The organism is Paenibacillus sp. WLX2291 (assembly GCF_046603665.1).
In the GTDB taxonomy this organism is placed as follows: Bacteria; Bacillota; Bacilli; order Paenibacillales; family Paenibacillaceae; genus Saccharibacillus.
On record NZ_CP176755.1, the window covers coordinates 3,505,042 to 3,966,414 of the forward strand.

The window sequence follows — 461,373 nt, forward strand, 5'->3', positions numbered from 1 at the left end:
CTTTGTCGTCATTGATGCTGACAACCTTGCACTCTACTTCTTGACCGACTTCTACTGCTTCCGCAGCGCTGTCTACGTGTACCGAAGAAAGTTCACGAACCGGAATGATACCGTCATATTTATATCCAATACTTACGTAAGCTTGATTGTCTTCGATTTTGACGATTGTTCCGGTAACCGTGTCACCTTTGTTTACAGACACCACTTGCTCCAGTGCCTCCTGGTTAGTAACTTCGGTAGTTTCCTGGTTATTATTTTCTTCCGACATGTCAATACCCTCCTCAATTCAAATCCCATTTATTTAAACTCGCACGTTGGCGTAGTTCAAAACACATTATTATGATTGATGTTGCTGTTTTAGCTGATTGATGGCAGCCATAATCTTGTCTGTTGCTTCCTCGGCTGTGCCTGTTGCGTCTTTACCTTTGTAAGCAGTCAGATCGACCGGCGTACCGTAGACAACTTTCATTTTGCCAAATAATTTGTACTGACCGATAATGGCAACCGGAATAACGACTGCATCACTTCGCAAAGCAAAAACCGCGGCACCTTTTTTGGCAACCTGTGCTTGCGAATTACGTGTGCCTTCCGGAAAAATACCAAGTATCCCGCCATCGCGTAACACATTAAGCGCTGTGCGAATCGAATCTTTGCTGATGCCTCCACGTTTGACTGGAAAAGCACCAAGCTTGGGAAGAATCGGTCCAAGCACTGGCAAAGCAAACAGCTCTTCTTTTGCCATAAAACGGATATGGCGTTTGATTAGAATCCCCACGAGCGGTGGATCCAGATTACTAATATGGTTGGAGCATAACAACACACCGCCTTCAGCGGGAATGTTCTCGGTTCCGACCTTCTGGATACGGAACAATAACCTGTAAACAAAACGAATCACAGCACGAGCAAATGAATAGAACATCGTCTAATGTCTCCCTGCCAGCGTAGTATGAGCAAGCTCTAGTATGCGGTTGGATACTTCATCAATCGACATTGATGTGGTATCAAGTACAATCGCATCTTCGGCACATACCAGCGGCGAGAATTCGCGTTGTTCATCCAACCGGTCCCGTTCCGCGATTTCGCGTTCAAGCTGTTCCAGCGTAATGCTCTCGGAAGCGTCCATCTCCGCAAAGCGGCGTCTTGCACGCTCCTGTACCGTTGCTGTCATGAAAATCTTCAATTCAGCATCCGGCAACACATGCGATCCAATGTCGCGTCCATCCATAACTACGCCTTTACGCAAAGCAAGCTTGCGCTGTACGGCAGCCTGCAAAATGCGTACGCCTTCAATCTGCGCATAACGCGAGACGATGCGATTTACAGCTAGTGTACGAATTTCAGTCGTTACATCGGTCTGGTTAACCAGCACGCGCTGTCCCTGCTCATCAGGTATTAATTCAATCACCAGATTTTGTGCTTCTTGAAGCACCTTTTCGGCATTTTCAGGTTCAATATTTAATTGAAGCATATGCCATGTAACGGCACGGTACATCGCTCCGGTATCTACGTATACATAACCAAGATGCCGGGCAACCATACGGGCAATTGTGCTCTTCCCCGCGCCGGCAGGTCCATCAATCGCAATGTTGATGTTCCCACTGTTGTGCAAATCCTGGCGTTCCAATCGGAACTCCCCCTCGACCTTCATACTCCAACTCAATAAAAAAACAGGCATGGCCTGCGTCAAGCAAATTATAACACAGTCCATACCAACATGCAAAAGCGTCCAGCGGCTCGTTACGTGCGGAAGTCGAACTGTCGTTCAAAGCAGTAACGGATCAACTTTTGCTGATCAGCCGAAGCAATTGCTGTATATTCAATTTTACAACGTCTCCCGTCACCGCTCGCTCCATTCGTAGACAATACGATTGCTTCCAGCGGCACATGCTCGATAGCGCTATTTTTCATCTGGATTAATAGCCAGCATTCCAGTGCATCGCCACGCTGAATTTGCAATCCCGCTTCCGGTACGAATACGAGTCCCCCTGCACTGATTTCCATTGTCAAAGCAGTGAAGCGCTCATTGTTCCATTTTACTGCCAGTTCTAGCTGTGCCCGCACGCGTAAATATTTACGGCTACGCGTCTCGGTTAGTTCCTGCTCGTCTGGACGTCGCAATACCGTTTGCTGTTGCGCGACATCATGCGAGACGATTTCGCTGTCAAAATAGTACCGGGTATCATCTTTCAATATAATGTAACCGCTAATCAACTGACCGGCTTCCAGCACTTTCCCATGACCATCTGCGCCCAGCAGTGGTCCTGTATGTATGTATTCATCGTCTACCAGCGTCATATCGGCTGTATAAATATCACTTGCATCTCCTGCTTCACCTGTGCCAAATTCCAAACACAGATGCTCTGACTGTTTCCAATCCATCCTCTGCACCTCCTATAATCAATAACGATATAAAAAACGGACTTCGCCAACATCGGCCGCATAGCCGACTGCGAAATCCGTCTTACCTGTATTTACGTATTTATTTCTTCCTCACGTTTGACAAAGCGCAGCGGCGAACGGCTGTTAGCGCGAGCAATCTTGAGCATGCCGCCGTACCATAGGAATAGCATCAACGGTACGATATACCATAACCAGCCTTGAGTCACCGTGTTTAAAATGAAATCGTACACACCATGCCAGAATACCGGCAGCAACACCGAACAAATGACAAACCAGCGACGCTTGCGCGCATTGATACTGAATTTGGCTTTGCCCATATAGTATCCCATAATAACACCGAACAGCGCATGACCGGAAACCGGCAGCAATCCGCGTCCAAGCAGCGATACAATCGACATGGAATTGTACAATGCGTACAGTACATTTTCCAGCGTTGCAAAACCAAGTCCAATCGCCACAGCATATACGATACTATCATACGGTTCATCAAACTCAGTATGATTGTACAGAATGTGATACAAAATAAACCATTTTACCGTTTCCTCCACGCCAGAGGAGATGACAAACGAATATACATACGGATTATCACCAAGGCCAAACATCAGCCCCCGTTGAATAATCATAATCGGAAACACAATCGCAATCCCGAATACAAAAAAGCGGGCAACTAGATGGAGCGGCTCGGTGTCGTATTTGTCCTTCAGGTAAAAATAAGTCAACAGCGCAATTCCTGGAGCAATTGCCGCCATCAAGAGTGAAAATAAAGACACCCGTATACCCCCTCATTAAAATAGCCCGACGACCGGCAGACAAATCATGATCTGCAATGGATCAACAGGAACTCCTTCCGGCCGGTTCTGACTATTTAGAATGAAGGACTACCCGGATGCCTCATCTTAATCAATCATTGCGCTGGAAATGCTCGCAGATCGTCTGGATGGCATGTTCCGGCATAACAACCTTGCCGTATTCATCCAGCACAGCTTCCGTCAATGATGTTGCATCTCCGAATTCGGCCAGTACCGCGATCAGAGCGGCATGTTTGGACATGTCCACCTCTGCCGGATCCAATGTGAATACCCATTGATCCTTATAGTGGTACAATCGACCGGCTTCGGTCACATTTTGCGATAATGTATGTGCCGCTTCGATCAACGTTTCAAAATCCTTAAAGGAATACGCGATAAAATCGGTTTCCTCCAATGTGACTTCCATTTCGTATATCTCATCCGCCAGATCATCTTCGCTCATCGTGCCCAGATGCTGATCGTATTTACCGCGAGTAACGATAACTACCATACCCTGTGCAGGAAGTGCAAATACTTCCACTGCCAGCGGACCGGTAGCGTCAAATCCAAGCTCCGTATAAGCCTGGTCCATCATCTCTGTGAACAGATCATGTACTTTTGGAATCTCCTGCCACATATCTTCCTTTTGAATCCCGCGCTCAGTTAGATCGTCAAACGTAAGGAAAATCCGTATTTTGTCTGAGCTCAATCTTTCTATTTTCATGATAGGATCCCCCTTAAAAACATAGGTTATGATCCAGTCAGCTGACCGGTCATCTATTCCCTATTCATTTGATGATAAATATAGCAATGCTATATTCACTATGTTACCATTTATTATCCGTAAATGCACGCAATAAAACGTACTATTACGAATTGCTGCATCACAGCGCAAATTCAGCAAAAAATGATTCAGCCGCGCCGCAGCAAGGTTAATAAAATGCGGTGTATGCCCGGATATGCAAAAGTTACGAAATGTGATTGATTTTTGCTGTATGTTATGGGTTTAATTTACATATGCGTTTTGCTATACAATACATAGGGAAAAGAGTGTGACATTCATGAAAAACAAAACAGCAGCCTGCCTGCTACTATCCGTGCTTCTGCTGTCTGCATGCAGCAGTCAGGGAGCAAACAATACGGCAGCTAACACATCATCGGGCAGCAATCCTTCTGCTACCACCAACACAGAGAACAGCTCAGGCAGCGGCGAGACAACCACACCGACAACTGGCGAGACTGCCCCATCCAATGAGGAGAGCACCACTCCAGCAACGGGAACGGCAGCAACCGGTGAAACATCTGGAAGTGAATCCACAACCGATGATCAAGCAGAAGCACCTGCTACGTACACCTATCATATGGACAAAAACTACAATATCATTCCGAATGAAGAATCCAAGGAAACACCGAAAAAAGTCGTTTTGCTAACATTTGACGATGGTCCGAAGGAAAAGGAAATGATCAACAGCATGATGGATACGCTGGACAAGCATAACGCCAAAGCGATCTTTTTCGTCAATGGCTATCGGATCAAAACTCATCCTGAATTGCTGAAACTGATTCATGACCGCGGCGGTATTATCGGTAACCATACGCAGGATCATATCGTACTCAAAAATGAATCCAAAGCGAAGGTTACGCAACAAATCGAGGACACGCAGAAGCTGATCGAAGATACGATTAATGAATCACCGCGCTTCCTGCGCGCGCCAAACGGCGCTACTAACGATACAGTGCATGCACTCGCAGATAAGCATCATATGCTGTATATGAACTGGTCGGTCGGATCACTGGATTGGGTGAACCTAAAAGACCCGGATGCGGTCATTACTAACGTCATGGATCAGCTGCATTCCGGCAGCATCATTCTGATGCACGAGTTACCGTGGACCGTGGAAGCACTGGATCGCCTGCTTACCAAATTGGAGCAAAAAGGCTACACCTTCGTCGATCCCAACAGCATCGAGCCTGAAATGCGCTAATGCGCTTATCATATAACTACGTACAAAAAGCAGCTTCGGATGAGTAAACCGAGGCTGCTTTTTGGTGATCCATTTACGTAATCAATTGCTTGAACCAGCTCCATGTCAGCGTAAAGCCGGACAATTGGAAGCCCCACCAGAGCAGCATGCTGGTCAATACGACAAACATAAAAATCAAATAACCATAGAAAAACTTGGCAAGCTTGATTTTGCGTGATGGATAGATCGTGCTGCGAGGCGCATATTCCTTGTCCTCATCTTCTTCCTCTTCTCCATCAACATCCTGTTCCAGCACTTGCCCATCAGCCAGTGCAGGCTGGTAAACTGCCTGTCTCACTGTGCGCGATGATCGCTTGCTGCGACCTCCAGGCATTTTAATGCGTCCACTTGTGAGTAACCCTTCATCCCGATTACTACCATAACGTTTCAACCGGCTTAGACGTTCGCTCATTTTTCCCTCCGCAACGAAATAATCAGACCGGATATCAGGTCAATCATAAAATGACATAAAATTGGTGCCCATAATGTACCGGATTCAATATAAATATACCCAAGAGCGTAGCTACTGACAAACACCCAGCCGGTCGGAATCCAATGTTTTAAATAACGAAAATGAATCGCCGCAAAAATAATGCTCGTCCAGTACGGTCCGAACGCATATTGTAGCGCACCACGAAACAATAATTCCTCACAAACGCCGACGATCAGCGTGATGATCACAATATGCCAGATCGGTCGATGTTTGAAAATCATCTCGTTGATTCCACCATCGTCCATGCTGTTGTCCGGCACTACTCTGGAGAGAAACAGATCAACTACCAGCATCGCTGCCGCCAGTCCTAATCCCCACCATACAAAATTCAAATCCGTCGGTAACTTCGATAACGTCAATGGATTGCGTCCTTGCGCCCAGATCCAGATCAATCCAACAAGCAACGTCAATCCTTGTGTCAAATATAAGTTGGCAAGCAACAACCGGTCTGTTAATTGCTCCGGCTTGACGCGTTGCAGCTTGAACGAGCGAATTTTCTTCTTTTTCATAGTCACGATCCTTTGATAGTTACAGTCATCAGGTAGATAACAAGCATTTGGAATACGTATTATAACATGGCCGACAACGATGCCATAGCAAGCAATACCAATTCATCCCTAATGCCCATTTTGCTTGTCATTTCACAACACCGATGTACCTATTTTTTGTATACGATTTAAAATCGTCTTTGTTTTCATTGTATTATCGCATAGTTGTGCGCTACAATAAAAGCCAAGTGGATAGAACACGTATATTTCAGACCTATCGATCTTGAATATTCGTGTTTTGATTTAAAAATGGTTATTGACATGGCATGTAACCCATGTTACATTATGAAACAATTAAATCATTGAGAACGCCAATGAAGGAGAAAAGCTTCGAATCAGGTTTTCAGAGAGCCGGTGGTTGGTGCAAACCGGTAAACCGATTGATGCTTTGAGCGCTCCCGAGTCACTGTATTGAAATGTTAGTAGGTACAGTCGGATGATCCCGTTAGCGATCCGGTCAAGTTCAATTTGACCATAAGGCTGACCCTCGTGAGAGGACAGCGAATTAGGGTGGTACCACGACAGCTCTCGTCCCTTTGCTACAGTTTGCAATTGTAGTGCGGAGATGAGCGCTTTTTTTGTATGATTTTCGCTTTTATGCGTTACTGCGTTTATTCGGTAACCAGTTATAGTTAACTAAATCTGTGAACAGAATAGACGCTGCACAAACAATGATCTTGCATGCTTTGAACAGAGCGATTTTGAACAGACCTTATACGGAATATTGACATTTCGCCGCTGCGTGTCAGCGCTGGCGACAGAGGCAAATGTTTATATAAATTATGCTGTACATTTACAAGTTCACTCACGATTATTGCGAATGTTGAAAACGAATGACCATTCTGGAGGAGGAACAACACAATGTTTAAGGTACTGGTATCCGATCCGATCAGCGATCTGGGAATTCAACAGCTGGTGGATGCAAACGACATTACGGTGGAAAAGAAAACAGGTTTGAGCGAAGATGAACTGATTGCCATTATCGGCGAATACGATGCACTGCTGGTGCGTAGCCAGACGACTGTAACGGCTCGCATTATGGAAGCTGCAACCAACTTAAAAGTCGTTGGACGTGCCGGTGTCGGCGTTGACAATATCGATCTGGAAGCAGCAACCCAGCGCGGGATTATCGTAATCAACGCCCCGGACGGCAATACGATCACAACGTGTGAGCACACCTTTGCAATGATGATGGCGCTTGCCCGTCACATTCCACAGGCGTATGCCAAGACGATCAACGGTACTTGGGATCGCAAATCGTTCCTCGGCGTCGAGCTGCGCAACAAAACACTGGGCGTACTCGGCATGGGTCGGATCGGTAGTGAAGTCGCCAAGCGCGCCAAAGCATTCGGCATGGACATTCTCGGCTACGATCCATTCCTGACCCAAGAGCGCGCTGACAAAATGGGAATCAAGCTGGCAAGTGTAGATGACATTCTGCAACACGCCGACTTTATGACTGTGCATACGCCGCTCACTCCAGAAACGAAGCATATGATATCCACTGCACAATTTGCGATTATGAAAAAAGGGATGCGTATCGTCAACTGTGCACGCGGTGGTGTCGTGGATGAGTTGGCGCTTGTACAAGCGATTGAAGACGGTATCGTTGCTGGTGCAGCGTTTGACGTATTCGAAAGCGAGCCTCCGCAAGCAGATCACCCATTCCTGAACAACCCGCATATTATCGTGACGCCTCACTTAGGCGCTTCGACCGTCGAAGCACAGGAGAACGTAGCGATTGACGTGTCCGAGCAAGTACTGCATATTTTGCGTGATGAGCCGTTCAAAAATGCAGTCAATATGCCTCCTGTTGCTGCCAGCGTTATGAGTAAACTACAACCATACTTTAGCCTTGGTGAGAAACTGGGCAGCTTTGCCGCTCAAATCTCGGTTCAGGCAATTCAAGAGATTCGTATTGAATATGCAGGCGAATTGTCCGAAGTGGATACACAACAGCTGACACGTTATATTTTGAAAGGCATTCTTGCCCGTCATCTCGGTTCGGAAGCGAATATCGTTAACTCGCTGCATCTCGCGAAAATTCGTGATCTGAATGTCGTAGTAACCAGCTCGCCATCGACACGCGGCTTTACTAACCTGATTACAGTAAGTCTGCAAGGTCAGGATGGAACAAGCCAGCAGGTTGCCGGTACGCTGCTGAGCGGCTACGGTGAGCGTATCGTACGTATTAACGGTTATTCGGTTGACGTTCTGCCAGCAGGTCACCAGATTCTCGTTTCCCATACCGATAAACCGGGCATCATCGGTAATGTCGGTTCCCTGCTCGGTCAGAAGGACGTCAATATCGCCTCCATGCAAGTAGGACGGAAAAATGAAGGCGGCGAAGCGATCATGATCCTGACTGTGGACAAAGATGTACCGAAGGAAGTTCTGCTTGGACTGGTAGAACTGCCAAATCTGAATACGGCGCAGGAAGTTGTGCTTGTATAATAGATGACACTATGCCAAAACCAAAGCAGCAACGCCTACCTATAAACGGTGGACGTTGCTGCTTTTTTGTCTTTTGACATTGCTGCTTTTTGTTATTTTTTATTATCATTTATTGATCATTTCTGAAAAAGTCGTATTTTACAAAACGATCAAACACAGTCGTAATGATGAAGGCTCCAAGCAGAATCAGCGAGAATAAACCAAATGGATATCCCGATATTGGATTACCGAATATATCATTTGCGAACTGATAGGCGAATATAAGATAGATTGCGGCGATAATTCTTCCTGTTATGTTGGTCTTGTACTTACGTTTTGCCATCGTTATGCTCCCCTTTTCATTACGGTATAGCTATACATAGCTCTGCCGATTCATCGTTGCGCATGACGTTGTGTCTCTTCACTTTGTAGCTACTGCTACTGCTACTGCTACTGCTACTGCTACTGCTACTGCTACTGCTTTTAGTATGACTCATCCCAAACTGAAAAACCAATAATATCCTTTATATCCTTTTATTACGTAATAGATGAAGAAATTATTCAACTTTTCTACATATATATGCACAACACTAGATGTTTCTGCTGTATTGGTAGAAACAATCGTCCCACGGATTGAGGACATCAAACAGATTTATGTACAAAAAGCACCGCTAATCATACAAATCGCTGACCGACAAGGTTGTGCGATACGTATGTTTAGCGGTGCTTCTCGATTTCTACATTCCAGTGCTTACGATGGCATCATACACGCTCGGTATGACGCAGCGGCAGCAGCAAGGTAAAGGTTGTGCCTTTGCCCACTTCACTATCCGCGCTAATGACACCATGATGCGCTTCAATAATGTTACGTACAATTGCCAATCCAAGTCCAGTACCACCGGATTCGCCGCGCACGCGTGCTTTGTCGGCTTTGTAAAAGCGTTCAAAGATGTGCGGTAGATCCTCCTGTGGAATACCAGCGCCAGTATCGGTAAAGGTAACCTCCACCTGCTCGCCTTGCAGCATTGCCTTCACTTGAATATGCCCGCCTGTCGGTGTATGACGGAAGGCGTTATCAAGCAAATTGGTAAATACCTGCTCCAACCGATCAGTATCTGCTTCAATAAGCAACAAGGAAGGCTGACAGATCACATCCAGCTTTAACTCACGCTCTTTGGCACGGACGGAGAATTTGCGATCCATACGCTCCATCAGCTCATTCAGCTTCATTTCGTCAAAGCCCATATCCATATGTCCCGCTTCCATACGCGACAGATCAAGCAAATCTTGTACAAGTCGGCTCATACGTAGCGACTCCTCATAAATGACCTGCACCAGCTCGTCGCTCTCTTCCTTCGACGAAGCCATGCCGTCAAGCAGCGCCTCACTGTAGCCCTGAATCATTTGCAGCGGCGTACGAATCTCGTGGGACGCATTCGCAACAAAGTCGCGTAGCATCTTCTCTGCCCGCACATCCTCTGTTACATTACGTAGCACCGATACGGTTCCATGCACATCCTCGCCAGAATAGAGCGGCGTCATATTGACCGCCCACACCTGTTGCTTCACATGGATATTGGAGCTTTCCTCCTGCCGTTCGCGAATAACGCGTTCAAACATCGGGTATAGCGGTTGCGGCACACGCGATGCGGCTGTGCCTTCGCTGTTGCCGCTCTGCTCCCAACCGGTTTTGTGCCAACTGTCCATGATCATCTCGCCTAGCGGATTATGCAGTATCATATTGCCCTGCTTGTCAAAGGTGATAACTGCGTCGCCCATACTGCGCAGCACGCTCGCCATCTGTTCTTTTTCCAATTGCAGGCTCTGGATATTTTTCTCCAATTCTTCTGCCATATGGTTGAAGGCACTTGCCAGTTGACCGATCTCATCGCTAGTATGCAGATCCAGACGGGTATTGTACTTTCCTTTCCGAATACCATCGGTCGCCTGAATCAACTGCTGCATCGGCTGTGTAATCTTGGTCAGCAAGAACAAGGCAAAAAACGTCGTCATCGTAAATCCGATAATCGACACATACGTAAACAGACGCTTGATCGCATCCGAATTGGTAAAGTTCGTATCAATGTACGGCAATAGAAACAATCCGAGCGTCAGCAGTACGCACGCCACCAGACCGCTGATCGTCAGCCACAGTTTCCCGACAAGCGTTCTCCAGAAATCCACTTACTTCGGCACCTCAAGCTTGTAGCCTACACCCCAGACCGTAGTAATCATGGCGGCGGAGTCGGGAGATACTTTATTCAATTTTTCACGCAAACGCTTCACATGGGTATCCACGGTACGCAGATCGCCGAAAAATTCATAGTTCCATACATCTTTGAGCAATTCCTCACGGGAAAATACTTTGTCCGGCGACGTTGCCAAAAAATGCAGCAGCTCATATTCCTTTGGCGTCAGGCTAATCTCGTAACCACTTGCCGTTACCCGGTGTGCATCATGCTCGATGATCAGATTCGGGAATACGATATTGTTGCTGGAATTCGTCTCCTGTGACAGATACGCGGTTGCCGACGAGCGGCGCATAATCGCTTTCACCCGGTAAATGACTTCGCGCGGACTGAACGGTTTGACCACATAGTCATCCGCACCCACTTCAAAGCCCTGTACACGGTTAACCTCTTCGCCCTTAGCAGTAAGCATCAGCACCGGTGTCGACTTGGACTGACGCAGACGATTACACACTTCGATCCCGTCAATGCCCGGCAGCATCAAATCCAGCATAATCAGACCATAGTCGTCGGCAAGCGCTTTGCGCAGCGCTGTTTCGCCGTCTTCAGCCTCTTCGATTTCATATCCTTCTTTTTCCAAATACATGCGCAGCAGACGGCGAATACGCTCTTCGTCATCCACTACCAGAATACGATTCATTGGTTCACTCATTCCCTAATGCCTCCTAGCTGTGCGACGGAATATTCAATAGTTATGGTAAAACAGAGATCGTTCGGTAGAACTGGATTACTTGCTTCCTTTTTGCAATTGATCGATTTCTTGTTTGGTCAGCGGACGATAGATACCGCGTTTCAGGTTACCGATCAGCAATTCGCCAAAGGAAATACGTTTCAGACGGATTACTTTATGCGAGAGCGCTTCAAACATGCGACGGATCTGGCGGTTTCTGCCTTCATAGATCGTTACACGAATCGTTGCCTGCTTTTTGTCGGTATCTACATCATAATATTCAGCTTCGGCAGGCTGGGTCATACCATCTTCCAGCTTGATGCCTTGACGGAATTTCTCCAGTGCTTCGCCGTGTGGTACGCCTTCGACGGTAACCAAGTACGTTTTTGGTACATGGTGCTTCGGATGAGTGAGGAAGTTTGCGAGTTCGCCGTCATTGGTCATGATCAGCAAGCCTTCCGAATCGTAGTCAAGACGACCGACCGGATAGACGCGTTCTTTGACACCGTCCATGTAGTTTTGTACCGTTTTGCGACCTTCCGGATCGGAAGCACTTGTAATAACCCCTTTAGGTTTGTTCAGCATATAGTATACTTTTTTCTCGGCCGCGATCGAGCGTCCGTTCACCGTAATCTCATCGACAGTCGGGTCGGCTTTCGTTCCAAGCTCCGTGACCACTTCACCGTTGACGGTTACTTTTCCCGCCAGAATCAATTCTTCACTTTTACGACGCGAAGCGATCCCTGCCTGAGCCAGTATTTTTTGCAATCGTTCCATAATAGTCAATTCACCTCACACTAATGATACTCATACGCGAACAAAATCACAAGACAGTATGCAAATTAGCACATTTTAGTTTGCATATTAAAAAGCGCCAGATGATCTAGGATCACCTGGCACTTCGTTGATTGCATTCCACATCTCTTTATATAGATAGGAAATGATAAGCACTTCTCACCTAAGATTAAACGTTGATATAATCCGCCATCGACGTTACTTTCAATCCTTCTGCAGCTATCGGCATAAAGTAAGCAGCACGTGCACCGTATTCCGGTTGCTGTGCATTGCGGCGCGGTACAGCAGCCATATGGCGGAAGTAGACAGTATACGTTTGTCCCGGCAGCAGGTCAAAATAGTTATCACTAAATTCACCTGTGTTATCTGCGGATAGCCATACTTGACGCGCTAGCTTGTCAGTAGTCAACTGGATAACGCTCACGCCATTCTCAGTTGTCTCGGTCAGGGTAATGTTCGGTTGCTCCAACACAACGTCCTTGGCTGGGACAAAATAGTTCAGCTTGCTATCTACGATCTCGCCTTCATGTTCCAATTCTACTAGCAATACCGCTTGCTCCGGAGCAACACCATCCAGCAGATGATCGCGGGACAGTGACACTTGCTTCACACAATCGCCGCCTGCTAGATGGAACGATTGTGGAATTTCTTTGTACAGACCGCCATCCAATCCGAGTACTTTTACCCGCAGCGTCAATGCAGCCGGAGATAGAATATCCGAAATAGCATATATGTCAAACTGTTCGCCACTTGTACCATCAACTGATACTGCCAGATCACGGAAGCTACGTTTGGCATAATAATGTAGGGCTTTCCAGCGACCAAAATAGTCCATCCCTGCCCAAGAAGCAACCGGCCAGCAGTCGTTCATTTGCCAATACAGCGTACCCATGCAATACGGCTTATTACGGCGATGTGCCTCAATTGCCATCTGCATCGCTTCCGCTTGCAAAATCTGACTCATATAGAGGAAGGAAGGGAAATCTTTTGGCTCTGGCAAGTACTTGTCCATGTATTCTTTGATCAGACGATTACCAGCACCATTCTTCTGGTGACGCAGCATCACTTCCGATTCTAGCTCCAGATCAGATTCCTCGGCATACGTACGCACGGAACGATATTCCGGGAACGATTGGAACCCATATTCACTCATAAAGCGACCGACATGCACATTGTAATTCTCAAATGGCTCACTACCGTGCCACACACCCCAATAATGAATATCGCCGCTATCGGTCAAGGAACGGGCATGCTGATTCTCGTCACCAGTCAGATCAACCAATGGTGAGGAAGGCCAATATTCGGCACCCGGTGCTTCCGTTTGCACGACATCTGGCAGTAACTCATGGAAAACAGCTTCGTAATCTGCCCAGATTTGCTCGCGCTGCTCGGCTGTATAATCCTTTTTCCAGCCCCAACCGCCGTCTTCCACATAATGCGACCATGCCGAATCGATCTCGTTATTGCCACACCAGAGCGCGATGGACGGATGATTGCGCAGACGGCGTACGTTATCCTCTGCTTCCGCCTGCACACTATCCAGAAACTCCTCGTCACCCGGATACATACTGCAAGCAAACATAAAGTCCTGCCAGACGAGAATCCCGTACTCGTCACACAGATTATAAAATTCGTCATTTTCATAAATACCGCCGCCCCATACACGCAGCATATTCATATTGGCGTCCGCCGCTGACACAATCTCATGCAAATACCGCCCATAATCGACACGCGGACTGAAGCTATCATTCGGGATATGATTCGCCCCCCTGTCGAATACCGGTACACCGTTCACTTCAAAATAGAACGAAGTGCCCGGCAAATCCTCATGCTGCTCACGCACGAGACGAATAGATCGAATACCCGTACGTACTTGCTGCGAAGCCAGCGTCTCTTGACTGGCAGGATCTGCTACTGTTGTTGTAAACGTATACAGATTCGCTTCGCCCAGACCACGCGACCACCACAGATGCGGGTTATCCAGCGTAATCGGCAATTCAATAATATCCGTTCCTTCCTGCAACGTTACTTGCTGCTCCCAGTTTTCGTTTTCGGTAGCGATATGCAGATTTGCTTTACGCTCGCTTTCCGAATAGATCTGTACAATGGCAGTCAATTCAGCACTCTCCGCAGTGACCTGATCCTGACGAATATGAATGCTCTCAATCCGAACATCCGACCATGCTACCAGCTCTGCCTTGCGCCAGATACCGCTCGTTACAAATCGTGGCCCCCAGTCCCAACCGTAATGATACGGCGCTTTGCGTGCAAAGATGCTGACTCGTTTATCGCCTAGCTCTCCAACGTCGGATTGGTCATTGCTGGCTGGCAATGGATAACCGAGCGCTTCCAACTTGGGCAGGTCTTCGTTGATCGGCGAACGGAATACGATGCGTAGCGTATTGTCACCTGCTTGAGCGTAGCCTTTGACCTCGGCGCGCCATGTACGAAACATATTGTCAGCTGACAACACATGCTGATCGTTCAGATACACATCTGCATACGTATCCAATCCGTGAAATACTAGCTCCACATGCGACTGCTGCAATACCGCTTCTTCAATGGAAACCGTAGATATGTACTCCCAATCCTTCTTGTCGATCCACTGTACATCCTTCTCATTCGTACCGTAAAAGGGATCGGGAATTTTGCCGTGTGCCAGCAGATCGGTATGTACAGTTCCGGGCACCTGAGCATCTAGCCATTCCTGCTCATCTATTGCTTTGAATTTCCAGTTGGATAAGGTCTGACTGTAAGGCGTTGATTGCACATTGCTCATCAGTGTATCATCCTTTCAACATAAGGTTATGCCTTCACCTTACTACGTACCTACATAAGAAGCAAATCCATTTCAAGCTTATTGTAAGCGTTATCTACTTCTCCAAATTGAGCCAGCGCCTGTAACAACGGAATCAGCAAACATTGACCATGATCGTGCATCTTTGTATACATGCAATATTGTACGATTTGTATTGAATTGTTAAAAGAAATTTGGTTGAATGTTGCGGTATTTCACCTCTATAACGAGCACACTGGTATGCAGATGTATACAAAATTAGATATTGACAAATATCCTTTATCCACTTAAAGTTTTATTGTTATACATGATAATGATTATCAATTTCATTTTAAGAAAAAGGGGATTTTCAGCATGAGAAAAACGTTAATACCTTTGATGATGGCACTGGTTCTGGTACTGGGCGCATGCGGCAATCAGCAGAGCAGCAGTACAGCAACGAATAGCGCCGCTTCTAATGAAGAAAGCAGCAGTGCGGGCAGTGATGCCGCAACGACGATTACATATCAGTCCGAAACCGGACCGGTTGAAGTACCTGCTCATCCACAACGCGTCATTGCTTTAGATAGCTTTGCAGGTGATGTTATGCAATTCGATGTACCATTGGTCGGCGTAGATTCGTGGACGATGGATAGCCCGGTATTCAAACCTTATCTGGATGGCGTAAAACAAGTATCCGCGGACAATCTGGAACAAATCATTGAACTGAAACCGGATCTGATCATTGCAAGCAACACTGTAAAAAATGCGGACAAGCTGAAGCAGATCGCTCCACTCGTTACGTATACTTACAATAAAGTTGATTACTTGACTCAAATCGAAGAAGTTGCCAAAGCGCTGAACAAAGCAGACGAAGGCAAAGCATGGATAGATGATTTCAAAACTCGTGCTTCCAAAGCAGGCGATGAAATCAAAGCCAAAATCGGTGCCGATGCTACTGTAACCGTTATGGAAGGCGATACCAAATCGCTGTACGTATTCGGCGATGCATGGGGTCGTGGTACTGAGATCATTTATCAAGCAATGGGTCTGAAAATGCCAGAAAAAGTAAAAGAAATGACTGCGAAAGACGGATATTACACATTGTCGCTAGAAGTGTTGCCGCAATACTTGGGTGACTACGTATTCTACAGCAAGGCACAGGATGTTGATCTGTCCTTCCAAAATACCGATACGTACAAAAATATTCCGGCTGTCAAAAACAAACACGTGTATGAAGCCGACGCTCGCGGATTCTACTTCAATGATGCTGTCACGCTGGATTATCAGCTGGACTTCATCACCAAAGCACTGCTCGGTCAATCCTAATTACACATATGTAGCAGAGAGAAGGAACGCCTTGCGTTCCTTTTTTTCTAAATAAAAACGTAAGGAATGGATAGGGTAATGAAAACTTCAACTTCCAAAAAGCGTCTGCGCTATTTTCCGCTTCAATTGGTGCTTAGCTTGATCGCGTTTGCGATTATTTTCATCGCTGCCATTATGATCGGTGCCAAAAGTATCTCGCTGATCGATGTGCGCAATGCCATTTTCAATCCTGGCGTCAACAATGACGATATTTCCATCATTCGTGAATTGCGGTTGCCCCGTGAAGTTGGCGGTGTATTGGTCGGTGCAGCACTTGGTGTAGCTGGTGCGATTATGCAGGGACTCACTCGCAATCCGCTTGCTGATCCGGGTCTGCTCGGCTTGAGCGCTGGTGCAAGTATGGCGCTGGCAGCGGTACTGGCATTTGCACCGGGTATTGGCTATTTCGGTATTATGGTGACGTGTTTTGTTGGTGCAGCGATCGGTGTACTGCTCGTATTCGGTGTATCAGCTATTCGTAAACGCAATATGTCACCGATGCGCATGGTGCTGGCAGGTGCGGCGGTATCCGCACTATTGACAGCAATTGCAGATGGAATCAGTTTGCAGTTCAAAATTGCTAAAAGTGTATCTATGTGGACATCCGGTGGTCTGATCGGTACAACATGGGGACAGATTCAAGCTATGACGCCTGTAATCGTCATCTGCCTGATTGTAGCGATCATGCTGTCCCGTCAATTAACGATTCTCAGCCTCAGTGAAAGCACCGCAGTCGGTCTCGGTCTGAAAACGACGCAGATCAAAATCATCATGTTCATCCTGATCATTCTGCTGGCAGGTACAGCGGTCGCACTGGTTGGTAATCTGGCGTTTGTCGGCTTGATGATTCCCCATTTTGTACGTATGTTCTCAGGTACGGATTATCGGACGATTTTGCCATTGTCTGCTATTCTCGGTGCTGCCTTTATGGTGTTTGCTGATACGATGGCGCGTATGATCAATGCGCCGTACGAAACGCCGCTGGCTGCTATTATCGCTATTATTGGTCTCCCCTTCTTCCTGATCGTTGTACGTAAAGGGGTGCGTTCGCTATGATCAAACAAATGCAGACGGCACGGCATCAGCGGCTGATTATGCTACTGCTGACCGTACTCGTACTGGGAACTCTGGCGATTGCACTTGGCATTGGCGCTTCTGCGGTATCATATGATCGGATTATTCCGACATTGCTCGGTCAGGGTAGCTTTGTGGAGAATTTCGTTATCTTTTCCGTTCGCTTGCCGCGTATGGTGATTACGTTACTCGCTGGCATGGCATTGGCGCTTGCAGGTGCAGTATTGCAGGGCATTACTCGCAATGAACTAGCTGATCCGGGTATCGTTGGGATTAACGCCGGAGCAGGCGTCGGGGTAAGTGTATTTTTCCTGTTTGCTCCGCTGGATGTAGGCAGTTTTGTGTATATGCTACCGCTTGTTGCCTTTGTATCGGCGCTGTTGATCTCCATTCTGATCTATGTCTTTTCATACAGTCGTCGAGACGGAATGCAGCCGATCAAGCTGATCATTACCGGTGTCGGATTCTCGCTAGCAATGTCTGGTATTATGATCGTGCTGATCTCGTCGGTAAGCCGGGAAAAGGTAGACTTTATCTCTCGCTGGCTGGCAGGGAATGTGTGGGGTACCGATTGGCCGTTTGTGTTGGCGCTGCTGCCGTGGCTGATTGTGCTGATTCCGTATATTTTATACAAATGCCGGACGCTCAATCTGCTGGCATTGAATGAAGAAACGGCGGTCGGTGCAGGGGTGCACATTCAGCGTGATCGCATTCTGCTTATGCTGGCTGCTGTAGCACTGGCAGCGGCTGCGGTTTCGGTTACCGGCGGTATCTCTTTTATCGGGCTGATGGCTCCGCATATCGCCCGTGCGCTCGTCGGCCCGCGTCACCAGCTGTTCGTTCCAGTCAGCGTGCTGATCGGCGGCTGGCTGCTGTTACTCGCCGATACGATCGGTCACAATCTGTCCGACCCGGATGGTATTCCGGCAGGGATTGTGGTTGCTTTTATCGGGGCGCCGTATTTCCTGTATTTGCTGCTGAAAAAGTAACTCTGGGTTTCACTAACGTGTTTAAAATGTTACGCTGCGTAGTGAGTAAGGTCCATAATCGTTCGTTTATATTTGCATAAACCCAATAAGAAATTAAAAACAGATATGCTTCCTACCAAAAGAACCGTTTCGATCTCGTATCATCGTGTCGAATCGGTTCTTTTTGCTGTGATGTGATCTTCTCGTTTCTATCAGTCTCAACTTACATAAGGATCATGACAAAAATGGACAAACGACCTGACTGCACCTTTGTTACAATACAGATACCGATCGGGAGGGGCATGACGTATGGATCATATTGTCTGTATACAGCAAAGTATCGATTATATTGAAGATCATCTCAAAGAACCGCTATCTGCGGAACAACTGGCAAGTCTGGCAGGCTTCTCGCTGTATCATTTCTACAAAATCTTTCAAGCGCACACCGGGTTGTCGGTAATGGATTACATTCGGCGGCGGCGACTTGCTCATGCTGCGGCAGATATGGCATATCCCAAAACATTGCTGGAGATTGCATTGGACTATGGTTTTGAGACCCATGCCGGGTTCACCAAAGCCTTTGGCAAAGTGTATGGCATGTCGCCAGAGCGGTATCGCATGCATGCGACCGGTTATGTGCCTGAACGAGTAGATCTGCACAAGCTTGCCAATTATCAACTGAACGGAGGCATGATGATGAGACCTACCTTTATTACCAAACCAGCAATTCAACTGGCAGGCTATGCACTGGAAACGTCAGCCAATGGACAAAATCTATCGGATATTCCTGCTTTTTGGGATCGGTATAATAAGGAACATTGGGGACATATGCTGCACGATGTAGTACAGCCTGTGCATCATGGCGAATATGGCGCCTGTATTATGAATTCGCCGCAGTCTGAGCAATTTACGTATGTGATCGGTGTAGAGGTTGCGCAGTTTGACGATGTACCGAAGGAATTGTATACGACAACGTTACCATCAGCAACGTATGCTGTGTTTACTACCCCACCTGCGCAGCGTCAGGATGGCGGATTCATCCAAGCGATTCAAGGTACAACCAAGTATATTTTCAACGAATGGTTTCCAGCTTCAGGGTATGTATATGATGCCAACGCGGCTGATTTTGAATTGTATGATGAGCGTTGCTATGGGGATGAGAATCTGGTGATGGATATTTATATTCCTGTGCAGAAGAAGTTGTAATATAGTCAATCATTAGCAATTATACAATCAGTAGAATATAGAAAAAGCAGGTGACCGTAGCTTATCCGGTTCACCTGCTTTTTTGTAATAACATCATAATCATCGGATTGCTCGGTGATCATGTATCTATGATCCTACGTTATTCTTTAGAATGATCTTGATCCGATGCGGAAGGATATTTCTCTTCTTCTGGCGCTTCCACGTCAGGGCGCTCCAGCACTTCCTCCGCGACTTCGATCAATTCCTCACCGATCTCTTCCAGCGCTGCAATCTCTTCACCATACGTCTGTTCTTCCAGACGATGGAACAGCAGCTGCGTTTCCTCTTCCAGATTGTCGTTATCTTCAAACTGCGACGCATCCGGCAATTCGCGCAGACCACTCAGTCCAAAATAATTCAAAAACGACTTGGTTGTACCGTACAGGATCGGGCGTCCAATCGCTTCGGCGCGACCGACTTCTTGAATCAAATCCTTGTTCACGAGCGTATAGATCGCACGGTCGGTTTTGACACCACGGATCTCCTCAATCTCAACTCGGGTAATTGGCTGTCGGTACGCCACGATAGACAGCGTCTCTAGCGCCGCCTGCGACAGTGAAGAACGGTTAGGTGAGTCTGCCAGCCGTTTGTAATAAGCGGCGTGTGCGGGCAAGGTAGACAGCTGATAACTGCCTGCGATATTCACAATCTGAATACCACGACGTGTCTTTTTCAGATCTGCTTGCAGTTCGTCGATAGCGATCTGCACGGTTTCCGTTTGTTGCTCGGTCACCTCGGCAATCTGACGTACATTTAGCCCTTCCTCTCCCGACAGGAAGAGCATACCTTCAATAACTGCTTTCAACTTCTGGGACTTCATTAATGCTGACTTCTCCTCTCCACTCCATCACAATATCGTCAAATAGCTGACTCTGATAACACGAAATCTGCCGCATTTTCATCATTTCCAATATCGCTAGAAACGTCACAACGACTTCATGACGAATCATCTCTTCATGCAGCAATGTGGAAAAAAGCATATTTTCCCCTTTGGTCAGACCGCGGAACCGATCTGCCACTTCGCGTATCCGATCCTTGACGGAAATCTCGTCACGCTGAATGGTCGTAATGCGCTCGCGGCGTGTCGCCCGGCGCAATGCCTTTTGAAAAGCTTCCACCAGATCCAGCGTATGTAACCCTTCGACCGGATTGTAGTTCACTCTCGCTACAAATGGAGTCATATCTTCCGGCTCCTTGGTGAAAATCAAGCCCCGCTCTTCCTCGCGCTCCCGCAGATGACCGGCAATTCCTTTGTACTTGCGGTATTCCACCAGCTTACGTACCAGCTCTGCGCGCGGATCGAGATCATCTTCCTCATAATAATCAAAATCGTCGATCTCCATAACTGGAGGCTTCGGCAGCAGCAATCTGCTCTTGATCGATAGCAGCGTGGCTGCCATAACCAGAAATTCGCTGGTCACTTCAAGTTCAAGCTCTTTCATACTATGAAGATAATCCAGATATTGATCGGTAATCTCACTGATCGGGATATTCTGGATATCAATTTCCGATTCATCAATTAAGTGAAGCAGCAAATCGAGCGGCCCTTCAAACGTGGCGAGTTTGTATAGTACAGTCACAGGCACACTCCTTTAATTCAATGTTGGACTTCCGTAGGGCATAACCAGATCATAACGCCCACAGGTCAGCTTATCACATAACCCTTATTTTATCCTGAATGTGAAGGCATGACTATACATATTCAGCAAAAAGAGGCTCAATCCTTTTCGGACAGCCTCTTTTTGTGAAAAATTGCATATAGATGAAGTTAAAATGAGAACTAGATTAGTCTGCAAACTGGCGGGACAGATTCGCCATCTCGATTGCAGCATTGGCAGAATCCCAGCCTTTGTTGCCAGCTTTGGTGCCTGCACGCTCAATCGCCTGTTCAATATTTTCTGTTGTGACGATACCGAAGATGACTGGTACGCCAGTTTTCAGGTTAATCGCGGAGACGCCTTTGGCAACTTCGTTGCACACATAGTCGTAATGCGTCGTCGATCCACGAATGACTGTGCCAAGTGTAATGACAGCGTCGTATTTGCCGGATTGTGCCATCTTCTGAGCGATTAACGGAATCTCGAATGCACCGGGTACCCAAGCAACATCAATGTCTTCCTGCGCTGTTCCGTGGCGTTGCAGAGCATCCAGTGCGCCGCTCAGCAGCTTGTTTGTAATGAATTCGTTAAAACGTCCAACTACAATACCAAATTTCAATCCTTGGGAAACTAAGTGTCCTTCAAAAATGTTCGCCATGAATAGGTTCCTCGCTTTGTATTAGAATGTGGGATGCTACAGCCTCAGGCTTTGCCATGCAATGCTTCTTGATGATCCTGTACGTAAGCTATCAGCTCCTGAATGCTGATCAGCTTCAGATCGTGCTTGTGGGCAATCTGCTTCAGCTGATCCAGTCGTGCCATTGTGCCATCTTCGTTCATGATTTCACAGATGACACCAGCCGGATATGCACCGCTAAGACGCGCTAGATCAACCGCCGCCTCGGTGTGACCGGGACGGGATAACACGCCGCCGGAATTGGCGATCAGTGGAAACATATGCCCTGGACGACGAAACTGCTCTGGCCCAGCCTCTGGATCGGTCATGCCAATCGCAGTAATAGAGCGCTCATGTGCGGAAATCCCAGTCGTCGTACCGACATGATCGACGGACACAGTAAACGCTGTACCATGGTAATCAGTATTGTGCGCAACCATCGGCTGCAATTGCAATTGTTCCGCGCGTTCCGCTGTAATCGGCATGCACACCAACCCGCGCCCTTCCGTAACCATAAAGTTAATGACTGCCGGAGTTGCCTGTTCTGCCAGTGCAATAAAATCGCCTTCATTCTCGCGATCTTCATCGTCAACAACGATAACGACTTTGCCCTGCTGCAAATCGTGTATTGCTTCCTCAATCCGGTGAAGGCCGGAAAGCTCCTCGGACATCTTCTCCGCCTCCTCTACCTGTGTGTTCATTTACAAATATCCGTTTTGCTGTAAAAAGTCAGCGGTCAACTTAGAACCGCCACCTGTACCACCTGCCGCATCATTCGGTGTAGCTTCACGGTAACGCAGCATATGCTCCACATACTTGCCCAGCACATCGCATTCAATATTGACGGTATCGCCCGGCTTTCGATGACCGAGCACGGTTTCCTTGAGCGTGTGCGGAATGATCGAAATCGTAAAGCTGCCGCTCTCTACGCTCACCACCGTCAAGCTAATTCCATCTACTGTAATTGAGCCTTTCGGAATAATATAGCGAAACAGATCAGCATGCTGCGGCTTAATACGGAATATGACTGCATTCTGGTTATGCTCAATCTGTTCAATACTCGCCGTACCATCCACATGTCCCTGCACAATATGACCGCCAAAGCGACCATTCGCAGCCATCGCTCGTTCCAGGTTAATGGGACTGCCAGTACGTGCATCCTTCAAGCTAGACAATCGGTACGTCTCCGGCATAACATCTACCGTAAACAGAGAGCCAGCAATCGTCGTTACCGTCAGGCAGACGCCATTGCAGGCAACACTATCGCCGATCAGCAGACCGGGCATAATATGCGATGCCTGAATACCAAGCACCATCGCTTCGCCGCGTCGGTCTATTTTTTTCAGTGTACCGATTTCTTCGATCAACCCGGTGAACATGTATCATCACCTTCCTTCAATTGGAATCCATTTATCGTTGGAGCTACTATGCTGCATGATGGATAAGCCAAACGTTACGATGAACATGTATAACAAGAGCTTTACTGGTGATGGTAGCGTGCTAGACCACTGATACACACATTATCGTCCAGCGTCTCTACTTCCAATTCATCCAGTGTGACTGCCTGATTCATCTTGTCAAAACCGTCGAAGGTAAAGGTTGAAATATGACCGCCAATCAGCTTCGGTGCGAAGAACAGCGTAATTCGGTCAACCAATCCGGCTTCCAGCATCGCGCCGTTCAGCTGACCACCGCCTTCCAGCAAAATCGACGAAATTTCCAGTTTGCCTAGCAGCGTCATCGCCTGCTTCAGATCGACATGTTGCCCTTCGCCGCTGACGATGACGCGTACTCCGCGTGCTTCCAGTTGGGAGATGCGCTCCTTGCTAGCACTTACGGTAGTCACGATTATCGTCGGTGCCACACTGATATCCAGCAAACGTGCTGCATCTGGAATACGCAGTGTCGAGTCGATAACGATGCGTACCGGATGCAAGCCGGGGACTTCAGTGCGAGTCGTCAGTTCTGGATCATCTGCCAGTACTGTGCCGATCCCGACCATAATGCCCTGATGACGATGACGCATACCGTGTACACGTTCACGCGCAGCGGCATTGGAGATCCATTTGCTATCGCCAGTATGGGACGCGAGTCGACCGTCAAGCGTACTTGCTGTCTTCAGAGTAACGAACGGCAATTGGGTAGTGATGTACTTGTTAAATGTTTCGTTGAGACGCTCGGAACGTTTGGCAAGCACACCGGTCACTACCTCGATGCCATGACTGCGCAGACGCTCAATACCAGAACCGGCTACCTGCGGATTCGGATCAACGGCTGCGACGACGACACGTTTTACCTTTTCCTTGATCAGTCGATCACTACAAGGCGGCGTTTTGCCATAATGACTGCACGGTTCGAGCGTGACATAGGCAGTCGCACCTTCCGCTTCATCGCCTGCCATATTAAGCGCATGTACTTCCGCATGTCCGGTGCCACGCTTCAAATGCGCACCCATGCCGACGACACGACCGTCCTTTACAACGACACAGCCGACAACCGGATTAATCTCCGTTTGCCCCTGCGCACGCTCCGCCATATCCAGTGCAAGTGACATATAAAATTCATCGTTTAACAAATTCATCCTCAGGGCTCCTTCGTCTTGTGCAAAATATAATGGAATCTATTGCTTCGTCATAAATGAGAAATAGAACAATAGATCACAACATTCATTTAGTTACCATTTATAACATAGTAACAAAATTATATTGTGTGAACAATCCGAAAACGCGAAAAGCCCCGCAGACCGGCATCATTCCGGTACTACGGGGCATCATAAATAGACAGAAAATAGAGATAGATCATGCGCAAACGAACTGCATACGAATGTGATCGACCCATTCCTTTTGCAGATACTGCCGTGCAGTTTGGTTTGGCATAAGCTTGCATTTTGGGAGAAAGCAATATGATATACAGGCATAGCCTCAAACAAGGATGCAGCCAAATAAGCCACTTCCAGTCGGCACTCCTGTATTCCTATCTGTCCCAAAACGCATACATCTCCATACGGACAGCGCCTGCACCTAGGTCAGACCTGTCCTGTTCCTCTCCCATCCAGACTATACTGTCGGCTCCGGATTCTCACCAGATCCACCGCCAGACATCATCAGATATCTGCCGGGTCACGGACTTAGAGCTTACAGATTGCACATCGCAATCCCATATCTCAACACCGCCGGTGGGGAATTTCGCCCCGCCCCGAGGATAAACGTTATTCAATTGTATACTCCACTTGCCAACCACGAGCTGCCTTCTTTCATGCAGCGTGATGGTGAAATCATATCACCGTCATCGGTAAAAATCAAGAAACTGCCTTTTCACTATATCCTTAGCTATACGATTGTTATATCTAATAATAAGTTATAGACGAATACAACCAAATAGCGGTTTTCAGTCATCCAAGTCAAAATAGCGCAATTGCGAACAACACGTGAATGCGTATTTCATATATTGAATCGTTCGGATACATCCTTGATACGACAGGATTCCGTTGCTTTACTATGGACAAATTTAGGGTGCAAACCGTGACATCTCGTTCTATTCTATCATCGTTTCATACGATACACGCAAGTACATCTTGCAACTATGACAAAAATAGGGTCAATTCTCTCTGTCATGCTGCTGCACCCTATTTTCGACCATACTCACCCTCAAACTGTCCTCTTTCGCCCTAAAAGTGTCCTTTCACATCCTATTTCTGTCCATCGTTACAACCTAATTCCGTCCACACTATATCCTAAAAACGACCATCGCTCACCCTAAAAAAGTCATACTTTACCCTAAACTCGTCCATCTAAAAGACGAAAAACTCCTGATATTCTTGACTTGCTGGCGAGCTAAAACAAGTAAATATTTTAAAACAGTGAAAACAAGAAATGTAAAACAAGAGGAAAACATCACAAGGCGATTGTTGTTGTCTTCACTCTATGTTTCTACTCATTTATACTATATAATGGGCTGTATTATCTGTTGTGGAGGAATTGACATGCGTGGCAACAACCTCGTTACAAAAGCAAACAACTTGATCGAGACACCATTGAAATTAGGGGTCGTTGAAATGCGGATTGTCATTGTGCTAATCAGTACCATTTCCCCGCATGATGATGAATTCAAGCCATATCGTTTTAAAATTTCTGAATTTGCGAAGATGATCGGTGTAAAGAATAAAAATATTCATCAGCAAATTAAAGATTATACATATAGCCTGATGTCGCAGCCGTTTTATCTGCATGATAATTTGCAGGTCACTTGGCTCGCGTCTGCGGAATATTTTCCCGGTGAAGGCGTCGTTGAAGTAGAATTCTCGCCCAAGCTACGACCGTATCTACTGCAACTGAAGGAAAAGTTCACCACCTATCGGCTGATCGATATTATTAAGCTGAAAAGCGCCTATGCAATGCGAATCTACGAATTGCTCAAGCAATATGAGCGAATCGGTAGTCGGACATTTACGGTACAGCGGCTCAAGGAATTGCTCGGCATTGAGGATCAGTATCCGGTGTATGCCGATTTCAAAAAACGTGTACTCGTTAAGGCACAGCAGGAGATTAACAAGCATACCGATATTTCGTTTTCATTTGAGGAAATGAAGACGGGGCGCAAAATTACGGAGATCAAGTTTCTGCTCAGTAGCAAGTCTGCCGATGCCAAAGCCAGTGTACTCTCCGATCCCGACAAGCCTGCGAGCGCGCGTCATCATACGTCCTCTCGGTTGCGGCAGCAGCTCAAAGAGGAATTCGGTCTGCAAGCGAAAGCGATTGATCAGGTGTTGTCGCAGTATGACAAGCATTATATCGCTGAAAATCTGGACGTGGTGCGCGCCGATGCCAAGCGCGGCAGAATCAAGGATATTCCCGCATATACAATGTCTGCGCTCAAAACCGATTACCGCAAAAAACGCTCCGGTCTGGAAGAGGAACATATCGCTTCTCAGCAAGCCAAACAAGTCGAAAGTGATCTGCTGGAATCATATATTCACGAGCTGTCTCAGCAGGTTCGCGATTATATTACGAATCTATCGGCTGAACACATTCAGCAAGAGCTAGACGGGCTAAAATATAGTGTACGGACGCTGGGCATTGCAATTGTGGATGACGAGGTAACTGATCCATTTAGCGAAAGCGGCAGTTATTTTATCCAGTATATTCAGAAAAAGTACTTTAAGGATTATACGTTTGAGCGGTATTGTGAACAGAAGGCGGATACAGACGCAAGACGGATTGATGAGGAATAGATGAGTCGTAATGAATAGATGATCAAGAGCCAGCAACCGTTACAGGTGCTGGCTTTTTTTATATATTTCACTTTGTTTTCGTTTTAATTTTTCACTTTGTCGTTTTACTTTGTTTTCGTGTTATTTTGGTGTGTTTGATGATCAGTTTTATTTTCATCTGCGATTGTTGCTTTTGTTTATATTGGTCACTGTGTTGGCTATGAATGGGATGCTGTGGTATGGAAGCTGTTCTTTTTTAAAGATGGACAAAAATAGGGCGCTTTGTTGTACAGGGTGATTTGATCATTATGTAAGCTGATCTTTACGATGATATACACCTCATTTCTCCTTATTGATAGCAAAACGGAGTGTAAAGAAAGCTATTTCTGATCGAAATTTGCTCAACTATGACAAAAATAGGGCGTACAGCATAAAGGGAACTCAATCATTACCCTATTTTTGTCCATACTAACCCTATATTCGTCTTACAAGAGATATTTTCTTACGGAAGCCTAATATTTTATTCGCGTATCTATGCTTGCTATGTTTCAGATATAATCTGTTGTTCTATTACTATCCATCCTCCGGTTGTTATTTGTTGAAAAGAAAGATTGCGTTAGCTCGTTCGTATGCAAATCTTGCAAAATCTGCCGTAACTGTGTCTGCACTTCTCGGCTAACAGGTAATAGCGGCAATGGAAGTCCCGGCTCTGAGATCCATCCCTGTATGACCGCGAGCGCGGTAACGATACGCAAACTGCCGAATTGCTGGAACAATGTCCAGAGTGGTTGCAGTGTATTCGACAGCTCGTGAGCCGCAGCCACATTGCCCTGCTGCGCCAAAGAGGTGATTTCCAAACTAATCTCCGGGAACAATCCACCTAATACCGAATACCAGACGTCACAGCCAGCAACTAGACCTGTCACAGCGGCAGGATCACCGCTAATGCCCAGAGCGATCTTCGGATGAAGAGAACTTTGAAGCTGTTGTACACGTTCGCGCGCGGCTTGCTGTTCTTCTGAAACAGCCGGGATTTTGATAGAACCGACATGCGGCAGTTCCGCAATGCGGGCATATAAGTCGTCGTTAAATGTAAAATGCGATGTACGCGGATTGTCGTATACGCAGAGTGGTACAGATAGCGAATGAGATACCTGTTCATATAGTCCGAATACTTCATCCTCTGTCAGCGGCTGATATGAGATCGGCGCCAATAACACGGCACTTGCTCCAGATTGCTGCGCATCCTCTGCCAGACGCAACACTTCTGCGGTGCGCAAGGCACTAATACTGGTCATAATCGGAACATGATTGGCTTCCTGCACTGCTAGCTGTAAAATATGCCGCCGCTGCTGACGATCCAGATACGCATAGTTGCCAGTCGAACCGAGCACACCGATCTGCTCCACGCCCGCCTGAACAAGACGATGAATGAATGGAACAAATGATTGATCATGAATCGTTGATTCGTTCATTGGTGTTAATGGAAATGCACATAAGCCTTTGAACATATAGTATACGCCCTCTCTTCGATGAACTTGAAGCTGAGGGTTATTATAGGGGGAATAGAGAAGTGTTTTAAGTGCCAATTTTGCAGAAATGGACTATGCCAATTGGGATGAACATTTGGGAATCAGGATCGTTTTACAATCAGTATTATAAAGATGGACAAAAATAGGGTGTGCTATGTGAGAGCTATAATTGGTGGGGAACTGTCCATGTTATTTTGTTATTTTATGTGTGGAAGTAAGGTGCAATATGATGATCTTGGAGCAGATCGATATGGAACTATGACAAAAATAGGGCGCAAATCGTTGAAATGATCAAATCTCCACCCTATTTCTGTCCACTTTAGCCCTAGAAGTGTCCAGCTACTTACTATACATCACATATATTGAAGGCTGAACACAATTATGGTGGATTATAAACGATATGCCACAACCGCCAGAACAAATTGCAGAGCAGTTATGGCATATATTGCATCGCAATCAGATGATTCAGTAAACAAAATCTGCGCAATCTGTATGCGATGATATCTACGTATGCGAAGAATGACAACGACGTTGCCAGAAATCCACAATGAGATTGCCAATGGTCTTCGCATGAGTTTCCAATGCAAAATGCCCGGTATCCAGCAAATGAATCTCTGCGTTTGGCACATCTTGAGCAAATGCGTGTGCACCTGCCGGAATAAAGGAAGCGTCGTTTTGCCCCCATACTGCTAGCAATGGCGGCTGATGCTCACGCAAATAATGCTGAAATAACGGATACAAATCTACATTGGTTCGATAATCATAAATCAAATCCAGCTGCTTCTCATCATTGCCCGGTCGCGACATATACAGACTGTCCAGCGTATAACCGTCTGGTGATACGGTATGTGCTGGTGTTCCATCTGTATATTGATGCCGGATCATATTAGGATCAAAGGTACTTCGGTAACGCTGGCGCTGCTCCTCGGTAGGGTGCTGCCAGAATTGCTTCCGTGCCGCCCATTTTTCACCCAGACCTTCCTGATACACATTGCCATTTTGTGAAATAATGGCGGTGATCTGCTGCGGATGACGTGCTGCCAATCGAAAGCCGATTGGAGCGCCATAGTCGAATACATACATCGCGTAACTCGTAATCTCCAGCTTGGATAGAAGCTTTTCCATTATTACCGTCAAATTATCAAACGTGTAGGCAAACTCACTTCGGTCAGGCGCATCCGAATTGCCAAAGCCCGGGTAATCAGGCGCGATGATGTAAAAGTCATGCTCCAATACCGGAATCAGATCACGGAACATATGCCCTGCGCTCGGAAAGCCATGCAGCAATAGAAACACTGGTCGATCCAGCAATCCTGCCTGACGATAAAAAATGGTAACGCCTTCAATGTCGATATGATGATACGTGATCATGTATGCTCTCCTTTGTTTTCCTAGTATGGATAAGTAAAGTGGTGGCGTTCAGTCGTGGAATACGTTACAGTCGTTCTTTGACCTGATTCGCTTCATGAATGATCTGCTGTATGATGTCTGAAGCAGACTGATTGGACGATAGCATTCTTGTCCCCTGACCTGCCCAGAGTGCCATATACTCAGAGCGATTCTGCTGAGCAGCAGCATTTCGGATATCTCTTGTCAGTGAATTTTGAGTAGGAAAGGATAGAGGTGGCAATCCGCCTGCATTCCATTGCTCTATAAACGTATTGGATACGCCTCTAGCAGGGCGACCTGAAAAAGAATGCGTCAGCTCGGTGCTCTCCTCCGTACTGTTCAGCAAAGCTTGCTGATAGGCTGGATGTGCGCCGGATTCGCTAGCTGTTAGAAAGCGCGTGCCTAACTGTACACCTTGTGCACCAAGCGCCAGCGCCGCAACCAGCCCTCTGCCGTCCATGATGCCACCAGCAGCAATAACCGGAATGTGCACATGATCAACGATTTGCGGAATGAGTGCGATACTGCCGATATTAGCGCCAAGATCTGTTGATGATAGGTCAAATGTTCCACGGTGCCCACCAGCTTCACTGCCCTGAGCGACAACGTAATGACACCCGCTCTGCTCCGCTTGAATCGCTTCGTTGACGGTAGTCGCAGTTGCCATCACCTGAATGCCCGCCGAGTGGATTATTTCCATTTGAGACTCAGACAATAAGCCGAATGTCGTGCTGATCACTGGAACCTTTTGCTGGATCAGAATGTCTAATTGTTCTTCCAGAATCTGGCGTTTATGAATCTGCTTCTGTGTCGGACGTGGAATCCCTAGCTCGTCCCGCGTCGCCTGCAATTGATCGTTGACGGTTTCAAAGTTGGTATAATCGTCCTCGCCAATATGGGCAAACACATTGACTGCAAAGGGCAGCGACGTGAATGTTCTAATTTCCTGAATCGCAGTATGCAGCTGCTCTGGCTCCATATAAGCGGCACCGAGCGTCCCCAATCCACCTGCATTGGATACGGCAGCTACGAGTGGAGCCATATTGGGAATGCCCGCCATACCCGCGAGTATGATAGGATAACGGATACCAAGTCGTTGACACAGAGAATTACTTGCGGATGTATGCATAATGAGAAGCCTCCCTATCTAGGTCTAGTGGGAATACCTAAATATTATTGTTAGTAAGTTGTATGACGTACACAAATCCACTGCTTCAATGAACATGAACAGAAATAGGAACAAGAACAGGAATAGATTCAGTTTACATGGGGCACAGCGATCCTGTATAATCCGAAAATCAGATCACAGGCATCTCCATTTCAGATGGATGATGCGGCTGGAGGACATCATGGATCTTCATTTACTGGAAATTTTCAGACAGGCAGCGCGTGAAGGCAGCATTACACAGACGGCGAAAACGTTAAATTACGCACAATCCAATGTGACTAGCAAAATTCAACAGCTGGAAGCAGATATGCAGACGTCGTTATTTTACCGTCATAAACATGGCATTACGTTAACACCTGCTGGGCATGTACTGTTATCGTATACCGAAAAGATCCTGCATACCGTTGCCGAAGCCAGAACAGCAGTCAACGATACGTCTTCTCCTCGCGGTCCATTGACGATTGGCTCGATGGAAACAACTGCTGCTGTACGATTACCGGATGCGCTGGCACATTATCATCGTCAGTATCCGCATGTCGACTTCTCGCTCATTACAGGCGCCACCGATCAATTGTTACAGAAGGTGCTTCATTACGAGCTGGACGGCGCCTTTGTGGCAGGTCCGGTGGATCATCCAGAGTTGATGCAGCACAAGGTGATGGACGAACAACTTGTGCTGATCACTTCGCCAGATCAGCCTGCTCTGCCTTCAGTTCATGAGCTGCATAACCGCACCATGCTCGTTTTTCGCAAAGGCTGTTCCTACCGTGCTCGCCTGCATATGCTGTTACAAGATGAAGGGGTATTGCCAGTCAAAATGATGGAGTTTGGCACATTAGAAACGATCATTGCCTGCGTAGGTGCTGGGATGGGCATCAGCCTATTGCCGTTGTCGATCGTTGCGGCATATGAAGCACAGGGCAAGGTGATCAGCCACGCTCTACCTGTTCCATATTCCGCTGTGGATACACTGTTTGTGAAACGCAAAGATACGCTGACGACTCCGGCACTCTCTGCTTTCCTGAATGAAGTTGCGCAGCATACAACGCCAACGGCGAATAACCCTGATGCTTGATGTCATCAGGGTTATAGTTTGTTTTATGTTCAAGCACCCGTATACGCAGTCTCGCCGTTCACAATCGTCATGCGAACTTGAGCATTCAATAATTGCTCTGCTCCGGTATACAGATCGCGATCCAATACGGTAAAGTCGGCGGCTTTGCCTACTTCGATACTACCGCGAGTCTGTTGTTCACTCACTGCCGCAGCGCTACCAGACGTGAACAAATTTACTGCTTCGGCGATGCTCAGACGCTCATCTGGCAAATAACCAGATGCTGGTTCACTTTGATCCGGACGACGACGAGTAACCGCAGCGTGCATGCCCAGCAGCGGATCAAGCGGTTCGATAGGAGCATCGCTACCACCTGCACAGACAATACCTGCTTGCAGCAGCTTTTTCCAAGCATATAGATAAGCTGTTCGTTCCGCACCTACCCGATCCAATACCCATGGAAAATCACTGGCAACAAAGCGTGGCTGAATGTCGGCAATTAGCGGCAATGCTGTCATTCGTTGCAGCAATGCTGCATCCAACACCTGCGCATGAATAAACCGATCTGGCAAATGGCTAATGCCTTGCAGCGGATTCCGTTCCATCGCCGTCAATGTCATATGAGCAGCGCCATCGCCAATCGCATGTACAGCAATCGGGAAGCCAAGACGGCGAGCGCGGGCGGTCAATTCATCCAGCAGCTGCTGATCGTGAATCGCCATGCCAGCGGTGGATGGATCATCGCTATACGGCTGTTGCAGCAGCGCCGTTCGTCCGCCAATTGCACCATCGGAGAATATTTTGGCGGCACCGATGCGCAGCCATTCATCTCCATCGCCTGCACGTACATTCCGCGCTTCCGCTTCATCCAGATGCGTATAATAGAGCAGCTGATGACTGCGAAAACGAAGCCCTTCTTCCCGTAGCTCACGGTGAATGCGCAGCATCGTCTCGATACTGCCAAGAAAGCGCAAATCCTCCGTATGCGCACCAGTCAGACCAAGTCGCAGTCCGTCTTCACAGGCACGCCGAATGGCTGACTTTTTCGTTTCATAATCTGGCTCTGGCTGGATACGTGTAAAATATTGATTTGCTTCTTCATAGACCCAGCCGTTCAGCTCACCCTGTTCATTACGTCCAAACGAGCCAGATGGTGGATTGGGCGTATCGTTGTGTACACCCGCCAACTGAAATGCTGTGCTGTTAGCAAGAAAAGCATGAAAGCATGTTCGAGTGAGATAGATCGGATGATCAGTCGTGATCTCATCCAATTCCTCACGCAGCGGCGGCACTGCGGGTTGAAAGGCATTTTCATTCCAGTTCAGACCAACAATCCATTCTCCTGCCGGTGTCACCTGTACACGCTCACGGATTAAATGTACCATCTGCTCTTTGGACGTAACGTTCGAAAAGTCCAGCATCGATAGCTTCATGCCGTGCATAGACAGATGCATATGCGAATCGACCAATCCGGGCAGTACGTGACCCCCATCCCAGTCTACGATCTGGTAATCGGAGCCGGATAATTGAAGCTTCAATTCGTCGCGGCTGCCAATCGCGCGGATGATGCCCTGCTCGACATACACCGCATTATGACCTGCTGTTATGCCAGTGGGCGCGGCAAATACGCCATGTATGTATAAGGTTCCACTCATATTCTTTCTCCCCTGTCCGCTGATGTGTAGGCATTCCTTGTGTATCTATTTCATTATGCCATATCTGCTCCCTACTTGCCCGATAGGGATCATATCTGCTGGAAAATGGAATCAAGCGAAGCGCTTCGCCGGTCTATCGGATGCAGATATTCGTACGGGCATTCACTTGCTGGGGCAGGCATGGAATCTGTAAGTCTGTATAACAAAGACGACTATCCGAATTAAAGTTCGTCCAGTCGTCGTAGTCATTGGATAAGAGTTATCTGATCGTTGGGATATCATGTCTTGCTACACGTCGTAATTTACTAGATAATGCTGCAAGCCCGTATTGTAAAAGCCCTGGCTGTACTCCACCAGATTGCCATCAATATCGTACGAATAACGCAGCCGTTCCAGAATAACGCTCTGCGGCTTCACTTGCAGCAGCTTCGCTGTATCCTCATTCGCCGATGATACGGTAAAGCTGTCGCGAAAATTGTGTAGCTCAATGCCGTATTCCTCAATCAGATCGTACAGCGATTGCAGCGATAGTCCTTCCAGCGATAACGTCTGTGGGAATACCGATGCCAGATAGTGCACGTAATGAATATACGGTTGCTCGTCCAGCCAGTACAGCCGTTCGACCTTCAGGCAACGTGAACCAAAGTGCTGGTATAGCAGGCTATCTGGTTCATTGTTCATCCACGAGGTGTGCAGCAACTGCTTGCGAATCTGGTGTCCGTTTTCGACCAGAAGCTCGGTAAACCGTTTGCCTTTGGACAATTTGGATAATGATGTATTGCGGATGACGGTAGTGCCAACGCCGCTGCGCTTTTCCACATAGCCTTCCTGCGCCAGCTCCTGCACGGCGTTGCGGACGGTCATTTTGCTGACACTGAATTCTTTTTCTAGCTGCGGCTCCGATGGAATGGTCGTGCCGAGTGGGTACACGCCGTGCATGATGCGGTCTTTGATAATTTTTTTGATTTGTAAATAAAGAGGTCCTTTTTTACGCGTAATGGACATGGATGTCCTGCCTTTCCGCCCGTTACCTGTCCACATCCCTGTACATATCCGCCATCGCCTGCATAATCTCCGTTTCGGTAGACAGCGGGGTATCGCCAGTGATGGTATGCGCCAGCATCGCTGCCGCTGCGGCAAAATCCACCGTCTGCTGCGGTATCCAGTCACTCAGCTCACCGTGAATAATGCCTGATGTGTACGCATCGCCTGCGCCAATCCGGTCATGAACGGGGAATGTCAGACTTTTGGAAAAAGTAAACGAGCCATTCTTATACATGTAGCCCTGTAACGAGTGCATATGGTTGCTCAGAATCGCACGATGCGTTCCAGCAATTACAGGAATATCATACTGTGCAGCGACGTCTGGAATCAATTGTTTTAATTGCAGCTGCCGTTCCTCACTCTCACAGGGCATACCGAGAATGCCCATTGCATCCCGTTCATTCATCATAACAATATCTGCCATATAAAGCATCTTCTGATAATGAGGACGCGCAAATTCATAACTGTCTGGTCCCCATAGAGACGGACGGAAGTTACAGTCAAACACCACCTGTTTCCCTTGTGCCTGCATCGCTTGCGCCAGCTGCAGCATCTGTTGCCGAACGGTATCGTTCATCGCCAGTGTAATCCCGCAGAAGTGCATCAGCTCGACGGTTGCAGCGATCCGTTGTTCATCGTACATATGGATTGGCGATGTGTTGAAGCTACTACCGAGTCGATCATTATACGTTACTCGGCTCTGACGCGGTCCAAATCCATTTTCCAAAAAGTACATGCCCAGATGCTGACCATCGCGTTGGATCAGCGAAGTGGAGATACCAAGCCGCCGCAGATGTGAGATTGCCGCCTCGCCGAGTGGCGTCGCTGGTAGCGTTGATACGAGATAGCCGTCATGACGTAATCGTGTCAAGGCAGACGTAATATTCACACCAGTACCGGAAAAGGAATACCGCAGCTCGTTCCCCTGCGCCAGTGTCTCCACACCAGGCACCTGCAAGCGCATCATCACTTCGCCAAACGCTCCGACCTTACAACTCTGTGTTGCCGAAATGTCATTCGGCTGTTCAGGCATACGCATCCACCAGCTTTTTCAGTTTACTCAGCAGGGTCTGTACATCCTGCACATTGGTATTGCCCTCGCTGTCGATAATGGATGAGTACACATGCGGAATCACCTGTGGCACGCCAGCTTCCAGCGCGATTTGTACTATTGGTTCAAAGTTATCCAGATCGATGCCACCAGTCGGCTCCAGTGCAAAGTTTGCCGCCGCACATGCCTTCACTACCGCACGATATTCATCTTCCAGCTGCAATCCTTTCATTGGAAAATACTTGATCGCATTGCCGCCCATATCGCGAATGAGTGCAATTGCCGCCTCAATCGGTACAATGGCAGGCTGCGTTGCAGCGCTGAATGGACCAGTTGAGATGTTGACATAACCGGGCTTGCCACTTGGCGACACGAGACTGTTAATCCAGCTATCTCGCTTGCCAAGCTGGGCGCGAGTTCGTCCAACTGCCGGAAAGACCTGATTGATATGGGTACCGCCATATTGCGCTGCAATGTCGGCTACGACCGCTGCCTGCCGATGATCACCTGCGCCCAGACCGATGGATACCGCGTCCTCGATCTCACTCCCGTATTCACGCATCGCTGTTATTGCTGTCGCTGCATCTGGATAGCTTTTGGATAATACACCGACCAGTACATGCCCTTCGGCGGCTGCAAAGATATCCTTTGCATTCTCCATACTACCCGCCAGGACATTAAGCGCTGCGCATCCGCGATACAGACGCTTCGCCATCGCCGGGAATAGGTTCTGGTTCTGCTCAGATGCTGTTGAAGATGTGGATTGGTTCATGGATTAACCTCCTATTATTTCGCGTAACCGACTGGCAATTACTTGAAGATCGTCGCCTAGCAGCGGACGCGGATCAATATCAAAAAATCCCTGACGTATTCCATAATCCCGTGTATAAATGGCAATCTCGCCTTCACGCAGTTGATCGTTCACCTGACTCGCATCGTAGCGTGTGATAGACTCATCGATATGCACTCTGCCTCGGAAAATAGCACGTCCCGCTTCATCCTGCACAATGACTACGTTTACCCCCGGCAACGTATCCGACAACGGCACCAGTACGTCTTGCAACGCCTCCTTTTCGACTTCGCTATTGTCCGGCTTGTGACTGTATTCGTCTAACGCCTGTAGAAGACCGAAGGTTGTTTCCTTGCCCACCTTCATACTACGACCGATGCCATGCAGCTGTACCTTTAACCATTCGATATATTGACGCTTACCTGCTACAATTCCCGACGAAGGACCTTCAATCGCTTTGGAACCGCTGAAAATGACAAGGTCAGAGTATGGAATGAATGCCTGCAACTCCTCCTCTGCGGCGGCGTCGATAATGAGCGGAATCTGATTGCGCTGTGCCACTTCCCATGCTTCCTTGTAAGAGATCATATTTTTCTGCACACTATGATGCGATTTTACATACAGAATGGCTGCTGTCTGCTCAGAGATTGCTTCTTCCAGATGCAGCGCCTTGCCTTCGTTCGCATAACCAACCTCAGTGATGCGCCCACCGCCCAGATAGACCATCGTCTCGATCGGTGCGCCATACTGTACATTATGCCCTTTGAATAGCAAAATCTCATTGCGTAGTAGCGGCTCCTGATGCAATCTCATACTGCGCCGATGATCACCTTGCGTCACGACTGCTGCTACCGACAATGCGATGCCGCTGGATGCCGAATTGACGACGACTGCGGCTTCCGAACCGATTGTACTGGCAACACGATCACCTGCCTTATTGACCAGATCGGCAATCTCCACATAACTCTGCCCACCAATCTTCATCGCTTCCATAATCGTATCGGTCGGTGCCGAGACGCCGAGTATACTCATGCGTCCACTGGCATTGATCACACGCTTCAAGCCGTATTTAGCATGCAAAGAATGTTCCATCTTTTACCACTCCTCTGGCTGTAATCAATTGATTGCTCTCGCGTTGCTGTCCATTCGAATCAGTTAAGATCGTCGTCGCTTGCTCAATGGAAAATAGAGTCAGATCAGCTGGATGCCCCACTTCCAGCACTGCCAGCTCCGGTCGGCGCAGCCATTGTGCCGCTGTCTTCGTAACCGCGTCGATGATCTGCTCCAGTTCATAACCTAGCAGCCAAAATTTGCTGAGTACGTTGGACATATTATACACCGGACCGTCCAGTCGGTTGCCGCGATAAATATCAGTGCTAATCGTTTGTAGTGCAATGCCCGCAGCACGTGCCTGCTCCGCCACTTCAAATGAAAAGCTGGCTGAGCCGTGTCCCACATCCAGATGCACGCCGCGTGCCAGCGCCGCCAGCAATTCTGGTAAAGGCTGTCCCGCATTATCAAACAGATTGTTATCCTTACCGTTCAAATAATGCGTAATCACATCGCCATCTGCTAATAGATTCAGCACATCGCGAATATCCGGCGGACCAGAGCCAATATGTACCATGAGCGGCAACTGCAATCGCTCGGACAGTTGACGTGCCCGGCGCAGCGGCTCTAATCCGCTTGCCTTAACTACACTGGAGCTAATTCGTGCCTTCAATCCGATAATCTGCTCACTGTATCGTTGTGCCGCCTGCACTGCCAGCTCTTCGTCAATCCATTCCAGTTGCGATAATTCATCTGTACGCCGTAGTCCGATTTTGGAAATGTTCAGAAATGCGAGTAATGACGTTTGCGCTGACTGTCCCTTTTCCAGCAAAATCCCAATCTCGTCCGCACCACAGCTACCTGCATCTACAATCGTTGTTACCCCATGCTGGATACCGATCTCATCCATATCGTCACCATAGGGCGACAATTCAGCATACGCGTGCACATGTAGATCAATCCATCCAGTCGATACGTACCAGCCATGGCAATCCACAATATGTACGTTGTTGCCGTCTGCTGTATGCTGCTCTAATGCAGCAGATGAATGGGACGGTAGTTCTGATGATGGCTGGTAAGGCGTAATCGTTGTAACGATTCCATCGTCCAACCGGATATTTACTAGACGTTGATCCAGCAATCGCACATGCTGCAACAACAGTGATTCGGTAGAAGAAAGTGAGGATATAGATGGCATAGTAGTTTGTTTGCTAGCATCTACGGTGGCTTGGATATTGTCTTCTGTAGCCGTCTCTGTCTCTGATATGAATGTAGACGATGCAGAGGGCAGAGGTTCTTGTTTCTGCTGTTTGTTGGAATGATTGCGCAAGATGTCCACCTCCTGTTCGCTATGGTGAATGACGCAGGCTTTTGTTTCTTTGTATTACCATATCACATTCTAGATCATATTAAAATATAACGTTATGATGTTTAAATATGTATGGGTTATCATGCTACATCTAACAACCAACATGATAATTTCAAAAAATATCTATAACAAAGATTCATAACAAAGATACCGGACATATATATGCCCGGCATCTTTATTTCCTCATGACCGCACAGTTCTTTTACAAAGTGTGCAGCCTTCTGATGGATATTGAATTACGCTTCAACGATCTCAACGGATTCCATTTTGTCGCGACCTTGGAATGCGTCTACATATTCCATACCTTTAACCACTTTACCGAAAACGGTATGTTGACCGTCCAGATGTGGTTGTGGTTGGTAGCAGATGTAGAATTGGCTTCCGCCTGTGTTGCGACCAGCGTGCGCCATAGCCAGTGTACCGCGCTCGTGTTTGTTCGGGTTGATCTCACAGTTGATTGTGTAGCCAGGACCGCCTGTGCCTGTACCAGTTGGACAACCACCTTGTGCTACGAAGCCTGGGATCACACGGTGGAAAACAAGACCATTGTAGAAGCCATCGTTTGCCAGTTTTTCAAAGTTTGCTACTGTGTTAGGCGCGTCTTGTTCAAACAGATCGATAACAACCTCGCCGCCATTTTCCAATTTTACTTTTGCTTGTTTCGTCATGAATAATCTATCTCCTCTCAGCATTAAGCATGATGATCATGCCGTATCATGTAAACCCATATCCCGCGTTCCTTGGTTCGCCTACTCGCAGCATTGATTCATGCGACGAATACTGCCTGTTCATTGCAATGACAACGACAGGTTGACGGATAAACACAGGATGCCGTACCCGCAGACATCATCGTCCTCGGCACAGCACCCTATCAGTGTACTATGAAATTGCTCTTTACGCAAAGGATATGCAAATGCTGCCATCTAGCTGCGCGACGTTACCGATGCACGCAGACGTGCAGGCACGACATCTTTGCGCGTAATATCTTCAAAACTCTCGCGCTCTACGATCAGATCACTCTGCCCATCATTAACCAGCACCACTGCCGGACGACGGATACGATTGTAATTGCTTGCCATCGAATAGTTGTACGCACCTGTACATGGAACTGCCAGCAGATCACCAGCAACTGGCTCTGCCAGCTCAATATCCCAGATCAGCATATCGCCGCTCTCGCAACATTTACCAGCGATGGATACAAGTTCGGATGGCTCATCGTTGACCCGATTGGCAAGCAATGCTTCGTATTTGGCATCATATAGCGCTGGACGTGGATTGTCGGTCATGCCGCCATCGACAGACACATACTTGCGCACACCCGGAATGTCTTTGCTTGTACCGATTGTGTACAACGTTGTCCCTGCATCACCGACAATGCTGCGACCCGGTTCGATCCAGATTTGTGGCAATTCGCCTTCCAACCCAGCAAACTGCTGCTTGACTGCATTGGCGATTGCTTCCACATACGTATGCGCCGCCAGTGGAGTGTCTTCTTCGATATAACGAATACCGAATCCGCCACCCAAGTTAATCACTTTAAAGCTTACGCCTGCTTCCTGCTGCAATTGACGGGCAAAATCCGCTACCCGCTGTGCCGCCACTTCAAAACCGTCCACTTCAAAAATCTGCGATCCGATATGCGAATGCAGTCCCAGCAGCTCGACGTGCGGCAATTGATGCGCCTGCTTCACTGCTTCCTCCGCTGATCCGTTACCGATATCAAAGCCGAATTTGGAATCTTCCTGTCCAGTAGAAATAAACTCATGCGTATGAGCTTCCACGCCCGGCGTCACGCGCAGTAAAATAGCAGGTTTCAGCCCTTTTTCAGCAGCGATGGCATTCAGCATTTGCAGCTCAATAAAATTATCGACGACAAAGCAACCAATTTGCGCATCCAGTGCCATTTCCAGCTCATCCGGTGTTTTGTTATTGCCGTGAAAATGGATGCGTGCTGCTGGGAAGCCTGCTTCCAGCGCTGTATACAATTCGCCTTCGGATACGACATCCAGCGATAACCCTTCCTCTTCGACAATGCGACAGATTGCCATTGTGCAAAATGCTTTGCTAGCATACGCAACCTGAAACTGCATGCCAGTTGCGCGAAACGCATCCATGTATTCGCGACAGCGCTGACGAATCAGCTGCTCGTCCATAATATATAAAGGCGTGCCATACTGCTCTTTCAGTTCGAGCGTATCACAGCCGCCAATTTGCAGATGTCCTTGTTCGTTGATGGTACTGCTTCCGTGTAAATACATCGTTGTCCTCCGTTCATTTCCTGTCGACTGATGTGATGGCTGGCGCAATGTGGCGCGTGGTGCTGTATCACAATGTAAGGTCAGTATAGATTTGTTATGCGGTGTTCAGAATGGATTAATGTGCTGAACATTTGTATTTTGTGAGTTGCCTTGGTTTGATCGTATATGTTGCTGTGGTGTTAGCTGGTGTTATTGTACCATGGAATGGGTTTGGGTGGTTAAATATGCTGGTGGTTGTATTTTTATGCTTTTGGAGTGAAATGGGTGGTGATTGCATCAAACGCTACGGGAAGGGATTTAGACACGGACTCAGGTGGAGCCGCGGGAATCTACTGGATTAGGAGTACATGTAGATTCCCGCCCCTCCAAAGTCGTCCTTTGTCTAAATTCCCTCCGCTATGTGCATCTATTATCATTTTTAAATCCTGTTAAATTCTAAGGCTATACTATGTTTGATATGGAGAGAAGAATTTGAAATTCAGGGAAGGAATTGTTGCAGAGCAATGGATTAAGAAGAATGTTAGGGGGATATTGTAGAGGTTGATTGGGGGAACGAAGGGTTTACCGATGTACACTTGGTTCGCCATGAGCGGTTGATCTTTACTCATTTTGGGGTAGTGTACATCGGCTGTTGTATGATGTGATATTACCTTGTAATCAGCGTACTGTGTTGTATCGTCAGTTTCCTGATTTTATTATTAACTTCCTGAGATCGACAGGGAGCCGATTTTCAGTGATGGTGAGGTGCAGCTTCCGGTAAAGCGCAGATCGCTGCCTAGTTCTTCTACATTGTTTAACAACTCATAAAAGTTGCCAGAGACGGTGATCTGATTGACGGGGCGGTCGATTACGCCATTTTCGATCCAATAGCCAAGGCACGCGAGTGAGAAGTTGCCACTGGTTGGGTCGGTGCCGGCGTGCATGCCTTGCAGCTCGGTAATCAGCACACCTTTTTCAATGGATCTGATCAGCTCGTCCAGATTGCGAGTGCCGGGCTGGAGATACAGATTATGGTACGAGATGCCCAGTTTACCTTTGTATCCGCCTTTGGAAGCGTTGGCTGTCGTGGATAACCCGGCTTTGGCGGCGGTTTTGCGGTTATGCAGGAATGTTTTGAGCACGCCATTTTGGATCAATGTATGCGGGCTGGCAGCTACGCCTTCGGCGTCAAACATCGTCGTCCCCGGCACATACTCCATCAGCGGATCGTCAATCAGGGTAATATTGCTGCCGGCGATCGATTGCTCTAATTTGCCAACCAGACTGGAAAAGCCTTTTTCGACCTGTTCGGCGGAGAATACGCTCGTATGTGCAGACAACAGCGATGAAGCAGCGTCCTCGCGCAGAATAACTGGATAGTTATCCGATGGTACAGGTGCGGCACCGAGTTTGGATACGACTTCGTGTACTGCTTTGGCGGCAACGTCTTCGATGGAGATATCGTCAAAGTCGCGCAGATCATAGTCGAACCAGCCACCGCTGACCGTTTCGCTGTCAGCTCCGGCGAGTACATATACACTTACACTACCAATGCTGTCACGCTGATGGCAATGCAGTCCTTTGCTATTGGCAATCAGCAACTCATGCTCGCGCACGCTGGCAGAGCTTTGACGCACCATCGTAATGCGCTCGTCGCTGTCTAGTACAAGTTGTTCCAGACGAGTAGCGGCAGCGATTAGCGTTTCGGGAGATGTCTGAATGATCTGCTCCGAGTACGTGTTCAGCTGCGGATAGGAGACGGAACCGCCGAACAGATCGCTATCATCGGCAATCTCCAATATACCGGCATTGCCAGCGGCTTCGTCCAGTAGAAAAGGAATGCTGTCGGCAGCGATCTTTTCGGTGGAGGCGTAGCCCATCTGACCGTTAATCAATCCACGAAACGACAGCCCTTGCGTCTCAGCGACACGATAGCTGTCCACCTCGCCACTGCGTACAACGGCTGCGGTGGAGCGACTTGCCGAGTAATACACTTCCATTTCGGTATAACCGTACACCTTGCCCTGATCAAACAAATGCTGCTGGAACTCTGTAATATTCATCCCTTACTCCCCCTTTCTGCCGCCGATGGTCATCTCGGATACACGTAGTGTCGGCTGTCCGCAATTGACTGGCAGACTTCCGCTGACAGAACCACACATGCCTGGACCGTGATCCAGATTGCCACCAACCATATCGATTTTTTGCAGGATGTCCATGCCTTTACCGATCAAGGTTGCGCCTTTGACTGGTTCAGCGATCTTGCCGTTACGGATCATATAAGCTTCGTTGATCGCAAAGTTAAAATCACTTGTTGCCGTATTGACCGAACCCCCGCCAAGCGAACGGGCGTAAATGCCATATTCGGTATTGGCTATCATGTCTTCGCGGCTCGAATTCCCTTCCGCAATAAATGTATTGTTCATCCGCGATGTTGGTGCAAAACGGTACGATTGCCGTCTACCGGAGCCAGTCGGTGCCATATTCATACGGCGCGAACCGACACGGTCGATCAGATAGCCTTTGAGAATACCGTTCTCGATCAGCACGTTGCGCTGCGTCTTCATGCCTTCGTCATCAATATTAAGAGATCCCCATGCGTTCGGAATCGTACCATCGTCAATAGCAGTCACGAGTGGGGAAGCGATCTGCTGACCAAGCTTCCCTGCAAACACGGACGCGTTCACGCCTACTGCCGTCGATTCCAGTCCATGCCCACACGCTTCATGGAACAGCACACCACCAAAGCCATTTTCGATCACAACCGGCACTTTGCCGCTTGGGGCATAATCGGCTTTGACCATAGTGGCAGCGATACGGCTCGCTTCACGCGCCTCCGCTTCAATATCCAGCCCTTCGATATATTCCAGTCCGGCATGTGCACCAGGTCCGCGGAATCCAGTCTGACGCTGATTGCCATCTACAGCAACCGCGCTCAGACGCAGTCGCGAGTACGTGCGGGTATCTTCTGCCCATAGCCCTTCCGAGTTGGCGATCAACACCTGCTGTTGCCAATTTAGAATACCGACCGACGTTTGTTCAATCAACGGATCAGCAGCTTTGAGCGCTTCATGTGCACGCCGCAAAATATCCACCTTACGTGCATTTTGCGCAGCCGATGGCGGTTGCAGGATCGGATGGCGATTTTCTACTTGCAAACGGTCAAAATTCAGTACAATATCGCCTTTGGCACCTTTCAATGCGCCAGCCGCCTTGCGCGCGGTCTGGATCAAATTGTGCTCGCTCAGATCGCTTGTATAGGCATAAACGGAAAATACGCCCTGTAAAATTCGGATTCCGATGCCATAGTCCCGCCCGGACAGCGCACGTTCCACGACGCCGCCGATCATTCCCAGATCGCGGTCAATTCGGTCCTCAACAAATACTTCTGCAAAATCGCCGCCCGTTTCCAGCGCAACTTGCAGTATGTTTTCCACCAGTGCAGGTTGAAGCATCAGATTCCCTCCAGTCGTTGATGTTGCTACATTTTATGAATACAATAATCGCTGCAAACGTTATCGCATTGCATGTTTGGCAGCGTATAAGCTTCTGTATATTGTAGCATTTTCCAGCGTCCCATCCTAATCGCATAAGCAATTCACGTTACAGCATGTTCAAGCAGTCGTTGTTGAATCAGCCTTTTTCTCGCGGAATACGAAGTACAGCGCAATCAGCATCAGCACAACACCGATCAATCGTTTCCAGCCAAACGGTACAACGGCACTTTCAAACCAGCCAAATTGATCAATCGCCATGCTTGCTACCAGTTGTCCGACAATAACGGAAATAACCGCAGCTGTCACACCAATCTTCGGAACCGCCAATACCATCAGCGACAAATAAATGACGCCGAAGATTGCACATAGCAATTGCCAGCGCGGCACTTCATGCAGATTCAGCATATTGCCCTGACCAAAAAAGTTAACCACAATCGTCAATACAATCGCTCCGGTGAAAAAGGTGAAAAAGGCACTCTCAATCGTGCCAATCTGCCGACCAAGTGTACCGTTAACCGCAGACTGAATACTCAGTCCAATTCCCGCTAACAAAGGTAATATCATCAATACTAAACTCATGCTTCAACCTCCTATAAAATCAATATGAATGATACCGCCAGCAGCACAACTGCCGCTAATCGATTTTTGTTCAATGGAATTCTCTCTGCACCTAGCAGTCCAAAATGCTCAATAATAATACTCATCACAATCTGTCCGACGATAACCGCTGTAACCGATACGCCTACACCGATCAGCGTAACGCTAATTACGAGCAGTCCCAGATACACGACGCCCAGCAGCCCGCCCGTCAGATTCCAGCGTGGTACAGTAAAAATCTGCTTCAAATTCCCTTTACCAAAGAAGAGCGTTACCAGAAAGGTAGCCATTGCCCCGATAATAAAAATGTAATACGTGCTCTCCAGCTCGCCGATATGTTCACCGAGCGCACCGCCGATGGCGGCTTCAATACTCAGCGACATACCTGCAATGACAGCTGCGGCATAGATCAACAGTTTGGTCATGATGTCCACTCCTTTATATTTATATATCGAGAATATTCGATATAAGAACACGAAAAAGAACCTGACCCGGTCAGATTTCCTGATCGAGAAACCGGGCCAATTGCTTAATGTTATCCTCATTGCGCCGATAATACGTCCATTGCCCGTAACGAACCGCTTCCAGCAGTCCCGCCTTCTGCATCATGGACAGATAATGCGACACGGTTGACTGAGACAGATTCACCTTGTCCTGAATATCGCCGACACACACACCGCCCTTGATGCTAACCTCCTTCGGCAGATGCGCTTGCTGTTTGGGAAAATGCTGCTCAGGTTCTTTCAACCATTGCAAAATCTGTAGACGCGTCCGATTGGACAGCGCTTTAAACATATCGATTTCCGTCATGAGACACAGTGTATATCGAATAAGTTCGATATGTCAAATCCCTCATGCAAAATTCATACTTTCCCTGAATCATTTGCTTGATAAGTGGCTAAATACATACAGACGACAAATTCTCATATCTCAATGCAATCAGACTTGGTATACTGAGACAAAGCATTGAGCTTGGTGGCGTTTACAACTATATACCGACAGGGGGATTCTTTTGAAAAAGATTGTGTTTGCTTTATTAGGTCTGCTCGTATTGCTGACCTCTATCCCGATGCCTGCCGCTCAAGCCGCGAGCAGCTCCATTGTGGACTCTACCGCCACCTATACATATGCGCGAATGACTCGGGACATCCAGACACTCGCCAAAACGTACCCGGATGTGATTGAATACAAATCCATCGGCAAAACAAAATACGGACGTGATATTTGGGCAGTCGGTCTGGGACATGGACAGGCGACCGTATTTATTAACGGCTCGCATCATGCGCGTGAATGGCTGACCACTACGCTCAATATGACGATGATCGAGCAATACGCCGCTGCCTATACCACCAATCGTACCTTTGAAGGTTACAATGTACGCGGTATTCTGGACAAAACGAAAATCTGGTTTGTGCCGATGGTCAACCCAGATGGCGTAACACTGCAACAGCTTGGCTTGAGCCAGTTTCCCGCTTCCATTCATCAGGCACTTATTCGTATGAATGGCGGCAGCACCAATTTCAAACGTTGGAAAGCCAATCTGCAAGGCATTGATCCGAACCGTCAGTATGATTCTTACTGGGCGACACTGGAAGCGAATGTAGCGTATCCGTTCTGGCGCAACCACAAGGGCACCGCTCCAGTGCAGACGCTAGAAAATAAGGCGATTGTGAACTTTACATATGAGATCGATCCGGAAATCGCCGTTTCCTATCATTCTGCCGGACGTATTCTCTATTGGAGCTTCCATACGCTGGCGGCGAATCTGCCGCGTGATAAACGATTGGCGAATATCTTCCGCCAGTTTACCGGCTATCAGCTGATGCCGCAGCGTAGCGATTCCTCTGGTGGTGGCTATACAGACTGGTTTATTACGACCTTTAAGCGTCCTGCCTTCACACCGGAGATCGGGATCAAGAATGGCGAGACTAACCTGTCCGTATCTGTCTTCCCTGAAGAATGGCGTCGTAACAAGAAAATTGGTCTTTGGATCGCTCAAGAAGGATATGCCCTGTGGGCGAAGAAAAATCCCAATCCGGTTATTCCGCTGAAAGTACTGATCGACGGTCAGGCACCGGCAAGTGAAACGCAAGCATTCCTGCGTAACGGTATCAACTATGTTGCATACAAACCGCTGCTGAAACAATACGGCTTCAATGCGTTCTGGGATCAAACGACCAAGACGGTCACTGCAACATCCAGCGCATCCGGTACAATCAGCTTCACGATGGGTAGTAAATATGCACGCGTGAACGGCAAAGTGGTTACGATGGGCGGAGCGCCGATTATGACGGATAACGTCATTTACGTACCAGCACGTCTGATCAGTCAGGCAACTGGCGCAGCACTGGAAGTGGACAGCAAATCTGGCGAAATTCGCTTTACGAGTCCAGCACCTGCGGAACCGGTCATCCCACCAACCGAATCGGAGCAACCACCGGAAGCAGAATCCAATCCAGTCGATGTCCCAGCAGCACCAACCAGCGTGGAAGATTCCACGTATGGTGAATCCTAATCGTATCCATCAAATACCGCTTCTTCACAAACAGACTCTATCTGATCATGGATAGAGTCTGTTTTCTGTTTGTTGTATCCACCACTACATACACCAAACCACCATTACATATACCAAACATTATGAGAAATCATTGCAAATAAACCACCGAAGCGAATGTCGGTGGTTTTGCTGCTTCTGAGGTTTATGATCCTGTCTACGTCCATATGTAGAGCGAGAACGCTTAGGCACTCCCTTCAACATTGTCTTGTTCCTCTTCTTGCCAGCCCTTACACACATCCAGCCATCCTTTGGAACCAGCAAAACGTTCCAACTCTGGCAATGTTAATTCAATCGCTGAATTGCTGCTACCACATGCAGGAAAGACAGTATCAAACCTTTTCAGCGATTCATCCATATATACGTCCAATGGATGAGCCAGTCCAAAAGGGCACACTCCGCCTACTGCATGCCCCGTTTGCTCCAACACTTCCTCCGCAGTCAGCATACGCGGTTTGAAATGAAATGCCGCGCGGAACTTTTTGTTGTCGATCTTGGCATCGCCTGCTGCAACGATCAGTACCGCCAGCTCCCCTTCACCACGAAACGAGATCGTTTTGGCAATACGTGCCGGGATAACACCAATTGTATCCGCAGCTTCCTGTACCGTCGCGCTGGACGCTTCAAACTCCTGGATATCCTGCTCGCGTCCAAATTGCCGGAAATGCTCTTTTACACTTTCAATCGCCATATTTCGTTCTGCCTCCGATCTTGTCTGTCTCAACCTAGTCATTCCATCATCGTTCCACTGCAAATGCTGTTAGCAACAGACGGACTCTGTACTTTATGTCAATCTTAGGAACATATACTAAAACAATCTCTCATGTCCGTCAAATCAGGTTGAACGATCTGCAAACGTCTGACATAATAACGATAGCTCGCCGAACGGATACAGTAACGCGGTGTCGGGTAACAGAAAATAGAGATGCCGATATCCCCCGTTTGTGCCGCCTATTATGTTATGAGGAGAGGTTGTTGGTTATGAAAGGAATCATTACTGTACTCGGAAAAGATAAGGTTGGCATCATCGCTGGCGTATGTACATACCTGGCTGGACAGAACGTGAATATTCTCGATATTTCGCAAACGATTGTTCAGGATTACTTCAATATGATGATGATCGTCGACGCATCGGGTGCAAGCAAAGCATTTGAAGAATTGGTTGAGGATTTGCAGCAGCTTGGCGTCGAGATCGGTGTTGAGATCAAGCTGCAACATGAGGATATTTTCAGTACGATGCATCGTATTTGATTGTACTCACATCTATTCAGTAACCGTATCATTCGCATCCTTTTTTAGAATGACTATGGGTACTCGGTGAAATGAATAGATGGATGACTATAGGAGCAACGAACGCAACATTATGCGTTAAGAGACTACTACGCTGCTAGTCTGTGCGGCGTTTTTATACAGGAGGAATACTATGATTTCAATCGTTGAAGTACAGGAAACGAATAAAATGATCCGCGAAATGAATCTGGATGTGCGAACGATCACGATGGGCATTAGCCTGCTCGACTGTGGTCATAGCGAGCTGGATGTATTCAACCGCAATATTTACGATAAAATTACCAAACTCGCTGAGAAACTGGTCAAAACTGGCGAAGATCTGGAACGTCAATTTGGTATTCCTATTATCAATAAACGTATCTCCGTCACCCCGATTGCCATCGCTGCGGGCGGCGTCAATGCTGAATCGTACGTGCCAATTGCCGAAACGCTGGACCGGGCGGCACGCGAGGTCGGTGTGAACTTTATCGGCGGCTTCTCTGCTCTCGTACACAAAGGCTTCACGACCAGCGACCGCAAGCTGATTACTAGCATTCCAGAAGCGCTAGCGACGACCGAACGTGTCTGCTCGTCCGTCAATATCGGCTCCTCCCGCAGCGGCATCAATATGGATGCCGTCAAATGGATGGGCAGTATCGTAAAACAAACGGCACAATTAACCGCCGACCGCGATTCTGCTGGCTGCTCCAAGCTGGTCATCTTCTGTAATTCGGTCGAAGATAATCCATTTATGGCAGGTGCGTTCCATGGTGTCGGTGAAGCCGAATGTGTGATCAATGTCGGTGTCAGCGGTCCTGGTGTGGTGAAGCGTGCGCTGGAAGATGCAAAAGACAGCGATTTTGAAACGCTATGCGAGACGATTAAACGTACAGCCTTCAAAGTCACCCGTGTCGGTCAATTGGTCGCACAAGAAACCTCCAAACGTCTCGGTGTTCCTTTTGGCATCGTCGATCTGTCTCTCGCGCCAACACCGGAAATTGGCGATTCCATCGCTGAGATTTTCCAAGTGATGGGTCTGGAAGAAGCAGGTGCGCCCGGCACAACAGCGGCACTTGCGATTCTGAACGATAACGTCAAAAAAGGCGGCGTAATGGCATCCTCCTATGTCGGTGGTTTGAGCGGTGCATTTATCCCTGTTAGCGAAGACCACGGTATGATCGAAGCGGTTCAGCGTGGCGCACTCACACTGGAAAAACTGGAAGCGATGACGTGTGTCTGCTCGGTCGGTCTGGATATGGTTGCAATTCCGGGCGATACAAAGGACTCCACCATTTCTGGTATTATCGCTGACGAAGCGGCAATTGGTATGGTGAACAATAAAACGACCGCTGTCCGCATCATTCCCGTGATCGGCAAGCAAGTCGGCGAAATTGCTGAATTCGGCGGGCTGCTGGGGTACGCTCCGGTGATGCCAGTCAACGGCTTCAGCTGCGAGAGCTTTATCAACCGCGGCGGACGCATTCCAGCGCCGATTCATAGTTTTAAAAACTGATATTTTCCCGATTGGATATATCGCAGCACATGGTACACACAGAATCAGCAAAAAGGCTACCTCGTAACAAGGTAGCCTTTTTGCTTGATCAATAAGTGAAATCCACGACTTCAAAGATAGTATTCTTACTTTCTTTTGAAGTTTACTCAAACAAAAGGCTACACTTCATCTCTAAAAATCAGATGAAGCGCAGCCTTATTTTTGTAATACTTCCTTAAAATAAATTACATCTGTGGAATGATCGCCAGTACGAGCTTCAGGAACTGATCACGTACACGATCTGCGGTTTCCATCACTTCGTCATGCGACAACGGTTGATCCAGAATACCTGCTGCCATGTTCGTAATACAGGAAATACCGAGTACTTCCAGACCTGCATGACGCGCCACAATCGTTTCCGATACGGTAGACATACCTACAGCATCCGCACCGAGTGTGCGCAGCATACGGATTTCGGATGGAGTCTCATACGTTGGACCGAGCAGACCAGCGTAGACGCCTTCTTGTACTTTCAGACCTTGCGAAGCAGCGGTTTCTTTGAATACGCTGCGCAGACGACGGCTATATGCTTCAGACAGATCAGGGAAACGTACGCCCAGCGCTGGATCGTTAGGTCCAATCAGCGGGTTGCGTCCGGTCATGTTCAGATGATCGCTCAGTACCATCAGATCGCCCGGCTCATACGATGTGTTGACACCACCAGCGGCATTTGTGACGAGCAGACTGGATACGCCCAGCTCCTTCATCACACGTACTGGGAAAGCAGTCACTTCTGGACCGTATCCTTCGTACATATGGAAACGACCTTTCATCATTACAACCGGACGTCCTTGTACATTGCCGAGCAGCAGTTCGCCGTCGTGACCTTCTACTGTCGATACTGGGAAATGTGGAATATCCCCGTATGGAATGGATACGCCGTCTTCAATCAGGTTGGCAAGAATGCCCAGACCGGAACCGAGAATGAGACCGATCTCGGGGTTGATACTGCTTTTGCTGCGGATATAGGATGCAGCTTCTTGAATCGTTGCTTGTGTAATCACTGTCATGATATGTCCTCCTTGATGGATAGGGATAAAATAAGCTGTTCCACATGTATTGCGATTGTGCTATTACCCGTTACGGATCAGGTCGCGTTCGCGCGCGGATGATTTGCCTCGTAGACGTCCTTCATATTCTTCTTGGATACGCGCGTGTAGATCTGAGTTGTCGAAATGTCGGCATGACCAAGCATCTCCTGTACCGAACGCAGATCGGCACCATTTTCCAATAGATGCGCGGCAAAAGAATGACGTAGCGTATGCGGCGTAATATCCATCTCGATCCCAGCTTCACGGGCATGCTTTTTGATGATTTTCCAGAAGCCCTGCCGAGTCAATCGTGTACCGAGCTGATTGACGAACAGCGCCAGTTCTTCTTCACGATTGCGCACCAATTGCTGGCGACCATCCTGTACATATTCACCGATTCGTTTAACAGTCACGCCAGTAATGGGAATGATCCGCTCTTTACCTGAGCTGCTAGAACATCGCAGAAATTTCAGATCTAGGCGCACATCTTCCACATTGACCGAGATTAGTTCGGATACGCGAATCCCTGTCGCATACAGCAGTTCTAGCATCGCGCGATCACGCCGTCCCTGCGGAGTGCGGTTATCCGGCGCTTCCAGCAATCGTTCCACTTCTTCCACGCTCATGACATGTGGCAGACGCTTCTCCGGTTTGGGTGCTTCCATATGTATCGACGGGTCTTGTTGAATGACATTTTCACGTACCAAATACTGACAAAAGGAGCGCAACGAAACCGTCATCCGTGTAATGGTGGATGACGCTCTACCGATCTGGCGCATTTCACCGAGAAACAGGGCGATATGTGTCTTGCGAATCTGATCCGGCATCATAATATAACGCTGATGAGCAAAATCAATAAACTGACTCAAATCGCGCTGATACGATTCCAGCGTATTGCGGGATAGACCTTTTTCCTCCGTCAGATAACGGATAAACTTCTCTAAATATTCGTTCATCTCAAGTCAGCCTCCTCTATATGTCTGTGAAATGGATGGTGTTATGTACGTACGATCATACTGTTGATGCAAAGGTGGCTTCGATACCATTATATGCTCTATATGCATCGTCCTTTTGCAAGCGCTCTAGCAAATGAACAGCATGAAGGATATAACGGTATCCATTACGGCAAAAAGACTCTCTCCCGAACAGCCAAAATTATCGGGCGAGAGTCTCTGGTATCCATTTCATCTATTCAGTTACGTCATCAGCCTGTTATGCAGGTAGTCTGAATCTTAATGGCACGGCGGTACGAATTACTGCCCGTTGCCGGATTGATCTTCCCCAGTCTCCTTATCCTTGCATCGGTAACAGATCCCGTAAAAGTCCAGTCGGTGATCCAGAACCGCGAAGTCGAATTCCTTATCCAGCCGTTCTTCCAATGGTCCCAGCCAATCCTCACGAATCTCGTCCATGCTTCCGCATTGTACGCAGATCAAGTGATGATGGTGATGCTTGCTCGTGTCGGTACGCAGATCGTAACGCGCCACGCCGTCGCCAAAGTTGATTTTCTCCACGACATGCAGTTCACTTAGTAGCTCAAGGGTACGGTAAACAGTTGCCAGACCGATTTCGGGAGCTTTTTGCTTGACGAGCATGAATACGTCCTCGGCACTCAGATGATCTTCTTCGTTCTCAAGGAGCACTCGCACGGTAGCTTCCCGCTGGGGTGTTAGTTTGTAACCTTTGGATTGTAGTTGATGTTTGATTTTATCGATCCGTGCTTCCATTTTTGCCCTCCCCCTGTGGAAATCACTGCATCGCTGAAATGCTCACTTCAATTATTATAGGGGGATTAGGAAGTTAAAGTCAAACGTTTTAGCATCTTGAGGTGGGTGGTGTTGGAGTGGGGCAACTTTGCTGGAGGTGCACTAATGATGGTAGTGTAACAGCGCTGCGGCAAGGGATAAGGGAACGGACTCCAGTGGAGCCGCAGGAATCTTTTGGAATGGGAAGTGCTTGAAGATTCCCGCCCCTCCAAAGTCGTCCTTTTCCTTTATTCCCTTGCCTCCGCTCTGTGCTTGTCTGGGGGTGGAGAGGTAAATTTAATATTAGCATTAGCATTAGCATTAGCATTAGCATTAGCATTAGCATTAGCATTAGCATTAGCATTAGCATGTGAAAGTGTAATGGAATAGGTATAGGATTGGCTATGTAAAATAAAAAACCGCAACTTTTGAGCTGAGTGGCTCAATGGATGCGGCTTTATGCTTGTTTCTTTTGCGATGTAGGCGAAGGTATAGCTCTACCCTTTGACAACTTTACCGTAGGTTCCGCCGCCTCCGGCACTTAGGGTGAGTGTGCCGGTTCTTGCTTGGTGGATGTAGTCTGCGATTTCGGTGCCGACGATGGTAGCGAGGTCGGTCGTTGATGTATTGTGCAGGATGTCCATTTCGGTACCGAAGGCATCCAGCAGGCGGTTCATTTTGGCGGGACCTAGACCCGGGATGAAGGCTAGTGGTACTTGATAACGGTATGGCGGTCGGCTGGACGGTGGCTGTGGGTTGGGACGATCAGCGATGTTCAAGACGCGGTCGAGAACGCCGACAGTCAACTTGGTGCTACCACAATACGGGCAGCGTTCCAGCGCCGCTTCTGGCTCGTGAATGATATGCTCGCAGTTCATGCAGTAGGTGCGGTGGTATTTGCCAAGACGCGGGTCAAGTCCATAATTGGCCTCGATATGGCGTCCGTTTGTACCGCGTAGCACCTGCACCAGCTCGTCGAAGCTGGCTTCTTGCATCTGCATGACATTATACTCGCGACCGATTTTGCTGAGGGAATGGGCATCGGAATTCGTTAGCAGTGAGTACATATCCAGCTCGCTGATATAGCCTGCCATTTCGGTATCGGCGCTTAATCCCAGCTCGCCGCCATCGATCTGCTCCAAATTAAGTACATGCTCCATTCGATCGGTGACGCTGCCGTAAATGCCTTTGTGCGGGGTAAACATATGCGCAGGCATGAACAGACCACCACGCTGCTTCACCTGCTGCTGCAATTCGCGATAACTGGTATACAGACGCTGCGAGCTAAGCTGAAGATTCTTCATATGCTTGCCCATCCATTGCGCGAAGTCGTCCATCAGCTCCAGATCGCGAAAATAAACTAGCACATGTGCTTCATGATGGCCCGGCTCACGAATTTCGATCTCGGAGCCGAGCAGAATGGTCGTATCGCGATACCGAATACCGCCGCCCGGAATTTCGCTCATCTCACCACTGGAGATCAGATTACGAATATCCTGACGAACACCGGGCGAGTGGCAGTCGATAATACCGATCAGGTTAATGCCCTTGCGCAAGGACGCTTCGCGGGCGATATTCGCAAAGGTCAGATTGCGACTGCCGCTGATCTTAACCGGCTGCCCATCTTCGCTGCGACCGATATGAATATGCAGATCTGTGTAAATGCGCTGCAAACCTGTGGAAACATCCCCAGTGGAGTCTAGTTGTCTGGTTTGCTTGTTCATCATATTATCCTTCACTGTCCAAGCTTGCCGCCAAGTTTGATCAGCTGCCATGCTTGTACTGCCATAATCGTTTTTGCATCGCTGATTTGTTGATTGGCAATTTGCTCGTATGCCTGTTCCAGCGTGATTGTGCTCATTTCCAGAAATTCGTCCTCATCCAGCTTCGCTTCGCCTTCGATCAGCTCGTCCGCCAGATACAGATGAATCAGTTCATCCGCAAAGCCCGGCGATGTATAGAAGGAAAATAACAGCTTCAGCTCTTTGGCTTCATATCCGGTTTCTTCCTTCAATTCACGCGCGATGGCATCCTTTGGATCTTCGCCGATTTCTAGTTTGCCTGCTGGAATCTCCACCTGCGTGCGTCCAAGCGGCTGACGGAACTGCTCAACGACGATCATTTTATCGTCATGAATTGCTAGTACAGCGACCGCGCCGTTATGACGAATGATCTCGCGTTTGCTTGTTTCGCCGTTAGGCAGTTGTACGGTATCGACTTGCAGCTTGATCACTTTGCCATCAAAAATCTTTTCGGTGGACAGGGTAATTTCGTCCAATGCGGGGTTCGGTGTATGGTTGGAATTTGTCATAATGAGCCTCCTGAACAAGTGTAGTGTATGCCTTATCGTGAATGGCGATGCGCATAACGTTTATGCTTTGACTTTGGCTGTTTCCTGTACAATCTCGATGACAAGACGTGCAGCGTTCACTAGATCGTCACGGTGAATGCGCTCGCTTGTTGTATGAATATGTTCGTAGCCTACTGCCAGATTCGCGGTCGGCACACCCATCCCATTGAAAATGTTGGCGTCACTGCCACCGCCGGTATGAAAAATATCATTCGGCAGACCGAGGTTGGCGGATGCGCGCTGAGCGAGTGCCACCACTTCATCATCAGCTGTAAATTTGTAGCCCGGATAGACGATCACACTTTGGAAATGTGCCTTGGCGCCAAAATCAGCACATGTACTTTCTAACGATGCTTGCATTGCTTCCAGTTGGGTCACGACTTTCTCATGTACCAGACTGCGCGCTTCCGCTTCCAGACGAGCATAATCGCATACGACATTGGTTGCGCCGCCGCCTTCGAATTTACCGATATTGGCGGTTGTTTCGTGGTCGATGCGTCCTAGCTTCATACGGGAGATTGCTTTGCCTGCTACTTGAATGGCACTGATGCCGTCTTCTGGATTCACACCAGCATGTGCAGATTTGCCGTAGATTTCCATCACGACACGCGCTTGTGTCGGTGCCGCTACAGCAATCGTACCAACTGCACCGTTACAGTCCAGTGCATAGCCAAATTCGGCATCCAGCAGCGACGAATCCATCGCGCGTGCACCCATCAGCCCGGATTCTTCACCAGCAGTGATGACAAATTGAATCTGACCATGCGGGATGTTTTGCTCGCTCAATACACGCGCCATTTCGAATAATGCAGCTACACCAGCTTTGTCATCTGCGCCGAGAATCGTCTCACCAGCACTGCTGATCCAGCCCTGTTCATCCATAACTGGCTGAATACCGATGCCCGGTTTCACTGTATCCATATGCGTTGTGAAGAAGATTTTCGGGAAAGGCTGCTCTGTATTGGGTGCCAGCGTTGCAATCAGATTGCCTGCACCGTGACCTGTTTTCGCCGCGGATTCGTCTTCCACGACGGTAAAGCCGAGCGCAATCAGCTTCTCGGTCAGCACATCGGCGATCACACGCTCCTGCTTCGTTTCGCTGTCAATCTGTACAAGCTCCATAAATTCTTCGATCAGTCTGTTTTGTGATACCACAACAATTCGCCCCTTTAATCTATATACAATTTCGATAGTGAATCCGACCGGATGTAGGATGAAAGATACATCTACACGCCGTTATCGTGTTATATCAGAGCTGACATAAGGATGATAAACCTCTTTGCAAATGGGCATGGGAATAGGTATGATAACAGAGATACGCCTTTACGCGGAGAACAAGTATGTTCTATTAGCGAACAGATATGTTCTCTTGCGAACAAACAAGTATGTTCTCTTAGCGAACAGGTATGCAGCTGTATATTATTTACCAATTGGCAAAGGAGTCCCGTTATGCAACAGAAAAAATGGTTTAAAGTGTTCGTTTATGTCATGCTGATCGCGCTGGTCGGATCGGTTATTTTCTCCCTCGTTCAGCCGTTTCTATAGAAGGCTGTCCCATACCGGCTGCTCATAGCCAAAATGACGCACAAAATGCGGTACTATATCCTCAGCAACCTGACGGATATCATATGCGCGGCCGGTCATATCTTCTAACGATGTTACCCCGTATTGCTCAATACCACACGGAATAATGCCGCTGAACCCTTCATGTTGAATCCCTGAAGTTACATTAAAAGCAAAACCGTGACTCGTAATAAAGCCTTTGCGATTGCGGCATTTGTTGAACTTAATGCCGATCGCGGCAATTTTCAGATCACCGATCCAGACACCGGTGTACTCTTCTTTGCGTCCCGCTTGAATGCCCTGCTCGGCGAGATAGTCAATGATAACCTGCTCCAGTGTGCGCAAGTACGTGTGTGGGTCCATGCCTTTGGCAATATCAAGCAGCAAAATCGGATAACCGACCAATTGCCCCGGACCGTGATATGTAATGTCCCCGCCACGGTCAATTTGAAAAACGGCGATGCCGCGTTCCTTCAACTCTTCCTCGCTCCATAACAAATGCTCTGGATGGCGCTGTGAGCCAATCGTGTACGTCGGCGGATGCTGAAGCAGCAATAGCTGTTCGTCTAGCTCTCCCTGATCAATGTGCTGCACCAGTTCCTTTTGTCTGTCCCATGCTGACGCATATTCCATCAAAGGAGTATAAGAAACGTGAATGGACCTGCTCATGCTGAAACACTCCCTCCCCATCGTTAACCTCAATTGCGGAATTTGAAGAAAACATAAGCAAAAGGTCGACAAAACCGTATGGCTGTCAACCTTCTGCATATGCGTATTCCGCTGCGTATTCACTTTATTTAATGTACCGCATTCCCTCATGCAATACAACTTTGAACGTGGATCAGTACAGCTTCGTATCCATGCTGTAGCCTTCGAGATTATCTTTTACCCGTTGTAGGAAACGACCGCTGATGACGCCGTCCAGAATCCGGTGATCCAGCGACATACATAGATTCACCATCGAACGGACACCGATCATATCGTTGATTACAACTGGACGCTTCACAATCGATTCAAACGTCAGAATCGCTGCCTGTGGATAGTTGATAATCGGATACGACAGTACCGAACCGAAGGAACCTGTATTGTTCACAGTAAATGTACCACCTTGCATATCGTCCAGCTTCAGCTTACCGTCACGAGTGCGACGTGCCAGATCGTCAATCTCATGTGCAAGCCCGGCGATATTTTTCTGATCAGCGCGCTGGATGACTGGCGTCATAACGGAATCCTCGGTGCCGACAGCGAGTGAGACGTTGATATCGCGTTTTACGATAATTTTATCGACTGCCCAGACGGAATTGACGATGGGATAGTCTTTGATCGCGTTCACGACTGCCTTGATCAGGAATGGCAGGTAGGTTAAAGTAATGCCTTCGCTACGTTTAAATTCATCTTTGAGCTTGTTGCGCAGCATAACGAGATTGGTTACATCCACTTCGATCATCGTCCACGCATGTGGAATTTCCGATACGCTCTGACGCATATTGCGAGCAATCGCATTACGCAGCGGGGTTACGTCGATCATATGCTCGCCGCGTCCCGGTGCAGATTCGCTCTGTTCCAGTTCGATCTTCGGAATGGCCGGCGTTTCGCTCAAATGGATACCCGAATTACGAACCGCATAATCAGTTGCAGACGGTGTCTGAGCAGCAAACGATGGAGCTGGTTGTGTAGAAGTTGCTGCTTGTTGCTGATTGGCGGCAGGTGCAGAACCTGCTACGGCGCTACCATTTTCCACGGCTTTGAGCACATCGCGACGAGTTACACGTCCGCCAGCGCCAGTGCCTTGAATCAGCGATAAATCCAGTCCGTGCTGACCAGCCAGCGTTTGTACAGCAGGAGAATAACGTCCAGCCATAGCGCCAGATGCAGATGGAGTAGCAGTGCGCTGTGGTGCTGGTGCAGACGATGCAGCCGCTGTCGGTTCCACTGCTTGCGGTGTAGATGGGGAAGCTGGTACCGTCGGTTGCGTTGCCTGTGGCGGATTCGCTGGTGCTTCACCTTCCACGTGAATACGGCAAATGATCTCGCCAACAGCGACTTCCTGACCTTCTGCCGCCAGCAATTCACCCATGATGCCCTCCATTACGGATGGAATCTCAGCGTTTACTTTATCGGTAATCACTTCACAGATCGGTTCATACTGGTCGACCGGATCGCCGGGCTGCTTGAGCCATTTGGCGATGGTTGCGGATACGAGCGATTCCGCCAGTTGCGGCATCGCGATATCAGTCGGTTTTCCTTGTTGAGACATTATTTTCACTCCTGAAAATTGCCGGTCACCCTGTAGATGAACCGGCAATTTATTTTGGTTGTTGTTGCGTACTACATGTTGCATATTACATAAGATGGCACGGACAGGCGGTTCAACCTTCCGCTGCCATTGAATGATGCAGATATGATCTATTTTTAGAAAAGAGCAAGATCGCGCATGGCGGCTTTCACTTTGTCTTTGTTCAGCATATACGCTTTTTCCTGCGGCGGGTTGATCGGCATTGCCGGTGCATCTGGTCCTGCCAGACGGCGAATCGGTGCATCCAGATCGAACAAGCATTCCTCGGCGATAATGGCAGCCACTTCGCCGCCAACACCGCCAGTCAGATTGTCCTCATGCACGATCAGCACTTTACCCGTACGACGAGCCGCATCGATAATGCCCTGACGGTCAATCGGCTGAATGGTACGCAGATCCAGTACATGACTAGTAATGCCTTCCTGCTCCAGTTCCTCAGCAGCTTGCATGATGAAATGCAGGGGCAGACTGTAGCTGATTACGGTAATATCGTCGCCTTCGCGCAACACATTGGCTTTGCCGATTGGCACGACATAATCATCCTCCGGCACATCACCTTTGATCAGCTTATAGCATTTTTTATTTTCAAAAAAGAGTACCGGGTCTGGATCGCGAACGGCTGCTTTGAGCAATCCTTTCGCATCGTAGGCGGAGAATGGAGCAACGATCTTCAATCCAGCAGTTCCGAAGAACACCGACTCCATACATTGTGAGTGGTACAGACCGCCGAAAATACCGCCACCGATCGGTGCGCGTACGACCAGCGGACAGCTCCAATCGTTGTTAGAGCGATAGCGAATTTTCGCCGCTTCGCTGATAATCTGGTTCGTTGCTGGCAGCATAAAGTCGGAGTATTGCATCTCAGCAATCGGCTTCATGCCGTACATTGCCGCACCGATGGCTACACCGGCAATCGCGGATTCCGACAACGGCGTATCCATCACACGATCTTCGCCGTACAGCTCTTGCAATCCTTTGGTCGTCGTGAATACGCCGCCTTTGACACCGACATCTTCACCGAGTACGAATACATTCTCGTCCAGCGCCATCTCTTCTTTCATCGCCAGACGAATCGCATCAATATATTCCATCATTGCCATTACTGTGCATCCTCCCCGTCACCTGCAAATACATGCAGCAGTGTGTCTTCCGCGCGCGGATAAGGGGCGTTGTCCGCGTATTCGGTCGCTTCCTTCATGATCTGCGTGCATTCCTTTTGCAGCTCCTGATCTTGCTCTTCGGTCCAAATGCCGCAATCTAGCAAATATTGCTTGTAGCGCGGTACGCCGTCTTTTTTCCAGTTTGCGTCTACTTCTTCCTTCGTCCGGTAGGCCAGATCGTTATCAGAAGTGGAATGTGGAGCCAAGCGGTAAACCATCGATTCGATCAGTGTTGGACCTTCGCCGTTCATCGCACGCTCACGGGCTTCTTTAACCGCCGCATACACTTCCAGCACATCGTTGCCGTCTACGCGTAGACCGGGGAAGCCGTAACCAAGTGCACGGTCGCTAACTTTACCGCTCAATTGCTTGTGCAGCGGTACCGAGATTGCGTACTGGTTATTTTCACACATAATGATTACCGGCAGTTTATGTACACCGGCAAAGTTACAGCCTTCGTGGAAGTCGCCCTGATTGCTGGAACCTTCACCAAACGTGACGAAGGATACCAATTTCTGCTTCTTCATCTTGGCGGCAAGTGCGACGCCAACAGCGTGCGGTACTTGCGTCGTTACCGGACTAGAGCCAGTTACAATGCGCAGACGCTTGCTGCCAAAGTGACCTGGCATCTGACGTCCACCGCTGTTCGGGTCTTCCGCTTTGGCGAATGCCGATAACATCAGTTCGCGAGCAGTCATACCAACAGACAGTACAAATCCGTAATCGCGATAGTATGGCAGGAAATAGTCTTGATCCCGATCCAGTGCAAATGCTGCACCGACCTGAGTCGCTTCCTGTCCAACACCGGATACGTGGAAATTAATTTTACCAGCGCGTTGCAGCAGCAGACAACGTTCGTCAAACTTACGCGCCATCATCATATATCGATACAGTTCAATCGCCTGTTCGTTGCTCAGCCCGAGCTGTTCATGCCGGGTTTGCTGGTCAATAGTACCTTTTGCTTTCATCACAGGTACCTCCTTCATCAATAGCGAAGCCGTTATGCGGCTTCCTGGCTGTGTGGATTATGCTTCATCCGATTAGGATGCACGTTGCCTTTTGCCTGTATAGGTTAAGGGTACACTTCTGTCTCTCCATTCGCAAATGGTGCTACTCTATCTGCATGTGTGACGCAGTATATAACCGGATACCATGCAGTGTATACGTCATCATTGGCGCTTGTCTTAAAACCTGGTACTAAGACTTAGGTACAACCCTATTATAAGCATACTTTCTGACAAAAGAAAAGATGGATTTGTCCATTCTGCAGAATGGGCAGTCCATCTTTTACAATTTGTTGAATTTACATGCCAGTCGCTTTGCCATCGACTGCTAGCATCGCTTCACCCATAATCTCAGCAAGCGTCGGATGCGCATGCACCGTTTGTCCAACTTCCCATGGCGTAGCATCAAGGAATTGCGCCAGTGCCGCTTCGCTGATCAGATCTGTTGCTTGTGGACCGATAATCTGCACACCAAGCAGATCGTCGGTTTGTGCATCGGCAATCACTTTGACGAAGCCATCGCTCTCGCCGTGAACAAGTGCCTTGCCGATTGCTTTGAATGGGAATTTGCCGATTTTGACGGTTTTGCCTTGCGCTTCTGCTTGTGCTGCGGTAATGCCAACACTGGCTACTTCGGGGCGAGTATATACACAGCGCGATACTTGATCGGCGTCATAATGCACAGGTTCGCCAGACAGATGATGCACAGCGGCGATCCCTTCATGACTAGCAGCATGGGCGAGCTGCAATCCGCCGATAACATCGCCAATTGCATAAATATGCGCTTCGCTCGTCTGCATATTGGCATTGACTTTGATAAACCCGTTTTCCACCTGAATATCCGTATTAGCAAGACCGATCGTCTCCACGTTCGCACGACGTCCTACCGATACTAGCATCTGCGATGACGTCAGAGTGATAGTCTCTTCCTTATGCAGCATATCGATGGACAATTCGCCATCACCGGGACGATATGTATCCAGTTGCAGCGCCGCTCCCGTGTAAATGGTTACGCCACGCTTCTCCAGCAAACGACGCAGCTCGCGTGCCACTTCTTCATCCTCCAATGGCAAAATCTGCGGTGCCGCTTCAACAACCGTCACCTGCACGCCAAAGTCATTCAGCATCGATGCCCACTCCATACCAATTACGCCGCCACCTACGATCAGAATCGATGCCGGCAATTGCTCCAATTGCAGCGCATGATCGCTGTTCAGAATCAACTGTCCGTCCGCTTCCAGACCGGGCAGATCGCGTGGACGCGAACCGGTAGCGATGATTAGATTTTTGGATACAACTGTCTCCATCTCACCATCTTCGAATTCAACGGCTACGGCACCGCTTTGCGGGGAAAAGATGGACGGACCAATCACGCGTCCTTGCCCCTGCACAACACGGATTTTATTTTTGCTCATCAAATATTGCACGCCCTTGTGCAGTTGATCAACAATCCCTTGCTTGCGCGCCTGTACGCTGGCGAACTTCAGCGTTACATTATCGGCGGCAACGCCGTAATGCTCACTGTCCTGCATGAGCGCGAACACTTCGGCACTACGCAGTAGACTTTTGCTCGGAATACAGCCACGGTGCAGACATGTACCACCCAATTTGTCTTGCTCGATAATCACGACATCCTTGCCGAGTTGGGCTGCGCGAATCGCCGCCACATATCCTCCGGTGCCGCCTCCTAGAATAGCTACATCACAATTTATCGTCATCGTTGAGTCACTCTCTTTTCAAAATTTAAAATAAAGTACTTGTTAACATGCTGTATCTCTAATGCTTGTATAGAAACACTTGTTTATCGTAAATCCAGACACCGGCAATATTCAAGTCCTAACATTTCATCGACTTGCAGACTTGTAGTATAGTCACCGTAGCTTTTGTCTAGATATCGCTAGTCTACTCGTATAACGCATCCTTCAAACGAGTGGACATTTTCGGCTTTTTGCTGTTATTTGCCTTCACAAGTGCACTGCGCAGTCGCTGATTCTCGGCGCGTAGTGTCTGCACCGTTTCCAGCAGATGACGCACTGCCTGCTCATCATCCGGGCTAAGCCGTTCTTGACGCAGCAATGCCTCCACGTCTTCGATCCATTGCTGGTGCTGTTCATTCATAACTGGTTCCTCCCTGGTGAATGTGGACATAGACGGCAAAACAGAGATAAACCAGGCGCAGTAGGCCCGGTTTATCATTCGCGTCCGTATGTTCAGATGATCCCACACCTCTGTTTCTATAGTTCCACAATGCCCAGTAAGCGTCAAGCGACAGTTATGTGTGCAGCTGCAAGCCCGGTGTTAACAATCCCTGTCCACCATGCAGCTTCACCAGTGCCTCGGTAAAAAAGTAATCTCCATAAATGATCGGCATCTGCGTATGCCGCTGCTCCATATCCGGTACATATCCGCCTGTAATCAGCCCTTCTTCTCCGGCATGCCGCGTCGAATACTGCTCATACAGCCCATCTATCCAGATCGATGCGATTCGCTGCAATCGGCGTCGCTCCGATTTGATTACATAATTCGATAGCTCAAGTAGACCGCTAGCAGCGATTGCCGTTGCTGAGGAATCGATGAGATATTGCTGCTCCGCTGGCGCACGAAAGTCCCAGCAGGGCACAATCCGTTCCTCCATTTGTTCCAAGAAAAAGTCAGCAATCCGCCGTGCCAGCTCCAAATATCGAGTCTTGGCAGTATACGCATACGACAACGTAAACCCGTATAATGCCCACGCCGTTCCTCGCGCCCATGCCGAACCGACATGATGAGCGTGACCCGCATGCTCGCGCTGTCGTTGCCCGGTATTATGATCGAACTCTACCACATGACAGACCGATCCATCCTGCCGCACCAGCTCACGCGCCACCGTATCCGCATGCGCCATTGCCAGCGCGCGATAACGCGGATCACCGGTTTGCAGCGATGCCCAGTATAACAGCGGCAGATTCATCAGACTGTCAATTACCGTAACCCCGCGCGTATCCATCAGCGCCGATTCAAAATTCCACGCCCGCAAATATCCACCCCGCACATTAAATCGCCCTGCCAACAAATTAGCAGCAAGCAAGCTACGACGACGCGCTTCCAGATCACCGGTCTGCTCATAATTTGCCACTCCGCTCAGTAACCAGCTCAAGCCGAGATTGTGATCTACTTGTTCAGGATGGTGCAGGCAGCGCTCCAACTGCTGCTCACAGCTTCGTGCCCAGCGCAATAATGATTGATCCTGTTCCATCTGCTGCTGATCCAATGTTCGCATCAATTCCCTGATATCATATCGCTGAACTAACCATAACAAGCCCGGCCAGAAGCCTGCTGTCCACCATTCCGGTGTACAACGATCATACCGACCATGCTGGGCAATATGTGGAAAATGATCGCGAATGATTGGTGACTGTGCTCGGATTGTATCCATTGTCCATGTCCATATTTCGCCGGAGCTTTGCATGCCAGCCGCGGCATTCATCCCTGTTCCCCTTTGCTTTTGACAGGAGATTGACCGGTGTACAGCTTGTATAATTTCAGAAAATAGCTTTTATACTGATATCCTAGCATCCGTGCCACTTCCTCCACCGTGCCTTCGCCCGACGAGATCCATTCCTGCGCACGCTCCATTTTGACACGAGTGACGTATTCGATAAATGTCTCACCCGTCTCGCGCTTGAACAGCCGGCTAAAATAACTGTGATTCAGATGCAGCTCATCGGCAACCTCCTCCAGCTTGACCAGCCGATGCATATGTTGCTCCACATAGCTGCGCGCCCGGAAAATCTCCGGTCGGCAATCCGGCTGCCCTGCCCAGCTACGTGCCCGTTCTGCCAGCGCAACGAATGTACTATCCAGCCATTCCTCCAATTCACCCAGATGCCCCACCTCCGACATCTGCCGATGCAGTTGCTCAACTGGAATGGCAAAAGGCTGCCCATACCGTTGCTGCCGCTTGAGCTGCCAGTCAATCGCCAGCTTGAGCATGAAGGACTTGACCACCTCCGGGTGATAACATTGCTCGGTCATTTGGCGTAACCAATCCGCGATCCAGCCGTGAATATCGCCTTCTGGCTGCAATACAGTGGCAAGCGTCTCCGTCACTGCCGGATAATCGGCGAACAACTGACTTTCCTGTCCAAACGCTACCGGAATCGGTGCCCGATACAGCTGTGACGGTTGCAGGTAGAAATAACAATCGCTCTGCTCCTTGAGCAGTATCGACTGGCGGATCAATGGCAACAATCCCGATTGTACCGCTCCAGCGACAGCGATCATTTCCGCTTTGGCGAACTTTTTGACACTGTGCATCATCCGGTAGATCACATCATGCAAAATATGTTCCTGCTCATGATGCGACCGTACAGGTAACGAGATCCAGATATATCCCTCCCCGCCCTGCTGACTCAAATGAATCGCTCGCCCAGAACCTTCGGCAATCTCCTCCACAATATTCTCCACTGCAAACGACAGCAGTTCCAGATCATGAAAACGACGCTTGCGCTCCGCACTGGCAGTGATCCGATAATACACTGGAACCAGTCCGCTTCCATTCCATTCAAATCCAAAGTGCGCCAGTCGCCGAACACCATATGATTCGTCCACTTCACTGCCGGATAACAATTCATCAGTCAGCTTGCGCTTGAGCAGCAGCCGATGACGACGATGCTCCTCCTGCAAACGGCGACGTTCGCGCGAATCGGATTGCTCACGCTCCAATCGTTCGCAGATTTCTTTGAGCACATGCTCCAATTGCCCCGCGGTCAGATTCTCCTTTAGCAAATAATCTTTGACACCTAGCTTCACCGCTTGCTGTGCATATGCAAATTCGCCATGACACGAAATGATGACCGACTGCAAAGATGGCTGCTGCTGCTTGATCTGTGTAATCAGCTCAATCCCGTTCATCTCCGGCATGCCAATATCAGTTACGACGATATCGACTCCGTGCTGCTGCGCGTACAGAAGCGCTTCCCGCGATCCACTGAAGCAGCCCTTCAATTCCAGACCTAACGACTCCCATTGCACCGACTTGGACAAATAATTCAAGACCGGTCGATTATCATCAACGATCATTACGCTGTACATCCTGCTTCTCCTCCTTGTCATTCGATAATGCTGTCCCTGCATCCGTATCGGGAGCTATAGACGATTCGGAATCCATATCAGCCTGAGTCGTGGTATGAATTCCGTTTCCAGACGAATGCAACGGAATTCCCAGCACAATGCCCGTGCCTTCGCCTGGATGACTATCCACCTGAATCTGCACCTGATTACCATAGATCATATACAGACGACGCACCACATTGGTCAAACCGATACCGGAAATGCCTGTACGATTGTGCGGCGATGTCTGGTTCAGATGTTGCTCGAACGCTGTCCCTTCCTCTTCCGATGTCATAGCTTCTACTTCCGATTGCAATGTATAATCTGTCGGTGCAAACAAATCAGAATCGTCAAAAACATCAGTATCCACAGGCTCCCCTAACAAAGCGAGCTTTGCCCGAACTGCTTGTAACCGCTTCTCATCCATGCCTTCGCCACTGTCACGCACTTCGATATGCAGAAACTGCCCTTCCACCCACGATTGAATCCACAAAATGCCGCCATACCGAGATAGCCCGTGCTGATACGCATTCTCCACGAGCGGCTGGATAATGAAGCGCGGCAGCATCACTTCCAGCGATTCTGGCTGCACATCCATCTCCAATCGTACGCGTGTATCGCGCTGAAAATCGATCAACCGCACATAATGACGCACCGTCTCCATCTCCTCGCGTACCGGGATCATCTCGTTACCACGATTGATCGTCATACGTAGCAGCGAAGAGAGCGACCCAAGCAACTCGGCAGCTTCTTCTGAGCCTTTGAGCAGCAGATCCATACGAATCGCACCCAGAATATTGAACAGAAAATGCGGGTTGATCTGCGCTTGCAGCATATCCAGTTCCGCACGCCTGCGTTCGCTCTGCTCGCGTTCCACCTGTGTAATCATATTTTCCACCCGATCCAGCATATCGTCGAGCGATTGACCGAGTAGTCCCGCTTCATCCTCGCCGCGAATGCCAGAACGTAGATGCAAATGCTCATTGTCGATCTTGCGTACTACCTTCACGAGTCGGGCAATTGGCTGTGTCAATCGAGCGATGCCCAGCATGAGAAGTAGCAGAAATAACAGCACGACAACCGCCTGCACCAGATTCGTCACCTGATAGATTCGGTTAATCTTCTGCGCCGCCGCACCATACGGCACTAACCCCTCTAACCGCCAACCGGAGACGGACATATCGCGCTCGACCTCTACGAGATCGCTGCGCCCATTTTTTACCGTTTCAAAATCTTTGCCGATCATGCCGTCATCATTATGCGAAATGATCCGGTTGTCTGATCCGACCACCATCATCTGAATGGTGGAGCTGTATTTGCTCAGCACTTCCTTGAGCCGCTGCTCATCCATACTAATCACCACATAGCCATACGGCTTCCCTGACAAAATACGCAAACTTCGCGCCACAGACAACATATACGGATGCTGTCTCGCATCGGCTCCCTGCTGGCTAATATACGCTGGATGCAGCCAGAAATTCAGCCGCCCTCCAGCTGCAAACTGCTCGCTATGAACAATACTACTCATATTCAGCCCGTCAATCCGGTACTGATCTGATTGAAAATTGCTATAGATCATCTTGCCATCGCCCGTCCACACAGAAATGTACACCGGCTCACCCGCATACGATAGATTGTCCAGCTTACGCATCACATCAGACACTTCCGTCTGTCCGACATAGACGCCGCTTTGCCGATATTTAAGCGACAGATTCAATTCATTGTCTAGATATAGATAATTGGAAATGTAGATCAGACGGTTGATCTGATCGGTCAAATAGAGATTCGCTGCATCGAGCGAGTTGCCCGCATTCTGGATAACCGTTTCTTTCATCATATCTTTGGTCAGCCAGCTTGATAGCAGCGAACCTGCCCCGATCGTCAGCAACAGACAGCAGGCAACTGCCACAATCAGCTTGCTGCGCAGTGATACCGGTCGCCATCCGTGCCACTTGTTCATCCCGTCCGCCTCATTTCCATAGTGATTCGTAGTTTCAATGATTCGATGGTTCGGTAATACTTCGTTTTGAATATGCTCTCATGTTTGCTCTGGGTCATACTTTGATTTTTGTGAACAATACTGAGATGCACTCTATGAACATATATCTCTATTATATTGTTTCCGCTTACATTATAAATGGCATATATCGTAAAACGGAACAACGGCGCGTCAATATGATGAACGCGCCGCAGCCGAATAGTCTGTTACCGTATTGCCTATACGAATGATGAGTGTATCTGGTATTCGTCAATTGCGGTTGGCGTCAATAATCTGCTGCACAATCGCTTTGCTGTTAGTAATCGTTGTATTCAAGTCCTGCTTCTGCAAAATATACTTTTCAAACTCTGCATTCACTTCGGATTCGATCTCCGACAGATACGGAACCGCAGGCGGTTTGTTGATGCCCTGACTCACTTTGAAAGTCGCAGTCAGTGAATCGAGATCGACCTGTTCTGGATGCGTACCGTTGTTAACGATCGTTTCCAGCTCCTTGCTGACATCTGCCTTTTTCCAAGATGAGATGTCTGTGCCTTGCGCTTGCAAGCCTTCGGTAGTCATCCAGCGAATAAACTGGAAGGCAGTATCTTGTTGCTGGGAACCGGCACCGATGCCGTAATAATCGTAGTCATTGCTTGTGTAAATGGTTTTGTCGGCAGCATTATTTTTCGGATACGGAGCTACCGCCACCTTAAAGTCCGGTGCGGATTCGGCAGTACCGGAGATCGTCGAGTTCATCCAGCTCCCCATCACCAGCATGCTCGCTGCACCGCTCAGGAATTGGTCGCGGTAATTCAGCTTCTGGGAAATCGCATCGCTGTATGGCACTGCCGAATGATCGGTATGCTCAGCATCATAACGCAGCTGGAACGAATTACGCAGGTTCGGATCATCCATATTCGATGTGCCATCGGCTTTGAGATAGCTGTTGTTTTCTGGCTGGTTCAGCAGTTCCAGCAACGTCTGCGATGCCCATGTATGGAAATATACGCCATAGTAGCTATGGTCAGGAGCAGTCAGCTTTTTCGCATATTCGCGGAATTCATCCCACGTCCAATCGGTCGGTACTTTCAGCCCTGCTTTGTCCAGACGGTCTTTGTTCAGCAATACATACGTAATGGAACGTTTACCCGGAATGGCATAGCGTACATTGTCGACCGGGAAATCTGCCAAATATTCATCTCCGTAATTAAAATCGATCAGATCATCCAGTGGTGCAAACATGCCCATATCGACTCGCTGTGCGTAGGTCATCGCATTGTTGACCATCACCACGTCGATATTGTCACCGGAACCGGCAGCCAGATCGAGCTTTTTGATATATTCGTCGGTATCACCTTTGGTAGATAGACCGACGTACTGGATATCAATATCAGGATGTGCCTTTTGCCAAGCAGCGTAGACTTTATCCCAGTTGAATTGCTCTTTGGTATACCAGGTGTAAAAGGTAATCGTCTTCTTCCCGTCTGCTCCGGTGGTGGCGCTTTGTGACTTTCCGCAGCCTGCTAGCACCAGCATGATACAGAGAAAGATCAGCAGGGCCGAACGGCGCGATAAACGTTGCAAAGAAGTTGTAACAGTAGATGTCTGTCCTGCTGGATTGTCAGGATGTGCAGATGTATGTGATTTGGATGTCATAATGTTCCCCTTTCGATTGGCAGTGTAGGTTATGTGATCAAATGCTTTTATTTAAACGATGATTAGCGATGATACACGGGTATGAACTGTCGGTATGCCATTTTATCTAATACAAGATGTATACCGATAACGAATGCACACCAGATACAGTTAACCCTTGACTCCGCCCAATGCAATACCGCCAATAACATGCTTCTGTGCCAGCAAGAACACAATCAACAGCGGCAAAATCGCCGAACATGTTCCAGCCATAATCAGCGAGTAAAATTCCCCGGTTGCATCAGCGAATCGATTAATACCTAGTTGCACCGTAAATAGCTCTGGCGAACGTAAAAAGATCAGCGGTGCCTGATAATCATTCCATGTCCAGATAAACCGTAAAATCGCATACGTCGCAATAAACGGCTGCACGAGCGGCAACGCAATCTGGGCAAAAATACGCGCATGTCCAGCTCCGTCGATTTTGGCAGATTCGATAAACTCCGTATGAATCGACATAAACGCCTGCCGCAGCATAAACGTACCTAGTGCACTAAACGATTCCAGTAACACCAGTCCGATATGCGTATCAAACAATCCGAGACTGCGATACATAATAAACTGCGGTACGAGCAGCGCCTGCCCTGGAATCATAAAGGTCAGCAGCACTACGATAAACAACGTATCCCGACCGCGAAATTGAATTTTGGAAAAGGCATATGCTGCCATTGCGGAGGTGATGACGGAGATCAGAATAGTCAGCACAGATACCTTGATAGAGTTCCAGTAATACAGCACAAATGGTGGATCACCGAACCAGACGGTACGATAGTTCTCAATGGCGTTCCACGTCTGTGGAATCCACTGCACCGGATACTTGAACACATCCGCTTCCGGCTTGAATGAAGCGGACAGCATCCAGATGAATGGCAGTAGAAAAATGACGCCTATGATCAGCATGATAACGGTTACAATTATTTTCGTCAAAGACCATTTGATAGCAGGTCGGCTCTTGCTTTTGGGCGGTATGGCGCGTGCAGGAGCCGGAATTGGATTGAGCGGGTTGTCCAAGAGTAGCACCTTCCTTTCAGATGGATTGTGGGTGGGTGGATGTGCTTGTTGCAGGGTGCGCTGCGGGAAGGGATTAGGGAACGGGACTCCGGTGGAACATGAGGAATCTATGAATTGGAAGTAAAGGTTGATTCCTCACGTTCCAAAGTCGCCCTTTTCCCTAATTCCCTTCCCTCCGCTCCGTGCAAATGCATCATGCCACTCTCACACGGTGAGGAGCAGTTTTTTTGTGATTGGAGCAAGGTTGAAAGAATGCGGTTAGTATTGTGTATTGATGTGATTTGAGATTATTTTGGGTTTGGTGTTGTTTACTTTTTTTTGAACTCATTTAGCTTGAGTGTGTGATGTGAATGCTTTGTAGTTCATTTCTTTTATGGATGAACTTGTTAGTAGTTGACCCATTTTTTTTGACCCCAGAATTGCAGGATGGTGATGAGTAGAATGACGGCGAATAGGAAGACGGATTCGGCGGCGGCGTAGCCCATTTTTAGGTTGATGAATGCTTGGTCGTAGATTTCGTAGACCATGACGTTAGTGGACTTGGCGGGACCGCCTTGGGTGAGTACGGCGATCAGGTCGAATGTTTTGAATGAATAGATGACGCCGGTGATCAGTAGGAAAAAGGTTGTTGGCGACAGCATTGGAACGGTGATCGAGCGAAATTGACGCAATTTGGATGCACCGTCGATTTCGGCGGCTTCGTACAGGTCTTTTGGAATGGATTGTAGACCTGCTAAGTATACGATCATGTTGAAGCCGATGGATGTCCAGACGCTGATCAGCATGATCGATGGCAATGCGTATGATGTATCGGCGAGCCATTTGGGTGGATTCTCAATGCCGAGTGACATCAGGAAATGATTGACTGGTCCTTGCGATGGGTGGAACAGGATCTGGAATACGATCGCTACTGCCACTACGCTGGATATGTAGGGCATGAAGTAGATGACTTTGAAAAAGCTTTTGAAATAAACCAGTTCATCTACCACAATCGCCACAATTAGCGATACGAACAGCGTGACCGGAACGGCAATGAGCAGCTTCAGATTGTTCAGCAGCGATACGAAGAACGTCGTATCTTGAAACAGATGGCGGAAGTTGTCCAGTCCGACCATCTCCACCCCACTCAATCCTTGAATAAAATTCCATTTGGTTAAACTAACGAAAAAGAGCGAGATCATCGGAATCAAAATAAATACAGTCAAACCGAGCAGCATCGGCGCGGCGAACAAATAACCAGCCAGCGTTTCTTTCGTCCTGACTGACAGCCACGAACGCGAACCGGCTGTTTTGGATGAAGCTGTGGATGCGGAACGCTCCATCACGGGCACCTCCCTGATTCCTGTCTGCCAGCCGCGGACTGGTACAGGAATATGATATGTGACTTCTGCTGTTATTGTATCGTTTGGCAGAAATGGGGATAAGCAACAGATATGACTGGTTTGGAGACAAATCTTACTTGTTGGGGAAATGGGATGGAGATGGGGGACCGCTACGGGAAGGGATTAGGGGGCGGGACTCGGGTGGAGGCACGAGAATCTACGGATTAGGAGAACTGGTAGATTCTCGCACCTCCAAAGTCGTCCCTTCCCCCTAATTCCCTTCCCTCCGCTCCGAGCATCTCGCATCTTTTCCGGTGGTGGCGGGGGTAGAAAAACAGAAAAAGGTGTGGTTTGAATTGAGGTTCAATGTGCACTTGAATGGGTGTAGATTGGTTATTATGATGGATATGAGTGTTACATCGTTTTAGATCATATTGGATCGGTTTAGATGGTTTTGGAGTGTATGTAATGGAAAAAAGCCGCGTCCATGATAACGTTGGGTTACTTATCATGGACGCGGCTTCTGATTGTAGATGGACATTCATTGTATTTACTTACTGTGCAAGGTCTTTTACGTACCATGCGTCGCAGGCGCCGTGTTCGGTGTCTGGGAAGGGGGTTTCTAGTTGGCGGAAGCCGAATTTGAGATAAAGGGTGTTGGCGGCTTCCAGCGATTGGAATGTTTCGAGATAGCAGAGTTTGTAGTGTTCTGCGGCGAATGATAGAGCAGTTTGCATCAGTTGTTTGGCGATCCCTTGACCTTGAGCTGCGGGTGTAAGGTATAATTTTTGCAATTCGCAGACGTCAGCATTGGCACCAAATGGACCGATACCTGCACCGCCGAGTACTTCATCGTTATCATTGACAGCTACCCAGTATTTGGCGTTGGGGTACTGTTGATAGTATTCGGCAAGGCTACCCAATTGCGGATCAAAGTAGGCGGTGCCGGGCAGATTGAGGTTGAAGGATTCCAGTGAGCGTTTGATGATGCTCTCAATGGCGTTGTTATCTTTCGGTTGGATTTCACGTATATTCATGCGCACAGCCCTCCTCTTTTGCATAATCATTGTATAGCGAATGGGACATGTATGATTTGAGACGGTATCCCATTGCAAATGGTGTGACGTACTGTTGCAGGCTATCTTTCAGGATGTTATTTTCCTTGCTGTTCCAGCGCTTCAATATCCCGCACCAGCTCATCGACCTGTGCTGGATTCGTTGCCCAGCTCGTACAGAAGCGAATAACGCTATGCGTCTCATCGACCTTTTCCCAGAATGAAAAGGAGTATTTCGCACGCAATTGTTCCAATAGACGATCAGGTACAATCGGGAACTGCTGGTTGGTGCTGGAATCGTAACGGAACGTAAAGCCGCGACTAGCGAAGGCTTCACGGATGCGCAGCGCTTGCTGTACGGCGTGCTGCGACACCTCCAGATACAATCCGTCTTCAAACAGCGTTTCGAACTGAATGCCAAGAATACGCCCTTTGGCAAGCATGCCACCACGTTGCTTGATAAAATAACGAAAATCCTTTTTCAGCGCATCCTTCACGATCACAACCGCTTCACCCATAAATGCACCAACTTTGGTACCACCGATATAAAAGACATCGCACAGTTTCGCCAGCTGCGGCAAAGACACGTCATTGTCCGGCGAAGCGAGCGCATACCCAAGACGTGCACCGTCAATAAATAGTGGCAGCCCACTGTCGCGACATACCTCATACAGCGCCTCCAGCTCAGCGCGACTATAGATCGTTCCATTCTCCGTCGGCTGGGAAATGTACACCATACCCGGCTGCACAATATGCTCGTGAGTCACATCGTTCCAATGATCGTCATACGTTTGTTGCACCTGAGCAGCAGTGATTTTGCCATCGTCGCTAGGCAAAGTGATCACCTTATGCCCAGTTGCTTCAATCGCGCCCGTTTCATGCACAGCAATATGCCCGGATACCGCAGCGACTACGCCTTGATGCGGTCTAAGAATAGCAGAAATGACCGTCGTATTCGTCTGTGTACCTCCAACGAGGAATTGTACCTCTGTATGTTCATTCTCGCAGGCACGTCGAATATGCTGTCTGGCAAGTTCGCAATATTCATCCATGCCATAACCGCTCGTCTGCTCCATATTCGTTTGTACCATCTTCTGTATAATGCGCTCATGTGCGCCTTCGGTATAGTCACTCTCAAATCGTATCATGTTCCATCCGCTCCAATTGGTCTAATTTATGTTCAATCTCTCGCATTGATGCATGCAGCTGTATTAGCTCCTGCTCCGGCAAAGCCTGAAACAAACGAATAATCTGCTCATCGGATTTGTCATTTAACTCGTTGTACAATTGCTGCCCCTTCGCTGTCAAACGAAGCAGGCTGACGCGCTGATCGTCCTTGGACGGCTGACGCGACAGAATCTGCAATTTGACCAATCGATTAATGATACGGCTCATATAACTGCGGTCAATATTGAGACTACTTACTAATGTATTGGCGATACATGGCTCCATCATCCCAATCTCAACCACGACACGCGCCTCAGCAAATGAATATCCGCTATCCAATACATGGCTGTTCAGCACGCCCAGTGTATTCGTATACCGGCGGTTGAAACGGCGTATATCCGCAATCATATTGTCGTCCACATGAATCACTCCCTTATAGCTGCCATTCCATTAGTGGACTTCGTCCACAATCAAGCTGTATGTATCATAAAATTATTTGTGGACATTGTCAACAAAGTTAAATCATTATTATACATAGCCTGTACGAAACAGTACCGATCCATCTCGCTGTATATATTTCTTATCTACTATTGTTGTTGATCTCGCTGTCCATCATCCTGTGTACGTTTATCATTATTGCGATTATGCTCGCCTCATTCATCACATATTGCATATCCAATGATCAAACCCACATTCAAATACAAAAAAGACAGGCTTTATCTGCCTGTCTTCCACACGATCTACTATATGATTTATTATCTGTATTCTATGATCTATTATCTCTATTCTGGAACTCTCATGCCATGATTATGCAAATCGCAACCCCTGCTTTTGGCTGCTTCGCTTCCGGATCAGAGCATAGATCAAAACGACCAACACAATACCTATCGCATCAATCAACGTATCTGCAAAATGCCCGGTACGTCCTGTAATAAACGTCTGATGCCACTCATCACTACAAGCATAGATGTAAGCGATGATTCCACCCCACACTAGAGGCTGGTACGTAGAACGCATCCATTGACTTAATAAGCGAATCAGCAAAAACGTCAATACAGCAAACTCACTCACATGCCCGCCTTTGCGTATAAAAAATTCCCAAAAATCGTACGGCTGCTGTCCGCTCACAGTGTACCCGTCATACGTAAACTCTAGCGATGGTGTCAATGCCGCTAATGATGGCTCCGCAATCCACGATGCCAGCAGTGGCTTCATATCCTGCTCCTGATACGGCTGATTCGACATTGCAAAAATAAATGCCATCCATCCTAGTGTCAGCAATAACCAGATGATCAACGGCACGATACGCGGACGTCGATCATGATAAGACGAATGCGTCGATAACATATCGCATCCTCCTTCCAACTGTTCATCATGCACATGAATTGTCCATCCCCAAAGGACATCGTAGCCTGCACATTTCGCTTGCAATATCACGTAATTGCGAAATGTATTCAGCTATCCATTCCTGTGCATGTATACAACTCTATACGGTAGATGACCGCTGCATATGTACGCAAATCACATACACTACCCCTAGTTTCTGTTGACTCCTTCTTCCGTGGACTGTCCGTATCCGCTGACCTCATAATAACCTAACTTATTAAGTCAAAAATTGCTACCAGAATGAAAACAGTCTGTCTACATCATGCCGAATACATGCGCAGTTTTATCCAATAAACCGGCAGTAAGATAGCAGTCATAGTACAGACTGTCGCTATATTATTCAATCGGAGCGCGTTCCACAAAATATTTGTTGGTCATATAAAACGCTTCACCGCGAGAAGTTTCTACTTTGCCTTTTTTCGGGTCCAAAAAGACGATTTCTTTACATTTGGTACAATACCATTTGGTCCGCATAAACGGCGAATCCGTTGTATAAGCGGTGCCACATTTGCAATCCACTTTGATCAGAATCTCGTTTTGCTTGTACGCACTGCTCAGATGTTCCTCTTCTTCTGGTTGCTGATTAGGTACGATTACACGCTGGTAATCAGAGAATTGATTCTGTACTTTGAAATCGGCAACCAGCTCTGGATTCAAACCAAAAAATTCTTTGCCTATACTGGTTACATAACGAGTATTCGTTCTGTAGCTTTCCAGCCATTCTTCAATCTGCTGGTTGGATAAAGGCACAGTGCCTTTGATTCCGCTGTTCAAGGTGTAAGTCATGATGTGCAACGCGTCACTCTGTTTGCTTGAGTACATTAGAAACCTCCTCTTTCTTCAAAAGCTAATGTACTACAAAATATCATTTTAATCAAAGCGTGAATTTAACTAAAATTCCATGTTATTCAATTCGCAATCAGCTTTGATTGTATTCAGGATATTTGGCAGTCTGGCATAGAAGGTCAATGGGAACGTATATTCATCAAGTGCGTAATCCCATCTCCAACGTCTCATCAGCTTCGTTCATTTTTATAAAAATCAATCATGATTCACATGCTGTTTATTTACGGTTAGGTTATGATGCTTAATTATATAAGGTCGCCTGTATCCACTGTCCAGTTTATCTCATTGCGGCGAAGCCAGAGCTGTACAGCATCGTGCAAATGGAGCGCAAATTGTTTCTTCTCTACCTCATTCACCCTGCAAAAATGATCCACCAGATGATACTTTTCAATCCAGCCATTCAGATCTGCAAAACCGATATGCTTGATCATATGACACTGGAAGCACAGGGATTGAAAGCCGGTCAGATGCTGAATCTCGTGTTGCTCATCAAATGCCCACATTTCATGACAGTGCAGTTTATGTATGTCATGTCCTTTCTTGCGTCCGCAGATGACACAGGCATATCCGTCACGTCGCTGAATTGCCTGACTGAGCTTCTTCCATCGGTAAGGAGTAAGACGGCTACGCACATTCACATTCATCGTAGGTAAGGGAATCAATTCAATTTGTAGTTTCATGGCTATATCCTCAAAATTAATGCGGTTAAACTTTTACGTACAGACATGCTATTGTACACTGAATATGCAAGGTCGTCCAATCCGTAAATGTGCAGACCTCACAATCACCCTATTATCTTCATTTTTACCAGATAATATATGTTATTATTGTACTGTATGTAATAGGGATTATACATGAAATCGATAAAATTTCACCTGTTATTTGTGCGTTTATGCAAATTTCCCGAAAGTTCAGGTCTCATTTCCTACAGATGTTCATGTTTCAACGGAGTACTAACATCGAGATCGATTTTTTTCTTTTTTTTGTAAATAGCACTAGATGTTTATGTAAACCTATGCTAAACTATCCCCATACAGAAAGGAGGTGCGTCAACATCAATAATCACATGTTGAACGCGTCCTTTACCCAAACCGAGGTTCTGGTGTAAGAACCAGAATTTCCGGTCGGCGCGGGATGCGGTCAGTTTCAAAATAGCGCCATCTGGGTTAGAAAGGTCACCTGCGGGTGGCCTTTTTATTTTGTCTTTTTACGGCTCATATGGATGGAATAGATAGGGACCGGTTCCATTTTCCAAATCTAAATCCATTTCCATATGATTACATCCCCTGAATACATTTCAAAAAGCGATCCCACTTTGCCGAAACGATACACCACCTGTACTGTCTATGCTATACCGCGAAGTGACTTGGCATTCTATTTATTTGTTTCGGCATTAAAACTGCAATTACATCATCCTGTTATTCATATTGCATATCTGGTAAAACAGTTGTTTAATCCTGTTTCTTCCTATTAATATGGATTTCATAATTGTCCCTTCACACCTCTCATTTCATTATCGTTTTCCTCTTTTCGTCCTTCTTGCTTACTTCCTTTTTCAAATACATTTACAAAAAAAATAAAAAACAACAGATGAAGTGTACATGAATGAATTGATAAATTCAAAGATAACGCTTACAATTTAGTTATGCTTTTAACGGGTAACTGATTCAATTACTGTTGTATTGGAATAAGGAGTCCAGCTGACTTCGTTATTCCGCATGCTACCTATGCAGGAGGAAGATCATTATGATGAGTTACTGGGAAAAAGCATCACATGCATGGACAGAAGATTCAACTCGCCTTATACTCACGCCGTCTTCTACTGCACAGGCCTACTACTTTTACGTTCAGGAAATCGGGCATTTGAAGACGTCCGCGCCGTTTGCTACTGATCGCGAGCATCTCCATTCCTATCTCATTTTGTATACATTATCTGGACGTGGCAAATTACGTTATCATGGTCAGCAGTACACGCTGACGACAGGCGACCTGTTCTTTATTCAATGTAGCGAGCCGCATCGTTATGAGACACTGCCCAATGAAGAATGGGAGTTTCTGTGGCTGCATGTGCGTGGTGTAGCGATGGATGGTTATTATGGGCCATTTAGCCAGCGTCAATTGCCAGTATGTCATCCCGCTGAGCATTCAGCTATACCAGAGCTCATGAATCGATTGTTGAATGTACAGACACCCCGTAATAACAAAACCGAGCTGATTAGCTCACAGCTGATTGTGCAGTTGTTGACTGAGATTTTGCTTACTTCTATTTATGCAGGCGAAAAGCATAATGGCATCCCTGCACCGATTCTTGATTTGCAATCTTATCTGGAAAAGCATTATACCGAACCGATCACATTGGACGATCTAGCAAAAAAATACGCTACCAATAAGTTTCAACTAAGTCGCGATTTCAAGCAGCATATTGGATTGCCCCCTATTGAGTACCTGATCAATATTCGCATCAATGCTGCCAAAAACATGCTTCGGTATTCCGACAAAAGCATTCAGCAGATCGCAAGCGAAGTCGGCATTTATAATGTGTCGCATTTTATCAATCTGTTCAAAGCACGAGTCGATTGTACGCCATTAGCGTATCGAAAAGAATGGACACATTGATGCAAGCACATAATATTGGGCATCAAGCAAATAAATGAATGAATGGACGAATGGACGATTATAAACGAATAAAAGATCATGAACGAACAGAAGATATGGGTAGAGATGTAGGAAATCATATAATTCTGCGGATGTGTAGAGAATAGTATAATTTCACTTTTTGCTTTTTGTCTTCTACTTTTCTACTTTTTATCTTCCACTTTCTACTTTCTATCTTCTACTTTCTATCGTATAGTAATTGACTGCTACAAGATATATACAAAAAGTCGTTTCCCAACTTGCTCTGCTGATTAGCTTCAGATCAGGCAAGGAGAAGAAACGACTTTTTGTATGCGGCGGCGGCTGCTGATAGATAGAATTATACATCACGTATGCGAAAGTCTATCATGCAAAAACACTATGTTATATCACAACTCCTATCGTGCACCACAGCTTCTATTATGCATTTGAACACCTATCATATATTCCAATATGCGCGCTGTATAGAATCGTCTACTAGACTCGCTGCAATATATGAGAGATTTAGTCATTACATAGATAGACCCGCTTCATTGCATCCAATTGCTCATTGGAAGAATAAAATATCACTCAGTTTCCAAGTACCGAAAAACAGCAGTACGCCCACTGCATATGTACCTAGCACGAGCACCCACGCATTTGTCTTTTCCATATCTATCCCTCCGTCCCTGTCCAGTCTGTGTACAGATATATTTATTATATACGTTTAGTGAAGCACAAGCGAATCAGCTATATACAAAATTGGGCTTGTATAGATTATATATGGATAGTAATCGTTCATATGAATGATTACTATCCATCATTCGTTCTATTCTCCCGACCGTTAACAGAAATATTCCTCCTATTGTTCGGACGTCTATTGCGAATCAAATCATTCAATACATAGTTAAATGCTGTATGAAATGAACCATTGAACGAATCGTTTCGGCATATAGAGAAAAGATAAGCTTATACTACTAATCTTTCATTTTCATTCTGTTTAGGATCTGATTACTTTTCGTCTGATGATGCCGACGGTTTTTCTTGTACTAGCGGTGCCATAGGCTGAGCGGGTTTTGGACGCCGAATGGGAAGCTCATTTTGCTGATAATCCCGAGATTGGATCTCTTCAATCATCAATTCATGTTCAAGATCACGTTTAGCGCCGTTACGCTTATATAGATAGATGCCTACGGCGATGAGTGCGACGATGTACCATAACTTTTTGACAAAGAAATAAAAGCTGTATTTATGTGCAGCTCCAATTCCTGCTCCACTCGCAATCAAGCCTTGCAATGTCATTTTGGATACATGATCTTGATTAGCGATGTAGCTGTCATAGGTTGAGCCGGACTGAATGCGTATATGAGGTAAAATAGATTGGTTTAATATGCCCGTATCGTAGGCATAATGATCGCGAGTCGTAATCATTAAAACACTGATATAACCAGTACGTGTAAGTATGCGTGCATTGTAATTAAATACTTCATCCGATGGATCACTGACCATCATGAGGTCCCAGGACAATGTACGGGTTGGACGATCATATTTGGGCACTTGCCCCCAACCAACAACTTGTAGCTGTTTGTCCGCAGCCGCTTTTTTATTTTGTTCTTCTATATCACGACGATACGTAGATAGCAGCTCTTGAGAATCAATCTGCTTATAATCCGTATCTAGAATATGCCCGGATTCGACATACTGCAAAATAATCCAAGCATCGGTTTTAGGAATATTGATCACTCCTAGCATAGAACCATTGAGCAGATCATCAGTATCCAGAAACTTCGTAAAAGCAGCCGCATCTTGACCATTCATATATTCCAGATCTTGAGTCAGTTGGAATGAAGCGATAGTATCGAGCTGCACAGTCGCTGGCGCTACTTGCACATGATATGTAAAAGAATTATTCTCTGTATTGCTTTTGGAATCACCTTCGTAGATAAGTGTACGTTCTTCTTGCTGCTGCGTGTTTTGCTGAGTATTACTTGATGATGGAGAAGATTGATCTTGCGATGCTCGGTCAGTTGAAGCATATGTAGTCGCTGTAAAAGGCATCATTGATACAGTCAATGATAATAACAGCAATAGCTTCCATATCATACTTCGATTCAAAGGCTAGCCTCCTGTATGTTGTAGTCTACATTTTAGATACATTCTATACACGAATGTCCAGTGTTTGTGATCCATTGTTATTCAAGCATCGGACAATTGATTTTACCTCATTATACTGATTTTTGAAATAACAAAAACCGTCAGTAGCTATAACTGACGGTTTCAGTCGATTGATCTATACAGTATGAGTTTTGCAGTTTGCAGTTTGCAGTTTGCAGTTTGCAGTTTGCAGTTTGCAGTTCAATTGTACTCAGCTGGACCTTTGTTGTCTCGTATTATTTTCTACATCCATCTTATTGAAGTAGACATCGCAAACATCCGAATCAGTTCGGAACTTTGTGCTCAATGCGCAATTTGTCTGCCACCATGGCAATGAATTCGCTATTAGTTGGTTTGGATTTGCTGATATTGATCGTATAGCCGAATAGATGGCTGATGCTGTCAATATTGCCGCGTGTCCAAGCAACTTCGATGGCATGACGAATCGCACGTTCTACACGGGATGGTGTTGTTTTGAATTTCTCAGCAATAGCGGGATACAGTGTTTTCGTAATAGAGCCAAGGATCTCAATGTTGTTATACACCATGGTGATCGCTTCGCGCAGATATTGGTAGCCTTTAATATGAGCGGGTACGCCAATCTCATGGATGATTGCTGTAATGCTAGCATCCAGATTGCGTCCTTTGGACTGAATAGCAGCAGACTTATTGGAATTCAGGCTCATATTGCTTGATCCAACATTATTGCTCACGGTTACAGGTTGACCCACCAGCTGGCGCACACGACTTACGAGTACTTCCATATCAAATGGCTTCAAAATATAATACGAAGCGCCAAGCTGTACTGCACGCTGTGTAATGTTTTCCTGACCAAAAGCTGTTAGCATAATAATCTTCGGTGAAGGATTCAGATTCAGATCACGTAAGCGTTCTAGTACACCTAGACCATCGAGATGCGGCATAATAATATCGAGAATCAGTACGTCTGGTAGTACGGGTAGATTCTCAATCGTCTTCAGCACTTCTTCGCCGTTAAATGCAATACCGGCTACTTCCATATCTTCTTGACTAGAAATATAATCAGCCAACATATTCGTAAATTCGCGGTTATCATCAGCTAGTAAAACTTGAATATTGGACAAGGTATTTCCTCCTCTGCGATCGGTATATGCTTCGCTACTGTATGAATAATTCTCATACCTATCATTCGCCAAAATCGAACGAAAAGGAACGAAAAATTTGAAATAAAGCGCTCATATCCTCATATTATATGTAATTCGACATTTCTGATGTAATACCTTCTGTCGAAAATAGAAAACGCATAAATTTCCCAATTCTTCTATACAATGTATCGTTTAAGATACAATACGATATATACTTCACATCACCGTTTCGAATGTTCAGAACAAGGCATGATTCCGAATCATTCTACCATGATCAAAAAGAATAATGAAAAAGGAAGCCTACCTTGAAAGGCAGGCTTCCCGCACCGCTTGATCTGTACTTCATTATAAAATTGTTCAATACAGCGGTAGATATTCAGTGAACCGCATAGATAGCGCCATCTTTGCGTGCTTCAGCCAGCTTGAGCATCTCAAGCGCATGGTGATTCGTTTTCTCTGTAATCTCAACTCCGCCTAGCATACGAGCCAACTCATCCACACGTCCATCTTCATGCAGCGATACGACACGTGTTGCTGTACGATCGGCAATGATCTGTTTTTCGATCAAATACTGATGATCTGCCATACAAGCAACTTGCGGCAAGTGAGTAATGGAGAATACTTGGCATTCGGACGATAATTTGAACAACTTCTCGGCAATCGACTGCGCCGCACGACCGCTTACACCAGTATCCACCTCGTCAAATACGAGTACAGGAACCTGTTCATGGCGGGCAAAGATGCTTTTCAGTGCTAGCATAATACGAGACAGCTCACCACCGGAAGCGATTTTGCCCATAGGACGAAGCGGCTCACCCGGATTGGCAGAGATTAGGAATTCGACGTTGTCCAGACCTTGACGTGTAATGCGAATATGGCGACCGTTGCATTCTACACCGTTAGGATCATCCATATAATCCATCTTCACACCCAGTGACGTACGCTGCATTTGCAGATCTTTCAATTCGGCTTCTACTTGTTTTGCCAATTCATCTGCTGCTTCACGGCGCAGCTTACTCAGCTTGCTACCGGTTTCGAGCAGTTGAATACGCAATTTATCACGTTTGGCACCCAGTTTGAGTAGGTGCTCATCTTTGTTTTCAAGCAGATCGGTTTCACGTTTGATCTTTTCGTAGTACTCCAGAATTTGTTCAACGTTTTCGCCATATTTACGACGTAAGCCTATCAACAGATTCAGACGGGATTCTACTTCTTGCAGTCGTGAAGGATTGAACTCGATATTTTCCTGATATCCACGCAGCTGGTATACGACATCTTCCAGCTGATAATAAGCAGACTGTAACTGCTCAACTACTGGATCCAGATTTTTGGAATCATAACGTGCCACATCGCTTAGGCGTGAGAGCGCCACACTGATTGCACCCATTGTGCTGTCACCATTGAGAGTATGATATCCGCCAGCTACCGCTTCCATCATTTTCTCGCTATGTGCCAGACGCAAGCGTTCTTCTTCCAATAACTCGTCTTCACCTGGTTTGAGGTCAGCTGCTGCGATTTCTTCCAGCTGAAAACGATACAAATCCATCATTTGATATGCTTTCTGGCTATTTTCTTGCAATTCGCGCAGTTCACGTCCGACCTTAATATAGGCGCTATATTGCTCATTATATTTGAGTTTGACCGGAGCGATCTTCACATCGCCAAATGTATCCAGCAGACCAAGATGGCGTTCCGGTTTCATAAGCGATTGGTGCTCATGCTGTCCGTGAATGTTGACGAGCTGCTCGCCTACTTCACGTAGCATGGATAGATTAACGAGCTGCCCATTGATACGAGCTGTACTTTTGCCGCTGCTGGTCACTTCACGACGAATAACCAGATGTTCTTCCGCCGTGCCTTGAATACCGAGGCGCGATAACGTGGACCAAACAGGATGAGAAGAGCGCAGTTCAAACAGCGCTTCCATCTCTGATTTGTCGCAGCCATAGCGAACGATCTCCGCTGAGCTTCTGCCACCTGCAATAAGACCGAGCGCATCAATGATGATCGATTTCCCGGCTCCGGTTTCACCGCTTAGCACATGGAATCCTTTATGAAAGTAAACGTCGATTTCTTCAATAACAGCCAGGTTTTTAATGCTCAGCATGACCAGCATGCAGATCACTCCTTCTCGTCATAGGAACTGACGATCAATCGCTATGCCCCGTGGAGTCGGATATCTGCAAGCCAGCATACGTATACAGGCAATAATTGAAAACATCGACATCTTACGGTCTTATCTTCTGTTAAGAGATAAAGCCCATAATCTGTTCGATTACTTTCTGGCTGTCTTCAGGTGTACGACAGATAATTAGCATCGTGTCATCCCCAGAAATGGTTCCCATGATCTGCGACCATTCCATGCTGTCCACTAGCGAGGCAATCGAGTTTGCCGTACCGGGAAGGCATTTCATTACAACCAGATTGTTTGTGTAATCAATTTGCAGAAAATTATCCACCAGCGCACGTTTTAGCTTTTGCACCGGGTTATAGCGTTGATCGGTTGGTAAAGAATATTTATATCGTCCATCGTCTGTCGGAATCTTGATCAATAACAATTCTTTGATGTCACGGGATACGGTTGCTTGAGTTACCTGAAAGCCTGCCTGACGCAATGCTTCAACCAGATCATCCTGAGTTTCAATATCCTGATGTGTAATAATTTCTCGAATCTTAATATGTCGCTGTCCCTTCATAAAGACCTCCGTTGGTAGTATGCTCTATAGTTATTATGCAAATGACCGTTATGATGAATGAGTGAGAATACCGGTTTGAATCAATACCGGATTCTATATTTATTCGTCCTGATGCAGGTATATTCCTTTTTGATCTATCAAATTGGAAAATCCTGTTCATCATAACTTGATCGCAAATTTAGCTCGCACATTACCCTATTGTAACATTCAGAACGGAAAGGTCCAAACCCCTCATGTGATAACTTCAGGGCGGAACGTTCGTTCTCATTATATAGGAATATCTGTTCGTAAATCAATAGCCAAATTTGAATTTGGATCATTAAATTTGTCAACTTTTGTATATATTGCGTAGTGGCGCGGGCTGAGTGCACATGTGAACGCAAAAAGACCCGTACCGGCATGGGTGCCCTTGTACGGGTCTTGGTGAATGATTCTATTTTACTCTTTCGCTTGCTCCCCCACGAAAACGATGGGATGCTTCTGCGGCGGTTTGTACAGCTAATGTCTTGATATCGGTCAATATTGGTTGTGATTGCCGCTGTTCATCCTCTGCATACTCGTCTGTCGATGGCAGATGCCAGTGCGCCAGAAACTCAATATTCCCTTCACCACCGGTGATCGGTGAGAAGGTTAATCCATGCAATTCATAACCAAGTTCCTGCGCGAAGCCCAGAACAGTTTCCAGTACTTCCTGATGCACTTTGGGATCTCGTACAACGCCAGTTTTACCGACTTTCTCACGTCCAGCTTCAAACTGCGGCTTGATCAGCGCTGCCACATCAGCAGGGCGTGCCAGTAATTCCTTGAGTGGTGGTAGCATCAAACGCAACGAAATAAACGAAACATCAATACTGGCAAAATTAGGCACAGGTCCTTCCAATTGTTCCGGCGTCATATAACGGAAATTGGTCCGCTCCATCACATGTACCTGCGGATGATTACGTAGCGACCAATCCAGCTGATTGTACCCTACATCAATGGCATATACATATTCCGCACCATGCTGTAGTGCACAATCGGTAAAACCTCCGGTAGACGAACCGATGTCTAACATTGTACGTCCCTGCATATCAATACCAAAATGACTAATCGCCTTTTCCAGCTTTAATCCGCCACGGCTTACATACGGATGTACAGCTCCTTTGACATTGAGCGCAGTATCACGAGGAATTTTCATGCCCGGCTTTTCCAGACGCTCTGTTCCACCATATACAAGCCCTGCCATAACGGCTGCTTTTGCTTTTTCCCTACTTTCGTAATATCCCTGTTCGACGAGCAGGACGTCGAGACGTTCTTTGTCACTTGCCATGCGTTTTAGCTCCTGTACGGCTTACCGTATTTTTATTCATATTCAAAGTATACATGAAACAGCAAACGAAGCGGAAAGGAAATCCTTCCGCTTCGATCTACCGCTATATAACGACTTTGTTTGTCGTAATCAGTATCTTACTAATGACCGCCATTCATTATGCGTATTTATAGCGCGCTAATGTATGATTGGTGGTGCTTGCACATCTGCTCAGACCGAGTTTTTCTGGAAAGTCCAAGTTTTGCCCGGTGCAAGTGCTTTTAACGAAGCAGCGATATGCTCTGGAGTCAGCCCAGCTTCGCGCTGTTGATCCTTGATGCTGCCATGCTCGATAAACTCGTCTGGAATGCCCATCAGACCGACCGTTGCATCATGCAAACCGCGTGCTGCATAGAATTCCAGCACCGCACTACCCATGCTACCTGCCTGCGATACTTCCTCAACGACCAACATGCGTGTGCCGCTATTAGCAAGTTCCAGTAGCATCTCTTCATCGAGCGGCTTCATGAAACGTGCATTAACAACCGCTACATTCATACCGTCGCGTTTGAGTTCTTCAGCTACTTCAAGACCCATTTGTACCATCGGACCGGATGCGATAATGGCATAATTCTCGCCTTCGCGCACTTTTTCCCATTGACCGATTGGAATCGGCATCAGCTGTTGATCCAGCGGTACGCCAAGACCGTTAATTCGTGGATAACGATAAGCGATTGGACCATCATTGTATTCCAGCGCCGTCTTCATCATATGGCGCAGTTCATTTTCATCCTTCGGCATCATAATAACCATATTCGGAATATGGCGCATAAAGGCAATATCGTACACACCCTGATGCGTCTCACCATCCGCACCGACAAACCCAGCGCGGTCAATCGCAAACATTACATTGGCATTATGACGACAAATATCATGCACAATCTGATCATACGCACGCTGCATAAAGGTCGAATATACCGCATAGACCGGCTTCATACCTTCCATTGCAAGCGCTGCGCACATTGTTGCCGCATGCTGTTCAGCAATACCGACATCAATCATACGATCCGGGAAACGAGCCGCAAATGGGAACAAGCCCGAGCCGCCCGGCATTGCCGGAGTAACTGCGACGATACGCTCGTCCTGCTCTGCCAGCTCGATCAGCGTCTGACCAAATACTTCGGTATACATCGGATGACCAGCAGCTTTGACGACCTGACCGGATTCGATTTTGTATGGCGTAATGCCATGCCATTTGTACGAATCGGCTTCAGCTGGCAAATAGCCTTTACCTTTGATCGTTACGATGTGAATGAGTACCGGGCCATCTACGTTGTCCGCTTGACGGAACGTTTCCAGCAGTTTCGGCAGATCATGCCCATCTACTGGGCCAAAATACGTAAAACCCAGTTCTTCGAACAAAACGCCGGATACCATCGCGTATTTGAGTGAATCTTTTAGCTTTTCTGCTGTTTTGGCAATTTTGCCGCCAATCGCTGGAATTTTCTTGATCAATTGTTCCACTTCGTCTTTGGCACGGAGATAGCCTTTGTCGGAACGGATTTTGCCGAGATATTTGTGCATTGCGCCCACGTTTGGAGCAATCGACATCTCGTTATCGTTGAGCACGACAGTCAGTTTGCGCTGCTCATGACCGATATGGTTCAGCGCTTCAAACGCCATTCCGCCAGTCAGAGCGCCATCGCCAATTACAGCTACGACTTTGTTATCTTCCTTTTTAAAATCGCGTGCGAGCGCCATGCCCATCGCCGCCGACAGCGATGTACTGCTATGTCCGGCTTCCCAAACGTCATGTTCGCTCTCGTTGCGTTTAACAAAGCCACACAATCCTTTGTACTTGCGCAGCGTATCAAAACGATCCATACGTCCGGTCAGTACTTTGTGCACATACGCCTGATGTCCAACGTCAAAAATGAATTTGTCTTTCGGGCTATCATATAGATAGTGCAGCGCCAGTGTTAGTTCCACGACGCCTAGATTGGAAGCTAGATGCCCTCCGGTTACCGACAATTTTTCAACCAGAAACTGACGGATTTCTACCGCCAGCTCGGTCAACTGTTCTGTTGTTAAATGTTTTAGGTCATTTGGTTGATGAATCTGTGGAAGCAGCACACCATTTCCCCGCTTTCCTGTGAGTATCGTAACGGCACTCCAATGTTGTTTGCATGCAGGTTCCATGCCATTGATCTGTTTTATACGTTTTATAATTACTTTCCACTATACCACAAGCGCAACATTTTACGAAATCTGACACTGTTCTTGATCATCGTTTAACAGAGCAGCATCATGTATATGCAGTGTGCTGATATAGTCTGTACATAACGGGGTTCCATATGCAGATCAGGGAAAGCATGATGTATAGCATCAAACACGGTCTAGTACCGGTTATCGGGTGCCTTGCCTGTTGTATATTGGAGAAACCTTATTGGCTATACGTAACCATTAATGATCGCGTTGCACCAGATAATCGGCGATTTCCTCCAGACGGCTGGAGTCTGTAAGATTGGCTTGTTGTAACGCATCTTTGGCACTTGCAGTCAGTCTGGCGACTTCTTGTTGCGAAGCTTCCAAACCGATGAAATACGGATACGTTACCTTTTGCAGCTTGCTATCGCTCTGCGTTTTTTTACCAAGCTTGGCTTCGTCGCCAATCACATCGAGAATATCATCCTGAATCTGGAAAGCAAGACCAATATCGGAGCCAAAGCGGCGCAGCGCTTCCAGTTGTTCGTCGGTTGCACCAGCAGTTCGCGCGCCAGCAGTCAGGGAAAACATGAATAGGTCAGCTGTTTTGTGCAAATGAATATATTGCAGCTGTGCGAGTTCTGTCATGCCTTGCTCGCCTTCCATATCGGCAACCTGTCCACCGACCATACCGCGCGGACCTGCGTATTCTGCCAGATCGCGCACAATATGCAGTGCAGCTTCAGCACTTACACCGTGTTGTACGGAACAAGTAGCAGCATGAAACGCGTGAGTCAGCAGGGCATCACCTGCGAGAATCGCCATCGCTTCGCCGTATACTTTATGGTTGGTCAATTTGCCGCGGCGATAATCGTCATCGTCCATCGCTGGCAAATCATCATGAATGAGCGAGTACGTATGTACCATCTCCACTGCACTCGCTACCGGAGCAGCCGCTTTCCGGCTTCCGCCGAGCGCTTCTGCTGCGGCAATGACGAATACGGGACGCAGACGCTTGCCGCCCGCCATGAGCGAATACAACATCGATTCTTTGAGCGTACCCGGTACTTGCCAATCTTCCGGCAGAAACTGCTTCAACTGCTGCTCCATAAATACGGAAATATCGTTGATATATGATGTCAGCTCCGGACGACTACTCAATGATTTCACCGCTTTCCGCAGCATCAAAAGGCTTCTTGCGCAGTTCGCCATCTTCCTCGACGATCATTTCAATTTTGCGTTCGACTTCTTCCAATTTGGAGCCGCAAACCTGCGACAGCTTCATCCCTTGCTGAAACAGATCAATCGCCTTTTCCAGTGGGACATCGCCATGTTCCAACTCGGATACGATTTCTTCCAGTCGATCCATCGCCTGTTCAAAGTTAAGCTCCTGTTCCTTTGCCGCCTTCGCCATCGTTGTGCGCCTCCTCTATCGTGAATACATTACAATGCAATTGTCCATCTTCCAGATTCACCTTGATCATATCGCCCGGTGCTACCTGATTGACCGATTTGATCAGCTGCTGTTCCGGCTCGTCGTAAACGAGACTATATCCGCGCGCCATAACTTTGAGCGGACTAAGCGCATCCAGCTGCTTGAGACCAAAGCCCAGCTTCTGTTGCTTTTGCCGCAGAATTTGCTGCATACGTAGCTCTAGCTGACGACGAGCAGAATCAGTACGCCGCTTCGCATATACTAACTGATCCTGTGGATTATGACGTGCCAGACGTTGATTGAGTCGACCGAGACGTTCGCGCTGAATATGTCCACGCCGCTGTAAACTGGACGTCAGACGACGCTCCATCAGATCAAGCCGAGTCATATGCTGTACCAGTTGTCGCTGCGGATGAAGCAGTGCCGGTGAGCGCTTGAGTCGATTCAAACGATCACGCTGACGCTGGGACAAACGCAGCAATCCCTGACGCAGCTGGCGACGCAGTTGTCCGATCTGGGCTTTTAATTCATTCATACTTGGTACTGCCAACTCGGCAGCCGCCGTCGGTGTTGCCGCCCGCAGATCAGCTGCAAAATCGGCAATCGTAAAATCCGTCTCGTGACCGACAGCAGAGATAACCGGGATCTTCGAGCCGACGATCGCGCGTGCGACGATTTCCTCGTTAAACGCCCAGAGTTCTTCTAGCGAGCCACCACCGCGACCGACGATCAGCACATCAGCTTCGCCGAGTGAATTAAGATCGCGAATCGCTTTGACGATAGATGGCGCTGCGCCTTTGCCTTGTACCAACACTGGATACACTACGATCTTCACGACCGGATACCGCCGACGCAGAGTAATGACGATATCACGTACCGCTGCACCAGTCGGTGATGTAACGACGCCGATCGTACGCGGATACTGCGGTAAATCCCGTTTGCGCGAAGAATCGAATAGTCCTTCATGCTCTAGCTTCTGCTTGAGCTGTTCATACGCCAGATATAGACTGCCAATACCATCCGGCTGCATCTGAGTCGCATAAAACTGATACTGCCCATCTCGTTCATACACCGAAATATAACCACGTGCAATGACACGTGCGCCTTCTTTTGGAATAAATGGCAATCGCTGATTGTACGATGCAAACATAATACTTTTGATCCGACTGCCTTCATCCTTTAGCGTAAAATACATATGCCCGCTCGAATGGTGCGTGAAATTGGAAATCTCACCCCTCAGCCAGACTTCGGAGAGCAGCGAGTCAGACTCCATTTTCATACGGATATATTTATTGATCTCCTTGATGGAGTATATGCGCTGCTGTTGCTGCATGTAAGCCGCCTTTCTCAGTTCAGGCCATACGCGCGTCTTGCAGCCACCAGCGTATTTTGCATCAGCATGGTGATTGTCATTGGACCAACGCCGCCCGGAACCGGAGTGATTGGACCGGATACTTCCTTCGCACTTTCAAAATCAACATCGCCCGCCAGTTTGCCGTTTTCCAGGCGATTCATACCTACATCGATGACAACTGCACCCGGTTTGATAAAGCTGGCATCGACAAAGTTAGCACGACCGATTGCCACAACAAGCACGTCCGCTTGCTGCGTCAGCTCCTTCATATTAGCTGTGCGGGAATGACACATCGTAACGGTAGCATTCTCGCGTTGCAATAGCAGAGATACCGGTTTACCGACAATATTGCTGCGTCCAATTACAACCGCATGCTTGCCAGACAGATCAATACCAGTACGTTTGATCATCTCAATCACGCCTGCCGGTGTACATGGCAGCAAACTATCGTCGCCGATCACGAGATTACCGACGTTGATTGGGTGGAATCCGTCTACGTCCTTGATTGGAGAAATCGCGTCGATGACTGCTTTTTCCTCAATATGCTTTGGCAATGGAAGCTGGACGAGAATGCCGTGAATATTGTCCTGATTGTTCAGCGTATCGACCAATGCAAGAAGTTCCTCCTGCGATGTTTCTGCCGACAGACGGTGTACTTCGGAATAGTAGCCTAGATCATGGCAGGTCTTTTCTTTATTGCGTACATAAACCTGTGAAGCTGGGTCCTCGCCAACCAGCACGACTGCCAGTCCGGGTTGAGCACCCTGTGCTTTCATTTTCTCCACTTCCTGCTGGATATCCTGACGGATGTCCTTCGAAATCTGTGTACCGCTAATGATTGTTGCTGCCATGATAAATCGCTCCTTTAACATTGAAAAATGGTATGATGCACGGTAATCCTGTGTATACACGTAACTTTTGCAATGACCTGATGCGGAATAACACTCATGCTGTGGACAATCGTAGAGCAAGCTTGCTCTATCAGCTATAAACAATAACTCACGTCTGGTTACAACCGAATATGACGTGTGAAACCAAGAATATAAGATAAAATACTGTGCGTACTTTCGCTTACTGCTGTTTGCCTTTGAGCTTATCGAGATCTTGAATCATTTTACCAAGTACGCCATTCACGAATTTGCCCGATTCCTCTGTACCAAAGTGCTTGGACAATTCAATCGCTTCATTGACTGCAACCTTCGCCGGTACATCTTCGGTAAAGACCATCTCATACACTGCCAGACGCAAAATCTGACGATCGACACGAGACAGACGGCTAACTTGCCAATTCTTCAAATAATCGACCAGCAGCCCGTCAATTGCTTCACGCTGACTCCATGCGCCGTTCACAACGCCCAGCACATACGCACTCAGCTCCGCTTCATCCCGTACTTGAACGTCCGATTCATTATCCGCAGCCGCTTCCTCTAGCAGCATCTCTACCGCTTCCTCTGCCTGCACCTCATTCATTTCCATCTGATACAAACTTTGCACCGTAATCTCCCGCGCCAATCTTCTTTTAATCGCCATCTACTTCATATCCTCCCGCAACCACCCGCAGTCCAAGACCTCCAACAATACCCGGTCGCCATAACCTCACGCCCTACTGCCTTCAATCCCATCCCACGACCATTGCCTCTTTAATTGTGTGTAATCAACTCAAACCATCCATATCCCAAAACCTCAAACCAAATTCCAACTCATACAACTATAAAATGAAGTGCAGACAAACTCAAAGTTCAAGCCCACCACACTTCAACCTAATCAACTTCAACTACGTATCCACAAAGAACGATAGAAATTCAGGAAGTTCAAAACGTACCAAAGCGCTAAAGCACGAGAATCACACTTACACTCATACAAAAAGAACTGCTCCCTCAATACCTTCCAAGTTCTACATTCCCTTCTACCTTCTAACACCCACCCAAAGCTTTCATTTGCAACTTCTCCCAAGCGCCAAAACCATTCCTACACGCTCTTACGCTCTTACGCTCTTACGCTCTTACGCTCTTACGCTCTTACGCTCTTACGCTCTTACGCTCTTACGCTCTTACGCTCTTACGCTCTTACGCTCTTACGCTCTTACGCTCTTACAAAAAAGTCCCTACCAGCAACCAATTGAATCACATTTCACCAATCCATAACCAGCAGTCCACAAGCAGCACGGAACGGAGGGAAAGGCGAAATGCCATAAGAGCCGACTTTGGAGTGCGGGAATCTACAAGTTACTCCTATTCCGTAGATTCCTGCGCTTCACCGGAGGTCGTTGGCATTCGCCTTTCCCGCAGTGCATGACCTCCACCTCACAGCGTATGCGTAAAACTCCATTTTACAAAAAAGAACACTCAGCACCAAAGAAAAGTTGCAAATGAAAAACCCCACCATACATGATTTGCCGGTTTACGCTTCAACAATAACAGTGCAATCCGGGAAATGATGTATGACAGGGTTCATCGAAATGGACGCCAGCGGTCGCCCAGCCATTCGCTGAGGCGCTGCCACGGAATGAACGGGCCAAGCCGGAGATCCCGGTTGCGACCGACGGTGTAACCTATGAACACTAACAATGCAAAGAACAACATATCCCAAAAACCAACCGTTACATACAAAACTCCGCAGCCAATGCCTGCCAGCACGCCAACAATACGTCCGCCGTGCGTCTCCCAGATCTGTTTCCATATCATGAGGATAGCCTCCCTCTACTGCACTCTGCTCTTGAATGCAGGCGAATGAACGATATTGGCGATATACACCGAAACATTGGAGACAGGAATACCTGTAATCTGCTCAATTTCAGTATGAATCGTTTTTTGCATAGTTTCCGTCAAACTAGGAATCGGCGTTTCTCCGTCTACGACTGCACGAATCGTAATATCCAGACCGGATTCGATTACACGGACGCGGGTTTTGAGATCGCGCACACCGCGCGTACGCCCGGCTACTTTCAACGTCATATTCTCAATCGTTTCTAGTGAAATCTGAATATCGCCAAACTCAGTATGCTGATGCACAGCATTCAGATTGCCGCGCTCCGTCCGAATCGACACATAGAAAAAGCGAATGCTCAGTAGAAATAGAACGACAGCAATCACAACGATCGTAATATACACATTTTGCTCATTCCGGTAATCCAGTTCCATCGGCACCTGACCACTAAGCAGCAGAATAACGAGTACGGACAGGATACCAATGCTGAGGCTATACATAAATAAGAGCAGTCGATCGATAATTTTAGCCAACAGTGTGCAGCCCCCTTACAATATACTAAACCCCAGACTGCCTCGTCAGGGGTTTATGATTGAGCGGCTTTGTCAAGCAAAGCCGACTCGCTTCTGGCATATACAATGTGCATATACGGGGTTGAAGAGAAGGCGGCAGGTGATATCCATAATGGACGCTGCCGCTTTCTTTTATTTTACACGGTGGGTGAATTCGCTCTCTTCCGTCTTCTCCACGGTTTCCAGATGGACATCGTGAATCTGCACGTTGACTTCAACAACGGTCAGCCCCGTCATCGTTTCAATGGAGCGTTTGACATTGCGCTGAATCTCGGCAGCCACTTCTGGCAAACGATGTCCGTACTGGACGATGACCGATACGTCAACCGCTGCTTCGCGCTGACCAACTTCGACTTTGACACCACGGGACAGATTTTTGCGTCCCAATAGCTCGGCGATTCCGCCAGCAAAGCCGCCGCTCATGCCTGCCACTCCGTTTACTTCAATCGTCGCCAGACCGGCGATGACCTCAATCACTTCCGGCGCAATCTGAATCTCGCCGATATCCGTCCGTTCAAATTCAGTCGGGAATGTACTCATGATTTATACACCTCCTGCCAAGTAAACTAAATATAACATGTACCCGGTTGCTTGACAAACGCAAGCCAGCGGGGATTACACTTCGTTTTCTTCGAGGAATTTGATGTCAAAATCGCCACGTACAAACGTCTCATGATTGAGCAGACGCAGGTGAAACGGAATAGTAGTATAGATACCTTCAATCGCGAATTCATCCAGTGCGCGTTTCATTTTGGCAATTGCTTCAGCACGCGTTGGCGCCCATACGATCAGCTTGGCAATCATTGAATCGTAATATGGCGAAATCGTATAGCCGGGATATGCACCGCTGTCGACACGTACGCCCGGACCACCCGGCGGCAGGTAAAAGTCAATTTTACCAGGGCTTGGCATAAAGTTACGATCTGGATCTTCCGCGTTAACACGGCACTCGATCGACCAGCCGTTGATGACCACTTCTTCTTGTGTAAAGGACAATGGATGCCCTTCTGCCACATGAATCATTTCCTGAATCAGATCGACGCCTGTTACCATCTCGGTCACTGGATGCTCTACCTGAATCCGGGTGTTCATTTCCATAAAGTAAAACTGTTCGTCTGGACCGAGTAGAAACTCCAATGTACCTGCACCAGAGTAATTCACCGCTTTGGCTGCACGGACAGCCGCAGCACCCATTCGCTCACGCAGTTCTGGAGACAATACCGGACAAGGAGCTTCCTCTACCAGTTTCTGACGACGACGCTGTACGGAACAATCGCGCTCTCCCAGATGCACGGCATTGCCATGACGGTCAGCAATAATCTGTACTTCGACATGCTTCATACCAGTCAGGAATTTCTCCAGATACACACCGCCGTTACCGAACGCTTTCTCGGCTTCTTGCTGTGCGTTTGTAATCTGCTTCACGAGTGATTCTTCATCCTCAGCAAGACGAATCCCTTTCCCGCCACCACCAGCAGTTGCCTTGATGATAACTGGATAGCCGATCTCGCGAGCGATTTTCACCGCTTCATTCAGATCTTCTACGATCCCTTCAGAACCCGGAATAACGGGTACGCCCGCTTCTTGCATCGTACGCTTCGCTTCGGATTTGTCACCCATGCGATTGATCGCATCTGGAGATGGGCCGATAAACGTAATGTTGCAAGATTCACAGATTTCAGCGAAATCAGCGTTTTCCGCCAAAAAGCCGTAACCCGGATGCACTGCGTCACATTCTGTCAGCGTTGCGATGCTCATCAGATTGGTCAAATTCAGGTAGCTGTCTTTGGACAGTGTTGGACCGACACAGTATGCTTCGTCTGCAAGACGAACATGCAGCGAATCACGATCTGCTTCGGAATATATGGCTACCGTGGAGATACCTAGCTCACGGCAGGCGCGAATAATACGAACCGCAATCTCGCCGCGGTTCGCGATCAGAATTTTTTGAAATTTCATTTGCCTTTCCTCCTTCAGCCTTATACGCGGATGCGTGGTCTTATTCCGGCTTCACCAGGAACAAAGGTTGGCCGTATTCAACCAGCTGTCCGTTTTCGGCAAGCACTTCGACGATCGTTCCGTTCACTTCCGCTTCCAGTTCGTTCATCAGCTTCATCGCTTCGATGATGCAGACTGGGGATTTGGTGTTGACTTTATCGCCTACACTTGCGAATGGTCCCGATTCCGGAGATGGAGAACGGTAAAAGGTTCCGACCATAGGGGACACAATTTTATGTAGTGTCGGATCGGCTTCAGGTGCTGCTGGCGTTGCAGCAGGTGTCGCTGCGGAAGTTGCTGCTGGTTGTGCTGCAACAGGTTGAATCGCTGGTGCTGCCGCTTGTACAGCCGGAGCCTGTACGAATACCGTTTCGGCTTTACCCGGTTTACGGATGACCAGGCGGGAGCCTTCATTTTCGATTTCAACTTCCTGTACGGACGTCTCGTCCACCAGTTGAATGAGTTCTTTGATCTCGTTTAATTTGAACATCTATACATTCACTCCTTTGGCTTTATCGCCTGTCAGATGAGCGCAATCTGGCGCCCATTTCGGGAAAATTACACATAACGCTATGTATTATAGCACATTCATCAAAAAGGCGTGAACATCTTTGTTCACGCCTTTTGCTGGAGAGCCATTTACCTATGATTTGGTGAACAACTCTTTATTCATTTTCAATTGTATATCGGAATAGGAACGAGTGTGTCACGATTCATCCTGCGAAACGATCCGACCAATACGTACAAGTAAACCGCTAGGGTCGCTAAATGCAAACTCGTACACTCCCCAAGGTTTTACACATGGGGTTCCTTGTTCGATAATCAAATCACTGACTTTTGCTGCTATCTCATCTACGTCATCTACATACAGATATATCCCAAACGGATTATCTTCCACATTGGGCGGCCAATTGGGAACATGATTCAAATGTAAATGCCAGCCGCGTCCGTCAGCGAGAATACGATAATGACCATAATCACTAAGTACATGAAAACCCAATCGTTTGTAGAACGCTTCACTCTCATCAAGATTGGCGCTTGCTATAATCGGAACGGAATAATGATTCATCATAATCTCCTCCCTACATATGCAATACGATTGATAAGGTTAGCCTGACTTTGCGCATGTTCTCTGAGCCTGAGCAAATATATCATCTCATTGTCTGCTAACGTATTGCAAAGGTATTAGAAGATACTGCAATCAACTTAACGACGATCTTGCGGGCCGCCGACAAAAGCTTGTTCTTCCGTGTCGAGACCGTAAGCGGTATGCAGTGCTGCTACAACATCGCCCAGCTTGCCTGCTTCGATGACACAAGAGACTTTGATTTCGGACGTACTTACCATTTTGATGCTAACGCCCTGAGCCGAGATCGCTTCAAACATCTGTGCAGCTACGCCTGGATGGCTGACCATACCAGCGCCAACGATAGACACTTTCACCAGATCGACTTCGGATGTCACTTCATCGTACGGCAGTTCGCCGCGGATCGCTTGAATCACTTGAAGAGCACGTTCACGTTCTTCGAGGTTAACAGTAAAAGAGAAATCAGCTTTGCCATTCATGACGCCGCTCTGTACGATAATATCCACGTCGATCTTGGCAGTTGCCAATTCGCTGAACATTTTGGCGAGTACGCCAGGTACGTCGTTGACTCCTCTGATCGTAATGCGTGCCACGTTTTTGTCATAAGCGATGCCACTAACTACCGCTCCCTGTTCCATAACCGCTTCCTCCTTCACTACCGTTCCTTCATTATAGTTAAAGCTGGATCGTACGACGAGGCGCACGTTGTTATGCTTGGCGTATTCTACTGCACGCGGATGCAATACCGCTGCGCCAAGATTGGCAAGCTCCAGCATTTCGTCATAAGAGATTTCTTTCAGTTTGCGTGCGCATTTGACAATACGTGGATCAGTGGAATAGATACCATCCACATCTGTATAAATTTCGCATACATCGGCATTGATGGCTGCTGCCAATGCTACAGCTGTCGTATCGGAGCCGCCACGACCAAATGTCGTAATGTCACCATCTTCGGTAACTCCTTGGAAACCAGCTACCACGACGATCTGACCAGCACCAAGTGCCTTCAGTACACGTTCCGGACGAATGTCGCGAATACGAGCACGGCTATGCTCTGCTTCTGTTTCAAAGCCTGCCTGCCAGCCGGTAAAGGATACCGCTTCACGTCCCTGATGTGCAATCGCCATCGATAACATCGCAATCGAAATCTGTTCGCCTGTCGTCATCAGCATATCCATTTCGCGCGCAGGCGGATTTGGATTCAGCATCAGCGCCTGATCAATCAGATCGTCTGTCGTATCTCCCATAGCGGATACTACGACTACACATTGATGTCCTTCATCTTGCTTTTCAATAATGCGTTTTGCTACGCGCTGCATGCGCTCTACATCGCCGACGGAGCTACCGCCGAATTTCATCACGTACAAAGCCAAGACATCTTCACTCCCTACTTGATACTGGCTTGGCAAGCGCCACAGCCATCATTAACAACATATCCATCATACCGAATATGACATGATATGAAATGCTCATTCTTTAACAGTATAATACGACAACGCGTTAAGTACTACCGCAAATTTTTCGTTTTCCGGCTGAAAGGAAACATACGTGTTCCCTATGTACATTGTACTGCACCTAATCATTCACGATCATTCACGGAATCCAAATGATCCTTGCAATGATGCAAATTTATAATGTTAACAGTATAATTATACATTAATCTTTATAAAAAAGCAGGCTGTTCTCATCGGATGATGAAGAGCAGCCTGCCTGGCAAAGCACAGATGGATCATCAATTACGCGCGGGATACGTATTTGCCTTCGCGAGTATCGATGATCAGTACATCGCCTTGGTTGATAAACAAAGGCACTTGAACACTGTGACCTGTTTCCAGTTTTGCACTTTTGGTTGCACCAGTAGCGGTGTTACCTTTGATACCTGGCTCAGTTTCAACAACTTCCAGCTCAACAGATGTTGGCAGGTTGATGCCGATAATTTCGCCATGATAGCTAACGATGTTAACAGTCATGTTTTCTTTCAGGAATTTCAGTTCCCATTCCAGTTGGCTTTCGTTCAGCTCAAACTGGTCATAAGTTTCGTTGTCCATGAATGTATGCTCTTCGCCGCTTGCATACAGGTATTGTACGCCACGGTTCTCGATTTGGGCACGGGCAATGGTTTCGCCAGCACGGAATGTGCGCTCAACCACGTTACCGTTACGCAGGTTTTTCAGCTTGGAGCGCACGAATGCAGCACCTTTACCTGGTTTTACGTGTTGGAATTCAAGAACGGAGAAAATGTTGCCGTCTACTTCCACGGTCAAGCCTGTTTTAAAATCGTTAACTGAAATCAAAATAACGCCTCCTCATGTATGGGTAAAGCCAGTGGTCATACAATATATGTTCATTTTTACTGCCGCTGAAACATTCGTAATGAATGTCATCAGCCTCACTTCTATATATTGTACCATTCTGCCAGCGTATATTGACGGCTGTATGCAGAATGTTGCGGAATGTGCGCTCGCGCATGCTCCATTTATTTTATTCGGCATCATCGTCTCCGCAACCTGCTGGAAGCGGAAAATGTTATGCCGGTAAAATCGTGAATTCTTTGCTGGAATGAGTCAGTACAGTAATCCCAGTTTCGGTAATCAACACATCATCTTCAATGCGTACACCACCAAAGCCCGGAATATAAATGCCTGGCTCGACCGTAACGACCATGCCCGGCTTGAGCACCATATCGCTCATTTTGGACAGGCGGATATCCTCATGTACTTCCAGACCGATTCCGTGTCCGGCACTGTGTCCGTACGCATCGCCATAACCGTGCGAAGAGATAATGTCGCGGGAGAGTGCATCCGCTTGCTTACCAGTCAGACCTGGTTTCAGGTTTTCCAGTGTATGCAGCTGCGATTCCAGTACGATATTGTAGATCTCACGATGTTTATGCGAAGGTGTACCTACGAATACGGTACGCGTCAGATCAGATACATATCCGTTGTACAATGCGCCAAAGTCGAACGTAATGAACTCATCGCGTCCTACTGGCTTCTCGCTCGCTGTACCGTGTGGCAGCGCGGAACGTACACCAGAAGCGACAATCGTCTCAAATGATGGACCGGAAGCACCCAGACGGCGCATGAAAAATTCCATTTCCATTTCCAGTTCTTTTTCGGTGACACCTGGCTTGATGTAGCCGAGGATATGCTCATACGTTTTGTCAGCGATTTCAGTCGCTTTTTGGATCAAGGCAATCTCGTCTGCATCCTTGAAGTTACGAATGCCTTCGACCAGTCCAGATACCGGCACCAGTTCGATTGGAGTCAATTGTTCCTTGTAAGTCGCATACCGGCTGAACGATACATGCTCCTGTTCAAATCCAAGCTTACCTACACCCCAACTAGATAGCAATTCCTTCACAGTCTCTGCTACATTCGGCTTGTGCTCCACGACGGTAAACGCAGTCGCCTGTTCCGGCGCCTGAGTCATATAACGGAAATCGGTCAGCAAATATGCCTGCTCTGCGGTTACCAGTACATAGCCAGCAGAACCTGTAAAACCAGTCACATACCGGCGGTTAATACCGCTTGTAATCAGGATTGCTTCCAGCTCGCGCTCCTGCATAGCCTGGCGCAATTGGTTTAAACGTGCTGTAGTCATAAACACTCTCCCCTTCGCTCCGTTCTGTCTTCAAATAGCCAGAGATTATTTTACCATACCAGCGGCATTTTTGAGAATAGTCAGTTGTAACATTCCGCATAGCGCAGCGGTTTGGAACATGTGGTAATGATACGGGAAATCCGCTACAATATAGTGTATCAACACTTTGCGCCATCATTCGCCATTTATTTTTACAGAAAAAGGCGTAAATGCTACTTTAACCATCATCCATCCGGATGATCAATTATGGAAGGGTGACTGTACTTGCCAAAACAATCTTCTCCAGTCAGCTATGGCGGCCAGGCCGTAATCGAAGGCGTGATGTTCGGCGGCAAACACGTCAATGTGACCGCAGTCAGACGCAAGGACGGTGAGATCACCTATCTGGAAGTTCCACGCAGTGACAAAGCATGGGTACGCTCTCTGCGACGTGTTCCATTGCTGCGCGGTATCGTCAGTCTGATCGATTCTAGCGCCAAAGGCTCGCGCCATCTCAACTATGCGGCAGACGCTTATTCTGAAGACCAGATGGACCCGGAAGAATACGCCCGCGAAAAGGAAAAAGAACAATCCAAAACAAGCCTCAATACGATTCTCGGTGTTGCCGTTGTCGGTATTCTGTCTCTAATCGTCGGCAAGCTAATCTTCACCGTCGTACCGGCAGCCATTGAAGGCTTCTTATTCTCGCATTTATTCCAGAGCCAGTTTTTGCATACATTGCTGGAAGGGGCGATCAAGATTATCCTGCTGCTCGCGTATCTGTGGGGCATCTCCCAGACACCGATCATCAAGCGCCTGTTCCAATATCACGGTGCCGAGCACAAAGTTATTACCGCGTATGAGAACGGCTCCGAGCTAACACCTGAGAAGGTACAGCAATTTAGCCGTCTTCACTATCGTTGCGGTAGCAGCTTTATTATTCTGACTGTCATTATTGGTGTATTGATCTACTCTCTCTTTCACTGGGATGGCATGACCGAGCGCATTATTCAACGAATTGTGCTGCTACCGGTCGTGATCGGCGTTTCATTTGAGTTTCTGAAGTTTACGAATAGTTTGCGGGATATTCCGGTGCTGCGTTATCTGGGCTACCCGGGATTGTGGCTGCAACTGCTCACGACAAAAGAACCTACGCTAGATCAGCTGGAAGTATCCATCGCCTCCTTCAACCGGATGCGCGAACTTGATACGCAGCTGGAACGACAATCTGTAGCCACAATTGTACCGGATGCTTCTCCTGACCCTGTGAAAGGATGATGTAATGATGAGAAAGTCACCTGCTCAAACGGTGTTTATTGGTGTTATGGCTGTACTGGCGTTGGTCGGACTGGTCTGGGGAATCTACCGCATGATCTTTATGCCTTCGACGATTGATTGGAGCGGTATTATCGTTACACTAGTGCTCATCGGCATTCTGATATTTGCTTTTCGTTCTTCGGCATTTCAAGGAGGCGCACGCAATCAACCGAAGGTGAAGCCGTCTGCGCGGACGATGGCCAAAATCAAAGCACAACAGAGCAATTACAAAAACGTGTCCAAGTCATCTCCTTTTGCCAAATCCGGTACACCAGGTAAAAATGTATCCGGTTCGGGCGGCAATAAGCCGAAAAAGAATTATCCGTTTCAGGTCATTCAGGGCAACAAAGGCAAAGATGACGAGGAAATTCCAAAGTTCCATTGACTATATGCGTAGAACCTTATCTTCTGTCCTAATCTACACGCTGTACCGATCTGGTACAACCTATAATAAAAGAGCTGCTTCCCTCGTAGGGAGCAGCTCTTTTTGTGTTGATTTCCGTTTACTTTCTATATCTCCTGCGCAATAGAATAGGCAGTGTAAGCAATCTCTGTCACTTGGATCATCCCAATGACAGGTTGCCTTTATAGTGACTTATAGTCCCCAGTACGAGCGCAGCTTGCTGAGCACATCCAGCGGGTTCTTTTTCAGGTCTTTGGCGCTGAAGAAGATGCTGCCTTTGATTGTGCTGTATTTGGCATTGTATTTGAGCTGGTTAATGATCTCATTCGAGGTATTCCAGCCGACTTCCGGGGTGTTGATTTTGTAAATGGCATGACCGATGTACAGATCGACGCCAGTGTTCTTCGTTTCATTTACCCACCAATCGACTACTTTGTCGTAACGGGCAACTGGCAGTGTCATGCTCCAGTATACCTGTGGTGCGATGTAATCGATCCATTTGTTTTTGATCCAAGTGCGTGTATCGGCAGACATGCTGTCATAAGCGGTCACACCAGCTTTGGTATCGGAACCAGTAATGTCAGTGGATTTGTTACGCCATACGCCAAACGGACTGACACCGAAACGAACAGATGGTTTAGCCGCATGGATGTCTGCGCCCAGATCTTGAATAAAGCTGTTGATGTTGGCGCGTCTCCACTCTGCTTTGCTGGAGGTTTTGCCTTTGTACGTTGTATACGTGCTATCGTCAGCAAATTTGTTGGATGTCGTTTCTGAGGATGGGTAGAAATAATCGTCCAAATGTACCCCATCCACATCGTAATTGTTCACGACCTCCATCACTGTATCAATGATCGATTGACGAGCCGCCGGAATGCCCGGATTGATGTAGTATTTGTTATCGAACTTGATCACCCAGTCCGGATGTTGAAGCACTACATGATTGGATGCTAGTGAACTTGTATTGGCATCGGTTGTCGCTCGGAATGGGTTAAACCATGCGTGGATCTCCATGCCGCGCTTGTGCGCTTCGGTTACCATATAAGCGAGTGGATCATAGCCCGGATTTTTGCCCTGTGTGCCGGTCAGATATTTCGACCATGGCATCGTGGACGATTTGTACAATGCATCACCAGAAGGGCGAACCTGTACGAACACCGCGTTCATTCCCATGCCCTGCAATTGATCCAGCAGACTGGAAAACTCCTGCTTTTGCTTGGTAGCACCGGATGTACTGCTGCTTGGCCAATCCAGATTGAATACGGTAGAAATCCATGCACCACGCATTTCCTTTTTGGCACTGGTGGTCGGTTTGCTTGTTGTACTGGTCGAGGTTGATGTACCTGTCGTCGTACTACCCGAGCTGTTCGACGTTCCCAGCACGCTACCATTGCCAGTTGTGCTGCCAGTCGTTGTATCGTCGCTAGCTGTACCGCCTGTTTGCAAGGTTACGGTCTGCGTCCCTTGGTTCCAGCCAACAGTCAAGCCAAGACCTTCACCGATAAAACGCAGTGGCACCATCACGCGTCCGCCTTTCATTTGAACCGATGTATCCAGCGATACCGACGTACCGTTGACAGTAGCGGTAGGTTGCCCTGACGTCAGTACCAGCTTGTTCTTACCGCTATTAATCGTTACAGTACTGGTCTGTTGATTCCAGCCGATCGTGGCACCTAGATTTTCACTGATCAGTCGCAGCGGCACCATCGTGACATTGCTGTCGCTCGTTATGTACGGAGCTGCGTCTCCTTGAATCGTCTTGCCATCCAGTACAATCTGAATGTTCGATGCTGCTGAAGTCATCGTACTGCTGATGATCGGGAAAATTACGACGAGTGCCAGAAATAAAGATGTGAAGCGAATCCATTTCATATGTTGTTGTACCTCCAGTACATCATTTGCCCCTCTGCCCAACGTCTCTCTATACGGCATACTGCTCTTAGTTAGTTAAACCTGATTCACGGTCAAAAGTTGCGCACAAAATAAAAGACATCTGTCAGATGAACGACAGATGTCTGCCTTATGAATCGCTAACTAGCTCATTTTGCAGCTGTTTCAGTGCTTCCACACGTTCCGGGTCGCGTCGGAAATATTCAACCAGCGTCTCGATTTGCGTAATCGAATCCCAGCTCAGATGATGCTCAATGCCTTCTACGTCCTTGTATATATAATCGGGATTGACTCCGATAATATCCAGAAAATCTTCCAGCAGTTGGTGACGCTCTACGAGTCGTTTCCCCATTTTCTTCCCTTTGCTTGTCAGCACGAGGCCACGATATTTCTCATAAATCAGGTACTCATCTTTATCCAGCTTCTGGATCATTTTTGTAACGGATGAAGGATGAACTTCCAGCCCTTCGGCAATATCCGATACACGCGCATAGCCCTTTTGATCAATCAGCTTGTAGATGCGCTCCAAATAGTCTTCCATACTGGGCGTTGGCATCTTGCTCCCCCTTTAATTACACTCTCTAATACGTGATCATGTCGCGTGTTCCACACATCGCTGCTTGCGACCAGAATCACATGGTTCATTCAATAATCATACATGGAATAACGAGCGGTTGGCAAGTTTTCACCTGTTTTTTTACCGGATAAAGAACCTTTCACACACGCTGCACATCCAAATCGCAGCGGTATGAAAGGTTCGTTCCAACTTGTATATCCGTTCTCGTTTTCGTATGAAAATAACGGTTGTTTGCTTATTTTACAATTAGGATAGTTGTGTATGATTACTTGACGATAGCGCCGTTTGGCATGTTATCCGGTACGGTTGCCAGCGTCAGTTGATCGCCTTGCGATGCCGCCAGAATCATACCGCGGGATTCTTCGCCGCGCAGCTTAACTGGCTTCAGGTTGGTCACGCAGATCACTTTGCGTCCGACCAGTTCTTCCGGTGTGTAGAATTTGGCGATGCCGGATACGACCTGACGTTGCTCAAAGCCCAGATCCAGTTGCAGCTTCAGCAGCTTGTCGGCTTTTTTCACTGGCTCAGCAGCGATGACCTGCGCAACACGCAGCTCAACTTTGGCAAAATCGTCGATGCTGATTTCTGGTGTAGATTCCTCTTCTTCTACAGCTGGTGCAGTGACCGTTTGCTGTTCGGTTGTCGCCGTTTGCTCAGCTTCCGTTTTCAGTACGCCGCCCATCGCTTCCACGATGTATGCCACTTCTTCTTTGGAATCCAGACGCGGGAAGATTGGATCACCTTTGGCTACAGACGTTCCTGCTGGAATCAGACCGAAACGACCAGTACTCTCCCATGTTGTCAGCTCGCCATCGGTAATACCGATTTGCTGACGAATCTGCTTCGGTGCGCGTGTCAGGAACGGCTCCAGCAAGATGGAAATGATGCGCAGCGCTTCTGCCAGATGGAACATAACCGAATCCAATTGTGGACGATTGTCTTCATCCTTCGCCAGCACCCATGGCTGCGTTTCATCGATATATTTGTTCGTACGGCTAATTAGCTGGCTGATCGCAGTCAGTGCAACCGAGAACTCCAGTTTTTCCATCGCCGTTTCAATCTTGCCGATTGTATCGCCGATGAACTCTTGCAATTTACCATCCACTTCGTTGACAACACCATTGTAGGCAGGCACGGAGCCACTACAATATTTGTCGATCATCGCCACAGAACGGTTGAGCAGATTACCAAGATCATTCGCCAGATCGGAGTTTACACGATCTACAAAGCTTTCCGGTGTAAATGTACCGTCAGAGCCAAATGGCACTTCACGCAGCAGATAGTAACGCAGTGCATCCAGACCATAACGATCGATCAGCGTAACCGGGTCAACGACATTCCCTTTGGACTTGGACATTTTGCCGTCTTTCATCAGCAGCCAGCCGTGACCGAATACTTTTTTCGGCAGTGGGATATCCAGTGCCATCAGCATGATTGGCCAGTAGATTGTATGGAAACGCACAATTTCTTTCCCAACCAGATGGATGTCTGCCGGCCAGAACTTGTTGAACAGCTCCTCATTGTCGCTGCCATAACCGAGCGCTGTAATATAGTTAGACAGTGCATCGATCCAGACGTATACGACGTGCTTCGGATCGTTTTTAACTTTAACGCCCCAATCAAATGTCGTCCGCGATACAGCCAGATCTTCCAGACCCGGTTTGATAAAGTTATTGATCATTTCATTTTTACGCGATTCCGGTTGAATAAAGTCCGGGTGATCCTGATAATATTTCAGCAGACGATCGGCATATTTGCTCATGCGGAAAAAGTACGATGCTTCTTTGACCAGTTCGACCGGGTGACCGCTATCTGGGCTTTTCCCACCGATCACTTCGCCTTTATCGTTGCGCTCTACATCAACCAGCTGAGTCTCGGTGTAGAACGTTTCATCTGGAATACTGTACCAGCCTTCGTATTCGCCTTTGTAAATGTCGCCCTGCTCTAGCAGACGATCAAAGATGTCCTGTACGACCTTTTTGTGGCGTTCTTCGGTTGTACGGATAAAGTCATCATAAGAGATATCCAGCTTGTCCCACAGGCTCTTAATACCCTCAACGATTCCATCGACGAATTGCTGCGGCGTTTGACCTTTCTCAGCGGCCTTGCGCTCGATCTTCTGACCATGCTCGTCCGTACCGGTCAGATAACGCACCTCATATCCGCGCAGACGTTTGTAGCGCGCCATCGCATCGCCTGCCACCGTTGTGTAGGCGTGACCGATATGCAGCTTGTCACTTGGATAATAAATCGGGGTCGTAATGTAAAATGTGTTTTTCTCTTCTGGCATGGTTGTTCCTCCTTGTGTAAAATACATCCGCATTCTGATCAGCATATATACCGTACCGCGCAGCATATGGACGCAAAAAAGCCCCCATCCCTAATGGGACGAGAGCTTGTACTCACGCGTTACCACCCAACTTCCCCACTTTTTTGCAAAAGCAGGCTCAGCAGCCTATACAGGCTGACCCTTAACGCGGGCTTACGCTGGAGCCTTACGTACCGTTATGCGGTAGCTCGACTTCAGTTCCTCCCGGACCATGTTCTACAGTGGCTTCCAGACCGGTTCGCAGCTATTCCGGCTCTCTGTGCTGTGCCTATTCCGTATACTTATCCGTTCACTGGATTGCATATATGACTATGTTTCTCAATATACCGAATACCCGCCGAAGCTGTCAAGCGTTCCGCGGGTCCTGTTTGTATTCATGGTTGCCGCGCTGCTCCTGTTCATCGCCGCTGTCTGTATGGACAGGGTTGATGTGGGAACGGCGCGGTGGCGGAACGAGATCGATGCCGCCGGGATGAAAGGGATGACATTTGCTAATCCGGCGTGCTGCCAGCCAGCTCCCCTTGAGCACACCATGCACTTCAATCGCTTCCAGTGCATATTGTGAGCAGGTTGGATAGAAGCGACAACTGGGCGGCTTCAAGGGAGAAATACATTTACGGTAAAAGTGAATCGGCACCTGCACAGCGCGACGGCTCAACTTTTGCAATGTATTCACTGATGTTTCCCTACCGCTGTGGATACGGCTTTCTTTTTCAAATGAAGCGCAGGCCCTTCCTTGCCATCACCACCGACGGGTACACCCTCTTCACTATTATATCCAGCTTGTTGTGCCAGACATTCCTTGCAGTAGCCGAACACTTCAAACTTATGACGAATCACCTGAAACTCCTCCGGCATATCCGTCATATCCATCGGGCAAAAAGCAATCGGGTACGTTTTCTCGCATTGCAAACAGATCATATGATGGTGATGATGATCCTGACTGCAATGACTTTTGAATTTCACTCCATCTTCAAACACGATCTGCTCCAACACGCCCAGCTCCTGCATAACACGAAGATTGCGATACACCGTATCAAAGCTAAGACCACTATATTTACGTTCCATATATTCGTATACATCCTTGGCAGTTAGATAGCCCGGTGCTTCGGCAAACAGCTTCGCCAGCGTTCGGCGCTGATCGGTAATACGCAGACCCTGCTTGGACATAATATCAATAATTTGCTCTGTGGACAGCATGAATCTTCCTCCTGTCATCGTTCTGAACCAATTACGTACACAATCAACACTATTCGTAATCATAACTATTATACACGAAAACGAACGCGCTGCCGAATATTTCTTCATAAAATACCAGAATTATTATATCCATCCCAAACGGTAGATCATGCAATACATAGAAAAAACCGGAACCGCAATGGCGGCTCCGGCTATCTGTAACTGGATAACCTGTACACGATAGTTAGGGATTCCCATATCGATAACAGGTGTAGGTTCCAGTTGTTCAGATCTGGCAAAGTTTGTGAGCAGACATCCTTTGTATCAGATCTTAATTATTGTTTTTTGCTTGGCATCTGGTTGAACAGCAGGTTGACTGGCAAGTTACTGCCTGGTGCAGCTGTAAACCAGATTTCGACCGATTCTGTATCCAATGTACCGGTACGGTAAATAACGACGTTATCGTTGGCGCTAGTTGTACCACCGTTATTTTTGATCGGAGTACTTACGCCATTGACATAAATATAACCGGAGTAACGTCCACCACGCGCATTAAAGGAAATAAGCGTGTTTGGTGCTACCATATCCAGTTTGATTTTGTACAGTACGCCAAAGTTACCAGCGTTGGATGCTTCCGTTTGAGCCAGCGGGTCTGTACCTGTCAGGTTCGGATCGCTGTTGTTGTCGCCGATTGGCAGACGTACGCTCGTATTACCGATCAGATCGCCAACGTGGATAATGCGAGTCGCATTGTCGTACGTACCACGGTTGTGGATACCGTCACGATCCAATTTTGGCAAAGTATTCATCGCTTGCAGCGGATCAGCATTTTCATCCACCATCAGTACAGTGTACTGCACATTCGCGTCGCTGACCAGATCACCGAACAAAGAAATGACTGTATCGTTCTTCATTGTCGATGCACTGAGCTGATTGAAGATCACTTGACTTTGTCCTGGTTGCAGAGTCAACGTTTGTGCATCTGCGCCGGATTGGATCGATTTGTAGTAGCGGTCAATCGATACTTTCCCTGCTGCTGTTGCATACGGGTTTGGTCCGCCAAAGCCAACATCCAGAATGTTCAAGTTAGCTGGTGTTGCATTGGTATTCGTAGCAACGATGTACATTTTCACATTTTTGCCTGTTTCATTCAGATGGTGAACCATAAAGCGAGTTGCACCGTTAGCTGTTTCTTGATAAACGATACCTTCCGACAATACGCGTTCCGGGCTATTGCTGCGGATCAAGCGTACAGGCTCGGAGCTGGATTCGAACGGTGTGATTGCGCGTCCTGGTACTTCTGCACCGTTAAAGTCGAACGAATCGCCAATTGGCGTAAACAGCGGATAGAATTCGTCAGCTGTATACAGACTGCTGTCTGTAATGTTGATCGTTTTGCTATACGTGTTGGTTTCGCCATGCTTGTCCGTTACAGTCAATGTGACCGTTTGTGGACCAGCGGTGAAGAAGGCAAGTTGCTTGTTGCCCCATTCGGTTTTGGTAATCGCATTCTCATCATCTGTACTCATATCGGTGTAGGTGATCAGTTCACCCATGCGATAGGAGTCGCTGTTCGTGCTGAACATCGCTACCGGCGGTTGGTTTGGAGCTAGTACATTAATCGTTACGCTGTACGGATCGCTCCATTGTCCATTGGAGTCCAATACTTGGTAAGTTACAACGTGAGCACCAGCAGTCGTGAAGATGTCCTCACGTCCGGTCCAACGTTCATCAACAATGGTAGCTCCGTTGGATGAACTGGATTGCGTTTTGTATTGTACGGTTGTTTGTGTAGCATAGATGTCTTTTGGCGATACCGTAAAGGATGCGGTTGGTTTCACCTGAAGGTCCATGATGACCATTTTGCCTTGTACTGTATACGGAATACCCAGTGCGGCAGTGATGGAAGTGAGCGGCACCATAAAGGTTCCTTTTTGCTGGAACGATGCACCTTTCATCAGCGATTGAACGCCGTTTACTGTGTAGTACTTGCTGTCTGTTTTGAAACGCAGTTCTTTGCCGTCTTTAGTCATGACGGTTTCTTTGGTTACGGAATCGTATGTAAGCGTAAGGCCAACACGTTCCACCAGTGCGCGTACAGATACATAGGATACACCGTTTTTGACAGTCATCGGCTGATTGGAGAAATACAGCTTGCCGTCACGGTAAATCTGATTGGAGTTCATAAGGAAGATCAATTTGTTGGGACCACCCGAATACACGTCTGTGATCACAGTTGGTGTAGTCTTTACCGGTGTAGTTGGTGTAGTCGTTGGAGTTGTCGGCGTTACCGGTGTGGTAGGCGTCGTTGTTCCATCTGTTCCTGTCGTACCATCTACGCCTGTTCCGTCGCCCGTTGTTGTCGGATCAGTCTGAGGTACAGTAGTCGTAGCAGAATTGTCGCTATATACATCCTGCTGAACAACTCCATTTGCCGTATCGCCTTCTGCTGCGAAAGCCTGCGCTGCTGGGAACGCTGCCACAACCTGTGTGAAGGCAAGTACAGCTACTAGTATGCTTTTCTTGAATTTCATCGTTCGACTCCTTCTTTTATCTGTTTTCTATAACCGAGATGTCAAAGAAAAACTCCCCCTGAAAGGCACAATTCCCTTCACCATCGCAGGTCGAAAGTCGGTTGCTGCAAAGGCAAAATTCCATTGTTCCCCCGCGTCCACTTACTCGACGCTTACATGACACATTAATAAGACGCGACTTTTTTTGAAAAGTTTCTCCTGAATATCGCAAACACTCATTAAAAGTGATCTATTCACAATTCGTTCACATTTGTATACAGAGGGGGGTATGCTTATTGTTCTGGGATATGTACATTACCATATGCTGTTGCAGCAGTGCGTCATTCCTTGCTCCATACAGAAAAAGCCTGTCCATCCGCAGATCGACAGGCTTCATTGCACGCACTGGCGCTTGTATGCTATTCGTCACATGACCGGAATAGAAAAGCATTGCCCGGTGTAACGATATAGCTTCTTTGAACATCCCGTAAAAGGTTATGCTTCAAATGATATGCGCTCCTCACAGGCAAAGTCAAATTTGCACTGTATAGTCTGCATTCAGACTAACAGGCAGCTTGCCAGTCGCTGTCTCCGTACCTGCTAGCACCGCTGCCAATGCTTCCACCGCATACTTGCGATTCTCATAAGTACAAATATAAGTACGCAGCTCTGGCAGTTCGTTCAGATCGTATGGATTGCGCATCGATACAACGATTAGCGGTACGCGCAATTGTTCATGCAGACATTGAGTCAGTTGCGCCTGTTCTGCTGGCAATTGTCCGGTAGACGTATATGTCACCTGTACGACAAATCCTGACTGCTGCGCCTTCTGTAGCGTTACTAGGCGCTCCTCTGCATCCGGCTCTGTACCGATGATCAGTCGCTCTGCCGGTAAGCCGAGCGAGGTTAACACTTCCGCCAGATTACGATCATGTCCGACCGCTTCTGCTACTTCGGTACGCCGCGATAGCTGTGGCCAGATGACCAGTCCTTGTTTGCCATCAGCAGCGGGTTGCAGTGGTAGCTGGTGATCATCCTTAACTACGGTGATACTGCGCGCAGCGATGGCTCGCAGTACATCTGCACTTTGTTCATTACCGAGCAATGGCAACCATTCCTGCTCACTCATCGGTTGACGATCCATCTGCCGTCTTGCTTTTAACTGCAATATACGTGTAACGGATTCATCAATCCGCTGCTCTGATATTCTACCTTGCTCTACCGCGTGCCGCACGGCTTCGATCGCAGCAATCTGTTCCTGCAACGTATGGCTAACGAGTAGCAGATCCGCTCCCGCCTCCAATGCCATAACGGTCGCTTCAGGAATCGGAAAATGCTTCGCAATCGCGTGCATCTCCAAACAATCCGTTACGATAACACCATCGAATCCCAACTGCTGACGCAACAGCCCGGTTAGCACGCGATGTGACAATGTCGCTGGGATGGAATCAGGCTCAAATGCCGGGAATATCACATGCGCCGACATGATCAGATCGGTGTCGGCAGTAATTGCTGCTCGAAACGGCAACAATTCGATCTGCTCCAGACGCTGCACATCGTGGAGAACCGAAGCCAGCCCGTAATGCGAATCGACCTCGGTATCGCCATGTCCCGGAAAATGCTTGGCGGTCGCAGCCACTCCCTGCTCCTGCATAGCAGTAATCGCCGCCACACCATGAGCAGCAACAATGTCTGGCTTTTCCGAATAGGAACGTACGCCAATCACCGGATTACGCGGATTGTTGTTCACATCCACACACGGCGCAAAATTCACATTGATCCCCAGCGCTCGCAGCTCACGCGCACTAATCGATGATGCCGCCGCAGTCCATGCCGGATCACCGGTTGCACCAAGCGACATATTGCCCGGAATCAGACTGAGTTCTTCCTGATCAATTCGACTGACCATTCCACCTTCCTGATCAATCGCTATCAGTAACGGTGGCAAGCCCTGATGATGAGCTTGCTGTTGTAGCTCTATCGATAACTGATGAATCTGCTGCGGTGTACCAATGTTGCGGCGAAAATAAATCACACCACCAATCTGATAATCCGCGATCAACGTCTCCACCTGTGCATCCGGTACAATATCATGAAATCCGCATACAAATAACTGTCCAATTTTCTGTTCCAGCGTCCACTGATCTGTATTCATAGATGACATCTGTATCCCTCCTGCGGATCTGTTGTACGTTCGATCCGGTATGGTATGTATTGTTATTCAGTATAAAGTGCCATTCGCTATGCAACAATTGGACAAATTGTACAAAAAAACACCCTGTCCGAAGACAGGGTGCATAGAAGATAAAACGATAAACCTGTGTGTAAACACACATTCATAAGTGAGGATAATGATAAGAGAAGTCTGTATACCTGAGGCAAGTTCTTTATACGCAGGTTCCTTGACGACGTCCCTGTTCGATCAGGCGATATGCCCGTTCCACTTCAGCATCGGTCGGTGAAGGCACGCCATCCAGCGGATAGAGGCGGCCCAGCGACTCCCATTTATAGATGCCCATCTGGTGGTATGGCAGAATCTCGAATTTCTCCACACCATGCAATGTAGCGATAAATTCGCCGAGTGCGATCAGGTCTTCTTCCGCATCGTGAATACCTGGTACAAAGACATGCCGTATCCACATTTTGCGTCCATGATCCGATAACCACCGAGCCAGTTTCAGTGTGCGCTCATTGGATACGCCGGTCAGTTTTTTGTGCTTTTCATTATTAATATGCTTGAGGTCGAGCATGACCAGATCGGTCACATCCAACAGATCATGGATCTTCTCCCCATCGTTGTAGCCGTTACTATCAAGGGTTGTATGAAGATTCCAGCGTTCTTTGACCTCTTTAAACAAAGCTTTTACGAAAGGGGCTTGCAATGTCGGTTCGCCGCCCGAGACGGTGAGTCCGCCGCCAGAACTGCGATAGTAGCTCAGGTAAGGTTGGATTTCGGCGAGAACCTCCTCCAATTCCATCACCTTGCCTCCGTCCAGATTCCAGGTATCGGGATTGTGACAATACTGGCATTTCATCAGGCACCCCTGCATAAATAGTACGAATCGAATACCTGGACCATCGACGGTACCGAAGGTCTCCAGCGAGTGAACACGGCCTGTTACCATGATCATTCAGCCCCTTTCATTAGTATTGCAATATTACATTGCGTTGTGGAACGTACGGTTGATTACATCAAGCTGTTGCTCTCTGCTCAGTTTGATAAAGTTGACGGCATAACCGGAAACACGGATCGTCAGCTGTGGATAGTTCTCTGGATGATCCATTGCATCCATCAGTTGTTCACGGTCAAATACGTTGACATTCAGATGGTGAGCGTCGCTACCGAAGTAACCGTCCAGCATCGCTACCAAATTGGCTTTGCGTGTTTCTTCTTCTTTACCCAGTGCTTTTGGCACGATGGAGAAGGTGTTGGAGATACCATCCAGGCTATCTTCATATGGCAGTTTGGCAACGGAACTCAGAGATGCCAGTGCGCCTTTTTTGTCGCGTCCGTGCATTGGGTTAGCACCTGGTGCGAACGGCTCGCCTGCTTTACGTCCATCAGGGGTAGTCCCTGTTTTCTTACCGTATACGACGTTCGATGTGATTGTCAGTACGGATTGCGTTGGCATTGCGTTACGGTACGTTTTGTGCTGACGAATCATGCTCATGAACGTTTCAACGAGTTCAACAGCGATCTGATCGACACGATCATCGTTGTTACCGTAGCAAGGGTAGTCGCCCTCAATTTCAAAATCAACGGCGATGCCTTGTTCGTTGCGAATCGGTTTTACTTTGGCATATTTGATAGCGCTCAGGGAGTCAGCTGCAACCGACAGACCAGCGATACCGCAAGCCATCGTACGCAGAATGTCACGGTCGTGCAATGCCATTTCGATACGTTCGTAGCTGTATTTGTCGTGCATGTAGTGGATGATGTTCAGTGCATCCATGTACACTTTGGACAGCCATTGCATCATTGGTTTGTAACGATTCAGCACTTCATCGTAGTCAAGATACTCGGAAGTGATTGCCGGGAATTCAGGACCAACTTGTGCACCCGATTTCTCGTCTTTACCACCGTTGATAGCATACAGCAATGTTTTGGCAAGGTTGGCACGTGCGCCGAAGAATTGCATTTGTTTACCGATGCGCATTGCAGATACGCAGCAAGCGATACCGTAGTCATCGCCGTAGATTGGACGCATCAGATCATCATTTTCATACTGGATGGAGCTTGTTTCGATAGAAACTTTAGCACAGTATTTTTTGAAGCCTTCTGGCAGTTGATCGGACCACAGTACGGTCAGGTTCGGTTCCGGTGCAGGACCCAGATTGTAGAGGGTGTGCAGGAAGCGGAAGCTGTTTTTGGTTACGCGTGTTTTGCCGTCCATTGCCATACCGCCGATGGATTCCGTTACCCAAGTAGGGTCACCACTGAACAGTTCATTGTAATCTGGTGTACGCAGGAATTTGACGATCCGCAGTTTCATAACGAAATGGTCAACCAGTTCCTGTGCTTGTTCTTCCGTCAGTGTGCCTTCTTTTACATCGCGTTCGATGTAAATATCCAGGAAGGAAGATACACGTCCGAGCGACATTGCCGCACCGTTTTGTTCTTTGACAGCTGCCAGGTAACCGAAGTACAACCATTGGAAGGCTTCTTTGGCATTTTGTGCTGGTTTGGAAATATCGAAACCGTGTTCAGCTGCCATTTGTTTCAGTTCGTTCAATGCTCTGTACTGTTCGCTGATTTCTTCACGTTGGCGAATGGTTGTTTCATCCATGTATTCGCCCAGTGTTTCATCATGCTCACGTTGTTTTTGCTGCATCAGGAAGTTTACACCGTACAGTGCAACCCGGCGATAGTCACCGATGATGCGACCGCGACCGTAAGCATCTGGCAGACCAGTAACGATACCGGATTTACGTGCTGCGCGAATCTCAGCAGTGTAAGCATCGAATACGCCTTGGTTGTGCGTTTTGCGGATATCAGTGAAGATGTCGATGACGGATTGTGGAACTTCGAATCCGTATGCTTTACAAGCATCGATTACCATCCGAATACCACCGTAAGGTTGAATCGAACGTTTGAAAGGCGCATCCGTTTGAACACCGACGATTTGTTCTTTGTCTTTGTCCAGATAACCCGGACGGTGCGATACGATCGATCCTGGTGTGTTTACGTCTACATCCCATACACCGCCACGCTCGCGCTCTTCTCTGGACAGCTGGGAAACGATTTTCCACAGGTCGTTTGTATTCTGAGTTGGACCTGCGAGGAAGTTTTCGTTGCCAACATAAGGTTTGATATTTTCGTCAATAAAGTTTTTGGTGTCTACATGAGTTGTCCATTTGCCTGTGTTAAAACCTCTCCAGGCTTGTTGCGATTGATCTTGTACGTTTCTTTCGATTACCGACATTGATAATCCCTCCATTATTTGTGAATTAAATCACAAATTTTGTTATGAGTTTGATTTGGTTGTCTCGCCGCCGGTAACTTGTGTTCCGGCTATGTCCTTATTATGCAGGATGATGGATGGTATTAATGTGATTTTTATCACAATCAGACAGTTTCATTATGATTTTTATCACTTTCTGTCATTGATACAGTAAAATTTTAAATATGATACAGATAATTCTCCTCATCCTCGGACATATGGTAAAAATGTAACGTTGGGAATCCCATATTCCGCTTCAGGTTTGATACAGACAGGCAGCAAATCTAGATACAGTTGAAGCGATTTTGAATAGTGCAAAATGGAACTGCCGCAATTTGAAATGCCTTCCGCTTCCTTCAAGTTATATCCACATACGATATGGGATTGTCGTTGATCCCTCCTTGTTCGTCCTGATGCAGGAATATCCGCTGATTGCAATCAGGTACGCCGTAGTTGTCACTTCAATATACGGACACGTTTTGAAAGTAAGTGTCCACCTCATCACCTCCTTTCCGGAATGAGAAAAAAGGCTGCTGTCAATCCGTACTCACAGCGGATGACAGCAGCCCATATTATTAGGGAGGAGAAACTACATATGACACATAGGGTGATACATGGGAAGCATGCAACTGTTCATTCGCCACTTCGGCTTATACAGCCGTTAGATCATTTATTCAAATTTGCCATAGAACGCGTTGCGGTATACATCAGCCAGTTCCGTAACGAGTGGCATTTTTGGATTGGCTGTGGTGCATTGGTCTTCAAATGCGCGGTCTGCCAAATAGTCGACATGTGCTTCAAAATCTTTAGCGTCAAAGCCCAATTCTTGGAATGTCTCAGGGATACCCAGTTTGCGGTTCAGATCGCGAACAGCGTTCACGAGGCTGTTCACACCTTCCTCAGTTGTACGTGCAGGCAGCCCCAGAATACGGGCGATTTCAGCATAACGCTCGTCAGCGATAAAGTGCGAATATTTAGGGAACGATGCGAATTTGGTCGGTTTTTTCGCATTGTAACGGATCACGTGTGGCATCAGAATCGCATTGGTGCGTCCGTGTGCAGTGTGATATTGTCCGCCCCATTTGTGTGCGAGACTGTGGTTGATACCTAAGAAGGCGTTGGCAAATGCCATACCAGCAATTGTGGAAGCATTGTGCATTTTCTCACGAGCCAGTTTGTCGCCAACCAGTGCCGACTGCTCCAAGTATTGGAAGACCAGTTGGATCGCTTTGATCGCCAGACCATCCGTGAAGTCATTCGCCATATTCGATACATACGCTTCGATCGCGTGAGTCAGCACGTCCATACCGGTATCTGCTACCGCTACGCGTGGCAGGGTGTAGACGAATTCTGGATCGACAATCGCTACGTCTGGAGTCAGCTCATAGTCAGCCAGTGGATATTTGGTATTGCCTTTTTCTTTGTCAGTGATAACAGCGAACGAAGTAACTTCTGAACCTGTACCCGATGTCGTTGGAATCGCTACGAATTGCGCTTTTTGACCTAGGTTTGGATATTTGTAGATCCGTTTGCGGATATCCATAAATTTCTGTTTCAGGTTGTCAAAGCTTACATCTGGGTATTCGTAGAACAACCACATGCCTTTGGCAGCATCCATTGGCGAACCGCCGCCCAGTGCGATAATGCAGTCTGGCTGGAAGCGTTCCATCATTTGACGTCCACGTTCTACCGTCAATGTCGATGGATCTGGTTCCACTTCGGAGAACACTTCGATTGCTACTGGTGTTTTACGTTGACGCAGATAGTGTTCGACTTTTTCCACATAGCCCAGTTGTACCATCATCGGGTCCGTTACGATTGCAACACGATTAATGTTCGGCATTTTGGCAAGGTATTGCGTCGATCCTTTTTCAAAGTATACTTTCGATGGAATTTTGAACCATTGCATATTCACGGTACGGCGAGCCACCCTTTTAATGTTAATCAGATTGACAGCAGTGACGTTCGACGATGTCGAGTTGCGTCCATACGATCCGCAGCCCAGTGTGAGCGAAGGCAGATTCGTATTATAAATGTCACCGATTGCGCCGTGTGTCGAAGGCGAGTTCACGATAATCCGTCCGGTTTGCAGACGATCCGCAAATTTCTGGATCACTTCTTCGTTGTTCGAATGGATCGCCGAGGAGTGACCCATACCGCCGAATTCAACAATCTGAGCGGCACGTTCAATTCCTTGCTCGGCATTTTTCACTTTATAACAAGCCAGTACAGGGCTTAATTTCTCAGCAGACAGCGGATACTTAGTACCTACACCTTCCAGCTCGGCAATCAGAATTTTGGTATCGGCTGGCACGGTGATTCCGCTCATTTCAGCAATTTTAGCAGCAGGTTGTCCCACAATTACCGGATTCACTGCGCATTTGTCTACGTTCATTGCACCGGCAGTCAGTTTGCCGACTTCTTCTTTGGTGAGGAAATAGCAGCCATTGTCGATCATCAATTTTTTCACTTGATCGAATACTGGTTCTTCAATAATAACCGCCTGTTCGGAAGCACAGATCATACCATTATCAAACGATTTCGACAGGATCAGATCATTAACCGCCTGCTTCAGATCAGCACTTTTCTCAATAAAGGCAGGAACGTTACCAGGACCTACGCCGAGTGCCGGTTTACCGCAGCTATATGCCGCTTTTACCATTGCGCCACCACCAGTAGCGAGAATGAGCGCTACATCAGGATGATTCATCAGTGCATTCGTTTTATCCATCGACGGATTGTCGATCCATTGAATACAGTCAGCAGGTGCACCTTGTTTGACAGCTGCTTCCAGCAGTGTTTTGGCAGCTTCGCGGCTACATTGCTGTGCAGATGGGTGGAAACCGAAGATGATCGGGTTACGCGTTTTGATCGCAATCAATGCTTTGAACATTGTTGTGGATGTCGGGTTGGTTACCGGCGTAATCCCCATGATAATGCCAACTGGTTCAGCGATCTTTTGGAAACTGTCATACGCGTTATCCTCGATTACACCGACGGTTTTCTCATTTTTGATGCTGTGGTAAATGTATTCGGTAGCAAACAGGTTCTTGGTAATTTTATCTTCATATACCCCCCGACCTGTTTCTTCTACTGCCATTTTGGCAAGTTGCATATGTTTGTCCAGTCCAGCAAGCGCCATCGCCTGTACAATGTTATCAATTTGTTCCTGATCCATTTTCATAAAAGCGGCAGTGGCTTTTTTACCTTTGTCGATTAACTTTTGAACTTCTTCCTGTGCAGTCAATTCAACGGTACGAGCGGCATCATTTTTTACAGCCATTTCTCTCATCCTCCTCAGAATGTGTGTTGCTTTTGTCTACGCACTGATCATAGCATAGAGACATACATCATAATGTGATTTTTTTCACAATCAATTTTAATTTTTAAAAATTTTGTTTTCGCGTTTTTTCTTTTTGCATTTTGAATTAACTAGAGTTATACTATAAGTGAAAATAATCACAAACTTTTAAAATTTAATGTTTCATTGTTTGTAACCGATATGGATAAGAGTCATATGAAGAGAGTACACATCAAAAGTGGAAGAACTCAAATAATCTTACTAATTTTTCCTATAATTTAATGCAATCTGGTTATTTTCTACGTATAATGGGGACAAAAGGAGAGGACGAATCATGAATAATCAAATGGAACGCATCACTCAGAACGAAAACAGCAATACGCACAGTTTCTCGCCCGTTAATATGGAACGCTTACTGTCGTACGCAACGGAGCGCAATGTGCCTGCCGGTTCGCATCTGTTCTGGGAAGGCGATTTGTCGGACAAATTATACTACATTAAAAGTGGACGTGTAAAATTGACCAAATCGACCGATGAAGGGAAAGAGCTGATCCTGTACATGTACCAGAGTGGTGACATGATTGGACAAGCAGACCTGTTCTCGGGTAACCGTCTCGGCTTTACCGCCGAAGCGTTGGAAGATACGGAAGTAGCGGTTGTCGATCACAAAGACCTAGAGCTAATCATCTGCCAGCATTGTGATTTTGCGATTGATTTTATGAAATGGATGGGTACGCATCATCGGTTAACTCAGACCAAAGTACGCGATCTGATGCTGTACGGCAAACCAGGTGCCCTCTGCTCGACACTGATTCGTCTGAGCAACACGTACGGCGAAGACTACAATGAAGATGGCTCGATTCTAATCAACAAGAAAATTACACATACCGATCTGTCGAATATGATTGGTGCTACGCGTGAGAGCGTCAACCGGATGCTGAGCGATCTGCGCAAAAAAGATACAATCGAATATGAGCATGGCATGATCATTATTCATGATCTGGAAGCTTTGCAAGAAGTATGTCACTGCGAACTGTGCCCAAAAGAAATCTGCCGGATCTGATTCCCCCTCCCCCACCACGTATAACCAGATTGCCAGATACAGCAAAAAAGCTTTCCACCGGAATATACCGGGGAAAGCTTTTTCTCTATGGCCGAAACTCCAACAGATCAGCCTGATTGACGTGTTAGTCCACCCACTGCTCCGCCCAGTTCTGGATTTGATCCATCACAGGCTGCAAAGCGCGTCCTTTTTCCGTCAGTTCATACTCAATCCGTACCGGAGTCTCCGGGTATACCTGGCGTACCAGAATACCGCTTGCTTCCAGATCCTTCATACGTTCCGAGAGCATCTTGTCGCTCATCATCGGGATGAGATTGGATATGTCTTTGAACCGTTTAGGTCCGCTCATCAGGGACTGAATAATCAGACCGTTCCATCGTTTCCCGAGAAAAGAGAACGCTGTCTCAAACCGCGGACATAAACCCAGCTGATGCTGTTCCATCGTTTCACCTCTTTACTGGTCCGTAGCCCGATATCATCATGCCTATCGTACCGGAACTCTCAATGTAAACTTACAATAAGTTAGCACATATAGTTTAACACATTTCCAGCTATAAGAAAACGAAAACCTGCCGATTTCAGCGCTTTCTGTCGTATTTTTACAACAACTCCTATTGGAAATAACTACTTATAATAAATCATTGTTCTAGCTTATACTTTATGACTTCTTTGACAAAATCACGTAGCCGATGTAGATCATCCTGAATCGTCTGTTCTAGCGAACGATTGTATAAAATCGCTGCTGGATGATACAACGGAAAAATCCAGTATTGACGTTCCGACCATGTATACCCTTGTTCCGGATGATACGGATCAACTTGGCGAATAGCAGTTTGCCGCGGTTGTCCATGAATTTGCGATACGCTGGAACTGTTACCAATCAGTCGATGCAGTCCGATATTGCCCAGTGTAATTAGCACTTGCGGTTGAACAGTAGCGATCTCATAATCCAGAATGGGTGCATACGCCAGTATTTCCTTCGTTGTTGGCGTACGATTGGATCGACTTAATCGCTCCGGATGATTCTTAACTGGCTTATCACGATACGGACGACTACGCACGGCACTCGTAATATACAGATCATCGCGAGTCCATTGTAAAATATCCAGATACCCGTCCAGCACCTTGCCTGCCTGTCCACAAAAAGGACGCCCCTGCTCAATCTCATTCGCTCCTGGCGCTTCGCCAACCAGCATGAGAGAACCTGGCCATTTGCCAAAGCCGGTCAAAAAGCCTTCCATTCGTAATCCTTCGACTCGTTTAAGACAGGATTGGATCAGCTCCGGTGGCAACGGAACATGACCGATTCGAAAAGTAGATTCATGGCTGTTCCTATATTCGGTCAATTCCAACGCCTCCTCTAACATAACGACATGACCTTGACCTGCGATTGTGAGGTTCAAGAGTATGAAGCAGCTACAACAACCCTATCCTTTATTACCCTCATTACAATGATAACGAAAAAGGTGCGCCTGCCGGTTGAGATCAACCATGCAGACGCACCCTAGAAATCATGCTCTATGCTGTCTTGAATCATTGTGGCATTATACAGAACTTGTATTACATAAAAGTCAGGCGTCCCGTCCGTCCATCTGCTCAATCACAACAGGTTGCTTACAGTATGATTAAAGTGGGCTTGTCGATATACCATCAACAGGCGTACTAACCTTTCTCTTATGCAGGCAAAGCTGCCGTTATCATACGGTCAGTTTGCTGCCGATTGCACGTTGCGGTTCGGTACGTCCAAATGCTGGACGTGCGTTGCTGGCAGGATATGCCCAGCGTACCGCATTGGCAATAATATGCATAATGTCTTGATTGTAATACGTAGGGTACGTTTCATGACCTGGACGGAAGTAAAAGATCTTCCCGTGACCACGGCGATACGTACAGCCGCTGCGGAATACTTCCCCACCTTCAAAGTTGCTCAGGTACACCAGTTCATCCGGCGCTGGTACATCGAAGAATTCACCATACATTTCTTCTTTGTCCAGTGTGATCGAAGGGTTAACGCCCTGTGCGATCGGATGTGTCGGATTGACACACCACAGGATTTCCTGCTCGTCGGCTACGCGCCATTTCAGGTCGCAGCTAGTGCCCATCAGTTGTTTGAATGGTTTAGAAAAGTGTCCAGAATGAAGCACGATAAGACCCATGCCTTCATTTACGCGTCGTACGACTGCTTCGGCGATATCATCGTCGACCAGATCGTGGGCAGTATGGCCCCACCAGAGCATAACATCCGTAGAGTTCAGAACGGATTCCGTCAGACCGTGCTCATCCTGATCCAGCGTTGCTGTGCGGCAGGCGAAGCCTTCTTTGGTCAATCCGTCTGCAAGTACTTTGTGAATTCCATCCGGGTATACGGCTTTTACATCATCGCGGATTTGCTCATGTACAAACTCATTCCAGACTGTTACGTTAATCATACTGTTAGTGCCTCCCTGTTGTTTAGACCCACCACATCTCGCCAAGCTCTTCTTCGATCATAACCTGCTGCAAGTTGTGGACGGCTTTAGTAAATCCTTCGTTTACGGACATCAATCCGTCTTCGTGCTCTATACTAACTACATAATCGTAACCTACAAGACGTAGCGTGCTAATAATGTCAGCCCATGTTTTCAAGTCGTGTCCATAACCGACGGTGCGGAATTGCCATGCCCGATCATTCATCTCCTCGTAGGAGTGCATGTCCGTTACGCCGTTCATATTCATATTATCGGTATCCGTGATCGTATCTTTAGCATGAAAGTGATGAATTGCGCCATTTTTCCCCAAAATTTTTATTGCTGCGACAGGATCAATTCCTTGCCACCACATATGACTTGGATCAAGGTTGGCTCCAATTGCTTCACCGGCTGCTTCGCGCAGCTTCAGCATCGTACCCGGTGTGTGAACGGAGAAGCCGCCATGCAGCTCAATACCGACTTTCACATTGTGATCCGAAGCAAGTTTACCGTTCTCGGTCCAGTATGGAATGACTTTTGTATTCCACTGCCAGTCCAGCAATTCGCTGTAATCTGTTGGCCATGGTGCGACTGGCCAGTTTGGATATTTGGCATTGTCACTATCGCCCGGACAACCGGAAAAAGTGTTAACGACCGGTACATCCAATTTTTGCGCCAGTTTGACCGATTTTACAAAGTCGTCATGCGCTTCTTGAGCAATCGCCTTTTGTGGATGCAGCGGATTGCCATGACAGCTTAATGCGCTGATGATCAAACCACGGGATTCTACTGCTTTTTTGAATTCGCGCAATTTGCCTGCGTCTGCCAGCAGTTCGTCTGGCTTGCAGTGTACCGCACCCGGATTACCACCCGAACCGATCTCTACCGCCTTAACGCCTTTTTCGGCAACATAGTCAAGCGCCTCCTCAAAGCTTTTATTGTTCAGCAATACCATAAATACGCCCAATTTCATTCGTGTTTCCTCCTGGTTCAACTGTTTTGTGTAGATAAAGGGGAATGGATGTTGTGTTTGATTGGTTCGAATGAGCTTCTACTTATTAATACGAACTCCATACCAATAAAGTTTAAAATTTCAAGAAATTCATTAATAAAATTTTACTTATTTGTCATATAAAAATTATTGTTTAGGACACCTATGTTTCGTGACGAGGATTGCAATACGCTACCTGGTCACGAAACACGAGGTTCTTTTATACAGATGCCGGTTGTTGTTGAAGTTCAATCGCTCTGCCGGTACGTGCAGATTCATAGATCGCTTCAAGAATCTGTGTAACGATCAGCGCTTGTTCTGGCTTCACCAGAGGCTCTGTATCATTCACGATTGCTTCCAACCACATACGAGCTTCTCGTGCACCTGCATCTTCCGTTTCTCCGGAGTAAAAGGCAACACCGCCGGAATCCAGATCAATCTTGCTGTCGATCAGGCGACCGTTCTTCTCCCCATTGATATGCAGTCCATCGCTCATATCAGCGCCACCCTCGGTTCCGCACAGTAAAGTCTGCGCTTCACCAAACTGGCGAATATTCAGCGCCCAACTGGATTCCAGTGCAATCACTGCTCCATTTTCCATTGTAATAAAGCCGAATGCTGAATCTTCTACCTTGAATTGCTCTGGGTCCCATGGACCGAACGCATTGGCAGAGTTAGGACGTGGACCGAGCTTGTGGAAGGTGGAGCCAAGTACACTTTTTGGCTTGTAGTTATCCATCAGCCACAGTGTCAGATCCAGTGCATGGGTACCGATATCGATCAACGGTCCGCCACCTTGCTTGTCCTCATCCAAGAATACGCCCCACGTTGGTACGGCACGGCGACGCAGTGCAATCGCCTTACCATAATATACATCGCCTAGATCCCCGTCTGTCACCATCTGTTTCAGATACAGACTATCGTCGCGGAAACGATTTTGGTAAGCGATAGATAACTTCTTACCCGTACGTTTGGCTGCATCAACCATTTGCTGCGCTTCAGCCGTTGTTTTTGCCATCGGCTTTTCACATAGTACATGCTTGCCAGATTCCAATGCTGCGATACTGATGACAGCATGCGAATCATTCGGTGTACAGACATGAATGACGTCAATGCTGCGATCGGCAAGCAGTTCCTTGTAATCGGTATAGACCTTGGCGTCCGTCACTCCATATTGTTCCGCTGCTTCCGTCGCGCGCTCCTGCACGATATCGCAGAAGGCAACAAGCTTGGCAAGTGGCTGCTTGGCGAGACTTGGTAAATGCTTGCCGCTCGCAATACCGCCGCATCCGATAATACCGATATTAAGGATTTGCTCAGACATTCACGACGCCTCCTTTGGCGCCATAACTTTTCACCCAATTGATGCTCTGCTCGATACTTGTCATTGGAGCTTGCAGGCTATTATCCTGCTCGACAATAATCCATTCTGCTCCTGCTTTGTCCGCCGCATCGCCAACGCGTGCAACTGGCACTTCGCCTTCGCCCAATTCTAGCATTTGAATGCCGTCATCGGTACGTTTGAAGTCTTTCCAGTGGACAAGCGGCAGGCGACCAGCATATTTCTCAATATATTCAATCGGATCGTAACCGCTATATTGTACCCATGCCGTATCCAGCTCGACCTGAATCAGATCTGCGGACAATTCAGAATACAGGGCATCGAATACGGTGCTGTCACCAATCTTCTCTGTAAATTCAAAGTCATGGTTATGATATAGCAGAACCACATCGTTCTGATTGCAAATGTCAGCGAATGTACGCAGGTTGGCAAAGATTTCTGGCCAGTTGCTGCGCTGCTCCTCGGACAGGAACGGTACAATAATATATTTGTTGCCAATCGCTTTGTTATAATCGATCAGCGATTGAGCATCATTCAACAGATCATTATATTGCGTATGGGAGCCGACGACTTCCAGATTGTTCTTTTTCAACAGCTCGTTAATCTGGTCAGCACTGCGTCCGTAAAATCCAGCAAATTCTACACCTTGATAACCAAGCTGAGCAATCTTCTCAATCGTACCTTCAAAATCGCGTTCCAGATCTTCACGTACGGTAAACAGCTGCAATCCAACTTTTAACATAATAGTATTCACTCCTGTAAGTGGTTTCGTTTTATGCTGCGATGATGTCAATTCTGGATGTGATTATTATTGATATACATTACCTTGACGATAACCCGCACGACTCTCGATGATCACATGCTTGCCTTCTAATGAAGAACGTTGAAACGCATGCATTACTTCTAGTACGTGAAATGCCAGTTCTCCGCTTGCACGGTGTGGACGATTGTCATGGATAGCAGATACCATCTCATTCAATCCTTTCCCCCGCTCATTGCTGATCGGTTCGAATACGGGCGTTACAATCTCGTAGCTCTCCGCACCCGGACGTTTCAAACGTACATCCCCGTCGAAGAAATTGGGATCAGGAATATCGAGCGTACCTTCGGTGCCATAAATCTCGATGCGCGGCAGCTGTGAACCGCCCGGGATATCGAAGCTGGTAACAAGTGTAGCAATGGCACCATTTTCAAAATCAATCGTTCCAGCCAGATGCGTCGGCGTTTGTACGCGAATGGATGAATTCGCTTTTGGTCCGGTATGCACTTTGCGATCTGGAATCTGAATGCCCGTTGACGAGCTGACCCGTGTCATCGAGCCAAGCAAGCTTGTAAGCGCGGTCAAATAATACGGTCCCATATCGAACATTGGACCACCGCCCGGCGCGTAGAAGAATTCAGGATCAGGATGCCATGACTCCGGTCCAGCGCCCATCATAAAGGCAGATGCCGCAATCGGACGTCCAATCAATCCTTCATCAATCGCTTTCCGTGCCGTTTCCAATCCTGCTCCAAGAAAGGTATCTGGCGCACTGCCGACACGTTTGCCGACTTCTTTGGCTTTTTCCAGAGTGCGGCGTCCATCATCCAGCGAAACGGCGAATGGCTTCTCCGCATAAACGTGCTTGCCTGCTGCAAGCGCTGATAAGTTGACGCTGGCGTGTGCTGCTGGAATCGTTAAATTGATAATCAATTCGATATCATCCTGCTTCAGGATTTCTTCCGGAGTGAAGGCGTTTTCAATACCAAACTCTTTTGCCCGTTCTTCGGCTCGTTCCTTCACCATGTCGGCACAGGCTACAATTTCGACAACCGGACTTGATTTCAAGTTGGTAAAGTAAATGGAACTAATATTGCCGCATCCGATTAATCCGGCTCTCATTCGTTGCACAGGTAATCCTCCTTTGGCGTTTGCCAATGTATGATAAACCCGGTATGTACGATGGACTTATCCATACGATTGCTTGCCATTTATTGGTATAAATCGTTATACAGCATATTATGCAAAAAATAGTACGTTGTATGGCATGCAAAATATGTTGTTTTATGTTCGTTACCATAGTATTACGAAACCGTATCAATTAAAATGAATAATATGATTAAAACATGAACTATTTGGTCATAATTTAAATTTGTTGCTGAAATGAGGATTACATAATGGATGGACACGGAGAAGATTGCAAAGTATATACAGCCGGGTACTCCTTTCACCGGAAACCCTTTTATATGAATGAACCGGATGGGATTCACAATTATCTGTTTCGTCTACAAACGGAAGGCAGCTGCCAATTACGCTGTGACGGAGAACTCGTTCAGGTAGAAACTGGCGAATTGCATATGTATGATCCTGATGAGCCGTATGAGCTGCGAATCGGCGATACGGTTGATGTAACGGGGAAACGTGTGATTGAGAGCGGAGATTATCATATCTTTTTCGGGGGAGTCTGGGCGGATGAATGGTGGCGCAAAATAAAACGTCCCTGCAAAATAAAAATTCCCCTCACCGATAATATTATGGATCTGATGCGCCAGATTGCTATGGAGAAACGAAGGATTGATAATCCTCATCCTGAAATTTCCAGTCATTACATGAAGATCCTTTGCCTGTCGATTGACCGCTACTTATCAGAACAGCCAGTTGGCGCGCCGCGTACTTATCTGGCTTATCAGATCAAGAGTTATATTGAGGAAAACGCATCTTCGGCGTTCAAATTAGAGGATATTGCGCTTCATATCGGCATTAGCGTATCACGCGCGGTTCATCTGTTCAAAGAGGCATTTGATACAACGATTATGCAATATGCGCTCGATGTTCGTTTAAATATGGCGCAGGAGCGAATCATGTTCAGTCCTATGCCGCTAGAGGAAGTAGCAGAGTCGTCTGGATTTGCGAATTATACGTATTTTCACCGGGTGTTCCGCTCCCGTTTCGGCATGTCACCGAAAGAGTTTCGATTATCCAAACGCGAGCATATTACGTAAGCTTTTCAATTTTGGCGCATAGGCTGCATGAAAGTATGTGCTAACACATGAAGGTATACGCTACGAATAGATAAAAACGAGTAAAAGCGATATGAAAAAGGCATTCCGGCAGATGATCGCTGGAATGCCTTTCGTATTTATAATAACTGGTATCGATTTCAGTGCTTTTGAGAATTATGGATTTGCGTCAGTTCATTGATGACACTACGGCTGATCAACTTGCCTTTGAAATATACGAGGTCTTCGGTATCACCTGTAAAGATGCAGGAAGGCTCGTATTTTTTCAAGATAATGCGGTCGCTATCTACGAAAATTTCCAATCCGTCTTTTACATCAATATTCATGATGCGGCGAAGTTCGATCGGAATGACCACTCTGCCCAACTCATCGACTTTTCTCACAATGCCTGTTGCTTTCATCATTCTGGTTCTCCTCCAATATCATCATTCTACATTTATCTACAAAATTTTTAATCGTAATAGTTATTATTAAACCATATCAATACTACAATGCCAAGTTAATATTTTACTTTATATGAATCATTTTAAATATTTTACTGTCATCAATCCAATGATTAAGGAACCTTCCTAGTTTGCTTGTATGACCGCTGCCCTCGGTTTTACGAGGATATAGAGTTATAAACAGAATTTCGACTTTTTAATCGCTTACTGGCTGAAAACGTCGAAAGTTGGTAACAATTCGCAGTTTGGCGAATCTTTGACGCTTCATTTTCATCTACAATTACCGACACAAACTGTCATAATAAAGGTTAAACATATTTTATCGAAAGCATCTTCTGTATCCAAGCTCGCCGTGCTTGTAGATGGTCTTTCATTTTCACATCTATGTATACATAATAAAAAACCGCAATATTTCCGCTAATCGCATCGGAAATATTGCGGTTTTCCATGATTGACGATATGACACTTATCTGTCTTACAGAAACTTAATCGACCTGTTCATCGTTCTCAGTCTGTCTGCGTTTCATTGCACGTCGTTCGTCCAGCGCTTCACTAACTGCAAACGCAAGATCGTCATTTCCATACATCGCTAGTACACCCAGTAATGTATCGTTCTCGATCTCACCTGCTTCTTCTTTGGATACGGTAAGACGAATCCCCTGTTCCAGACGAGGATTGTCGATCTGATCAGGATAAGCGCTACCATATAACTCACGCGCATCAAAATCATTATTGACACACCACTGCGTGAATACGAGAATCATCATGTCCTCATCCCGGCGATAGCTCTCTACAATCTGCTCTTCACGTCGCTTGAGCTGCTCCTCGCGGGTAATATCATCAAATTCATCCATGAATGCAAGCCTCCCTCTGTTCCTCGTTGCTGTTCGCGATCTATACTTGCTACTCTCAGATATGCATTATAAACCAGCCGTCAACTGCTCTGCCAGCTCATGCGTATCCAACACCAGATCAGCACGAATGCTACATTGCTCTGGCGCATGCAGTCGATCTAGAAAATGATCCACGACTCCGGCAAATCCGCGTCGCTCCAAAATCGTCTCCCAGCTGCCAAACACCTGCTGCTGTGGCAACTCTCCTTTTTCATACAAATGCAGCTGCTCCATATTGATCACTTCTGCTGAACGACCGCCACCATGCAGGGATAGCTTCTCGCTATCCAGCCCAGCGCTGCGCACCATACTGTATTGACCATAACGCTCACCGCCCAGCGACAACATACCGGAAGTATGCAGCAGCGGTCCATTCCCTTGACGACGCAGCTGGCGTGCGAGCACGCTGTAGCTATCATTGCCTAGCCAGAGCAGGAGATCGAGAATATGAATCAGATCATCATACACTGTTTCTTTGGCAGGAATGCTCTGTATTCGTGTCCGATGCTTGCTAATCTCGCACAATTCAAACCCACCTGCTTCTGCCAGAAAAGCATACGCATTCATATACAAAGGAGCAAACCGGCGATTAAAGCCTACCGCCAGCAACAAGCCTTTGGCTTCTGCTAGTGCAGTCATCGCACGCGCTTCTTCCATATTGTACGATAGCGGCTTGTCCACATAGACAGGCAATCCATATTCCAGACAGGTAGTAACCGTATCATAATGCGTATCTGTCGGGCTATGTACGAATACAGCATCTACATCCCATGCCGCAATATCACTGATCTGTGTACTTCCATGCGCCAGACGATAATCTTCCATTGTCTGCCGTACTGTTGCTTCTGACCGACTCACGACCCCTACCAGTTCAACATCCGAACGCCCGGATAACAAAGGCAAATACACCTTGCGTGCGATGCCGCCAATCCCGATTAATGCTACTCGTTTGCGTTTACGTGTGAATTGCGCTTCTCCCATGATTCTGCTCTCCTTTACCGCTGCATATGGCTTCATTATAACAGTGATGTGTGCATGTTCCTATACGAAAACACCCCTGCGTCGCAAACTTGCGAATACAGGGGCATTGCGTATCAACATAAGAATTTGTATTATAGTGCTGGCTCACTGATAGTACGAGCGGCTTCTTTTTTCTTCTTCGTGCGCAGACCGAGCAGAACCACTGCCAGCACAACGAAAATCTCAAAGCCATATTTCACAAAACCATTAGCAAAATAACTAGTAATAAACGATTCTTCCATGACCATCTTGGCGGCCGTCCAAGCGAGAATGGCAGAGCCAAGCACGATAATCCACGGGAAGCGTTCCATCAGCTTCATAATCAGCGTACTGCACCAGACCATAACCGGAATCGAAATCGCCAGACCAACGATAACGAGCAGCGTATCACCGTGCGCCGCTCCAGCCACTCCCAGTACATTGTCCAGCCCCATCATCGCATCCGCAATAATAATCGTACGAATCGCCGCCCACATGCGTGTACTGCCGGACACCTCATTATCTTCCTGCTCCTCGATAAGCAGCTTGTAAGCGATATAGATCAGCGCTAATCCGCCGATGAGATGCAAGCCGGGCACCAGCAGCAGATATACGACCAGCAATGTTGCAATCATCCGAATAATGACTGCACCAGCGGTTCCCCAGATGATGACTTTTTTCTGATTTTCTTTCGGGATGTTACGGGCTGCCATACCAATAACGATGGCATTGTCGCCAGCAAGCACCAGATCGATCATAATAATCGATGCCAAAGCAAGCCAAAATTCAACTGTAAATAACTCCATGTGACCACTCCTCTTATCATTTCACTTCAGTTCAACCCTTACACTACAGCTTCCAGACACCAATGTCATAGCTTCCGAACACAAAAAATCACCATCAACCGAAATGGGGTCAATGGTGATTTTTGAAATCAAAAAAGACCTCACCCAATTCAGTAATTAGGCAAAGGTCTCGCTAACAACGTTAGTATGCGTTGCCGGTAAAGCCGGGGACTTGATCCCGTATTGACGACTTTACTGTAGGAAGCTACTCCCCTTTGGAAACTATGTTTAAGCAATACTTGCAGTATACACTATTTTTTCCATACAGGATACTACTATATTTTCTAAGTTAAAACAAATATATGCAAATGTACATAGCCTACTAGTAACATGCGATTGATAGATGCATATAGATGATACAACATTTTACTACAACTCATAGAAACATCTCTTTGCACAATGTATGCGTATAAAAGAACAGTGCATATATGGCTTGCACTCATTTCCATAGGTACTGGATTTTTTATATTGCATGTAATATAATAGTATTCTATCATCTTGTATAAAATAATATTTACGAGATGATAATGACGTTTGCTTGAATATGGAGCGTCAGCTATGGGTATAATTAAAATGACTGGTCTGATACCAGCATGATTTCTTTTCATAACTCTCATGAAATGGAGTGACTTATACATGACTGAAGCTCATCATGAAAAAGCAACATTTGCCGGTGGATGTTTCTGGTGCATGGTAACACCATTCGAGGAATTACCGGGCATCGTTAGTATCCGTTCCGGTTATACAGGTGGTCACACCGAAAATCCAACGTATGAAGAAGTATGTACCGAAACAACAGGTCATGCGGAAGCGGTACAGATCGTATTTGATCCAGCCATCTTCCCTTATACAAAATTGCTGGAACTGTTCTGGCAGCAAATTGATCCGACCGATGCTGGCGGACAATTTTATGACCGTGGTTCTTCGTATCGTACCGGAATCTTCTATCATACTGAACAACAACGTGAACTGGCAGAACAATCCAAACAAGATTTGCAAGCCAGCGGACGTTTTGACAAACCGATTGCAACGACGATCGAACCTGCTCAAACGTTCTACGAAGCGGAAACGTATCATCAAGATTATCACAAAAAGAATCCGGGTCATTACAAACGCTATCGCAAAGGCTCCGGTCGAGATGCTTTTATCGAAAAACACTGGTCCAAATCAGTGGATAAACAGGAACTGAAACAGCGCCTGAGCGACATTCAGTACAAAGTCACTCAGCAAAATGGCACTGAGCCAGCATTCCAAAATGAATTCTGGGATCATCATGGTGATGGAATCTACGTCGATATCGTATCCGGCGAGCCGCTGTTCAGCTCAACGGATAAATACGATTCCGGCTGCGGCTGGCCTAGCTTCACACGCCCACTGCGTGACTATCATGTCAAAGAAAATATGGACTTGAGTCACTTTATGGTGCGTACGGAAGTGCGTAGCCGTGAAGCCGATTCTCATCTTGGTCACGTCTTCGACGACGGTCCAGGTCCAAATGGACTGCGCTATTGCATCAACTCAGCTGCACTGCGTTTTGTTCCAAAAGAAGAATTGGATGCAAAAGGATACAGCGAGTACAAAGCATTGTTTCAGTAAGTTGACATGAATGGAAGCCGAATCAGGAGTTTCGTTTATCATGTATAGTTTCGTTATAAATGAATGCTGCTGAGCTGGATAAGGTTGTATTACATGCTATAGGAATAAAGCAGCGACAGAATGTACTCTGTCGCTGCTTTTCTATTTGCTTTTCTGTTGGAGACGACAATTTAACCCTCCCAATTGGAGATCATATCTAAAGATAGCAATTGCGGATTATGGCTGGCGGCATATAGTGTCATACACGTTTCTTGCTATCCATTTCGGGTAAAGCATATGTATAGAAGACATAGTATAGACGCATAACAGACGTATCGAACGAATACTGTAAATGTAGATCGGGATGAGGATATTCACCTCTCCCTTCCATCTCTGCCATTCTAAATTAAAGGAGCGATACCGATGCCTTGGACAAAAAGTGATTACCCCACTTCCATGAAAAACTTGGATAAACGTGTACGCGACAAAGCAGTAGAAATTGCCAATGCGCTACTGGATGAAGGCTACGAGGAAGGTCGTGCCATTGCGATTGCCACATCACAGGCGGAAGAGTGGAACGAGAATCATCCAGAGCATAAGAAGAAATGATACATCCATAGATCGGACGATCTACAATTGTATCAATAAAACATAAAGTCTATTCACAACATACAAAAGCCTGCCTGTCCTCAACTACTACGCATAGTTGACAACAGGCAGGCTCATTTGTTTACAGAGATTTCAGCGCATCCGCAATCGGCGTAGAGCCGGAAATGACATCATAGCCTTTGCGATACGTTTGTTTATTATCGATCAGATGTGCAATCAGCTCTGCTACATCGGCGCGTGGAATGCTGCCGCCTTCGCTCAATTGCTCACCGATTTCGATATTGCCTGCACCTTCGTCATTCAGCAAGCCACCTGGACGCACAATGGTATAATCCAGCGAGCTGGCTTCCAGTATACGATCAGCATAATGCTTGGCAACATAATACGGCTTGATAGAATCCGACCACTTGCTGCGATCATACGAGAACATCGCACTAACAAGTACAAAGCGCGAAATGCCTTCCTGTTCGGCTGCTTCCATACTTTTCACTGCACCATCCAGATCGATCAATAGCGTCTTGTCTTCGCCTGTACTGCCACCAGAGCCCGCTGCGAATATAACAGCATCAGCGCCACGAACCACTTCTGCCAGATGATCGACTGTACCTTCCAGATCTGCCAATGCAGTCTTCGCACCATATTGTTCCAATGCTTCGGCTTGCTCCGGTTTGCGGATAACCGCTGTCACCTGATGTTCAGTATGAGAAGCAAGTCGCTCGGTCAGCAATTTGCCAATTTGTCCATTCGCTCCAATGATCGTAATGTTCATGATTGATCTCCTCCTGTGTACGAATATACTGTAAAGACCTGCCAATGAGTACATCATTCAGGCTCTCTTACATGTATACCCGCAAATGGGGTGTGATCTATCATGTACTAATAATCTGGCTCAATAACGGATTAATTCCACATCGCCGGCTTGATCTCTACCGGCTCAATTTCGGCTACTTTCATATAATTCTGCCCCCAGCTATACATCGCGTCCAGAATAGGCATCAGACTCTCGCCGATCTCGGTTAATGAATATTCCACTTTGGGCGGCACAACCGGGTACACTTCACGATGAATAATCAAATCCTCTTCCAGCTCGCGCAATTGACTGACCAGCATACGCTGCGTAATGCCCGGAATGAGTGATTTCAGTTCGCCAAAGCGCTTGGTGCCTGTTTTCCCTAGATGCCACAAAATCAGCATCTTCCATTTGCCGCCAATAACCGAAAGTGTCAATTCTTTCTCGCAATTGAATATCCGTTCACGCATCTATTCATTCCTCCATGTATGTTTATAAAATGAGCAACTCTATCGTTCTATGTTGTGCAATTTCATATCATCATCATTTGAATATTCGCCATACGCCGTGTCATTCCTCATAGTATACTTTTAGGCACTATGTAAAAAAAAAGTGCGTACTTACGAAAGTCACAATGTTTACTTTATACTAGCACTACAGCGAACGCAACCGTTCATCGACAACTGCGATGAATATTGTACAGTCATTAAAATCGACTGCATGTTCATTATTTGCTTAATCCCTATTGTTCGCATCGTATTCATCAATATTATCTATCATCCGCAACTGCGGATCATTACAGGAGGAATTACACTATGAAACTGCAACTCGCATTGGATCTGGTCAACATCCCTGAAGGCATCGCACTGGTAAAAGAAGTGGAGCCTTTTATCGATATCGTAGAAATCGGTACACCTATCGTTATTAACGAAGGACTGCATGCAGTCAAAGCGATGAAAGAAGCATTTCCTAACCTGAAAGTACTGGCTGACCTGAAAATTATGGATGCTGGTGGTTATGAAATCATGAAGGCTTCCGAAGCGGGCGCAGACATCATCACCGTGCTGGGCGCAAGTAATGACCTGACCATCAAAGGCTGTGTAGACGAAGCCAAAAAACAAGGTCGCAAAGTACTTGTTGATATGATCAACGTAAAAGATATCGCTTCCCGTGCCAAAGAATTGGACGATCTGGGCGTAGACTACATCTGCGTACACACTGGTTATGACGGTCAAGCCGCTGGTCAAAGCCCATTCGCTGATCTCGCCACAATCAAAAGCGTTGTAAAACATGCGAAAACAGCTGTAGCAGGCGGTATCAAACTTGCTACTTTGCCAGAAGTAATCAAAGCGAATCCAGATCTGGTTATCGTAGGCGGCGGTATTACTAGCCAAGATGACAAAGCAGCAACTGCTTCCCAATTCCGCGATCTGATCGCACAAGCATAATATGAGTACAACTCCTGACATTTCGCTGCATTTCCGTACGGTTCTCCGCGAATTGGAAGGCACTCTGGCAGCCATTCCTGCGGAACAAGTGGAGCAACTGGCACAACGCATTCTGCATGCGCGCAAAATCTTCACTGCGGGCGCCGGACGTTCCGGTCTGATGGCAAAAGCACTGGCGATGCGTCTGATGCAGCTTGGTCTGGACGCTTATGTCGTTGGTGAAACGGTAACTCCGCGTGCTAGTGAAGGCGATCTGCTCATTATTTCCTCTGGCTCCGGGGAGACGCAAGGTCTGAAAATCATGGCAGACAAAGCGATTCAAGCAGGAGTCGAGCTGGCAGCAGTCACCATTTTCCCGGATTCATCTATCGGGCAAAAAGCATCCATCATCGTACAAGTACCCGGGTCTCCCAAAGATCCAGCAGACAAAGGTAGCTTTGAGACGGTGCAGCCGATGGGATCGCTGTTTGAGCAAACGATCCTGCTGCTGTTCGACAGTCTGATGCTGCATCTGATGAGTCAAAAAGGCGGCGATACCGCAGCCATGTTCAGCAACCACGCAAATCTGGAGTAGTCGGTTTGGAATAACTGATATGCTTGATACAACGTTCAAAGCATGTTTCTCATATGCAGTGTTCCATTGAACATGACAGATTCACACATGGTTGTGATACAGATTCACGCAACTTCAAATGATACAATCCCCGAGCAGTCGTGGCAAAGTGGCTGAATCGGGGATTTTGTATTTCTTTTTTTTGTTGTTGTTGATATTAGGGAAGCGCTGGGATTCGATTCTATGTATAGACGTCCCAAAGAACAAGTCGTGATCGATACAGCAAGTAATTGAGTTACAGCAGGTGATTAAAATACGTATATGCTTTGAGTTTTGAGCCAAGTTGTACTATACTATTAGTTACGACATCAAAGTAACATAGTATTCAAAAGTAACAACTATAATATGTAAATGTAGCTACTTTCCTGTTGTGCAAACATGCTTTCCATGTCATCGCATACCGTAGGATGTGAATTTTCAATATGGTATGCAGACCTTGCTATACTGCCTTGGTGGATTGGTAATATGATATCCACCATCTTGCTGTACTACCTTGGTGGATTGGCGAAATGGTATATACCATCTTGATATACCACGTTAGATGTACTCTATCTACTCTTGCTTGATCTACTTTTTGCTTGCTTGAACATCTATGCTGAATGAATGAGGTGATCCATATGTTAAAACTAGGGATTCTCGACCAGAGTCATATTAATGAAGGTCAAAATGCGTCTGATGCGCTGAACAATACACTTCAATTGGCACAGGCAGCAGATAAACTGGGCTATTCGCGATATTGGATGTCTGAGCATCACGCTTTTCCAAGTCTGGCGCATTCCAGCCCGGAGATTATGATTGCGCATATCGCTTCGCATACGTCGCGCATTCGGGTCGGTTCTGGTGGTATTATGCTACCTCATTACAGCGCTTATAAAGTAGCAGAGAATTTCCGTTTGCTAGAGGCACTGTATCCGAATCGGATCGATCTCGGTGTCGGTCGCGCTCCGGGTGGTACGCCACTCGTCAACCGTGCCTTGCAAGAAGGCAAATTTCCTTCTATGCACGCCGCTGATCGTTATCCGCAGCAGATCGTCGATCTGATCAGCTATCTGAATGATGCGACACCATCCGATCACCGATTTGCCGGATTGACTGCACAACCAAGTATCGACCGGATGCCGGAATTATGGCTGCTCGGCTCTAGTGGCGGTACGGCTGATCTGGCAGCAATGACGGGTGCTTCGTACGCATTTGCTCAATTTTTCGGAATGACTGGCGGTGAAGATGCGGTAGCGCATTACAAGGAACATTTCCAACCGTCTGTCATGTCACCAACGCCCAAATCACTCGTGGCGATTACTGTTGCCTGTGCCGATACTGAGGAAGAAGCGGAACATCTGATGCGCAGTAATGATCTGTATTTTATCGCATTGCGTGAGAATCGTCCGCTACCTTATCTGCCTTCGGCAAAAACGGCAGCAGATTACCATTACAATAGCACCGAGCTTGCTCATATTCAGGATACTCGCCGCTTCCGTGTAGTCGGTACGCCCGATCAGGTGAAAGAAAAGCTGCTTCAATTTGCCGCTGATTACCAGACCGATGAATTGTTAATCGTCTCTGCCATTCATGACAATCAGGCACGTATTCGTTCGTACGAGCTGCTGGCGGAAGCTTTTGAATTGAGTACGCCTCAAACGCAAACACTAAGCTAAAACCCATCATAAAAAGCAGCGAATCCTGCGATCTCGCTGCTTTTTGCTGGTCTAATAGTTTTGCTAATCTGGTATACATGTTGAGCTAAGATGATATAGAGATTATGAACGAAACGGCAACCCACAGCTACAGCGTAACTTATAGCCTGTTATATAAAGGAAGCTTATCTCGTTGCATTGCTACTGATTCTTACTTGGCAATGGAGATGCAGTCCGCTGGGATATGATCTGTCAGCCATACCTGATGCCCTGCATCGTAAAAGATAACACCTTGCTGTGCAGCACGTTCCGTGTCAATATGCAGCAATACCAGCTTGCCTTTGCGGCGTCCAGCCAATTCGGCAAAATGCGTATCCGCAGATAAATGTACATACTGCCGTCCCATCGGCTTCAAGCCGTCTTTTTCAATGAGCGGATAGATCGATTCCGCTGTACCATGGTACAATCTCGCGGGCGGTTGTGCTGCCGGATACCGAACTTCTGGCTTACTGTGTCCGTAGCGAGCGCGAATACGATCACCAACAATTTCAAATCGTTGCTTGTCCGAATTTGTTACGACCTGTCGTACGTCCTGTTCGCTTAGGAATGCCCAACCTCTCTGCTCTGATAAAATATGGCTCAGCTCGGCGAGCGGGCAGGACGCATCTTCAGGATCAAGCACAAGACCGTATTGTCCGGGGTTATGGCGCAACATATACGTCATTTGTTTACTGAGCTGCTTTTCTTGCGATGGATTTAACATAAATAATTCCTTCTTTCATTCGTATATGAATTTGCAATTTGAAATGTTACGATGAATATATCATAGATAGAGAAAATTTCAGAAACAGGAGAGAAACCATGCAAAAAATGGAAACTACGCAACAAACCGTGAATCCGAGCGGTCGGTTCCCAATCGCTCTATTCTGTCTGACCGCAGGCGCTTTTGCAATCGGGATGACTGAATTTGTCATTATGGGACTATTACCCAATGTGGCGGAAGATCTGCAAGTTACGATTCCGCAAGCAGGGCAACTGATTACCGGGTATGCGCTTGGCGTTGCCGTTGGTGCGCCGATTCTGACGATTGCTACCAACAAGATTGCGCAGAAGCAACTGCTCTGTCTGCTTATGTTAATCTTCATTGTTGGCAATCTGGTCGCTGCACTCGCTCCCAGCTATGGGCTACTGATGGGATCAAGATTAGTAACAGCGCTTGCGCACGGCACGTTTCTTGGCACCGGCTCCCTGATTGCTGCAAGACTCGTACGACCAGATAAAAGAGCTGGTGCAGTCTCGATGGTACTAGCAGGATTAACGATTGCCAATATTATTGGTGTGCCGTTTGGCACGCTGATTGGTCAACATCTCGGCTGGCGTGCATCCTTTGGCGCGATTACGATTATGGGTATCCTTTCGCTAATCGGTATCATTCTGTTGATTCCCAAAATCCAGCAAACCGAGCAGCCTAGTCTGGGCAAAGAAGTTAGCAGTCTGTTCCAACCGCAAGTACTGCTTATTCTCGCAACCGGCGCATTTGGTTGTTGCAGCATGTTTACCGTTTTCACCTATATTACGCCACTTCTCACTGATGTTACTGGATTTCAGGAAAGTAATGTAACCTGGATTCTGGTTATGTACGGTGTTGGCGTTACACTGGGTAATATTCTGGGTGGTCGTCTGGCAGACTGGAAACTGATGCCTTCGGTCATTACTATCTTCGCGATTCTATCGGCACTGCTCATGATTCTGTCCGGTGTGCTGCACATTCCGGCGCTAGCACTGATCTTTATTTTCCTATGGGGTATGGCTGCGTTTGGTATTATGCCGGGTATTCAGTTGCGCATTATGAATCTAGCGCATGAAGCACCGCGTCTGGCGGCAACGTCCAGTCACTCTGCGCTTAACCTTGGTAATGCGGCAGGTGCCTTTCTCGGTGGTGTTGTTATTACTAATCTCGGTCTGGTGTATGTACCTCTAATCGGTGGGCTGATCGCTGCTGTTGGTGTTGCTGGCGCTGTCCTAAGTTATTATATGGTCGAGAAAAAACAACAACGTAGCGCTTAATCATATACGCTACCTGACTGTACAACAACAAACAAGCAGCACAGAGACAGAGAATGTGGAAGCAAGATGTTAGTCTGCTATTCTATACTTTCGCTTTTGTAACAACTGTTATGTAGGGCTTGTGTTGTTTATACATTCTCTTGTTCGTTACCTGACGCAATCTGTCATAGAAGTATTATTCATTGGTTATTAATAAAAGGCGCGCTGTGCGGATAATTGTCCGTACAGCGCGCCCTTTCGTGTTGCTGTATTGCTTGCTCCATCGCCTGTGTATAATGATCTCTGCTATTGCCAGTGACCATCTGATATACGACATGCGTATCTGCATTTTGTACTGGATGGCGATTCACCATCATCATATCGTACATGAATCAAGATGAGCGCGGCAGTGTCGATGCGGCTGGAACCGGCACCTGCACAGAAGACGCGGCATCCTTCACTTTACGTACTGTAAATGGCAGTTTGAATTCCACTGTTACCGTCCATGTGATCATTTTCCCAGCCAGCCATACTGCCAGCATCGTAAACATCGTTTCCTTGAACGGCATAAACAGCAAACATAATCCAAGTACTACCACATCACCGGCAAAAAAGACGTTGCCGATCTTCCAGCCTTTCCAATCACTGATCAAACGGGACAATACATCGTCGCCTCCCGTGGCCCCTCCATAGCGGAGAACAATACCTGCGCCCAGTCCGGTTAGAACACCAGATAATACAGCAGCGGCCAACAAGCTTCCGTGTAAGTCCACGACAAACGGCGATAATTGCTCAAATCCCGCATAGAATAACGAGAACGCTCCCGCTCCGATTAGTGTCATTAGCATAAAGCGATGACCTTTGAGCCACCATGCTAGTGCAATGACAGGAATGTCCAGCAATAACGTACTCCATGCCGGCGACCAGCCGAACAGGTACTTGCCAAGCAATGCCAGACCTACAAATCCGCCTTCCGACAGATTGTTGTGAAAATTAATATGATAATAAGCAAACGCAAGAATAAATGTACCGATCAAAATAGCAGCAATCTGTCCAGCCGCCGTCTTCCAATTGTTATTTGTTCTTCTCCTCATACAGGTTCCCTCTTTTTCTCGTAAGTGTGGTCGTAATGGACCTGTTCTTACGGGAGGTGCACCTGGAGGATTTCATCCTTCGCATACATGCTGCTCCTTTTCCGTAAGTTAGGCCAAGAATGGGGCACTACTTTACGGAAAAGCTACGTATAGGAGAGATCATAACGTTTCCAAATCGTCCTTTGGGAAATCATCCTTCGGGGACACATGGTATCCTGATCCTTTCTGGTGTTAGAGTTAAAATCTATCTCTATTATACCACGGCAGCGTCATTGCTAAACAACTTGCCTGCAAGCCATATTCCGCAATAAGCCGGAATGGTTCGGAATAATCCGTCATTATCCTGCAATATTACGTGGTAGGTTCACTATCCTGCATCGTTTGCTTCATTATGCGACGTTTCTCGCCAAACATGCGAATATGCTGATTTGAGGGTCTTTGAAGCGGGTACAACGTTTTGATTTTGCTCTAATCCGGCGCTTACATTGCTTTTACAGTTCATTCGATGTATTGATATTATCGGCATATTGACGAAATGCACGACGATTGAACAGTCCGTAACCGAATGCGCATACGGATAACAGTCCTGCGAGTACGTACAGATTGACAATACCGAATTGCTCAGCGACCCAGCCCATCCCAAGCAGAGATACACAGAAGGTGAAATTAAGAATAGCGTCCTGTGCCGAGAATACTTTGGGCAATTGCTCGCGTCCGACGCTCTGCTGTAACAGCGTACGCCGACTGACTGCCGCAAGTTCCGTAGCAGGTCCCATCGCGATTACGATGAATAACGCGAGCAGTGGGATCGTATTCAGCGCGAATACAATCGTCAGGATCGAATAGATTGCAACGCCACTGAGCATGGCGATGAATTCTCTGCCTTTTAACCGATCTACCAGTCCAACGACGAGCAGTCCGCCACCGATAGCCCCACCAAAATAAGCCGTATTCAAAAATCCCCACCATTCTTCTCCTTGACCAAGTGCCTGCTGTACAAACGCAAGCATAAAGACGCCAACCCAGACCGAGCCACCCAGCATATCGACCATATCCATAAAGATCATTGTACGAATGCTACGTGTGCGCCAGATTATTTTCCAGCCTTCGGTTAATGTACGTAAATGGCGCTTCTCTACATATTTGGCATGCATGTGCTCATCTTCGGAAGCAGGCGCAGCTGAAGATACATGGACAGCCGTATGCTGATGAGGCTCCCGAATGAAAATAGTAAAGATCATCGCAAACGCGTAAAACACAGCTGCCAGCATTAACGTTGGCAATGCGCCGATCCAAGCAACCAGAATGCCGCCCATTGCCCAGCCTGCACAGCGAATCATCTGGTCACTAACCGAAACGATGCCATTGGCGCGCAGCAAGCCATCCTTTTCCACCAGCCGGGGCACCAGACTATTACGTGCAGGTGTCGTCCACCCGTCCAGAAAAGACATAGCAAAAATCAGCGTAAATACTATCGTCAACGAAGCCTGTATACCTGCTGTCCACAAATAAGCTGCCAGTACAGAAAAGATTAAAAACTGTCCCAACTGGCAAAACAGTAGCAGTCTTGGCAAATAAAAACGTGCCAGCACGAGCGGCGCAATCAGCCCGCTGAGTAGCTGTGAAGCGATACGGAAAAACGGGACAAACACACCCGCCATAATTGAGTCCGTTCCTGCCAGTACGAAGGAAACGAGTCCCATAATATAGATAATATCCGCGGCATTGGATACCGTTTGTGTGCCGATTAAATAGTAAAACGAGCGATGTTGCGCAAATGGAAGCCGCGAACGCGATGTGGCTGCTGAAGAAGCCGAAGAGGTTGTCATAGTTAGTCTACTCCTAAGATGAGGTGAATGAGATGTTCATCAATCGACACAAAAATGTAAACACAAGCAGATAAAAAGTTAATTTCATCTGCTTGTGTTTACATATACGAATATAAAATTAAGAAACTCAATTTATACATCGATTCATATTGAAATCATTCGAAAATGTACGATGCGATCTTCAACATACATGCTTATTTGCGAAGAAAGACGATATCGTGCTTCCAAAAGCGTTCCGCCTGCATTGCAATCTTGAACCATTTGAGGGAAGCACAGCGCTTGTCTGCGGATACAGCAAGCCCCCAGTGAATGACTTTTGCCAGAATAGGCGAAGCGACCTGATTGCCGTCTAGCTTTTCCAGTGTATCATCAAATAACCGTTTCGGCACATCAACAGGCGCTTGACCACGACAGCAGAAATAAAAAGTCGCTGCCAGACTATAAATATCCGATACAGGTCCCTGTACCGAACGCCCCGAATAAAATTCAATCGGTGAATATCCAGCAGTCGTAAGAATCTGGTGCGTTCGCTGCTCATAACGAACAGCAGAACCAAAGTCCAGCAGTAATGTCCGTCCATCTTCCGTCAGCATAATATTGCTGGGCTTCACATCCCGATGAATATAGCCAAGCCCATGTATGTATTCCAGTGCATCAATTACAGGAAACAACCGCCGCTGTAAAAATCTCGCATCCAGCTCCTCTGGATGCTCGCGGATATGCCGATCCAGCGTCATGCCCCGGTAATATTGCAGCACCAGATATACCGTACCATGCTGCTCAAATTCCGATTCATAATGCACAATTCCCGGATGATTCACTTCACTCAATATTTGCCCTTCCTGTCGGAACGTTTGCATCATCTCAGCAAATTTGGATTGCAGATTCGCAGCATTGCATTTCACAGTGCGACGATCCTGACTACGACTTACGAGTGCAGCCGGGAAAAATTCCTTGATGACATGCAAAGTTCCGTGCTCCATATGTCTTGCCACATAGATGATCGACAGCTCGCTGACCGATAACGTCCGGCGGATCTGATATGTACTGGCAAGTTTATGGTTGCGTGGGAGAGTTTGCCTGTTCACCGATTTGCTCATCATTTCCACCTCACTTATCGCGGTTTCCAGCATTGAGAACTGTTGACCGGCAAAAATATAGGGCCGTACATGCAGGAAGCAGCCAGCAGAGTTACCGGAGCTTACACGAAAATGTACGGCCGTTGTTACAGACAGTGTAGCACAAAATGTGCTACTTGTAATTGCTTTTACCACAAAATGCAGTTATTTATGAAAATAATTCTCTATTTATTCGTTACGTTGCATCAGTTCCATCCTTTTTAGGAAAAAAACGTTAACAGTTAGCGGGTTGATGAGTCCGGTGTGGACGTCCAGTCACTTTCGCGCATAATGCGAATGGCACTTTCTGCAATAGCAGATACGCGTGTATCGGGGTCACGCTCCATCGCATCTGCCAGCATCGGTTCAAATTCGATCCAACCGATAAAACTAGTAGCAAACACAGCTGATTGTCGTACCCGTACATCGCCATCCAACATATATTGGTGGAATACATCCAATATATCCGGCTGTACTTCAAAATACGATGCAATTCCAAGCCGACAAATGACATCGATTTTGTCATCCGTGTGACGTGCTTCACGGCAGCGTTGCATTAATTCGTCCGCGGTTTCGACTATGTTTGCCTGCTGCAACATACGCGATGCGGCTTCAGCCTTCGGTCCTTCCAGCAACAGATAAGGAATACTGGTTGATTGATCGATAATAACGTAGATCATTGTCGATTGATCGTCGAGTACAAAGGCATAGTAGCTTTCTTCACTAGTGTGATTCTTTTCATGGGATTGCTGCGGAAGCCTGAGCGGCGACAATCTCGGTTCTCTTGATAACGCTTCCAGTAAATCCATTACAATCACCTGTCGGCGCGTACACAATCGAATCTGTGTCATCCTGATCATTCCTTCCTGCGAGATGTAATACATGTTTGAGAGGTGGTGCATGTCGTTTTTTACTAATATTTGTAATTTACAGTTAGTTTGAGTATACCCTAATAACCACCTGAAATACTAGCTTTATGGGAATATATTACATTTAAAGACATACATCTATTCTCCATTCTCCCACGTGCTCTATGACATACTCGTACATATATATTCAATAAATACGTTCTATAAAACAGAAACAACCTCCTATGAACAGGAGGTTGTTGAAATGGAAGGATTAGCGAACTGTATGTGGTTCCGGTTTCCATTTTGATGTAGCATTGTCGGTTTGTTCTTCTGTACTTTCATTATATACCGGCGGTTTGATCATTGCGGCAATCAGGAACGAGATCACACACAAGATACCGATTACGATAAAGGTAGGTTTGAAGCCGCCCATCCATGCTGCGATAAACGAACCGGCAAGTGCACCGATCCCAAAACCTTGATAGATAATGCCATAGTTTTTGCCATGATTTTTCAGACCGAAGAAATCACTGACGATTGCTGGGAATACGGTAATGTTACCACCGAAGCAAAAGGCGATCGCGGCTACTGCTGCAAAGAAGATACCGAAGTTCAGCGGCACAAAGCTTAGTACAGCAACTGCGGCGGCGGTGACGATGAACGTACCACATACGACTTTGAGACGACCGACTTTATCGGACAATGCACCGAGGATAATCCGACCAACGGTGTTGAAGATAGCGATCATAGCGACGGCATTAGCAGCTGTTGCCAGATCTAGACCTGCCAGCTGTACACCGATATCTTTGACAATACCGATCAGATACAGACCGCTCATACAAGCACTAAAGAACATAATGAACAGCAGGTATGCTTGTTTTGTTTTCAGCATTTCTTTGACGGTATAGTTATGCGTAAGCACGGGAGCTGCTACTTGCGCAGCTGGGATTGTACCATTTTTCACTTTCGACACCTTGGCAACTGCTGGTGTCTCGCTGACGACCGCTTCGCGAATCAGACGAGAACCGATCACGATCATAGCCAATACAATCATGCCCCAGTACAGAAATGCCATCGATACACCAACCGAACCGATCAGAGCGCCGTTGATATATTTGAAGATCAGACTGCCTGTACCATAAGCACCGACTGAGATACCGGAGATCAGACCTTTACGTTCCGGGAACCATTTGATCAGGTTGGACAGTGAAGTCATGTAGGCGGTACCATCTGCAAAACCGACCACGACACCAGCCAGAATGTACAGCAGCGACAGCGACGATACTTGCGAGCTGAGCATAAGACCGACGCCGAGTACGATACCGGCCGTTCCGATCAGGCGACGAATGCCCCATTTTTCCTGTAATTTACCGGAGAATAAAGTGGCAAATGCAAGCGCAAAACTGGTAATGGAGAACGTAATCGCTACGGAGCTGAGTTGCCAGCCAAACTTATCGACCAACGGCTGGTTGAATAAGCTCCATGTATAAATCGTTCCCAGACCCATCTGTACGATAATGGTGCCCAATACGATCATCCAGCGATTGACCGGTTTGCTGGTACTTTCGCCAGTTTGTGGAATTGGTGTGTTGTACGCGGGTTGTGTTTTCATAATGAGTATTCCTTTCCGTCATGAACCGCAATTTGTAGTGTGAACACTTGAGAATTCTCTATGGGACAAGTATACCCCTACATAGCGTGTCAGAAGACGGATTCGGAATGAAATGCACAGAATGCGGAATGAAATGCATTTATATATTCATGATCTGCCGGAACTCTTTCACCTTGCTGCGGCTGACGGGCACTTCGTCATTCAGATCATGTAGACGAAGCAGATACGTATTGTTAAACCACGGAACAATTTCGCGGATTTTGCTAATATTGACGATGTAGGAACGATGACAACGGAAAAAATACTCTTCCGGTAGCGTTGCCTGAAACTCCGTAATGCTCGTATTTACTGTATACTGATCGCGCCGGGTGAATACATTGGTCACCTTTTCGCTGGCAGAGGCATAGTATACATCATCGACGGGAATGACCTGAATGTTATCGTTTTTCCATAGGCTGATCTTGCCTTGTAACGCATGTGTATTATGACCGGACGGCGATTGTTTGCCAGCCGGATGTACAAAAGCTTGGCTGCTACCGACAGAATGGTGATTCGCATCCGACGCAGAACCAGGCTGTGCAGTGTTGTGCTGCCATCGATCAGGCTGCCATACAGCTGGCGGCGTGCCATGATCCTGCGCTCGTTCTCCGCGCTCGCGTTCATATGTCGCTTCCAGCTTGGTCAGCATCGACGTAATCCGCGATTCGCTATACGGCTTCAATATATAATCAAATGCTTCAATCTCGAATGCTTCTGCTGCATGTTCCTTGTATGCTGTAATGAACACAATATAAGGCTTGCGTGAGAATTTGCTAATATTGTGCGCCAATAATACGCCATCCAGCGAAGGAATATTGATGTCGAGAAAAATAGCATCGATCTCGTGATTTTGTACATATTTCAGCACATCTAGACCGTCGTCAAAGCTGCCGGTAATCTCGATGTTGCTGTACGTTTGAATATAGTATTCCAGCTCCTGCCGTGCCAGAAATTCATCTTCCACTACAATCGCTCTCATGATGCCCTCCGCTCTTTGTTGATTTTGAATCGGATACTTGTGCCTTTGTCCAGTCGCTCAATATGCAATCCTTCGCCGTAAATAAGCTTAACCCGCTGATGCACATTGGATAGACCGATCCGATTTTCCGGCATTTTGCCGCGATATACTTTGTCGATCACATCAGGATCAATGCCCGTACCTGTATCTTCAACGATAATTTCTACATATTCACCAGCATCTTTGACAGATAGCGTGACTGTACCTGAACCGCGTCCTTTTAAAATACCATGTACAATCGCATTCTCTACCAACGGCTGAATAATCAGACTCGGCATCTTCACTTCCACTTCATCGATATTGTAAACGACATTCAGCTTACTACCAAAACGCGCCTTCTCAATTTCCACATAATTGACGACTTGCCCCAGTTCTTTGTTAATATCAATTAGCTCATCGCTCCATTCCAGACTGTGACGCAAATATCCAGACAGATTGATAATCATCTCACGGGCATTGTCCGGGTTAATACGGATCGACGAAGCAATCGCATTTAGCGCATTAAACAGAAAATGCGGATTGATGCTCGTTTGCAGCGCCTTGATCTCCGCACGATTCGCCATCTCCTTCATCTGCTCAATCCGCGACACTTCCATGAGCGTGGAGATGATCTGGGATAGACCAACAGCGAGCGTTTGCAGCGAGTAGGTGATTTTGTGAGCGTTACGATAGTAAATTTTCAGCGTACCCGTCACATCACCTTTTTCTTTGAGCGGAATAATAATGAGTGACTGGATATTCGGTACTTTGCCTTCGGCGTCGTCATTGATCAATACAATCTCGCCGCTAGAGATCGCTTGTTTGGTCGCGTCCGTAATGATCTCGTGACCGATATTGTAGCGCTCCTCCCCTAATCCGACATAAGCCAAAATATAGCGCTTATCGGTAATCGCTACCGCATCAGCATGAATATCCTGCCGAATGATGGTACAGATTTTCCTCAGTGAATCGCTGTTGATTGAACGAAAATACGGCAACGTTTTGTTCGCGATATCAAGCGCCAGCTTTGCCTGTCGGGCGGCAATATTTTCCCGTTCTCCTTCTACTCCCTGAACAAACAGCACGATCAGCCCGACGCTGATCTGACCGAGAATCATTGGCAGTCCAATGATCGATACAATCTCTCGTCCAAGTGCATACGGATGCGACATAACTAGAATGAGAATCATCGTTAGTGCTTCGCATGCCATCCCGGCGATAATACCGATCAGCCAGCGCTTATTGCTGCTGACCTTGTTATGAATATAGCCGGACACAATCCCGGCAGTGATGCTCGTAATCAGACAGGGGATCGAGGTGACTCCATCGATATCGATCAGATAACGGTGCACGCCAGATACAATGCCCGTAATCAGTCCAACTGGCCACCCGAACAGAATACCGCCGGATACAATCGCAATAATCCGTACATTCACCAGCGAGCCTTCTACGTTGATGCCTGTATACGTACCTAGAATAGCGAAGCCGCTAAAAATAACCGACAGGATAATACGATCCTTCGTATCTAATACTTCCTTCTGAAAAATCTGGCGAAAATGCGGTAGCTTACTTAGTAAAAATAAGCAAATAAGCAATAACGCTGCACGTTCAAACAGCTGTAATAAAATAATCGGTGTAGCAATACTATTCAAAATGTCCGTCCTCCAAACGCAGGATGCTTTGTTTTGACCATCTGTTTATCATAAATGTGCTAGAAAAGGAATTCAATACGAATTCTTGCTGAAACAACAATTGCAACTATGTCAGCTTTGTGTCGTCTTGTTCGTTTCAGCATTTTTTAAGATTAGATTAACGAATCGTTCATATGAATGGTTTACAATGGCATCAGCAACTTATCCACAACAGGAGAGGCAGGGGCACGTATGAACATGATGTATAGACTAACGACAGGCTCTCCGGCACTCGCTGGTGTTGACGCAGGAGCCGCAGATTACACGGCAACCGGAGCAAACAACAGCTATATGATGATACAACCCAAACGACAATCTTCCGTATCCTACTCTCATTCTTACCATCGTCCAGCATCACTGCGTACGAACGACAAGGATGAGACACAGGATGATTCCTATATGATCGATCACAATGAGTCCAAAGAATGGATGCTATCCCGACTGCTGGAACATGCGGCAAGTCTGCTCGGATTGCGCGTAACCGAATTGAAGCAATATTTGCAGGATGGCGATCATGTGATTCATATTGCCGAACATCAGGGCATCGCAGCTACAAAATTCCGCAAGCTGCTCAGTCATAACATAAGTCTGACCTTGAAGAAGAAGCATACTTCAGGCAAAATTACACATCTGCAATATGAACAATACATGGATATTCTGGATGAACAGCTAGCGGTAATTATTGCTTTATAAAGCAGCATAGCAGTAATGGTATATCGGTACGAAGGGATATATCTTTCTGTAGTATACTTTTGGGAAGTAGAGTGATTTGGAATAGAGTCATTGGGATTCTGCTTCATAGGGTTGTGATAGCTGTCTTATGTAAGATTATTACGACGCTCATGAATATTGCTAAGTAGAGAGTACTAGTTGTTATGACTGTACTCTCTTTTTGTTGTCATTGTACTCTCTAGTTATTTTGGCTTGACTCTCTATCAGTAACTTGGAAGTAACAGTGTAACCTGAAAGTGCGTACTATTGTTCACGATCAATCTCGGGCACAATAAACAGGCAATCCAAACTTCATGTTTAAAGGAGCCTGTACCTATGACAAATCTATCTTCCTCTTCCCCATCGGTGCCTCATTTGCCCAAGGTGGCACTGGTAATTGGTGCAAACGGTGTGATTGGCAGCAATCTGATTCAGCATTTGCTGACTTTACCGGATTGGGATATTATAGGCGTATCCCGGCGTGGCGGGATGGATCGTGAGCGACTGCGTTATTTATCTGTGGATGTACTGGACGAGAACGATACTATAGACAAGCTGGGCAGCTTGCAGGAAGTCACCCATCTCTTTTACGCTGCTTATCAGGATCGCCCGAGCTGGGCAGAACTGGTGGAGCCGAATCTGACTATGCTGATAAATGTGCTGAATGCGGTAGAACCAGCCGCTCCCCATTTGCAACATGTGAGTCTGATGCAAGGTTACAAAGTATATGGCGCTCACCTCGGCCCATTCAAAACACCAGCGCTAGAGCAGGATGCTACTCCTATGCCACCAGAATTCAATATGGCACAGCAGCAGTTTGTCGAGCAGCGTCAACAAGGTAAATCTTGGACATGGTCGGCGATGCGTCCATCTGTTGTATGTGGCGTCGCACTTGGCAATCCGATGAATCTGGCGCTTGTGATTGCGGTATATGCTTCATTGTCACGCGAGATTGGCATTCCGCTGCGCTTTCCCGGCAAGCCCGGTGCGTATCATTCGCTACTGGAAATGACCGACGCTACGCTATTAGCCAAAGCGACAGTATGGGCAGCAACCGAGCCGCAATGTGGAAATCAGGCGTTTAATATTAACAACGGTGATTTGTTCCGCTGGAATGAGCTATGGCCGAAGATTGCAAGTTATTTTGAGATGGAGACTGCACCACCGTTGCCAATGCCACTGGACGTGATGATGCAGGACAAGGAAGCGCTATGGCAACGTATGGTTGAACAATACGATCTTGAGCCACATCCCTATAGTGACGTATCATCATGGGCATTTGGCGATTTTGTATTTGGTTGGGATTATGACTTTTTTGCTGATGGTAGCAAGGCACGCCGATTCGGATTTTATGAGTTTGTGCATACAGAGCAGATGTTTTGGGATATTTTCGACGATCTGCGTGTGCAACGGATTATTCCCGGTTAAGCGTATGGCCCATATAGAGAGTGGATGGGCAGCGTTTGAATGTTAGATCTGCGCTAATCCCCTTCGTGGAGTTATATGTTTTTTTCATGTTGGGATAGGCGATCATGAGCAACAATCTGCGCTTGTTCGCCGTACGTACGCTGTACATGTACATCTCCCCAGCGGCACATCGCATGTAAAATCTCTTTTAGACTGTCACCATACGGGGTTAGCTCGTATTCTACGCGTGGTGGCATTTCATTGTAAACGATGCGCTGAATGATGCCATCTCGTTCCAGCTCTTTTAACTGCTGGGTTAGTACCTTTTGTGTAATAGATGGTAGCAGACGCACCAGCTCGCCATTACGCTTTTTGCCAAATGTCAGGAAAAAGAGAATGACTGGCTTCCATTTGCCACCGATGACTTCCAGCGTCGCTTCAACAGCAGTATTGTATTGTTTGACTGGTTCCGGCATACGGCATTCCTCCTGTTGATATTGAGCTGCGTGATATCATTCTATCATGTTCAGGCAGATTCGTCAGACCGTTGCATGATTGATGCAATCGATCCAATCGCAATATACAAAAGAGACGCAGACCATGAATACGAACCCGTTATGCTCAACGGTGTTCCTTTCAAGTCGCGTCTCTTTTGTATGTGCACTTATCGCAGTTGTCACAATTAGTCGATCAACTCGCCCTGAAATACCTGCTGGCGCTGTAAAAACTCGCGTAGCGGCTCGTACTCCGGCGATGTCCAGAAGAAGTCACTTGCTACCATTCGTGCCGCATCATTGCGCGCAACTTCCAGCACCTCAAAATCGCTGACCATATCTGCGATCTTGAACTCTGGCAAGCCGCTCTGACGTGTACCGAAGAATTCACCCGGTCCACGCAGCTCTAAGTCGCGACGCGACACCTCGAATCCGTCGTCCGTCTCTGTCATTGCTCGCATTCGCTCTTGTCCAATCTCCGACTTCGGATCGGCGACCAGAATACAGAACGACTCATGCTCCCCCCGACCAACACGTCCCCGTAGCTGATGCAGCTGGGATAATCCGAATCGGTCGGCATCCATGACGATCATCAGCGTCGCGTTTGGCACATCGACACCGACCTCGACAACGGTAGTAGAAACGAGCAATTGCGTTTCATTGCTGTAAAAGGCGCGCATCGTCTCTTCCTTCTCCGCCGCATTCATCCGACCGTGCAGCAGTCCAACGGTAGTGTCCGATAATGCTTGATCCAGCTCAACGTAGAGATCAATCGCATTTTGTACATCAAGCTTGTCAGACTCCTCGATCAGCGGACAAATGACATACGCTTGCCGTCCCTGACCAATTTCGCGTGAAATAAAGCCCAGTACTCGATCCATCATATTGTGCTTCACCCAGTACGTGGTGATCGGCTTGCGCCCTTTCGGTCGTTCGGAGATCGTGGATACATCCATATCACCAAATGCCGTAATCGCCAGCGTACGTGGAATCGGCGTTGCTGTCATCGTCAGCACATCCGGGTCAAAGCCCTTGCGCCGCAACACGCTACGCTGATTGACACCAAAGCGATGCTGCTCATCTGTAACGACGAGACCAAGACTGCGGAAAAAGACATCTTCCTGAATAAGCGCGTGGGTACCAACGATAATATTCGTCATACCCATTTGCAGCGATGCCAGCAAGTCCTTGCGCCGACGTCCAGTCACACTGCTGGTTAACATTTCTACGGTAATATCGAACGGTTCAAATAGCTTTTTGAGTGAGCGTACATGCTGCTCTGCCAAAATCTCAGTCGGCACCATCAAGGCGCCCTGATGACCAGAACGTACCGTCGCGAACAAGCCGATTGCCGCTACGACCGTTTTACCGGAACCGACATCCCCTTGCAGCAAACGGTTCATACTATATGGCGAGCGCATATCTTTTAGAATTTCGAGTTCCACTTGCTTTTGTGCATCTGTCAGTTCAAATGGCAAACTGCGCACAAATTCACGAATCGTCGCATTGTCAGTCGTATGCACAATACCGGTACTGCGCTTGCGGTTCATACTGCGATACGCCTGCAATTTGAGCTGGAACATAAACAGTTCCTCATACACCATGCGCCGACGCGCTTGCTTGCCTTCGCCTACATCCTGCGGCTGATGCAGCTGACGAATCGCCTGTTTACGCGACATCAGCTTGTAGCGCTGCATTAACTCCTGCGGCAAAACCTCGGGAATCATCTCTCCATACTGATCCAGCGCTTGATTGATCATTTTGCGAATCCATGTTTGTGTAATCTTGCCACCGACAGAATAGACTGGTTGCAGACTGCCACTACGCTGTGTGCCTTTATCTGGAAATTCCGAATCGGTAATCGTCATTTGTGCACGGCGCTGATCCCATTTACCCGTTAAAATAATATCGCGCCCGGTCGTCAATTGATCTTTTAGAAAATGGCGGTTAAACCAAGTCGCCTTGACCATCCAGTTATCCACCATCACATTGCAAGTTAAACGTGATTTTTTGCCATAGCGCTGTAATACTGGCAGGCCGACAATTTTGCCTTCTACCGTAATTTTGTCGCCATCTTTGACTTCCTGAAGTGCCTTCAGCCGGTAATCTTCATACCGAAAGGGAAAGTACTCTAGCAAATCCAGCACGGTAGAGATGCCAAAGGCGTGAAGCTCCCCCTCTTTGGAAGCACTCACGCCGCTGACCTGCCGAACGCCAATCTGATCCAGATTGATATTCATCATTCATCCCTCATTCATTGTTCATCCGGCCAAGCGAAGACGGCAATCGTACCTGCGCCTGTATGCGTACCGATAACCGGACCGATCTCTGAATAGACCAGTTCACCGATCTCATAATGTTGCTTTAACAGCTGTAACAGTGGCTCACAGGATTCGCGATTCGCCGTATGCCCCAGTGCCAGATGGATTTTGCGTGCAGTCAGCTTTTGCTTCATCATCTCAACGATTCGCAGCATTGCCTTTTTCTGCCCGCGTACTTTTTCAACCGGGTAAATCACTCCATTTTCATCAATCGACAAAATGGGTTTAACATTCAGCAGCGTACCGATCATCGCCGAAGCACGACCGATTCGCCCACCTTTGCGCAAATATTCCAGATCGTCCACGAGAAAATACAGTTCCCGTTCCGCCAGCAAACGATGAACATCTGCCTCAATCGCACGCGGCGACAACCCTTCCTGTGCAAGACGAGCTGCATGAACAACTGCCAGACCATACCCATACGAAGCGGATTTGGAGTCGATCACCGTAATGCGTTCTGGCTGTTCTGTCATGGAGCGTCCAATCGTTGCTGACTGATATGTGCCGCTCAGACCGGAAGATAGATGGATCGAGACAATTTCCCGCTCCGGGTCTTCGGTCAATAGGCGTTCGTATGCAGCCGCATAATCTGCCGGAGACGGCTGAGACGTCGTTGGTAATTGAGAAGCTGCCGCCAATTTGTCGTAAAACTCTGATGACGTAATATCAACACCATCCGCATAATTGTCCTGTCCAAAAAATAAGCGCAGCGGAATAATTTGAATGTTATATTGCTTGATCAGCTCTGCCGGAATATCGGCGGTACTTTCGGTAACGATCATAGGATGTGCCATTCAGTATCCTCCTCGTGAGGCTGTACGGTGCCGTAATAACGGATGATTAAGATTCTACGGAGAACAGGTAGTGATACACCGGTTGTCCGCCGTCATGAATCTCCACTTCCGCATCCGGGTAGGTGGATTCAATCCACTCTGCCAATGCTGCCGTTTGCTGCTGATCTGCTTCACTGCCGGTCAGAACAGTAATGACTTCCTGTCCGTCTTCGACCATTGCTGTCAGCAGTTGTTGACAGGTGTGCAGCAGCTCCGCATCGGTAGCGACAATTTTGGAATTATGAATACCGATATAATTCCCTTGTTTGATGATCATATCATCCATATTCGTATCTCGCACAGCGAGCGTTACCTGACCGGATTTTACATGAGTCAGTGCTTCGTTCAGGTTGGCGGTATTCACATCTACCTCTTCGTCTTCTTGGAACGCAAACGCCGCGGCAATGCCCTGCGGAATACTTTTACTCGGAATAACGGTAATCTGCTTGCTTTCTTCCAGCAGATCACGCGCCTGCTGTGCTGCAAGTACGATATTCGAGTTATTCGGCAATATATAAATGTGACGCGCCGCCAGACTTTCTGCAGCTTTGACAAAGTCTTCTGTACTTGGATTCATCGTCTGACCGCCTGCCAGAATAATGTCTACACCAAGACTGCGGAAAATCTCGGATATGCCATCGCCCGACGAAACAGCAATGATACCGTAAGGCGCAACTTCCTCTGCCGGTGGTACTGCTTCGGCTTGTGTCTGGATCGGTTGCTGCGGAATATCCGCGAACAGCTCCGGTGGCGGTGCAATATCCAGACCTGCCGATAGCAGATCGCGATGCTGCTCTCGCATATTCAAAATATGAATTTGTGTAATCTCGCCATATTGCAGCGCCAGATTCAGCACTTCGCCCGGTGCACGCGAATGCACATGCACTTTGATCACTTCGTCGTCTGCAATGACGATAATGGAATCGCCATTCACGCCCAGCGCTTGACGGAACTGCTCTTCGTCAAAACGCGCCTGTGCTGCCTGACCAAGGGTACGATTGATAAAGAACTCCATATCATACAAAAATTCAATATCTTCCGTCTCCAGCTTGGCTTGCGCCGATACAGGTACATCAATTGCAGGCGCTGTCTTCACAGCTACCGCAGACGGCGCGCTGCTGACAGAGGTATGAGCAGTCGTATTCCCTGCTGTACTCGTTGTTGCTTGTCCATGCTGTAAATATTCGTAAAATCCTTCATAAATATATACTAAGCCCTGACCGCCGGAATCGACGACGCCGACTTGCTTGAGCACCGGCAGCATTTCCTGTGTCTGTGCCAGCGCTTCATGAGCACGCTTTAATACTTCGCCCATCAGATCTGTCAGATCCGTGGTGCGGCGGGAATAGTATACCGCGTGCTTGGCAGCTTCTTTGGCTACTGTAAGAATCGTGCCTTCCACTGGTTTCACGACCGCTTTGTAGGCAGCTTCTACGCCCTGTTGCAGTGCAGCCGCAAATTGAGCAGCATTTAATTCATCGCGGGATGATGCCGAGCGGCTGAAGCCACGGAACAGCTGAGACAGAATAACGCCAGAATTACCACGCGCGCCCATTAGCAGTCCTTTGGACAATATAGTTGCCGCCTGACCGATGGATGGCGTTTCATGCAATTTCAGTTCTGTTACTCCTGCGGTCATCGTCAAATTCATATTGGTGCCTGTATCGCCATCCGGCACAGGAAACACATTCAAAGAATTGACATGTTCTGCATGCTGGTGCAATTGTGCTGCACCCGCCAGTACCATTGCGGTAAAATCAACCCCGTTTAAAGAACGCTTACTCAATGAAAAATCCCCTTCCTCATCTATCCGCTTCGCCAATAACTAATGGGAAGCAGAACTTTACGCTAGTCATAGTTAATTGTTTAGTTGTTATTTCTTGTTCTGCCTGCCCTCATATCAATGCTAAATGATAGCCAGACACTGTTCATCAGGTGATACAAAGCATCATTTATCGTTATTATGCCATGCCACCATTATTGATCCTGTACCTATACAGGATGTGCTGTATTATACGCCAGTAGTATGACTGACGTTTCATATGTTTAGCACCTTATCCAAGTACCAAGTACCAAACCTGGGCAAAAGCGCGCCATTACAGCTGTTTTTGGTAATACGAGCTACAATGAACGGCTACTCCGGTGAGTATAAAAGCAGCCGATAAAACGCTTTTACAAATAGGCGCAAACCTGCCACAGCTTCCGTCCAAAGGTCATACGGAACTATGTTACATTGTACTATAACCCTGTACAGAAATAAATAAAGTATTTAGAAGTGTTGACGTTGCTTTCTTGATTATGATAATATGTTATGAGTGTTGTTTTCATGCACTTTTTCGGAAATAGGAGGTGTAACTATGGCCCGTAAATGTTATGTAACAGGTAAAACTGCTGGTAGCGGCAACCACGTATCTCACGCTAACAACCGTAACCGTCGTACTTGGGGCGTGAACGTTCAAAAAGTTCGCATCCTCGTAAACGGTAAACCAAAACGCGTATATGTAAGTACTCGCGCTTTGAAATCCGGTAAAGTTACCCGCGTATAATGATATGATGATGAGAAAGCACTCTCCAATATGAGGGTGCTTTTTTGCTGCTTACATTTTTTGAGGTAGGGTGCTTGGTGCTGGAACTAGGTACACCGCTTCGGTAAAGGATAAGGGAACGTCCTCGGGTGGAGCCGCGGGAATCTACGAATAAGGTTGATACTTGTAGATTCCCGCCCCTCCAAAGTCGTCCTTTTCCCTTATTCCTTTACCTCCGCTATGTGCTAATTCGGGCATGCTGTGCTCGCGAGGAAAAATGTATAGCACCTTATGGTGGGAGTGGAGCAGTTGGGGAGTAATAAGATTTGTGAAATGGTTGGGTTATAGGTGGATACATAAGTATATTTGGAGTTTTTGAAAGAATATACGGAAAAGGCAACTGATCTTGTGGAAGATCGGTTGCCTTTTTTTGTATATGATTAGGTTAAGCTATTGCGGATGCTTTGGATGGCTGCGGCGCGGTTGGGGGCGCCGAAGACGGCGCTGCCGGCTACGAGGACATCGGCACCTGCTTCTACGACTTGTTTAGCTGTAGAAGCGGCGATGCCGCCGTCTACTTCGATGTGTAGGGCGGTATGACCAATAGCGTTTGCCCAGTCGCGGATTTCGCGGATTTTGTGTACGGTGCGTGGGATGAACGATTGCCCACCAAAACCGGGGTTAACGGTCATGACAAGTACCATATCCACATCTTCCAGTACTTCGCGGATGGCGCTGGCTGGGGTTGCCGGATTCAGGGCTACGCCTGCTTTGGCGCCGTGTTCTTTGATCAGATGAATGACGCGATGCAGATGCGTACAAGCTTCGGCATGGACGGTAATCATCTGGGCACCAGCTTTCACGAAATCAGCGATATAACGATCCGGGTTCTCAATCATCAGATGCACATCGATGAACAGTCCGGTATGTGGAGCGATGGATTGCAGTACGGGTGCACCAAATGTAATATTTGGAACAAAATGTCCGTCCATTACGTCAACGTGTAACCAATCTGCGCCGCTACGTTCCACTTCTTTCACTTCATCCAACAATTTGCCAAAATCGGCGGACAGGATGGATGGTGCGATTTTGATATCATGCATAGTTCAGTACCTCCGTTTCTCGTCTTTCATCTCCTGGTAAAACTGCTGATAATGTTTGTACCGGCTCTGCGCGACTTCGCCATCATTGAGCGCTTCTATCACTTTGCAGCCCGGTTCATGCAGATGGGTACAGCCACGGAATTTGCAGCTATCGGCATATCGATTGAATTCGCGGAAGCAGGAACCAAGATCATCGACGCCAAGCTGGGTAAAGTTCAATTGACTGAATCCCGGGGTATCGGCGACATAGCCGCCACCCTCCAACTCGATCAGCTCCACATGGCGTGTCGTATGACGACCACGACCAAGCCGCATGCTGATCTCGCTCGTATTCAGGTCACTCCCCGGAATGACAGCATTTAGCAGCGATGATTTGCCCACACCAGATTGACCAGCGAACATGCTCAGACGTCCGTTCAGCTCTGATGATATCTGCTGTGCTCCAAGCTGGCTTTCCGCACTGGTCAAAATAACATGGTAACCGATCTGTTCATATAATAGACGCGCTTGCTCCACTTCATCTCGTGTCTGCTGATCTTGCTCATCCAGCAAATCCATTTTACTAAAACAAATGAGCGGCTCCAGCCCCGCGTGCTCGATATGTACCAGAAATTTATCCAGCAAAATCAGGCTCAAATCCGGTTCTTTAACAGAAAAGAGCAGCACCGCCTGATCAATATTCGCCACAGGCGGACGAATCAATTCCGTCCGCCGTGGCAATATCTCATCCACGGTGCCTTCTCCATTTTCAGTCAATGAATAGATTACCTGATCGCCAACAAGCGGCGAGATGCCTTTTTTCTTAAAAATCCCGCGTGCTCGGCACTGAATCGTACCGGACGAAGTACCGGCATCGCCGGCTTCCTCACCCGGTTTGACATAATAATATCCGCTTAGCGCTTTGACGATTAAGCCTTCAGGCATGTAATCCGTCCTCTCGTCGACTCTCATTGACTTGTATTGAACTTGCAAAGTACAGGATGACTTGCCTTTCTACGTATACTTAATCTGTATCCGTATCGGTACTTGGGTCAGGTGGCGTTGTACTATCGGTCGTTCCATCTTGACCTGTACTTGTACCATCTGTCGTTCCCGTGCCGGTGCCATTCGCTGGATCAGTTCCATCTGTACTGCCCGGCGGCGTTGTCGCTGGTGGTGTCGTCGTAGCCGGTGGTGTGACTTCACCGGAATTGCTAGGCTCTACAACACCCTCCTGTACCGTATTCTGTTTGGCATCATTATAGCTAATCGCAAATGTATCAAGGAATTGACCATCCCGATATACTTTGACCACACCATTCTGACTTGGGTCCAAAATCATATTAACCTGTAAGGACTGTCTTGAATTAATCGTTTTTGTACCCCAATTGCGATCAGCTCCACGAGCATCGGTGAAAATAATATTAATTTTGCTCGCCTGACCTGCTGTTTTCGGTGGAACGGATACACTGTACGTATAATCCAGAGCTTCCGGTGGATAACCGGTACTAATCCAGAAATCAACCTTGCTACCCTTCGTTTCTGAACTACCAGCTTGTGGGTTTTGACGAGTGACTTTGCCAGATTCCACACTGTAGCTGGATTCCTGTTGTACATTCCCTACACCAAACCCAGTGTCAGACAGCTTCGATTGTGCGCTGGACTGACTGGAATTGGTCAGATCGGGTACGGTTGCTGTCGAAGCGCCTTTGCTGACGATCAACGTAACCGCCTGCATCTCTGGCTGAACTTCCTCGTTGGCACCTGGATTCTGATTCAATACAATACCGCTATCTACACTATCACTAGTCTGATCTTCGCGAGTGATTTGATCGTCTTTGAAGCCCAATGCCAGCAATTGCTTGCGTGCATCCTCAAATGTAATGCCGCTCTTCAGATCCGGCATTTTGATCGGGTCTTTGTCGACTGTCACACTGAGCTGCACACTGGCTCCTTTTTTGACTACACTGTTCGGCTCTGGATTCTGGGCAAATACAATACCAGGTTCTTTGCCCTCCTGATACTCGTACACAATGTCATCGGAAACCGTCAGCCCTTGATCGCTTAGAATCTGGATTGCATTTTGCTGCGTTTCATTAACTACACTCTTCACGGTAACTTCCGGCACTTCAAATGTAGTACGCACATAAAAAGCTGCTGCTGTCATGATCAGAAGAATGAGTACGACAATCGATACCCACACAGCTGGTTTTTTCCAGAAGCTTTGCTTGGTAGCGGCACTGCTTTTTCGACCGCGGTCGCGTTCCATATTGCGAACCTCCTCCTTTTCCAGTGGCGGAATGGGGATAGAGTTCGGCCGAATTGCCGATACCACCTTGGTTTGTTCATCATCATCATTGCTTGCAAAATAGACTCGCGATTCCTTGCTACGCTCGGGCAGCAGGCATGTATCGAGATCTGTTAACATATCGTGAGCAGAATGGTACCGCTCTGCCGGATTTTTGCGCATTGCCTTCAAAATAATATTTTCCACACTCTGCGGAATGAGCGGATTGATCAAACGCGGATCTTCAAACTCATCCTGCAAATGCTTGAGCGCCACACTGATCGGGCTTTCCCCTTGAAATGGCAATCGTCCGGTCAACATCTGGTACATTACGATACCAAGTGAATACAGATCGGATTTCTCGCCTGTTGTAACACCTTTGGCATGCTCTGGTGAAAAATAGTGTACGGAGCCGACAACGGAACCGGTCTGCGTAATCGTAGTCGAGGTGACGGCGCGTGCAATCCCAAAGTCCGTTACTTTGACCCGTCCATTACGACCAATCAAAATATTGTGTGGCTTAATATCACGGTGAATAATCTGATTATGATGGGCGTGATCCAATGCATCACAGATCTGAGTGGCAAAACGTACCGCTTCCTCTACTGGCAGCGGTGCTCGTTCTTTGATAATCTCATTCAGATTCTGCCCATTGATATATTCCATAACGATATAATGCACATCGTCTTCCTGACCAACATCATAAATGCTGACTACATTCGGATGAGACAGCGAAGCAGCCGATTGCGCTTCACGGCGAAAACGGCGGATAAATTCTTCATCGTATACAAACTGCTGACGCAGCACCTTGATCGCTACATGACGATTAAGCAGCACATCCAGCGCTTTGTAAACGAGCGCCATACCGCCGCCGCCGATCTCTTCCATAATCTCATAGCGGCCGCCGAGAACACGTCCGATCATGGCGTCCACCCCTTATCATCAGACTCTGATACAGAGTCGGTAAATTCAAACAGGGCAACTGTAATATTGTCCTCACCGCCAGCTTCCAGCGCGAGTGCAACGAGATGACGGGCACGTTCTTCCAGTGGAATTCCTGCCAGTGCTACCGTCTCAATCTGTGCTCCGGCGACCATATTGGTCAATCCATCGCTACATAACAGCAGCACTTCGCCCGTAGACAGGGCAATATCATCCAATTCCACATTCACTTCGGCATCGGTGCCAAGTGCGCGTGTTAATACATTGCGGCGTGGATGCGAAGCTGCCTCTTCTTGGCTAATTTGCCCGGTTCTGAGCAACTCATTGACCAGACTATGATCCTGCGTAATCAGACGAAGAGCATCCTCGCCTACCAGATACGCACGGCTATCGCCAATATGACCGATAATGCCCTGATTGCCACGCAGCAGAACGGCAACAACGGTCGTTCCCATATTATGATAATCACTGCTTGTTTGTGCGGTATGAAAAACAACATCATTCGCATGTAAAATCGCATCATGCAGCGCGGCGCGGCATGCTTCTGCCGACATCCCCACTTCCAGGCCTTGAAGATCGGATACTACGGTTTGGACAGCTAACTGACTGGCGGTATCACCTGCACGGTGACCTCCCATTCCATCAGCTACAATGCCCAGTACATATTCTTCCTGTATACTACCAATCCATACGGAATCCTCGTTAACCTGTCTGACGCGCCCCTTATCACTCAACTGTGCTGCTTTAATCAACACCCATCACCTCGCAGTCGACTCCATATGCTTCGCACGTAATTGTCCACATGCTGCTGCAATATCATGACCTTGCTCACGGCGGATCGTAACGTTCACGCCTTTGTCCGCCAGAATGCGCTGGAACTCAAAAATATCTTTACGCGGGGTGCGTACGTAATTACGTTCTGGCACATAGTTAACCGGGATCAGGTTGACGTGGCACATCATGTCTTTGAGAATATTGCCCAGTTCTTCTGCATGCTCGGCACGGTCATTCACGCCACCGATCAAGGCGTATTCAAATGTAATCCGGCGACCGGTTTTTTCCATATAGTAGCGCAGAGATTCCATTACATCGTCAAACGGGAAACGACGGTTAACCGGCATCAGCTTGGAGCGCAGTTTGTCGTTAGGTGCGTGAATGGAAATCGCCAGATTGATCTGGGTATTTTCATCCGCAAATTGGTAAATGTTCGGTACGATCCCACTCGTGGATACGGTGATATGACGTTGACCGATATTCAAACCTTTTTCATGAATCATGATGCGTAGGAATTTCATTGTTGCTTCATAGTTCTCAAACGGTTCGCCAGAGCCCATAATAACGATGCTGCTGACACGTTCGTTCGTTTCGTCCAGAATCTTCTGTGCCTGCACAACCTGAGCAACGATCTCACCAGCAGTCAGGTTACGCTTCAGACCACCCAGTGTAGACGCGCAAAATGTACAGCCGATCCGGCAGCCGACCTGAGTCGTTACGCAGATGCTGTTACCGTAATTGTGACGCATAATAACGGTCTCGATTGCATGGTTATCATGCAGACCGAACAGGAATTTTACCGTACCGTCTTTGGATTGCAGCTTTGTAATTTCATCCAGCATGACAAAAGAAAACTGGTCGTTCAGCTTGGCGCGCAGGCCTTTGGAAAGATTGGTCATTTCCTCAAACGAAGATACGCGCTTCACATACAGCCAGTCAAAAATTTGCGATGCCCGGAATGCAGGCTCATTATTCTCTTTCACCCATTCCTGGAGATCATCCAGGGAAAAGTCATATATAAAGGGTTTCATTGCAGTTATCACACCTATTCTTAATATCATTAAATTTGTTGAACACTATGCACGGCTTGTATATCTGTCATTTACTATCGGGTTCACATCTTTACTAGTTTAGCACAAAACAAAGAAAGCCTAAAGAGGCACTCCGCCAACATCTGCCCTTTATTGTGCAAATATTCATGCGAGTGGTGTGCCTGCTATTAGGCTATACCAAAAAAATCAGCCAATTCTATCGTACACGGCGTAATGCCGCGATGTAAAATCCATCGGAATGATAATCCTGTGGCAAAATCTGTACGCCAATCGTAGTCGGTGCAGCATGGTGCTCGGTTGCAGACTGTGTATCTGACGATGTTACTGCATCTGTATTGTGTAACAGAGCACGAAGCGGATTGAGAGCGACTTCGAAATCCTCATGTGCTTCCAGAAAACGACGCATCATATCTTCATTCTCACTACGCTCAATGGTACAGGTGCTGTATACCAGAATGCCGTCCGGCTTGAGCAGAGGCGCTACCTTTTCCAGCAGTTGCTGCTGCAATTCGGTAATGGCGCCGATATCAGCTGCTGTCTTGTTCCATTTCAAATCCGGCTTGCGGCGAATAACGCCCAGACCAGAGCAAGGCGCATCCAGCAGAATACGGTCAAAAGAAGCCGCCGGATACCGATCCGACAATGTCATCGCATCGCCAACCGTTGTCTCAATCACAGAAATATGCAGGCGCTCTGCCTGATCATCGATCAGCTTGCGCTTATGCTCATGAATATCGTTGGCGATAATCCGACCGCTATTTTGCATTTTTTCCGCCAGATGCGCGGTTTTGCCTCCGGGTGCAGCACAGCAGTCCAGTACATCCATACCGGGCTGCGGCTGTACGGCTTCGGCAACTAGCATCGAACTTTCGTCCTGAATGGAAATTTGTCCACTGCGATACCAATCGGTTAGCGCCATATTTCCACTGCCACCGAGCACAATACCATCCGGCGCAATCGCCGATGGCTGAGCATAATAGCCCTGCTCATTTAAGATATCCAGCATCTTCTGCCGGGATACGAGATTCGTATTCACCCGTACACTGACCGTAGGCGGCTCATTGTTAGACATACAGATTTGTTCGGTCGTTTCCTCACCGTACTGCTTGATCCAACGCTTCACTAGCCATTCTGGATGCGAATATTGAAGCGATATCCGCTTGACCGCAGACAGCCCATCTGGAATTTGCAATTCATCCAGCTGACGTAGTACATTGCGCAGTACGCCATTGACCATGCCAGACACGCCTTGATGACCACGACGATTGGCGATATTCACCGCCTCATTGACAGCCGCATGTGCCGGAATGCGATCCAAATAATACAACTGGTAAAAGCTAAGCCGCAACAAACTGCGCACCCACGGTTGCAGCTTGTTCAGCCCTTTGGATACAAATGGGTTCAGAAAATAATCAATCGTATTAAAATGAGCAATCGTGCCATAGACAATCTCTGTTGCCAGTCCTGCATCTGCACGCTCCAGCTTCGCTTGTACCAGCTCCTGATTCAGCTGCAAATTGCTGTATGAGCCGCTTGCATCGACATCCGTCAATACGTTCAACGCTACTTCGCGAGCAGACAGCTGACGTGCTTGCGATGATTTGCCACGCGACGAAGCATGAGTGCGTGATGAGCCTGATGAAGCTTGGGCAGATGACTTGGTATGAAACGAATTGGAATGGGAATGAATATTGTTAGAAGCTGGCTTGGGATTCGGATTGCGCTTGTTAGAATCGCTCACTGGAACACCGTTCCTACCGCAAGCGCATTACCGCGCGCAAAGTCGGCAGCGTTCAGTGCCTTTTTGCCTGCTGGTTGTACTTCGGTTAGCATCAATACGCCATCACCGGTACGCACGACGATACCGTTCTTGCCCAGTTCTACTACAGTTCCCGGTGCTGCATCTGCCGCTCCCGCAGGCAAGGAAGCATCCGGCTGTGGCTGTACCGTTTTCCATACTTTGAATACATCGCCATTCCAGAGTGTAAAGCCACCTGCGAACGGCACCAATCCGCGAATCTGATTGTAAATGTCACGGCTATTGCGCGACCAGTCGATCTTCTCATCGTCGCGAGATAGATTCGGCGCATACGTCGCTTCGTCGTCATTTTGCGGTTCTGCATCTATTTTGCCTGCCACCAAGCGTGGCAGCTCGGTTGTGAGAATGTGTGCGCCAGCTTCACTCATTTTGGCAAACAACGTACCGGATGTATCGTCATCCGTAATCGGTACTTCCAAACGTGAGATCATATCGCCAGTATCCAAGCCTTCTGCCATATACATCAGCGTAATACCAGTTACTGTTTCCCCATTTATAATACAGCGCTGAATCGGAGCACCACCGCGATACTTGGGCAGCAGGGAGCCGTGGATATTGACGCAGCCAAGGCGTGGCAGATCCAGTACAGCTTTTGGCAAAATCTGTCCGTATGCCGCCGTAATAATCAGATCCGGTTCATACGAAGCCAGCTCAGCTACAGCCTCGGGGCTGCGCATGCGCTGCGGTTGCAGTACAGGCAAGTTATGCTCAAGAGCGGCAGTTTTTACCGGAGATGGAGTAAGCACCTTTTTCCGACCTTGCGGTTTATCCGGCTGTGTGACAACACAAACTACATTCATACCCTGCTCCAACAGTACCTTGAGACTGGCTACTGCGAAGTCGGGCGTTCCCATAAAAGCGATTCTGGTCAATGCTTATTCCCCTCCCTCATCCAGTCTACGGTCATAGACACGCTCTGCAATATCGGTAAATAATACGCCGTTCAGATGATCAATCTCATGTTGAAGTGCACGCGCGAGTAGCTCCGTACCAGTAATGGTTATTTCATTGCCGTCGCGATCCAGTCCTTTGACTGTCACTTCCATCGCACGGCGTACTTCACCATTGAGCGCCGGAATGCTCAGGCAGCCCTCAGAACCCAATTGCTCACCGCTGCTGGATACGATCTCCGGGTTGATTAGCTCGATCAGTCCATTGTCGTCACCAACATCTACCACGATCACTCGTTTCAAAATACCGACCTGTGGTGCAGCCAGTCCAACGCCGTCTGCGTCGTACATCGTTTCTGCCATATCGGTCAGCAGTTTTTGTACATTGGGTGTGATTTTGGTTACTTGTTTTGCTTTTTTGTGTAGTACTTCATCTGGTTCTTTTACAATAATACGAATTGCCATCCTGTCATCCCATCCCTTATCTATTGTTATATTCATTGTCGCGCCTGAGTATATCTGCAACTCTATTCAAGCAGAATACAGGGCAGCAAAATGCTGCTGCCCTGTTATGTGTTCCGGTGAGTCCCAGCGACTGATGTTCTCACATCACATCATCACTTGAGGGTCAACATCGATGCTGATCAGCAAATCCTTGTCGCGCACGCTGTCCTGTAGCTGTTCCGATACATACTCAGCCAAGCGAGCAACGTCCATATCTCCACGCCATTTTATCATACATTGGAATCGGTATCTATTTTTTAGCCTAGGAATAGGCGAAGCGACTGGACCTAGCACATCCAGCGCTTCGGTGGAGAAGCGTTCCAGACTGCCAAGCCAACCGACTCGCTGCGCATGATCTTTGACCATCTGCACATAATTTTCGGCAATGCGTACTAGTAACGGCAGCTTCTCATGGGAAAAGGTAACCAGTGCCAAACGGCAGTATGGCGGATAACTAAGCACCTGACGATGCTTAAGCTCCTCTCGTACAAAGGACGAATAATCGTGACGACTCGCATGAATGACCGAGTAATGATCCGGGTTATACGTCTGCACGATAACTTCTCCCGGCAAATGATGTCGTCCGGCACGTCCCGCAACCTGTGTCAACAGTTGAAACGTCTTCTCACCAGCGCGGAAATCCGGCAAATGCAGCGCCGAATCGGCAGCGATTACACCAACCAGTGTCACATCTGGAAAGTCCAGTCCTTTCGCGACCATTTGCGTGCCGAGCAGCAAATCCGCCTGCTTGTCGCGGAATTGATTCAGTAGCTTTTCATGCGAACCTTTTTGCGTAGTTGTATCTACATCCATCCGCACAACACGGATACCGGGAAACAGCTTCGCCAGTTCCTCCTCGACCCGCTGCGTACCTGTACCAAAATAGCGAATATGCTCACTGCCACATTCCGGGCACACTTCTGGCGCCGGTTCGGCATGTCCACAATAATGGCAACGCAAATTGTTAGAGCGCTGGTGGAAGGTCAGCGAAATATCGCAATTCGGACATTCCGCCACATACCCGCACGTCCGGCACATGACAAAGGTAGAATGCCCGCGTCGGTTGAGCAGCAGGACGATCTGCTGCTTTTTCTCCAAGCGATCTTCAATCGCTTCATGCAGCGGACGGCTGAACATAGAACGATTGCCTTCCTTCAGTTCCTCGCGCATGTCGATGATATGCACCTGCGGCAATTCGCTCCCAAGTGCACGACCGTGAATCTCCAGCAGTGTGGGGTTGAAATCGTCCTTACTCTGCGAACGCGCCGCATGGTAACTTTCCAGTGACGGCGTTGCCGAGCCAAGCAGCACAACTGCCTGATGCTGATGTGCACGATGAACGGCGACATCGCGAGCATGATACTTCGGACTCTCTTCCTGCTTATACGATGTCTCGTGCTCTTCGTCCATAATAATTAGCCCCAGATTCGTAAAAGGAGCAAAGATCGCTGAACGCGCACCGATGGCGACCAGCGCCTGACCTTCACGAATTTTGCGCCATTCATCATATCGCTCACCGCTCGACAAGCGGCTGTGCAGCACAGCGACATGATCGCCGAACCGGCTTTTGAAGCGTTCGACCATTTGTGGTGTGAGCGAGATTTCCGGTACAAGCATAATCGCCTGCCGATCCTGCTCAATTACGCGCTGTATCGACTGTAAATATACTTCCGTCTTCCCGCTACCAGTAATCCCGTGTATTAGAAATTCGCCTTCGACCCGTTGATCAATCTGCTGAATAATGGCGTCGTATACCATCTGCTGCTCATCTGTCAGCACAAACGGTACACTCGGTTTGAAATTGCGGTCTTTGTATGGATCACGGAACACTTCGGTATCTCGAATGACGATATAGCCTTTGTCTGCGAGCGATTTCACGGTGCTTGCTGTTACACCAAGTACAGTCAAAATCTCTTTCATCTGCACCTCACCGCCGGTATCGGCAATAAAGGTCAGTACTTCCTGTTGCCGCCTCGCCCGCGCTGGAAACTCGTCGATAATACGGCGAATCTCATCCTCTGGCAAATGCAGCGAGACGGTACGAACGGTTTTCTTTTGTACTTTGTCGCGAATGCTGCGCGTCTCGGATAATACACCGCGCTGTAGCAACCGTTTGATCACATCCGCATGATTCGCAAATTTACGGCTCAGATGCTCCATACGCACTTCCTGCTGTTTGCGAATATGCGTGACGATAGCAGATTCCATGTCATCCAATTCATCTACCGTTTCGAACAATACCGGCTCATCGGCAGCAGCAGATGCCCCGCTTGACTCGCGCTCGCCCCACTCTGATGGATCAGCGACGGAAATGTATCGTTCTGCTTTCCCTTTCAATGCAGCCGGAAGCATCGCCTGCAATGCTGTAATCCGGTGACAGGCATAACGCGCACTCATCCACGCAGACAATTGTACGAGATCCTCCGATAACGGCGGCACCAGATCGAGCAGTTCTTTGACAGCCTTCAACTTGATGTCCGGCGTTTCCGATTCATCCGCCAGTTCTACGACGAATCCTTGCAGCGTGCGTGAACCAAATGGCACACCGACCCGACTGCCAATTTCCAGCCAGCCCTGCATCGATTGCGGGATCAAATAATCAAACGGTCGGTCGGTGCCACGGCTCGGTACATCGACGATCACCCTGGCAATCCGGCTCATGAGGCAGACACCCCACTTAGACGGCGCGCAGCCAGTTCCAGCAAACGCACAGCTACTTCTTCTTTGCTCATTAACGGCACATCGTCCGCCAGTCCATTGACATCATAGATTTGAACTTTATTCGTATCTGTGCCAAAGCCTGCGCCAGTCGCTGTCACATCATTCGCAACGATCAGATCACAACGTTTGCGCTGTAATTTGTCCATAGCGTACTGGGCGACATGTTCCGTTTCAGCGGCAAAGCCAATCAGAAACTGATGCTGCTTACGTTCGCCAAGACTTTGCAGTATATCGACTGTTTTTTCCAGTTCTAGTGTCAGATCGTTGTCTTTTTTCTTCATTTTGGTTGTGTGTACTGTTTTGGGACGGTAATCAGCAACAGCAGCAGTTTGCACCATGATGTCGGTATGATTCCATTCGCCAAGCACTGCTTCATACATCTCCTGTGCAGACTGTACGCGCACAACTTCCATATCCTGTGGTAGCGGGACCTGTACGGAAGCAGCGATCAAACGCACATCCGCACCCATCTGTTTAGCCATACGTGCAACAGCGATGCCCATTTTGCCAGACGAATCGTTCGTAATATACCGTACGGGATCGATGCGCTCAATCGTTCCGCCCGCTGTCACCGTGACTTTGCGACCGGATAGCAGATGGCTAAGCTGTCTCTTATGCTCCTGAGCGGCGAAAAAATCGTTAACGACCGAGATGATCGTTTCCGGTTCTTCCAGTCGTCCTTTGCCTACATACCCGCAGGCAAGCATACCTTCGCCCGGTTCTATCATCAGCACACCACGCTCGACGAGTGTGTTCATATTTTGCATAATCGCCGGGTGCTGGTACATATGCACATTCATCGCCGGTGCGACCATAATCGGTGCCGTTGTGGCAAGCAGCATAGAAGACAGCATATCGTCTGCCAGACCAAGTGTCATTTTGGAAATCGTATTCGCGGTTGCCGGTGCAATCAGCACCAGATCAGCGAGATCGGCAAGGTGAATATGGGTCACCACTTCGGGATTACGCTCATCAAAAGTATCGATATGCACCGGATTACGTGATAATGTCTGAAGCGTCAGTTCGGTAATAAATTGAGACGCCGATTGGGTCATGATCACATGCACATCCGCTCCCTGTTTAACTAGCCCGCTACATAGCGATGCTGCCTTGTATGCAGCAATGCCACCGGTGATACCGAGCACGATCTTTTTGCCTTTCAGCATGATGTTCCCTACTTTCGTATTGGAATGACCGCCCATGGGCAGTATGACGTTTGCATTGTTGTTGCTTCAGATGAAGCGTAGTGGAAGGCATTGTATGATCAGATGCCTCTATATATTCTCATCAAGTCGTCGCTTGGGATGAATAGGTTAGTGTTGCTATAGAACAAAGTTTATCTGCACAAACGATATGCACAAAAGGAGTGGAAATCAAGCTTCTCCATCCCTTTATTATACCTTTTATTATGCAAAAAGGGTACATGTATTCGTACTTCCATGCAGCGTCTTATATCCATACATATCTCATACATGCTCAGAGTCCTTGCTCATGTTTCCTCTATATTATGACACAGATATTGTAAGGATACAGGCATCCAATATGATGTTGGATAAAGTATTTACGCTGCAATCACAATACAAAGTGCTATCATGCACAGAGCTACACATGCACCTTCACAGAGCTGTACATATACGTTAAGTATTGTAATACTAACTATAGAATGATCGTATATAATATAAGCCCGTTTCTGTATACTCCGATCCACGTTCACGGAATGTACTAGAAAACGGGCTGTTTCTGCCTACTGTATAACTTTATCTGCAATTTCTCCTATCGCGGACACAAATGCGGACACAAAAAATAACAACCTTGCGGTTGTTATCATTGCCCGGCGCCATCCCATTCAGGATAGCTGGAAACTATTAATGGTTTTCGCGATCGCTTTGTTCCAGTTCCTCTTCGGTTCTGCGCTCGATCTTGATGTTGTCGTTGTAGATTTCTTCCAATGCTACACCAACGAATTTGTGAGCTTTCGGATGATGCAGTTCGCTTTTGCTACCATCACGCAGTTGTCTTGCACGACGGGATGCTGCAACAACGAGCGAATACTTACTGTCTACTTTGTTCATCATTTCATCAATGGATGGATATAACATGGCTTTCGCACCTCATATTCTTCCGGAGCTTGATGCTTCCGGGGTTTATTTGCGGATCTTGCAGTGTTCGGCGATAATAATGCTCTCAATGCGCTGGCAAGCCAGATGAATCTCATCATTGACGACGGAATAATCATAATGCTTCATCATTTCCAATTCGTCCGCAGCTGCGGTCAAGCGACTGTTGATCGTATCTACTGTTTCCGTACCGCGTCCCTGTAGACGACTTTGCAGTTCCTCAAACGAAGGCGGCGTTAGGAAAATAAACACTCCCTCCGGGAACTTTTCCATCACTTTCAGTGCGCCCTGCACTTCAATTTCCAGAAAAATGTCGTTGCCGGCTTCCAGCGTACGCTCTACAAAATCGCGCGGTGTTCCATAATGATTACCAACATACTGCGCATGTTCCAGCAGCATGTCGTTTTCGATCATCGTTTGAAACTCTGCATGCGTTTTGAAAAAGTAATTTACGCCATCCACTTCGCCCGTACGCGGCTGACGCGTGGTCGCCGATACCGAGTAAATCAGCTCCGGTTGGCGTGTGCGCAGTTCCGCACTAACTGTTCCTTTGCCGACACCGGATGGTCCGGACAATACAAATAATAATCCTTTAGACATGATACACTCCAATGTAGACTACCGACTCTATCCCCTGGGAAGCGCCGGCAGTCTGTATTTGTTTATTCGTCGTTATCGTCATCCTTGAGGGACAAACGATGTGCTACAGTTTCCGGCTGTACAGCCGACAAAATCACATGATCGCTGTCCGTAATGATCACGGCGCGTGTACGTCTACCGTACGTCGCGTCGATCAACATATGGCGATCGCGTGCTTCCTGAATGATCCGTTTAATTGGTGCGGATTCGGGGCTTACAATAGAAATGATCCGGTTGGCGGATACAATATTCCCAAAGCCAATGTTGATAAGTTTGATTGCCATTTTCAGGTTTTTCCCCCTATACATGTGACTCAATCGCGCCGAAATTGACGTCGCTTATTGGTCTTATTCCAAATTGGCGGCTTGTTCACGGATTTTTTCCAGCTCCGCTTTCATCTCGACGACATGGTTAACTAGAGCCAGATGATTGGCTTTGGAACCAATCGTATTGACTTCCCGGTTCATCTCCTGAAGTAGGAAATCGAGCTTGCGTCCGATCGAATCATTCTGCTCCATCAATTGCCGGAACTGTTCAAAATGACTCATCAGACGCGTCAATTCCTCGTCAATATTGGAACGATCGGCGAATACCGCCACTTCCATTCCAACTCTGGATTCGTCCCAGTGGAAACTGCCGTCCTGCAATTCGGTTAGCCGCTGTCGCAACCGGGTGCGGTGTTCCTCCACCACGGTTGGTGCCAGACGGCGCATCTCCGCATACAGCTGTTCCAGATGCCGGAGACGATTTTGCAGGTCAAGGACCAGGTGCCGACCTTCACTTGCCCGCATATGCAGCAGACCGTTCAGCGCCTCGTCCAATCCCTGCTGCAACAAAGCTTGCAGCTGCTCCGGATCTTCTTCATTGCTATGCTCGCTTTCCATTGCCTTCATGACACCTAGCAGCGATAGCAATTGACTGACTTCCAGCGTTCCTTCGACGCCATAATGCTGCTTCAACTCGGTGGCCGCCGCCAAATAAGCGCGTGCCGCCGAGTGATCCAGCTGAAGCGTCGACTTCTGTCCATCCGCCTGTTCTCTGTTTACAAACACGTCAATCCGCCCGCGCTTGACACGACTCTGTACAAGCTTGCGCAGTCCATCCTCCGTTGCCGCCCACTCGCGTGGCAAACGTAGCATCACTTCGCAATAGCGGTGATTGACGGATTTTACTTCAATTTGGATTTTGTAGCCGCCATATTGCACGGCGGACTGACCGTATCCGGTCATACTGAATGACATCGGCATCACATCCGTTATCCTATTGTAATTGATTATTTGCCTTGAAACAAGGGGTTCGGACGCTGCTTTGCTTTTGCCCATACATATTCCGTCAGCGCGGCACTCATGCCGTACAGCATGAATGGAGTCATAATATAGATTCCGTTAAAATGCTCCAGTGCGACGTCAATCAGCTCCTGTGCAATCAACACACCAGTTTGCCGTCCTTCTTCACCTTCCAGCCCGGACATGCGTCCACGAATATGATCTGGTAACTGAATCCCCGGCACCTCATTGTGCAAATATTCTGCATTGCGCCCACTCGCCAGCGGCATAATACCGATGAATACCGGCACATCCAGATGACGAGTCGCCGCACGAATATCGGCGATAAGCTGCGGATCATAAACGGGCTGCGTCATCACATAATCAGCTCCGGCAGCGATTTTCTTTTCCAGCCGATGGACGGCTTTGTCCAGATGCTTCACATTCGGATTGAACGCTGCACCGACGACGAAGCGTGCGCGATGCTTGAGCGTTTTACCCGAAAAAGCAACTCCCTCGTTCAATTGCTTAATCATTTTTATCATATCAAAAGAAGTCATATCGTACACGGAACTAGCTCCCGGCAGATCGCCAAATTTGGACGGGTCGCCGGTTACGGCAAGCACATGGTCGATTCCTAGTGCGTTTAAGCCCATCATATGCGACTGACTGCCGATCATATTACGGTCGCGGCACGTAATATGCACGAGCGCACGTAGTCCAACTTCGCGCTGCACGAGATGTGCCAGCGCCATATTGCTCATACGCGTCACTGCCAGCGAATTATCCGCCATGGTGACGGCATCGGCACCCGCTTTTTTCAATAGTTCGGCACCTACCATAAAGTTAGCAATATCCAGATCGCGCGGCGGATCCAGCTCAACGATAACGGTCGGACGCTCCTGCACGAGATCGACCAGTGTCGGCGGCGTATCTTCTCCATTGGAATCCCAGCCGTGTAAAATATCTTTTTCCATCGTAATGCTTACTTGTGGGGAAGGCACCTTGACCGATGAGAAATCAAGCGCTGGCGAACTATAATCTTCCAATGCGCGCGCCATTGCCGCAATATGCTTCGGCGTCGTACCACAGCATCCACCCACGACTCGTGCTCCAAGCTCTGCAAGCCGCACTGCACTCTGACCAAAATACGACGGCTTCGCCTTGTACCGATATTCACCATCAATATAACTCGCTACCCCTGCATCAGGATACACAGATAATGGCAATGCTACCTTGCCACGCACGTATTCTAGCGCCTTCATGACGCCGTTCGGTCCGATGCGGCAATTCAGTCCCACCATATCTGCGCCCGCCTCCGCCAGAATCGCAAACGCATCCGGTAGAGGATATCCATCCTGCGTACGTACAGAATCTTCTACGGTCAGCTGGCAAATGACTGGAATATCGGTCAATTTCCGCACCTGACGAAGTGCCAATGCCAGTTCTTCCAGCTCGAAAAACGTTTCCAGCAAAATACCATCCACGCCTTCTGCCAGAATCGCATTCAATTGCTGGCGAAAATATTTGCGCAGCTCTGGCAGCGGCGTATTGGAGCGCTTGCCTTCACGAATCGCCCCCACCGAACCGACCACATACGCTTGTTCACCAGCAGCCTGACGCGCAATGCGCACGCCTGCACGATTAATCTCCTCCACCTTATGCTCTAGCCCAAACTTCGCCAGACGCTCATAATTGGCGGAAAATGTATTCGTTTCGATCATCTGCGCACCGGCGTTCACATACTGCCGATGAATATCTTCAATCATCTGCGGATTCAGCAGATTCAGTTCCTCATATGAAATACCGACCGGAAAGCCCAGCTGGTATAAATACGTTCCCATCGCGCCATCGCCTACGATAACACCTTCTGTCCATCTTGTCCGTAAATCCGGCTTCATGTGCTACACCTCGCTGTCATCATTTACGCTTAATGTAACATACAAATTAGCAGATTCTGGCTGATATAGCTAAAAGGTATAGCGAGGCACAGGGGTGTATGGTAAGGTGGCAGTCCATTATTATACATAGGCAACCTTGCATGTTTGGCATATGCCGACTCGCAGTATATCAACGAGTCCGTGGCATCGACTGGCATACAATCATTCCATTCACATTCTATTCAATCCAGCGTCTGTCCGCTGTATACTGCTTCTGCCGGTCCCGTCATATAGACCCGATTGGATGCTTCATCCCATTCGATATACAGATCGCCGCCTTTGAGCGATACCGTTGCATTGCGATCTGCATGTCCGTTTAATACGGAAGCAACCAGAGTTGCACAAGCACCAGTACCACAGGCGAGCGTAGGTCCGGCTCCGCGCTCCCATACACGCATATCCAGATGGGTGCGATTTTGCACCGTTGTAAATTCCACATTTACTTTGCGTGGAAATAACGGATGCGTCTCCAGCAAAGGTCCCCATGTATGCAGATCAAAGCTCGCCGCATCCTCTACGTAAATTACACAGTGCGGATTGCCCATCGACACCGCAGTGAAGCGAAATTGCTGCCCGTTCACCTCAATCGGCTCGTCCAGCACAGGATTCCCTGCGACTGCTACTGGAATCCGCTCCCCTTCCAAAATCGGCTCTCCCATATCAACACGTACCGTACGAGCTGTGCCATTTTCCGCCTGTACGCTCACTGTCTGCACACCTGCACCAATCGTTTCGATCTGAATGTCCGTGCTACCAACAATCTGGCGATCATACACATATTTGGCAACACAGCGCACCGCATTACCACACTGCTCCGCTTCCGATCCATCCGAATTGATAATGCGCATCATCACATCCGCACGCGCCGATGGCAAAATAAACACCAATCCATCCGCACCGATGCCAAAATACCGATTACAATGCCGAATCGCCAGCTCCGCTGCATTTGCAGGCAGGGAAGGTTCACCGTGTACGACGATAAAATCGTTTCCCAACCCATTCATTTTCGTAAATTCCATTTCGGCTCTCTCCCTTGCTCTGTTGTCTGCTGTTCCTTTGTTATCTACTGGGTAAGCATAGCATGATCTTCATTGTAGGTTAAGGGGGATTCTGCTGCGCTGATGAAGGGACAACGCTGCGGTAAAGGATTTGGGCACGGACTCCGGTGGAGGCACGAGAATCTACGATGAGGGATAACTTGTAGATTCTCGCACCTCCAAGGTCGTCCTTTGCCCAAATTCCTTTCCCTCCGCTCCGTGCTTATGCAAAAATGTAGAAATCCCTCTTGATGGAGGGAGTAGCAGTAAAGTACAGAAAGAATTTCCAAGGAATTTCAAATGTATCAGAAATCAGATATGATATAAGGATAGTTTTAGGTGATATAATAGATAAGTTGGACAATGAAAATAACAGAGTTGCTATCAGCTCTCATTTACATCTCTTCACCCTACTTCATACACTACTAAAACGAAATGCTTCGCACAGATTGAGATGTTTGCAAGCATCGCGGAACGGAGGACGTTCCCTTATTCCTTTCCGAAGTGCATGATGCTAAAGCACAACATCCTATCACTGTGGAACATTTCAGACATTTCAAGGAGACTATAGATTATGGCATTGGATGGTATTGTAACCCGTGCGATCGTACAGGAGCTGCAAGTGCTCGTAGGATCGCGTATTAATAAAATTCATCAACCGACTGAGAACGACATCGTATTTCAAATTCGTGCACAACGGGATAATCGCAAATTGGTGCTAAGCGCGAATCCGACGTATCCGCGTGTGCAATTTACCGAGCAATCGTTTATGAATCCGCAGGAAGCACCGATGTTTTGTATGCTGCTACGCAAGCATTGCGAGAGCGGCATTATCGAAGGTATTGAGCAGGTGGGCATGGAGCGGATCATTCATTTCCATATTCGGCAACGTGATGAACTCGGCGATGTATCGCTCAAAAAGATCGTCATTGAACTGATGGGACGCCACAGTAATCTCATTCTGGTCGATCCGGCTACCGGTAATATTCTCGACGGTATTCACCATGTGACACCAGCAATTAGTAGTTACCGGATCGTTATGCCGGGCTTCAGCTATCAGGAGCCGCCGCAACAGCACAAGCTGAATCCGCTGGATGTAGAGCAGCCGCAATTCGCTCAAGCTTATCGCGAAAGCCCTGATCCGTCGTCTCGTTTTATCGTCAATGCGTTTACCGGCATGAGTCCGCTTATTGCGGATGAGATCGTTCAACGCGCACTGAACAATGGTGCTCAACTGGAAACACCTCAAATTACGTACACTGAACCAGCCAATAGCGCAACAGATACAGACAACACAGTCAATGCTCATACAAGCGATAGTCATGATTCAACACCACCAGCAGAACCTTCCACAACGGTCGTGTTGAATGCTGTGCGTTTGGAACAAGAAGCTCTGTGGTCTGCTTTTGCAGCATTGATGGATACGGTGCGAACAGGAGAGTTTGCTCCGTCCAGCGGGCTGAATTCGCGCGGGAAAATTATTTTCTCAGCGGTTCCGTTGACACAGGTAGTGGACGAAGCCAAGTCGTACGATTCTATCAGCGCTTGCATGGAAGCTTATTACGGCGACAAAGCCGAGCGCGATACAGTCAAACAGAAGACGAGCGATCTACTGCGCTTTTTACAAAATGAACGCAGCAAAAACATCAAAAAGCTCGACAATCTGCATAAGGATCAACTGGAAGCAGGCGATGCAGAGAAATATCGCATTCAGGGCGAATTGCTATTCGCTTCGCTGCATCAGATCAGTAGAGGCGACAAGCAGATTGAGCTGGTCAACTTTTACGACGAAGAACAGCGTCCTATTACGATTGCACTTGATCCGCAGCTGAATCCTTCGGACAATGCGCAGCGCTATTTCAAACGGTATAACAAATACAAAAACAGCCTTGCCGTGATCGAGGAACAGCTGATCAAAACACATGCGGAAATCGCTTATCTCGACTCCCTGCTACAACAACTGCAAAGTGCCGCTTTGCAAGATATCGACGAGATTCGCGAAGAACTGGCGGAACAGGGCTACGTTCGCAATCGCAACAAAAAGGCGAAAAAGAAGAAAAAAGACAATCGCCCAACGCTGCATATTTACACATCCAGTGAAGGCATCGAAATGTATGTCGGCAAAAACAATCTGCAAAACGAATACATCACCAACAAAATGGCGAGCAACAACGATACATGGCTGCATACGAAAGATATTCCGGGTTCGCACGTCGTCATTCGCAGCAGTGAATACGGCGATGCTACACTAGCGGAAGCGGCACAGCTGGCTGCTTATTTTAGCCAAGCCAAAGAATCCAGCAGCGTACCGGTCGATTACACTCAGATTCGCCATGTGCATAAGCCAAATGGTGCCAAACCGGGCTTTGTGATTTACGATCATCAAACGACACTGTTTATTACTCCAGAAGCTGATGTGATCAAGAAACTTACGAGTACAATCAAAGCCTGATCGTTCTAAATTCAACTCTATACCATCGCAGCCAATTCAACCTTTTCACATTACAAAAAAGCGTTCTTGATCGTCTATTGCAGACTTCAAGAACGCTTTTTCATATACTTCATTAGAAAAGAAACAAACTCCCGTTATGAATCCTCTTTAAAAATATGCTGCAAAGCAAACGCATCGTCCTGTGGTCGATAATCCAACGCTTGAATAGCATCTTCGATACTCAATCGTTTGAACCGATTGTTCGAGATCGCATTCACGAGTAGAAATGGTTCTTTTAACGGAGTGATCAATGCTTTTTCGACCAGCTGGCATATATCTGCCGGACTAATATAAGCACTCATATCGCGCGCTGTCATAGGCTTGCCGTGTTGAAATTCATCAAACGCGCCAATTCGCAGCCCTACACTTTCCATCCCACATTCATATGCATAATAGCTGGCAAGCGATTCAACAAAAGCTTTGCTCACTCCGTACATATTTTTGGGACGAATCTGCATAGTTGTCGTTGTCTGCACATCCACAGGGTACGCTTCCATCACCTGAGCACTGCTGGCAAACACAATCCGAGATACTCCATTTTGCTGACAAGCAGCAAACAGATTATAGCTACTTTTCATATTGTCGTTGAGCAAAGAATCATAAAATTCCGCATCTGGTGACGGATTGCCTGCAAGATGAACGACCAAGTCCACACCCGCAGTCAGTTCCAGACAAGCATCGGGATCAGCCAGATTGACAACATGCTGCGTAGTTCGCTGCTTGATGTCATCCGCCAAATGATCAAAATGCAAATCAGCGAGAATCAGCTCATGCTTATCTATAAGATGCTGTGTCACAATCGTACCGATTTTGCCAGAAGAACCTGTAATCAGAACACGCATGCAAGATCGCTCCTTTTACCATCAGCTGGTATTGTACAGACTACGCAGTTCCAAATCCAAATCCAAATCCAAATCCAAATCCAAATCCAAATCCAGTTTAATTATATCCGGTATGCTACTACAGTAGTTCATTATAATCGGGAACGTACGTATTACGTAATTCAAGCAGGAGCAAGCTGCTTCAGCACTGCAACTGGAACTTTGCGTCCACCAAGTGGACCATGAAATACTTTGCCCTGCCGTTCACCGTGGTAATCCGAACCGCCCGTAACAATCAGCCCACGCTGTTCAGCAAGCTTCAGATAGCGCTGCTCATCGTCCGGTGAATGATCGGAATGATACACTTCAATACCTGCCAGATCGCTCTGATCGAAAATACGCGATACGAGATCATCATCTCCATAAATGCCCGGATGTGCCATCACGGGTGTACCGCCCGCTTCGATAATCCATTGTGTTGCTTCGGCTGGTGTAATCCGTGGCGGCGATACGTACGCAGCGGCTCCTTGCGCCAGATATTGATCAAAGGCTTCACGCATATCTTGCACATACCCTTTGGCTACTAGTACATCTGCCATATGCGGTCGTCCAATACTCTCATCTGGCAACAATTCACGACCAAGCTGGGTCAATACATCGTCCATCGTAATCTGGATACCGAGTTCACGCAGCTTTGCTAATATCAGCTCATTGCGGTCGTCACGAATGCGGCGCAAATCAGCCAATCGTTCCAAGAAAATCACATCGGTTGTATCGATATAATAGCCGAGAATATGAATATCTTTGCCATCTTGCATTGTACTGATTTCCACGCCGGGTACGACGGTTACCCCATGCTGCTCACCGGCAGCCATCGCTTCTGCCACTCCGGCAACAGTATCGTGATCGGTAATAGCAAGTGCACTCAGTCCCGCTTCCGCTGCAAGGCGTACGTTATCCGATGGTGTATTCATACCGTCAGATGCCTGCGTATGGGTATGCAAATCGGCAAATGCTAGCTGTACATGTTGCTGCTCGTTCATTATGCTCACTCCTGTTCATTGCGGATTCATATACATTCAGGTAGGAAACTTGTTTGTATCGTTTGAGCATCATCCAACTAATCCAACTAATCTAACGAATACTCCTGCAAAAATTGCAAAAATGCCGTCGCGGGCATGCTTAATAGTGTTGATTTAAGATGAATCGAATAAAACTGGCGTGGAAACGATAGCCCTTCAATGGTGAGTATTTTGAGTAAACCTAACGCTACCTCATGCTTCACCGAGGAAGGCGATAAGATCGTAATTCCAAGCCCGGCTTCGACGGCTGATTTTACAGCTCCAGTGCTGCCTAATTCCATCACCGTACGAATCTGTGCCAGATCGACATGATGACGAATAAACTCCTCTTCCATTACCTGACGCGTACCTGAACCTTTTTCTCGCAATACAAACGGGTATTGCAGTACATCATCTAGCGTAACACTATGCTGAGCAACCAATGGATGATCGCCGGGTACGATCAGTTTTAACTCATCCTGCATGACCGGATTGATCGTCATATCTGGATGCTCCACCGGCGCTTCAATCAATCCAAAATCGAGCCGATTGCGGCTAATCTCATCTAGAATCTGCGTCGTATTCATAATTTTGAGCATCACTTTCATCTCGGGATAACGCTGACCAAGCGGTACAAGTAAGCGAGGTAACACATATTCACCGATCGTATTACTTGCTCCGAGCAACAATCTCCCTGCCAGATCGTCGGTAAACCGTGACATCGCCGCATCCGTTTCCCGCATCAATTCAATACCACGCCGAGCGAACGGCATCAGCACATGACCTGCTTCCGACAGTTCGATCTTTTTGGTCGTACGGATAAACAACTTGGTACTAAAATGATCTTCCAATGACTGTACTTGCATCGTCACTGCTGGTTGAGTCATATGCAGCGCTTGCGCCGCCGCCGAAAAGCTGCCACGTTCAGCAACCGTATAAAAAATATGCAATTGATGAAAATTAAATGCCAATGCCGTTTCCCTCCCTGCTTTCCACTTTATTGTACCCTATCCCTACTGTGTGTGTCTTCCAGATGGCACTGCGATCAGCAGACATTGGTAATCGTTACTCGCACGACGGTATGAAAAGTAGTAAAAGAAATATACAACCATACGCATAACGCAAAAAAGAGCCCGCAATAGCAGACTCTGGTTTTACTTGATTAAACAATTATCGATATTGATACTAACCTGTAAAGATTATTATTTACGCTTACGGCTGTTTTTGATCAGCGTCATGCGACGGGAGTGTCTCAGCCAGGAGTAATACGATTTCAGATCGCGGAGTTCAATCGTTTCGGACATTTTGCCAAGGAACGTAACCACAATCATTTTGTGCAGCGGGTTGCCAGTCAGATCAAATTCGCCCGGCAGTTCAGCGAATTCTGCCACCACTACGATATCTTCATCAATCAGGTACACATCTTCTTCCTTACGGTAGTACGATACGATGCGATTTTGCTTCAGGCTATCCCACATGAAACCGGCAATATCTTCAATCGGCGTTTGGCCTTTGGCAATCCGGTCGTTGTAACGGCTGATGGCATGATTGGTGATAACGATATCGGCTACTTTCTTTTCCCCGAGCACAACATGAAAAGGTTCATAGGTGCTCCAGCGCTCCATAACTTTGTCTCTCATTCATTACTCACTCCCCATCTTTACAGGTCTTATTACCTAAGTATTTTCCCCTTTATTATCAGTTGTAAATCTTTAGACCTACATTCAGGGGCTTCATTATCATTGTCATTTCCCGACTTGGCGTATATTCTTTAAAATTTTCAGTATGGACCCATTTGGCTAACTTAATGCACTTCTTAATCAGTGCTTGAGTCCCATTAAGCATTATATCGACACTTCCCTACTATCTTTTAACCCATATTTTTAACTTTTTAAAATAATTGCTTATATATTTTTGAATTTTATTACATTTACTTCCTTTTTATTGTAACCGTTTGCCATATCTCCATAAAAAAAAGCGGCCCTGCGGCCGCTAGTATGCTCGTTAATTGCAACGGCACGGCAACATAGAATCATTCCATGCTGCCTGCACCGTGAATACTATAATAAAACCCGCAGATCACAGCCGGATGTTGACGGCCGCTACTCTGCGGTCGTTGCTTAAATGCCGAAAAACTGGGTCGGGTCGGGTACCTTTTTGCTGTACTCGGTCTTGATCTCATTCCGATACGAGCGCTCTACTTTGCGCACATAGGACAATTTGTTTACATTTTTCAAGGTATTCTCTGCCTTGTCAGCATTTACGTACATAACGACATAATGCATACGGCGTGAAATGTAATGCACACAGCCGTACTTTTCCAGATTACGTGCAGACTTGATATCACTCACCCAAATGATATAGCCGATGCGCTCTGGAAATGTCAGTTCTTCTTTTGGCGGAATGTTATCCTCCGCATCCACATGAGCCTCCACTACCGCATCCGCCTCCTTTTGGTAAAGGATCATTACTTGGAACCTTGATCGTCTGGGAAACGGAATGTGCAATCTTCTCCGACATCTCATACAGCATCCGGTCTAGGTTACTCTCGGCTTCGCTAAACCGACGTACCGCCTCAATCCGCTGCATTTCCTCCTGCACTGCCTCCACTTCTTCTCTAGCAGCATGGTAGTTCGGATGGAAATGCCCAAAACGCTGGGTTTCCTCGAAAAGTTCCTTCTTACTATTAAGCTTTATGATCAAACGCTGGACGTCAGGATGCTGCTGCATCCGTTCTTTCCAATATAGATAATTAGCGACTTCGATAGAATTGTTGATCATATCGCCCAGATCATAGGCGCAAAGCAGTACTTCGGCCATGTCAACCGTTCTTGTCTCGGTAACGCTCATGAAGTTCATCCCATTCCTCTATATAATGGACAACGCCTCTCCACGCTGTCTATCCCATCATAGCATAAGCCAAGAACAGATTAGAAGCCCTTTTGTCAAAAACAGGCTATCCATGTGAATCATCCTGCCATCAGCAGGTTAGCTGGCTCCGTTGCTATTCGAGAGCACATCCTCAGTCAAAGAGATCAGAATCTGCGCTGCATTCACCATGGCACGCTCGTCGATATCAAAGCGTGCATGATGATGCGGATACACTGCTCCAGTCTCCGGGTTGCCTGCACCGACGAATATAAAGCAGCCTGGCACCTGCTGTACATAATAAGCAAAGTCCTCAGCAGGCATCATCGGTGGCGTCTGCACCACCTGCTCCTCCGCGAATATCGAGCGTGCCACTCGGAAAAACCGTTCTGTCTCGCCTTCGTGATTAACCAGTGTCGGATATCCCATTAGATATTCGACTTTGGATTCAGCACCGTTCAGCGCACACAGCTGCTCTGCCACTTCGTGAATACGGCGCTTGATCAGCATACGCGTCTGTTCGTCAAAAGCACGTACCGTACCAGTAATTCGGCTCTGTTCCGCAATAACATTCTGTGCTGTACCGCTATTAAATGTACCAACTGTCAGCACAGCGGGATGCAGCGGATTCACATTACGGCTGACGATGGATTGCAGTTGTACGACAAGCTGCGCACCGACTAGAAGGCTGTCCACCGTATCATGCGGCATTCCGCCATGACCGCCTTTTCCAATAACGTCAATAAAGAACTCATCTGTCGATGCCATCACAGGTCCCGGCGCACTGGCAAGTTGACCATATGGAATGGGCGTCCACAGATGCACGCCGTAGATCACATCCACGCCATCCAGCACACCAGCTTCTATCATTTTCAGTGCTCCGCCCGGGCACACTTCCTCACCGGGTTGAAAAATAAAGCGAATCTCACCCTTCAACTGCTCACGGCGCTGGCTAAAATACCGTGCTACTTCCAGTAAGCCTGACGTGTGACCGTCATGACCGCATGCATGCATCACTCCCTGGACCGTGGAAGCATACTCGCAATCCTTCTCATCTTGAATCGGCAGAGCATCCATATCTGCGCGCAGCGCGACTACTTTGCCCGGTTGTGTACCACGAATGACGCCAAGCACGCCGGTATCGCCAACCTGTTCCTTCGTCTCTACACCGAACGAGCGTAGCTTGTCCGCAATAAATGCCATCGTCTCATATTCTTGAAAAGACAGCTCTGGATGACGATGCAAATGCCGCCGCCATTCCACCATTTCCGTTAATCGTTCCTCCCAGTGGTAGTCCCCCATCTGAACTCCATCCTCCTATCCATTGACCGACTCTATTTCTATTCCAATATTTTTGTTTCAATATTGTTCATCAGGTTAAATAAATCTTTAGGCATTATTCTGACTGAAAACGTACCGTTTGTAAAATGCTCTTTTCACAGTAATGATTGACAACGCCAAATATACGTCATTTCCCTCCTGCGAAAGCTTGCACCCTTACGTAAAACGTACTATCATGAGAACATAAACTTAACATAATTTTGCAAACGGTTATCAAGGCTTTATGACTATGTTCCAACGTTTGCAATGCTGACTGGTATCATTGGTTTTTCAATTTACAGAGGGGGGATTTGTACATGAAGAGCAACCATTTACATACTGCTCGACATTCATTGCATGTGTACATATCCGTTCCGTTATCGGGGATACATCATGAATAAGATGAGACAAAACGTTTCACGCTCTAATCAGCCGCAAAGTCTGGCAGACCGTTACCGCAATGGTGGAAACAGTCGCAGCAATGTGCGCAACATTCCAAACCCCGCCCAGCCAGAACGCAAAGTGCTGAAGCAGGGCGCACCGGATTTTCAATTATTGGTGCTTACACTCGTATTAGTAGGCTTTGGTATTCTAATGGTATTCAGTGCGAGTTCGAGTCTAACTTTTACAAGTAAATCATTCAATTACGATTCAATGTACTTCACCAAAAAACACCTCATGTTCGCTGTCATTGGACTGATCGGTATGTTTTTTGCGATGAAGGCACATTACAGCAAATATAAAAAGTGGTTTGCACCGTTCTTCTTGTTTACGATTTTCCTGTTGGTCGTTGTACTGATTGCAGGTTCGCACATCAACGGTGCGCGCAGTTGGATCAAAATCGGCGGGCTCTCGTTACAACCCGGCGAATTTGCCAAGCTGGCGGTCATTCTCTATCTGTCCGCATTGATTGCCAAAAAGGGCGAGAAATTCCGTGATCTGCGCTCCGGTTATATTCCGGTTATGTTCATTGTCGGTCTGGTTGCTGGTCTGATCATGTTACAGCCCGATCTAGGTACGTGTATGATTCTGGTAGCAACTGCCGGTCTGATCATCTATGTCGGTGGCGCGAGCATGAAGCATATTCTAGGCTCACTGCTGCTGCTAGTATTAGCAATGGCGCTAGTGCTTGGTGGTAAGGCACTACTCAGTCATGATAGCGATCAAGCTTCTTCTTCCAATTATCGAGCAGATCGGATTCAGACATTCCTTGATCCATTTACCGATCCACAGGGAGCAGGGTATAACCTGATCCAATCCTTGACCGCCATCGGTCAGGGTGGATTTACCGGTTCTGGATTTGGTCAAAGTATTCAAAAGCTGCATTATCTACCGAACCCGTATAATGACTTTATTTTCTCCGTTATCGGTGAGGAATTTGGCTTTGTCGGTACAACATTGTTCCTTTTGATCTATGCTTACTTTATTATCAGAGGTGTATGGATTGCACTCCGTTGCCCGGATATATTCGGAACGCTCGTTGGTGTCGGTATTATGGGACTGTTTGCGATTCAGGCATTTATTAATATCGGCGGTGTTACCAATACGATTCCATTAACAGGTGTTCCGCTGCCATTCATCAGTTACGGTGGTACCTCGTTGATGGTTATGATGGTTAGCATGGGGATTATGCTCAGTATCTCGCGCGAAACGAATCGGGCGTTGGCAGAACAGAAATCGTCCGGCAACGAACGTACCACTCGCCGACAATCGATCTCCATGCGGATGAAATAAGGACAGCATGATTGATCTTGAGATTACAACAAAAAAGGAACAGCAGGATTCTTCTGCTGTTCCTTTTTTATTCTTACTTTACTTTTTTGTTCACACTTTGCCCTTTTCATAGACTTTACCTTGTTTTATAGCACTTTGAAATGATTACCTGTGCCTTTTAGCTTGTCGATCTCAACCAGTTCATCCTTGAAGGCGACACCTTCCACCTTTACATTGACTTCAACGACCTTGAGTCCGGTCAGATTCTCTACCGCTTCGCGAACATTCTGCTGAAGCATCCGGCAGACTTCATGAATCGGCGTTTCATACAGGACGATAATACGTAGATCAATCGCAGCTTCTAGCTGTCCAACCTCTACGGTTACGCCTTTCTGCACGTTTTTGCCACTCAGACGTTTAGCAAAGCCTTCCGACAAACCGCCAGACATAGCAGCGATTCCCGGAGTTTCCAGTGCGGCCATGCCTGCTACTTTGGCTACGACATCATCAGCTATTTTTATAGTGCCCATCTCTAATTGTAATGATTCGGTCATGCCCATCCTCCTCTGGATTTGAACAACTACATTGCATATACTATAAGCTCAAATCGCATAATGACTACACCTCTATTTTATTGCATCCAGCGCGTATATTCAAAATTAAAATTTCATCATCATATTCTACTATCCTCAAAACGTTTACTTTGCCATGTATATTGGGTATATTGTTTAAGAATTTACATAGTGAGGTGGCAATATGAAAAAGCATTTATCTACCATTCTGCTTGCAATTTTCTTCGTACTCAGCGCCATCGCCCATTATGCCGGCTTCAATCCAGTCATCCAGTTCGTGTTCTCGGCGATTGCCGTCGTGCTGGTTGCCGGATTCCTTGGACGCGCCACTGAAAGTGTTGCCCATTATGCCGGTCAGCGGCTGGGCGGATTTCTGAATGCGACGTTTGGCAATGCGGCGGAATTGATCATCGCGATCATGCTGTTGCGTGAAGGATTGTACGATATGGTCAAAGCGAGTCTGACTGGTTCAATTATCGGGAACCTGTTGCTCGTGCTCGGACTGAGTATTTTTGCAGGCGGCTTGAAGCACAAAGTGCAGAACTTCAATGTGGCACTGGCGAATATGAACGGTTCCTTAATGATCGTGGCGGTCATTGCCCTGTTCGTTCCCGCTCTGTTCCTGAACACGCATTCGATCACGCATACCCAAGTGAATATGCTGAGTCTGATCGTAGCGGGATTGCTCATCCTCGCGTATATCGCTTGGCTAATTTTCTCCATGGTAACGCACAAAAATTATCTAGCTGATGTGAAGACGCCGAAGGGTGACGGCACAGAGGAACACGAAGAAGAACCGGCGTGGAGCAAAGGTCGCTCCATTCTGTATCTGTTGATTGCTACTGTAATGACTGCATTTGTCAGCGAGTGGCTCGTCGGCACGCTGGAGACATTTACAGAAAGCTTTGGCTTCAGTGAGCTGTTTGTCGGAGCATTTGTCGTAGCGATCATTGGTAATGCCGCCGAGCATAGCGCTGCAATCTTGCTAGCGATGAAAAACAAAATCGGCGCCTCTGTCGAAATTGCTGTCGGCAGTAGCTTGCAAATTGCCTTGTTCGTTGCACCCGTACTGATCTTCGTTAGCTTCTTCCTTGGCAATACGATGGATATCGTATTTACTACACTGGAGCTAGTGGCGATTCTGGTCTCGGTTTTTATCGCCAAATCGATCATTCAGGACGGTTCTACCAATTGGTATGAAGGTACATTGCTTATGGTCGTGTATATCATTCTCGGCGTATCGTTCTATATGGTCTGAATACTCCAATGTCGCGTTACCAATAAAACCACATGTGTAACAACCGAATACGCAACAAAAAATGCCTGTACTCCAACACTGGGGTACAGGCATCTCTATGTGATTCACAGTTCCTACTCAGCAGACTGTGTCTTATTATTCATCGCTTCATACAGGACTGACAAATTGCGTTCCAGGCTACTAATCAACTGTTTTCCTACAGGTTCGGACACTAGACCTGCACGAATCGCAAAATCGACTTCCTTGGAAAAACCGTACACCTGTGTATCCAGCACTTCCTCATAGAGAGGACAATACCGGGTGTCCAGATTCTCCATCTGGATTTCAATCAACTTTTCAATTTTATATGCATCTTCTTGCAGAAGATTTAATGCTTTTATATTCAACTGCTCTTGCAGATCAGATGAAGTCATGTTCTTCCCCCCTATGTTCAAGAACTCTCGGCCATTACTACTCCTAATATTAGACGAAATCCGAGGGCAATACAAGAACCTCACGCGAAATCGAAAGATAATATCTTATATTTGAAATAATAGCTTACCGCCCATTCTGCCCCTACACAGAAAAATGCTGCCTTTCCATCGAAAGGCAGCATCTTAGCAATTCTTAATTGTCGGCAAGCTTAACGCTCAGACCATGTTTTTCAAAAGCGGCAGTCACTGCTGCTTTGGCAGCCTCTTCGTCTGGACCATGAACATGCAGTTCATAATCATGATTCGCTACCAGTGTAGTGAACAGTCCAAGGATACTTTTCACATCGATAAATTTCGTTTCATATTGCAGAACGATCGATGATGTAAACTGGCCCGCAGTCTGGGCAATCTCTACCACTGCCGCATTGTTTGTATTGCTTGTTGCCATAATAATCCCTCCTACCGTCTGGTTATGCTGTAAACAAGTTTTCCATACCATCATAAATGAATACGCTTTCTTATGCAACTGCTTTCTTGCGCCTGTCATATGAAAAAGAGGATATATGTGCAGGCACCTGAAAATCGCGTCCCTGCTACATATATACCCCTTTTTGTTGTAAACTTGACCGCCGGAATCGCATTATATTGCGGCGATGATTATCTACGTAAACGCATCTTTATTTCAGGTTATCCGGGTTAAGTGCTTCCAGTTCTGGGATCACGAAGATACCATCCTTACGAATCAGCACATCATCAAAGTAAATCTCGCCGCCACCATACTCTGGACGCTGGATCAATACCAGATCCCAGTGAATGGAGGAACGGTTGCCATTGTCAGTCTCTTCATACGCCTGACCCGGCGTGAAGTGGAAGCTGCCTGCGATCTTCTCGTCAAACAGAATATCATTCATCGGATGCAGAATATGCGGGTTGAAGCCGATTGCGAATTCGCCGATATAACGCGCGCCTTCATCGGAATCCAGAATATTGTTCAGCTTGTCTGTATCATTGCTGGTCGCTTCGACAATTTGACCTTTTTCAAAGCGGAAGCTGACATTTTCAAAGCTGGTGCCGTTGTACACTGTCGGTGTGTTGTACGTGATGATACCGTTGATCGAATCGCGTACCGGTGCGCTGAATACTTCGCCATCTGGAATATTACGATGACCGGAGCATTTTTTGGCGCCGATGTCTTTGATCGAAAATGTCAGATCGGTATTCGGTGCAACGAGACGCACTTTGTCTGTACGCTCCATCAGTTGTTGGAGTGCATCTTGGGCTTTGTCCATTTTGGCATAGTCCAGATTACATACATCAAAGTAGAAGTCTTCAAATGCTTCGGTGCTCATGCCTGCCAATTGTGCCATGCTCGCGTTTGGATAGCGCAGCACAACCCATTTCGTATGCTTAACACGCTGCTCGCTATGTACCACATGCTGATACAGGCGATTGTACAGCTTTTGTTTGTCATCGGGAACGTCAGACAGGTCGTTGATGTTCTCACCTGCGCGGATGCCGATATAGCCCTGCATTTGCTTCATACGCTCGAGATCCAGCGCTGCCCATGTGCGCAGACTGTCTTCGGTAGCATTGATCAGCATAGCGCGTTGCACTTTGCGGTCAGTCAGCTGTACAAATACATTGCCTCCGCGTGCTCCAACTTCATGAATGACAGCATTCAGCAGATCGCGCTCGGTGCCGATCATCTCTACCAGCACGTTTTCGCCGGGTTGTACATCAATGGAATACTGAACCAGATTTCTGGCAAGTACTTTTACTCTAGGGTCCTGCATGCTATATCTTCCTCTCCTTGTTTTTGAACAACGGTTAATTATTCACCGATAAGTGTACCACGATGTTCCGCGAATTGTCTTGAATGTGAGGAATATTTATGTAGAAATCATTTTGATGATTATATCATCGGAAGTTTATGAAGATACAGGCATACATGTTTTGAACAACAAACCGTTTGTACTGGAATGATCGTTTACATACAAATAAAACCGTCACTCATGCTCTCAAGAGCATAAATGACGGCTTATTGTATTGCAGTTGTACATATCCATTTCAGAACATATTCAGCACTCAGTCCAGATGCATGGGAGCGCCACGTATTCACCGGTGCTATGACTCCATCCGCTGTACCGAATCTGCTAATTCATGCACAGATCAGTGTGGGATTGTGCTTTTCAGTGTACTTGGAAGTTATTCATTATGCTCGCAAGCTGGAATCCACACATACCTGATCACGTCCACTGTTCTTCGCCTGATACAAGGCGCGGTCGGCGCGGTAGAACAGCGATTCAACGCTGACCTCTTTATCCTTCCAGTTCCAGTCGGCGATGCCACATGATACGGTAACATGTGGATCGGTTTCCTCCGAAACTGCAATGCGAATCCGTTCAGCGATGAACTGGGCACGTCCTTTATCCACCTGTGGGAAATACACTGCCAGTTCTTCGCCACCCCAGCGGGCTGCAATATCACCATCACGAATCTGCTGCTGCACAACCCGGCTCACTTGCTTGAGCACCTCATCACCAGTCTGGTGACCAAACGTATCGTTGACCGCTTTGAATTTGTCGATATCGACCATCAGCAGCGAGCCGCTATAGGTCGCATTTTGATAGTTTTTGATCGACTCGTCCAGATAACGGCGCTGATACAATCCAGTCAGCGCATCTTTGCTCGCCATTCGGCTTAACTCCGCATGCAGCGCAGCATTGGATACTGCCAGACCGATATGCGTCGTAATGACCTGCAATAGCTTGAAGTTATCATACGAGAAATAATGTCTGTCTTTGTGACCGAGATAGATCGCTCCATTCACTTCACCGCCGCCCATCATTGGCGAAGCGATTAAGGAACAGGCACCCGATTCACGCATGAAGATGGATTCTGTATTATGCTCATTGCAATAATCGGACAAAATGATCGGTTCGCGATTACGGTAAATGACACCGCTCAAGCCTTCATTTTTGTCGACCACTCCGCCTTCGAGTGATTGCACATTACCATCCATCACTTCAAAGCAATCTGTGTCCGGATTCAAATACAATACCAATACATAATCCGCTTTGAAAATACGCAATAACTCTTCTGCGGCAAATTTAAAAATCTGCTTGAGCTGCAAATTCTGATTGAGTCTGCGCGAGATGTCATTGATCAGACGCAAATCCTCATTCATCATTTTGGACTGCTCGTACAACTTGGCATTCTCAAACGTACGTCCGGCAGCTTCCGCAATCACGACCATCAGTTCCAAATCTTCCTCTTCGAGTGGCACTTCGGATAGCAAATGGAATACGCCATATACGCCCTGTTTGCCCATCAGCGGGATCGCCGTTTCCATCTGGTCAGACGTACCTTCCGCTTGTGCATGTACCTCAATCGCCACTTCGCCGGTCGTAAATGCGCGTACGCACATATCTTCCTGTGGATTTTGCAATTGTAGCAATCGCACACGCGGATTACTGTTCTCGCTATCCTGAGCAACCAGCAGTTCAAAGCGCACTTGTGGATACATATGATCCACAATATCGAATAGCTCACTAATCAGCTCTTGAATGTCGAACTTGTCATACATACGCTGAATCACTTGAAATAACACGGAACGACGCTGAGCTTCACGCTCCACCACAGTTGCGGAATACAACATATCCGCTACATACGTATATTCAAATCGTTTATAAAATAACGATGTATAAAACATACTCAGCATTTGCATCTCGCCAGTCGTCAATGGATGCGACGGCGGACTGATACAACCAAGCAGTGCAAAACATTCCTGATGATTGCGCGTGTATAGCGGTGCTACGGTTACAACCGAATCAGCAAGTGTATGCTTGCTTTCGTACTTGATCCGTTCACTAAATGGCGCATGATTGAGCAGCGCCTGAGCTGCCGTATGCTGCACAACCGCACGCAAAGGCTCTTCCAGATCGGCGGCTGCGACGATCATTCTGCGCTCATGATTTAGCAAGAACCAGCGTGCTTTACCGACTTGCGGCAGTACACGATTTTGCTGGAGCCAGTCTGTTAGCCCTTCCTCCAGCAGCGGTTCAATATGCGGGAAATCGGAGGCTGTAATATCGACTTTTTGCAGCCAGAACGACTCGTCCGCGATTGGCACTACCGGATAAGAGGTTAATTTATCTTCAGTACGCCAGTTTTGCGCAGGCGAGTTCCACGAATTGTTTGACATAAAAGCCTCCCCAATTTCTACCCTTGATGGCAGCACGGTGCTGCTCCATTGCCTATTCTCTCCTATTATGCAGACCGTTCGGATCGGCACAGTATTCGCTCGTTTTACAATCATAACAGGGTTTTGTTATATACATAAGCAACTTTATCATTTATATCGGCAGCAACGCGCAAAATATCAATAAATAATTAACCAAAATCATTGACTTTGCTGTTTTGGATACGATATAATTTATCCTTGATGAAGAATGGATAGATTCTGATTTGGGCGTAACGTTGTTTCACCCTCACGCGTTTTGTTGCTGATTGGACAGCGGCTGAACTCTTCGATCAGTAGTGAGGCATTTCTATCCGGCCCCACGACAAACAAAACGCGGCAACATGAATCAAAGACCCAAAGCCCCGATATTAACCAAAACTATATTGAATTCAAAGGAGCTTGCTATAAATGGCACGTTACACTGGTCCTAAATTTAAATTAAGCCGTCGCGTAGGTATTTCCCTGAGCGGCACTGGTAAAGAATTGAAACGCCCTTTCCCACCGGGACAACACGGTCCTAACCAACGCAGAAAAATGAGCAACTACGGTATGCAGTTGCAAGAAAAACAAAAACTGCGTTTCATGTACGGTCTGGGTGAAAAACAATTCGCAACCCTGTTCAACAAAGCACAAAAACTGCCGGGTATCGCTGGTGAGAACTTCCTGTTCCTGCTGGAAAGCCGTCTGGACAACCTCGTTTACCGCATCGGTTTTGCTAACAGCCGTCCAGGTGCACGTCAACTGGTTTCCCACGGTCACGTTACAGTAAACGGTAAAAAAGTCGACATCGCTTCTTACGCTGTAAAACCAGGCGATGTTATCGGTCTTCGTGAAAGAAGCCGTGGCCTGAGCTCTGTTAAAGAAGCTCTGGAAAACCGTAATCATCTGGTAGCTTACGTTGAATACAACGAAGCAGCAGTTGAAGGTAAATATGTTCGTCTGCCTGAGCGCGCTGAGCTGACTCAAGACATCGACGAAAGACAAATCGTTGAGTGGTACAACCGTTAATCTTAACGAATATCAAACCGCTGGATTCCTTCCAGCGGTTTTTTTATATATTTTTTACACATATGGCGTTACACATGTATGTGCACGTACACGTACAAATAATACAAAAACACTGCTATACATAGTTAGATGTATAGCAGTGTTTTGTTTGTTGTTCATTTTTTTTTTACTTTTCACTTTTTACGTATAGTTATATTGTTTATGAAATAAGCTTTGTTGAATCAGTTGAATCCGAGGTTAATGAATCGTTGGGTTTGGTAGTCGTTCCATCAGTATCTTCAGTATCCAGATGCTCGTGATGTCCATCAGGATTCATTTCTGTTGATTGTTCAACTGCGACTACTTCCGGTGTAACTTCAGTTTGGAAACGGGCAATCAGTTCATTCAGTGAATCGGCTACCGTATGCAGTGATTGCGCAGACGATTCCAGACGATCCAAGGATTCCAATTGTTCGCTTGAACGTGTTGTAGCTGTACCTGCTTTTTGCGCAGTACTGCGGGCGATGTCCGCCAGATTCTCCAGCGAAGCTGTAACTTCCTCTGCTCCGGCAGACATTTGCTCCGAAGCGGACGATACTTCTTGAATTTCGGTCGACATCTGCTCTACATCGCTCTTAATATCGTTAAACAGAAGGCTCGTTTCTTCCAATGAAGCCATCCCTTTCGTTACGCGACTGGCTCCATTCTCCATGCCTGCGAGTACGATTGCTGTTTCTTCCTGCATAGCGGTAATTTGTGTTGTGATCATACGCGTTGATTCTGCCACGCTAGTCGACAAGTTACTAATCTCAGCAGCAACAACGCCAAAGCCACGTCCCGCTTCTCCTGCTCGTGCTGCTTCAATCGAAGCATTCAGTGCCAATAACGTAGTCTGCTTGTTAATGCCTTGAATAACATCGATAATACCGTTGATCTGTTGCGCACGTTCATGCAGGGAACGCGCCATTTTGCCACCTTCGTCCATTACGAGCTTGGCGGAATCAATCTGACGGACAGCCTTATGCAGCTGCTCATTACCAGTCTGTGTTTTCTGTTCCATTTGCTGAGCAGCATCGGCTACTTCCTGAATGGATTCGGCGATTCGTTGAACGCCAACCGCCATTTCTTCCATCGCTGTTGTACTTTCGTCAGTCGCTTGCAACTGGGTAGCGGAGCCATGTTCCATTTGCTCCAGTTCTTCTACATTGTTACGTGCTACGATCGCATTACGTCTGGATTCTTCCGCTACACCTGCTGCGGTTGCCTGAATCGCTACCGATTGATCATTCAGATGACGCAAGATGGATGATGTGGAATCCAGAATACGATTAAACTCAGTTGCCATCTGACCAAATTCATCACGTCGCTGTACTTGCAAACGATCAGAGTAATCTCCTGCTGCCATACGGCGGCTCATATGAACAACCTTTTTGATCTCGCGCGTCATACCGAGATTGTTCCACAAAATAGCAGCTGCTAGTACGATCAAGCTAATACCACCAATAATCAGCAACGTATTCAGCATTTCTTTTGCCGGTTCCTGAATTTCCGATTCCGACAAAATAATTCCTGTTTTCCAGCCTGTATCGCTCAATGTCTGGAAGTATAACGTATAATGTCCTCCACCGAGCACCAGCGGTACATGACCATTCTGCTGCTGCATGACCGTAGATAGTGAACCTTTGTTATCATTGTCGACACCTTCAATCGCTTGATCCGCAGTGATACCCTGCTGACTGCTAGCGAGTACATGACCTGTACGATCCAGCAGTAACGTATGTCCCACTTCGCCGATATCCATGTTGTTCACGTAATCCTGAATACTGCTAATGCTAAAATCAGCAGTCGCTACACCGATCGCCTGACCGTCACTATTGCGAATCGTTTTGCCAGCGGTGATCATCTTGATCTTGCTCTCTTGATCCAGCTCAGGCTCAGTATAGTAAATTTTGTCCCAGTTATTCAGTGTGCCAGTATACCATGGTTTATTCAAATAATCATAAGAAGCATCATCATAATCAAAACTCGCTGTAATATTGTCACCATTACGCGATGCATATACAGAATGATACGTCTTACCATCGTCAAACGCATCAGATGCGAAAAATAGCCCCGTGCCATGAGTAAGCTTGTTTAGCATCGTCCACCGCTCAGTCAAAGCAGCATATTCATCCATCGTCATGCCTTTGGCAATCTGACCAGCTGCATCCGCCAGCGAGGAAGCAACGAGTGAGTTACGCGAAACCTGCTCGGTAATGTTCGAGCTAACTCCATTCAATGTACTATTGGCAGTATGTCCCATCTCTTCGTTCAATTTCTGTTTGGCGAACTGATATGCCAGCAGGCTAATCAGCACAACAACAATCAACACAATAGGCAACAATGTGCTTAATGTGCGGGCTTGAATACTTCTAAACTGTAATCGTCGCAAAATAATCGGGTCTCCTCTATACCATATGTAGTGAGTCAAATGCACATCACAATCTATATATATCGGTCGGAACTCCTAATTTGTGTAGGTTTTCACGGAACTTTCTGTCATTTCATGTCTAATAAAGTAGGACTTTGGATGGAAAAGATGATCAATTCGTATATAGCGGCATTCGTAATACATTCGGTATAACCAAAAGCAGGCAGACTCTTTCTTCTATTAGGAGAGAAAAAGTCTGCCTGCTTGTGTATACGATATGATTGTTTGTCGATACATCATTGCGTATAGCGACCCAGTAATATACTCGCCGCTACCATCTACTCATCTGCCTACAGTTGCGTATGCTGTCATACCTGAACATATTTCTGCTTCTGTATTTAGACTTATTTCTACTGCTATAGTTGAACTGGTTTATACTCCTGTACCTAGCTTGTTTACATTGTACGGAATTGGCTAATGATGCCGTTCAGCTTCACACTAACGTCTGCAAGATCATCGGTATTAGCATTCAGGCTATCCAGCGATTGTAGTTGATTTTGCGAATTGGTTAACGCTGTGTCCGCATAGGTAGTAGTGGAACGAGCAATATCGGCAAGTTGTCCGAGCGATGCACTGATCTGCTCTGAACCAGCAGACATTTGCTGTGAAGCCGAAGATACCTCCTGCACCTCATCCGCAACCCGGCTAATATCAGCGCGAATCGTAGCAAAACGCTGCTTGATCTCATCTAAAATAACCAGTCCAGCATCCACCTCTCGGTTGCCTTCTTCGACACCATGCAATGCTGATTGCGTGTCTGTCTGCATTTCGCCAATCTGAGCAGTAATGAATATTTTATTATTTCTTTTTATTTCATTCTTACAGGAAGCAATACACAGTAAAAAGCGCCTCCTGAATTAGGAGACGCTTCGTTCAAAGGTAGCTGTTAGGACAATGTCAGTTTGGCAAATTTGCGTTTGCCGACTTGTACGATATCCCCTTCAGCCGGTGTAATCTGCGCATTCACATCGTCCACTTTTTCTTCATTGATCTTCACAGCACCTTGCTGAATGCTGCGACGTGCATCGCTTTTGGAAGCAGCAAAGCCGAGGTGACTGATCAGATCGATCAAGCCAATGGTACCATCTGTCAGTTGAGCGGCTTCAATCGTCGCTTCCTGAATATCATCCGGCAAAGCACGCTGTTGGAAAACGGTAATAAAATGATTTTTTGCCGCTTCTGCTGCTGCTTCATCATGATACATACGTACAAACGTGTACGCCAAATTCATTTTGGCATCGCGCGGATGCACGCTACCGTCCACAAGACCTTTTTTCAGTGTGTCGAGTTGTTCATTGCTAATGTCGGTTGCCAGCTCGTAGTACTTCGCCATCAGCTCATCTGGAATGCTCATCGCTTTGCCGTAGATTTCGTTGGCAGCTTCGTCGATTCCGATGTAGTTGCCCAGACTTTTACTCATTTTCTGAACGCCATCCAGACCTTCCAGCAGTGGCAGAGTGATAACGATCTGCTGCTCTTTGCCGTATTCCTTTTGCAGCGTACGACCCATCAGTACGTTAAACGTCTGATCCGTACCCCCCAGCTCAATATCACTTTCCAGCGCAACCGAATCCATACCTTGCATTAATGGGTAGAAAAATTCATGAATGCTAATAGGCAATCCATTCTGGAAACGCTTGGTAAAGTCATCACGCTCCATAATGCGCGCTACCGTTACTTTGGCAGCCAGATTAACCACTTCGGCAAAGTTCATCGGGCTGAGCCATTCGGAGTTGAAGTATACGGTCGTTTTGTCAGGGTCTAGAATTTTGCTAATTTGTTTCTGGTACGTCTCAGCATTGGCTTTGACCTGCTCTTCGGTCAGCTGCTTACGAGTTTCCGATTTACCGGTTGGATCACCGATACGTCCGGTAAAGTCACCGATCAGCAATTGCACCACATGACCAAGCTCTTGAAACTGGCGCAGCTTTTGCAGAACAACGGTATGACCGACATGGATGTCTGGCGCGGACGGGTCAAGACCGAGTTTAATTTTGAGCGGTGTATTGGTCAGTAATGATTTGATAATTTTGTTGCGCAGTCCGTCTTCCGGTATGATCTCTACGGTACCGCGTTTGATAACTTCTAGCTGGCGATTGACTTCCGCCTGTTGTTCCGGAGTTAATTCTTCCCATTTTGCCATTATAAAAATCCTCTCTGTGCTATAAATTGAACCTGTCTGCCGGCGGTTCGCCTCTCCCTTTGTGGATCACGACATACAAAAAAGACCTGTCGCCCCAACAAAGGGACGAGCCAGGTCTCGCGTTACCACCCTAATTAGAATCGTCATCATATTCTGCATAGCAGTATATGTCACCATTCTCACTTCATTACCATAACGGAATGGATATTCCGGCTCGGCTTGCTCTGTGATCACTGTATTCTCCGCCAAGATGGCAAAGGATGCAGTTCACTGGGAGTACCGAACAGCTCCAGACGTGTAATTCAAAGGAAGACCACTACCGGTTTGCACCAACCACCGGCTCTCTGCAAGGGTTCTCTCCGCTTCTACTGCGCGTCTTTCCAAGCTTTTGTTATATTATGCTGTACTGAAAAAGATATTCCTTTTTATATCATATCCATGTCAGCAAGTCAATGCAAAGGAGACGGACTAATTGCCTATCGCCATTTATCGGTCGGAAGAAACTGATTGCTGACTCGTATTTTGTGCTATAATAGTGGCTGGTAAAAGGGGGAAATATCATGGCTGAAAAGAAGGACAATCGTCCGACTAAAAAACCTGCCAAGCCTTCCGGCGGCCGTTCCTGGGGACGCAAGATCTGGTTATCCTTTAAATGGATGATGATCTTCGGCATCACGGTTTGCCTGTTTGGTGGGGGACTTATGCTGGGCTACGTCTCTTCCATTGTAAAAGACGAACCGGTGCGTTCACGAGAGCAAATTGTGAAGGCGATTGATGAGAATGCCGTTACCGGATTCGCTTACTTTAGTGATGCTTCTCCGATAGGACAGTTGCGCACCGAAGAAGATCGGCGTCTGGTCACGTATGATCAGATTCCAAAAACCGTTATTGATGCCATTATATCCATAGAAGATAACCGTTTCTACGAACATATGGGTGTGGATATGAGCGGTACACTACGTGCCGTCAAACAAAAAGTGCTGAATGAATCGGTTCAGACCGGCGGCAGTACACTCACCCAGCAGTTGGCAAGACGGGTATTTTTGAGTGCGGACAAAACGAATGACCGCAAAATCAAGGAAATGTTGCTGTCGATGCGAATTGAACGCTTTCTCACCAAAAACGAAATATTGACCGCTTATTTGAACAAAATGCCATTTGGTAAAGGCTCAAATGGCTACAATATTTTTGGAATCAAAGCAGCCGCCAAGGGCATCTTCGGGGTAAACGATCCGCTGGATCTGAATATTGCCGAATCTGCGTATATCGCCGGTTTGCCCCAACTGCCAAGTGCCTACTCGGCATTCAGCAGCGGCGGCAAATTCAATGAAGAAGGCTTCAACCGCGCTGTACAGCGCCAACAACTAGTACTAAAACGAATGAAAGATCTTGGCAAGATTACGAACAGCCAGTATACCGAAGCACTGGCATTTGATATCAAAGGCGCACTTGCCAAGCCGACCGCCAAAGCGTATTCTACCTATCCATATCTGATGATGGAAGTAGAACGTCAGGGTGCACAGGTTGTAATGAAAATGGAAAATCCAGATCTGGACACATCCAAGCTATCAACGGAGGAATACAATACGTTATTCGAAGAATCACGGCAAAAGCTGTTGACCGGCGGATACCGTGTATACACGACCATCAACAAAACGATCTACAATACGATGCATGAAGTTGCCGAAGATAGCAGCAACTTCTCACCAGATAGCTCCACCAAAGGCAAGGAACAAACCGCAGCTATGATGATCAATCACAAAACTGGGGCAATCCTTGGTATGATCGAAGGACGTAGCTTCCAAGAAGAACAGATGAACTATGCAACCCAGATGACTCGTCAACCGGGTTCGGCGATGAAGCCGATTGCCGCTTATCTGCCTGGACTGGATAGCGGTGTCGTTCAACCAGCTAGTGTGCTGGATGATGCACCAATTATTTTAAAAGACGGCAGCAAAGGCTTCCATATTCCGGGCAATGCCAATGGACGTTATCAAGGTCTAGTGACAGCACGGACAGCGCTCAATGAATCGCTGAATCTGCCAGCACTGAAGATCTTTATCAACAAAGTTGGTATCGACAAAGCATGGGCATTTGCCAAAAAGCTCGGTATTACTACGATTCAAGATGCAGACTACTCGGCTCAAACCGGTGTACTCGGCGGTCTGAAATACGGGGTTACAGTAGAGGAATTAACGAACGCGTACGGTTCTATTCCGAACAAAGGTGTATTCAACGATGCGTATATGATCACCAAAATCGTTGACCCTTATGGCAAAACCGTATATCAACACGAAGCCAATCCACAGCGCGTCTATTCGCAGCAAACAGCTTTTCTGATGACGGATATGCTACGTACCGTTATCTCCGCTTCGGATGGTACAGGACGCTCGCTGCAAAGTCTATTTAACAAATACGGCAAGATTCCAATCGCCGGCAAAACAGGCACCACGCAAAATTATGCAGATGTCTGGTTTATGGGCTTCACCCCGGATGTGACGTTGGGCGTCTGGGCAGGTTACCGCGAACCGGTTAATACCCTGTCCGAAGACGGCAAAAAGCGCGCGCGTACGATCTGGGCAACCATTATGAACAAAGTAACTGACCGCGAGCCGAAGCTGTTCAAGACCGATTCGTTCAGCAGACCGGACGGTATTGTTAGTCAGACGGTATCAGGTTATAGCGGGAAGCTTCCAACGAGTGCGACACGCGCTTCTGGCAAGCTGGTTACCGATTTGTTCAATAGCAAATATGTACCAAAAGACTTCGATGATGGCGTATCGTATGCCAAATACATCACCTACAACGGAGTCAATTATATTCCGCAGGACAGCACACCAAACGATATGGTAAGTCAGCGTACGGTAGTGAAGCGGGAAATGCCAATTTCTCAGCTGATCAAAGACCTACAAAATGCACTGTCCAAAATGAGCGGAACGAAGTACTCGCTCAGTCATTACCTGCCGGAAGATGCTGGTGCCGATGCACCAACACAAGTCGATCCAAGGCGAGATGACGGCAATGCACCATCTTCGCCAAGTAATGTACGCTTGTCGGTCAATGGTGGCAGTGCGAATATTACCTTTAACGGAAGTGGTTCAAACGATGTCGTCGGCTACCGTCTATACCGTTCTAGCGGCGACGGATCGTATCAATATCAGAAATCCGGTCAACTTGGTACGGGAAGCTTCAGCTCTAGCGTTTCTGGCAACGGTGATACGTCGTTCTATGTGACGGCAGTCGACGTAGGCGGACACGAATCCGCACCAAGCGAAGCCGCTGGTTATAGCGCCATTCCAGACCCGATCATTCCAGAAAATGAACAAGGCGTTCCGGGTGGCAGCGAACTAGGCTCTGGCTCCGATACAAACAATGACGATGGGGGAACTGGCGCACCGGGTACACCATCCGGCGTGAGCGTCCAGCCTGCCGATGGTGGCGCAGCCAATGTGAGCTGGTCTGCTCCATCACAAACAACGACCGGGTATCGGATCTATTTCAGCCACAATAGTGGTGGTCCGTACAGTCTAGTCGGCAATGTACCGGACACCTCGTATCAGTACAATATCGGAACCAAGGTAAGCGGCTGGTTCTACGTCGTCGCCGTCAATGGCGATCTGGCGTCCAACCCGTCGTCGCCGGTTCAGATTAAGCAGTAAGTATAATGTAGCGCAGTTTGCTCATTTAGTTTAAAGTTAAAAACACCCTCGCAACCTGAGCAATCAAGTTGCGGGGGTGTTTTGTGTGTGGTGGTGGGCGCGTTGTGATGGTGGGCGCGTTGTGATGGTGGGCGCGTTGTGATGGTGGGCGCGTTGTGATGGTGGGCGCGTTGTGATGGTGGGCGCGTTGTGATGGTGGGCGCGTTGTGATGGTGGGCGCGTTGTGATGGTGGGCGCAAAAAGAGCAGATATCCTAAAGGATACCTGCTCTTTTTTATACAAAATCGCTCGGAAGATGTGGTTGTTAATCCAACGAGCAGCGTGCTCCAGCTGAAATTACATCTTCCTCACCTATTCGGTTCTTGTTGTTGCAAATACCAGAATTTCATCTTTCTGCTTGGCAAATACCGCTCTCGCAGAAAGCAACTGTATATTAGCCGTTTGGTTGGTTCACAGACAAACGCAAAATCGTTTCATGCGGCAAAATGACACGGGAGTTATCTACGTTTTCTTTTTTCATCAATTTGGTCAGCAAACGCATTGCGACAGCACCAAGATCATACATCGGTTGTGCAACGGTAGTCAGTTGCGGACGTACCATGGATGCTAGACGGATGTTATCAACGGAAATGACGGAGAAATCATCCGGCACTTTCAGACCTTCGTCTTGAATGCTATGAATTGCGCCGATTGCCATTTCGTCAGTAGCAGCAAAAATAGCAGTTGGGCGCTTTTTCAGACCGATGAAATATTTCATTGCTTCCACACCAGATTCATAACGGTAGTTGCCGATACGTACCCAGTCTTCTTTGTACTCGATATTAGCAGCTTCAAGCGCTTTTTTGTAGCCTTGGAAGCGTGCGTAACCGTTTGCCGGATCTTGCAGTGTACCGCTGATCATAGCGATCTCACGGTGACCATGACGGATTAGCGTGTTTACTGCATCAAATGCTGCTTGTTCGTGATCGATATCAACCGAAGGAATCAGACCTTCTTCATCGCGTGTTGCGCACAATACGATCGGAACAGCCGCCGTCTGAAACGCTTGGAGATGATCCTCCGTTACAGTACCACCCATGAACAACAGACCGTCCACCTGCTTCTCCAGCAATGTGTTCACGACACGGATTTCTTTTTCCTTCTTCTTATCGGCATTACAAAGGATGATGTTGTAATGATACATATTGGCGATATCCTCGATACCACGGGCGATTTCCGCAAAAATCGAATTGGAAATATCGGGAATGACCACACCAACAGTTGTTGTTTTTTTGCTTGCCAGACCACGAGCTACAGCATTCGGACGATAGCCCAGACGCTCGATCGCTTCGTATACCTTTTTACGGGTTTGTGGCTTTACATTTGGATTGTTGTTGACTACGCGGGATACGGTAGCCATTGAGACGCCAGCTTCGCGTGCTACATCGTAAATAGTTACTGTCACGTTCCTTCTCTCCATTATCAATAAATTTTCGTTACATTTTCAAAAGTTTTCTAAACTTTTCATTTACATTCATAATACGCTAAATCATTAGCCTATGCAATCATATGCGCAGTATTTAAGAGAGCGCTTCACGCAATGCACTTGCCGTAATGCGTGAATGAGACGTATCCCAGACCGGCGCGCCATCTTTAATTAAAATCACTTGCGGCGATTCATGTTTGACGTGTAATGTATCCGCAGCTGCCAGCGATACATCGCGATTTTCCACCACATAGATCAGGCTATAATCCACATCCTCGCTCGGTTGTTCGTTCAAATACGATTGGAATTGCTGATATGCACCTGCACTGATGGGACAACGAGTACTATGTTTGAAGACAAGAAGCGGCTTTTGTGCGGTATGATCCAGAGCTTCATTCAGTTGTTCTATCGTTTTCAGTTCGTTCACATTTGCCATTACCCACACATCCCCTTTTGTTGTATTAAATGTAAGAACGTTTTCATAATTAACTATCATAAGTATCTTATCAAAAACAGGCTGAAAAATCTATTTTTTTGTCAATGTTAACGCTTTTTTCGGACTTTATGGGCAAATGTAAGTTTCATGGGATTTTCAGAATGTCGGGGTTGGGAGTCCGCTGCGGGAGTGGGAAATGAGTTTGGGCTTGGGTGAAGGGTGGAGTTTTTATGATGGAAGGAAAGAGGGCGGTAAAAACTCCACCCTTCAAAGGCGCCCAAACTCATTTTCCCACTCCCTCCGCTCCTTGCAAGCCCCGTCTCTGGGGCGGGGGGAGCAGGTTAGGGATTAGGGATTAGAGATTGCGGATTTAGAGGGTTGGTTTTTTTGATTTGGATTCGTATGTACTTGGATACCTCTACAATTATATACTTGGGTATTTGCGCATTTAAATACTTGGTCGTTTCAATATTTGGTATTTTAGGGGATTTAATTTTAGAGATTTAGGATGGGTATTTTGAACGGTATAGGGGAATTTGTTACAATGGGCAGTGTAAATGAATAGGAATAGACGGAGAAAGGGTGATCAATAGATGAGGTTGGCGGGTAAGAAGGTTATTGCGCTGGTGGATGAGGAATTTGAGGATTTGGAGTTGTGGGTGCCGGTGTATCGGGTGCGTGAGGAAGGTGCGGAAGTGCATCTGGCTGGTGCAGAGAAGGGTAAGAAGTATATTGGCAAGTATGGCGTGCCTGCGGAAGCGGAGTATAGTTTTGATGAGCTGAATAGCAGTGATTACGATGGTATTCTGGTGCCGGGTGGTTGGGCGCCGGATAAATTGCGTCGCTATCCGAAGGTGCTGGAGCTGGTGCGCGATCTGCATGAGGCGCGGAAGCCGATTGGGCAGATTTGTCATGCAGGTTGGGTATTGATCTCGGCGAAGATTCTGGATGGTGTGACTGTGACGTCCACGCCGGGTATTCGAGACGATATGGAAAATGCTGGGGCGATCTGGAAGGACGAAGCGGTTGTTGTGGATGGGCATATTATTTCTGCGCGTCGTCCGCCAGATTTGCCGCCGTATGGTAAAGCGTTCTGTGATGCGTTGGCTAATCAATAAAAGGATAGGATGTTACGGCTATCATTTGAAACGAGAATTGTAGTCGTAGCGCATCGTTCTCGTCGTTTACGTGAACCAAACGAATAGCCCAGTCTGTAGATTCCTCTACAGGCTGGGCTATTTATACATGATCTACACCATTATGGGCTGGTTGATTTCCTAACCAATCGCATTTGGCATGTATATGATAACAGGTAGTTACTGATGGATGATGTGAACGAACATTGTCTGCTTGTTTACGATCCTTTTGCTCCAATGTGTGAATTAGCTTCTCGAGTCCTTTGATCTCAATCTCATACTTTTCGGATACGTCTTGAATCAGTTTGTATTCGAATTGTATTCAATATTAGGGTGCAAGTGATGCCAGCTTCTGGTCAGGGGACATCGTAGCATGAAGAGCTTTGACATAAATGTTCAATTCGCGCTCGATCTCGGCAGTGGTGCGTAGCTTCATCCAGCTGGCAGCCAGTTTGGCAGATTCGCTGGCAGATGTATATAGCACGGATTGCTTGATTTTGAGAAGCGATTGCGGTGACATGCTCAGCTGGCGAATGCCCAGATGATTCCAAAATGGGATAGAGCGTTCATCCCCTGCCATTTCGCCGCATACGCTAACTGGAATGCCGTTCTCGCGTGCCGCCTCCACTGTTGTACGCAGCATGCGCAATACAGCCGGATGATATGGCGTGTACATATGCGCAATATGCTCGTTCATGCGATCCACTGCCAGTACGTACTGTACCAGATCATTACTACCAATACTGAAAAAGTCGCATTCCTCAGCGAGCAAATCGGCAATCGCAACGGCAGCTGGCACTTCGATCATAATCCCAACTTGAATCTTGTGGTCGTATGTGATCCCGCGCTGATCCAGTTGTTCTTTTGCCGTATTCAGCAGCTTGTTCGCCTGCTGTAATTCTTCCAGTGAGGAGATCATTGGATACATAATTTTCACTTGTCCATACGCACTAGCTCGCAAAATAGCTAGTAGCTGCGTGCGGAACATGTCCGGTTGATCTAGGCAGATACGGATTGCCCGATAACCGAGAAATGGATTTTCCTCTTCTGGTACTTCAAAATAATCCAGTTCCTTGTCGCCGCCAATATCTAGCGTACGAATGATGACCGGATGCTCGCCTGCCTTCTCGGCAACTTGACGGTAAATATGAAATTGCTCCTCTTCACTCGGCAGTGACTTGCGATCCATGTACATAAATTCTGTACGGAATAGTCCCACGCCCTCTGCACCATTTTGCAAGGCGATCTCCAATTCCTTCAGCGAGCTAATATTAGCGGATAATCGCATACGGACACCATCGCGGGTAACCGGATCGATGGCAATCAATTGTTCTAATTGGCGTTTACGCTGCTGCTGTTCATGGCGCAGCTTATTGTAATGATCCTGAGTTTCGCGGTCAGGGTCCACGTAGACGATGCCTTGATCGCCATCGACAATCACCTTTTGCCCTGTTTGGATCAGGCTGTCCAGCTCGCCGTCCAAACCGGATACAAGCGGAATGCCCAGCGCGCGTGACATGATCGCGGAGTGGGATGTCTTGCCACCCATAATCGTTACGATGCCCAGCACATGCTGCGGATTAAGATGCACTAGCTGCGATGGCGGTAATTCCTTCGCCACTAGAATGTACGGCTGATTGTCAGTCGGCAGCTTCACTTCCGGCGCACCAAGCAGATGCTTGAGCAGACGGTTACCCACGTCCTTGATATCAGCAGCGCGTTCCTTCATATATTCGTCATCCAGCAGATCGAACATCGTCACAAAGTGATCGGTCGCTTCCTGTACCGCCACCTCTGCCGCCTTATACTGACGTTCAATAATGCCTCTGATTTCATTCATAAATTCCGGGTCTTCGAGAATCGCAATATGCGCATCAAAGATGCTCGATTCCTCAGGACCGGCAATTTCGGCAAATTCGGTTTTCATCGATTGGATCTCATGCTTGGATGTACGAATGCCTTCATATAAGCGTTCAAACTCCCGGGTGAGATCGGTCGCATCGAGCTTCTGCTCCGGCACGTCCCATTCCCAGGTTGGCAGTACAAATGCTTTGCCCATAGCCACCCCTGCGGCGGCCGCAACTCCATGAATCATGCTTTTTCCTCCCCACCGTTCTTGTCGTACAAGACTACCGACATTACGGTCCCCTGCCCTTTTTTCACCTGTTTAAATGGAGCAAAGCTCCATGCTTTGACGCGGTCCGGGTTCGTAATAACCATAGGTGTCGCAAGCGACGGTGCGTTTTTTTGCAAATGGTCCAGATCGAATTTGATCAATAATTGTCCGGCTTCGATCACATCGCCAGCTGCCACATGTGCTTCAAAGCTGCCTTTGAGCTGGGACGTATCAATCCCGATATGCAGCAAAATCTCTACACCTTCCACGGTGCGAATACCAAGTGCGTGCATGGTCGGATACAAATGAATAACCGTACCGGATACTGGCGATACGAGTTCTCCACTTTCCGGTATGAAGGCAACACCTTCTCCAACCAGCTTACCTGCAAAAATCTGATCCGGCACATCGGTCAGCGGAATCATTTTCCCTTGTACTGGTGCACAGAATTTCACCTGTGACAGATCACGTTCCATCAGCTTGCGAATCTCTTCGCGAATCAGTTCGGAATACGTGCCGAATACGATCTGCACATTGCCGCCGCCCAATTTGATCAATCCGGCGGACCCAAGCTCCTTGAGCGCTTTGCCATCCAGCAATCGATCGTTTACCACCGTCAGACGAAGACGCGTAATACAAGCCTCGACCTGCACGACATTTTCCTTGCCACCGAGCGCCTGCAAAATCAATGGAGCCTGATAAGGTATATTACCCACCCAGTCCCCAAGTGTCGACGCTTCCTCGCGTCCAGGTGTCGGAATGCGGAATGTACGGATCGCGTAACGAAACACCGTATAATATATAACGGCATATACAAGCCCAATCGGAATAAGCAACCAGGCATTTGTTGATAAATGATAATTGAGTACATAGTCGATCACACCAGCGGAATATGAGAAGCCGTGATGAATATCGAGTGCATACGTAATCCACATCGCCAGACCAGACAACACGATATGCAAAATAAACAAGCCCGGTGACGCAAACAGAAACGCAAATTCAATCTGCTCTGATACTCCGGTCAAAAAGCATACTAGTGCGGCACGTACGAATGTTTTGTGCACTTTGGGCTTGAGATCTTCGCGTGCTTCATGAATAATCGCCAGCGCGGCTGCGGGCAAAGCAAACATCATAATCGGATACAATCCCGCCATATAAATCCCCGCTGTCGGATCACCACTGAAAAAGCGGGGCAAATCGCCCTGAATCACATCGCCATGCGCCTCATAAGAGCCTACCTGAAACCAGACGATATTGTTGAGCAGATGGTGAAGCCCAAACGCTGACAAAATCCGATACAGCGCTCCATATAAAAATAGCCCAAATCCGCCCATCGTCGATAATACCCAAGTCAGTCCATTCAATATATGTTGCAGCACTGGTGCCAACCAGAGCATTATACACGCAAACACAGACGAGAATAGTCCCATAAACAGCAACACAAATCGAGAGCCGCCAAAAAACTGGATCGCCTCTGGTAATCGTACATTTTTGAATCGCCTGTACGCCGCTCCCGCAATCACACCAATGATGATTCCGATCAGGGTAGAAGGCTGAAGCAACGCCTCACTAAAATGCTTAACGACATAATCATATAAAGCCATCCCGGCAAAAGCTGCCAGTCCAGCCGGTCCTTCCTGATTGGCAAGGCCAAGTGCGACACCGATTGCAAATATAAAAGGCAAATAATGAAAGATACTCTGTCCTGCGATGGTGGCGACTTCCGAAACCATCGGTACGCCCCATGATGCCCACGGTAATCCGCCCACACTGAGTAGAATCGCCGCAGCCGGAAGTACCATCGTAGGGAGCATAATTGCTCTGCCGAACTGCTGCAGGGAACCTAGCCAATTCAACGCGCCTTCCCCCTTCCTATACCTGATGGTACGCTGTCGGTCAGGTTTTGTCAAAGCTATTGGTAAACCATTCCATAATCGGCAAACAAGCATCTTTAATACTTTTGCAAGCGCTTGCGTAGCAAGTTATGAATATGAACATATATCCATAACATCTGTATGACGATCGGTATGGCATTTTCCCTGCATATCATCATTGATTAGTCGATACATATTCTTGTCTACACACATATTCTTCTCTACAAAAGAAAGCTGCTCCGGCGTCTTGCCTGCCGGAACAGTTCTTAGTTGATTTATTGCAAAGTATGATTGGAAATAAACCTGTCTACTCACTTATTGCCGCACAGGACGCAAAATTGCTTCTTCCACCTTGATACAGCGATCCATAATGATGTTCAGATCGTGCTCTTGAGCGATTTGTGCCGCTTCCTGATTCACAACACCGAGTTGCAGCCATAATGTACGCGCACCCACTTCCACCGCTTCGCGTGCAATATCCGCACAAAATTCACTACGCCGGAACACATTGACCATATCAATCTGCTCCGGTACATCAGCAAGCTGTGCGTAACAGGTTTCACCCAAAATTTGCTGCCCGGCAGCCATCGGATTGACCGGGATAATACGATAGCCGCGACTTTGCATCGCTGCTGCTACCATATAAGATGTACGATCCATTTTATCGGACAGACCGACAACGGCAATATTGCCAGTTTGCTCCAGAATTGTTTTGATCTCTTCTCTTGCAGGATTTTCAAAAGCCATCGCTTCCGCCTCCTTGGTGAAATAATAGATTCGGTATCGTTCTATACTATACCCATTCTACCTTTGCACCAAGCGCGGCGATATGATCAAAGTACTGCGGATACGATTTGGCAACATGATGGGCATCCTGAATACGAATCGGCGCTTTCGCACGCAGACCGACGATCGACAGCGCCATGATGACACGATGATCGTAGTGGGCATCAATCGTTACGCCACCTTCAACGCCTTCGGGACGACCATGTACGATGATCTCTGCCTGACGTTCTTCCACATTCGCTCCTGCTTTGCGTAACTCGTTCAAATAATCGGTAATCCGGTCGCATTCCTTATACCGCAAATTCTCTACATTATAGAAGCGGGACGTTCCTTCCGCGAATACAGCGGCAGCAACCATCGCTAGCACCGCATCCGTTGCAGCGTCACCGTCAAATTCTACCGCCTTCAGCGTAGCATTGCCTTTGACATGTACGATGTCATTGTCATGCGTCAGTGGCACCTGCATCATTTGCAGCACATCCACAACCGCTTTCTCGCCCTGTTTGCTCTCTACCGGTAAACGGTGAATGATCACATCGGAAGTAGTTACCGCTGCTGCTGCCAATACGGCGGCAGAACCTGGATAGTCACCTTGAACGGTATATTCTTGCGCTTTGTACTGCTGACGACCACGTACACGGTAGTGCATCAGATCATCGCTAGCTTCGATCACGATACCCGCCTGCGCTAGCACTTCCAACGTTTGACCGACAACGACTTTGGATTTGAGATCGTTCAGAACAGTAATCTCGCTATCTTCCTCCAGTAGCGGTGTCAGGAACAGCAGTGCACTGAGATATTGCGAGCTAACACTACCGGAAACGGTGAGTTTGCCGCCTTTTGGTTGTCCACCGCGAATCGTAATCGGCAGACGACCATTCTGGTGCTCCACCTGTACACCGAGTTGACCAAGCGACTCAATCAGATCATCATGCGGACGTTTGCCAAGCGAGTCCGGGTATGTATTGACAAAAGTCACATCCGGGCACAATGCCGCAATCGCCATCAGGAAACGAAGTACCGCTCCCGCGTTGCCAACATTCAATTCTTTTATATCACGCGGTTTGCTACCGAATCCGGTAATGACAATTTTCTCATCATCCTCTTCCAGCACAGCGCCCAGATCACGGATACAGCGGCGCATCGCATCGCTATCTTCACTATGTGCCGGAAAATGGATCGTGCTTGTGCCATCAGCGAGTGCAGCAACTAGCAGGTAACGCGTCGTGTAGTTTTTGGAGGACAATGCTCCGATTTCCCCTTTTAATTCCGGGGTAGGGGTGACGATAACATCCATAGTGTAAGCTCCTTATAAGTTAAATTTACATAACCAGCACGGTACTTTTTCCCGTTTTTGCATGCAATTGACAGGGTACGTCATGCCCGGTATGATGAAAATAGATTCTCTTTTGTATATAATTCCAATTTAATGAATAGAGGGTATAATTATGGCCAGAGAAACACAGATTACGACTGAAGAACTCCGGCAGCGTATTGCAGCCGGTGACAAACTGCAACTGATTGATGTCCGCGAGGATGAGGAAGTCAGTCAAGGTATGATTGAAGGTGCACAGCATATTCCAATGGGTCAGATTCCCGCACGCTTGGACGAAATCAGCTCCGATACGGAAGTGGTACTGATCTGCCGCAGCGGATATCGCAGCGAGCGTGTACGTGAATATTTAAGTGAGAACGGCTATGATAACTGCCTGAATATGTCAGGCGGTATGATCGATTGGGTGGAGGGCGAATAAGCCCCCGCCCTTTTTCCATGCTTCAGATCCAATGATTGCTATTGATCTATGATCAGATGAATCGAATCATTCGTGCGGTTCCATCCTACTCCTGCATGAATTGCTTCAATATTGTGCGCTGCTCAACCGGCAATCTGCGCCTGCTGTAGCCCTTGTTCCGGCGTACCGTCTACAGAAACGACATGACCCCAGAATAGATCATTGTCATGAAACCAGAACGAATACCCTTCCGGTGTAATCGTGATATCTTCCAGCTGTAGACGCTTGGCGAACTCCGCTTCCGTCAGCGGCTGCTCGTCTTCTTCCAACCAGCTGTTATTTTTTAACGTTGTTAATTCCTTAGCGGCAAAAGCTCGGATTCGTTCATCCCACTGCGCCGCTTCATCCAGAAAACGATACGCCATTTGTAGCTGCTGCTGGATGAAGTCGCCTTCACTCTGTTGGATGCTGATGTGTATTGGTTGTCCGAGCCAGTTCATTTCGCCATCAAAGGTTTGCACCATACGGTTCAATGTCAGCTTGCCTAGCCGAGCATCCTGTATCGATACATGCTCCATCTGCTCTTGCAGCATCGCTTCCAGCCCCGGATCTTCAAACGGATCAATCTCCGATAGCCATTCCACCAGTAAAAAGCGGTTCCCATTGCGCCGCACCTTGAGATGAAATAGACGGTCTGACTTAATCTGCTGTGCATAATTGTCCAGCACCTGCACTTCGTCCTTGACCAGCAGAGTAAATGAACCGCTCTGAATCTTGTCCTGATCATGCAAACGCCAGCCATTCAGGCTGATCACGCCTGTCCAGTACTGCTCGTCAAACAGACAGCTGCGTGTGAAGCCGCTACTGCCAGTCAGCACAATCACATCTAATACCTCAGGAGCAAACTCTGCTTCAAATTGGATAATCTCCTCCGGCTTGTACTGTTGTTGCTCATCCATAGACTGTAATCCTCCACTTCTACGCCTAAAATCTAAGAAGCTTGAACGCGGTAACGTGTTAAAACCTGCAAAGCAACTTCATCCGGAGTTAATAGCGAAGTGTCCACGGTAACATGCGCAAATTGATATACCTCTTTGCGTTCTTCCATAATAGTACGCACGCGTTGCCGCGTATCGCCAGCGAGCAATGGACGATTGTCGTCTCCAGCCACACGGTTTACGATATGATCTACATCAGCTGTCAATGCGACGACCAGTCCTTTCTCTAACATGACCGTACGATTCCATTCACGTAACACACAGCCACCGCCTGTAGAAACGATCTGCCCGGTCTGGTGCAGCACCTCTTCCAGTACACGACTTTCCAGATCGCGGAAATAGGCTTCGCCGTGAATACGGAAAATCTCCTGTACCGACATGCCTTCCTTTTCGGCGATCACGGTATCCATATCAACTAGCGGATAATCCAGACGTTCGGCAAGCAAGGTGCCAACGGTTGTCTTACCTGTTCCCATCATGCCGACGAGAATGATGTTGGCATGCTGAACTTCACTTTCCTGATGCAATGTGCACACCTCTTTCAGCATCTGTTTTATTCCACACATCATAACATAATGAGGAAAGTTTAGACAATGGTTTGGGTGGGGGGAATTGGGGTGATGCTGGGCAGGGTCCACTTCGGGAAGGAATAAGGGGACTGACTTCGGTGGAGATACGAGAATCTACGGATTGGATACGTACTTGTAGATTCTCGTATCTCCAAAGTCGTCCTTTCCCCTTATTTCCTTCCCTTCGTTCCGTGCTGCTTGCATCAAATCAGATTCCCGGATTAGGTGATGAGTAGGAGGGATTTTGAAAGATTTTCAAATAGTTGGAAAACTAAGTGAGGAATAAAATGGGTTTGTATATGGTTGGGAATTGTATGTTTGAGTTTATTGTTCTGGTTTGTTTGACAATGAAAAAAGGAGCGGATTGGTGTCCGCTCCTTGAGGTTTGGCTGTTGGTGAGTGTGATGTAAGAATTAGTTCATCCACTCGTAGTGGAATGTACCTTCTTTGTCCACGCGTTTGAAGGTGTGGGCGCCGAAGTAGTCGCGTTGTGCTTGCAGCAGGTTTGCTGGCAGGCGCTCGGTGCGGTAGCTGTCGAAGTATGCCAGTGCGCTGGAGAAGCCTGGAACTGGGATACCGTATTTTACAGCTGTGGCAACCACTTCACGCCATGCGTCTTGGTAGTTTTCGACGATGTTTTTGAAGTAGTCATCAAGCAGCAGGTTTTTGAGGCCGCCGTCTTTGTCGTATGCGTCTTTGATGTTTTGCAGGAAGCGGGAACGGATAATGCAGCCGCCGCGGAAGATCATAGCGATGTTGCCGTATTTCAGATCCCAGCCGTACTCGTCAGACGCTGCACGCATTTGTGCGAAGCCTTGTGCGTACGATACGATTTTGGATGCGTACAGTGCTTTGCGGATCGCTTCGATAAACTCGGCTTTGTCGCCAGAGAACGCTTCGGTTTTAGGGCCGCTCAGGATTTTGCTTGCTGCTACGCGCTCTTCTTTGATCGCGGACAGGAAGCGTGCAAATACGGATTCGGTAATCATGGACAATGGCACGCCGAGATCAAGTGCGCTTTGGCTTGTCCATTTGCCTGTACCTTTTTGACCAGCAGCATCGAGGATCACATCAACCATCGGCTTGCCAGTTTCTTCGTCATATTTGGTAAAGATATCAGTTGTAATTTCAATCAGGTAGCTATCCAGCTCGCCTTTGTTCCACTCGTCGAAAATGGAATGCAGTTCTTTGGTGTCTGCACCCAATACGGATGTGAGCAGATTGTACGCTTCACCGATTAGCTGCATGTCGCCATACTCGATACCGTTGTGAACCATTTTTACATAATGGCCTGCACCGTCCGGTCCGATATATGTACAGCACGGATCGCCCTCTACATGTGCAGAGATAGAAGTCAGAATTGGTTCAACTAGCTTGTACGCACTTTCTTGTCCACCCGGCATAATAGCTGGGCCTTTCAGTGCGCCTTCTTCGCCGCCGGATACACCAGCACCGATAAAGCGGAATCCTTTGTCTTCCAGATCTTTGCTACGACGTTGAGTATCAGGGAAATGCGCGTTACCGCCATCGATAATAATATCGCCTTGATCCAGATGTGGAACCAGCTGTTCAATGGTAGCGTCGGTTGCTGGGCCTGCTTGAACCATGATCAGGATTTTACGCGGAACTTCCAGCGATTGCACGAATTCCTCGATTGAGAAAGAACCTACCAGATTTTTGCCTTTGGCTTCTTCCAGCAGATCATGTGTTTTTTGCGGGGAGCGGTTGAATACGGATACGCTGAACCCTTTGCTTTCAATGTTAAGAGCCAGGTTCTTACCCATTACGGCAAGACCGATTACACCAATTTGTTGTTTAGACATTTCCGGTTCTCCATCCTTTACTTCGGTATTTGTATTTCCTCATTTTGAATCTTTCATGTGAGTCCATTCAACATTTTACATGTTTTACGGATATAAAGAAAGTCCAAAGGCGTGATCGCGTAAAAATTCATAAAAACGTTGAATTTTGTGTAAAATTCTAACTATTTTTATGATTCCTACGTATATCACGCCTTATATTTTACTTTTCCAAACGAATTAGCTCGAAACGCAGATTTTCCAACATTTTTTTACAAGCTTCTGCTGTCTCCGAATCGCCTGCTTTGAGAGCTGCATTCAGACGATCCAACGACTCGTCAATCTGATCCTCAATCGATGCAATTCGCTGCTCGCCTTCCATCGACATATAGAGCGTATTGAGCGATTCCCGCGTTGGTGTCGATTCCTTCTGATACAGAATGCGCTGTTCAAAGCCGGAGATTTCCACCATACGGATCACTTCGCCGAACAGAATGTTCTCAACTAGAATCTGTTGGTCGCGAAAGCGTTTGACAATGGCGTGTCCCTTCGTCTGTCCGATCAACTTTTCCATCCATTCTGCCAGACGCGCATCGTGAATCCGATAATCGCCGATCAGCTTGTAGCCTTCTTGCGTCTGCTGGAAACGCAGCTTGGTCATATGATTGTTCGTCCGAATCGATACGATAAAAGAATCGTCGGTTTCGCGCCAGTAGAGGGAATACCCTTCCTTGATCAGATCGCGGATCAAATTCTGGATATCCCGGCGTTCAAAACGCAGTTCTACGTTACAATATTCTACTTCATAGCTCTTGTTCACAGTAATCCCTCCTTTTGGGCGTTTGGTGCGGTAAACGCAAGAGTTCATTGAACGTTGACTGGTTGGAAACGATAGAACGATGGTGTTGATTATGATGTATTAGAATAAATATATATGATCAATCAGGCTGTCGAGCGGTTAGTGATACGTCGTGTACTATGCTTATTATGAGAACATACAAGTCGATTGGAAAATGGAACGGGAGGGTAACTGGAAATCCATATTGCTCTGTCTTCCAGTCGATCGGAACACAATGCCGATGACGGGTGTCCACGTTTTCATTTACCGGAACAGCTTGATTATTTTTTACCCGTTTGCCGGTTTCTCTAAGCAGTAAACAGGCGCACACATGTAATCTTCATGAAATATACGTAGCGGAATATGCTATCATAGCTGGTAGATGATCTTGTTGATCGATAACAACCTGTATGAAGAAAGAGAGGCTCTACTCTGGATGAAGCAAACGACTGAAAACACATTTCCCGGCTTTACAGCCAAAGACTTTGACGTATTTGCCATCGATGGTCTGGAACCGCGTATGGAGGCGCTGATTGAGCGCATACGTCCCAAATTAACGACTCTTGGCGAACAGTTGCAACCCCACCTGTCCACACTATGTGGTGAAGAAATGTTCGTGCACGTCGCCAAGCATGCACGACGTACCGTAAATCCGCCCAAAGATACATGGGTCGCATGGGCAGCGAACAAACGCGGCTACAAAGCGCTCCCCCATTTTGAAGTCGGCATGTTCGGCAGCCATGTGTTTGTCGTATTTGCTATTATATACGAAAGCCCGCGCAAAAAAGATTTTGGACGCGCTATGACGGAACATTTGAAAAAGGTAAAACATGCTGTACCTGATCATTTCTACTGGTCGCCGGATCATATGTCGCCACATGGTACACCGCAGTCCGAATTGTCCGATAAGGAACTACTGGATATGGCAGACCGCTTGCAACAGGTAAAAAAATCCGAAATCATCTGTGGAATGCGACTGGATAAGAATGATCCCTTGTTACAAGACGGCGAGAAATTCGCTCAAACCGTTGAAGATACATTTGAGCAACTGCTTCCATTATACAAAATGGCATTTGCCTGATTGTAATAAGGTACATGACTCATTCTTATGTATATCAAAAAAAGCAATTTCTATATATTAAAAAAGCAATTTCCGCACCACTTGATTCTAAGTGTGGCGGAAATTGCTTTTTTTAACGAATATCCGGGCGTTGCCGAATCATAATGATATGAATGATGAACAGCAGCAGCATTGCACTGGCACTCACATAAAATGGCGCCTGTGGACTGATACTGTCCCATAGCTTACCAGATACGATAGGTCCGATGACGAGCCCTGAACCTTGTAGCGTCAGAAACAGTCCCCAGACCGCTCCTTTTTCTTTTGCCGGAACGAGATTCGCAAGCAAGGAATTCCACGCTGGCAAAATCATCGCATAACTGAATCCAGCACATAGTACAAAGATCCAGATCCACAATAGCTGCTTCGTTGACGCTAGTCCGATCAACGCTATCCCCGCCATAACAAAGCCGATACGCAAAAAGAACTTACTGCCCACCTTGTCAATCAGCCGTCCTGCCGGAATCAGTCCCAGCACTGTGACCGCACCACCGCCAATTAAGAGTGCATTGAAATACGCAGGCGTTAAGCCAAGTTCATTCACTACATATAACGTAATGATCGGCGTCAACACACCAAGTGCAAAGGACTGCATAAACAGCGCCGGATATAGCAGCGGATGAATACGCAGCGAACGTAGTAGCTGGATATAATAATGAAGCTTGCCTTTGCCATGTTGACGCTCTGGTAGAGCTGATGTGGCATCGCCATGAATCGCAACAGTTGGAGCTTCAGATGACGTAGGATCGCCGTCTGCTTCTGCTTTACTTTCCGAGGCGTGTATAGGAATAGCACCGCCATGACCGCGTCCCGGTAAAAATAGCGCAACCACTACAACTATGATCATACACAGCAGCAGAATGCCGAACGAAATAGTATACGAATCGCCATGTAACCAATTCATCACAACAGGACCCAAGCCTGCTCCGCCTAGCGAAGCAATCTCGATAATGCTCATATGTGTACCATAATTCCCAGTCTCACTGGAAATGTCCGTGATCTTGGACATCACACACGGCCAGAGCGGCGCACTGCCGATCCCCATAACAGCACAGGCTACAATGAGCCATCCTGAATACTGTACCGTAGACATGACGATTACAGCTCCCAGAATGAGCAGCATGCCTATCGTCATGACCATGCGAAAGCCAAGTCGCTCTGCCAGCCATCCTGCCGGACTGCGCAGAGCGTTATCCCCTACATATTGACTGGCAAACGCAATCCCGATCGCAAAGGCAGGCAATCCTAGTCGATGACCCATATAAAGGGGCAGCAATGTAACGAGTAATCCCCCTTTTACAAATTCCACAAAAAAAATAAGCAGCCACAAATATACAAACAGCAGTCGATTACGCTGACGTTTCACTGCCGTCTGTTGCGCTGTTGGATATGAGAGTAAGGACATTGACGACTCCCTTCATGCTGTCGATTTCATGCCATCTTCTGCCATTGTATCATAGACCAAAGCCACTTCAGCAAGTTTCACCATCACATTGTACAAGCACCATATTTCCCTATATAGCGGGCTTTACAATAACTTGACAAAAATCTCCCATAAGATAACTATTGCATTCCCCCCTCTTTTTGCTATACTCATTTTTGTTTGGTTTTTCAATGAATGACCTTACATTGACTTCAAATCCACTTTCGAAAGGTTGTGACAGCTTAAAATGGATCACACGCAAACCCCGCTTTTCACTGCTCTCAAGCAGCATGCGGCCAGCAATCCCGTTCAATTTCACATTCCGGGACATAAAAAAGGACTCGGCAGTGATCAGGAGTTCCGAGAGTTTATTGGCGACAATGCCCTTTCCATAGATCTGATCAACATTGCGCCGCTTGACGATCTTCATCAGCCGATGGGGGTTATTGAGAGGGCGCAGAAGCTCGCAGCTGATGCGTTCGGCTCCGACTATACCTACTTCTCTGTGCAGGGAACCAGCGGTGCGATTATGACGATGATCATGACGGTATGCACGCCGGGCGATAAAATTATCGTGCCGCGCAATGTGCACAAATCGATCATGTCCGCCATTATCTTCGCCGGTGCCAAACCGATCTTCGTCTCGCCCGTGCGTGACGAGAATCTCGGAATTGACCACGGCATTACGACCTCTTCGGTTCGCCGTGCACTGGATCGCCATCCTGACGCCAAAGGCGTGCTGGTGATCAATCCGACGTATTTCGGCGTTTGTGCCGATCTGAAGGAAATTGTGGAGCTGGCTCACAGTCGCGGTGTACCCGTGCTGGTAGACGAGGCCCACGGGGTACTGATCCATTTTCATGAACAGCTGCCGGTCTCTGCAATGGCTGCCGGTGCTGACATGGCTGCAACGAGCGTGCACAAGCTGGGCGGTTCGATGACGCAAAGCTCCGTGCTGAACGTTAATGTGAAAAACGGGCATGTGAACCCGCAGCGTGTGCAAACCATTATTAGCATGCTCACCACAACGTCGACTTCTTATATTTTGCTTGCTTCTCTGGACACGTCGCGTCGCAATCTGGCGCTGAACGGTCATGAGATTGCCGAGCGTGCGATTGGATTGGCGCAAAATACGCGCCGCCGGATCAACGAAATTGAAGGTCTGTACTGCTTTGGCGAGGAACTGCTGGGCGGCGAAGCGACATTTAATTACGATCCGACCAAGCTGACGATCCACATTCGCCATCTAGGCATTACTGGGTATGATGCGGAAAACTGGCTACGTGATCATTTTAATCTGGAGATTGAGATGAGCGATATGTACAATATCCTTTGTCTGGTAACGCCGGGTGATAATGAGGACAGCGTAGAGATTCTGGTGCAGGCGCTGACTGCGATGTCTGCGGAATTCCATGGCTCTGGTCGCGAGATCAAGGAACTGGTTGTGAAGATTCCGGAGATTCCGCTGCTGGCTATTACGCCGCGTGATGCGTTTTATGGTGATACCGAGACGGTTCCGCTGGCAGAAGCTGCGGAGCGCATTATCGCCGAGTTTATTTATGTGTATCCGCCGGGCATTCCGATTCTGCTGCCGGGCGAGGTTATTTCGCAGGAAAACATCGACTACATCACGGATCATGTGAAAGTTGGGTTGCCGGTGAAAGGTCCTGAGGATCGAACGGTGCGTAACGTTAAAGTAATCGTGGAGGCGGATGCGATTATTTAACTCGTGGCAAACCGCTGCGGAAAGGGATAAGGGAATGGGACTCCGGTGGAGCCGCGAGAATCTCTGGAATTAGGATAAAATGTAGATTCTCGTAGCTCCAAGGTCGTTCCATTTCCCTTATTCCCTTCCCTCCGCTCCGTGCTATTGCCAAGGTTTCATATCGTTCGCCAGGTGAGTGGCAGGGAAAGAGTTGAAGAGATTTAAGACTTTACTTTATACTTTTGGATCTTAGCTTCTTTTGGATTTGCACTTTGTTTTTAAAGTTTTCATTTACTTTATGTGCAGCCTTATCATTTTTATGTAATGCTTTAATAGACAGACTTCTCATTTTGTATGTGGGAAGTCTTTTTGATGTGTTAGGATTGAATTTGAATAAGTAAAAGGACTTCGATCCCTGGGGATGAAGTCCTTTTGTTTTAGTGATGGACACTTTATCGTTAGGTGCGGATGAAGTGTCTTGTTATTGTGTAGTGAATTAACCTTCTTCGGACTGGGCTACCAGTTCTTCGTAGGCTTGTTCTACGGCTTTCCATTCGGCTTCATCTTCGATGTTTGCCAGAACCATGCCGTCTTCTTCTTCTTCGAGACGCATGATGTAGCCGTCTGCTTCAGGGTTGCCGCGTTCCAGCAGCAGGGCGTACAGTTTTTCACCTACGTCGAATGTTTCGACCATAACCATCTCGACATCGTTGCCTTCTTCGTCGGTCAGGGTCAGGACGTACTCTTCGTGTTCGTGGTCATGATCGTGGTTGCAATTCTCATCGTGTACATGCTTTTCGCTCATGGATATAACCTACCTTTACGTATATTGGGGATATGATATCTTTATACTCACGCACATATTTCCCGGTTTCCATCAATCTATCGGGTGTTCGGACATAATGATACCGAACGGTCCGTTTCCGCTTCTGTCCGGAGATGAATTGTCCGGAAGTTAAAAATAACACCTGTGTATCGTACCACTTTCGTCTGTACAGGTCAATTGAACCATGCACATCTATTGGGCATAGAATGGGATGCGATTAATTGAGTGCGGTAATGACTTTTTGCGAAACGAGTGTGTAGTCGCTAGCGCCCGCTTTTTTCATATAAAAGCCGACGGTATATTGTCCGGTCGTTGCAAAATTGTACGTAAAATCGTACGTTCGGAACCAGAAATTGTCTTTCTGCTGGGAGATATTTTGACTCTGGATGTCTTTTTCACTGCCGGAAGGGTCGGTAATCGCCACTTTAACGGCAGAAATATCGGTGCTCAGATTATCCACCTGAGTAAATACGTTGAATTTCACTTTCCCCTTGTTCACATTCCCGAAGGCGGTATCTCCCTTGAATAAAAAGATATGTACGTTCGGTTTATATAACTTGACGGTTTTGGCGTCATTGTCAAAATCGACCAGACCGTCGATTTCACGCAGCGGCACATACGTTTTGCCGTCAATGATATAGGAGCCTCCATCCACTTCATTGCCATTGATCCAGACGCGTACCTGCTGATAGGCAGCATCTGCGAACAGCACCGAGCTTCCCATCAAAAAGAACGTCAGGGTGAGGGCTGCTATTGTTTTCCATTTCATTTATTGCTCCTCCTTCAACGATATGTCAAGCATGAGGTTCATGCTGATCTTCTATACATGTATACTCCAGATGACGCGTTCTGTTGCGGTAAAAAAATTGTAACCTTTTGCATGGAAAAGGGCATTGAAAACAGCATGAATACGTCGATAAGCGTCATGTTATTTGCGGATGTTCATTATGTAGGTAACCCCTAATGATATTGTATCCAGAACGGTTGCTTTACACCAGTGTTTTCCTTGCTGACGTGTATTTTTTGTGATTTGGCATATTGTATTTAAGCAGACAGCGGCACATTTTGGAGGATGTTAAGAATATGGTACAGTTAAGGCGTATACCGTTTGTATATTGGAACGTTGACGAGGAGGATCATCATGACCATTACGTTGCAAATGCTAGGAACTGGCAATGCGTTTGCCAAAAAATATTATAACAATAATGCGCTTGTCCATGCGGATGATTATACGCTGATGATTGATTGTGGCATCACCGCACCAATTGCGCTGCATGAGCTAGGCAAAGAAATTCCAGAGATCGACAGCATTCTGATCTCACATATTCACGGTGATCATGTCGGCGGGTTGGAAGAGATCGGATTCCGTGGGTATTTTGTACATCAGCGCAAGCCGGTGTTGTATATCGCGAGTCCACTTATTCGCCCGTTGTGGGACAATACGCTGAGTGGCGGGATGAGTCAGGAAGGAATTGAACGCATTGAAGATGTGTTTGATGTGAAGCCACTCGTTGCCGAGCATCCGGTACAGCTATCGCCCGGTTTGAAAATCGAGCTGATCCAGACTCCGCATATTGAAGGCAAAAATAGCTATTCTGTGCTAATCAACGATACGACCTTTTACAGTGCAGATATGAAATTCCAGCCGCAGCTGTTGGAGCATCTTGTATATGAACGCGGCGTGCGCACCATTCTGCACGATTGCCAGCTGTATCCACCGGGTATTGTGCATACTACGCTGGATGAACTGCTCAGTCTGCCACAGGATGTTCGTGCTACGATCAAGCTGATGCACTATAACGATACCAAAGACGATTTCATCGGTAAAACAGCCGAGATGGAGTTTATCGAGCAGCACAAACGGTATACATTTCCACAATAAATGAAATTCCTCATATGAGCGATAAAGCGGCATCATTTACATCATTGATGCGCTTTACAGATCTACATCTGACGAACCCGGGACGGTGACGTGATCGTATGTATCGCAATTTAAATACAGGTGTGGTGGAGATTGACGGTAAACTGACGATGGAAGAGGCAAAGGAGATTGCGCGCCTCTCCTCTATCCGTACGCTGCAATTTACCGCTGCGCTGGAATGGCAAAGTTACCATTATATCAACCATATCATTCTTCCCGCTTGCCCGGATATGACGGTACGCGCGTATCATTTTCATGGACAGGTATGCGATCTTGCTTTTGTAGAGCAGTTACCCGATTTGCGAAGTCTAGCAGTGCTCTGTCAGGGCGAGTTTGTTAATCTGGATTGTATCGCGGCGCTGCCTCAGTTACAACGATTGAATGTGCAGCTGCATCAGCTGGATAGCTTTGACTTTTTACAACAGGTGAACCCTCAGCTGTCTGGCTTAACGCTAGGACAAACAGCATCCAAAAAACCTTCGCTACAAGGTATTGCCCGCTTTGAGCAATTGCATGAATTGACGGTGGAAGGGCATCGGAAGCAGATCGAAGAGATTGCACAGCTGACTCATTTACAAAAGCTAAGTCTGCGCTATCTGACGCTGCCTGATGTGAATTTCTTGCGGCAGTTACCGGAACTGTGGTGGCTGCAAATCTATACTGGCGGTACGAATGAATTGGGTGCGCTCGCCGAACTGAAGCAGCTCAAATATATCGATCTGTCGCAAATCCGTGGGCTGGATCAACTGGATTTTCTATCGTCAATGACAGGGTTACAGTATATTCGTATCGGTGCGATGCCGCATATTCACGAATTGCCTGCATTGAATCAATTGAAGCAGCTTCGCAAAATCGAGCTGTATAATATGAAAGGCTTGCAGCGGCTGGACAGTCTACAACATCCTCCGGCATTAACGGAGTTTATCCAGCGTGAAGCGTGGGAAATGGAAGCCGAGTACTACATCCCACTGCTGCAAAATCCAGCCTTGCAACGTGCTTATGTACATCTGCGCAATGAGAAGAAATTTACGCGTTTTCGTCAGTTGCTGGAAGAACACGGCAAAAAGAACGCCGCCGATGAGCAGAGTGCTGGGCGCACTAGCTGGTTAACGACAGATTTTCCATTTGAATAAATAAAAGCTAATATACAAAAAAGCCGGATGCACTTCAACAGAGAATGTCATTCTCCATTGAAGATAGTATACGGCTTTGTACTGATATTAATGTAGATCGTGCTTTACATTGACCCGTTCGCTTCTTCCACCATTTTATTCAATCGCTTCACATCTTCATCCAGCATCTCTTCGGTATACTGTCCCTGCCCAAAATTCACCAGCGCGCGTAATGGCATAAAGCGTGTCATCGCCAGCAACAAATCGGGGCTATCGCCCATCATGTCGTTCAAACCAGAGCGTTTGCCAAGTTCCTCTGCCATATCGGCAGTTGCTGGATTGGCAGCAATGTCACCGATGATCGTATTACGATGGAACACTGTTTGGAGTTGAACAGTCGATTCCACCTGAACGGTCTGTTTTAATACAATATCGCGTGAGGAAGAACCAATACGTAGTTCATACTCGCCAGTCTCCACATGCCAGTCGCGCAGCTCTGTATGATAGTAAGCAAATGCCCGTTTATCCAGCGTAAACTGAACAGTCTTGCTCTCACCTGGCTCCAGCGCGACCTTGGCAAAGCCTTTCAGCTCCTGCTCTGGACGAATCACTACGCTCTCTGGATCATGCACATATAGCTGCACAATCTCCTGTCCCGCAACGGAACCGGTATTACGTACCTCGACTTGCACATGGATACTATCCTGATCGGTTACTGATGTACGATCTACTTGTATATGATCGTAGGCAAAGGTCGTATAACTCAGCCCATAGCCAAACGGGAACAGCGGCTCCACCTGCTTCGTATCGTAATACCGATAGCCGACAAAGATGCCCTCCCGATATTCTACGCGGTCGCCTTCACCCGGGAAGTACAGAAACGATGGATTGTCGCTCAGCTTGACCGGGAATGTCTCTGGTAGCTTACCACTTGGATTGATTTCGCCAAATAACAAATCCGCTGCGGCACCTCCACCTGCCTGCCCACCCAAATATCCTTCCAGTACAGCTGACGTCTGATCCAGCCATGGCATCGTTACCGGTGAACCGTTACTCAGCACCACAACCAGCTTGGACTGCACTGCTGCCAGTGCATCGATCAACTGCTGATGGTTGAGTGGCAAATCCAGATGCGTACGGTCATACCCTTCCGATTCATAACGATCCGGCAGACCGGTAAACAGAATCACTACATCCGCTTGTTCTGCCAGTTTTACCGCCTCATGCACCAGCTCCTCCTTCACTTCGTCGCTATCCAGATCATACCCCGGCGCATATGTCACCTCGGCATCACTACCTACCAGCTGGCGAATCTCATCCAGTGCTTTGTCCAGATGGGTAGGGTTGATATGTGAGCTACCGCTTCCCTGATAGCGCGGCTGCACAGCAAATTCACCAATTACCGCAATGGTTCCACGTTTGGATAATGGCAGAAGTTGATTGTCATTTTTGAGTAATACCATACTTTCGGCAGCTACACGGCGTGCCAGTTGATGATGCTGCTCCTTGTCAAAAGTAGCATTGGGCTGTTGCAATTCAACCGCCTTGAATACAAAGCGCAATACTTGCTCTACAGCATTGTCCAGCACCTGCGCATCCAGCTTGCCTTCCTTGACCGCTGCAACAATTTTGGCATCGCCGATACCGCCATTTGCAGGCATTTCCAGCTCAAGTCCTGCTTTGAGCGCATCTACACGTTCATTGACTGCACCCCAGTCGGATACGACAAAACCTTCGAATCCCCATTCCTTGCGCAAAATATCGGTCAGCAAATATTGATGTTCTCCAGCGTAGGTGCCGTTGACTTTGTTATATGAACACATGACAGTCCATGGCTGTGCCTGCTTCACTACACCTTCAAAGCTCGCTAGATAAATCTCGCGTAGCGTCCGCTCGTCAACAATCGTATCGACTGACATACGCCGCTCTTCCTGATTGTTAGCGGCAAAGTGCTTGAGCGATGTGCCGACATTCTGACTTTGTACACCTTGAATATGATGAGTAGCCAGCTCTGACGACAGATACGGATCTTCGGAAAAGTATTCAAAATTCCGTCCGCACAATGGGGAACGCTTGATATTCGTACCCGGACCGAGCACAACCGCAACCTGCTCTGCCTGTGCTTCTTCGCCAATCGCCTGCCCCACCTGATGCAGCAACTCGCGATTCCACGATGCTGCCAGCCCTGCCGCAGTCGGAAAACAGGTTGCAGGTACGCTATCGTTTAACCCCAGATGATCGCCGCCTTCACTCTGCTTGCGCAGCCCGTGCGGACCGTCAGTCATCATCACCGATGGAATACCTAGTCGCTCAATCGGTTGTGTATGCCAGAAATCAAGCCCCGAACAGAGACTTGCCTTCTCCTCCAACGTTAACTGCTGGATCAGCTCGGCGATATGTTTGGTAGATGAATGGATCGTAGATGGATCAACAGATGCTGTTTGCTTGGAATGGGATGAATGATTTGACATGAATCATGTGCTCCTCTCTGATTGTGGATCGTCGGTCAAGCGCTTAGTATATGTGTTGGTATACTGTTACTTCGATCTCCGTACATACCGCTGCTACAGCTTATGTAACTTTCATATCAATCGAAATATCGCACTTGATCTCAAAATAGCCTACAAAAATTCAGCAAGTTACTCTCCATCTCATTACCCATAAAAGGCACTCTGATAAACGAAGTTTATTTTGCTAATTGGCTCATTCGATGATTGAAAAGGAACATTTGTTCGTATATAATATAGATAAATAAACGAACAAATGTTCTGATTAGAGGGATGATTATGCTAGCTAACCATATCGGAGAACTGCTTGAAATTGTATATCTGGACCAGACAGGCAAGCTGTCCCAGCGCCGTATCGAGATCCGGCATATTCGCAATGGTCTTGTCTATGCCGACTGTCTTCGTTCCGGTGAACCACGCACATTTAAACAAGAAAATATTCTCGCTTGGCAGCCTTCTAAGGCGATACGACCAACCATCTCAGTCAAAGAACTGGCAGCGATGACATTAGACAAATCTCCTACTCTTACTAACAAAATATCACAAGTTTCCTAATTTATTGCCGCTAGTAACATCCATTACACCACATACACAATTCCAGCTCCAACAATCTACAACCCATAAACTCATAAACTCATAAACTCATAAACTCATAAACTCATAAATGATACAACACGAGCAATCTATAAAGAAACAGCGGCTCTCCGTAGAGAAAGCCGCTGTCTATTGTTGTTCTTTCACATCACATATCATATATGAATTCGCCATATCATATCTTGCTTCACATCTTCACATCTCATCAGCTCAGTTGCGACAATCGGGTTAGCAGATCATGATAATCCGCCAGCTCTGCCGCGCTATTCGCTGGCTCGCCGGATTTGACAAACTCGATACGACTGCTGCCACCGCCCAGTTGACCGCGCGCTTCCAGCACATGCTGCAAATGACGCGCCGTACCATTGCTGCCATCAATAATATCCACTTCTTCTGGAAAATACCGTCGCAATTGATCTTTGAAAAATGGAAAATGTGTACAGCCCAGCACAACTGTCCCGTATTCATCCAGCTTGTAACCCGCCAGCGCCTCATCCAGATAAGCCATCACATGATCATCGTCAAATTGACGACACTCCGCCAGCTCCACCAACCCTGGCATCGGTAAACTTTCCACCAGATCGTGAGTATCGATACTTTTGACCAGATTGTGAAACTTCTCTTCATTCAAAGTCAAACGTGTTGCCATTACAAGCACCTTTTTGTGCTTGATAACACTGTTCTGCACCGCTGGCTTCACTGCCGGTTCTATCCCAAGAATCGGAAAATCATATTTTGCGCGTAGCTCACTGACAGCGATGCTAGTCGCTGTATTACATGCAAGCACAATCGCTTTGACATGCTGATCCGCCATATATTGGGCAGCATCCATTACATATTGCTTTACTTCGTCTTTGCTTTTCTCCCCGTATGGCACATGCCGGGTATCCGCATAAAACAGATAATCTTCGTCCGGCATGAGCTTCATAGCTTCATGCAGCACAGTCAATCCACCGATGCCGGAATCAAATATTGCGATCTTCACGCCGTTCACTCATCCTTCTATCCATTCATTGGCCGCCTGCCCGTTCCTTTCGGTACAGCTCCGGTCGTTATCTTCATATGTGTCATTATAGCCTGTTCATGTATAAATGAACACTCACGCCTGCATCCATTCCAAAGCCTGCTGCAACAGATTCGTAAAATGTACTGGATAATTATGCTCCAGTCCAGGTAGCAAATGCAATACATGCGGAATATCGCGCGCCTTCAATTCGGCGGTCAATTCCTCCACCCCTGGACGGCAATCCTCATCGTGCTCGCCGCAAATGATGTACAATTTCACACCATGTTCTTGCCAATCGTTCAGCGCTTCCTGCCATTCTTCTGGATGGGGAAGCCACGGCGCTACTAGAATCAATCCAGCCGCGGCAGCGGGATACAATCCTGCTGTATACAGCGCCACCCGTGCACCAGCCGAGAAACCTGCTAGAATCGGCTTGCGCGCAGTATGTGGTGCCGTTGTGCGCTCATGATCATGCAGTTGTTCCTCAGCACGCGCTGTTGCTGATTCTGGCTCACCCGCTACAGGCAAACCGCTGTCGATTCGCGCCAGCTCCATCATCGCATGTTCCAATTCGCCGGATGCCTGTTCCAGATCATTCCAATCATATGCATCGGAAAATTGAATCTGTGATGATTGCAGCAACGCGAGCTTGTATCCTTTGTCTAGCGCCGGTTTCCATACAGGCTCGACCACATCGTTATTCTCCAATTCACCATGCAACACAAACAACGTCCGCAGGGAAGAAGGAGATTGTTGATCGTCCGGCAGTACGATTTGCAGCGCAGCCGTACTTTGCGCAATCGCCTGAGCTTCTTTATCGCGACAAACCGCTACAATCTGTTGAAAATCCGGCTCATCACGTAGATCAGCCAGATCCTCATCGTCCAGTAAATAATCTGGGCTATACCAGTAACTATGCTGTAATACTGCTTCTCGGAGCAGTGATAGCGCTTCTTCCTTACGTCCACACGCCGCAAGCAGAGAATACTGCAAATTGTACATCTGCGCCGGATTCGCCTGACCGTCCTCCAGATGTTCGCATACAAAATGATGCGCCGCTGCGCTACCGTGCTGGGCATATATGTCCATCGCTCGGTGCATCAGCCCCGTATATGTAAATTCACTCATGACGTAAAACCCTCCTGTATTATCTTCCATCGTCTGACTCGGTAATAGAGCCATCTTGCACATCATTATCCTTACACAGTATACATCAACTTTAATCAGATGCAGAATAACGATGCCTATATGTAGAATCATAAACGCACAAAAAACAGGCAGCGATTCACTCACTGCCTGCACCTTATAGTAGTATAACAACATTGTTTATTTATTCGCGGACAATTCATCTCCGGTCAGCCACATATGATTCTTCACCGGTTGTCCACCATCGGTTGGAGTGTAATCGACCATATACACCGTCGTTTGCTGCGCTGAATCAATCGTCGCCTTGGCACCATCCATGCCTTTCATATGATCGGCATCCAGTACGACCTGATCGCCGACTTTGTAAGGCGCGGTAGCAGCGTCTTCGAGTTCCTCATGAACTACCCACTTATGATCTTTGACCGGTTGACCGCCAGTTGTTGGAGTGTATGAGACGGAATACACAGTGGTATCATAAGCGCCACGTATGGTCGCTTTGGCACCTTTCATACCATCCATATGATCCGATTCAATCGTCACCTGACTACCTACAGGAAAGGTCGGGTTGGCTGCGGCTTTCATATCATCCGGCGGCTCATTCATGTCGTTATGCTGCATGTCCATGCTATCCTCTTGATCATCCGCCTCTCCTTCCATATCCGATGTATCCGACGATTCTGGATTCATAGTACCGGAATTGGAGTCTTCGCTCTGCATATGCGTGTCTGTCTCCTGCTGTCCGGTTGTATCGGAAGATGTTCCGGTGCTTCCCATATTGTTGCTTCCGCAGGCACTCAGCAATACCGTCAGCGCTACAATACCACTATATGCCGCCCATTTTGTCGACGTGCGTTTACTTGTTGATTTCATATGATCCGCTCCTTTGTACCTTTTCTAGTTAGTATCATCTCATGTGCAATCTTGATTCCAAGTATTCATCCTTATCGCCTCTCTATACACTATACCCCTATATGGTATATGATAACAATTTTACACAAATAGACACAAAAAAATCGCAATCTCCATACGAAGCAAGATTACGATCTCTATGTATTGCGCATTTCAAACTATGTTGTATGTGATATTCAATTTACGTGTCCAAACGATCCTCTATACGTAATAGTACCGTTTCCGAGCGGACGCTTCATTCAGATGCTCTACTGTGACCACATGCTCCAGCGGTACCGCTCCAGTCACGCCTTGCAACTGTCGCCAGCTCGTTTGCCCGGTTAATGATTGCCGATCCGGTCGCTCTGTGTCAAAGATACGTTGCCAGCTCTGCTCCTTGGTGATCGCTCCATATCCAGCGCGGTATCGTTGCCATTCGCGATGATTACGCGCATTAAATGTATCATTTAACACAGCATGCCATTCCTCAAAGTCCGACAACAAGACATCCTCTGGCTGCAATCTGAGCGTTAAGCATACACATTGCTGTCGTCCAGTATAATGATGCAATTCCTGTAAATCCGGCTGCTGCGGCCATACCCATACTGGATAACTGCCGTCATACCCCGGCAAACGCTGCCCCATCTGACTCATCATCCAGTGGTATGGCTTCATAAACATAATATGCTCAGGATGTCCATGCAGAAATCCGCTACGCTGCGCAGCGTCCCATGCTTCCAGTGACTGGACAGTCCAATATTTGATTGTAGAAGATGGTTGAAATGTGGAAGATATGATGCTGTGAATCATCGGACAACCTCCTGACAGACATTCATTTTCGTATCATATCAGAAAATCACTTATTTTTTAAGTCACCGAACAAGCACAATATATCGAACACTATTGAATACATCATGATTGAATATATCGCGATAGCTAGAAATGTAAAGATGCTAGCCAAACAAAAACGCGTAGCTACAGTCTGTCAGACCGTTCTACGCGTTTTCTGTATACGATCTTTTAGCCCATATCCGTTTCGGCTCATTCTGCCGATACATAGTAGAGTGAGATCATATTGTATATTTGTTTATGTTCAAACGTATTAGTTGGTTTCCATATACTGAGTCAGCAGTTGTTTTACTTTGCCACGTACTGCCAGATCGGAGTTGTTATGGTTGCTGACGATTTGTTGAATTTGGGACATAAAGTCCAGCTCGCGGTTGTCGATATTGAATGTACCTTGTTCTTGTGTATTTTCCATCATGATGTTCATCCTCCGTTATATATAATATAGCGTCAGCATTACAGCTGCGCATGAAGGGCAACGCCCTGTGTTAGATAAGTATCGTAGTATCAACAAGTGTTAGTGGATCGTAATGATTTCTAATGTGTATATCACCTTCCTACACACTTTTAAAACAGAGTTTTGCAAGTTTTTTACCATAAATTATGTAATTTTCGTGAATATAAGAATGATAGCGGTATCATTTATAGGATAATGCTCCGTATTATTCGTGATTGCTCCCGACGACGTTAAGATGCTGCTTTTTTGATTGACGGTATGAGAATGCACTGCTATATTCTTAATAGTAAAAATTACGATTTTTTAATCATTTTGTATGATTTTCGTTTTGTCAGGCAGGGAAGTGCATCGATGTGGTCGAACATAGCTAATAACCGGGAGAAAAGTAGGATGTTTTGTGAAGATTACAACCTTGCTTTGATTCCATTGTCGTGTATACATGCTTCAGAAAACTGATCTTGCAGGTTGGAGACAGATGCAGTGAACGATATATCATCTTTAGTAAAAGCATCGGGCATCACTGAAAAACGCATAATAAAGGATGAGCGCACAATTGAGAAAATTAATATCCTTCGCAGCCATCATGCTGCTTGCCGGTTTGATGTCACAACCGGGCTATGCAGCCAAGTCGTCAAATGAACTGCAACACGAGCTGGATGCTGTGGAACAGCAATCCAAAGATGCCACTGCCAAGCAAAAAGCCGCCGAATCGCGCAAGCAACAATCGCAGATACTCAAGCAGCACGCGCAGGATGATCTTGGCAAAGTATTAACAGCGATTAACGATGTAAGCAGCCAGATCGCACGCGTATCCAATGATATTTCCCAGACGGAAGCCGGGTTGCGTCAAGCAAAACAGGATTTGCAGGAAGCCAAGCAACGCATTCAGGCGCGTGAAGGTATGATCGATACACGCGTGCGAATGATGTATACCGATGGCTTTGTCTCTTATCTTGATGTGCTCATGTCAGCGAACAACTTTTCCGACTTCCTCGCTCGTGCCGATTCGCTGCGTATGATCGTAGAACAGGATCAGGATATTTTGCAGCAGCAGGAACAGGACAAGCAGCAGGTGATCATCACCCAGAACCAGCTGACTGCTGATTATGCGCGCGCCAAATCTCTCTATGCGGAAAAGGCAACCCGCAAAGCCGAATTGAGCGCCAAGGAAAATCAGAAGCATGTGCTGATTACCAAATACAATGCCCAGATTGAGAATGCCGATGATATTAGCGCTGATCAGGAGCAGCAATTGTGGGCGCTTGCCGATCAACGCGCCTCCCTCTATCGGGAAAAGACAGCTGCCGAAAGTCGCGAACGTGAAGAACGTGCACAGGCGGAAGCTCGTGCTCGTGCCGCCGAGCAAGCACGACGCGCTGCCGAAGCTGCGGCAGCCGCTGCTGCACAACAGGCAGCTCAAGCGGCACAAGCACCAGACAGTAGTGTTAGTGGCTCCGACGATGGTGGCGGTGGCAGTGATGATTCCGGCAATTCTGGTGGCAATTATCAGCCAAGCGGTAGCGGCATCATGACAATGCCAGTCGTCGGTGCGCGTATCTCTTCTCCATTCGGCTATCGTTATCATCCGATTACTGGACAATATAAAATGCACACCGGTATCGATCTCGCCGCTCCACAAGGTACGCCGATCTATGCCGCGGATGGTGGCACTGTCGTTGTTGCCAGTTGGCTGAACGGATATGGCAATGTCGTCATTATTGATCACGGCAACGGTACACAAACACTGTACGCGCACATTCGCGATGGCGGTACGATGGTATCAGTCGGCCAAGGGGTAGGCAAAGGCGACAAAATCGCTGAGGTTGGTTCTACGGGCAACTCGACTGGTCCACACTGTCACTTTGAAGTACGCATCAACGGCAATCCGGTTGATCCGATGGGGTATCTGTAAATGATGCCCCGGATGCTTTCTTGGAATGCGATTCATTGTTTCCCGTTTCGGCCAGCCAGCTTGTATGTGCTGGCCTTTTTGCTGCTACTTGGTATGAATCTGATGCCACTGCGCACTGCTTCTGCTCATGCCTACAGCGTCGCTTTTACCCGGATCAGCTATAGTGATGGACAGATGACGCTTCAATATGCGCTGGATGATCTGTCTGTGTTGGAGGCGCTACCCGGTGTAGATCGCAATCAGGATTATTATCTGGATGAGCAGGAATTGACCGCTGCACATGATCGAATCATGGTGTGGCTGAATCAGTATTTGCACGTACAAGATCAAGGTCAGCCTGTTGATCTGAATACGGGTACACTGATGCTTAACCGCGAGCTGCCGGACAAAGAGAACTTCAAATTCAAAGACAAGATCAGCTATAGCGATCTGCTGCTTCCTAACGCCAAGCTCGTCACATTAACCGTGCAGCTTCCGGTTACAGGCAAAGTGGACAACATCAGTTTTCAGGACGATTTTCATCAAGTGATTCCAAGTGAATATGCCAATTTCATTAATGTAATCAACGATGGCACTATCCAGTCCACCTCTGCCCTCTTTCAAGCGCCATGGAGCTTTCAGGTCGAGATCAATCATGCAGACGGCAGTAGCAAAGTAGAAAGTGGCGGCTGGTTGACCTTTCTTCGACTAGGTTCGCAGCATATTTTGACTGGAACCGATCATCTGCTGTTTCTGCTCACCTTGATCGTACTGCGTATGCGACTGCGTGATTATATCAAAATCATTACGTCGTTCACGATTGCACATAGCCTCACGCTCGCGCTATCCGTGCTCGGTATTGTTACTCTGCCTTCGCGGTTCGTAGAATCGATGATTGCGGCAAGCATTGTGTATGTTGCACTGGAAAATCTGTTCTTCCGTCGTAATGCTCGCAATCGCTGGTGGCTTACATTTCTGTTTGGACTGATTCATGGGCTTGGTTTTGCCGATTTGCTAGTAGATATGCAGTTGCCAACCAATCAACTGGTGCCTGCCCTACTCAGCTTCAATCTTGGTATTGAACTGACACAATTGACCTTGCTTGCAATTGCTCTGCCGCTATTGACACTGTGGTATCGCACCCGATGGTATCCGCGTACCTTTATCGTGGTCAACGCTCTAGCGGTTTGTGTTGCGGCGTTCTGGTTATTTCAACGTCTAACGATGTAATACCCTGAGATGCTACAGGATCATGTCATCCAGCAATAAATCATCACCATAACAATAAAATGTAATGTTGTTCACTTCACAGGGTGAACTGTTAGACTACTCGTATCTGTGATACCGATCCTATATTGATATTTTACAGATTTTGCGCACAAAAAAGCCTGCCTTGATCAGGCAGGCGATGAAATGCTGAGATCCGGATTCATGCGGTGTAACTCATCCACGGTGTTCAAAAACCGATGATGGGCGATGCCGCATTTTTTGGATTTACGGTTGGTTTCCATTTCAAAATAGGCTTCCTTACGCATCAGATCGATCCAGACGATGCTGTCCGCATGAATCAATACCCCGCGATCCACCTCCAGAAAATGATACCCCTGTTCCCGCAAATGACTGGCCCAGTGCTTGATCGAGCCGTTCATATGATAGGTGCCGTCCTGTGTATGAACCACGATCCGGTCTTTCCGGCGATCATAACTCATAAACCAGACAGCAGATACGGCAATCTCAAGCTGCTCTGTCTGTTTATCTTGTTCTCTGGTTACTTGCAACAACACGATCACTCCTATAATTATTTCTTTAAGAGCTCCTCGGGTACTTCTGGAGAATAAACGAACAGTGAGCTGGATATACTGACAAAAAACAGGCTTAATGAAGACAACACTGTTGCCAGCACAAAATAACCATGTTGGATTGCGCGCATAGGAATCACCTCCTTCGTATCAGACTAACTGATTGAACGAAGAAAGCTAGCGCAACCGGAACAGACAGCACATAAAGGTTGATCGCGACCAGAAAGCAGCCCGCTATTTTGAGCAACGGATAGTATGTTTCGAAAATTCGGGAATGGTTAGCTAGATGAGACGGAGCGTAGAAGAGAATGAGTATAATACTCATACATGTCAAAATTATACAATAGATAGTTGGCAATGTCATCATGGATAATGTGACAAAGAGAAGAGAGGAGAATGCTACGCAGCCCATTCCGGTTTTCAGATGATAACCGCCAGTGAGTTGGCGTAAAAGAGCAAAGGAGAACATAATGATCATGGCAGGATGGAAGGTGCCAAGCAGTGTGGAGAGAAGCATCGTCACCAATATAATGAGCGTTATATTGATAACGATGGATAAGCCATATTTGAGAACGGCAATGCTGGAGGGATGATGTGGTACCATGTGCTTAATATGTTGTGCAGTTCGCTCAGCCAGATATTCAATCATAGGCCGCCCGCTCCTTCATAATGGAATAATAGATGAATATTCCTGCCAATAGCGCGAAGAAGATAATGATGTAATAGAGGTTGTTGTAATACATCAGAAATGAGGCGAAAATCAGCGCCGCTACCGTGAAGATCACGATGGCGATATGCTCAAACTTGAAGCGAAACTTCTCAAAGTCGGCGATAAATCCGAATTTGAACAGATGAAGCGCATAACAGATACCGACAGCGATGAGACTGGATACAACCTGAATGATGGAGCCTTCTACTGAATATTGCATATCTGACGTAAAAGAACCATATAACCCGAGAATCACAAGCGCCTGAATAATGGCATATACGAGAATACCGCAAACTGCGATAATCGTAGACCATAACAAGGGCACCCGCACAATCGTCGTAATAATCAGAATAAACGAGATCGTGCTAACTGCCGTCATAATCGACGACAAATCCAGCTCCGCCCGAATCAAATAACTGATCAAACTCATAATTAGCGAGATCAGCGCTACCGATCCGACATAGTCCAGCGGACGTAACCGAAAGATCGAAAGCATCAGTGCAAAAACCGCTAGATTCTCAACACTGGAAAAAAATACAAATCTTATTGCATCAAGCAACTTTCTTCCTCCTAATTCAAATACATACATAAATTATACGTGAATTGGTAGCTTTTTCAATATGAAAAATGAAGAGTATTCAAAACACAAATAATCGGATAAGTATGCAGTGTAATTCTGCTGCTTATCCGACCGATTTTGGCATATATATGTGATTGGATGATCTATATCCTTATATAATATAAGAACTTGCTTACAAGCACGCACTCTTATATACATCTATTCCATTAGATAAAGATAGTCTTCTGCTATGAACTTCTCAAACAGTTAGCATACTGTCGCAGATCCAACACACCTCAATCTTCCGAAACATCTGCCCGCAATACGCTAGCAACTTCGATCATCTTCGGAATGACCGCTTCATTGGCACCAGACACATACAGATCGCCGCCGTAATGACGGAATGGAATCGTCGCCGTGCCCTGATGCCATAAGAAAAAGTCGCCTTCAATCGACATGGTCGTCTCTCCTTTGACAGTAAAGACCGGTGTATATTCAATATCCGCCTGAGTTGCAAAATAAGCTTGGCACTCCTCCAGCGTAATTTCTTTGGCAGCCTCATCAATATTCTGCATTTCACGTGTAATGCGATAACGTTGACTCATGGTTTCTCTCCTTTTGACTCTGAATTAAACGTCCAATACTTGGACACTTAGCATTCTCGAATCTATAGTATACACAAAGTTATGCACAATATACAAAGAAATACGAGACAATTTCAAGCAAAAACCCTCCATAGATCGGAGGGTTTACAGGCAATGATTTGAGATTTTCAATATAGAGGATGACATTATATTGTAATTAGCATATATGCAGGAATGTAAATCAACGCAGCGCATCAATTGCTGCCTGTACATACGACGGAATAGAACGATCGTGCTTCTCCATCATATTGCGTGTATAAACGACCAACTGCTTGCCATCTACTACAGGATAGCCGCACTCGTGCTCCCCTTTGTATTCGATAACGGAACCTTTCGCATGCTTCCTTGCATCCTCATATTCGATCAACACATGGAACACTTGATTTGCCGTCTTGTCGATATACGCATAAGCCTCGCTAGCCATGCATCTCCCTCCTTTGTCTCTGCTTGGTTCAATAATTGGTTTGTGCTTTTTTCTATTATGTAAATGTTGACTACAAAGTGCAAGTCCGGGAACCGAGAGATCAGACGCAGCAAGGGATTGTGGGTAGTAGCGTTTGATGCTGTATCAATAATCTAGCATGCAAAATGCTTATTAAATTTAGAGTATATCCCATTCTAAGTTCTAAGTTCTAAGTTCTAAGTTCTAAGTTCTAAGTAGGTACGGCGAATGAATCTGCGTGAAACAACAAAGCGCCCTATGAAGTTCAAGCAATCTGCTCTCACTGCTTCATCCTCATGAAGCACAACCGATCATATTACACATTGGTTCGTACCTATACATACGGCTCATCAAACGGTAGTTTTGCCAGTTTTCATCGTATAGACAAACAAGCGTACAACAACCAGCGCCAGACCAATCCATAACAATGCACTAAGCGGCACATCTCGCAAAGCAAGCTTGATTGTCATAAACAACGTAGTAAGTGGAATCAAAATAACAAAAACTAACGCAATTGCAAAAACGATTCCAATGATTCGATTGAGTAGGATTTTGTTCATACTGAATAGGCTCTTTTCTTTAAGAGTTATGAAAATCAATACACGATTTATTCCAAATCCACATATTCATCTATTCTCAACATACATGTATTTTGTATGTTAAAGTTCGTCTATCATTGTGTAGCAGCAGCTCTCATCATTACTATGTGTAAATTATTCGCTAGAAATTTGCATTCCCCTGCTATGTCGTGAAGAATGATTAGCATTTATTTTGGATTTGGAGAAGCTGCTTGATTTTGTCAACCGTTCCATCATTGTGCGGAACATGCATATTAATTTGTAAATCAGGGGCTTGTGATGGATGAACAGACAAGTGATCAAAGTTTAATACTCCGACAACAGGATGATACACCTCTTTCATCATATTGAACGTATCTACCACATCATGTTTCGCCCACATACGTTGAAACTCCGAGCTGATCATAGATAATTGTTCCACCTGCTGTTTCCACCAAGGATCATCTGCGTATTGTGCATAATTGGAGCGGAATTGCGCCATGATCATATGAGCATGCTGCTCCCAATGCTCTCCTTTCAACGTGCGAAAAAAGTCAGATGTAAAGGTAATCCACAAAAAATTATCATCATGCTCATCAGGAGTCGGTTTATTTTCCTCAAAAATGAAATTTGCTTGGTTACGGGCGATAATATTCATCTTTGTATCCATAATACTTGCGGGTGTGTATTCCATGCTATCAATCAGTCTTTGCAATTCCAAACTAACGCGAGTTTGAGGCCTTTCTTGCTGGGGAGGAGATTGACGATGGGCAAGTAGAAACATATGCTTTCGTTCTGCACTATTCAGTTGTAAAGCTCTTGCCACACTTTCCAGAACTTCGATTGATACGTTAATAGGTCTCGCTTGCTCCAAATAAGTGTACCACTCCAAACTAACTCCAGCTAACATCGCTACTTCAGTGCGACGTAATCCAGGTGTTCGTCTTCGTCCAAAACCTGAAATACCTGCTTGCTCCGGTGTTAACCGCTCACGACGACTGCGCAAAAAATGAGCGAGCTCACTGTATCGATCAAACTCCACATCTGCCATAGTTTATCCCCCTTACTATAATCTGAATCGGTTGATTATCATCGGTGTGTACATAAAGACCATGATTGTAGATAGTATTGCCAGTACTAGGATAAAGGCTCCTCTCCCTGTTAGCTTCACAGCTTTATACAATAATACATGCAACCCTATCTACTTTAAATAAGAAAGGACGAAGTAACATGAAATTACACAATAATACCATTTTAATTACAGGAGGATCAGCAGGCATTGGACTAGAGTGGACGAAGCGACTGCTTGCATCTAATACATTAATTATTACCGGAAGAAATGCAGAAAAGCTTGCAGATGCCAAAGCCAATTTTCCAGAACTGCATACTTATGTGAATGACATTTCAAAAGAATCTGAGCGCATTACTCTGTTTGAGAACATCACTTCTGAACATCCTGAGATAAATGTATTGATCAATAATGCAGGGGTCATGCGATTTCCGTCGTATCGTCAACCAGAACCATGGACAATTACAGAGAGCGAGATTTTGACTAACTTCTCTGCACCTGTACATTTGAATACCTTATTCGCAAAATATTTTAGCGAGCATTCTCGTGAAAGTACCATTATCAATGTTACGTCTGCTCTGGCTCATGTCCCACTTGCACATTCCGCTGTATATTCAGCGACAAAAGCAGCACTTCATTCTTACACAATTTCATTGAGACATCAATTGAAAGATCAACCGATCGAAATTATTGAATTGGCTCCTCCCCAAGTTCACACCGATCTGGGTGCACCGGGGTTGAATGAAGCAGGAATGCCGTTGAGTATGTTTATAGATGAAGTAATGGAAGCATTGGAACGTGGGGAACAAGAAATTGTGCCAGGCATCGCGAAACAGATTGCACATGCATCAAGAGCAGAAAAAGAACAATTTTTTGCACAAATCAACTCGTAAATTGAGACTTCATTCTAATCGAATATAACAATTATTATTATTATATCTGCACATAACAAAAGGTTTGAATGCGACCACTATGAGGTATCTAGTGACCATCGTATTCAAACCTTTTACTGCTACATTATATGATTTGTACATAAAAAAAGCCCTTGCTACGCAAGGACTTTCGGCGATGACCTGTAGTGGGATCGAACCACTGACCCCTACCCTGTCAAGAATACAGGATAACAAATCATCAATATATCAAGCGTTTATACGATTTGTTTATATCAGACTACAATCTTGCAATTTCTTATATCTCAATTATATAGTAGTTGGCAAACGATTCATAGCCTTTGCTTGAAATTCGTAGATAGTGGTCACATCAATAGCATCTTAAAGTAATGATTTTAACTGTATACGATACCAAGTAACGATAGAATTATCTGATTTAAGTGTCGCCTTTAATTTAAAATATCCTTGTGGTATAGAGGAACTAACTTTAGCCGCTTTAAGTGTCACTGACGTTCCTGTAGAACTTTGAATTGTTGCCTTATTTGTTGCAGAAGATTGATCATCTGCAAATAATAACCAAGTTACATCTTCTTGATTAGGATTTACTGTGGAAGTCCACGTTCCTGTTTTTTCACTTGTAATTGTTATATTACCAGAAATAGTTATTGCTTTCTGTACTACATTGGAATGTGCTTTTACTTCATAATAATCGACTACGCTTGTATCATCTTGAAGAACAGCCTTTACATAAAAAATGACATCTGCCCCTGTAGTATTAGTATTCTTCACATATATCTGATTGGCTGAATCTTCTTCTGCGATATAAGCAATAGAAACTGGAACGTCTGTCACTTTATCACTAGATACCAATGACCAATTTACTTTATGATTATCTTCTTGTTTTCCATTGTTGTACACAAACTTCCCTAAGAACATCGTATCGTTATAAATCAATTCGTGTGCTGGATCATGCCCTGTATAAATCATGAGGGCATAATTATTAGGCACATAATAGTTTAAGTGCATTGGTACATATCCATAAACAGATGTATCAGAAGCTAGTGTTACTTTTACATATACATCTTCTGGAATCCCTTTGTTCACATTGAGTAGAGTTGCTGTTCGATTGGTCATGTTACCGAGTTGCACAATATCCGATGAAACTTCTGTAGTCATATTTGCATAAACGACTTGATAACTGACCACTGCATCCGGTATAGGTACACCATTGTTATATACTGTACTTTTGATTGTTGAAGAATCGTTATATTCCAGCGTTGTCTTATCTGTAGATACTTCAATTGTAAACTTATCTGGAATTTTAACATTGATAATAATAGAATCTTTGAATCTATCGTTATTAGCAACTTGTGCTTTGATTGTAGTTGTACCCGCTGAAATGGCTGTAATTAAACCAGAATCATTTACTGTAGCCACATTTGGATTAGATGAACTAAATACAATAGATGTACCAGTAGGAGCCTTATATTCAATCTGTGAAGTATTATCTGTAACGAGTAGAGTATGATTAGGTGGTGCTGTAATTGTAACGGCACACACCTTGCCACCAGCCACGTCATTAATCAAATCATCAGTACTAGCATCAATTTGATCTACATCTGCTGTAATCGTGCAAATACCTTTACGATCTACTTTATTAATACCTGTGACCTTGTATGCGCGACCTTTCACAATAAAACGATCACTTAATTTGATGGTGGCAGCCGCTTCATTATCTTGCATATGTACATTGATTGTACCTGTTGGAATGGACATAAACTCGTTTGTTTTAATGCCATAAGTTACCGTTTCAATATAAGCATCTACAGTTGAATAAATACAGTTATGATTAAATACAATTGTAAATGGCACTTTACGCATAATGCCTTTATATTTGTTATATCGTTTATCATTTTGCTCTGAAATAATTAAATACTTAATATTGTTGTAGATTACAATATCCCCGCGATTCAATGAATCTAGGGTAGTGATTTGTTTATCATCATAGTTCTGCTCAAGTTCTGTATTCGTAATAAGTGCTTGTCTTGGAATATTGTTTACAGAAATCGTCTTACCTAATTGCGAGAGTATAAACAAAAAATCTTTATTATTACTATCTCCGAATAAATTAAACTCCATTTATTTTCCTCCTTCTGAAAAAATTGCGATACATAATAGTAAATTAAATGATGTTAGAAATAATAGAATGAATACTATATTTTCATTTTTAATAATTCTGTATTGGTGAATGAGTAAAGTTAGGATAAAAGCAAGAATACTAATGAATACATACATCATTGATTGAATAAAAAGAATGTGCTGGATTCATTTGTATTAACATCTGTAGGTAATAGTCTAAGTTTACGTTCAATCTGATCGATTCGATTTTGTAAATTCTCTGCAAAGGCACTAACAGTGATATCATCCTCTTTGTAGTTCTTCATATAAGATGGATTATTTGCCACACTATTCAGAATTGCTAAAGTAGTCAATAATAGTTTCCGTTTGAATACTAGAGAAGATGAATCGTATATATCTGTAGATGTTAAACCTTCTTCTTCTAAATAAATAGAAAGTTGATCATCTGGCATGGTAAGCCCAACTTCCATTTTTACACGTTCAAGATTAGTAATAGTCATATCGTTTTCTCCTTTTGATTTTGGTGATAGAAAAAAGCCACTCTTTTAAAGAGTGACTTGGTATAAGTTAGTTATTTTAATTTAGAAAAATCAACTTTATATGTGACTGATAATTCTTTACCTGCGTATAGATAAACTAATTCGGCATTCTTACTAAAATCTATTTTACTGGCATCAAAAGATGCAATAATTACTTTAGTATAAGCAGGAGAATCAGGCCAAGAATAACTTTGATCTGCCCATTCGCCTTTACCAGAAATATTAGTAGGCTGTAACATTTTATTTCCTTGCTTTAAAACGACATTTACATGATCAGTATAATCAAGATCATTACCATATGTTTTTAACTCAAAAGATAATTGATTAGCATTTAATGCTCTTTTTGAAAATGCTTTTCCGTCACTCAATGTATAAGATTCATAATTGTCGAACTTCAAAAAAGCAGCCCTCATGATATTCAAATATGTTGTAGAAGCCCATACTTCTGGTTGCCATATTTGCATGTTATCCTTAATAATACTCAACTGTTGAGTATTATTAAATTCAAGCACTGCATCATACCCTTTTTTTGCTGTACCAATAGCCTGTTGAATCTTAGCATCTGAGAGGTTAAATAATGACTTCTTCACTGTATCGCTTTTATTTGCTGCAAACGATGTACTGGAGAAAAACATACTCACAACCAATATCATTAAAATAAACTTACCTGACTTGCTTAATATTCCGCTTCTTCTTTCCTTCATATAAACCCCTCCAAATTATTTATGTATCAACATTCTAAGTTGTATATTCTTATAAAGTTATGTTGAACATAGATTCTATCGGAATATAACAAAAGATAATTTAGGAATTTATAGAAATTAATAGATAGTGGTCACTATCACAGTAATAAGAAAAGCACCCCGTTAGGAGTGCTTTTTCTTATTTAATAAAGTTCAATAATATTTAGGATTTATATTTTCTTTTATCCATTTTGATAATTCTTTATATTTAATTGTCAATTCATCATTAAAAAAATCATCGTGTGGTGCGATATCGAACTGTTTATGATAGTTCTCAACTTGAGTCTTTAGATGATTAATCATTACATATTTGTTTTCACTATCTTTATTAATAGTTGGAGTTGCTGAAATAATTTTCTTATCTTTCATCGGAATATACACGTAATATCTTGTTATACAATCAGATACAAAGTTTTCTTCAATTTGGATAGTGTACACTTTAGAATTAAATATAATATTTTTTCGTCTAATCTCCATCAATTCATTTCGCTTTTCAGAGAAAATAGAATACTTATCTTCTCCAATTTCGTCAATTAACTCACATATACATTGACTGATTTCACGCCATACCGAGTTTTTCTCAAAGAGTTCGTTTATTCTTGTGTTTTTATAATAAAATGAAAGGCTGATTGTATCATCTTCATATTTTTCATAAGTTAATTGTATACTTTGACCTTTATGCTTAAAATCTAATCCACTATCTCTCATATTTTTAAAATCCTCCTATTATAAATAGTATTAAATTTACATAATTTAAAAATTATTTTTTTGTGTTTATGTGTAAATGAGTAAGCTAGACGATCTCGAAAAAAATTTAGGGTAATGCTCCCCTTAGAACGCAAGCACTTTTCAGCAAAATAGCACCTTATTATAGCTTTAAAATAAAAAATAGAGTACATAATCTATATCAAATATGCATAATAGTACAAATTCATGCTCTATCACATCAAAATACATCAAAAATAGACCATCATCTAGCCTAGATAGTGTTCTAAATAGATCATAACTATTCTTATGGTCTATTTAGAGTATATTAATTCAAATTCGCCTGTGATAGAACTTTCATTCAAAAACAAACTCAAAATTATAAATTTCAATTTTCTTTTCATCGATTTATTTATATATAAGTCTGTTTGTTATAAATAATACTTATCCATTATTTATATTGTATACCTAGTCCTTAGAAGTTCAGGACAATATATGTCCCAATGCTTCTAAGACGGGTATGCGTATGGTTGTATAACAATACACATAAAATTCAAACTACTTACTCATTCTTCTTACAATTGAAAAACTATAATTTTAACTTTCTGTATTATCGTCTTCTACAGTTCCAGAATTTACATTATCAATACTTCTTACATTCTCTCTTGCCAATTTCTCTAACTCTCCACCTACATCAGTCGTATACGGCGACTGTCCTAGAATACTTTCAATAGAGATGGCTCCCATATCACGTAATTTAGACAGGTTATCAATAATATCCTTCTCACTTTGTGGCATAGCATAAGCAAATACAATATCAATCGTATCAAACTGCTCGTCGCTAAACATAATCCCCTGTAACTCTAATAGTTTCCTGATCTGATCTAAACGCTGCATCATACTAAGCTTAATATATTTCTCACTCATCATTGCTTTGAGATTACTAAGACTAAATAATAACTTGATGCTTGTTTCTGATAAATTACTGATATCTACTTTACCCATTACAACACCGGGCGTATTACTAATGTCTAGCAAAGAAGTCATTAAATGCTTATACAATGATTCAAATGCATCATGATTAAACTCATTGTTCTCAAATTTAAAATCCGCATCACTATCAAGCACCAGACCACCACCTACAACCTCAGTTGGCAACCCTTGATCTCCTTTTAATTGTTGTCCCTTTAGCACTGGAATCCCTGTTATATATTTATAGAACGCATCAACGCTTTTACTTATTAAATCCTCCATACTATCTAGTATAGTCTTGTAATCATCGAGATCAGAGCGACCATAATTTACATCAATTGGATTATCGTTCTTATACAGAATTGGTAGCCCACTAAGATTAGTATACGTACCTTTTAAATAAACTTGTCCACCTGCATTAGAATACTTTTCTACACGTTCAGGATAATATACATTATAGAAACTGATGTTACTCAAAATATAATGTTCAATAAACGCAATATATTCTCCATCTACATTATAAACAGGATAACTATCAGCAGGGTCAAACAATTTAGATGTAATCTTGCCATCTTTAATATAGTTATATTCGTAAGCATTACCAAATTTATTTACGCTATGTACAATATCAAAATCCATCTTCTCGTATCCATTTTTGTATACTTTCTTAATGGCATTTACAACTTCTTCATCCCCTGTAATTGTCACTTTATTTCCTACCAGATAGGCAGTTCCAAATTCTATCAATCGTTTTGCATATTGCAGTACAATCTTTCTTGGTACAAATCGTTTGCCATTAAACATTTCATCAACTCTATTATTGATAGCATGTAAGCCAGCCAAATATTCTTTTGTATCCAGAATATTATGAATACGCATTTGTTGATTGATATCTCCACAATATTCTTCAAACCAATGCTGACCATATCCAAAGTCTATAATAAACTCATCAATTAAATGATTATACGAACTCACTATTTGCTTATTAACACTCATTCTATTAACTCCTTTATTTGTTGTTAAACGTACCATTTATTTGATTTCATCCCTTGAATACATAGTGCTGTAGCAATAACTAAGTCATCGTGGTAATTGCCTGATTTGTTACCCATCTTGCCATTGGCATTCTCAACAAAGATGATCATTTCCTGTAACGTTTCTTTATCATTAATCTGAATTAATTCTTTCTCAAATTGCTCCTTCATATCTTGGATCATAATTACTTTCGTTGTATCTGTCGTCAAAAATCCAAGTTTAAGTTTACGCTGTCCTTTTTTATCATAGGTTTTATGTTTATACATATTCATATATTGATAAGTTTCTCGTAGACGCTCAATTACTGGTAATCCATAACTATTTCTTTCCACGCAAAGTAGAGCATAATTATAAAATCTGCCAATCTCGTTAATAAAATCAGCAAATTTATAAACACTCATCTGGTTACTCATAAATCTAGCAACTTGTATCCCTTCACTATCAAAAATAGCAATTGTACTATTATCCTTATTTGATCCAGATGCTGTATCCACTCCGGCATAATATTTCATATTCCGTTTGGGTAAATGGTAGATGGACAAACCTTTCTTTCCAACAAATTTCAATAACATCTCAGATAGTTCACATTGCAAATCACTACACGATAACTCTGGTAACGCATAATCTAAACGTTCAAGTATCTTACCTTGGTTGAATACGTTATAACCGCTGACCTTAAAGCTCTCTTGTGGTGTACTAGGGTATTCTTGTTGAAAATCTGATAACTCCATACCACCAGATAATTTCCATCTACGCCACATCAAAAATCTCAGATTACAACCATTTTTATATAAATTCTTCTCATATTCATCTAAATCATTTTCACGTAATCTATATTTATGTTTGGCATAATACCATTTTTCGGCTTCGTCATGATCTTCTCTAAACTGTTCTTTGTACGCATCTGCAAACCAATTATAAAAATATGCTTTATAATTACTATTGCCTTTCCATGCTCTCATAAACAAATCATAATAGAAGTTCATACCATTGGCAGTAGTCTCGATGACCAATTTACTATTCTCATTTTTGGCAAGAGATTGTTCAATCGAAGTTAATACTTTTTGTTGATTCTGATAAAAAGCAAATTCTGATAATAATATAAATTGAAAGTTGCCCCCGCGACCTACATTTCCACTTTTACCTTCACTACTTGCAACTTGTATACGTGAGCCATTGGTCAAAACTAATTCATTACGATTATCTCTGACTGTATCAGGAAATTTACCTTTGTACTTCTCCCTCGGTAAATTATCATTAGCAAACTTTAACTTGTTAAATAATGAGGATACGGATTCTGCGGACAAAGAAACAATCATATAAGATGTATTAGGAAATTTAACTGCATTCCATAAACAATACGCTAAACTTAGAGTAGAGAATCCTATTTGTCTGGACTTTAGCACCTGTGAAAATTTACCCATACTATCAATAAACTCTGATTGTTCCTTATTTAAAACAAAGGATACAGTTTCCCCTTTATTGTCAACAATCTTTATAAAATTCTTACTAAATAATTTAAAATCATCATATACAATATCAAATGTACTTTTCTTCTTACTCTTACTTACTGTAGTAGTCATTCATTCCCTTCCTTTACATAACAAAAAGAGATAGCCCATTTAGACTATCCCTCATCTGTTTTAATATTATAATTCTAAGTGATCATGTTCCTCTTGCTGATCCGTACCATGACGTTTAAAGTAGTTCTCTGCTTCTTTCTTATGTAAATTAATTTCTTTATTAAGCTTTAACAACATATCAATATCCTTAGGTTCTGGTGATTCACTATGTTCTACTTTCTTCTTACATAAGTTATAGATAAGAATCAAATCTTCTGCTTGTTTTGTGGCAAGTATAATAGAGGTGATATGTTTAAATTCTGCTGTACGTTCCCATCTAATATATGTATTGAATGTTTTTAAATCTACCATTTTCAAAAATTCTTGTTCTGTCGGTGGCTTCTCTCTACCAAACCATAAATCAAATTTATATTTAATGTACAGAGCCTTTTTGTACGGTAATTGCTTTAGCATTTCTTCAACTGTCATTTACATTCTCTCCATTCAAATGATTAAACTTAGTAGATGCGTGATTACATATCCAGCACCAATATAGGTTGGAACAATAATCATATTTCGGAATATTTCTACACTTGCCATTTTAATGATTGATTTCATTTAAACTATCCCCTTAATTGATATCCTGATTGTATGACGGGGAATTACCATCTCGATTAAAACACTTCGCCTTGCGGCTCGTAATCGTTTTAATCGACCTGCCCTTCATCCCCGTACCCCTTGAGGGCATCCTAGATCATTATTAGAATATACTTTTATGTAACACTAACGTAAGACAATGCGCTAGCATTGGATTACACAGTGTACCAGTCGAAACATTCGTTAGAATGTGACGCTGCTACGCTGATGGTCTTGACCTTTTACTTTTATATCAATTAAGTTCCACTCAAAAAACCTTTTACTCAATTGAAAAAATAAACAAAAAAAGGATTAAAAAAGTACATTTGTGGCTAATATATATATTTATATTATTAGGCTGCAATGTACTTTTTTTATATAATTTTCATCTAAAAAATCCTTTATATAATTGAAAAATTTTATAAATTATAATTCACTTTTTACTGGAATTATTAATTAATTCTTGTAAAATTGGCTGTTGCCATTCAATTAATAATTTAATCAATTCTTTCGTATTATGTAAATATTCATTTTGTACTCTATAATCTTTTACTTTCTCTTTCTGATGCTTTAGGGCTAAAGCTTTTTGAATTCTATTCTCAGTATTCTCTTTTAGTTTATTAGATACAGACTGATTTATATTAGATTTTTTAAGCTTACGTGCATAATCTTCTAATATATAGTGTTTAACATCAATCCATGCTGTAGCAATATATTCTTCATTAAAAATGATCTCATAGGACTTATATGTATACAGGATATTTAAACGATCATTTAGCTTTTTGTTGATTGATTGTTTATACGCTTTCCATTGAAATTTTGCTATGACTTCATTTTCACTATTACATTGGAATTCATCTAAGGTTTCTCGCTCAATATCTATAATTTTTCTGATTTCCTCTGTATTTGCTTTTTTATGAACTTTTGTAACTTTATTTTCTAATTTATAATCATATGTAGAATTTCCATAATCATCATAGTCTTCTTTTATTGAAATTACATAATCAATATCGTTTTTAGGTAAATCAATATTAAGTTGACATATGGTAATTGACCTATTCCAGAAGACCAACTTCTTTTTCTGCAAGTTATTTAAAGCAGTAACAACGCTATTTTCAATTGAAGACATAGACAGGTCATAGAATTCCAAAATCTCCGATTTACCTATATTTGTTAATTCATTGAGATGTGGAATTTGATATCTACCTAAATTATAATTACCATTAACCATATTTAATGACTTAAAAAGTTTACTTTTAGGTAAAAATAATAATCCATTATTCTCACTTTGTATCAGTAAATCTAATATCAGTTCTTCGACATCATTGATAAATCCATATTTTGCAGTTTGCTTTCCTCTCGGCTTTCTATAAACCTTATCAATGATCCATTTATGACCTTCATTATGGTGTTCAAAATAATTACTCCAATGTTTAATCTGCGCTTGCTTTGAATTAGTGGGCTTAGGTTTTTCACCTAATGTTTCACATAATTCTTTATAATTCTTATAGATTTGACCTTTTTTAATCTTTTCGATATTCATTCATTTTCCCCTATTCTATTTCTTTATATCTCTTTATTTTCCTTGATTAAACTCAACCATAATCCGATACAATTCCTCTGACTTTGGAAATTGCCAAAATTGATCTTTTGTCTTGATATGTAATCCTGTACAAATCCATTCAATATCCTTTTCATAACGAATATGCTTTGCTAATTTTCGATCATATACATAAAAATATTTCTGCTGCATTTTATCACTCCATTAAACGACTATGCTGTATTTACATTTATCTTTTCCGGTTAACGCCAAACTAAATATGCCCGTATCAGGTTTGATTGTATGTTCATTTATTCTTGTTATTTTATTGTCCAATGCTTGTTTATGTATAAAGTGATCTATAGGTAATACGAAATCCTTTTTAAATAAACGACTTAATTCTTTTAATTTTATATTCGTTTGCAAATGACCATTCTGATCTACTCTAATCTTGTCTTTCAAATTGTAGGTTTGATTCATACGATTGAAATCCATTTTGGTTACAGTATCCAAAAATGTATTCACTTGATCATAGCCCAATGACTTCATCATTTGATAATGGATCATAGCAAAATAATCGCTTGTTGAATAATGACCTAAATAAGAACTGTCGATTGCTAAAAGTACCATCAGCATCTCTTTATCTTTAGGAAGTGGAATATCATAATAACTCATTATTTGTAATAGTGTTGACCCGCTATACTTATTTGCGTAATTTCCACTATGAATCATTTGAATGTTGTTCAAGTTAGCAGATTGAGGATTAACCATACTCTCACTATTGATTCTGGTCACATGATTATCCCAGCACTTTCCATGTTCTAACGCTATATCTACACCAATCACTTCTTTTTTATCAACAGTTATAGATTGATAAATATCTGTAAACGAATAAAAATATGTAATCTCATACCCAAATAATTGATTCAGTATGAAGCAAGAAATGAAACTATCTAGATCATCGCTCATACATAAGTTATACTTGCCTTTTTCATTTTCGTTTGCCCATTGCGGGAATTTTTGTTTTAGTTCATTGTTCATAATTAGATGAAAAGTTCTCATCTAACCATCTATTTTGTTACTCCCTGATTTATTGTTCTCCCTGTCATTTCAGTTCACTCAATTAAATTGTATAAAATATATAAACTTAATTACGATTTACGAATCAACCCTACAAATCAGAGAGTTAGAAATGAATCCCTTCATTGTTACACCATCCTTTAGTTTTATTATTCTATTTCCTATTTCTTAACTTAGTTATCTTCAATAATTTGTTGATACTTTGCTATCAAGTCATCATTCATATTTGTTTTGCATTGTTCAAATTGTGAGAGTAGAGCAGCAGATACTTGTAATTGTTTAGCTAATTCCTTTTGTTTAATCCCTTTAGAAATGCGCTTTAACTTCCATTCCATTCTATTCATCTCATTATTCATTACATTGTCTCCCTACTTAATTAATTTAATTTAAAAAAGTGACAGAGGACTATCAAAATCCTCTATCACTTTTTTAGTTATTGGTTATTTGCTTGCTGCAATTGTGAGTTTAGATACGGCTTTATCACTCATGATACGCAAAGTTGCTTCTGCTACTACAAAGCCACCAGAAGCATCACCAGTTTGAGCCAATGGTTCATAGTGTGGAGCGCGTAAATAATCAATAAACAGATAATCTGCGTTAGCAAATGTAATCGTATTAGCACTTGCAGCGCGATCAACAAGGAAGTTTACTGTACCGTAGTTTGTTTGAAGTTGATCCACCTTCATACCATAAGTGTTAGCACCAAATGGAGCATCCACATTGTGCTGATAAGATGTGCGATTAACAAAGATTTCGTCTACGGCTTCTTTCATATCAGCGTTTAATACGGCAACAATATCACCTGTATTTGTTCCGTTATCATATAGTTTTCTTACAGCATCTTTAATTGCTTTTTCTGTCACAGCAGTATTAGTTACAACAGATGCCGCTGGAACCCACTTCTCTAAACCTTTCATAGTGCGTGGATTACCATTTGAGCCGTCATTGAGTGTGCCAGAGATTAGTTTCTGATTCATTGCTACTTTAAGTTCTTTGAGTCTCATTTGAATCTCAGCGCTTAGAATACCACTTTCAATCGCTTGTGCTGTGCCAGTGACCTTAGATGCTTTACTGAAAATTTCCAGAGCATTATTCAGTTCACGTCTACCACCAAATACTGTTCCAATTGGGTCTTCACCTTCTGGCTTACCACTCGCATTAGAAGTGTCGAGGGCATATTCTAGCCAAGTCTGAATACGTCCTTGTGCTTTACCAATTTGACCACGAGCCGTAATCATAGAAAGTAGTGGAGCATCTTGAATACCTACCATTGCGATTTCATTAACGAGGGATACGGATTGTGCAGAAGTAAAATCTGCACTTGTAAAAGTTGCCATTATAACATCATCCTTTTTATATTAGTTGTTGGTTAATTTCGATAGTTTAGCCGCAATCATATCTTTAACTGAACCTTTAGATTGTGCTTGCTCATATTGACTTTGCGACTTATGATTTTCAGGGATATAAGAATTTTTAATTTTACGATCATTTAGAATGGTATTGAGTTTATTAATTTTCGCTTGTAATTCTTCTGCACTATGTACTTGAAAAAATTCTGCAAAATCTTCTAACTCTGATTCTTTTAACGTATAATTGATTTCCTTCTGAAATAGTTCTTTCTCACGCGATTCTAATTGTAATTCAGTATCTGATTTCTCAATGGGTCTAAATTGCATCAGATCATCACGTTCAGAAATAACGGGATTCAGAAATTCATCTTCCCATTGTTTTTTAGCATCCTCTAACATTCCATCAATTTTAGTTTGTTGTTCAACGCTAAAGGTTACTTGTTGTTCTTGATTAGAACTTTGGTCTTCCATACATACATTCATCCTTTCTAAAATAAAGTAATTACTTAAAAAATTAAGGTAAAGAAAAAGGTTGTATCTATGCGTTCATAGACACAACCAAATAGGGAGAAAAAATAATGAATAAATCAAGCTTATTATTGATCTATGTACATTATTAATTTGAAGGTGATAACCTTCATTCGTGGTAAATAGATGTAATTAAATAATATTTACCGCCAATGAAATTTATCAATTTTAGGCTCCTTAGTATATACTAGTTTCCCAAAGCAAAAACTGCTATAATCACTCTATTTTTTGACGATTAATTATTTTGCAATCGCTAGTTTTTTCTCATTTTTGAATCTTTATGATTTTACTCCCTTAGTATAAGCATCCTATTAAAAATCAAACATCCTTATGCTTATTGGTTTTTTTGAGTATTGAAGATTTAGCTCTATGGACAAAATTCCAATTCTTATGGCTGTGTAACTTTTACTCCCAATACTTGCTCTACTACACCTTTAACTGCTGTTGCCAATTCTTTTTTGTTCATTTTTTATTTCTCCCTTTAGGTTGTTTTTTGGTTTTATTAAGAGTCAGAAATACCTTTGTGTTGGCTATTTTTCTGCTCCTTAGTATGGGTATACATTTTAAAGTAAAAATCCCTTATGTTTGTTGGTTTTTTTCGATATTGATAATTTAGCTCTATGGACAAAATCTTCATTTTTCGTAAAATCTTTGTTCTTTTTTTATGATCCTAAAAGCTTGAGTCTTACCTATGTTAAACATTTCAGCCAATCTTATCGAATTAAATTTTTTTGGGTCTTCAATATGTAACTCTCTCATTTGTTCTACTTCTTCATTTGTTAATTTTGATCTTGGGTGTTTATCTCCAGTTTGAGAGTGATTCATGTTTTCTTTTGGCGTTACCCATTCTAAATTATTAGAGTTATTATTTATTTTGTCTTCGTCAATGTGATTAACTTGCGATTTATTTTCTGGATTGGAAATAAAAGCTTCTGCAACTAACCGATGAACGGCACATTTTATACATTTTCCGTTTAAATATAAATTTATCGTTTCATACCCATGTAAATCTACATATTTTTTTAAAAAAACTTCTTCTTTGTGAAAAGATTTTATAAATCCAGTATTAGAAACCATATATTTTTTATCATAGCCTTTTATAAACTTCCATCTTTCTGTATGCAACTTGTATCTTTTTTTCATAAATTTCCTTTCTTTTATATTTTTAATTTTTCATTCTTTTTTTTCTTTTATATTCTAATTCTCTAATACGTTGTTTTTCTTTCGCACAACTCTCACAATAAATCTGCTCTTTCTTTTTATTCACAATCTCAACACCACATTCTTCACACAGTCCTAAGTTACGCCGAATATTTCTCAAGATCACCCAACCAAAACATTTCCAAAGTGTTTCTTTGTTGGAGTTTGGTTTAAACCATCTATAATCAATTTTAAGAGTGAAATTTACAAGAAAACAACAAGGATGAGAAAACTTCTACACTACCTTATATAAAGTGTTAGGCGGCTCACATGAGATTTTAATTTAATAGTTTTAATAATAAAAAAGACAGAGCCGTGATAGCTCTGTCCGGTTAGTTGTGAATTTAGATCATACGTCTATATTATTAAGTGGATTGAATTTATCATTCTCAGATTTTAACGCTGTACCCCACAATGCAAAATAACGAAGCGTCATACTTACATTTGCATGTCTAAGGATTTTCTGAATAGTGGCTACCGATGCTCCTGCAACTAACATACGATGTGCCGCCGTATGCCTAAACGTATGAGCAGATAAGCGAACGTTTTTAAAGTTCATATTTCCTTTCAGATGCTTGAAGATACATTTGATTGCATTATCAGTTAATGGTTTACCCCAACGATCTGTAAATACAAATTCAGGCAATGTTTTAAAAGTGTGTTCCATAAACATTTTATACTCAAGAAATTCACTTTTTAATTTATCGGTCATTGGAATAGAACTGGCTGTACGTTTCTTGCCCATTATAGTCACTACACCATTTAGTAAATCCACATCTGTCCATTTTAAATTAGCAGTTTCTCCTAAACGACAAGCAGAACCAAGCAGCCAAATAATTAAGAAATATCCACGATAAGCATACAACGATTTATCTCTATATTTTAGCTTCTGATAATATTTGAGCATTTGCTTTATTTGTTCATCTGAAAAGACTTCAATTTTAACATCTTCTTTCGTATACATGAGTCGCTTTGTTGGATTAGTTTTAGGATTAAATATCTCTAATTCTTTCTCAAAGTAGTTAAAGAATATTTTCAGTACATGTAATTTATGATTTACTGTAGTCGGATTATTACCCCTTTGTTTCTGGCAGTAGATCAAATAGTTTTTTACGATAGACATTGTGCAATCTTCTAAATTTACTACTTCATACTTAATCGCAAACTCATGAAATTCCTTCATAACATTCATATATGAAGTCAATGTACGATTAGAAATATTGCGGTACTCTCGATCTGACTGAAACTCTTGAAGTGAAAATTTGAATAACATAGCGACCACCATCCTCATTTAATTAAGAATGGCAAGATTGTCGTCTAAACAAACGAAAAAGGGTTTGAATACGACCACTATAATAATCATAGTGTAAAATCGCATCCAAACCCTTTGTCCATATAATATGATGACCTGTAGTGGGATCGAACCACTGACCCCTACCCTGTCAAGATAGTGCTCTCCCGCTGAGCTAACAGGTCATATTACAATCACAAGATTTAATATATCAAATCAAAAGAGCGCTGTCAATCCTAACTTGCCAAGTGAAAATCGAGATGTATGCATCCAGCACACATCTCGATTTTTTATTCAGCTTGTAGTTTATTAGATTATCTGTATAGTATGCTCCATTCATCTTCGTGAATTTGTCATACTTAAATATCTATTTCATACCTGCACTATCTTAACTGTAATCCTTCTCTCATACCTATCATTTGCTAGGGAAAAGAGTTACATTTCATCCAATCTTACAGCTTGCTCACCGATCCAGCTACGCCAATCAGCTGATCTTTGGTCAGGCTGCTATCCAGCGCTGTAATCGTAAAATAGTTCCCTTTCCATTCAAAGGTCACTTGTGCTCCGGTATCTCCACTCGCTGCGTAATAGTTCCCAGTCACTCCATTACTCAGCTTCACCTGAGTACTGCCTTTGCCAAAATCGCCGCCACTGTTATCGCGTGCGGCTGCGGAGACGCGCATGTGTTTGTATAGCAGGTTTACGCTGTCTGCGCCGTCTGCGGCTGCGACCTTGACGAAGGAATCTTGACTGCCGATCTGAGTTGGAGCATATGGTACGGCAAATGCGTCTACGCCAAAGCTGCTACGTGCTTGTTTGATCTGATTGATCTGGGATGTGGTGTAGGTGATGGATTTCAAACTGTTGGTGTTGCCAGTAGAGCTTCCGTTGCCGTTGTTCGTGTTTCCCGAGCCAGACGATGTCCCCAGCGATACTTTGCCTGCGGTAGCGTTGTAATTCACAGGCACGCTCAAAGCGTCTGCCATCGCACGCACTGGAAGATAGGTGGAGCCGTTGTATGTGATAGGAGATAGCTGCTCTCCATTCGATCCTTTTGCCGTATAGGCACTACCATTCACTTCGATCTGAATACCATGATTCACGTAGGCGCGGATCGATTCCAGCTTGGTGCCTGCGTATACGCCTACTGATGTAGTGAGTGTCATGCCTGCTGCCAGTGCGACGGTGATCCATGTTTTGGATTTCATGTGAAAGTCTCCTTTAAAGTTGGGATATATTCGATGCATGTACCTGATGTCTGTTGTTGTTCCTGCTCTTACTTTGACCAACAGTTGTATCGGTACAAGCTCGTCATTGTATCCAACTTGTAAACAATGAGCCGTCTCATCTTCATTTTATACTTAATATTGCGTCCAATACGACGTATCAGTCGGCGCAAAACGGCGCGGTAGCGGCTGATCCTTACGCTCCCACCCTTCGATCATAACAATCGTATGAGATCCAGACTGATCTTGCCAGTGTATGTATTGATGGGATTCCAACGACAACAACGTCTGCGTCAGCTGAGCACGAGTCTTATACGTTATAGCGGTCAATTCTTTCCATACCGGCATTCGCCTTCTGGAAGCAAAAAAGTTAAATAATACTCGTAGTAGCTTGCGTTCCGTATCATCCAGCATATCTGTCGCCTCCTGTACTTTTCCAGAGCTGGTGCAATCCAAACCAAGCAACAATCAAACCAAATCAATTCAATCTAATTCGATTGAGTTCCATTCCTATTCGCAAATAGGCAATCATAGATCACTGTTGTACCTTAATGCAATTACGATGTATATATTCAATCCGATATATGTATTCGACTAATAATAAGAAGGAACATATGTTCTTGTTTATTATAAAACTGCCATTGCTTTTTGGCAACAACATTTTGAAGGTTCCTCCCCATCTACATTCCGTCTTTTAGCTACTGCCGCGTTTCCCCTGAAAATACTAGTTCAGTACATCCTCCATCCAGCTTTACTATCTCCACTCACTATTCAACTGTTCAGTCAGCTAGCTGTTTAACAACAAAAAGCCGCTTCCTCTCTTCAATAAAGAAAGGAAACGGCTCAAGCTTTATCATATGCTATTGCATTCAATCCCCGGCAACATACTGCCGGACAAGCTACGATTAACGGATGTATCCATTAACCAGACTGGACAAGTCGCTATAAAAAGGGATTATTTACTTGCTGCGTCTTTGACAGTTACGTTGGTGCTTACACGTTTGCCGTCAAATTCGACACGAATAGCGGATGTTCCTTTGGCAACAGCGCTGATTTTACCATTGCTTACTGTTGCTACATTCGTTTTGGACGATGTCCATGTTGCATTTTGGCTAACATCTACGGTTTCGCCAGTATCATATTCCGCAGTCACCAGCAAGATCGTTGTTGTGCCTGTCGTCATTTTCAGCGATTTTTCGGATAGCGTCAGCTTTTTGAGCTGTGCACTTACCGTTACTTTCACTGTAGCAGTCAGACCTTGATACGATCCGGTCAGCGTTGTTGTACCCATACCAATCGCCTTCACGGAAGAACCTTTTACTGTCGCTACTGATGTGTTCGAAGATACCCAATTCATTTTGGTGGACAAGGTAACTGATTTGCCATCTGTATATTTACCTGTAACTTTGATCGATTTGCTTTTGTTAATCGCTAGATCGATATCGGTTGGCGTTACTACGATAGAAGCCAGTTTGCCTTCCATTTTCACGCTAACGCGAACGGTTTCGTTCAAGTACGTTCCTTTGAGGGAAGCTGTACCTTTGACAAGTGCTTTCACGTTATCGCCTTGAACCAACAATTTGTTGGAACTGGATGTCCATACGATATCGTCACTTACATCTGAAGTAGTGCCGTCTGCCGCTACTGCCTGTACCGTCGGGATTGCAGCTGTTGCTCCAACTACCACGCTCAAGCTAGTTGCGCTTGGAGTCAGGTTGAGGATTTCTGTTTTCACAGTAACCGGAACAGTCACTTGCATATTGCCTACCGTACCGACCAGATTTACATTACCGGCAGTTTCACCAGTAATCTTCGTGCTAGTCAGAGATGCAGCAGAACCGTCTACTGTCCAATCTACAACTTTGGACAGATCCGTTGTTGTACCGTCTACCGCTGTACCCGTTACTTTTGGCAACGTCACGGATTTGCCAGTAACCAGATCAATGGAAGTTACGTCTGGTTCCAACTTTTTCATTGTTTTGTATACCGTAACTTTGAAGCTCTTCGTGAAATCTTCGTACTGCGCTTTGATCGTCGATGTGCCTTCTACCCATGGAGTAAGCACACCTTTGTCTACCGTTGCGACCAGTGGAGCGGAAGATGTCCATGTTACATCCGAAGTGATATCTTTGACATCTGTCGCATTTGCCAGTTCAGCTTTGATCTGAGTTGGCGTTTGACCGATAAACATCACTTGATCGTCTTCTGGAGTTAGAATCAGACCTTGGAAGGAAGAACGAACATATAGTGTAGCAGTAGTAGTTAACGTTTTGTATTTGACAGTCAATGTTGTTTTACCAGCGGACAAGCCTGTTACTTTGCCGTCTACGACTTTGATGATTTTGCTATCGTAAGTGGACCAAGTAACTGTATCCAGATCGGTAACATCTGCTGTCGTACCATCTTCTTGTGTAGCTGTAACTGTAATCTGTTGGGAATCACCGATATTCAGATTCAATTCGGAACCGATAGACAGGCTCAAATCGCTATACGAACTAGCTACCGTTACCGGAATCGTTACTTTCAGATTACCAACGGTACCAATCAGACTTGCTGTACCGATATTTTCACCAACGATGCTGGTGCTAGTCAGTGTCGCAATATTGCTATCCACTTCCCATGTCATTGCTTTGGACAGGTCTGTCGTTGTACCGTCCAACGCTGTTCCTTTGACAGTAGGCAGTGTGAGCGTTTGATCTGGAGTCAGATCGATCGATTCTACACTTGCTTCGATTTTCTTCATCTTTTTGTAGACTGTTACATCAAACGACTTGGTGAAGCCTTGATATTTAGCGGTGATCGTTGCTGATCCCGCTGTCCATGCCTGCAATACGCCGCTATCTACCGTTACATTGAGCGGTGTGGACGAAGTCCAAGTTGTTTTGCTCGTTACGTCTGTTGTTGTATCGGAATCAATCACTTCTGCTTTGATCGCAGCCGATTTTTGACCGACAAACATAACTTGATCCGTTTCTGGTGTCAGATTCAATCCGTCAAAAGATGTACGCACATAAATCGTTGTGCTGTCGGTAAGACCTAGATAACTAACAGTCAATGTAGTGGAACCTTGTGCAACGCCATCTACTTTACCATCATCTACAGTTGCGATCTTCGTGTCATATGTAGACCACGTAGCCAGATCGCTCACATCTACTACAGTACCGTCTTTCTTGGTTGCTTTTGCAGTAAATGTATACGGCTCATCGATATTTACATTAGTGATTTTGTCCGAAGAAGGAGACAAAGCTAACTTAGTATACGGTGAAGTGACTACGACTTTTCTAGTTGTTGTAAATCCGCTATATTTGGCAGTAATGGTTACCGTACCTGCTGCAAGCGGTTTGATTACGCCTTGGCTAACTTCAACGATTGTAGAGGAGCTTGTTGCCCACGTTGCCGTCGTTGTAATATCTGTTTTGGTTCCATCGCTTTGGATAGCATACAAAGTCAATTCGGTTTCGCCACTGTCGATGGACAAATCCAATGTTGTAGAATCGGAGAATTTGATGGAGGCTACAGTTGTGTCTGCAGCAAAGGTCGATGCTGGGAATAAACCTAAGATTATTGCCAACAACAGTACCAGTTTCCCCAATCTTGCCGTTTGTGTCATTATTTTCTCCCCTTAATTATAGTATTATCTGCGTCCAGTCCTTAACTTATATCGGAGCGATAGGCGAAAATTTGAAGGTTTTTCCGCAAATAAACACTAATTTTTCCCAAAATAAGACTATCGTCCTGTATACAAGACGATAGTCGCGATTAGTTTGAAGCTTGATTTAACTTTAGTTGTAAGCGTTATAGATGCCCTAGCTATGCGGTTTCTAAGCTCCTGTCATTTAACAACCGCGACGCGAACGAACGACAAACTGATAATCAGCTTTCGCAAATACGCGTTGGTCATCCAGGATAACGCGCTCACGATTATGTCGCACCAGCTTGGCGAACGGCTCGATCAGTTCGTCCCCTTTCCAGATCATCACCTTGGAGCTGAACAGAATCGCATTGTCAAATTGAACGGGCTGCTTCATCACATAACCGACTGCATTCAGCTCCCATGCCGCCGAATTCAAATCTTGAGGCAGCTTGTCTAGTTCCTTGATATGCAAAATATCATTTAATAACACATGCACCGAACCGGGTTGTAGTACGAGTCGGTTCTTGTCCACATCCCAGATCTGAATCGTGCCATACAGTCTAGAACGGTACTCATCATCACGCGTAATCACGACTTTCTTCCCTTCCCACCGTTTCAAGATCCCACCTCCATGCCCCATAATCAGGTCAACTCCGGAATGGTCCAGTCAATCGGCTGCTGGCCCTGTTCGGTTAAAAAATCATTGGTTCGCGAAAATGGACGACTGCCGAAAAAGCCTTTGCGTGCGGCAAATGGACTTGGATGCGCCGAGCGAATAATCGCATGATGCTCTGTGTTGATGAGCACTTCCTTCTCTGCCGCGTGATTGCCCCATAGTATGAACACTATCGGCTTTGGACGTTCATTTAACAATCGGATCACAGCATCCGTAAACTTCTCCCAGCCTTTGCCACGGTGTGAAGCGGCTTGACCGGCACGGACGGTCAGCGCTGTGTTGAGCAGCAGCACGCCGTGCTTGCCCCAACTAACGAGCGAACCATGCTTCGGAATCGGTGCACCTGTATCTTCCTGCAATTCTATGTAAATATTGCGCAAGGATGGCGGTACTTTGACGCCCGGTTGTACGGAAAAGCTTAACCCTTCTGCCTGCCCTGCTCCATGATATGGGTCCTGCCCTAAAATGACGGCTTTGACCTCCGAATACGGGGTTAGACGAAAGGCTTGAAACAATAAATCACGCGGCGGGTAGATCGTGTGCTGCTCGTATTCCACGTCTAGCCAGCTCATAAGCTCCTTGAAATAAGGCTTCTCCATCTCTTCTTTCAGTATATCATCCCAATCGTTTCCAAACATGTGTAACATCCTTTCTTTCGTATGATGATGTGTCGTGGCAACTGCATGCTGCTATGAGGTGTGTTGCTTGGTGAGGATGATGCAGCTGTATGACTGTTGTGGTAGCGTTCTTTGGTTTATTACCCTGATTTTATAATAATGTATTCGTTGGGGGGAAGCAGGTTTTTTAACTTTTGGCTTTGAGAGGGGAACTTTGGGAGATAGGATGTGTTTTGTTGATGGGGAGTTGGGAGGTACAGCGCTGCGGGAATGGATAAGGGAACGGACTCCAGTGGAGCCGCGCGAATCTACGGATGAGATCGTTATTGTAGATTCACGCCCCTCCAAAGTCGTCCTTTTCCCTTATTCCCTTCCCTCCGCTTGGTGTTACTTATCAATGGTATGTAAAAAACTTAAACATATGTTAGTGCATTGCAAAAAGTTGCTGTTCAGAGTTACGGGTTAAAAAGACTGCTTGGGTGGGGGGGAGCAAATTGGAAAGAACCGTGTTGATAAAATGTACTGGATTCTCTTCTTTGCGGTTGCGAATGGGTGTAGCTATGGTTTTGTCTTCTTACTTAAAGAGAAATAAATAAGAAAAGCACCACTTTGGGTAAGGGTGCTTGAGAGGTTAGTTTTCGAGGTTGATTTTCACTCTGTTTTTGAAATTCAGTTGATGTAGCCTTTGAGTAGGCTGGGGCTGAGTGGGGTTGGTTGGGTGCATGTGGATTCGAGAGTGTGATGGGTACCGGAATCGGCGCTGGTGTGGAAGGCTTGCATGATCTCGAGGACGTGACTAGTTAGGTGAGCGTTGGCTCTTGGGGTGCCGCCGTGTTGGATGCAGTGTGCCATGTCGGAAATGCCGATGCCGCGGCTGTTTTCTTCGTATTGATGGATGAGTGGGAATTCCATGAATTCAGTGCTGTTTGCTGGACGAAGGCGGATTGGACCACCGAATGTGTTCGGGTCTGGCACGATCAGGGTGCCAAGAGTGCCGTAGATTTCGATGTATGGCAAGGTGCTGCTCCAGATGTCAAAGCTGGTGATCATGGTGGCGATGGCATTATTTTGGAAACGGATGGTGCCGGTAATATGGGTTGGCACTTCGACGTCGATGATCTCGCCGTAACGCGGTTGGCTGGTAATGGTGCGTTGAGGCAACGACGTTTTAGTCATACCAGATACGGATTGTGCCGGTCCGAGTAAGGAAATTAATGCGGTCAGGTAGTACGGTCCCATATCGTACATCGGACCTCCACCTTGTTTGTAATAAAAGGATGGGTTGGGGTGCCAGCTTTCGTGTCCATGGTTGACCATAAAGGCAGTCGCGGCTACTGGATCGCCGATATAACCGTCGTCGATGAGTTTACGGCATGTTTGCAAACCTGCACCAAGGAAAGTGTCGGGGGCGCCGCCTAGTAGCAGTCCTTTGGATTGTGCGAGTTGTACAAGTTCGCTTCCTTGCTCATATGACAGCGAGAGTGGCTTTTCCACGTAGACATGTTTGCCGCCTTCCAATGCTTGGCGACAGATGGCGTAATGATCAGGTGGCGTGGTCAAATTGACAACCAATTGGATCTCATCGCTGGCGATGATCTGCTCAGCTGTCCAGCGATTCGGGATGCCGTATTGCTCGGTGGCTTCGTTGAGCTTGTCTTCATTAAAGTCGGCGCAAGCGTAGACTTCGGTATTGACGAAGGTGCGGGTGAGATTTTCCAAATAAATGCTGCTAATATTACCGCAGCCGATGATACCGATTTTCACTTTGCTCATAAGGGATTCACCTTTCTATTGTATAAAGTAGAAGAAGACTATTGTGACATGTTTGTCGACCTATTACATGTTCGTTGACCTATAGGGTGCTTTGACATGGGCTTATTGCCATGGTTCTGTGTATATTCATACATGTATATGATTAGAAAATTAATGCTAGATTAGAATTTCCCTCAATCTGAATCTCTGTCCAGTCAGATCAGCGTGCTGCCCATATTAGTCCGCGGCGCATCAATTCTTTTGCTTCGGGAATATCGAAAATGTTGACTTGGTGACCGAGTGAATTGTAGTACACTTTGCCTTTGCCCCATTTCTTCGTATAAACGACCGGCATGACGATCTCCCCGTTGGCAGAATGTGCGCCTTCGCTAATACGGAACGTCGTTGTTGCCAGCACATCCACTGCGGGGTCAACGTGCAAATAATACTGCTCAGACACGACTTTGAAATCGGGGATCTGTTCAACCAGTGGGCTGGACGATGTTTGTACAATTCGCACGTCGTACTCTACCCCATCATTAAACGGATGTGCGACCCATTGCGATCCGGTCATAAATTGCCACTCTACACTGTTACGGAACGAGTCGCACATACCGCCGTGACAGCCAGCAAGACCAACACCTGACGAGACCGCGTTCAATACTGGTTGTAGCTGTTCATTGCTAATCTCCCCCATCGTCCATACGGGCACAATCAGATCCAATTGCATCAGTTTCTCCTCATCCAGAAAAGCATCCAATGTATACGCAATCTCTACTTCAAAATCTTCTGCGCGCAATAATTCGGCGAATAAATCGGCAACTTCCTTCGGCTGATGTCCATCCCAACCGCCGCTGACGATCAATGCTTGTTTGCTCATTTGTAGAACGCTCCCATCTGTAGGCTTCGATATTCATGCTGATTTCACATGTACAGCCACATTGTAAAGTAAACGCATACATGATGCGCGCCATTTTCGTTGTGGAAGTGGACATTTTTTGCTAATCTAGGGGCAGATGAAATTCATAATGAGGTGACGAAGATGCGGGCGTTTCATGAGAATCGTACCTATGGCAAAGGGCTGCCAGTGCAGATCGGACGGATTCGCAATATTAGCTTTCTGGCGCATTGGCATCACGATCTGGAATTTATGTATGTGACAGAAGGCAGTTTGCAGATTGGGATTAATTATGAGACACGGGTATTGAAGGCGGGGGAATTTGCCTTTTGCGGTAGTGGGGATATTCATTATTACGATAGCAGTCGCGGCGAATCAGAGATCATTATGATCATTTTCAACCCGCGTCTGATTGGCAGTCCGGCAGGTTGGCCCGTGGAGCAGGATTTTCGTTCGCATTTTATTACATCTATGGATGGGATGACTGTGGAGCGACAGCAGGCGTTAGAACAACTGGCACCCGTTATGCATGCGCTATATGTAGAGGATCAGCAAGCAGAGCCGTCGGAGATGATTATTACCGGGTTGCTGCAATTGTTATGTGGACTGGTTGAGCGGCATATTCCTGCTGGATCGAGTGAGCAGAAGCGTCAACACCGCTCCACTGCTCATTTGAAAATGATGCAGGAGCTACTTGATCAGCTGGAGCAACACTGTACGCAGCCGTTGACCTTACAGGATGGTGCGGACTATGCGCGGATGAGTGTGTTTCACTTTTCTCGTTTTTTCAAAAATGTGACTGGGATGGGGTATAACACGTATGTGAATGAGTTGCGGATTCGGCGAGCGGAGCAGCAGATTGTACATACAGATGAGCGATTGTTGGATATTGCGCTGGATTGCGGGTTCGGGAATATTCGCACGTTTAATCGGGTGTTTCGGCAGTTGCGGGGATGTAAGCCTTCGGATTTGCGAGGGAAAGTTTGAACTGTACATATTATAATTATGTATTAGATTACTTGCACAACCCGTGGTGCTAGTTAAAACTAATCTGGAATGACACCTAATTTCCAAAGCGTATAGGCTAGCAAAATTCCATCTACATTCGTTTCGAATCCGGCTGGACTCTTCGAACGGATCGAAGATAGAGCAAACCGAGTCACTAAGATGGAAAATACGGTTTCGATTTGTTTGCGTTTGCGTCGCATCCAGCGTGTAAAGGCTGGCGTCCACCGTTGCTCTTTGCTGTTCGAACGAGTGGGCACACAAAGGAGCGTGCCCAAGTGTTGTTTCAAACGAACCTGTACCGCGTGACTGAGATAGCCTTTGTCTCCAAGAACAAAAGCAGAAGGTGCCTGGCAAAGTAACTCTTCTACGATCTGTACATCGTGAACCGAAGCAGCCGACAAGACGTAACGTTGGACAAAACCGAAGGAGTCGATTTGCACGTGTAGCTTGAATCCATAATAATGACTTCGTTTGGAAGCGCAATACCCCACGTCAGCTAGCCCTCGAAAGCTTCGTGCTCTCGCTAAACGAACGGGGTGGCACAAGGGAAGAGGAAGGCTGTCGACGATGGAGTAAGGGCCGCCGAACTCTGGCGAAGAGAGTCGTTTACGTAACCACTTGAGCGCGAAGCGAAGATCTCGGCATCGCCGATTGTACCGAGAACGTTCGACGACAGTACCTAAATTCCCTTGGATAAAGCGATGCCAGGCACGTTCGGAGGTGAATCCTAGCCCTTTTCCCAGCAGATGAAGCGTCAGGATATGGGCATCGCTTTGCTGAAGCAGATGGTGGTTTTTTCGTTTCAGAAACGGAGCAACAGCTTTCCATTCCTGCTGAACTTTTCTCAAAATAGCGACAAATTGGCTTTGTACCGAGCATGGTTTTTGTGTACAATAAAGATGTCTTTGCACAGGAATCCACCTTCCAAAATGGGGTTTGGTCACTTTTATTTTGGACGTTTTTCTGGGCAAAGGCTATTTTTATTTTTCAACTAGCACCACGAATTTGCACAATAGAAAAGACGCAATCCTTATATTATCATTAATGGTATATAACGTAAAAAATGGTATATAAAGTAAAAAAAGGTATTTACTATGATAGGGACAAACATTGGAGGCCGGAGGGGATTTTTGTAGGAAAACAGGACGTATGAATATTTAGTTTTATTAAGATAAGCATCATAATTTTAGAGGAACTCTTCTTCTATAGCTGTGTATTCACTTGTCTCATCCAGCATATCTAAAAATGGAACAACAGAAACAATATTTTTAGGTTTATAGAAGTACCTATCAAAATTAGCAATAGTCAACTTATTCCACTCCGCTCTTATACTGAATGTAGAATAAGTATATTACTCTCATGAAACATTGAAATTTAATTTTATATCTTATAATTAGGGATTGATCAAGAAGTTCAAAATTACTTTCTGCTCTTTCCTATGCGATACCAATATCTTTTTCATTTAAGTAAATAGTAATTAATCTTATATATGTACATTTCACTGATATAATCTGTTCCAATAATAAATTCATAATTTTACTCATTATCCATAAATATGTAGACCTAGTTTCCTAGTTCCTATATACTATTCCCATGATCTTACATATAAAAGGGGATATTGAGAATGATCGGATTTTTAGGTGCTATGATCACCATTGGTTTTATCGTCTATTTAGTATTAGCCATTAGATCAAGAAAGAAAGGCTCACCCAAAGCTAAACAGCAATTTCGAATCATGTGGATTTTGCTAGGTGGGGTTATTCTCTTAACGATCATTGATCCTAATAAGGGGCAAACAGCGCGCATTACTAAACCTGAACAAGCTGCTACTACTCACGAAGTGGCTGAAGCTGAACCAGCGCAAGATGCTACCTCTACAAATGCTGGTCAACTAAGTGAGTTAAATGACGATCAGCAAGCCACTTCTTCTACAACTGAAATAGCTTCAGATCCAGCAAAATCTACTGAAGGAAAAGAAAATATTTACGTTGAGACTAAGCAGACTCTTGATAAAGAAGCGGTTCTAACTTATGCCGGTATGTTACGTGGTAGTCCCTTTATCAAAGATGTAAATGTTGGAAAGAATGATATCTCCATAGCTTACTTTTCCAGTTTCAAACAGTACAAAGCTGCTAATCCTCAGTCGCAAGCTACCCAAAGTATTTATGATGATTATTTCAGCACTGGCGATATAATCAAAAAAATTCTCATGGAAGAATCTACTCGTCTGTTAAAAGAATTTCCCGCTGCGAATGAAATTAAGATGACGGTTCCTTTTAATGGAGAAACCTATTCTATTGATCTTAAAGAAGATGAAGCAAAAAAATTCTACGGCGGTGTCGACTTTGATACGCTAAAAACCAGTGATCCATCTGATGGAAATTCTCAGTGGCGTGTTCAAATTAGTGACAAATATTTTAATGATGCTGATCGAAAGCGTTTTGTTGATGAGTTCCTAAAAGTTAATTAAGTTTTGGGTTGATTTTGAGAACGTTATATATTGAGAATACTTTGATAAATAAAAAAACATCTATCATTCTATTCAAGCGAGGAGTAATGAACTTGGCTTTAATTAACTCTTTATTATCTACAGCATTTAACGCTATTGATAAATTAGACTTAAACATAAGCGAAATCGAGAAAATCGAGACAAAGTTTAGAATTGCAAGAAAAGTTAACATTTGGATTATTTCACCTATTTTTTTTATTACAGCTTTAGTACTCAGCTATTCTATTGCAAGTGTGTTGGGAACTTACTATACAAAATTTTTCGTATTAACTCTAATAATTCCATTTATTGGGATATTTATCACTATAAATAAAGAAAGTATTCGATCAAATCAAAAAAAATCTTTGTATTTATCTACTTTTTTTCTCTATATAGCAACTATTGCTACATTGGTAGTAGTGATAGGCTATATTTTTACTTTCACCACTTTTTCTTTTAAAGACTTTATTTCATGGAACGGTATAATAGGTATTGCCTCTATTATAGTAGGCATTATCATCTGTTATATAATGTGTAAAACAGTAATTATTTGTCTGGAAGGTTTTACAAAACTGTTTTCAATCGATGTAATAGAAAAACCAATTCTCTATATTACAACATCAAATAATTCTAATTATAAGTGTGAGCTTTTAAATATTACAAAACGTGGCGATTATATTATTAAACCTTTAGAATCTCAATATAATTTTGATCACAACAAAGAAATTGAAGTAAATTTAAATAATGCATTAAAAGCTGCTTGGGAAGAGATTTTAATAAATAGGCTGCATATCGTAGACATACATTATTTAGGCGAATCAGAAAATTCAAAAGATTAACAAGAAGATAATAATGAAAAAAATTTGAAGCATAAAATAATAATGAAAGCACCTTGTCATTCTCACTGACAAAGTGCTTTTTTTACATGCTTCAATTTAGGAGTGGACACTTTAAATACATGTGAAGCACGCGAATAATATGTATCCTGTATCTTCACAAAGTCTGGCGTATAAATTTTTACAGATCCGCCATAATCAACGATTGTCTTGGAAGCATCCTCTAATTGTACACGCCCCTCAGATAAAGTAGCAGCTATTAACTCCATATCTGTCTTTACTTCTCTATGTACAGATCTTTTCACTATATCTCTATCAAATAAAACTCACTGTAAAGGTATCCAGTAAGTTCGATGGTTTCATGATATATTCAATAATCATTGATAAAGTAGTTTTGATTTTTTATGTCTTTTGTACCTTCAAGACTACCCCTGTTGAGGTAATCTTTTTGGCACCGTAGTTAATGTATTAACTCACTGTACCAGAAAAAAAGAATAGAGCTGCGATTGCTACAATAACAACAAATAAAATACGTACAACAAAGCTCCAATGACTTCTTTTCACGGTATCACCCCAATTCATTGAAAAATGAGGTGCCTTTTCAAATTATATAGAACTTGGTAATTATGATCAAGTAGAAAAACTTCGAAGTCATCATGTAAAAAAGTCAAAGATATAATCAAAAGGTTCTCAAATTTTTCACAATTTATCGTATAAAATAAAGTTTCTCGGAAATTTTATTCTATACGATAAACACGAAAAACAAAGAAAGTAAGTCCTCTATCCATGACAATTTATAATCTTATAATAATACTTATGCTAGTAAGAAGGGAGGTGCCATAGTGCATACCTTGCTTTTAGAGCTAGTTGTAGTTCTAACATTTGCATCAGCAATTTTAAACTTTCTGAGCGCATGTATGAACAGCAAAAATAGGGGCCTTAAAAAAGTGTTGGCGCACTAGGCCCCTTGCACAACTTTACGAAACTCGCAATTATTTTGCCAGTTTCACTTATTACGATTATATACGAATGTAACGTGTTATAAAAAATAATTTAATATAGTATGTTTACACTATATACTCTGTTATAACACCAGAACAATTTAATATGTACAAATAGAGGTATATAGCAAAACGCAGGTTGTCATTCTTGCTGACCCCCTGCGTTTTCACGTATCTTAATTGCATTAGAACTTTAAATGTGTACAAAACCAATTAAGCCAATGTAACAATGCTACATACTACCTTGATTACAAAAGTTTAAAAATTATATTTCTTTTCTACAAAAATTTTTCTCATATGCTTCTTGTCCAACAACTCTTTCTATTTCACTCAAAACTCCCACATTCAAATCTTCTCTTTTTGTTTTGATTTCCTTTAAGAAAAAAGGAACAATTTCTTTCGATATATTCTCGTAAACTTTAAGAATTTTCTGTAATTCATTTATGCTTTGAATGTTTCTAATTGATGTGAGGTATTCTTTCTCACTCAAACGCCCTATATTCTCTCCATGTACATCTTGAGAGTAATTACCAAATAATCTCGTTAAGTGATCATATAACGTAGGGTATCTTCTCGAAAAGGCTCTTTCTTCAAGATTGGAAATCAAATTATTATAAGACATTACATGTATATCAGCACATTCTTTATTAATAAGAGATAAGCATAGCCTCAATATATTTTCAGATACCACCCTAACTATGATATTGTTTACAAATTCATCGTTAGAAGGTAAATGATACAAAATCCTTAAATTAAATAACTGAAAATCTTGATACAATTGAGTTCTAGTATTATCAGATTGATTATCGATTTTTTTAATCAATTTGATAAAAGTCATATTTTTTTTTACTTCAATATAAATCTTATCGAATACAATATTACCAACTGCTCCTGTATTCGGATAATTTTCTTGAACAAAACTTTTATATCTGCTTAAATCTTGATCAATCATTCGTTATTCCCTTTTCTTTTAAATTTTTCAAACAAAGAATCAGTGTAATTTATAGAAGAGGCTCTTTTATCGCCTTCATTTGAACGAGTTTCTTTACTTTTTTCATAAATAATACTATCATATTGCTTCTCTATATGGCTCCTTATATCTAACGCGAAGTGATATAAAAATTGCTTCTCACCTTTTTCAATTTTTCTTAAAACGCGAGACAATAGAACACTTCTACTATCATAAATGTAAGGCCTGTAATTCTTAAACTTTTCTTTCTCTTCTACTGAATTTGGTTCTTGTACATTCTCAATAAATGATTGTATATCTATATTTTTTTTGAATATTTCTTTTGATAAGATGAACGCAGTTACTATTGCATACATTTCAAACCTTAAATTTTCTTCACTGTCCGCTTTTCTTATCCTTGATATCCTGTTATAAAGAGTGTTTTCAGGACTCTTCTCCATCTTCTCCCCCTCTTTCCATCCTTTGATCTTCTCGAAGTAGATGAATACTTTTTTCAAATTCGGTTACTATATCGCGCAAATTTCGATAAGACAATTCACTATTCGAATCTGCTATAAAATAATCTATTTTTTTTGAGAATTCTTTATTTGAATGAAATATTGTATTAAAGAAATTCACTTGTAAATCTCTCAGTACTTTACTACCTCGAATATCATCCATCATATTTTGCATGCCAGTCGGAATACTTCTTGGTCTTGGTATATTAGTAAAAATAACACCTAAATGCTCCAGTGGTAAGAGTTTAAATCTATCTCTGTAAACTTTTCTTAACCTCTCTGCAACTTGAAATAATAAATCAATTCCCAAGACGGAGTACGAATCTGGATGAATAGGCGAAATATAAAAGTCGCTAGCTAGCAAAGCAGCCGTAGTATAAAAGGAAAAAGTGGGTGGACAGTCCATTAATATGTAATCATATTTTTCTTTGATATTAAAATCTTCGATAAGATTTTTAATAGCATTTTCGCTTTCAGAACTCCCCCCAGACCTTTCGAAGAACACCGCGTTAAGATCACCAGGAATAATGGAAAGATTCTCATCCAAAGTAAGTATAAAATCGGCTTCTTTTGCCCCTTCAACAACTGATGTATATTCAAAAACATTACTTATAGTAGCTTTACATATTCTATACTTTTTATTATTTTCAGTTTCTGATTCATACTCATGTCTATACTTAAATTTCTCAAATATAGATTGTGTTAAGTTGCCTTGAGGATCAACATCAATCAATAGTACTTTTTTATTGTTCCTAGATAAGTAAAGTCCAATTTCTTTGCATAATGTCGTTTTACCTACTCCGCCTTTCATATTTAAGAAAGAAATAACATTCCTCATACTTACGCCTCCAAAATTAACATAATTTTCTTCATAAGTATTATTAACGGTAACTTGGTATGTATTTTTTAGAGTCATTTTAAAATTTCTATTAACTACTTATATTATGTTTAGTCACATACATAATTACTTTTATTTAAAATTTAAAATTAAAAGTTCTGTTTTAAAAACAAGCTATAATCTCATATTAACACCTAATTGTCTAAATAGCGTATTAAATTATAAAGACTTCTAGAATAACACTAGAAGTCTTTTATTTACTAGTATAAGCATGTTTGAAATATAAAAAAGACCAAGTCTATTTTAGCAAAACATTGTATTATACGAAACTTCATTTACTAGTAGTGCCTGGTCTGTTCTTAAATGTAAGTTCGAATAATCCTGTAGCCGAAAGTCCAGCTAGTCCACCTGCCCATAATCGCAGCACTAACTCCAAATTGCTAAATGGATACGCCGCTGCTCCAATCAACAATCCTACTATAAGTCCAATCACTAGCAACACATTCTTTGGTATGTTTGCAGTCGTCTTCACAAGCTTTACCAGTGCAAGTACCACGACTGCCAGTGTAGAGGCAAAAGCCAGAACCAATTGCATTTTATCCATATTTATCAACCTTTCTTGATTATTTTTTTGCTTTCGTTATCCCATACCAGTACGCCACCGAATGCTTTGACAAGCGGACGTACCTTCAAATATGCCTTACCGTCAACCAGCTTCGTATCCTGTAACTTACGTCCGTTGATAATAGCCGCTTTACTAGAGTTGTCAAAGTCGACTGTAACCCGGAACATATCCGCTAGGGCGGTCACACACAGCTACATAGATAATATCTCCGATCAAATGACCAGTCTTAACCGTAGTTTCACACACCACACAGATCTGCTTTTGTTCAGGAGTGGTTTCCGGTTTAGCAACTGTCTGCTTTCCGTATTTGGATCGCAGCTCGGCTTCTGTGCCGTTGTATTCGTTCAGATCAATAGGACCTCCTATACCAGAGATGCGCTGATTACCATTCGGCAGCGTACCACCTTCGCCGTCCACTCCACCGCGATACTGCCAAAACTCCCAACTATTCCAGCCTTGCGCATCCTCTGGCACTCTGCTGGCGCTGTAACGGGCGATCCAAAGCGGATATTGAGATAGACCGCTAAAGTTACCAATGAACGCTGGGTACGTATACAGAATCGGGCGTTTGCCAGTTAATCGTTCAATCTCCTGAAGGAAAGTAACAGCGATACGGGCTTGATCCGGTGTAATGACCGAATTGTCCAAGAAGTGATATATGCCTGCTAGCAGTCCGGCGGCGCGGTCAGCAGTGATGTTCTGGATGTACTTTGTATCGATACGATTTTGCGTCGCCTTAATAAAAGCAAAAGAGATGCCGCTGGCTGCGACACCTCTCCAATCAATATTGCCTTAATGATGGGATACGTCGATCCCTTGTACATTGCCTGCTTTTCGGTTTTACATTATTCGTTATCTTCTTTCTGTTTATGTTCTTGCCGCTGATTCTGACAACGTAAATTAAACCAAGCATCAAAAAGCATTTTACGCGTTAACATCGCCAATATGATCAACGATATCGTTGTTAGGCACTGAACTGCTGTCCAAGTATATGTCTGGAGGGCATGATTGATCGGGCTATCTCCCGGCTGCATGATATAGCTGATCCGGATACAAAACGCTGTTGCCATTTCAATGCCATAAGCAACCATGAATCTAAGCATGGCTAGCATATACTGGCTAACCAATTCGACTGTGAATCGTTCCCGAAAATAAAGATAAAACTTCACGATCATGTAAATTACGCAAAACTCAGACACTGCGTATAATAGTAATAGCAACACATCGTTAAGTATCACGTTTGTGCTCACCCTTCTTATACTCATAGATCAGATACGGAGCAAATCCGTTCTTTTCAATTTCTCTCTTTAATTTTTCTGATGCATCCTGATAAGCAACATGTTCAATCCACGCCCGGCGTTTGACCTTTGCGATTCCCGGCTTTTTTGATATTTCGTGCGGCTCTGGCACTTTAGGCACGAACCGCTTGAACAATTTACGAAACATGCTTTACCTTACCCGATGGTCGGTATACTTTTTAATTTTGCTGACCATACCGGTTAGCGACTCAAGGACTTCTTTCCGCTCGGCGTTAATATCGTTTACGAGCGCTTGAAATGCGCTTTGTGCTTCGTCCCGCTCAACCTCTGCCCGTTCCCGTCCAGCTTCCGCTCGTATCACTGCATCTTTTAGTATCTTGCGCCCGCGTCGCTCCTTTGTTATATGATTAAAACGCATAAAAAAACGCCTTACGGTGCTATGTTAATCCTTAACTTTAGTAGTGCCCTCATGCCCATTGCTTCCAGTAGCCTCTATCAACGGGTGATAAGAAAATAAGCTAGCGGTAGTATTTTTAAACGCTCAGTAGAATTGGGCATGATTAATAAAAATCCAATGCACAGTATACAATGACTACAGATAAGTAAGAAAGATAAAAAATGCAAAAAATAGAAATAACTTTTCGAAGAAGGTGTAGCTATTGAAATTATCACCAAACGAACATCATTATGGAAATTATATTTTTGAGGAGCTATAATTGGAGGTTTTCGTTGAGAAGAACTCATTGCGTCCAAAAAAGATGATTATGATTTTATAAACAATCAGCTTTGTATAGAGGAAAGTATCTCAAATACGGAGAACGGAAAAGCTATTCTAAGCGATGCAAAAAATGAAGCATCTGAAGACTATGTAAATATGCCTAAGTGATATATATCAGACTTGAAAGTTCATACAAAATCTTTACGTAATTTAAAGTTCATAACAAAATCTTCCAGAACCTAGCAAAGCATATCTATTAAAGAGATCCAACATAGGCTGAGAAATTCTACTTCAAAAATCAACTCAAACACATATCCTCATGTTACTAAAAAGCTAAGTCTTAAAACCACAACACATCTTGAAGTATTCAATCTCAACGTTCGTCCCCAATCCGTCCCCAAAACTGAAAATGACACTTATTCTAAAATGAAGAAACAAACACGAATATCTAATCAACAAAACAAAAAAACCCTTGCTGTGCAAGAGTTTTCAAGTCAAATCATATATGCCGAGGACGGGGGTCGAACCCGTACGGTAGTCACCTACCGCAGGATTTTAAGTCCTGTGCGTCTGCCAATTCCGCCACCCCGGCATGTTCAATAGGTTGTTGCTTGTGTGTTCATCAATGGTAAAGCATAAACTGCTGATTGCTATGTATACTGGCATTTCAGAAAGTCACTTCCGTTTTCCGAACACCAATATATCGTATAACAGATGAGCTATATTGTAAAGTAAAATTTTAAAACATATGAAATGAGGGGGAATTCTGTGCAATATTCCCCCTCATCTCACATCCTATATACTGACAAACCCATTACAATACATCTTGCCAGCCTGCACCATCCACATTCTCACTCACGGTAAATTCATGTGTCTTCAGGTTCGCTTGCAGACGTGCCGCCGTCTCCCCATGACTCCAAGTGATCGTCAGCTCATTCTCTCCGCTCTCCTCCACCGCAATCTCGCCGTCAAAAGCAGTGCTTGTATTGCGGAAGCGCAACAGATCGAACAAACGCTGCACAACTGGACGCTGAATCTCCTGCTCTACTTCGTCTTTACTGTAATAGTGACGGTTGATATTACGTCCTTCCTTCGTCCGCTCCAGCAGCTCAATGTCGTTCTCTCCTGCCAGCAGGCCGACATAATAAATCTGCGGAATGCCCGGTGCGAAGCATTGCAGCGCCCTTGCCAGCACATACGCCTGATCGTTGTTGCCAAGCGCAGAATAATACGTACAGTTGATCTGATAAATATCCAGATTGTTGTACGCTTCACTGCTATAGATTTTCTTCACGTTGGCGCCTTTGCTATACAGGCTTTCACGTGTCATCTCGGCTTCTTCGTCAGTCATCAGGTCTTTTACATCGACGACACCGATGCCGTCATGTGTATCCAGTGTGGTGAACTGCTTACGCGGACAGATATTCAGCCAGTGAGCAAGGCGATTGGTTTGTCCGCTGTATAGTGCATGTAGTACAAGCATCGGCAAGGCAAAATCGTATACATAATAGCCCTTATCAGCGATTTTTAGTTGAATGCTGTAATGCTCGTGAATCTCCGGTAGTACTTCCACGCCCTTCGCTTCGGTCAGGTCTGCCGCGTATTGCAGCATCTCCCAGATGTCTGGCTCGACGAAGAAGCAGTTGGTGCCAATCTTCTTATTCGCATACGCAAAAGCATCCAGACGAATGACAGATGCTCCCTGCTCAGCGAGGAAATTCAGATTGTCACGGACAAACTGACGCGTCGTCTCGGTCGTCACATCCAAATCGATCTGCTGCTCGTCAAACGTACACCATACCTTTTCCGTGCTACCATCTTGAAATGTCACTTCTACATACGGCGCACGCGGCTTACGTTTGTAGATCAGATCGACATCTTCTTCGGTCGGTTCGCCATTCGGCCAGAAGTCCTTGTAACGGATAAACAGATCGGCATATGCAGATGCATCTTTCTTTTCCAAAAAATCTTGAAAATACTTCGATTGCTGGGAAATATGATTAATCATAAAATCGTACATCATATAGAAGTTGTTACTAATCCGGCGTACATCTTCCCAACTGCCCAGCGCCGGGTCTACCTGCGTATAATCCATTGGCGCGAACCCGCGATCACCGGACGACGGATAAAATGGCAGTAAATGAACGCCGCTAATGACATCTTGCAAATGCTGGTCAAGAATATCTGCCAGCTCGCCCATGTTATTGCCTAGACTATCCGCATACGTGATCAGCATTGCTTTGTTTTGAATTGGCATGTACGGTTCCCCTTTTCAGTCGTGGTGAATGATGTGTAGTACCGATTGTCAGAATCAATCTGGACGCAGGGAGCGGAATATGACAGTCTCAAACGGTTGCAATATACCGCTTTCATGATGCTCCAGATTGCACAGCATGATGTCGTCACCTCTATGTTCAGGCAGAGAGATCGTGCTATCTGTAAAATTACACCACACACTCCAAAATTCCTGCTTGTAGGAACGAATATATGCAGCAATTTGTTCGGAATCATTCTGAATTGGCGTATAATCACCATATATTAGCGCCGGATGCTGCTTCCGCAATTGAACCAGCTTACGATAGAAATGCAGCACGGATCGCTCATTGGCAAGTTGATCTTCCACGTTAATCTGCGTATGATTGGGATTGATCTGAAGCCACGGTGTTCCTTGTGTAAAGCCCGCTCCCGCTTCAGCATTCCACTGCATCGGCGTTCTCCCCTGATCGCGACTGCGGCGATACAGATACTCCATAATGTCCTCTTCTGCTCGTCCAGCGGCACGCTGCTCATGATACATACGGATACTGTCCAGATCGCGGTAATCCTCGATAGAGTCGAAGCGATGATTCGTCATGCCTAGCTCCTGCCCCTGATAAATGAACGGCGTGCCGCGCATGAGCAAATAGTAAGCAGCCAGCATTTTGGCGGCGGCTTCGCGGTGCTGACCGTCATGGGCGAACTTCGATACGCTGCGCACATGGTCGTGATTTTCCAGATATAGCGCCATCCAGCTGTTGCGGCTTGTCGCTTCTTGCCAGTGAGATAGCACCCGTTTAAAATCGGTTAAGTTCCAATGCTGGTACATACCCTGCTCCTCTGGATTCAGATCCAGATCCACATGGTCAAATTGGAAAATCATATTGAATACGCCCTCGTCCTCATCCACATATTGATCCACATCGTCGATCGGCACCCCTGGCGCTTCCGCCACGGTCATCGCCTGATGCGGCACCAACACTTCACGCTTCATCTCCTGTAAAAAGTCCATAATGCCCGGACGATTCAGACAGGCAGCGATGACGGGTATCATTGCCGGAGTCGTTGTAGAATTTGCCTGCGTGCTCGTGGGATTTGTCTGGGCGGTTGTAAGCTCCTGTTGCGCGATGGAAGTCACTGCATGTTCGTCCTGTTGTACTACGTTGATCGCTGGCGATAGCAAGTGCTGGTCTTTTTTTATAAACGTAATCGCATCGATGCGGAAGCCAGCAATACCAAGCTGAATCCACCATTCCATCATACGGTACAGCTCGCTACGTACCTGCGGATTTTCCCAATTTAAATCTGGCTGCTTACGTGAAAAGCAGTGCAAATAATATTCCCCAGTCACCTCATCATATTCCCAAGCAGAACCACCAAAATGCGATCCCCAGTTGTTCGGCGTTTGTCCATCTTGACCCGGTCGCCAGATGTACCAATCGCGCTTGTCATTATCCAGTGAGCTACGCGATTCTACGAACCAAGCGTGCTCGTCGGACGTATGATTGGCAACCAGATCCATAATGATACGAATGCCGTATTCTCCTGCTCTAGTAATTAATTCTTCCATTTCTTCCATCGTGCCGAATTCTTCATGAATCCGGTAATAATCGCGAATGTCATAACCGTTATCGTCATTCGGCGAATCGTACACCGGGCATAACCAGATCACATCGGCGCCCAGTGCATGGATATAGTCCAGTCGCTGAATAATGCCGCGCAGATCGCCAATCCCGTCGCTGTTTGAATCTTGAAAGCTACGCGGGTAAATCTGGTACACGACGCTTTCTTTCCACCAGCCCGGGCGCAATTGCTGCTGTGTTTCATGTTGCTGTTGCGTATCGTAGTTCTGTTCATGCTGTGCTGATAATTGTTGAAGTTGCCCATGATCCATAGGCTTGCTAGTGAATGGCGTATCGTTATGTGTATAGCTGTCTGTTACTGGCACAGTATTCGTTTTACGCTGTTGCAGCGGTTCACTCATTCCATTCATCTCCTATTCTATAGAGCGTTGTGGAGCGCTCTCTATTCTATCTCTTCTAAATCTATCTCTTCTAAAATACAGCTAGCTATGCATCTATCCCTTTCGATATTCATGCATCTTTTGATGAACATATATGCTTGAATATGTTACTTGATCGCACCCTGACTAACGCCGCGAATAATATAGCGCTGACCGAACAGATAGGCGATCAGAATCGGCAAAATTGTCAACAGTAGCGCCGGAATGAGCAATTCCCAGTTGTTCATATACGTGCCGTTGAAGGCTTTCATTTTGATAGGCATTGTAAAATAGCGTTCATCCGTCAGCACAAGCGACGGCAGCAAATAATCGTTCCAGATCCACAGTACATTCAGAATCGCAATGGTGGCTGTAATCGGTGACAGCATCGGCAGTACGATTTTGAAAAAGGTTTGCGGACGTGTACAGCCGTCCAGCAACGATGCTTCTTCCAGTTCATACGGAATCGATTTGACGAATCCGTGATACATAAATACCGACAGCGCGCTGCCAAAGCCGATATACAGAACAATCAGAAATGGCAGCGGCGCCGCATCAATCCAGTGTAGCTTGGCACCATAAATGTAAATGAGTGGAATCATGATCGATTGAAATGGAATAATCATCGACGCCACCAATAGAACAAACAGCCCGTTATTCAATCTGCCACCACGACGCACCATATAATAAGCGGTCATCGAAGCAAACAAACCGATAAAGATGACCGAGAAAAAGGTGACTATCACCGTATTGCTAAATGAGACGAAAAAATTCATCTTGTCGATCACTTCAGCAAAATGCCCGAAGGTGAAGCTGGTCGGTAGCGCGAATGGACTTTCCAGAATCTCGCCATTGCTTTTGAAGGAGTTCATAATAATCAGTAGAAACGGAAATACAAACAGGAGAAAGAAGATGATCAACAGCGCGTAGATGAATGGCAAGGTCACTTTTTTGCCGATTCCCATTATGCCGACACCTCCATCTTTTTACTAAAATACACTTGCAGCCCGGTAATCATTGCGACGATCAGAAACAGTACAAATGCTTCCGCCTGACCGACACCATAGTTGTTCTCGGTAAATGCCTTTTGTACAACCTGCATGGAAACCATCGTCGTACTGCCATACGGTCCACCCTCGGTAAGCGAGTAGTTGAGATCGTACACCATAAACGCATTTTTCAACGTTAAAAACACGGTCACGACGAATGAAGGAACCATCAGCGGCAAGGTAACTGCACGTAGACGCTGCCAGCCATTCGCCCCGTCAATTGTTGCCGCTTCGAGTACATCCTTCGGTACATTGACTAGCCCAGCGACAAAGATAATCATCATATAGCCTGCCGATTGCCAGATCGAGACGATGACAATCGCCCAGAACGCCATCGTCTCATCACCAAGCCAGCCGAGTCGCAGCCATTCGATATTGAACTTTTCGCCAAGTGCGGGTAGCGTCTGGACGAAGATAAATTGCCAAATATAACCGAGTACCAATCCACCGATCAGATTAGGCGTAAACAGCGATGTACGGAAAAAATTCTGAAAACGCACACCTGAAGTCACTAGAAAAGCGAGCAAAAAGCCAAGAATATTGATCAAAATGACCGTTGCCAGAACAAACTTCACAGTTAGCCACATCGCCGCCCAGAAATTCTCATCCTGAAACGCTTCACGATAATTGGCAAGCCCAGCGAATTGCAGCGGATCAAGCGGCGATGATACCGTATGAAACGTCATATAAAGTCCATATGCGAACGGCACCATAACAGCGATGCAGAAAAAGACGATCGTCGGTCCAGTGAAAAACAGTTGCAGCAGCCAACGCCGCAGCGGATTTTTTTCAGATATCATAGTGGAGAACACCTGCCTGTAAACGGTTTGGTGAATCAAGAGTAAGGCAATTGCTTCGATTGGAATTTTGCTTTTACATAAGCGTATGTCGTTGGTGAGTCGATATGGAAGTTAACTATCGATTATAGAATGAATGATAGACTTTGGAATGATATGAGGCATGGGTACCGGATTGATTGGCGCCTATATACCCCTCTGTGCCAGCCGATGAACATGGACACAATATACAATCATCGGCTGATGCAACAGTGGGTAGAAATCCCACAGTCATATACGCAGTCCAATCGACGTTCAATCCATGTGCGTCATACTAAGCAAAATGGGATTCATATATAAGAAGCGTACGACAGCTGGTCTGTTACTTCTGGTTTTTGTGTTACTTCTGGTTTTTGTAATAGTTTTGAATGACCTGTGCCAGCTCGGCGCGGGTTTCTTTTTTGGCGATGTATTTCTGGATATCGGGTGCTAGGATGCTGCCCCAGTCTTCGACTTTGACATAGTTGGAGCTGAATGGCAGTGTTTTGCCGTCCTTGATCGCTTCTGCTAGTGCGGCGCCGAGTGGGTTGCTGACTTTGTATGGATTGTTTTTGAATGCTGAGATGACCTGTGACTGATTGACGAGGAAATCCTGACCTTTTTTGTTATAGACGATCCAGTCCAGAAACTTCTTGGCAGCCGCTTGCTGCTCTGGCGTTGCTTTCTGGTTGATGACGAGGATGTTGGTCGGACCAGCCGCGATTTTGTTATTCAATGGATTGGATGCGTCGTTGTCCACTGGCACCGGCATGAAACCGAACGATTCACCTGATACCGCTTTCAACGAGTCGTATGCCCAGTTCCCGTTAAACAGAATAGCAGACTCGCCTTTGCCGACGCTAACGTGAGCATCATCGTAATATTTGCCTAGAGGACGTTCGCCGTATTTGTTGTACTCTGGTGATACAAGCAGGTCAAGCGTATCGTAGTATCCGTTCCAAACCGGATTGCTTGCTAGATCGAGTGTGCCTGCTTTCAGTTGATCTACGATTGTATTCGGATCGGCTGCCTGATTGAGGAATTGTGTACTATAGTGATTGGCAACCGACCAGTTTTCCGTTTGATACGCGACCGGATAGGTGATGCCGGATGCTTTGATTTTGTCGAGTAATGCTTGTAGCTTATCACGTGTATTGATGGTAAATGGATCAAAGGTTCCGCCTTCTACTTTGTCCAGCACAGTTTTGTTGTAAACGAGCCCAAAGCCTTCGATGGAGAACGGGAAGCCGGCGATTTTGCCATTGGCATCCTTCACTCCGTATTCGGTGTCCTGATTCCACTTTTCCTGAGACAGGTCAATGCCAAAATCTTTGTATTTGTTCGTAATAGAGTCGGGCGACATCATCGCTAGCGTTACTGTTTTACCGGATGCAGTCAGTTTGTCCAGCAGTGAGACGGTATCGCCGACAGCGCTCGATACTGCTTCCACTTGAATGTCTGGATTCTCTGCCATAAAGTCCTTGGCTGCCTGCGCCCACTGGGAGGCCATCTCGCCTTTGCCGTTAGTAATAATAATGCTAACTTTGCCATCTGCGGTTGTACTGCCGCTTCCGCTGCTGTCCGAACTTGCATTACCACAACCTGCCAGTGTAAATGCCAGTACGCCCGTCATTGTCCAAGCCAGTGTTTTTTGCCATGTTTTTCTCAACAGAAACCCCTCCATCACATAATTGCTAAACTATAATTGCCAAAACACATTGCTGAACCATGATGATTCAGTCTCCAACCGTTTTGAGAATCAAAGTATAAAAATATAAGCTGATTAACAAGTTGTTATACGATTGGGAACGATACCAAAAATAGATGCTCATTGTTGATGCCGCTCGGTACGATAGACAGTGCGATGCTCCTTGCTGACTTTGGCGCATATCTTTGACTGGGGAATACTACGCATTGTAGCCATACGATAACTGGTGTCCAACACCAGACCTTCAATATACATGACAGCTTCAAACGTTCACGTAGATACCAGTAAAACACACGTAAATGTCAGTGAAATCAACTGCTTCGGCGTATCAGCGTAGGCTTGGATACATGCTGTGTAATCGTACGAAACGACTTCTTTGCCATTCCTGTTTCATTGGTTTGGAACATCATCTTTCTTTACATCAGGCATCACTTTAATAACGCTTACATGATAAATGATTGGTTTATTTTCCAGTCCTTATTATACAGGTTGGCTATGTGGAATAAATATATCATCCTTTGGGAACGGTTTCAATAGTGTGCAGATTATTTTTTTCGCGAATACCATTCCTGCAGGATGTTATGCTAATATTTAAATTGGGAACGATACCAATTTCGCCAGTACGAACCCTTATGATTCTAGTATCAGGTGGATTCGCGTATGATTAATTCGACAGGTAACTTGCATAAAGGCTTAGACAACGGTTCTTGATTAATGAGCTGCAATAGCATCTGTACAGCATGCTTGCCCATGGCAGGAATCGGTTGGCGAATCGTACTCAAGGAAGGGCTTAACACTTCGGCAATCGGCTGATCATCAAAGCCAATGATCGCCAGATCATCAGGAATACGCATCCCTGCTTGCCGCGCCGCCATCATCAATCCGCTGGCAATCTCATCACTACCCGTAAATACGGCGGTTGGGCGATCCGGCATATCTAGAATCGTTTGCATCACCTGTTTGCCATCTTGAATCGTATGACGATCAATCAGAATCCATGCCGGGTCAACGGCGATACCCGCTTCTTGTAATGCCTTCTGGTACGCTTGATTGCGGTCTTTGTCCTTGCCATAATCGGTAAACAGCCCACCTGTGCAATACATAATTTTGCGATGTCCGCGGTCGATCAGATGGCGCATTGCCGCATATGTGCCTTCATATTGATCTGCTCGAATCGTTGGCACATCGTTCTGATTGACGTATTCATTGCACAATACAATCGGTCCATATTGCGTATATGGCTCAATCTCAGACCACTCATTTTCAATGGATGCCATAATGATACCGTCTGCCTGCTTGTTTTTGAGCAGATCAAGATAGGACAATTCTTTATCCTTTTTCTCATTAGTTTGGCAAATTAACGTCTGGTACCCATGTCTCTGCCCTTCCTGCTCAATCGCATCGACGAGATATGCAAAAAACGGGTTTACAATCTTGGGCACGATCACGGCAATGGTTGTTGGAACCTGTCCCCGTAGCTTACGCGCTGAAGGATTCGGTACAAACCCAAGCTCCTCCATCGCTTCCATCACCTGACGACGCTTATCTGGTGAAATATGCGGATAATTGTTAATCACGCGCGAAACGGTCGTTTTGGACACACCGGCATGGCGTGCCACATCAATAATATTTACCATTTGCCACACTCCCATTCTGACATTGAAACCAGTTTCAATTAGTGTAGCGTATATTGTGCAAATGGGAAAGCGCTACGCCGTATTTGATTCATACCAACGCTGTTATGTTTATTCGATAACATAGGTATTCGTGCAGCGTGTCCTATACATGTTGCACCAATACGAGTACAATCCAGTACCCTATGCTCATAAGCTACTTAGAATTCAATAGCATGAATAGGGCTGAACAAACTGGAACATGAAGGATTGCCACATGAATATCAAACTAACCAGAACAAGAAAGGATGTATACTCATGACTGAACATAACGATAAACACTTGACCGATAGCAACAAAGACGACGCATTTGAACAAGGGAAAGGCGCAGGTGTAGATCCTATCCCTGATCCCGACCCAAATCATAAAAATAGCGCATCCGATCTGCTAGAGCAAGCCGTCGACGACTCACTAGAAAAGCTAGAAGACGATTTCACTGGCGACGACGACAAACCGCAAAAGCATAAAAGCTGATTATTTTAACACATCATCGTGCTGATTCAATCGATCATAGCAATGACAAGAGATCGAGATCATAGCAATGACAAGATGAAATACAGGTAGGCGGTAAACCAAATACAACCTAGAAAAACTGAATATCAGACAAAAACAAAAAGACGATTCGTCCGCTAATCTTCAACGGACGAATCGTCTTTTTTCATATGGGCCCAGAGGGACTCGAACCCCCGACCAACCGGTTATGAGCCGGTAGCTCTAACCAACTGAGCTATAGGCCCGCATCAACATAATGAACGTAATATTATGGTACTTCATGTAAACAGCGACTCAATTAATATACCGCAATTTTTGCTGAATTGTCAATCATTTTCATGCAACGGGTATAGTACGTCAGTACAAGATGTATACGTCTTGCAATGTATACACTTTGCGTTGGATAACCAAACGAACTTGTACCCACTCCATCTGTAGCAGCATACATCTTATACGCATATTGCCATTTGGATATTGTATCGTTCCCTGCTAAAGGACATATCGATGAACCAACAAGACATATCAATCAACAAACTAGCAGAAGATCAGATCGATACCGTCCATTCTGCTGCTAGTTTGCAATCTTGGTATGCTTCATCTTGGATTTTAATCAGGTCTACTCTAATATCATCCAATCTCTAATTTCATCCGATCTAGTCTATTCCTTGCCAAATGCTTCCGGATTCTCGCGCCACGAATGCAGCAGCTCCAGATCTTCTTCCTGTACTTTGCCCAGTTCGACCGCTTTCTCGATCAGTGCGGTATAGTTGGACAATGTTTGCAGTGGTAGATTGGCATCTTCAAACGCTTGTACCGCTTTGTCCAGCTGGTAGCTGAAGATCGCCAGTACAACTAGTGGCTCGGCACCAGCTTCGCGGATCGCTTCCGCGGCTTTGATCGAACTGCCACCTGTGGAGATCAGATCCTCAATCACAACGACGCGCTGACCTGGCTTGATTAGCCCTTCGATCTGATTTTGCTTACCATGCCCTTTGGCTTTATCACGTACGTATGCCATTGGCAGATCCAGCTTCTCGGATACCCAGGCGGCGTGTGGAATACCGGCGGTTGCCGTTCCAGCAATGACATCGGCATCCGGGTATTGATCGCGTACAATCGTTGCAAACGCATCGGCAATTTGGTCACGAATAAACGGATACGACATGGTCAAACGGTTATCGCAATAGATGGGCGATTTGATGCCAGATGTCCACGTAAATGGCTCCTGCGGACGGAGTGCGACTGCTTCGATTTTGAGTAGGGCTGCGGCGATATGTGCCGGAATTTCTTCAATGGTTAACATGTTCACTCATCTCCTTGATTATCTGTTCTGCTGCCTGCCTTGGGTCGGCTGCGGCGGTAATAGGGCGTCCAACAACGAGATAGTCGTTACCAGCGGCAATAGCACGTCCGGGCGTCATAATGCGCGTCTGGTCAGCGACATCGCTTCCTGCCGGGCGTACACCGGGTGTAATCGTCAGGAAAGAAGTTCCGCACATGTGCTTGATTGCCGGGCCTTCCAGCGGTGATGATACCACGCCATCCAGCCCGCTTTCGCGTGCCAATTGAGCGTACCGAACAACGGTATCCTCTACTTTACCAGTGATACCGATCTCTTCGTTCATCACCTGCTGCGAGGTGCTGGTCAGTTGTGTGACAGCAATGAGCAGCGGACGGTTCAGAGAAGAATCTTCGCTTAACGCTTGCTCCATACCGGCAACGGCTGCCTGCATCATCTGTTTGCCACCAGCAGCGTGCACATTGAACATATCAACACCAAGCTTAGTGATGCTATGGGCGCCGCCTTTGACGGTGTTGGGAATATCGTGCATTTTCAGATCAAGAAAGACATAGTAGCCCTTTTGCTTCAATTCACGGACAAATTCTGGGCCAGCTGCGTAAAAGAGCTGCATTCCCACTTTGATATAACAAGGAATACCAGCTAGCTTGTGTATCAGCTGCCGCGCCTGTTCCACATCTGGATAGTCCAGCGCCACGATCAGCCGCCGGGCAGTAGCGCTATGTACATATTCGCTCATCTGTCTTCATCTCCTTTATGCCGATGCGCACACAAATGACGGCGGACATGGGAATGGTCCGCCGCGCATATGATGGTATAGCATTTAGCTCATGATAGTTTCTTGATCTTGCAATTGACCGACAACAGCTTGAATGTCTTTACTTGCTGGCTCTGCCTGCTTTTGCGTGCTCAGCGATGGCATTGCGTAGGAAGAGAAGTTGATCGTATCCAGCATAGTCAGCAGTGCTTCGACTGTATCAAGCGAGGTCATGCAGACGACGCCGTTCTCAACCGCTTCACGGCGGATACGGAATCCGTCACGCTCTGGCGTTTTGCCTTTGGTCAGCGTGTTGACGACGAAGTTTGCTTGTCCGCTGCGAATGAGATCCAGAATATTCGGTGTGCCTTCGGACAGCTTGTTCACAACAGTAACCGGGATATTGGCTGCTTTCAGCGCATCGGCTGTACCGCCAGTAGCGATGATTTTGTAACCAAGACGATAGAAGCCTTTGAGCAGACGAACTGCTTCGTCTTTGTCCTTGTCGGCTACTGTAGCAATCAGCGCGCCAGTGGATGGGATTTTCATACCAGCACCGATCAGACCTTTGTATAGTGCTTTGGCATATAGCAGGTCGCGACCCATCACTTCACCAGTCGATTTCATTTCTGGTCCGAGTGTCGGTTCTACACGACGTAGCTTGGCGAACGAGAATACCGGTACTTTCACAGATACGTAGTCGCTTTCTGGCCACAGTCCCTCTTGGTAACCGAGATCAGCCAGCTTGCGTCCGAGGATCGCTTGTGTTGCGATATTTGCCATCGGGATATTGGTTACTTTGCTCAGGAACGGTACGGTACGGGAGGAACGCGGGTTTACCTCGATCACATACACTTCATTTTGGAAAATAACGAACTGGATGTTGACCAGACCGATTGTTTTCAGTTCCTTGGCAATTTTGATCGTGATGTTAACGATTTTCTCTTTCAGTTCGGCAGTCAGATGTTGTGGCGGGTAGACAGCGATGGAGTCACCGGAGTGAACACCTGCTCTCTCAATATGCTCCATGATGCCTGGTACAACAACCGTATCGCCATCACAGATCGCATCCACTTCCACTTCCTTACCGAGCATATAACGGTCGATCAGTACCGGGTGTTCTGGATTGATCTTCACCGCTTCTGCCATATAACGCAGCAGCTCGTCATCAGAGTACACGATCTCCATCGCGCGTCCACCAAGTACGTACGATGGACGTACCAGCACCGGATAGCCAAGCTTCTGTGCCGTTTCTACTGCTTCGTCAACCGATTGTACCGTGCTGCCTTTTGGTTGCGCGATATTCAGACGGGACAGCAGTGCTTCGAACTTTTTACGGTTTTCGGCTTCGTCGATGCTGTCAAGGCTCGTACCGAGAATGTTGACGCCCGCTTGTTGCAGTGGTGCTGCCAAGTTGATCGCAGTTTGTCCACCAAACTGTACGATTACGCCGATTGGTTGCTCTTGCTCGATAACGTTCATCACGTCCTCGAAGAACAGCGGTTCAAAGTACAGACGGTCAGATGTGTTAAAGTCGGTCGATACCGTTTCCGGGTTGTTGTTGATAATGACCGCTTCGTATCCTGCTTCTTGAATCGCCCATACAGCGTGTACGGTCGAGTAGTCAAACTCAATCCCTTGACCAATCCGAATCGGACCGGAGCCAAGCACAACGATCTTTTGCTTCTCGGCTTGTGTGACTTCGTTCTCGGTTTCATACGTGGAGTAGTAATATGGCGTTGTCGCTTCAAACTCGGCTGCGCACGTATCAACCATTTTATAGACAGGTACAAGACCTTTTTCTTTACGATAGCTACGGATGGAATGTTCATCACTGAACTTGTCATCCGGCTGATTCGGCTTGCGCAGTTCAGCAATGGAACGGTCAGTGAAGCCTAGACGCTTCGCTGTATAGAGCGTGTCATCAGACAGTTGTTCTTCCAATGCAATGACCGATTCATAAGCGACGATCCGCTCGATCTTGTCGAGGAACCACCAGTCGACATTGGTCAGCTCTTGGATCTGATCCAGACTGTAGCCGCGACGGAACGCTTCCGCGACCAGGAACAGACGCTCGTCGTCTGCTTTGGTCAGACGTTCATTCAGTTTCTCATCGGAAATCTCGTGCGCATCTTTCAGATGAATACGGTGTACTCCGATTTCCAGTGAGCGTACGGCTTTGTGAATCGCTTCTTCAAACGTACGTCCAATCGCCATTACTTCACCGGTTGCTTTCATTTGCGTACCGAGCTTGCGGTTCGCGCTGGTGAATTTGTCAAATGGCCAGCGTGGGATTTTGGCAACGATGTAATCCAGTGTCGGCTCAAAGCATGCGTATGTTTGACCAGTTACCGGGTTCATGATCTCATCCAATGTGTAACCAAGGGCAATCTTGGCAGCCATTTTGGCAATCGGATAACCCGTTGCTTTGGATGCCAGTGCCGAGGAGCGGCTAACACGCGGATTCACTTCGATTACATAGTATTGGTAGCTTTGCGGATCAAGTGCAAACTGTACGTTACATCCGCCTTCGATATTCAGCGCACGGATGATTTTCAGCGACGCAGAGCGCAGCATCTGATATTCACGATCGGACAGCGTTTGACTTGGTGCTACCACGATGCTATCGCCAGTGTGTACACCAACCGGGTCAAAGTTCTCCATATTACATACGACGATACAGTTATCGTTCGCATCGCGCATTACTTCGTATTCGACTTCTTTCATGCCGGCAATGCTCTTCTCTACCAGACATTGACCGATTGGACTGTAGCGCAATCCTGCCGCTACCGTCTCACGCAATTCTTCTTCATTGGCGCAAATACCGCCGCCCGTGCCGCCCAGTGTATAGGCCGGACGCACGATGATCGGATAGCCGATCTCGTTAGCGAAGACGAGTGATTCTTCCAGTGTAGTCGCGATGATACTTTCTGGAACCGGTTGTTCCAGCTCTCTCATCAGATCACGGAACAGATCGCGGTCTTCCGCTTTTTCAATCGAATTCAGCTGCGTACCGAGCAGCTTCACATTTTCGCTTTCCAACACGCCAGCGCGTGCCAATTCTACCGCCATATTCAGACCCGTTTGACCGCCCAGTGTCGGCAACAGTCCATCAGGACGCTCCTGACGAATGATCTGGGTCACGAATTCCAGTGTAATTGGCTCGATGTACACTTTATCTGCCATGTTCGTATCGGTCATAATCGTTGCCGGGTTGCTGTTGATCAGCACCACTTCAACGCCTTCTTCTTTGAGCGCTTGACACGCCTGTGTTCCTGCGTAGTCAAACTCGGCTGCTTGTCCGATTACAATCGGACCGGAACCGATCACGAGGATTTTCTTGAGGTCATTATTCTTGGGCATGCTTAGTTAGCTCCTTTCAAAGCGGCAAACATTTCGGCCTGACGTGTTTTCTTCGGATTGTCTTGTTTGTGCTCACGAATCATATTCAAAAATTGATCGAACAGATAGCTGTTATCAAATGGTCCCGGTGCCGCTTCTGGATGGTATTGTACAGAGAAGGCAGGGTATTTGCTATGCTTCAGTCCTTCAATCGTTTTGTCATTGTTATTGATGTGTGTTACTTCCAGATCTGTACCTACAATTGATTCTTCTTTGACTGTATAGCCATGGTTCTGGGAAGTGATATAGCAGCGTCCAGTGCTCAAGTCTTTGACCGGGTGGTTACCCCCGCGATGACCGAATTTTAGCTTCTCGGTATCCGCACCGCATGCCAGCGCAAACAGTTGGTGACCAAGGCAGATGCCGAAGATCGGGTATTCGCCAAGCAGTTCGCTCAGTACATTGACCGCATGCGGAACATCTTTCGGGTCCCCAGGGCCGTTAGACAGCTGAATGCCATCTGGATGTAGACGGCGAATCTGCTCAGCTGTTGTATCCTGTGGTACTACCACGACGTCGCAACCACGTTGTGACAGTTCGCGTACGATCCCGCTCTTCGCACCGTAGTCGATCAGCACGATGCGCTCTTTCGCACCTGGGCTGCTGTAGATGTGGCGAGTCGATGTGTGGCTCACCTGATCGATGGACGATGTTGTGCCTTGCAGGCGCTCCATCAGTTCCTCTGTAGACAGTGATGCGGTCGACAGAATGCCGCGCATCGTGCCTTGATGACGGATGCGGCGTGTCAGCATCCGTGTATCAATATCACTAATGCCGATAATGCCATATTCGCGCAGCAGTTCGTCGATGCTGTACTGAGCGCGCCAGTTACTTGGAACCGGCTCATGCCGTCGGACAACGAATCCATTAATATATGGACGAACCGACTCAAAGTCATCGCGGTTAATACCATAATTTCCGATCAGTGGATAAGTCATCGTTACAATCTGTCCGCAGTACGACGGATCGGACAGTACCTCCTGGTAACCGGTAATTCCGGTATTGAATACAACCTCTCCCGTCGTTTCGCCTTCCGCTCCGAAGCTACGGCCGGTGAATAATGTTCCGTCTTCCAATAACAATTTTGCCTGCATTCCGTTTCACTCCTCTGTCTTTCCTGAAAGTTATAATGATGGAGCATGGACACCCATGCATCCTTCTTATTGAATCGTCTGAATAATTATATCACAAGTTGGTATATTTATGCACTAGTAGTTATCGTTTTCTCTGACCACACGATTTGACCGCCCACAATTGTCATGGTTGGCCATCCTTGTAGCTTCCATCCTGTAAATGGTGTGTTCTTTCCTTTGGAAGCAAATGTCGCCGGATCAACCGCTCGTTCGCTATCCAGATCGATCAATGTCAGGTCGGCAGGTGCGCCCGTTTCCAGACGTCCGCTGTCGAGGCGGAATACTCTTGCCGGATCGGCAGTCATGCGCTGTACCAGTAGTTCAAGCGACCAGCGTCCAGTCTTGACGAACTTGGTGTAGAGCAGTGGAAATGCCGTTTCGAATCCAGTAATACCGAATGGTGCCAGCTCCATGCCTTTTGCCTTTTCCTCGGCGCTATGCGGTGCATGGTCGGTAACGATGATATCGAGTGTACCGTCTTCCAGCGCGGCGATGCAGGCTTCCACATCACGCGGCGAGCGCAGCGGCGGGTTCATTTTCCAATTGGCATCCATACCCGGAATGTCCTCGTCAGACAAAATCAAGTGATGCGGACACACCTCAGCGGTCACGTTGATGCCGATTGATTTTGCCAGTCGGATCAAGCGGATGGATTGTTCTGTACTAACGTGGCATACATGATAATGCACACCGGTCGCTTCGGCGAGCAAAATATCGCGTCCGACATGAATCGCTTCGGATTCGTTCGGTATGCCTTTTAAACCGTGCTTGCGAGCAAATTCACCATCCGTTACGGCTGCGCCGACAACGAGTGAATCGTCCTCACAGTGAGCGATAACCGGCATATCAATGGAAGCCGCTAGCCTCATTGCATCCTTCATCATTTGTGCATTTTGTACGCCGACACCATCATCTGTAAAGCCGACAGCGCCTGCTGCTTTCAGTGCTGCAAAGTCAGTCAATTCGCGTCCCAGTTCATTGTACGTGATCGCTGCATATGGCAGTACTTTGACGCCGTTGGCTTGTGCAGCTTTGTCCAAAATAAGCTCTACCACTTCCGGCTTATCGGTTACCGGCTTGGTGTTCGGCATACAAGCGATTGTTGTATACCCGCCCTTTGCTGCGGCTTCTGTGCCGCTGGCAATCGTTTCTTTATGTTCAAAGCCCGGCTCGCGCAGATGCACGTGCATATCGATCAAACCCGGTGTCAGCAGCTTGCCTGTGCCATCAATCTCGGTCAGCTCGGCGCCATTTGCCAGTTCGCGGATGATCTCTTCTGCCGCTTGATCTGCCGGAAATATACGAGCGATTTTACCGTCTTCTACCCATACATGCGTTGCCTTTAGTTCACCTTGTCCGTTCAGTACATTTGCGTTTTTTATGAAAATTGTCATCCTATACCTCCGAAGTTATCGGTATTCGCATCACTGCATAATCGTTGCATACAGATGCGAATACCTGAATCGTTATTCAAGTGTATCTACTGTATGATTAATTGCGTAGTGCGCGTTCGATAACCGCCATGCGGATCGGTACGCCATTTTGCATTTGCGTGAAAATTTTCGATTTCGGGCTTTCTACCAGTGCGTCGTCGATCTCGACATTACGGTTGACCGGAGCCGGATGCATGATGATTGCATGCGGCTTTAGCTTCGTTGCTCTGTCCTCAGTCAATCCGTAGTGCAGCCGGTAATCTTCGGCAGATTGGATCATGCCGCTGGCGTGACGTTCAAGCTGTACTCGTAGCATCATGATCACGTCGGCTTGCAGTGCTTCTTCCATAGAGATGTATTTCATATCTGGAATGTCGGTTGCTTTCATATTGTCCGGTGCGCAGAAGCTAACATTCGCCCCCATCGCCGTGAGTGCCCAGAAGTTGGAGCGAGCGACGCGGCTATGCAAGATGTCGCCCACAATCGCGACACGCAGACCTTTCATATCGCCAAAATGACGTTTCATGGTGTACAGGTCAAGCAGCGCCTGTGTCGGGTGCTCGTTGTTACCATCCCCGGCGTTAATGAGCGGAACGCTCACTTTCTCTGCCAGCTGTTGCAGTACACCCGCAGGCTTCAAACGAATAACTCCCGCATCGATGCCCATACTTTCCAGTGTTCGGACAGTATCGTAGATCGATTCGCCTTTCTCCACACTGGAAGCAGCTGATGTAAAGTTCAGTACTTCGGCGCCTAGTCGCTTCTGCGCCATTTCAAAGGAAACGCGAGTACGGGTACTATTTTCAAAAAACATATTCGCTACAAATTTGCCTTGCAGCACGGATACCTGTTTCTCGGTGTGTGCATCCCAATATGCGGCGCGATCTAGAATCGAAGTCAATTCAGAGGCGCTCATGCCTTTCAGTCCCAGCAAGCTGCGTTGGTTCAGGTTTGTTGTTGTCATGATCATACCAGTACCTCCCGATGTTGCAGGATATTGACCTGATCGTTCCCGTCCACTTCGCTTAGCAGCACTTCGATTTCTTCCAGTTTGGAAGTTGGTACATTTTTACCGATGTAATCCGGTCGAATCGGTAGTTCGCGGTGTCCGCGGTCAGCCAGCACTGCCAGTTGAATCATATTCGGTCGTCCGCAATCCATCAGCGCATCCATAGCTGCGCGGATTGTTCTACCAGTATATAGTACATCATCAATCAAAATAATCTTCTTGTCGCGGATGCTCAGATTCTCCGGCGTCAATCGCACTTGTTCGCCTAGTGCTGCCTTCGGTTCGTCGCTACGGTCGTCACGGTAGCCGGTGATGTCCAGCTCGCCGTAAGGAACCGGAGTGCCTTCAATTTCCTGAATACGAGCTGCAATCCGTCGTGCCAGATACACGCCGCGTGTACGGATGCCGACGATGATGCAATCTTCGATACCTTTATTTTTCTCCAAAATCTCGTGTGCAATACGGGTCAGTGCCCGGCGAATTGCCGTCTCATCCATGATAATGTTGATATGCGTATCCATTGTCATGATTTGTAGCCTCCTCAGGTTTATGTTGCTTACACCTAAGGCCCCGTGGTTAACAGGCATACCGTGCTGTGGTCATGCTGCAAACTCGTGCTGCGCCATCCGAAACAGGGTATAAAAAAACTCCCTGCCCGGAATGGCAAGGAGTGTGCAGTCATCTACCCTCGGTTATGACTGTCATACTTAGACGCACTGCAACCTCACCACTCCAGCGGAGGGCGTACTTGCAGTGAACATCATTCACGTTACCTTGCCAGTCTCTCTGGACTGAATTAAAGGTGCTTATTCATCTGAACTGAATTATGACAGATGCGGGTGGGGATGTCAACCTTGTTGGTGGGATTCGTTTTAGGACATGCTGCAAAATGTAGATATAGGAACCGATCAACGTTGGCATGGACTAAATAAGAGAAACCACTCCGGAAAAGGAAAATGCCAACGACCTCGGGTGAAGAGTGGAGTTTTTTCTGAATAGGGGGTGAGTGGTAAAAACTCCACTCTTCAAAGTCGGTCTTTTGGCATTTTTCCTTTTCCTCCGTTCCGTGCGGCTTGCTTTATACCTCATAGCCTATTTTAGGCGAAGTATTGATCCATGCAAAAAGACTGGGAGTTTGCATGATAGCAAGTTCCCAGTCTTTTGGTGTGATCATCTATTCTCTTTTAGATAGTGCATGAAGGATAGTGCACGAAGCATTGTACAGATGAAATATTGATTGAGCGGGTAGTTGCATAATCAATTGGTGTAAATGAAATGTTCTATATAGAGTTCTATATAGAGTTCTATATAGAGTTCTTTGTCGAGTTCTGTATAAGATTCCATATAGCACATGTAACCACTCAATCGTTATGCAACCACTCAGCATTATTCGTTCTGTACTTAAACGGAATTAGCGGTTGCGCAGGGCGAATAGTTCTTGTTCCATATCGTCCGGGATCGGTGCTTCGAATTCGAGGTATTCGCCAGTCGTTGGGTGTACAAAGCCGAGTACAGCGGCGTGCAGTGCTTGCCCTTTGACGTAGGATGCTTTGGCGCGTACGCGTCCGTACATCGGGTCGCCGACCAGCGGGTGGTCGATGAATTTCATGTGGACACGGATCTGGTGCGTGCGTCCGGTTTCGAGACGCAGCTCGGCAACAGTGAAATCGCCGAAGCGTTCGGTAACGGCAAAATGGGTTATGGCGTGTTTGCCGTTTTTATCGGTTACGGTGAACATTTTGCGGTTTTGCGATGCGCGTCCGATTGGGGCGTCGATCGTACCATGATCGTGATCGATATTACCGTGTACAAGCGCAATGTATTTGCGGGTCACACTGTGATCTTTGAGCTGGGCAGACAGGGATGCATGGGCTTTATCATTTTTGGCAGCCATCAGCAGTCCACTGGTGTCCTTATCGATACGATGTACGATGCCCGGACGCAGTTCGCCGTTAATGCCGGACAGGTCGGTGCAATGATACATCAGTGCATTGACCATCGTACCGGAATAGTGACCAGCAGCAGGATGCACGACCATGCCGCGTGCTTTGTTGATCACGATCAGGTCGGAATCTTCGTATACGATATTCAGCGGAATATTTTCCGGTTCCAGCTCGGTTGCGGACAGATCAGGAATCGTAACGACAACTTGCTCGCCTTCTGCCAGTTTGCGATTGGCTTTTACGGTTTGTCCATTGACGGTCACATGATTGTCTACGATCCAACCTTGAATTTGAGAACGGGAAAAGCCTTCCGGCATCCGGTCGGTAATGTATTTGTCGATCCGTGCTTTGGCATCTGCCGCTTCCACCGTCCACTCCAATGTGTCAGCGCCAGTTTCTTCATCATCCAACTCGGCGGACAATTCGTCGACCAATGTTTCTTCGTTCAGGTCAGCTTCGTTTTGCGGGTATTGCTCGTTATTATGATTACTCACTTAGATGTTCTCCTCTTTCTGCTCTACAGGCTGATTCTTTTCGCGGCGCATATCCAGCAGCGCGTCCAGAATGATCAGTGCCACCCCGACCACGATGCAGGAATCTGCTACGTTAAAGATCGGGAAGGTATAACTGCCAAAATTAAACTGGAAGAAATCGACGACCTCTCCCATCCGTGCACGATCTATAAAGTTGCCGACCGCTCCGCCAAGTACAAGCGACAGTGCGACAGGCAGCAGCTTATCCGGACGTGATTTGACTTTTTGAATGTACCACACGATTGCTACAACAACTGCAATCGTAATGACGATGAAAAACCAGCGCTGATTTTGCAAAATACCAAATGCCGCTCCTTGATTACGATGCGATGTAATCAGGAAAAAGTCACCGATCACCGGAATTTGCTCTCTCAACTCCATGCGCGTTGCTACGAAAAATTTGCTGATCTGGTCGATAATAATCGCCACGAGCGCAATGACATAATAGATCACGTTCATCCTCCACCCTGTTTGTTCAATCCCTGTGCCGGCGACAGCGGATCGCCTTACAGGGTCCGTTTCATCGTGAACACAGCTTTTCTTATTGTAGCATAGGGGTCGGGGTGCGTCTATTGATCAAACAGGGATACGCTAGTTATCCCATTTTCATGTTAATGGATAGGTTCAGGATCATCATGACAAATCTTCAAACAAGTTGCTATACAAAAAGCAGCCTATTCCTTATCAAAGGAACAGGCTGCTTGGCTTACTTTGAACGATTAGCATATGTTACAGAGAATAGCGAATTACGATACGTGGATGCTAGCTTTTTGACCGACCAGCTCTACTTGTTCCATGCCATCCACTTCGCCGAAGGTCACGTCTGTTACAAGCACATTCTCACGCAGTACACTGTCAAAGGCTTGAATCGCCTGACGCAACTCATCGCTGACGTTGAGGGTGAGATGTACATATTTCTCAATCGGCAGGTCAAGCTTTTTGCGGTAGTCCTGTACAGTACGTACCACTTCACGCACCCAGCCTTCCTGTTCCAGCTCAGGTGTGATGTCGGTATTAAGTGCAACCGTCAGACCGTAACCGGACGCGGAAGCAAAGCCGGATTTGGCTTTTTTCTCGACTAGCAATTCTTCACTCGTGACATGCAGTTCTTCACCTTCCGGTGAAGTCACATTCAGTACGCCTGCTTGCACGACATGGCGGGTTTCGTCTGCGGACATTTCTTTGAAGAAGTTTTGCAGGAAACCGACGTTTTTACCATACTTTTTACCAGCAACTTTCAGGTTCAGCTTGAATGTAAAATCAACGAAGCCAGCGTCATCATGCTCGGTACGAATGCCTTTTACGTTGATCTCATCCTTGATGATCTCTTCGTAACTTGCCAGATCAAAGTCCTTGTCGATCGACACGATCAATTCGGACAACGGCTGACGGTTTTTGATGCCTGTTTCGTTACGGACGTTACGTGCCAACTCGACGATGCGACGTGCTGTTTCCATATCGCGCTCCAGTTCCGCATCAATCCATGCTTCGTTGGACACCGGATAATCGTCCATATGCACGCTCTCGCCACTACTCAGATTCAGGTAAATATCTTCCGCCAGCATCGGTGTAAATGGTGCCAGCAGCTTCGCAGTCGTCAGCAACACTTCAGTCAGCGTGCGGTAAGCGTCCAGCTTGTCATCCGTCAATCCTGTACCCCAGAAACGATCGCGCGAACGGCGGATATACCAGTTGCTCAGCTCATCGACAAATGCTTCGATCGCTTTGGACGAGTTCAAATAATCGTTCACTGCCAGCGCCTTGTCGACCACGATGATCAGGCTGTTCAGGCGAGACACGATCCAGCGATCCAGCTTGTGTGCTGATAGTTGGAACGGATGCTCTGCCGGATCAAATCCATCAATCGTCGCATACAGCGTCAGGAACGCATGGGTATTGACGAGTGTATCCACCAGCTTGGACTTCGCCTCACCGACGATACCTTTGGAGAAACGTTTGCTGTTCCATGGTGCGCTATCAGATAACAGTGCCCAACGGAATGCATCGGTACCGTATTCGTCGATGACTTCCCATGGATCGATAACATTGCCTTTCGATTTGGACATTTTCTGTCCGCTCTCATCCAGTACGTGACCGGTTGCCATGACAGCTTTGTATGGTGCTTGACCAGTCAGCAATGTCGATACTGCCAACAGACTGTAGAACCAGCCGCGGGTCTGATCGATCCCTTCGCAGATCATATCCGCTGGGTATTGCTGCTGGAACACATCTTTATTTTCAAACGGATAGTGCTGCTGGGCGAACGGCATGGAGCCGCTATCGAACCAAACGTCAATCACTTCCGGTGTGCGCTTCATTTCATATTTGCCACAGGAACTACGTACTTTCACATCATCCACGTATGGCTTGTGCAATTCCAGGTTTTCCGGTACATCGCCGATCGCACGCTCACGCAGTTCGGCAATGCTGTGCGGTGCAAATTGCTCACCCGTTTCTTCACATACCCATACGTTCAGCGGTGTGCCCCAGTAACGATCACGGCTGATATTCCAGTCCACAAGGTCTTCCAGGAATTTACCAAAACGACCATCGCGTACATGACCCGGATACCAGGTTACATCGCTATTGTTAGCAATCAGCTGATCTTTGATCGCAGTCGTTTGGATAAACCAGCTGTCCATCGCATAGTACAACAGCGGCGTATCACAACGCCAGCAGAATGGATAGCTGTGCTCGTAGCGCTCTTTGCTGAACAAGGTATTATGCTCGGACAGATATTTGATGATATCTACATCGCAATCTTTGACAAAACGACCAGCAAAATCGGTCACTTCCGGTACGAATTTACCTTCCAGATCGACCAAGTTAACGAAGCTGATTCCATTCTCGCGGCAAACACGATAGTCATCTTCACCATGCGCTGGAGCCATATGAACGATACCAGTACCGCTAGCATCAGTAACAAAGCCTGCGCCGAGGATGATATTCGTTTTCTCTGCTTTGATGTAGCTAAATGGCGAATCGTACGTTTTGCCTACCAGCTCGGAACCTGGCAGTGTACTCAACACTTCGTATTCGGCTTTGATTGGAGCCATGACTTTTTCAACTAAATTTTTGGCAAGGATATATACTTCGCCATTCTGACTCACACGCGCATATTCCATATCCGGGTTCACTGCCAGTGCTACGTGAGATGGCAATGTCCAAGGTGTTGTCGTCCATGCCAGTACATATTCGCCGCTATCATGCAGCTTGAACTTGGCAGTAGCACTCAGGTCTTTGACATCTTTGTAACCCTGTGCCACTTCGTGAGAGCTGAGCGTCGTCTGACAGGACGGGCAATACGGGCTAACACGGTGCCCACGGTACATCAGACCTTTATCGTGGATGGTTGCCAGAATGTTCCATACGCTCTCGATATATCCATTGTTCAGTGTGATATACGGATTGTCCATATCTGTCCAATAGCCGATTGCTTCTGTCAGATCGCGCCATTGCTGCTCATATTCAAATACGCTTGCTTTACATTCGTTAATGAATTTCTCTACACCGTAATCTTCGATCTCCCATTTGTGGGAGATGCCCAGCTTCTTCTGTACACCCAGCTCCACCGGCAGACCGTGTGTATCCCAACCAGCTTTACGAACGACACGGTAGCCTTTCATCGTGTTGTAACGACCGATAAAGTCTTTAATCACTCGACCTAATACATGACCGATATGCGGTTTACCGTTCGCTGTTGGCGGTCCTTCGTAAAAGACGAAGTTCGGCTTGTCCTGACGATTTTCGATGGAGCGCTGGAATGTGCGCTCCGCATTCCATTTATTCAGAATACGCAGGTCGCGTGCCCGTGCTTTTTCTTTGACATCCACTCTTTGCATGGTTCATTCATCCTCTCTTCATTCAAAACATCCCGCTTGCAAAACATCAAAAAAACCCCGTCCCTGGAAAGGGACGAGGTTGCTCGCGTTACCACCCTTGTTTCATTCTGAATGCCATATCATGCTCATTATAACATGCAATGTCCATTCAAAATGACACTTGTGCCCGCACAATGTATGCGGCGCCTTGATAACGGCAGGCAATCCGGCTTGGCTTACTGATTCATTTCAGCCGCGCTTCTCCGGGGAGATTTTCCATGGTTCGTTGTTCATTGGCTTGCACCGACCGCCAACTCTCTATAGAACAATCATAACCTGTACTGGCCCCATCACAGAATGTATGCAAATGTATTGCGGGGAGTGACACGGGACATAATCCGGTCACAGCTATAAAATATTTATATCGCTTTGTCCGTCAAATGTCAACCATTTCGGCACAACAACGGGCAAATGTCCGTTACCGTCACAACTTGATCATTTGTACGATCCAAGGCTCGTCTTATCAATACAGATCGCTACCGCCGGAACGGCTTTCTTCCGGTTCACGCTCATCTTGACGTTCGCGATTCCATTGCTCGCGGTCACGCTCATTGCGCTCTTGACGTTCGCTGCTCGTACGTTCGAGTTCGCGAGTCTGGTTCTCCAGCGCGTCCCAGCCATCTTGACCGAGAAGTTCCAGCTGCGCTTCAACCAACGTGCGGAAACGAGTACGGTAAATGGAAGCCTGCTTCTTCAGCTCCTCCACTTCCATCGACACCTTGCGTGCTTTGGATAGCGATTCGTTGATAATGCGATCCGCATTTTTCTCGGATTCCTTGATGATCAACTGCGCTTCTTTTTTGGCGTTGTTTTTCACTTCATCCGCCGCTTCCTGGGCAACAATGATCGTTTTGCTCAGTGTCTCCTCCAGGTTTGCAAAATGATCCAGACGCTCCTGAACACCAAGCAGCTGATTTTGCAATTCCTTGTTTTCGCGGATAAGCCCCTCATAATCCTTGATCACCTGATCGAGGAACTCATTCACTTCATCTTCGTCATAACCACGCAGCCTGCGCGAGAATTCCTTATTATGTATATCCAGCGGGGTTAATGGCATGGGTAGACACCTCCTATAATATTCGGGCCGCTAAATTGCCTCATTAGTGATATCATACTTCATTTCGACGCGATTGAATACTATCTTGTACGTAAAGAAGCAGCATGATCACGATATCGGTTGTAGCGACGATTTTGTTGATCTTGCAGCCGTGGCATCATCATATGACATAGACGGAAAATCATGTAAAATGACGGCTTTGCCCGGACAGTCAGACCCTTTTGTATATACACCGGAACATGGTGAATTTGAAACAGGTCGTTACTGTATAGGTTCCACAGACCGCCGTCATTTTCCTCCTTTTCATTTACACAAATTTTCCAATTTTCAAGCGATACCGACCTTTTTTGGTGATTCCCTCAAGCTCCAGCACGCGAAAACGTCCCAATCCCTGCACCGATACCATATCCCCTTCTTTGAGCGGATGAGATGGATCTTCTTCGGGTTTCCAGTTTACTTTGCAGCGTCCTGCTTTGATCGGCACCAGAATTTTGCTGCGGCTAAGCCGATATACGTCACTGGCGATTCCATCGAGGCGCAGGGAAGCGACAGACAGCTCCATCGTTTGCAGCTCTGGCTGTGCAGACCGAAGCTGATGAATCGGAAGCAGCTCCGTCATCACATGCAGACGATGCACTTGATTCATATGCAGATTGAGATACGAGGATACTTCGGATGCGACAACGATATGACAGCCATCATCCAGCACATGAATATCTCCGATCTTGTCCCTTTTTAACCCAAGACCGAGAATGGAACCCATGTAATCGCCATGCTCCAATTCAGTATATTTCTGTCCTTCCGGCGTGATCATCAGTACTTCCATCTGCATATCCTCACTGCTCAAATCAAGATAATCCGGTGCGATAATCGCACGTCGGCGCTCGGCATGTTCACTGCCGCCTTCTAGCCTTACTTGCACATCCGGTTCGCGTGCCACCAGAGTAGAGAGTATATACGATTGCCGTGGATCGAGAAAATCAGTCAACTTTTGCTCATGATAACGAGCTGCATTCTCTACCCACTCTGCCGCCCGTTCTACAAATTCACGTTCGTCCGGGTGAAAATGATGATAAATATTGTTGTTCATACGTGATGTCTACCTTTCCTCAACGATATAACATTCGTCTATTCCATTGTCATTCCTTTTGCATGTATCGTTCATAATACGAACACTGTGAACCAAATAATAAGACCATTTGCATACCAAAAAGCTGAAGCAACGTGCGGATGAATAACCGGTATACCGTCCGCACTGCGCTTCAGCTTTGATTGTTTCGTATCATTCCCGTCTTAGTAGATCAGCATTTGCAGCAGGTACAGCAAACCGCTGAACGCCAATTGCAGAACAAACAGCGCTACGATTGGGGAGATGTCCAGCACGCCGCCAATCGGCGGAATAAAGCGCCGGAATGGTGCCAGATAAGGTTCAACTAGTCGACCTAGCAACTGTCCGAAAGAACTCTCGCGAGCACTTGGCAGCCAGGACAACAGGATGTAGATAATGATCATGTACATGTAAATGCGGTACAAAATACCGAGTACTTCAAAAATTACGCTCAACGTCCGCTCACCTCATCTTGTTATAATCAAAATCGTCGCTCAAAATCTCAGCGATTGTGCCTTCGATTTCGACTGTATCCGGTGTACACAGGAAAATGTTGCCGCCGATTTTGGAAATGCTACCGCCCAGTGCATAGACCGTGCCACTCATAAAATCGATAATACGAAGCGCTTGGTCGGTACGCACGCGTTGCAGGTTGACGATAACCGAACGATGCGAACGCAGATGGTCGGCAATGTCCTGCGCCTCGTCGTAGCTGCGCGGTTCATTTAAAATGACTTTGACATTTTTCTGTGAATGAATACTGACGACATTATTGGCTCTACTGTTCTTACGTACGTCCGCCGGAGAAGTTTCACGCGAATCGTCTTCTTCCTCGATAATCTGCTCGCGCTCGATCACTTCTTCCTCTTCCTGAAGCCCCAGAAAATTCATAAATCGATTCATTACACCCATCGTTAATCCTCCTCTTTGCCAACCAGGATGGAGCCAAGACGTACAAAGGTCGCCCCTTCCTCGACAGCTATTTCAAAATCACCCGACATGCCCATGGATAAATGCTGAATCGGCTCTGGTGTTAGTTGCAAGCTGTTCAGTCGGTCACGCAATTCCCGCAATCCGCGGAATACGGGACGCGTCTCTTCCGGGTTATCCACTTCCGGCGCCATCGTCATCAATCCAATCACCTGTATATGTGGCATCGCTGCAACCTGTTCTAACAATGGCTGCGCCTGCTCCGGGGAAATTCCATATTTGGACTCTTCACCCGATATGTTAATCTGCAAAAATACTTGTACCGTCAAGTCTGCTTCAGCCGCCTTTTTCTCCAACTCTTTGGCAAGGGACAGACGATCCAATGAATGGATATATTGAAATTTGCCGATTACGTCTTTGACTTTGTTTGTTTGCAAATGACCGATAAAATGCCACACTCCGCGTTCATGCAGAGCTTCCCATTTATCCTTTGCATGTTGCCAGCGGTTCTCACCTAGATGATTCAGCCCGGCATCCAGCACGCGTTCTGTTTTGTCCGTGGATACATACTTGGTCACAGCGACCACCTGTACCTCATCCGCACGTCGTCCGCTGCGCTCACAGGCAGCTTCGATACGCTGCTGTACCTGAGCTATTCGTTCTTGCAATCCCAATCTGTGTCACTCCATTTCTATACCAATCCAGCTTGCCATTCGGCCTGTACGGCCTCCATCAGCGCGATATGAGAAGAAAAGATCATGATGATCATACGTACACCATGTACTATATTCGATGTGCTGTGGCTGTATTCCTGCAAAAATCATGATTTCGCGATTTAATTGTTTTAAATCCAGCCATGTTTTGCCGGGTAATCCCTGTTTTGCATATGTAGGCTCTTGTCCATTACCCTGCAATGCGGCTGTCCAAACATCCACCTTATCCATCACATGCGCATCCACTTCATACTGATCCATCCCAATCGAAGGGCCGATAGCGGCATGCAGATCCGCAGGGTTACTACCATACTGCTGCTGCATCGTACGTACCATCTCGCCAGCAATATTAGCGACAGTGCCTTTCCAACCAGCATGAGCAAGCCCAATGACTCGGCGTACAGGATCTATAAAGTATAATGGCACACAATCTGCGTAAAAGGAAGTGAGCAGCAGACCCGGCACATCTGTCACAAGTCCATCTGTGTTTTGAAACGCACTTTCCCGATCTGCCCAGCCTTTCCCTGCATGCTCTGCTGTGACAACAGCGATATTGCTACTATGCACCTGCTCACCGCACACCCAGTTTTGCGGTTGAAAACCAAGCGCTTCACAGAGCAAGCGACGGTTCCCTAGTACATCCTCTGGGCGATCTTCTACATGATAAGCCAAGTTAAACGAATGATACGGTTCTCGGCTAATGCCGCCGCGACGCCCGGTGAAGCCTGCACTAATGCCGCTGCTCCAGCCTGAACAATCCAGCTGAAATAGTTCGGGACCGGTAGTTTGGATACGACTTTCGAATGGTTCCATGCTGCACCTCACTATTGAAAGTATAAATTGATCATGAACTTGCCGAAATGCGCTGAAATGAAAAAGACCTGTTTTCCGTAGAAAACAAGTCCTTTCCTTATAAGATCTGCAATATTCCTTGCAGTTCGATTGCAATAATTATGATGCTAATCCATCTTCCAATCTATCGATCTAGTCGTTTTTGTGACGGGAACGATTACGCAGGAACGTTGGAATATCAAGTTGATCTCCACTTGTCTGCTGCTGATTGTTGTTATTGTTGAACTGACGTGGACTTGGTGCTTTTTCCTCGCCTTGTTCAGCGGAAGATGACGATTGTGGCTGCTGCTGTTGTTGCTGTGGCGTCGCTGGACGACGGGAAGGCTGCAACGGCTGTGCCGGTTTGTGCTCAAAGCCTGTCGCAATGACGGTCACTTTGATCTCTTCCTTGAGGTTCTCGTCAATGATCGCACCGAAGATCATATTCACTTCTGGATCAGAAGCGCTGATTACGATCTCGGCTGCTTCATTTACTTCATACAGCGACAGGTTGTTGCCGCCAGTAATGTTCATGATTACACCGCGAGCGCCCTCGATGGACGTTTCCAGCAGTGGGCTCATGATCGCTTTACGTGCTGCTTCCGCTGCACGGTTCTCACCTGTCGCTTCACCGATACCCATCAGAGCAGAACCACGTTCTGTCATGATTGTTTTCACATCGGCAAAGTCTAAGTTGATCAGACCTGGTACAGCGATCAGATCAGAAATACCCTGTACCGCTTGACGAAGCACGTTGTCCGCTTCACGGAATGCTTCCAGCATTGGAGTCTTTTTGTCCACGATCTCCAGCAGGCGATCATTCGGAATCACGATCAGTGTGTCTACTTTTTCTTTTAGCGCTTCGATACCAAGCTCGGCTTGCGAGAAGCGTTTGCGTCCTTCGAAGGTGAAGGGACGAGTAACAACGCCAACTGTCAGCGCGCCACATTCTCTAGCGATCTCAGCGATCACTGGAGCAGCGCCTGTACCCGTACCGCCACCCATACCTGCGGTTACGAATACCATGTCTGCGCCTTTCAGCGTGTTGCTGATCAGGTCACGAGATTCTTCAGCTGCCTTTTTACCGACATCTGGATTTGCACCGGCACCCAGACCGCGAGTCAGCTTATCGCCGATTTGCAGTTTATGCTCGGATTTGGCCAGATGCAGTGCCTGTGCATCTGTATTTACCGTTATAAATTCCACGCCTTGAACGCCATTTTCAATCATACGGTTGACAGCATTGCTTCCGCCGCCACCTACACCGATGACCTTAATCTGGGCCAGGCTCTCCATTTCGAAATCAAATTCCAACATCTATCCCATCTCCCCCTCATTGTCCATGAATGGCTCATTTCCAGTAAGAATGAACTTCATTAGATAAATTCACTGAACATATTTTTGAGCCGTTCAATCAAGCCCGGTTTTGCATTACTTTCCGGGGTCGATGCAGTCTTATTGCGCGCCGGCGCCTTCTTGCTACTTCCGGCTACACTGCTGCTGCCACCGCGAATATTGCGGATTACATTGTACAAAATGCCGACACCGCTCGTATAAGCAGGGTCACGCACACCGATATAATCAGGTACTGCAACTCTGACGGAAGCTGCCAGTTCTTCGCGGGCAATTTCCAAAACGCCCGGCATCGAAACTGTGCCTCCTGTGAGTATATAACCACCAGGCTGCTCTTGATAACCGAGACGCACAACTTCCTGACGAATCAGTTCAAAAATTTCCTGTACGCGCGGCTCAATAATCGCTGCCAAATCCTGCTGGGTAAATTCTTTGTCCACATTGCTGCCGATGCGTTGAACTTTAAATACGACATCCGGTGCGGATTCTTCAACCAGCGCACAGCCATATTTTAATTTCACTTTTTCAGCATTTTCTGTCAAGGTACGCAATCCATAAGCGATATCGTTGGTGATGAATTCGCCGCCGATTGGTAAAGTAGACGTCGATTTGAGTGCGCCTTCTTCAAATACCGCAATCGTGGACGAACCTGCACCGATATCAACCAGTATAGCGCCCATTGTTTTCTCATCTTTGGATAACGCCAATTGACCGGCTCCCAGTGAGATCAAGACCAGATCCTTGATATGTAGATCGGCTTTTTCCACACAGCGGAGTAAGTTGTGAATGGATGTTTTGGCACCGGTGATGATGGTTGCTTCCACTTCCAGACGTACTCCGATCATGCCGCGAGGGTCCTGAATTCCTTCCAGACCGTCGACAACATATTGCTTGGCGACAACATCGATAATTTCACGTTCAGGAGGAAGAGCAATTACTTCTGCTGCCTTCAACACCCGTTCGATATCCTCTTCGCCGATTTCACGGTCTTCATTGGATACGGCTACAACTCCATGGCTCGTTTGAAGTCCGATGTGATTTCCCGAAATACCCACAATTACTTCAGATATTTGAATGCCGACCATACGCTCTGCATGATCAACAGCATTTCGGATGGATTGCACAGTCTGATCGATATCGACGATTGCACCTTTGCGAATCCCCTCCGAGTCGGCAGATCCAACTCCAATAATATTAAAGGTTCCATTGTTAATTTCCCCGATAATAGCACGAACTTTGGATGTACCGATGTCCAAACTAACAATGATGTCATTGTTGCTCAAGCCCCTGGCACCTCCTGCATATTGCATAATAAATGATTGATTTCCAGCCTTTGGCGATATTGGTTGCCAACCGGAAATTCAATTTCCGAAAAACATTTTTTTAAAATTGCTCTCTACTTTAGTATTCAACGTTGCGTATGCTTTCCCTCTTTTTTCTATAAACTTTTTCAAAGCTGTAGCGCCAGTAAAAGTGTAAAGAAAAAAGAATGATCGCGGGGCATGTCATGTTTCTCAGCAGATGCCTTATCATGTTTGCCAATATTAAAGTTTACAAAACTTTAATATCTACCAAACTTATTCTAGCATTTTTCTTCTCTCACAGAAAGTGCCGCTACCATATCCTTATGCCATTGCGGAAAAAAGAGACCGTGCAGCCCTGTTAGAATAGGAAAAATAACAACTTATTGTCCAACCGGAACTTCGCTATCATCGGCTGCTTCCGGCTTGAATGGTGTATAGGAGTCGGCTTCCAGCATCGTGATCAAACCTGGAGGCTGTGTCTCAATAACCTGGTTTAAATACTCGACTTTGTCCGACAATAGCGAAATACTTGTAATCACTTCAAACTGTGAACGGGTATAGATCATAATCCGATCTGGAAAGGACGGCGTAGGCGAAGGCATAATTTCCGAGATGTCCGACGTTAACTCATTCGGAATATTGCCAAGTACTTTGCATAACTCTACTTTTTTCTTGGCATAATCTCCCCACTGGGTCAGAACGGGCTTCTCCACAGCAACCCCACGGTCATCGGCGCGTACCGATGTGCCGCTTTGTAATATCGCTGTTAGCTCACCAGAGCTTGCCAGCTCATACGCTACGACCGGATACTCGGTAATTTGAATATTCACCTGACCTGGAAAATGCTTCGTAATCACTGCATCCTTGATCGCTGGAATGGTGAGTAACCGTTCTTTGATCGTGGAAGCAGATGTACCGTAAAAAGCATCGCCTTTGGCAAGACGGGTTGCGTTGAACAAATCTGTTTTGGACGTAAACGCGTTGCCGGTAAACGTAATCTGCGAAATTTTGCCAACCGGCGAAAACCAGAATACGACACCCGCCACGATAACAAACAGAATGCTCAGTATAACGATCCATCTCGTTTTGGCGCTGATTAGCGGCTTGCGTTTGACGGAAGGTCGTACATTGGCAGTAGGTTCATTTTTCGGGACAACAATCAATTTTCGCTTAGGCATGGCATGTCTCCAGTATTTCGTATTTATAGCGCCCGGCAGTACAGGCAGGTACGTTGAGCTTGCCGTCAGTCGTTCACGCCTTTGTTTGCATAACGAGCTGTGATGCAGCTGCGATTATTTGTTACTTTTGCGATTCTGGGTTAAGCGCTGAATCTCTTCCACTAGTAAAAAGGCGGATTGCGGTGTCCCCAGAGTTTTGGCAGCTACCGACATCTTCTGGCGCTCCTCCTCATCATCCATGATTCGGTCGATCAAAGCAATCAGCGAATCGCCAGTCAGATCACGCTCCAGCAGCATCTCAGCTGCTCCAGCTTTGCGCAATGCGAGTGCATTCGCTTCCTGATGATTATTCGTTACATTGGGTGACGGAATGAGAATAGATGGCGTGCCAAGCGATGTAATCTCCGCCAGCGAAGAAGCTCCAGCTCGACCGATCAGCAGCGCCGTTCCAGCCAGTACTTCCGGCATATTCGGGATATACGGCAAAATATGCAAATGCGTCGGAATGGAATCGACCGCATCATTAATCCGTTCGTAAATCTCATCGTAGTAAATCTCGCCGGTAACGAACACATAGTGTACGTTAGGCTTGTTTTTGAGCAGTGGAGCTGTTTGTACCATCGCTTCAACGAGCGCTCTAGCTCCTCGACTACCACCGACAATCATTACGATCTGGGCATCTGCGGGCAATCCAAGCGAAGCCAATCCACGTTCACGATCAGCATGCTGAACCATAGTGGCACGTGGATTGCCGGTAAATAGCACGTGTTTAGCACGTTTAAACCGTCGGATCGCATCTTCAAAGCTGACAGCTACTGTGCTGGAATAACCGCTCAAAAACAGATTGGTCAATCCCGGTACAGCATTTTGCTCATGTACGAGCGTTGGAACACCCAATTTGGCTGCTGCATACACAACAGGACCGCATACATATCCACCTGTACCAATCACGATATCTGGTTTAAAGTCGCGAATCATCTTCTTTGAATGTTTCACACCCTGAATGAAGCGGTTGACTGTACGTATATTTTCCAGCGAAAATAATCGCCTTCTAAACCCCGTAATATCAATCGATTCAAAACGCATCCGTGTTTCCGGTACGATCTTTGTTTCCAGCCCACGTTTGCCACCAATGTACAGAAATTCGGCTTTGATGCCTTGTTCCTTGAATTGCTCAGCAATCGCCAGTGCCGGATAAATATGACCACCCGTGCCGCCACCTGTCAAAATAATACGCATCATGTATTCCTCCTTTCCTCTGGAAGTTGTGTAGCTATTGGAATTGGTTGGAAATGATTCAAATGTATATGGCAAAAATGGAAATAACGATCGGATGTTCATTTGGATGCTGTTGCATGTTCACTTTTTAAAAGGGAAAGAATCCCTTTCACATGAATAAACAGCTTTTCAGCATATGAACAATGTTACATTGCATATGCACCTTTATAGTGCTTGCACAGCATCTTTGAATTGTTCGCCGCGTACTTCGTACGACGAGAACATATCCCAGCTCGCGCAAGCAGGTGATAACAGTACAATATCACCAGATGCAGCAAATTGACCTGCCGCTTGTACAGCTTCGGCAATCGCTTGGACGGTATTATCCGTTTCCTCAATCACAGCAATCTGTGTAATACCAGCCTGCTGTGCAACCTGTGCCAGCTTGTGGCGAGTTTGCCCCAGCAGTACGAGCGCCTTCACCTGACTTTGTAATGCAGGCAGCAGATCCATATAATCGGAACCCCGATCCAATCCACCGCCGATCAATACGATATCCCGATCCTGAAATGCGGATAACGCTGTCAGCGTTGCTTTCGTATTGGTCGCTTTGGAGTTGTTGTAATACTCAACACCTTCATGCTGGCGCACATATTCCAGACGATGCTCTACACCGCGGAAGCTTTGCAGCGATTGTGATAGTTCCGCAGGTTTGCAGCCAGCGGCAATCGATATCGCACAAGCAGCCAGCGCATTGGCGATATTATAGCGCCCCGGAATACCAACCTGCGATACCGGCAAAATCTCCACTTCGCCGTGCTCATCATGATACATGATGCTGCGTTCTAATTCATCTTCCACATCTTCGATATACGATGGAGATACATACAGCGCTGCTGCTAACGGCTGTTCGCTGAATTGCGTAGCATTGGCAATCGCACTACCTAGTTCTTCGTAGATCGAAAAAGGAACAATCCTGCCTGCACGCAGATACGGAATTATACTGCGACAATAGCTATCATCCCAATTCAATACGGCGGTATCCTGCTCACCTTGATTGGCAAAAATTTTACGCTTGGATTCGACGTAATCGTCCATTGTCCCATGATAATCCAGATGCGTCTCTGCCACATTGAGCAGACAAGCGATACGTGGATTGAAATCCTGTGTACCTTTTAACTGAAAGCTGCTCAATTCGGCAACGATGATATGTTCCACAGCAGGATCAGCTTCCGCTACTGCCTGACAGAGTGGAATGCCGATATTGCCGCCAACGATAGGATGTAAATGCGAAGATTCCAGCATTTTGCCTACCCATGTGGTTGTCGTCGTTTTACCATTGGAGCCAGTGATACCAATCATCGGAATATCAGTCAAGCGATAAGCAAGCTCAACCTCCGTAATGACCTCTACGCCAAGCTCCAACGCCTGCCGAATTGGTGGTGCTGTATACGGGATACCCGGATTTTTGACCAGCAGTGCTAATCCTTCATGGATCAATCCTTCTGGATGACCACCACAGATCACTTCAATATTCAGTGCTTCCAGTTCTGCCGCTTCCGGCGATTGTTCACGCGGCTTCAGATCGTTGACGGTAACGATGGCACCGAGGCGATGTAGCGCTTTGGCAGCTTCTACACCACTACGAGCCAAACCGATCACAACGACCTGCTGACCAGCGTACGATTGAGGATCATTCATCAGGACAACCCCTTGCTAATATAGACTCCAATCACAGCCAGAATTAGGCTTACTGCCCAGAACGTCGTTACGACGCGCCACTCCGACCAGCCAGACAATTCAAAATGGTGATGAATCGGCGCCATTTTGAATACCCGTTTGCCGTTGCGCGTTTTGTACGAGACGACTTGAATAACGACGGACAGCAGCTCAATGACGAATACAAGTCCGATAATGAGGAACAACAGCTCGCTTTTGGTTACAATCGCGATACCACCAATTGCACCGCCAATCCCGAGCGACCCCATATCGCCCATAAACACTTTGGCTGGATGGGCATTGAATACGAGAAAACCAAGTACTGCACCAATCATCGCTGCTGCACAAACCGCTGCGGCTGGTGAGGACATCTGAATCGCGATGACTGCATACGCAGCAAATGCAATCGCACTGACCCCGGACAGCAACCCATCCACACCATCGGTAAAGTTAACCGCATTGGTGATCGCGAGCAACATAATAACGATAAATGGATAGTAAAACCATGGACCCCAGTCAAAAGCAAAATCAGTGCCCGGAATCGCCAGCGCTGTACTATGACCTTTTTGAATCAACAGGAAGCAGATAATGGCTGAGAACAGCAATTGCAAAATCAGCTTCTGCTTGGCAGTCAGACCAAGCGAGCGTTTCAGGCCGATTTTGATATAATCGTCCAGAAAGCCGATCAGACCAAAACCGACCGTTGACGTGAGCAACACCCAGAAATTGATGTCGATCACTGAAAATTTGATGTACACGATTGTTGCCGCCAAAATGATGACAATACCGCCCATCGTCGGCGTACCCGCCTTTTTCAAATGCGTTTGCGGTCCGTCATCTCGCACTTGCTGACCGAATTTAATCCGGCGTAGCAGTGGAATCAGAATCGGCATCGCAATAAGCGATAAAATAAATGATGCGGCTGCCGCCAATAACAATAATTGAAAATCCATTACATTTACTCCTCCAGCGCTTCTGCTTGGCTTATTGAATCAGGCATCAGCGCCTGTATAACTTCCTCCAGTCTCATACCACGGGATGCTTTGACCAGCACGACATCCCCTTGCTGCACCGTCTCCAGCAGCGCCTGAATCAGCTCTGGCTTGGACCTATAGCTGTATACCAGCTCGGATGGCATCTGACGCAATGCTCCCGCAGCGATGAATTGACCACGTTCACCATACGTAAACAGCAGATCCGCATGTTCCGCCGCATAGATGCCCATTTGCTCATGGTAGGTCTGTTCTTCGCTGCCTAGCTCCAGCATATCGCCCAGTACCGCAATGCGGCGGCTGTGACCTTTCATACTGCTCAACACATCGAGAGCAGCACGCATCGAGCTTGGACTCGCGTTGTAAGCGTCGTTCAGCAATGTGGAGCCTTGGCGTCCATCCAGCTGTTCAATTCGCATACCGGACAATTGCAGCTGGGATAGACCGATACGGATCTGCTCATCCGTTACTTGGAAATGGCGTGCAACCGCCATCGCAGACAGCGCGTTTGTTACATTGTGCAATCCTGGCAACGGCAGCGTCCAAGCATCATCTGGCAGATCATTTGTTGTAAAAATCGTAGTTCGTCCCTGTGCCATCACGCCGGTCACATGCAGATTATTCTGCTGCTCCACGCCGAAGGTCAGTGTAGTCATATCTCGTTGCTTCAGTTCCGGTTCCGCCAGTACCTGATGCAGCAGCGGCTCATCCCCGTTATAGATCAGTAAACCGCCAGCTTGCAAGCCGCTGACAATTTCCAGCTTGGCACGAGCGATTTCCTCACGTGTACCGAGCTGCTCCAGATGCGATTCGCCAATATTGGTAATGATGACAGCATGTGGACGAGCGATATTGGATAGTAGCTCAATTTCGCCGCGCGCACGCATCCCCATTTCCAGAATGAGCATTTCGGTATCAGAAGACATATCCAGAATGGTCAAAGGCAGACCGATATGACTATTAAAATTGCCCTGCGTTTTGTGCACACGATAGGCTTGCTTCAGCAAAGCTTCCACCATATCCTTGGTCGTTGTTTTGCCATTCGAGCCGGTAATACCGATCACGCGTGGCTGTACCTGATCCAGATACGAACGCGACAACTGCTGCAACGCCTGCAATGTATCTTCTACAAGAATGATATTGCCAGCTGGTGGTGTACCATGATCATGCTGCCAGAACGATACTGCCGCTCCAGCAGACAGTACATTCGCTACAAAATCATGACCGTCAGCGCGCTCACCAATAATCGGGATAAACAGACAACCTTCATACACTTTGCGTGAATCGATAACGACACCATGCCAAACGGCTTCGGCATCGCCTTGTAGCTGTCCACCACACATATCGGCTAATTGACCCATTGTTGTTTTTATCACTGGTTAAGACCCCTTATCGCTTCTTTGGCTACAAGCCGGTCATCAAAATCGATAACCTCTGTACCGATGATCTGGTACGTTTCATGCCCTTTGCCCGCAATCAATAGTACATCGCCAGGCTGCGCCATTTCAACCGCTTTTTGAATCGCGGTACGACGATCAACGATCAGCTCGTAACGCTCGGTTGGAATGCGGTCTTCCTGCAAACCGGTCTGGATTTCATTTAGGATCGATAGCGGTTCTTCGGTACGCGGATTGTCTGAGGTAATAAACGTATAATCGCTATACGTTGCGGCTACTTTGCCCATCAGTGGACGCTTCGTACGATCGCGATCACCACCACAGCCAAACACCGTAATTACACGTTGCTCAGCAAACTCCTTGATCGTAGACAATACGTTATCCAGCCCGTCCGGTGTATGGGCATAATCGACAATAACAGCAAAAGGCTGACCAGCATCGACCAATTCGACCCGTCCGTCTACACCAGGAATACGTTCCAGACTGGCAGCAATCTGTTCCAGTGGTACGTCTTCGATCAAGGCGGCGGTCAAAGCGGCAAGAGCATTATAGACATTAAACGTACCGACCATCTTCAACGTGATGTCGGCAGAGCCGCGGAAGGTATCCACATGAAACGTCGTGCCTGCGGATGTAATAGCAATCTGAGAGGCGCGTACATCTGCTTCTTGTTCTACTCCGTATGTAATCACATCAGCTGCGGTAATACGGCGGAAATAGTCTGCTGCGGGATCGTCGATGTTCAAAACTGCATATTTGCGCTCATGAGGTTGACCGTAGCTATTGCCAAGCCGGGCAAAAAACAACCCTTTGGCGGCAATGTATTCGTCCATCGTATGATGGTAATCAAGATGATCCTGACTGATGTTCGTAAACACGGCAGTGCGATAATCCGTTCCTTTGACCCGTCCTTGTTCCAGCGCATGTGATGACACTTCCATCACACAGCACTGTACGCCGTCATCTGCCATCTTGCCAAGCAAACGCTGCAACTCCAGCGCTTCTGGTGTAGTGCGCGGCATCGGAATGGATTGACCGTTGTAACGCATCTCAATCGTGCCAATCAGTCCAGTGTTGATATGATGATCATTCATAATACGCTCGATCAGGTAAGAAGTTGTGGTCTTACCATTGGTTCCCGTAACTCCAATCATATTCAAGCGACGACTAGGATGATCGAAAAAGGTGTCACTTAGCACTGCCATCGCCTGACGGCAGCTACTGACGACCAGTTGCGGTACATCCAGTTCCAGTACACGTTCCACGACAAGAGCAACGGCACCTTGCTTGACTGCCTTGTTAGCAAAATCATGTCCATCTACCGTAAACCCAGGCAGACAGATAAACAAGTCGCCCTGCTGAACCTTGCGTGAATCCACCTCCATTCCCAAAAATTCCGCAGCCGGATCACCGTGAATCCGGGACGTTATCAATAGCTTTGCGGCTTCAGATAGCAACATGCGTATTCCTCTTTTCCAAAATTAATAACGATACCCGGCAACAATCAAGCGTCCAGAAGCAGGCTTCTGGCGCCGATCGTTGCCGGGTTATCACAGATAATGCATAAATCAACTAGTTGGTTGAAGCTTCTTCCTCTTCCGAAGTTTCAGGATTATCTTCTTTTTGCGTCGTTGCACTATTAGATTTTTCAGTAGTGCTAGACGATGAATCATCCGTAGACGTACTGGAGGAAGACGAGTCATCACTTTCTTTATTGGATGTGTCGGTGTTGCTATTCGCAGTATCGTCTGTTGGTTTACCATCACTACCGGTTGCATTTTCTTCTGGATCGTCTACACCGGTTACCGTTGCTTTGGCAGACTTGAGTGTCAGGGTTACGATCCGACGACCGTTTCCTTCCGACTCTACCTGTTCAGCAACATATCCCGTACCGACGGTAGTGACCTGTACTTTCATCAGATTTAGCAATTGCATCGCATCGCGCAATGATTCCCCTTTTAAATCTGGAATCGCCATCTTAGTCGGGTCTTCCGTCATCAGATAGATACTTTGACCACTTACCAGTGGAGCGCCTGCTGCTGGATATTGTTTCACAATCTTTGTACCAGAACCTACAACGGTATACGCAATGCCACCCGCTAGCAGTTTCTTCTTCGCTTCGTCTAATCCTTTACCAGTTAACGTTGGCGCAGTATACGCCACTTGAACAGGTTGAACTTTGGCAGTCTTCTTCTGGGTCGTAGCTCCATCTTCAGCAACTTTGGCTACACCCATATATGGAAGCGCCTGACTAACGATTTCTTTGAAAATTGGCGCTGCCGCTTTGCCACCGCCATACAGTGGATCTGCCGGTTCATCGACCACTACGATGACAGCGATTTTGGGATCGTTAGCAGGAGCAAAACCGATAAATGAGGAAACCTGTTTATTTTTGTCATATCCGCCAGAACCGTCGGTTTTAACTTTAATTGCTGTACCTGTTTTACCAGCGACACGATATCCTTCGATATACGCTTGACGCCCGGTTCCAATTTCTTGGTCAGATACGACTTGCTCCAGATAACTGCGAACTTTGGCGGCTGTAGCGGAATCGATAACCTGACGTACTTCATGAACAGGTGTATCTGTTGTGACGCCAGTATTCGGGTTCGTAATGGACTGTACCAGATGCGGAGTCAACAGCTTACCGCCATTGGCAACCGCTGATACTGCTGCAAGTTGCTGTAGTGGTGTAACCTGAACTTTACCGTGTCCATAAGCAGCAGTCGCTACTTCAACCTTGATATTCGGATTGAAATTAATCGCACCCGATGCTTCACCTGGCAAATCGACTCCTGTTTTGACACCAAAGCCAAAAGCATCGATATATTTACGCAGTCTCTCGGCGCCCAGCATTTCATAACCTAATTTAACAAAGGCTACGTTACTGGAACGCTTCAAACCGGACAAATACGTAATCGCTCCCCAGCCAGTGTGACTATCATGCAATGTCCAACCGCCTACACGGATCGAACCAGATTGATACGTAGCGTCTGCATTAAACAAGTTTTCTTTGACAGCACCGGTCAATGTTACAATTTTGAAAGTCGAACCCGGCTCATAAATACCTTTGATGCCTAGATTCATAAAATCGCTATATTGATCAGCTGGTACTTCATTATATTTATTCGGGTCAAAGGTAGGCATATTTGCCATCGCCAGAATATTCATTGTATTGGGATCAGCTACAATCGCGGTAATACTTTTCGGCTTCAGTTCCGCATATTGCTTTTTCATCGCCTGTTCCGTGTAATATTGGATCGTTTGGTCAATCGTCAATTTCAGATTATCACCGTTTTGCGCAGGCGTATATACATCGTCAGAATCGGGAAGTTTATCGCCCTGACGGTCATGCTGATACTGGATTTTACCATCCGAGCCTTTGAGCTGTTCATCATAATACGCTTCAATGCCCGCAACAGCTTTACCTTCTTTGTCCGTATAGCCGAGTACGTGAGAAGCTAGCTCATTTTGTGGATAATAGCGTTTGGAACTTTCAGTCAAATATAAGCCAGCATCATACTTTTGATCGATCTGCTGCTTTAACTTGGTAATCAAGGCGTTAACCTGATCGGCTTTATCCTGAGCGATCAAATGTCCACCTGTGTTCAATTCACGCCATGTACGCAATTCGCCCTGATCATTTTTGGACGTCGCTTGCTTTTCGATTTCGGCTTCATCGGTGCCCAGAATCTCGTGCAGTCCGCTCACAATTTCATCTTTGATGCCATATTTATCGATAATTTGCGGATTGAGTGCGACATTATATGCAGGTGCATCAATAGCCATCTCATTGCCATTACGATCAGTAATCGTACCGCGCGCAGCTTTGATTACGCTATTTTGCGTCCAGTTCTCCACAGCACGTTCATGCCAACTGGAGCCCTGTACAATCTGTAACCAAAAAATACGCAAGACCAGGACGACAAAAAGGAGGGCAATGCACCCTCCCATCAATAAAGTGCGAAGTCTGATTCGTTTATTCACTTCGTTTATCCCTCGCTTTACTTGCTGTCTTGACTATCCGGCGACGAGGTTGATGTCGTTCCCTTCTCACGGGAAACTTGAATTGGATCAGCATCGGGCTGTATGTATCCCAGAGCGGTTGCACGCTCCACCACTTCGTTTTCCAATAGATGTTTGCGGAGATCATTTTGTACGGCTTGCTTTTGCAGCGATGCCGTTTCGCTTGCCATATTTTGAACGTTTTTGTTCACTTCATAAATATAAGCGTAGCGCCACAAGATAATTCCCGCAATGATCACACAGGCAAAAATGGTACCCAAATACAGCATCTTCTCCTGCATAGGCAAAGCCGAACGTCGGACTACTACTTTTGTCGTTTCGCGATACTTACGGACAACCTTTTCGGTCTCCTTTTGCTTGACCGCCAGATTTCCTCTTGTATAAGCCATTAGCCCGTCTCCTTATTGTTGATTTTGGTTTTGTTTATCCACCTTTTCCGCTACTCGCAATTTGGCTGATCTTGCGCGCTTGTTGGTTGTGATTTCATCATCAGACGGAAGTACCGGTTTGCGGTTGACCAGTTTCAGTTCACCGCCGTTACTCACATACACAGGAAATCCGGGTGGTGCCACATTCTTTTCCAATTTTTCAGCAAAAATCTGCTTGCACAAACGATCTTCGAGCGAGTGAAATGTAATAACAGATACACGTCCGCCCGGTTTCAAGCATCGAATGGATTGTTGCAGCGCTTCTTCAAAAGCGCCAAGTTCATCATTGACAGCGATACGAAGCGCTTGAAAGCTGCGCTTGGCTGGATGACCACCGGTTCGGCGTGCCGCAGCCGGAATGCCTTCTTTGACAAGCTCTGACAGTTCCCCCGTTGTTTCAATAGGCTGTACGGCACGGCGCTTGCCAATCACAGCAGCAATACGTCTTGAAAATTTTTCTTCGCCATAACGATATAGTATGCGGGCAATTTCATCTTCAGGCCACGTGTTCACAATGGTACGTGCAGTCAATTCGCTGGACTGGTCCATGCGCATATCTAGCGCGGCATCGTGATTGTAACTGAATCCCCTCTCGGCATCGTCAAATTGAGGTGAAGAAACGCCAAGATCAAACAAAATACCGTCCACCTGCGGAATACCGTCCTCTGTTGTCGGTACACCCGCTTCCAAAAGCTTTTCCTCCAAATGACGGAAATTGCTTTTGATCAATGTTACGACATCGGCAAATGGTGATAGTACCTGTTCGGCATTACGTAATGCAGTATCATCCTGATCAAAGGCAATCAGTCGTCCACCTGCTTCTAACTCAGCTGCGATTACGCTGCTGTGTCCTGCTCCCCCGAGCGTGCAGTCGACATAAATGCCATCAGGCTTGACCTCTAATGCATTGGTCGCTTCTTCTTTTAATACAGTGATGTGATGAAACAAGTTGTTAAACCTCCCAGACGATTACAGATCAAGATCAAAATCAACCAGCTTTTCGGCAATTTCATTAAATGATTGTTCTGATTCGTTATAATATTGTTCCCAAACGGAACGACTCCAAATCTCCACACGATTCGATACACCGATAATGGTGCATTCTTTGTCCAGCTGTGCATACTGGCGCAGATTGCCAGGTACATTTACCCTGCCCTGCTTATCCCACTCGCCCTCAGCTGCACCAGAAAAGAAAAACCGTGTAAATGCGCGTGCATCCGCCTTCATCAAAGACAGCGATTTGAGCTTTTGTTCAAGAAGAGACCACTCCTCTAGTGGATAAATGAAAAGGCAATGGTCCAAACCGCGGGTCATTACAAACGATTGGCCGAGAAGTTCGCGAAATTTGGCCGGAATAATGATCCGTCCCTTATCGTCAATGTTATGCTGAAATTCTCCCATGAACATTGGCGGCTCACTCCTTTTACCCATCGTTCCCCACTTTGCACCACTTTCCACCACCTATCTAGCATAATAGATTCGTCAACTAAAATCAAAATCCTTCTCAACATGTCAATTTTTTTGAAAAAAATTATACTTTTTTTCGTTTTTTATGCAATGAAGCATGTTGCTTTGCAAAAAAGCATGCAAAAAGCCCGATTCTTCCTTGTCGAAGAAATCGGGCTTTTTGCTTATATTCCTTTGTCGCATATTCATTCTCAAGTAACTTGCGGGTTTATAGTTTGCATATTGCTGCATTCTATCCACCGCATGATGCTCTATCCAATGACAAAATGAATCAAGACCAGCTATCCAGATACTTTTTCTGTTCGTCTGTAAGGCTGTCGATGCCAATACCGAGACTTTCCAGACGATAGCGTGCTACTTGCTCATCCAGCTCGTAAGGAACATTGATGACGCCCGCCCCAAGCTGCTCGTAATTCTCATTCACATAGCGAAGTCCGACCGCTTGCAGCGCAAAGGTCATATCCATAATTTCTGCCGGGTGACCGTCAGCTGCGCCTAAGTTAACTAGACGACCTTCAGCCAGCAGGTAAATACGACGTCCATCCTGCAATTGATATTCTTCGATATTTTTGCGAGCATGGCGAATCGATACAGCACGCGCAGCCAGATCCGGCTTGTTCGCTTCCACATCGAAATGACCAGCATTACATACGATCGCACCATCTTTCATTACATCGTAATGCTCACCTACGATTACGCTCTTATTACCGGTTACCGTAATAAAGAAGTTACCGTGTTTCGCCGCTTCGATCATCGGCATAACATGGAAGCCGTCCATATGCGCTTCGACTGCTTTGATCGCATCAACTTCAGTTACGATAACGTTAGCGCCCAGACCTTTGGCACGCATCGCTACCCCTTTACCACACCAGCCATAGCCGACAACAACAACAGTTGAACCGGCAATCATCAAGTTGGTAGTACGGATGATACCATCAAATACGGATTGACCTGTACCGTAACGGTTATCAAACAGATGCTTGCAATATGCATCATTCACTGCCACCATCGGCAATGTCAATGTGCCTTCTTTTTGCAAAGCTTTTAGACGGATAATGCCAGTCGTCGTTTCTTCTGCACCACCACGGATACCTTCTAGCAGATCTGGACGTTCTCCGTGCATCAATGTGATCAGATCGCCGCCATCGTCGATGATCAGATCAGGACGCGTTTCCAGCGCATGCAGAACGAGCGATTTGTATTCCGCAGGATGTGGATTGTATTTTGCAAATACAGTAATACCGTCTTCCACCAGAGCAGCACATACATCATCCTGCGTGGACAGCGGGTTACTACCAGTAATCGTGACCTCTGCGCCACCTGCTTGTACTACTTTTGCCAGATAAGCAGTTTTCGCTTCCAGATGCAGACAAATCGTCACTTTTAATCCTTGAAAAGGCAGATCGCGTTCAAATTCTTCCTTGATCCGATTCAATACCGGCATATGGGAAGCCACCCATTCAATTTTGCGGTGTCCTTCCGGCGCAAGCGCCATATCCGCAACAATACTTTTTTCTAGGGACGGCAATGTCATGTTCGATTTCCTCCACTATTTCGATGAACCTGTCATCTTTTTTGAATTCATTTATACTTCCATTTAATCGTTTAATGAAAATAAAAGCAACCAACAATTGTTGTCGGCTGCTTTTGCTTTGTTCTTTCATTACATATAAATGAGACGATGACTGCCGTTCAAATCCGATTCTACCGACAGTAGCTGGTCCAGCCAGCGCTCGCCGTAGCGTCCAATATAATAGTAACTGTTAATCGTCCGCTCCTGTGGCTTGTTAAACGGATAAAGAGAATGGGCGATGCGATCCAGTCGACGTAGTCCTACTTCATGCTGCTTTTCCACTGCATGGATACTTTTGCGATATAGATAGTCAATCTGTGCTTCTATTTTGTGCTGATTGTTGTCAGCAATATGTAGAAGCGCCGGATCGACTTCAGACAGCGATTGTACAAATGGATGATACAGATCAGCAAACTGCTTGCGCAGCTGCTCAAACCGTGCATCCAAATTATAATCTTCCTGCTCATTCAGCCAACTTTGGCGAATCTCTTCAAACCGCTGACGCACGTCATCAAAAGTCAGATCGAATTGCTGCATCAACTGCTGAATTTTCTCTTCTACCATCGTAAATGACATCCGCGGTACAATGGGTGGCATTTGCAATCCAAATACGTCAAATGCTTGACGAGTCAATGCCCAGTAAGCAATCTCACCTGTACCAAGAATCGTACCAAGCACTGGGAACAGCGATTCTTGCATAAGCGGACGCGTCAGTACATTGTTGCTAAAGCGCTCTGGATGCTGCTCCACCATATCCAACAGTTCATCACGAGTAAAGGTGACTAAGCCTTTACGATCCGTAAATAGACCATTTCGCTTGAACAACAATAAACGCTCATTGTTATAAATTTCATCTGTATGGATATAGAACAGATTGGCGCCATCTTCAGCAACCGTTGCTTGTTCCTCATAACCGGCAGCCCGAACCTGATCCGCAGATGCTAGATATGCCTTCGTCAAATCGTCATTTTGTTCAATGATTTTACGAAATACAGGCTTCTCCAACTGGCGCATATCGGGATGATCTGAATCTAGCAAAATCAGACCAAATCGACCGAACAAACGACCCAACTGACGGGCAAATGCATCGCTCAGATTATCGGACTGCTGCATACATCGAGTCAATTCAGTCATCCATTCACTTTTATGCTCACTGTCCGGCAATAAGCTTTCAAATTGATTCAAAACCGGCTGAATATGTGCTTCGGTGATCTCTGTACGACTCACCGGCGAATGACCACCACGCTCATGCTCCATGCGGATTTTGACCGCTTCTCCATGCAGATCGGGCAAATACGTATGATTCACCTCATCCCAATCATGATCCTCTCCAGCAATCCAGAATACTGGTACAACCGGTCGTCCCAGCTGCGCTGAAGCTTCACGCGCAGACAGGATCAGTGTAACGACTTTATAAATAACCAGCAACGGGCCGGTAAATAAACCGCTCTGCTGACCACCAACTACGGTCAGCGTATCATCCTGACGCAGCGTATCCAGTGCCTGACGCACAGATTCATGATCGTTATGGGCAAGATTGTAAGCTGTCAGACAATCCACTAACGCTCCACGCTCGATCCGGGAGTGCTTATTCTGATCCAGCCAGGCGGCACGCTGAACCCATGTCTGCGGATCAGTCACATTCATATTATACAAGCTGCTTACCGATGCAAAATCATTCATATACCGCTCTGCCAGCGGCTGATTCGCAGGTAGCCTCTCCGGAACTACATTCATGGGGTAAGGTCCTCCTCATCGTTGTTACTTAATGTAACTTTCTAAACCTTATTTGATTGTACGAAAGTATCCAGTTTTAGTCAAAGCATTAAACAATCTTTTTTGTATTTTGGAAAAAACAAAAAAACCGCCAATATTATGACGGTTTTTGCATATCTAATTTTAAGCGATAGGTTGTGCTACCCAGTGTCCCTGCGATACTTCGATTAGCTCGGAGTTGTCGAGGTCAAATGGATCTTTTGGTGCACCCGGGTTCGCGGACTCAACCGGTGCTTGTTGCTCATCCGGCAGCAAAATTCTGCGCTTGTTCACTTCAACATCTGGATCCGGAATCGGAATTGCGGACAGCAATGTTTTGGTGTACGGATGCAGTGGGTTCGCATACAGTTCTTCACTTTCTGCCAACTCTACAATTTTACCCATGTACATAACAGCAACGCGGTCACTGATATGTTTTACCATGGACAGGTCATGCGCGATGAACAGATAAGTCAAACCAAGACGCTGTTGCAGATCTTCCAGCAATTTTACAACTTGTGCCTGGATCGAAACGTCCAGTGCCGACAACGGCTCATCACAGATGATAAATTTAGGATTAACTGCCAGTGCACGGGCAATACCGATACGCTGTCTTTGACCACCAGAGAACTCATGCGGATAACGCAGTGCATGGCTGGCATTTAAACCTACCATGTCCAGCAGTTCTTCGACGCGTTTTTTACGTTCTGCGCGGCTGCCTGCTAGACCATGAATATCCAGCGATTCGCCGATAATATCCATAACGTTAAAGCGCGGGTTCAGAGATGCATATGGATCTTGGAAGATCATTTGCATATCTTTACGCATCGCTTTCATTTTACGTGGGGACAGGCTGAAAATATCAGTACCGTTAAATTTAACGCTTCCTCCCGTTGGTTCATACAGACGCAGCATCGTACGACCTGTTGTGGATTTACCACAACCGGACTCCCCTACAACGCCAAGTGTTTCACCTTCGTAGATTTTGAAGCTAATATCATTAACGGCTTTCAGGATATTACCTTTACCCAAGTTAAAATGCTGACGCAGATTGCTTACTTCAACGAGTGGACGAGTTGGATCCAAACCAGCAATGGCAGAAGCCAATTTCGGTTTTTTCGGTTCATCCAGACGTGGCAATGCACCAAGCAAACGTTTGGTGTATGCGTGCTGTGGATTTTTGAAGATTTCGGAGGTTGTACCAGTTTCGACAACATCCCCTTCTTTCATAACAACAACGCGGTCACACATGCCAGCAACAACGCCCAGATCATGCGTAATCAGAATGATGGAAGTACCCAGCTTCTGCTGCATATCTTTCATCAGATCGAGAATTTGTGCTTGAATCGTTACGTCGAGCGCTGTTGTCGGCTCATCGGCAATCAGCAATGCCGGACGGCAAGCGAGTGCGATCGCGATCATAGCACGTTGACGCATACCACCAGAGAATTGGTGCGGATAATGGTTAAAACGAACTTCGGCATTTTTGATGCCAACCAGTTTCAGCATTTCGATTGCTGATTTTTTCGCTTCTGTTGCCGACATCTTCTGGTGCTTGCGCAGAACTTCGGTGATTTGCTTACCGATTTTGATCGTTGGATTCAGCGAGGTCATCGGATCTTGGAAGATCATACCGATGTCTTTACCACGAATTGACTCCATTTGCTTATCGGATTTCTTCAGCAGGCTTTCACCAAGGAATGTAATATCTCCACTTTTAATAATAGAAGGCGGAGAAGGAATCAGACGCATAATTGTTTGAGCTGTTACACTCTTACCGCTACCGGACTCCCCAACAATACCCAGCGTTTCCCCTCTGCCAATCTCGAAATTGACATCTTTAACGGCTTTAAATTCACCGGCACGAGTATTGAAGGATACGCTCAAATTTTTTACTGATAAGATTTTCTCCACTAAGCCCACCTCCTATGAATTATTTTTTCAGTTTTGGATCCAGTGCGTCACGCAGACCATCACCCAGCAGGTTGAATGCCAGCATAGTCAAACAGATCAGACCAGCAGGGAACCACATACGCCAAGGATACAGATTCCATCCTTGCAATGCATCGTTAATCATCGAACCGAGTGACGATACAGGTGCTTGTACACCCAGACCGAGGAAGCTTAGGAAAGCCTCGGAAAAGATCGCACTTGGAACGGAAAGCGTTACTGTTACGATAATAGGTCCTAATGCATTTGGCAACAGGTGTTTGAACAATTGACGTCCTGCACCTGCACCCATGGAACGTGCTGCCAGAATAAAGTCGCGGTTTTTCAATTGAATGATCTCCCCGCGAACAATCCACGACATCGTTACCCAGCCTGTTACGGCGAGTGCGAAGATGATCGTTGGCAAACCTGGCTCCAGAACAACGAGCAACAGGATAACGATCAGCAGATACGGAATCGAGTACAAAATCTCGGAGATTTTGTTCATAATTTCATCGGTACGACCACCAGCATAACCCATAATTGCACCGTAGATTACACCAATCAGCAAGTCAATCAAAGCTGCGGAGAAACCGACGATCAAGGAAATACGTGCGCCCATCCAAGTACGAACCCACATGTCGCGACCGAGGTTATCGGTTCCGAACCAGTGTTCACCGGAAGGTGGTTTGTTGGTATTCATCAAATCATTGCTGTAGTAGTTATACGCCACCATATGTGGACCAATAATTGCCATAAGAATGATCACAACCAGTGTTCCCAAACTAATCATGGCTACAGGATTGCGAGTCAAACGATACATTGCATCCTGGAACAGGGAGACACTCTTTTGCTGTGCAGTTGGATCAATCGTTACATCACCTGGTGTAGGATTTGGAGTTTGGTTTCCATTTGCTGCCAACGTTTAAGCCCCCTTTTTGCCTGACAGTTTGATACGAGGATCAATCAGAACATATAGAATATCCGTAATAAAACGAGCCAGCATCAGAATGACGCCGTAGAAGATCGTAACACCCATGATCATCGTATAGTCACGGTTCGTAATACTTTCGACGAACACTTTACCAATACCACCGATACCGAAAATTTGCTCGATAACGACTGAACCTGTAATAACGTTCGCTGTCATCGGTCCAACGTAAGTAACGACTGGCAAAATCCCGTTACGCACTACGTGGCGTGTCATGATGGTAAAGCCGTTCAGACCTTTGGCTTTGGCTGTTTTGATGTAATCGGAATTCAGTACTTCCAGCATGCTGGAACGAGTGAGACGGGCGATAAATGCAATCGGTTGAACAGCAAGTGCTGCGACCGGCAATACAAAATCGCTTGGTTTGCTAAAGCCCATAACGTCAAACCAGCCCAGCTTGAGGGCGAATAGGTACTGAATAAGCGTTGCAAGCACAAAGCTCGGAACCGCTATACCGAGAATCGCGAGAATCATGGCGACATGGTCAATCAATTTGCGGTGATACAATGCTGCCACCATACCGAGTATAATCCCGACCACTATCGAAATAATAATCGCAAAAATACCGATTTGCAGGGAAGGCTTAAATGTTTGTGCGATACGTCCGGTTACGTCCTGGTTTTGATATTTCATGGAAATACCAAGATCCCCCTGGATAATATTGCCCAGATAGCGAACATATTGTACCGGAATAGGCTGGTCCAGTCCGTATTGCGCCATCAAGCGCGCTTTAATTTGAGGCTGTACAGCCTTCTCGGACATGAACGGATCACCCGGAATGATTTTCATCAGAAAAAATGTCAGTGATACCAGGATAAATAGAGACACTAGCATAAAGAAAAATTTGCTGGCGATATATCTAACCATTTCTCCGGAGCCCTCCTTTGTTAGTTGTTAGATTTCACGTTCAACCATAATATTCCTTCCACAGTTTACAACAAACTGCGTTCATCTTCATATCATTTAAAAGAAACAAGTTTAAAACTTGCAATATTCAACGTTATAAAAAGCAATATATGGTAAAACGCAAAACACACATAAAAGCGGGATATATATGGTTGGAAAATCCCCACATATACCCCGCAGCAATCATCTAACTGCCAAATAAGTTATTGAATTATTCGAAATAAGCTTTGGAGAAGTCAACTGCTCCACTGAAGTCAACTACAATACCTTTAAGATTTGGTTTTACGAGAGAGATACTAGTGTAGTAGTAGATTGGCATGATTGCCATATCATCTTGAATCAGCATTTTCTCTGCATTAGCCATATCAGTCATACGTTTTGCGTTGTCTTGAGTCGATTTTGCATCAGTAATCAATTTGTCGTATGCAGAGTTTGCATAACCAGCATCATTGTTACCGCCTTTTGTTACCCACATATCCATGAACGTCATTGGATCATTGTAGTCAGCTGTCCAACCAGCACGAGCGATTTGGTAGTTACCGCTTTGACGGTTGTTCAGGAATACGCTCCACTCTTGGTTTTCGGTTTTGATATCGACACCAAGGTTTTTCTTCCACATATCAGCAATTGCCAGAGCCACTTTTTGGTGAGCTTCGCTGGAATTGTAGATCAGTGTAATTGCAGGCAAAGTAGTGATACCTTCTTCTTTCATACCTTCTGCCAGCAATGTTTTTGCTTGTGCAACATCTTCAGTGAAGAAGCTGTCTTTGTGCTCTGTGCGGAATTCTTCGCTTTCGCCTTTGATACCTGGAGGTACAAAGCCATAAGCTGGGATTTGACCGCCCAGTGTTACGTTATCCACAATCGCTTGACGATCGATCGACATTGCGAATGCTTTACGGATTTTAGCGTTATCGAAAGGTTTTTCTTTATTGTTAAATTCATAGTAGTACGTACTTGCAATACCTTTTGCATTGAATTGATCTGGGAACTGTTGTTTTGCAGCTGGGATTTGGTCTGTAGGAATTTCACCAGTTGGTGAACCTGCATAATCCAATTGTCCGCTTTGGTAACTTGCATACTCAGTTGCGCCAGAGTTAACCAGCGAAGAAGTAATGGTGTTCAGCTTGATGTTGCTTGCATCCCAATACTTATCGTTTTTGGTCCAAACCAGTTGTTGACCTGTAGTCCAAGTCGTCATTGTGAATGGTCCGTTGGTAACCATAGTATCTGCTTTGGAAGCCCACTCAGCATTGGCTTCAACATTCTTTTTGTTTACAGGATAGTACGTGTAGAAGGAAGTCAGACCCAACCAGTATGGAGCAGGATCTTGCAGCGTTACTTCAAGCGTTTTGTCGTCAACGACTTTTACGCCAACCTGGGAGAAATCTTTGATTTTACCAGTGTTGAAAGCTTCGCCGTTTTTCAGGTAGTACAGCTGGTAAGCATATTCAGATGCTGGAGTTGTTTCTGGGCTCAATACGCGTTCCCAAGCATAAGCAAAATCTTCTGCTGTTACAGGCTCGCCATTGTTCCAGGTTGCATTATCACGAAGGTGGAAAGTATATTTCAAACCGTCTTCGGAAACATCCCATTTCTCAGCAACGCCTGGAGCTGGATTACCATCCGCACCCATGCGTGTAAGGCCTTCGTACATCAGCTTCAGGGCAGTATTTGTTTGACTATCTTTTGCCTGAGCTGGATCAAAAGTAGGAGGTTCAGCGCTCATGTTGATCTTCAGATCTTGTGATGCTGTTGTTCCTTCTCCAGATTCTCCACTTGTACCTGTGCTGTTAGAACCGCTGCTGCATGCTGCAAGCAATGATCCGAACGCCAGTACGAGTGCCATAAGTACTAACCAACTTTTCCTTTTCATCTAGCAGTTTCCCCCTAAAAAAATGTGGTATATGCTTTTAGATTATACAACCAGTGGTCAAAAAAATCTATATCTCAAACTTAAAAAAATCGTTTTTTTTCGTTTTTTTCAACATATTTGTCACATTGAAGCGTAAAATACGCTCCATACCACGGTCGAATACCTGACATCAAGTATATTTTTTCCAAGTTTCGACACGTTTAGCGGGATATGTATTGCAAAATTGCGATTAGCAGCAGAACGATGTAACCTAAGCTCAGAAAGAAAAAGGATAGCCGCCATACTGCGCGAAATAATCGTTGAAAGTCGACTTTTCCTTTCATTCTATTCTGTGCACTTCCAATCAAACCAATCGCCAGCAACAAAATCAGCAAGAAAATGTAGAATCCAAGCCCACTGTTAAAGATTGTATTGAATAGTGCTGCTACCGAAATGTACAAAAATGGTGTTGTCACGTCCATGGCGGAGGTGATTGCCTGCTTTTTATCCTTTTTGCGCAGAATCATAATAAAATAAGTAGCAATAAAAGGAATAAAGGGAACAAGGCTTAAAAATATGGCGCCATTCAGCAGCCAACCAAACAATCCTCCCATTTACGGAGCCTCCTCTAGTGTCAATGGTTCAATGAATCGGTACATCCACTCATGCGCTTCTGCACGGTAATCCGTACGCCTTGCCATCTCGATGATCGTACCGTTTATCCAGGCAATCTCAGTACGCCGATTGTGCTGAACATCTGCGAGCATGGATGATGTGTTGGATGCTGTTGCGCGGCATACATTCAGGATATCGTCCCACCAATGCTCCGAGTACGGAATATGATTGCGTCGATACACTTCAACCGCTTCCATGAACAATTGCCGCATCAGCTCCACCCGCGTATGACTTGCCAGCAATTCTCCGTTCGGCACACGCCATATTGCGGTCAAAGGATTGATCACGGCATTGATAATCAACTTCCGGTATACTTCCTTCCCGATATCTTTCGACAAAGAAGATTGGAATCCTGCCTTTTGAAACAAATTTATTAAAAAAGACAAATGAGCATGTTCATTCTGCGTGCATATTGCCATATGAGATGTTGCATCATCTGACCTATAGAGACTATCCATTCGACCTATGACTGTTTGTCCATACCCTGCGTGGGTAATGTGATTGCCTGCTGATTTCTTCGCGCCCTCTGTCGTAATGGCGGCATAAACCTGCCATGACTCAGGCCAGGGATTATCTGCTCGCACTCCATTTTGCAGACAAATAATGGCAGTTCCTTGCTTTACCCTTGTTTGGAGTTGCTGAATGAATGACGCTGTAAGATGCGTCTGTTTGATCGTAACGATAATCAGATCAGCAAGCGACAATGTGCTTGTACTTTGCGAATCTACGGCATAAACATTGCAACCGGAAGATTCATTGGGGAACATGATTTGTGGGTCGGCTATATAATTCTCTTGGAATACAATGCCTTCACTATGTATCGTATCTACCTGCTCTTGTGTACGGCACCATAGGTTGAGCTGGTTATCGGCAAGATGTGTAGCTATTTTGCTATAAAAAAGCAATCCCAATGCTCCCCCGCCCCAAATATCAATGATCATATAGTTTCCCTCCTGCCAGTCATACGCTACAATACAAATAAGTATGTCATCACACAGCTTGTCCGCCTATACAAAATACAATATACAGACCGCTAACGCGCTGAATACTAAACTGTGTCCCTTTAACATACATAATAGATATAACTACTGCATTCATACTAATTCATTATTATACAAGGAGGAGACGATTCATGAAACCATTTCATCCAAATCGACGGATCGTCTGTCTTTTTTTATGCGGAACATTGCTAGTTTTTACTATCATTATTCCTTCTGCTTCCTCTGTTGCTGCTTCTGTCTCTGCGTCTTCTTCGCAATCTGCTCCAAGTACGAATCAGTTAGATGAGCAAACGCGTGCCATACTGGAAGATAGCCTTTCGGTACACGAGCTAGATCAGGAAATTGCCAGAGTACAGCAAGAACAGCAGACAGCACAGCATCATTATCGACAATTGGAAAAAGATCTGGTCGTTCGGCAACATGATCTGGATCAAGCAAGGCAACAATCAGATCGTGTGCTTATTGCCTATTACACTGGGGAACGGGAACAGCTTTGGGCAGCATTGTTTAGTACAGGCAGCTTATCTGGGATGATCACCTTTTATGAATATTATCGTATGATTATTGATCATGACCATGACATCATGCAATCATACCAGCAGCAATACAATGATTTGCAATCCAAGCGAAATGAGCTTGCCAATACATCAGCAGAATTGGAACAAATCGGTACTCGCCTTCAAGAACAGAAAACGCGTGTTGTCAGTTTACAAAGCCGGATCCATCAAGGACTGGCTGGTTCATCCAATGCAGAGGTCACTCGCCAACTCATGGATGAGTTCAATTCATACTGGGAAAATGTTGGTTTGTATGAAGTGAAAAATTATTTCCGTATTTTGGCTCGTTCGATGGATCAGTTTCCTTCTTTTTTACAATCCCAGCCAGATGCTATTCAGATGAATGGACGAAATTACACGATTACGATCAGCGAACAGCAATTAAACGATTTTTTGCATCGGCAAGGAGGTATGCCGGATAGTTTTCAATTTCATTTTACTGATCAGGGCATTGTAGTGAACGGTTCAGAAGGAAACCTGAAGCTGGAGATCACCGGGCATTATGAAGTCGAAGAACAGCCGCAAAATGCACTTCGATTCCGAGTGGACGGTCTTGTGTTCAACGGTTTAAGATTACCAGATACAACGAGCCAAACATTAGAAAATCAGTTTGATCTCGGCTTTTACCCGGGACAGATCATTTCCTATTTAAAAGCGAGACAGGTGATCATGACGGGACAGACTATGCGCATTGAATTACAATTATCGCTTTGATGATCATCGAATGTATCGCAAAATAAAAACGCCGAGCTGCAAGTTGCATTCGGCGTTTTGTCTATACTGTTCATGCTATACATCACAGAGCATGGATTGGGAACATTGATGCTCTACGTGCATATTGATGATCTACGTTCACAACAATGATCTACATGTATCGCTTCGTGCACTGTAACCTGTAGTTTATAGAAGATCGGCGGCAAGTTGAGCGAGTTTGGAGCGTTCGCCTTTTTCCAGCGTAATGTGACCACTGATACCTTCTTGTTTAAAATGCTCTACCACATGAGTCAATCCGTTACTGATCGAATCAAGATACGGATGGTCAATCTGATCGGGATCACCGACAAGCACGATTTTACTACCTTCGCCAACACGAGATACGATCGTTTTCACTTCATGACGAGATAAATTTTGCGCTTCATCAATAATGATAAACTGTCCTGGGATCGAGCGACCACGAATATACGTGAGTGCTTCTACTTGAATGCTACCTAGTCCCATCAGGATTTTATCAATATCGCCAGCTTTTTTCGTATCAAACAGGAATTCCAAATTGTCGTAAATCGGTTGCATCCAAGGACGAAGTTTCTCGTCTTTTTCACCCGGCAAATAACCGATATCTTTCCCCATCGGAACAACCGGACGGGCAATGAGCAGCTTTTTATACTTTTGCTCGTCCTCTACTTTGGAAAGAGAAGCGGCGAGGGCGAGCAGCGTTTTACCAGTTCCCGCTTTACCGTTAATTGTCACGAGCGGAATATCATCATTGAGCAGCAATTCCAATGCCATCCGTTGCTGTGCATTACGAGCAGCAATTCCCCATACCGGTTCGTTACTGAGGAATAGTGGTTCCAGGCGGCTACTATCTGCATTGACTTTTAATAGTGCAGATTTGGCACTACCCATTTCGTCTTTTAAAATCACAAATTCATTCGGGTGTAACGTATAGCTTAAATGTAAGGAGGAAACCGGCAAAAACCGATGACTATAAAATTCATCAATGACAGATGGATGCACTTGCAGCGTTGTGTAGCCAGTATACATCTCATTCGGCTCAGCAGCCCGGTCTGACAAATAATCTTCCGTTTGTACACCGAGTACATCCGCTTTGACCCGAACAAGCACATCTTTGCTGACCAGAACTACATGGCGACCGCTATGCGCTTCATCTTCTTCCATTTTGTAATTCAATGCAACGGCAAGAATGCGATTATCATTCGTAATCTCACCAAACATCTCCTGCACTCGTGCAAAGCTGCGATGGTTCAGTTCCACGCGCAGTGTGCCGCCACTTTCCAGTTGTACACCATCATGCAGATGACCTATTTCACGCAGAGCGTCCAATGAACGGGACACACCACGGGCATTTCGACCAATCTCGTCGGCATTTCGTTTTTTGGAATCAATCTCTTCCAAGACGACAGCGGGGATAATCACATCATTTTCCTCAAAAGCGAAAATGGCATTCGGATCGTGAAGAAGCACATTGGTATCCAATACAAAAATCTTTTTCATGGAGATTCCCCCCTGGGTACGAATTGTTTGTGATCTCTGATGCCTCCAGTTGATGCTTCCCGCTTCCTGAACCGCCAAGCCTCACCCTCCTCTGAATGAAAAACAAAAAAGCCTGACTGTGTTCAAAGCCAGACCTTTCCCGTCCAATATACAGGTGAATTATATTCATTTCCTTGAACATCCCCATGACAACAGACGTGGGCGCAACCTGTTATAGCGCAACAGGTAACAACGGTGAAGTTTACGATCGTGTATGTCCATTGCGGCATAATAAGAACCCCCAGTCACTTGCTTGAATGTCTGAAAAGGTGGATGCAAGCATAGTATAGCACAAATATTCCGCATGTAAAACTTGTGGATTTCACCTCTTATTTCACTCCAAAATGCCTGAGTCTCTATACTTGCCCTTCTATCAGTAAACAATCCGTCCGTTCGATTATAGTGCCCCTTGCCAGAATGTATACTTATCCATCTATCTATACTATGAACAGCAATTGCAACCAGTCCGTATTGAAATCTTACGATAAATAAAAAAACGTCCTGTACCTTCTCCTATGTAAGAAAAGGTACAGGACGTTTATAATTACACACTCATTCCGTTATTGCGTTGCAGTTGAACTGCCTGTAGTTTCCGTAGTCGATGTGCTATCAAACTGATCAGTATGAGTTGCCGTACCACTCAGCTCCTCTTGCAACGCTTGTTTCGCATTGGCAAGTTCAGTTTCGTTAATATACACATACGGACTGCGCCAGTCGCCGGTAACCGGCATGTACTTGATATTCGCTTTTGGAATATTCCAGTACGTTGTCAGCAGGTTCGTAAATTGGCTACCTTCGATATCTGTTTCCATATTATCGTCTACAGATTGGATAATCGAACTGAGCTTCGTTACACCACTGAATGACTGAATTTTGTCGACAACCGAATTCAGTACTTCATTCTGACGTTTGTTCCGGTCAAAGTCACTGGATTCCTGCGTACGCGGACTACAGCCGCTACCGGAGTGACGATAACGCACATAACCAAGTGCTTTCTCGCCGTCCAAGTGTTGTTGACCTTTTTTGATATTGATATTAGTGCCATCGGCGTTATCAATATAACACATATCCATCGTTGCATTAACGTCCACGCCACCAACCGCATTAACTACATCACTGAAGCCCTGGAAGTTGAGAATGGTCGTATAATCAATATCGACATTCAAGTATTTACCCAGCATCGTCTGCATTTCCTGCATCGCGGTGTCAGTGCCTTCTTTTTTATCCTTGGCGTAAAACTTCGGATAATACGAATTGAGCTTGTTCGGAATATAACCTTCCAGCTGGAAGTATGTATCCCGTGGCAGGGAAACAATCGTTGCCGATTTGGTATCCGGATTAAGCGTAGCTACCATCACGACGTCCGTCAGACGCGTTCCGGTCTCTTTGCGATAATCGGTTCCGAGCAGCATCATTGTAATCGGCTTTTCCTTTGCCGATTTCTCTGGCACTCTCGTATCAACCACACCGGTATTCGGCGTTGTACCTGTACCGCCGGCTTTGCCATCAAACATGTTCTCAACCTGGTAATACAGGTAGCCTGCATATCCCATAACGCCAACAATAGCCAGCAGAATGATAATTAGCAGAACCTGCATAAAGCGCTTGAAGCCGCTTGCTTTTTTCTTTTGCTTTTTCTTGGACTTGGAAGCGCTTGTCTTCTGCGTCTTGCCCCCCGCACGCGGCGGCAGTCCACCTGTCGTCGTACTCATTGCTCTCAACACCTGTTCCATCGTATTTAGCGTTTGACTAAAAAAACGCGAGGTCTGATACAAATGACTTCTGCAAATCACCATACCCTACCTACTTAGATAAGGGAAGGTGACTGAACCATGGACACTGATGTTATCAGTGTGTAGTTCAGCCACCTAATATAATGAACAATTCAGGCTACAATTGCAACTTAACGGCCAGCTTCCGCAGTTTTGCGGTGTTTCTCCGCACGCTCGCGCTCACTCTTGTTAAGGATTTTCTTACGCAGGCGAATCGCTTTTGGCGTAATTTCGCAATATTCGTCGTCATTCAGATATTCCAGTGCTTGCTCCAGAGAGAACAGACGTGGAGTTTTCATTTTGACGGTGTCGTCTTTGGTTGCGGAACGTACGTTAGTCAGTTGTTTTTCCTTACAAATGTTTACGACGATGTCGTTATCACGTGTATGCTCACCAACGATCATGCCTTCGTAGATCTCAGCGCCCGGTTCAACGAACAGCGTACCGCGATCTTCAACAGACAGAATACCGTACAGTGTGGAAGAACCATTTTCACTGGAAACGAGTACGCCCTGGTGACGTCCGCCAACTTGACCAGCTACGAGTGGACCATAGCTATCAAACGCGTGGTTCATAATACCGTAACCACGAGTCAGTGTCAGGAAGTACGTACGATAACCGATCAGACCGCGTGCTGGAATCAAGAATTCCAGACGAACTTGACCAGAACCGTTGTTCACCATGTTTACCATTTCAGCTTTGCGTGTTCCGAGACTTTCCATAACGGAACCCATGCTTTCTTCTGGTACGTCAATCATCAGACGCTCGATTGGCTCCATGCGTACGCCATCGATCTCGCGCACGATAACTTCAGGCTTGGATACTTGCAGCTCGTAGCCTTCGCGACGCATGTTCTCGATCAGAATACCAAGGTGAAGCTCACCACGACCGGATACAACATAAGCGTCCGGGCTATCGGTTTCGTCAACGCGCAGACTCACGTCTGTTTCCAATTCTTTGAACAGTCGATCGCGCAGGCGACGGGACGTTACCCATTTGCCTTCGCGCCCAGCAAATGGACTGTTGTTAACGAGGAATGTCATTTGCAGTGTCGGCTCGTCGATTTTCAGAACCGGCAATGCTTCTGGATTTTGTGAATCGGCGATCGTTTCACCGATGTTGATGTCTTTGATACCAGCGATTGCGATAATGTCACCGCCGCCTGCTTCTTCAACTTCAACACGTTTCAGACCTTGGAAACCGAACAGTTTCTCGATACGAGCGGTCTTTTTCTGACCTTCGCGATTGATAACTGTTACGGATTGACCTTGACGGATGACACCACGGTTTACACGACCAACCGCGATACGTCCCAGGTATTCGTTATAGTCCATCAGGGTAACGAGGAATTGCAGTGGTTGTTCTACGTCCTCAGTCGGTGCCGGAATGTGGCTAACAACCGTTTCGTAGATTGCTTGCATGTTATCGTCCTGTTTTGCAGGATCGTCTTCCATGCTGGATGTACCGTTCAGTGCGGATGCATACACAACCGGGAAGTCCAGTTGCTCGTCATTCGCGCCCAGCTCGATAAACAGTTCCAATACTTCATCGATAACTTCAGCCGGACGTGCTGCCGGACGGTCGATTTTGTTCACGACAACGATTGGAGTCAAGTTGTGCTCCAATGCTTTGCGCAGAACGAATTTGGTTTGTGGCATACAACCTTCATAAGCGTCTACAACGAGCAGTACACCGTCAACCATTTTCATAATACGTTCCACTTCACCGCCAAAGTCGGCGTGTCCTGGTGTATCCACGATGTTGATCAGATAGTCTTTATAGGTAATTGCTGTATTTTTAGCCAAAATCGTAATACCGCGTTCGCGTTCCAGATCGTTAGAATCCATTGCGCGCTCCTGCAAAGTCTCGTGATCACGGAAAATGCCGGATTGTTGCAACAGTTTGTCCACCAGCGTTGTTTTACCGTGGTCAACGTGGGCAATAATGGCGATATTGCGGATGTTTTCTCTCAAATGCATAAAATTCTCCAAATCCTCTCCATAAAATGAGCGTCGGTCATTAAAGCCGACGCTCTACTATTTATTATGAAAACCAATGAAAACCGTCATTCCTAAATTGATTCATTATTCATTATACGTTATAAATCGCATAAAGCAAGAAAAATCGGTTCATAAACGCGGTCTTTTATACCCGTTTTGCGTAAAAAAGATCCAGCCTACACTAACAACTAACAAAATCGCAATGATATATAGTAATGCACTCCCTAGAATACTGATCAGTAGCAGAACAGCGGATAATAAACCTAACAATATCGCTGTGATCCCAATTCGACCATCTACTCGGAAAGGTGACATCGCATAGTACTCGTACAGTCCAAGTGCAATCCCCGTAATCAGCAGCGGCCACAAATAATCCATTAGCCACCAGCCCCATGTATTACAGAGGAAAAATAAAACACCATATACTGTCAGTATGCCCGCTGGCACCAGTAGATAAGACGGAATGCTGCGGCTGAAATAAAAGAGTTGCAGCATAATACCTGGCAGTAAAATAAGCAGCGGCCAGAACGCATGTCCCACAAAGCTGAAAAATCCCAGTTTACCAAGCAAAATAATGAGTCCCGCTACAATCATCCCTATGACAATTTTCCCCTGGTTGCGATTCATTGTGATCCCCCCTGTTCTCCGGCATTTCTAATACGAGTATGACAAATGTTCATGTCGTTCTCATGAACAAATACATGCGCTTCATCTTCCTTTATTATGGCACAGCATTCATGCCTATGTGCCGATAATATTAGTAGCAACATCAGGTAGAACGTTTGAGCGATCCGGCGTTCTGGTTATTATTAGATCATGTGCAACGTAATTCATTGTTCATACGTATGCTTTAACATAACTTTTATTTGAAGCCATACGCCTGTTTGTTACAGTCTATATGATCTGTTTGCAGAACATTCTCTGATGATGATCATGTACCTGCTTATTATATCGGTCGATCTGTAGCCAAATTGGAGTCTGACGGACAAATGAACATATTTATAATCAAGGAGTGAACAATATGGATATTACTCAGGCGACATTTTGGCTTTCTCTACTCAATATTATTTTTATCGACCTGATCCTTGCTGGTGATAATGCGATTGTCATTGGATTGGCTGCTCGCAAACTGCCGCAACAAACTCAGAAAAAAGCGATTCTGTATGGTATGCTTGGTGCGGTTATTATCCGTATTGCGGCAACCGTAGTCGTTGTATGGTTGCTGCAAATTCCGTGGTTGCTCGTTGTCGGCGGAGTATTGCTGATCGCAATTGCTTACAAGCTGTTGACTGACAATGACGATCATAATGATGTCAAAGCTGGTACATCGCTCTGGAGCGCAGTATGGACAATTATCGTTGCCGATGCGGCGATGGGGCTGGACAATGTTATTGCTGTTGCCGGTGCTGCCAATCAGCATATTGGACTCGTTATTATCGGTCTTTGTATCAGTGTACCGATTGTAGTATGGGGAAGTACGATCTTCATTAAATTGACAACACGGTTCCCATGGATCATCTATGTTGGTAGTGCGGTGCTTGCTTATACCGCTTCGCATATGATCACAGAGGAAAGTCGTTTGGATTCTATCTTTGGCGCTCATCCATTATGGAGCTGGATCTTTATCGCTTTTATCATGATCGGTGTTCTACTCGCTGGGTACTTGCGTAATCGCCAAGTGGCAGGACGTACAAGTGAAACGAGCAATTAAGTGGAACGTTTTGAATATGAGGATAAACGTATTTAAATCGTAACATCAACGAATTGAGATGCGTTGTGACAAACGAGTATGCTTGCATACAAATTGCTGCAAATTCAGTGTCTGCTTGTATGATGGCAACAGTAGATCACAACAGTATATGAGAATTGATAAACAAAACTTCCACTGAGCTATCAGGGAATAGTCGCCACTCTATAGTAAAAAGCCGCCAGATCAGCGCTCTCAGTCGAGCGAATCCGGCGGCTTTTTTGTTCATGCTTTATACTTTTATATACTTTCACATCATATAGAAAAAGCTGTCATCACAATGCCGATGTCCCTTTTGTTCTTTTGTTGCAATTCCATCTTTGTACCGATACTGCTACTGCCACTATCTTTTAACACACTCAGGGTTCCTGTTAAAACCAGTCTTGCTCATCTGTCGCCCCAACTGCTGATACTACCGGTGACATACCTGGTGTAATTTCGATCAGCTCTGTCTGCTCCACGGCACGCGCAATCATCTCATCCATCTCTAGATGCTGCTCGATCTTCTCTACAATCCAGCGGTTCGGATTGGTCGCCGGTGAACGTGGTACAAATAGCGTACAACAATCTTCATATGGCAAAATGGACAAATCGTACGTACCGATACGCTGCGCCACCTCGATAATCTCATCCTTGCCTTGCATTACAAGCGGACGCAGTACAGGCAGATCGGTCGCACGTTCAATGACATTCATGCTATTCAGCGTCTGACTGGCTACCTGTCCAAGACTTTCGCCAGTTACAATGGCAAGTGCTTTGCGTTCTTCTGCTAGACGCGTCGTAATACGCAACATCGCGCGCCGCATGAGTGTAATCATCAAGTTATCCTGACCGGTTGTCGTAAAGGCAGTTTGAATTTCGGTAAAAGGCACTACATGCAGCTTGATCTTACCTGCAAAGCCAGATAGCACACGCGTCAGATCAACGACCTTTACCTTGGCACGTTCACTTGTAAATGGGTAGCTATGGAAATGCACACATTCGATCTCCAAACCGCGTTTCATAGCGTACCAACCTGCTACCGGGCTATCGATACCACCGGACAGCATCAGCATCGCTTTCCCGTTACTGCCCCGTGGAAATCCGCCAACAGCAGGAATGATCTGGCTATAAATGTATGCTGCATCTTCGCGTACTTCCACACGCAGCTCAACTTGTGGTTGGCGTACATCTACCTTTAGCAGTGGATGTTCGCGCAATACCGGTGAGCTAATCAGTCGATTCAACTCGTGTGATGAATGAGGGAACGCCTTCCATACACGCTTAGCGGTGACTTTGAACGTGGTCTCTTGCTGCAAATGATGTTCAGCGATCAGATTCAGTGCTGCTTGAATGATCTGATCCAATTCTGGCTCCGTCTGCTTGACCGGAATGATATCCACGATACCGAATATATTTTTCAGTTTATCAATATATTGCTCTGCTGGAATGTCACCCGTCTGTACATACATTCTGCCATATTCACGGTGTAAACGTGCCTGTGGATATGGCCTTAGTACTTCGCGTACATGCTCAGCAATCGTTTTCTCAAAACGTCCTCTGTTTTTGCCTTTTAATGTGATCTCGCCCAGTCTGAGCATCAAGCGATCTATATGTTCCATCATTGAATTGATCTCCTCTCAAGCGGTCGCAATGCAGTGACTACCTGTTTCAGTGCTGCTGCCAATTGCTGTATATCCTGTGCTGTATGTTCATCGCCAAGGCTAATACGAATACCACCAGTTGCCTGCTCTGGATTCATGCCCATAGACAGCAATACCCGACTTGGTTGTGCACGGCGTGACGAGCAAGCCGATTGGGTAGATACAAGATAGCCTTGCTGCTCCAAACTATGCAGTACAACTTCTGCCTTCATCCCAGGATACGTAAAATGTACAATATGTGGTGCCGGATATGCCACATCCGTTAATATCAGACCGGGGATATCGGCGATGTGCGAACGCAACTCGTCCGATTGCGCAGACCAATGTTGTTGCTGCTGTGGTTGGCGTTCAGCAGCCAATCGCAGTGCTTTGGTCATACCTGCAATACCGGCTACATGCTCTGTACCGGAACGATACCCTTGTTCCTGTCCTCCACCTGCTAGTAGTGGAAACAGTTCTGTACCTTGACGTGCATACAGCAATCCTGTACCGCGCGGACCACGCAATTTGTGTGCGGACAGGCTGTATAGATCAATAATCCCTGTGTGCAATGGCAGAGCGGCAATTTTGCCAAATGCCTGTACACCATCCACATGAATCACTGCACGTGGATAGTGCTGTCGAATCCAGCGCGCTGCTGCTTCTACTGGTTGGATCGCTCCGGTTTCATTGTTCACATGCATCATACTGAACAGAATCGTATCCGGTCGAAAAGCCTGCTGAATCCGTTCCAAAGATACGGTTCCATCTGGCTCAGGATTCACATAGCTAACATCAAAACCGATCTGCTCCAATTGACGGCATGACTCATATACCGAAGCATGCTCAATGCTTGTCGTTACAATATGCCCCTGCATTCGGCCCCGACGCATAGCCGCACCTTTGATCGCCAAATTGTTGCTTTCCGTGGCGCCGGATGTAAAAATCAATTCCTGCGGCTGCACACCAAGTATACCCGCACTCACCTCACGCGCACGACGCAACAAACGATCCGCTTCTTCACCGTAGCGATGCAACGAAGACGGATTGCCGTAATGCTGCTGCATCATGTCGGACATAACGCGTACAACCTCGGGATACGGAGGTGTCGTTGCCGCATAATCAAAATATTTCATCTGACATTCCTCCTGCAATCTCGGAATTAACAAGCAAAAAGATCAAAGAAGGAGGTCATGCTCCACTCTTTGATCTCTGGTTTATATGCAATGAAGTTCATCGTTTCGCCAGGACAGGATTTCACCCACTGTGTCTTAGTATATCATAACACGCGCGTATTGACTGCCCTGCATGAAACAGAATCTTTGTATGACAAGTACTCCGTTTACTTCAAAATAGAAACGCAGCATATGCAGTTACAGTGCGTATTTTTGCTGTGCCGTTTCTACTTTGCTAATATAGCGCTGGGTTTCTTTTGGCAATTGATCAAATTTAGCCATCAGTTCCTGATCATTCGTAATACCAAGGCGTTGCAGACGACCTGGACCGGCATTGTAAGCAGCCAGTGCCGTTTTGATGTTATTGTCATAGCGCTTCAGTTGATACGAGATATATTTGGTTCCACCATCAATATTTTGCGCTGGGTCAAACGAATTGCTTACACCTAAGCCTGCTGCGGTTCCGTCCATCAGCTGCATTAACCCTTTGGCACCAGCTGAAGATCCCGCGTTCGGGTTAAAGGAAGATTCTACATCAATAATACCTTTGATCAATGATTCTGGAATGCCGTATTTGCTACTGGCTGTACTGATAATGTCGTTATAGGCGGTATCTTTACTTGCACTGCTACTACTCAATCCTTGCAAAGTAGACAGGCTATTGCTCAAAGCGCTACTTCCATCCGTTCCACCGATACCTGCCGAAGATAACAAACTTCCCAGATTGCTACTAGAATCTACCGCGCCAAGACGAGCTGTTAATGTAGAGCTGTCCGGGTCTACATCCGGCAACTGGTCAAAGTTTTGCCACGGGTCTACTGAGCCTACAGTCGCTGCACTGCTACTTGCACCGTACGTATTGCCCGCTACTGTTGTAGCTGTACCGTCAGATAGCAACTTTGCCATTGTAGTCATACTGGAACCGGAGCTGGAGCCTTTGGCATCGCTTGATGTACCAAGATTCTGATCCAGCATCATTTGAAACAGCTGATCGGTATCGTCGGTATTAACCTCCACCCCATCTGTACTGCCTCCACCGGAAGCATTCAAATATCGCATTTCCAGCAACTGTTTTGCCGTATTTGCATCGATTTGCATGTGCGCTGTATCTCCTGTCTGTTTATCAATATTAGGTTTATGAAGCGAGTGATTGTATATTTTAAAAAGTAAAATAGTTGTTTATGTGTAAGGTGAATATAGAGTCTGGATCGTGTCGTTTCTAGTGGTGTGATGGTATGCTTTTATTTTACTGACTTTTCCGTACTCCTGCTATAAGAAGAACGGGTGATTCTTGCATGTTGAAGCTTCCTAAAAAGCGAGTATTCTCACTAATTTGTAGATAGTAGGTGCTGGATGCAGCATGTATAGAAGATCTAATATAAGATTTAGTAGGAACTACTTCCCGGTTATAGGCAGGGCAGTATTCGTTTTTTGCATGCGAATGATGCTTCACTTACTATATTTTCGTCATTTACATCGTTTTTTTGAATAACAGCAGCATTTATTTTTTACGGACAATGTTCTAAAGGCAATTCTGATGCAAATTGTTAGATACATGGTGTAGCGATTAATAAGAGGTCATTTCGCAGATTCTACTAGTCGTTCTGCCAATCATTATATAGTAAAAAATAGCAACCTATAGTGACTATTTAGTACAGAATGGGTTCTACATGATATATATTCTGATAAAATTATAAGTTAAAATCAGTTGTCATTGCGACATATTTGTGTAAATAAAAATAACTTCATAAGAAATTTATATCTACATACTAGATTTATTTCTAACCAATAAACGATATTGCTGTCCATTCGAAGTCATATTTTCTCCTATCCATCCTTTTACGTGAACATTTATACAGCTATCACTGTGATGTCGCTACGATCTGCTTTCTGTTCTTCCATCTAATATGCTCACACTAAAAAAGGATGCCACTAGGGCATCCTTTATGTTCATTTTCATTGTTATGCAGCGCAGTGCCAATTAAGCGTGGCGTTGATTCATACGGCGCTGGGTCAGGTAGTCACTTTCATAGTAAGCTAGGTCATCGCGCAGTTCTTCGAATGTTCTAGTTACTTCCAGGATGATATCTTTTACCGGTTTGACCGGAGTTTGACGGAAACGGATGGCTTCCTGTCCAGTATAAGCGTAACGTCCATCTTCGGAATAGCACTCATTTTTGGGATAGAAAAAGCTGTTTATGCATTGATGATACGTGTTATACAATGCTTTTTCGGCAGCATCTACGTCAAAATTAGCGCGGCGCAGAACGACTCCAAGTTTTTCATAAGCAACTTCGGAAAATACAAGCAAGTGACGCAGATCTGCTAGAAATCCTTTGTAAAAAGGAGCAGTCTCTTGACCTTGCTCTGATGCCAATGTATTCAAGGCATACTCATTTAGGAAATTCTCAAGTTTCTCAATGGCCGGTTTCAACTTTTCCCTGGTGCTTTCACTCAATTTGTGGACATTTGCAGCTGACATATCTGTAGCTCCCCCTTAATTGGTTCCTTCAAACCGGGTTGTATCATACGGAATATAACCCTGATTTACAATCCATCCTATCATATCCTGCATGCAAAATCATATATTCATTGTTTAACCAGACCTCACATGGATGAAAACCCATCGCATCAACTTATCAGCTGATGAATGGTTTAATATCATATAGATTACTTTGATTTCCCTTAACAATCAAGATGTATGACAGGTTTGATCAAAAACTTTAATCACCCGGCTTCCTTGTGCCAAGAAATCGATATCACCTGATAAACTCCCGCAAAAAAGCGGCGCATCTCCCAATTATATCGGAAAATGCACCGCTCATTGAATAGCGGGTATAAAATTAGCCGGTTCCTCATAACTTGATCCTACCTATTAGCATGATATCAAGTACATGATTATATCGTTTGTGAAACAAACTCATTGAATGATAAGGATAACCGGCTATATCTGTATACATAATATACACATAGCGTAGCGTTAGTGGGGAAAGCTTCTCATAAGCCGGGTTCTGTACCAGTTGTGGTTCAATCGGGAACTACCCTCCCACTTTTGGTGACAATCATCTATCTAGGCCAAACATTGCTGATTGGCTCCAGCGACCAACCTCGATACACCTCGGGCGAAGGCTGCTTCTCCGTGAAGAGAAGCTGTATCTCTTTAGGTCTTGCTCCAGATGGGGTTTACCAGGAACGAAGTCACCAGCGTTCCTCGGGGTCTCTTACACCTCGGTTCCATCCTTGCCTGTGACGAAATATCATTCCGTCCATCGGCGGTCCATTTCTGTGGCACTATCCTTCAGTTTGCACTGACTGGACGTTATCCAGCACCCTGCCCTGCGGAGCCCGGACTTTCCTCCCGTGGTCTCTCAACCACCGGCGATTGTCTGTTAAACTTTCCGTAAACGCAACACTCTAGATTATATAATTTTCTGATGAACGTGACAAGAGGCAAATTCAATTTTCATTTTTATATGCTTAGTCAGCTTGGAAGTTTAATATAAAAATCCGTTCATCTTTGATAGCATGCGTATATGCAATGTGTATATCGAATACTTAAACAAAACGAAATACTTCGGTATCGATTGTTGATGCGTGAACAGGTGTTGTGTATTTATCAGCCTGTAGACGCTCGCTCAGCACTTTGGCTACACCGGGCTTCATAATCTTCTCGGTATTATGCCCCGGATCAATAATCGCGATTCCTGCCAGCAGTGCATCATGGGCTGTATGGTAATCGATATCACCAGTGACGATGACATCTGCGCCTTTGAATAGTGCTGCATTCACATATCGACTACCCGAACCACCTAGTACAGCAGCTTTTTTGATCGTGCGCTGCAAATCTCCGACAACACGTACCGTTTGTACGTCTAATCCATTTTTAACAGTATCAACGAATTGAGCCAGATTGACTGGCTCGTCTAGCTTGCCAACACGCCCCAATCCGAAGACTTTGCCTGGTAATGCTAGTGGATAGAGATCGTATGCGACTTCTTCATACGGATGTGCTTTGATCAAAGCTTGCACAGCCTTATTACGCAGGCTGGATGGAATAATCGTCTCAAAACGTACTTCCGACGCCTGCTCTATACTGCCTTGCTGCCCGTAATATGGGTTCGTGCCCTCTTCCGGCTGAAACGTGCCCGTGCCTTCGGTATGAAAGCTACAATGGCTATAATTGCCGATATGCCCGGCTCCTGCTGCCCAGACTGCATTACGCACATTGTCCAGATGCGACGAAGGAACAAAGCTTACCAGCTTCAAATAGTCGTCGGATGACGTTTGCTCAATCGGTACGGTATTACGCAGTCCAAGCGCTTCTGCCATCCAGTCGTTGACTCCACCTTCGGCGATATCCAGATTCGTATGACTGATATAAACGGCAATGTCGTGTTTAATCAGCTTTTCGTACAAACGTCCCATCGGTGTGCTCGTTTGTAGACTTTTCAGCGGACGGAACATGATCGCATGATGTGCAACGATCAGATTGGCGTTCAGCGCAATCGCTTCATCAATCACTGCTTCGGTTACATCCAGTGCAACGAGAACGCCGGTAATGTCCTTTTGCAAGGTGCCGAGCTGCAAACCAATTCGGTCATCTGGTACAGCGATAGATTTGGGAGCAAATTGCTCCATATATTGAATTACTGTTTGTCCTTTTGCAAGCATGTTACGACCTCCTTCACCAGCTTGATCTGCTGTTGCAATGCTGCTACCTTCAATCGTGCTTCGTCTGTTTCGGACAATCCAACAGATGCTGCTACCTTTTCCAGCTTACCGATTTCCTGCTGCCATTTTTCGATAAAGACCGGTTCTGGTTGATTGAGCAAATATGGTCCGAATTGCAGCAAATGATCCGCAGACAGGAAAATGTCCTCTACCTGAGACACGGTTAACGTACGTTCACGATACAGCTCGTTATTACGCTCTGCTGCATCATCTATGCGATCTGCGGTCAGAATTTCATATGTACGCCCGTCCTCTTCCAAAATCTGCTCAGACGACAGGAACCAATCATGCTCTAGCAACCAGCGACGCACAAATTCTTCACCTACATTGGGCTGCAAAATCAAACGCGAGACACCTGCCAGCTTGGATATGCCTTCTGACAAAATCGTAACGATCAGTGCACCGCCCATACCTGCAATCGTAATGACATCCACTTCACCGGGTTCCAGTACAGCCAGCCCGTTACCGAGACGCGGCTGAATCACCTGACCTAGCCCAGCTTCATTTACTTGACGCTGGGCGGCATCCAGTGGACCCTGATTCACTTCACCGGCAATTGCCTGTGTTACCCAGCCCTGACGCACGGCAAAAACCGGCAAAAGGGCATGGTCGGACCCGATGTCCGCCAGACGGCTTCCCGCCGGAATTTGCTCTGCTATTTTGGTCAATCTTGTTGATAATTTCACGCTGTCACCCACACAATCCATTTTTTTCGTAAAACAAATAACAATATACATGCCAGTGCAATTTTCGTAATGCACAGCACGGTAAATATATCCGGCATATGTCCGCGCAACAGCACTTCATCAATCTCCGGCATAAACCAGATCGCTACGCCAGATGTAAAATAAACTGCTGCCAGCTTGCGACCACGATGATGCACAAGCCAGCAAAACCAGACAAACAACATGCTGAGCGGCAACCATAGCGCTTGCAGCATAATCCATGACGCATCCGGCTTCACCTGTGCAAAGAAGCTACCATACAGCATCACAAATGCCCCGAATCCGATATATAGCAACACCGGACTGGAAATCACATACCCCATTATACACCAGATCGCTCCGCAACCAATAACAAGTAGCGGTGTCCAGAACGCCATATCCAGATGATGCTCTCGTATAATGAGCAGCCCCAAACCGAGCATTAACACACTGCCTAGCGCTAGCAGTACCGATGCAACAGGTCCATTGCTTTTGCGCATTCGGATGCCGACGATGTAGCAGGCTGCCGTAAAGACCGGTACACATAACACCTGCATCAAAAACGGAAACGTCGAGAAATACAGCACCATTAAACAAATAAAACAAAGCATCAGAAAAATAAACATCCATGTGCGCAGATTACCCTGTTTGAGTGAACTCATTGACAGCAGCTTTTTGTCACTGCGTTCCTGATCCACATCATACAGATTGGACAAAAAATCGCAATAATGTTCCGGCAACAGCCGATTTTCCCGCCAGTATTCAATTTCGTCCAAAATAACGCCCCGTCGTTCCTGATTCACACTTGTCCCCCGCTTCCCTGTATCATTCCGGTAGCAGCGCCAAGGTTCGCCACATGTTACACCGGATTGTAAACCATATACTTATATATCGCTGAACGGAGAGAAAAAGTAAAGGCTTTCCAGCAAGTTGCTATCTTGGTGAGATCGTACATAAAAAAGCCTGCTGATATACAGCAGACTTTTCATGTATATACTACCCAGCAACTACCGACAGATCCTTCGATGATTGCTGGGTAGATTATTTGAATAAACGTACCTTCTATTCGAGGAAATCTTTCAGACGTTTGCTGCGGCTTGGATGGCGCAGTTTACGCAGCGCTTTGGCTTCGATCTGACGAATACGCTCACGCGTAACGCCGAACACTTTGCCGACTTCTTCGAGCGTACGTGTACGACCGTCATCCAGTCCAAAACGCAGACGCAGAACGTTTTCTTCGCGCTCAGTCAGCGTATCCAGCACATCTTCCAGTTGCTCTTTGAGCAGCTCGTAAGCGGCAGCATCGGCTGGAGCCAGTGCGTCCTGATCCTCGATAAAATCACCCAGATGGGAATCGTCTTCTTCACCAATTGGCGTTTCCAGCGATACCGGCTCTTGTGCAATCTTCATGATTTCGCGTACTTTCTCGACGCTCAGCTCCATCTCGGCAGCGATCTCCTCAGGAGACGGTTCGCGACCTAGTTCTTGCAGCAGTTGACGGGAAACACGGATCAGTTTGTTGATCGTTTCTACCATATGCACCGGGATACGAATCGTTCTTGCCTGGTCAGCAATCGCACGTGTAATCGCCTGGCGAATCCACCAGGTTGCATACGTACTGAATTTGTATCCTTTTGTATGGTCGAACTTCTCAACCGCTTTGATTAGACCCATATTACCTTCCTGAATCAGATCCAGGAACAGCATACCGCGTCCAACATAACGTTTAGCGATACTGACAACGAGACGCAAGTTCGCTTCCGCCAGACGGCGTTTTGCTTCTTCGTCACCTTGCTCGATACGTTTCGCCAATTCCACTTCGCTGTCAGCCGACAACAGGGGAACACGACCGATTTCTTTGAGGTACATACGCACCGGGTCATTGATTTTGATACCTGGCGGCAGTGCCAGATCATCGTCAAAGCTAAAATCGTTATCGCCATTTTCGCGGTCATTTTCGGAATCGGAAGATACTTCTTCGTCGCCTTCATTGATCACTTCGACGCCATTGTCACCCAGTTGCTCGTAAAACTCGTCGATCTGCTCGGCGTCTTGGTCGAAGACAGCCAATCTTTCCGTAATATCTTTGTAGTTCAAAGAGCCGCGCTTTTTGCCTACCTCCATAAGCTGCTCTTTTACTTGTTCAAGCGTTAATTCGGTTTCCAATTCAGTATGCTGATCGTTCGCCATCTTTCGACTCCCTCCTCCCTGAAAACAACCGTCCGAAACGGCTACTGTCTTTCCAGGGCGATAATCTCACTTGCAATTTGAGCAGCGCGTAAGAAATCACCAGATTTCTCGGCACGCAACATCTCTTCTCTTTTCTGCTGAATCTGCTTTTGCTTTGGAAACTTTTTGATCTCGCGAATATAGTCATCCATCCCACGCAGACTCTCATCTAGCGGCGCATCCATCATCGAGATGGACGTTACCGTCTTCTCCAGCCGATCATCTTGCAGCGAGGCAATAAACCTGCTAATATCGGGCGGCTTTCCCTGCGCATAATACGAATAAATATACGCAGCCAGCGCAGCATGTTCTGGAATGTTAAAGGCATCTCCCAGTTGCTCGCTGACGGTGTGTGCCGCCTCGCCGTCCTGAAGCATAATCGACAGCAGTCGGCGTTCAGCTACATGATAAGCAGGTAACAGTGTTGGTGCAGTCGCCTGTCTGCGTGATCCGCCGCCGCGTGACGGCTGGTTGCCCTGTTGAGCACCATTGCCGTTATAATTGCGACTGTTGTTCTGCTGTCCCTGCGCCTGTCTGCGATTCAGTGTCTGACGCGCTAGATTGCAATCCTGCTTGAGGCTTTCGAGCGACACGCCAACTTCTCCGGAAAGTTCCTTCAGGTACACTTCCCGCTCAGTCGGCGAAGTCAGGTGAGCGATAATCTGAATCGCTTCCTGCGCATACGCCGCCCTGCCGTCCTCTTCAAGCAGGTTATAGTTTTTCTTCACATTCAGTAGTCTGAACTTGGTGGTGGATACCGCTCCGTGAATGATCTGGTCGACAAAGCGCTCGCGGCTGTACTGGCGGATATATTCATCCGGGTCCAATCCGTTTTGCAGCATCGCCACCTTCACATGCAATCCTGCGCCTTCCAGGATCGGGATACTTTTGAGCGCGGCATTCTGACCGGCATTATCGCCATCGTAGCAGACGATAACCTCTTCTGTGAGCGTCCGAATCAGAGCAGCGTGATTTTCGGTCAGCGCCGTGCCCATTGTCGCTACAGTATGTTGTACCCCCGCATCCCATGCGGCAATCACATCGCCAAAGCCTTCCATCAATACGACTTGTCCCTGCTTGCGGATCGCTCCTTTGGCAAGGTTGAGATTGTATAAGGTACGGCTTTTGTTGAACAGCCGACTTTCCGGCGAGTTCAGATACTTGGGCTGCCCCTCTCCGAGTATACGACCGGCAAAAGCAATCACTCTGCCACTGCGGTTCATAATCGGAAACATAATACGTCCGCGGAATCGATCCACATAACCGGAACCGTTTTGCCGCGGCGATAGCAGTCCACCTTTTTCCATCTCTTTTAGATCAAAGGAACGCTTTTCAAAAAACTGTACTAACGTATCCCAGCGATCCGGTGCATAACCGACCTGAAACTGGTCGATCTGCTTGTCGTCAATACCGCGAGCACGTAGATACTCCATCGCAGCCTTGCCGTGTTCAGTATTCTTCAACAGATAGTGAAACAGCTTGGCAGCCCACTCGTGAGCTTGAAGCAAACGTTCCAATTCCTTATTTTGCGGCGTCACCGCAGCTCCTTTGCCATCTTGAAAAGGAACATGTGATTCTTCCGCCATCAATCTGACCGCTTCCGGAAAGGACAGGCCGTCAATTTCCATTCTGAACTTGATGGCATTGCCTCCTGCGCCGCATCCGTAACAGTAAAAAATCTGGCGTTCCGGTGTGACCGTAAACGAAGGCGTTTTTTCCGAATGAAACGGGCAGAGGCCCTTCATGTACTTTCCTTGCTTGGTCAGATGAACATACTTGCCTACCGTATCAACAATGTCATTGTGCTGAAGTACCGCTTCAATGACTTCATCGGGAATACCACCGCTATGTTCGGTGTTCATCGTTACCACCTTCATCTCTTTTCGCACGATAAATAATATTCGCTAGTCAGAACGAAACTCCTGCAAATTTGTCAAAAGTTTTGCCAACTGATACTGAAAATTTTTACGATCTTCGTCAGTCAGTGGTCGTGGACCTTTGCCATATTTGCCCTGACGACGTGCTTTTGCCTGTTCGTGGCGTCTGGCGAGCAAGAAATCGATATTGTCAGCATGAAATTCCATCCCGCGAAAGGATAGAACACGGCAGCGCTTGGCAAGCGCAATCGTCGCTAACCCATAATCCTGTGTAATCACAATATCGCCGGGGCGTACATGATTGACGATGTACAGATCCGCGCTCTGGTCGCTGCGATCCACCTGCACGACTTGAACGCCCTCTTCCGCTTGAATACGATGGTCAAATGACGAAACAATCAGCACTGGAATATGAAACTGGCGTGCCGTTACAGCAATCTCTGCCTTGACGGGGCAGGCATCGCCATCAACGACGATCGTTGATCCGGGTTGCGTGGATTCCGATTGCAAATGTGCTCTCCTTTCCATGCTGCACATGATCCGCACTGGAAATGAAGCTTCCAGCTAACATGCGGCGTCACGGAGCATACGTTCGTTCAGGAAGCGGAAAATACGGAACGACCATGCATAATTGTCGTTCCGTATACGGGTATGAACAGATATGAAAATACTGTTGTATCTTATTTAACCAGCTTGGAGAAATCAGCAAAGCGTTTTACATCGCGGTCAATGACTGACAGCAATGCCAGACGATTGGCGCGAACTGCTTCATCATCCACCATAACCATAATATGGTCAAAGAAGGTGGTGATTGCTGGGCGCAGCGTAGACAATAATGCCAGTGCTTCGCCAGTACGATTTTGATCCAGCAGGTTGTTATATTGAAGGGTGACAGCTTGCCATGCCGCATATAGCTCCGATTCGCCGGATTCGCTAAACAGCGCCGGGTTCACGATATCTACTGTGGATTTGGCTGCCAGATTTGATACGCGTTCAAACGATTCGATGATCAGCTTGAAGTCAGGAACGTCCTGAACTGATTTCATCAGATCGTTACCACGTGCTACAACGGAGCCAATATGGCTAAAGCCTGCCGAGATCACGGCATCAACTACGTCGTAACGAAGCGTTTCGGACAGCAGCTTTTTGACACGCAGTCCAAAGAACTCATATAAATCTATACGTATTATATCGGAAGAACGTTTCAAATTCCTTAAATTTTCATGAATTTTCAGTGTAATATCAAACACTTGTTCCAAAGTGAGCGATAATTGTCGTTCCAGCAAAATCTGTACGATACCAGCAGCTTGACGACGCAGTGCATAAGGGTCCTGCGAACCGGTCGGAATGATGCCGATCGAGAAGCATGCTACGATCGTATCAATCTTCTCAGCGATGCTAATAATGGAGCCTGTGATCGATGCCGGAGCACCTTCACCGGCAAAACGCGGCTGATAATGTTCAAAGATAGCGCGTGCCACTTCTTCACTTTCGCCTGCTTTGCGTGCATAATCTTCACCCATGACACCTTGCAATTCCGGGAATTCGTAGACCATCTGAGTTACGAGGTCGAATTTGCTAATGTCGGCAGCGCGGCTAATGTGAACTGCTTGCTCTGGCGATACATGCAGAGCTGTACCGAGCTGATCAGCAATCTGACGCACACGGCGTACTTTCTCGCCTAATGTACCGATTTCCTCATGGAATACGATATTGTCCAGCTTGGCAACGGCATCTTCAATCTTCAGCTTCTGATCTTCTTCATAGAAGAATTTGGCATCGGATAGACGGGCACGCAGTACCTTTTCATTCCCGCGAGCGATGACATCCAGCGCACGATCATCACCGTTACGAACGGTAACGAAGAATGGCAGCAGTTGACCTTCCTGATTCAGCACCGGGAAGTAACGCTGATGCTCACGCATCGATGTAATCAGAACATCCTGCGGAATGTTCAGGAACGATTCTTCAAATGTTCCGTACAGCACAGTTGGTGTCTCTACTAGAAACAGTACTTCTTCCAGCAAATCGTCTTTGACATCAATATGCCAGTTTTGCTGAGAAGCGAGATGTGCAATCTGCGCGCTGATCATTGCCTGACGCTCTTCCACATCTGCGATTACATGCTGCTGGCGCAGAGCTTCCATGTACAGATTCGGTTCGGCAATTTCGGTATCATGACCGAGGAAACGATGTCCGCGTGTCGTACGACCGGTGCGAACGCCAGTAATTTCGAAGTCGATGACGTCATGTCCCCATAGTGCCACCATCCAGCGAATCGGACGGATAAAGCGGAAATCATATGCGCCCCAGCGCATATTTTTGGGGAATGTCAGGGAGGTAATGATGCTTTGCAGCGCTTCGGCTACAATCTCATCAGTATTAATCCCAACACTGCTTTTGCGTGCATAGATGTATTCAACGCCGCCAACTTCGCGGAATGTAAAGTCTGCCGGGTCAACACCCTGACTACGCGCAAAACCTTGTGCAGCCTTGCTCCAGTTGCCTGCTTCGTCCTGTGCGATTTTGCGGGAAGGACCTTTGACGTCTTCACTGATGTCTTCCTGTTTCTCCGCTACATCCTTCACCCAGATAGCCAGACGACGCGGTGTGGCAAATGCTTTGGCTTCGCCATGTGTCAGACGGGAATCATCTAACCATTTGACGGTTTTATCGAGCAATTGGTTCATCGCTGCGCGCAAAAAGCGAGCAGGTACTTCTTCCAGACCAATTTCAAGTAGTAAGTCTTTAGCCATGATTATACCTCTCCCTTCTTGAGCATCGGGAAGCCCAGCTTCTCGCGGCTTTCCAGATATGTCGAGGCAATCTGACGTGCCAGATTGCGGACGCGAGTAATATAGCCTGTACGTTCGGTGACACTAATCGCACCGCGCGCATCGAGCAGGTTGAATGTATGCGAGCATTTCAGTACATAGTCATACGCTGGGAATACGAGATTTAATTCCATCGCGCGTTTTGCTTCCTGCTCATACGTACTGAACAGATTCAGCAGCATCGCTACATCGGACACTTCAAACGTATAGGTGGAGTGTTCTACTTCCGGTTGATGGAATACATCGCCATAGCTAATGCCTTCTACCCATTCCAGATCAAACACATTTTCTTTTTCCTGAATGTACGAAGCCAGACGCTCCATACCATAAGTGATCTCTACCGAGACCGGGCTCGTTTCAATACCACCGACTTGTTGGAAATACGTGAACTGGGTAATTTCCATCCCATCCAGCCATACTTCCCAACCAAGACCGGCACAACCGAGGGTCGGGTTCTCCCAGTTATCTTCAACAAAACGAATATCATGATCCAATGGCTCAATACCGAGCGCACGCAGACTTTCCAGATAGACTTCCTGAATGTTGTCTGGAGACGGCTTGATGATTACCTGAAACTGGTGATGCTGGTACAGACGGTTCGGGTTCTCGCCATACCGACCATCAGATGGACGACGAGATGGCTCTACATAAGCAACACGCCACGGCTCAGGACCAATCGTACGCAGGAAGGTCATCGGGTTCATCGTACCTGCACCTTTTTCCGTATCATACGGTTGAACGATAATGCAGTTGTGTGCTGCCCAGAAGTTTTGCAGCGTCAAAATCATGTGCTGGAAATTCATCGACATTACTCCTTTTCCGTAATCTTCGTATTGGAATTGCGGGTGCTGACACGGCATATTCATCTGCAACGCACGCAAAAAACTCCCGTTCCTACGCCTGGTCACAGACATAGGGACGAGAGTTTCAGTTCCCGCGGTTCCACCCTATTTGAAGACATATACTGCATGTCATCCACTTTTCCGTATTCAGCTCATATGCTCACGGATGCCATTCAACTGTCGCTCGCCGTCAGGCTTGCACGATCCCTGACTCGCTTGGGACGATGATCGATAGTTTACTATTCCGGTCAACGCATCATGTGTGCTCATAATGCAGCACAATCTAGATCACATCATACCGGAATTGACAGCGTTCGTCAATAACAGGCATGACTGTTTTGCATTTGATTGTTCGGCTCTGCTGCGTGTATTGGGCAATCTCACCTGAATTTCATTAAGCAATGGTCGTATCGTCGATCTGAATGGTCATACAACGCTAAGATGATTGTCTTACGTGTCTCCACGGTTGGTATACGGAATATCAGATCTCGTAGCGCTCCAATTGTTCCAAAAAGCGACGCGATTTTAATTTTAAGCCAAGCTGAATTTCCATAAATGCGTTCATGATCTTTTTGAGTTCCGCTCTCGTCTCTTCCTTTACATCGATATTACCAAGGCGGCGGATATCGAGGCGGGAAAAGAGACGCAGCAAGCGCAATGTGCCTGGCGAAATGGACATGGCTGCCGGGTCCTGACGACGTTCGCGCTTGGACAGGATACCACCCAGTCCGGGGCTGACCCAGAACTCACCTTCGGTTTCACCGGAAAACATACAAGCATCAACCTGCGGGGCATAGCCTGCTGCCTGTAATACTTTCATCTCGAACAAGGATGTTAGTACAACCGGATCGCGACCTTCTCCGAGAAAGGACAAATACGCCTTCAACTGATCAAACCAGAAATGCCCGGTCTCGTTATCCAGCAGCGCCTTGTCGACCAGCTCACATCCATATGCACCATAAGCTGCCAGCGTAATATCCTCACGCAAATTGTGATTGGATTGGATCACTTCGCCCTGATTCAGCGTACCCATGCCAGTTCCACTGCGTAGAAATGAAAATTCACCATGTGTAAATGGCTGTACGAGCGCTGCATAACGACTTTTGGCTTTACGCGCGCCACGGACGAATACGGCGACTTTGCCATGCGTTTCGGTACACAGGGTCATGATTTTGTTGCCTTCACCGTAATCCATACTGCGGATGACGATTCCTTCCAGTCTGTATAACACGCTTCATCCTCCGATCTCCATCATACGCGTCGTTAAGCAAACATACCCTGTCACGTATAAAAGAAACAGAGCATATATACAAATGCTCTGTTCTCTTGATCAGGCGTCTTTGTGGAAACCGAGGTCTTTGAGAACCCGATCCTGGTTACGCCAGTCTTTCTTCACTTTGACCCACAGTTCCAAAAAGGTTTTGGAACCAAGCAGGTTTTGAATATCCATTCGTGCGCGTTTGCCAACTTCCTTCAGCAAGGCGCCTTGTTTACCGATGATGATGCCCTTCTGGGAATCACGCTCAACGAAAATGACTGCCGAGATGTTAACAAGACCATTTTCCTGCGTATACATGTCTTCAATTGTTACCGCGATGGAATGGGGAATCTCTTCGCGCGTCATTTGCAGTATTTTCTCACGGATCAATTCTGCGCAAACAAATTGCTCCGGGTGATCGGTTACTTGATCGTCCGGGTAGTATTGCGGACCGGAAGGCAGATATTTGCCCAGTTGCTCCAGCAAGGTGCTGACGTTGTTCCCATTCTTGGCAGAGATCGGAACAATTTCTGCAAATTCGTGCAAGGAGCGGTATTTATCAATGATCGGCAGCAATTCTTCTGGGGATACCTGATCAATTTTGTTGATGACGAGGAATACCGGCGTTTTGACTTTTTTGAGATGCTCGATAATGAAGCGGTCGCCGCCGCCCAGCCCTTCGGCTGCATCTACAAGGAACAGCGCTGCTTCGACTTCGTTGAGTGTATTAAGAGCGGTTTGATTCATATAATCGCCCAACTTGGATTGACGTTTGTGTACGCCCGGTGTATCGAGGAAGACGATTTGCATTTCTTCAGTTGTGTATACACCGTGAATTTTGTTACGGGTAGTTTGTGGTTTGTCGGACATGATCGCAATCTTTTGCCCGATTACTTGGTTCATCAGCGTTGATTTGCCTACGTTGGGACGACCGACAATCGCTACAAAACCGGATTTAAACGATGGTTTGGACATATGGTTCTCCGTTCATCGACGGTCAAAGCCGCCGTTAGTTGGGTATAGCTTTACATGTTTATTTATTCAAGTTCCATGGACCAAATGCATGTGGCAACAGCTCAGAGATGGTAGTCATCCGTGTATCGCCCTTCATATTGGAGAGCAGCACCGGCATATCTGGCTTGCACAGCTCGACCATGACTTGACGGCAAACGCCGCATGGCGCAATCGGTTCATCGGTATCGCCAACAACAGCCAGCATCTGAAATGTACCCGGCGTTTGTCCATGCGCGATCGCGCTAAACAATGCGGTACGTTCGGCACAGTTACTTGGCGTATAGCCAGCATTTTCAATATTACAACCATGATGTACATTGCCGGCAGCATCCAGCAACGCAGCACCAACTGAGAAATGCGAATACGGTACATAAGCTTTGGCACGAGCAATGATTGCCTCTTGCAGCAGTTGAGATGTTTCCATAAGATACATGTTCCTCCCGTACAGCTACGTTTGATCTGTACTGATTATTTCGACGGACATAGCGGTACACAGCGTTTCCTTCTATTTTACATCATTTATGCACGTTCGCCCATAGCAAACATAGTTTCCACAGCAAAATAAACCCCTTACCAGTCCATCTTGGCAAGGGGCTCATGATAAAATGCATATTCTCGAACATCGCAGCTATCTGATTATCGGGAAATTCCCGAAGATCCCGATGTCGCGCTGGACGACAAAGCTTGAAACCAGATCCAGAACGGGTCCCAGAACACGATCAAACCGATCACTGCCGCAGCCAGCGACGAGATCAATACCGCACCAGCGGCAGCATCCTTGGCTTTTTTGGCAAGCGGATGTATATCGGGAGAGAACAGATTTACGGTAGCTTCGACAGCGGTATTCAGCAATTCCGTACCAAGCACCAGCGAAATCGCCAGAATTAACAGAATCCAGTCCACTTGACTCACATCAAAAAACCATCCGGCAGCAACAATCACAAGCGTTGCCAGCACATGAATGCGGAAATTACGCTCCGTACGGAATGTAGCAACAACGCCTTCATAAGCTGTATAAAATACGTCTCTCCACGATCTCTTCATCAGCGCGTCAATCCAATCTGCCGCAGCACCTGCTCCTGCTTGCCCATCATTTCTGCTTCGCTCTCCTCATCCTGATGATCGTAGCCAAGCAGATGCAAAAATCCATGCACAAACAGGAAACCAAGCTCACGTTCAACAGAATGACCATAGTCCTCACTCTGAGCAATCGCCTTCGGTACAGAAATGATAATATCACCAAGCATCACGCCTGGTAATTGTTCCGCATCCTGTCCTTCACTGTTGCCATAGTGAATCTCCGGCTCATCATCCAGTGATTCGTTCATCGCAAATGACAGTACATCAGTTGGACGATCAATGTTGCGGTATTCGCGATTCAGCTCATGGATCGCTTCATCGTCTACAAAGGTGAGCACCACTTCGCCCTCGGTTACACCTTCTTGCTGTCCTGCTGCTTGCAAAATCTGCTCCAGCACGCCAATCAGCTCCGCTGTGATTGCATATTCCGTTTGCTCATTTTCCCATGCGAGCTGTAAACTCATGCTTTGTTCTCCTTTGACTCCGGCTTTTTGATATCTTCCGGATATTCGATCCGTGAATGGAAAATCCCCATAACTGCTTCTTTCAGCGTTTGAGCGACGACATCCAGCTCTTTCATCGTCAGATCACAGTCGTTAAACTGATGATCATCCAAGCGACCTTTGATGATTTTCTCGATCATCGTCTCGACCTGCTCGACTGTTGGCTGCTTGAGCGAACGCACTGCCGCTTCCACGCTATCAGCGATACCGACAACTGCCGCTTCCTTCGTCTGCGCTTTTGGACCCGGATAACGGAAATCCTCTTCGGTAAAGTCTGGCTCTACGCCTTGCTCCTCTGCCTGCTTCAGCGCCTTATGGTAAAAGAAATGTAGGAACGTACTGCCGTGATGCTGCTCCGCAATATCGCGAATCGGCTTGGGCAGCTTGTATTCCTTTTGCATTTCCACGCCATCTCGCGCATGGGCAATAATGATCGATTTGCTCAGCTTTGGATCAATGCTGTCATGCGGATTTTCCATATGATTTTGATTTTCGATAAAATAGCTCGGACGTTTCGTTTTCCCGATATCATGATAATACGAACCGACCCGGCATAGCAATCCATTGGCACCAATCGCCTCAGCAGCAGCTTCTGATAGATTGCCGACCATAACGCTATGATGATACGTACCCGGCGTCTCGATCAGCAGCTTGCGCAGTAATGGATGATTCGGATTGGACAACTCGATCAGCTTGAGCGCTGACAAAATGCCAAATGTCGTTTCGAAAAACGGCATTAGACCAAGCACGAGTACTGTACTAAGAAGACCACCAATAAAGGCAAATCCAAGCGTATACAGCACCGTCATACGCGTCCACTCGCTATCATTCAGCAATACGAGTGTGAGCACCGAAAACGCACCGAATAGACACGCCATAATGCCAGCCTTTAAAATGGTCGATCGTTGACTTGCTCGATGAATAGAGTGAATTACTGCCAGTGACACAACGAGCGTAAACAAGCCAAATTGATAATCAAACATCTCACCCTGACGCATATTCAAAATAACACTAACGATCACACTCAGTATAACAGAGCAAATGTATGCTAGATGCAAGTCCAGCAACAGAGTAATCAGCATCGCACCTAGTGCTGCCGGTACGAGATAGCCGAAGTATGGCGAATTGCCTGTTTGCAAAATACGTACCAGATGGAACGTAACGATACAAATGGCAAAAATCAAGATTAGCATCAACAGCTGCGAATTGTTATAGTAGGTGCCACGCTGCGCTGACTGACGGAAAAACACATAGATACCTAGCGTTAATAAAAAGGCAAACATCAACAAACCGAGCTGCGGCCAGTAGTTGACCTCATTTTTAAGTAAGTTGTTCTCATCCAACAAGGTGTACATTTCCTGGGTAATAATCTGACCCGCAGGAACGATCACTTCCCCTTGTTGCACGTAAACGATCGGCGTATTCTCACGTGCTTCCACTTTGGCTGCTTTGGTTGCTTCTTCGTCATAGAACTTGTTTGCTGTCAGTACACCACGAATCAATTCTTGCATAACCTCACGAGCAGTACGGCTCTCCAGTGAGCTAGTATTCACCAACTCTGCTACGCGTGCACGCGCAGATTGAGCATCCGTGATCTGATCGCTCATCAGCCGTGTAACAATCGTTGCTGCTACCTGGCTCATCTGCTGCACATCATCAGTTGATAGACGCGGTATCTTTAGAAACGTTTCTTCCGGAATGCTGTATGTCTGATTGGAAATCGTACTTTGCATCTCATCCAGCAGCTGGGAAGAATAATTACTAGCATCGCGATGATTGCGAATAAAGTTAGCTACAGAGTTACGAATACGCCCGGGAATCTCCTGGCTGTAAATCTGCGCCTTATCCGCACTCGAAATCTGATCATCCTGATTCAGGGATTCGATCCGCTCCAGCATCTGAGCAATTACATTTTCCCGATGCATGGATACGATCGTATAGACCGACTCCACCCGCTCAGCTGCCGTTTCCTGCGCCTGCAATGTTGCCTTATTGTTCGGAATCTGCATCGGTGCAACGATATCCTTTTCGGTAACTGCACCGACACGCAGATCAAAGCGCTGTGGCAGCAAATTCGGCGCCAGACTGACATAAAATAGTACCAACAGGAGCGCAAACAAAATATAGCGCGATAGGCGGTCGGTTTTCCAGCCAGCGAGTCTGGAATAGAATGTTTTGTTACTTGGGGACGGTTCCTTGGAAGTCATACATACAGTCCTCTCACTTCTGAATATTCAAAATGTGCGGATGCTGCGTATCCACTGACCATCTGCTATTCCAGATTCTCCGATGCTTTATCATAAGCAACGATAATTTTTTGTACCAGTGAATGCCGCACCACGTCCTGCTCGGCGAATGTTACAAAACCGATCTCTCCGATGCCGTCCAATATGAGACGCGCCTCTACCAGACCGGATTTTTTGCCGCGTGGCAGGTCGATCTGAGTCACGTCTCCGGTAATGACCATCTTGGAGCCGAAGCCAAGCCGGGTTAGGAACATCTTCATCTGTTCTGCTGTCGTATTTTGCGCTTCATCAAGAATGATGAAGGAATCATCCAGTGTGCGTCCGCGCATGTAAGCAAGCGGCGCAATCTCGATCAGACCACGTTCTAGTGCTTTTGCGGTCTGCTCCTGACCCATAACGTCATACAGAGCATCATACAGTGGACGCAGATAAGGATCTACCTTTTCCTGCAAATCGCCCGGCAAAAAGCCTAAACTTTCGCCCGCTTCCACCGCTGGTCTTGTCAGCACGATGCGCTTGACCTTGCCTTCCTTCAATGCAGCAACAGCAAGCACGACTGCGAGATACGTTTTACCTGTACCCGCTGGACCGATGCCGAACACGATATCACGTTTTTGAATCGTGCTGACATAGTGCTTTTGCCCGATCGTTTTGACTCGAATCGGTTTGCCGCGGAAGGTCTGGGTGATTTCTCCTTTATATAAGTCGAGCAATTGATCCGCTCGCATGTCTTTGGCAAGCTCAATGGCATATAAAATATCCCGTTCGGTCAACACGTAGCCTTTGCGAACAAGTTCAAGCAGTACTTCAAACAACTGCTGTACCTGATCCACGACTGGAACGGAACCCTGGATAACAATCTCGGCTTCACGGCTGCCGATTCTCGCTTCTGTCTCGCGTTCGATAATCTTCAGAAACTGGTCCTGAGGACCGAACAAGGACAGTCCTTCTTCTGCATTTTGCAGGGGAATTCTGATGCTTTGCGTTTGCTCTGACAAATAGCCTCAATCTCCTCAATAATAAATTATAGTGTCCATACCTTCTCATAAACTTTACCATTGTATCGAGAGTCATGCAAAATTTTTTGGAGGGGTACGATGCTATTATTCACCCTCATTGGTTCTTTTGAAGCAGCCCTGCCGACTCTAACGCAGTGTTGATGGAAAAATAAGCCGATCCCTCGCGGAATCGGCTTATTACTGCATCGTCGTAGTATCTGTCTTCTGTTCAATATTAACATTCTATGAAACAGAGAAGATAATACATGAACGACGTCCCATCATTTAAGATGGCTTGCGCTGGCTATTGATTCGTCCCCAGCCCTGCGCTTGACGCGAGCGCGGTGCACTCAAGATCTCCGCCCACAACACGCCCTGTGTTGCCTGATCAGCATCCAGCTTCAAACCTTCTGCTGATGTATTGCGTGTACCCTTACTCTGCGATGCTGATGATGTTCGTTGTGTACTGCGCGGTTGGTCAGTCATATCTCTTGTTCGTTCGCCCAATACATTATTCAGTTGATCCAGACGTTGCTGCATTTCTTTGCGATAATCATCCGCATTACGTCCAATATTCTGGCGATCGTCGTATTCTGAGCGTGAACCTTCACGGCTGTTGCCCGAAGTACCTGCGGACAATTCACCTTCATCATTACGCGAATAGGTAGGGCTTTCCGTCGATGTGCCTTCATCCAGACTGCCGCGCGGCTGCTCCATATCGTAGCGACGCTGCGCTTCCTGATAACGGCGCTGCACCTCCTCTTCGCTCTCCTGCTGGGGAGCATTCCACGGATGTGGTTGGGTTGGGCGATTGTTGCCATCCTGTCGATTCATCGGTCCGCCACCAAAAGTTGGCATCCCCGGATTACTGCGACGGTTTTTACTTTTACCAGAACGACTACTAATCGCTGTAAAAATGGCAAAGGCAATAATGACCACAATATACAGATTGCTTAACACAAAATCGATCATATGCTACACATCCTTATTTCAATGGCTGTTGATCGTTACCGCCCTGATTCGGATCATTGGCTTTGCCAAGCGAGCCTCTCATCTGTGTATCTGCTTCGATATTTTTCAAGTTCATATAATCCATCACACCCATCTGTCCGTTACGGAGCGCTTCTGCCATTGCGAGCGGTACATCGGATTCGGACTCGACCACGCGCGCTCTCATTTCTACGACGCGTGCCTTCATCTCTTGTTCCTGTGCAACCGCCATCGCACGGCGTTCCTCGGCTTTTGCCTGAGCGATGCGTTTGTCAGCTTCCGCCTGCTCGGTTTGCAGCATCGCGCCGATGTTTTTACCTACATCAACGTCCGCGATATCGATGGACAGAATTTCAAAAGCTGTACCAGAGTCCAGACCTTTCTGCAAAACGGTACGGGAGATCAGGTCGGGATTTTCCAGTACTTGTTTATGGGAATCACTGGAACCGACGGTTGTAACGATACCTTCACCGACACGGGCAATGATCGTTTCTTCGCCGGCACCACCGACGAGACGATCGATGTTGGCACGCACAGTAACACGCGCTTTAACACGTACTTCGATACCGTCCTTGGCAACAGCAGCGACGACAGGTGTTTCGATCACTTTCGGGTTAACGCTCATTTGTACGGCTTGCAGTACGTCACGACCGGCAAGGTCAATCGCAGCTGCACGTTCAAATTCCAGCGGAATATTCGCACGCTGCGCAGCGATCAGGGCGTTAACAACACGGTCAACATTACCACCTGCCAGATAGTGACTTTCCAGTTGATTCAAATTCAGACCTAGACCAGCTTTGTGCGCTTTGATCTGCGGGTTGACGATACGGGATGGCACAACACGACGCAGACGCATCGCTACAAGGGTAATGATGCCGACACGTACGCCGGATGCGACTGCGGAAATCCACAGCGCTAATGGGAAAAAGCTGAAAAACACGCTAAGCACAATAATGGCAACTACAATAATAAAAATAGCGCTTACGATAGGTGAAGTCATTTCATTCATCACGCTCCGATTTCATTGGATTGGGTCAAACGGCCGGCGTTGTGGCTGTAATTGACCGTCATAGTTATGTAAGAACAGCGGTCAGCGCAGGCAGTCATGCAGTGAAACTGCCTGTGCCTTGCGGGTCCGCCCTTCCCGGTACGGTACAACTGAAAAGCTTGCGCCGGATGATACGACAGGAGTGCTGCAATAGGAGATTCTGTGATTAATTGGCGGAATCGGCAGATGTAGCAGATTCGGAACGAGAGGCTTCTTTGGATGCTGACCATTCATCTACAATGATGCGGCTACCGTCGATACGGACAACCTTCACATGACGATCGCGCTCAATATAACCGCCTTGCGTTACTACGTCGATATGACGACCTTCGATCAAGATCGTTCCCGATGGACGCAGAGGTGTCAAACTTGTCCCTTCTAGACCGATTAGCTGCTCACGCTGTAAATTCGCCATATAACTCTCATCCGAGGTCAATTGCTCGCTCAGAATAAAACGATTCCAAACACCGCGCTTACGGAAAATGTATGCAACGATACTAACAACGATTGCAGCCGCTACAAAAGCAATGCCTAGTGAAAGCAGCGCATCCGATGTATCACGTGCAGCCTGTACAACCGCGTAGATCAAGCTCCCCGCCCCCAAGATTCCTAATATGCCAAAGCTTGGTATGAAAAATTCCAGTACTAGCAACAGTAAACCGGCAGCGAACAGAATCCATGTTAAGGAACCCGAGTAACCAGCCAGCTGTCCGCCGTAGAAAAACAATCCAAACGCAATAACGCCAACTGCTCCCGGCGCGATCACGCCTGGCACGAGAATTTCAATTGCAATCCCTGCAATCCCGACAAACAAGAGCAACGTTTGAACGACTGGGTGGGTCAAAAATGCAGCAATGCCAGTTCCGACTCCTGACTGGGTCGCCTGCACAGTTTCGGCTGCGGCATGAACCGGCAATGCATACGCCAGCAGACCTACAATCAGCGTTAGCGCAAGTATTCCCCAAGTTAAGGATGGACGACGGTAATCCTTTCCGCCATCGTTGTACATCATCATATGATCTTGCCCCCTTCTTTTCAGCTGTACATTCTGAACAAGGCTGGACATACCGTTTACGGTCATTCCTGTCAAAATGACCAAGTAAACAGCAGAAACTGCTTATACTTTATTATACGCACAATACGCTGCGACGTTTCACAAAAATGTAATAATCTTCATATTAAATGTGAGCCTTCTCTAAAAAGGTACAGAAAAAAGCACCTTCTTTAACGAGTAAAGAAGGTGCTTTTGAATTTGTTTATTGCAGAAGCTGCTGAACCGCTTGGTTCACAACTTTTCCGTCTGCGCGACCTTTGACCTTAGGCATCAAGGCGCTCATTACTTTCCCCATATCGGCTTTTGAAGAAGCACCGGTCTCCAGGATGGTCTGCTGTACAATGACTTTAATTTCTTCTTCAGAAAGCTGGGCAGGAAGATACTCTGAAACGATCTCAATTTCCGCTCTAAGGTTAGTTGTCAGGTCGTCACGACCTGCTTTCTCAAATTCTTGGAGGGCATCTTTGCGCTGTTTGATCTCACGGCTAAGAATATCAAGCACTTCATCGTCGTTCAAATCGCGTTTCAAATCAATTTCCTGATTTTTAATCGTCGAACGGACCATGCGGATGGTGGACAATTTAAACTTATCCTTGTCCCTCATCGCCTGCTTCATATCCTCGTTCAATCGTTCGCTAAGACTCATGACGGATAAATCCTCCTAAAACTTTCTTTTGCGCGCAGCCTCAGATTTTTTCTTACGCTTTACGCTCGGCTTTTCATAATGTTTGCGTTTTTTCACCTCAGCCAGAACGCCATCTTTAGCGATGGAGCGTTTGAAGCGACGAAGTGCTGCATCAATTGTTTCGTTTTTGCGAACTTTCGTTTCAGACACCAGTTTTCCCTCCCTCCGACCAGACCGTCCGGAAAAATAACACGGCTTATCAACTTTCATTATAGGTGAGAATGGATTACAGTGTCAACATCAACACAGCTTTTTCCAGCATTTTTTTATGACGAATCTGATCAAATTGTTATTTTGGATTAAAAATGGATAATATTAGTCCGTCAATTGATCACTTATCCACAGTCTGAAGCTGTCATAGCGCACGATGTGGTTGTGTTTGACACTATAATCGTTATCTCTCTATTGCGAACTATTGTTGCTGTGCCGTGATCGTAATGCTGTAAACGGAATCTTTTTTACGTAATTTTTGTATGTCCGATGCTAGATCGAGCGCTAATCAATGAACGAAATGCGTATGCTTGTGTGCGCCGTCCATTCCAATAAACTGTTATGCGTGCGAATCAGAATTGCCGATCAGGGCGCCCAGCTTGTTACCACCGAGTAGATGATAATGCACATGCTGCACTGCTTGTCCGCTATCTGGACCGCAGTTGTTGATGAGACGGTAGCCGGATTGATCTACGTTAAGTTCTTTTGCCAGTTGAATTGCGATGCCGTGAATATCAGCAATCAATGGCAGATCGTCGGTAGTCACCTCATTCATGGAATCGATATGCTTTTTCGGAATGATCAGCACATGCACAGGTGCTGCCGGGGCGATATCGTGAAAAGCAAGAATACAGTCGTCTTCATACACTTTGTTGCCGGGGATGGTGCCAGCGGCGATTTTACAAAATAGGCAATCTTCTTTGAACATGGAAACTTCCCCTTTCATCGTTACACGTATTGGATTCGATCAAATGATCGTACATTACTAGCTCGTTGAACGTATATTACATCGTTTCCATTACGACGCGTGAACCGACGCCCGCCTGCTCTGCCGGTACGACCACCAATTTGCGAGGCAGCCGCATACGTAGCTCCGGTACGTGGCTGATAATGCCGACGGACAGACGATCCGTGTGCAATTTCTCAAGCGACGTAACGACTGTATCCAGAAGTTCGGGATCAAGTGTACCAAATCCTTCATCCAAGAAAAAGAACTGAAGCGGATATTGCCCGCGTAGTTGAATCTGTGCTGACAATGCCAGCGCAAGGGATAGTGAAGTCAGGAACGTCTCACCGCCGGACAAGGTGGACACTGGACGACGAATACCGCCGTTGCCGTTATCGCAAATGACAAAGCCGCCGCCGGAATCGACTTCCAGCGAATAGCGCTGTCGGGTCAAGAAGCGTAGTCTCTCCGAAGCTGCCAGGCTGACCTGCATTAACTGCTCCTCAGCGATATATTCTACAAATGCGTTACCACGCATACTTGCCTGCAATTTGGATAAATGATTGGATTCTACGGCAAGCTCTGTCCGTTGACGTTCCAGTTCCAACCAGCGAACATGCCGCTGTTCCAGATCTTCAAAATCGCGCGTAGCGCGTGCACGATACTCCAGTGCTGCTTCGTCCGCTTGACGCGTCTCCTGCCATTCCTGTTGCAACTGCTGCCATTGTTCTTCTGACACCGTTTGACCATCCAGCTTGGATTCCAGCTCACGCAAATGAACACTTAGCTCGCGCTGCTGTTCACGGTGACTGTCAATCCGCTGACGTGCTGCTTGCAGTTGCTGCTCATCCATCCGCGCCGCTGCTACGTGATGCTCATCGTCAAAGCGCGATTGCTCCAGCGCCTGCTGCCAACGCTGTGCAGCCTGTTCAGACTGCGCGGATAGAGATTGCGCGGATTGCACGGCAAGGGCGTGATGTTGACCTGCCTGTTGGTGCAACTGCTGCGCGCTACGAAGCCGCTCAGCCCATTGCGTCGCTTCGTGGCGATACTGATTCAGCTCATTGTTCGCTTCGGTAATCAGCTGCTCGGCAGATTGCTCTCCAATCCACTGCTGCAACAGGTTTTGTTTTTCCTGTAAATATCGCTGATCGCCTTCATAACGAGTGCGTTCCTGAATCTGCTGACGTTCTAGCGTATTGATCTGCTGCTCATATTGGCGAATCGCTTGGCTTCGCTCTTCAATATAAGGCGCACTCTTTTCCAAACGTCCTCGAATTTGATCTGCTTGTTCATCCAGACGTGTAAGATCGGCAAACCGTTCTCTTGCTTGCTGCTCGGTCAGCTCTGGATGATGCTGTTGCCAGTCCTGTAACAACTGCTGGGTCTGCTGCTGAGTAGCTTCCAGTCGGTTGCGGGATTGTTCCAGCAACCGCTGGGCACTCTGACGCTCCGCTTGCAATGCAGTACGACGCTGCGACCAATCACGCTGTTGTTGGCGCCAATTGCGCAATTGTTGACGCAGTTGATGAATACGCTGTTCCAGATCGCTAGTTTGCGCTACATATGCATTCAGCCAGTTTGTAGCTTCTTTCTGCATAGAGTTGACATCTGTCTTATCTTGGAAAGCAAGACTTGCATAGGAACCTGCAAATTCAGTGTTGTATGGATCTTGCTTGGCAAGTCGATCTTGTTCCGCTAACTCTGTTTGTGCTTGCGTAGAAGCTGCATCGGTATGGGAATATGCTTCCACAGTGGATCCATCGCTGTGCAGCCACTCCCAATCCGTCAGCAGTGTGCGCAATTCAAAGGTACGACTGCGGATACTTTCGCTATGTTCACGAGCCGATTGTTGTAGCTGCTCTATCACTTGCAGCGCATCCTGCTCCTGCTCAGTAGGTGCTTGCTCGGAATTCTGCGGCAGACTGGCAGGATGCGGGTGATGTACTGATCCGCAGACCGCGCATGGTTCTCCATCTTGCAATTGAGCTGCCAGCACGGTAGCCAGACGATGCGTCTCGGCTTCTCTGGAGGCAGCATGATGTGACTGCTCCCACTGCTGAAGCTGCTGCTGAAATTGCAACAATATTTGCTCTTGATGTTGCTGCTCACTTTGCAACGATGTTGCTTGCTGGAAGAGATGCTGTTCTTCACTACCAAAACGGATATTTTCCTGTTCCAGCTGTTCCCATGTTGCATCATATCGTGAAGCGGCGGACTGTTGAGCTTGCTGCTCGTGCTCCAATTCTTTGAAACGAGAACGAGCGGTATCCAGTGCATTCAATCGTTGCTGCGCTTCTTGCAATTCGCGGCGATCCTGACTGCGCACTTCGGATGCGCGAAGCTGTGTGTTCAATTCTTCGCGCAGTGCTTGCGCTTTGTCCAGTAGCGCTTGCTCACGCTGAGCTTGCTGCTGGGCATCGTTGAGCTGGGCAGCAATCTGCTCCAATTGCTGATGCAGTTGCAACTGCGCCTGCTCTAGTTCACGGCATTCTTTTTGCAGTGTAAGTGCTTGTTGCAGTTGTTCCAGACGTGACAGAAGCCGTGGCTCGTGCTGATTCAATTGCTGACGTGCCTGTTGCTCCTGCTCCGTTGCATGAACAGACGCTTGCTCTGCCTGCTTCCATTGATTGTGCAATTCATCGGCGCGTTGCTGCTCCTGCTGGGATTGCTGATGCATTTGTTTCCAGCCGTCCAGCAAAGGCAGTAATGTCTGTGCAGATACTGCTGCTTCCCACTGTTGTTCAAGAGCAGCAATTGCGTCCTCGTTCCCGGACAATTGCTCCAGTCGCTGTTGTAGTAATGACTGTTCATGGATCAGCTCACGTACTTTGCCCAACTTTTCCAGACGGATGGTCACTTCCTGCAATCGTTGACGCAATTGCTCCGCTTCCTGCGCCGCCTGCTGCAAACGTTCTTTGGCAACTTTGACGGCATCAGCAGACGCATCGCCCAGACCGGTTTGCTCGGCGGCAAGTCGATCCAGACGATTATCGGTATCTTTGACACGCTGACTGAGCTTTTGCATCAATCGGTCGCCGTACTTTTCCAAATGGAACAATCGCTGGAGCATCTGCCGCCGGTCGCTACCTTTTAATGATAAAAACTCGGCAAATTTGCCCTGCGGCAATACGACGGCGCGAGTGAAATCGTCCATTTTCAGACCGATATAGTCTTCTACACAGCGAGTCACATCGCCCAGCTTGTCAGCAATGACACGATCCCCGTCTGCCAGACATTCGATAAAACGACTCATGCTGTTGCTCACCGTATGCTCGCCTGTGCGCTTGAAGCGTCGCTCGACCCGGTACTGATGCGTACCGACATCCGATAACAGCTCAAAGGAAAACGATACAAACACCGCATCCTCCGAATGATTCAAGATGCCCTGTGTACCATTCTGTGCACGTTCGACCTTGCCGTACAGTGCTAGCGTGATCGCATCCAGTACCGTCGACTTGCCACTTCCAGTCGGTCCAAAGATGCCGAACAATCCCGTTTCACACAAGGTAGTAAAGTCGATCTCTTGCTGTTCACGGTAACTTTGCAGACCGGACAGCTTTAATAATATAGGCTTCATGACTGCACTCCCTTACCTGTCTCCGTTGACGATGGTTCCAGTTGCTCCTCGCCATCGATCAGTTCCAAGAAAATCTCAACCATTCGGTCGTCCGGTACAGCCCCGCCAGTCTGACGCTCATAAAATTTGCGGAACAATTCATGGACTGGTAATTGTGCACGCTCGCTAAATTGTTCTTCAGCTTCAGTTTGCGGGTATACCGGGCGAATGTTGACGATGCCACTGTACGCTTTGCGCAGATTCTGAATATCGCCCATCGACAATGCTTCCTGTAACGATATTTCTAGATCGATAAAGGCGTTGGGATCGCGTCCTTCGTCTAGCCATTGATAGACCTCGGCAAGACCGCCCTTCGCCTTCCAGCGTACAAGTGGACGTCCACTGCTCAGGAACAATTCTTCCATCTGCGGTACAGCGCCGGGTACAATGTCGAGCATCGTCACTGATTTAGCTTGCCCGGCTTCGGAAAAGCTGTATGCGAGTGGGGAGCCGCTGTAGCGGATCATACCTTCCCCTTTGACCGCCTGCGCTCGATGTAAATGACCGAGTGCTGTATATTGCGCGCCGGTATACAACGCTGACGGGTCGACGGTATAAGCGCCACCAACTTGAATCGGACGCTCGGAATCCGTTTCGACACCGCCGAGTACGTATACATGACTCATCGCCAGATTGACTGTATCTGCGCGGAAGCCTGCCGATAACTGCTTCATCAGTCGACCGACACGTTCACTGTAAGCACGCCGAATATTATGTTCATCATGATCGTCGATCAGCAACTCATTCAGCCGCGATTCGGACGGGTAAGACAATGGTGCGATAACCGCCGTTTCACCAGTACGCGGAATGGAAATCTCTAATCCGGTTGGTGACGGTACGCCAAGCAGATGAATCCCTCTGCCACGTACAAGCGGAGCCGCGGATGAAATGCGTTCCGGCTGATCATGGTTACCAGCAATAATGACCATCGGTCGTCCATTTTGCGTTAGTCGTGCTGTCGCTTCATAAAATAGCTGTTCCGCCATTGCCGGCGGATTGACGGAATCGTACACATCGCCCGCCATTAAGATCAGATCGGCTTGTTGATCATCCGCCAGTGTGACCAGTTCATCGACAAAAGCGATTTGCTCTTCCAGCCGACTTCTGCCTTCCAGCGTTTTGCCAAAATGCCAGTCTGCGGTATGTAAAATACGCACAGAATTCCTCCTTTATCGTACAGGGCATGCCATGAATCGGCATACCCTTTGTTGGTTGAATATATTTATTAGCTGAATAAGATGAAATGGAATGAAAATCCGACACTTGAATTTGGTTCATTCCGTGTAGAGTTTGAATCAGTACGTTTAGATATATGATTTCTTATATTCATATGAATCAATCATTTTCAATATAGGATGCCTTTGCACTCTCATTAACAATACATTATACGCTCAAACGAACTTCCTGCTGACCGTCGAAGAAGTAGAGCCATAGCTCATCTACTTTCCAGCCGAGTGACTGTTGTACTGCTTGCGCATACAGCTCCAATTGTACACGATAGCGTTCTTCCAGCGCAGCCGTACCGCCCTGATGTTCCAGCACACGGTCAGTTTTGTAATCGACCAGAATCGTGCGCTCACCTTCACGAAACAGACAGTCGATAATGCCCTGCGTTAGCATCACATCACCAGCATCATTGACAGGTAAGCCATAACTGAATGCCAGCTCGCGCTTGATCCAATCTGCTTGAAGCATGCGCTGACCAAGCTCTATTTCGAAAAATCCTGTAATATCGCTCGTTGTGACGCTATCGACTTCTGTTTGCCTCAAAATCTGATCTTCCACAAGACGCTGTTTGACCTGCTCTACATCCTCTACGGTCACACCGCGACTTGTATCTAGTGGTACACGCTGCATTACAGTATGATAAGCTGTGCCTCGCTCTGCACCGGTCAGACCTTTTTGCTCCATGAATTTGGGACGGTGCAGCTTCAAGCTGTTGTCGCGGTTCAGTTGAAGCGTTGGATTGGACGACGTAGCATTGGATTCTGTCGTTCCCGTAGTAGACGATACGAGATCGCTGGATATTGAACTTGTGTGATCGGCACTTGATGTCTCTTCCACGCGGCGCATATACTTTTGCAGCAATGGATTGAGATTCCAGATGTCTTCCCACAGATCGGCATCAGGTGCATCTTCGGACACGAGCTGATGCTTCAATTCGCTGACTGTTGTTTTGGCTGCAATATGTGCGGCTTGCTCATATCGATACTGCCAAGACAAACGTTCATGAATAGATTGTTCCAATTCACGCTGTTGCTGTTCCAGCTGTGCTTCTAGTATTTCTTCATTCGCAATATCCGCTGTACCATCATCCGAAGCTAGATGTGGTGCTGGTAGATGTTGTTTATGATGCCGTGCAGTGTCTAGCAGTTGCTGCCAATCCGGGGCATGCTGATGTTGGAGAGATTTCCATTTGGCATCGTCTTCGCGAATACCATGCTCATCCTGTTCCTCACTGGCTACTTCGTTCAGCAGCTGACGTGTATCGATAATGCTCAATTGCCATTCTGATCGGTCGTCAGCTAGCACTGCCGCATACGGTGCGGCAGCAGCTTCGCTTCGTTCGCGGAACAAGGTGGCAGAACGATGGCGCATGAAGGCAGGGCCGAGCCAATCGAGATAACTACGCGCACGGGACAGCAGATAATCCGGCAGTTCCAACGCTGGATACTCTTGAATCTGACTCCATGACGCAATCTTTTTATCCAAGTCCTTGACGGTAGCAATCATGATCAGCTTGTCGCGCGGACGAGTCAGTGCTACGTACAGTACACGCAGTTCCTCTGCCAACAGTTCATTCATACCACGGCGGCGAATTGCTAGATTGGGCAAAGTCGGATAGCTCACCCGTGTATCTTCATCGACAAATTTGGGACCAAATCCAAGCTCCTTATGCATTAAGAAAGGCGCATTCAAATCTTGCATATTAAACATTTTGGACATGCCTGCAAGAAAGACGACCGGGAACTCCAGACCTTTACTTTTGTGAATGGTCATCACTCGGATCGCATTCTCCTCTGCACCGCCAGATACTGCGCCCAGATCGCCACCCGTATCCTTCAATCGCCGAATAAATCGCAAAAAGCGGAACAATCCGCGCGATGATGTCGAACGTTCAAACTGCCGTGCACGCTCATACAATATGCGCAAATGGTGCTGACGTTGCACACCACCGGGCAATCCGCCCAACCAGTCCACATATCCCGTTTCCCGATAAATGCGCCAGATCAGGTCGCCCAACTCACCTTCACGCGCTTCGGCACGCCAGCTCTGCAATTGATCATAAAAGCGCTGCAAACGCAGTCGCAATGCTTGCGAAATATTCTGTGCATCAGACGCAGGATGAATAGACATAGAATCTGCTGAAACGAAGGTTGAAGCGTCTCGCATTGCTTCGTCACCTGTATGCTCACCTTCTATATGTGCTGGCACGGAGCCAAACAATGAAGCATCATCCTCATTGACAGCATGACTCGGAATCTCATTTTCCACAGCTGGCATATCGTCAACATCAGCTACAACCGCTGGTTGGTCATACTGATGCAGTGCATCATTAGGAAGCATAGGATACGACTGTCCTTCTTCATCAACAGAATGCTCATCATTGACTGTACGATGTGTATCCACCAGCGACAGCAATGCCTCGTAAAAGGTCACTTGCTTTTGCGCCAGCCGTACGTTTGCCAATTCGTCTTCATTTAGACCGACCAGCGGCGAGCGCAGAACGGATGCAAGGGGAATATCCTGCTGTGGATTGTCGATAATTTCTAATAGCGATAGTATAATATCCACTTCCACCGCTTCAAAATATCCTTGCTCCACATCGCTATATGCAGGAATCCCAGCAAGCTGCAATTCCTCGATCATCAGCGGTGCCCAGATCATCGTCGAGCGCAGCAAAATAACCATATCCCGATATTCCGCCGGACGCAGATCGTCCAGACCTTTATCGTAAATCATTAACGGTTTGCCATCAGGTGACGTCATCTCCCGCACGCGTCGGATGATCGCCTGTGCTTCCAAGCGTGCCGCTTCTAGCTCCGAATCATCGACGACAGCACCTTCCTCTTCGCCATAATCCGTAGCAGCATACGAATCGTTGCCACTCCGTTCTAGCAACCAGAATTCGGGTGCATAATCATTGACAGATTCTGGCGCGCCCGCCGGATACGATGCACCTGCGACCAATTCGGCGCGCTCATCGTATTCAATCTCCGCTACCTTCACATTCATCAGCTGGCGGAAAATCATATTGACCGCATCCACCACCTGCTCACGACTGCGGAAGTTACGGGACAGATCAATGCGACGCCCCTTCCCACTCCAATCATCGCGATACTGATGATACTTTTCCAAAAACAATCCCGGCTCTGCCAGACGGAATCGATAAATACTCTGCTTCACATCGCCTACCATAAACCGATTGCCCGGTACATCACGCGAAATCAAGCGTACCAATTGCTCCTGCACCGAGTTTGTATCTTGATACTCATCCAGCATCACCTCGTCAAAGCGCTGACGATATTCCAGTGCAGCCGCTGACGGCACTACATGCTCCGGTGTCGAATCAGGATGCCGCAGAATGTGCAGCGCATAATGCTCCAGATCGGAAAAGTCGACCCAACCGCGCCGCTGCTTCTCCTGCTGATATTTATCGCTGAAACGGATAATGACCTCTGCCAGTTCTTCCATCAGCGGAGCCGCTTCACGCAATTCCTGAGCAAACTCATCTGGTGTACGTCCGAAAAACAGTCCGCTTATCTCGGATAACGATTTTTTCACCGTTTCGCGCATTTGTTTGACATGATCCTGAATGCGCACATCCAGACCGTCCTTACGTACCGGTTTCAGCTTGCCAAACGCCGCCTGTTGAAACGACTTATACAGTTCCGACCATGGCTGAATCGCCGCAATATCTTGTAACCGATGAATCAGTTCCAGATCAGCATTCAGCGTCTCTACATACGCCGCCGGACCACCTGGTAGCTGTGCCGTTTCTATCGCTTGCAGCAACACAGCTTCCATCCCATCTAGCGCCACCTGCACATCGCTCACAATCTGACGCACCCATGTGGATTCTTCCAGTTGTACCGCATTGTCCACATAAAACGCATTCGCCATCTCCCGCAACCAGTGCTCCGGCCACGGATGACTGCGTGCAAAATGATACAATCGCTCAACCAGCTTCATCGCTGCATCATCACTGCGCTCGCCGCCGAACCAGTTGATCAAGCGGTGAAACTGACGATTGTCCCGTTCTTCTTCCTCGGTATATTTCTCCTCAAACAATTCTTCCAGCAATTCCTCGCGCATCATCGCGCATTCATTTTCACTGGCGATACGGAAACCTGGATCTAGCGGAATCATCGCATAATACCGCTGAATAACCTCCATGCAAAAGGAATGCAACGTCGTAATCGACGCTTGTCCGATCAGCGCGAGCTGTCGACGTAGCCGCTCATCCTCCGGTCGATTCAGCACTTCGCGATCCAGTGCTGCCCGAATCCGTTGCCGCATCTCGGTTGCCGCTGCCTTCGTAAAGGTCGCAACGAGCATCCGATTCACATCAAGCGGATATTGCGGATCAATAACCTGACGGATGATGCGCTCAACCAGAACCGCCGTTTTACCAGAACCAGCTGCTGCTGCGACCAACAGATTGTTACCGCGCAGGGAGATGGCGTTCCACTGATCGTCCGTCCAAGTGCTATTATCCGGTCTTGGCATATGCAATTGCTGCAAAGCCCGTGCACGCTCACTATTCTCATCAACATTTCCAAACAACTCATCTTGTTGTCCGCTCACATAGGATTCGTTAGATTCGGTAGTCCGCTTATTGTCGTCATATTGACTATCATGAACATGCAAATCATCGTTGCTCATGGTTGCTATCTCCTTTCTGCCCGTCCTGCCGGTTTTGCAGCAGTTCCCAAGTTTCATGTTTGTTCGGCTTTTTCAGTAAGTTATAATTGTTCCCCTTGATGCTCTCGTCAAACTGACAAACAGGTTTATAGGCACAGAACGTACATGCCTTTTCCTGCTCGATTCGATACGGAGTAATGTCTGTCGCACCATCGGTAATGCTGCTACCGATCTGCTTCGCAGTATGGCGTACATTGCGTAATAGCTCCTGCCACTGCTCCGGCGATGCAACCGCTGAACTGCTGTAAAATCCACCATCTGCCTTGATCGCTACTGGTAAAATGGACGAATATCCTTTTTCGAGCGTCGTGTCCATTTTGCTAATGACGTCGCGATCTGCCATCAGTAGACCTTTCATTTTGAACTTTTTGAGCAGCTCTTGCTGCGATTGTTCCATGCTCAAACGATTGCCTGCTTGCAGCAGCGGATTATGCACATGAAAATATAATGCGCCCGCGGGGTCTGCTTTTTTGCCCATCACGTCTTCCGCGTGCGTTAGCAGTACATCCAGATACGTGAGCATTTGCAGCGCCAGTCCATAATACACTTCATGCAGCTTCAAATCGGTAGAGCTGGATTTATAGTCAATGATGCGAATGAGCAGATTATTCTCACCTTCTGCCACATCCACCCGGTCGATTCGTCCAACGATCTCCATCGTATATCCATTATCCAGCGTAAATTGCAGCGGTGGCCATTCCCCATTCGGACCGAAAGCCAATTCTAGATAACGTGGCTCAAATTGTCCACGGCGTGACTGTTCCCCGATAATGACGGAAGCACGACTCACAATATCCCGCAGCTTCCGCGTAATATAACCGTATCGTTTGGAACTGAGCAAAATCTCCCCCTGCAAGCGCGGACTGTGCTTGTCGACCGCCGCTTCCGCCGCCTGTACACATTCCTCTGGCGTCAGATCGCCCCAGTTGCGACCGGAGCTTTGCAAATCCTTTGCCAGTGTTGTTAGTGACGCATGGAACAGCTGTCCAATATCCGGCGCTTTTAGGCGATACTCCTGCCGTTCGCGCAGCTTCAAGCCACGGGAAGCAAAATGGGCAAATGGGCACGATACAAACTGCTCCATACCCGATACACTGGTGCGCAGCGTACTGCCATAGAGATGACGACTTGTTGCTGCTTGTAGTGGAGTGCCTTCATTGGCGTAATCCAGCGATCGTAATAGCAACTGCAATTGCGGTTGCCAACTTGGCTGACGATCATACCACGATAGCGTATGCCACCATATCATCGGGATATCGGTGCCCTGCTTCCAATCACGCAACTGTCCGATCAGGTGCGGCAGCGTCGTTTGTGGCGTGCTGATCAATTCCAGATGCTCCTCCGGCGTCTGACGAATCCCGGCAGTCAGGCAGATATTGTGCTCACGCATGCCCGGAAATAGACCTTTGACCGTCGTAATGACTTCAGACGGCATTAGACCTCTACCTTCTTCGTCGCTCATCGCATAGCTGATCCACAGCCGCTCACTCGCTACCGTCAACGCATGGTATACGATAAAGCGTTCATCCAGCTGACGGCGCGTAATGCCCGGCGCCAGCTCCAATCCGCCTTCCGTCAAATTAAGGCGCTCCGCTTCATTCAGAATTCCCTGATCGGCAAAGACAGATGGCACAATGCCATCATTCACACCAAGCACAAATCCGTATTGAATATCCAGCGGACGTGTCCGATCCAATGAGCCGATCAGCACCTGATCAAGGGCAGGCGGCACAACACCAAGTCGCAAACCGGACAAACCGGTTTCCAGCAAGCCGGAGAAGGCTTCCAGTTCCAGCTTATCTTTCTGCATAATATCGACAACCTGATCTAGCAGCTCCATGACATTACTATAGATCTGGATATGCTCACGAGCGCGTAATGGATCACCATGTTGTGCTGCACGATGACTGAGCTGTTCCAGCTTGTCAGCAATGTTCAGATCGTCCAGCAATTCGTAAAGGGCGATACAGAGCGACGTAGCATGCTTCGCTTTTTTGATCTTCTTTTCAAAACGGGATAACGGTTCAGCAACACGCTTACGTACGAGCTCCATTTGCTGTGATAGCATCTGTTGACGTTCACTCTGCTGCTTCTCGGGTTCATCCGCTTCCAGCGATAAGCTGGGCATTCCCTGCCACGGACGACCGTCCGCCCAGCGATGACCGTGAATACCAGATGCCAGTACCATATTTTCCAGTCGATCCAGATCGGTCTGACTGACCTGCTCATCCAGCGTAACTAACAAACCGGTCTTGATACAGCGAAATACATCCTCATAGCGCCAGTTGTACATCACAATATCCAGAGCGGAGCGCATCAATTCCGATAGCGGATGATGCAGGATACCACGTCGTTTATCCAGAAAATACGGAATCCCGTAATCATCCAGTAGCGGCGCAATCAGATGCTCATAATCTTCCAAATTACGAACGAATACTGCCATATCGCGCCAGCGTGCGCCTTCGTCGCGTGCCAGTCGTACCATTTCGCGCAATGCACCTTCAATCTCGGTACGACGATCCGGTGCACAATGAACAGACAGCTCTCCCTTGTCATGATTGGCAGTTTGACTGCGGCTCCATGCTTGACGCGTTCGGTAGCCTTTTTCCAACTGAGCCAGCTGTGGACTCGTGCGAAAGCGAATCGGCACGGTGGTTGTATCGGTAGACAGATTCTCTATCGCCTGCTCGTCGGCATGACCGAGCGCTTCTGCCAGCTGATACAAACGGCGAAACGCCATTCCCTGCTGATAAAACAGTTCCATCTCACCCGGCTGTTCATGAATATATGGAGTATCCAGCGTCAGCGATACGGTAACTGATACTGCCTTTTCCAGCAAGGCAGCGATAACAGCATATTCCTGCATCGTAAAACTGTGAAAGCCATCAATCCATACTTGCACGCCTTCCAGCGCTTGGGAACGCGGCAATGCTAGCGCCAGATCGTTCAGCGTATCGTCGCGATCCACATACAGACCGGATAGCCCGGATTCATATTGCTGATATATATGTTGCAAATCATGCAGCTTGTCTGTTAGTAGCGGCGAGATTCCGGTTGCCGCCTGACTGACGTATTCCTCCAGCTTATCTGCGGTCAGCGAATAATGCTTGAACTCGCTGTACAGCTCGCTTAGCTGGCTAATAAAGCCAAATTGATCACCTGCGCTGCCAAACAGTCGCAGCTGTGGCTGGTGCTGCTGAATGAGTTTGTATAACAGCATTTTCTTGCCTTCATCACCCAGCGGCGTTTTGGCAGAGCCGCCCACTTCGCGCAGAACGAGTTGAGCCAGACGACGAAAGCCGTAAACGCTGGCACGCATATTGCCACTCAGACGCGAGCTACGGATAAGGGCGTGCTCGGTTTGAAAGGAAGCTTGTTCCGGTACGATGATCAGCAGCGGTGATCCGGTCGGATCGGCGCTAATCTGATCAATGACCCGGTTGATGATTGTCGTTGTTTTGCCGCTACCAGAGCGACCTAGTATAAATGTAAGGGGCATGGGAACATCACCTCTAAATTGGGATGGGCTTTATTTTCATTAGAGAACATATGTTCTTTATACTTCAATGTACTCCACATGGATGCAAAATTCAATACAGGTACAAGATGAAGTTGGATATGTAGCGGTTTTGGGCACAGGTTGGAGCGGTTTTGAAGCTTTCGTATAGCACCTGATTGTACGTTCAACAAGCTCAATCATTTTGATGTGTGGAATGATAGGTATACACTCATTGCGTGTAACAGATGCATGGACATGGAAAAGCCCTCCGCCTGTAGCGTACGAAGCGGTACGATAGGCGGAGGGGATTCCTCACCGTGGGTTTATTATACTATAACGGCTTTGCAAACGATAACGGGTTCGGTTACATGGATCATGATCTTGCACGCAGAATGCAATGATTGGATATATATATGCAAAATAGTACGCTTGTTCCATCCATCACTGGCGATACTTCTTAAAAGTCTGCGCTGCGGACTTCGAAGATTGCGAATTTCAAGTAGTGACCTTCGGTGACGCCCAGAATTTGTGGGTGGTCTTTGCCTGCGGCTTTCCAGTCGATCAGGCGCAGGATTTTACCAGCGTCGCGAGCAGCATCTTGGATCGTTTCGAGAAACAGTTCCGGTTTCATATGGTATGAGCAGCTAGCTGTCACGAGGTAGCCGCCTTCGTTAACGAGCTTCATCCCATGCAAGTTGATGTCTTTGTAGCCGCGTACAGCGCCTTGAACTGCGCTTTTCGTTTTGGCAAATGCCGGTGGATCAAGGATAACGACATCCCAGCTACGTCCGCCGCCTGCTGTCATGGGGACAGAAGTATCTTGCTTGCTATCGACAGCAGCACGATTACGTCGCTCGTCCAGACCTCTGGCGTTGCTGCGCAAATAGTCAAATGCATCGGCTACGACAAACTCCACACGTTCTTCAAATCCATTCAAGCGTACATTTTCCTGTGCACTTTCGATCGCATGAGCGGAGATATCGAGACAGGTTACTTTTTTGGCGCCGTATTTGCACGCATTCAATGTGAAGCTACCCGTATGGGAAAAGCATTCCAGTACCGTTGCGCCATCCCAGTAAGGGAAATCGACAACTTTACCTTTACGATTAACCGGAGCAGTGATGTGTTGTCCGTCCTGTTCCACCTGCTGCATCGTAATACCGCTGCGTTCTCCCCAGCCGAGCATGAGCGGTGCAATCGAAGCACGGTTCTCACGCTGGTCGAAGAAATAGCCTGTTTTCTGACCTTCTTCAATATCTACTTTGATCAGCAGACCGTTTTCCGATACGGTCACATGGCGCGGGCATTCGCCGTACAGCAATCCTTTGACCTCTTCCAATCCTTCCAGCTTGCGCACAGACACATCGCTGCGTTCATAAATGCCTTGCGGCTGCACTACTTCTACTAACGCGTCTACGATCTGTTGACGACGCTGATCCATCCCCAGCGTGAGCAGCTGTACAACGAGTACATCGCCAAACCGATCCACGATCAGACCCGGTAGGAAATCAGCTTCCCCATACACGAGACGATACGCATTTTCTTCCGGTAAAAAGCGTCCCCGATGCTGAAGACACCATGCAAACCGTTTGGCAAAAAATGCCTGATCCATCTCCTCTATCGGTTGTCTGGAAATAGCACGCACTGTAATTTTGGAAGCCGGGTTATAATAACCAGATGCCAGGAATTTACGCTGATGATTCAGCACATGCACAACCTGTCCACCCTGCGGCTCGCCTTCTACGCTGGCGATTTCACTTTCAAAGATCCACGGATGCCCTTGCTCCAACCGTTTTTTTCGTTTTTGATGCAAAATAATATTTGCCAATTCTGTTCACTCCTTTGATAAATTCCTAACAGCAAAACAAAGGATTTCATCCTGCTGCTCCGGCTCTGAACCGGACATGCAAAACGAAATCCTCTGTTCATGCATATCTCAAACTCTATTCGTGCACATCTTATATACATTGTATAGGTTCAACTGTGACACACTGTCATTCCGTTTACTGCGCGATCTTGCTTGGCTCTTGCTCCAAGACGCGCACAAGTTGACCTTGACTTGTATTGACGCCCGGCTCTATCAGCTTCACGCGGCACAGCTTGCCGACCAGCTCTTCCGAACCTTCAAAAGCAATCTGCAAATAGTTATCGCTATATCCAGCAATCATACCATCACCGAATAAACCTTTGTCATTATTTTCTGGAATGATATCCAGCACATGACCGACGAATTTCTCTGCATACGATAACTGCATTTGCTCGGACAGATCGATCAGTTCGTGCACACGAGCATTTTTCACTTCTTCATCCACCTGATCTTCCATACGTGCAGCTGGTGTGCCAGTACGTCTGGAATACGGGAAGACGTGCATTTCAGAAAAGCCGATCGACTTCATCAGCTCATAGCCGTTACGATACATTTCCTCCGTTTCGCCTGGGAAGCCGACAATGACATCGGTAGTAATCGCTACGTCCGGCATCGCTTGACGGATACGGCGGATTTTCTCTGCATATTCAGCAACGGTATATTTACGACGCATCCGTTTCAATACATTGTCGTCGCCTGCTTGCAATGGAATATGAAAATGACGGCACATTTTGGACGAACGATTCAGCACGTCCAGCACGCGGTCGTCAATCTGACTCGCTTCAATCGAACTGATACGAATCCGCTCCAAACCTTCGACTTTATCCAGATCCCACAGCAGATCGGCAAGATCATAATCTTCCAGATCATCGCCATAACCGCCGGTATGGATGCCGGTCAGCACGATTTCTTTGTATCCTGCCGCTACGAGTTGATGTGCTTGCGCAATCACACTGCTTGCAGCACGACTACGGGACAGACCACGCGACCACGGAATAATACAGAAGGTGCAGAAATTGTTGCAGCCCTCCTGAATTTTCAAAAATGCACGCGTATGATTAGCAAAATCCGGTACGTCCAGCTCCTCAAATTCGCGCGTCTTCATAATATTGCGTACCGCATTGATTGGACGCCGCTCTTCTTGCAAGCTACGTACATGATCCATCAGCTTGTCACGATCCTGTGTACCAACGACAAGATCGACGCCTTCAATATCGAGAATCTCCGCCGGAGAGGTTTGTGCGTAGCAACCCGTGACAGCGATCACTGCATCTGGATTACGACGAACAGCACGGCGAATAATCTGACGACTTTTCTTATCGCCGGTATTGGTTACCGTACAGGTGTTAATGACATATACATCAGCCGCTTTTTCTTCAAAATCGACCTGCTCATATCCTTCATTTTTGAACAATTGCCACATGGCTTCGGTATCATAGAAGTTCACTTTACAACCCAGAGTGTAAAACGCTACAGATGGCATCATTACATTCCTCCCATTTCTCCGGTTTCATACATGATACAGGCAAGTGCGGTCATCGCTGCCGTCTCGGTACGCAAAATGCGTCGTCCCAATCCGGTTGATGTCGCTCCTCGCCCTTCGGCTTCCTCCACTTCTTGTTCGGTAAATCCACCTTCCGGTCCGACGACGATCAGCACACGAGCAGACTGTTCCTGTGCTGTGCGTTCGTTCAATTCACGGGCAAATGGCTGCACCACATCGCGAAGCTGGTGTCCATTTTCCTTTTCATAACAAAAACAAATTAGATCGTATGCTTCCAGCGATGCGAGTAGTTGCTTCCACGTCAGCGCGTGTTCGATCTGCGGCACACGGCTACGGTGACTTTGCTCCGCTGCTTCTTTGGCAATCTTGCTCCAGCGCTGCAATCGCTTTTCTTCCTTGCGAGCATCATACTGCACAACAGTACGTTTGGACAAAAATGGCACAAAGGACGCTGCACCCAGCTCGGTGCATTTCTGAATGACTGTCTCCATCTTATCGCCTTTTGGCAAACTTTGCGCAATCGTCACTTGCACGCGGGCTTCCGATAATTGTTCCAATCGCTCTACAATACGTGCCGTTACGATGCCTTCATCCATATTGATTATTTCAGCCAGCACATCCAGTTGCTTGCCATCACAGGCGATGAATTCATCACCTTCCTGCGAACGCATCACCCGAATAATATGCCGGGCATCTTCGCCAGTAATGATGACCTGCTGCTCACTGAATTGCTCTGCCGGTACAAAATATCGCTGCATCCTTCATCCACTTTCTGTATGACATTTTCCTTACTACTAGTATATAATTCTGTACCGCTTGCATTCAAATAGCCCGAATTATGTACCTACAAGCCGGGCATACTAACACAGCAGAACAGGATATCGAAGTGAATCCCTGAATTTCTATCATACAACTTTTAACCAGTGAGGGCTAGGTGTTCAGGATAAATTGTCATTCGCGCGATAAAATAAAAAATGACACTCTTCAGAATGTCATTTGATTAATCTAATCAAGAAATATATTTTATTTTATGAACAATTGATTATTTAGGAATGATCATTTCGCGTTTGTCTACGAATCTCGTCAATGCGAGCGCCGATCACTTTGGCATCATCATCTGAAAGAGGCGCATGAACAGACATCTGCACACTAGTACGCAATGTGCTCCGATTCAGGCTGGACAATGATTGGCTTGAACGACTTTTGTTCGTAAAGGTATTCGGTTGATCATTGGCGTTCATCATTTTTGCTTTTACCCGATTGGACATATTCATCACATCCTTTTCTAGTGTTTATAGTATAGCACAATTAAAGATCTACCTACAGCCGGATCAAGCAGATACCGCGGATGATGATTGACATTGCCGATAAAAGTAGCTCGATATACATTCGTGTAATATTCAATCAATTTGCTTTTCGGTGTCAGTACAACATATCCATCAAATTGACAATCAAAGCTTGTTTTATACGCCTGTGCGAGTAAAATTTTACCTACGTTTATGTATAGTGAACCTCGACGATGGATAGGAGCTTTTTCAACCAAAGCCACTTCTACGAAAAGATTATCAAAGTCTTTTCTGTAAGCAATGCAGCCATGAATATAACCATGTTTATCCACTAATTTGAACGCTTCGAATGAAGAACCTTGTGCCAAATACACCTCCCAATGGAATCCTTCTTCCCAGCCATTTGCTGTAGAAAAAGAATCAGTATCCTCTCTTGTCAAATATTCAAAATGAACATGCAATGTATTTCCGTTCATATCCTCTAATATCCAGGACATCGCTGCGCTCCTTTTTGTCCTACTTTATCATGTATCAAACGTACTATTCGATTTCCTCTATTATAAAACAGCAAAAGTCCCTCTGCCATGATCGAATGAATCGATACGACAGAAGGACTTTTATTTATGCTTTACAATAAACTTAATGACGGATCATGTAATCAAATGCGCCCAGTGCAGCTGTTGCGCCGGAGCCCATTGAGATGATGATCTGCTTATACGCGCTATCTGTGCAATCGCCGGCTGCGAATACGCCGGGAACGCTTGTTGCGCCGTGCTTATCAACAACGATCTCACCCATGCGAGTCAGTTCGAGCGTGTCTTTGAGCCAATCGGTGTTAGGCACCAGACCGATCTGAACGAACACACCTTGCAGCTCTACATGGTGCTCTTCCAGCGTATCGCGGTCGATATAACTAATACCGTTCACTGTATCCGTACCAGTAATTTCTTTTGTTTGCGCATTTTTGACAACCGTTACGTTTGGCAGGCTGTACAGACGCTCCTGCAACACGGAATCGGCTTTCAATTCTGGTGCAAATTCAAGAACGGTTACATGCTTAACGATACCAGCGAGGTCGATTGCAGCTTCAATACCAGAGTTGCCGCCACCAATAACTGCAACGTGTTTGCCTTCAAACAGAGGACCATCACAGTGCGGGCAATAAGCGACACCTTTGTTTTTGAATTCTGCTTCACCCGGTACGCCGATATTGCGCCAGCGTGCGCCCGTAGATAGGATAACGGTTTTACTTTTCAGTACCGCGCCGTTTTCCAGTTCTACTTCAACCAGATCTTTTTTCTCCAGACGTTTTGCACGCAGGGATGGCATAATGTCTACGCCATATTCCTTCACATGCTCTTCCAGACTGGCTGCCAGCTTAGGACCTTCGGTGTACTTCACGCTAATAAAGTTCTCGATCCCAACTGTATCCATCACCTGACCACCAAAGCGTTCAGCTACTAGACCAGTACGAATACCTTTACGTGCTGCGTATACAGCCGCACTGAAACCGGAAGGACCGCCGCCGACTACAAGCACATCGTAGGCTTCTTTTTCAGACAGTTCATCCGCATCTGGACCTGCGCCCAATTTGGACAAAATATCTTGCAAGGACATCCGACCGCTACCAAATGCTTCACCGTTCAGCAGTACGGTTGGTACTGCCATGATGTTTTTGCTATCCACTTCGTGTTTGAATGCGCCGCCCTCGATCATCGTGTGCGTAATGTTCGGGTTGAGCACGCTCAAAATATTCAGTGCCTGCACGACATCTGGACAGTTGTGGCATGTCAGACTAACATACGTTTCAAATGTATAATTGCCCTTCACCGCTTTTGCCTGAGCGATCAGACTGTCATCGACCTTCGGCGCACGACCGCTCACCTGGAGCAGTGCCATCACAAGGGAAGTAAATTCGTGTCCAAGCGGAACACCGGCAAATACAACACCGGTGTCTTCGCCAACACGATTTACGCTAAAGCTTGGCGTGCGTTCCAGCACAGCTGTTTCCACTTTGATGCGCGAAGAAATGGCAGCAAGTTCGTTCAGAAGCTCCAGCGTTTCCTGAGAAACTTTGTCATCGCCAGCGCTAACTTTCAGCACGATGTCGCTTTCCAGAAGTTGAAGGTATTGAGAGAGTTGTGTTTTCATTTCTGCATCTAATACCATGTGCTCATGCTCCTTATCCGTAAATGCTTGATCTCTATTGAAACTTAGATTTTACCAACCAGATCCAGGCTTGGTTTCAGCGTTTCGCCGCCTTCTTTCCATTTAGCAGGGCATACTTCACCTGGGTTGTTACGTACATATTGAGCTGCTTTGATTTTATCAACCAGTGTGCTTGCATCACGGCCGATACCGTCAGCGTTAATTTCTACCGTTTGTACAACACCTTCAGGATCGATGATGAATGTACCGCGTTGTGCCAGACCTTCTTCTTCATCCAGAACGTCGAAGATGCGGGAGATGCGTTGGGAAGGATCACCGATCATAATGTATTCCAGTTTGCTGATAACGTCGGAATGATCGTGCCATGCTTTGTGTGTGAAGTGAGTATCTGTCGATACGGAGTATACTTCTACGCCCAGATCTTTCAGTGTAGCGTATTGATCTTGCAGGTCACCCAGTTCAGTTGGGCAAACAAATGTGAAATCCGCTGGATAGAAGCAAACGATGCTCCATTTGCCTTGGAAGTTTTGCTCGGACACGTCGATGAATTCACCGTTGTGAAATGCTTTTGCGTTGAAAGAATCTACTTTTTTACCGATAAGAGACATAATATAATTCCTCCTATATCCAATGATTTTTTGAATGATGTCATCTGTATTTAGAATAAATACAATCTGAGAATCATTATCATACTTGTTGCAGGGTAATGTCAAGTGATGTGCTACACTTCACTCAATCTTCATTTTAGCATACGATGAACTATATTTTCCTGTCTGTGATTTTCACGATTTTGCCCATTTTCGTATCTATTTTGACTGATAAAAGTTCAATATTTGTTCATATTTGCCCTTTTGCATATAGAGCGTTTACAATACAGCATTTTCCGTTTTCATTTTCACTTCCAATCAATCTTCATGAAGTTCATGAAAAAGCAAAATGCCGATAACAGCGAAAGACACTGTGTATCGGCATTTTGTTAATCGTCAAGATATTAGGATATTTTACATTTAACCTAATTGGATTATCCTATAGAACAATATAGCTTCAATGAACGTTGCGTTGCATCATAGGAGCGACATACTACCTACCGCCAAAAATATACCCAGCAAGTGTATAGAAGCTTTCAGATAATGATCCCGCTAATCCATATAACGGTTGGATCGTGACTGCACGCAGCGGTGGCAGGAATAATAGCAACAAGAAAATCAGCATTGCCCATTGTTCTACTCGTTGCAGCTTGTAACTAATCCGTGGCGGTAACCAATCGGACAGAATGCGATATCCATCGAGCGGTGGCAATGGAATCAGATTGAAAATAAACAGGAAACAGTTCATCAATACCATGTATTGCACAAAAGTAACGATCGCAATATCAATTCGATTATTCGCAAACGAACCGATCACGCCAAAGTAGTTCAGTCCGTAATAAATGATTACAGTCACCAGCGCCAGCAGCAGATTACTCACCGGTCCCGCAGCTGATACGATAATGCCCATCAAGCGCGGGCGGTCGAAGTTGGCACGATTCACCGGCACTGGACGCGCCCAGCCAAAGCCTGCAATCAACAGCAAAACCAAACCAAGCAGATCAACATGTGCTGCCGGATTTAATGTCACTCGCCCTAGCATCTTTGCCGTCGGATCACCAAACTTGTTAGCAAAATATGCATGGGAAAATTCATGCACCGTAAAGCCGATTACTAGTGCCAGCACATAAAACGGCAAAATATTCAGAGGTACAAACAGAATATTGTTCAGAAAATCCATACTTACCTCTTTCTCGCCACAAACGCGATCCAATCTTCATCGCGATGAGCGCCTTCAATCTCGAAGCCAGCTTGCTCCAGCGCTTGATGCACGACTTCTTCTTTATTTTTGTAAATACCGGATGCAATATACACCCCGCCTACAGGCAGCGCTTCATACACATCGTCGATAAATAGCAAAATAATTTCCGCCAAAATATTCGCTACAACTACCTGTACCGGCAGCGTAACGTTGAGCGCATTCTCCGCTGTGTTAGCTTCTGCTTTGAGCACAGACAGCAGATCGCTCTCGTGGACGATAATACGGTCATCTAGACCGTTCAGATGCGTATTCTCACGCGCACTGGATACCGCTACCGGGTCCAGATCAAGCGCTAGTACACTTTTTGCACCAAGCTTGATTGCACCGATTGCCAGAATACCGGAGCCGGTTCCAACGTCGATCACTTCTTCGCCGCCCTTGATCACTGTTTCCAGCGTACGCAGACAGAGCGATGTGGTTGGATGGGTACCTGTTCCGAACGCCATACCCGGGTCCAGTTCGATAATCTGCTCCTGCTCACTCTGTGGCGTATACTCCTCCCATGTCGGCTTGATCGTCAGACGTTCAGACACACGAATCGGTTTAAAATATTGCTTCCACGCATTTGCCCAATCGTCTTCATCCACAGTGCGCACTGAGATCGACGCTTCACCAGCATCGATACCGAACTCCTTCAGCTGCGCAGTACGAGTACCAATCTCAGCTGCAATGGTGTCCATATCGATATCCTCTGAAAAATACCCCTGTACGACTGCCAGACCTTCTGGAATATCGTTCAGTGGCAATTCATACCATTGTCCGTATGAGGTATCACGTTCTTTGTTCAGCGTACCCGATTCTTCAATCGTCACGCCACCTGCGCCTGCTTCATGCAAAAAGTTAGAGATCATCTCCACTGCCTGCTCCGTCGTATGTATCGTCAATTCATGCCATAACATGATTTCATTCCTCCTGATCGTCATCGGACCTGTCACTGCCCGGTTTGCATTACGCTTCATTGTACTACACATTCCTGATTTAATTCAAAATACAAAACAAAGCCATTATTACACATCCAAGTACGTTCACAGTATAAAAGCCCGGTTCCGCGAAAGAACCGGGCTTCTTCTACAATTCCTTTTGTACTTGTGCATCACTGCGACGTATCAATCACCGCGGAACGCGCGTTTCACACGATCAAAGAACGACTGTTCATTTTCATGTGTTTTCTCGCCGCTCAATGAACCGAATTGACGCAGCAGCTCTTTTTGGTCGTCAGTCAACGTACTCGGCGTCACGACCACAACTTTGATATGCTGGTCACCTTGACCAGTACCGCGCAGACGTGGAACGCCTTTGCCTTTCAGACGGAAGTACGTACCTGTCTGTGTACCTGCCGGCACTTTGATTTTTACTTTTTCGGTCAATGTTGGCACTTCGATCTCGTCGCCAAGCGCTGCCTGTGTAAAGGTAAGCGGGATTTCGCAATAAATATCTTCATCTTCCCGTTGGAAGAAATCATGATCTTTTACGCGGAATACGATATACAGATCGCCCGGAGGACCACCTTTCACGCCGCCTTCACCTTCACCATTTACGCGCATTTGCGAACCGTCATCCACACCAGCAGGGATGCGAATATGGATTTTGCGTTGTTTTTTCACACGACCTGCACCGTTACAATTACCGCATTTCTCTTCGATGATTGTACCGGTGCCTCCGCAATTGGAACAACTGCGACGATTCACCATACGTCCGAATGGCGTATTTTGTACTACTTCTTCCTGTCCAGAGCCATGACAGACGGAGCATGTTTTCGGTTCAGTGCCCGGTTTGGCACCACTACCGTTACACACATCGCAATTCTCGGTACGGTTGATGGTAATATCCGTTTCTTTACCAAAAATCGCTTCCTTAAACTCCAATGTCATCGTGTATTGCAGATCGTTACCACGCTGCGGTGCATTCGGGTTACGCTGTCTGCCATTGCCACCAAAGAACATATCAAAAATATCGCCAAAGCCGCCACCGCCAGCCGAGAATCCGCCAAATCCACCTTGGTTCGGATCGATATGACCGTATTGATCATACTGCGACCGTTTGGACGAATCGCTCAGTACGTCGTAAGCTTCTTTGACCTCTTTGAACTTTGTTTCTGCATCCGCCTCTTTGTTGACGTCCGGGTGATACTGGCGCGCCAGCTTGCGGTATGCCTTTTTAATATCATCATCAGAGGCATCTTTGCCTATGCCAAGCACCTCGTAATAATCGCGTTTGTCCGCCATCGGTCCACCTCCACTTCATGATTACACTACACGACATCCAACATCAGGGTTCACTTTCCCCAGATCGGGCATGTAGCTATTCACTGCTGTATTTGTATGAAACGGTGCTGCACTTCATCCAACTGTACACTCATCCGTTCATCGTATGCCACTATGTGTTTATACCATGCGGACATAAAAAATGAAAGTCAAAGCACGGGATGCCCCGGCTTTGACCTTCCCATTCCAAACATGTTTGGATGATTAATCTTTTTTGTCTTCGTCAACAACTTCGTATTCAGCGTCTACGACATTGTCGTTTTTCGGAGCGCCCTGTGCTGCATCACCAGCTGGTTGATCCTGCTGTGCTTGCTCGTACAGTTTCACTGCCAATGCTTGTGCAACAGTGCTCAGCTCTTCGGTAGCTGCTTTGATCGCTTCTACGTCTTCGCCTTCGAGTACGGATTTCAGCTTGTCTTTTGCAGCATTTGCTTTTTCGACTTCGCCTGCATCCGCTTTTTCGCCGAGATCTTTGATTGTTTTTTCCACTTGGTAAATGAGTTGATCACCGCTGTTTTTCACTTCAACCAGCTCTTTACGCTTGCGGTCTTCCTCTGCGTGCAGCTCAGCGTCTTTCATCATTTTCTCAACTTCTTCATCGCTCAGACCACTGGAAGAAGTGATTGTGATTTTTTGACTTTTGTTTGTACCTTTGTCCGTTGCAGATACGTTAACGATACCGTTCGCATCGATGTCAAAAGTAACTTCGATTTGTGGTACACCGCGTGGTGCAGCTGGAATATCGCCCAGCATGAAACGACCCAGTGTTTTGTTGCCTGCTGCCATTTCGCGCTCCCCTTGCAGAACGTGAATCTCAACGCTAGGCTGATTGTCCGCGTAAGTGGAGAACACTTGCGATTTGCTAGTTGGGATCGTTGTGTTGCGATCGATCATTTTGGTGAATACGCCACCTGCTGTCTCGATACCGAGGGACAGTGGAGTTACGTCCAGCAGAACGACGTCTTTTACATCACCAGTCAGTACGCCCGCTTGAACGGCTGCGCCCAGAGCAACTACTTCATCCGGGTTAACGCCTTTGTGTGGGTCTTTGCCAGTCAGTTTTTTGATCGCTTCCTGTACGGCCGGAATACGAGTCGAACCACCGACGAGAACGATTTTGTCGATTTCGTTAGCGCTCAGACCGGAGTCTTTGATCGCTTGACGAGTTGGACCGAGGGTACGCTCTACAAGAGATGCAGTCAGTTCTTCGAATTTGGCACGAGTCAAGTTTACTTCCAAATGCTGAGGTACGCCGTCTGCAACTGTGATGAACGGCAGAGAGATCGTCGTTGTCAGTACGCCAGACAGTTCTTTTTTCGCTTTTTCAGCTGCGTCTTTCAGACGTTGTACCGCTGCTTTATCTTTGCTCAGATCAATACCTTGATCTTTTTTGAATTCACTTACGAGATAGTCAATGATGACTTGGTCAAAGTCGTCACCACCGAGGTGGTTGTCACCGCTTGTTGCTTTTACTTCGAAGAAACCATCGCCCAGTTCCAGGATCGATACGTCGAATGTACCGCCGCCCAGGTCATAAACGAGGATCGTTTGATCTTCGGATTTTTCCAGACCGTATGCCAGCGCTGCTGCTGTCGGCTCGTTGACGATACGCAGAACTTCCAGACCTGCGATTTTACCAGCATCTTTGGTTGCTTGACGCTGACTATCGTTGAAATAAGCGGGAACTGTGATAACAGCTTGTGTTACCGGTTGACCCAAGTATGCTTCTGCATCGGATTTCAGCTTTTGCAGGATCATAGCAGAGATTTCTTGGGAGCTGTAGTTTTTGTCGTCGATGGTTTCTTTGTGATCTGTACCCATATGACGCTTGATGGAACTGATCGTACGATCCGGGTTAGTGATGGATTGACGTTTTGCTGTTTCACCAACGATACGCTCACCATCTTTTTTGAAGCCAACTACGGAAGGGGTTGTACGTGCGCCTTCCGGGTTAGGAATAACGACTGCTTCGCCGCCTTCCATTACTGCTACACATGAATTGGTTGTACCAAGGTCAATACCGATTACTTTACTCATGACTTAAATTTCCTCCCTGTTTTGGAATTGGACTTGTTTTGAGTACTCACTTTGCTGGGTGTTGGCAGACCGCTTCGGGAAGGGATAAGGGAACGGACTTCGGTGGAGCCGCGGGAATCTTTTGGAGTAGTTGGAAATGAAGATTCCCGCAGCTCCAAAGTCGTCCTTTTCCCTTATTCCCTTCCCTACGCTCCGTGCGAACACGAGCATGTGAGTTCAATAACAAGGTCAATTTTAGAAGTTGCTAAGTAGTGGGCTTAGCTGTGAATTTTGGCTGTGCCAAAATTGTATTTATTGGTTCGTAGTACGAGCTTTTAAATATACTTTTAAAAGCATTGAAATATACTTATTCGGCTTACTTGGATTTGATCGTAGGCACAAATAATGTTGTTATTAACCGCTGACTTTGACCATTGCTGGGCGGATGACTTTGTCTTTGAGGATGTAGCCTTTTTGCAGTTCTTCGACGACGGTTCCTTCTTCGTGTTCGTCGGATTCGACCTGCATCACAGCCTGATGGAATTCAGGGTTGAATGGTTGACCTACAGATTCCATTGGTGTCAGACCTGTGTTTTTGAGTACATCAGACAGTTGGCGGAAGATCATGTCTACGCCTTTGCTGAAGGATTCCAGTTCCGGGCTATCCGGTTTGGTTGCCATCGCGCGTTCAAAATTATCGATAACCGGGATCAGTTCGGTAATCAAGCCTGCGGAAGCGTATTTTGCCAGATCTTCTTTTTCCTTTTGTGTACGGCGACGGAAGTTGTCAAAATCAGCTTGTGCGCGCAGCAAACGCTGGGTTTGGTCGTCGGCTTGTGCCTGTACGCGTTCCAGCTCAGCACGGGATACAACTTCTTCGATCGGCGTTTCTGCTGCTTCGGAAGTGTTGTCCTGTTCCGTAGTTTCTGTCGATTCCACGTTTTCCATTGCTTCGGCTTCATTTACCGGCTGTTGTTCCGGATTGTTGTTCTCTTGAAAGGATTGCTCTTTATTCAAGATTGTTCACCTCCTTAAAATAAATACCGGGCTTGAGTCCCATCCGCTATGAGCTTGTACGTTCCTATGAGCGAAAAGGTTCCTGCCTGCTAAAATAACCATTTATGCAGCTTCTGATTCATCCAATCAGCGAATGTTATCTTGTTGTAGAGAGAACAATTAACGATACCACTGCTTCAAAATACGAGTCATATCATGAGACAGCATATTCAATATGCCCATCACGCGTGCATATTCCATCCGCGTCGGTCCCAATATACCGATCGTACCTAGCGATTCGCCATCCAATTCATATGTGGCGGTAATCAGACTGCAATTCTCAAAAGCTTCATGCGCATTCTCGGCACCGATCCGAACCTGAATTCCATTCGGATTGGATGCTTCTGTCATAAGACGAGTTAGCGTCGGTGTTTCTCCCAAAAGATCAAGAATGTTTTTGACTTTGTCCATATCTTTGAATTCTGGTTGGATCAGCATATTGGTTGCACCGCTTAGGAAAATCTTCTGTTCCTGCTCGTGACCAAATGCGCCTTCTAGCGCAGTCATCATATCTTCGTAATGCTCCAGATGACGCTGCATTTCCTCGCCAATTTCGGAGAAGATACGGGTTTTCAGTTTATATAAAGGCACGCCTACCAACCGACTGTTAAGCAGGTTGACCATCTGCTCTAGTTCGGAAGCCGATACATTGTCAGGAATACGGATTTTGCGATTCTCGACCTGTCCGGTGCTTGTCACCAGAATGGCAATCGCATTCTGATCATCCAGCGACAACAGTTGGAAGTGGCGTAAGGAAGTATGGAATACTTCCGGCCCCAGTAAAATAGAAGTATAGTTCGTCACATGCGATAATACCATCGCGGTATGCTGCATCATCTGCTCCGCGGCATTAAGCTTCTCAGTAAAAAAGCGCTTCAGCTCTTTTACCTCGCCCACATTGACTGCCTGAATCGGCGACATGTGATCGACATAATAACGGTATCCTTTATTGGAAGGAATACGTCCAGCGGATGTATGCGGCTGCTCCAAAAATCCCAGTTCTTCCAGATCGGCCATCTCATTGCGAATCGTAGCCGGGCTGTAATTTACATCTCCGCGCTTGGATATGCTGCGGGACCCGACAGGTTCTGCCGAACGAATGTAATCATCCACAATTGCGTTCAGAATCATTTTTTGACGCTCGGTTAACATGAGGTTCCCTCCTCTTGAATGGTGATATGGTAAAACTAGAATACATGCCTGTACATCGAACATTCATTTTTTCGTTAGCACTCAACTTCAATGAGTGCTAACGACTAATACAAAAATACCAAATCGACGACTTTATTGTCAAGTCGGTTTGGTATTTTTGCGATATCTATTTCAGAAAACAAACAAGCCCGACAACAGCAAGGAGATGCACTGTCATCGAGCTTGTTCTGTCATATCGTATAAAGCCGTTATATATAGCGGCTTTTTTCAATGTTTATATATCCAACACTTTCAGTACGGCAATCTCGTCGCAATTGTCCTGCTTCGGACAATGACGGCAATCTGCCCATACCTTTTCCGGGAAAATGCTAGTCTGTACGACTTCAAAACCATTCTTTTTAAAAAACGAAACTTCATACGTAAGCGCCATGACTTTGCGCAAGCCTTTGGCAGCTGCTTGCTCGATCAATGTATCAACCAGACGCGAACCGATGCCATGACCTTTGTGCCCTTCGGAAATACCGAGCGAACGAATCTCGACCAGCTCTGGTCCCAATTTGCATAACGAACCGCAGCCTACTAGCTCACCATCAAGTTCAGCAATAACGAAATGCTCCAATTGACGATGCAACACATCGCGTGAACGTGGCAGCATGATGCCTCGCTCGGCATATCCCGATATTAATTGATAAAGTGCTTCTACATCTGCTGGTACGGCTGCTCTGCAAGTGACGACAGCATGCATGATACGTTCCTCCCCGTTGCGGCGTTGCGGATCTGTCACATGGTATGATCAATGGTCCGTTTACCTACGTTTTATTTTCGTGCGTTTTGTTTTCGCCATTTTAAATGTTCACAGCAATGTTATCTTTTTGTGAAACGAATACGTATAAATATACATCATAGCAAATGAAAATTCAATAGGTTACGCGAAAATGTTTAGAGTTTTTTTGAAGTATATACTATATAAACAAAACCTTGCTATGTCTATGGAAAATCTATATTTGCAATGTTATTTCCTAATGTATTTTTGATTATTTTTCTATCTAGCTGAATAGCAAACTAAATCGAGATGACTGTATTTTATTCATCTTTAAAAGGGAATACGTATACATTACACAGATAAATGAAAATTATTCAGTTCTACGTGTATGTATTAGTATCACTATTTTTTGTCAGTATGAGCAGAGTGATCAATAATATGATTCACAACATAAAAATGTTCTGTTTGGATGGATATTGCGGCTTTGGTATGTGGATATACATCATCCCAATATTGAACTAGCTCGCATCAAAATAAAGAAGGCGCCAACCTTATACGGTCAGCGCCTTCTTTTACCTATTTGTTTACCGCCTACACGGTCTACGTCTGCGTCTGCGTCTACGTCTGCGTCTGCGTCTGCGTCTACGTCTGCGTCTGCGTCTGCGTCTGCGTCTGCGTCTGCGTCTGCGTCTGCGTCTGCGTCTGCGTCTGCGTCTGCGTCTGCGTCTGCGTCTGCGTCTGCGTCTGCGTCTGCGTCTGCGTCTGCGTCTGCGTCTGCGTCTGCGTCTGCGTCTGCGTCTACGCAGTAATTATGCTTAACGGTCAAATCTTTGTCTAGTCCTATTATGTTACGCGTGTTCCTGCACCAGACTGCCTACAAACTCGCCAAATACATCGTTACCGAAGAGCAAGCCTTTTTCACTCAAACGATAGCCATCCTCGGTCGGTTGTAGCAGATCGTTCTTGAGCAGCTTGTCCAATTGCACCCGGAACACATCATCCAGCTGTTCCCCGTTAAATTGACGGGCAAACCGTTCCTTGGACACACCTTCCAGCATGCGTAGACCGACCATCATATAATCTTCCATCGCCTCATCACGATCAATCTCGGACGCATCCAGACGTGGCAAACGCGTCGCAGCAGCGTCATTGTACGGATTTACACCTTTGATGTTAATATGACGCTTGCCATGTACATATCCATGCGCACCAGCACCGAGTCCGTAATAATCCTCATTGCGCCAGTAGGTCATATTATGACGACTACCGTACCCTGGCTTGGCAAAATTACTAATCTCATATTGCTCATAGCCTGCCTGCTTCATCTTATCCATCAGCAGCAAATACATGTTAAGCTCAGATTCCTCATCTGGCAGTGGCAGCTGATTTTTCTGGAACAGGGTGTGGAATAGCGTGTTTTCTTCTACTTTTAAGCTGTAAATCGAGTAGTGCGGCAGATCCAGCTCCAAGGCGCGATCCACACTGTATGACAGCATATCCAGCGTCTGATTCGGCAATCCGAACATCAGGTCGATCGACAGATTGTTCAGACCGACTTTGCGCGCATTTTCCAGACTGCGATATACATCATCTGTATTGTGAATCCGTCCGATGCCAGTCAGCAGTTCATTTTGAAAAGCCTGTACGCCAAAGCTAACACGATTCACGCCGCCTGCTTTCATAATCGCCAGCTTGTCCGCATCCGTTGTACCCGGATTGGCTTCCATCGTGAATTCGATATCCTCCGACCAGTTCGGGAAATGACGGCGCAAACTTTGCAAAAAGTATTCCATTTCATCATTTTTCAGGACAGTTGGTGTACCTCCACCGACAAAGATCGTATCGATCACGCCCGGTGGTGTCTGTTGTACCGTATATTCCATCTCACGATCCAAAGCCCGCAAATAATCCATCACTGGCTGATCTTTTAGAACGTAAGAATTAAAGTCACAGTAAAAGCACTTATTGGTGCAGAACGGAATGTGCACATATATTGCACGGGGCGCGTCTGTATGGGTTGCTGTATTCATGACCGGTTTCCTCCCCGTCAGTCTATTGTAAACCCGGCAATCGTACCGGGGACTGTTCATTATTAGATGGATTGATTCTAATCTCAATAATGGACAAAAGGGAAAGCCCGTTGTCGGGCCTTCCCTGCTTGATCCATCGTGTATACTCGGCTAGCATCTAATCGTCGATGCGCAGCACTGCCATAAATGCTTCCTGTGGCACTTCTACGTTACCGACTTGCTTCATGCGCTTTTTACCTTCTTTTTGTTTTTCCAGTAGCTTACGCTTACGGGAAATATCGCCGCCGTAACATTTGGCAAGGACGTTTTTACGCATTGCTTTTACCGTTTCACGAGCAACGACTTTGGTTCCGACTGAAGCTTGAATCGGAATTTCGAACATTTGACGTGGGATTAATTCGCGCAGCTTTTCACAGATGACGCGTCCACGATGATACGCACGATCACGGTGAACGATAAAGGACAGTGCATCGACCTGTTCGGCGTTCAGCAGAATATCCATTTTCACCAGATTCGATTTGCGGTAACCAGACAGCTCGTAGTCAAACGACGCATACCCCTTCGTGCTTGATTTCAACTGGTCGAAGAAATCGTACACGATCTCGGACAGCGGCACCTGATACGTGATCGTTACACGCGTCGTATCCAGATACTCCATATTGATAAACTCACCACGTTTGGTCTGGCACAGCTCCATAACCGTTCCGACAAAATCATTCGGTACGATGATGGATGCCTTCACATATGGCTCTTCCACGTATTCAATACGACCGACTTCTGGATAGTTTGACGGGTTATCGATCGTCAGAACATCGCCATTTGTCAGTGTAACGTGGTAGATAACGCTCGGTGCTGTCGTAATCAGCGGAATGTTAAACTCGCGCTCAATCCGCTCCTGAATCACGTCCATATGCAGCAAACCAAGGAAACCGCAACGGAAACCGAAGCCGAGTGCACTTGAAGATTCTGGCTCAAAGCTCAGAGACGCATCATTCAATTGCAATTTTTCCAATGCTTCACGCAGATCAACATAATCTGACGATTCGATCGGATACAGACCGCAGTATACCATCGGGTTAATTTTACGATAACCCGGCAGTGCTTCGGTCGTTGGCGTTTTGGCATCGGTAATCGTATCACCGACACGCGTATCGCCAACCGTTTTGATACCAGCAACGATAAAGCCGACATCGCCGACATTCAGTTCATCGACAATCGTCATACGTGGCATAAAAGCACCGACTTCGATAACTTCGAATTCTTTACCAGTTGCCATCATTTTGATTTTGGAGCCTGCTTTGATCTTACCATCCACGATCCGGGAGTAAATGATAACCCCTTTGTATGGATCATAGTGTGAGTCGAAGATCAGCGCTTTCAGCGGATTGGACGGATCGCCAGTCGGTGCAGGCACCTTCTGTACAACCTGTTCCAGAATCTCCTTGATCCCGATGCCCGCTTTGGCAGAAGCAAGTACTGCTTCACTGGCATCCAGTCCGATTACATCTTCTACTTCTTGTTTGACACGTTCCGGGTCTGCACTTGGCAGGTCGATTTTGTTAATGACCGGCAGAATCTCCAGATTGTTATCCAGTGCCAGATACACGTTCGCCAGCGTCTGGGCTTCAATACCCTGAGCCGCATCGACAACCAGCAGTGCGCCTTCGCAGGCAGCAAGACTGCGGGAAACCTCGTACGTAAAGTCGACGTGTCCCGGTGTATCGATCAGATTGAGCAGGTATTCCTCGCCGTCATCGGCCTTGTATGTCAAACGAACTGCCTGCAATTTGATTGTAATTCCGCGCTCGCGCTCCAGTTCCATCTGGTCCAGTACCTGCTCCTGCATTTCGCGAGAAGTCAGTGCGCCGGTATACTCCAGAATACGGTCCGCCAGTGTGGACTTTCCGTGGTCAATATGCGCAATAATAGAGAAATTACGTATTTTTTCCTGTCTTGCTGAAATATCAGTCATGCCTTACCCCCAACATAAGCCTGAAATATAATGCTGATGGTCCGGTCCTGTATGAAAGGTTAACCATTCCCATTAATCAATTTATTATAGCAGTTGGGCGATTCCCCAGCAATCCCATTACAAAAAGGAATTCAAAACAGTTGTAATCTGAATAACTACGCTGTATTTCTTCGTTTCTGCACGTTGTTTCCCTGCTCCTCTTTACTCGCCCACTTCGCGAATCATCCATACATGCGGGATACCGTCTTCCAGAAATTCCGCCGAGAATATACGATAACCCAGCTTTTCGTAAAAGGGAGCCGCCTGACTTTGTCCATGCAGTTGAAAATGCCGTAGCCCTTCCGCTATCGCCTGTTGTTCCAACCCTTGAATCAATATACGTCCCAGTCCATATTGTCGATATTCTGGCAGCAGACAGATGCGCTCTAACTTGGCGGTTCCATCTACTGTCCGCCATCGTCCTGTACCCGCAGGCTGCTGTTGATAATAAATTAGTACATGCACGCATGGCGCATCCAATACATCATGATCATCAAACTCGTCCGCCAATAGGACGCCTTGCTCCTCCACAAATACATGTTGGCGAATCTGTTTGGCTGCTTCCAGCTGTTCAGTTGTCATCACAATTTGCAGATCAATATCAGTCGAATGTGAATGGTTCATTCATTTGCTCCCTTTCTGTACGTACTCTAATGTTAGGAAAGATAAGTTGACGAAACGTTTATCATCTACCAAATTACGATTTATCATAATGCAATTTTATTGCAAATACAACAAAACGATATTGATATTACTAGATATCTTACTTTGATTCTCTTTATTTTCAGCTTTGCTTTTTCAACCATATATTCCCAATCAGAAACAAGCAGCAATTTATATTGCAAAACTGAATATAACATGATAATATATTTAGAGTTGTGAGTCTTAACGATGATTCGTATATGCTTTACAGGAGGTGAATGTAATGCCTAACATCAAATCCGCGGTTAAACGTGTAAAAACTAGCGAAAAACGTCGTGCTCTGAATGCGGCTCAAAAATCCGCACTGCGCACTAGCGTAAAAACTGCAGATACTGCACTTGTGAATAACGATGCTGAAAATGCAAAAACTGCTGTTGCTGCTGCTTCCAAAAGTCTGGATAAAGCTGTAACTAAAGGTCACATCCACAAAAACGCAGCTGCTCGTAAAAAATCTCGTCTGGCTAAGAAACTGAACGCTCTTTCCAGCCAAGCTTAATGCTGCCTTTCATATAAACCCCTGAACGGTTATCCGCTCAGGGGTTTATTGTGTTTATATTCGATTTACCATGCTGCCCGGTATGGCTGCGGTGCTAGAATGGACTCATGCAATTGAAGTGCTGCCGTGCGAACCCAGAATGGATCACGTAGCAATGCTCGTCCGATGGCAATCACGTCTGCTTGTCCTTTATTCAAAATCGCTTCCGCTTCCGTTCCGGTCGTAATCAAGCCGACCGCTGCTGTAGCTATATCCGATTGCCGATGAATGGCTTCGGCATACGGCACCTGATAACCCGGATATACATTCGGTTTGTCAGGATATACGCCGCCACTGCTCACATCAATCAGATCAACCCCCTGCTCCTTCATCCTGTTCGTATATTGCACCGTATGCTCAATCCGATTCCCCTCTTCCCCATACTCATCCGCCGATACCCTTACAAACAATGGACCTTCCCATACATCGCGTACAGCTGCAATTACTTCCGACAGCAATCGATAGCGTTTATCCACCGTTCCACCATAAGCATCGGTACGCCGATTCGTATAACTCGACAAAAAATCATTTAACAAATAACCATGCGCTGCATGCAGTTCAATTACGTCAAATCCTGCTTTCACTGCACGAATGGCAGCCTCACGGAAATGTTGAATCGTCTGCTGGATTTCTGCAATCGTTAAAGCCCGGCTATCTTGATCTCCATGCGACAAACCAGAGGCAGACACCGCATGACCCGGTATATCCGATTTGCGACCAGCATGCCATAGTTGAATGCCCACTTTGGACCCCTGTGCCTGTAAAAGAGATACTAGCCGCCGCATCCCTTCCATTTGCGCATCTTCCCATATCCCAAGCGAACCGTAATCTTTGCCATGTTTATCTACAGCAGACACTTCCAGCATAATCAATCCAACCTGCCCAAGTGCTCTAGCACCATAATGTAGCATATGCCAATCATTCACCTTGCCATCTTCCTGTGCCGATACCATTCCCATCGGTGACATCATCACCCGATTGTTCATAGTCATATTGCGAATCGTGTATGGACTCAACAGCAAACTCATCTCAAACCACTCCTTCATTCGTATAACGTAACCTCTTTAGTTTAAAAAAATCAGCCGATTTGCTGAATAGATAAATAAAGGAGTTTGCTACATCTCACATGATATAATGAGGAATAGTAATCATAAAACCATATTATATAAAGGAGTTGATCTATTGGACCATACTGATAAAAAAATGATCGAACTGCTTCAACAGCAGGGCAGAATTTCGATGAAAGAGCTGGGCAATCTCGTCGGCCTCTCCCAACCTGCGGTCACTGACCGTGTTCACAAAATGGAAGATCGCGGTATTATTCATCATTATCAGGCTGTCATCTCACCAGCCGACATTGATAAAAAGATTACAGCGTACCTGATGTTTTTGACCAAAGACTGTGAAGGTCTGGTTGAATTTTGCAAACAATCACCTGATCTAATGGAGTGTCACCGAATTAGCGGACAGTATAATTTCTTGTTAAAAGTCGTTACGGAGTCATTGCAAACACTCGAAACATTCACCAACACCTGTGGCAAATATGGCGATTCCGTCACGCTAATCGTGATGTCTACCCCCGTTGAATACAAACCATTGATTCCGAATATAGAAGCATAAATAGCCGAAATGGTCTTTTGTGAATATCATCAAAAGACCATTTCGGCTTCATAGGATAGAACGTTATCAATGTCAGTGTATAAGCTTGAGCAACCTATTCCTGTGATCCGTACTCATCAGCGTGGTGATGTATACTCCAACTGCTCTCCATCTTGTGGAATGACGAGTTGTTTGGTTAGTCCATGCTCCTCTGCAAAGTCAGCCAGCTGTTTGCGCGTGAGTAAACAGTGATTGATCGCTTCCATATGCACAGCAATGATTTGGCTATCGGGAGCATGCTTACAAACCTGTTGCACATCATATTGATCCATAATAATAGGGTCGCTACCGACAAACTGAGCAGCGCCAGCATTTACAATTGTAATATCCGGCTGGTAATCCTCCAATGCCTGCTCCACTTCCTTACACCAGATCGTATCCCCGGCAATGTACAACACTGGCTCGTGTTCCGACTGAAAGACAAAGCCTGACACATTGCCCATCTTCTCCCCAATCTCACCGGTTCCATGATGACCAGTAGTACGATGCAATTGAATGCCTTTGTACTGCTGGTTTTCCGAAATCTCGGTAACATGAATAAATCCCCGTTCTACAATGCGGTCACGGTCCCCCGGTTGGCACCATACTGGAATCTGTTTATCTAGTGCTTCCATCGCTGCTGCATCCCAATGATCATTATGCAGATGTGTTAGCACAATCACATCTGGCTGGCTCCACTGTTGCAGCGCTCCCGGTAATGATACTAGCGGGTTGCGCCGTTCATTTTCCGAATTCGTAATCGGCGGATAAGCTCCTTGCTCTCCTAACATCGGATCTATGAACAGATGAACTCCATTGTATTCCAACCATAGGCTGGCATTGCGGATCAATTGAATTTTCATGATATTACTCCTTTTCCAATTCATATCGCCCTGCGGTACACATGATACGATATTGTTGTTTGGTATTGTTGCTTGAGCTATTCTCATTATAAAATAATCAACACGAAGCCCAACAGCGTCAGCTGAACGTATAATCATGAATTTACTTTCACGCTGAAAGCAAATAAGATTAAGTATCATTTCTTACTTCGTATTAGCTATTGGATGTCATGTTATTAACCTGTTTATCAAAGGAGTCTATCGGTTATGAATCTTTCTAACTATATGCTAGGAGCAGATGAAGTGGATCTGCGTATTTTACATGAATTAATTGTAAATTCAGCTCGTTCTCATAAAGATATCGGCGAGCTGGTTCATCTATCTGGACAAGCGGTCGGGCAGCGTATTCGCAAATTGCAGGATATGGGCGTGATTGAAGGTTACACGGTCAAATGGAATCCGGCGGCACTTGGACAAGGGATTCAAGGCTTTGTGATTTTGTATATGAACTCCGCCTCCTCGCATTCCTCTTTTCTGGAGCATGTTCGTCAGCAAGATGCAGTTCACGAGGTGCATCGGATTAGTGGGGAAGGTTGTTATTGGATGCGAGTTCATGCTGCTTCCATGAGCGATCTGAATCAACTACTGGATTCTTTGTTGCAGTATGGCAACTTCAAATTAAGCTTGTCGGTGGAGCAGTTTAAGTAAACGAAAAGCCCGGAAACGTTGGAGTGTCCTGTCATTCCATCGCTTTCGGGCTTTTCACATATGGTTTCGATCTATGTTTTGTAGCATACCTGTTCTAAGTCATTTATAAAAGAAACGAATCGACGCAAATCGTTAACTTATGCAATACCTTCACATATAGGTGCTGCACCAGTCTATGCACCAAGCCGCAACAGGAACATTTCCAGACCGAGCACTTTATCAATCGCTCCGGTCTTCATCTGGTAATCCAATCGTGCCAGATGAGCAATAATAGAGCGCAGCTTGCCCACTTCAAATTTGCGTGCCTGTTCACCAGCAATTTTGACAGCATACGGATGTAGCCCCAGCTGAGAAGCCATCTGTTGCTGCGAATAATTTTGCCCAGCCAATTCTTTGACCTGCAACATAATACGGAATTGGCGGGCAATGAGCGCCGCAATCTTGATCGGTTCTTCACGCTGCTTCAACAAATCGTAAAAGATCGTCAGTGCCTGCTCCAATCGTACCGCCGCGATCTGCTCCACCAAAATAAATACATTTTGTTCTGTGCTGCGGGCAACTAGCTTTTGCACATCATCTTCGGTAATGGTACCACCGCGTCCAGCATGCAGACATAGCTTGTCCATTTCCGCAGATAAAATCCCCAGCCCCGTACCCGCCGATTGTACCAGTGCTTCAGCCGCCGCTTTGGAGCATTCGCATTCTTGCTTTTTGGCATGACGGATGAGCCATGTGAGCAATTCTTCTGCGCCCATAGGCTGAAATGGCAATATACAGGCTTTGTTTTTCAGCGCTTTGACGACCTTTTTCCGTTCATCCAGCTTTTCGCCATTGACCCAGAATAATAAGATTGAATAATCAACCGGTTCCTCCATATAGCGAAGCAAAGCTTCAGCACGATGCTCCAATTTGCTATTATCCTTGCCTGCTGTAAGCACGGATGAATCTCGTATAATCAACAGCTTGCGCGGCACCATAAACGGAATCTCCTCTGCTTCTTCCAGTACCGTTTCTAGTGCCGTCTCGGACAAATCGTAACGAGCAAGCGCAAAATCACGATGCTCTGGTTCAATCAATTGCTGAATCGCAAAATCGATAAACTCGCTAATTCTATATTTTTCTGATCCATAACATACATAAATGGATGCCGGATTATTATTTTGAATATCCTTACTTGCTGTTTTCAAATCCATTCCACGTTCCTCCTGACTTCACTATATGTATTGTAACGGAAAAATGGATTACCGCAAAGAGAAGACACGATGCAAAACAATAAAGGACTTTCCGATATGTGATCCGGAAAGTCCTTATGTCGGCGCTGAATGCTACCTACATCATCGCTGATGACGGTAAATTAGTTACCAACTGTAATTTTGTACGTTTTGCTGATGTTGTTCTCGTTCACCTGATACGTAAATACTTTGCCATCATCTGACCATTTGCCGCTGATCCATGTTCCTTTGAGCGGAATCGAGGATACGACACTGCGACCATTCACATTGTCAGCTGCGATGCTGTCCAAACGAAGTGTATTTTGCGTAGTCAGTACAACGGTATAATCTTCAGTTGGCGATTTCCATTCTTGCTCTGTTTTGGGCATAGTCACGTCAGCAGAGTTAGTAGAAGGTGTATCGCTGCCCTGTGTACCTGTCGTACCAGACGATGAATTCGTTGACGGTGAATCTGTTGTTCCCGTCGATGTGGAGCCCGTATCCGGCGCAACCAGGCTTGGCTGCGCTTCTGGAGTAGACAAAATGCCTGCTTCTTCATCTGTACCGGAAGCTTCCGGATCTGTTGATGTAGAGTCGGTTCCTCCAGATGTGGACGAATCTGTTTTGCCTGAACTGCTATTCCCCTGATCTGTAGAAGTCGAAGGTGTAGCTGTCTCTTGCTGCTCAGTCGACTTGTCATTGCTGTTCGACTTTGTCGTCGAGCCGCTGTCCGTATTGCCTGTCGAAGGAACACCACCGCGCTTGTCTGTAGACGGTTCCTGCGACTGACTGTGATTACCGGTTGACTCGCTTGACGGAGGAGTCGTGTTCGTGTTGTTCTCCTTATTCTTCGTTGTGTCTGAAGTGGAAGGAGTCTTTGTTGAAGTTTGTCCGTCAGAAGGCTCATTGGATGAACTTCCTGTATCCGTTGCATTGGACGGTTCCTTTTGCTTATCGGCTTGCTTCTGATCTTCTTCCTTGTTGGTCGAGTCTACCGAAGGCTCTTTCTTTTCCGGGTTGCTTACACTGCCATTCTCTTCAGTCGCGTTCTCCTGATTGTAGCTATATGGCGATGCAGGCGATCCCGCATCCGTAAGGGTCTTCGGTTCATAACTCGCAATAGAAATACCAAGTACCACACCGGCGGCAACAATCCCCCCGATTGTACGCACCGGCAAACGATCACGCCAGTTCCCACGCTGACGACGACGCTGTGCCAGTTCATCCTGTTCGTCTTGCTGTGGTTCCATAATACCGATCTCTGTTGCACTTTCGGAGCGTCGTTCTGCATCCAATTGATCCAACTGCGGCAAAATAGCATCCACCAGACTGTACTTTGGTTTTACATCAGGCAATTTTTCCAAACGCAGTGACAAAGCGGTCATGATCCGAAATGTCTCTGCTGCATCCGGGTTTTCATCGATATAACGGAATAAAGCTTTGCTGTCTTCCGCGCCCAGGTCCCCGTCCAAATAGCGGCTCATCCATTCTTCCGCTACTTCACGTTTCATCCAATCAATCCTCCTTTCTCATAGTCTGCTAGCAGACTTTGTAGTTGCTGGCGCGCGCGAAATAAATACGATTTTACCGTGTTCAGAGGTAAATCCAGGCAATCCGCAATTTCGTTGTAGGATAAATCCTGAATATAGCGCAGTACGATCACTGTTCGATGATGCTCAGGCAGCTGGTTAATCGCTTCCTGTACATCCTTGGATGTATAGGTACGCATCACCTGTTGCTCCACATCGTCATGACCTTCAAACACCATCTCATGTTCCTCAATCGAAACCGTCGGCTTGCTTCGACGGAATTTATCAATGCAGATATTCGTAACAATCCGTTGCACCCAAGTTTTAAATTGCGCTTTTTCTTCGTAGGAACCAATTTTGGTATAGATGCGAATTAACGCCTCTTGAGCCGCATCCAGAGCATCCTGTTCATTGTTCAAAATGTAGTAAGCTGTTTTGTACACATGATGTTCTATCTCTCTTAATAGGGTGATTAGAGCATCTCGGTCTCCCTCTTGGGCGGCCTTGATGAGTCCCTGCTCCACCACGGAGGATCCCCCTCTCCTTACAACTCCTAGACGCAAACGGCGCCCCGATTGTTGCAGTGTTTGTTAAAATAATTTCAATTTATTGATTCAAAGCGGTAAGTGCCGCAAAACGCTATTACAAACACTTACCCTATGTAGGAATCATACGAATCCGGGCTGCATTTGGACTACCTAAAATCAACGTTTTCCGGGTCATATGTCGAAACGTGATACAGATGTATCTAGGATACCAAAATCCGCTCTATTCGTCATCTTCTGTACGACAGCGATAGGATGCATTCAAACAGATTTGCGATAATACATATATAAAATTCAAGCATCATTGCGGCGAATGAAGCAGGGTACGGGTCTGCATGTTGCCGTTTTTATCAATTAGCATCTGAATCTCGCCCTGCTGATCTGTCCGAAAAATAGTAGAACCGACATCATGCAGACGATCCAGCACTTCACTTTTAGGATGACCGTAGATGTTGTTGACACCTGCTGAAATCACAGACATTTGCGGTTGCCAGTAGGATAACCATTCCGGTGAAGTGGATGTTTTGCTGCCATGATGACCGACTTTGAGCACATCAATCGGCGCAGAAATGAGCGATGCTGCCATGGAATCAGTAGTATTATTGTGAGCTGTATTAGTAGCTGATACTTGATCCCATTCATTTAGAATCGAGCGTTCCTCTGTAAAGTTGGCATCGCCTGTAAATAGAAAATGACGTCCGTATATGTCCAGCATAAAGACAACGGAATATAGATTTTGGTCTTCCTTGCGCGGAAGTAGACTAGCTACAGGATGAGCTGTAGGTTTTATAGTAATAGAATCATGTGTATTCTGCGTGTTCTTTTGAACATTTGTATTCAAAATCGCAGATGATTGTGAAAACTTTATTTTTTCGTTTGTCAGTGTAGTGGAACTAGTGGATAAGGCGGGCGCCAGAAAAATCAGTGTAGTATCCGGGTCTGGCTTCCATTGCAGACCTGATGACGCGGCGTACATGGGAATATGGCGATCCAGCAAAGTCTGAATGAGTTTATTTTGCTTATCGTCATCCGGCAATGTGCCATTAAAAATAAACTGCTTCACTGGTATCTGATCTGCTACCGCCAGCAGTCCACCCGCATGATCCTGATCCCAATGTGTGGAAATGATTGCGTCCAGCTGATGAACACCGCGTTTTTTGAGCAAAGGTACAACTAGCTTGGCACCAACTTCGTACGGTTGTTTACGCTCACGCCATTCGTCGCCTGGTTTGCGAAAACGAACAGTACCTCCGCCATCTACTAGAATATGCTTCTGATCTGGCGTCGTGATCAGAATACTGTCTCCCTGTCCGATATCGAGAAATTGTAATAGTGCCTCATGATTCGATTGATATGGGGATGCGTTGTACCAGCTGTTCAGCATAATGATGAGTATACAGCCGAATACAGGCATGATCAGCAGTCTATTGCGCAACCATGGAATCTGCCAGTGAATACCGCGTTTGCAGAATAATCTGGCAACTGAAACTTTACTAAATGGCGGTCGCAAAGGGGATGGTTGTACTGCTGGTTGTACTGCTGGTTGTACTGCTGGTTGTACTGCTGGTTGTACTGCTGGTTGTACTGCTGGTTGTACTTTGGATACTTGTGAATGCTGACGGACGATGTGCTGACTCATCACTTGTTGTTCAAGCCAATGATGAATATCGCGGAAACAGCGTAATGTAATATATAACAATGCGTAATAACTTAACATACCTACAATCCCCGGCGACGACCAGATACTTAACATATATGGTACATGATCAAGCCAATCGATTAGTATAAAGCACCAACTATTTAGCCAAGACACTGCATGTCCAAGCCAATATCCTGCCGGAAACCAGATATAGCTGACCGCCAGCGCAAGCGTGCCAATAGGCAACACAAGAATACTGGATACAGGCACCAGCACAAAATTAGCAACAAACGATAGCAGCGAAAACTGGTTAAAATAATAAATCGTTAGCGGAAACGATATCAATTGCGCAACAATCGTTACGGATAACGCCGAAGCCAGTTTAAAAGGCAATCTACTCAACAGCGGCATGAATAACGGAACATATATAATCAAGCCTGCCGTTACGATAAATGACAACTGAAAGCTAATGTTGAGCAAATAATACGGTTCGTATAGCAACATGTTCCATCCAACTGCACATAAAATATGTAATCCATCTTTTAACTGTCCACGTCCTGCCAGATATAATCCGATCATGCCCATCAAACCGGCACGAATCGCAGATGGAGATGCTCCGGTAAGCAAGACGTATATCGGCAGCAGCAACATGACGATATAACATGCTGTCTCCTTAGTCAATCGCATTGCACGCAGCATCCATAATAACAAACCAGCATAGATCGCTACATGCAATCCTGAAATCGCAAGAATATGTGTTAATCCGAGTCTTGAAAAAGAAGCAAACGTCTCTGCATCGATGTCATCGGTTAAACCGATCAGTAAGCCTTCCATATAACCACTATCGAGCGGTTGAAATATACGCTGTACTTGTAGTCCAAGCCGCTGCCTTGTATCATCGTTCCAGCGCAAAATTCGACTCTGAATAGATGACCAATAGGACAATTGTATATCGGATGGGCGCAGCGCCGAGGCACCTTTCACATCAATCATCCAATGAATATGACTGAGTCTCAAATACTCTTGGTAGTCAAAAGCGCCAAAATTACGTGCGCCTCCTGCTTCTTTCCATGTGCCATGGAGTTGGATCCTATCTCCGCGTCGCCATTGTGCTGCTGTTGTTAATTCTTTTTCTGCTGCAAGCTTGAGCTGAACCCAGACTGTCTCGTGCTTGTGTAACTCAATCGTAGACGAAGGAATGGTTGATGAAGCCTTGGACGATGGATGTAACCGATACAATACTAGCGGAAACGTAACACGATCCCCGTCGATTTCTATTGTACCGGCAATTTCCCCTTCTGCTTGGGTAGGCTGCTCTATCATGCTGGAAGATGTAGATTGTAATAATGTTGGCAGTTGGCTGATATTACGCTGATCATTCCAGTGCCAGTACACGGCTGCTATACAAAATAATACGACCAATAGAATCAAACCCCGATAATCCAATCGTATTGGTAACCATATATACAAACTCAGTAATAGCAACCCGCCAAGCACTAATATACCGCATAACACTGTCCAAAAACCACTTTCATCCAGTAATACGGCACATGTGTTACCGGCAGTCCATGTAGCAAAACCGACTACTAGTGGTCGCTTGCTTTTATGTACACTATCATTCATTGGATACTTGTCCCTTTCCTATGTGTTGTTCTATTCTTCTATGTTATTGCTCAGATCTATATTGTTGCTTAGAGTGGTGCTGTTGCTTGGTATAGCTACTAGTGAAATGTGAAAAAGAACCATGTTCCTCTGCTGTGTGTACAGCATGCCGGAGTCATGGTTCTTCCATTCTGGCTAACTTCTGATTGTTCAGTATGCTCTAATACGGATTGTTAATTAATCGATGACAACTGTTTCTTTTGGTGGTTCGTATGATTGTAGTGAGCGGAATATAATGCCTTTTTGCTGCATCATATCGTGTACTTTGCGTGTGTCTTTTGGATAACTACGATGATAGACGATCTCGACTACGCCGCTATTCGCAAGCATATTAGCGCATGTCCAGCATGGCTCGTCGGTTACGTATACGGTTGAACCTTCGCGGTCAGCGCGGTCGGTAAACAGTAGTAGATTCTGTTCGGCATGGATGGTACGAATACAGCGTTGCTTTTTGACCATTGTTTCGACGCCATCCACCTTGACCACTTCCACCTCTTCGGAGATCATACAACCATCTTCCGAGCAATCTGGTACGCCCATCGGTGCGCCGTTATAGGCTGTACCGAGTAGCTTTTTCCCCTGTACCAGAACGGCTCCTACATGACGGCGCGGACAGCGCGAGCGTGTGGACACCATATGAGCGATATCCATAAAATACGTATCCCAATCTTTACGCATTTTGTATTTCCCCCTTTATCCATTTACAGACTGACATATGGTAATAACTTGGCAAGCATTTTACTGCCGATGCCTTTGACATTATCCAATTCGTTTACATGTTGAAAAGCACCATGGACATTGCGATAATCAATAATTGCCTGTGCTTTTTTGTCACCGATGCCGGGCAGTTCAGTTAGCTCCGCTAATCCGGCGCGATTGATGCTAATTTTACCTTCGCTAACAGAAGATGCGGAATGAGTATCTAATTCTGAGCTGTTGGTTGATGATTTGGTCTGGTTGCTTTGCGACGAAACTGCGTTTGCTGACGAAGAATGAGGATCGCCGGTAGCAGATTCGCCTATAGTTGAGACATTAGTAGATGTATCGATAGTATCTTGTTTGGATGTAACTGTATTCGTGTCTGTAGACGTTGGAACGCCAGAAATTCCTGTGTTGGATGATGTACCTGCTGTACCTGTATCTGCTCCATTCGCAACTAATGATGAAGAGTTACGGAGCAGATCGCTTGAACCTTTTTCGATATTGGAATCTTGTTCTCCTGCTTGTGTTGTAGCAGAGGAAGGTTCAAGTGTTGCTGCTGCGCGTTCGTTCACTTGCACCCACTCTGTGCCCTGTTCTGGTTGCTGAGCTGCGCCAAACCAGATAAGTCCTATGCCAAGTACAGATAGTATGGTAGCTACGATCATTATTTTCGTTTTCATCATTTGCACCCCTGTTATTGAAAATGCGAAGTTTACGCATTCCCATATTATTCTCCGTACTCATTCACATGATGTACGTGAGTATAAAACAACGCCCCGGCAATATGCCGGAGCGTCCAGTGGTGCTTCCACTTGATCTAACGTGTGAACCTGTATTCGTAAAATTAGTTAGCTACGATATTAACCAGCTTACCCGGTACAGCAATGACTTTGCGTACGGTTTTGCCTTCGATTCCTTTTTGTACAGCTTCCAGAGACAGGGCAAATGCTTCCATGTCTTTGGCATTCATATCTTTGGCGATATTGACGCGCTGTACGATTTTGCCTGTGATCTGGATTACGATTTCCACTTCGGACTCATTCGTCCAAGCTTCATCGTATACCGGCCAAGGCTGATACGTGATGCTGTCGGTATAACCGAGACGATTCCACAGTTCTTCCGCAATATGCGGTGCCAGTGGCGACAGCAATTGTACAAAGTCGATCATCGCCTGACGTGGCAATTCATCGGTTTTGTACGCATCGTTGATAAAGATCATCAGCTGGCTGATTGCCGTGTTGAAGCGCAGTGCTTCCATATCTTCGCTGACTTTTTTGATCGTTTTGTGCCAGATACGTTTGAACGCATCATCGCCACCATCTTGTACGATCTTCGGATTCAGACTACCATCTTCGCTAATAAACAATCGCCATACACGCGCCAGGAAGCGGTACATACCTTCTACACCGTTCTCGTTCCACGGCTTGGTTGCTTCTAGCGGTCCCATGAACATTTCGTACAGACGCAGTGTATCAGCGCCGTGCTCGTTGACAATATCATCCGGGTTGATCACGTTACCGCGCGATTTACTCATTTTCTCATTGTTCGTACCGAGGATCATACCTTGGTTGATGAGTTTTTGGAATGGCTCTTTTGTATTCACTACACCGATATCGTACAGCACTTTGTGCCAGAAACGGGCATACAGCAAGTGAAGTACAGCGTGCTCAGCACCACCGATATACAGATCGACTGGCATCCAATAGTCCAGCTTCTCTTTGGAACACAGCTCTTGATCGTTGTTTGGATCGATGTAGCGCAGATAGTACCAGCAGCTGCCTGCCCATTGCGGCATTGTATTCGTTTCGCGGCGTGCTTTCAATCCTGTTTCTGGATCGATAGTATTCACCCAATCGGTAGCATTAGCCAGCGGTGATTCGCCTGTACCGGATGGTTTGATCTCATCCAGATCCGGCAGTAAGAGCGGCAGGCTATCTTCTGAAACTGGCTTGATCGTACCGTCTTCCAAATGGATGATCGGGATTGGCTCACCCCAGTAACGTTGACGGCTGAACAACCAGTCGCGCAGACGGTAGGTCGTTTTGCCTTCGCCTTTGCCGTTCTCTTCCAGCCATTGGATCATCGTCGGAATTGCTTCTTCGGTCGATAATCCGTCCAGACTGCCGGAGTTCACATGCTTGCCTTCGCCTGTGTAGGCTTCTTTGGTCACGTCTCCACCTTCGACCACTTCAACGATACGCAGATCGAATTTCTGAGCAAATTCCCAGTCACGCGTATCGTGTCCAGGCACCGCCATAATGGCACCAGTTCCGTAAGCAGCCAGTACATAGTCGGCAATCCAGATTGGCAGTTTCTCTCCATTTACCGGATTAACCGCATAAGCGCCGGTGAAGACACCGGTTTTGTCTTTGTTCAGATCGGTACGTTCGAGATCGCTCTTGTGGGATGCTTTCTCTTGATAAGCTTTCACTGCATCCTGTTGCTCGGCAGTTGTAATTTTGTCTACCAATGCGTGCTCAGGAGCGAGTACACAGTAAGTGGCGCCGTACAGCGTGTCCGGGCGAGTGGTGAAGACGCGAATTTGCTCCTCTGTGCCGTCGATATCGAAGCTGACTTCGGCACCGGTCGATTTACCGATCCAGTTGCGCTGCATATCTTTGATACTTTCCGCCCAATCCAGCTCGTCCAGATCTTCCAGCAGACGGTCTGCATATTCGGTAATTTTCAGCATCCATTGACGCATCGGACGACGAATAACCGGGTGTCCCCCACGCTCACTTTTGCCATCGATGACTTCTTCGTTTGCCAGTACTGTACCAAGTGCCGGACACCAGTTCACTGGAATCTCAGCGATGTAAGCCAGCCCTTTTTTGTACAATTGCAGGAAAATCCACTGTGTCCATTTGTAATAATCCGGGTCCGTCGTGCTGATCTCGCGATCCCAATCGTAGGAGAAACCGAGCGATTTGATCTGACGACGGAAGTTGTTAATATTTTGCAATGTAAATTCACGCGGATGACCGCCGTTATCGATTGCATACTGCTCAGCTGGCAGACCGAACGCATCCCAACCCATCGGATGCAGTACGTTGAAGCCTTTCATCCGTTTGTAACGGGAAACGATATCGGTTGCGGTATATCCTTCCGGGTGACCAACATGCAGCCCTGCGCCAGATGGATAAGGGAACATGTCCATCGCATAGAACTTCGGTTTGTCCTGTTCCTCTGTCGTTTTGAATGTTTTATGTTCGTCCCAGTAGCCCTGCCACTTCGGTTCGATCTCCTGCGGACGGTAGCCCTGCGAGGTCGTATTATTGTCTGTCATCCCTATTCCTCCTTCATATTATGCACTGTCTATAACGCCCGCTGCGCCGGATGTGTGCTGCCCGAAAGCCATAAAAAAACCTCTCCATCCCTAGCGCAAATAATCGCTAGGGACGAGAGGTTGATCTCGCGGTACCACCCTAGTTAGTGAACAGGCATGCTTCACCATTCACTCACTTAGTTTCCTGATAACGGTAGGAAGCCGATGCGGTTGCAATCGAGAATATCGCTGTCAGTTTTGACAGAGCTGGTATTCCGTAGATCGTTGCCGCATATCTCCAAGGCGAGTTCATATCGGCATCATATCGACTTGCACCACCCGTCGACTCTCTATTCATGCTTGCCGCTATTACTATTCCTTTTCACTGAGCATTACATATGTCCGGTCATAACCTGTCCGGTTGTAACAATGATTTTATTGTAAAAAAGTTAGCCGCTAAAGTCAATGAAAGAAATATTCGGAAGACTGGCGTGGATCTATCATTTTGTCAAATTCTGTTGAACAATGACAGCAGACACGCTATCATATGTACCAATGCACACTTGACCAATGCGATAGATTCAACAATAATATGATAAATCATATAAAACCAAGTTATTTACTCTACTTTATATTTTATTATAACCTCTACATTCAACTAACGATTCGTTCCTTCTATAGATGAGACGACTGCATTCACTCATCCGATCTCAATTTTTAAAGGAAAGTAAGGAAAGGAGTGACAGCCATGTCTGCTTATACAGAACAACCTGACGGTACATTCAAAACTGTCTGCTCGCTAGACTGCCCGGATCAATGCGGACTGCTCGTTCACAAAGAAAACGGCAAGATCGTCAAAATCGCTGGTGATCCCGATCATCCCGTTACAAAAGGCAATATTTGCAATAAAGTACGCCATATGGCGGAACGCATTTATGATGAAAAACGGTTGACGCATCCGCTCAAACGCATCGGACCAAAAGGGAGCCGCCAATTCGCCCGCATCAGTTGGGAAGAAGCGCTGGATACGATCTCTTCGCGCTGGAAGGCATTGATCGCGGAGCATGGACCGGAAAGTATATTACCGTATAGTTTCTACGGCAATATGGGCAATATTAATGCGGAAGGTATGGATCGCCGCTTCTTCTATCGTATGGGCTCCAGTCAGCTGGAGCGTACCATTTGTACGGCTGCCGGTGGAGCAGGCTTCAAGTATACGGTGGGCGGCAGTATCGGTGCCGATCCCGAAGATACTGTTCATACAAAACTATTCATTCTCTGGGGTATCAATGCGGTTAGTACGAATATGCACCAGATTACACTAGCGCAGCAAGCCCGTAAGCAAGGTGCCAAAATCGTCGTTATCGATGTGCACAAAAACCAGACTGGACGACTTGCCGACTGGTTTATCCCTATTTTGCCGGGTACTGATACCGCATTGGCACTCGGTCTGATGCATATTCTGTTTGCGGAACATCGAGTAGACGAGGAATTTTTGCAGCAGCATACGATTGGACATGAGGAGCTACGTGAGCATGTAAAGCAGTACGATCCCGCTACCGTTGCCGGTATTACCGGTGTACCAGTGGACGATCTATACAAACTGGCATACATGTATCATGAGACAACACCTGCATTGATCCGCATCGGCAATGGGTTGCAGCATCATGATAATGGCGGTATGAATACGCGCGCGATTACGTGCTTGTCCGTATTGACCGGTCAATGGCTTGTGCAAGGCGGCGGTGCTATCCGCTCCAACTCTGCTTATCTGGCACATAATGCGCAAGCGTTGCAGCGTCCCGATCTGCTGGAGAAACGGAATACGCGTTCCTTTAATATGAATCAACTTGGTCGCGCGTTGAACGATACGGAACCGCCGGTGCATTCGCTATATATTTATAGCAGTAATCCCGCAGTCGTAGCCCCGCGTGCAGGTCAGGTACGTCAAGGGCTGGAGCGTGAGGATCTATTTACCGTCGTACATGATCTGTTCCTGACGGAAACAGCTTCGTATGCTGATATTATTTTGCCAGCGACTTCGGCGTTTGAGAATCTGGATTTCTATACATCGTATTGGCATCATTATATGCAGATTGGCGAACCGGTTATCGAAGCATACGGAGAAAGCAAATCGAATACCGAAGTATTCCGCTTGCTAGCAACAGCGATGGGTTATGAGGAACAAGCGCTGCATGATAGCGATGAGCAATTAATACGTCAGGCATTGGATCATCCGGCCAATGAAGGGCTTAACACGATCGATTACGACGCGCTGGTCGAGCATAAATTTATCAAAGCCTATCGACCGACTATTTATCCAGAACGACTCGCTACGCCAAGCGGCAAAGTCGAGCTGTATTCAGAAACGCTGCTTCATATGGGGCTACCACCGCTGCCAACGTATATTCCATTGCGTGAACAGGATGAGGACGGGTATATCTTTATTCCGGGACCGACGCATAATTTCCTGAATTCTACATTTTCCAACAATGCCAAACATACCGGCATGGAAAAAATGCCAAAATTGTTTATCCATACGGAAGATGCAGAGCGCGAAGGAATTGCGGATGGCGATTGGGTCAACATTTCCAATGAAAATGGTTCCTGCGAATTGCTAGCAACCGTAGGCGAAATGGTATTGCCGGGTGTGGTGGTTAGTCAGGGATTATGGGCGGACAGCAGCGATCACAAACCGAAGCATCTGGTGAATGCGCTAACGTCGGATCGCCTATCAGATATGGGCGGCGGCGCAACATTCTTTTCCAGTCGTGTACGTCTGAAACGTAAGCCTTCAGAGGAAACGACAGAGCAATGGGAGCAGACAGCTTCGCTGTAATGTATGTGCACAAGCATATGATTGATCTGTAACAGTTATATGCTGTAGCGGTCATATAAGTAAGATCAATGCAATACGCTTTACCTTATGCAAACATCAAGACAGGCGCACATTAAAACGACCTACCTTCTGTCCATTACGGCTCAGAAAGCAGGTCGTTTTGCATACATATAATCGATATGGTGAACAGGTGACTTATCCCCGCGCAGGTACATGTAGCTGCTCTGTGTTGGCGTCTGCGACACAGATACGATTACGCCCCGTTTCCTTGGCACGATATAGCGCCTGATCTGCTTCATAAAACAAAGCATCCGCTGGCAGCTGTGGAAACCCACTTACGCCGATGGAGACAGTCAGCACAATCTCCTGACCTTCTTCCAGAACAAACAGATGCTCCTCAATCCGCTTGCGTACTCGTTCGGCGATATCAATCGCTTCCTCTATCGTGCACGGCGTGAGAATGGCAGCGAATTCTTCGCCTCCTTTGCGGGCACAGAAATCAGTTTTGCGAATAGTTTCTCCCAGCAATTGTGCAATCTGTACGAGCACAACATCCCCGTTCAGATGTCCGTAGCGATCGTTTACCCTTTTGAAATGATCGATATCCAGAACCAGTAGCGCAAACGAAGTATTATTCTGCTCTGCATCATCCGCAGTAGAACGGAATAAACGATCAAAGGAACGCGGATTGTACAATTTGGTCAGGAAGTCGTGGTTGGCAGCTTCCCGCATTTTGACCAGCGTCTCATCCGCCCGTTTCATGTATTTGATAATATAATAAGCAAACAGTCCAGCCGTCATATAAAAGATGCCGTAGAACGCATGCAGCGCATACGAGTGACTGAACGCGTTCACAATCGTTACTGAAACTACATAAATACATACTGTACCAATCAGCGTCCGTACCCAGATTTTGAGCGATACTTCACGCGCACGTTTCATACACATTCCGGTAAGCACATACGTAAACATAACATTGCACAGTCCGATCCACGAACTGAACTGTATCGTTTCTCCTGCAAATAACCGATAAATCCCGATCATTACCGCCGAAATCAAACCACTCCAACCGCCGCCATAATAAAATGAGATCATAATAGCAAGCTGCCGAAAGTCAACAATGATCGTATTCGTGTTCGTATGAAAACGGATCGAGAAAAACATCATCATCGCAATGCCGACACCGCCGGCAAGCAAACCATAGAGGATAGGCACAAACCAGATACTTTTACGCCCCATCTTCCTCTCAAAAAACTTCAAAAACAGGTCACTAAAAAATAAAAATGTTGTCAGAAATGTCAAATTGTTAAATAGCGTTTGAATTATGGTTTGCATGCTGCGCCCTCACTGTACTCCATAATGATTGTGGACTTGTTGAATCTATTATACATGATTCTCAACCTTCACTATCTCCATGTTTCGACAAATGACAGTAAAAATGTTAGATTTGTATGTAACTTTTTCGTACATTCCTATTAACTCATACATCATTATCCTACGAAGAGATCATTTGGAAATTATCTTTTACATCAAAAAAACCTTCTCATCCTATTATGCTAAACGGCTTCCTGTCCTTACCATATATATCGGTTGCGCCGACGATAAATGTTCATACTAAAGAAGCCTCTATACGAAGCTTCTTCACTACGAATCTGATCATGATCCTATTTGACCGCCACGAAAAACAAGCGTGCCGCTTCCTCGCCCGGTTCCTTCCATGTAAAATCGGCAAAGCACTTCACATCACGGAACCCGGTTTTGTACAGCTCGGTCGTCAACCATTCCTGCTCATACGAACGCTGTACATGCACTTCCTCAAAACGCTCATACAGGTTTTTGTTCTCTCCAGTCTGGGCGAAAATCGTAAGATGATGCTCAATCTCAGTACGCTGGGTATCGTATTCACACGTCCACAAATAAGAAATATGGCGATCATCCAGCATAAACGGCTGCTCGGCATCATACCGACGCAATGTATCTGGATGATGCACATCAAATACAAACGTACCGCCCGGCTTCAAACCGTTATACGTGGATTGGAATGTCCGTACCACATCTTCCGGTTCGGTCACATAGTTAATACAGTCGCAAAATGAAATGACACTGTCTACCGGTTCCGCCAGCATCCATTCCGTCATATTCTGGCAAACCCACTGCACATGACCATCCTGAAACAATCGGTGTCCTTGCGGCGTGGATTCCATTTTGTCGCGTGCTACAGATAGCATATCCGATGACAGATCAATCCCAGTCACACGAAAACCAGCATTCACTAGCGGAATTGTAATGCTACCCGTGCCGCAGCCCAGCTCTGCTACCTGACGCGGCATCCCGTATTTGTCCCATACTTCGCGTACGAAGCGCAGCCATTCCGGGTACGGCATATCATCCATCAATTCATCATATACATAGGCAAACTTGCGGTATGACACGATTCAACCGTCCTTCCTGTTCCCATTCATACAAAAACAGAAAGGCTCGAACCACAGCACATGGTTCTTGCCTTTCTATCTTTCGATTTCTCTGTGCCGGTTCATGACGTCCGTATTGCCGGTTTCTTTATTGTGCCGGATTGTCAGTTTCGCCATCTGGTTTGTTATCATCTGGAGCAGACTTCGCATGCTCAGCAAGACGCGTCCAGTTCTGATCCTGCACAACGACGCCTTCTTTCATCAGCTTGCCTAGTGCGCGCTTGAACGCGGCTTTGCTGATGCCAAAGCGCTGCTTGATCACATCCGGTTGTGTACGGTCAGAGTATGGCATTGCTTTGTCCGGACGCTCGTTGATAAATGTCAGTAGACGCTCTGCATCCTGATCACGTCCGATTTCCTTGCGCTGCAACATCGACAGATTCACTCGTCCGTCTTCGCGTACTTGCGTGACACGTACTTGTACTTTTTCACCCAAACGCAGCAAATGACTGCGCTCATTCTGATGAATCAGACCGAGTGCGCCAAATCCGAGCACCCCACCGTCAATCAGCACGAATGTGCCCATTTGCAGCGGCTTGTATACAAGCGCATCGACCCACTGGTTCATCCACGTCGTCGGTGCATGGAACACAAGTTCATCGAACTCTTCTTCGCCCGCCAGAAGTGCGAGCAGACGACCTTGACGGTCATGCTGCATTACGACGTACACTTCGTCGCCTACTTGTGGACGCAGTTCGGGTTTCTCTGGCAATTCGCTCATCGGCAGCAGCAGCTGACGACCAAGACCCATTTCCAGAAAAGCACCTAGACGCGGATGCAGATCGGCAATTTTCAGTTTGCCCAATTCGCCCAGCGTTAGCAGTGGCTTTTTCATCGTAGCAGCGAGACGGTCTTCGGTATCGTGGAAAATAAACACTTCCACCGTATCACCGATTTTGATCTTGCCTACGATCTCGCTATAGTGCATCAGTACTTCTTCGTCGCCATCGGTTAGGAAGAAGCCGTACGGTGAGACTTCGCGCCCGATATTCAGTGCGATTCGGTTGCCTGCCTCAAAACTCATACTTTTTCCACCACTTTGGCGTCAGACCACAGACGCTCGATATTGTAATATTCACGCTCGTCGCGATGGAAAATGTGGACAACAACATCGCCAAGGTCAATCAGTACCCAGCGTGCCGCGTTAACGCCTTCCATTCCGCGGATCGTAACGTCAGCGTCATGCGCGCGTTTGCGCACTTCAGCAGCGATCGATTGTACTTGGGTGTCTGAGTTACCGTGACAGATCACAAAATAATCCGCCACCAGTGAAATTCCTCTCAGGTCCAGTGCAACCAGATCATGAGCTTTTATACTTTCGGCTGCACCTACAGTGAGTTGCAGCAATTCTTCTGGATTTAATGCCATTTAAAGATCTCCCTCCAATTCAAGTTGTTTGACCAGATCGTTTCTGGACAACATCGTTAACGGATAAATCACCTGACGACGCGCCAGCAGCAGATGGATCGTCGAATCAAAACCGGCGACCAGCGCCGCTTCCAGACTCACTTCCGACAGATGTCGGATATGATCCACGCCCGGGAAGTCGCGTCCGGGTTCAATATAATCAGCGAGACAGATTACTTTATCCAGCAAGGTCATACCAACTCTGCCAGAAGTATGATACCGAATCGCATTCAATATGTCCTCATCCGTAATGCCGTATTCCTGTTCCGCCACATACGCACCGATCTCAGCATGCCAGAGCGGTTTGTCATACAGTAGCAATTCATCATTCAGTGCCTTGTCGCGCAGCACTTGCTCCTGCTGCTCGGTTGGCCAATATTTGGCGACATCGTGCAGAATGGCAGCGACTTCCGCCTTATCCGGGTCCGCTCCGTACCGCTTGGCAAGCAGTACAGCCGAATGCATGACACCTTCGGTATGACGCCAGCGCTTCTCCGGCATCCGGGCGGACACCGATTGAATCAGTTCATCGCGTGTCAGCTTCATACACTCCGCTCCCCTTAATATAATCATAGACATGATCGTGGACCATATAGCGAACCGTTTTGCCTTCAACGAGTCGTTCGCGGATGTCGGTGGAGGAAATATCCACCTGTGGCATATTGACCAGTACGACGCGCGGCTGCAAGTACGCTGGCATGTTTTCCTTGTTGATGACCGAGCCGGGACGTCCCACTCCGATAAACGTTAGTCGCTGCGCCAGCTCCTCAATACCATGCCATTCAGTCAAATAATTGACCATATCCGCGCCGATGATGAAGGAAAAGTCATGCTCTGCATACCGCTGTTGCAGCTCACGGATCGTCTCAATCGTATAGGAGACACCACCGCGCTCCAGTTCGATATCCAGCGTACGAAAAGATGGATTGCTGCCAATGGCACGCTGTACCATTTCCAGACGCTGTTCGCCGGTTGCTCCGGCAGCATGTTTGTGCGGGGGAATATGCGATGGCATGAACCAAACTTCGTCCAGTCCACAGCCGTCCAGCGCCGCTTCCGCCGCTAGCATGTGACCGATATGCACCGGATCAAAGGTGCCCCCCATAATACCGACTTTCATGAATCCACCACCGAATCGTTTGTAATCAATAGATCGTGATACCGCGATGCTACGAGATATCTATATCGTTGGTAAGATAACGATGCAGATCATTCTTATCCGCGCGGCAGTTCGATTTGCTTGTGCTCTTTCGATTCTTTGTACAGAATGATTGTGCGTCCGATAACCTGTACCAGCTCAGCTTCTGCGCCTTGAGCGAGTTCTTCCGCCAGTTGCTTCGGCTCTTCCAGACAGTTGTTCAGTACGGATACTTTCATCAATTCGCGCGTTTCAATCGCATCGACAACGTGACGAATGATACCTTCGTTCATGCCGCCTTTACCGATTTGGAAAATCGGGTCCAGATGATGCGCCTGACTGCGCAGATAACGTTTTTGTTTTCCTGTTAACATAGAAATCCCCTTTGGTTTATAACGGATTGTGTTCATGATTCAGTGCTTCCAATACCGCGCTGTGCATGAGAGATACCGGCGCTTCTACACCGGTCCAATATTCAAAGGCATACGCCCCTTGATAAATAAACATACCGAGTCCGCCGACAACGGTACACCCACGCGCCTTGGCCTCACGCAATAGTCGCGTTTCTAGCGGATTGTAGATCAAGTCGCTGACTACAATGCCTTCCGGTATAAGCGCCGCATCGACAGGGGTAGCATCCAGATCCGGGTGCATGCCGATCGATGTGGTGTTAATGAGTATATCGGCGGATGAGAGTACAGATTCCAGTTCGTCTTGTGAAGCTGAGGACAAGCTTGTCCCCTCGGCTTTGTCAGTCAAAATGGAAATTAGCTCGTCTGCACGCTCTCGCGTACGATTTACGATCACGACATCGGACACATGCTCCTTGAGCAGAGCATAAACGATGCCGCGCGCTGCGCCACCTGCGCCCAGTACGACTACTTTTTTACCGTTCAGCTCGCCTGTTTCTTCCTTGAGCGAGCGCACATAGCCGATACCGTCCGTATTGTAGCCTGTTGTGATGCCGTCGCGAATAACGACCGTGTTCACTGCACCGCAGCTGATCGCCGATTCGTCCAGCTCATCCAGCAATGTCATGATCTCCACTTTATGCGGAATCGTTACATTGAAGCCGCTGAATCCTAGCGCACGCGCTCCGGTTACGGCTTCTGCCAGATGCTCCGGCTTCACATGCAGAGGTACATACATGCCCGGCAATCCCGCTGCTTCCAATGCGATATTGTGCATAGCGGGCGATTTGGAATGAGCAATCGGATCGCCGATTACACCTAACAGTAACGGAGCGTGAATATGCACATGTTCTGTAGGTCCAGTCATCTTGAATCTCCTCCTGAATCAGATATTCATTCAGATCAGCGATGGACGCATGATTACTTTGACGCCTTTTGGCAAATGTACCGCCACCAGTGCGCCCTGTTCGCCGTTTACTTTGACCCAGCCGAGACCGGAAATAAACACATCCGTCGGTTTGCCTTTGGGAATGCGCAGTTCGTGGCGCGTCCAAGCAGGCAATTCTGCCAGATGTTCACGAGTCGGTGGAGCCAACATTTCGCCACCGTGCTGTGCAAACAGCTCATCCGCGCGCTCCAGCTTGGTGCGGTGGATATTCAGACGGTTGTTGATATAGAACGTAAAGGATTGACGTCCGCCTTCGATATAATCAAAACGCGCCATCGCTCCAAAAAATAGCGTTTGACCTTCGTTCAGCTGATATACCGCAGGTTTCAACGGTTTGTCCGGCATGATCGCTGCCAGATCCTTTTTGTTGACCAGCTCGGTATACCGAGTCTCGTATACGATACCTGGTGTGTCGATAATAGCGTGCCCATCATCTAACGGAATGTTAACGGTATCGAGCGTTGTACCCGGATAACGCGATACGGTCAGTTCTTCTTCCAGATCGCTATAGTCCGAGATTAGACGGTTGATTAGGGTCGATTTACCAACATTGGTTGCGCCGACCACGTATACATCACGATTCCCACGTAAAAATCCGACCACTTCTAGCAAACGGTCAAAGCCTGTATTTTGCTTAGCGCTGCACAGAATGATGTCTTCGACTTTCAGACCTAGCTCCTTGGCTTCCTTTTGTACCCAATTGCGAATCTTATTCCAGTTGGTTACTTTGGGCAGCAGATCGGTTTTGTTCACAGCCAGAATGACCGGGTTATTACCGACGAAGCGCTGCAAGCCTGAGATGACGCTGCCGTGAAAATCGAACAGGTCGACAATATGGATCACCAGTGCGTCTTGATCTCCTACCTGGCTGAGCAGGCGTAAGAATTCGCTCTGATCGACCGTCACTGTCGACGATTCATTGTAGTTGCGTATACGGAAACAACGCTGACATAGGAGCGGCGTACGCTCCAATGCCTGTGCCGGGATATACCCCGGTTGTTCCGGTGATTCCATTTGCAGTTGGATTCCGCATCCACTGCATTTGCTTCCAGCGGTCAAGCCGCTTTGTTCTGTCATTTATTGCGTTCCTCCTCGGCCCATCGGCCTTTTTTACGAAGTCTTTGCCGTGCCAGCCGTTCTACCTGACGATTAAACTTTGTACGCCAGCCTTCTTCATTCAGCGCGATCGGCAGCACCAGAACGGTGAATAAGCCCAGTCGGTTGCCGCCATACACATCCGTCAGCAGTTGATCCCCTACAACGATCGTCTGATCATCGCGGCAGTTCATCAATTTCATCGCTTTACGGAACGGTGCATTGGACGGTTTACGAGCAGCATGTACAAACTTGATATCCAGCGGAGTCGCAAACAGGGAAACCCTGTTCATATTATTGTTGGAAACGATAATTAGTTCGAAGCCGTGTTTCTTGACTTTAGCGAACCACTCGATCAATTCTGGCGTCGCTTCCGGTGCACGCGCACCGACAAGGGTATTATCCAGATCGGTAATGATTCCCCGATACCCGTCCGCATACAACTTTTCCAGATCAATATCGAATACCGTATTTACATGTAATTTTGGAATCAGCATTTCAAACAAGCTTTATTCACCTCGATTTCATACGACAAACTATACCATAAATTTAACCACTCTGACAAAAAGAAACGCCGCAAAAGCGGCGCTATTTCAAAGCTTATGCAAGTTTTATTCCCTGCTGCGCCAAGCGGTGCAGCACATCGTACAGACACAATCTTCATTATACTACTTTGCAGTGTGATTGCGCCATATTTTTCGTAAATCGTGTACATATTGCTTCATTTGCTCATATTCCGCTTCGCCTACTATATCAGGGCTGTACTTCGCACGCTCAAACAATTGCAGCAGCGAATCCAGTAATGGCGCCATCTCCGGCTTCATCTCGCTCCAGCGCGAGACCGATTCACGCAGCGTTTCGTGCGGTTCACGATCCATGCCGTGGCGTTTCATCCACGATAGCCAGCGCTTCGCTTCAGCGAGTATTTGCTGCTGAGGTGTTTGCGGCTCGCCGTAGCGCATTTTGATATAAGCGGCTTTCAGCTGGCGACGATAACGGAAAGCAAGAAATCCGAACCATGCGGCAACGAGTAAGCTGGCTGTCCACACTACAGCCGCGGGTACGGTAGCATCATTTGCCTGTACCGGTGTATCTGCCGCGTCTTCTTCTGGTGTTTGCTCCGGCTCTTGCGCCTGTGGCGTTTGTTCTTCCTGAGCTGGCGTTTGCACTGTTTCCGTCAGCAACGGCATATCAAAGCCCGGTGTAGCTTCTACTGGAATCCAGCCATATCCGGCAAAATAAATTTCTGCCCACGAGTGCGCATCTGCATTCGTAACGGTATATTCAGTTGCTCCGTTAGGGAAATAATCGCTCGTTACATAACCGGATGCCTGACCCGGTGCATAACCTTTAACCCAACGTGCCGGAATATCTAGCGAACGTGCCATCATGACCAATGCAGTGGAATAATAATCACAATACCCTTCCTTCACCTCAAATAAGAAGCTGTCGACAAAGTCACTGCTTTTTTTGCGGGAAAGATCAGGGTTATTCGTGTACGTGTAGTTATTTTTCAAATACGATTGCAACAGCTCAATCTTGCGATACGGTGTATCTGCTGATGCTGTCACATCTTTTGCCAGATCTTTGACACGCTGCGGAAAATCGGTCGGCATTTGTAAATACGGTTCAAGCGAACGTCCCTCGTACAGCTGGTTGTAAGTCTTGCTTTCCAATTCCTTGACTGGCACAACTGGTACTTTAGAAACAAGCGAATACGATTCTGGATAATTGCGATTCTGCCTTGTACGGCTCCAATGGATTTCGCCGGAATTGCTGCGCCAGTCCAGCTGATCCGTATCATTGCCACCGTTAATACTATCGATGCGCGCAATTGTATAGGCACCGAACAATACTGGATACGTCGTGCTCTGATCGCTCAGCATTTTGACCTGCTGTTTGACGGTACGAGTCTCTGCATCTGTCGGCTGTTCTTCCATCGACAAATTCTCTCCCGCTTGCACTGCATCCAGATCACGCCAGCTATTACTAGAACGATCAATCCAGCCAGTACCGGAATAAGCAAGTCTCGTCTCACCGCGCCAGTAACTACGACTCGTCGTGCTAATAGTCATGACCGGTGTATAGTCAAAGTTAAAGCCACCACCGAGATTGGAATCTTCCCGACTATAACCGGAAGAAGCTCCCTGTCCATCCAGCGGATTGCTACCATTGACGGTAATAACCGATTCGCCGCGCCAATTTTTCCACGCGGTATATGGATCTTTGAGTGTCGGCTGTACCTCTGGCATATTCACTCCTGCCAGCAGAATGATCGAGAAGATCACCGCAACATTGAACATGATTTTTAGCGGATAGCGACGTAGATGACGCCATCCTTTGGGAAATCGTTCTTGAAAATAACGAAAATGATTGCTAACGAGCCAGCCCATCCCGGCAAATACAACCCACGCGACTTCTTGCCACAGTGGAGTTGCCGTAAATGAATCCAGAATCGCCAGCGCTACAATGTTGGTGCCGACAAACATAATAATCGCACGGCGTGATGTACCGATACGTGCCGATACTTCCAGCAGCACCCATGCTGCGACGATAAACCAAATATACGAGCGCAAGGCGCCGATAAACTCTTCCAGATTATCAGCTAGCCCGCTACTACCTTCCCAAGTGAAAATCCCATATACATGCATGGAATAGTACACAACTGCAATGACAGCGACCAGCTTCACCAGCAGCCGATACCACGCGCTGACCGGTAAAATAATATCGGTAATCGCAACAGCCAGCATCGTACCTAGCACCAGCATTGTCGTCTCGGTATACCAGATACTGTCCGCATATTGAATCCACTGATAGGCGATAATCAATACCCACAGCAGGCATAATGAATAGTACCAGGAGCTGCTAATTCCGCTCCACCATTTCCTCATCAGGCTCTCCCCCCTAACACCACCGGCAATTGCTCCAGATCATGAACCGGGTAACAGGCTGCTCCGCGTGCGCTGGCATCCATATTCCATTCCCGGGCGATATGATTGTCACTTTGCTGCTGACTTTCTACCAGCAGTTGTACCGGCGTCATCTGCCGCATACGAGCAAACTGGAACACTTCCCACGCCTTCTCACCGGTCAATGGACTGATCAGCACAAACAGCGATCCAGATGGGAAGCTGCGTGCCCCTTTTTCCAATCCTTCCAGCAGGTGCTGTTGTCCATCTGCCTTAATATCAACTAGATGAATCTGCATCCGGTGCCAATCTGCCGAATGATCCGACGGTAAAAAGATGTCATTCTGCGCACCAATCGTAAATAGACCCATGCCCATGCGTTCACGCGCACCATACTCCAGCATAGACGATGTGACCGATACCGCCAATTCAAAATGATCGCCGGATTCATAATGATCCGCCGTCGCATCTAGTACGAGAATGGTACGTGGCAACGATTCATGCTCAAACTCCTTGGATTTCCAAATCCCGGTACGCGCCGTCGCATTCCAGTGAATCCGCGAAATCCGATCGCCATACACATAGTCGCGCACCCCGTTGATCTGATTCGTTTCGGGGCGCGACATCAACTGCGAAGTCTGTTGACCACCAAGCCGCGAATGACGGGAACCCATTTCCCAGAATGGCACGAATACGGTTCGTGGCAAGACGAGAAATTCACCTGGCGCATTGAACTTGCCGCGATTTTCTAGCAGACCAAATATATCTTCACTGATGCACTCCGTACCATAGAAACGGTATCGTCCGCGTTCTAGCGGCGGCGTCTGAAACAACAGCTCGCCGCGACCTCGCATGCTAGGCATCAGACTTTCTTCAAATGACCACGATTCTCCATTATGACGTTTCAATGTCTCACGGATAATGACATACGGCAGTGGTAAAAACCCTGGAATACTGACATCCAGACGTACTTGCACCTGATCGCCAGCATGGATAATGCCACCTTCTTCACCATCGATAGACAAATAACGGCTGCCCCGCGCGCGTCCGACACCGCGAAAGCCGCCGCCAATCAAATATAGCGACAACAGCGTAACCATCGAGAACAGCATGATTGAAGTTTTGCCACCTTGAAACAGTACATAAAACAGACAACCGATCCAGACGATAATGACAAGCCAAAGCTTAGACGGCTGACGCTGCCAATTCAGATTCAACCGCAAATACGAGAATAAGGCTCTCATATGTTTACTGCCCTACCGATACCGGAGCTGTAATCTGCTCCAAAATCTGCTGCATGACTCGCTCCGCACTCATCCGCTCCATCCGCGCTTCCGGACGCGCGAGAATCCGATGGGCAATCACATAAGGCGCCAGCTTCTTCACATCATCCGGCAATACATAATCGCGCTCATGAATGAGTGCATACGCTTTGACTGCCATCATAAAGGACAACGTCGCACGTGGGCTCGCACCAAGCAATACAGAGCGATGCTCACGCGTCGCGCGAATGATACTCACCAGATAATCACTTACTGATTCGTCCATATGCACAGCACGAATCTCCTGCTGAATGGCAGCGATACTTTCCATATCTGTAACGGGCTGCAAGCGATCTACCGGATGTCCGCTCACATTACCTTGCTGTTTTAGCAAATTCTTCTCGGTTTGCTCATCAGGATAACCGATCGTAATCTTCATCATAAACCGATCCAGCTGCGCTTCTGGCAGCATATACGTGCCTTCAAAATCAATCGGATTCTGCGTCGCACATAGCATAAACGGATGCGGCAGTGGATGAGTCTCACCGTCTACCGTTACATTGCGTTCTTCCATAACTTCTAATAGAGCGGATTGCGTCTTGGTTGTTGCGCGGTTAATCTCATCCGCCAGTAGAATGTTAGTCATAACAGGACCTGGGCGGAAGTAAAACTGCTCGTCTTTGGGATGGAAAATAGACACCCCTGTAATATCACTCGGCAACAAATCGGGATTGCACTGAATACGGCGATACTGCCCGCTCATCGATTTGGAGAGTGCTTTGATCATCTGCGTCTTGCCTGTGCCTGGCACGTCCTCAATCAGAACATGACCACCAGCCAGCATTGCGGTCAGCAGCAATTCAATTTCAAATGATTTTCCTAATATGCAAGCTTCCAGATTGGATTTGACGTCCGATATGACCTGCATGGATTCCTTACGTACCGGCATATATCAAAAACCTCCTACCTCGGGTTCATAATTCCAAGTTGCATCGTCCAATCTTACGGATGATGTGTGCTGATTTTAACACATGGTGGTGCGGATTCATAAATTTACACTGTATCGCTCGTTCGCAATCGTCCGCTAACGGCGCACTCGTTCACTGCATTCCCGTGTAATCTCCATTATATTGTACATGAAGCAGGAAGCAGAGTCACTTTTACATGCAATTCGAGCAGTTACAGCTTGCTGTGCAAATGAAGCCAACAGTTGGACTTTTAAAGGGAGTGGGTTCATACTATGATGAGTTATTCCATCTGAAGGAGTGAGCATCGTAATGGATGAACAGACGCTTCGCCTGTTTCAACAATTAACTGAGTTTCCAGCGGTATCCGGTTTTGAACGTGAATTACGTCAGTGGGTCAAGGAGCAGATGTCCGCTTACACTGATGAATTCGTACAGGATCGTCTCGGAAGCTTATTTGGCGTGCTTCGGGGTAAGGAAACCGGACCGAAAATAATGGTTGCCGGTCATTTTGATGAAGTGGGCTTTATGGTAACCGGAGTTACCGATCAGGGGCTAGTACGCTTCCAACCGCTTGGCGGCTGGTTCAGTCAGGTGGTGCTGGCACAGCGACTTGATATTATTGCCGATCATGGTGTGATTAAAGGAGTCGTCGGTTCTACCCCTACTCATCTGCTCAGCCCGGAGCAGCGTGCGAAACCGGTCGATATCAAGTCCATGTATATTGATATCGGTGCAGACGACCGTGCTGAAGCGGAGCAGATGGGTATTCGTCCCGGCTTGCAGATCGTTCCGGTCTGCGAATTCACTCCACTCGCCAATCCCAAGAAGATCATGGCAAAAGCGTGGGACAACCGCTATGGCGTCGGACTAGCCATCGAACTGCTGCAAGCATTGCATGGTGAAAGCTTTAGCGGAACGGTATACGCTGGTGCTACCGTGCAGGAGGAGCTTGGTTTGCGCGGCGCACGTACCGCGACCCAGCTGATCCAGCCGGATGTATTTTTCGGATTGGATTGCAGTGCCGCCAACGATATGACCGGTGATCGTAATGCGTTCGGTCATCTGGGCAAAGGAGCATTGCTGCGTATTTACGATCCGACCATGTTTACCCATCGCGGCATGGTAGAGTACATTCAGGATACCGCCAGCACGCATCGTATTCCTGTACAATATTACATTTCTCAGGGCGGCACGGATGCAGGTCAAGTTCACCTGAGCGGAATCGGTATCCCTTCCAGTATTATCGGCATTTGCGGACGGTATATCCATACATCTTCTTCTATTATTCATACCGATGATTACGACGCTGCCAAAGCACTGCTCATCGAGTTGGTCAAAGGTATGAATTCGTCGACCTATCAGACGATTCTTGATCGCGCCTGAAGCACACTTCCGTACCTTCGTTCCTACTACATTGCATCCTAAATGAATACTATATCCGTAAACTACAGCATCCGTAATTCACAATGAGCGCGTGATGCTCAGTCTACCCAAACCGGATGTTTTGTCTGGCGGCTATGCCCATTATGTGTTCCTACCGAAATCACATAATGGGCATAGTCGCCTTTTTGTACATGTATTATTCTTTATTCAATCTGACACATCTGCAAATGCCTGGTGTATTACTAATTCATAACCCGGCAGTTCTACGCTTTAATCCTGTCGTGACGCGGCAAAAGCGATATTTCTTAAAAAAATTGTAACCTTTTGCTCAGAATGCACCCATCACCTGCAAACTGTTCCGTATATTAACATATTTCATGCACGATTGCGTCCATAGCGCCTCTTATCCATCATTTGATCGCCAATACTCATGCACCTACTCCTGTATACGCACAACTCCCCCAAAAAGTTTTGTGAACATTATCGAGATACAGTTTACAATGTATACGCATTATGCTAAATCGGCTGGTGATTCTATTGGATGAATAGGAACTACTTACTATCACATTTACTATTTTTCCATTCATTTACTGGTCTTCCTTGTTGTTAAAATAAGAATTTTTGACGGTTATCACACCTACATAACTGTACTATACTGAACATATCGAAAGGAAATCTTCTACTTGCTCTAGCTTATTCATAATCATTCATCTACCACTCTTCATACTACATTACAAAGTTCACGGCGATGGCTTCTTCATATCTAACAATTGCCGTACAAGTTTCAACATTTTTGACCGGCACTTCTCCGTTTTTGCCGCCTGGCAACGAAATACCGGTTTATGCAGTTGAGTCATCCTGTTGTATGTAATGCCCTTTCGTAAAATCAGAATCTTCCCCCATGCTGCTGCCCGGTACCACCCCCGGCACACGGGCAGTACTTTCTTTTCAGCCTCATCCAGTAAACATGTGTTTACCTGTCTACTTCATTTCTACTGTATCTCTACTTTCATGATCCGCTTGATCTGCTTCGATTATATTCATCTACATTCATCGTTATTCCCTCTGCAAGACTGCTTTTGCCTCATTGGCATCTTCACCCTTTCCATTCTCAATTTATATAGGCAAAGAGATCTACCAGTTATTTAGCATTTCAGAAATTAGCATGTTAGTTACAAAAATCGTAAGTCTTTTTACTCATAAGGCTAACTATCTAAATTCATCACGCTCTACACCTACTATAAATATTAAAAAAGTCTTTAACGAGTAGACTTTTCACTATAAATTGTTGCGGAAATCGTCGTATTTTGTTTTTAATTAACCAATTTTATCTATAAATATTAATAATTAGAGCGGTTTATCCGACAAAATAACTATCGCATTTAGTCCTACCTTATAACAACTAATGGAGAATGAATATAAGCCCATAACTATAGCATCCGGGAAACCACCTTCAGAGAGGAAGTTTTATAATGTTTCGTACAAAATCCATCGCGACTTTATTTTTGATGGGGACACTGATCACTGGATCACTTTGGTCTCCACATGCAGCACAAGCTGACCGTCTTGCCAACGGTTCTGTCATTACTACATTAAGCAGCGGACAAACGACCAATACTGGTCTGAATCTATATGTAGACGGATCGGTCGCCACTGGTGGCGATGGCAGCAAAGGCACTCCGTTCAAAACGATGACACAGGCGCGTGACGCCATTCGTGCCAAAAAAGGATCATTGCCTGTTGGCGGTATTACTGTCTGGGTTAAAGGCGGCACCTACAAATTCCCCTATACCTTCGATTTGAACGCTTCCGATTCTGGCTCCGCTGGTAAAACAATCGTCTACCGCACCTATCCAGGTGAAAAGGTTGTTCTGTCTAATGGCGTATCCGTTGATCCTTCCCTCTGGCAACCGCTGAATAGCGCAGCAGCTCAACGTGTCAATCCCAAAATTAATGCTTCCAATCTGGTCGAGCTGGATGTGAAATCACTCGGTCTGAGCAATGTGAACGGTTATCCAGGCGGTACTTCCTTTTCGGACAAATGGGGAATCATCGACCTGATCGTTAACAATGAACGCCAACCCGTTTCCCAATGGCCAAACGCTGATGAAGAAGTAGGCAATTCACGCGGTGGCTGGACAACAGCAAATGGTTCGGCTGACGCTAGTTCCTTCTATTACGGTGAAGATGGTATTCCTGCTGATGGTGATACCGAAGACGCACTGAATGCAGACGGTACGAACCGCGCAGAACGCTGGCAGAGCAGTATTAATGCAGGTCATGATCTGTATTTGCAAGGTTTCTGGAGAACAGCATGGGCACCTGTCATGAGTAAAGTAAAAAGCGTCAACACCTCCGAAGGTAGCATCACCTTGCTGGATATGCCAGCTGGCGGTATGGGCGATAAATTCAGTAAACAAATCGTCGGCTCCAATCCTGTTTACCGCGTCGGTAGTGGTAAAGAAGAATGGCGCGCACTGAACCTGCTGGACGAAATTGACGAGCCTGGCGAATGGGCGCTTGATTTCAAGGATGGCAAAGTCTACTACTATCCAAAAGACGGCACTGACATGAGTACCAAAAACGTCGAAATCGCCGACAAACCAAGTGCAGTTGTCAAATTGACCAACACCTCTTACGTTTCCTTCTTCGGCTTCAATGTAGAAGATAGCCTGACCAACGGCATCGATATGCAAAATAGTCATCATATCACCATCGCTGGTAACACGATCCTCAACGTGGGCAACGGCGGCATCATCGACACTGGCGGTTACTCCAATATGATCAAAAGCAATGACATTTACGATACTGGCGGCTTCGGCATTAGCGTTGGTAATGAAGGCGACCGTATGAAATTGACTGCCGCCAACACCCGTATTACCAACAACCATATCCACAACATTGGCGAACATGCCCATCTGGCAGGCATCGTCATCCGCGATTCGGTCGGCATCTGGGTCGATCACAACCTGATTCATGACGTACCGCGCGACGCTATCCGTTATGAGCGCAATAACAACCTAACATTCGAGTTTAACGAAGTGCACAATACCGCACTCGAAGAAACCGATACTGGTGCATTCTATACTGCTCAGGACTGGTCGTCGTATGGCAATGATCTGCGTTACAACTTTATTCACCATAACCGCCGCTCCAATGGTTTCTATGCCGACGGTAGCGATGCCGGTGATAACTACTACAACAATATTATTCAAGGTTCCGACCGTGCGATCCAATTGAATGGTCATCATAATATTGCCAAAAACAACGTCGTGATTGCATCCAACAGTGTACGTATTGAGAACCGCAGCGATACGAAAGATATGTCCGAGATTGTATCGAGAAGCTATGGCGTAACCAGTACGTTTGCCGATACGCTCCTGTCCAAAAATCCAACATCCGGTGTATGGATGGATTATGCAGCCAAGCTCAAAGCGAAATACGGTTATACCGACAACCTGTGGACAGATATTCTAAACCCAGCATGGCGTCCTGAATACTCCAATGGTTCAGCCATTACGAACAATGCGCTAGTTCAAGTAGGAACAATCATTAAACCGAAATACGGTAACTACGCTGTTAGCGATAATAATGTGATTGATACGATCGCCGCAGGCAGCTTCTACAATTACAATCAGATGGATCTGCGTTCCAAAAATGCACAGGTATTGGCGAAATTCCCGAACCTGAACAGCATCTTCCCACAAATCGGTCTGCAACAAGACGCGTACCGTATCCGCGTCGTCACTCGTGCAGAAACCGGCGGCTTGACTAACCACTGATTCACCCAATTTTATATAGCCCGGCATTCCCACAACGCCAGGCACCCAACCGGACTGGATCATCCACAGTCCGGTTTTCTTTTGCAGAAAATCTACTATTGTAAGCGTTCGCCTCCCTCTACTGCATACCAATTCATAACAAACTCCACTTCCAAAAAATTGACACTATGGTTCCAGCCTCCCTATACTGACTGTAAAAGGTCTTTTAAGGGAGGTCAGGCATCAGAGGTGAAAAATCTTCGCTACACCGCACTTTCAGCTGGTCTGATATTGCTTCTACTTTTTCCTTTATGGCGACAGGGATTTGGTGATAACCGCCAGGGTGCACTGGAAAGTGGTCCTGATCACAATACACCGGTCAATCTGTATGTAGACGGTTCTGCCAATGCCGCACAGCAAAATGGCAGCAAGCAGCATCCGTATACAACCATCGAGGCAGCTCGCAACGATATCCGTCAGATGAAGCGTCCACTACCTCAGGGTGGTGTAACCGTCTGGGTCAAAGGCGGACAATATAATCTGGATTCTACGCTAAACTGGACGGCTGATGATTCAGGCACAGCTGCGTCACCGATCATTTATCGTTCGATGTCAGGTGAAAAGGTCAGTCTGACGAATGGCAAAACAGTTAATCCGTCCGATTGGCAACCGCTTGATGCAGCTGCACGCAGTCGGGTCAATCCGGCAGTCAAACCAGATCAGCTTGTACAATTAGACGTACGCAAGTTAGGCTTCAGCAACAGTACCGGGTTTGCCGGTGGCGATTATTTTACTGAGAAATGGGGAATATTACAGCTTATCGTTAACGATGCCATGCAGCCGATTTCACAATGGCCAAACCGCAATGATGCAACCGCAGGGTTGCGTGATGGCTGGGCAGTTGCATCGGGAATATTGAATCAACGCTCGTTCTTCTATGATCCTTCGCAAAATACAGATAATAGCGCCGAAGGACGGATGGTACGCTGGCAAAAAGCAATCGCCAGTGGGCATGATGTATATTTACAAGGATTCTGGCGCACTGTATGGAGTCCCGTCACGATCAAACTCAATCAGATTGAAGAAGGCTCACGCACCTTACATCTGTCTCAGACACCAGCAGGTGGGATCGGCTCCAAATTCAGCGCCGCTGCTGACGAATCGTCCAATGACAATCCGTATCGGGTAGGTGACGGTAGTGAAGAATGGCGACTGCTGAATCTGTTGGAGGAAGTGGATCAGCCCGGCGAATGGGCGCTCGACTTCAAAGATGGCAAGCTGTATTACTATCCTTCCCAGCCGTTGAAGGATTCGACTGCTGTGATCGCCGACAATACCGATCCGATTCTCAGTCTCAAAGGTGCTTCTCATCTGAAATTTATCGGCTTTGACATTAAAAATGGTATGGGTAACGGAATCACGATGCAAAATACGAATCATATTACACTGGCTGGTTTGACCATCCATAATATGAGCAATGGCGGCATTACCGATATCGGTGGTACCAGCAATCTGATTCAAAGTAATGATGTGTATGACACCGGTAGCTTTGGCATTAGTGTGAGCAAAGCGGGGAATCGTGAGAAGCTACAAGCTTCCAATACACGTATTACGAACAACCATATTTACAATACGGGCATTCTCGTTCATCTGGAGCCGCTCATTATCCGCGAATCGGTCGGTATGCGCATTGATCACAATCTGCTGCATGACGTGCCGAAAGATGCCATTCGTTATACGTATAGCAACAAGCTGTTATTTGAGTATAACGAGGTTCATAATACCGGGCTTGTCGAAGGCGATACCGGGGCATTTTACACCGCTCAGGATTGGTCTTCGTATGGCAATGTGCTGCGTTATAATATGATTCATCATAACCAGCGCTCGAATGGTTTCTATGCAGATGGCGGCAGCAGCGGCAATACGTATCAGAATAATATTATTCAGGATACGAAGCGCGCCTTTATTATTGAAAATGGTCATCATAATGTAGCGACCGGCAATCTGCTGATCAATGCCAATACGATGGAGATTAACGACCGCTCCTCTTCCCTGGATTACAGCCTTAACAGTACGTATGCCAAACTGCTGCGCAGCTTCAAGCCAACCACAGGTGTGTGGAAAGAATATGGCGAAGCGCTAGGCAAGCAATATGGACTGAAGGGCAATCTGTGGAATTATATTTTGAGCAGCAATTGGAATCCGCAATATCCAAATGGCAGCAAGCTGAACAATAATGTGATCATTGGCAGTACAAGTATTAAATTGCCCAAAAAAGGCGATGTCGCTGCCATGGGTAATGCTACACTGAAAAGTGTGCAAAATGCTGGTTTTTACAATTACAGCAATCTAGATTTGCGTACAAATAACAGCACTATTTTGAAAAAGTTCCCTTCTTTGAACAAAGTAATTACTGAAATCGGGCTGTACAAAGACCAATATCGGGTGAATCCGATCACTCGCAACCAGTACGATGGACTTAGCAACCATGCAACCGATTAACTGTACGACTTTACGCTTGGTATAGTCTTCAAGACACACAGTGGCTATCATTCTGCCCGGCAACCTGTACCTTTTGCCGCAGCTTGGTAGCTCTTTGTGCGTTTAGACTTGACAGACTTTGATACGCTATGCTGAAATAGTTACAAAAAAGCAATCAAATAGTTAATTTTGTGAGACATATTTTACATTTATTGATACTTTCTATTTATTTTTGCTAATTTTTAGAAATTACTTTATGATAGGTTTGTAATTTGCACCAATTTCACATTCTTCATACAGCCATAGTCAATCATTCCATAAGGGAGGTGATGGCACAATCAATGGATACGGCATGGCTACCTTGCATCATGACGGGGCACAATGCACCCGACGACCTGCATGCACAGAGAATGGAGGGAAATCATACAAATGAATAAGCTAAAAACGTTCCTATCGCTGACTACGATTGTTGCATTAAGCAGTACGCTGGCATTCCCGGCACCCTATGCAGCAGCCGATCAGGTCAACAATCGTGAAGTGGTCACTCTAGATAGCGGCCCAACGGTCAAAACAGGGCTAAATCTGTACGTCGATCCATCCGGTAGTGACTCTAGCGGAGATGGCAGCAAAGATAAACCGTATGCCACTTTGACCCAAGCGCGTGATAGCATTCGTGCTCTGAGCGGAAAGCTACCCACTGGTGGCGTTACCGTCTGGGTCAAAGCAGGCGAATACGAGATGTCCAACTTTGAACTGACAGCACAGGATTCTGGAACAGCTGACAAACCGATCATTTACCGCACCTATCCGGGTGAGCAGGTGACGCTGACAAATGGCGTACACATCTCTCCTTCCGACTGGGAGCCGCTTAGCAAAGATGCAGTGGCACGTGTCCATCCGGATGTGTACGCGGATGATCTATACCAACTGGATGTGCAAAAGCTAGGGCTGAAGCACATCAATCACTTTTCCGGTGGTACGTCATTTACCGAGCAATGGGGCATTATTGATCTGATTGCGGATGGTGTACGTCAACCGATCTCACAGTGGCCGAATCCGGGGGAATCGGTAGACAAACACCGTAAAGGCTGGACGACTGCCAACGGCTCTGCTGATGCCAAATCGTTCTATTATGGCGAAGGCGGTATTCCTGAGAATGAGGATACAACCAATACGCTGGATCTGGACGGCACGAAGCGAGCAGAACGCTGGCAACAATCACTGGAAGACGGTCATCCCCTGTATCTCAAAGGGTTCTGGCGCACCGTCTGGAGTCCCATTACCAGCTCCGTACAAGAAATTGATACGAAGCACCATGTGATCACACTCAAAGATATTCCAGATGGCGGTATGGGCTCCAAATGGAGCAAAGCTGTAGAAGATTATCGTTCCAGCCTTAGCGCCCCTATCGTCAGCAAGGAGACGGCAGCTACCGAGACGACCGCTGCGTCCGAAGATGACTCGCTGCATGATGATACAGATACATCTAGTAAATCGTATCTCGTGTACAAAGATGGTGGTGCGGCTCAGTCTATGTCTCTGAAGGAAGAACAAAGTGACGACTCCCTGCTCGAAACGAAAACATCCAGCCCCGAACAGGACGCTGAAGACGCAGAACCGATCAAGTTGACGGATCAAGGCACGGATGTATCTTCCGCCACTTATGACGATTCATCCTCTTCGCCGGTTCGCGATCTGAGTGAGACGTCAGTCACTTCGGATGCCTACTCCTCTTCATCTGTCCAAGACGATGTGTACGATAACGCATCTGTCAGTGATGATACGTATGACACACCGTACGTCGCCAAAGTACGCGCCCCTTATCGTATCGGTTCTGGTACGGAAGAATGGCAAGCACTGAATTATTTGGACGAGATTGATCTGCCGGGCGAATGGGCACTTGATTTCAAAGATAAAAAGCTGTACTACTATCCAAAAGGCAGTCTGGATGATCTGAACATCATTATCGCCGACAATGAAAATCCGGTCGTTGCGTTCAACGGTGCATCGTATGTGCAACTGAACGGCTTTACCTTTGAAGGTAGTATGGGGAACGGAATTGAGCTGAATCAAGCCGATCATATTACACTGGCAGGTAATACGCTGCGTAATCTGGGGAATGGCGGCATTCTGGATGTTGGCGGCAAGAACAATCTGTTCCAGAGCAACGACATTTACGAAACCGGCGGCTTTGGCATTAGCATTAACAAATCCGGCGATCGTAAAACGCTCACCCCTGCCAATAGCAGAGTTACCAACAACCATATTCATCACGTCGGCGAACTGACTCATCTGGAGCCGATTCTTGTACGTGAGTCAGTTGGTATTACGTTTGACCATAATCTGCTGCACGATGTACCAAAAGATGCAGTCCGTTATGTGTACAGCAACAATCTGACGTTTGAATACAATGAGGTGCACAATACATCGCTAATTGAGGGCGATACGGGCGCGTTCTATACCGCTCAAGATTGGGCATCGTACGGTAACGTGCTGCGCTACAACTTTATCCACCATAACAAGCGTTCCAACGGCTTCTATTCCGATGGCGCGGACAGTGGAGATAATTACAAGTACAATATCGTACAAGGTTCTACCAAAGGCATTTTGCTAAACGGGCATGATAACATCGCTTCAAACAATCTGGTCGTCGATTCCAATATGATTCAGGTCGATCAGCGCGGTGATAGCAAAAGTCATGGCGTGAACAGCATCTTCGCGGACCAATTGCGCGAGATGAACCCGGATAGCAATCCGTGGGCAAATTACGGCAAAGTGCTGCAAGATACGTATGGTTATGATCATACGTTATGGGATAGCATTCTTGATCCAGAATGGCACCCAGAATATCCAAACGGTACACGTATGACTGACAATATGCTAGTCAACACGCCGGATGTAGTAATTCCGAAAGTCGGCGATGTGAAAGTGGATGGGAACGACTCCATCAGCAGCGTAGCCGATGCACAGTTCTACGATTACAGCAAAATGGATCTGCGTACGGATAACGCCAAAGTACTGGCGAAATTCCCTGATCTGAATGAAGTTTTTCCGAAGATCGGGCTGTTGAAAGATGATTATCGGACGCGGGTCATTACGCGTGCGGAAAGTGGCGGCTTGTCGAATCACTAGGATGATGGTTTTAAAATGATGCTGCTGGGTTGCATCAATCACTCCGGGGAGGAATAAGGGGAACGGCTCCGGTGGAGTCACGAGAATCTACGGAATAGGAGTGACGGTAGATTCTCGCACCTCCAAAGTCGCCTTTTCCCCTTATTTCCTCCCCTCCGTTTTGAGCAACACGCATACATTTTGGACCCTGGAGATTGGGCAGCATAAGAGCAGGCAGTGACTTCATTTGGAGTTGCTGCCTGTTTTTTTATTTTTTTATTTTTATTTTTTGGATTTTGGATTGTTGGTTGATTTGTTTCGTTTAAGGGATGGGATTTGACTTGTTTGGGGGGCTTGGTTATTATTTGATGTATTATTTTATTATTTTGTATAGTTACTTTCTTTTATTTATTATTTTGTGGTGTGGTATTGCAAATGGAGTATAGGATGATATAATTATCTTAATATAAAGATTTTAAATGTAAGGCGATTTCGTTTTTGGTTTCTTGTTTATGTATGGATAGATGTTGTATTTATTTGCGCAGTTTGCGCGCAATGGATAGCGGTTGAGTTATAGGATTGTATTTACAATAGATGTCAATATACGCTATGTACTATTTGGAGGAGGATGAGGACAATGGAATTACTGGGTATTCATCATGTATCGATTATGACGGGCAAAGCGGAGAAGAATTTTGATTTTTATACGAAGGTGCTTGGTATGCGGCTGGTGAAAAAGGGCGTGAATCAGGATGATACGACGTCGTATCATTTGTTTTATGGAGATGCAGTTGCTTCGCCGGGGACGGAATTGACGTTCTTTGATTTGCCGGGCATTGGACCGAGTTATCCAGGTGTGTCGAGCATTTCGGCTTCCTCGCTGCGGGTTGCCAGTACTGAAGCCTTGGAGTACTGGTCGCGTCGGTTTGACGAGTTGAATGTCAGCCATGAGCCGATTCGTCAGCGCGCAGGACGGGATACGCTGGCATTTCAGGACTTTGAAGGTACGCGTATTGTGCTGGTAGCTGACAATAATGAAGAAGGTGTTGCACCGGGTCAAGCATGGGATGGTTCGGATGTGCCTGTGGAATACGGCATTCTCGGTCTTGGACCAGTAACCTTGACGGTTGCCAAACCTGAAAACACCGTGATGATTCTGAAAGAAGTACTGGGCTTCCGGTATCTCGATTCCTACCCTTCCCTTGCAGGCGAAGAGTATCTGGATGTACTGGTGTATGCAACAGGAGAAGGCGGCGCTGGTGCGGAAGTGCATATCGAAACGCGTCCTGATCTGCCAGTAGCCCGTCTCGGTCGTGGTGGTGTGCATCACGTCGCGTTCCGTGTACCGGATGAGGAGCAATACAATAAATGGGCGGACAAGCTTGCTCAACTCGGTATTCCCAACTCTGGTAAAGTCGACCGCCATTACTTCCGCGCGCTCTACTTCCGTGAGCCGAATGGTATTTTGTTCGAGCTGTCGACGGATACACCAGGATTTGATGTGGATGAATCGCTCGACTCGCTGGGTGAAACCTTGTCCCTCCCTCCATTTCTGGAATCACGCCGTACAGACATTGAAGCCAAATTGCGTCCATTGACGCTGGAAGATTAATTTAACTACTGCAATTCACTAACGGTTATTCTATTCTATAACCTTCTGTACTGCCTCTTCGCTCAAGATTATAATGGGCAAAGAGGCAGTTTTTCATTTATTCTCTAAACTACTCATAACATTATTGTACATAGTAAAGGAGACATACCTATTGGATCTCAAAACATACTTAATTCACTTTCAAGCTCTATCCCCTTTAGACAAGAAGAAAGAACTAGCGACGGTAGATATTCAAAACAATCTGATTGATCATATGCTTATACATATCGGCAGTCCAGATCCGCAATTACGCGATACATTCATTTATTCAACTTGGTGTGATTTGATCGGTTCCATAGATTGGTTATCTCAAGAACAGCTATTATATATTCTAAATAAGGTTACGGATGAACACCATTTGTTTTACAATATTGATCTTCCAACAAATGATAGTGTATTCACACGCTCCTTCTCTCTCCTCGTTATTCCATTATTGTTGGAGCATCACAAGCAGAAACCTTTTTTACCTACAGAGCAATTGAAGCAGCTTTGTGATACAGTTATTCGTTATTTGCAGACTGAACAGGATATTCGAGGGCATATCACTGATAAAGGCTGGGCACACGCAATTGCTCATGGAGCAGACGCGCTTGAATCACTAGCTTCCTGTTCTCTGCCATATGAGCAATATGTTCAAATCTTACATACAATCGGCGATGTAGTCTCACGTTATGAAACCTATACTCATTTGGAAGAGGAACGTTTGGCGACTGCCCTCACTACCTTACTAACTCAAAGTCGTCTACATAGCGATGACTGGAACCGCTGGCTGGATCATCTGATTCATTGGAAAATGACTTCACAATACGAACGTGAATATCAGCGCATAAGCAATGTGAAAAATATACTATCGAGCTTATATTTTCGGTTAGATCGTTCCGATGCGTTGAACCCTGCCCAGAATCCATGGATGGAGTCTATCAAGCAGCACATTCATCTGCTGATGAAGCCCGTATTGTAAATAGTTATATTCTTTGATGTGCCTAATTTTTTATGCTATTCCGTTCCCCTCCTCTTGACTGTCACGTTACGTTACAGACGATAATGAGACGCAGATCAAGTATAAAGGAGAGAATGACTATGAACATTACACCGCTTCGTTCCGATCGGATTTACCAACATATCATGCAAGCCCCTCTGGAATATAAAATAGAGCTATATCGACAGCAGATGCTGCGTCCCTTTATGCCCAAATGGCAAATACAGCACATCCCTTTTCAAAGCAGCGATCCCAACGGCTTTGATGTGATCCAAATGAGCAATATAACGAATATATCGCCTATACACATTACGCCCACTATTCATGACCAATTGGCTGCCATTTCTACTGATGACTTCTGGCAAGCCTGTCAGCAAGCAGTTCAGTCCAGTCTGAATGTGTTTATCCAGCAGGGCATTTCGCTTCCGGTATCTGACTATCTGTATACGATATGGCTGGGCGACAAGAACAGTCCCCTTATGCAAATCAACAATCATTTGTGCGGTGATGGCGGTATTCCGGGTTATATCATCGTCAATCTGGTGCCAAATGCTGATACGCTATCGCGCATTCCAGCGGTGCTAGCGCATGAATGCAATCACAATGTTCGGTATCAGTTTATCCAATGGGATCAGCATGTAACGCTAGGCGAGATGATTGTCAGTGAAGGGCTGGCGGAGAATTTTGCCGAATCGTTATACGGTATGAATATGCTAGGTCCTTGGGTCACACGCACATCAGCAAAGGTGCTGAATACTACCGTTAAACCGCTGATTCAGCCATATCTTCAGCTAACCGGATTTCAGCAATTTAGCCCGTATCTATATGGGGATGAGATTACAAGGATGCAGCAAGGAACACCGGTCGGTATGCCATATGCAGGCGGTTATGCTTGCGGCTATCATCTGGTACACTATTATTTGCGCCGTACCGGCATATCCATTGCGGAAGCAACCACATTACCCGCAAGCGAGATTCTTGCGGAAGTAGGAGAGTTCTGGCATGAAACAACAATTGTTCACGGTTCATGACATCGTCCAGATTACTGGCATTAGCCGACGCACGCTCCACTTTTACGATAGCATCGATCTGCTCAAGCCGAGCGAGCTGGCGGATAATGGCTATCGACGTTATAACCGAGATGCACTGACACAATTACAAACCATTTTAATGCTCAAGGATATGCAGTTTCCGCTCAAGCACATTGCCTCGATCCTACAGCTTCCGGCAACAGAGCAACAGCACATGCTCATGCAGCAGCGCCAGCTATTGGAGCAGCATAAGCAGCAGCTAAAGCATACCATCCAGCAGTTGGATCAGCGCCTTGCAGGCAAGCCATGGAGCGAATTACAGCGATCCCCTGATACATCTGTCAAATCATTACAGGATCAATATGCAGCCGAAGCTGCGCTCACGTATGGCAACACAACGGCATATAAGCAGTTTCAAGAGCAGCAAAGCGCCCTCTCCCCTGCACAGCAGCAGGAGCAGAACGAATATATCGCCAAGCAGATGAATGCTCTTTATAAGCAATTGGCAGAACAGATGGATGCACTACCGCAATCGCCCGCCGTACAGAATCTAATCCAGCAGTGGGCAGCCTTGTTGGCGATACAAATGCCGTGCGAGCCAGAGCTGCTGCGCTGTATTGCCGACACTTATATAGAGGATGAAAGGTTTGTTGATTATTTTGAAAGCTACGGAACAGACTTTGCGAGGTTCCTTCATGCTGCCATTACCGATTGGATTCAGCATATACAGACAGACTAAGCGCATTCCTTAGAACATAGACAGCATACCATTCATATATACGGACGCGTCCCTTTGTAAATCGGATTCTTTTGCTGCAAATGGGCAGGAAGCGGAATATCTGGGTCTGTGGAATTGGTATTCATATACGTATTGGGATACGCGTCCCGATACTGACTAGGTGTAATGCCCTCGATTGCCTTGAACAGCTTCATAAAGTACTTCTCGTCCTGAAAATGTAGCGTATAGGCAATTTCTTTAATCGAAGCATCTGAATGCAGTAGTAGCTCCTTGGAGCGACTGATTTTCATATCATTGATATATTTAAGTGTGCTGATTCCTAGCCGCTTGCGAAACAAGCGTGTTACATGATCTGGTGTATAGCCGAATTGTTCCGCCACCTCATGCACCGTGAGGTCGCCGCCAATATGCAGCTTGATCCATTCCAGCACCTGCCGGAAGCGGCGATCTCCACTATGCTCTTCTTGACTGTCTGTCATCTGCTCTATATATTGACGGGTCAATTCGATGAGCAGCCCTGTGACGGTGTAATCGGCAGCCAGATGACTATAGTGACGCGAATGAGCGATGTCCAGCAACTGCTGACACTGCATAAAGACCTTTTCCGGCTGATGTAGATTTAGAAATGTAGGCAGTAGAACGCTATGCGACAATGAAAACGAATTCCCGCTACCATCCAGCAAATGCGCTTCTTGATATTGCGCACGAACCTGCTGCTCGTCCACACATCTTCCCGCATCCTCGCTAAAAAAATGCAGCCAGTAAAATGAACTATCGCTACTAGACGGTGCATATCCGTCATGCAGCTGCCCCGGTCGGTAAAAGAGCATGTCCCCAGCGCCTACCGTATATCGTTGTCCCTCTACCTGAATATACAAACATCCACTAATGCCGATAATAACCTCATAATCCTGCTCCAAACTCAGCCGCTCATGATACCAGTTATCCTCGCAAACAAATTTACCTGATTTAAAATACGAAACCGGTTGTTTAACACTACTCTGCCAGATTTCTATACACATGCTGTTTTTCACCACCAAAAACACGATTTTATCGGTTTTATCAACCTACTAAACCTCTTATGATTTTCCTTGTAAGCGTTTTATCATTTTCGATGGATGTAACCTGTTCTCCTGCCTTTCTCTCCAAATAGTGGTTTATTGCATATACATATACCGCTTGGCATCCATCGCATTCAGGAGGTTTACTTATGATTACTCAGGCACAGAACAAACTTATCTATGAACATGGCAGTGAATATCTGGTGATCGAGCCATGGCTGGAGCATAGTGTGCGTGTACGCTCCACCCTGTATCCACAGCTGCAAGATGATCACAGTGCACTACTGGAATTGCACCAGCCGCAGTCTGCTAATATTCGCATTAAGGAAAATGGGTTTGGTTATTTGCATCATGGCAAGCTGACCGTCATTGTTGATCCGCACGGTAAGCTTACCTTTTTGAATCAGCATGGTGATATTTTGCTGGAGGAATACAGTCGGTATCGGTATGGCACGATTGCCGAGGAGGATGATATTACCGGTTATCGTAGTGATCGGCATTTTAATAGTGCCTTGAATATACCTGCACGTCAGTTTACGCCTTTGATTGGTGGCGATTACGGATTGACGGTACGCTTTGAAGGGGCAGCTAATGAGAAATTATACGGGATGGGGCAGTACCAGCAGCATATTTTGGATGTAAAGCACTGTACGCTAGAGCTTGCGCATCGCAATTCGCAGGCGAGTATTCCCTTTGCCTTGTCTAGTCTCGGCTACGGCTTCCTCTGGAACAATCCAGCGATTGGCGAAGTGACATTTGGCAAAAACCGCACCGAATGGCATGCACGCTCCACCAAGCAGCTCGATTACTGGATTACCGCTGGCGATACGCCGTCCGAAATCGTAGAGCGCTACGGTGAGGCTACCGGCAAGGTGCCCATGATGCCAGATTACGGAATCGGCTTCTGGCAGTGCAAATTGCGCTATCGTACACAAGACGAGCTGCTAGAAGTAGCCCGTGAGTATAAACGCCGCCAATTACCGATTGATGTAATCGTGATCGATTTCTTCCATTGGACCAAGCAGGGAGAATTTCGCTTTGATCCCGAATACTGGCCTGATCCGGCAGCGATGGTGCGCGAACTGAAAGAGATGAATATCGAGCTAATGGTATCCGTTTGGCCCACGATTGATAAGACAAGCGAGCATTTTGCAGAAATGTATGAACAGGGATTGCTTGTACGTACAGAGCGCGGTGTGAATGTCACAATGGAGTTTTATGGCAGCAGTGTCTTTTTTGATGCCACTCATCCGAAGGCAAGACAGTATGTATGGAACAAGGTGAAGCAAAACTATTACGATCTCGGTATTCGTATCTTCTGGCTGGATGAAGCGGAGCCAGAGTATACGGTATATGATTTTGATAATTATCGTTATTATGAGGGCAGCAATTTGCAGGTCGGCAACAAGTATCCGGCGATGTATTCCAAAACCTTTTATGATGGTATGACCGCCGAGAATCAAGAGCAGGTAGTCAATCTGGTTCGCGCCGCTTGGGCAGGCAGTCAGCGGTACGGCGCGCTCGTCTGGTCCGGTGATATTGATTCCAGCTTCCGTGCGATGCGCAATCAGCTGGCAATCGGGCTGAATATGGGCATTGCAGGCATTCCTTGGTGGACGACTGATATTGGCGGATTCCACGGCGGCAATCCGTCCGATCCCTCTTTTCGCGAATGTCTGATTCGTTGGTTCCAATTTGGCGTCTTCTGCCCGGTATTCCGGTTGCATGGTGATCGTGAGCCAAATGTGGGGTCGATTGGTTCTTCGGGCGGCGGTCAGTGCTTTAGTGGTAGCGATAACGAAGTATGGAGCTTTGGCGAGGAAGCATATCCTATTTTGACTGCTTATATGCATTTACGTGAAACGCTGCGACCGTATATTACTGATTTGATGCGACAAGCTCATGAAAAAGGCTCTCCGCTCATGCGTCCGCTCTTTTACGACTTCCCACAGGACACGTTCTGCTGGGAAACGGAAGATGTGTATATGTTCGGACACAGTCTGCTCATCGCACCAATTATGGAAGAAGGACAGCGCAGCCGCTCTATCTATCTGCCATCCGGTTCTGATTGGGTGAATGCGTGGACAGGCAACACTCATGCAGGTGGTGAGGTGGTACATACCGATGCACCACTGGCAATCACACCTGTATTTATTCGGCACACACAAGCGGCAGAATTGCAGCCACTATTTGCCGAAACTGTCGCCAGAATGAATTCTGAACAATCGTCCGTTTGATCTACTCGATATGAACAATCCATGTATGACAAAAAGAGACTGTACATCGCTACAGTCTCTTTTCTCGTTGGTTATGATCAGATCATGGATTCTAGCATCTATAGAAGACCAGCCAGAACAAGGATAGCATTCTGTCCTTCCATTCCTCTACATTCTGCTACTTCCACGTTCATATCTTGCATTGCATGCAATACCACTATACATGTACATCAAATTACTGCTCGTCTTATCCCCCGTTATTCTCGCGACGACGGCGCAGTTCTTCGGTAATCTTCCGTCCAGTTGGCGTCTGAGCCAGACCGCCGCGCGCGGTTTCACGATGCTCGCTTGGCATGGAGCGTCCTACCTGTAACATAACATCGACGACTTCATCCGATGGAATTGCGCTGCGCACGCCTGCTAGTCCCATATCGGCAGCAGCCAATGCGTTAACAGCACCTAGACCGTTGCGTACGATGCAGGGAATCTCTACCAGACCAGCCACTGGATCACAGATAAGACCGAGTGTATTTTTCAATGCCAGACCGACGGCATGCATCGCTTGCTCAGGGCTACCTCCACGCAGCTCCACCATCGCACCCGCAGCCATACCGATTGCAGAACCGACTTCGGCTTGGCAGCCTCCTTCAGCACCGGAGATGGACGAGTTGTTCGCAATGACGTAGCCGATCGCACCAGCAGCGAACAAGCCCAATACCATCTGCTCATCACTCCAACCAAATCGCTCTTGCGTACTTACAAATACACCCGGAATGATACCGCAGGAACCCGCAGTTGGCGTCGCAATAATACGTCCCATAGAAGCATTCACTTCGGACACTGCCAGCGCATATGACATCGCACGCGTTGAATATGCACCAGATACGGTTTCGCTGCCATTTAAGTAATCATATACTTTACGTGCATCTCCGCCAGTCAATCCACTTCGCGAAACGGTATCTTCGTGAATCCCACGGTGAACCGCTTCTTTCATCACTTCGTAATACGCCGCCATCTGAGCGATAACTTCCTCTCGCTGTACTCCGGTTTCTTTGACCTGCTCCACAATCATCAGCTCGGCAATGCTGCACGAGCGTTCTTCACACAGTCGAATAATATCTTTTAATGTACGAAATTGCATCTTGCTTCCTCCTTTCTTCGTTTAATCGAGATCAATAACACCCGCACGGGTAACATGCGGCAATGCAACGATACGAGTCAATATCTCATCTGCGGGTACACCGTCCAGCTCGATCAATGTCATCGCTTCGCCACTGCGCGATTTGCGATCCACATCCATAAAGCCGATATTCAGCTCCGCTTCACTCAGTGTACGCGTAATATCTGCCAGCACGCCTTTACTATCCATATGCTCCACTACGAGCGTCGGATACTGCCCTGAACCTTTCAGATCAAATCCGTTCAGTTCGTGAATCTCAATATTCCCGCCACCGATTGATGCACCTGCTAATTCAGCATGCTGTTCTCCCGCACGTAGACGTAAACGCACAAAGTTCGGATGTGGATAATTGCCCGATCCTTTATCAAATTGAATGGTCATACCCAGTCGATCCGCTTCTTCGGCTGCATCCGGCAGACGATCATCGTCCGTACTATAATCCAGCAGACCGCCCACCAGCGCCAGATCGGTACCATGTCCCCAATACGTTTCTGCAAAAGAACCGTACAGAATGATATCCACATGCTCCGGTTGCTGTCCAAGCAGCTGACGTGCCGCTCGACCTAATCGTGCAGCGCCCGCCGTATGAGAACTAGATGGACCGACCATAGAAGGCCCAATAATATTAAATACATTTTTGAAACGCATATGACTCCTCTTTTCCGCTGCTGCATCATTTGAGCAGGTATTGCTGATACATCCTTTTCTATGCTAATTCGATTGTGTGCAATCCCCCGAAGAGCACATCAAAAAGGACAGAGCAGGACCTGCGGCGGCCTGTGTGCTCTGTCCTGTGTACCTGAGAGTTTGGACGGACGATGCTGACGATCCGTTATACCCCTTGGGTGGCTGAATGCTCTCTCCAGAGTTGCGTCCGGCAGCGGTTCCTGGGACCTGAGAGATTGGCAAGCCGTTGGCTGCGGCTGCTTGCTCCTTCGGTGGCGGATTACGTGCCTCCGCTAACTCTCCCGCTGTCTTCATTCGCATATAGAAGTTACAATGAACACCGCCGTATGCCCGGCATGTTCCTGATCATTCCTAGCTTAATCCAGCCGCTGAACGCTGTCAATTGCCATCGGGAAAATAAGTTGCATATCTGACATGCCCTGTAAAAACAAACGCAAATCTAGGCAATCCCCCTCAGTCTACCCATTCTTCGGACGTCTCCAATAGAGGCAAACGGATCGCGAATACCGAACCTTTCCCCCGCAATGACGTAAAGCTCAGCACGCCTTCATGATCGTTAACAATCCGCTGAGCGATAAACAGCCCCAGACCTGTACCGCGAATCTGACGAGATTCCGTTGATCGCGACCGGAAGAACTTTTGGAAAATGCGCGGCTGATCTTGTTCCGAGATGCCAATCCCGTAATCCTCTACTTCTACCAGTACATGATCGGCTTGGCGTCGCACGCGAATATCGACTGGACGATCATCTGGTGAATATTTAAGTGCATTGCCTATCAAATTACTAATTACCTGAATCATACGATTATGATCGCCCAATATATAGAGATGGCGCTCTTCCACTTCCACATGCAGACGATCCCGAGATTGAATATCCCACTGCCAGCAGATCATCTTCACCAGTTCATCCAGTTGGATGCAGCTCATCAAATATTCTGCATGCCCCGCCTCAATCCGTTGACTATCCAGAAAGTCATCCAACAATCTCGACAGCCTTCCACCTTCAAACTGGATCGTATTCATAAACTCACGTCGGCGCTCTGCCGGAATATCCTCATACATCGACAACATCTCGATATACCCCATAATCGCCGATAATGGCGTCCGCAATTCATGCGAGACGACAGCAATCAATTCATTTTGCAGCTGCTTCGCCCGTTTCTCTTCGGTACAATCACGGAAAATAAGCAGAAATCCCTGATCAACACCACTCGCCGCATCGGTAATCGGGGTTAGATGGAGCGATAACAAGCGCTCATCCTGCATCTGGATTAGGCATCCTTGTTCCCATTCTTCATGCTGATCCAGATGCTGATTCAAACGTTCACCCACAATAAACGTCCCTGCCATCAGTTGCGATTGAATGCGCTCCAGCACTTCACTCACTGGCTTGCCATTGTAATCGTCTAGTCCAAACAGCATCTGTAACGTCGGATTGATTAACGATACGATACGCGCCTCATCGCACATCATAATGCCATCCTGCACCGTTTGCAGCAGATTGCCGGTAATGCTTTTCTGCATACGCGCAGCACCTTGCTCTTCCAGCAAGCGCTCTGTCAACTGCTGCAACTGGCGTTCATGCTCGCTGTTACGTGCCAGCGCCTGCTCCTGTTCCGTCAGATCATGAAGGAAAAAGGTATGCACTGCCGCCCCATCATTCAATATCTCGCTACGGGTTAATTCTGCTGTAAAGGTACTACCATCCAGTCGGAACGCCAGCACCGTACTACTCTCGCGATCTGGATTCGCACGACCATGAATGCGGATTAGATCTGACAACGGCAAGCCAGACACTTCGGTCAGATCACAGCGGAACATCTGCTCAGCCGCCGGATTCATCTCTGTAATGCGTAACCGGCTATCTGTAGATATGATACCGTCCACTGCCATTTTCAGAATCGCACTCTTCTGCGCTTCACTCTCCGCCAGATCGAACGTGCGCTCCACAACACGAATCTCCAACAATTCTTTATCTTTTTTAATTTGCAAAAATTGATATTCCAGTGTACTCACCATCTGCTGGAAATTGTGAATTAGCTTGCGCATTTCGACGATGCTACTTTTCGGCCATTCCAGCGTATGATTCTCACGTAGCTTTTGCGGGATATGACTGGTTGCGTCTACTAATTGCTGTAATGGAATAGCGACGCGGCGTCCGATAAGTTGAGCCAGTATAGCCGCCAGTAGAATGATGCCAAGCATACGCAACATCATCTTCAAATAGAAGCCATATACCGGATACAAGTGGTACGAAAACGGCAAAACAAGGATCAAGCGCTGATTATCATCCAGCACAGTGTTTAATACAAAATAAGACCGTTGCCACCGATCTGGTGGATAGACAGCATCAATCGGATACTGAGCATAGACGGATACTTGATTGTGCTGCTGCAATAAGGACTGCCGATAACCGGTACTTTCAGTGAATTGTCCAATCTCTGATTGTTGAATCGTCGTCGCCAACACTGTATTCTCAGCATCCACAATAATCGAATCGATGGAAAAGTCCTGTTTGTACGTTTGCATCAGACGCTGCTGCTCTGTTCCTTCCAATTGCTCCAGTCTGGAAATATATAGACGTGATGAACGCTCGACATAATTGGAACCCCAGTGCAATATATCTTGAAACTGCTGACTGCCGTTCACGAACAGAATCAGGATCGAACTGGTCATGACTACCATGAGCAAATACTTGAAAATCACACAGCGAATCGTCATATAATAGTACGGTCGTTTGCCAACGCGTACACGATTCAGCAAAAAGACAACCATCGCTGAAGCCAGCAACGCATTACAGATGCCGTTTAGCAGTCGGTTAATTAGCAACAACCAGACTAAGCGCATATCCATCTCATCGTGCCAGCGCAATGCGTGCATACCGTAGATGATTGGCAATGCGATCGTCACCCAAAACAGTAAATCCAGCTTGAGCAGACTGGCACGCGGCAACCAGCGAAATCCCAACGCCAAAAACAGAATTTCCATCCCGTGCAGCACAGTCATCGTTACAAATGACCCGGTCCATAGCATGGGCAGATGAATCAATATCAGCGCAGGCACCGCAAAGGAAAGTCCGTATAGTCGCAACACGACTAGCAGCGCAACACTGCCAAACATGAATTGCAGCACAAACGACAGGTCCAGCACCCAGTAATTGAGTGCTGCACCCAGCAGCGTGAGAATAATAGTTCCGATCCATGGTGATGTAAATGATTGAAATAATCTGTAATTCATAATCAACGGTCCTCTCCATTGCGGACAGCAATCGCACCTGAAAGACCGTCTGACTTCGGGATAGACCCGGGATACGCGCGGCGCATCCGTTCATCTGTACTTCCAAAACGGGTATGCTGACTGTCATTTGTTTTACTAAAAATATTCCATATCCCCCATATCGTCTATCAATGGTACAATATATCCGTATTTACCAATCGGCAGGCTTACAGTATCTTAATCATTAAGACAATAAGATAACCAAGTAAGATAATTATAACCGCAAACATCCAATCAGAGAATCATAGGACACGTGACCATTCCGTTAAAATTCATTGTCAAACTCTTTTACATATGCACCAGGGATAATATTTTGCCGTGGCAGCCTATCCGCATCATATGTGCTTGATTACCGTCATGACGATCGTTCTGTCCGACATTGCCCGACCTTCTGGTTAATGTATGTAAACCTGTTTCCTTGCATCTTCCAAGATTCGTATCATGGACCGAATTGGATTACTTTATATACAAATTCAAAGGTACATCCTATATTCCACCTCGATACAGCCCTAATTTTCGTACAGGAGAGTGACAGCAATGCCTACCAAAGTTTTGCTCATTGAAGATGAAAAAAGTCTTGCCGATATGATCGCCTTTTTCCTTCAGGAAGAAGGCTATGATACCCAATTGATTCACGATGCCAGCGAAGCGCTAGCGCTGATCGATGAATATGGTCCCGATATTGTCGTGACCGATCTGATGCTGCCTGATCTGAGCGGCAGTGAGCTAGTACGGCGAATTCGCAAGCAATCGACTGTACCTGTGCTGATGATCTCAGCCAATACGATGCTCAACGAACGGTTAAAAGCACTAGAAAGCGGTGCAGATGACTTTTTGTGCAAGCCATTCAGTCTCAAAGAGCTGGATGCGCGCATCAAGGCACTGCTACGTCGTAGCGACTTGCACCGGATGAACGGATACAGCCTGTCTACCAGCAATACGCAAAATCGTGTGTCCGTCAATGATTACCGACACAGTCTGTTTGTAGAGGATCAGGAAGTAGAAGTGACCCAGATTGAATTTGCTATTATGAAAGAACTGCACAATTCACCGGGCAAAGTATTTACCCGCAACGAGTTAATGGATCGGATCAAAGGCGGTGACCGTGCGTATCTGGATCGTACGATTGATGTGCATATTTCCAATCTACGCAAAAAAATCGAACGCGATCCAAAAAACCCGGAACATATCCTGACCGTCTGGGGTACAGGGTACAAATATGTACAGGTAGCGGAATAATCCTGCATTTTCCAATCAGGAAACACAATATTGATACGCGTCGATGCGCAGGTTACCGCGGATGACGATGGATATACCGGGCGATCGGTTCATGATCGCCCTTCATTTTGACCACGTTTTTGATCACGTTGACAACCGCTGATAAGCAGTATAGGAGAATGTACCAATGACTCAGGTAATCACAAAGCGGGAACACTGGGTTCCGCTTGAATTGTTGTATGTGATCGGCATTATTGCGATCTCGTTTTCATCCATCTTTATTCGCTGGTCGGATGCCAATGTATCGGCAATCGCAATGTACCGACTCTATCTCACCGATCTGCTGCTGTTGCCGCTTGCGCTACGGCACTATCGTGCGCTTCTGAATATTCCACTACGCGCGTGGCTGATGCTGGCATTGTCTGGCATCATGCTGGCGCTGCATTTTCTACTGTGGATGGGCTCGCTACGGCTGACAACGGTAGCCAGTTCGACCGTTATTTTGACATTGGAGCCGATTATGGTCGTGATCGGATCGTACTTTCTATTCAAGACGCGCACGAATCGATTCATGATTATCGGGATGGCGCTTGCGGTTATCGGTTCGATTGCGATTGGCTGGGGCGATTTTAAAGTGTCCGGTACGGCTTTTCAAGGCGATATGCTGTCATTCTTCGGTACAATTGCCGTCGCTATCCATATGCTGATCAGCAAGCAAGTACGTGCGCATATGGATGCACTGGTATACAATTTCTGGGTGTTCTTCATGGCGGCAACTGTGCTGGCTGTCTATAATCTGATTAACGATGTGCCATTTACCGGATACGATGCACGCGACTGGGGCGTATTCTGGCTGCTAGCACTGGTGCCAACACTGTTCGGGCATTATCTATTCAACTGGTTGCTCAAGTACATGAACGCAGGTGCCGTATCGATGGCAGTCCTCGGCGAACCTGTCTTCTCCTCGCTACTGGCATTTTGGCTACTGGGCGAAGCACTGACTGGCATGCAGCTTGGTGCAGGTACACTCATTCTGATCGGCGTCTGGATCTTCATCCAATTCGGCAATGAAAAAGAAGAAACGCTCGTGCCACCGGATATTATGGCACCTGAGCACGAACCCGGCGACGATTCTGATACGTCCTCATCATCAGATGCCACTACCAGCTCTCTTCAAGCCGAAATCAGCAAAAAATAAACGATGTTACCGTACAATAAAAAGCTTCCCTACCGCTGATATAGCGAGATGGGAAGCTTTTTGCTTGTATCATCCAGTACTTATTGTAGCGGTCGATGCCAGTTGGAGCGATACATGAGATACAAGAAGTACGGTGTGCCGATTAGTGCAATTAACAAGCCGGATGGCAATTCTGCCGGTGCCATCACCGTACGTCCAATCGTATCCGCCAGCACCAGCATTAGCGCCCCTGTCAATGCTGATAAAAACATCGATTGTCGCAGATGATGTCCGGTTAGTAGTCGCACCATATGCGGCGCAATCAGACCAATAAAGCCGACTGTGCCCACGCAAGCGACCGCTCCGGCTGCCAGCAGTACGCCAACCGTCATCGATAATAGACGTGTACGACGTACCGCTAATCCAAGCCCGCCTGCACTCTGATCATCGAACACCAACAACTCAAATCGCCGTGCCAACCACCAAGCAACTGGCACCAGAATCAGCAGGAATATACCAATCGTCCACACCTGCTGCCATGTACGTGCATACGTACTACCAGTCAGCCAGATATAGCCCATACTGCTCCACAATGCACCACGCACGATTAGAATCTGAATTCCCGCTCCGGCAATCGCCGAGATTGCAATCCCCATCAGCACAACAGCCGATGGATTCAACCCTTTGTTCCATGATAGGAAAAAGATCAATATCGCCGCCACCGCCGCTCCAATAATCGCTGCAAGTGGCATCCAATACACCGGCAAACTAGGCCACATAATGATCACCAGCATCGCACCTAACCCTGCTCCAGAGGACACACCCACAATAGAGGCATCTGCAAGCGGATTGCGTACAGCAAGCTGAATCAACGTGCCGCTGATCGCCAGCGCTGCGCCCGCTCCGGCGGCAACCAGTGTACGCGGAATACGTAACTGGATAATCGCCGAATACAGCCCTTCTGAACCGAACAGCGATGACAATAGCTCACCTGGTGGAATGCGCAGCCCACCAAACATCGTACTGCCTACTATAATCAACAGCGTAACTATCACAAACAAACTCGCCAGCAGCGGAAACGGCAAACGCCGTCTAACGCTACCCGCATTCATGGAAGACGCCCCTGCTCCACCCGCTGCCTTCATTCGGGTCATCACCAGCCAGATCAGACATGGCGCACCAATAATCGCCATTACAGCTCCTGTTTGCAGCTCCATACTGGAATTACGCACCATTTTGGCGAGTACATCTGCACCCGTAAGTAGCACCGCTCCCCATAAAAATGCCGCTGGCAGCAACCAGCGATGAGAACGCAAACCGCTCAAGCGAACGAGATGCGGTGCAACCAGACCGACGAATCCAATCGGTCCGATAACACTGACGATCATTGCCGCCAGCAATACGGCGATGATAAGTCCACCAGCTCGTGCGACAGCTACCTTTTGTCCTAGTGAAGATGCGGTTGCTTCGTCGAGATCCAGTACATCCCACTGTCGTGACAGTACGATAGCAAGCATTCCAATCCCGATTACCCACGGCCACGCATATTTCACCCCGCTCCAATCATTTTGGACAAGTGAACCGGAGCCCCACAGAAACAATCCTTGTGTCTGAAAAGCAAAAAAGATATGCAGCGCACTTGTAAAAGAACCTAGCAGCATCGACACAATCATACCGGACAGCGCCAATCGAACCGGGCTAGACGTACGCCCACCGCCCATGATATAAGCAGCACCTGCTGCTAACAAACCACCCAGCGAAGCGAACAAAAAGGGCGACTGATGAAGTAATCCCGGAAACATCACCGTACCCAGCACAACGACAAAATATGCTCCTGCGTTAATACCGAGCGTATCCGATGCCGCCAGCGGATTACGCGTAATCGTTTGCAACAAAGCCCCGGCGACAGCGAGTGCGCCACCAGACAAAATCCCCATCGTCGTACGCGGCATACGCAGATCCCATATCATATTGTGCTCAAGCGTACCTTCACGTCCAGTCAAAGCCGCGACGACCGTATGCAGCGGAATCGACGCTTCTCCATAACATAAGCTTATAAAAAAAAGCACGATGAGAGCGGCAATGCCGCCCCCATAGATGCTTACTACACGCCAGTGTTGAACCGGTTGCAGTTGTGAAACGGAACTCATTTCGTAACCGCTCCAACGACCTGATCTACCAGTACTTTAGAAGAAATCGGACCGCCAAAGGTCCATGTTGTACCATCCAGCGCATACGTGCGCTTTTCTTTTACAAAATCAAGCTGATTCCAGACCGAATTGTTTTTCATCGGAGCGCCGAATACATCGTCGTCCGGCTGTACAATATAGAGCAGACTGCTATCCTTCACTTTGGACAATGATTCGATCCCAACGGTAGAGAAACCATATTGTTCAAATTGATCCGACTTCCAATCGTTAACAAGACCAATCTTGTCTAACGTATCCACAACGACTGAATTGTCGGTAAACATACGGAGACTGGCAGCATTTTGTGAAGTGAATGCCTGCGTCAGCGCATAATGCATACCTTCTTTGCCCGCTGTTTTCAATTGTTCTTTGGCATCGTCATAATGAGTATCCAGATCCGCTAGTACTTGCTTCGCCTGATCTTCTTTGCCTACTGCTTTGGCAATTTCGTTGAATACTTCAACCATGCGATCATAATCGTATCCTTTATCCTTATACATATTATAATCCAGCGTTGGTGCAATCGCTTTTAACTGATCGTACAATGCTGGCGTATTATCCGACGTTTCGATAATCAGATCAGGTTTCAGTGCAGCGATTGCTTCCAGATTCGGTTCCGCACGCGTCCCTACATCCGTTACACTAGCATCCAGTGCTGCATCAGGTGTTACC

General features: G+C 46.5%; 384 protein-coding genes, 3 tRNA genes, 1 other RNA gene, 1 pseudogene, 2 riboswitches and 5 other annotated features (2 of these 396 cut by a window edge). Of the genes and pseudogenes, 62 read left to right on the top strand and 327 right to left on the bottom strand.

The genetic code is table 11. From position 1 onward, the window contains the following. From rpsA to ACDE64_RS14980, 6 genes are all read right to left on the bottom strand, one after another. A protein-coding gene (gene rpsA, locus ACDE64_RS14955) for a 30S ribosomal protein S1 (protein ID WP_411342937.1) crosses the window boundary here: on the bottom strand, positions 1 to 268 show its start. Its footprint begins 962 nt before the window's first position; 268 of the gene's 1,230 nt are visible here — the first part of the coding sequence; it begins with the start codon at positions 266 to 268; the stop codon falls past the left edge of the window. A 69-nt stretch (positions 269 to 337) separates the two neighbouring features. Further along, positions 338 to 919, bottom strand: a complete 582-nt coding sequence (locus ACDE64_RS14960) for a lysophospholipid acyltransferase family protein (protein WP_411342938.1) — start codon at positions 917 to 919, stop codon at positions 338 to 340. Between the two features lie 3 nt (positions 920 to 922). Then, positions 923 to 1,624, bottom strand: coding sequence for a (d)CMP kinase (gene cmk, locus ACDE64_RS14965; RefSeq protein ID WP_411342939.1), 702 nt, complete (start codon positions 1,622 to 1,624; stop codon positions 923 to 925). Positions 1,625 to 1,737: 113 nt separating this feature from the next. After that, a complete protein-coding gene (locus ACDE64_RS14970; RefSeq protein WP_411347348.1) occupies positions 1,738 to 2,379 on the bottom strand; it encodes a flagellar brake protein in 642 nt (213 codons plus the stop codon). 92 nt (positions 2,380 to 2,471) lie between these two features. After that, positions 2,472 to 3,170, bottom strand: a complete 699-nt coding sequence (gene prsW / locus ACDE64_RS14975) for a glutamic-type intramembrane protease PrsW (RefSeq protein ID WP_411347349.1) — start codon at positions 3,168 to 3,170, stop codon at positions 2,472 to 2,474. 130 nt (positions 3,171 to 3,300) lie between these two features. After that, positions 3,301 to 3,912, bottom strand: coding sequence for a genetic competence negative regulator (locus ACDE64_RS14980; protein ID WP_411342942.1), 612 nt, complete (start codon positions 3,910 to 3,912; stop codon positions 3,301 to 3,303). Between the two features lie 337 nt (positions 3,913 to 4,249). On the opposite strand from ACDE64_RS14980, the gene ACDE64_RS14985 reads away from it, so the two are divergent. Further along, positions 4,250 to 5,173, top strand: a complete 924-nt coding sequence (locus tag ACDE64_RS14985; protein WP_411347350.1) for a polysaccharide deacetylase family protein — start codon at positions 4,250 to 4,252, stop codon at positions 5,171 to 5,173. A gap of 73 nt (positions 5,174 to 5,246) precedes the next feature. Here the strand turns inward: ACDE64_RS14985 and ACDE64_RS14990 are convergent, their stop codons facing one another. Both ACDE64_RS14990 and ACDE64_RS14995 read right to left on the bottom strand, forming a co-directional pair. Next, positions 5,247 to 5,624 (bottom strand): hypothetical protein, encoded by a 378-nt coding sequence (locus ACDE64_RS14990; RefSeq protein WP_411347351.1) that lies wholly within the window; start codon positions 5,622 to 5,624, stop codon positions 5,247 to 5,249. Further along, entirely contained in the window at positions 5,621 to 6,214 is a 594-nt protein-coding gene (locus ACDE64_RS14995) for a CPBP family intramembrane glutamic endopeptidase (protein WP_411347352.1), read from the bottom strand. The genes ACDE64_RS14990 and ACDE64_RS14995 overlap by 4 nt, the downstream gene beginning before the upstream one ends. Before the next feature lie 344 nt (positions 6,215 to 6,558). Next, positions 6,559 to 6,792: a binding site (T-box leader), on the top strand. Between the two features lie 322 nt (positions 6,793 to 7,114). On the opposite strand from ACDE64_RS14995, the gene serA reads away from it, so the two are divergent. Continuing rightward, a complete protein-coding gene (gene serA / locus ACDE64_RS15000) occupies positions 7,115 to 8,707 on the top strand; it encodes a phosphoglycerate dehydrogenase (RefSeq protein WP_411347353.1) in 1,593 nt (530 codons plus the stop codon). Positions 8,708 to 8,816: 109 nt separating this feature from the next. Here serA and ACDE64_RS15005 read toward each other — a convergent pair whose 3' ends face one another. From ACDE64_RS15005 to ACDE64_RS15025, 5 genes are all read right to left on the bottom strand, one after another. Further along, the gene (locus tag ACDE64_RS15005) at positions 8,817 to 9,029 is read right to left on the bottom strand and encodes a hypothetical protein (protein ID WP_411347354.1); all 213 of its coding nucleotides are present in this window, start codon (positions 9,027 to 9,029) and stop codon (positions 8,817 to 8,819) included. Between the two features lie 419 nt (positions 9,030 to 9,448). Further along, on the bottom strand, positions 9,449 to 10,870 hold the full coding sequence (locus tag ACDE64_RS15010) for an ATP-binding protein (protein WP_411347355.1): 1,422 nt from the start codon (positions 10,868 to 10,870) through the stop codon (positions 9,449 to 9,451). Beyond that, positions 10,871 to 11,587 carry a response regulator transcription factor gene (locus ACDE64_RS15015; protein ID WP_411342949.1) on the bottom strand — a complete coding sequence of 239 codons (717 nt, stop codon included), beginning with the start codon at positions 11,585 to 11,587 and terminating at the stop codon, positions 10,871 to 10,873. Positions 11,588 to 11,662: 75 nt separating this feature from the next. Further along, entirely contained in the window at positions 11,663 to 12,382 is a 720-nt protein-coding gene (locus ACDE64_RS15020) for a pseudouridine synthase (protein ID WP_367059366.1), read from the bottom strand. Between the two features lie 187 nt (positions 12,383 to 12,569). Further along, on the bottom strand, positions 12,570 to 15,179 hold the full coding sequence (locus ACDE64_RS15025; protein ID WP_411347356.1) for a beta-mannosidase: 2,610 nt from the start codon (positions 15,177 to 15,179) through the stop codon (positions 12,570 to 12,572). A 372-nt stretch (positions 15,180 to 15,551) separates the two neighbouring features. Here ACDE64_RS15025 and ACDE64_RS15030 point away from each other — a divergent pair, with 372 nt between their 5' ends. The 4 genes from ACDE64_RS15030 to ACDE64_RS15045 all read left to right on the top strand — a co-directional run bounded on the left by ACDE64_RS15030 (position 15,552) and on the right by ACDE64_RS15045 (position 19,792). Next, on the top strand, positions 15,552 to 16,505 hold the full coding sequence (locus ACDE64_RS15030) for an iron-hydroxamate ABC transporter substrate-binding protein (protein ID WP_411347357.1): 954 nt from the start codon (positions 15,552 to 15,554) through the stop codon (positions 16,503 to 16,505). A gap of 78 nt (positions 16,506 to 16,583) precedes the next feature. Next, the gene (locus ACDE64_RS15035; protein WP_411342952.1) at positions 16,584 to 17,600 is read left to right on the top strand and encodes a FecCD family ABC transporter permease; all 1,017 of its coding nucleotides are present in this window, start codon (positions 16,584 to 16,586) and stop codon (positions 17,598 to 17,600) included. Beyond that, positions 17,597 to 18,607, top strand: a complete 1,011-nt coding sequence (locus ACDE64_RS15040; RefSeq protein ID WP_411342953.1) for a FecCD family ABC transporter permease — start codon at positions 17,597 to 17,599, stop codon at positions 18,605 to 18,607. The genes ACDE64_RS15035 and ACDE64_RS15040 overlap by 4 nt, the downstream gene beginning before the upstream one ends. A gap of 288 nt (positions 18,608 to 18,895) precedes the next feature. Beyond that, positions 18,896 to 19,792: an effector binding domain-containing protein gene (locus tag ACDE64_RS15045; protein WP_411347358.1), complete on the top strand. Its 897-nt coding sequence runs from the start codon at positions 18,896 to 18,898 to the stop codon at positions 19,790 to 19,792. A gap of 139 nt (positions 19,793 to 19,931) precedes the next feature. Here the strand turns inward: ACDE64_RS15045 and scpB are convergent, their stop codons facing one another. From scpB to ribD, 6 genes and pseudogenes are all read right to left on the bottom strand, one after another. Beyond that, the gene (scpB, locus tag ACDE64_RS15050) at positions 19,932 to 20,651 is read right to left on the bottom strand and encodes an SMC-Scp complex subunit ScpB (RefSeq protein ID WP_411347359.1); all 720 of its coding nucleotides are present in this window, start codon (positions 20,649 to 20,651) and stop codon (positions 19,932 to 19,934) included. Then, positions 20,620 to 21,411: a segregation and condensation protein A gene (locus ACDE64_RS15055; protein ID WP_411342956.1), complete on the bottom strand. Its 792-nt coding sequence runs from the start codon at positions 21,409 to 21,411 to the stop codon at positions 20,620 to 20,622. The genes scpB and ACDE64_RS15055 overlap by 32 nt, the downstream gene beginning before the upstream one ends. A 205-nt stretch (positions 21,412 to 21,616) precedes the next feature. Beyond that, complete coding sequence (ribE, locus tag ACDE64_RS15060; protein WP_411347360.1) at positions 21,617 to 22,087, bottom strand: 6,7-dimethyl-8-ribityllumazine synthase; 471 nt, start codon at positions 22,085 to 22,087, stop codon at positions 21,617 to 21,619. Positions 22,088 to 22,152: 65 nt separating this feature from the next. Then, positions 22,153 to 22,776: pseudogene (gene ribB, locus ACDE64_RS15065) on the bottom strand (3,4-dihydroxy-2-butanone-4-phosphate synthase); the annotation flags it as partial. A gap of 30 nt (positions 22,777 to 22,806) precedes the next feature. Further along, positions 22,807 to 23,484, bottom strand: a complete 678-nt coding sequence (gene ribE, locus ACDE64_RS15070; RefSeq protein ID WP_411342958.1) for a riboflavin synthase — start codon at positions 23,482 to 23,484, stop codon at positions 22,807 to 22,809. 101 nt (positions 23,485 to 23,585) lie between these two features. Then, positions 23,586 to 24,686: a bifunctional diaminohydroxyphosphoribosylaminopyrimidine deaminase/5-amino-6-(5-phosphoribosylamino)uracil reductase RibD gene (gene ribD, locus ACDE64_RS15075; RefSeq protein ID WP_411347361.1), complete on the bottom strand. Its 1,101-nt coding sequence runs from the start codon at positions 24,684 to 24,686 to the stop codon at positions 23,586 to 23,588. A 454-nt stretch (positions 24,687 to 25,140) separates the two neighbouring features. Continuing rightward, positions 25,141 to 25,312: riboswitch (FMN riboswitch) on the bottom strand. Positions 25,313 to 26,087: 775 nt separating this feature from the next. Between ribD and ACDE64_RS15080 the strand changes: the two genes are divergently transcribed. Beyond that, a complete protein-coding gene (locus ACDE64_RS15080) occupies positions 26,088 to 27,335 on the top strand; it encodes a replication initiation protein (RefSeq protein WP_411347362.1) in 1,248 nt (415 codons plus the stop codon). A gap of 527 nt (positions 27,336 to 27,862) precedes the next feature. Here ACDE64_RS15080 and ACDE64_RS15085 read toward each other — a convergent pair. The 3 genes from ACDE64_RS15085 to ACDE64_RS15095 all read right to left on the bottom strand — a co-directional run bounded on the left by ACDE64_RS15085 (position 27,863) and on the right by ACDE64_RS15095 (position 31,364). Continuing rightward, positions 27,863 to 28,825, bottom strand: coding sequence for a dihydrodipicolinate synthase family protein (locus ACDE64_RS15085; RefSeq protein WP_411347363.1), 963 nt, complete (start codon positions 28,823 to 28,825; stop codon positions 27,863 to 27,865). A gap of 525 nt (positions 28,826 to 29,350) precedes the next feature. Further along, positions 29,351 to 30,217, bottom strand: coding sequence for an alpha/beta fold hydrolase (locus ACDE64_RS15090; protein WP_411347364.1), 867 nt, complete (start codon positions 30,215 to 30,217; stop codon positions 29,351 to 29,353). A gap of 64 nt (positions 30,218 to 30,281) precedes the next feature. After that, positions 30,282 to 31,364: an NAD(P)H-dependent flavin oxidoreductase gene (locus ACDE64_RS15095; RefSeq protein ID WP_411347365.1), complete on the bottom strand. Its 1,083-nt coding sequence runs from the start codon at positions 31,362 to 31,364 to the stop codon at positions 30,282 to 30,284. Between the two features lie 220 nt (positions 31,365 to 31,584). Between ACDE64_RS15095 and ACDE64_RS15100 the strand changes: the two genes are divergently transcribed. After that, entirely contained in the window at positions 31,585 to 32,478 is an 894-nt protein-coding gene (locus ACDE64_RS15100) for a LysR substrate-binding domain-containing protein (RefSeq protein ID WP_411347366.1), read from the top strand. 29 nt (positions 32,479 to 32,507) lie between these two features. Here ACDE64_RS15100 and ACDE64_RS15105 read toward each other — a convergent pair whose 3' ends face one another. From ACDE64_RS15105 to ACDE64_RS15165, 13 genes are all read right to left on the bottom strand, one after another. Continuing rightward, entirely contained in the window at positions 32,508 to 34,112 is a 1,605-nt protein-coding gene (locus ACDE64_RS15105; RefSeq protein ID WP_411347367.1) for an amidohydrolase, read from the bottom strand. A gap of 288 nt (positions 34,113 to 34,400) precedes the next feature. Continuing rightward, positions 34,401 to 35,117: a GntR family transcriptional regulator gene (locus ACDE64_RS15110; RefSeq protein WP_411347368.1), complete on the bottom strand. Its 717-nt coding sequence runs from the start codon at positions 35,115 to 35,117 to the stop codon at positions 34,401 to 34,403. 22 nt (positions 35,118 to 35,139) lie between these two features. Next, a complete protein-coding gene (locus tag ACDE64_RS15115) occupies positions 35,140 to 36,189 on the bottom strand; it encodes a sugar kinase (protein WP_411347369.1) in 1,050 nt (349 codons plus the stop codon). Beyond that, positions 36,182 to 36,922, bottom strand: coding sequence for a 2-dehydro-3-deoxy-phosphogluconate aldolase (dagF, locus tag ACDE64_RS15120; protein WP_411350307.1), 741 nt, complete (start codon positions 36,920 to 36,922; stop codon positions 36,182 to 36,184). The genes ACDE64_RS15115 and dagF overlap by 8 nt, the downstream gene beginning before the upstream one ends. A gap of 60 nt (positions 36,923 to 36,982) precedes the next feature. Next, positions 36,983 to 38,089 carry a DgaE family pyridoxal phosphate-dependent ammonia lyase gene (locus tag ACDE64_RS15125; protein WP_411347370.1) on the bottom strand — a complete coding sequence of 369 codons (1,107 nt, stop codon included), beginning with the start codon at positions 38,087 to 38,089 and terminating at the stop codon, positions 36,983 to 36,985. After that, complete coding sequence (locus ACDE64_RS15130) at positions 38,067 to 39,245, bottom strand: amidohydrolase/deacetylase family metallohydrolase (RefSeq protein ID WP_411350308.1); 1,179 nt, start codon at positions 39,243 to 39,245, stop codon at positions 38,067 to 38,069. Before ACDE64_RS15130 ends, ACDE64_RS15125 begins: the two co-directional genes overlap by 23 nt. Before the next feature lie 407 nt (positions 39,246 to 39,652). Beyond that, positions 39,653 to 40,084, bottom strand: a complete 432-nt coding sequence (locus tag ACDE64_RS15135) for a peptidylprolyl isomerase (RefSeq protein WP_411342970.1) — start codon at positions 40,082 to 40,084, stop codon at positions 39,653 to 39,655. Positions 40,085 to 40,339: 255 nt separating this feature from the next. After that, on the bottom strand, positions 40,340 to 41,674 hold the full coding sequence (gene lysA, locus ACDE64_RS15140; protein WP_411347371.1) for a diaminopimelate decarboxylase: 1,335 nt from the start codon (positions 41,672 to 41,674) through the stop codon (positions 40,340 to 40,342). Positions 41,675 to 42,372: 698 nt separating this feature from the next. Further along, on the bottom strand, positions 42,373 to 43,716 hold the full coding sequence (locus tag ACDE64_RS15145) for a TldD/PmbA family protein (protein WP_411347372.1): 1,344 nt from the start codon (positions 43,714 to 43,716) through the stop codon (positions 42,373 to 42,375). Positions 43,717 to 43,719: 3 nt separating this feature from the next. Further along, positions 43,720 to 45,108: a TldD/PmbA family protein gene (locus ACDE64_RS15150; protein WP_411347373.1), complete on the bottom strand. Its 1,389-nt coding sequence runs from the start codon at positions 45,106 to 45,108 to the stop codon at positions 43,720 to 43,722. A gap of 159 nt (positions 45,109 to 45,267) precedes the next feature. Continuing rightward, a complete protein-coding gene (locus ACDE64_RS15155) occupies positions 45,268 to 45,729 on the bottom strand; it encodes a DMT family transporter (protein WP_411347374.1) in 462 nt (153 codons plus the stop codon). An 11-nt stretch (positions 45,730 to 45,740) separates the two neighbouring features. Continuing rightward, entirely contained in the window at positions 45,741 to 46,172 is a 432-nt protein-coding gene (locus tag ACDE64_RS15160) for a DMT family transporter (RefSeq protein WP_411347375.1), read from the bottom strand. A gap of 70 nt (positions 46,173 to 46,242) precedes the next feature. Beyond that, positions 46,243 to 46,557: an ArsR/SmtB family transcription factor gene (locus ACDE64_RS15165; protein ID WP_411347376.1), complete on the bottom strand. Its 315-nt coding sequence runs from the start codon at positions 46,555 to 46,557 to the stop codon at positions 46,243 to 46,245. 202 nt (positions 46,558 to 46,759) lie between these two features. Here ACDE64_RS15165 and ACDE64_RS15170 point away from each other — a divergent pair, with 202 nt between their 5' ends. After that, positions 46,760 to 48,262: a M14 family zinc carboxypeptidase gene (locus ACDE64_RS15170; protein WP_411347377.1), complete on the top strand. Its 1,503-nt coding sequence runs from the start codon at positions 46,760 to 46,762 to the stop codon at positions 48,260 to 48,262. Between the two features lie 223 nt (positions 48,263 to 48,485). On the opposite strand, the gene ACDE64_RS15175 is transcribed toward ACDE64_RS15170, so the two are convergent. Beyond that, positions 48,486 to 48,992 carry a YbaK/EbsC family protein gene (locus tag ACDE64_RS15175; RefSeq protein ID WP_411347378.1) on the bottom strand — a complete coding sequence of 169 codons (507 nt, stop codon included), beginning with the start codon at positions 48,990 to 48,992 and terminating at the stop codon, positions 48,486 to 48,488. Between the two features lie 290 nt (positions 48,993 to 49,282). Between ACDE64_RS15175 and ACDE64_RS15180 the strand changes: the two genes are divergently transcribed. After that, entirely contained in the window at positions 49,283 to 49,552 is a 270-nt protein-coding gene (locus tag ACDE64_RS15180; RefSeq protein WP_411347379.1) for an ACT domain-containing protein, read from the top strand. 172 nt (positions 49,553 to 49,724) lie between these two features. Then, a complete protein-coding gene (locus ACDE64_RS15185) occupies positions 49,725 to 51,083 on the top strand; it encodes a PFL family protein (RefSeq protein ID WP_411347380.1) in 1,359 nt (452 codons plus the stop codon). A 224-nt stretch (positions 51,084 to 51,307) separates the two neighbouring features. Here the strand turns inward: ACDE64_RS15185 and ACDE64_RS15190 are convergent, their stop codons facing one another. The 6 genes from ACDE64_RS15190 to ACDE64_RS15215 all read right to left on the bottom strand — a co-directional run bounded on the left by ACDE64_RS15190 (position 51,308) and on the right by ACDE64_RS15215 (position 57,403). Beyond that, positions 51,308 to 52,132, bottom strand: a complete 825-nt coding sequence (locus ACDE64_RS15190) for a purine-nucleoside phosphorylase (RefSeq protein WP_411347381.1) — start codon at positions 52,130 to 52,132, stop codon at positions 51,308 to 51,310. Positions 52,133 to 52,209: 77 nt separating this feature from the next. Next, positions 52,210 to 53,109, bottom strand: coding sequence for a site-specific tyrosine recombinase XerD (gene xerD / locus ACDE64_RS15195; protein WP_411347382.1), 900 nt, complete (start codon positions 53,107 to 53,109; stop codon positions 52,210 to 52,212). Between the two features lie 297 nt (positions 53,110 to 53,406). Then, positions 53,407 to 53,880: a Fur family transcriptional regulator gene (locus ACDE64_RS15200; RefSeq protein WP_411347383.1), complete on the bottom strand. Its 474-nt coding sequence runs from the start codon at positions 53,878 to 53,880 to the stop codon at positions 53,407 to 53,409. Positions 53,881 to 54,395: 515 nt separating this feature from the next. Then, entirely contained in the window at positions 54,396 to 55,622 is a 1,227-nt protein-coding gene (locus tag ACDE64_RS15205) for an endonuclease Q family protein (protein WP_411350309.1), read from the bottom strand. Between the two features lie 11 nt (positions 55,623 to 55,633). After that, a complete protein-coding gene (locus tag ACDE64_RS15210; RefSeq protein ID WP_411347384.1) occupies positions 55,634 to 56,209 on the bottom strand; it encodes an NUDIX domain-containing protein in 576 nt (191 codons plus the stop codon). Positions 56,210 to 56,269: 60 nt separating this feature from the next. Next, a complete protein-coding gene (locus ACDE64_RS15215) occupies positions 56,270 to 57,403 on the bottom strand; it encodes a M20/M25/M40 family metallo-hydrolase (RefSeq protein WP_411347385.1) in 1,134 nt (377 codons plus the stop codon). Between the two features lie 294 nt (positions 57,404 to 57,697). Here ACDE64_RS15215 and prli42 point away from each other — a divergent pair, with 294 nt between their 5' ends. Continuing rightward, positions 57,698 to 57,793, top strand: a complete 96-nt coding sequence (prli42, locus tag ACDE64_RS15220) for a stressosome-associated protein Prli42 (RefSeq protein WP_411342989.1) — start codon at positions 57,698 to 57,700, stop codon at positions 57,791 to 57,793. Here prli42 and lipB read toward each other — a convergent pair. The 18 genes from lipB to ACDE64_RS15310 all read right to left on the bottom strand — a co-directional run bounded on the left by lipB (position 57,788) and on the right by ACDE64_RS15310 (position 78,505). Beyond that, positions 57,788 to 58,480: a lipoyl(octanoyl) transferase LipB gene (gene lipB, locus ACDE64_RS15225; RefSeq protein ID WP_411342990.1), complete on the bottom strand. Its 693-nt coding sequence runs from the start codon at positions 58,478 to 58,480 to the stop codon at positions 57,788 to 57,790. The genes prli42 and lipB overlap by 6 nt on opposite strands. A gap of 172 nt (positions 58,481 to 58,652) precedes the next feature. Continuing rightward, the gene (locus tag ACDE64_RS15230) at positions 58,653 to 60,068 is read right to left on the bottom strand and encodes a dihydrolipoamide acetyltransferase family protein (protein WP_411347386.1); all 1,416 of its coding nucleotides are present in this window, start codon (positions 60,066 to 60,068) and stop codon (positions 58,653 to 58,655) included. 155 nt (positions 60,069 to 60,223) lie between these two features. Beyond that, positions 60,224 to 61,207 carry an alpha-ketoacid dehydrogenase subunit beta gene (locus ACDE64_RS15235; RefSeq protein ID WP_411342992.1) on the bottom strand — a complete coding sequence of 328 codons (984 nt, stop codon included), beginning with the start codon at positions 61,205 to 61,207 and terminating at the stop codon, positions 60,224 to 60,226. Next, on the bottom strand, positions 61,207 to 62,235 hold the full coding sequence (locus ACDE64_RS15240) for a thiamine pyrophosphate-dependent dehydrogenase E1 component subunit alpha (RefSeq protein ID WP_411342993.1): 1,029 nt from the start codon (positions 62,233 to 62,235) through the stop codon (positions 61,207 to 61,209). Before ACDE64_RS15240 ends, ACDE64_RS15235 begins: the two co-directional genes overlap by 1 nt. Positions 62,236 to 62,570: 335 nt before the next feature. Next, the gene (lpdA, locus tag ACDE64_RS15245) at positions 62,571 to 63,989 is read right to left on the bottom strand and encodes a dihydrolipoyl dehydrogenase (protein ID WP_411342994.1); all 1,419 of its coding nucleotides are present in this window, start codon (positions 63,987 to 63,989) and stop codon (positions 62,571 to 62,573) included. Positions 63,990 to 64,173: 184 nt separating this feature from the next. Then, a complete protein-coding gene (locus tag ACDE64_RS15250; protein WP_411342995.1) occupies positions 64,174 to 64,389 on the bottom strand; it encodes a hypothetical protein in 216 nt (71 codons plus the stop codon). Between the two features lie 154 nt (positions 64,390 to 64,543). Further along, positions 64,544 to 65,737 carry a glycoside hydrolase family 88 protein gene (locus ACDE64_RS15255; protein ID WP_411347387.1) on the bottom strand — a complete coding sequence of 398 codons (1,194 nt, stop codon included), beginning with the start codon at positions 65,735 to 65,737 and terminating at the stop codon, positions 64,544 to 64,546. Then, positions 65,734 to 67,344, bottom strand: a complete 1,611-nt coding sequence (locus ACDE64_RS15260; protein WP_411347388.1) for a response regulator — start codon at positions 67,342 to 67,344, stop codon at positions 65,734 to 65,736. The genes ACDE64_RS15255 and ACDE64_RS15260 overlap by 4 nt, the downstream gene beginning before the upstream one ends. Further along, positions 67,322 to 69,322 (bottom strand): sensor histidine kinase, encoded by a 2,001-nt coding sequence (locus ACDE64_RS15265; RefSeq protein ID WP_411347389.1) that lies wholly within the window; start codon positions 69,320 to 69,322, stop codon positions 67,322 to 67,324. The genes ACDE64_RS15260 and ACDE64_RS15265 overlap by 23 nt, the downstream gene beginning before the upstream one ends. Positions 69,323 to 69,610: 288 nt before the next feature. Further along, entirely contained in the window at positions 69,611 to 70,999 is a 1,389-nt protein-coding gene (locus ACDE64_RS15270; protein WP_411347390.1) for an ABC transporter substrate-binding protein, read from the bottom strand. A 150-nt stretch (positions 71,000 to 71,149) separates the two neighbouring features. Beyond that, the gene (locus ACDE64_RS15275) at positions 71,150 to 71,938 is read right to left on the bottom strand and encodes a carbohydrate ABC transporter permease (RefSeq protein WP_411346808.1); all 789 of its coding nucleotides are present in this window, start codon (positions 71,936 to 71,938) and stop codon (positions 71,150 to 71,152) included. 497 nt (positions 71,939 to 72,435) lie between these two features. Continuing rightward, positions 72,436 to 73,371: a carbohydrate ABC transporter permease gene (locus ACDE64_RS15280; protein WP_411347391.1), complete on the bottom strand. Its 936-nt coding sequence runs from the start codon at positions 73,369 to 73,371 to the stop codon at positions 72,436 to 72,438. Positions 73,372 to 73,925: 554 nt separating this feature from the next. After that, positions 73,926 to 74,408 carry a GNAT family N-acetyltransferase gene (locus ACDE64_RS15285; RefSeq protein ID WP_411347392.1) on the bottom strand — a complete coding sequence of 161 codons (483 nt, stop codon included), beginning with the start codon at positions 74,406 to 74,408 and terminating at the stop codon, positions 73,926 to 73,928. Positions 74,409 to 74,524: 116 nt separating this feature from the next. Further along, positions 74,525 to 75,574 (bottom strand): threonine aldolase family protein, encoded by a 1,050-nt coding sequence (locus ACDE64_RS15290; protein ID WP_411347393.1) that lies wholly within the window; start codon positions 75,572 to 75,574, stop codon positions 74,525 to 74,527. Further along, positions 75,561 to 76,022: a MarR family winged helix-turn-helix transcriptional regulator gene (locus tag ACDE64_RS15295; protein WP_411347394.1), complete on the bottom strand. Its 462-nt coding sequence runs from the start codon at positions 76,020 to 76,022 to the stop codon at positions 75,561 to 75,563. Before ACDE64_RS15295 ends, ACDE64_RS15290 begins: the two co-directional genes overlap by 14 nt. A gap of 378 nt (positions 76,023 to 76,400) precedes the next feature. Next, positions 76,401 to 76,940 (bottom strand): VanZ family protein, encoded by a 540-nt coding sequence (locus ACDE64_RS15300; protein ID WP_411347395.1) that lies wholly within the window; start codon positions 76,938 to 76,940, stop codon positions 76,401 to 76,403. 375 nt (positions 76,941 to 77,315) lie between these two features. Continuing rightward, positions 77,316 to 77,801, bottom strand: a complete 486-nt coding sequence (locus tag ACDE64_RS15305) for a hypothetical protein (protein WP_411343005.1) — start codon at positions 77,799 to 77,801, stop codon at positions 77,316 to 77,318. A gap of 269 nt (positions 77,802 to 78,070) precedes the next feature. Beyond that, positions 78,071 to 78,505, bottom strand: coding sequence for a hypothetical protein (locus ACDE64_RS15310; protein WP_411343006.1), 435 nt, complete (start codon positions 78,503 to 78,505; stop codon positions 78,071 to 78,073). A 1,066-nt stretch (positions 78,506 to 79,571) separates the two neighbouring features. Here ACDE64_RS15310 and ACDE64_RS15315 point away from each other — a divergent pair. Beyond that, positions 79,572 to 80,441: a helix-turn-helix domain-containing protein gene (locus ACDE64_RS15315; RefSeq protein ID WP_411343007.1), complete on the top strand. Its 870-nt coding sequence runs from the start codon at positions 79,572 to 79,574 to the stop codon at positions 80,439 to 80,441. A 1,008-nt stretch (positions 80,442 to 81,449) separates the two neighbouring features. On the opposite strand, the gene ACDE64_RS15320 is transcribed toward ACDE64_RS15315, so the two are convergent. The 20 genes from ACDE64_RS15320 to ACDE64_RS15415 all read right to left on the bottom strand — a co-directional run bounded on the left by ACDE64_RS15320 (position 81,450) and on the right by ACDE64_RS15415 (position 102,660). Then, on the bottom strand, positions 81,450 to 82,553 hold the full coding sequence (locus ACDE64_RS15320) for a DUF2167 domain-containing protein (RefSeq protein ID WP_411347396.1): 1,104 nt from the start codon (positions 82,551 to 82,553) through the stop codon (positions 81,450 to 81,452). Between the two features lie 323 nt (positions 82,554 to 82,876). Further along, complete coding sequence (gene spo0A, locus ACDE64_RS15325) at positions 82,877 to 83,695, bottom strand: sporulation transcription factor Spo0A (RefSeq protein ID WP_411343010.1); 819 nt, start codon at positions 83,693 to 83,695, stop codon at positions 82,877 to 82,879. A 397-nt stretch (positions 83,696 to 84,092) separates the two neighbouring features. Then, positions 84,093 to 85,832 (bottom strand): DNA repair protein RecN, encoded by a 1,740-nt coding sequence (recN, locus tag ACDE64_RS15330; RefSeq protein ID WP_411347397.1) that lies wholly within the window; start codon positions 85,830 to 85,832, stop codon positions 84,093 to 84,095. Between the two features lie 130 nt (positions 85,833 to 85,962). Then, positions 85,963 to 86,412 (bottom strand): transcriptional regulator AhrC/ArgR, encoded by a 450-nt coding sequence (gene ahrC, locus ACDE64_RS15335; RefSeq protein WP_411343012.1) that lies wholly within the window; start codon positions 86,410 to 86,412, stop codon positions 85,963 to 85,965. A gap of 433 nt (positions 86,413 to 86,845) precedes the next feature. After that, the gene (locus ACDE64_RS15340; RefSeq protein ID WP_411347398.1) at positions 86,846 to 87,721 is read right to left on the bottom strand and encodes a TlyA family RNA methyltransferase; all 876 of its coding nucleotides are present in this window, start codon (positions 87,719 to 87,721) and stop codon (positions 86,846 to 86,848) included. Between the two features lie 210 nt (positions 87,722 to 87,931). Next, the gene (gene dxs / locus ACDE64_RS15345; RefSeq protein ID WP_411347399.1) at positions 87,932 to 89,833 is read right to left on the bottom strand and encodes a 1-deoxy-D-xylulose-5-phosphate synthase; all 1,902 of its coding nucleotides are present in this window, start codon (positions 89,831 to 89,833) and stop codon (positions 87,932 to 87,934) included. A gap of 330 nt (positions 89,834 to 90,163) precedes the next feature. After that, positions 90,164 to 91,015, bottom strand: coding sequence for a polyprenyl synthetase family protein (locus tag ACDE64_RS15350; RefSeq protein WP_411350310.1), 852 nt, complete (start codon positions 91,013 to 91,015; stop codon positions 90,164 to 90,166). Positions 91,016 to 91,058: 43 nt separating this feature from the next. After that, positions 91,059 to 91,319, bottom strand: a complete 261-nt coding sequence (xseB, locus tag ACDE64_RS15355; RefSeq protein ID WP_411343015.1) for an exodeoxyribonuclease VII small subunit — start codon at positions 91,317 to 91,319, stop codon at positions 91,059 to 91,061. Next, a complete protein-coding gene (xseA, locus tag ACDE64_RS15360; RefSeq protein WP_411343016.1) occupies positions 91,288 to 92,673 on the bottom strand; it encodes an exodeoxyribonuclease VII large subunit in 1,386 nt (461 codons plus the stop codon). The genes xseB and xseA overlap by 32 nt, the downstream gene beginning before the upstream one ends. Before the next feature lie 14 nt (positions 92,674 to 92,687). Next, positions 92,688 to 93,545, bottom strand: a complete 858-nt coding sequence (gene folD, locus ACDE64_RS15365; RefSeq protein ID WP_411347400.1) for a bifunctional methylenetetrahydrofolate dehydrogenase/methenyltetrahydrofolate cyclohydrolase FolD — start codon at positions 93,543 to 93,545, stop codon at positions 92,688 to 92,690. A 220-nt stretch (positions 93,546 to 93,765) separates the two neighbouring features. Further along, positions 93,766 to 94,218: a transcription antitermination factor NusB gene (gene nusB, locus ACDE64_RS15370; protein WP_411346810.1), complete on the bottom strand. Its 453-nt coding sequence runs from the start codon at positions 94,216 to 94,218 to the stop codon at positions 93,766 to 93,768. A gap of 926 nt (positions 94,219 to 95,144) precedes the next feature. Beyond that, positions 95,145 to 95,378, bottom strand: coding sequence for a DUF2273 domain-containing protein (locus ACDE64_RS15375; protein WP_411347401.1), 234 nt, complete (start codon positions 95,376 to 95,378; stop codon positions 95,145 to 95,147). A 15-nt stretch (positions 95,379 to 95,393) separates the two neighbouring features. After that, entirely contained in the window at positions 95,394 to 95,933 is a 540-nt protein-coding gene (gene amaP, locus ACDE64_RS15380) for an alkaline shock response membrane anchor protein AmaP (RefSeq protein WP_411347402.1), read from the bottom strand. A 171-nt stretch (positions 95,934 to 96,104) separates the two neighbouring features. Further along, entirely contained in the window at positions 96,105 to 96,512 is a 408-nt protein-coding gene (locus tag ACDE64_RS15385) for an Asp23/Gls24 family envelope stress response protein (RefSeq protein ID WP_411343020.1), read from the bottom strand. Positions 96,513 to 96,587: 75 nt separating this feature from the next. After that, entirely contained in the window at positions 96,588 to 97,931 is a 1,344-nt protein-coding gene (gene accC, locus ACDE64_RS15390) for an acetyl-CoA carboxylase biotin carboxylase subunit (protein WP_411343021.1), read from the bottom strand. Positions 97,932 to 97,971: 40 nt separating this feature from the next. Continuing rightward, positions 97,972 to 98,460: an acetyl-CoA carboxylase biotin carboxyl carrier protein gene (gene accB, locus ACDE64_RS15395; protein WP_411343022.1), complete on the bottom strand. Its 489-nt coding sequence runs from the start codon at positions 98,458 to 98,460 to the stop codon at positions 97,972 to 97,974. A 216-nt stretch (positions 98,461 to 98,676) separates the two neighbouring features. Then, positions 98,677 to 99,042 (bottom strand): VOC family protein, encoded by a 366-nt coding sequence (locus tag ACDE64_RS15400; protein ID WP_411347403.1) that lies wholly within the window; start codon positions 99,040 to 99,042, stop codon positions 98,677 to 98,679. Between the two features lie 134 nt (positions 99,043 to 99,176). Continuing rightward, complete coding sequence (locus ACDE64_RS15405; RefSeq protein ID WP_411343024.1) at positions 99,177 to 100,430, bottom strand: aspartate kinase; 1,254 nt, start codon at positions 100,428 to 100,430, stop codon at positions 99,177 to 99,179. Positions 100,431 to 100,793: 363 nt separating this feature from the next. Next, a complete protein-coding gene (efp, locus tag ACDE64_RS15410; RefSeq protein WP_411343025.1) occupies positions 100,794 to 101,351 on the bottom strand; it encodes an elongation factor P in 558 nt (185 codons plus the stop codon). 232 nt (positions 101,352 to 101,583) lie between these two features. Continuing rightward, on the bottom strand, positions 101,584 to 102,660 hold the full coding sequence (locus ACDE64_RS15415) for a M24 family metallopeptidase (RefSeq protein WP_411347404.1): 1,077 nt from the start codon (positions 102,658 to 102,660) through the stop codon (positions 101,584 to 101,586). Between the two features lie 264 nt (positions 102,661 to 102,924). On the opposite strand from ACDE64_RS15415, the gene ACDE64_RS15420 reads away from it, so the two are divergent. Both ACDE64_RS15420 and ACDE64_RS15425 read left to right on the top strand, forming a co-directional pair. Continuing rightward, the gene (locus ACDE64_RS15420; RefSeq protein WP_411343027.1) at positions 102,925 to 103,917 is read left to right on the top strand and encodes a DUF1385 domain-containing protein; all 993 of its coding nucleotides are present in this window, start codon (positions 102,925 to 102,927) and stop codon (positions 103,915 to 103,917) included. A gap of 4 nt (positions 103,918 to 103,921) precedes the next feature. Then, the gene (locus ACDE64_RS15425; protein ID WP_411343028.1) at positions 103,922 to 104,341 is read left to right on the top strand and encodes a hypothetical protein; all 420 of its coding nucleotides are present in this window, start codon (positions 103,922 to 103,924) and stop codon (positions 104,339 to 104,341) included. A gap of 210 nt (positions 104,342 to 104,551) precedes the next feature. Here ACDE64_RS15425 and ACDE64_RS15430 read toward each other — a convergent pair whose 3' ends face one another. The 10 genes from ACDE64_RS15430 to adhE form a co-directional block, all read right to left on the bottom strand. Further along, positions 104,552 to 106,231 carry a family 10 glycosylhydrolase gene (locus ACDE64_RS15430; RefSeq protein WP_411347405.1) on the bottom strand — a complete coding sequence of 560 codons (1,680 nt, stop codon included), beginning with the start codon at positions 106,229 to 106,231 and terminating at the stop codon, positions 104,552 to 104,554. A gap of 148 nt (positions 106,232 to 106,379) precedes the next feature. Further along, entirely contained in the window at positions 106,380 to 106,805 is a 426-nt protein-coding gene (gene mntR, locus ACDE64_RS15435; protein WP_411343030.1) for a transcriptional regulator MntR, read from the bottom strand. 286 nt (positions 106,806 to 107,091) lie between these two features. Then, the gene (gene metG, locus ACDE64_RS15440; protein ID WP_411343031.1) at positions 107,092 to 109,116 is read right to left on the bottom strand and encodes a methionine--tRNA ligase; all 2,025 of its coding nucleotides are present in this window, start codon (positions 109,114 to 109,116) and stop codon (positions 107,092 to 107,094) included. Between the two features lie 91 nt (positions 109,117 to 109,207). Then, positions 109,208 to 109,457: a binding site (T-box leader), on the bottom strand. A 44-nt stretch (positions 109,458 to 109,501) separates the two neighbouring features. After that, positions 109,502 to 109,822, bottom strand: coding sequence for a membrane protein insertion efficiency factor YidD (gene yidD / locus ACDE64_RS15445; RefSeq protein ID WP_411350311.1), 321 nt, complete (start codon positions 109,820 to 109,822; stop codon positions 109,502 to 109,504). Positions 109,823 to 109,827: 5 nt separating this feature from the next. Further along, positions 109,828 to 110,355, bottom strand: coding sequence for a Fur family transcriptional regulator (locus ACDE64_RS15450; protein ID WP_411347406.1), 528 nt, complete (start codon positions 110,353 to 110,355; stop codon positions 109,828 to 109,830). 314 nt (positions 110,356 to 110,669) lie between these two features. Continuing rightward, positions 110,670 to 112,868: a copper amine oxidase N-terminal domain-containing protein gene (locus ACDE64_RS15455; RefSeq protein ID WP_411347407.1), complete on the bottom strand. Its 2,199-nt coding sequence runs from the start codon at positions 112,866 to 112,868 to the stop codon at positions 110,670 to 110,672. 511 nt (positions 112,869 to 113,379) lie between these two features. Beyond that, positions 113,380 to 115,011, bottom strand: a complete 1,632-nt coding sequence (gene nagZ / locus ACDE64_RS15460) for a beta-N-acetylhexosaminidase (RefSeq protein WP_411347408.1) — start codon at positions 115,009 to 115,011, stop codon at positions 113,380 to 113,382. Positions 115,012 to 115,234: 223 nt separating this feature from the next. Further along, entirely contained in the window at positions 115,235 to 115,972 is a 738-nt protein-coding gene (pflA, locus tag ACDE64_RS15465) for a pyruvate formate-lyase-activating protein (RefSeq protein WP_411347409.1), read from the bottom strand. Between the two features lie 33 nt (positions 115,973 to 116,005). Beyond that, a complete protein-coding gene (pflB, locus tag ACDE64_RS15470) occupies positions 116,006 to 118,270 on the bottom strand; it encodes a formate C-acetyltransferase (RefSeq protein WP_411343036.1) in 2,265 nt (754 codons plus the stop codon). A gap of 688 nt (positions 118,271 to 118,958) precedes the next feature. Beyond that, a complete protein-coding gene (adhE, locus tag ACDE64_RS15475) occupies positions 118,959 to 121,571 on the bottom strand; it encodes a bifunctional acetaldehyde-CoA/alcohol dehydrogenase (RefSeq protein WP_411343037.1) in 2,613 nt (870 codons plus the stop codon). A gap of 352 nt (positions 121,572 to 121,923) precedes the next feature. Here adhE and ACDE64_RS15480 point away from each other — a divergent pair, with 352 nt between their 5' ends. Beyond that, the gene (locus ACDE64_RS15480; RefSeq protein ID WP_411343038.1) at positions 121,924 to 122,652 is read left to right on the top strand and encodes a Crp/Fnr family transcriptional regulator; all 729 of its coding nucleotides are present in this window, start codon (positions 121,924 to 121,926) and stop codon (positions 122,650 to 122,652) included. 124 nt (positions 122,653 to 122,776) lie between these two features. Here ACDE64_RS15480 and ACDE64_RS15485 read toward each other — a convergent pair whose 3' ends face one another. From ACDE64_RS15485 to ACDE64_RS15515, 7 genes are all read right to left on the bottom strand, one after another. Beyond that, a complete protein-coding gene (locus ACDE64_RS15485) occupies positions 122,777 to 123,094 on the bottom strand; it encodes a winged helix-turn-helix transcriptional regulator (protein ID WP_411343039.1) in 318 nt (105 codons plus the stop codon). Between the two features lie 196 nt (positions 123,095 to 123,290). Then, on the bottom strand, positions 123,291 to 123,998 hold the full coding sequence (locus ACDE64_RS15490) for a uracil-DNA glycosylase (RefSeq protein ID WP_411347410.1): 708 nt from the start codon (positions 123,996 to 123,998) through the stop codon (positions 123,291 to 123,293). 351 nt (positions 123,999 to 124,349) lie between these two features. After that, complete coding sequence (locus ACDE64_RS15495) at positions 124,350 to 125,081, bottom strand: ThuA domain-containing protein (protein WP_411347411.1); 732 nt, start codon at positions 125,079 to 125,081, stop codon at positions 124,350 to 124,352. Positions 125,082 to 125,103: 22 nt separating this feature from the next. After that, positions 125,104 to 126,072, bottom strand: a complete 969-nt coding sequence (locus tag ACDE64_RS15500) for a sugar phosphate isomerase/epimerase family protein (RefSeq protein ID WP_411343042.1) — start codon at positions 126,070 to 126,072, stop codon at positions 125,104 to 125,106. A 238-nt stretch (positions 126,073 to 126,310) separates the two neighbouring features. Then, on the bottom strand, positions 126,311 to 127,414 hold the full coding sequence (locus ACDE64_RS15505; RefSeq protein ID WP_411347412.1) for a Gfo/Idh/MocA family protein: 1,104 nt from the start codon (positions 127,412 to 127,414) through the stop codon (positions 126,311 to 126,313). Then, positions 127,407 to 128,174 carry a sugar phosphate isomerase/epimerase family protein gene (locus ACDE64_RS15510; RefSeq protein ID WP_411347413.1) on the bottom strand — a complete coding sequence of 256 codons (768 nt, stop codon included), beginning with the start codon at positions 128,172 to 128,174 and terminating at the stop codon, positions 127,407 to 127,409. The genes ACDE64_RS15505 and ACDE64_RS15510 overlap by 8 nt, the downstream gene beginning before the upstream one ends. Positions 128,175 to 128,240: 66 nt before the next feature. Beyond that, positions 128,241 to 129,323, bottom strand: coding sequence for a Gfo/Idh/MocA family protein (locus ACDE64_RS15515; protein ID WP_411347414.1), 1,083 nt, complete (start codon positions 129,321 to 129,323; stop codon positions 128,241 to 128,243). A gap of 266 nt (positions 129,324 to 129,589) precedes the next feature. Between ACDE64_RS15515 and ACDE64_RS15520 the strand changes: the two genes are divergently transcribed. Beyond that, a complete protein-coding gene (locus ACDE64_RS15520) occupies positions 129,590 to 130,414 on the top strand; it encodes an AraC family transcriptional regulator (RefSeq protein WP_411347415.1) in 825 nt (274 codons plus the stop codon). Between the two features lie 158 nt (positions 130,415 to 130,572). Here the strand turns inward: ACDE64_RS15520 and ACDE64_RS15525 are convergent, their stop codons facing one another. The 4 genes from ACDE64_RS15525 to ACDE64_RS15540 form a co-directional block, all read right to left on the bottom strand. Next, positions 130,573 to 130,836, bottom strand: a complete 264-nt coding sequence (locus tag ACDE64_RS15525) for an AbrB/MazE/SpoVT family DNA-binding domain-containing protein (RefSeq protein WP_411343047.1) — start codon at positions 130,834 to 130,836, stop codon at positions 130,573 to 130,575. Between the two features lie 524 nt (positions 130,837 to 131,360). After that, on the bottom strand, positions 131,361 to 131,729 hold the full coding sequence (locus ACDE64_RS15530; protein WP_411347416.1) for a hypothetical protein: 369 nt from the start codon (positions 131,727 to 131,729) through the stop codon (positions 131,361 to 131,363). Between the two features lie 66 nt (positions 131,730 to 131,795). Then, positions 131,796 to 132,749, bottom strand: a complete 954-nt coding sequence (locus ACDE64_RS15535; protein WP_411347417.1) for a Gfo/Idh/MocA family protein — start codon at positions 132,747 to 132,749, stop codon at positions 131,796 to 131,798. Between the two features lie 131 nt (positions 132,750 to 132,880). Beyond that, the gene (locus ACDE64_RS15540) at positions 132,881 to 133,573 is read right to left on the bottom strand and encodes a TerC family protein (protein WP_411347418.1); all 693 of its coding nucleotides are present in this window, start codon (positions 133,571 to 133,573) and stop codon (positions 132,881 to 132,883) included. Between the two features lie 675 nt (positions 133,574 to 134,248). On the opposite strand from ACDE64_RS15540, the gene msrA reads away from it, so the two are divergent. Then, positions 134,249 to 135,208 carry a peptide-methionine (S)-S-oxide reductase MsrA gene (gene msrA / locus ACDE64_RS15545; protein WP_411343051.1) on the top strand — a complete coding sequence of 320 codons (960 nt, stop codon included), beginning with the start codon at positions 134,249 to 134,251 and terminating at the stop codon, positions 135,206 to 135,208. A 402-nt stretch (positions 135,209 to 135,610) separates the two neighbouring features. Continuing rightward, a complete protein-coding gene (locus ACDE64_RS15550; RefSeq protein WP_411343052.1) occupies positions 135,611 to 135,796 on the top strand; it encodes a hypothetical protein in 186 nt (61 codons plus the stop codon). Between the two features lie 121 nt (positions 135,797 to 135,917). Here the strand turns inward: ACDE64_RS15550 and ACDE64_RS15555 are convergent, their stop codons facing one another. Both ACDE64_RS15555 and ACDE64_RS15560 read right to left on the bottom strand, forming a co-directional pair. Then, positions 135,918 to 136,565, bottom strand: a complete 648-nt coding sequence (locus ACDE64_RS15555; RefSeq protein ID WP_411347419.1) for an SDR family oxidoreductase — start codon at positions 136,563 to 136,565, stop codon at positions 135,918 to 135,920. Positions 136,566 to 136,696: 131 nt separating this feature from the next. Next, entirely contained in the window at positions 136,697 to 137,056 is a 360-nt protein-coding gene (locus tag ACDE64_RS15560) for a winged helix-turn-helix transcriptional regulator (protein WP_367059675.1), read from the bottom strand. A 345-nt stretch (positions 137,057 to 137,401) separates the two neighbouring features. Between ACDE64_RS15560 and hxlA the strand changes: the two genes are divergently transcribed. The 3 genes from hxlA to ACDE64_RS15575 all read left to right on the top strand — a co-directional run bounded on the left by hxlA (position 137,402) and on the right by ACDE64_RS15575 (position 140,302). Beyond that, the gene (hxlA, locus tag ACDE64_RS15565) at positions 137,402 to 138,034 is read left to right on the top strand and encodes a 3-hexulose-6-phosphate synthase (protein WP_411347420.1); all 633 of its coding nucleotides are present in this window, start codon (positions 137,402 to 137,404) and stop codon (positions 138,032 to 138,034) included. A 1-nt stretch (position 138,035) separates the two neighbouring features. After that, positions 138,036 to 138,608, top strand: coding sequence for a 6-phospho-3-hexuloisomerase (gene hxlB / locus ACDE64_RS15570; protein ID WP_411347421.1), 573 nt, complete (start codon positions 138,036 to 138,038; stop codon positions 138,606 to 138,608). Between the two features lie 656 nt (positions 138,609 to 139,264). After that, positions 139,265 to 140,302: an LLM class flavin-dependent oxidoreductase gene (locus tag ACDE64_RS15575; protein WP_411347422.1), complete on the top strand. Its 1,038-nt coding sequence runs from the start codon at positions 139,265 to 139,267 to the stop codon at positions 140,300 to 140,302. 190 nt (positions 140,303 to 140,492) lie between these two features. On the opposite strand, the gene ACDE64_RS15580 is transcribed toward ACDE64_RS15575, so the two are convergent. Then, positions 140,493 to 141,044 (bottom strand): RNA 2'-phosphotransferase, encoded by a 552-nt coding sequence (locus tag ACDE64_RS15580; protein WP_411347423.1) that lies wholly within the window; start codon positions 141,042 to 141,044, stop codon positions 140,493 to 140,495. A 98-nt stretch (positions 141,045 to 141,142) separates the two neighbouring features. Here ACDE64_RS15580 and ACDE64_RS15585 point away from each other — a divergent pair, with 98 nt between their 5' ends. Then, entirely contained in the window at positions 141,143 to 142,348 is a 1,206-nt protein-coding gene (locus ACDE64_RS15585) for an MFS transporter (RefSeq protein WP_411347424.1), read from the top strand. A gap of 371 nt (positions 142,349 to 142,719) precedes the next feature. Here the strand turns inward: ACDE64_RS15585 and ACDE64_RS15590 are convergent, their stop codons facing one another. The 7 genes from ACDE64_RS15590 to ACDE64_RS15620 form a co-directional block, all read right to left on the bottom strand. Beyond that, positions 142,720 to 143,421 carry a YitT family protein gene (locus ACDE64_RS15590; protein WP_411343059.1) on the bottom strand — a complete coding sequence of 234 codons (702 nt, stop codon included), beginning with the start codon at positions 143,419 to 143,421 and terminating at the stop codon, positions 142,720 to 142,722. A gap of 491 nt (positions 143,422 to 143,912) precedes the next feature. Continuing rightward, entirely contained in the window at positions 143,913 to 145,250 is a 1,338-nt protein-coding gene (locus ACDE64_RS15595; RefSeq protein ID WP_411347425.1) for an MFS transporter, read from the bottom strand. 194 nt (positions 145,251 to 145,444) lie between these two features. Then, positions 145,445 to 146,353 carry a serine/threonine protein kinase gene (locus ACDE64_RS15600; RefSeq protein WP_411347426.1) on the bottom strand — a complete coding sequence of 303 codons (909 nt, stop codon included), beginning with the start codon at positions 146,351 to 146,353 and terminating at the stop codon, positions 145,445 to 145,447. 257 nt (positions 146,354 to 146,610) lie between these two features. Then, complete coding sequence (locus tag ACDE64_RS15605; RefSeq protein WP_411347427.1) at positions 146,611 to 147,219, bottom strand: hypothetical protein; 609 nt, start codon at positions 147,217 to 147,219, stop codon at positions 146,611 to 146,613. Positions 147,220 to 147,490: 271 nt separating this feature from the next. Further along, entirely contained in the window at positions 147,491 to 148,756 is a 1,266-nt protein-coding gene (locus tag ACDE64_RS15610) for an OFA family MFS transporter (protein ID WP_411346812.1), read from the bottom strand. 214 nt (positions 148,757 to 148,970) lie between these two features. Continuing rightward, positions 148,971 to 149,849 carry a LytR/AlgR family response regulator transcription factor gene (locus tag ACDE64_RS15615; protein ID WP_411347428.1) on the bottom strand — a complete coding sequence of 293 codons (879 nt, stop codon included), beginning with the start codon at positions 149,847 to 149,849 and terminating at the stop codon, positions 148,971 to 148,973. After that, positions 149,846 to 151,519 (bottom strand): LytS/YhcK type 5TM receptor domain-containing protein, encoded by a 1,674-nt coding sequence (locus ACDE64_RS15620; protein WP_411343064.1) that lies wholly within the window; start codon positions 151,517 to 151,519, stop codon positions 149,846 to 149,848. The genes ACDE64_RS15615 and ACDE64_RS15620 overlap by 4 nt, the downstream gene beginning before the upstream one ends. 237 nt (positions 151,520 to 151,756) lie before the next feature. On the opposite strand from ACDE64_RS15620, the gene ACDE64_RS15625 reads away from it, so the two are divergent. Continuing rightward, positions 151,757 to 152,251 carry a hypothetical protein gene (locus tag ACDE64_RS15625; protein WP_411347429.1) on the top strand — a complete coding sequence of 165 codons (495 nt, stop codon included), beginning with the start codon at positions 151,757 to 151,759 and terminating at the stop codon, positions 152,249 to 152,251. Positions 152,252 to 152,605: 354 nt separating this feature from the next. Further along, positions 152,606 to 153,697, top strand: a complete 1,092-nt coding sequence (locus ACDE64_RS15630) for an SDR family oxidoreductase (protein ID WP_411347430.1) — start codon at positions 152,606 to 152,608, stop codon at positions 153,695 to 153,697. 71 nt (positions 153,698 to 153,768) lie between these two features. Here ACDE64_RS15630 and ACDE64_RS15635 read toward each other — a convergent pair whose 3' ends face one another. The 4 genes from ACDE64_RS15635 to ACDE64_RS15650 all read right to left on the bottom strand — a co-directional run bounded on the left by ACDE64_RS15635 (position 153,769) and on the right by ACDE64_RS15650 (position 159,110). Beyond that, positions 153,769 to 154,152, bottom strand: coding sequence for a winged helix-turn-helix transcriptional regulator (locus ACDE64_RS15635; RefSeq protein ID WP_411347431.1), 384 nt, complete (start codon positions 154,150 to 154,152; stop codon positions 153,769 to 153,771). A 206-nt stretch (positions 154,153 to 154,358) separates the two neighbouring features. Beyond that, positions 154,359 to 156,410 (bottom strand): ATP-dependent DNA helicase RecG, encoded by a 2,052-nt coding sequence (recG, locus tag ACDE64_RS15640; RefSeq protein WP_411350312.1) that lies wholly within the window; start codon positions 156,408 to 156,410, stop codon positions 154,359 to 154,361. Positions 156,411 to 156,424: 14 nt separating this feature from the next. Then, on the bottom strand, positions 156,425 to 157,285 hold the full coding sequence (locus ACDE64_RS15645; protein WP_411343068.1) for a DegV family protein: 861 nt from the start codon (positions 157,283 to 157,285) through the stop codon (positions 156,425 to 156,427). A gap of 46 nt (positions 157,286 to 157,331) precedes the next feature. Continuing rightward, entirely contained in the window at positions 157,332 to 159,110 is a 1,779-nt protein-coding gene (locus tag ACDE64_RS15650) for a DAK2 domain-containing protein (RefSeq protein WP_411347432.1), read from the bottom strand. A 571-nt stretch (positions 159,111 to 159,681) separates the two neighbouring features. On the opposite strand from ACDE64_RS15650, the gene rpmB reads away from it, so the two are divergent. Further along, positions 159,682 to 159,870, top strand: coding sequence for a 50S ribosomal protein L28 (gene rpmB / locus ACDE64_RS15655; RefSeq protein ID WP_367059797.1), 189 nt, complete (start codon positions 159,682 to 159,684; stop codon positions 159,868 to 159,870). Positions 159,871 to 160,289: 419 nt separating this feature from the next. On the opposite strand, the gene rpe is transcribed toward rpmB, so the two are convergent. The 16 genes from rpe to dapF form a co-directional block, all read right to left on the bottom strand. Further along, positions 160,290 to 160,952, bottom strand: a complete 663-nt coding sequence (gene rpe / locus ACDE64_RS15660; protein ID WP_411343070.1) for a ribulose-phosphate 3-epimerase — start codon at positions 160,950 to 160,952, stop codon at positions 160,290 to 160,292. Positions 160,953 to 160,955: 3 nt separating this feature from the next. Beyond that, positions 160,956 to 161,876, bottom strand: coding sequence for a ribosome small subunit-dependent GTPase A (rsgA, locus tag ACDE64_RS15665; RefSeq protein WP_411347433.1), 921 nt, complete (start codon positions 161,874 to 161,876; stop codon positions 160,956 to 160,958). A gap of 79 nt (positions 161,877 to 161,955) precedes the next feature. Then, positions 161,956 to 164,142, bottom strand: a complete 2,187-nt coding sequence (gene pknB / locus ACDE64_RS15670) for a Stk1 family PASTA domain-containing Ser/Thr kinase (RefSeq protein WP_411347434.1) — start codon at positions 164,140 to 164,142, stop codon at positions 161,956 to 161,958. Further along, positions 164,139 to 164,912, bottom strand: a complete 774-nt coding sequence (locus ACDE64_RS15675) for a Stp1/IreP family PP2C-type Ser/Thr phosphatase (RefSeq protein WP_411343073.1) — start codon at positions 164,910 to 164,912, stop codon at positions 164,139 to 164,141. The genes pknB and ACDE64_RS15675 overlap by 4 nt, the downstream gene beginning before the upstream one ends. Positions 164,913 to 164,918: 6 nt before the next feature. Next, on the bottom strand, positions 164,919 to 165,965 hold the full coding sequence (gene rlmN, locus ACDE64_RS15680) for a 23S rRNA (adenine(2503)-C(2))-methyltransferase RlmN (RefSeq protein ID WP_411347435.1): 1,047 nt from the start codon (positions 165,963 to 165,965) through the stop codon (positions 164,919 to 164,921). Between the two features lie 217 nt (positions 165,966 to 166,182). Continuing rightward, positions 166,183 to 167,676 (bottom strand): 16S rRNA (cytosine(967)-C(5))-methyltransferase RsmB, encoded by a 1,494-nt coding sequence (gene rsmB / locus ACDE64_RS15685; RefSeq protein ID WP_411350313.1) that lies wholly within the window; start codon positions 167,674 to 167,676, stop codon positions 166,183 to 166,185. A gap of 47 nt (positions 167,677 to 167,723) precedes the next feature. Next, positions 167,724 to 168,659 (bottom strand): methionyl-tRNA formyltransferase, encoded by a 936-nt coding sequence (fmt, locus tag ACDE64_RS15690; protein WP_411350314.1) that lies wholly within the window; start codon positions 168,657 to 168,659, stop codon positions 167,724 to 167,726. A 21-nt stretch (positions 168,660 to 168,680) separates the two neighbouring features. Next, entirely contained in the window at positions 168,681 to 169,160 is a 480-nt protein-coding gene (def, locus tag ACDE64_RS15695) for a peptide deformylase (RefSeq protein WP_411347436.1), read from the bottom strand. A 144-nt stretch (positions 169,161 to 169,304) separates the two neighbouring features. Then, the gene (gene priA / locus ACDE64_RS15700) at positions 169,305 to 171,860 is read right to left on the bottom strand and encodes a primosomal protein N' (protein WP_411347437.1); all 2,556 of its coding nucleotides are present in this window, start codon (positions 171,858 to 171,860) and stop codon (positions 169,305 to 169,307) included. Continuing rightward, positions 171,857 to 173,086, bottom strand: coding sequence for a bifunctional phosphopantothenoylcysteine decarboxylase/phosphopantothenate--cysteine ligase CoaBC (coaBC, locus tag ACDE64_RS15705; RefSeq protein ID WP_411347438.1), 1,230 nt, complete (start codon positions 173,084 to 173,086; stop codon positions 171,857 to 171,859). Before coaBC ends, priA begins: the two co-directional genes overlap by 4 nt. 699 nt (positions 173,087 to 173,785) lie before the next feature. Beyond that, on the bottom strand, positions 173,786 to 174,019 hold the full coding sequence (rpoZ, locus tag ACDE64_RS15710) for a DNA-directed RNA polymerase subunit omega (protein ID WP_411343078.1): 234 nt from the start codon (positions 174,017 to 174,019) through the stop codon (positions 173,786 to 173,788). 45 nt (positions 174,020 to 174,064) lie between these two features. Then, positions 174,065 to 174,637 (bottom strand): guanylate kinase, encoded by a 573-nt coding sequence (gene gmk, locus ACDE64_RS15715; RefSeq protein WP_411343079.1) that lies wholly within the window; start codon positions 174,635 to 174,637, stop codon positions 174,065 to 174,067. A gap of 62 nt (positions 174,638 to 174,699) precedes the next feature. Continuing rightward, a complete protein-coding gene (gene remA, locus ACDE64_RS15720) occupies positions 174,700 to 174,960 on the bottom strand; it encodes an extracellular matrix/biofilm regulator RemA (RefSeq protein ID WP_017814687.1) in 261 nt (86 codons plus the stop codon). A gap of 63 nt (positions 174,961 to 175,023) precedes the next feature. Beyond that, on the bottom strand, positions 175,024 to 175,917 hold the full coding sequence (locus tag ACDE64_RS15725) for a YicC/YloC family endoribonuclease (protein ID WP_411350315.1): 894 nt from the start codon (positions 175,915 to 175,917) through the stop codon (positions 175,024 to 175,026). A 32-nt stretch (positions 175,918 to 175,949) separates the two neighbouring features. Beyond that, the gene (locus ACDE64_RS15730) at positions 175,950 to 177,842 is read right to left on the bottom strand and encodes a bifunctional homocysteine S-methyltransferase/methylenetetrahydrofolate reductase (RefSeq protein ID WP_411347439.1); all 1,893 of its coding nucleotides are present in this window, start codon (positions 177,840 to 177,842) and stop codon (positions 175,950 to 175,952) included. 221 nt (positions 177,843 to 178,063) lie between these two features. After that, positions 178,064 to 178,900, bottom strand: coding sequence for a diaminopimelate epimerase (dapF, locus tag ACDE64_RS15735; RefSeq protein ID WP_411347440.1), 837 nt, complete (start codon positions 178,898 to 178,900; stop codon positions 178,064 to 178,066). 592 nt (positions 178,901 to 179,492) lie between these two features. Between dapF and ACDE64_RS15740 the strand changes: the two genes are divergently transcribed. Beyond that, complete coding sequence (locus ACDE64_RS15740) at positions 179,493 to 181,370, top strand: NFACT family protein (RefSeq protein WP_411347441.1); 1,878 nt, start codon at positions 179,493 to 179,495, stop codon at positions 181,368 to 181,370. Positions 181,371 to 181,504: 134 nt separating this feature from the next. Here ACDE64_RS15740 and ACDE64_RS15745 read toward each other — a convergent pair whose 3' ends face one another. The 7 genes from ACDE64_RS15745 to ACDE64_RS15775 form a co-directional block, all read right to left on the bottom strand. After that, complete coding sequence (locus tag ACDE64_RS15745; protein ID WP_411347442.1) at positions 181,505 to 182,251, bottom strand: NAD-dependent epimerase/dehydratase family protein; 747 nt, start codon at positions 182,249 to 182,251, stop codon at positions 181,505 to 181,507. 161 nt (positions 182,252 to 182,412) lie between these two features. Then, positions 182,413 to 183,273: a PHP domain-containing protein gene (locus ACDE64_RS15750; RefSeq protein ID WP_411347443.1), complete on the bottom strand. Its 861-nt coding sequence runs from the start codon at positions 183,271 to 183,273 to the stop codon at positions 182,413 to 182,415. Positions 183,274 to 183,359: 86 nt separating this feature from the next. Further along, positions 183,360 to 184,262 (bottom strand): selenium metabolism-associated LysR family transcriptional regulator, encoded by a 903-nt coding sequence (locus ACDE64_RS15755; RefSeq protein ID WP_411347444.1) that lies wholly within the window; start codon positions 184,260 to 184,262, stop codon positions 183,360 to 183,362. Between the two features lie 231 nt (positions 184,263 to 184,493). Continuing rightward, entirely contained in the window at positions 184,494 to 184,931 is a 438-nt protein-coding gene (locus ACDE64_RS15760) for a hypothetical protein (RefSeq protein WP_411343087.1), read from the bottom strand. 480 nt (positions 184,932 to 185,411) lie between these two features. Then, positions 185,412 to 185,726, bottom strand: a complete 315-nt coding sequence (locus tag ACDE64_RS15765; protein ID WP_411343088.1) for a YlbG family protein — start codon at positions 185,724 to 185,726, stop codon at positions 185,412 to 185,414. Next, a complete protein-coding gene (locus tag ACDE64_RS15770) occupies positions 185,698 to 186,141 on the bottom strand; it encodes a YlbF family regulator (protein ID WP_411347445.1) in 444 nt (147 codons plus the stop codon). Before ACDE64_RS15770 ends, ACDE64_RS15765 begins: the two co-directional genes overlap by 29 nt. Before the next feature lie 138 nt (positions 186,142 to 186,279). Continuing rightward, entirely contained in the window at positions 186,280 to 187,461 is a 1,182-nt protein-coding gene (locus ACDE64_RS15775; protein WP_411347446.1) for a M20 metallopeptidase family protein, read from the bottom strand. Between the two features lie 411 nt (positions 187,462 to 187,872). On the opposite strand from ACDE64_RS15775, the gene ftsW reads away from it, so the two are divergent. After that, positions 187,873 to 189,213, top strand: coding sequence for a putative lipid II flippase FtsW (ftsW, locus tag ACDE64_RS15780; RefSeq protein ID WP_411343091.1), 1,341 nt, complete (start codon positions 187,873 to 187,875; stop codon positions 189,211 to 189,213). A 125-nt stretch (positions 189,214 to 189,338) separates the two neighbouring features. Here the strand turns inward: ftsW and ACDE64_RS15785 are convergent, their stop codons facing one another. Beyond that, on the bottom strand, positions 189,339 to 189,746 hold the full coding sequence (locus ACDE64_RS15785; RefSeq protein WP_411343092.1) for an Asp23/Gls24 family envelope stress response protein: 408 nt from the start codon (positions 189,744 to 189,746) through the stop codon (positions 189,339 to 189,341). A 202-nt stretch (positions 189,747 to 189,948) separates the two neighbouring features. On the opposite strand from ACDE64_RS15785, the gene cax reads away from it, so the two are divergent. Beyond that, positions 189,949 to 191,022, top strand: coding sequence for a calcium/proton exchanger (gene cax / locus ACDE64_RS15790; protein ID WP_411347447.1), 1,074 nt, complete (start codon positions 189,949 to 189,951; stop codon positions 191,020 to 191,022). 113 nt (positions 191,023 to 191,135) lie between these two features. Here the strand turns inward: cax and ACDE64_RS15795 are convergent, their stop codons facing one another. The 4 genes from ACDE64_RS15795 to ACDE64_RS15810 form a co-directional block, all read right to left on the bottom strand. Then, entirely contained in the window at positions 191,136 to 191,435 is a 300-nt protein-coding gene (locus ACDE64_RS15795) for a DUF1507 family protein (RefSeq protein WP_411343094.1), read from the bottom strand. A gap of 193 nt (positions 191,436 to 191,628) precedes the next feature. Further along, positions 191,629 to 191,883, bottom strand: a complete 255-nt coding sequence (locus ACDE64_RS15800) for an HPr family phosphocarrier protein (protein ID WP_411343095.1) — start codon at positions 191,881 to 191,883, stop codon at positions 191,629 to 191,631. A gap of 229 nt (positions 191,884 to 192,112) precedes the next feature. After that, positions 192,113 to 193,228 (bottom strand): aminopeptidase, encoded by a 1,116-nt coding sequence (locus ACDE64_RS15805; protein WP_411343096.1) that lies wholly within the window; start codon positions 193,226 to 193,228, stop codon positions 192,113 to 192,115. Positions 193,229 to 193,647: 419 nt separating this feature from the next. Further along, the gene (locus ACDE64_RS15810; RefSeq protein ID WP_411347448.1) at positions 193,648 to 195,639 is read right to left on the bottom strand and encodes a sensor domain-containing diguanylate cyclase; all 1,992 of its coding nucleotides are present in this window, start codon (positions 195,637 to 195,639) and stop codon (positions 193,648 to 193,650) included. Positions 195,640 to 196,086: 447 nt separating this feature from the next. On the opposite strand from ACDE64_RS15810, the gene rpsD reads away from it, so the two are divergent. Beyond that, the gene (gene rpsD / locus ACDE64_RS15815; RefSeq protein ID WP_411343098.1) at positions 196,087 to 196,686 is read left to right on the top strand and encodes a 30S ribosomal protein S4; all 600 of its coding nucleotides are present in this window, start codon (positions 196,087 to 196,089) and stop codon (positions 196,684 to 196,686) included. A gap of 199 nt (positions 196,687 to 196,885) precedes the next feature. On the opposite strand, the gene ACDE64_RS15820 is transcribed toward rpsD, so the two are convergent. The 3 genes from ACDE64_RS15820 to tyrS all read right to left on the bottom strand — a co-directional run bounded on the left by ACDE64_RS15820 (position 196,886) and on the right by tyrS (position 201,278). Further along, positions 196,886 to 199,096: a methyl-accepting chemotaxis protein gene (locus tag ACDE64_RS15820; RefSeq protein ID WP_411347449.1), complete on the bottom strand. Its 2,211-nt coding sequence runs from the start codon at positions 199,094 to 199,096 to the stop codon at positions 196,886 to 196,888. 434 nt (positions 199,097 to 199,530) lie between these two features. Then, on the bottom strand, positions 199,531 to 199,974 hold the full coding sequence (locus tag ACDE64_RS15825; protein ID WP_411350316.1) for a methyl-accepting chemotaxis protein: 444 nt from the start codon (positions 199,972 to 199,974) through the stop codon (positions 199,531 to 199,533). A gap of 47 nt (positions 199,975 to 200,021) precedes the next feature. Further along, a complete protein-coding gene (gene tyrS / locus ACDE64_RS15830) occupies positions 200,022 to 201,278 on the bottom strand; it encodes a tyrosine--tRNA ligase (protein ID WP_411343101.1) in 1,257 nt (418 codons plus the stop codon). A gap of 98 nt (positions 201,279 to 201,376) precedes the next feature. Beyond that, positions 201,377 to 201,670 (bottom strand) — a binding site (T-box leader). 168 nt (positions 201,671 to 201,838) lie between these two features. Between tyrS and ACDE64_RS15835 the strand changes: the two genes are divergently transcribed. Then, positions 201,839 to 204,937: a transglycosylase domain-containing protein gene (locus tag ACDE64_RS15835; protein ID WP_411347450.1), complete on the top strand. Its 3,099-nt coding sequence runs from the start codon at positions 201,839 to 201,841 to the stop codon at positions 204,935 to 204,937. A gap of 433 nt (positions 204,938 to 205,370) precedes the next feature. Here the strand turns inward: ACDE64_RS15835 and ccpA are convergent, their stop codons facing one another. Both ccpA and ytxJ read right to left on the bottom strand, forming a co-directional pair. Next, the gene (gene ccpA / locus ACDE64_RS15840; RefSeq protein WP_411343103.1) at positions 205,371 to 206,381 is read right to left on the bottom strand and encodes a catabolite control protein A; all 1,011 of its coding nucleotides are present in this window, start codon (positions 206,379 to 206,381) and stop codon (positions 205,371 to 205,373) included. 115 nt (positions 206,382 to 206,496) lie between these two features. Then, a complete protein-coding gene (gene ytxJ / locus ACDE64_RS15845; protein ID WP_411347451.1) occupies positions 206,497 to 206,838 on the bottom strand; it encodes a bacillithiol system redox-active protein YtxJ in 342 nt (113 codons plus the stop codon). 593 nt (positions 206,839 to 207,431) lie between these two features. Between ytxJ and ACDE64_RS15850 the strand changes: the two genes are divergently transcribed. Beyond that, the gene (locus tag ACDE64_RS15850; protein ID WP_411343105.1) at positions 207,432 to 207,956 is read left to right on the top strand and encodes a type 1 glutamine amidotransferase domain-containing protein; all 525 of its coding nucleotides are present in this window, start codon (positions 207,432 to 207,434) and stop codon (positions 207,954 to 207,956) included. A 346-nt stretch (positions 207,957 to 208,302) separates the two neighbouring features. Here the strand turns inward: ACDE64_RS15850 and ptsP are convergent, their stop codons facing one another. The 4 genes from ptsP to aroA form a co-directional block, all read right to left on the bottom strand. Continuing rightward, on the bottom strand, positions 208,303 to 210,069 hold the full coding sequence (ptsP, locus tag ACDE64_RS15855; RefSeq protein ID WP_411347452.1) for a phosphoenolpyruvate--protein phosphotransferase: 1,767 nt from the start codon (positions 210,067 to 210,069) through the stop codon (positions 208,303 to 208,305). Next, entirely contained in the window at positions 210,066 to 211,946 is a 1,881-nt protein-coding gene (locus ACDE64_RS15860) for a glucose PTS transporter subunit IIA (RefSeq protein WP_411347453.1), read from the bottom strand. The genes ptsP and ACDE64_RS15860 overlap by 4 nt, the downstream gene beginning before the upstream one ends. Positions 211,947 to 212,279: 333 nt before the next feature. Next, complete coding sequence (locus ACDE64_RS15865; protein WP_411343108.1) at positions 212,280 to 212,711, bottom strand: CoA-binding protein; 432 nt, start codon at positions 212,709 to 212,711, stop codon at positions 212,280 to 212,282. 46 nt (positions 212,712 to 212,757) lie between these two features. Then, positions 212,758 to 214,047, bottom strand: a complete 1,290-nt coding sequence (aroA, locus tag ACDE64_RS15870; protein ID WP_411347454.1) for a 3-phosphoshikimate 1-carboxyvinyltransferase — start codon at positions 214,045 to 214,047, stop codon at positions 212,758 to 212,760. 151 nt (positions 214,048 to 214,198) lie between these two features. Between aroA and ACDE64_RS15875 the strand changes: the two genes are divergently transcribed. Next, positions 214,199 to 214,504: a rhodanese-like domain-containing protein gene (locus ACDE64_RS15875; protein ID WP_411347455.1), complete on the top strand. Its 306-nt coding sequence runs from the start codon at positions 214,199 to 214,201 to the stop codon at positions 214,502 to 214,504. Between the two features lie 122 nt (positions 214,505 to 214,626). On the opposite strand, the gene ACDE64_RS15880 is transcribed toward ACDE64_RS15875, so the two are convergent. The 4 genes from ACDE64_RS15880 to ACDE64_RS15895 all read right to left on the bottom strand — a co-directional run bounded on the left by ACDE64_RS15880 (position 214,627) and on the right by ACDE64_RS15895 (position 218,669). Beyond that, a complete protein-coding gene (locus tag ACDE64_RS15880) occupies positions 214,627 to 215,442 on the bottom strand; it encodes a DUF2262 domain-containing protein (protein WP_411347456.1) in 816 nt (271 codons plus the stop codon). A 32-nt stretch (positions 215,443 to 215,474) separates the two neighbouring features. Continuing rightward, positions 215,475 to 216,029 carry a shikimate kinase gene (locus tag ACDE64_RS15885; protein ID WP_411347457.1) on the bottom strand — a complete coding sequence of 185 codons (555 nt, stop codon included), beginning with the start codon at positions 216,027 to 216,029 and terminating at the stop codon, positions 215,475 to 215,477. 434 nt (positions 216,030 to 216,463) lie between these two features. Continuing rightward, positions 216,464 to 217,873: an NADP-dependent phosphogluconate dehydrogenase gene (gene gndA / locus ACDE64_RS15890; RefSeq protein ID WP_411343113.1), complete on the bottom strand. Its 1,410-nt coding sequence runs from the start codon at positions 217,871 to 217,873 to the stop codon at positions 216,464 to 216,466. Between the two features lie 199 nt (positions 217,874 to 218,072). After that, complete coding sequence (locus ACDE64_RS15895; RefSeq protein WP_411343114.1) at positions 218,073 to 218,669, bottom strand: hypothetical protein; 597 nt, start codon at positions 218,667 to 218,669, stop codon at positions 218,073 to 218,075. Between the two features lie 454 nt (positions 218,670 to 219,123). Here ACDE64_RS15895 and ACDE64_RS15900 point away from each other — a divergent pair, with 454 nt between their 5' ends. Next, positions 219,124 to 219,768, top strand: a complete 645-nt coding sequence (locus ACDE64_RS15900) for a YktB family protein (RefSeq protein WP_411347458.1) — start codon at positions 219,124 to 219,126, stop codon at positions 219,766 to 219,768. 112 nt (positions 219,769 to 219,880) lie between these two features. Here ACDE64_RS15900 and ACDE64_RS15905 read toward each other — a convergent pair whose 3' ends face one another. Next, positions 219,881 to 221,212: an MFS transporter gene (locus ACDE64_RS15905; RefSeq protein WP_411347459.1), complete on the bottom strand. Its 1,332-nt coding sequence runs from the start codon at positions 221,210 to 221,212 to the stop codon at positions 219,881 to 219,883. Positions 221,213 to 221,477: 265 nt separating this feature from the next. Here ACDE64_RS15905 and ACDE64_RS15910 point away from each other — a divergent pair, with 265 nt between their 5' ends. Next, positions 221,478 to 222,956 (top strand): aminotransferase class I/II-fold pyridoxal phosphate-dependent enzyme, encoded by a 1,479-nt coding sequence (locus tag ACDE64_RS15910; protein ID WP_411343117.1) that lies wholly within the window; start codon positions 221,478 to 221,480, stop codon positions 222,954 to 222,956. A gap of 475 nt (positions 222,957 to 223,431) precedes the next feature. Here the strand turns inward: ACDE64_RS15910 and ACDE64_RS15915 are convergent, their stop codons facing one another. Both ACDE64_RS15915 and ACDE64_RS15920 read right to left on the bottom strand, forming a co-directional pair. Beyond that, positions 223,432 to 223,740 (bottom strand): DUF1292 domain-containing protein, encoded by a 309-nt coding sequence (locus ACDE64_RS15915; protein ID WP_411343118.1) that lies wholly within the window; start codon positions 223,738 to 223,740, stop codon positions 223,432 to 223,434. 238 nt (positions 223,741 to 223,978) lie between these two features. Then, complete coding sequence (locus ACDE64_RS15920) at positions 223,979 to 224,530, bottom strand: copper amine oxidase (protein WP_411343119.1); 552 nt, start codon at positions 224,528 to 224,530, stop codon at positions 223,979 to 223,981. Positions 224,531 to 224,902: 372 nt separating this feature from the next. On the opposite strand from ACDE64_RS15920, the gene ACDE64_RS15925 reads away from it, so the two are divergent. Next, complete coding sequence (locus ACDE64_RS15925; RefSeq protein ID WP_411347460.1) at positions 224,903 to 225,643, top strand: MBL fold metallo-hydrolase; 741 nt, start codon at positions 224,903 to 224,905, stop codon at positions 225,641 to 225,643. Positions 225,644 to 225,741: 98 nt separating this feature from the next. Beyond that, positions 225,742 to 226,815, top strand: a complete 1,074-nt coding sequence (locus ACDE64_RS15930) for a hypothetical protein (RefSeq protein ID WP_411347461.1) — start codon at positions 225,742 to 225,744, stop codon at positions 226,813 to 226,815. Between the two features lie 104 nt (positions 226,816 to 226,919). Here the strand turns inward: ACDE64_RS15930 and ACDE64_RS15935 are convergent, their stop codons facing one another. After that, on the bottom strand, positions 226,920 to 229,265 hold the full coding sequence (locus tag ACDE64_RS15935) for a glycoside hydrolase family 3 C-terminal domain-containing protein (protein ID WP_411347462.1): 2,346 nt from the start codon (positions 229,263 to 229,265) through the stop codon (positions 226,920 to 226,922). Between the two features lie 315 nt (positions 229,266 to 229,580). Between ACDE64_RS15935 and ACDE64_RS15940 the strand changes: the two genes are divergently transcribed. Then, positions 229,581 to 229,856 carry a hypothetical protein gene (locus tag ACDE64_RS15940; protein ID WP_411347463.1) on the top strand — a complete coding sequence of 92 codons (276 nt, stop codon included), beginning with the start codon at positions 229,581 to 229,583 and terminating at the stop codon, positions 229,854 to 229,856. A gap of 244 nt (positions 229,857 to 230,100) precedes the next feature. On the opposite strand, the gene murI is transcribed toward ACDE64_RS15940, so the two are convergent. The 5 genes from murI to ACDE64_RS15965 all read right to left on the bottom strand — a co-directional run bounded on the left by murI (position 230,101) and on the right by ACDE64_RS15965 (position 234,199). Beyond that, a complete protein-coding gene (gene murI, locus ACDE64_RS15945) occupies positions 230,101 to 230,880 on the bottom strand; it encodes a glutamate racemase (protein WP_411347464.1) in 780 nt (259 codons plus the stop codon). A 114-nt stretch (positions 230,881 to 230,994) separates the two neighbouring features. Further along, positions 230,995 to 232,029: an alpha/beta hydrolase gene (locus ACDE64_RS15950; protein WP_411347465.1), complete on the bottom strand. Its 1,035-nt coding sequence runs from the start codon at positions 232,027 to 232,029 to the stop codon at positions 230,995 to 230,997. A 198-nt stretch (positions 232,030 to 232,227) separates the two neighbouring features. Further along, entirely contained in the window at positions 232,228 to 232,917 is a 690-nt protein-coding gene (locus ACDE64_RS15955; RefSeq protein WP_411347466.1) for a YdhK family protein, read from the bottom strand. A 240-nt stretch (positions 232,918 to 233,157) separates the two neighbouring features. Then, complete coding sequence (locus ACDE64_RS15960; protein ID WP_411347467.1) at positions 233,158 to 233,745, bottom strand: DUF3841 domain-containing protein; 588 nt, start codon at positions 233,743 to 233,745, stop codon at positions 233,158 to 233,160. A gap of 292 nt (positions 233,746 to 234,037) precedes the next feature. Then, entirely contained in the window at positions 234,038 to 234,199 is a 162-nt protein-coding gene (locus tag ACDE64_RS15965) for a hypothetical protein (protein WP_367059965.1), read from the bottom strand. 592 nt (positions 234,200 to 234,791) lie between these two features. Between ACDE64_RS15965 and ACDE64_RS15970 the strand changes: the two genes are divergently transcribed. Next, a complete protein-coding gene (locus tag ACDE64_RS15970) occupies positions 234,792 to 236,150 on the top strand; it encodes a murein hydrolase activator EnvC family protein (protein WP_411347468.1) in 1,359 nt (452 codons plus the stop codon). Then, on the top strand, positions 236,151 to 237,359 hold the full coding sequence (locus ACDE64_RS15975) for a HupE/UreJ family protein (RefSeq protein ID WP_411347469.1): 1,209 nt from the start codon (positions 236,151 to 236,153) through the stop codon (positions 237,357 to 237,359). A 167-nt stretch (positions 237,360 to 237,526) separates the two neighbouring features. On the opposite strand, the gene ACDE64_RS15980 is transcribed toward ACDE64_RS15975, so the two are convergent. The 8 genes from ACDE64_RS15980 to ACDE64_RS16015 all read right to left on the bottom strand — a co-directional run bounded on the left by ACDE64_RS15980 (position 237,527) and on the right by ACDE64_RS16015 (position 241,890). After that, positions 237,527 to 237,910 carry a hypothetical protein gene (locus tag ACDE64_RS15980; protein ID WP_411347470.1) on the bottom strand — a complete coding sequence of 128 codons (384 nt, stop codon included), beginning with the start codon at positions 237,908 to 237,910 and terminating at the stop codon, positions 237,527 to 237,529. Positions 237,911 to 237,927: 17 nt separating this feature from the next. Continuing rightward, the gene (locus ACDE64_RS15985) at positions 237,928 to 238,059 is read right to left on the bottom strand and encodes a cyclic lactone autoinducer peptide (protein WP_411343131.1); all 132 of its coding nucleotides are present in this window, start codon (positions 238,057 to 238,059) and stop codon (positions 237,928 to 237,930) included. Positions 238,060 to 238,064: 5 nt separating this feature from the next. Continuing rightward, positions 238,065 to 238,577, bottom strand: a complete 513-nt coding sequence (locus tag ACDE64_RS15990; protein WP_411347471.1) for an accessory gene regulator ArgB-like protein — start codon at positions 238,575 to 238,577, stop codon at positions 238,065 to 238,067. Next, positions 238,570 to 239,196 (bottom strand): hypothetical protein, encoded by a 627-nt coding sequence (locus ACDE64_RS15995; RefSeq protein WP_411343133.1) that lies wholly within the window; start codon positions 239,194 to 239,196, stop codon positions 238,570 to 238,572. Before ACDE64_RS15995 ends, ACDE64_RS15990 begins: the two co-directional genes overlap by 8 nt. Positions 239,197 to 239,492: 296 nt before the next feature. Then, positions 239,493 to 239,801 carry a hypothetical protein gene (locus ACDE64_RS16000; protein WP_411347472.1) on the bottom strand — a complete coding sequence of 103 codons (309 nt, stop codon included), beginning with the start codon at positions 239,799 to 239,801 and terminating at the stop codon, positions 239,493 to 239,495. Positions 239,802 to 240,021: 220 nt separating this feature from the next. Continuing rightward, entirely contained in the window at positions 240,022 to 240,264 is a 243-nt protein-coding gene (locus tag ACDE64_RS16005) for a hypothetical protein (protein ID WP_411347473.1), read from the bottom strand. 368 nt (positions 240,265 to 240,632) lie between these two features. Next, a complete protein-coding gene (locus tag ACDE64_RS16010) occupies positions 240,633 to 240,842 on the bottom strand; it encodes a hypothetical protein (protein WP_411343136.1) in 210 nt (69 codons plus the stop codon). A 199-nt stretch (positions 240,843 to 241,041) separates the two neighbouring features. Then, a complete protein-coding gene (locus ACDE64_RS16015) occupies positions 241,042 to 241,890 on the bottom strand; it encodes a helix-turn-helix transcriptional regulator (RefSeq protein ID WP_411347474.1) in 849 nt (282 codons plus the stop codon). 179 nt (positions 241,891 to 242,069) lie between these two features. Between ACDE64_RS16015 and ACDE64_RS16020 the strand changes: the two genes are divergently transcribed. After that, complete coding sequence (locus ACDE64_RS16020; RefSeq protein ID WP_411347475.1) at positions 242,070 to 242,801, top strand: SDR family oxidoreductase; 732 nt, start codon at positions 242,070 to 242,072, stop codon at positions 242,799 to 242,801. A gap of 378 nt (positions 242,802 to 243,179) precedes the next feature. Here ACDE64_RS16020 and ACDE64_RS16025 read toward each other — a convergent pair whose 3' ends face one another. From ACDE64_RS16025 to ACDE64_RS16135, 23 genes are all read right to left on the bottom strand, one after another. Then, positions 243,180 to 244,937, bottom strand: a complete 1,758-nt coding sequence (locus ACDE64_RS16025) for an Ig-like domain-containing protein (protein ID WP_411347476.1) — start codon at positions 244,935 to 244,937, stop codon at positions 243,180 to 243,182. Between the two features lie 155 nt (positions 244,938 to 245,092). After that, positions 245,093 to 245,437, bottom strand: a complete 345-nt coding sequence (locus ACDE64_RS16030) for a hypothetical protein (RefSeq protein WP_411347477.1) — start codon at positions 245,435 to 245,437, stop codon at positions 245,093 to 245,095. Between the two features lie 71 nt (positions 245,438 to 245,508). Then, positions 245,509 to 246,180, bottom strand: a complete 672-nt coding sequence (locus ACDE64_RS16035; RefSeq protein WP_411347478.1) for a hypothetical protein — start codon at positions 246,178 to 246,180, stop codon at positions 245,509 to 245,511. A 192-nt stretch (positions 246,181 to 246,372) separates the two neighbouring features. Then, positions 246,373 to 246,927, bottom strand: a complete 555-nt coding sequence (locus tag ACDE64_RS16040) for a hypothetical protein (protein ID WP_411347479.1) — start codon at positions 246,925 to 246,927, stop codon at positions 246,373 to 246,375. A 594-nt stretch (positions 246,928 to 247,521) separates the two neighbouring features. Then, a complete protein-coding gene (locus ACDE64_RS16045) occupies positions 247,522 to 248,892 on the bottom strand; it encodes a phage portal protein (protein ID WP_411347480.1) in 1,371 nt (456 codons plus the stop codon). A 23-nt stretch (positions 248,893 to 248,915) separates the two neighbouring features. Continuing rightward, positions 248,916 to 250,514: a terminase large subunit domain-containing protein gene (locus ACDE64_RS16050; RefSeq protein ID WP_411347481.1), complete on the bottom strand. Its 1,599-nt coding sequence runs from the start codon at positions 250,512 to 250,514 to the stop codon at positions 248,916 to 248,918. Positions 250,515 to 250,580: 66 nt separating this feature from the next. Beyond that, positions 250,581 to 250,982 (bottom strand): hypothetical protein, encoded by a 402-nt coding sequence (locus tag ACDE64_RS16055; RefSeq protein ID WP_411347482.1) that lies wholly within the window; start codon positions 250,980 to 250,982, stop codon positions 250,581 to 250,583. 580 nt (positions 250,983 to 251,562) lie between these two features. Further along, positions 251,563 to 252,672 carry a hypothetical protein gene (locus tag ACDE64_RS16060; RefSeq protein ID WP_411347483.1) on the bottom strand — a complete coding sequence of 370 codons (1,110 nt, stop codon included), beginning with the start codon at positions 252,670 to 252,672 and terminating at the stop codon, positions 251,563 to 251,565. Positions 252,673 to 252,705: 33 nt separating this feature from the next. Continuing rightward, positions 252,706 to 252,882 (bottom strand): hypothetical protein, encoded by a 177-nt coding sequence (locus ACDE64_RS16065; RefSeq protein ID WP_411347484.1) that lies wholly within the window; start codon positions 252,880 to 252,882, stop codon positions 252,706 to 252,708. A 12-nt stretch (positions 252,883 to 252,894) separates the two neighbouring features. Next, a complete protein-coding gene (locus ACDE64_RS16070; protein ID WP_411347485.1) occupies positions 252,895 to 253,731 on the bottom strand; it encodes a hypothetical protein in 837 nt (278 codons plus the stop codon). A 191-nt stretch (positions 253,732 to 253,922) separates the two neighbouring features. After that, a complete protein-coding gene (locus ACDE64_RS16075) occupies positions 253,923 to 254,105 on the bottom strand; it encodes a helix-turn-helix domain-containing protein (RefSeq protein ID WP_411347486.1) in 183 nt (60 codons plus the stop codon). Between the two features lie 84 nt (positions 254,106 to 254,189). Next, the gene (locus tag ACDE64_RS16080; RefSeq protein ID WP_411347487.1) at positions 254,190 to 255,086 is read right to left on the bottom strand and encodes a DUF5309 family protein; all 897 of its coding nucleotides are present in this window, start codon (positions 255,084 to 255,086) and stop codon (positions 254,190 to 254,192) included. A 21-nt stretch (positions 255,087 to 255,107) separates the two neighbouring features. After that, complete coding sequence (locus ACDE64_RS16085; RefSeq protein WP_411347488.1) at positions 255,108 to 255,569, bottom strand: hypothetical protein; 462 nt, start codon at positions 255,567 to 255,569, stop codon at positions 255,108 to 255,110. A gap of 690 nt (positions 255,570 to 256,259) precedes the next feature. Beyond that, complete coding sequence (locus ACDE64_RS16090) at positions 256,260 to 256,769, bottom strand: NUMOD4 domain-containing protein (protein WP_411347489.1); 510 nt, start codon at positions 256,767 to 256,769, stop codon at positions 256,260 to 256,262. A 406-nt stretch (positions 256,770 to 257,175) separates the two neighbouring features. Further along, positions 257,176 to 258,099 carry a tyrosine-type recombinase/integrase gene (locus tag ACDE64_RS16095; protein WP_411347490.1) on the bottom strand — a complete coding sequence of 308 codons (924 nt, stop codon included), beginning with the start codon at positions 258,097 to 258,099 and terminating at the stop codon, positions 257,176 to 257,178. A gap of 131 nt (positions 258,100 to 258,230) precedes the next feature. Next, positions 258,231 to 258,302, bottom strand: a tRNA-Val gene (locus ACDE64_RS16100). Positions 258,303 to 258,569: 267 nt separating this feature from the next. Then, positions 258,570 to 259,325 carry a hypothetical protein gene (locus tag ACDE64_RS16105; RefSeq protein WP_411347491.1) on the bottom strand — a complete coding sequence of 252 codons (756 nt, stop codon included), beginning with the start codon at positions 259,323 to 259,325 and terminating at the stop codon, positions 258,570 to 258,572. 153 nt (positions 259,326 to 259,478) lie between these two features. Beyond that, entirely contained in the window at positions 259,479 to 259,757 is a 279-nt protein-coding gene (locus ACDE64_RS16110) for a hypothetical protein (RefSeq protein WP_411347492.1), read from the bottom strand. 541 nt (positions 259,758 to 260,298) lie between these two features. Beyond that, positions 260,299 to 262,953, bottom strand: coding sequence for an Ig domain-containing protein (locus tag ACDE64_RS16115; protein WP_411347493.1), 2,655 nt, complete (start codon positions 262,951 to 262,953; stop codon positions 260,299 to 260,301). 226 nt (positions 262,954 to 263,179) lie between these two features. Beyond that, positions 263,180 to 263,596, bottom strand: a complete 417-nt coding sequence (locus ACDE64_RS16120) for a hypothetical protein (RefSeq protein ID WP_411347494.1) — start codon at positions 263,594 to 263,596, stop codon at positions 263,180 to 263,182. Positions 263,597 to 263,619: 23 nt separating this feature from the next. After that, entirely contained in the window at positions 263,620 to 264,300 is a 681-nt protein-coding gene (locus ACDE64_RS16125) for a uracil-DNA glycosylase (protein WP_411347495.1), read from the bottom strand. Positions 264,301 to 264,939: 639 nt separating this feature from the next. Next, positions 264,940 to 266,043 (bottom strand): Gfo/Idh/MocA family protein, encoded by a 1,104-nt coding sequence (locus ACDE64_RS16130; protein ID WP_411347496.1) that lies wholly within the window; start codon positions 266,041 to 266,043, stop codon positions 264,940 to 264,942. Between the two features lie 199 nt (positions 266,044 to 266,242). After that, positions 266,243 to 266,902: a ThuA domain-containing protein gene (locus tag ACDE64_RS16135; protein ID WP_411347497.1), complete on the bottom strand. Its 660-nt coding sequence runs from the start codon at positions 266,900 to 266,902 to the stop codon at positions 266,243 to 266,245. Between the two features lie 162 nt (positions 266,903 to 267,064). Between ACDE64_RS16135 and ACDE64_RS16140 the strand changes: the two genes are divergently transcribed. Further along, complete coding sequence (locus tag ACDE64_RS16140) at positions 267,065 to 267,907, top strand: AraC family transcriptional regulator (protein ID WP_411347498.1); 843 nt, start codon at positions 267,065 to 267,067, stop codon at positions 267,905 to 267,907. Between the two features lie 59 nt (positions 267,908 to 267,966). Here ACDE64_RS16140 and ACDE64_RS16145 read toward each other — a convergent pair whose 3' ends face one another. Continuing rightward, entirely contained in the window at positions 267,967 to 268,839 is an 873-nt protein-coding gene (locus ACDE64_RS16145) for an IS982 family transposase (RefSeq protein ID WP_411347499.1), read from the bottom strand. A gap of 713 nt (positions 268,840 to 269,552) precedes the next feature. Between ACDE64_RS16145 and ACDE64_RS16150 the strand changes: the two genes are divergently transcribed. Both ACDE64_RS16150 and ACDE64_RS16155 read left to right on the top strand, forming a co-directional pair. Next, complete coding sequence (locus tag ACDE64_RS16150; RefSeq protein WP_411347500.1) at positions 269,553 to 270,398, top strand: hypothetical protein; 846 nt, start codon at positions 269,553 to 269,555, stop codon at positions 270,396 to 270,398. 92 nt (positions 270,399 to 270,490) lie between these two features. Continuing rightward, a complete protein-coding gene (locus tag ACDE64_RS16155) occupies positions 270,491 to 271,255 on the top strand; it encodes a hypothetical protein (RefSeq protein WP_411347501.1) in 765 nt (254 codons plus the stop codon). Positions 271,256 to 272,518: 1,263 nt separating this feature from the next. Here the strand turns inward: ACDE64_RS16155 and ACDE64_RS16160 are convergent. From ACDE64_RS16160 to ACDE64_RS16225, 14 genes are all read right to left on the bottom strand, one after another. After that, positions 272,519 to 273,205 carry a hypothetical protein gene (locus ACDE64_RS16160; RefSeq protein WP_411347502.1) on the bottom strand — a complete coding sequence of 229 codons (687 nt, stop codon included), beginning with the start codon at positions 273,203 to 273,205 and terminating at the stop codon, positions 272,519 to 272,521. Further along, a complete protein-coding gene (locus ACDE64_RS16165) occupies positions 273,202 to 273,663 on the bottom strand; it encodes a hypothetical protein (protein WP_411347503.1) in 462 nt (153 codons plus the stop codon). Before ACDE64_RS16165 ends, ACDE64_RS16160 begins: the two co-directional genes overlap by 4 nt. After that, a complete protein-coding gene (locus ACDE64_RS16170; RefSeq protein ID WP_411347504.1) occupies positions 273,647 to 274,558 on the bottom strand; it encodes a ParA family protein in 912 nt (303 codons plus the stop codon). The genes ACDE64_RS16165 and ACDE64_RS16170 overlap by 17 nt, the downstream gene beginning before the upstream one ends. Before the next feature lie 331 nt (positions 274,559 to 274,889). Next, on the bottom strand, positions 274,890 to 275,153 hold the full coding sequence (locus tag ACDE64_RS16175) for a holin (protein WP_411350317.1): 264 nt from the start codon (positions 275,151 to 275,153) through the stop codon (positions 274,890 to 274,892). Between the two features lie 171 nt (positions 275,154 to 275,324). Next, entirely contained in the window at positions 275,325 to 275,969 is a 645-nt protein-coding gene (locus tag ACDE64_RS16180; RefSeq protein ID WP_411350318.1) for a glycoside hydrolase family 25 protein, read from the bottom strand. A gap of 441 nt (positions 275,970 to 276,410) precedes the next feature. Further along, positions 276,411 to 276,629 carry a hypothetical protein gene (locus tag ACDE64_RS16185; protein WP_411347505.1) on the bottom strand — a complete coding sequence of 73 codons (219 nt, stop codon included), beginning with the start codon at positions 276,627 to 276,629 and terminating at the stop codon, positions 276,411 to 276,413. A gap of 3 nt (positions 276,630 to 276,632) precedes the next feature. Further along, positions 276,633 to 276,860, bottom strand: coding sequence for a hypothetical protein (locus tag ACDE64_RS16190; protein WP_411347506.1), 228 nt, complete (start codon positions 276,858 to 276,860; stop codon positions 276,633 to 276,635). Between the two features lie 806 nt (positions 276,861 to 277,666). Then, positions 277,667 to 277,752 (bottom strand) — tRNA-Leu (locus tag ACDE64_RS16195). A 222-nt stretch (positions 277,753 to 277,974) separates the two neighbouring features. Further along, entirely contained in the window at positions 277,975 to 279,417 is a 1,443-nt protein-coding gene (gtfA, locus tag ACDE64_RS16200) for a sucrose phosphorylase (RefSeq protein WP_411347507.1), read from the bottom strand. A gap of 54 nt (positions 279,418 to 279,471) precedes the next feature. Beyond that, positions 279,472 to 281,226 (bottom strand): glycoside hydrolase family 13 protein, encoded by a 1,755-nt coding sequence (locus tag ACDE64_RS16205; RefSeq protein WP_411350319.1) that lies wholly within the window; start codon positions 281,224 to 281,226, stop codon positions 279,472 to 279,474. A 320-nt stretch (positions 281,227 to 281,546) separates the two neighbouring features. Beyond that, positions 281,547 to 282,383 (bottom strand): carbohydrate ABC transporter permease, encoded by an 837-nt coding sequence (locus tag ACDE64_RS16210; protein ID WP_411347508.1) that lies wholly within the window; start codon positions 282,381 to 282,383, stop codon positions 281,547 to 281,549. Further along, positions 282,383 to 283,267, bottom strand: a complete 885-nt coding sequence (locus ACDE64_RS16215; protein WP_411347509.1) for a carbohydrate ABC transporter permease — start codon at positions 283,265 to 283,267, stop codon at positions 282,383 to 282,385. Before ACDE64_RS16215 ends, ACDE64_RS16210 begins: the two co-directional genes overlap by 1 nt. A 376-nt stretch (positions 283,268 to 283,643) precedes the next feature. Continuing rightward, complete coding sequence (locus tag ACDE64_RS16220; RefSeq protein ID WP_411347510.1) at positions 283,644 to 284,951, bottom strand: ABC transporter substrate-binding protein; 1,308 nt, start codon at positions 284,949 to 284,951, stop codon at positions 283,644 to 283,646. Between the two features lie 683 nt (positions 284,952 to 285,634). Next, a complete protein-coding gene (locus ACDE64_RS16225) occupies positions 285,635 to 286,627 on the bottom strand; it encodes a LacI family DNA-binding transcriptional regulator (RefSeq protein ID WP_411343153.1) in 993 nt (330 codons plus the stop codon). 294 nt (positions 286,628 to 286,921) lie between these two features. Here ACDE64_RS16225 and ACDE64_RS16230 point away from each other — a divergent pair, with 294 nt between their 5' ends. Continuing rightward, positions 286,922 to 287,137, top strand: coding sequence for a hypothetical protein (locus ACDE64_RS16230; protein WP_411347511.1), 216 nt, complete (start codon positions 286,922 to 286,924; stop codon positions 287,135 to 287,137). A 189-nt stretch (positions 287,138 to 287,326) separates the two neighbouring features. Here ACDE64_RS16230 and ACDE64_RS16235 read toward each other — a convergent pair. The 37 genes from ACDE64_RS16235 to ACDE64_RS16415 form a co-directional block, all read right to left on the bottom strand. Beyond that, a tRNA-Ile gene (locus tag ACDE64_RS16235) sits at positions 287,327 to 287,400 on the bottom strand. A 413-nt stretch (positions 287,401 to 287,813) separates the two neighbouring features. Continuing rightward, a complete protein-coding gene (gene pyrE, locus ACDE64_RS16240) occupies positions 287,814 to 288,458 on the bottom strand; it encodes an orotate phosphoribosyltransferase (RefSeq protein ID WP_411343157.1) in 645 nt (214 codons plus the stop codon). Next, on the bottom strand, positions 288,445 to 289,194 hold the full coding sequence (pyrF, locus tag ACDE64_RS16245) for an orotidine-5'-phosphate decarboxylase (RefSeq protein WP_411347512.1): 750 nt from the start codon (positions 289,192 to 289,194) through the stop codon (positions 288,445 to 288,447). Before pyrF ends, pyrE begins: the two co-directional genes overlap by 14 nt. 84 nt (positions 289,195 to 289,278) lie before the next feature. Beyond that, positions 289,279 to 292,575: a carbamoyl-phosphate synthase large subunit gene (carB, locus tag ACDE64_RS16250; protein ID WP_411347513.1), complete on the bottom strand. Its 3,297-nt coding sequence runs from the start codon at positions 292,573 to 292,575 to the stop codon at positions 289,279 to 289,281. A gap of 2 nt (positions 292,576 to 292,577) precedes the next feature. Further along, positions 292,578 to 293,708: a glutamine-hydrolyzing carbamoyl-phosphate synthase small subunit gene (gene carA / locus ACDE64_RS16255; RefSeq protein ID WP_411347514.1), complete on the bottom strand. Its 1,131-nt coding sequence runs from the start codon at positions 293,706 to 293,708 to the stop codon at positions 292,578 to 292,580. A gap of 107 nt (positions 293,709 to 293,815) precedes the next feature. Continuing rightward, the gene (locus ACDE64_RS16260; protein ID WP_411347515.1) at positions 293,816 to 295,141 is read right to left on the bottom strand and encodes a dihydroorotase; all 1,326 of its coding nucleotides are present in this window, start codon (positions 295,139 to 295,141) and stop codon (positions 293,816 to 293,818) included. A 97-nt stretch (positions 295,142 to 295,238) separates the two neighbouring features. Next, on the bottom strand, positions 295,239 to 296,150 hold the full coding sequence (locus ACDE64_RS16265) for an aspartate carbamoyltransferase catalytic subunit (RefSeq protein WP_411347516.1): 912 nt from the start codon (positions 296,148 to 296,150) through the stop codon (positions 295,239 to 295,241). Next, the gene (gene pyrR / locus ACDE64_RS16270) at positions 296,147 to 296,710 is read right to left on the bottom strand and encodes a bifunctional pyr operon transcriptional regulator/uracil phosphoribosyltransferase PyrR (RefSeq protein ID WP_411346817.1); all 564 of its coding nucleotides are present in this window, start codon (positions 296,708 to 296,710) and stop codon (positions 296,147 to 296,149) included. Before pyrR ends, ACDE64_RS16265 begins: the two co-directional genes overlap by 4 nt. An 890-nt stretch (positions 296,711 to 297,600) precedes the next feature. Beyond that, a complete protein-coding gene (locus ACDE64_RS16275) occupies positions 297,601 to 298,566 on the bottom strand; it encodes an RluA family pseudouridine synthase (protein WP_411346818.1) in 966 nt (321 codons plus the stop codon). A gap of 60 nt (positions 298,567 to 298,626) precedes the next feature. Next, a complete protein-coding gene (lspA, locus tag ACDE64_RS16280; protein ID WP_411343163.1) occupies positions 298,627 to 299,118 on the bottom strand; it encodes a signal peptidase II in 492 nt (163 codons plus the stop codon). 293 nt (positions 299,119 to 299,411) lie between these two features. Next, positions 299,412 to 302,507 carry an isoleucine--tRNA ligase gene (gene ileS / locus ACDE64_RS16285; RefSeq protein ID WP_411347517.1) on the bottom strand — a complete coding sequence of 1,032 codons (3,096 nt, stop codon included), beginning with the start codon at positions 302,505 to 302,507 and terminating at the stop codon, positions 299,412 to 299,414. 66 nt (positions 302,508 to 302,573) lie between these two features. Further along, positions 302,574 to 302,849: a binding site (T-box leader), on the bottom strand. Positions 302,850 to 303,009: 160 nt separating this feature from the next. Then, entirely contained in the window at positions 303,010 to 303,603 is a 594-nt protein-coding gene (locus ACDE64_RS16290) for a DivIVA domain-containing protein (RefSeq protein WP_411343165.1), read from the bottom strand. Between the two features lie 307 nt (positions 303,604 to 303,910). Continuing rightward, a complete protein-coding gene (locus ACDE64_RS16295; RefSeq protein WP_411347518.1) occupies positions 303,911 to 304,693 on the bottom strand; it encodes an RNA-binding protein in 783 nt (260 codons plus the stop codon). A 203-nt stretch (positions 304,694 to 304,896) separates the two neighbouring features. Beyond that, entirely contained in the window at positions 304,897 to 305,166 is a 270-nt protein-coding gene (locus ACDE64_RS16300) for a YggT family protein (RefSeq protein WP_367060063.1), read from the bottom strand. A gap of 7 nt (positions 305,167 to 305,173) precedes the next feature. Next, the gene (locus tag ACDE64_RS16305; protein WP_411343168.1) at positions 305,174 to 305,623 is read right to left on the bottom strand and encodes a cell division protein SepF; all 450 of its coding nucleotides are present in this window, start codon (positions 305,621 to 305,623) and stop codon (positions 305,174 to 305,176) included. A 2-nt stretch (positions 305,624 to 305,625) separates the two neighbouring features. Continuing rightward, positions 305,626 to 306,315, bottom strand: coding sequence for a YggS family pyridoxal phosphate-dependent enzyme (locus ACDE64_RS16310; protein WP_411347519.1), 690 nt, complete (start codon positions 306,313 to 306,315; stop codon positions 305,626 to 305,628). Between the two features lie 6 nt (positions 306,316 to 306,321). Further along, a complete protein-coding gene (gene pgeF / locus ACDE64_RS16315) occupies positions 306,322 to 307,167 on the bottom strand; it encodes a peptidoglycan editing factor PgeF (protein WP_411347520.1) in 846 nt (281 codons plus the stop codon). 171 nt (positions 307,168 to 307,338) lie between these two features. Further along, on the bottom strand, positions 307,339 to 308,502 hold the full coding sequence (gene ftsZ, locus ACDE64_RS16320; protein ID WP_411343171.1) for a cell division protein FtsZ: 1,164 nt from the start codon (positions 308,500 to 308,502) through the stop codon (positions 307,339 to 307,341). 59 nt (positions 308,503 to 308,561) lie between these two features. Then, positions 308,562 to 309,821 carry a cell division protein FtsA gene (gene ftsA / locus ACDE64_RS16325; RefSeq protein ID WP_411347521.1) on the bottom strand — a complete coding sequence of 420 codons (1,260 nt, stop codon included), beginning with the start codon at positions 309,819 to 309,821 and terminating at the stop codon, positions 308,562 to 308,564. 401 nt (positions 309,822 to 310,222) lie between these two features. Continuing rightward, the gene (locus tag ACDE64_RS16330; RefSeq protein WP_411347522.1) at positions 310,223 to 311,020 is read right to left on the bottom strand and encodes a cell division protein FtsQ/DivIB; all 798 of its coding nucleotides are present in this window, start codon (positions 311,018 to 311,020) and stop codon (positions 310,223 to 310,225) included. Positions 311,021 to 311,134: 114 nt separating this feature from the next. Then, complete coding sequence (gene murG / locus ACDE64_RS16335; RefSeq protein ID WP_411350320.1) at positions 311,135 to 312,259, bottom strand: undecaprenyldiphospho-muramoylpentapeptide beta-N-acetylglucosaminyltransferase; 1,125 nt, start codon at positions 312,257 to 312,259, stop codon at positions 311,135 to 311,137. A gap of 204 nt (positions 312,260 to 312,463) precedes the next feature. Then, entirely contained in the window at positions 312,464 to 313,939 is a 1,476-nt protein-coding gene (murD, locus tag ACDE64_RS16340; protein WP_411347523.1) for a UDP-N-acetylmuramoyl-L-alanine--D-glutamate ligase, read from the bottom strand. After that, positions 313,939 to 314,910, bottom strand: coding sequence for a phospho-N-acetylmuramoyl-pentapeptide-transferase (mraY, locus tag ACDE64_RS16345; RefSeq protein WP_411343175.1), 972 nt, complete (start codon positions 314,908 to 314,910; stop codon positions 313,939 to 313,941). Before mraY ends, murD begins: the two co-directional genes overlap by 1 nt. Before the next feature lie 5 nt (positions 314,911 to 314,915). Further along, positions 314,916 to 316,322, bottom strand: a complete 1,407-nt coding sequence (locus ACDE64_RS16350) for a UDP-N-acetylmuramoyl-tripeptide--D-alanyl-D-alanine ligase (protein WP_411350321.1) — start codon at positions 316,320 to 316,322, stop codon at positions 314,916 to 314,918. Next, on the bottom strand, positions 316,322 to 317,806 hold the full coding sequence (locus tag ACDE64_RS16355) for a UDP-N-acetylmuramoyl-L-alanyl-D-glutamate--2,6-diaminopimelate ligase (protein ID WP_411347524.1): 1,485 nt from the start codon (positions 317,804 to 317,806) through the stop codon (positions 316,322 to 316,324). The genes ACDE64_RS16350 and ACDE64_RS16355 overlap by 1 nt, the downstream gene beginning before the upstream one ends. Before the next feature lie 112 nt (positions 317,807 to 317,918). After that, a complete protein-coding gene (locus ACDE64_RS16360) occupies positions 317,919 to 320,333 on the bottom strand; it encodes a penicillin-binding transpeptidase domain-containing protein (protein WP_411347525.1) in 2,415 nt (804 codons plus the stop codon). 17 nt (positions 320,334 to 320,350) lie between these two features. Beyond that, positions 320,351 to 320,761, bottom strand: a complete 411-nt coding sequence (locus ACDE64_RS16365; RefSeq protein ID WP_411343178.1) for a hypothetical protein — start codon at positions 320,759 to 320,761, stop codon at positions 320,351 to 320,353. Positions 320,762 to 320,773: 12 nt separating this feature from the next. Next, a complete protein-coding gene (gene rsmH, locus ACDE64_RS16370) occupies positions 320,774 to 321,748 on the bottom strand; it encodes a 16S rRNA (cytosine(1402)-N(4))-methyltransferase RsmH (protein ID WP_411347526.1) in 975 nt (324 codons plus the stop codon). A 21-nt stretch (positions 321,749 to 321,769) separates the two neighbouring features. Further along, positions 321,770 to 322,207: a division/cell wall cluster transcriptional repressor MraZ gene (gene mraZ / locus ACDE64_RS16375; protein ID WP_367060094.1), complete on the bottom strand. Its 438-nt coding sequence runs from the start codon at positions 322,205 to 322,207 to the stop codon at positions 321,770 to 321,772. Positions 322,208 to 322,538: 331 nt separating this feature from the next. Further along, positions 322,539 to 323,801, bottom strand: coding sequence for an adenosylhomocysteinase (locus ACDE64_RS16380; protein WP_411347527.1), 1,263 nt, complete (start codon positions 323,799 to 323,801; stop codon positions 322,539 to 322,541). 129 nt (positions 323,802 to 323,930) lie between these two features. Continuing rightward, a complete protein-coding gene (gene bshC, locus ACDE64_RS16385; protein WP_411347528.1) occupies positions 323,931 to 325,577 on the bottom strand; it encodes a bacillithiol biosynthesis cysteine-adding enzyme BshC in 1,647 nt (548 codons plus the stop codon). Between the two features lie 162 nt (positions 325,578 to 325,739). Next, on the bottom strand, positions 325,740 to 327,509 hold the full coding sequence (locus tag ACDE64_RS16390) for a dipeptide ABC transporter ATP-binding protein (protein ID WP_411343183.1): 1,770 nt from the start codon (positions 327,507 to 327,509) through the stop codon (positions 325,740 to 325,742). 19 nt (positions 327,510 to 327,528) lie between these two features. Further along, a complete protein-coding gene (locus tag ACDE64_RS16395; RefSeq protein ID WP_411346821.1) occupies positions 327,529 to 328,395 on the bottom strand; it encodes an ABC transporter permease in 867 nt (288 codons plus the stop codon). A gap of 54 nt (positions 328,396 to 328,449) precedes the next feature. Beyond that, positions 328,450 to 329,382, bottom strand: a complete 933-nt coding sequence (locus ACDE64_RS16400) for an ABC transporter permease (protein WP_411343184.1) — start codon at positions 329,380 to 329,382, stop codon at positions 328,450 to 328,452. 250 nt (positions 329,383 to 329,632) lie between these two features. Beyond that, positions 329,633 to 331,297, bottom strand: a complete 1,665-nt coding sequence (locus tag ACDE64_RS16405) for a peptide ABC transporter substrate-binding protein (RefSeq protein ID WP_411347529.1) — start codon at positions 331,295 to 331,297, stop codon at positions 329,633 to 329,635. 200 nt (positions 331,298 to 331,497) lie between these two features. Further along, positions 331,498 to 331,890, bottom strand: coding sequence for a DUF3397 domain-containing protein (locus ACDE64_RS16410; protein ID WP_411343186.1), 393 nt, complete (start codon positions 331,888 to 331,890; stop codon positions 331,498 to 331,500). Then, on the bottom strand, positions 331,891 to 332,892 hold the full coding sequence (locus tag ACDE64_RS16415) for a ketopantoate reductase family protein (RefSeq protein ID WP_411347530.1): 1,002 nt from the start codon (positions 332,890 to 332,892) through the stop codon (positions 331,891 to 331,893). A gap of 191 nt (positions 332,893 to 333,083) precedes the next feature. Here ACDE64_RS16415 and ACDE64_RS16420 point away from each other — a divergent pair, with 191 nt between their 5' ends. Beyond that, positions 333,084 to 334,223 carry a hypothetical protein gene (locus tag ACDE64_RS16420; protein ID WP_411347531.1) on the top strand — a complete coding sequence of 380 codons (1,140 nt, stop codon included), beginning with the start codon at positions 333,084 to 333,086 and terminating at the stop codon, positions 334,221 to 334,223. Between the two features lie 186 nt (positions 334,224 to 334,409). Here ACDE64_RS16420 and ACDE64_RS16425 read toward each other — a convergent pair whose 3' ends face one another. From ACDE64_RS16425 to ACDE64_RS16440, 4 genes are all read right to left on the bottom strand, one after another. After that, positions 334,410 to 335,741 carry a PhoH family protein gene (locus tag ACDE64_RS16425; protein WP_411347532.1) on the bottom strand — a complete coding sequence of 444 codons (1,332 nt, stop codon included), beginning with the start codon at positions 335,739 to 335,741 and terminating at the stop codon, positions 334,410 to 334,412. Positions 335,742 to 336,340: 599 nt separating this feature from the next. Further along, positions 336,341 to 337,492, bottom strand: coding sequence for an LCP family protein (locus ACDE64_RS16430; RefSeq protein WP_411343190.1), 1,152 nt, complete (start codon positions 337,490 to 337,492; stop codon positions 336,341 to 336,343). A gap of 191 nt (positions 337,493 to 337,683) precedes the next feature. Further along, a complete protein-coding gene (typA, locus tag ACDE64_RS16435; RefSeq protein WP_411347533.1) occupies positions 337,684 to 339,531 on the bottom strand; it encodes a translational GTPase TypA in 1,848 nt (615 codons plus the stop codon). A 150-nt stretch (positions 339,532 to 339,681) separates the two neighbouring features. Further along, positions 339,682 to 340,179, bottom strand: coding sequence for a hypothetical protein (locus ACDE64_RS16440; RefSeq protein WP_411347534.1), 498 nt, complete (start codon positions 340,177 to 340,179; stop codon positions 339,682 to 339,684). Between the two features lie 394 nt (positions 340,180 to 340,573). Between ACDE64_RS16440 and ACDE64_RS16445 the strand changes: the two genes are divergently transcribed. After that, entirely contained in the window at positions 340,574 to 341,263 is a 690-nt protein-coding gene (locus ACDE64_RS16445; RefSeq protein WP_411347535.1) for a TerC family protein, read from the top strand. Positions 341,264 to 341,670: 407 nt separating this feature from the next. Here ACDE64_RS16445 and thiI read toward each other — a convergent pair whose 3' ends face one another. From thiI to ACDE64_RS16680, 47 genes are all read right to left on the bottom strand, one after another. After that, entirely contained in the window at positions 341,671 to 342,900 is a 1,230-nt protein-coding gene (thiI, locus tag ACDE64_RS16450; RefSeq protein WP_411350322.1) for a tRNA uracil 4-sulfurtransferase ThiI, read from the bottom strand. Further along, entirely contained in the window at positions 342,900 to 344,057 is a 1,158-nt protein-coding gene (locus ACDE64_RS16455; protein WP_411347536.1) for a cysteine desulfurase family protein, read from the bottom strand. The genes thiI and ACDE64_RS16455 overlap by 1 nt, the downstream gene beginning before the upstream one ends. Before the next feature lie 237 nt (positions 344,058 to 344,294). Beyond that, on the bottom strand, positions 344,295 to 345,194 hold the full coding sequence (locus ACDE64_RS16460) for a lytic transglycosylase domain-containing protein (protein WP_411347537.1): 900 nt from the start codon (positions 345,192 to 345,194) through the stop codon (positions 344,295 to 344,297). An 883-nt stretch (positions 345,195 to 346,077) separates the two neighbouring features. Next, a complete protein-coding gene (locus ACDE64_RS16465) occupies positions 346,078 to 346,578 on the bottom strand; it encodes a YpuI family protein (protein ID WP_411343196.1) in 501 nt (166 codons plus the stop codon). 503 nt (positions 346,579 to 347,081) lie between these two features. Next, positions 347,082 to 347,494, bottom strand: an RNA gene (gene rnpB / locus ACDE64_RS16470) — RNase P RNA component class A. A gap of 157 nt (positions 347,495 to 347,651) precedes the next feature. Continuing rightward, the gene (locus tag ACDE64_RS16475) at positions 347,652 to 348,767 is read right to left on the bottom strand and encodes a Nif3-like dinuclear metal center hexameric protein (protein WP_411347538.1); all 1,116 of its coding nucleotides are present in this window, start codon (positions 348,765 to 348,767) and stop codon (positions 347,652 to 347,654) included. Continuing rightward, complete coding sequence (locus tag ACDE64_RS16480) at positions 348,743 to 349,513, bottom strand: tRNA (adenine(22)-N(1))-methyltransferase (RefSeq protein WP_411347539.1); 771 nt, start codon at positions 349,511 to 349,513, stop codon at positions 348,743 to 348,745. Before ACDE64_RS16480 ends, ACDE64_RS16475 begins: the two co-directional genes overlap by 25 nt. Next, a complete protein-coding gene (locus ACDE64_RS16485) occupies positions 349,510 to 350,334 on the bottom strand; it encodes a hypothetical protein (RefSeq protein WP_411343199.1) in 825 nt (274 codons plus the stop codon). Before ACDE64_RS16485 ends, ACDE64_RS16480 begins: the two co-directional genes overlap by 4 nt. 259 nt (positions 350,335 to 350,593) lie before the next feature. Next, positions 350,594 to 351,721 carry an RNA polymerase sigma factor RpoD gene (gene rpoD / locus ACDE64_RS16490; RefSeq protein WP_367060155.1) on the bottom strand — a complete coding sequence of 376 codons (1,128 nt, stop codon included), beginning with the start codon at positions 351,719 to 351,721 and terminating at the stop codon, positions 350,594 to 350,596. A 41-nt stretch (positions 351,722 to 351,762) separates the two neighbouring features. Further along, a complete protein-coding gene (gene dnaG, locus ACDE64_RS16495; protein ID WP_411347540.1) occupies positions 351,763 to 353,622 on the bottom strand; it encodes a DNA primase in 1,860 nt (619 codons plus the stop codon). A gap of 42 nt (positions 353,623 to 353,664) precedes the next feature. Continuing rightward, positions 353,665 to 354,147 (bottom strand): YaiI/YqxD family protein, encoded by a 483-nt coding sequence (locus tag ACDE64_RS16500; RefSeq protein ID WP_411343201.1) that lies wholly within the window; start codon positions 354,145 to 354,147, stop codon positions 353,665 to 353,667. Between the two features lie 170 nt (positions 354,148 to 354,317). Continuing rightward, complete coding sequence (gene glyS / locus ACDE64_RS16505; protein ID WP_411347541.1) at positions 354,318 to 356,393, bottom strand: glycine--tRNA ligase subunit beta; 2,076 nt, start codon at positions 356,391 to 356,393, stop codon at positions 354,318 to 354,320. 2 nt (positions 356,394 to 356,395) lie between these two features. Then, positions 356,396 to 357,274, bottom strand: a complete 879-nt coding sequence (gene glyQ / locus ACDE64_RS16510; protein WP_411343203.1) for a glycine--tRNA ligase subunit alpha — start codon at positions 357,272 to 357,274, stop codon at positions 356,396 to 356,398. 520 nt (positions 357,275 to 357,794) lie between these two features. After that, the gene (recO, locus tag ACDE64_RS16515) at positions 357,795 to 358,544 is read right to left on the bottom strand and encodes a DNA repair protein RecO (protein ID WP_411347542.1); all 750 of its coding nucleotides are present in this window, start codon (positions 358,542 to 358,544) and stop codon (positions 357,795 to 357,797) included. Positions 358,545 to 358,643: 99 nt separating this feature from the next. Beyond that, a complete protein-coding gene (gene era, locus ACDE64_RS16520) occupies positions 358,644 to 359,546 on the bottom strand; it encodes a GTPase Era (RefSeq protein WP_411343205.1) in 903 nt (300 codons plus the stop codon). 58 nt (positions 359,547 to 359,604) lie between these two features. Then, complete coding sequence (gene cdd, locus ACDE64_RS16525) at positions 359,605 to 360,009, bottom strand: cytidine deaminase (RefSeq protein ID WP_411343206.1); 405 nt, start codon at positions 360,007 to 360,009, stop codon at positions 359,605 to 359,607. 212 nt (positions 360,010 to 360,221) lie between these two features. Then, positions 360,222 to 360,629: a diacylglycerol kinase family protein gene (locus ACDE64_RS16530; RefSeq protein WP_411343207.1), complete on the bottom strand. Its 408-nt coding sequence runs from the start codon at positions 360,627 to 360,629 to the stop codon at positions 360,222 to 360,224. Then, a complete protein-coding gene (ybeY, locus tag ACDE64_RS16535; protein WP_411347543.1) occupies positions 360,629 to 361,129 on the bottom strand; it encodes an rRNA maturation RNase YbeY in 501 nt (166 codons plus the stop codon). Before ybeY ends, ACDE64_RS16530 begins: the two co-directional genes overlap by 1 nt. Next, positions 361,126 to 363,375 carry an HD family phosphohydrolase gene (locus ACDE64_RS16540; protein ID WP_411347544.1) on the bottom strand — a complete coding sequence of 750 codons (2,250 nt, stop codon included), beginning with the start codon at positions 363,373 to 363,375 and terminating at the stop codon, positions 361,126 to 361,128. Before ACDE64_RS16540 ends, ybeY begins: the two co-directional genes overlap by 4 nt. 65 nt (positions 363,376 to 363,440) lie before the next feature. After that, positions 363,441 to 364,412 carry a PhoH family protein gene (locus ACDE64_RS16545; protein ID WP_411343210.1) on the bottom strand — a complete coding sequence of 324 codons (972 nt, stop codon included), beginning with the start codon at positions 364,410 to 364,412 and terminating at the stop codon, positions 363,441 to 363,443. 285 nt (positions 364,413 to 364,697) lie between these two features. Continuing rightward, positions 364,698 to 365,384: a hypothetical protein gene (locus tag ACDE64_RS16550; RefSeq protein WP_411347545.1), complete on the bottom strand. Its 687-nt coding sequence runs from the start codon at positions 365,382 to 365,384 to the stop codon at positions 364,698 to 364,700. Between the two features lie 13 nt (positions 365,385 to 365,397). Continuing rightward, positions 365,398 to 366,402, bottom strand: coding sequence for a flotillin-like protein FloA (floA, locus tag ACDE64_RS16555; protein WP_411343212.1), 1,005 nt, complete (start codon positions 366,400 to 366,402; stop codon positions 365,398 to 365,400). Positions 366,403 to 366,616: 214 nt separating this feature from the next. Further along, positions 366,617 to 367,465: an NfeD family protein gene (locus ACDE64_RS16560; protein ID WP_411343213.1), complete on the bottom strand. Its 849-nt coding sequence runs from the start codon at positions 367,463 to 367,465 to the stop codon at positions 366,617 to 366,619. A 241-nt stretch (positions 367,466 to 367,706) separates the two neighbouring features. Continuing rightward, positions 367,707 to 368,150, bottom strand: coding sequence for a GatB/YqeY domain-containing protein (locus ACDE64_RS16565; protein WP_411343214.1), 444 nt, complete (start codon positions 368,148 to 368,150; stop codon positions 367,707 to 367,709). Positions 368,151 to 368,165: 15 nt separating this feature from the next. Continuing rightward, positions 368,166 to 368,339 carry a 30S ribosomal protein S21 gene (gene rpsU / locus ACDE64_RS16570; RefSeq protein ID WP_005547957.1) on the bottom strand — a complete coding sequence of 58 codons (174 nt, stop codon included), beginning with the start codon at positions 368,337 to 368,339 and terminating at the stop codon, positions 368,166 to 368,168. Positions 368,340 to 368,739: 400 nt separating this feature from the next. Beyond that, entirely contained in the window at positions 368,740 to 369,108 is a 369-nt protein-coding gene (locus ACDE64_RS16575) for a histidine triad nucleotide-binding protein (protein ID WP_411347546.1), read from the bottom strand. A gap of 76 nt (positions 369,109 to 369,184) precedes the next feature. Beyond that, positions 369,185 to 372,706 carry an AAA family ATPase gene (locus ACDE64_RS16580; protein ID WP_411347547.1) on the bottom strand — a complete coding sequence of 1,174 codons (3,522 nt, stop codon included), beginning with the start codon at positions 372,704 to 372,706 and terminating at the stop codon, positions 369,185 to 369,187. Then, a complete protein-coding gene (locus ACDE64_RS16585; protein ID WP_411347548.1) occupies positions 372,703 to 373,902 on the bottom strand; it encodes an exonuclease SbcCD subunit D in 1,200 nt (399 codons plus the stop codon). Before ACDE64_RS16585 ends, ACDE64_RS16580 begins: the two co-directional genes overlap by 4 nt. A 226-nt stretch (positions 373,903 to 374,128) precedes the next feature. Then, positions 374,129 to 378,631: a helicase-exonuclease AddAB subunit AddA gene (addA, locus tag ACDE64_RS16590; RefSeq protein WP_411347549.1), complete on the bottom strand. Its 4,503-nt coding sequence runs from the start codon at positions 378,629 to 378,631 to the stop codon at positions 374,129 to 374,131. Further along, a complete protein-coding gene (gene addB, locus ACDE64_RS16595) occupies positions 378,618 to 382,169 on the bottom strand; it encodes a helicase-exonuclease AddAB subunit AddB (RefSeq protein WP_411347550.1) in 3,552 nt (1,183 codons plus the stop codon). The genes addA and addB overlap by 14 nt, the downstream gene beginning before the upstream one ends. 457 nt (positions 382,170 to 382,626) lie before the next feature. Further along, positions 382,627 to 383,997 (bottom strand): class I SAM-dependent rRNA methyltransferase, encoded by a 1,371-nt coding sequence (locus ACDE64_RS16600; RefSeq protein ID WP_411347551.1) that lies wholly within the window; start codon positions 383,995 to 383,997, stop codon positions 382,627 to 382,629. Positions 383,998 to 384,172: 175 nt separating this feature from the next. Then, on the bottom strand, positions 384,173 to 385,519 hold the full coding sequence (mtaB, locus tag ACDE64_RS16605) for a tRNA (N(6)-L-threonylcarbamoyladenosine(37)-C(2))-methylthiotransferase MtaB (protein ID WP_411350323.1): 1,347 nt from the start codon (positions 385,517 to 385,519) through the stop codon (positions 384,173 to 384,175). A gap of 2 nt (positions 385,520 to 385,521) precedes the next feature. Next, complete coding sequence (locus tag ACDE64_RS16610; protein WP_411347552.1) at positions 385,522 to 386,298, bottom strand: 16S rRNA (uracil(1498)-N(3))-methyltransferase; 777 nt, start codon at positions 386,296 to 386,298, stop codon at positions 385,522 to 385,524. A gap of 288 nt (positions 386,299 to 386,586) precedes the next feature. Beyond that, positions 386,587 to 386,808 (bottom strand): hypothetical protein, encoded by a 222-nt coding sequence (locus ACDE64_RS16615; RefSeq protein WP_411347553.1) that lies wholly within the window; start codon positions 386,806 to 386,808, stop codon positions 386,587 to 386,589. Positions 386,809 to 386,825: 17 nt separating this feature from the next. Beyond that, on the bottom strand, positions 386,826 to 387,323 hold the full coding sequence (locus ACDE64_RS16620; RefSeq protein ID WP_411347554.1) for a hypothetical protein: 498 nt from the start codon (positions 387,321 to 387,323) through the stop codon (positions 386,826 to 386,828). A gap of 142 nt (positions 387,324 to 387,465) precedes the next feature. Further along, complete coding sequence (gene ahpF, locus ACDE64_RS16625; protein ID WP_411347555.1) at positions 387,466 to 388,995, bottom strand: alkyl hydroperoxide reductase subunit F; 1,530 nt, start codon at positions 388,993 to 388,995, stop codon at positions 387,466 to 387,468. Positions 388,996 to 389,039: 44 nt separating this feature from the next. After that, positions 389,040 to 389,603 carry an alkyl hydroperoxide reductase subunit C gene (ahpC, locus tag ACDE64_RS16630; RefSeq protein ID WP_411343223.1) on the bottom strand — a complete coding sequence of 188 codons (564 nt, stop codon included), beginning with the start codon at positions 389,601 to 389,603 and terminating at the stop codon, positions 389,040 to 389,042. 472 nt (positions 389,604 to 390,075) lie between these two features. Then, positions 390,076 to 390,762 carry a site-2 protease family protein gene (locus tag ACDE64_RS16635; RefSeq protein WP_411347556.1) on the bottom strand — a complete coding sequence of 229 codons (687 nt, stop codon included), beginning with the start codon at positions 390,760 to 390,762 and terminating at the stop codon, positions 390,076 to 390,078. Between the two features lie 2 nt (positions 390,763 to 390,764). Continuing rightward, positions 390,765 to 391,742: a 50S ribosomal protein L11 methyltransferase gene (gene prmA, locus ACDE64_RS16640; protein ID WP_411347558.1), complete on the bottom strand. Its 978-nt coding sequence runs from the start codon at positions 391,740 to 391,742 to the stop codon at positions 390,765 to 390,767. A gap of 207 nt (positions 391,743 to 391,949) precedes the next feature. After that, complete coding sequence (gene dnaJ / locus ACDE64_RS16645) at positions 391,950 to 393,068, bottom strand: molecular chaperone DnaJ (RefSeq protein WP_411347559.1); 1,119 nt, start codon at positions 393,066 to 393,068, stop codon at positions 391,950 to 391,952. Positions 393,069 to 393,311: 243 nt separating this feature from the next. Continuing rightward, positions 393,312 to 395,144: a molecular chaperone DnaK gene (dnaK, locus tag ACDE64_RS16650; RefSeq protein WP_411343227.1), complete on the bottom strand. Its 1,833-nt coding sequence runs from the start codon at positions 395,142 to 395,144 to the stop codon at positions 393,312 to 393,314. A 393-nt stretch (positions 395,145 to 395,537) separates the two neighbouring features. After that, positions 395,538 to 396,140: a nucleotide exchange factor GrpE gene (gene grpE, locus ACDE64_RS16655; RefSeq protein WP_411347560.1), complete on the bottom strand. Its 603-nt coding sequence runs from the start codon at positions 396,138 to 396,140 to the stop codon at positions 395,538 to 395,540. Positions 396,141 to 396,299: 159 nt separating this feature from the next. Beyond that, a complete protein-coding gene (hrcA, locus tag ACDE64_RS16660) occupies positions 396,300 to 397,331 on the bottom strand; it encodes a heat-inducible transcriptional repressor HrcA (protein ID WP_411343229.1) in 1,032 nt (343 codons plus the stop codon). A gap of 274 nt (positions 397,332 to 397,605) precedes the next feature. Then, positions 397,606 to 398,076: an N-acetyltransferase gene (locus tag ACDE64_RS16665; RefSeq protein ID WP_411343230.1), complete on the bottom strand. Its 471-nt coding sequence runs from the start codon at positions 398,074 to 398,076 to the stop codon at positions 397,606 to 397,608. An 866-nt stretch (positions 398,077 to 398,942) separates the two neighbouring features. Next, positions 398,943 to 400,124, bottom strand: coding sequence for a radical SAM family heme chaperone HemW (gene hemW, locus ACDE64_RS16670; protein ID WP_411347561.1), 1,182 nt, complete (start codon positions 400,122 to 400,124; stop codon positions 398,943 to 398,945). Positions 400,125 to 400,281: 157 nt separating this feature from the next. Then, positions 400,282 to 402,096 carry a translation elongation factor 4 gene (gene lepA / locus ACDE64_RS16675; protein ID WP_411343233.1) on the bottom strand — a complete coding sequence of 605 codons (1,815 nt, stop codon included), beginning with the start codon at positions 402,094 to 402,096 and terminating at the stop codon, positions 400,282 to 400,284. Between the two features lie 201 nt (positions 402,097 to 402,297). After that, positions 402,298 to 402,735, bottom strand: coding sequence for a GNAT family N-acetyltransferase (locus ACDE64_RS16680; protein WP_411350324.1), 438 nt, complete (start codon positions 402,733 to 402,735; stop codon positions 402,298 to 402,300). Between the two features lie 325 nt (positions 402,736 to 403,060). Here ACDE64_RS16680 and rpsT point away from each other — a divergent pair, with 325 nt between their 5' ends. Further along, positions 403,061 to 403,333 carry a 30S ribosomal protein S20 gene (gene rpsT / locus ACDE64_RS16685; protein ID WP_411343234.1) on the top strand — a complete coding sequence of 91 codons (273 nt, stop codon included), beginning with the start codon at positions 403,061 to 403,063 and terminating at the stop codon, positions 403,331 to 403,333. A 65-nt stretch (positions 403,334 to 403,398) separates the two neighbouring features. Here the strand turns inward: rpsT and namA are convergent, their stop codons facing one another. Next, a complete protein-coding gene (gene namA / locus ACDE64_RS16690) occupies positions 403,399 to 404,400 on the bottom strand; it encodes an NADPH dehydrogenase NamA (RefSeq protein WP_411347562.1) in 1,002 nt (333 codons plus the stop codon). 154 nt (positions 404,401 to 404,554) lie between these two features. Between namA and ACDE64_RS16695 the strand changes: the two genes are divergently transcribed. After that, complete coding sequence (locus ACDE64_RS16695; RefSeq protein WP_411347563.1) at positions 404,555 to 404,992, top strand: Lrp/AsnC family transcriptional regulator; 438 nt, start codon at positions 404,555 to 404,557, stop codon at positions 404,990 to 404,992. Between the two features lie 116 nt (positions 404,993 to 405,108). Here the strand turns inward: ACDE64_RS16695 and ACDE64_RS16700 are convergent, their stop codons facing one another. After that, entirely contained in the window at positions 405,109 to 405,873 is a 765-nt protein-coding gene (locus tag ACDE64_RS16700; RefSeq protein WP_411347564.1) for an MBL fold metallo-hydrolase, read from the bottom strand. A 246-nt stretch (positions 405,874 to 406,119) separates the two neighbouring features. On the opposite strand from ACDE64_RS16700, the gene ACDE64_RS16705 reads away from it, so the two are divergent. Then, on the top strand, positions 406,120 to 406,560 hold the full coding sequence (locus tag ACDE64_RS16705; protein WP_411347565.1) for an Lrp/AsnC family transcriptional regulator: 441 nt from the start codon (positions 406,120 to 406,122) through the stop codon (positions 406,558 to 406,560). A 173-nt stretch (positions 406,561 to 406,733) separates the two neighbouring features. Here ACDE64_RS16705 and holA read toward each other — a convergent pair whose 3' ends face one another. The 7 genes from holA to leuS form a co-directional block, all read right to left on the bottom strand. Further along, entirely contained in the window at positions 406,734 to 407,753 is a 1,020-nt protein-coding gene (holA, locus tag ACDE64_RS16710) for a DNA polymerase III subunit delta (protein WP_411343239.1), read from the bottom strand. Positions 407,754 to 407,914: 161 nt separating this feature from the next. Beyond that, positions 407,915 to 409,282 carry a hypothetical protein gene (locus tag ACDE64_RS16715; protein WP_411347566.1) on the bottom strand — a complete coding sequence of 456 codons (1,368 nt, stop codon included), beginning with the start codon at positions 409,280 to 409,282 and terminating at the stop codon, positions 407,915 to 407,917. Next, a complete protein-coding gene (locus tag ACDE64_RS16720) occupies positions 409,279 to 409,827 on the bottom strand; it encodes an RNA polymerase sigma factor (RefSeq protein WP_367060305.1) in 549 nt (182 codons plus the stop codon). Before ACDE64_RS16720 ends, ACDE64_RS16715 begins: the two co-directional genes overlap by 4 nt. Before the next feature lie 319 nt (positions 409,828 to 410,146). Beyond that, a complete protein-coding gene (locus ACDE64_RS16725; RefSeq protein WP_411347567.1) occupies positions 410,147 to 413,107 on the bottom strand; it encodes a ComEC/Rec2 family competence protein in 2,961 nt (986 codons plus the stop codon). A gap of 216 nt (positions 413,108 to 413,323) precedes the next feature. Continuing rightward, entirely contained in the window at positions 413,324 to 413,824 is a 501-nt protein-coding gene (locus ACDE64_RS16730) for a deoxycytidylate deaminase (protein ID WP_367060314.1), read from the bottom strand. A gap of 23 nt (positions 413,825 to 413,847) precedes the next feature. Beyond that, the gene (locus ACDE64_RS16735; RefSeq protein ID WP_411347568.1) at positions 413,848 to 414,531 is read right to left on the bottom strand and encodes a ComEA family DNA-binding protein; all 684 of its coding nucleotides are present in this window, start codon (positions 414,529 to 414,531) and stop codon (positions 413,848 to 413,850) included. Positions 414,532 to 414,692: 161 nt separating this feature from the next. Beyond that, the gene (gene leuS / locus ACDE64_RS16740) at positions 414,693 to 417,134 is read right to left on the bottom strand and encodes a leucine--tRNA ligase (protein WP_411347569.1); all 2,442 of its coding nucleotides are present in this window, start codon (positions 417,132 to 417,134) and stop codon (positions 414,693 to 414,695) included. 105 nt (positions 417,135 to 417,239) lie between these two features. After that, positions 417,240 to 417,508: a binding site (T-box leader), on the bottom strand. Positions 417,509 to 417,861: 353 nt separating this feature from the next. On the opposite strand from leuS, the gene ACDE64_RS16745 reads away from it, so the two are divergent. Then, positions 417,862 to 419,952 (top strand): molybdopterin oxidoreductase family protein, encoded by a 2,091-nt coding sequence (locus ACDE64_RS16745; protein WP_411347570.1) that lies wholly within the window; start codon positions 417,862 to 417,864, stop codon positions 419,950 to 419,952. A gap of 195 nt (positions 419,953 to 420,147) precedes the next feature. On the opposite strand, the gene ACDE64_RS16750 is transcribed toward ACDE64_RS16745, so the two are convergent. From ACDE64_RS16750 to ACDE64_RS16810, 13 genes are all read right to left on the bottom strand, one after another. After that, complete coding sequence (locus ACDE64_RS16750; RefSeq protein ID WP_411347571.1) at positions 420,148 to 421,191, bottom strand: diguanylate cyclase; 1,044 nt, start codon at positions 421,189 to 421,191, stop codon at positions 420,148 to 420,150. 425 nt (positions 421,192 to 421,616) lie between these two features. Further along, complete coding sequence (locus ACDE64_RS16755) at positions 421,617 to 422,387, bottom strand: class I SAM-dependent DNA methyltransferase (protein ID WP_411346825.1); 771 nt, start codon at positions 422,385 to 422,387, stop codon at positions 421,617 to 421,619. 124 nt (positions 422,388 to 422,511) lie between these two features. Continuing rightward, positions 422,512 to 423,447: a S1 RNA-binding domain-containing protein gene (locus ACDE64_RS16760; RefSeq protein WP_411347572.1), complete on the bottom strand. Its 936-nt coding sequence runs from the start codon at positions 423,445 to 423,447 to the stop codon at positions 422,512 to 422,514. Next, on the bottom strand, positions 423,444 to 423,791 hold the full coding sequence (gene rsfS / locus ACDE64_RS16765; protein ID WP_367060368.1) for a ribosome silencing factor: 348 nt from the start codon (positions 423,789 to 423,791) through the stop codon (positions 423,444 to 423,446). The genes ACDE64_RS16760 and rsfS overlap by 4 nt, the downstream gene beginning before the upstream one ends. After that, the gene (yqeK, locus tag ACDE64_RS16770) at positions 423,792 to 424,376 is read right to left on the bottom strand and encodes a bis(5'-nucleosyl)-tetraphosphatase (symmetrical) YqeK (RefSeq protein ID WP_411343247.1); all 585 of its coding nucleotides are present in this window, start codon (positions 424,374 to 424,376) and stop codon (positions 423,792 to 423,794) included. Continuing rightward, entirely contained in the window at positions 424,357 to 424,950 is a 594-nt protein-coding gene (gene nadD / locus ACDE64_RS16775) for a nicotinate-nucleotide adenylyltransferase (RefSeq protein ID WP_411343248.1), read from the bottom strand. Before nadD ends, yqeK begins: the two co-directional genes overlap by 20 nt. A gap of 95 nt (positions 424,951 to 425,045) precedes the next feature. Beyond that, positions 425,046 to 425,342, bottom strand: coding sequence for a ribosome assembly RNA-binding protein YhbY (gene yhbY / locus ACDE64_RS16780; protein WP_411343249.1), 297 nt, complete (start codon positions 425,340 to 425,342; stop codon positions 425,046 to 425,048). Between the two features lie 16 nt (positions 425,343 to 425,358). Further along, complete coding sequence (locus tag ACDE64_RS16785; RefSeq protein ID WP_411347573.1) at positions 425,359 to 426,246, bottom strand: shikimate dehydrogenase; 888 nt, start codon at positions 426,244 to 426,246, stop codon at positions 425,359 to 425,361. A gap of 30 nt (positions 426,247 to 426,276) precedes the next feature. Next, entirely contained in the window at positions 426,277 to 427,404 is a 1,128-nt protein-coding gene (gene yqeH, locus ACDE64_RS16790; protein WP_411347574.1) for a ribosome biogenesis GTPase YqeH, read from the bottom strand. Further along, positions 427,401 to 427,928, bottom strand: a complete 528-nt coding sequence (locus ACDE64_RS16795) for a YqeG family HAD IIIA-type phosphatase (protein ID WP_411347575.1) — start codon at positions 427,926 to 427,928, stop codon at positions 427,401 to 427,403. Before ACDE64_RS16795 ends, yqeH begins: the two co-directional genes overlap by 4 nt. A gap of 162 nt (positions 427,929 to 428,090) precedes the next feature. Further along, a complete protein-coding gene (locus ACDE64_RS16800; protein WP_411347576.1) occupies positions 428,091 to 430,313 on the bottom strand; it encodes a DUF3488 and DUF4129 domain-containing transglutaminase family protein in 2,223 nt (740 codons plus the stop codon). Continuing rightward, positions 430,313 to 431,575, bottom strand: a complete 1,263-nt coding sequence (locus ACDE64_RS16805; RefSeq protein ID WP_411347577.1) for a DUF58 domain-containing protein — start codon at positions 431,573 to 431,575, stop codon at positions 430,313 to 430,315. Before ACDE64_RS16805 ends, ACDE64_RS16800 begins: the two co-directional genes overlap by 1 nt. 4 nt (positions 431,576 to 431,579) lie before the next feature. Next, positions 431,580 to 432,542, bottom strand: a complete 963-nt coding sequence (locus ACDE64_RS16810; RefSeq protein ID WP_411343255.1) for an AAA family ATPase — start codon at positions 432,540 to 432,542, stop codon at positions 431,580 to 431,582. 328 nt (positions 432,543 to 432,870) lie between these two features. On the opposite strand from ACDE64_RS16810, the gene ACDE64_RS16815 reads away from it, so the two are divergent. The 8 genes from ACDE64_RS16815 to ACDE64_RS16850 all read left to right on the top strand — a co-directional run bounded on the left by ACDE64_RS16815 (position 432,871) and on the right by ACDE64_RS16850 (position 447,697). Continuing rightward, on the top strand, positions 432,871 to 433,944 hold the full coding sequence (locus ACDE64_RS16815) for a M42 family metallopeptidase (protein WP_411347578.1): 1,074 nt from the start codon (positions 432,871 to 432,873) through the stop codon (positions 433,942 to 433,944). A 1,472-nt stretch (positions 433,945 to 435,416) separates the two neighbouring features. Continuing rightward, complete coding sequence (locus ACDE64_RS16820) at positions 435,417 to 437,726, top strand: right-handed parallel beta-helix repeat-containing protein (protein WP_411343257.1); 2,310 nt, start codon at positions 435,417 to 435,419, stop codon at positions 437,724 to 437,726. A gap of 228 nt (positions 437,727 to 437,954) precedes the next feature. Further along, the gene (locus tag ACDE64_RS16825; RefSeq protein ID WP_411347579.1) at positions 437,955 to 440,207 is read left to right on the top strand and encodes a right-handed parallel beta-helix repeat-containing protein; all 2,253 of its coding nucleotides are present in this window, start codon (positions 437,955 to 437,957) and stop codon (positions 440,205 to 440,207) included. A gap of 408 nt (positions 440,208 to 440,615) precedes the next feature. Further along, on the top strand, positions 440,616 to 443,318 hold the full coding sequence (locus tag ACDE64_RS16830) for a right-handed parallel beta-helix repeat-containing protein (protein ID WP_411347580.1): 2,703 nt from the start codon (positions 440,616 to 440,618) through the stop codon (positions 443,316 to 443,318). Between the two features lie 616 nt (positions 443,319 to 443,934). Continuing rightward, positions 443,935 to 444,909, top strand: a complete 975-nt coding sequence (locus ACDE64_RS16835) for a ring-cleaving dioxygenase (RefSeq protein ID WP_411347581.1) — start codon at positions 443,935 to 443,937, stop codon at positions 444,907 to 444,909. 151 nt (positions 444,910 to 445,060) lie between these two features. Then, positions 445,061 to 445,909, top strand: coding sequence for a DUF2785 domain-containing protein (locus ACDE64_RS16840; protein ID WP_411347582.1), 849 nt, complete (start codon positions 445,061 to 445,063; stop codon positions 445,907 to 445,909). A 119-nt stretch (positions 445,910 to 446,028) separates the two neighbouring features. Then, complete coding sequence (locus tag ACDE64_RS16845) at positions 446,029 to 446,958, top strand: DUF2268 domain-containing protein (protein ID WP_411347583.1); 930 nt, start codon at positions 446,029 to 446,031, stop codon at positions 446,956 to 446,958. Next, the gene (locus ACDE64_RS16850) at positions 446,930 to 447,697 is read left to right on the top strand and encodes a MerR family transcriptional regulator (RefSeq protein ID WP_411347584.1); all 768 of its coding nucleotides are present in this window, start codon (positions 446,930 to 446,932) and stop codon (positions 447,695 to 447,697) included. The genes ACDE64_RS16845 and ACDE64_RS16850 overlap by 29 nt, the downstream gene beginning before the upstream one ends. 32 nt (positions 447,698 to 447,729) lie before the next feature. Here the strand turns inward: ACDE64_RS16850 and ACDE64_RS16855 are convergent, their stop codons facing one another. Next, positions 447,730 to 448,719 carry a helix-turn-helix domain-containing protein gene (locus ACDE64_RS16855; protein ID WP_411347585.1) on the bottom strand — a complete coding sequence of 330 codons (990 nt, stop codon included), beginning with the start codon at positions 448,717 to 448,719 and terminating at the stop codon, positions 447,730 to 447,732. A 188-nt stretch (positions 448,720 to 448,907) separates the two neighbouring features. Between ACDE64_RS16855 and ACDE64_RS16860 the strand changes: the two genes are divergently transcribed. Beyond that, positions 448,908 to 450,995: a TIM-barrel domain-containing protein gene (locus tag ACDE64_RS16860; protein WP_411347586.1), complete on the top strand. Its 2,088-nt coding sequence runs from the start codon at positions 448,908 to 448,910 to the stop codon at positions 450,993 to 450,995. Between the two features lie 226 nt (positions 450,996 to 451,221). Here ACDE64_RS16860 and sdaAA read toward each other — a convergent pair whose 3' ends face one another. The 3 genes from sdaAA to ACDE64_RS16875 form a co-directional block, all read right to left on the bottom strand. After that, positions 451,222 to 452,115: an L-serine ammonia-lyase, iron-sulfur-dependent, subunit alpha gene (sdaAA, locus tag ACDE64_RS16865; RefSeq protein WP_411347587.1), complete on the bottom strand. Its 894-nt coding sequence runs from the start codon at positions 452,113 to 452,115 to the stop codon at positions 451,222 to 451,224. Positions 452,116 to 452,136: 21 nt separating this feature from the next. Further along, on the bottom strand, positions 452,137 to 452,802 hold the full coding sequence (sdaAB, locus tag ACDE64_RS16870; RefSeq protein WP_411347588.1) for an L-serine ammonia-lyase, iron-sulfur-dependent subunit beta: 666 nt from the start codon (positions 452,800 to 452,802) through the stop codon (positions 452,137 to 452,139). A gap of 223 nt (positions 452,803 to 453,025) precedes the next feature. After that, positions 453,026 to 453,135: riboswitch (glycine riboswitch) on the bottom strand. Positions 453,136 to 453,294: 159 nt separating this feature from the next. Further along, positions 453,295 to 456,078, bottom strand: coding sequence for an ATP-binding protein (locus ACDE64_RS16875; protein ID WP_411347589.1), 2,784 nt, complete (start codon positions 456,076 to 456,078; stop codon positions 453,295 to 453,297). 576 nt (positions 456,079 to 456,654) lie between these two features. Between ACDE64_RS16875 and ACDE64_RS16880 the strand changes: the two genes are divergently transcribed. After that, positions 456,655 to 457,356 (top strand): response regulator transcription factor, encoded by a 702-nt coding sequence (locus tag ACDE64_RS16880; protein WP_411343265.1) that lies wholly within the window; start codon positions 456,655 to 456,657, stop codon positions 457,354 to 457,356. Between the two features lie 166 nt (positions 457,357 to 457,522). After that, a complete protein-coding gene (locus tag ACDE64_RS16885; RefSeq protein WP_411347590.1) occupies positions 457,523 to 458,533 on the top strand; it encodes a DMT family transporter in 1,011 nt (336 codons plus the stop codon). 80 nt (positions 458,534 to 458,613) lie between these two features. On the opposite strand, the gene ACDE64_RS16890 is transcribed toward ACDE64_RS16885, so the two are convergent. Next, positions 458,614 to 460,662, bottom strand: a complete 2,049-nt coding sequence (locus ACDE64_RS16890) for an iron ABC transporter permease (RefSeq protein ID WP_411347591.1) — start codon at positions 460,660 to 460,662, stop codon at positions 458,614 to 458,616. Then, positions 460,659 to 461,373: the 3' portion of an ABC transporter substrate-binding protein gene (locus ACDE64_RS16895; protein ID WP_411347592.1), read on the bottom strand. The gene runs 278 nt beyond the window's last position; 715 of the gene's 993 nt are visible here — the last part of the coding sequence; its start codon lies beyond the right edge, outside the window; the stop codon is at positions 460,659 to 460,661. The genes ACDE64_RS16890 and ACDE64_RS16895 overlap by 4 nt, the downstream gene beginning before the upstream one ends.

Bases quoted from the DNA above. Each gene is read 5' to 3' on its own strand.
- ACDE64_RS14960 (WP_411342938.1), bottom strand. From the start codon at position 919: ATGTTCTATTCATTTGCTCGTGCTGTGATTCGTTTTGTTTACAGGTTA.
- ACDE64_RS14970 (WP_411347348.1), bottom strand. From the start codon at position 2,379: ATGGATTGGAAACAGTCAGAGCATCTGTGTTTGGAATTTGGCACAGGT.
- ACDE64_RS14980 (WP_411342942.1), bottom strand. From the start codon at position 3,912: ATGAAAATAGAAAGATTGAGCTCAGACAAAATACGGATTTTCCTTACG.
- ACDE64_RS14985 (WP_411347350.1), top strand. From the start codon at position 4,250: ATGAAAAACAAAACAGCAGCCTGCCTGCTACTATCCGTGCTTCTGCTG.
- ACDE64_RS14990 (WP_411347351.1), bottom strand. From the start codon at position 5,624: ATGAGCGAACGTCTAAGCCGGTTGAAACGTTATGGTAGTAATCGGGAT.
- ACDE64_RS14995 (WP_411347352.1), bottom strand. From the start codon at position 6,214: ATGAAAAAGAAGAAAATTCGCTCGTTCAAGCTGCAACGCGTCAAGCCG.
- serA (WP_411347353.1), top strand. From the start codon at position 7,115: ATGTTTAAGGTACTGGTATCCGATCCGATCAGCGATCTGGGAATTCAA.
- ACDE64_RS15005 (WP_411347354.1), bottom strand. From the start codon at position 9,029: ATGGCAAAACGTAAGTACAAGACCAACATAACAGGAAGAATTATCGCC.
- ACDE64_RS15015 (WP_411342949.1), bottom strand. From the start codon at position 11,587: ATGAGTGAACCAATGAATCGTATTCTGGTAGTGGATGACGAAGAGCGT.
- ACDE64_RS15020 (WP_367059366.1), bottom strand. From the start codon at position 12,382: ATGGAACGATTGCAAAAAATACTGGCTCAGGCAGGGATCGCTTCGCGT.
- ACDE64_RS15025 (WP_411347356.1), bottom strand. From the start codon at position 15,179: ATGAGCAATGTGCAATCAACGCCTTACAGTCAGACCTTATCCAACTGG.
- ACDE64_RS15030 (WP_411347357.1), top strand. From the start codon at position 15,552: ATGAGAAAAACGTTAATACCTTTGATGATGGCACTGGTTCTGGTACTG.
- ACDE64_RS15035 (WP_411342952.1), top strand. From the start codon at position 16,584: ATGAAAACTTCAACTTCCAAAAAGCGTCTGCGCTATTTTCCGCTTCAA.
- ACDE64_RS15040 (WP_411342953.1), top strand. From the start codon at position 17,597: ATGATCAAACAAATGCAGACGGCACGGCATCAGCGGCTGATTATGCTA.
- ACDE64_RS15045 (WP_411347358.1), top strand. From the start codon at position 18,896: ATGGATCATATTGTCTGTATACAGCAAAGTATCGATTATATTGAAGAT.
- scpB (WP_411347359.1), bottom strand. From the start codon at position 20,651: ATGAAGTCCCAGAAGTTGAAAGCAGTTATTGAAGGTATGCTCTTCCTG.
- ribE (WP_411347360.1), bottom strand. From the start codon at position 22,087: ATGGCGAACATTTTTGAAGGACACTTAGTTTCCCAAGGATTGAAATTT.
- ribE (WP_411342958.1), bottom strand. From the start codon at position 23,484: ATGTTCACCGGGTTGATCGAAGAAATCGGTACACTGAAAAAAATAGAC.
- ribD (WP_411347361.1), bottom strand. From the start codon at position 24,686: ATGAATTTGTTAAACGATGAATTTTATATGTCACTTGCACTGGATATG.
- ACDE64_RS15080 (WP_411347362.1), top strand. From the start codon at position 26,088: ATGCGTGGCAACAACCTCGTTACAAAAGCAAACAACTTGATCGAGACA.
- ACDE64_RS15085 (WP_411347363.1), bottom strand. From the start codon at position 28,825: ATGTTCAAAGGCTTATGTGCATTTCCATTAACACCAATGAACGAATCA.
- ACDE64_RS15090 (WP_411347364.1), bottom strand. From the start codon at position 30,217: ATGATCACGTATCATCATATCGACATTGAAGGCGTTACCATTTTTTAT.
- ACDE64_RS15095 (WP_411347365.1), bottom strand. From the start codon at position 31,364: ATGCATACATCCGCAAGTAATTCTCTGTGTCAACGACTTGGTATCCGT.
- ACDE64_RS15100 (WP_411347366.1), top strand. From the start codon at position 31,585: ATGGATCTTCATTTACTGGAAATTTTCAGACAGGCAGCGCGTGAAGGC.
- ACDE64_RS15105 (WP_411347367.1), bottom strand. From the start codon at position 34,112: ATGAGTGGAACCTTATACATACATGGCGTATTTGCCGCGCCCACTGGC.
- ACDE64_RS15110 (WP_411347368.1), bottom strand. From the start codon at position 35,117: ATGTCCATTACGCGTAAAAAAGGACCTCTTTATTTACAAATCAAAAAA.
- ACDE64_RS15115 (WP_411347369.1), bottom strand. From the start codon at position 36,189: ATGCCTGAACAGCCGAATGACATTTCGGCAACACAGAGTTGTAAGGTC.
- dagF (WP_411350307.1), bottom strand. From the start codon at position 36,922: ATGGCGAAGCGTCTGTATCGCGGATGCGCAGCGCTTAATGTCCTGGCG.
- ACDE64_RS15125 (WP_411347370.1), bottom strand. From the start codon at position 38,089: ATGGAACATTCTTTGCATGCTAAATACGGCTTGAAGCGTGTGATCAAT.
- ACDE64_RS15130 (WP_411350308.1), bottom strand. From the start codon at position 39,245: ATGCCATCTATATCCTCACTTTCTTCTACCGAATCACTGTTGTTGCAG.
- ACDE64_RS15135 (WP_411342970.1), bottom strand. From the start codon at position 40,084: ATGACGAAACAAGCAAAAGTAAAATTGGAAAATGGCGGCGAGGTTGTT.
- lysA (WP_411347371.1), bottom strand. From the start codon at position 41,674: ATGTATTTACACGGAAGCAGTACCATCAACGAACAAGGACATCTGCAA.
- ACDE64_RS15145 (WP_411347372.1), bottom strand. From the start codon at position 43,716: ATGAATATTACAGAGTTCCAGCAGCATTTGTTTGATCAGGGCAAGGTG.
- ACDE64_RS15150 (WP_411347373.1), bottom strand. From the start codon at position 45,108: ATGCTTCAACCTGCACTGGTGGAAAACATACTGCAAGTTGCGCTGGAA.
- ACDE64_RS15155 (WP_411347374.1), bottom strand. From the start codon at position 45,729: ATGAGTTTAGTATTGATGATATTACCTTTGTTAGCGGGAATTGGACTG.
- ACDE64_RS15160 (WP_411347375.1), bottom strand. From the start codon at position 46,172: ATGACCAAACTGTTGATCTATGCCGCAGCTGTCATTGCAGGTATGTCG.
- ACDE64_RS15165 (WP_411347376.1), bottom strand. From the start codon at position 46,557: ATGACGGAAATCGATATGTTTAAAGCGCTGTCCAATCGGACGCGTCTA.
- ACDE64_RS15175 (WP_411347378.1), bottom strand. From the start codon at position 48,992: ATGGCGATTGAAAGTGTAAAAGAGCATTTCCGGCAATTTGGACGCGAG.
- ACDE64_RS15180 (WP_411347379.1), top strand. From the start codon at position 49,283: ATGAAAGGAATCATTACTGTACTCGGAAAAGATAAGGTTGGCATCATC.
- ACDE64_RS15185 (WP_411347380.1), top strand. From the start codon at position 49,725: ATGATTTCAATCGTTGAAGTACAGGAAACGAATAAAATGATCCGCGAA.
- ACDE64_RS15190 (WP_411347381.1), bottom strand. From the start codon at position 52,132: ATGACAGTGATTACACAAGCAACGATTCAAGAAGCTGCATCCTATATC.
- xerD (WP_411347382.1), bottom strand. From the start codon at position 53,109: ATGAACGAATATTTAGAGAAGTTTATCCGTTATCTGACGGAGGAAAAA.
- ACDE64_RS15200 (WP_411347383.1), bottom strand. From the start codon at position 53,880: ATGGAAGCACGGATCGATAAAATCAAACATCAACTACAATCCAAAGGT.
- ACDE64_RS15205 (WP_411350309.1), bottom strand. From the start codon at position 55,622: ATGAACAAGCAAACCAGACAACTAGACTCCACTGGGGATGTTTCCACA.
- ACDE64_RS15210 (WP_411347384.1), bottom strand. From the start codon at position 56,209: ATGACAAATTCCAACCATACACCGAACCCCGCATTGGACGAAATTACC.
- prli42 (WP_411342989.1), top strand. From the start codon at position 57,698: ATGCAACAGAAAAAATGGTTTAAAGTGTTCGTTTATGTCATGCTGATC.
- lipB (WP_411342990.1), bottom strand. From the start codon at position 58,480: ATGAGCAGGTCCATTCACGTTTCTTATACTCCTTTGATGGAATATGCG.
- ACDE64_RS15230 (WP_411347386.1), bottom strand. From the start codon at position 60,068: ATGTCTCAACAAGGAAAACCGACTGATATCGCGATGCCGCAACTGGCG.
- ACDE64_RS15235 (WP_411342992.1), bottom strand. From the start codon at position 61,207: ATGGCAATGATGGAATATATTGATGCGATTCGTCTGGCGATGAAAGAA.
- ACDE64_RS15240 (WP_411342993.1), bottom strand. From the start codon at position 62,235: ATGAAAGCAAAAGGTACTATTGACCAGCAAACCCGGCATGAACAGCTC.
- lpdA (WP_411342994.1), bottom strand. From the start codon at position 63,989: ATGACGATAAATTGTGATGTAGCTATTCTAGGAGGCGGCACCGGAGGA.
- ACDE64_RS15250 (WP_411342995.1), bottom strand. From the start codon at position 64,389: ATGAATGAACAGCACCAGCAATGGATCGAAGACGTGGAGGCATTGCTG.
- ACDE64_RS15255 (WP_411347387.1), bottom strand. From the start codon at position 65,737: ATGAATGCCGCGGCTGGCATGCAAAGCTCCGGCGAAATATGGACATGG.
- ACDE64_RS15260 (WP_411347388.1), bottom strand. From the start codon at position 67,344: ATGTACAGCGTAATGATCGTTGATGATAATCGACCGGTCTTGAATTAT.
- ACDE64_RS15265 (WP_411347389.1), bottom strand. From the start codon at position 69,322: ATGAACAAGTGGCACGGATGGCGACCGGTATCACTGCGCAGCAAGCTG.
- ACDE64_RS15270 (WP_411347390.1), bottom strand. From the start codon at position 70,999: ATGACATCCAAATCACATACATCTGCACATCCTGACAATCCAGCAGGA.
- ACDE64_RS15275 (WP_411346808.1), bottom strand. From the start codon at position 71,938: ATGCTGATCATAGGCGTCATTTTTCTACTGCCATTCATCTGGATGCTG.
- ACDE64_RS15280 (WP_411347391.1), bottom strand. From the start codon at position 73,371: ATGGAGCGTTCCGCATCCACAGCTTCATCCAAAACAGCCGGTTCGCGT.
- ACDE64_RS15285 (WP_411347392.1), bottom strand. From the start codon at position 74,408: ATGAATATACGTGAAATCCAACCGAAAGATAACAACGCCATTGAGAGC.
- ACDE64_RS15290 (WP_411347393.1), bottom strand. From the start codon at position 75,574: ATGATACGATTTGAGAGTGACTATACCGAAGGCGCACATGAGCGCATT.
- ACDE64_RS15300 (WP_411347395.1), bottom strand. From the start codon at position 76,940: ATGTTATCGACGCATTCGTCTTATCATGATCGACGTCCGCGTATCGTG.
- ACDE64_RS15305 (WP_411343005.1), bottom strand. From the start codon at position 77,801: ATGTACTCAAGCAAACAGAGTGACGCGTTGCACATCATGACTTACACC.
- ACDE64_RS15310 (WP_411343006.1), bottom strand. From the start codon at position 78,505: ATGAAACTACAAATTGAATTGATTCCCTTACCTACGATGAATGTGAAT.
- ACDE64_RS15315 (WP_411343007.1), top strand. From the start codon at position 79,572: ATGATGAGTTACTGGGAAAAAGCATCACATGCATGGACAGAAGATTCA.
- recN (WP_411347397.1), bottom strand. From the start codon at position 85,832: ATGCTGGTCATGCTGAGCATTAAAAACCTGGCTGTTATTGAAGAAATC.
- ahrC (WP_411343012.1), bottom strand. From the start codon at position 86,412: ATGAAGGGACAGCGACATATTAAGATTCGAGAAATTATTACACATCAG.
- ACDE64_RS15340 (WP_411347398.1), bottom strand. From the start codon at position 87,721: ATGGCAAGTGACAAAGAACGTCTCGACGTCCTGCTCGTCGAACAGGGA.
- ACDE64_RS15350 (WP_411350310.1), bottom strand. From the start codon at position 91,015: ATGGAGCAGCAGTTGAAGCAGTTTCTGCCGGAAGATTGGCAAGTACCG.
- xseB (WP_411343015.1), bottom strand. From the start codon at position 91,319: ATGGCGAAGGCGGCAAAGGAACAGGAGCTTAACTTTGAACAGGCGATG.
- xseA (WP_411343016.1), bottom strand. From the start codon at position 92,673: ATGCAGCAACAGCAGCGCATATACTCCATCAAGGAGATCAATAAATAT.
- folD (WP_411347400.1), bottom strand. From the start codon at position 93,545: ATGGCAGCAACAATCATTAGCGGTACACAGATTTCGAAGGACATCCGT.
- ACDE64_RS15375 (WP_411347401.1), bottom strand. From the start codon at position 95,378: ATGATATGGAAACAGATCTGGGAGACGCACGGCGGACGTATTGTTGGC.
- ACDE64_RS15385 (WP_411343020.1), bottom strand. From the start codon at position 96,512: ATGAGTACATTCCCGACTGAATTTGAACGGACGGATATCGGCGAGATT.
- accC (WP_411343021.1), bottom strand. From the start codon at position 97,931: ATGAAATTTCAAAAAATTCTGATCGCGAACCGCGGCGAGATTGCGGTT.
- accB (WP_411343022.1), bottom strand. From the start codon at position 98,460: ATGTTCAAATTAAACGAGATCAAAGAACTCATTCAACTGGTGGACGAG.
- ACDE64_RS15400 (WP_411347403.1), bottom strand. From the start codon at position 99,042: ATGATGAATCATTATTCCGTTCCGATTATAGCAAGCGCCAATCTTGAT.
- ACDE64_RS15415 (WP_411347404.1), bottom strand. From the start codon at position 102,660: ATGACTACAGCACGTTTAAACCAATTGCGCCAGGCTATGCAGGAGCGC.
- ACDE64_RS15425 (WP_411343028.1), top strand. From the start codon at position 103,922: ATGATGAGAAAGTCACCTGCTCAAACGGTGTTTATTGGTGTTATGGCT.
- ACDE64_RS15430 (WP_411347405.1), bottom strand. From the start codon at position 106,231: ATGAAATGGATTCGCTTCACATCTTTATTTCTGGCACTCGTCGTAATT.
- mntR (WP_411343030.1), bottom strand. From the start codon at position 106,805: ATGCCAACGCCCAGTATGGAAGACTATTTGGAGCGCATCTACAAGCTG.
- metG (WP_411343031.1), bottom strand. From the start codon at position 109,116: ATGCCAGAAGAGAAAAACACATTTTACATTACGACCCCGATTTATTAT.
- ACDE64_RS15450 (WP_411347406.1), bottom strand. From the start codon at position 110,355: ATGCTGTCCACAGAGCAAATTATTGATATTATGTCCAAGCAGGGTCTG.
- ACDE64_RS15455 (WP_411347407.1), bottom strand. From the start codon at position 112,868: ATGAAATTCAAGAAAAGCATACTAGTAGCTGTACTTGCCTTCACACAG.
- nagZ (WP_411347408.1), bottom strand. From the start codon at position 115,011: ATGTCATCTATGAATACAGATCAGTGGACGCTGGAACAGAAAATTGGA.
- pflA (WP_411347409.1), bottom strand. From the start codon at position 115,972: ATGGTAACAGGCCGTGTTCACTCGCTGGAGACCTTCGGTACCGTCGAT.
- pflB (WP_411343036.1), bottom strand. From the start codon at position 118,270: ATGTCGGTAATCGAAAGAAACGTACAAGATCAATCGCAACAAGCCTGG.
- adhE (WP_411343037.1), bottom strand. From the start codon at position 121,571: ATGGCTGTAAAAAATGATGCCGCTCGTACCGTTGAATTGACTGCACAG.
- ACDE64_RS15480 (WP_411343038.1), top strand. From the start codon at position 121,924: ATGAATAATCAAATGGAACGCATCACTCAGAACGAAAACAGCAATACG.
- ACDE64_RS15485 (WP_411343039.1), bottom strand. From the start codon at position 123,094: ATGGAACAGCATCAGCTGGGTTTATGTCCGCGGTTTGAGACAGCGTTC.
- ACDE64_RS15495 (WP_411347411.1), bottom strand. From the start codon at position 125,081: ATGATTAACGTAACAGTCTGGAATGAGTTTGTACATGAGCAAATCCGC.
- ACDE64_RS15500 (WP_411343042.1), bottom strand. From the start codon at position 126,072: ATGAAATTGGGCGTATTTATGGTATTGCTGAACAATAAAAGCTTTGAG.
- ACDE64_RS15505 (WP_411347412.1), bottom strand. From the start codon at position 127,414: ATGTCTGAGCAAATCCTTAATATCGGTATTATCGGATGCGGCGGTATT.
- ACDE64_RS15510 (WP_411347413.1), bottom strand. From the start codon at position 128,174: ATGTTAAAAGTTGGATTGCAGCTGTTTACCGTACGTGAAGATCTGGAA.
- ACDE64_RS15520 (WP_411347415.1), top strand. From the start codon at position 129,590: ATGGATGGACACGGAGAAGATTGCAAAGTATATACAGCCGGGTACTCC.
- ACDE64_RS15525 (WP_411343047.1), bottom strand. From the start codon at position 130,836: ATGATGAAAGCAACAGGCATTGTGAGAAAAGTCGATGAGTTGGGCAGA.
- ACDE64_RS15530 (WP_411347416.1), bottom strand. From the start codon at position 131,729: ATGGATGAATTTGATGATATTACCCGCGAGGAGCAGCTCAAGCGACGT.
- ACDE64_RS15535 (WP_411347417.1), bottom strand. From the start codon at position 132,749: ATGGGAGAAGCGCAATTCACACGTAAACGCAAACGAGTAGCATTAATC.
- ACDE64_RS15540 (WP_411347418.1), bottom strand. From the start codon at position 133,573: ATGGAGTTATTTACAGTTGAATTTTGGCTTGCTTTGGCATCGATTATT.
- msrA (WP_411343051.1), top strand. From the start codon at position 134,249: ATGACTGAAGCTCATCATGAAAAAGCAACATTTGCCGGTGGATGTTTC.
- ACDE64_RS15550 (WP_411343052.1), top strand. From the start codon at position 135,611: ATGCCTTGGACAAAAAGTGATTACCCCACTTCCATGAAAAACTTGGAT.
- ACDE64_RS15555 (WP_411347419.1), bottom strand. From the start codon at position 136,565: ATGAACATTACGATCATTGGAGCGAATGGACAAATTGGCAAATTGCTG.
- ACDE64_RS15560 (WP_367059675.1), bottom strand. From the start codon at position 137,056: ATGCGTGAACGGATATTCAATTGCGAGAAAGAATTGACACTTTCGGTT.
- hxlA (WP_411347420.1), top strand. From the start codon at position 137,402: ATGAAACTGCAACTCGCATTGGATCTGGTCAACATCCCTGAAGGCATC.
- hxlB (WP_411347421.1), top strand. From the start codon at position 138,036: ATGAGTACAACTCCTGACATTTCGCTGCATTTCCGTACGGTTCTCCGC.
- ACDE64_RS15575 (WP_411347422.1), top strand. From the start codon at position 139,265: ATGTTAAAACTAGGGATTCTCGACCAGAGTCATATTAATGAAGGTCAA.
- ACDE64_RS15580 (WP_411347423.1), bottom strand. From the start codon at position 141,044: ATGTTAAATCCATCGCAAGAAAAGCAGCTCAGTAAACAAATGACGTAT.
- ACDE64_RS15585 (WP_411347424.1), top strand. From the start codon at position 141,143: ATGCAAAAAATGGAAACTACGCAACAAACCGTGAATCCGAGCGGTCGG.
- ACDE64_RS15590 (WP_411343059.1), bottom strand. From the start codon at position 143,421: ATGAGGAGAAGAACAAATAACAATTGGAAGACGGCGGCTGGACAGATT.
- ACDE64_RS15595 (WP_411347425.1), bottom strand. From the start codon at position 145,250: ATGACAACCTCTTCGGCTTCTTCAGCAGCCACATCGCGTTCGCGGCTT.
- ACDE64_RS15600 (WP_411347426.1), bottom strand. From the start codon at position 146,353: ATGATGAGCAAATCGGTGAACAGGCAAACTCTCCCACGCAACCATAAA.
- ACDE64_RS15605 (WP_411347427.1), bottom strand. From the start codon at position 147,219: ATGACACAGATTCGATTGTGTACGCGCCGACAGGTGATTGTAATGGAT.
- ACDE64_RS15610 (WP_411346812.1), bottom strand. From the start codon at position 148,756: ATGATCGTATTGGGCACCATTATCGTACAGATGGGTCTGGGAACGATT.
- ACDE64_RS15615 (WP_411347428.1), bottom strand. From the start codon at position 149,849: ATGAGAGCGATTGTAGTGGAAGATGAATTTCTGGCACGGCAGGAGCTG.
- ACDE64_RS15625 (WP_411347429.1), top strand. From the start codon at position 151,757: ATGATGTATAGACTAACGACAGGCTCTCCGGCACTCGCTGGTGTTGAC.
- ACDE64_RS15630 (WP_411347430.1), top strand. From the start codon at position 152,606: ATGACAAATCTATCTTCCTCTTCCCCATCGGTGCCTCATTTGCCCAAG.
- ACDE64_RS15635 (WP_411347431.1), bottom strand. From the start codon at position 154,152: ATGCCGGAACCAGTCAAACAATACAATACTGCTGTTGAAGCGACGCTG.
- recG (WP_411350312.1), bottom strand. From the start codon at position 156,410: ATGAATATCAATCTGGATCAGATTGGCGTTCGGCAGGTCAGCGGCGTG.
- ACDE64_RS15645 (WP_411343068.1), bottom strand. From the start codon at position 157,285: ATGGCACATCCTATGATCGTTACCGAAAGTACCGCCGATATTCCGGCA.
- rpmB (WP_367059797.1), top strand. From the start codon at position 159,682: ATGGCCCGTAAATGTTATGTAACAGGTAAAACTGCTGGTAGCGGCAAC.
- rpe (WP_411343070.1), bottom strand. From the start codon at position 160,952: ATGCATGATATCAAAATCGCACCATCCATCCTGTCCGCCGATTTTGGC.
- rsgA (WP_411347433.1), bottom strand. From the start codon at position 161,876: ATGCCTGAAGGCTTAATCGTCAAAGCGCTAAGCGGATATTATTATGTC.
- pknB (WP_411347434.1), bottom strand. From the start codon at position 164,142: ATGATCGGACGTGTTCTCGGCGGCCGCTATGAGATTATGGAAGAGATC.
- rlmN (WP_411347435.1), bottom strand. From the start codon at position 165,965: ATGAAACCCTTTATATATGACTTTTCCCTGGATGATCTCCAGGAATGG.
- fmt (WP_411350314.1), bottom strand. From the start codon at position 168,659: ATGGGAACGCCCGACTTCGCAGTAGCCAGTCTCAAGGTACTGTTGGAG.
- def (WP_411347436.1), bottom strand. From the start codon at position 169,160: ATGGCAATTCGTATTATTGTAAAAGAACCAGATGAAGTACTACACAAA.
- priA (WP_411347437.1), bottom strand. From the start codon at position 171,860: ATGAGCCGGATTGCCAGGGTGATCGTCGATGTACCGAGCCGTGGCACC.
- coaBC (WP_411347438.1), bottom strand. From the start codon at position 173,086: ATGCTGAAAGGCAAAAAGATCGTGCTCGGTATCACCGGTGGCATTGCT.
- rpoZ (WP_411343078.1), bottom strand. From the start codon at position 174,019: ATGTTATATCCATCCATTGATGAAATGATGAACAAAGTAGACAGTAAG.
- gmk (WP_411343079.1), bottom strand. From the start codon at position 174,637: ATGTCTAAAGGATTATTATTTGTATTGTCCGGACCATCCGGTGTCGGC.
- remA (WP_017814687.1), bottom strand. From the start codon at position 174,960: ATGGCAATCAAACTTATCAACATTGGCTTTGGGAATATTGTATCCGCC.
- ACDE64_RS15725 (WP_411350315.1), bottom strand. From the start codon at position 175,917: ATGTCATTCAGTATGACCGGATACGGTCAGTCCGCCGTGCAATATGGC.
- ACDE64_RS15730 (WP_411347439.1), bottom strand. From the start codon at position 177,842: ATGAAGCCGGATTTACGGACAAGATGGACAGAAGGTGTTATCGTAGGC.
- dapF (WP_411347440.1), bottom strand. From the start codon at position 178,900: ATGGAATTTACGAAAATGAATGGGTTGGGAAACGATTTTATCGTCGTA.
- ACDE64_RS15740 (WP_411347441.1), top strand. From the start codon at position 179,493: ATGGCATTGGATGGTATTGTAACCCGTGCGATCGTACAGGAGCTGCAA.
- ACDE64_RS15745 (WP_411347442.1), bottom strand. From the start codon at position 182,251: ATGCGTGTTCTGATTACAGGTTCTTCTGGCAAAATCGGTACGATTGTG.
- ACDE64_RS15750 (WP_411347443.1), bottom strand. From the start codon at position 183,273: ATGAACGAGCAGCAACATGTACAGCTAGCATTTGCCGATTTGCATACC.
- ACDE64_RS15760 (WP_411343087.1), bottom strand. From the start codon at position 184,931: ATGAGAGACAAAGTTATGGAGCGCTGGAGCACCTATGAACCTTTTCAT.
- ACDE64_RS15770 (WP_411347445.1), bottom strand. From the start codon at position 186,141: ATGAGCGTTACCGAGACAAGAACGGTTGACATGGCCGAAGTACTGCTT.
- ACDE64_RS15775 (WP_411347446.1), bottom strand. From the start codon at position 187,461: ATGGGGGACTACCACTGGGAGGAACGATTAACGGAAATGGTGGAATGG.
- ftsW (WP_411343091.1), top strand. From the start codon at position 187,873: ATGAATAAGATGAGACAAAACGTTTCACGCTCTAATCAGCCGCAAAGT.
- ACDE64_RS15785 (WP_411343092.1), bottom strand. From the start codon at position 189,746: ATGACCGAATCATTACAATTAGAGATGGGCACTATAAAAATAGCTGAT.
- cax (WP_411347447.1), top strand. From the start codon at position 189,949: ATGAAAAAGCATTTATCTACCATTCTGCTTGCAATTTTCTTCGTACTC.
- ACDE64_RS15795 (WP_411343094.1), bottom strand. From the start codon at position 191,435: ATGACTTCATCTGATCTGCAAGAGCAGTTGAATATAAAAGCATTAAAT.
- ACDE64_RS15800 (WP_411343095.1), bottom strand. From the start codon at position 191,883: ATGGCAACAAGCAATACAAACAATGCGGCAGTGGTAGAGATTGCCCAG.
- ACDE64_RS15805 (WP_411343096.1), bottom strand. From the start codon at position 193,228: ATGCAGGACCCTAGAGTAAAAGTACTTGCCAGAAATCTGGTTCAGTAT.
- ACDE64_RS15810 (WP_411347448.1), bottom strand. From the start codon at position 195,639: ATGTCAAACAATTCGTGGAACTCGCCTGCGCAAAACTGGCGTACTGAA.
- rpsD (WP_411343098.1), top strand. From the start codon at position 196,087: ATGGCACGTTACACTGGTCCTAAATTTAAATTAAGCCGTCGCGTAGGT.
- tyrS (WP_411343101.1), bottom strand. From the start codon at position 201,278: ATGGCAAAATGGGAAGAATTAACTCCGGAACAACAGGCGGAAGTCAAT.
- ACDE64_RS15835 (WP_411347450.1), top strand. From the start codon at position 201,839: ATGGCTGAAAAGAAGGACAATCGTCCGACTAAAAAACCTGCCAAGCCT.
- ytxJ (WP_411347451.1), bottom strand. From the start codon at position 206,838: ATGGCAAATGTGAACGAACTGAAAACGATAGAACAACTGAATGAAGCT.
- ACDE64_RS15850 (WP_411343105.1), top strand. From the start codon at position 207,432: ATGAGGTTGGCGGGTAAGAAGGTTATTGCGCTGGTGGATGAGGAATTT.
- ptsP (WP_411347452.1), bottom strand. From the start codon at position 210,069: ATGATTCATGGAGTTGCGGCCGCCGCAGGGGTGGCTATGGGCAAAGCA.
- ACDE64_RS15865 (WP_411343108.1), bottom strand. From the start codon at position 212,711: ATGGCTTTTGAAAATCCTGCAAGAGAAGAGATCAAAACAATTCTGGAG.
- aroA (WP_411347454.1), bottom strand. From the start codon at position 214,047: ATGGATGTTATCGTCACCCCTACCCCGGAATTAAAAGGGGAAATCGGA.
- ACDE64_RS15875 (WP_411347455.1), top strand. From the start codon at position 214,199: ATGGCCAGAGAAACACAGATTACGACTGAAGAACTCCGGCAGCGTATT.
- ACDE64_RS15880 (WP_411347456.1), bottom strand. From the start codon at position 215,442: ATGGATGAGCAACAACAGTACAAGCCGGAGGAGATTATCCAATTTGAA.
- ACDE64_RS15885 (WP_411347457.1), bottom strand. From the start codon at position 216,029: ATGCTGAAAGAGGTGTGCACATTGCATCAGGAAAGTGAAGTTCAGCAT.
- gndA (WP_411343113.1), bottom strand. From the start codon at position 217,873: ATGTCTAAACAACAAATTGGTGTAATCGGTCTTGCCGTAATGGGTAAG.
- ACDE64_RS15900 (WP_411347458.1), top strand. From the start codon at position 219,124: ATGAAGCAAACGACTGAAAACACATTTCCCGGCTTTACAGCCAAAGAC.
- ACDE64_RS15905 (WP_411347459.1), bottom strand. From the start codon at position 221,212: ATGTCCTTACTCTCATATCCAACAGCGCAACAGACGGCAGTGAAACGT.
- ACDE64_RS15910 (WP_411343117.1), top strand. From the start codon at position 221,478: ATGGATCACACGCAAACCCCGCTTTTCACTGCTCTCAAGCAGCATGCG.
- ACDE64_RS15915 (WP_411343118.1), bottom strand. From the start codon at position 223,740: ATGAGCGAAAAGCATGTACACGATGAGAATTGCAACCACGATCATGAC.
- ACDE64_RS15920 (WP_411343119.1), bottom strand. From the start codon at position 224,530: ATGAAATGGAAAACAATAGCAGCCCTCACCCTGACGTTCTTTTTGATG.
- ACDE64_RS15925 (WP_411347460.1), top strand. From the start codon at position 224,903: ATGACCATTACGTTGCAAATGCTAGGAACTGGCAATGCGTTTGCCAAA.
- ACDE64_RS15930 (WP_411347461.1), top strand. From the start codon at position 225,742: ATGTATCGCAATTTAAATACAGGTGTGGTGGAGATTGACGGTAAACTG.
- ACDE64_RS15935 (WP_411347462.1), bottom strand. From the start codon at position 229,265: ATGTCAAATCATTCATCCCATTCCAAGCAAACAGCATCTGTTGATCCA.
- ACDE64_RS15940 (WP_411347463.1), top strand. From the start codon at position 229,581: ATGCTAGCTAACCATATCGGAGAACTGCTTGAAATTGTATATCTGGAC.
- ACDE64_RS15950 (WP_411347465.1), bottom strand. From the start codon at position 232,029: ATGAGTGAATTTACATATACGGGGCTGATGCACCGAGCGATGGACATA.
- ACDE64_RS15955 (WP_411347466.1), bottom strand. From the start codon at position 232,917: ATGAAATCAACAAGTAAACGCACGTCGACAAAATGGGCGGCATATAGT.
- ACDE64_RS15960 (WP_411347467.1), bottom strand. From the start codon at position 233,745: ATGATTCACAGCATCATATCTTCCACATTTCAACCATCTTCTACAATC.
- ACDE64_RS15965 (WP_367059965.1), bottom strand. From the start codon at position 234,199: ATGATGGAAAATACACAAGAACAAGGTACATTCAATATCGACAACCGC.
- ACDE64_RS15975 (WP_411347469.1), top strand. From the start codon at position 236,151: ATGATGCCCCGGATGCTTTCTTGGAATGCGATTCATTGTTTCCCGTTT.
- ACDE64_RS15985 (WP_411343131.1), bottom strand. From the start codon at position 238,059: ATGCGCGCAATCCAACATGGTTATTTTGTGCTGGCAACAGTGTTGTCT.
- ACDE64_RS15990 (WP_411347471.1), bottom strand. From the start codon at position 238,577: ATGATTGAATATCTGGCTGAGCGAACTGCACAACATATTAAGCACATG.
- ACDE64_RS16000 (WP_411347472.1), bottom strand. From the start codon at position 239,801: ATGAGTCAACGTTATCGCATTACACGTGAAATGCAGAATATTGATGAG.
- ACDE64_RS16005 (WP_411347473.1), bottom strand. From the start codon at position 240,264: ATGGCTAGCGAGGCTTATGCGTATATCGACAAGACGGCAAATCAAGTG.
- ACDE64_RS16010 (WP_411343136.1), bottom strand. From the start codon at position 240,842: ATGAACAAAATCCTACTCAATCGAATCATTGGAATCGTTTTTGCAATT.
- ACDE64_RS16015 (WP_411347474.1), bottom strand. From the start codon at position 241,890: ATGGCAGATGTGGAGTTTGATCGATACAGTGAGCTCGCTCATTTTTTG.
- ACDE64_RS16020 (WP_411347475.1), top strand. From the start codon at position 242,070: ATGAAATTACACAATAATACCATTTTAATTACAGGAGGATCAGCAGGC.
- ACDE64_RS16025 (WP_411347476.1), bottom strand. From the start codon at position 244,937: ATGGAGTTTAATTTATTCGGAGATAGTAATAATAAAGATTTTTTGTTT.
- ACDE64_RS16030 (WP_411347477.1), bottom strand. From the start codon at position 245,437: ATGACTATTACTAATCTTGAACGTGTAAAAATGGAAGTTGGGCTTACC.
- ACDE64_RS16035 (WP_411347478.1), bottom strand. From the start codon at position 246,180: ATGAAGGAAAGAAGAAGCGGAATATTAAGCAAGTCAGGTAAGTTTATT.
- ACDE64_RS16040 (WP_411347479.1), bottom strand. From the start codon at position 246,927: ATGAGAGATAGTGGATTAGATTTTAAGCATAAAGGTCAAAGTATACAA.
- ACDE64_RS16045 (WP_411347480.1), bottom strand. From the start codon at position 248,892: ATGAGTGTTAATAAGCAAATAGTGAGTTCGTATAATCATTTAATTGAT.
- ACDE64_RS16050 (WP_411347481.1), bottom strand. From the start codon at position 250,514: ATGACTACTACAGTAAGTAAGAGTAAGAAGAAAAGTACATTTGATATT.
- ACDE64_RS16055 (WP_411347482.1), bottom strand. From the start codon at position 250,982: ATGACAGTTGAAGAAATGCTAAAGCAATTACCGTACAAAAAGGCTCTG.
- ACDE64_RS16060 (WP_411347483.1), bottom strand. From the start codon at position 252,672: ATGAATATCGAAAAGATTAAAAAAGGTCAAATCTATAAGAATTATAAA.
- ACDE64_RS16065 (WP_411347484.1), bottom strand. From the start codon at position 252,882: ATGCAGCAGAAATATTTTTATGTATATGATCGAAAATTAGCAAAGCAT.
- ACDE64_RS16070 (WP_411347485.1), bottom strand. From the start codon at position 253,731: ATGAGAACTTTTCATCTAATTATGAACAATGAACTAAAACAAAAATTC.
- ACDE64_RS16075 (WP_411347486.1), bottom strand. From the start codon at position 254,105: ATGAATAATGAGATGAATAGAATGGAATGGAAGTTAAAGCGCATTTCT.
- ACDE64_RS16080 (WP_411347487.1), bottom strand. From the start codon at position 255,086: ATGGCAACTTTTACAAGTGCAGATTTTACTTCTGCACAATCCGTATCC.
- ACDE64_RS16085 (WP_411347488.1), bottom strand. From the start codon at position 255,569: ATGGAAGACCAAAGTTCTAATCAAGAACAACAAGTAACCTTTAGCGTT.
- ACDE64_RS16090 (WP_411347489.1), bottom strand. From the start codon at position 256,769: ATGAAAAAAAGATACAAGTTGCATACAGAAAGATGGAAGTTTATAAAA.
- ACDE64_RS16095 (WP_411347490.1), bottom strand. From the start codon at position 258,099: ATGTTATTCAAATTTTCACTTCAAGAGTTTCAGTCAGATCGAGAGTAC.
- ACDE64_RS16105 (WP_411347491.1), bottom strand. From the start codon at position 259,325: ATGAAATCCAAAACATGGATCACCGTCGCACTGGCAGCAGGCATGACA.
- ACDE64_RS16110 (WP_411347492.1), bottom strand. From the start codon at position 259,757: ATGCTGGATGATACGGAACGCAAGCTACTACGAGTATTATTTAACTTT.
- ACDE64_RS16115 (WP_411347493.1), bottom strand. From the start codon at position 262,953: ATGACACAAACGGCAAGATTGGGGAAACTGGTACTGTTGTTGGCAATA.
- ACDE64_RS16125 (WP_411347495.1), bottom strand. From the start codon at position 264,300: ATGTTACACATGTTTGGAAACGATTGGGATGATATACTGAAAGAAGAG.
- ACDE64_RS16130 (WP_411347496.1), bottom strand. From the start codon at position 266,043: ATGAGCAAAGTGAAAATCGGTATCATCGGCTGCGGTAATATTAGCAGC.
- ACDE64_RS16135 (WP_411347497.1), bottom strand. From the start codon at position 266,902: ATGAGCAAACAAGCATTGATCGTCAGCGGCGGTTGGGATGGACATCAG.
- ACDE64_RS16140 (WP_411347498.1), top strand. From the start codon at position 267,065: ATGCGGGCGTTTCATGAGAATCGTACCTATGGCAAAGGGCTGCCAGTG.
- ACDE64_RS16150 (WP_411347500.1), top strand. From the start codon at position 269,553: ATGATCGGATTTTTAGGTGCTATGATCACCATTGGTTTTATCGTCTAT.
- ACDE64_RS16160 (WP_411347502.1), bottom strand. From the start codon at position 273,205: ATGATTGATCAAGATTTAAGCAGATATAAAAGTTTTGTTCAAGAAAAT.
- ACDE64_RS16165 (WP_411347503.1), bottom strand. From the start codon at position 273,663: ATGGAGAAGAGTCCTGAAAACACTCTTTATAACAGGATATCAAGGATA.
- ACDE64_RS16170 (WP_411347504.1), bottom strand. From the start codon at position 274,558: ATGAGGAATGTTATTTCTTTCTTAAATATGAAAGGCGGAGTAGGTAAA.
- ACDE64_RS16175 (WP_411350317.1), bottom strand. From the start codon at position 275,153: ATGCAATTGGTTCTGGCTTTTGCCTCTACACTGGCAGTCGTGGTACTT.
- ACDE64_RS16185 (WP_411347505.1), bottom strand. From the start codon at position 276,629: ATGTTTCGTAAATTGTTCAAGCGGTTCGTGCCTAAAGTGCCAGAGCCG.
- ACDE64_RS16190 (WP_411347506.1), bottom strand. From the start codon at position 276,860: ATGCGTTTTAATCATATAACAAAGGAGCGACGCGGGCGCAAGATACTA.
- gtfA (WP_411347507.1), bottom strand. From the start codon at position 279,417: ATGCCAATTCAAAACAAAGCAATGCTGATCACGTATGCGGATAGTCTA.
- ACDE64_RS16210 (WP_411347508.1), bottom strand. From the start codon at position 282,383: ATGGGAATCGGCAAAAAAGTGACCTTGCCATTCATCTACGCGCTGTTG.
- ACDE64_RS16215 (WP_411347509.1), bottom strand. From the start codon at position 283,267: ATGATATCTGAAAAAAATCCGCTGCGGCGTTGGCTGCTGCAACTGTTT.
- ACDE64_RS16225 (WP_411343153.1), bottom strand. From the start codon at position 286,627: ATGGTAAATATTATTGATGTGGCACGCCATGCCGGTGTGTCCAAAACG.
- ACDE64_RS16230 (WP_411347511.1), top strand. From the start codon at position 286,922: ATGACTGAACATAACGATAAACACTTGACCGATAGCAACAAAGACGAC.
- pyrE (WP_411343157.1), bottom strand. From the start codon at position 288,458: ATGTTAACCATTGAAGAAATTCCGGCACATATCGCCGCAGCCCTACTC.
- pyrF (WP_411347512.1), bottom strand. From the start codon at position 289,194: ATGAGCGAATATGTACATAGCGCTACTGCCCGGCGGCTGATCGTGGCG.
- carB (WP_411347513.1), bottom strand. From the start codon at position 292,575: ATGCCCAAGAATAATGACCTCAAGAAAATCCTCGTGATCGGTTCCGGT.
- carA (WP_411347514.1), bottom strand. From the start codon at position 293,708: ATGCAGGCAAAATTGTTATTGGAAGACGGAACATTATTCACCGGCCGT.
- ACDE64_RS16260 (WP_411347515.1), bottom strand. From the start codon at position 295,141: ATGACAATTTTCATAAAAAACGCAAATGTACTGAACGGACAAGGTGAA.
- ACDE64_RS16265 (WP_411347516.1), bottom strand. From the start codon at position 296,150: ATGATCATGACAACAACAAACCTGAACCAACGCAGCTTGCTGGGACTG.
- pyrR (WP_411346817.1), bottom strand. From the start codon at position 296,710: ATGGATACGCATATCAACATTATCATGGATGAGACGGCAATTCGCCGG.
- ileS (WP_411347517.1), bottom strand. From the start codon at position 302,507: ATGCAAAGAGTGGATGTCAAAGAAAAAGCACGGGCACGCGACCTGCGT.
- ACDE64_RS16290 (WP_411343165.1), bottom strand. From the start codon at position 303,603: ATGCCATTAACCCCGCTGGATATACATAATAAGGAATTCTCGCGCAGG.
- ACDE64_RS16295 (WP_411347518.1), bottom strand. From the start codon at position 304,693: ATGAACAACAATATTTATCATCATTTTCACCCGGACGAACGTGAATTT.
- ACDE64_RS16305 (WP_411343168.1), bottom strand. From the start codon at position 305,623: ATGGGTGTAATGAATCGATTTATGAATTTTCTGGGGCTTCAGGAAGAG.
- pgeF (WP_411347520.1), bottom strand. From the start codon at position 307,167: ATGGAACCATTCGAAAGTCGTATCCAAACTACCGGTCCCGAACTATTT.
- ftsZ (WP_411343171.1), bottom strand. From the start codon at position 308,502: ATGTTGGAATTTGATTTCGAAATGGAGAGCCTGGCCCAGATTAAGGTC.
- ACDE64_RS16330 (WP_411347522.1), bottom strand. From the start codon at position 311,020: ATGCCTAAGCGAAAATTGATTGTTGTCCCGAAAAATGAACCTACTGCC.
- murG (WP_411350320.1), bottom strand. From the start codon at position 312,259: ATGCGTATTATTTTGACAGGTGGCGGCACGGGTGGTCATATTTATCCG.
- murD (WP_411347523.1), bottom strand. From the start codon at position 313,939: ATGAATGATCCTCAATCGTACGCTGGTCAGCAGGTCGTTGTGATCGGT.
- mraY (WP_411343175.1), bottom strand. From the start codon at position 314,910: ATGGATTTTCAATTATTGTTATTGGCGGCAGCCGCATCATTTATTTTA.
- ACDE64_RS16355 (WP_411347524.1), bottom strand. From the start codon at position 317,806: ATGTTGCTATCTGAAGCCGCAAAGCTATTGATAACGTCCCGGATTCAC.
- ACDE64_RS16365 (WP_411343178.1), bottom strand. From the start codon at position 320,761: ATGGCTTATACAAGAGGAAATCTGGCGGTCAAGCAAAAGGAGACCGAA.
- mraZ (WP_367060094.1), bottom strand. From the start codon at position 322,207: ATGTTCATGGGAGAATTTCAGCATAACATTGACGATAAGGGACGGATC.
- ACDE64_RS16380 (WP_411347527.1), bottom strand. From the start codon at position 323,801: ATGACATTGCCGTCCCTAGAAAAAAGTATTGTTGCGGATATGGCGCTT.
- bshC (WP_411347528.1), bottom strand. From the start codon at position 325,577: ATGAATGTAGTTCCGGAGAGGCTACCTGCGAATCAGCCGCTGGCAGAG.
- ACDE64_RS16400 (WP_411343184.1), bottom strand. From the start codon at position 329,382: ATGGTTAGATATATCGCCAGCAAATTTTTCTTTATGCTAGTGTCTCTA.
- ACDE64_RS16405 (WP_411347529.1), bottom strand. From the start codon at position 331,297: ATGAAAAGGAAAAGTTGGTTAGTACTTATGGCACTCGTACTGGCGTTC.
- ACDE64_RS16410 (WP_411343186.1), bottom strand. From the start codon at position 331,890: ATGGGAGGATTGTTTGGTTGGCTGCTGAATGGCGCCATATTTTTAAGC.
- ACDE64_RS16415 (WP_411347530.1), bottom strand. From the start codon at position 332,892: ATGATCATTGATATTTGGGGCGGGGGAGCATTGGGATTGCTTTTTTAT.
- ACDE64_RS16420 (WP_411347531.1), top strand. From the start codon at position 333,084: ATGAAACCATTTCATCCAAATCGACGGATCGTCTGTCTTTTTTTATGC.
- ACDE64_RS16425 (WP_411347532.1), bottom strand. From the start codon at position 335,741: ATGAAAAAGATTTTTGTATTGGATACCAATGTGCTTCTTCACGATCCG.
- ACDE64_RS16430 (WP_411343190.1), bottom strand. From the start codon at position 337,492: ATGAGTACGACGACAGGTGGACTGCCGCCGCGTGCGGGGGGCAAGACG.
- typA (WP_411347533.1), bottom strand. From the start codon at position 339,531: ATGCATTTGAGAGAAAACATCCGCAATATCGCCATTATTGCCCACGTT.
- ACDE64_RS16440 (WP_411347534.1), bottom strand. From the start codon at position 340,179: ATGAATCGCAACCAGGGGAAAATTGTCATAGGGATGATTGTAGCGGGA.
- ACDE64_RS16445 (WP_411347535.1), top strand. From the start codon at position 340,574: ATGGATATTACTCAGGCGACATTTTGGCTTTCTCTACTCAATATTATT.
- thiI (WP_411350322.1), bottom strand. From the start codon at position 342,900: ATGGAACATATAGATCGCTTGATGCTCAGACTGGGCGAGATCACATTA.
- ACDE64_RS16455 (WP_411347536.1), bottom strand. From the start codon at position 344,057: ATGAAATATTTTGATTATGCGGCAACGACACCTCCGTATCCCGAGGTT.
- ACDE64_RS16460 (WP_411347537.1), bottom strand. From the start codon at position 345,194: ATGCAAATCGATGCAAATACGGCAAAACAGTTGCTGGAAATGCGATAT.
- ACDE64_RS16465 (WP_411343196.1), bottom strand. From the start codon at position 346,578: ATGTCAGCTGCAAATGTCCACAAATTGAGTGAAAGCACCAGGGAAAAG.
- ACDE64_RS16475 (WP_411347538.1), bottom strand. From the start codon at position 348,767: ATGCTTGCAAAAGGACAAACAGTAATTCAATATATGGAGCAATTTGCT.
- rpoD (WP_367060155.1), bottom strand. From the start codon at position 351,721: ATGGCGAACGATCAGCATACTGAATTGGAAACCGAATTAACGCTTGAA.
- dnaG (WP_411347540.1), bottom strand. From the start codon at position 353,622: ATGAACACCGAACATAGCGGTGGTATTCCCGATGAAGTCATTGAAGCG.
- glyS (WP_411347541.1), bottom strand. From the start codon at position 356,393: ATGGCTAAAGACTTACTACTTGAAATTGGTCTGGAAGAAGTACCTGCT.
- glyQ (WP_411343203.1), bottom strand. From the start codon at position 357,274: ATGAATTTCCAGCACATGATTTTGACGCTGCAAAACTTCTGGGCAGCA.
- era (WP_411343205.1), bottom strand. From the start codon at position 359,546: ATGTCCAAACCATCGTTTAAATCCGGTTTTGTAGCGATTGTCGGTCGT.
- cdd (WP_411343206.1), bottom strand. From the start codon at position 360,009: ATGGAAACATCTCAACTGCTGCAAGAGGCAATCATTGCTCGTGCCAAA.
- ACDE64_RS16530 (WP_411343207.1), bottom strand. From the start codon at position 360,629: ATGAAGAGATCGTGGAGAGACGTATTTTATACAGCTTATGAAGGCGTT.
- ybeY (WP_411347543.1), bottom strand. From the start codon at position 361,129: ATGAGTTTACAGCTCGCATGGGAAAATGAGCAAACGGAATATGCAATC.
- ACDE64_RS16540 (WP_411347544.1), bottom strand. From the start codon at position 363,375: ATGACTTCCAAGGAACCGTCCCCAAGTAACAAAACATTCTATTCCAGA.
- ACDE64_RS16550 (WP_411347545.1), bottom strand. From the start codon at position 365,384: ATGATCGATTTTGTGTTAAGCAATCTGTATATTGTGGTCATTATTGCC.
- floA (WP_411343212.1), bottom strand. From the start codon at position 366,402: ATGACTTCACCTATCGTAAGCGCTATTTTTATTATTGTAGTTGCCATT.
- ACDE64_RS16560 (WP_411343213.1), bottom strand. From the start codon at position 367,465: ATGATGATGTACAACGATGGCGGAAAGGATTACCGTCGTCCATCCTTA.
- ACDE64_RS16565 (WP_411343214.1), bottom strand. From the start codon at position 368,150: ATGAGTCTTAGCGAACGATTGAACGAGGATATGAAGCAGGCGATGAGG.
- ACDE64_RS16575 (WP_411347546.1), bottom strand. From the start codon at position 369,108: ATGTTCAAAGAAGATTGCCTATTTTGTAAAATCGCCGCTGGCACCATC.
- ACDE64_RS16580 (WP_411347547.1), bottom strand. From the start codon at position 372,706: ATGAAGCCTATATTATTAAAGCTGTCCGGTCTGCAAAGTTACCGTGAA.
- addA (WP_411347549.1), bottom strand. From the start codon at position 378,631: ATGAGCAACGATGATTTGCATGTTCATGATAGTCAATATGACGACAAT.
- addB (WP_411347550.1), bottom strand. From the start codon at position 382,169: ATGCCCCTTACATTTATACTAGGTCGCTCTGGTAGCGGCAAAACAACG.
- mtaB (WP_411350323.1), bottom strand. From the start codon at position 385,519: ATGCCATCTGTAGCGTTTTACACTCTGGGTTGTAAAGTGAACTTCTAT.
- ACDE64_RS16610 (WP_411347552.1), bottom strand. From the start codon at position 386,298: ATGCAGCGATATTTTGTACCGGCAGAGCAATTCAGTGAGCAGCAGGTC.
- ACDE64_RS16615 (WP_411347553.1), bottom strand. From the start codon at position 386,808: ATGTCCAATCGGGTAAAAGCAAAAATGATGAACGCCAATGATCAACCG.
- ACDE64_RS16620 (WP_411347554.1), bottom strand. From the start codon at position 387,323: ATGTCCTGGATATTAGAGGATATGAACGGAAATACATTGCATGTTCAT.
- ahpF (WP_411347555.1), bottom strand. From the start codon at position 388,995: ATGGTATTAGATGCAGAAATGAAAACACAACTCTCTCAATACCTTCAA.
- ahpC (WP_411343223.1), bottom strand. From the start codon at position 389,603: ATGTCTCTTATCGGTAAAAAAGTAGATTCTTTCAACGCAAAAGCATTT.
- ACDE64_RS16635 (WP_411347556.1), bottom strand. From the start codon at position 390,762: ATGGATTTTCTGAACAATATTCTGTTTGTACCTCTGAATATTTTGCCG.
- prmA (WP_411347558.1), bottom strand. From the start codon at position 391,742: ATGTTATGGCATGAATTGACGATACATACGACGGAGCAGGCAGTGGAG.
- dnaJ (WP_411347559.1), bottom strand. From the start codon at position 393,068: ATGGCGGACAAACGCGATTATTACGAGGTGCTTGGCATAGGCAAAGAT.
- dnaK (WP_411343227.1), bottom strand. From the start codon at position 395,144: ATGAGTAAAGTAATCGGTATTGACCTTGGTACAACCAATTCATGTGTA.
- hrcA (WP_411343229.1), bottom strand. From the start codon at position 397,331: ATGTTAACCGAGCGTCAAAAAATGATTCTGAACGCAATTGTGGATGAT.
- ACDE64_RS16665 (WP_411343230.1), bottom strand. From the start codon at position 398,076: ATGCATGCTGTCGTCACTTGCAGAGCAGCCGTACCAGCAGATGTAGAA.
- hemW (WP_411347561.1), bottom strand. From the start codon at position 400,124: ATGAATACAGCAACCCATACAGACGCGCCCCGTGCAATATATGTGCAC.
- lepA (WP_411343233.1), bottom strand. From the start codon at position 402,096: ATGACTGATATTTCAGCAAGACAGGAAAAAATACGTAATTTCTCTATT.
- rpsT (WP_411343234.1), top strand. From the start codon at position 403,061: ATGCCTAACATCAAATCCGCGGTTAAACGTGTAAAAACTAGCGAAAAA.
- namA (WP_411347562.1), bottom strand. From the start codon at position 404,400: ATGAGTTTGCTGTTGAGTCCATACACGATTCGCAATATGACTATGAAC.
- ACDE64_RS16700 (WP_411347564.1), bottom strand. From the start codon at position 405,873: ATGAAAATTCAATTGATCCGCAATGCCAGCCTATGGTTGGAATACAAT.
- ACDE64_RS16705 (WP_411347565.1), top strand. From the start codon at position 406,120: ATGAATCTTTCTAACTATATGCTAGGAGCAGATGAAGTGGATCTGCGT.
- holA (WP_411343239.1), bottom strand. From the start codon at position 407,753: ATGGATTTGAAAACAGCAAGTAAGGATATTCAAAATAATAATCCGGCA.
- ACDE64_RS16715 (WP_411347566.1), bottom strand. From the start codon at position 409,282: ATGAAACGTGAAGTAGCGGAAGAATGGATGAGCCGCTATTTGGACGGG.
- ACDE64_RS16725 (WP_411347567.1), bottom strand. From the start codon at position 413,107: ATGAATGATAGTGTACATAAAAGCAAGCGACCACTAGTAGTCGGTTTT.
- ACDE64_RS16730 (WP_367060314.1), bottom strand. From the start codon at position 413,824: ATGCGTAAAGATTGGGATACGTATTTTATGGATATCGCTCATATGGTG.
- ACDE64_RS16735 (WP_411347568.1), bottom strand. From the start codon at position 414,531: ATGATGAAAACGAAAATAATGATCGTAGCTACCATACTATCTGTACTT.
- leuS (WP_411347569.1), bottom strand. From the start codon at position 417,134: ATGACAGACAATAATACGACCTCGCAGGGCTACCGTCCGCAGGAGATC.
- ACDE64_RS16745 (WP_411347570.1), top strand. From the start codon at position 417,862: ATGTCTGCTTATACAGAACAACCTGACGGTACATTCAAAACTGTCTGC.
- ACDE64_RS16750 (WP_411347571.1), bottom strand. From the start codon at position 421,191: ATGGGGCGTAAAAGTATCTGGTTTGTGCCTATCCTCTATGGTTTGCTT.
- ACDE64_RS16760 (WP_411347572.1), bottom strand. From the start codon at position 423,447: ATGAGTTTTGAGGCAGGCAACCGAATCGCACTGAATATCGGGCGCGAA.
- rsfS (WP_367060368.1), bottom strand. From the start codon at position 423,791: ATGGCATTAAATCCAGAAGAATTGCTGCAACTCACTGTAGGTGCAGCC.
- yqeK (WP_411343247.1), bottom strand. From the start codon at position 424,376: ATGAAGCTGACACGCGATGAACTGATTCAATCGGTGTCCGCCCGGATG.
- nadD (WP_411343248.1), bottom strand. From the start codon at position 424,950: ATGAAAGTCGGTATTATGGGGGGCACCTTTGATCCGGTGCATATCGGT.
- yhbY (WP_411343249.1), bottom strand. From the start codon at position 425,342: ATGTTAACAGGAAAACAAAAACGTTATCTGCGCAGTCAGGCGCATCAT.
- ACDE64_RS16785 (WP_411347573.1), bottom strand. From the start codon at position 426,246: ATGACTGGACCTACAGAACATGTGCATATTCACGCTCCGTTACTGTTA.
- yqeH (WP_411347574.1), bottom strand. From the start codon at position 427,404: ATGACAGAACAAAGCGGCTTGACCGCTGGAAGCAAATGCAGTGGATGC.
- ACDE64_RS16800 (WP_411347576.1), bottom strand. From the start codon at position 430,313: ATGAGGAAATGGTGGAGCGGAATTAGCAGCTCCTGGTACTATTCATTA.
- ACDE64_RS16805 (WP_411347577.1), bottom strand. From the start codon at position 431,575: ATGAGAGCCTTATTCTCGTATTTGCGGTTGAATCTGAATTGGCAGCGT.
- ACDE64_RS16810 (WP_411343255.1), bottom strand. From the start codon at position 432,542: ATGCCGGTACGTAAGGAATCCATGCAGGTCATATCGGACGTCAAATCC.
- ACDE64_RS16815 (WP_411347578.1), top strand. From the start codon at position 432,871: ATGGATGAACAGACGCTTCGCCTGTTTCAACAATTAACTGAGTTTCCA.
- ACDE64_RS16820 (WP_411343257.1), top strand. From the start codon at position 435,417: ATGTTTCGTACAAAATCCATCGCGACTTTATTTTTGATGGGGACACTG.
- ACDE64_RS16830 (WP_411347580.1), top strand. From the start codon at position 440,616: ATGAATAAGCTAAAAACGTTCCTATCGCTGACTACGATTGTTGCATTA.
- ACDE64_RS16835 (WP_411347581.1), top strand. From the start codon at position 443,935: ATGGAATTACTGGGTATTCATCATGTATCGATTATGACGGGCAAAGCG.
- ACDE64_RS16845 (WP_411347583.1), top strand. From the start codon at position 446,029: ATGAACATTACACCGCTTCGTTCCGATCGGATTTACCAACATATCATG.
- ACDE64_RS16850 (WP_411347584.1), top strand. From the start codon at position 446,930: ATGAAACAACAATTGTTCACGGTTCATGACATCGTCCAGATTACTGGC.
- ACDE64_RS16855 (WP_411347585.1), bottom strand. From the start codon at position 448,719: ATGTGTATAGAAATCTGGCAGAGTAGTGTTAAACAACCGGTTTCGTAT.
- ACDE64_RS16860 (WP_411347586.1), top strand. From the start codon at position 448,908: ATGATTACTCAGGCACAGAACAAACTTATCTATGAACATGGCAGTGAA.
- sdaAA (WP_411347587.1), bottom strand. From the start codon at position 452,115: ATGCAATTTCGTACATTAAAAGATATTATTCGACTGTGTGAAGAACGC.
- sdaAB (WP_411347588.1), bottom strand. From the start codon at position 452,802: ATGCGTTTCAAAAATGTATTTAATATTATTGGGCCTTCTATGGTCGGT.
- ACDE64_RS16875 (WP_411347589.1), bottom strand. From the start codon at position 456,078: ATGAATTACAGATTATTTCAATCATTTACATCACCATGGATCGGAACT.
- ACDE64_RS16880 (WP_411343265.1), top strand. From the start codon at position 456,655: ATGCCTACCAAAGTTTTGCTCATTGAAGATGAAAAAAGTCTTGCCGAT.
- ACDE64_RS16885 (WP_411347590.1), top strand. From the start codon at position 457,523: ATGACTCAGGTAATCACAAAGCGGGAACACTGGGTTCCGCTTGAATTG.
- ACDE64_RS16890 (WP_411347591.1), bottom strand. From the start codon at position 460,662: ATGAGTTCCGTTTCACAACTGCAACCGGTTCAACACTGGCGTGTAGTA.